General features: G+C 65.9%; 419 protein-coding genes and 18 pseudogenes (1 of these 437 only partly in view). 197 read left to right on the plus strand and 240 right to left on the minus strand.

Going from position 1 to position 459,711, the window contains the following annotated elements; all coding sequences use genetic code 11:
* The first annotated feature begins 215 nt into the window (after positions 1-215).
* Both ku and ligD read left to right on the plus strand, forming a co-directional pair.
* Positions 216-1,241 (plus strand): non-homologous end joining protein Ku, encoded by a 1,026-nt coding sequence (gene ku, locus WS66_RS29765; RefSeq protein ID WP_059602394.1) that lies wholly within the window; start codon positions 216-218, stop codon positions 1,239-1,241.
* Positions 1,242-1,265: 24 nt separating this feature from the next.
* On the plus strand, positions 1,266-4,040 hold the full coding sequence (gene ligD / locus WS66_RS29770; protein ID WP_059602397.1) for a DNA ligase D: 2,775 nt from the start codon (positions 1,266-1,268) through the stop codon (positions 4,038-4,040).
* Positions 4,041-4,054: 14 nt separating this feature from the next.
* Here the strand turns inward: ligD and WS66_RS29775 are convergent, their stop codons facing one another.
* On the minus strand, positions 4,055-5,377 hold the full coding sequence (locus WS66_RS29775) for a cation:proton antiporter (protein WP_059602400.1): 1,323 nt from the start codon (positions 5,375-5,377) through the stop codon (positions 4,055-4,057).
* A gap of 45 nt (positions 5,378-5,422) precedes the next feature.
* On the minus strand, positions 5,423-5,785 hold the full coding sequence (locus WS66_RS29780; RefSeq protein WP_059602403.1) for a DUF3175 domain-containing protein: 363 nt from the start codon (positions 5,783-5,785) through the stop codon (positions 5,423-5,425).
* A gap of 132 nt (positions 5,786-5,917) precedes the next feature.
* On the opposite strand from WS66_RS29780, the gene WS66_RS33870 reads away from it, so the two are divergent.
* From WS66_RS33870 to WS66_RS29805, 5 genes are all read left to right on the plus strand, one after another.
* Positions 5,918-6,325, plus strand: a complete 408-nt coding sequence (locus tag WS66_RS33870) for a hypothetical protein (RefSeq protein ID WP_059602406.1) — start codon at positions 5,918-5,920, stop codon at positions 6,323-6,325.
* A gap of 90 nt (positions 6,326-6,415) precedes the next feature.
* Positions 6,416-6,781, plus strand: coding sequence for a DUF3022 domain-containing protein (locus WS66_RS29790; protein ID WP_059602873.1), 366 nt, complete (start codon positions 6,416-6,418; stop codon positions 6,779-6,781).
* A 302-nt stretch (positions 6,782-7,083) separates the two neighbouring features.
* Entirely contained in the window at positions 7,084-7,632 is a 549-nt protein-coding gene (locus tag WS66_RS29795; RefSeq protein WP_059602409.1) for a type 1 glutamine amidotransferase domain-containing protein, read from the plus strand.
* Positions 7,633-7,635: 3 nt separating this feature from the next.
* Positions 7,636-7,977 (plus strand): DUF1488 domain-containing protein, encoded by a 342-nt coding sequence (locus WS66_RS29800; RefSeq protein ID WP_059602412.1) that lies wholly within the window; start codon positions 7,636-7,638, stop codon positions 7,975-7,977.
* Positions 7,978-8,239: 262 nt separating this feature from the next.
* Entirely contained in the window at positions 8,240-8,464 is a 225-nt protein-coding gene (locus tag WS66_RS29805) for a hypothetical protein (protein ID WP_059602877.1), read from the plus strand.
* 41 nt (positions 8,465-8,505) lie between these two features.
* Here WS66_RS29805 and WS66_RS29810 read toward each other — a convergent pair whose 3' ends face one another.
* Positions 8,506-9,756 (minus strand): phosphatidylserine decarboxylase family protein, encoded by a 1,251-nt coding sequence (locus tag WS66_RS29810; protein WP_059602880.1) that lies wholly within the window; start codon positions 9,754-9,756, stop codon positions 8,506-8,508.
* Between the two features lie 118 nt (positions 9,757-9,874).
* Here WS66_RS29810 and WS66_RS29815 point away from each other — a divergent pair, with 118 nt between their 5' ends.
* The 5 genes from WS66_RS29815 (at position 9,875) to arsH (ending at position 13,014) form a co-directional block, all read left to right on the plus strand.
* Entirely contained in the window at positions 9,875-10,129 is a 255-nt protein-coding gene (locus WS66_RS29815; RefSeq protein WP_059602416.1) for a hypothetical protein, read from the plus strand.
* Between the two features lie 150 nt (positions 10,130-10,279).
* Entirely contained in the window at positions 10,280-10,615 is a 336-nt protein-coding gene (locus WS66_RS29820) for an ArsR/SmtB family transcription factor (protein WP_059602419.1), read from the plus strand.
* Positions 10,616-10,637: 22 nt separating this feature from the next.
* Positions 10,638-11,132 (plus strand): arsenate reductase ArsC, encoded by a 495-nt coding sequence (locus WS66_RS29825; protein ID WP_059602423.1) that lies wholly within the window; start codon positions 10,638-10,640, stop codon positions 11,130-11,132.
* A 68-nt stretch (positions 11,133-11,200) separates the two neighbouring features.
* Positions 11,201-12,271 carry an ACR3 family arsenite efflux transporter gene (gene arsB / locus WS66_RS29830; protein WP_059602425.1) on the plus strand — a complete coding sequence of 357 codons (1,071 nt, stop codon included), beginning with the start codon at positions 11,201-11,203 and terminating at the stop codon, positions 12,269-12,271.
* 20 nt (positions 12,272-12,291) lie between these two features.
* A complete protein-coding gene (gene arsH, locus WS66_RS29835) occupies positions 12,292-13,014 on the plus strand; it encodes an arsenical resistance protein ArsH (protein ID WP_059602429.1) in 723 nt (240 codons plus the stop codon).
* 83 nt (positions 13,015-13,097) lie between these two features.
* Here the strand turns inward: arsH and treY are convergent, their stop codons facing one another.
* The 8 genes from treY to WS66_RS29875 form a co-directional block, all read right to left on the minus strand.
* Positions 13,098-15,863 (minus strand): malto-oligosyltrehalose synthase, encoded by a 2,766-nt coding sequence (gene treY / locus WS66_RS29840; protein ID WP_059602432.1) that lies wholly within the window; start codon positions 15,861-15,863, stop codon positions 13,098-13,100.
* Positions 15,860-18,166, minus strand: a complete 2,307-nt coding sequence (malQ, locus tag WS66_RS29845; protein ID WP_059602434.1) for a 4-alpha-glucanotransferase — start codon at positions 18,164-18,166, stop codon at positions 15,860-15,862. Before malQ ends, treY begins: the two co-directional genes overlap by 4 nt.
* Complete coding sequence (gene treZ, locus WS66_RS29850) at positions 18,163-20,034, minus strand: malto-oligosyltrehalose trehalohydrolase (protein ID WP_059602437.1); 1,872 nt, start codon at positions 20,032-20,034, stop codon at positions 18,163-18,165. Before treZ ends, malQ begins: the two co-directional genes overlap by 4 nt.
* Before the next feature lie 9 nt (positions 20,035-20,043).
* Complete coding sequence (gene glgX / locus WS66_RS29855) at positions 20,044-22,158, minus strand: glycogen debranching protein GlgX (protein WP_059602441.1); 2,115 nt, start codon at positions 22,156-22,158, stop codon at positions 20,044-20,046.
* A 32-nt stretch (positions 22,159-22,190) separates the two neighbouring features.
* A complete protein-coding gene (glgB, locus tag WS66_RS29860) occupies positions 22,191-24,392 on the minus strand; it encodes a 1,4-alpha-glucan branching protein GlgB (protein ID WP_059602443.1) in 2,202 nt (733 codons plus the stop codon).
* Positions 24,389-27,799, minus strand: a complete 3,411-nt coding sequence (gene treS / locus WS66_RS29865; RefSeq protein WP_059602883.1) for a maltose alpha-D-glucosyltransferase — start codon at positions 27,797-27,799, stop codon at positions 24,389-24,391. Before treS ends, glgB begins: the two co-directional genes overlap by 4 nt.
* On the minus strand, positions 27,799-31,191 hold the full coding sequence (locus WS66_RS29870; protein WP_059602446.1) for a maltotransferase domain-containing protein: 3,393 nt from the start codon (positions 31,189-31,191) through the stop codon (positions 27,799-27,801). Before WS66_RS29870 ends, treS begins: the two co-directional genes overlap by 1 nt.
* A 181-nt stretch (positions 31,192-31,372) precedes the next feature.
* The gene (locus WS66_RS29875) at positions 31,373-31,861 is read right to left on the minus strand and encodes a phage protein NinX family protein (RefSeq protein ID WP_059602449.1); all 489 of its coding nucleotides are present in this window, start codon (positions 31,859-31,861) and stop codon (positions 31,373-31,375) included.
* Between the two features lie 168 nt (positions 31,862-32,029).
* On the opposite strand from WS66_RS29875, the gene WS66_RS29880 reads away from it, so the two are divergent.
* On the plus strand, positions 32,030-32,272 hold the full coding sequence (locus tag WS66_RS29880; protein ID WP_059602453.1) for a DUF6566 family protein: 243 nt from the start codon (positions 32,030-32,032) through the stop codon (positions 32,270-32,272).
* A 118-nt stretch (positions 32,273-32,390) separates the two neighbouring features.
* Here WS66_RS29880 and WS66_RS29885 read toward each other — a convergent pair whose 3' ends face one another.
* Positions 32,391-33,065 carry an HAD family hydrolase gene (locus WS66_RS29885; protein ID WP_044843419.1) on the minus strand — a complete coding sequence of 225 codons (675 nt, stop codon included), beginning with the start codon at positions 33,063-33,065 and terminating at the stop codon, positions 32,391-32,393.
* Between the two features lie 202 nt (positions 33,066-33,267).
* On the opposite strand from WS66_RS29885, the gene WS66_RS29890 reads away from it, so the two are divergent.
* Positions 33,268-34,452: a sugar transporter gene (locus tag WS66_RS29890; RefSeq protein WP_059602456.1), complete on the plus strand. Its 1,185-nt coding sequence runs from the start codon at positions 33,268-33,270 to the stop codon at positions 34,450-34,452.
* 236 nt (positions 34,453-34,688) lie between these two features.
* On the opposite strand, the gene WS66_RS33875 is transcribed toward WS66_RS29890, so the two are convergent.
* Positions 34,689-34,961, minus strand: a complete 273-nt coding sequence (locus WS66_RS33875) for a hypothetical protein (RefSeq protein ID WP_159086602.1) — start codon at positions 34,959-34,961, stop codon at positions 34,689-34,691.
* Positions 34,962-34,986: 25 nt separating this feature from the next.
* Between WS66_RS33875 and WS66_RS29895 the strand changes: the two genes are divergently transcribed.
* The 8 genes from WS66_RS29895 to WS66_RS29930 all read left to right on the plus strand — a co-directional run bounded on the left by WS66_RS29895 (position 34,987) and on the right by WS66_RS29930 (position 41,798).
* Positions 34,987-36,123, plus strand: a complete 1,137-nt coding sequence (locus tag WS66_RS29895) for a muconate/chloromuconate family cycloisomerase (protein WP_059602459.1) — start codon at positions 34,987-34,989, stop codon at positions 36,121-36,123.
* Positions 36,124-36,188: 65 nt separating this feature from the next.
* The gene (catC, locus tag WS66_RS29900) at positions 36,189-36,479 is read left to right on the plus strand and encodes a muconolactone Delta-isomerase (protein ID WP_059602461.1); all 291 of its coding nucleotides are present in this window, start codon (positions 36,189-36,191) and stop codon (positions 36,477-36,479) included.
* Between the two features lie 73 nt (positions 36,480-36,552).
* Entirely contained in the window at positions 36,553-37,488 is a 936-nt protein-coding gene (gene catA / locus WS66_RS29905; protein ID WP_059602464.1) for a catechol 1,2-dioxygenase, read from the plus strand.
* Positions 37,489-37,604: 116 nt separating this feature from the next.
* Positions 37,605-38,963: a Rieske 2Fe-2S domain-containing protein gene (locus WS66_RS29910; protein ID WP_059602466.1), complete on the plus strand. Its 1,359-nt coding sequence runs from the start codon at positions 37,605-37,607 to the stop codon at positions 38,961-38,963.
* Entirely contained in the window at positions 38,960-39,448 is a 489-nt protein-coding gene (gene benB / locus WS66_RS29915; protein ID WP_059602469.1) for a benzoate 1,2-dioxygenase small subunit, read from the plus strand. The genes WS66_RS29910 and benB overlap by 4 nt, the downstream gene beginning before the upstream one ends.
* A 39-nt stretch (positions 39,449-39,487) precedes the next feature.
* Positions 39,488-40,510 carry a benzoate 1,2-dioxygenase electron transfer component BenC gene (benC, locus tag WS66_RS29920; protein WP_059602473.1) on the plus strand — a complete coding sequence of 341 codons (1,023 nt, stop codon included), beginning with the start codon at positions 39,488-39,490 and terminating at the stop codon, positions 40,508-40,510.
* Positions 40,507-41,283 (plus strand): benzoate diol dehydrogenase BenD, encoded by a 777-nt coding sequence (gene benD / locus WS66_RS29925; protein ID WP_059602478.1) that lies wholly within the window; start codon positions 40,507-40,509, stop codon positions 41,281-41,283. The genes benC and benD overlap by 4 nt, the downstream gene beginning before the upstream one ends.
* A 116-nt stretch (positions 41,284-41,399) precedes the next feature.
* Positions 41,400-41,798 carry a RidA family protein gene (locus tag WS66_RS29930; RefSeq protein WP_059602885.1) on the plus strand — a complete coding sequence of 133 codons (399 nt, stop codon included), beginning with the start codon at positions 41,400-41,402 and terminating at the stop codon, positions 41,796-41,798.
* Between the two features lie 76 nt (positions 41,799-41,874).
* Here the strand turns inward: WS66_RS29930 and WS66_RS34540 are convergent.
* From WS66_RS34540 to WS66_RS29950, 4 genes and pseudogenes are all read right to left on the minus strand, one after another.
* Positions 41,875-42,081 (minus strand): annotated as a pseudogene (locus WS66_RS34540) (cytochrome c); the annotation flags it as partial.
* Between the two features lie 324 nt (positions 42,082-42,405).
* Positions 42,406-42,960 carry a GNAT family N-acetyltransferase gene (locus WS66_RS29940; protein ID WP_236873004.1) on the minus strand — a complete coding sequence of 185 codons (555 nt, stop codon included), beginning with the start codon at positions 42,958-42,960 and terminating at the stop codon, positions 42,406-42,408.
* Between the two features lie 197 nt (positions 42,961-43,157).
* A complete protein-coding gene (locus WS66_RS29945) occupies positions 43,158-43,379 on the minus strand; it encodes a hypothetical protein (protein WP_059602484.1) in 222 nt (73 codons plus the stop codon).
* Between the two features lie 65 nt (positions 43,380-43,444).
* Entirely contained in the window at positions 43,445-43,708 is a 264-nt protein-coding gene (locus WS66_RS29950) for an HPr family phosphocarrier protein (RefSeq protein ID WP_059602889.1), read from the minus strand.
* Positions 43,709-44,075: 367 nt separating this feature from the next.
* Between WS66_RS29950 and WS66_RS29955 the strand changes: the two genes are divergently transcribed.
* Positions 44,076-44,420: a zinc ribbon domain-containing protein YjdM gene (locus tag WS66_RS29955; protein ID WP_006752903.1), complete on the plus strand. Its 345-nt coding sequence runs from the start codon at positions 44,076-44,078 to the stop codon at positions 44,418-44,420.
* A gap of 46 nt (positions 44,421-44,466) precedes the next feature.
* The gene (locus WS66_RS29960; RefSeq protein ID WP_059602487.1) at positions 44,467-45,303 is read left to right on the plus strand and encodes a hypothetical protein; all 837 of its coding nucleotides are present in this window, start codon (positions 44,467-44,469) and stop codon (positions 45,301-45,303) included.
* A 23-nt stretch (positions 45,304-45,326) separates the two neighbouring features.
* Here WS66_RS29960 and WS66_RS29965 read toward each other — a convergent pair whose 3' ends face one another.
* Positions 45,327-45,524: a ribbon-helix-helix protein, CopG family gene (locus WS66_RS29965; protein ID WP_059602491.1), complete on the minus strand. Its 198-nt coding sequence runs from the start codon at positions 45,522-45,524 to the stop codon at positions 45,327-45,329.
* 343 nt (positions 45,525-45,867) lie between these two features.
* Between WS66_RS29965 and WS66_RS29970 the strand changes: the two genes are divergently transcribed.
* Together WS66_RS29970 and WS66_RS29975 are read left to right on the plus strand one after the other, a co-directional pair.
* The gene (locus WS66_RS29970) at positions 45,868-46,218 is read left to right on the plus strand and encodes a hypothetical protein (RefSeq protein WP_059602495.1); all 351 of its coding nucleotides are present in this window, start codon (positions 45,868-45,870) and stop codon (positions 46,216-46,218) included.
* Complete coding sequence (locus WS66_RS29975) at positions 46,215-46,427, plus strand: DUF2909 domain-containing protein (protein WP_059511443.1); 213 nt, start codon at positions 46,215-46,217, stop codon at positions 46,425-46,427. The genes WS66_RS29970 and WS66_RS29975 overlap by 4 nt, the downstream gene beginning before the upstream one ends.
* 78 nt (positions 46,428-46,505) lie before the next feature.
* Here WS66_RS29975 and WS66_RS29980 read toward each other — a convergent pair whose 3' ends face one another.
* From WS66_RS29980 to hyfB, 6 genes are read right to left on the minus strand one after another with little or no spacing between them, the layout of a single operon-like run.
* Positions 46,506-47,015 carry an NADH-quinone oxidoreductase subunit B family protein gene (locus tag WS66_RS29980; RefSeq protein ID WP_059602499.1) on the minus strand — a complete coding sequence of 170 codons (510 nt, stop codon included), beginning with the start codon at positions 47,013-47,015 and terminating at the stop codon, positions 46,506-46,508.
* On the minus strand, positions 47,015-48,577 hold the full coding sequence (locus WS66_RS29985) for a hydrogenase large subunit (protein ID WP_059602502.1): 1,563 nt from the start codon (positions 48,575-48,577) through the stop codon (positions 47,015-47,017). The genes WS66_RS29980 and WS66_RS29985 overlap by 1 nt, the downstream gene beginning before the upstream one ends.
* Before the next feature lie 3 nt (positions 48,578-48,580).
* Positions 48,581-50,044, minus strand: coding sequence for a hydrogenase 4 subunit F (locus tag WS66_RS29990; RefSeq protein WP_059602505.1), 1,464 nt, complete (start codon positions 50,042-50,044; stop codon positions 48,581-48,583).
* On the minus strand, positions 50,037-50,696 hold the full coding sequence (locus WS66_RS29995; RefSeq protein WP_059602509.1) for a hypothetical protein: 660 nt from the start codon (positions 50,694-50,696) through the stop codon (positions 50,037-50,039). Before WS66_RS29995 ends, WS66_RS29990 begins: the two co-directional genes overlap by 8 nt.
* The gene (locus tag WS66_RS30000) at positions 50,697-51,647 is read right to left on the minus strand and encodes a respiratory chain complex I subunit 1 family protein (RefSeq protein ID WP_059602511.1); all 951 of its coding nucleotides are present in this window, start codon (positions 51,645-51,647) and stop codon (positions 50,697-50,699) included.
* Positions 51,641-53,647, minus strand: a complete 2,007-nt coding sequence (hyfB, locus tag WS66_RS30005; RefSeq protein WP_059602514.1) for a hydrogenase 4 subunit B — start codon at positions 53,645-53,647, stop codon at positions 51,641-51,643. The genes WS66_RS30000 and hyfB overlap by 7 nt, the downstream gene beginning before the upstream one ends.
* Before the next feature lie 248 nt (positions 53,648-53,895).
* Between hyfB and WS66_RS30010 the strand changes: the two genes are divergently transcribed.
* Both WS66_RS30010 and WS66_RS30015 read left to right on the plus strand, forming a co-directional pair.
* Entirely contained in the window at positions 53,896-54,663 is a 768-nt protein-coding gene (locus WS66_RS30010; RefSeq protein WP_059602518.1) for a YoaK family protein, read from the plus strand.
* A gap of 108 nt (positions 54,664-54,771) precedes the next feature.
* A complete protein-coding gene (locus WS66_RS30015; protein ID WP_059602521.1) occupies positions 54,772-54,969 on the plus strand; it encodes a ribbon-helix-helix protein, CopG family in 198 nt (65 codons plus the stop codon).
* 13 nt (positions 54,970-54,982) lie between these two features.
* On the opposite strand, the gene WS66_RS30020 is transcribed toward WS66_RS30015, so the two are convergent.
* A complete protein-coding gene (locus WS66_RS30020) occupies positions 54,983-55,819 on the minus strand; it encodes a hypothetical protein (protein WP_059602524.1) in 837 nt (278 codons plus the stop codon).
* 94 nt (positions 55,820-55,913) lie between these two features.
* On the minus strand, positions 55,914-56,252 hold the full coding sequence (locus WS66_RS30025; RefSeq protein ID WP_059602892.1) for an alkylphosphonate utilization protein: 339 nt from the start codon (positions 56,250-56,252) through the stop codon (positions 55,914-55,916).
* A 205-nt stretch (positions 56,253-56,457) separates the two neighbouring features.
* Here WS66_RS30025 and WS66_RS30030 point away from each other — a divergent pair, with 205 nt between their 5' ends.
* The 4 genes from WS66_RS30030 (at position 56,458) to WS66_RS30045 (ending at position 58,588) form a co-directional block, all read left to right on the plus strand.
* Positions 56,458-56,904, plus strand: a complete 447-nt coding sequence (locus WS66_RS30030; RefSeq protein WP_059602527.1) for a hypothetical protein — start codon at positions 56,458-56,460, stop codon at positions 56,902-56,904.
* A gap of 290 nt (positions 56,905-57,194) precedes the next feature.
* Complete coding sequence (locus tag WS66_RS30035; RefSeq protein WP_082728952.1) at positions 57,195-57,416, plus strand: hypothetical protein; 222 nt, start codon at positions 57,195-57,197, stop codon at positions 57,414-57,416.
* 173 nt (positions 57,417-57,589) lie between these two features.
* Positions 57,590-58,069 carry a hypothetical protein gene (locus WS66_RS34545; RefSeq protein WP_236873005.1) on the plus strand — a complete coding sequence of 160 codons (480 nt, stop codon included), beginning with the start codon at positions 57,590-57,592 and terminating at the stop codon, positions 58,067-58,069.
* 96 nt (positions 58,070-58,165) lie between these two features.
* Positions 58,166-58,588: an ACT domain-containing protein gene (locus WS66_RS30045; RefSeq protein WP_059602530.1), complete on the plus strand. Its 423-nt coding sequence runs from the start codon at positions 58,166-58,168 to the stop codon at positions 58,586-58,588.
* A gap of 510 nt (positions 58,589-59,098) precedes the next feature.
* On the opposite strand, the gene WS66_RS33880 is transcribed toward WS66_RS30045, so the two are convergent.
* From WS66_RS33880 to WS66_RS34930, 10 genes and pseudogenes are all read right to left on the minus strand, one after another.
* The gene (locus WS66_RS33880) at positions 59,099-59,467 is read right to left on the minus strand and encodes a hypothetical protein (RefSeq protein WP_059602533.1); all 369 of its coding nucleotides are present in this window, start codon (positions 59,465-59,467) and stop codon (positions 59,099-59,101) included.
* Between the two features lie 133 nt (positions 59,468-59,600).
* Positions 59,601-61,337: a ShlB/FhaC/HecB family hemolysin secretion/activation protein gene (locus tag WS66_RS30060; RefSeq protein ID WP_059602537.1), complete on the minus strand. Its 1,737-nt coding sequence runs from the start codon at positions 61,335-61,337 to the stop codon at positions 59,601-59,603.
* Between the two features lie 117 nt (positions 61,338-61,454).
* On the minus strand, positions 61,455-61,709 hold the full coding sequence (locus tag WS66_RS33885; protein ID WP_151049276.1) for a hypothetical protein: 255 nt from the start codon (positions 61,707-61,709) through the stop codon (positions 61,455-61,457).
* A gap of 2 nt (positions 61,710-61,711) precedes the next feature.
* Positions 61,712-63,859: pseudogene (locus WS66_RS30065) on the minus strand (hemagglutinin repeat-containing protein); the annotation flags it as partial.
* 123 nt (positions 63,860-63,982) lie between these two features.
* Positions 63,983-64,234 carry a hypothetical protein gene (locus tag WS66_RS30070; RefSeq protein WP_082728947.1) on the minus strand — a complete coding sequence of 84 codons (252 nt, stop codon included), beginning with the start codon at positions 64,232-64,234 and terminating at the stop codon, positions 63,983-63,985.
* On the minus strand, positions 64,231-64,779 hold the full coding sequence (locus tag WS66_RS33890; RefSeq protein WP_151052487.1) for a hypothetical protein: 549 nt from the start codon (positions 64,777-64,779) through the stop codon (positions 64,231-64,233). The genes WS66_RS30070 and WS66_RS33890 overlap by 4 nt, the downstream gene beginning before the upstream one ends.
* Before the next feature lie 26 nt (positions 64,780-64,805).
* Positions 64,806-65,015 (minus strand): annotated as a pseudogene (locus tag WS66_RS30075) (ShlB/FhaC/HecB family hemolysin secretion/activation protein); the annotation flags it as partial.
* Entirely contained in the window at positions 65,012-65,284 is a 273-nt protein-coding gene (locus WS66_RS30080; protein WP_059602545.1) for a hypothetical protein, read from the minus strand. The pseudogene WS66_RS30075 and the gene WS66_RS30080, both read right to left, overlap by 4 nt.
* On the minus strand, positions 65,281-74,283 hold the full coding sequence (locus WS66_RS30085; RefSeq protein WP_442859310.1) for a hemagglutinin repeat-containing protein: 9,003 nt from the start codon (positions 74,281-74,283) through the stop codon (positions 65,281-65,283). The genes WS66_RS30080 and WS66_RS30085 overlap by 4 nt, the downstream gene beginning before the upstream one ends.
* Positions 74,284-74,322: 39 nt before the next feature.
* Positions 74,323-74,409, minus strand: a pseudogene (locus WS66_RS34930) (ESPR-type extended signal peptide-containing protein); the annotation flags it as partial.
* Positions 74,410-74,739: 330 nt separating this feature from the next.
* On the opposite strand from WS66_RS34930, the pseudogene WS66_RS30090 reads away from it, so the two are divergent.
* Positions 74,740-75,348 (plus strand): annotated as a pseudogene (locus WS66_RS30090) (Tn3 family transposase); the annotation flags it as partial.
* Between the two features lie 159 nt (positions 75,349-75,507).
* On the opposite strand, the gene WS66_RS30095 reads toward WS66_RS30090, so the two are convergent.
* Together WS66_RS30095 and WS66_RS30100 are read right to left on the minus strand one after the other, a co-directional pair.
* Positions 75,508-76,812: a HipA domain-containing protein gene (locus tag WS66_RS30095; protein WP_059602551.1), complete on the minus strand. Its 1,305-nt coding sequence runs from the start codon at positions 76,810-76,812 to the stop codon at positions 75,508-75,510.
* The gene (locus tag WS66_RS30100; RefSeq protein ID WP_059602554.1) at positions 76,802-77,086 is read right to left on the minus strand and encodes a helix-turn-helix domain-containing protein; all 285 of its coding nucleotides are present in this window, start codon (positions 77,084-77,086) and stop codon (positions 76,802-76,804) included. The genes WS66_RS30095 and WS66_RS30100 overlap by 11 nt, the downstream gene beginning before the upstream one ends.
* A gap of 404 nt (positions 77,087-77,490) precedes the next feature.
* Between WS66_RS30100 and WS66_RS30105 the strand changes: the two genes are divergently transcribed.
* Positions 77,491-78,201, plus strand: a complete 711-nt coding sequence (locus tag WS66_RS30105) for an MgtC/SapB family protein (protein WP_059602557.1) — start codon at positions 77,491-77,493, stop codon at positions 78,199-78,201.
* 57 nt (positions 78,202-78,258) lie between these two features.
* Here the strand turns inward: WS66_RS30105 and WS66_RS30110 are convergent, their stop codons facing one another.
* Together WS66_RS30110 and WS66_RS30115 are read right to left on the minus strand one after the other, a co-directional pair.
* On the minus strand, positions 78,259-80,448 hold the full coding sequence (locus WS66_RS30110; protein WP_059602560.1) for a hybrid sensor histidine kinase/response regulator: 2,190 nt from the start codon (positions 80,446-80,448) through the stop codon (positions 78,259-78,261).
* 530 nt (positions 80,449-80,978) lie between these two features.
* Positions 80,979-81,299, minus strand: coding sequence for a hypothetical protein (locus WS66_RS30115; protein ID WP_059602563.1), 321 nt, complete (start codon positions 81,297-81,299; stop codon positions 80,979-80,981).
* 579 nt (positions 81,300-81,878) lie between these two features.
* Here WS66_RS30115 and WS66_RS30125 point away from each other — a divergent pair.
* The 3 genes from WS66_RS30125 (at position 81,879) to WS66_RS33895 (ending at position 85,846) form a co-directional block, all read left to right on the plus strand.
* Entirely contained in the window at positions 81,879-82,652 is a 774-nt protein-coding gene (locus tag WS66_RS30125; RefSeq protein WP_059602566.1) for a class I SAM-dependent methyltransferase, read from the plus strand.
* A gap of 342 nt (positions 82,653-82,994) precedes the next feature.
* On the plus strand, positions 82,995-85,406 hold the full coding sequence (ppsA, locus tag WS66_RS30130) for a phosphoenolpyruvate synthase (RefSeq protein ID WP_059602569.1): 2,412 nt from the start codon (positions 82,995-82,997) through the stop codon (positions 85,404-85,406).
* A 272-nt stretch (positions 85,407-85,678) separates the two neighbouring features.
* Positions 85,679-85,846 carry a hypothetical protein gene (locus WS66_RS33895; RefSeq protein WP_159086603.1) on the plus strand — a complete coding sequence of 56 codons (168 nt, stop codon included), beginning with the start codon at positions 85,679-85,681 and terminating at the stop codon, positions 85,844-85,846.
* A gap of 63 nt (positions 85,847-85,909) precedes the next feature.
* On the opposite strand, the gene phaZ is transcribed toward WS66_RS33895, so the two are convergent.
* Positions 85,910-87,124, minus strand: coding sequence for a polyhydroxyalkanoate depolymerase (gene phaZ / locus WS66_RS30140; RefSeq protein ID WP_059602573.1), 1,215 nt, complete (start codon positions 87,122-87,124; stop codon positions 85,910-85,912).
* Between the two features lie 675 nt (positions 87,125-87,799).
* Here phaZ and WS66_RS30150 point away from each other — a divergent pair.
* Positions 87,800-90,133 (plus strand): FAD-dependent oxidoreductase, encoded by a 2,334-nt coding sequence (locus tag WS66_RS30150; RefSeq protein WP_059602580.1) that lies wholly within the window; start codon positions 87,800-87,802, stop codon positions 90,131-90,133.
* Here WS66_RS30150 and WS66_RS30155 read toward each other — a convergent pair.
* The 5 genes from WS66_RS30155 to WS66_RS33900 all read right to left on the minus strand — a co-directional run bounded on the left by WS66_RS30155 (position 90,105) and on the right by WS66_RS33900 (position 92,267).
* Positions 90,105-90,404: a GYD domain-containing protein gene (locus WS66_RS30155; RefSeq protein ID WP_059602899.1), complete on the minus strand. Its 300-nt coding sequence runs from the start codon at positions 90,402-90,404 to the stop codon at positions 90,105-90,107. The two genes, WS66_RS30150 and WS66_RS30155, sit on opposite strands and share 29 nt — an antisense overlap.
* Before the next feature lie 50 nt (positions 90,405-90,454).
* Entirely contained in the window at positions 90,455-90,874 is a 420-nt protein-coding gene (locus WS66_RS30160) for a hypothetical protein (protein WP_059602583.1), read from the minus strand.
* Between the two features lie 159 nt (positions 90,875-91,033).
* Entirely contained in the window at positions 91,034-91,696 is a 663-nt protein-coding gene (locus WS66_RS30165) for a phosphoribosyltransferase (protein WP_059602586.1), read from the minus strand.
* Between the two features lie 120 nt (positions 91,697-91,816).
* Positions 91,817-92,032: a hypothetical protein gene (locus WS66_RS30170; protein ID WP_059602589.1), complete on the minus strand. Its 216-nt coding sequence runs from the start codon at positions 92,030-92,032 to the stop codon at positions 91,817-91,819.
* 49 nt (positions 92,033-92,081) lie between these two features.
* Positions 92,082-92,267, minus strand: a complete 186-nt coding sequence (locus tag WS66_RS33900) for a hypothetical protein (RefSeq protein WP_159086604.1) — start codon at positions 92,265-92,267, stop codon at positions 92,082-92,084.
* A gap of 155 nt (positions 92,268-92,422) precedes the next feature.
* On the opposite strand from WS66_RS33900, the gene WS66_RS30175 reads away from it, so the two are divergent.
* From WS66_RS30175 to WS66_RS30210, 8 genes are all read left to right on the plus strand, one after another.
* Entirely contained in the window at positions 92,423-92,836 is a 414-nt protein-coding gene (locus tag WS66_RS30175; RefSeq protein WP_059602592.1) for a hypothetical protein, read from the plus strand.
* 72 nt (positions 92,837-92,908) lie between these two features.
* A complete protein-coding gene (locus WS66_RS30180) occupies positions 92,909-93,559 on the plus strand; it encodes a BON domain-containing protein (RefSeq protein ID WP_059602601.1) in 651 nt (216 codons plus the stop codon).
* Positions 93,560-93,620: 61 nt separating this feature from the next.
* Positions 93,621-94,070, plus strand: coding sequence for a CBS domain-containing protein (locus tag WS66_RS30185; RefSeq protein ID WP_059602604.1), 450 nt, complete (start codon positions 93,621-93,623; stop codon positions 94,068-94,070).
* 63 nt (positions 94,071-94,133) lie between these two features.
* Positions 94,134-94,670 (plus strand): hypothetical protein, encoded by a 537-nt coding sequence (locus WS66_RS30190; RefSeq protein WP_236873006.1) that lies wholly within the window; start codon positions 94,134-94,136, stop codon positions 94,668-94,670.
* Positions 94,654-94,893, plus strand: coding sequence for a hypothetical protein (locus WS66_RS30195; protein ID WP_059602607.1), 240 nt, complete (start codon positions 94,654-94,656; stop codon positions 94,891-94,893). The genes WS66_RS30190 and WS66_RS30195 overlap by 17 nt, the downstream gene beginning before the upstream one ends.
* Before the next feature lie 394 nt (positions 94,894-95,287).
* Entirely contained in the window at positions 95,288-95,551 is a 264-nt protein-coding gene (locus WS66_RS34550; protein ID WP_236873007.1) for a hypothetical protein, read from the plus strand.
* 79 nt (positions 95,552-95,630) lie between these two features.
* Positions 95,631-97,007: a nicotinate phosphoribosyltransferase gene (locus WS66_RS30205; RefSeq protein WP_059602906.1), complete on the plus strand. Its 1,377-nt coding sequence runs from the start codon at positions 95,631-95,633 to the stop codon at positions 97,005-97,007.
* Positions 97,004-98,080 (plus strand): hypothetical protein, encoded by a 1,077-nt coding sequence (locus WS66_RS30210; RefSeq protein ID WP_059602610.1) that lies wholly within the window; start codon positions 97,004-97,006, stop codon positions 98,078-98,080. The genes WS66_RS30205 and WS66_RS30210 overlap by 4 nt, the downstream gene beginning before the upstream one ends.
* Here the strand turns inward: WS66_RS30210 and WS66_RS30215 are convergent.
* A complete protein-coding gene (locus WS66_RS30215) occupies positions 98,058-99,044 on the minus strand; it encodes a ribose-phosphate diphosphokinase (RefSeq protein ID WP_174919926.1) in 987 nt (328 codons plus the stop codon). The two genes, WS66_RS30210 and WS66_RS30215, sit on opposite strands and share 23 nt — an antisense overlap.
* Positions 99,045-99,088: 44 nt before the next feature.
* On the opposite strand from WS66_RS30215, the gene WS66_RS30220 reads away from it, so the two are divergent.
* The 3 genes and pseudogenes from WS66_RS30220 to WS66_RS30230 all read left to right on the plus strand — a co-directional run bounded on the left by WS66_RS30220 (position 99,089) and on the right by WS66_RS30230 (position 101,291).
* Positions 99,089-100,048, plus strand: a complete 960-nt coding sequence (locus tag WS66_RS30220; protein ID WP_059602614.1) for a hypothetical protein — start codon at positions 99,089-99,091, stop codon at positions 100,046-100,048.
* A gap of 47 nt (positions 100,049-100,095) precedes the next feature.
* Positions 100,096-100,673 (plus strand): annotated as a pseudogene (locus WS66_RS30225) (AAA-associated domain-containing protein).
* A gap of 153 nt (positions 100,674-100,826) precedes the next feature.
* Positions 100,827-101,291, plus strand: coding sequence for a hypothetical protein (locus tag WS66_RS30230; RefSeq protein ID WP_059602617.1), 465 nt, complete (start codon positions 100,827-100,829; stop codon positions 101,289-101,291).
* A gap of 31 nt (positions 101,292-101,322) precedes the next feature.
* Here WS66_RS30230 and WS66_RS30235 read toward each other — a convergent pair whose 3' ends face one another.
* Positions 101,323-101,916, minus strand: coding sequence for a rhomboid family intramembrane serine protease (locus WS66_RS30235; RefSeq protein ID WP_059602619.1), 594 nt, complete (start codon positions 101,914-101,916; stop codon positions 101,323-101,325).
* Positions 101,917-102,257: 341 nt separating this feature from the next.
* Here WS66_RS30235 and WS66_RS30240 point away from each other — a divergent pair, with 341 nt between their 5' ends.
* Complete coding sequence (locus WS66_RS30240; protein ID WP_059602622.1) at positions 102,258-102,707, plus strand: CBS domain-containing protein; 450 nt, start codon at positions 102,258-102,260, stop codon at positions 102,705-102,707.
* 61 nt (positions 102,708-102,768) lie between these two features.
* Here the strand turns inward: WS66_RS30240 and WS66_RS30245 are convergent, their stop codons facing one another.
* Positions 102,769-104,379, minus strand: coding sequence for a bifunctional aminoglycoside phosphotransferase/ATP-binding protein (locus WS66_RS30245; protein ID WP_059602624.1), 1,611 nt, complete (start codon positions 104,377-104,379; stop codon positions 102,769-102,771).
* Positions 104,380-104,749: 370 nt separating this feature from the next.
* On the opposite strand from WS66_RS30245, the gene WS66_RS30250 reads away from it, so the two are divergent.
* The 4 genes from WS66_RS30250 (at position 104,750) to WS66_RS30265 (ending at position 106,881) form a co-directional block, all read left to right on the plus strand.
* Entirely contained in the window at positions 104,750-105,283 is a 534-nt protein-coding gene (locus WS66_RS30250; RefSeq protein ID WP_236873008.1) for a hypothetical protein, read from the plus strand.
* 202 nt (positions 105,284-105,485) lie between these two features.
* Entirely contained in the window at positions 105,486-105,956 is a 471-nt protein-coding gene (locus WS66_RS30255) for a universal stress protein (protein WP_059602627.1), read from the plus strand.
* 31 nt (positions 105,957-105,987) lie between these two features.
* Complete coding sequence (locus WS66_RS30260; protein WP_059602631.1) at positions 105,988-106,263, plus strand: DUF1488 domain-containing protein; 276 nt, start codon at positions 105,988-105,990, stop codon at positions 106,261-106,263.
* Between the two features lie 183 nt (positions 106,264-106,446).
* Positions 106,447-106,881: an Hsp20/alpha crystallin family protein gene (locus WS66_RS30265; protein WP_059602634.1), complete on the plus strand. Its 435-nt coding sequence runs from the start codon at positions 106,447-106,449 to the stop codon at positions 106,879-106,881.
* A gap of 104 nt (positions 106,882-106,985) precedes the next feature.
* Here WS66_RS30265 and WS66_RS30270 read toward each other — a convergent pair whose 3' ends face one another.
* Positions 106,986-107,651, minus strand: a complete 666-nt coding sequence (locus tag WS66_RS30270) for a nitroreductase family protein (RefSeq protein WP_059602637.1) — start codon at positions 107,649-107,651, stop codon at positions 106,986-106,988.
* A gap of 230 nt (positions 107,652-107,881) precedes the next feature.
* On the opposite strand from WS66_RS30270, the gene WS66_RS30275 reads away from it, so the two are divergent.
* On the plus strand, positions 107,882-108,532 hold the full coding sequence (locus WS66_RS30275; protein WP_059602640.1) for a BON domain-containing protein: 651 nt from the start codon (positions 107,882-107,884) through the stop codon (positions 108,530-108,532).
* 48 nt (positions 108,533-108,580) lie between these two features.
* Positions 108,581-108,820 carry a hypothetical protein gene (locus WS66_RS30280; RefSeq protein WP_059602642.1) on the plus strand — a complete coding sequence of 80 codons (240 nt, stop codon included), beginning with the start codon at positions 108,581-108,583 and terminating at the stop codon, positions 108,818-108,820.
* Positions 108,821-108,904: 84 nt separating this feature from the next.
* Here the strand turns inward: WS66_RS30280 and WS66_RS30285 are convergent, their stop codons facing one another.
* From WS66_RS30285 to WS66_RS30305, 5 genes are all read right to left on the minus strand, one after another.
* Positions 108,905-110,662, minus strand: a complete 1,758-nt coding sequence (locus WS66_RS30285) for a SulP family inorganic anion transporter (RefSeq protein WP_059602646.1) — start codon at positions 110,660-110,662, stop codon at positions 108,905-108,907.
* Between the two features lie 153 nt (positions 110,663-110,815).
* Complete coding sequence (locus WS66_RS30290) at positions 110,816-111,016, minus strand: hypothetical protein (RefSeq protein WP_236873022.1); 201 nt, start codon at positions 111,014-111,016, stop codon at positions 110,816-110,818.
* A 174-nt stretch (positions 111,017-111,190) separates the two neighbouring features.
* A complete protein-coding gene (locus WS66_RS30295; protein WP_059602653.1) occupies positions 111,191-112,219 on the minus strand; it encodes an LOG family protein in 1,029 nt (342 codons plus the stop codon).
* Positions 112,220-112,241: 22 nt separating this feature from the next.
* Positions 112,242-112,586, minus strand: a complete 345-nt coding sequence (locus WS66_RS30300) for a c-type cytochrome (RefSeq protein ID WP_059602656.1) — start codon at positions 112,584-112,586, stop codon at positions 112,242-112,244.
* Positions 112,587-112,605: 19 nt separating this feature from the next.
* A complete protein-coding gene (locus WS66_RS30305) occupies positions 112,606-113,613 on the minus strand; it encodes an Acg family FMN-binding oxidoreductase (protein WP_059602659.1) in 1,008 nt (335 codons plus the stop codon).
* Positions 113,614-113,786: 173 nt separating this feature from the next.
* Between WS66_RS30305 and WS66_RS30310 the strand changes: the two genes are divergently transcribed.
* Complete coding sequence (locus WS66_RS30310) at positions 113,787-114,776, plus strand: zinc-dependent alcohol dehydrogenase family protein (protein WP_059602662.1); 990 nt, start codon at positions 113,787-113,789, stop codon at positions 114,774-114,776.
* 25 nt (positions 114,777-114,801) lie between these two features.
* On the opposite strand, the gene fnr is transcribed toward WS66_RS30310, so the two are convergent.
* From fnr to WS66_RS30325, 3 genes are all read right to left on the minus strand, one after another.
* Positions 114,802-115,575, minus strand: coding sequence for a fumarate/nitrate reduction transcriptional regulator Fnr (gene fnr / locus WS66_RS30315; RefSeq protein ID WP_059602665.1), 774 nt, complete (start codon positions 115,573-115,575; stop codon positions 114,802-114,804).
* 386 nt (positions 115,576-115,961) lie between these two features.
* Positions 115,962-116,609, minus strand: a complete 648-nt coding sequence (locus tag WS66_RS30320; protein ID WP_059602668.1) for a response regulator — start codon at positions 116,607-116,609, stop codon at positions 115,962-115,964.
* Positions 116,606-118,600 carry a PAS domain S-box protein gene (locus WS66_RS30325; RefSeq protein WP_059602670.1) on the minus strand — a complete coding sequence of 665 codons (1,995 nt, stop codon included), beginning with the start codon at positions 118,598-118,600 and terminating at the stop codon, positions 116,606-116,608. Before WS66_RS30325 ends, WS66_RS30320 begins: the two co-directional genes overlap by 4 nt.
* Before the next feature lie 248 nt (positions 118,601-118,848).
* Between WS66_RS30325 and WS66_RS30330 the strand changes: the two genes are divergently transcribed.
* Positions 118,849-119,319 carry a universal stress protein gene (locus WS66_RS30330; protein ID WP_059602673.1) on the plus strand — a complete coding sequence of 157 codons (471 nt, stop codon included), beginning with the start codon at positions 118,849-118,851 and terminating at the stop codon, positions 119,317-119,319.
* Positions 119,320-119,373: 54 nt separating this feature from the next.
* Here WS66_RS30330 and WS66_RS30335 read toward each other — a convergent pair whose 3' ends face one another.
* The 4 genes from WS66_RS30335 to WS66_RS30350 form a co-directional block, all read right to left on the minus strand.
* On the minus strand, positions 119,374-120,207 hold the full coding sequence (locus tag WS66_RS30335; protein WP_059602676.1) for a universal stress protein: 834 nt from the start codon (positions 120,205-120,207) through the stop codon (positions 119,374-119,376).
* Complete coding sequence (locus tag WS66_RS30340; RefSeq protein ID WP_059602679.1) at positions 120,204-120,707, minus strand: universal stress protein; 504 nt, start codon at positions 120,705-120,707, stop codon at positions 120,204-120,206. The genes WS66_RS30335 and WS66_RS30340 overlap by 4 nt, the downstream gene beginning before the upstream one ends.
* A gap of 69 nt (positions 120,708-120,776) precedes the next feature.
* A complete protein-coding gene (locus WS66_RS30345; RefSeq protein WP_059602681.1) occupies positions 120,777-121,976 on the minus strand; it encodes an acetate/propionate family kinase in 1,200 nt (399 codons plus the stop codon).
* Between the two features lie 8 nt (positions 121,977-121,984).
* On the minus strand, positions 121,985-122,824 hold the full coding sequence (locus tag WS66_RS30350) for a universal stress protein (protein WP_059602684.1): 840 nt from the start codon (positions 122,822-122,824) through the stop codon (positions 121,985-121,987).
* Between the two features lie 190 nt (positions 122,825-123,014).
* Here WS66_RS30350 and WS66_RS30355 point away from each other — a divergent pair, with 190 nt between their 5' ends.
* The 5 genes from WS66_RS30355 to WS66_RS30375 are packed head-to-tail and all read left to right on the plus strand — an operon-like array spanning position 123,015 to position 128,163.
* Positions 123,015-123,545: a hypothetical protein gene (locus WS66_RS30355; RefSeq protein ID WP_059602687.1), complete on the plus strand. Its 531-nt coding sequence runs from the start codon at positions 123,015-123,017 to the stop codon at positions 123,543-123,545.
* Positions 123,535-124,281 (plus strand): beta-ketoacyl-ACP reductase, encoded by a 747-nt coding sequence (locus WS66_RS30360; protein ID WP_059602690.1) that lies wholly within the window; start codon positions 123,535-123,537, stop codon positions 124,279-124,281. Before WS66_RS30355 ends, WS66_RS30360 begins: the two co-directional genes overlap by 11 nt.
* Positions 124,278-126,098, plus strand: a complete 1,821-nt coding sequence (locus WS66_RS30365; RefSeq protein ID WP_059602693.1) for a PHA/PHB synthase family protein — start codon at positions 124,278-124,280, stop codon at positions 126,096-126,098. The genes WS66_RS30360 and WS66_RS30365 overlap by 4 nt, the downstream gene beginning before the upstream one ends.
* Positions 126,095-127,126 (plus strand): bifunctional enoyl-CoA hydratase/phosphate acetyltransferase, encoded by a 1,032-nt coding sequence (locus WS66_RS30370; protein WP_059602696.1) that lies wholly within the window; start codon positions 126,095-126,097, stop codon positions 127,124-127,126. Before WS66_RS30365 ends, WS66_RS30370 begins: the two co-directional genes overlap by 4 nt.
* Positions 127,123-128,163, plus strand: coding sequence for a zinc-dependent alcohol dehydrogenase family protein (locus WS66_RS30375; RefSeq protein ID WP_059602699.1), 1,041 nt, complete (start codon positions 127,123-127,125; stop codon positions 128,161-128,163). The genes WS66_RS30370 and WS66_RS30375 overlap by 4 nt, the downstream gene beginning before the upstream one ends.
* A 94-nt stretch (positions 128,164-128,257) precedes the next feature.
* Here the strand turns inward: WS66_RS30375 and WS66_RS30380 are convergent, their stop codons facing one another.
* Positions 128,258-129,661 carry an MBL fold metallo-hydrolase RNA specificity domain-containing protein gene (locus WS66_RS30380; protein ID WP_059602702.1) on the minus strand — a complete coding sequence of 468 codons (1,404 nt, stop codon included), beginning with the start codon at positions 129,659-129,661 and terminating at the stop codon, positions 128,258-128,260.
* A 273-nt stretch (positions 129,662-129,934) separates the two neighbouring features.
* Between WS66_RS30380 and WS66_RS30385 the strand changes: the two genes are divergently transcribed.
* Positions 129,935-130,384, plus strand: coding sequence for a hypothetical protein (locus WS66_RS30385; RefSeq protein ID WP_059602705.1), 450 nt, complete (start codon positions 129,935-129,937; stop codon positions 130,382-130,384).
* 62 nt (positions 130,385-130,446) lie between these two features.
* Here WS66_RS30385 and WS66_RS30390 read toward each other — a convergent pair whose 3' ends face one another.
* From WS66_RS30390 to WS66_RS30435, 10 genes are all read right to left on the minus strand, one after another.
* Positions 130,447-131,937, minus strand: a complete 1,491-nt coding sequence (locus WS66_RS30390; protein WP_059602708.1) for an efflux transporter outer membrane subunit — start codon at positions 131,935-131,937, stop codon at positions 130,447-130,449.
* Positions 131,915-133,000, minus strand: a complete 1,086-nt coding sequence (locus WS66_RS30395) for an HlyD family secretion protein (RefSeq protein WP_059602711.1) — start codon at positions 132,998-133,000, stop codon at positions 131,915-131,917. The genes WS66_RS30390 and WS66_RS30395 overlap by 23 nt, the downstream gene beginning before the upstream one ends.
* A complete protein-coding gene (locus tag WS66_RS30400; RefSeq protein ID WP_179955281.1) occupies positions 132,997-133,701 on the minus strand; it encodes an ABC transporter ATP-binding protein in 705 nt (234 codons plus the stop codon). Before WS66_RS30400 ends, WS66_RS30395 begins: the two co-directional genes overlap by 4 nt.
* Positions 133,698-134,834: an ABC transporter permease gene (locus tag WS66_RS30405; protein WP_059602717.1), complete on the minus strand. Its 1,137-nt coding sequence runs from the start codon at positions 134,832-134,834 to the stop codon at positions 133,698-133,700. Before WS66_RS30405 ends, WS66_RS30400 begins: the two co-directional genes overlap by 4 nt.
* Positions 134,831-135,052, minus strand: a complete 222-nt coding sequence (locus WS66_RS30410) for a DUF2964 family protein (protein WP_059602720.1) — start codon at positions 135,050-135,052, stop codon at positions 134,831-134,833. Before WS66_RS30410 ends, WS66_RS30405 begins: the two co-directional genes overlap by 4 nt.
* A gap of 156 nt (positions 135,053-135,208) precedes the next feature.
* Positions 135,209-136,333 carry an ABC transporter permease gene (locus WS66_RS30415; protein ID WP_059602723.1) on the minus strand — a complete coding sequence of 375 codons (1,125 nt, stop codon included), beginning with the start codon at positions 136,331-136,333 and terminating at the stop codon, positions 135,209-135,211.
* Between the two features lie 2 nt (positions 136,334-136,335).
* Complete coding sequence (rbbA, locus tag WS66_RS30420; protein ID WP_059602726.1) at positions 136,336-139,158, minus strand: ribosome-associated ATPase/putative transporter RbbA; 2,823 nt, start codon at positions 139,156-139,158, stop codon at positions 136,336-136,338.
* Positions 139,155-140,228: an HlyD family secretion protein gene (locus WS66_RS30425; RefSeq protein ID WP_059602735.1), complete on the minus strand. Its 1,074-nt coding sequence runs from the start codon at positions 140,226-140,228 to the stop codon at positions 139,155-139,157. Before WS66_RS30425 ends, rbbA begins: the two co-directional genes overlap by 4 nt.
* A complete protein-coding gene (locus WS66_RS30430; protein ID WP_059602736.1) occupies positions 140,225-141,718 on the minus strand; it encodes an efflux transporter outer membrane subunit in 1,494 nt (497 codons plus the stop codon). Before WS66_RS30430 ends, WS66_RS30425 begins: the two co-directional genes overlap by 4 nt.
* A 222-nt stretch (positions 141,719-141,940) precedes the next feature.
* On the minus strand, positions 141,941-142,129 hold the full coding sequence (locus tag WS66_RS30435; protein ID WP_059602737.1) for a DUF2964 family protein: 189 nt from the start codon (positions 142,127-142,129) through the stop codon (positions 141,941-141,943).
* A gap of 19 nt (positions 142,130-142,148) precedes the next feature.
* Between WS66_RS30435 and WS66_RS33905 the strand changes: the two genes are divergently transcribed.
* From WS66_RS33905 to ftsH, 4 genes are all read left to right on the plus strand, one after another.
* On the plus strand, positions 142,149-142,316 hold the full coding sequence (locus WS66_RS33905) for a hypothetical protein (protein WP_159086605.1): 168 nt from the start codon (positions 142,149-142,151) through the stop codon (positions 142,314-142,316).
* A 102-nt stretch (positions 142,317-142,418) separates the two neighbouring features.
* Positions 142,419-143,066 carry a BON domain-containing protein gene (locus WS66_RS30440; protein WP_059602738.1) on the plus strand — a complete coding sequence of 216 codons (648 nt, stop codon included), beginning with the start codon at positions 142,419-142,421 and terminating at the stop codon, positions 143,064-143,066.
* A gap of 39 nt (positions 143,067-143,105) precedes the next feature.
* Positions 143,106-143,615, plus strand: coding sequence for a BCAM0308 family protein (locus WS66_RS30445; protein ID WP_059602739.1), 510 nt, complete (start codon positions 143,106-143,108; stop codon positions 143,613-143,615).
* A 33-nt stretch (positions 143,616-143,648) separates the two neighbouring features.
* On the plus strand, positions 143,649-145,556 hold the full coding sequence (gene ftsH / locus WS66_RS30450) for an ATP-dependent zinc metalloprotease FtsH (RefSeq protein WP_059602742.1): 1,908 nt from the start codon (positions 143,649-143,651) through the stop codon (positions 145,554-145,556).
* Between the two features lie 53 nt (positions 145,557-145,609).
* Here the strand turns inward: ftsH and WS66_RS30455 are convergent, their stop codons facing one another.
* On the minus strand, positions 145,610-147,406 hold the full coding sequence (locus tag WS66_RS30455) for an adenosylcobalamin-dependent ribonucleoside-diphosphate reductase (RefSeq protein ID WP_059602745.1): 1,797 nt from the start codon (positions 147,404-147,406) through the stop codon (positions 145,610-145,612).
* A 200-nt stretch (positions 147,407-147,606) separates the two neighbouring features.
* Between WS66_RS30455 and WS66_RS30460 the strand changes: the two genes are divergently transcribed.
* The 4 genes from WS66_RS30460 to WS66_RS30475 all read left to right on the plus strand — a co-directional run bounded on the left by WS66_RS30460 (position 147,607) and on the right by WS66_RS30475 (position 150,959).
* Complete coding sequence (locus tag WS66_RS30460; RefSeq protein ID WP_059602748.1) at positions 147,607-148,542, plus strand: 1-phosphofructokinase family hexose kinase; 936 nt, start codon at positions 147,607-147,609, stop codon at positions 148,540-148,542.
* 118 nt (positions 148,543-148,660) lie between these two features.
* A complete protein-coding gene (locus tag WS66_RS30465; RefSeq protein WP_059602751.1) occupies positions 148,661-149,455 on the plus strand; it encodes a polysaccharide deacetylase family protein in 795 nt (264 codons plus the stop codon).
* Positions 149,448-150,704: a putative glycoside hydrolase gene (locus WS66_RS30470; protein WP_059602756.1), complete on the plus strand. Its 1,257-nt coding sequence runs from the start codon at positions 149,448-149,450 to the stop codon at positions 150,702-150,704. Before WS66_RS30465 ends, WS66_RS30470 begins: the two co-directional genes overlap by 8 nt.
* Positions 150,705-150,749: 45 nt before the next feature.
* Complete coding sequence (locus WS66_RS30475; RefSeq protein ID WP_059602759.1) at positions 150,750-150,959, plus strand: hypothetical protein; 210 nt, start codon at positions 150,750-150,752, stop codon at positions 150,957-150,959.
* Between the two features lie 25 nt (positions 150,960-150,984).
* On the opposite strand, the gene WS66_RS30480 is transcribed toward WS66_RS30475, so the two are convergent.
* Positions 150,985-151,482: a lecithin retinol acyltransferase family protein gene (locus tag WS66_RS30480; RefSeq protein ID WP_059602913.1), complete on the minus strand. Its 498-nt coding sequence runs from the start codon at positions 151,480-151,482 to the stop codon at positions 150,985-150,987.
* A 463-nt stretch (positions 151,483-151,945) separates the two neighbouring features.
* On the opposite strand from WS66_RS30480, the gene WS66_RS30485 reads away from it, so the two are divergent.
* The 3 genes from WS66_RS30485 to WS66_RS30490 are packed head-to-tail and all read left to right on the plus strand — an operon-like array spanning position 151,946 to position 154,904.
* Entirely contained in the window at positions 151,946-152,419 is a 474-nt protein-coding gene (locus WS66_RS30485) for a hypothetical protein (protein WP_059602762.1), read from the plus strand.
* 32 nt (positions 152,420-152,451) lie between these two features.
* Positions 152,452-152,583: a hypothetical protein gene (locus tag WS66_RS34700; protein WP_257792091.1), complete on the plus strand. Its 132-nt coding sequence runs from the start codon at positions 152,452-152,454 to the stop codon at positions 152,581-152,583.
* Positions 152,529-154,904 (plus strand): exo-beta-N-acetylmuramidase NamZ domain-containing protein, encoded by a 2,376-nt coding sequence (locus WS66_RS30490; RefSeq protein ID WP_442859308.1) that lies wholly within the window; start codon positions 152,529-152,531, stop codon positions 154,902-154,904. The genes WS66_RS34700 and WS66_RS30490 overlap by 55 nt, the downstream gene beginning before the upstream one ends.
* Before the next feature lie 204 nt (positions 154,905-155,108).
* Here WS66_RS30490 and WS66_RS30495 read toward each other — a convergent pair whose 3' ends face one another.
* Complete coding sequence (locus tag WS66_RS30495; RefSeq protein ID WP_059602767.1) at positions 155,109-155,480, minus strand: HPF/RaiA family ribosome-associated protein; 372 nt, start codon at positions 155,478-155,480, stop codon at positions 155,109-155,111.
* 69 nt (positions 155,481-155,549) lie between these two features.
* Positions 155,550-155,900: a hypothetical protein gene (locus WS66_RS30500; RefSeq protein WP_059602770.1), complete on the minus strand. Its 351-nt coding sequence runs from the start codon at positions 155,898-155,900 to the stop codon at positions 155,550-155,552.
* Positions 155,901-156,272: 372 nt separating this feature from the next.
* On the opposite strand from WS66_RS30500, the gene WS66_RS30505 reads away from it, so the two are divergent.
* On the plus strand, positions 156,273-156,920 hold the full coding sequence (locus WS66_RS30505; protein ID WP_059602915.1) for a BON domain-containing protein: 648 nt from the start codon (positions 156,273-156,275) through the stop codon (positions 156,918-156,920).
* Between the two features lie 196 nt (positions 156,921-157,116).
* Here the strand turns inward: WS66_RS30505 and groL are convergent, their stop codons facing one another.
* Both groL and WS66_RS33910 read right to left on the minus strand, forming a co-directional pair.
* A complete protein-coding gene (gene groL, locus WS66_RS30510; RefSeq protein WP_059602773.1) occupies positions 157,117-158,751 on the minus strand; it encodes a chaperonin GroEL in 1,635 nt (544 codons plus the stop codon).
* 195 nt (positions 158,752-158,946) lie between these two features.
* Positions 158,947-159,120: a hypothetical protein gene (locus WS66_RS33910; protein ID WP_159086606.1), complete on the minus strand. Its 174-nt coding sequence runs from the start codon at positions 159,118-159,120 to the stop codon at positions 158,947-158,949.
* Between the two features lie 245 nt (positions 159,121-159,365).
* Here WS66_RS33910 and WS66_RS30515 point away from each other — a divergent pair, with 245 nt between their 5' ends.
* Entirely contained in the window at positions 159,366-159,896 is a 531-nt protein-coding gene (locus tag WS66_RS30515; protein WP_236873009.1) for a flavodoxin family protein, read from the plus strand.
* 96 nt (positions 159,897-159,992) lie between these two features.
* Here the strand turns inward: WS66_RS30515 and WS66_RS30520 are convergent, their stop codons facing one another.
* A complete protein-coding gene (locus tag WS66_RS30520; protein WP_059602776.1) occupies positions 159,993-160,253 on the minus strand; it encodes an acyl carrier protein in 261 nt (86 codons plus the stop codon).
* The gene (locus WS66_RS34555) at positions 160,250-160,534 is read right to left on the minus strand and encodes an E3 binding domain-containing protein (protein ID WP_059602779.1); all 285 of its coding nucleotides are present in this window, start codon (positions 160,532-160,534) and stop codon (positions 160,250-160,252) included. The genes WS66_RS30520 and WS66_RS34555 overlap by 4 nt, the downstream gene beginning before the upstream one ends.
* Positions 160,535-160,798: 264 nt before the next feature.
* On the opposite strand from WS66_RS34555, the gene WS66_RS30530 reads away from it, so the two are divergent.
* The gene (locus tag WS66_RS30530; protein WP_059602921.1) at positions 160,799-161,491 is read left to right on the plus strand and encodes a CBS domain-containing protein; all 693 of its coding nucleotides are present in this window, start codon (positions 160,799-160,801) and stop codon (positions 161,489-161,491) included.
* Positions 161,492-161,619: 128 nt separating this feature from the next.
* Here WS66_RS30530 and WS66_RS30535 read toward each other — a convergent pair whose 3' ends face one another.
* Both WS66_RS30535 and WS66_RS30540 read right to left on the minus strand, forming a co-directional pair.
* Positions 161,620-162,093 carry a hypothetical protein gene (locus WS66_RS30535; RefSeq protein WP_059602782.1) on the minus strand — a complete coding sequence of 158 codons (474 nt, stop codon included), beginning with the start codon at positions 162,091-162,093 and terminating at the stop codon, positions 161,620-161,622.
* A gap of 136 nt (positions 162,094-162,229) precedes the next feature.
* Positions 162,230-162,724, minus strand: a complete 495-nt coding sequence (locus tag WS66_RS30540; protein ID WP_059602783.1) for a CreA family protein — start codon at positions 162,722-162,724, stop codon at positions 162,230-162,232.
* A gap of 298 nt (positions 162,725-163,022) precedes the next feature.
* Between WS66_RS30540 and WS66_RS30545 the strand changes: the two genes are divergently transcribed.
* Genes WS66_RS30545 through WS66_RS30565 form a run of 5 tightly spaced genes read left to right on the plus strand, consistent with a single transcriptional unit; the run spans position 163,023 to position 166,727 of the window.
* Positions 163,023-163,415, plus strand: a complete 393-nt coding sequence (locus WS66_RS30545; protein ID WP_236873023.1) for a DUF1924 domain-containing protein — start codon at positions 163,023-163,025, stop codon at positions 163,413-163,415.
* Positions 163,416-163,427: 12 nt separating this feature from the next.
* Positions 163,428-163,949 (plus strand): diheme cytochrome c, encoded by a 522-nt coding sequence (locus WS66_RS30550; protein WP_059602784.1) that lies wholly within the window; start codon positions 163,428-163,430, stop codon positions 163,947-163,949.
* Complete coding sequence (locus WS66_RS30555; RefSeq protein WP_059602785.1) at positions 163,915-164,652, plus strand: cytochrome b/b6 domain-containing protein; 738 nt, start codon at positions 163,915-163,917, stop codon at positions 164,650-164,652. Before WS66_RS30550 ends, WS66_RS30555 begins: the two co-directional genes overlap by 35 nt.
* Positions 164,653-164,676: 24 nt before the next feature.
* A complete protein-coding gene (locus WS66_RS30560) occupies positions 164,677-165,342 on the plus strand; it encodes a response regulator (protein WP_059602786.1) in 666 nt (221 codons plus the stop codon).
* Positions 165,339-166,727 (plus strand): ATP-binding protein, encoded by a 1,389-nt coding sequence (locus WS66_RS30565; protein ID WP_059602790.1) that lies wholly within the window; start codon positions 165,339-165,341, stop codon positions 166,725-166,727. Before WS66_RS30560 ends, WS66_RS30565 begins: the two co-directional genes overlap by 4 nt.
* A 118-nt stretch (positions 166,728-166,845) precedes the next feature.
* Here the strand turns inward: WS66_RS30565 and WS66_RS30570 are convergent, their stop codons facing one another.
* On the minus strand, positions 166,846-167,250 hold the full coding sequence (locus WS66_RS30570) for a hypothetical protein (RefSeq protein ID WP_059602926.1): 405 nt from the start codon (positions 167,248-167,250) through the stop codon (positions 166,846-166,848).
* Positions 167,251-167,438: 188 nt separating this feature from the next.
* Between WS66_RS30570 and WS66_RS30575 the strand changes: the two genes are divergently transcribed.
* Together WS66_RS30575 and WS66_RS30580 are read left to right on the plus strand one after the other, a co-directional pair.
* On the plus strand, positions 167,439-167,786 hold the full coding sequence (locus WS66_RS30575) for a carboxymuconolactone decarboxylase family protein (protein ID WP_059602793.1): 348 nt from the start codon (positions 167,439-167,441) through the stop codon (positions 167,784-167,786).
* A gap of 41 nt (positions 167,787-167,827) precedes the next feature.
* Complete coding sequence (locus tag WS66_RS30580; protein WP_082728949.1) at positions 167,828-168,769, plus strand: cation diffusion facilitator family transporter; 942 nt, start codon at positions 167,828-167,830, stop codon at positions 168,767-168,769.
* A 75-nt stretch (positions 168,770-168,844) separates the two neighbouring features.
* Here the strand turns inward: WS66_RS30580 and WS66_RS30585 are convergent, their stop codons facing one another.
* Both WS66_RS30585 and WS66_RS30590 read right to left on the minus strand, forming a co-directional pair.
* The gene (locus tag WS66_RS30585) at positions 168,845-169,462 is read right to left on the minus strand and encodes a hypothetical protein (RefSeq protein ID WP_059602796.1); all 618 of its coding nucleotides are present in this window, start codon (positions 169,460-169,462) and stop codon (positions 168,845-168,847) included.
* The gene (locus WS66_RS30590) at positions 169,456-169,692 is read right to left on the minus strand and encodes a hypothetical protein (protein ID WP_059602800.1); all 237 of its coding nucleotides are present in this window, start codon (positions 169,690-169,692) and stop codon (positions 169,456-169,458) included. Before WS66_RS30590 ends, WS66_RS30585 begins: the two co-directional genes overlap by 7 nt.
* Here WS66_RS30590 and WS66_RS30595 point away from each other — a divergent pair.
* Complete coding sequence (locus tag WS66_RS30595; protein WP_059602932.1) at positions 169,691-171,982, plus strand: heavy metal translocating P-type ATPase; 2,292 nt, start codon at positions 169,691-169,693, stop codon at positions 171,980-171,982. The genes WS66_RS30590 and WS66_RS30595 overlap by 2 nt on opposite strands.
* A 12-nt stretch (positions 171,983-171,994) precedes the next feature.
* Here the strand turns inward: WS66_RS30595 and WS66_RS30600 are convergent, their stop codons facing one another.
* From WS66_RS30600 to WS66_RS30610, 3 genes are all read right to left on the minus strand, one after another.
* Positions 171,995-172,945, minus strand: coding sequence for a universal stress protein (locus WS66_RS30600; RefSeq protein WP_059602803.1), 951 nt, complete (start codon positions 172,943-172,945; stop codon positions 171,995-171,997).
* A 266-nt stretch (positions 172,946-173,211) separates the two neighbouring features.
* Positions 173,212-173,778, minus strand: coding sequence for a cytochrome b (locus WS66_RS30605; RefSeq protein ID WP_059602806.1), 567 nt, complete (start codon positions 173,776-173,778; stop codon positions 173,212-173,214).
* Between the two features lie 43 nt (positions 173,779-173,821).
* Positions 173,822-174,196, minus strand: coding sequence for a cytochrome b562 (locus WS66_RS30610; protein ID WP_059602810.1), 375 nt, complete (start codon positions 174,194-174,196; stop codon positions 173,822-173,824).
* Positions 174,197-174,359: 163 nt separating this feature from the next.
* Between WS66_RS30610 and WS66_RS30615 the strand changes: the two genes are divergently transcribed.
* The 8 genes from WS66_RS30615 (at position 174,360) to WS66_RS30655 (ending at position 181,000) form a co-directional block, all read left to right on the plus strand.
* Entirely contained in the window at positions 174,360-175,022 is a 663-nt protein-coding gene (locus tag WS66_RS30615; protein WP_059602812.1) for a response regulator transcription factor, read from the plus strand.
* Positions 175,022-176,371: an ATP-binding protein gene (locus WS66_RS30620; protein WP_059602815.1), complete on the plus strand. Its 1,350-nt coding sequence runs from the start codon at positions 175,022-175,024 to the stop codon at positions 176,369-176,371. The genes WS66_RS30615 and WS66_RS30620 overlap by 1 nt, the downstream gene beginning before the upstream one ends.
* Positions 176,372-176,524: 153 nt before the next feature.
* Positions 176,525-176,845, plus strand: a complete 321-nt coding sequence (locus WS66_RS30625) for a DUF4148 domain-containing protein (RefSeq protein WP_059602819.1) — start codon at positions 176,525-176,527, stop codon at positions 176,843-176,845.
* 558 nt (positions 176,846-177,403) lie between these two features.
* Positions 177,404-178,210 (plus strand): transporter substrate-binding domain-containing protein, encoded by an 807-nt coding sequence (locus WS66_RS30635; protein ID WP_059602822.1) that lies wholly within the window; start codon positions 177,404-177,406, stop codon positions 178,208-178,210.
* 89 nt (positions 178,211-178,299) lie between these two features.
* Positions 178,300-178,986: an amino acid ABC transporter permease gene (locus WS66_RS30640; RefSeq protein WP_059602825.1), complete on the plus strand. Its 687-nt coding sequence runs from the start codon at positions 178,300-178,302 to the stop codon at positions 178,984-178,986.
* The gene (locus tag WS66_RS30645; RefSeq protein WP_059602828.1) at positions 178,983-179,633 is read left to right on the plus strand and encodes an amino acid ABC transporter permease; all 651 of its coding nucleotides are present in this window, start codon (positions 178,983-178,985) and stop codon (positions 179,631-179,633) included. The genes WS66_RS30640 and WS66_RS30645 overlap by 4 nt, the downstream gene beginning before the upstream one ends.
* On the plus strand, positions 179,620-180,369 hold the full coding sequence (locus tag WS66_RS30650) for an amino acid ABC transporter ATP-binding protein (protein WP_059602830.1): 750 nt from the start codon (positions 179,620-179,622) through the stop codon (positions 180,367-180,369). The genes WS66_RS30645 and WS66_RS30650 overlap by 14 nt, the downstream gene beginning before the upstream one ends.
* Entirely contained in the window at positions 180,359-181,000 is a 642-nt protein-coding gene (locus WS66_RS30655) for a GNAT family N-acetyltransferase (RefSeq protein WP_236873011.1), read from the plus strand. The genes WS66_RS30650 and WS66_RS30655 overlap by 11 nt, the downstream gene beginning before the upstream one ends.
* A gap of 31 nt (positions 181,001-181,031) precedes the next feature.
* Here WS66_RS30655 and WS66_RS30660 read toward each other — a convergent pair whose 3' ends face one another.
* Complete coding sequence (locus WS66_RS30660) at positions 181,032-181,910, minus strand: LysR substrate-binding domain-containing protein (RefSeq protein WP_059602837.1); 879 nt, start codon at positions 181,908-181,910, stop codon at positions 181,032-181,034.
* Positions 181,911-182,036: 126 nt separating this feature from the next.
* Between WS66_RS30660 and argH the strand changes: the two genes are divergently transcribed.
* From argH to WS66_RS30705, 9 genes are all read left to right on the plus strand, one after another.
* A complete protein-coding gene (argH, locus tag WS66_RS30665) occupies positions 182,037-183,470 on the plus strand; it encodes an argininosuccinate lyase (protein ID WP_059602839.1) in 1,434 nt (477 codons plus the stop codon).
* Positions 183,464-184,357 (plus strand): amino acid ABC transporter permease, encoded by an 894-nt coding sequence (locus WS66_RS30670; protein ID WP_059602935.1) that lies wholly within the window; start codon positions 183,464-183,466, stop codon positions 184,355-184,357. Before argH ends, WS66_RS30670 begins: the two co-directional genes overlap by 7 nt.
* Positions 184,354-185,157 carry an amino acid ABC transporter ATP-binding protein gene (locus tag WS66_RS30675; RefSeq protein ID WP_059602842.1) on the plus strand — a complete coding sequence of 268 codons (804 nt, stop codon included), beginning with the start codon at positions 184,354-184,356 and terminating at the stop codon, positions 185,155-185,157. The genes WS66_RS30670 and WS66_RS30675 overlap by 4 nt, the downstream gene beginning before the upstream one ends.
* A gap of 77 nt (positions 185,158-185,234) precedes the next feature.
* Complete coding sequence (locus WS66_RS30680; protein WP_059602845.1) at positions 185,235-186,068, plus strand: ABC transporter substrate-binding protein; 834 nt, start codon at positions 185,235-185,237, stop codon at positions 186,066-186,068.
* 7 nt (positions 186,069-186,075) lie between these two features.
* Entirely contained in the window at positions 186,076-186,948 is an 873-nt protein-coding gene (locus WS66_RS30685) for a polysaccharide deacetylase family protein (protein ID WP_059602847.1), read from the plus strand.
* Positions 186,945-187,853, plus strand: a complete 909-nt coding sequence (locus WS66_RS30690) for a polysaccharide deacetylase family protein (protein WP_059602850.1) — start codon at positions 186,945-186,947, stop codon at positions 187,851-187,853. Before WS66_RS30685 ends, WS66_RS30690 begins: the two co-directional genes overlap by 4 nt.
* Positions 187,850-189,256, plus strand: coding sequence for an MmgE/PrpD family protein (locus WS66_RS30695; protein WP_059602853.1), 1,407 nt, complete (start codon positions 187,850-187,852; stop codon positions 189,254-189,256). The genes WS66_RS30690 and WS66_RS30695 overlap by 4 nt, the downstream gene beginning before the upstream one ends.
* Positions 189,257-189,410: 154 nt before the next feature.
* Positions 189,411-190,976 carry a methyl-accepting chemotaxis protein gene (locus tag WS66_RS30700; protein ID WP_059602856.1) on the plus strand — a complete coding sequence of 522 codons (1,566 nt, stop codon included), beginning with the start codon at positions 189,411-189,413 and terminating at the stop codon, positions 190,974-190,976.
* Positions 190,977-191,280: 304 nt separating this feature from the next.
* Positions 191,281-192,294, plus strand: a complete 1,014-nt coding sequence (locus WS66_RS30705) for a hypothetical protein (RefSeq protein ID WP_059602859.1) — start codon at positions 191,281-191,283, stop codon at positions 192,292-192,294.
* A 333-nt stretch (positions 192,295-192,627) separates the two neighbouring features.
* On the opposite strand, the gene WS66_RS30710 is transcribed toward WS66_RS30705, so the two are convergent.
* The gene (locus WS66_RS30710; RefSeq protein WP_159086607.1) at positions 192,628-193,296 is read right to left on the minus strand and encodes a hypothetical protein; all 669 of its coding nucleotides are present in this window, start codon (positions 193,294-193,296) and stop codon (positions 192,628-192,630) included.
* Between the two features lie 20 nt (positions 193,297-193,316).
* The gene (locus tag WS66_RS30715; RefSeq protein ID WP_059602865.1) at positions 193,317-194,006 is read right to left on the minus strand and encodes a hypothetical protein; all 690 of its coding nucleotides are present in this window, start codon (positions 194,004-194,006) and stop codon (positions 193,317-193,319) included.
* 265 nt (positions 194,007-194,271) lie between these two features.
* Between WS66_RS30715 and WS66_RS30720 the strand changes: the two genes are divergently transcribed.
* Positions 194,272-194,856 carry a fasciclin domain-containing protein gene (locus WS66_RS30720; protein WP_059602867.1) on the plus strand — a complete coding sequence of 195 codons (585 nt, stop codon included), beginning with the start codon at positions 194,272-194,274 and terminating at the stop codon, positions 194,854-194,856.
* 290 nt (positions 194,857-195,146) lie between these two features.
* Here WS66_RS30720 and WS66_RS30725 read toward each other — a convergent pair.
* Positions 195,147-195,572, minus strand: a pseudogene (locus WS66_RS30725) (FAD-binding domain-containing protein); the annotation flags it as partial.
* Positions 195,573-195,641: 69 nt separating this feature from the next.
* On the opposite strand from WS66_RS30725, the gene WS66_RS30730 reads away from it, so the two are divergent.
* Positions 195,642-196,762, plus strand: a protein-coding gene (locus WS66_RS30730; protein WP_108064606.1) for an IS3-like element IS407 family transposase whose coding sequence is annotated in 2 segments (ribosomal slippage) — positions 195,642-195,900 and positions 195,900-196,762 — 1,122 coding nt in all. Because the reading frame shifts where the segments join, the coding sequence is not laid out codon by codon here.
* A 44-nt stretch (positions 196,763-196,806) separates the two neighbouring features.
* On the opposite strand, the gene WS66_RS30735 is transcribed toward WS66_RS30730, so the two are convergent.
* The gene (locus WS66_RS30735) at positions 196,807-197,907 is read right to left on the minus strand and encodes a cryptochrome/photolyase family protein (RefSeq protein ID WP_082728977.1); all 1,101 of its coding nucleotides are present in this window, start codon (positions 197,905-197,907) and stop codon (positions 196,807-196,809) included.
* Between the two features lie 90 nt (positions 197,908-197,997).
* Entirely contained in the window at positions 197,998-198,558 is a 561-nt protein-coding gene (locus WS66_RS30740; protein WP_236873012.1) for a DUF2878 domain-containing protein, read from the minus strand.
* 711 nt (positions 198,559-199,269) lie between these two features.
* Between WS66_RS30740 and WS66_RS30745 the strand changes: the two genes are divergently transcribed.
* A complete protein-coding gene (locus tag WS66_RS30745; RefSeq protein ID WP_059603665.1) occupies positions 199,270-200,229 on the plus strand; it encodes an alpha/beta hydrolase in 960 nt (319 codons plus the stop codon).
* A gap of 226 nt (positions 200,230-200,455) precedes the next feature.
* On the opposite strand, the gene WS66_RS30750 is transcribed toward WS66_RS30745, so the two are convergent.
* Positions 200,456-201,427, minus strand: coding sequence for a MerR family transcriptional regulator (locus WS66_RS30750; RefSeq protein ID WP_059603668.1), 972 nt, complete (start codon positions 201,425-201,427; stop codon positions 200,456-200,458).
* 378 nt (positions 201,428-201,805) lie between these two features.
* Between WS66_RS30750 and WS66_RS30755 the strand changes: the two genes are divergently transcribed.
* A complete protein-coding gene (locus tag WS66_RS30755) occupies positions 201,806-203,335 on the plus strand; it encodes a cryptochrome/photolyase family protein (RefSeq protein WP_059603677.1) in 1,530 nt (509 codons plus the stop codon).
* 289 nt (positions 203,336-203,624) lie between these two features.
* Here the strand turns inward: WS66_RS30755 and WS66_RS30760 are convergent, their stop codons facing one another.
* Positions 203,625-204,647 (minus strand): NAD(P)/FAD-dependent oxidoreductase, encoded by a 1,023-nt coding sequence (locus WS66_RS30760; RefSeq protein WP_236873013.1) that lies wholly within the window; start codon positions 204,645-204,647, stop codon positions 203,625-203,627.
* Positions 204,648-204,932: 285 nt separating this feature from the next.
* Here WS66_RS30760 and WS66_RS30765 point away from each other — a divergent pair, with 285 nt between their 5' ends.
* The 6 genes and pseudogenes from WS66_RS30765 to WS66_RS30790 all read left to right on the plus strand — a co-directional run bounded on the left by WS66_RS30765 (position 204,933) and on the right by WS66_RS30790 (position 208,852).
* Positions 204,933-205,685 carry an SDR family NAD(P)-dependent oxidoreductase gene (locus tag WS66_RS30765; RefSeq protein WP_059603671.1) on the plus strand — a complete coding sequence of 251 codons (753 nt, stop codon included), beginning with the start codon at positions 204,933-204,935 and terminating at the stop codon, positions 205,683-205,685.
* A gap of 2 nt (positions 205,686-205,687) precedes the next feature.
* Positions 205,688-206,143 (plus strand): DUF3429 domain-containing protein, encoded by a 456-nt coding sequence (locus WS66_RS30770; protein ID WP_236873014.1) that lies wholly within the window; start codon positions 205,688-205,690, stop codon positions 206,141-206,143.
* A 24-nt stretch (positions 206,144-206,167) separates the two neighbouring features.
* Positions 206,168-206,323, plus strand: a pseudogene (locus WS66_RS30775) (IS256 family transposase); the annotation flags it as partial.
* Positions 206,305-207,828 (plus strand): annotated as a pseudogene (gene sdhA / locus WS66_RS30780) (succinate dehydrogenase flavoprotein subunit); the annotation flags it as partial. The pseudogenes WS66_RS30775 and sdhA, both read left to right, overlap by 19 nt.
* 21 nt (positions 207,829-207,849) lie before the next feature.
* A complete protein-coding gene (locus WS66_RS30785) occupies positions 207,850-208,551 on the plus strand; it encodes a succinate dehydrogenase iron-sulfur subunit (protein WP_108064779.1) in 702 nt (233 codons plus the stop codon).
* A gap of 106 nt (positions 208,552-208,657) precedes the next feature.
* Positions 208,658-208,852: a hypothetical protein gene (locus WS66_RS30790; RefSeq protein WP_059608019.1), complete on the plus strand. Its 195-nt coding sequence runs from the start codon at positions 208,658-208,660 to the stop codon at positions 208,850-208,852.
* A 9-nt stretch (positions 208,853-208,861) separates the two neighbouring features.
* On the opposite strand, the gene WS66_RS30795 is transcribed toward WS66_RS30790, so the two are convergent.
* The 13 genes from WS66_RS30795 to WS66_RS30855 form a co-directional block, all read right to left on the minus strand.
* Positions 208,862-209,566, minus strand: coding sequence for a sigma-70 family RNA polymerase sigma factor (locus WS66_RS30795; RefSeq protein WP_059608033.1), 705 nt, complete (start codon positions 209,564-209,566; stop codon positions 208,862-208,864).
* A 116-nt stretch (positions 209,567-209,682) separates the two neighbouring features.
* On the minus strand, positions 209,683-210,414 hold the full coding sequence (gene folE / locus WS66_RS30800; protein WP_059608020.1) for a GTP cyclohydrolase I: 732 nt from the start codon (positions 210,412-210,414) through the stop codon (positions 209,683-209,685).
* 135 nt (positions 210,415-210,549) lie between these two features.
* Positions 210,550-211,335 carry a hypothetical protein gene (locus WS66_RS30805; protein ID WP_059608021.1) on the minus strand — a complete coding sequence of 262 codons (786 nt, stop codon included), beginning with the start codon at positions 211,333-211,335 and terminating at the stop codon, positions 210,550-210,552.
* A gap of 599 nt (positions 211,336-211,934) precedes the next feature.
* Positions 211,935-212,105, minus strand: a complete 171-nt coding sequence (locus tag WS66_RS30810) for a DUF2256 domain-containing protein (RefSeq protein WP_082729077.1) — start codon at positions 212,103-212,105, stop codon at positions 211,935-211,937.
* A gap of 109 nt (positions 212,106-212,214) precedes the next feature.
* A complete protein-coding gene (locus WS66_RS30815; RefSeq protein WP_059608023.1) occupies positions 212,215-212,742 on the minus strand; it encodes a chalcone isomerase family protein in 528 nt (175 codons plus the stop codon).
* A gap of 1 nt (position 212,743) precedes the next feature.
* Positions 212,744-213,961, minus strand: a complete 1,218-nt coding sequence (locus tag WS66_RS30820; RefSeq protein WP_059608024.1) for an SAM-dependent methyltransferase — start codon at positions 213,959-213,961, stop codon at positions 212,744-212,746.
* Positions 213,958-214,812, minus strand: a complete 855-nt coding sequence (locus tag WS66_RS30825; protein ID WP_059608025.1) for a DUF1365 domain-containing protein — start codon at positions 214,810-214,812, stop codon at positions 213,958-213,960. Before WS66_RS30825 ends, WS66_RS30820 begins: the two co-directional genes overlap by 4 nt.
* Positions 214,809-216,113, minus strand: coding sequence for an NAD(P)/FAD-dependent oxidoreductase (locus WS66_RS30830; RefSeq protein ID WP_059608026.1), 1,305 nt, complete (start codon positions 216,111-216,113; stop codon positions 214,809-214,811). The genes WS66_RS30825 and WS66_RS30830 overlap by 4 nt, the downstream gene beginning before the upstream one ends.
* Before the next feature lie 92 nt (positions 216,114-216,205).
* A complete protein-coding gene (locus WS66_RS30835; RefSeq protein WP_059608027.1) occupies positions 216,206-216,826 on the minus strand; it encodes a lipocalin family protein in 621 nt (206 codons plus the stop codon).
* Positions 216,823-217,923 carry an SAM-dependent methyltransferase gene (locus WS66_RS30840; RefSeq protein ID WP_059608028.1) on the minus strand — a complete coding sequence of 367 codons (1,101 nt, stop codon included), beginning with the start codon at positions 217,921-217,923 and terminating at the stop codon, positions 216,823-216,825. The genes WS66_RS30835 and WS66_RS30840 overlap by 4 nt, the downstream gene beginning before the upstream one ends.
* The gene (locus tag WS66_RS30845; protein WP_059608029.1) at positions 217,920-218,753 is read right to left on the minus strand and encodes a DUF1295 domain-containing protein; all 834 of its coding nucleotides are present in this window, start codon (positions 218,751-218,753) and stop codon (positions 217,920-217,922) included. Before WS66_RS30845 ends, WS66_RS30840 begins: the two co-directional genes overlap by 4 nt.
* Positions 218,754-218,904: 151 nt before the next feature.
* A complete protein-coding gene (locus tag WS66_RS30850; RefSeq protein ID WP_059608030.1) occupies positions 218,905-219,639 on the minus strand; it encodes an anti-sigma factor in 735 nt (244 codons plus the stop codon).
* Positions 219,636-220,247, minus strand: a complete 612-nt coding sequence (locus WS66_RS30855) for a sigma-70 family RNA polymerase sigma factor (RefSeq protein WP_059608031.1) — start codon at positions 220,245-220,247, stop codon at positions 219,636-219,638. The genes WS66_RS30850 and WS66_RS30855 overlap by 4 nt, the downstream gene beginning before the upstream one ends.
* 251 nt (positions 220,248-220,498) lie before the next feature.
* On the opposite strand from WS66_RS30855, the gene WS66_RS30860 reads away from it, so the two are divergent.
* Positions 220,499-221,068, plus strand: coding sequence for a lipocalin family protein (locus tag WS66_RS30860; RefSeq protein WP_059608032.1), 570 nt, complete (start codon positions 220,499-220,501; stop codon positions 221,066-221,068).
* 282 nt (positions 221,069-221,350) lie between these two features.
* On the opposite strand, the gene WS66_RS30865 is transcribed toward WS66_RS30860, so the two are convergent.
* From WS66_RS30865 to WS66_RS34560, 14 genes are all read right to left on the minus strand, one after another.
* The gene (locus WS66_RS30865; protein ID WP_034203524.1) at positions 221,351-222,010 is read right to left on the minus strand and encodes a carbonic anhydrase; all 660 of its coding nucleotides are present in this window, start codon (positions 222,008-222,010) and stop codon (positions 221,351-221,353) included.
* A 392-nt stretch (positions 222,011-222,402) separates the two neighbouring features.
* A protein-coding gene (locus WS66_RS30870; RefSeq protein WP_108064606.1) for an IS3-like element IS407 family transposase occupies positions 222,403-223,523 on the minus strand; the annotation gives its coding sequence in 2 pieces (ribosomal slippage) (positions 222,403-223,265 and positions 223,265-223,523; 1,122 coding nt in all).
* Between the two features lie 65 nt (positions 223,524-223,588).
* Positions 223,589-225,157, minus strand: a complete 1,569-nt coding sequence (locus tag WS66_RS30875) for an ATP-dependent nuclease (protein ID WP_082728907.1) — start codon at positions 225,155-225,157, stop codon at positions 223,589-223,591.
* A gap of 213 nt (positions 225,158-225,370) precedes the next feature.
* On the minus strand, positions 225,371-225,895 hold the full coding sequence (locus WS66_RS30880; RefSeq protein WP_059600859.1) for a hypothetical protein: 525 nt from the start codon (positions 225,893-225,895) through the stop codon (positions 225,371-225,373).
* On the minus strand, positions 225,892-228,564 hold the full coding sequence (locus WS66_RS30885) for a LuxR C-terminal-related transcriptional regulator (protein WP_059600861.1): 2,673 nt from the start codon (positions 228,562-228,564) through the stop codon (positions 225,892-225,894). The genes WS66_RS30880 and WS66_RS30885 overlap by 4 nt, the downstream gene beginning before the upstream one ends.
* A gap of 242 nt (positions 228,565-228,806) precedes the next feature.
* A complete protein-coding gene (locus tag WS66_RS30895) occupies positions 228,807-230,804 on the minus strand; it encodes an acetoacetate--CoA ligase (RefSeq protein WP_059600866.1) in 1,998 nt (665 codons plus the stop codon).
* Positions 230,798-231,652, minus strand: a complete 855-nt coding sequence (locus tag WS66_RS30900; protein ID WP_059600869.1) for a hypothetical protein — start codon at positions 231,650-231,652, stop codon at positions 230,798-230,800. The genes WS66_RS30895 and WS66_RS30900 overlap by 7 nt, the downstream gene beginning before the upstream one ends.
* Before the next feature lie 122 nt (positions 231,653-231,774).
* Complete coding sequence (locus WS66_RS30905; RefSeq protein ID WP_059600967.1) at positions 231,775-234,021, minus strand: hydantoinase B/oxoprolinase family protein; 2,247 nt, start codon at positions 234,019-234,021, stop codon at positions 231,775-231,777.
* A gap of 14 nt (positions 234,022-234,035) precedes the next feature.
* Positions 234,036-236,165: a hydantoinase/oxoprolinase family protein gene (locus WS66_RS30910; RefSeq protein WP_059600872.1), complete on the minus strand. Its 2,130-nt coding sequence runs from the start codon at positions 236,163-236,165 to the stop codon at positions 234,036-234,038.
* Between the two features lie 19 nt (positions 236,166-236,184).
* On the minus strand, positions 236,185-236,649 hold the full coding sequence (locus WS66_RS30915; RefSeq protein WP_059600874.1) for an acetone carboxylase subunit gamma: 465 nt from the start codon (positions 236,647-236,649) through the stop codon (positions 236,185-236,187).
* Positions 236,649-238,646, minus strand: coding sequence for a hydantoinase/oxoprolinase family protein (locus tag WS66_RS30920; protein ID WP_059600876.1), 1,998 nt, complete (start codon positions 238,644-238,646; stop codon positions 236,649-236,651). Before WS66_RS30920 ends, WS66_RS30915 begins: the two co-directional genes overlap by 1 nt.
* A gap of 252 nt (positions 238,647-238,898) precedes the next feature.
* Positions 238,899-239,714 carry an SDR family oxidoreductase gene (locus tag WS66_RS30925; protein WP_059600878.1) on the minus strand — a complete coding sequence of 272 codons (816 nt, stop codon included), beginning with the start codon at positions 239,712-239,714 and terminating at the stop codon, positions 238,899-238,901.
* Positions 239,715-239,748: 34 nt separating this feature from the next.
* Positions 239,749-240,834 carry a porin gene (locus WS66_RS30930; protein ID WP_059600880.1) on the minus strand — a complete coding sequence of 362 codons (1,086 nt, stop codon included), beginning with the start codon at positions 240,832-240,834 and terminating at the stop codon, positions 239,749-239,751.
* Positions 240,835-241,202: 368 nt separating this feature from the next.
* Positions 241,203-241,496, minus strand: coding sequence for a hypothetical protein (locus tag WS66_RS34560; RefSeq protein ID WP_236873015.1), 294 nt, complete (start codon positions 241,494-241,496; stop codon positions 241,203-241,205).
* 42 nt (positions 241,497-241,538) lie between these two features.
* Here WS66_RS34560 and WS66_RS30940 point away from each other — a divergent pair, with 42 nt between their 5' ends.
* Both WS66_RS30940 and WS66_RS30945 read left to right on the plus strand, forming a co-directional pair.
* Positions 241,539-241,790, plus strand: coding sequence for a TetR/AcrR family transcriptional regulator (locus WS66_RS30940; protein ID WP_236873016.1), 252 nt, complete (start codon positions 241,539-241,541; stop codon positions 241,788-241,790).
* 752 nt (positions 241,791-242,542) lie between these two features.
* Entirely contained in the window at positions 242,543-244,096 is a 1,554-nt protein-coding gene (locus WS66_RS30945; RefSeq protein WP_059600887.1) for an MFS transporter, read from the plus strand.
* A gap of 119 nt (positions 244,097-244,215) precedes the next feature.
* Here WS66_RS30945 and WS66_RS30950 read toward each other — a convergent pair.
* Positions 244,216-244,593: pseudogene (locus WS66_RS30950) on the minus strand (alpha/beta hydrolase); the annotation flags it as partial.
* Positions 244,594-245,016: 423 nt separating this feature from the next.
* Here WS66_RS30950 and WS66_RS30955 point away from each other — a divergent pair.
* The 3 genes from WS66_RS30955 to WS66_RS30965 all read left to right on the plus strand — a co-directional run bounded on the left by WS66_RS30955 (position 245,017) and on the right by WS66_RS30965 (position 248,798).
* Positions 245,017-245,286, plus strand: coding sequence for a carboxymuconolactone decarboxylase family protein (locus WS66_RS30955; RefSeq protein ID WP_082728908.1), 270 nt, complete (start codon positions 245,017-245,019; stop codon positions 245,284-245,286).
* A gap of 589 nt (positions 245,287-245,875) precedes the next feature.
* Positions 245,876-247,162 carry an MFS transporter gene (locus WS66_RS30960; protein ID WP_059600889.1) on the plus strand — a complete coding sequence of 429 codons (1,287 nt, stop codon included), beginning with the start codon at positions 245,876-245,878 and terminating at the stop codon, positions 247,160-247,162.
* Between the two features lie 13 nt (positions 247,163-247,175).
* Complete coding sequence (locus WS66_RS30965; RefSeq protein ID WP_059600891.1) at positions 247,176-248,798, plus strand: GMC family oxidoreductase; 1,623 nt, start codon at positions 247,176-247,178, stop codon at positions 248,796-248,798.
* Here the strand turns inward: WS66_RS30965 and WS66_RS30970 are convergent, their stop codons facing one another.
* From WS66_RS30970 to WS66_RS30990, 5 genes are all read right to left on the minus strand, one after another.
* A complete protein-coding gene (locus WS66_RS30970) occupies positions 248,799-249,704 on the minus strand; it encodes an alpha/beta hydrolase (RefSeq protein WP_059600895.1) in 906 nt (301 codons plus the stop codon). It abuts the gene before it with no gap.
* A gap of 291 nt (positions 249,705-249,995) precedes the next feature.
* Positions 249,996-250,574 carry a DUF2889 domain-containing protein gene (locus tag WS66_RS30975; protein ID WP_059600898.1) on the minus strand — a complete coding sequence of 193 codons (579 nt, stop codon included), beginning with the start codon at positions 250,572-250,574 and terminating at the stop codon, positions 249,996-249,998.
* A complete protein-coding gene (locus tag WS66_RS30980; RefSeq protein WP_059600901.1) occupies positions 250,561-252,015 on the minus strand; it encodes an MmgE/PrpD family protein in 1,455 nt (484 codons plus the stop codon). The genes WS66_RS30975 and WS66_RS30980 overlap by 14 nt, the downstream gene beginning before the upstream one ends.
* Positions 252,016-252,250: 235 nt before the next feature.
* On the minus strand, positions 252,251-252,499 hold the full coding sequence (locus tag WS66_RS30985) for a hypothetical protein (protein ID WP_059600903.1): 249 nt from the start codon (positions 252,497-252,499) through the stop codon (positions 252,251-252,253).
* Between the two features lie 208 nt (positions 252,500-252,707).
* Positions 252,708-253,643: an alpha/beta hydrolase gene (locus WS66_RS30990; RefSeq protein WP_059600905.1), complete on the minus strand. Its 936-nt coding sequence runs from the start codon at positions 253,641-253,643 to the stop codon at positions 252,708-252,710.
* Positions 253,644-253,752: 109 nt separating this feature from the next.
* Here WS66_RS30990 and WS66_RS30995 point away from each other — a divergent pair, with 109 nt between their 5' ends.
* On the plus strand, positions 253,753-254,649 hold the full coding sequence (locus tag WS66_RS30995; protein WP_059600907.1) for a LysR family transcriptional regulator: 897 nt from the start codon (positions 253,753-253,755) through the stop codon (positions 254,647-254,649).
* A gap of 14 nt (positions 254,650-254,663) precedes the next feature.
* On the opposite strand, the gene WS66_RS31000 is transcribed toward WS66_RS30995, so the two are convergent.
* The 9 genes from WS66_RS31000 to WS66_RS31040 form a co-directional block, all read right to left on the minus strand.
* Positions 254,664-255,596 carry a LysR family transcriptional regulator gene (locus WS66_RS31000; RefSeq protein WP_059600911.1) on the minus strand — a complete coding sequence of 311 codons (933 nt, stop codon included), beginning with the start codon at positions 255,594-255,596 and terminating at the stop codon, positions 254,664-254,666.
* A 246-nt stretch (positions 255,597-255,842) separates the two neighbouring features.
* Entirely contained in the window at positions 255,843-256,991 is a 1,149-nt protein-coding gene (locus WS66_RS31005) for a CaiB/BaiF CoA transferase family protein (protein WP_059600913.1), read from the minus strand.
* A gap of 21 nt (positions 256,992-257,012) precedes the next feature.
* Positions 257,013-258,233 carry a CaiB/BaiF CoA transferase family protein gene (locus WS66_RS31010; RefSeq protein ID WP_059600916.1) on the minus strand — a complete coding sequence of 407 codons (1,221 nt, stop codon included), beginning with the start codon at positions 258,231-258,233 and terminating at the stop codon, positions 257,013-257,015.
* A 106-nt stretch (positions 258,234-258,339) separates the two neighbouring features.
* The gene (locus tag WS66_RS31015) at positions 258,340-258,759 is read right to left on the minus strand and encodes a Zn-ribbon domain-containing OB-fold protein (RefSeq protein WP_059600918.1); all 420 of its coding nucleotides are present in this window, start codon (positions 258,757-258,759) and stop codon (positions 258,340-258,342) included.
* A gap of 19 nt (positions 258,760-258,778) precedes the next feature.
* Complete coding sequence (locus WS66_RS31020) at positions 258,779-259,990, minus strand: thiolase family protein (protein ID WP_059600921.1); 1,212 nt, start codon at positions 259,988-259,990, stop codon at positions 258,779-258,781.
* Positions 259,991-260,001: 11 nt separating this feature from the next.
* Positions 260,002-260,499, minus strand: coding sequence for a MaoC family dehydratase (locus WS66_RS31025; protein WP_059600924.1), 498 nt, complete (start codon positions 260,497-260,499; stop codon positions 260,002-260,004).
* A gap of 84 nt (positions 260,500-260,583) precedes the next feature.
* Positions 260,584-261,726: an acyl-CoA dehydrogenase family protein gene (locus WS66_RS31030; protein WP_059600926.1), complete on the minus strand. Its 1,143-nt coding sequence runs from the start codon at positions 261,724-261,726 to the stop codon at positions 260,584-260,586.
* A 321-nt stretch (positions 261,727-262,047) separates the two neighbouring features.
* A complete protein-coding gene (locus WS66_RS31035; protein ID WP_059600928.1) occupies positions 262,048-263,202 on the minus strand; it encodes a CaiB/BaiF CoA transferase family protein in 1,155 nt (384 codons plus the stop codon).
* Between the two features lie 140 nt (positions 263,203-263,342).
* Positions 263,343-264,533: an acetyl-CoA hydrolase/transferase family protein gene (locus WS66_RS31040; RefSeq protein ID WP_059600969.1), complete on the minus strand. Its 1,191-nt coding sequence runs from the start codon at positions 264,531-264,533 to the stop codon at positions 263,343-263,345.
* Positions 264,534-264,901: 368 nt separating this feature from the next.
* On the opposite strand from WS66_RS31040, the gene WS66_RS34565 reads away from it, so the two are divergent.
* Together WS66_RS34565 and WS66_RS31050 are read left to right on the plus strand one after the other, a co-directional pair.
* Positions 264,902-265,411: a hypothetical protein gene (locus WS66_RS34565; RefSeq protein WP_236873018.1), complete on the plus strand. Its 510-nt coding sequence runs from the start codon at positions 264,902-264,904 to the stop codon at positions 265,409-265,411.
* 553 nt (positions 265,412-265,964) lie between these two features.
* Positions 265,965-267,146, plus strand: coding sequence for a porin (locus tag WS66_RS31050; protein WP_059600934.1), 1,182 nt, complete (start codon positions 265,965-265,967; stop codon positions 267,144-267,146).
* Positions 267,147-267,294: 148 nt separating this feature from the next.
* Here the strand turns inward: WS66_RS31050 and WS66_RS31055 are convergent, their stop codons facing one another.
* Positions 267,295-268,257, minus strand: coding sequence for a PDR/VanB family oxidoreductase (locus tag WS66_RS31055; RefSeq protein WP_059600972.1), 963 nt, complete (start codon positions 268,255-268,257; stop codon positions 267,295-267,297).
* A 374-nt stretch (positions 268,258-268,631) separates the two neighbouring features.
* On the opposite strand from WS66_RS31055, the gene WS66_RS31060 reads away from it, so the two are divergent.
* A complete protein-coding gene (locus WS66_RS31060; protein WP_059600936.1) occupies positions 268,632-269,426 on the plus strand; it encodes an SDR family NAD(P)-dependent oxidoreductase in 795 nt (264 codons plus the stop codon).
* 102 nt (positions 269,427-269,528) lie between these two features.
* Complete coding sequence (locus WS66_RS31065; RefSeq protein WP_236873019.1) at positions 269,529-271,043, plus strand: aldehyde dehydrogenase; 1,515 nt, start codon at positions 269,529-269,531, stop codon at positions 271,041-271,043.
* A gap of 102 nt (positions 271,044-271,145) precedes the next feature.
* Here the strand turns inward: WS66_RS31065 and WS66_RS31070 are convergent, their stop codons facing one another.
* From WS66_RS31070 to WS66_RS31090, 6 genes are all read right to left on the minus strand, one after another.
* Positions 271,146-271,409 (minus strand): hypothetical protein, encoded by a 264-nt coding sequence (locus WS66_RS31070; RefSeq protein WP_059600938.1) that lies wholly within the window; start codon positions 271,407-271,409, stop codon positions 271,146-271,148.
* A gap of 6 nt (positions 271,410-271,415) precedes the next feature.
* A complete protein-coding gene (locus tag WS66_RS31075; protein ID WP_335672071.1) occupies positions 271,416-271,724 on the minus strand; it encodes an aspartate/glutamate racemase family protein in 309 nt (102 codons plus the stop codon).
* Positions 271,631-271,975: a hypothetical protein gene (locus WS66_RS31080; RefSeq protein WP_059600942.1), complete on the minus strand. Its 345-nt coding sequence runs from the start codon at positions 271,973-271,975 to the stop codon at positions 271,631-271,633. Before WS66_RS31080 ends, WS66_RS31075 begins: the two co-directional genes overlap by 94 nt.
* Before the next feature lie 45 nt (positions 271,976-272,020).
* Positions 272,021-272,143, minus strand: coding sequence for a hypothetical protein (locus tag WS66_RS34705; protein ID WP_257792092.1), 123 nt, complete (start codon positions 272,141-272,143; stop codon positions 272,021-272,023).
* A gap of 30 nt (positions 272,144-272,173) precedes the next feature.
* The gene (locus WS66_RS31085) at positions 272,174-272,629 is read right to left on the minus strand and encodes a nuclear transport factor 2 family protein (RefSeq protein WP_059600944.1); all 456 of its coding nucleotides are present in this window, start codon (positions 272,627-272,629) and stop codon (positions 272,174-272,176) included.
* A 92-nt stretch (positions 272,630-272,721) separates the two neighbouring features.
* Positions 272,722-273,714: an AraC family transcriptional regulator gene (locus WS66_RS31090; RefSeq protein WP_082728910.1), complete on the minus strand. Its 993-nt coding sequence runs from the start codon at positions 273,712-273,714 to the stop codon at positions 272,722-272,724.
* 459 nt (positions 273,715-274,173) lie between these two features.
* Here WS66_RS31090 and WS66_RS34570 point away from each other — a divergent pair, with 459 nt between their 5' ends.
* The 10 genes from WS66_RS34570 to WS66_RS31135 all read left to right on the plus strand — a co-directional run bounded on the left by WS66_RS34570 (position 274,174) and on the right by WS66_RS31135 (position 283,061).
* The gene (locus WS66_RS34570) at positions 274,174-274,347 is read left to right on the plus strand and encodes an alpha/beta hydrolase (RefSeq protein WP_236873020.1); all 174 of its coding nucleotides are present in this window, start codon (positions 274,174-274,176) and stop codon (positions 274,345-274,347) included.
* 25 nt (positions 274,348-274,372) lie between these two features.
* Complete coding sequence (locus WS66_RS34575; RefSeq protein WP_059600946.1) at positions 274,373-274,657, plus strand: alpha/beta hydrolase; 285 nt, start codon at positions 274,373-274,375, stop codon at positions 274,655-274,657.
* Positions 274,658-274,782: 125 nt separating this feature from the next.
* Entirely contained in the window at positions 274,783-275,403 is a 621-nt protein-coding gene (locus WS66_RS31100; RefSeq protein ID WP_059600949.1) for a TetR/AcrR family transcriptional regulator, read from the plus strand.
* Between the two features lie 202 nt (positions 275,404-275,605).
* A complete protein-coding gene (locus WS66_RS31105; RefSeq protein WP_059600950.1) occupies positions 275,606-276,493 on the plus strand; it encodes an HpcH/HpaI aldolase/citrate lyase family protein in 888 nt (295 codons plus the stop codon).
* Between the two features lie 30 nt (positions 276,494-276,523).
* On the plus strand, positions 276,524-276,985 hold the full coding sequence (locus WS66_RS31110) for a MaoC family dehydratase (RefSeq protein ID WP_059600952.1): 462 nt from the start codon (positions 276,524-276,526) through the stop codon (positions 276,983-276,985).
* A gap of 25 nt (positions 276,986-277,010) precedes the next feature.
* A complete protein-coding gene (locus tag WS66_RS31115) occupies positions 277,011-278,177 on the plus strand; it encodes an acyl-CoA dehydrogenase family protein (RefSeq protein ID WP_059600954.1) in 1,167 nt (388 codons plus the stop codon).
* 111 nt (positions 278,178-278,288) lie between these two features.
* Positions 278,289-279,527, plus strand: a complete 1,239-nt coding sequence (locus WS66_RS31120; RefSeq protein WP_059600956.1) for a CaiB/BaiF CoA transferase family protein — start codon at positions 278,289-278,291, stop codon at positions 279,525-279,527.
* A gap of 2 nt (positions 279,528-279,529) precedes the next feature.
* Complete coding sequence (locus WS66_RS31125; protein WP_059600958.1) at positions 279,530-280,696, plus strand: CaiB/BaiF CoA transferase family protein; 1,167 nt, start codon at positions 279,530-279,532, stop codon at positions 280,694-280,696.
* A gap of 112 nt (positions 280,697-280,808) precedes the next feature.
* Entirely contained in the window at positions 280,809-281,495 is a 687-nt protein-coding gene (locus WS66_RS31130; protein WP_059600961.1) for a nitroreductase family protein, read from the plus strand.
* Between the two features lie 69 nt (positions 281,496-281,564).
* Positions 281,565-283,061 carry a class I adenylate-forming enzyme family protein gene (locus WS66_RS31135; protein WP_162499699.1) on the plus strand — a complete coding sequence of 499 codons (1,497 nt, stop codon included), beginning with the start codon at positions 281,565-281,567 and terminating at the stop codon, positions 283,059-283,061.
* A 12-nt stretch (positions 283,062-283,073) separates the two neighbouring features.
* On the opposite strand, the gene WS66_RS31140 is transcribed toward WS66_RS31135, so the two are convergent.
* Entirely contained in the window at positions 283,074-284,003 is a 930-nt protein-coding gene (locus WS66_RS31140; protein WP_059600975.1) for a LysR substrate-binding domain-containing protein, read from the minus strand.
* Between the two features lie 112 nt (positions 284,004-284,115).
* Here WS66_RS31140 and WS66_RS31145 point away from each other — a divergent pair, with 112 nt between their 5' ends.
* The 6 genes from WS66_RS31145 (at position 284,116) to WS66_RS31170 (ending at position 290,011) form a co-directional block, all read left to right on the plus strand.
* The gene (locus tag WS66_RS31145) at positions 284,116-285,288 is read left to right on the plus strand and encodes an acyl-CoA dehydrogenase family protein (RefSeq protein ID WP_059600965.1); all 1,173 of its coding nucleotides are present in this window, start codon (positions 284,116-284,118) and stop codon (positions 285,286-285,288) included.
* Positions 285,289-285,308: 20 nt separating this feature from the next.
* Positions 285,309-286,058: an electron transfer flavoprotein subunit beta/FixA family protein gene (locus WS66_RS31150; RefSeq protein ID WP_108064780.1), complete on the plus strand. Its 750-nt coding sequence runs from the start codon at positions 285,309-285,311 to the stop codon at positions 286,056-286,058.
* A 16-nt stretch (positions 286,059-286,074) separates the two neighbouring features.
* The gene (locus tag WS66_RS31155; RefSeq protein WP_059599767.1) at positions 286,075-287,007 is read left to right on the plus strand and encodes an electron transfer flavoprotein subunit alpha/FixB family protein; all 933 of its coding nucleotides are present in this window, start codon (positions 286,075-286,077) and stop codon (positions 287,005-287,007) included.
* A 75-nt stretch (positions 287,008-287,082) separates the two neighbouring features.
* Positions 287,083-287,940: an FAS1-like dehydratase domain-containing protein gene (locus WS66_RS31160; protein ID WP_059599766.1), complete on the plus strand. Its 858-nt coding sequence runs from the start codon at positions 287,083-287,085 to the stop codon at positions 287,938-287,940.
* Positions 287,941-287,950: 10 nt separating this feature from the next.
* The gene (locus WS66_RS31165) at positions 287,951-289,141 is read left to right on the plus strand and encodes a CaiB/BaiF CoA transferase family protein (RefSeq protein WP_059599765.1); all 1,191 of its coding nucleotides are present in this window, start codon (positions 287,951-287,953) and stop codon (positions 289,139-289,141) included.
* 3 nt (positions 289,142-289,144) lie between these two features.
* Positions 289,145-290,011, plus strand: a complete 867-nt coding sequence (locus WS66_RS31170) for an HpcH/HpaI aldolase/citrate lyase family protein (protein ID WP_059599764.1) — start codon at positions 289,145-289,147, stop codon at positions 290,009-290,011.
* 145 nt (positions 290,012-290,156) lie between these two features.
* On the opposite strand, the gene WS66_RS31175 is transcribed toward WS66_RS31170, so the two are convergent.
* From WS66_RS31175 to WS66_RS31195, 5 genes are all read right to left on the minus strand, one after another.
* Positions 290,157-291,581 carry an MmgE/PrpD family protein gene (locus WS66_RS31175; RefSeq protein WP_059599763.1) on the minus strand — a complete coding sequence of 475 codons (1,425 nt, stop codon included), beginning with the start codon at positions 291,579-291,581 and terminating at the stop codon, positions 290,157-290,159.
* A gap of 211 nt (positions 291,582-291,792) precedes the next feature.
* On the minus strand, positions 291,793-292,863 hold the full coding sequence (locus WS66_RS31180; RefSeq protein ID WP_059599762.1) for a zinc-dependent alcohol dehydrogenase family protein: 1,071 nt from the start codon (positions 292,861-292,863) through the stop codon (positions 291,793-291,795).
* A gap of 55 nt (positions 292,864-292,918) precedes the next feature.
* Complete coding sequence (locus tag WS66_RS31185) at positions 292,919-294,385, minus strand: aldehyde dehydrogenase family protein (protein WP_059599770.1); 1,467 nt, start codon at positions 294,383-294,385, stop codon at positions 292,919-292,921.
* 41 nt (positions 294,386-294,426) lie between these two features.
* On the minus strand, positions 294,427-295,917 hold the full coding sequence (locus WS66_RS31190) for an aldehyde dehydrogenase family protein (RefSeq protein WP_059599761.1): 1,491 nt from the start codon (positions 295,915-295,917) through the stop codon (positions 294,427-294,429).
* 245 nt (positions 295,918-296,162) lie between these two features.
* Positions 296,163-296,975 (minus strand): enoyl-CoA hydratase/isomerase family protein, encoded by an 813-nt coding sequence (locus tag WS66_RS31195; RefSeq protein WP_059599760.1) that lies wholly within the window; start codon positions 296,973-296,975, stop codon positions 296,163-296,165.
* Between the two features lie 327 nt (positions 296,976-297,302).
* On the opposite strand from WS66_RS31195, the gene WS66_RS31200 reads away from it, so the two are divergent.
* From WS66_RS31200 to WS66_RS31220, 5 genes are all read left to right on the plus strand, one after another.
* Positions 297,303-298,742 (plus strand): MmgE/PrpD family protein, encoded by a 1,440-nt coding sequence (locus WS66_RS31200; protein ID WP_059599759.1) that lies wholly within the window; start codon positions 297,303-297,305, stop codon positions 298,740-298,742.
* Positions 298,743-298,772: 30 nt separating this feature from the next.
* On the plus strand, positions 298,773-300,245 hold the full coding sequence (locus WS66_RS31205; RefSeq protein WP_059599758.1) for an aldehyde dehydrogenase: 1,473 nt from the start codon (positions 298,773-298,775) through the stop codon (positions 300,243-300,245).
* Between the two features lie 48 nt (positions 300,246-300,293).
* The gene (locus WS66_RS31210; RefSeq protein WP_059599757.1) at positions 300,294-301,112 is read left to right on the plus strand and encodes an SDR family NAD(P)-dependent oxidoreductase; all 819 of its coding nucleotides are present in this window, start codon (positions 300,294-300,296) and stop codon (positions 301,110-301,112) included.
* 691 nt (positions 301,113-301,803) lie between these two features.
* Positions 301,804-302,889, plus strand: a complete 1,086-nt coding sequence (locus WS66_RS31215) for a porin (RefSeq protein WP_236873021.1) — start codon at positions 301,804-301,806, stop codon at positions 302,887-302,889.
* A 266-nt stretch (positions 302,890-303,155) separates the two neighbouring features.
* Positions 303,156-304,055 carry an alpha/beta fold hydrolase gene (locus WS66_RS31220; protein WP_059599769.1) on the plus strand — a complete coding sequence of 300 codons (900 nt, stop codon included), beginning with the start codon at positions 303,156-303,158 and terminating at the stop codon, positions 304,053-304,055.
* A gap of 39 nt (positions 304,056-304,094) precedes the next feature.
* Here the strand turns inward: WS66_RS31220 and WS66_RS31225 are convergent, their stop codons facing one another.
* Positions 304,095-304,712: a TetR/AcrR family transcriptional regulator gene (locus tag WS66_RS31225; protein ID WP_108064781.1), complete on the minus strand. Its 618-nt coding sequence runs from the start codon at positions 304,710-304,712 to the stop codon at positions 304,095-304,097.
* 549 nt (positions 304,713-305,261) lie between these two features.
* On the opposite strand from WS66_RS31225, the gene WS66_RS31230 reads away from it, so the two are divergent.
* On the plus strand, positions 305,262-306,173 hold the full coding sequence (locus WS66_RS31230; protein ID WP_082728860.1) for an alpha/beta fold hydrolase: 912 nt from the start codon (positions 305,262-305,264) through the stop codon (positions 306,171-306,173).
* A gap of 79 nt (positions 306,174-306,252) precedes the next feature.
* Here WS66_RS31230 and WS66_RS31235 read toward each other — a convergent pair whose 3' ends face one another.
* The 7 genes from WS66_RS31235 to WS66_RS31265 all read right to left on the minus strand — a co-directional run bounded on the left by WS66_RS31235 (position 306,253) and on the right by WS66_RS31265 (position 314,817).
* Positions 306,253-306,666 (minus strand): YybH family protein, encoded by a 414-nt coding sequence (locus tag WS66_RS31235; protein WP_059599753.1) that lies wholly within the window; start codon positions 306,664-306,666, stop codon positions 306,253-306,255.
* A gap of 117 nt (positions 306,667-306,783) precedes the next feature.
* Positions 306,784-307,497 (minus strand): nitroreductase, encoded by a 714-nt coding sequence (locus WS66_RS31240; RefSeq protein ID WP_059599752.1) that lies wholly within the window; start codon positions 307,495-307,497, stop codon positions 306,784-306,786.
* A 90-nt stretch (positions 307,498-307,587) separates the two neighbouring features.
* Complete coding sequence (locus tag WS66_RS31245; protein ID WP_059599751.1) at positions 307,588-308,376, minus strand: IclR family transcriptional regulator; 789 nt, start codon at positions 308,374-308,376, stop codon at positions 307,588-307,590.
* A gap of 7 nt (positions 308,377-308,383) precedes the next feature.
* The gene (locus WS66_RS31250) at positions 308,384-309,253 is read right to left on the minus strand and encodes an IclR family transcriptional regulator (protein ID WP_059599750.1); all 870 of its coding nucleotides are present in this window, start codon (positions 309,251-309,253) and stop codon (positions 308,384-308,386) included.
* Positions 309,254-309,631: 378 nt separating this feature from the next.
* Positions 309,632-313,150 (minus strand): pyruvate carboxylase, encoded by a 3,519-nt coding sequence (locus WS66_RS31255; protein WP_059599749.1) that lies wholly within the window; start codon positions 313,148-313,150, stop codon positions 309,632-309,634.
* A 291-nt stretch (positions 313,151-313,441) separates the two neighbouring features.
* Positions 313,442-313,645, minus strand: coding sequence for a hypothetical protein (locus tag WS66_RS31260; protein WP_159086608.1), 204 nt, complete (start codon positions 313,643-313,645; stop codon positions 313,442-313,444).
* 20 nt (positions 313,646-313,665) lie between these two features.
* Positions 313,666-314,817: an acyl-CoA dehydrogenase family protein gene (locus WS66_RS31265; protein WP_059599747.1), complete on the minus strand. Its 1,152-nt coding sequence runs from the start codon at positions 314,815-314,817 to the stop codon at positions 313,666-313,668.
* 241 nt (positions 314,818-315,058) lie between these two features.
* Here WS66_RS31265 and WS66_RS31270 point away from each other — a divergent pair, with 241 nt between their 5' ends.
* The 6 genes from WS66_RS31270 to WS66_RS31295 all read left to right on the plus strand — a co-directional run bounded on the left by WS66_RS31270 (position 315,059) and on the right by WS66_RS31295 (position 321,583).
* Positions 315,059-315,934, plus strand: a complete 876-nt coding sequence (locus WS66_RS31270) for a MaoC/PaaZ C-terminal domain-containing protein (protein ID WP_059599746.1) — start codon at positions 315,059-315,061, stop codon at positions 315,932-315,934.
* Positions 315,935-315,958: 24 nt separating this feature from the next.
* Positions 315,959-316,708: an SDR family NAD(P)-dependent oxidoreductase gene (locus tag WS66_RS31275; RefSeq protein ID WP_059599745.1), complete on the plus strand. Its 750-nt coding sequence runs from the start codon at positions 315,959-315,961 to the stop codon at positions 316,706-316,708.
* A 92-nt stretch (positions 316,709-316,800) separates the two neighbouring features.
* Positions 316,801-318,006 (plus strand): acetyl-CoA C-acetyltransferase, encoded by a 1,206-nt coding sequence (locus tag WS66_RS31280; protein WP_059599744.1) that lies wholly within the window; start codon positions 316,801-316,803, stop codon positions 318,004-318,006.
* Positions 318,007-318,021: 15 nt separating this feature from the next.
* The gene (locus WS66_RS31285) at positions 318,022-319,974 is read left to right on the plus strand and encodes an AMP-binding protein (protein WP_059599743.1); all 1,953 of its coding nucleotides are present in this window, start codon (positions 318,022-318,024) and stop codon (positions 319,972-319,974) included.
* An 18-nt stretch (positions 319,975-319,992) separates the two neighbouring features.
* On the plus strand, positions 319,993-321,174 hold the full coding sequence (locus tag WS66_RS31290) for a CaiB/BaiF CoA transferase family protein (protein WP_059599742.1): 1,182 nt from the start codon (positions 319,993-319,995) through the stop codon (positions 321,172-321,174).
* A 55-nt stretch (positions 321,175-321,229) separates the two neighbouring features.
* Positions 321,230-321,583: a LysR substrate-binding domain-containing protein gene (locus WS66_RS31295; protein ID WP_236872988.1), complete on the plus strand. Its 354-nt coding sequence runs from the start codon at positions 321,230-321,232 to the stop codon at positions 321,581-321,583.
* Here WS66_RS31295 and WS66_RS34235 read toward each other — a convergent pair.
* Entirely contained in the window at positions 321,489-322,112 is a 624-nt protein-coding gene (locus WS66_RS34235) for an enoyl-CoA hydratase/isomerase family protein (RefSeq protein WP_059599741.1), read from the minus strand. The genes WS66_RS31295 and WS66_RS34235 overlap by 95 nt on opposite strands.
* Positions 322,113-322,193: 81 nt before the next feature.
* Entirely contained in the window at positions 322,194-323,849 is a 1,656-nt protein-coding gene (locus tag WS66_RS31305; RefSeq protein ID WP_082728859.1) for a methyl-accepting chemotaxis protein, read from the minus strand.
* Between the two features lie 602 nt (positions 323,850-324,451).
* Here WS66_RS31305 and WS66_RS31310 point away from each other — a divergent pair.
* The 4 genes from WS66_RS31310 (at position 324,452) to WS66_RS31325 (ending at position 329,321) form a co-directional block, all read left to right on the plus strand.
* On the plus strand, positions 324,452-325,834 hold the full coding sequence (locus WS66_RS31310; protein WP_236872989.1) for a spinster family MFS transporter: 1,383 nt from the start codon (positions 324,452-324,454) through the stop codon (positions 325,832-325,834).
* A gap of 497 nt (positions 325,835-326,331) precedes the next feature.
* Positions 326,332-327,288, plus strand: coding sequence for an AraC family transcriptional regulator (locus WS66_RS31315; RefSeq protein ID WP_059599740.1), 957 nt, complete (start codon positions 326,332-326,334; stop codon positions 327,286-327,288).
* A gap of 391 nt (positions 327,289-327,679) precedes the next feature.
* On the plus strand, positions 327,680-328,042 hold the full coding sequence (locus tag WS66_RS31320) for a hypothetical protein (protein ID WP_059599739.1): 363 nt from the start codon (positions 327,680-327,682) through the stop codon (positions 328,040-328,042).
* 34 nt (positions 328,043-328,076) lie between these two features.
* Positions 328,077-329,321, plus strand: coding sequence for an aromatic ring-hydroxylating oxygenase subunit alpha (locus WS66_RS31325; protein WP_059599738.1), 1,245 nt, complete (start codon positions 328,077-328,079; stop codon positions 329,319-329,321).
* 238 nt (positions 329,322-329,559) lie between these two features.
* Here the strand turns inward: WS66_RS31325 and WS66_RS31330 are convergent, their stop codons facing one another.
* On the minus strand, positions 329,560-329,685 hold the full coding sequence (locus tag WS66_RS31330; RefSeq protein WP_108064783.1) for an MmgE/PrpD family protein: 126 nt from the start codon (positions 329,683-329,685) through the stop codon (positions 329,560-329,562).
* 137 nt (positions 329,686-329,822) lie between these two features.
* On the opposite strand from WS66_RS31330, the gene WS66_RS31335 reads away from it, so the two are divergent.
* The gene (locus WS66_RS31335; RefSeq protein WP_108064618.1) at positions 329,823-330,914 is read left to right on the plus strand and encodes an IS630 family transposase; all 1,092 of its coding nucleotides are present in this window, start codon (positions 329,823-329,825) and stop codon (positions 330,912-330,914) included.
* Between the two features lie 192 nt (positions 330,915-331,106).
* Here WS66_RS31335 and WS66_RS34580 read toward each other — a convergent pair whose 3' ends face one another.
* Positions 331,107-331,262 (minus strand): hypothetical protein, encoded by a 156-nt coding sequence (locus WS66_RS34580; protein ID WP_236872990.1) that lies wholly within the window; start codon positions 331,260-331,262, stop codon positions 331,107-331,109.
* 424 nt (positions 331,263-331,686) lie between these two features.
* On the opposite strand from WS66_RS34580, the gene WS66_RS31345 reads away from it, so the two are divergent.
* On the plus strand, positions 331,687-332,085 hold the full coding sequence (locus WS66_RS31345) for a DMT family transporter (protein ID WP_082728987.1): 399 nt from the start codon (positions 331,687-331,689) through the stop codon (positions 332,083-332,085).
* Here the strand turns inward: WS66_RS31345 and WS66_RS31350 are convergent.
* The 3 genes from WS66_RS31350 to WS66_RS31360 form a co-directional block, all read right to left on the minus strand.
* Positions 332,028-333,163 (minus strand): IS3 family transposase gene (locus tag WS66_RS31350; RefSeq protein ID WP_442859304.1). Its coding sequence is split into 2 segments (ribosomal slippage): positions 332,028-332,899 and positions 332,899-333,163, totalling 1,137 coding nucleotides; the frame shifts between segments, so codons are not numbered across the junction. The genes WS66_RS31345 and WS66_RS31350 overlap by 58 nt on opposite strands.
* A gap of 33 nt (positions 333,164-333,196) precedes the next feature.
* A complete protein-coding gene (locus WS66_RS34585) occupies positions 333,197-333,478 on the minus strand; it encodes a hypothetical protein (RefSeq protein ID WP_082729019.1) in 282 nt (93 codons plus the stop codon).
* A gap of 193 nt (positions 333,479-333,671) precedes the next feature.
* Positions 333,672-333,974, minus strand: a complete 303-nt coding sequence (locus tag WS66_RS31360; RefSeq protein WP_059606002.1) for a hypothetical protein — start codon at positions 333,972-333,974, stop codon at positions 333,672-333,674.
* 154 nt (positions 333,975-334,128) lie between these two features.
* Here WS66_RS31360 and WS66_RS31365 point away from each other — a divergent pair, with 154 nt between their 5' ends.
* From WS66_RS31365 to WS66_RS31385, 5 genes are all read left to right on the plus strand, one after another.
* The gene (locus WS66_RS31365; protein WP_059605987.1) at positions 334,129-334,383 is read left to right on the plus strand and encodes a hypothetical protein; all 255 of its coding nucleotides are present in this window, start codon (positions 334,129-334,131) and stop codon (positions 334,381-334,383) included.
* An 87-nt stretch (positions 334,384-334,470) separates the two neighbouring features.
* Positions 334,471-334,902, plus strand: coding sequence for a CBS domain-containing protein (locus WS66_RS31370; protein ID WP_059605984.1), 432 nt, complete (start codon positions 334,471-334,473; stop codon positions 334,900-334,902).
* A 90-nt stretch (positions 334,903-334,992) separates the two neighbouring features.
* Entirely contained in the window at positions 334,993-335,472 is a 480-nt protein-coding gene (locus WS66_RS31375) for a PRC-barrel domain-containing protein (RefSeq protein ID WP_059605981.1), read from the plus strand.
* A 278-nt stretch (positions 335,473-335,750) separates the two neighbouring features.
* On the plus strand, positions 335,751-337,046 hold the full coding sequence (locus tag WS66_RS31380; protein ID WP_059605978.1) for an MFS transporter: 1,296 nt from the start codon (positions 335,751-335,753) through the stop codon (positions 337,044-337,046).
* 51 nt (positions 337,047-337,097) lie between these two features.
* Entirely contained in the window at positions 337,098-337,880 is a 783-nt protein-coding gene (locus tag WS66_RS31385) for a substrate-binding domain-containing protein (RefSeq protein ID WP_059605976.1), read from the plus strand.
* Between the two features lie 24 nt (positions 337,881-337,904).
* Here the strand turns inward: WS66_RS31385 and dctA are convergent, their stop codons facing one another.
* Together dctA and WS66_RS31395 are read right to left on the minus strand one after the other, a co-directional pair.
* Complete coding sequence (gene dctA, locus WS66_RS31390) at positions 337,905-339,227, minus strand: C4-dicarboxylate transporter DctA (RefSeq protein WP_082729021.1); 1,323 nt, start codon at positions 339,225-339,227, stop codon at positions 337,905-337,907.
* Between the two features lie 43 nt (positions 339,228-339,270).
* On the minus strand, positions 339,271-340,194 hold the full coding sequence (locus WS66_RS31395; RefSeq protein ID WP_059605973.1) for a LysR family transcriptional regulator: 924 nt from the start codon (positions 340,192-340,194) through the stop codon (positions 339,271-339,273).
* A 539-nt stretch (positions 340,195-340,733) separates the two neighbouring features.
* On the opposite strand from WS66_RS31395, the gene WS66_RS31400 reads away from it, so the two are divergent.
* On the plus strand, positions 340,734-341,381 hold the full coding sequence (locus WS66_RS31400; RefSeq protein WP_059605970.1) for a UdgX family uracil-DNA binding protein: 648 nt from the start codon (positions 340,734-340,736) through the stop codon (positions 341,379-341,381).
* Positions 341,378-341,581 (plus strand): hypothetical protein, encoded by a 204-nt coding sequence (locus tag WS66_RS34590; RefSeq protein WP_059605967.1) that lies wholly within the window; start codon positions 341,378-341,380, stop codon positions 341,579-341,581. Before WS66_RS31400 ends, WS66_RS34590 begins: the two co-directional genes overlap by 4 nt.
* 121 nt (positions 341,582-341,702) lie before the next feature.
* Here the strand turns inward: WS66_RS34590 and WS66_RS31410 are convergent, their stop codons facing one another.
* From WS66_RS31410 to WS66_RS31435, 6 genes and pseudogenes are all read right to left on the minus strand, one after another.
* Positions 341,703-342,314, minus strand: coding sequence for a hypothetical protein (locus WS66_RS31410; RefSeq protein WP_059605964.1), 612 nt, complete (start codon positions 342,312-342,314; stop codon positions 341,703-341,705).
* Positions 342,315-342,442: 128 nt separating this feature from the next.
* Positions 342,443-342,739: pseudogene (locus WS66_RS31415) on the minus strand (hypothetical protein); the annotation flags it as partial.
* Positions 342,740-342,851: 112 nt separating this feature from the next.
* Positions 342,852-343,418 (minus strand): hypothetical protein, encoded by a 567-nt coding sequence (locus WS66_RS31420; RefSeq protein WP_059605957.1) that lies wholly within the window; start codon positions 343,416-343,418, stop codon positions 342,852-342,854.
* A gap of 67 nt (positions 343,419-343,485) precedes the next feature.
* On the minus strand, positions 343,486-343,785 hold the full coding sequence (locus WS66_RS31425; protein ID WP_059605954.1) for a DUF2795 domain-containing protein: 300 nt from the start codon (positions 343,783-343,785) through the stop codon (positions 343,486-343,488).
* Between the two features lie 46 nt (positions 343,786-343,831).
* Entirely contained in the window at positions 343,832-344,860 is a 1,029-nt protein-coding gene (locus WS66_RS31430) for an SDR family oxidoreductase (protein WP_059605951.1), read from the minus strand.
* A gap of 27 nt (positions 344,861-344,887) precedes the next feature.
* Complete coding sequence (locus WS66_RS31435; protein WP_059605996.1) at positions 344,888-345,295, minus strand: BON domain-containing protein; 408 nt, start codon at positions 345,293-345,295, stop codon at positions 344,888-344,890.
* 243 nt (positions 345,296-345,538) lie between these two features.
* Between WS66_RS31435 and WS66_RS31440 the strand changes: the two are divergent.
* Positions 345,539-346,102: pseudogene (locus WS66_RS31440) on the plus strand (glycosyltransferase); the annotation flags it as partial.
* A gap of 181 nt (positions 346,103-346,283) precedes the next feature.
* Here the strand turns inward: WS66_RS31440 and WS66_RS31445 are convergent.
* Entirely contained in the window at positions 346,284-347,651 is a 1,368-nt protein-coding gene (locus tag WS66_RS31445; protein WP_059605948.1) for a sigma-54-dependent transcriptional regulator, read from the minus strand.
* A gap of 350 nt (positions 347,652-348,001) precedes the next feature.
* On the opposite strand from WS66_RS31445, the gene WS66_RS31450 reads away from it, so the two are divergent.
* Entirely contained in the window at positions 348,002-349,066 is a 1,065-nt protein-coding gene (locus WS66_RS31450) for a sigma-54 interaction domain-containing protein (protein WP_059605945.1), read from the plus strand.
* Positions 349,067-349,092: 26 nt separating this feature from the next.
* Here the strand turns inward: WS66_RS31450 and WS66_RS31455 are convergent.
* Together WS66_RS31455 and WS66_RS31460 are read right to left on the minus strand one after the other, a co-directional pair.
* Positions 349,093-349,784: pseudogene (locus WS66_RS31455) on the minus strand (glycosyltransferase); the annotation flags it as partial.
* 220 nt (positions 349,785-350,004) lie between these two features.
* The gene (locus WS66_RS31460; protein WP_059605940.1) at positions 350,005-350,370 is read right to left on the minus strand and encodes a hypothetical protein; all 366 of its coding nucleotides are present in this window, start codon (positions 350,368-350,370) and stop codon (positions 350,005-350,007) included.
* 251 nt (positions 350,371-350,621) lie between these two features.
* Between WS66_RS31460 and WS66_RS31465 the strand changes: the two genes are divergently transcribed.
* Complete coding sequence (locus tag WS66_RS31465; protein ID WP_059605936.1) at positions 350,622-352,211, plus strand: PAS domain-containing hybrid sensor histidine kinase/response regulator; 1,590 nt, start codon at positions 350,622-350,624, stop codon at positions 352,209-352,211.
* A 4-nt stretch (positions 352,212-352,215) separates the two neighbouring features.
* Here WS66_RS31465 and WS66_RS31470 read toward each other — a convergent pair whose 3' ends face one another.
* The 6 genes and pseudogenes from WS66_RS31470 to WS66_RS31495 form a co-directional block, all read right to left on the minus strand.
* Positions 352,216-352,548 carry a four-helix bundle copper-binding protein gene (locus tag WS66_RS31470; protein WP_108064785.1) on the minus strand — a complete coding sequence of 111 codons (333 nt, stop codon included), beginning with the start codon at positions 352,546-352,548 and terminating at the stop codon, positions 352,216-352,218.
* Positions 352,549-352,577: 29 nt separating this feature from the next.
* A complete protein-coding gene (locus tag WS66_RS31475) occupies positions 352,578-352,760 on the minus strand; it encodes a hypothetical protein (protein ID WP_059605931.1) in 183 nt (60 codons plus the stop codon).
* A 53-nt stretch (positions 352,761-352,813) separates the two neighbouring features.
* Positions 352,814-354,349, minus strand: coding sequence for an FAD-dependent oxidoreductase (locus WS66_RS31480; protein ID WP_059605928.1), 1,536 nt, complete (start codon positions 354,347-354,349; stop codon positions 352,814-352,816).
* Positions 354,350-354,569: 220 nt separating this feature from the next.
* Positions 354,570-354,698 (minus strand): annotated as a pseudogene (locus tag WS66_RS34935) (DUF1269 domain-containing protein); the annotation flags it as partial.
* 15 nt (positions 354,699-354,713) lie between these two features.
* Positions 354,714-355,166, minus strand: a complete 453-nt coding sequence (locus WS66_RS31490) for a phosphate-starvation-inducible protein PsiE (protein WP_059605925.1) — start codon at positions 355,164-355,166, stop codon at positions 354,714-354,716.
* Entirely contained in the window at positions 355,163-355,537 is a 375-nt protein-coding gene (locus WS66_RS31495; RefSeq protein WP_059605921.1) for a LysR family transcriptional regulator, read from the minus strand. Before WS66_RS31495 ends, WS66_RS31490 begins: the two co-directional genes overlap by 4 nt.
* A 416-nt stretch (positions 355,538-355,953) precedes the next feature.
* Between WS66_RS31495 and WS66_RS31505 the strand changes: the two genes are divergently transcribed.
* The 5 genes from WS66_RS31505 to trpS all read left to right on the plus strand — a co-directional run bounded on the left by WS66_RS31505 (position 355,954) and on the right by trpS (position 362,454).
* Complete coding sequence (locus WS66_RS31505) at positions 355,954-357,024, plus strand: Dyp-type peroxidase (RefSeq protein WP_059605917.1); 1,071 nt, start codon at positions 355,954-355,956, stop codon at positions 357,022-357,024.
* Positions 357,017-357,832, plus strand: coding sequence for a family 1 encapsulin nanocompartment shell protein (locus WS66_RS31510; RefSeq protein WP_059605914.1), 816 nt, complete (start codon positions 357,017-357,019; stop codon positions 357,830-357,832). The genes WS66_RS31505 and WS66_RS31510 overlap by 8 nt, the downstream gene beginning before the upstream one ends.
* 399 nt (positions 357,833-358,231) lie before the next feature.
* The gene (locus WS66_RS31515; RefSeq protein WP_059605911.1) at positions 358,232-360,511 is read left to right on the plus strand and encodes an FdhF/YdeP family oxidoreductase; all 2,280 of its coding nucleotides are present in this window, start codon (positions 358,232-358,234) and stop codon (positions 360,509-360,511) included.
* A 565-nt stretch (positions 360,512-361,076) separates the two neighbouring features.
* Positions 361,077-361,232: a hypothetical protein gene (locus WS66_RS34180; protein ID WP_170296427.1), complete on the plus strand. Its 156-nt coding sequence runs from the start codon at positions 361,077-361,079 to the stop codon at positions 361,230-361,232.
* Positions 361,233-361,440: 208 nt separating this feature from the next.
* Complete coding sequence (gene trpS / locus WS66_RS31520) at positions 361,441-362,454, plus strand: tryptophan--tRNA ligase (protein ID WP_059605907.1); 1,014 nt, start codon at positions 361,441-361,443, stop codon at positions 362,452-362,454.
* 119 nt (positions 362,455-362,573) lie between these two features.
* Here the strand turns inward: trpS and WS66_RS31525 are convergent, their stop codons facing one another.
* From WS66_RS31525 to WS66_RS31540, 4 genes are all read right to left on the minus strand, one after another.
* The gene (locus WS66_RS31525; RefSeq protein WP_059605905.1) at positions 362,574-362,987 is read right to left on the minus strand and encodes a VOC family protein; all 414 of its coding nucleotides are present in this window, start codon (positions 362,985-362,987) and stop codon (positions 362,574-362,576) included.
* A gap of 232 nt (positions 362,988-363,219) precedes the next feature.
* The gene (locus tag WS66_RS31530; protein ID WP_059605901.1) at positions 363,220-364,140 is read right to left on the minus strand and encodes a bestrophin family protein; all 921 of its coding nucleotides are present in this window, start codon (positions 364,138-364,140) and stop codon (positions 363,220-363,222) included.
* A gap of 176 nt (positions 364,141-364,316) precedes the next feature.
* On the minus strand, positions 364,317-365,324 hold the full coding sequence (gene cydB, locus WS66_RS31535) for a cytochrome d ubiquinol oxidase subunit II (protein ID WP_059605898.1): 1,008 nt from the start codon (positions 365,322-365,324) through the stop codon (positions 364,317-364,319).
* A 3-nt stretch (positions 365,325-365,327) separates the two neighbouring features.
* The gene (locus WS66_RS31540; RefSeq protein ID WP_059605895.1) at positions 365,328-366,728 is read right to left on the minus strand and encodes a cytochrome ubiquinol oxidase subunit I; all 1,401 of its coding nucleotides are present in this window, start codon (positions 366,726-366,728) and stop codon (positions 365,328-365,330) included.
* Positions 366,729-367,135: 407 nt separating this feature from the next.
* Here WS66_RS31540 and WS66_RS31550 point away from each other — a divergent pair.
* Positions 367,136-367,333: pseudogene (locus tag WS66_RS31550) on the plus strand (formate dehydrogenase accessory sulfurtransferase FdhD); the annotation flags it as partial.
* Positions 367,334-367,938: 605 nt separating this feature from the next.
* Entirely contained in the window at positions 367,939-370,524 is a 2,586-nt protein-coding gene (gene acnB / locus WS66_RS31555) for a bifunctional aconitate hydratase 2/2-methylisocitrate dehydratase (protein ID WP_059605888.1), read from the plus strand.
* A 122-nt stretch (positions 370,525-370,646) separates the two neighbouring features.
* On the opposite strand, the gene WS66_RS31560 is transcribed toward acnB, so the two are convergent.
* Complete coding sequence (locus WS66_RS31560) at positions 370,647-371,570, minus strand: LysR family transcriptional regulator (protein WP_059605885.1); 924 nt, start codon at positions 371,568-371,570, stop codon at positions 370,647-370,649.
* Positions 371,571-371,637: 67 nt separating this feature from the next.
* Between WS66_RS31560 and WS66_RS31565 the strand changes: the two genes are divergently transcribed.
* Positions 371,638-372,255 carry a LysE family translocator gene (locus WS66_RS31565; protein ID WP_059605882.1) on the plus strand — a complete coding sequence of 206 codons (618 nt, stop codon included), beginning with the start codon at positions 371,638-371,640 and terminating at the stop codon, positions 372,253-372,255.
* 122 nt (positions 372,256-372,377) lie between these two features.
* On the opposite strand, the gene WS66_RS31570 is transcribed toward WS66_RS31565, so the two are convergent.
* A complete protein-coding gene (locus WS66_RS31570; protein WP_059605879.1) occupies positions 372,378-373,802 on the minus strand; it encodes an aminotransferase-like domain-containing protein in 1,425 nt (474 codons plus the stop codon).
* A 428-nt stretch (positions 373,803-374,230) separates the two neighbouring features.
* Between WS66_RS31570 and WS66_RS31575 the strand changes: the two genes are divergently transcribed.
* Positions 374,231-375,316, plus strand: a complete 1,086-nt coding sequence (locus WS66_RS31575; RefSeq protein WP_236872991.1) for a branched-chain amino acid ABC transporter substrate-binding protein — start codon at positions 374,231-374,233, stop codon at positions 375,314-375,316.
* A gap of 31 nt (positions 375,317-375,347) precedes the next feature.
* Here WS66_RS31575 and WS66_RS31580 read toward each other — a convergent pair whose 3' ends face one another.
* The 11 genes from WS66_RS31580 to WS66_RS31630 all read right to left on the minus strand — a co-directional run bounded on the left by WS66_RS31580 (position 375,348) and on the right by WS66_RS31630 (position 388,855).
* Entirely contained in the window at positions 375,348-376,259 is a 912-nt protein-coding gene (locus WS66_RS31580; protein WP_059605875.1) for a hypothetical protein, read from the minus strand.
* A gap of 59 nt (positions 376,260-376,318) precedes the next feature.
* Positions 376,319-376,642 (minus strand): TfoX/Sxy family protein, encoded by a 324-nt coding sequence (locus WS66_RS31585; protein ID WP_059605872.1) that lies wholly within the window; start codon positions 376,640-376,642, stop codon positions 376,319-376,321.
* Positions 376,643-376,732: 90 nt separating this feature from the next.
* A complete protein-coding gene (locus tag WS66_RS31590; protein WP_059605869.1) occupies positions 376,733-378,469 on the minus strand; it encodes a site-specific integrase in 1,737 nt (578 codons plus the stop codon).
* Between the two features lie 98 nt (positions 378,470-378,567).
* Positions 378,568-379,833 (minus strand): MFS transporter, encoded by a 1,266-nt coding sequence (locus tag WS66_RS31595; protein ID WP_059605866.1) that lies wholly within the window; start codon positions 379,831-379,833, stop codon positions 378,568-378,570.
* A gap of 15 nt (positions 379,834-379,848) precedes the next feature.
* Positions 379,849-380,637 (minus strand): peptidylprolyl isomerase, encoded by a 789-nt coding sequence (locus tag WS66_RS31600; protein WP_059605864.1) that lies wholly within the window; start codon positions 380,635-380,637, stop codon positions 379,849-379,851.
* A gap of 9 nt (positions 380,638-380,646) precedes the next feature.
* Positions 380,647-381,330, minus strand: coding sequence for a respiratory nitrate reductase subunit gamma (narI, locus tag WS66_RS31605; RefSeq protein ID WP_059605860.1), 684 nt, complete (start codon positions 381,328-381,330; stop codon positions 380,647-380,649).
* 24 nt (positions 381,331-381,354) lie between these two features.
* Positions 381,355-382,050: a nitrate reductase molybdenum cofactor assembly chaperone gene (gene narJ, locus WS66_RS31610; RefSeq protein ID WP_059605857.1), complete on the minus strand. Its 696-nt coding sequence runs from the start codon at positions 382,048-382,050 to the stop codon at positions 381,355-381,357.
* The gene (narH, locus tag WS66_RS31615; protein WP_059605854.1) at positions 382,047-383,576 is read right to left on the minus strand and encodes a nitrate reductase subunit beta; all 1,530 of its coding nucleotides are present in this window, start codon (positions 383,574-383,576) and stop codon (positions 382,047-382,049) included. The genes narJ and narH overlap by 4 nt, the downstream gene beginning before the upstream one ends.
* Positions 383,573-387,352 carry a nitrate reductase subunit alpha gene (locus WS66_RS31620; RefSeq protein WP_059605851.1) on the minus strand — a complete coding sequence of 1,260 codons (3,780 nt, stop codon included), beginning with the start codon at positions 387,350-387,352 and terminating at the stop codon, positions 383,573-383,575. The genes narH and WS66_RS31620 overlap by 4 nt, the downstream gene beginning before the upstream one ends.
* 816 nt (positions 387,353-388,168) lie before the next feature.
* The gene (locus tag WS66_RS31625; RefSeq protein ID WP_059605848.1) at positions 388,169-388,360 is read right to left on the minus strand and encodes a DUF2964 family protein; all 192 of its coding nucleotides are present in this window, start codon (positions 388,358-388,360) and stop codon (positions 388,169-388,171) included.
* Between the two features lie 15 nt (positions 388,361-388,375).
* Complete coding sequence (locus WS66_RS31630; RefSeq protein WP_059605845.1) at positions 388,376-388,855, minus strand: universal stress protein; 480 nt, start codon at positions 388,853-388,855, stop codon at positions 388,376-388,378.
* A 265-nt stretch (positions 388,856-389,120) separates the two neighbouring features.
* On the opposite strand from WS66_RS31630, the gene WS66_RS31635 reads away from it, so the two are divergent.
* Positions 389,121-389,882 carry a 2-keto-4-pentenoate hydratase gene (locus WS66_RS31635; protein WP_059605841.1) on the plus strand — a complete coding sequence of 254 codons (762 nt, stop codon included), beginning with the start codon at positions 389,121-389,123 and terminating at the stop codon, positions 389,880-389,882.
* Positions 389,883-390,050: 168 nt separating this feature from the next.
* On the opposite strand, the gene WS66_RS31640 is transcribed toward WS66_RS31635, so the two are convergent.
* On the minus strand, positions 390,051-390,968 hold the full coding sequence (locus WS66_RS31640) for a LysR family transcriptional regulator (RefSeq protein WP_059605839.1): 918 nt from the start codon (positions 390,966-390,968) through the stop codon (positions 390,051-390,053).
* A 109-nt stretch (positions 390,969-391,077) separates the two neighbouring features.
* Between WS66_RS31640 and WS66_RS31645 the strand changes: the two genes are divergently transcribed.
* Both WS66_RS31645 and WS66_RS31650 read left to right on the plus strand, forming a co-directional pair.
* Complete coding sequence (locus tag WS66_RS31645) at positions 391,078-391,677, plus strand: NAD(P)H-dependent oxidoreductase (protein ID WP_059605835.1); 600 nt, start codon at positions 391,078-391,080, stop codon at positions 391,675-391,677.
* A 133-nt stretch (positions 391,678-391,810) separates the two neighbouring features.
* Positions 391,811-393,217, plus strand: coding sequence for a hypothetical protein (locus tag WS66_RS31650; protein ID WP_059605990.1), 1,407 nt, complete (start codon positions 391,811-391,813; stop codon positions 393,215-393,217).
* Between the two features lie 207 nt (positions 393,218-393,424).
* Here WS66_RS31650 and WS66_RS31655 read toward each other — a convergent pair whose 3' ends face one another.
* Entirely contained in the window at positions 393,425-394,261 is an 837-nt protein-coding gene (locus WS66_RS31655) for an alpha/beta fold hydrolase (RefSeq protein WP_059605832.1), read from the minus strand.
* Positions 394,262-394,481: 220 nt separating this feature from the next.
* The gene (locus WS66_RS31660; protein ID WP_059605830.1) at positions 394,482-395,315 is read right to left on the minus strand and encodes an oxidoreductase; all 834 of its coding nucleotides are present in this window, start codon (positions 395,313-395,315) and stop codon (positions 394,482-394,484) included.
* Positions 395,316-395,409: 94 nt separating this feature from the next.
* On the opposite strand from WS66_RS31660, the gene WS66_RS31665 reads away from it, so the two are divergent.
* From WS66_RS31665 to fucP, 3 genes are all read left to right on the plus strand, one after another.
* Positions 395,410-396,381: an AraC family transcriptional regulator gene (locus tag WS66_RS31665; protein WP_059605827.1), complete on the plus strand. Its 972-nt coding sequence runs from the start codon at positions 395,410-395,412 to the stop codon at positions 396,379-396,381.
* A 310-nt stretch (positions 396,382-396,691) separates the two neighbouring features.
* On the plus strand, positions 396,692-397,618 hold the full coding sequence (gene rbsK / locus WS66_RS31670) for a ribokinase (RefSeq protein WP_059605824.1): 927 nt from the start codon (positions 396,692-396,694) through the stop codon (positions 397,616-397,618).
* A 41-nt stretch (positions 397,619-397,659) separates the two neighbouring features.
* Complete coding sequence (fucP, locus tag WS66_RS31675; protein WP_059605822.1) at positions 397,660-399,033, plus strand: L-fucose:H+ symporter permease; 1,374 nt, start codon at positions 397,660-397,662, stop codon at positions 399,031-399,033.
* 38 nt (positions 399,034-399,071) lie between these two features.
* Here the strand turns inward: fucP and deoR are convergent, their stop codons facing one another.
* Complete coding sequence (gene deoR / locus WS66_RS31680; protein ID WP_059605819.1) at positions 399,072-399,842, minus strand: DNA-binding transcriptional repressor DeoR; 771 nt, start codon at positions 399,840-399,842, stop codon at positions 399,072-399,074.
* A gap of 146 nt (positions 399,843-399,988) precedes the next feature.
* On the opposite strand from deoR, the gene deoC reads away from it, so the two are divergent.
* Positions 399,989-400,669 (plus strand): deoxyribose-phosphate aldolase, encoded by a 681-nt coding sequence (gene deoC / locus WS66_RS31685; protein ID WP_059605816.1) that lies wholly within the window; start codon positions 399,989-399,991, stop codon positions 400,667-400,669.
* A gap of 70 nt (positions 400,670-400,739) precedes the next feature.
* On the opposite strand, the pseudogene WS66_RS31690 reads toward deoC, so the two are convergent.
* The 7 genes and pseudogenes from WS66_RS31690 to WS66_RS31720 all read right to left on the minus strand — a co-directional run.
* Positions 400,740-400,867: pseudogene (locus WS66_RS31690) on the minus strand (RHS repeat-associated core domain-containing protein); the annotation flags it as partial.
* Positions 400,868-400,905: 38 nt separating this feature from the next.
* Entirely contained in the window at positions 400,906-401,241 is a 336-nt protein-coding gene (locus WS66_RS31695) for a hypothetical protein (protein WP_059605813.1), read from the minus strand.
* The gene (locus tag WS66_RS31700) at positions 401,241-405,965 is read right to left on the minus strand and encodes an RHS repeat-associated core domain-containing protein (RefSeq protein WP_108064788.1); all 4,725 of its coding nucleotides are present in this window, start codon (positions 405,963-405,965) and stop codon (positions 401,241-401,243) included. The genes WS66_RS31695 and WS66_RS31700 overlap by 1 nt, the downstream gene beginning before the upstream one ends.
* 365 nt (positions 405,966-406,330) lie before the next feature.
* On the minus strand, positions 406,331-406,915 hold the full coding sequence (locus tag WS66_RS31705; protein ID WP_159086609.1) for a hypothetical protein: 585 nt from the start codon (positions 406,913-406,915) through the stop codon (positions 406,331-406,333).
* 224 nt (positions 406,916-407,139) lie between these two features.
* Positions 407,140-409,815, minus strand: a complete 2,676-nt coding sequence (locus WS66_RS31710; protein WP_082728846.1) for a TcfC E-set like domain-containing protein — start codon at positions 409,813-409,815, stop codon at positions 407,140-407,142.
* 52 nt (positions 409,816-409,867) lie between these two features.
* The gene (locus WS66_RS31715; RefSeq protein ID WP_059599571.1) at positions 409,868-410,575 is read right to left on the minus strand and encodes a fimbria/pilus periplasmic chaperone; all 708 of its coding nucleotides are present in this window, start codon (positions 410,573-410,575) and stop codon (positions 409,868-409,870) included.
* A 113-nt stretch (positions 410,576-410,688) separates the two neighbouring features.
* Positions 410,689-411,342, minus strand: coding sequence for a common pilus major fimbrillin subunit EcpA (locus tag WS66_RS31720; RefSeq protein ID WP_059599572.1), 654 nt, complete (start codon positions 411,340-411,342; stop codon positions 410,689-410,691).
* Positions 411,343-412,420: 1,078 nt separating this feature from the next.
* Between WS66_RS31720 and WS66_RS31725 the strand changes: the two genes are divergently transcribed.
* The gene (locus WS66_RS31725; RefSeq protein ID WP_159086610.1) at positions 412,421-414,055 is read left to right on the plus strand and encodes a hypothetical protein; all 1,635 of its coding nucleotides are present in this window, start codon (positions 412,421-412,423) and stop codon (positions 414,053-414,055) included.
* Positions 414,056-414,533: 478 nt separating this feature from the next.
* On the opposite strand, the gene WS66_RS33915 is transcribed toward WS66_RS31725, so the two are convergent.
* Positions 414,534-414,998, minus strand: coding sequence for a hypothetical protein (locus tag WS66_RS33915; protein ID WP_159086611.1), 465 nt, complete (start codon positions 414,996-414,998; stop codon positions 414,534-414,536).
* A 126-nt stretch (positions 414,999-415,124) separates the two neighbouring features.
* Positions 415,125-415,253, minus strand: a pseudogene (locus tag WS66_RS31735) (peptidase S8/S53 subtilisin kexin sedolisin); the annotation flags it as partial.
* 173 nt (positions 415,254-415,426) lie between these two features.
* On the opposite strand from WS66_RS31735, the gene WS66_RS31740 reads away from it, so the two are divergent.
* Complete coding sequence (locus tag WS66_RS31740) at positions 415,427-416,545, plus strand: helix-turn-helix transcriptional regulator (RefSeq protein ID WP_059599575.1); 1,119 nt, start codon at positions 415,427-415,429, stop codon at positions 416,543-416,545.
* Positions 416,546-416,719: 174 nt separating this feature from the next.
* A complete protein-coding gene (locus tag WS66_RS34240; RefSeq protein ID WP_162499700.1) occupies positions 416,720-416,836 on the plus strand; it encodes a LamG domain-containing protein in 117 nt (38 codons plus the stop codon).
* A gap of 76 nt (positions 416,837-416,912) precedes the next feature.
* Here the strand turns inward: WS66_RS34240 and WS66_RS31750 are convergent, their stop codons facing one another.
* The 13 genes from WS66_RS31750 to WS66_RS31815 form a co-directional block, all read right to left on the minus strand.
* Positions 416,913-418,100 (minus strand): M20 aminoacylase family protein, encoded by a 1,188-nt coding sequence (locus WS66_RS31750; RefSeq protein WP_059599577.1) that lies wholly within the window; start codon positions 418,098-418,100, stop codon positions 416,913-416,915.
* Between the two features lie 30 nt (positions 418,101-418,130).
* Positions 418,131-419,600 (minus strand): aldehyde dehydrogenase family protein, encoded by a 1,470-nt coding sequence (locus WS66_RS31755; RefSeq protein ID WP_059599578.1) that lies wholly within the window; start codon positions 419,598-419,600, stop codon positions 418,131-418,133.
* On the minus strand, positions 419,597-420,874 hold the full coding sequence (locus WS66_RS31760; protein ID WP_059599698.1) for an NAD(P)/FAD-dependent oxidoreductase: 1,278 nt from the start codon (positions 420,872-420,874) through the stop codon (positions 419,597-419,599). Before WS66_RS31760 ends, WS66_RS31755 begins: the two co-directional genes overlap by 4 nt.
* A 137-nt stretch (positions 420,875-421,011) precedes the next feature.
* Positions 421,012-422,337 carry an NAD(P)/FAD-dependent oxidoreductase gene (locus WS66_RS31765; protein ID WP_059599580.1) on the minus strand — a complete coding sequence of 442 codons (1,326 nt, stop codon included), beginning with the start codon at positions 422,335-422,337 and terminating at the stop codon, positions 421,012-421,014.
* A 2-nt stretch (positions 422,338-422,339) separates the two neighbouring features.
* Positions 422,340-423,074 (minus strand): cupin domain-containing protein, encoded by a 735-nt coding sequence (locus tag WS66_RS31770; RefSeq protein WP_059599582.1) that lies wholly within the window; start codon positions 423,072-423,074, stop codon positions 422,340-422,342.
* Positions 423,075-423,158: 84 nt separating this feature from the next.
* Positions 423,159-423,614 carry a helix-turn-helix domain-containing protein gene (locus WS66_RS31775; protein ID WP_059599584.1) on the minus strand — a complete coding sequence of 152 codons (456 nt, stop codon included), beginning with the start codon at positions 423,612-423,614 and terminating at the stop codon, positions 423,159-423,161.
* Between the two features lie 183 nt (positions 423,615-423,797).
* Positions 423,798-425,075 carry an NAD(P)/FAD-dependent oxidoreductase gene (locus WS66_RS31780; RefSeq protein ID WP_059599699.1) on the minus strand — a complete coding sequence of 426 codons (1,278 nt, stop codon included), beginning with the start codon at positions 425,073-425,075 and terminating at the stop codon, positions 423,798-423,800.
* Between the two features lie 166 nt (positions 425,076-425,241).
* The gene (locus tag WS66_RS31785; protein WP_059599586.1) at positions 425,242-427,113 is read right to left on the minus strand and encodes an ABC transporter ATP-binding protein; all 1,872 of its coding nucleotides are present in this window, start codon (positions 427,111-427,113) and stop codon (positions 425,242-425,244) included.
* Positions 427,113-428,072 (minus strand): ABC transporter permease, encoded by a 960-nt coding sequence (locus WS66_RS31790; RefSeq protein WP_059599587.1) that lies wholly within the window; start codon positions 428,070-428,072, stop codon positions 427,113-427,115. The genes WS66_RS31785 and WS66_RS31790 overlap by 1 nt, the downstream gene beginning before the upstream one ends.
* A 30-nt stretch (positions 428,073-428,102) precedes the next feature.
* Positions 428,103-429,056, minus strand: coding sequence for an ABC transporter permease (locus WS66_RS31795; protein ID WP_059536198.1), 954 nt, complete (start codon positions 429,054-429,056; stop codon positions 428,103-428,105).
* A 79-nt stretch (positions 429,057-429,135) separates the two neighbouring features.
* Positions 429,136-430,719 carry an ABC transporter substrate-binding protein gene (locus WS66_RS31800; RefSeq protein ID WP_059599589.1) on the minus strand — a complete coding sequence of 528 codons (1,584 nt, stop codon included), beginning with the start codon at positions 430,717-430,719 and terminating at the stop codon, positions 429,136-429,138.
* Between the two features lie 687 nt (positions 430,720-431,406).
* Complete coding sequence (locus WS66_RS31810) at positions 431,407-432,945, minus strand: methyl-accepting chemotaxis protein (RefSeq protein WP_059599591.1); 1,539 nt, start codon at positions 432,943-432,945, stop codon at positions 431,407-431,409.
* Positions 432,946-433,148: 203 nt separating this feature from the next.
* Positions 433,149-433,817, minus strand: coding sequence for a haloacid dehalogenase type II (locus WS66_RS31815; RefSeq protein WP_059599594.1), 669 nt, complete (start codon positions 433,815-433,817; stop codon positions 433,149-433,151).
* A 479-nt stretch (positions 433,818-434,296) separates the two neighbouring features.
* Between WS66_RS31815 and WS66_RS31820 the strand changes: the two genes are divergently transcribed.
* The 8 genes and pseudogenes from WS66_RS31820 to WS66_RS31855 all read left to right on the plus strand — a co-directional run.
* On the plus strand, positions 434,297-435,157 hold the full coding sequence (locus tag WS66_RS31820) for a GNAT family N-acetyltransferase (protein ID WP_059599597.1): 861 nt from the start codon (positions 434,297-434,299) through the stop codon (positions 435,155-435,157).
* Between the two features lie 12 nt (positions 435,158-435,169).
* Positions 435,170-436,096 carry a 2-hydroxyacid dehydrogenase gene (locus WS66_RS31825; protein WP_059599599.1) on the plus strand — a complete coding sequence of 309 codons (927 nt, stop codon included), beginning with the start codon at positions 435,170-435,172 and terminating at the stop codon, positions 436,094-436,096.
* 160 nt (positions 436,097-436,256) lie between these two features.
* Positions 436,257-437,657, plus strand: coding sequence for an aspartate aminotransferase family protein (locus WS66_RS31830; protein ID WP_059599601.1), 1,401 nt, complete (start codon positions 436,257-436,259; stop codon positions 437,655-437,657).
* A gap of 85 nt (positions 437,658-437,742) precedes the next feature.
* On the plus strand, positions 437,743-438,234 hold the full coding sequence (locus WS66_RS31835) for an Lrp/AsnC family transcriptional regulator (protein ID WP_006749694.1): 492 nt from the start codon (positions 437,743-437,745) through the stop codon (positions 438,232-438,234).
* Between the two features lie 108 nt (positions 438,235-438,342).
* A complete protein-coding gene (locus WS66_RS31840) occupies positions 438,343-439,815 on the plus strand; it encodes an NAD-dependent succinate-semialdehyde dehydrogenase (RefSeq protein ID WP_059599603.1) in 1,473 nt (490 codons plus the stop codon).
* A gap of 203 nt (positions 439,816-440,018) precedes the next feature.
* The gene (locus tag WS66_RS31845; RefSeq protein ID WP_059599605.1) at positions 440,019-441,539 is read left to right on the plus strand and encodes a sensor domain-containing diguanylate cyclase; all 1,521 of its coding nucleotides are present in this window, start codon (positions 440,019-440,021) and stop codon (positions 441,537-441,539) included.
* A 236-nt stretch (positions 441,540-441,775) separates the two neighbouring features.
* Positions 441,776-443,734, plus strand: a complete 1,959-nt coding sequence (locus WS66_RS31850; protein WP_059599607.1) for a phosphatase PAP2 family protein — start codon at positions 441,776-441,778, stop codon at positions 443,732-443,734.
* Between the two features lie 208 nt (positions 443,735-443,942).
* Positions 443,943-444,383: pseudogene (locus WS66_RS31855) on the plus strand (acetate--CoA ligase family protein); the annotation flags it as partial.
* 64 nt (positions 444,384-444,447) lie between these two features.
* Here the strand turns inward: WS66_RS31855 and scpA are convergent.
* Genes scpA through WS66_RS31905 form a run of 10 tightly spaced genes read right to left on the minus strand, consistent with a single transcriptional unit; the run spans position 444,448 to position 454,391 of the window.
* Positions 444,448-446,589 carry a methylmalonyl-CoA mutase gene (gene scpA, locus WS66_RS31860; protein ID WP_059599609.1) on the minus strand — a complete coding sequence of 714 codons (2,142 nt, stop codon included), beginning with the start codon at positions 446,587-446,589 and terminating at the stop codon, positions 444,448-444,450.
* The gene (locus WS66_RS31865; RefSeq protein WP_059599700.1) at positions 446,586-447,419 is read right to left on the minus strand and encodes a Pnap_2097 family protein; all 834 of its coding nucleotides are present in this window, start codon (positions 447,417-447,419) and stop codon (positions 446,586-446,588) included. Before WS66_RS31865 ends, scpA begins: the two co-directional genes overlap by 4 nt.
* Before the next feature lie 5 nt (positions 447,420-447,424).
* Positions 447,425-448,726, minus strand: coding sequence for an MSMEG_0569 family flavin-dependent oxidoreductase (locus tag WS66_RS31870; RefSeq protein WP_059599610.1), 1,302 nt, complete (start codon positions 448,724-448,726; stop codon positions 447,425-447,427).
* A gap of 56 nt (positions 448,727-448,782) precedes the next feature.
* Complete coding sequence (locus tag WS66_RS31875; protein ID WP_059599611.1) at positions 448,783-449,067, minus strand: MSMEG_0570 family nitrogen starvation response protein; 285 nt, start codon at positions 449,065-449,067, stop codon at positions 448,783-448,785.
* Between the two features lie 9 nt (positions 449,068-449,076).
* Positions 449,077-450,261 carry an MSMEG_0565 family glycosyltransferase gene (locus WS66_RS31880; protein WP_059599612.1) on the minus strand — a complete coding sequence of 395 codons (1,185 nt, stop codon included), beginning with the start codon at positions 450,259-450,261 and terminating at the stop codon, positions 449,077-449,079.
* Positions 450,258-451,244 carry a sll0787 family AIR synthase-like protein gene (locus WS66_RS31885; RefSeq protein WP_059599613.1) on the minus strand — a complete coding sequence of 329 codons (987 nt, stop codon included), beginning with the start codon at positions 451,242-451,244 and terminating at the stop codon, positions 450,258-450,260. Before WS66_RS31885 ends, WS66_RS31880 begins: the two co-directional genes overlap by 4 nt.
* A complete protein-coding gene (locus WS66_RS31890) occupies positions 451,241-451,801 on the minus strand; it encodes an MSMEG_0567/Sll0786 family nitrogen starvation N-acetyltransferase (RefSeq protein WP_059599614.1) in 561 nt (186 codons plus the stop codon). Before WS66_RS31890 ends, WS66_RS31885 begins: the two co-directional genes overlap by 4 nt.
* A 2-nt stretch (positions 451,802-451,803) precedes the next feature.
* Entirely contained in the window at positions 451,804-452,874 is a 1,071-nt protein-coding gene (locus WS66_RS31895) for an MSMEG_0568 family radical SAM protein (protein ID WP_059599701.1), read from the minus strand.
* Positions 452,867-453,889 carry a Nit6803 family nitrilase gene (locus tag WS66_RS31900; RefSeq protein ID WP_059599702.1) on the minus strand — a complete coding sequence of 341 codons (1,023 nt, stop codon included), beginning with the start codon at positions 453,887-453,889 and terminating at the stop codon, positions 452,867-452,869. The genes WS66_RS31895 and WS66_RS31900 overlap by 8 nt, the downstream gene beginning before the upstream one ends.
* 19 nt (positions 453,890-453,908) lie before the next feature.
* Positions 453,909-454,391, minus strand: coding sequence for an MSMEG_0572/Sll0783 family nitrogen starvation response protein (locus tag WS66_RS31905; RefSeq protein ID WP_059599615.1), 483 nt, complete (start codon positions 454,389-454,391; stop codon positions 453,909-453,911).
* Positions 454,392-454,772: 381 nt separating this feature from the next.
* On the opposite strand from WS66_RS31905, the gene WS66_RS31910 reads away from it, so the two are divergent.
* Complete coding sequence (locus tag WS66_RS31910; RefSeq protein WP_059599616.1) at positions 454,773-456,164, plus strand: aminotransferase-like domain-containing protein; 1,392 nt, start codon at positions 454,773-454,775, stop codon at positions 456,162-456,164.
* 498 nt (positions 456,165-456,662) lie between these two features.
* Here the strand turns inward: WS66_RS31910 and WS66_RS31920 are convergent, their stop codons facing one another.
* Positions 456,663-457,511, minus strand: a complete 849-nt coding sequence (locus WS66_RS31920; protein WP_059599617.1) for a fucose-binding lectin II — start codon at positions 457,509-457,511, stop codon at positions 456,663-456,665.
* Positions 457,512-457,619: 108 nt separating this feature from the next.
* Positions 457,620-458,009: a fucose-binding lectin II gene (locus WS66_RS31925; protein ID WP_059599618.1), complete on the minus strand. Its 390-nt coding sequence runs from the start codon at positions 458,007-458,009 to the stop codon at positions 457,620-457,622.
* 301 nt (positions 458,010-458,310) lie between these two features.
* Between WS66_RS31925 and WS66_RS31930 the strand changes: the two genes are divergently transcribed.
* Positions 458,311-458,694, plus strand: a complete 384-nt coding sequence (locus tag WS66_RS31930; RefSeq protein ID WP_159086612.1) for an AMP-binding enzyme — start codon at positions 458,311-458,313, stop codon at positions 458,692-458,694.
* Positions 458,695-458,788: 94 nt separating this feature from the next.
* Here WS66_RS31930 and WS66_RS31935 read toward each other — a convergent pair whose 3' ends face one another.
* Positions 458,789-459,711 carry the 3' portion of an MFS transporter gene (locus tag WS66_RS31935; protein WP_059599620.1) on the minus strand. The gene runs 409 nt beyond the window's last position, so the window shows 923 of its 1,332 coding nt (coding positions 410-1,332); the start codon falls outside the window, past its right edge — the gene reads right to left on this strand; the stop codon is at positions 458,789-458,791.

The following is a 459,711-nucleotide window of genomic DNA, read 5'->3' on the forward strand; positions in this document are numbered from 1 at the left end:
GCCGCGCGGCTCGCTCGTTTCCCGTGACGGCTCCGTGCACGCCGTGACGCACGCAGCCGTCCTTCATCGAACCGACAGGAGGGCGCGCGCATGACGTATCTCCCCGATCCGGCAATCCACCGCCACCCGACGGCGCGAAATCGCGCCAGCGCGCGGAGCGTTGCACGGGGGAGCCGGTACGCCAGGCGCGCGTGCAAGCGGCAAGGAGGACAGGCATGGCCCCGCGGATGATATGGAAAGGCGCGATCAGCTTCGGGCTCGTTCATGTGCCCGTGCAGCTGTTTCCCGCGACACGCACCGTGAAGCCGTCGTTCCGGCTGCTCGACAAGCGCTCGATGGATCCGGTCGGCTACCGGCAGATCAACAAGCGCACCGGCAAGGAAGTCACGCGCGAGGACATCGTGCGCGGTTACGAGTACGAGAAGGAGCGCTACGTCGTGCTGACCGACGACGAAATCCGCGCGGCGAACCCCGAATCGACGCAGACCGTCGACATCCTGACCTTCGTCGACGAGGATGCCGTGTCGTTCCTCTATCTCGACACGCCGTACTACCTCGTGCCGGACCGCAAGGGCGAAAAGGTTTATGCGCTGTTGCGCGACGCACTGAAGGACAGCGGCAAGATCGGCATTGCGCTCGTGGTGATGCGCGACCGACAGCATCTTGGCGCGCTGATTCCGGTCGGGCCGCTGCTCGCGCTCGATACGCTGCGCTGGCAGGAAGAATTGCGGCCCCTCGACGAACTGACGGTGCCGGCCGAAGACGCGAAGGGCGCGGGCGTGACCGCGCGCGAGCTGGGAATGGCGAAGAAGCTGATCGACGACATGGCCGGCAAATGGACGCCCGACGAGTATCACGACACGTTCCGCGACGACATCCTCGAGCTGGTCGAGCGCAAGGTGCGCGCGGGCAAGATCGAGGAGATCGAGGAGCGGCCCGCACAGACGAGCCGCGCGGCGACCAACGTGGTCGACCTGACCGAGCTGCTGAAGCGCAGCCTGAAGGGCGGCGGCGGGGCGCGTGCGGCGGATCTCCGCGATGCGGGCGACGACGAGGATGCGAATACCGATGGGGCATCCTCGTCGTCGCGCGGCGGCGGGCGCCGCAAGCCGGTTTCGAAAACCGCGGTGAAGGGCGCGGCCACGAAAACCGCGGCGGCGAAACGGCCGTCCGCGAAACGTGCCGCGACCGGCGAGCATGCGGTGAAGAAAACCACCGCGCGCCGCAAGCATGCCGCCTGACGCCGCGCGACACGAGGTGATGCAATGCCCGGCAAGCTCGATCCATATCGCCGCAAACGCCACTTCGGCGCGACGCCGGAACCTGAAGGCGCGCACGGGCGTCGGCGTGCGAAGGCGGACGCGAAACCGTCCGCGCGCGGGCGTGCGCGCACCGGCCATCCGCTGCGCTTCGTGATCCAGGAGCATCATGCGCGGCGATTGCACTACGACTTCCGGCTCGAACTCGACGGCACGCTGAAGTCGTGGGCCGTGCCGAAGGGGCCGAGCCTGGATCCGTCGGTGAAGCGTCTCGCCGTGCATGTCGAGGACCATCCGCTCGAATATGCGTCGTTCGAAGGCGAGATTCCGGCCGGGCATTACGGAGCAGGATCGGTCGTCGTTTGGGACGAGGGCACGTGGACGCCCGACGGCGGCCTCGCGCAGGCACGCGACGGCTATCGCGCGGGCAAGCTCACGTTCCGGCTCGACGGCGAGAAGCTGCACGGCGGCTGGGCGCTCGTGCGCAGCGGGCGCCAGCAAGGGCGACAGGAGCAGTGGCTGCTGATCAAGGAGCGCGACGACGACGCGCGCGGCGCGGACGAATTCGACGTCGTCGGCGAGCGGCCGGGAAGTGTGCATGATGGTGCGGTGGCGCTGCCGGATTCGCCCGACGGCGCCACGCGTACGCGCCGTGTGCCGCGCGGCCGCGGCGACAAGGCAGGGAAACGCGCTGCACGTGGCGCGCGGCATGACGAACGCGACGATCATGGCCGTTCGCCGGCCGATCCGTCCGGGATCGAAGGCGCAGTGCGCGCGCCGTTGCCCGAGCGCGTCGCGCCGCAACTCGCGACGCTGGTCGACGGCCCGCCCGAGCAGGGCGGCTGGCGCTACGAATTGAAGTTCGACGGCTACCGGATCCTCGCGCGCATTGCGGGCAAGGGCACACGCCGGCATGTGAAGCTGATGACGCGCGAAGGCCGCGACTGGACCGCGAAGCTGCGCGCGCAACGCGACGCGCTCGCCGCGCTCGACGTCGACGGCGCATGGTTCGACGGCGAGGCCGTCGTGCTCGGCGAGCACGGTCTCCCCGATTTCCAGGCGCTGCAGAACGCCCTCGGCGCAGGGCGCTCGGACGCGGTCACGCTGTTCGTATTCGATCTGCCCTATCTTGACGGTTACGACCTGCGCGACGCACCGCTCACCGCGCGCCGCGCGCTGCTTGAACCCCTGCTGGCCGACAGCGACCCCGCGCGGCTGCGCTTTTCGCCCGATCTCGGCGACGACGTCGCGTCGCTGATCGCGAGCGCATGCGATACCGGCCTCGAAGGGCTGATCGGCAAGCGCGCGGACTCGCGCTACCGGCCCGGACGCTCACCTGCGTGGATCAAGCTCAAATGCCGACGCCGGCAGGAGTTCGTGATCGGTGGCTATACCGAGCCGTCGGGCAGCCGCCACGGCTTCGGCGCGCTGCTGCTCGGCGTGCACGAACCGGCGCCGGCCGGCAAGCGGCGGCGCGGGCCGACACCGCTGCGCTATGTCGGCCGGGTCGGCACAGGCTTCGACGCACGCATGCTCGACCGGCTTGCCGCGATCCTGCGCAAGCACGAGCGCGAAACGGCGCCGTTCGATCCACCGCCGCGCGAACGCTCGCGCACGCGCGTGCACTGGATCGAGCCGACGCTCGTCGCCGAATGCGAATTCGCGGAGTGGACCGGCGACGGCATCGTGCGGCAGGCCGCGTTCATCGCGCTGCGCGAAGACAAGCCGGCCGCGCAGATCGTCCGCGAAGTGCCGAAACATGCGAAAAATGCGGAACCGGAGGTGGCGATGGATCGACATCGAACCACGCACGCGGCTCACGAGGCGAATGGCCGCGAGCACCACGCGCGTTCTCGGGCATCCACCCGCGCGGCGGGCAACGATGCCGGCCCGGATCAGCTCGGCCGCGTGCGCATCACCCATCCCGACCGCGTGCTCGATCCGCGAAGCGGCACGCGCAAGATCGATCTCGCGCGTTACTGGCAATGGATCGCGCCGTGGCTGTTGCCGGACCTGAAGGGGCGACCCGTGTCGCTCGTGCGCGCGCCTGGCGACATCGCCGGCGAGCTGTTCTTCCAGAAGCACGCGGAGCGCCGCGAGATCCCGTTCGTCACGCAACACGCCGGGCTCGATCCAGGGCACGGTCCGCTGCTGTCGCTCGACAACGTCGACGCGCTGCTTGGTGCCGCGCAGATGGGCACGATCGAACTGCATACGTGGAACGCGCACGCGTCGAACATCGAGCGGCCGGACCGAATCGTGTTCGACCTCGATCCTGATCCCGCGCTGCCGTGGAGCGCGATGATCGAGGCCGCGCAACTCGTGTGCGGGCTGCTCGACGAACTGGGGCTCGCGTCGTTCTGCAAGACGAGCGGCGGCAAGGGGCTGCATGTGGTCGTGCCGATCACGCGACACCTCGGATGGGACGACGTGAAGGATTTCTCGCGCGCGGTCGCGCAACACATCGCGGGTGCGCTGCCCGACCGTTTCACCGCGACGATGGGCCCGCGTCATCGTCGCGGCAAGATCTTCATCGACTACCTGCGCAATGGCCGCGGCGCGAGCACGATCGCCGCGTATTCGGCGCGTGCGCGGCCCGGGATGGGCGTGTCGGTGCCGCTGCGTTGGGACGAGGTGCCCGACACGACGGGCGGCGCGCAATGGACGATCGACACGCTGCACGAACGGCTCGACCGGCTCGAGCGCGATCCGTGGGAAGGCTACGACGACACGCGGCAGCGCATCTCCGCGCAGATGCGCGCGCGGCTCGGCGCGTCGTGACGTCGCCGGCGCGGTCAACGCCGGCGCTGCTGCAGGCGGTAATACCAGGCCATCAGCGGCGTCGCGGATACGCCGTGCACGATCACCGACGCCGACACGACGGCCAGCACCGGCGCCGCGAGCGGGCGTACCGCGCTGGACGGCCCGTGTTCGAGCGCGAACAGCAGGTAATAGAACGAGCCGATCCCGCGTATCCCGAACCACGCCATCAACCGCCGTTGCGCGTGGGTCGCGCGCGAGCCGGTCAGCGTCAGCAACACGGCGAGCGGCCGCACGGCCACGAACAGCACGAGGGCGAGCCCGATTGCGCCCCACGTCACGAGCGGCGTCGATAGCGTCGCGAGCACGCTGCCGACCATCGTCATGATGAGCGCCTCGGCGATCCGTTCGAGCTCGATCGTGAAGTCCAGCACCGATTCGGTCATGAACGCGTGCACCTTCTCCGGATGCTTCTCGGTCGCGACCACGTCTTCCGAATCGATCCGGCCGATCACTTCGCGCGGTCGCCGGCCGCCGCTCGCGCGATGCTCGACGCGGCGCATCGCGACGCCCGCGGCGAACGTCGCGATGAAGCCGAACGTATTCGCAAGCTGCGCGACGCCGAACGACAGCACGATCAGCGCGAGCGCGAAGAAGCCTTCGAATCCGAGCGCCTGCGCATGGCGGGTGCGCAGCCAGCCGATCGCCTTGGTGGTGGACGCGCCGAGCACGCCGCCGATCGCGGCCGCGCCTGCGATGCCCCACAGCGCGGCCAGCGCGAACGCACCCGACAGCGCTGGCCGCGCGTGCGGCATGTCGGACGCACCGCACAGCGCGAGGCCCGCGAGCGCGAACGGCAGCGCGATCCCGTCGTTCAGCCCGCCTTCGCCGGACAGCGCGAAGCGCACCAGGTCGCGGTCGCCGGGATCGTGCACCTGCACGTCGTGCGCGAGTACCGGGTCGGTCGGCGCGAGGATCGCCGCGAGCAGCAGCGCGGGGCCCCAGCCGAGCCCGAGCGTCACCACCGCGCAGCCGGCGAGCAGCGGCACGGTGACGATCATCGCAAGCAGGCCGAGCCGGCAGGGCACGAGCCACAACTTGTCGGACAGCGGCACGCGCAGCCGCAGTCCGATCGCGAACAGCGAAACCAGCAGCGCGACCTCGACGATCTCGCGCAGCAGCGGCGCGTCGCGTTCGATGTCGAGATGCAGGAGTCCGGCGCCGGACGGGCCGAGCGCGACGCCGAGCGCGAGATAGATCATCGCGCTGCTGCATGGCAGGTGACGCAGCGCCGACGTCGCGACACCCATTGCCATCAGCACCGCGCCGATGATCAGATACCACAGCGTTTCATGCATGCGTGCACGCGGAACAGGTCGATACGAAGCGGTTGAGGGGGAGCGTCACGGCTTGCGGCCGAACGCCTCGCGCAGTTTCCGCTTCGCGCGTTCGAGCGTCGCGCGGCGTGTTTTCGGCAGGTTGCGGCCCGCGCGGTTCACATAGAAGTTGAGCATCGACATCGCCGACTGGAACGGCGGCGCCTTGCGGCGGCGGCTGTGTTCGGCCGAGCGCTTGAGCGACGCCGCGATCTCGCCCGGGTCGTCGGACTTGAAGATCTCGGGTTCGATGTCCAGCGCATCGCTCTTTTTCATGACGTCGGCGGACCAGCGCTTGCGATGATGCGGATCGTTGCTGCGCGCGCGGCCGGGGCGGCGCGTCACGCGTTTGCCGTGCGGACGGGAAGCGGAAGCTGAAGCTGAAGGCATGACTGGGCTCCGTACGGGATCGATGGTCCTGCGCAGCAAGCCGCATGCCGCGCAGCGCTGACGGCACGTGCCTTGCTGAACCAGGGACGCAGGAAATTCCACGACAGCGGTTCCATCGAGGGAGAACGTTCCATGAAGCCAGTATTCGAATCGAAATTCGCTGCGCGCCGGATCCTTGCATGCGCGGCCGTCGCACTCGTCGCGGCCGCACCGGCCGCATGGGCACAGAATTCGCAGCGTTCCGACGAAGGCACCGCGGCGCCGATCCTGTCGCCGCCGGACACGTCGGCACAGAGCGCAGGCGGCAGCATGTCGAATGGCAATACGGCGGCGCCGCCGCCCGCGACCCGCATGCAGGAGCCACGCGCCATGCGTTCGCACGCGCGCCCGAATGTGCGCACCAAGCCGGGCGGCCCGAGCGGTGCCGGCACCGGCGGTAGCGGCGGCACCGGCGGCGCCAACGGCGGTGGCAGCGCAGGGGCGGGCGCGGGCGGTGGCGGCGCGGGCGGTACGGGCGGCGCCGGTTCCAGCGGCTACTGACGATCACGGCGTCGCGCCGGCGTAACCGGCGCGGCGCGATGGCGGGCGCCGGCCGCGGGGCGGCACATCGCCACCACGCAGGAGGACATGATGCACTCGAACCAGCGGACCTCGTTCGATCCGACCGAACTGGACACCGACGAGGTCGATACGGACGATCTCGATACGACGGTGCATGTCGACATCGAGACCGGCAGGATCACGTTTCATGCGGCCTGGGCCCTGGCGCCCGATGCGCCGCCCGATACCGCGCGGCACTCGGTCGTGCTCGCACTCGACTACGACACGATGGAGCGCTACGTCGATCTCGACGACGACGCTCGAATGCGCGTGCACGCGATGCTGCACGATGCCGTGCAGGCCACGCTCGACACGCTGCCCGACGTCACCGAGGATTTGACGCTGACGGTCGAGCTGACCGATGCAATGCTCGATGCAGCGCGTCATCTGCAGTGAGCGTGTCGAGCCGGTAGCGACCCGCCACGGGCGCGACCTTGCATGACGGCGCCGGGCGGCTGTCGCGGGCAGTCGCGTTACATCCCTTTGAAATCTTTGCAGACGCGCGCGGCGCGGCGTGACGTCGGGCCTTACGCGTCACGCGGCGGCTCATGCGCGTGAGGCCATTCGGGGATTGCGGGTCGCGCCCCATGGACGCGATGGTGCGTGCAGTGATGTCCCCGTGCGCGCGGCAGGCACGCAGATTGCTGCACGACAGGCACGGCACGACCGATGCCGCGACATCAACAGGAGGGCGCTCCATGATCGGCAAGCTGGACCATTGCAAGGTGGCGATACTCGCGGTCGACGGCTTCGAGGAAGCCGAGCTCGTCGAGCCGCAGCGCGCGCTCAGGGCTGAAGGCGCGCAGGTCGACGTGATTTCGCAGAAGCCCGGCGAGATCCAGGGGTTCAGGCACGTCGACAAGGGCGATCGCGTGAAGGTCGACCATACGTTCGACGATGCGCGCGAAGGCGACTACGACGCGGTCGTGCTACCGGGTGGTGTCGTCAACGGCGACGCGATCCGGATGGTGACGGCCGCGCGCGAATTCGTGACGGCGGCAGTCGGTGCGGGCAAGCCGATCGCCGCGATCTGTCACGGCGGCTGGCTGCTCGTGTCGTCGGGGCTGGTGGACGGCCGCACGATGACGAGCTGGCCGAGCCTGCAGGACGACATCCGCAACGCGGGCGGCAAGTGGGTCGACCAGGAGGTCGTGCGCGACGGCAACCTGATCACGAGCCGCAAGCCCGACGACCTGCCCGCATTCAACGGCGCGCTGGTGCAGTGTCTGGCGTCGCGGGGGGCCTGAGCGATGCCCGCCGGTTCCATCCATCGCGTGACGCTGACTGACGGGCTGCCCGAGTTCGACGGCGCGGCGCTGCAGATGCGCTTCGTGGTCGAGGTCGATGGGAAGCCGCTCACATGCGCGATCACGGTCGAAGCGCTCGAGGATCATTTCGGCGCGCGCTCCGCGCTCGAGGCTGACCTGCGCGACGCGTTCGAGCGCGGCCGTGCGCGCATCGAGGCCGCGTGCGAGGAAGTGCTCGCGGACGGCGAGGGCGGCGTGGAACTGCACAGCGGCTATTTCCGCGCGCGCGATCAGGCGGCGGGGAAAACGGCGCGGGCGGGGCTGTTCCGTTCGAGGAAGTCGTGATCCGCGCGGCTGCGCGACGCCGGCGCGGGCCGGCTCGCGGGCCGCGCGTGTGCTCGCTTACACGCCGTTGAAAACTTTGCAGCAGCCGTCACGCGGTTCGTGGTGACACATCGCGCCCCGCGCCGGCCGCGAGCGGGGCAGCCGCGTCCCGCGATCTGGCACGCTCCCTGCATGCTTCTCCCGTCACCGGCGCACGTTTCGCGCCGTGCGTCGCCGCGATGCCGCCGCTGCATCGTGCGAAGCCGTCAACGGGGAAACAAGCATGCTGACCGCCCATGAATTTGCCGCGCTGTTCCTGGTGCATCGCGCACCGGAACAGATCCAGACCGACCGCGACGACATCGTCGCGCTGGTGGAACGACAGTTGATCGTGATGCGTCCGGACGCGTCCGGCACGAGCCGCCCTGCGCTGACCGCCGACGGGTTGACGGTCGTCCGGTGCGTGCAGCGGGATGACGGCCGCGACGCCGGCAATCACGACGCGTGACACGCGACGCATGATGCTCGCGCGCGGGGCCGGCGCGCGGTTCAGCGTGCGATCGCGACCGGCGCGTTGACCTGCACGACCGGGGTATCGCCGTCGAACGGCGGCGCGAACTGGAAGCGGTCGATCACGCCGGTCTCGAACAGCAGGCAGCAGGTCGAGCCGCCGCACTGGAAATAGCCGATCTCGTCGCCCTTCTCGACGCGCTGCCCCGGCACGACTTCGACGATGCAGGACGAGACATCACCCATTCCGACGAACACGGCCGCGACGGTCCCGATCCCGGGATCGTCGCAGTCGATCGCGACGATCGCGCGTGCGGCGACGGCCGTCATGTATCCCTGCGAGTCGTTGAGCCCGGCCGGGTCCGGGCCCTCCGCTTCGGCGACCGAGTAGTAGGTGCCGTCGACCCGGTACGCATGCGTGACGGTGCCGCGTACCGGTGCGTGCCAGCGATGATAGTTGTACGCGCTCAGATATGCCTGATACAGATCGCCGCCGGCGAACCGTTCGGCGAGCGGCAGTCGCGCGGGCGTGAAGATGTCGCGCAGCGAATATGGCTGGCCCTTGATCCAGAACCTGTCGCGGATCTTCACGTTCGATGCGGTTTGATACGGCGCGGCCTCGCATGCGCTGACGATCACGTGCGCATCGTCCGGTGCCGAGACCGGCCGCGCACCCGCGCGAAAGCGTCGCGTGAAGAAGTCGTTCCACGAGTCGAAGCCCCAGTGCGGCTGGTCCTCGCGATACTGGAACTGCGACAGGCCGAGGCGTTTGCGCGCCTCGTCGCAGAACCAGCCGTCGGGCGGCGACGTGTCGAGATGCGCGCGCGAATGCGGGCCGCCGAGGAAGTCGCACCACACGTTCAGCACGCGCTTCAGATGCGCGTTGACCGCCGCGTCGCGAAACACCGCGTGGCCCGACGGCATGCACATCGGCCAGTCGAGGAACGCGTTCAGCGGGCACACGATCAGGCTCGTTTCGCTGAATGGCGGCGTGTAGGTCATCAGGTGATCGATCACCATCATCAGTTCGTCGATCGATGCGTAGCCGAGCGTGCGGCCCGCTTCGCGTGCCTCGTCGATCGCGCGGGTGAGGCACATGCGCAGCACGGCGTCGTCGTCGAACAGCCGCGCGAGTTCCTGCACGGCCGGTGTGCGCAGCTGTTCGCCGGCATGCGCGCGTGCGTCGTTCGCGATTTTTTCGCGGTACGCGGCCATGTGCGACTCCTCTCCGGTCATCCATTCGCCGAGGCGATGGCGCGTGGCGGGCGACGTGCTGGGATCGGTCGGCATGGTCATCTCCGGCAAGCATTGCGATACGAACGCAGGCAGCAATGCGCTTGCCCGGTGCGCGGCATCGAAATTGCTGCATCGGGGCGATGGATGCTTTCGATGACTCAGGAGTGGACACATGAACGCAGCCTCGAATGTGCGAAAGACGAACGATGCGCCATCGACCGACGAGCGCGGCGGCGATGAACAGCGGACCGTGGCGCCGACCCGCACGCGGGCACGCGTGCGCGCGGCGACGTCACGTAACGCCGGTAACGCTGCCCGGCAGGCCGAACGCGGCGGCGGGAACGGGCCGGTGGCGACGAGCGGCGGTCACAAGACCGCCGAGCCGCATTGGGAAGATGACAGCGGCGCGATGCCGCCGGAAGAGTGATCGTGACCTTGAGTGCTTGTTGCTGGCCCGCCAGTCGCTCCGGGCGATAGCAAGCGACGAGCGCAAGCTGGATCGAATCGTCGCCGTGGAAAGAGTCGGGGCCGAGTAGCACTGATTCCTTCGTTTCCATATTTCGAGTAATATCGAACAATGGAAACGAACCAGACCATCGCCGCCCTGTCGGCCCTCGCGCACGAGTCGCGCCTCGCCGTATTCCGCGCGCTCGTGCAGGCCGGCCCGTCGGGCCTGCCTGCGGGGCAAATCGCGACGCTGCTCGACGTGCCGCCGTCGTCGCTGTCGTTTCATCTGAAGGAACTGGCCCATGCGCAGCTCGTCACGAGCCGCCAGGAAGGCCGCTTCGTGTTCTATTGCGCGAACTTCGCGACGATGAACGGGCTGATCGGCTACCTGACCGAGAACTGCTGCGGCGGCAATCCGTGCGCGCCGGTCTCAGCCTGTTCGACCTCCTGCTCCGACCAAACGTAGGCACACGTCCACACACCCGCCGATGACCACCAACGTCCTGATCCTCTGCACCCACAACTCCGCCCGCAGCGTGCTCGCGGAGGGCATGCTCAATCACTGGGCCGCGAAACTCGGCCGCGACGTGCGCGCCTACAGCGCCGGCAGCGCGCCGAGCGGCCGGCTCAATCCGTTCGCGCTCGACGCGCTCACGCGCGCCGGCATCGACGTCACCGGATACCGCAGCAAGAGCTGGGACGAATTCGTCGGCGACGGTGCGCCGCGCATGCGCATCGTCATCACGGTATGCGACAGCGCGGCCGCCGAGGCCTGCCCGTACTGGCCCGGCAGCCCGGTGAAAGTGCACTGGGGCTACGCCGATCCGTCGAATGCCGAGGGCGGCGACGCAGGCAAGCGGCTCGCATTCGAGCTGACGCGCGAGGCGATCGGTTACCGGATGCTGCAACTGCTGGCGTTGCCGCTCGACCGGTTGAGCGACGCCGAGCTCCAGGCGGCGTTGATCGCGATCTCGCGGAACTGAGCGTCCGCACGGAGGGCACGCGCGAACCCGTGTGCCGCTTGTGTCGTTCCAGCAACGAATCCTGTCCGATGAATATGTCCAATACCATCCCGCCTTGCAACGCCGCCGCGAAGCCGGCGATCAATTTCTTCGAACGCTACCTGACGGTCTGGGTCGCGCTGTGCATCGTCGCCGGCATCGCGCTCGGCCAGGTGCTGCCCGGCCTGTTCCAGCGCATCGGCCGCATCGAGTATGCGCAAGTGAACCTGCCGGTCGGGCTGCTGATCTGGGTGATGATTATCCCGATGCTCGTGAAGGTCGATTTCGGCGCGCTGCATGAAGTGCGACGGCACGTGAGGGGGATCGGCGTCACCCTCGCCGTGAACTGGCTCGTCAAGCCGTTCTCGATGGCCTTCCTCGGCTGGCTGTTCATCCGCCAGCTGTTCGCGCCGATGCTGCCGGCGGACCAGATCGACAGCTACGTCGCCGGCCTGATCCTGCTGGCCGCCGCGCCGTGCACGGCGATGGTGTTCGTGTGGAGCCGGCTCACGGGCGGCGATCCGCTGTTCACGCTGTCGCAGGTCGCGCTGAACGACAGCATCATGGTGATCGCGTTCGCGCCGCTGGTCGGGCTGCTGCTGGGGATGTCCGCGATTACCGTGCCGTGGGCGACACTGCTCACGTCGGTGCTGCTCTACATCGTGATTCCGGTGATTCTCGCGCAGCTCTGGCGCAAGCGGCTGCTTCGGAGCGGCCAGGCGGCGTTCGATGCCGCGATGGCGAAAATCGGCCCGTGGTCGATCGCCGCGCTGCTCGCGACGCTCGTGCTGCTGTTCGCATTCCAGGGCGAAGCGATCCTGAAGCAGCCGCTGGTGATCGCGCTGCTCGCGGTGCCGATCCTGATCCAGGTGTTCTTCAACGCGGCGCTCGCGTACTGGCTCAACCGCGCGGTGGGCGAGAAGCACGATGTCGCGTGCCCGTCCGCGCTGATCGGCGCATCCAATTTCTTCGAGCTCGCCGTCGCGGCCGCGATCAGCCTGTTCGGTTTTCACTCCGGCGCGGCGCTCGCGACCGTCGTCGGCGTGCTGATCGAGGTGCCGGTCATGCTGCTGGTGGTGCGCATCGTGAACCGGTCGAAGGGCTGGTACGAGCGCGCTTGAGCCAACCACGGAATCCATCCATGACCGACCGACTGACCGACCTGCCGCAACTCGACCCCGAACTCTTTCGCGTGCCGGACGCAAGCCGCTTGCGGCCGGCTTCGCCGTCCACGCATCCGCCGCGTTTCCTGCTGCTGTACGGTTCGCTGCGCGAGCGTTCGTTCAGCCGCCTGCTCGTCGAGGAGGCCGGGCGCCTGCTCACGGCGATGGGCGCCGAGGTGCGCACGTTCAATCCGAGCGGCCTGCCGTTGCCCGACGATGCGCCGGAGAGTCACCCGAAGGTCGTCGAGCTGCGCGAACTGGTGCAGTGGTCCGAAGGGATGGTGTGGTGCTCGCCGGAACGACACGGCGCGATGACCGGCATCATGAAGTCGCAGATCGACTGGATTCCGCTGTCGATCGGCGCCGTGCGGCCGACCCAGGGCAAGACGCTCGCGGTGATGCAGGTCAGCGGCGGCTCGCAGTCATTCAACGCGGTGAACCAGATGCGCGTGCTCGGGCGCTGGATGCGCATGCTGACGATCCCGAACCAGTCGTCGGTGGCCAAGGCGTTCATGGAATTCGACGAAGCAGGGCGAATGAGGCGGTCGGCCTATTTCGATCGCGTCGTCGACGTGATGGAGGAACTGGTGAAATTCACGCTGCTGACGCGCGACATCGGGTCGTATCTGGTCGACCGGTACAGCGAGCGGAAGGAGAGCGCGGAGGAATTGTCGAAGCGGGTGAATCAGCGGGCGATCTGAAGGAGCGGCGAGTGCGTCGTCTCACGGGACACGATCGAGACGGGCAGCGTGTGCGAGCATGATCCACAGCCATCCGGACCGATTCAATTCCGAACGCGTGCCGCGACGAGCACCGCCACCGGCAACGCACCCAGACAGCGCTCGAGCCGAATCACGCCGTCAGGTGCCGCGATTTCGCTTCCGTCGCTCAGCCAGTCGATCCACCGCTCGCCGGCGCCTTGCGGCACGACCACGGCCGTATCGCCCCATGCCCGTGGTTCCACGCGCGGCAGCGCCGGCGCTTCGCCGAGCAGCCGGCACGCGAGCCGCGTCACCGCGACCACGACCGTCGCCGTTTCGTCGCAGCGCGCGAACGCCACCGCGTGCCGCCCGAGTTTTCCGCGAACGCGCAGCGGCACGTACGCGCCGTCCGCGAACGTCGTTGGCCAGCGCGTGCGCAACGCGAGCATCCGCTCGACGAGCGCGCGCTTCACCCGCGCATCGGGCCAGTCGCGCAGGTACGCGGCGACCGGTTCGTCGACCCGTTCGGCCGCCAGCTTCGCAAACGGCACGTCGCGCCGGTTGTCCGGATCGACGAGCGAGTGATCCCATGACTCGGTACCTTGATACAGATCGGGCACGCCCGGCGACGCCATCCGCAACGCCGCCTGCGCGAGACTGTTGACGACGCCGGCCGGCGCGATCCGCGCGACGAACGCATGCAGTCGATGTGCGAAATCGCCCGTACCGTGCGGCGTCAGGATCGCGCGGACGAACGCCTCGCAAGCGCGCTCGTAGTCCGCGTTCGGCGCGAGCCAGTCCGAATGCTGTTTCGCCTCGCGCAGCGCCTTCGTCTGCCACCGCACCACGCGCTCCGCGAGCGCCGCGAGTCCGGCCGCATCGTCGGGCGCGAGCCCCGGCGGCCAGCAGCCGACCAGCGTCTGGTATAGCATCGCCTCCGCGGAAGGCCCCGGCGTCCATGCAAGATCGCGATGCGCGCCGCCGCGCCAAGGCTGGTTCAACGCGGACCACTCGAGCGACACCGCGCACCACCGGTCCGGCACTTCGCTCAGCACCGCAAGCCGCGCGCGCGCATCCTCGCCGCGCTTGTGATCATGCGTCGCCGTCGCGACGAGCGTGTGCGGAACGGTGCGCGCGCGTCGCCGGTTGCGTGCATGGAACGCGCCGCGCGACAGGCTGAACTCGCCGGCATCGGCGCCGACCTCGTTGCGCGACAGCAGGCGTCCGTAGCGATAGTTGGCCGTGTCCTCGACACCCTTCGCGGCGAGCGGCGCGGTGAGCTGCGCGAACGCGACACGCGCCGCGTGCAGCGCCGCGGCATCCGCGCGCGGCACGCGCGTGCCGGGCAGCCCGAGCCAGCCGGCGACGCGATCGAGCGCGTAGCGGTCGGACGGATCGATCGTCGCGCACGCCGCGTCGTACGCGTGCGCCAGCACGCGACGATCGGCACCGGTCGGTTCGTCGCCGAGGGTCGGGTAGAGCCGGTACACGGGCAGATGCACGGCGAGCTCGCCCAGCACCCGATGGATCGCAATCCGGCTGATGTCGCGCGTCGCGGGCGCGGCACGGGCGACGCGGTGCAACGCCCGCGCGACGCGTTCATGCTCGCCCGCAAGCTGCCGTGTCAGCACGCGCCGCTTGCCGGCCACCGCTTCCTGAGCGAACGAGCGCGCCGAACCCGACACGGCCGCCCAGTGCGCGGCGAGCGGCGCGGCACCAGCCGGGTCGTGCAGCAGCGCGGCGACGTCGTTCATGAAGTCGTAACCGGTCGTGCCGTCGACGCGCCAGTCCTCGCGCAGCGTCTCGCTCGCCGCAAGGATCTTCTCGACGACGACATACGGCCGCTCGTCGCGCTGCGCGGCGAGCCGCGCATGCAGGCGCCGGCAGTACGCACGCGGGTCGGCGAGGCCGTCGACGTGATCGACGCGCAGGCCGTCGATGAAGCCGGCGGCATGAAGTTCCAACGGCAGTGCGTGCACCGCGTCGAACACCGCTTCGTCTTCGACGCGCACGGCTGCGAGCGTCGCGATGTCGAAGAAGCGCCGCCAGTTCAGTTCGTCGGCGGCGGTGCGCCACCATGCGAGGCGGTAATGCTGGCGTTCGAGCAGCCGGTGCAGGCACGCGCGCGAGCGCGCGCGGCGCGGATCGGCGCCGCGCAGGATCGCGTCGAACGCATGCGGGCCATGGGTGGCGGCGTAGTCGCGCAGCGCCGCGTGTGCATCCGCGAGGCGCGCGCTGCCACGTACCGACGCGCCAGCGAAACGTTCGGCGAGTGCGTTCAGGTCCGCCCGATTGGCGATGCGCAGGATTTCCGCATAAGTTGCGGCGGCGACCGGCAACCTCCTGCCCGGGCAGGCGAGGAAGAAGCATCCGGCTGAAGGATCGGCGCCGAGCATGATGTCGCCGGCCGCGAGCGCGTCGCCGTAGGGTGCGCCGAGGCAGGGCAGCAGCACCTTGCCGTCGAGCGCCGTATCGGGCGGATGCCAGTCGATGTCGAAGTAGTGTGCGTACGGGCTCGCCGGTCCCCATTCGAGCACGTCGTTCCACCAGCCGTTCGACGCGCCGCCGACACCCATGTGGTTCGGCACGATATCGACGATCACGCCGAGGCCGCGCGCACGCAGCGCGTCGATGAGGCGGCGGAAACCGGCTTCGCCGCCGAGTTCGGCGCGGGTCGTGCGATGGTCGACAGTGTCGTAGCCGTGCGTCGAGCCGGGCTCGGCCGTCGTGATCGGCGACAGGTACAGGTGGCTCACGCCGAGCCGCGCGAAATAGTCTGCGTGCGCGGCCGCGTCCTCGAACGTGAAGCCCGCATGCAGTTGCAATCTCAGGGTCGCGCGCGGGGTCATGCATCGTCCTCCGGTACATGGCGTGCGCGCTTGATCGCCGCGATGCGTGTGCGCACGTCAGCGTCGAACAGCGCGTCGACCGTGCGCGGCAGCCGGCGCAGCCAGTTCGGGTGGCCGCATGGCGGGCCGGGCAGGTTCGGCTGTTCGGCCAGTGCGAGCAGATCCTCGAGCGGCACGATCGCGAGCGGCGACGGGCTGCGCGCGACGTACGCGAGGACGGCGCCGACCGGCGGCATATCGGCGGGCGGGACCGGATCGCTCACCGGTGCGCAGCCCGCGTGCTGCAACGCGCGCCACAGCATCGCGCGGTCGGTGGCGCGTTCGGCCCGGGCGGCCGTGAGGTCCGGGGCGGGCGACGGTGTGTTCTGCGCGGAGGGCGCGCCGTGGCTGTCATCCGTGGCCGGCATATCGTCACGCATGACCGGATTGTTCCGTTCGTCGCGGCCCGAGCCGTGTGCGGCCGCGGCGCGACCGATGTCGTCGCCGGCATTGCGTGCACTCGCGGCTCGCCGCACCTGGTCGCTCCGGTGAGCCGCATGCGTGGCCGCATCGGTATTGGCATCCGCATCCGGGCCCGCCCCGGCCACGACCCGCCGCCATTCGAGATCGACACCACGCCACCAGCCGGCCACCGTCGGCAGATCATGCGTCGACGTCATCGCGATCGCGTCGCGATCCCACGCCGACGGCGGCCGAAACGCGCGACCGGCTTCACGTTCGAACCACAGCACGCGCATCCCCGCGATACCCCGCGCGCCGAGCCGCTCGCGAAAACCTTCCGGCACCGTGCCGAGATCCTCGCCGATCGCGACCGCGCGATGCCGTGCCGCTTCCAGCGCGACGAGCCGCACGAGATCGTCGAACGGATAGCGCAGGTACGCGCCGTCGCGCGGCGACCGGCCCTCCGGCACGATCCACATCCGCGCGAAGCCGAGCACGTGATCGATGCGGATCCCGCCCGCATGCGCGAAGGCCGCGCGCAGCAGCTCGACGAACGGCGCGAAGCCGTTCGCGCGCAGCGCGGCGGGCGTCCACGTCGTCACGCCCCATGCCTGGCCGTCCGCATTGAACAGGTCGGGCGGCGCGCCGACCGACACGCCGCGCAGCAGTGTCGTGCCGTGCGCCCACGCATCGCTGCCCGCGCGATCGGAGCCCACCGCGAGATCGGCGATCAGCCCGATCGTCATTCCCGTATCGCGCGCGGCACGCTGTGCGTTGCCGAGCGCGTCCGACGCGCACCATTGCAGGAACGTATGGAACGCGATCGTCTCGGCATGCGCATGGGCGAAGGCGTCGACCTCGGCTGACGCCGGCGTCAGCCACTGCGCGGGCCATTGCCGCCAGTCCGCGCCGATCCCGTGTTCGATGCAGAACGCCTGCAGCGCGTCGAAGCGCGCGTGCGCGTCGAGTGCCGTGCCGCCCGCCGCGCGGAATCGCTCGAACGCGTCGCGCGACGGCTCGCCGTTCGCGCGCCACGCATCGAAACACGCGCGCAACCGGCGCAGCTTCAGCGGCAGCACGTGCGGCCAGTCGATCAGCGGCGCGTCGGCTGTGTTCGGCATGCCAGGCGCCGCGCCGCTCATTCGCCGCACGATATCGGCGCCCGGCACCGCATCGCAGTCGAGATACGCGACGTTGTGCCAGCGCCGCGACGACGGAGAATACGGGCTGTCGTGTTCGGGCAGCGCCGGGTACCCGGCATGCGTCGGACTGATTGCGACCGCGTGCGCGCCGTGCCGCGCCGCACGCGCGGCGAGGCCGGCGAGCGCGGTGTAGTCGCCTGCGCCGTCGTCGCCCGTGCGGCGCAGGCTGTAAATCTGAGCCGCGATGCCCCAGCGGCGCCGCGCGTCCGGCGCGTCGTCGCAGGCATCGAACTGCCGTGTACGCGGCGGCGCGATCGCAAGCCCGATCCGCTGCTCGCCGATGTCGAGCGCGTGATAGCCGGGCAGCGCGAGCGGCGGCAGCGTGCCGTATTCGCCCGCGCCGTTCACGCGCCCGTCGATGTGTCCGCCCGTTTCGAGTGAAATCCGGAAGCGTGCGCCGGGCGGTGCGACACCGCGTGGCAGCGTGAGCGGCACGCCGGCGTCGCCGGTCACGACGCGCGGCGCCGCGTCGTGCGCGGCGGCGAGCGCGGCCGCGCTGTCGACCCGCTCGCTCGGCGTGCCGCACGGCCAGCCGAGCGCACCGACGAGCGCCATGAGCGCGTCGTCGTCGACTCGCCGGGCGACGCCGCCCGCATCGATCCAGTCGGGCTCCAGCCCGGCCGCACGCGCGAGTTCGGCGATCGGTACGTCGGTCGTCATGGCCGCGTATGCGCGTTCGAGCGGTGGCTCAGCGCGTCGTGGTTGACCGCGCCGTCGCGCCACGCGATGCAGGTGCGCGCAGGCAGCCGCTCGTCGGCCAGACGGTCGCGCGCACGCGGCGGCGTTTCGAACACGATCTTGCCGACCGGCAGCGCCGACAGCACCGCGTCGTGCGAGCCGGGATTGAACGCGATCGTCAGCGTGCTGCCGTCGCCGAGCCGCCAGCGTGCGACGAGCGCCACCTCGGCGCCGTCGTCGTTGCGGGCCAGCAGCTCGACGCCGAGCGCGCGGGCGCCCGGCAGGTGCGGCGTCACGAGCGCCGCGCGCACGGTCAGCGCGCTGCGATAGAAGCGCCGCCACGCGTCGGCGTCGGGCCACGCGTCCTCACCCGCATGGCCGGGCGACGAGCGCACGAAGGTGCCGACGTCGTTCGGATCGGGAATCGCGTCGCGATGCGCGGGATCGGCGAACGCGGGAAACGCGGCGAACTCGCGGCGCCGGCCTTCGCGCACGGCGTCGGCGAGTTCGCCGCGATAGTCGGTGAAGAACTGGAACGGCTGCGTGCTGCCGTCTTCCTCGCCCATGAACAGCAGCGGAATCTGCGGCGCGAGCAGCATCAGGGCGGTGGCTGCGCGCACGGCGTCGTCGTTCGCGAGCGCGCGCAGGCGTTCGCCGAACGCGCGGTTGCCGATCTGGTCGTGGTTCTGCAGGAACGTCACGAACGCGGTCGGCGGCAGGTGCGCGCTCGGCTCGCCGCGCGGCGCTCCGCCGTGCAGCGGCGACGGCTCGCCCTGGTACGCGAACCCTTCGCCGAGCGTGCGCGCGAGATGGCGCAGCGGCGCATCGGCGTAGGCGCGGTAGTAGCCTTCCCGCTCGCCGGTCAGCAGCACGTGCGCGCTGTTGTGGAAGTCGTCGTTCCACTGCGCGTCGAAGCCGCCGGGCCCGAGCAGACTCGCCGCATTGCGTTCGTTCTCGAGCACCAGATGCACGTGACGCGCGTCGCCCGCGTACGCGCGCACGCGGCGCGCGAGCGCGCGCAGCCACGCGTCGTCGTCGATCGCGTGCGCGGCGTCGATGCGCAGGCCGTCGAAACGGAATTCGTCGAGCCAGTACAGCGCATTGTCGATGAAGAACGCGCTCGTCTGCGCACGCGAGAAGTCGATCGCGGGCCCCCATGCGGTCTGCCGGTCCGCACGGAAAAATGCTGGTGCATAGCGAGGCAGCAGGTTGCCTTCGGGGCCGAAGTGGTTGTACACGACGTCGAGCAACACCTGCAACCCGAGCCCGTGGGCGGTGTCGACGAGTGCCTTCAGTTCCTCAGGGCGTCCGTACGACGCGTCGGGCGCGAACGGCAGCACGCCGTCGTACCCCCAATTGCGCGCGCCAGGGAACGCGTTGACGGGCATCAGTTCGATCGCGGTCACGCCGAGCGCGGCGATATCCCGCAGGCGCCGCTCGACGTTCGCATAGCCGCCGCACGCGCCGACGTGCAGTTCATACAGCACCGTCTCGTGCCACGGCCGGCCGCGCCACGCATCGTTGAGCCAGCGGTACGCGGCCGGATCGACGACCTGGCTCGGGCCATGCACGCCATCGGGCTGGAAGCGCGACGCGGGATCGGGCACGGCGAGACCGTCGTCGAGCAGGTAGCGGTACAACGTGCCGGGGCCATACGGCGCGACGACCTCGAACCAGCCGTCGCCCGCGGCCGGCATCGGAATGCGCTGCTCGCCGTGCAGTTCGACGGTGGCCGTGCGGCTCGCGGGTGCCCACAGGCGGAACCGCGTGTGCGCCGCGTCGATGCAGGCCGCGCCGAACGACGAGGCGAACGCGTGTGAGACGGGCGGATGGGCGGTACGTGACGTCATGGCGGCTCCTTACGCGGGCGGGGATGGCGGCACGGCCGCGACGGCGATCACGGCGGCGTGCGCGGCGACGTCGAGGCCGGCCTCGGGCCACGAACGCGGCCCGGCGTCGGGCGTCGCGGTGTCGAGCAGCACGCGGTAGTCGAGCACCGGCGCGGGGAGCCTGAACGTGATGGGGTGCGTCGACGCGTTCAGCATCACGAGCAACGCCTCCGTGCGTCCGGTGCGGCCCGTGCCGACGCGCCGCATCGTCAGCGCACGACGCTCGCCGTCCTCCCACGCGGGCACGCTCAGCGCGCCGCCGCGCTCGTCGAACCAGTCGATCTCGTGCATGCCGGGCGCGCCGTCGCGGTCGCCCGACGGATAGCGCGGCGCGGACATCACCGGATACATGCGCCGCAGCGCGGCGAGCCGCGACACGAAACGCGTCATATGCACGCCTTCGTCGCTGCGTGCAAGGTCCCAGTCGAGCCACGACAGTTCGTTATCCTGGCAATACGCGTTGTTGTTGCCGTGCTGCGTGCGACCGAATTCGTCGCCGGCGACGATCATCGGCGTGCCGAGCGCGGTGAACAGCGTCGCGAGCATCGAGCGCGCGACGCGCGCGCGCAGGTCGCGGATCGACGCGTCGTCGGTCGCGCCTTCGACGCCCCAGTTCGCGCTGCAGTTGTCGTCGCGACCGTCGCGGCTGTCCTCGCCGTTTGCCTCGTTGTGCTTGTGCGCGTACGAAACCAGATCGGCGAGCGTGAAGCCGTCGTGCGCGGTGACGAAGTTCACCGATGCCCACGTATGGCGCCGTTGATGATTGAACAGGTCGGCCGAGCCCGCGAGGCGTGCGGCGAGTTCGGGGCGTTGCCCTGCGTCGCCGCGCCAGAAGCGCCGCACGGTGTCGCGAAAGCGGTCGTTCCATTCGGCGAAGCCGGGCGGGTGGCGGCCGAGCTGATAGCCGCCGGGCCCGAGGTCCCACGGCTCGGTGATGAGCTTGCGCTGCGCGAGCACCGGGTCCTGCCGCAACGCGTCGAAAAACCCCGCGCCAGGCTCGAAGCCGTGATCCTCGCGGCCGAGCGTCACGCCGAGATCGAAACGGAAGCCGTCGATATTGAACGCGGTGGCCCAGTAGCGCAGCGAGTCCATCACCATCTGCACGACGCGCGGATGCGACATGTTCAAGGTATTGCCGCAGCCGGTCTCGTCGACGTGGTAACGCGGGTCGCCGGGCCGCAGCCGGTAGTAGCTGGCATTGTCGAGGCCGCGCCACGACAGCGTCGGGCCGAGTTCGTTGCCTTCGCAAGTATGGTTGTAGACGACGTCGAGCACGACCTCGATACCGGCCGCGTGCAGCTGCCGGATCGCGATACGCATTTCGTCGAGCCGCCGCGTCGACAGATACGACGGCTCCGGCGCGAAGAACGCGGCCGTGTCGTAGCCCCAGTAGTTGCGCAGTCCGCGATTCACGAGCGCGCGCTGCTGCAGGAACGCGTGCACGGGCAGCAGCTCGACGGTCGTCACGCCGATCGACAGCAGGTGATCGACGAATGCCGGATGCGCGAGCGACGCGAAGGTGCCGCGTTCCGGCGCGCGCAGCCCCGCGCGGCGCATCGACGCGCCGCGCACGTGGGCCTCGTAGATCACTGTGCTGCGCCACGGCACGTTCGGGCGCTGGTCGGTGCGCCAGTCGAACGCCTCGTCGACGACCACGGCCTTCGGCATCGCGGGCGCCGAATCGCGGCGGTCCATCGACAGGTCCGCGCGGTTCGAATGCACGCGATAGCCGAACAGCGCGTCGGACCAGCGGAAATGACCGACCAGCTTGCGCGCGTACGGGTCGAGCAGCAGCTTGGTCGAATTGAAGCGGTGGCCATGCTGCGGCTGGTACGGGCCATCCGCGCGAAAGCCGTACACGGTGCCCGGATGCGCGTTCGGCAGGTACCCGTGCCACACCTCGTCGGTGCACTCGGGCAGGTCGAGCCGTGCGAGTTCCTTGCGGCCGGTCGGGTCGAACACGCACAGCTGGATGCGCTGCGCGTGCGCGGAAAACACCGCGAAGTTGGTGCCGAGACCGTCCCAGGTCGCACCGAGCGGATAGGCGCGGCCGGGATCGAGTCGGGATGGCAGGGCGGTCGGCATGGGGCGGGTCTCCGTGTCGAGGTCGCCGGGTGTCAGGCAGGGCTCAGCCATACGGTCGCGAGCGGCGGCAGGCGCAACGTGGCCGACCACGATTCGCCGTGCGCGGGCACGGCTTCCGCCCACACGGCGCCGTCGTTGCCGGCATTGGTGCCGCCGTACACGGCCGCATCGGTGTTCATCAGCTCGCGCCACTGGCCGGGCGCGGGCAGCCCGATGCGATAGCCGGCGCGTGGCACCGGCGTGAAGTTACTGATCGCGACGACGAGGCGTCCGACATCGTCGCGGCGCGCGAACGCGAACACGCTGTTGTCGCGATCGTCGCCGATCAGCCACGCGAAGCCTTCTGCGTGGCAGTCGAGCGCATGGAGCGCCGGTTCGGCCGCGTACACGCGGTTCAGGTCGCGCACGAGCCGTTGCACGCCGCGATGCGCGGGCGCGTCGAGCAGATCCCAGTGCGGCGTCGCGTCGTGCGCGAACTCGGCCCATTGCGCGAATTCGCCGCCCATGAACAGCAGCTTCTTGCCGGGATGCGCCCACATGAAGCCGAAGTAAGCGCGCAGCGTCGCGAGCCGCTGCCACGCGTCGCCGGGCATCTTCGTGGCGAGCGAGCCCTTGCCGTGCACGACCTCGTCGTGCGACAGCGGCAGCACGAAGCGTTCGGAGAACGCATAGACGAGCCCGAACGTCATCCGGTCGTGGTGATAGCGGCGATGGACCGGATCCTCGCGCAGATACGCGAGCGTGTCGTGCATCCAGCCCATGTTCCACTTGAAGTCGAAGCCGAGCCCGCCGTCGCCGGTCGACGCGGTGACGCCCGGCCACGCCGTCGATTCTTCCGCGAAGGTGACGACGCCCTGCGGCGCGAGCGCACCGTGCAGCGTGTCGTTCAGCGTGCGCAGGAACGCGACCGATTCGAGATTCTCGCGCCCGCCGTGGACATTCGGCACCCACTCGCCTTCCTTGCGCGAATAGTCGCGGTACAGCATCGACGCGACCGCGTCGACGCGGATCCCGTCGACGTGATAGCGCCGTGCCCATGCGAGCGCCGACGCGACGAGGAACGCGCCGACCTCGTTGCGCCCGAGGTTGAACACGCAGGTGTTCCAGTCGGGATGCATGCCTTCGCGCGGGTCGGCGTGCTCGTACAGCGCGCTGCCGTCGAATTGCGCGAGACCGTGCGGGTCGTTGGGGAAGTGCGCGGGCACCCAGTCGACGATGACGCCGATGCCGGCCGCATGCGCGCGATCGACGAAGCGCGCGAAGCCGTCGACCGGCCCGAAGCGCGCGGACGGCGCGAACTGCGCGAGCGGCTGGTAGCCCCACGAGCCGCCGAACGGATACTCGGAAATCGGCATGAATTCGACGTGCGTGAAGCCCATGCCGCGCACGTACGGGATCAGCCGCTCGGCGAGCTCGTCCCAGGTCGCGCTGCGGTCCATTTCCTCGGGCACGCGCTGCCATGACTCCGCATGCACTTCGTAGATCGACCATGGGATGCGGAAACGGCGGTCCGCGTGCGGCCGCGCGCGCAGCCAGTCGTCGTCGTGCCATGCAAACGCGTCGAGTGCCGCCGTGTCGGCGACGACGGACGCGGTGCGCGGCGGTGCCTCGGTCGCGCGCGCGCACGGGTCGGCCTTGTGCGGCAGCACGCGCCCGTCGTTCGCGCGCAGCTCGTACTTGTAGTGCTCGCCTGCGCCGATGCCTGGCACGAATAGCTCCCACACACCCCACGGCCGCCGTAGCCGCATCGGATGACGACGGCCGTCCCAGACGTTGAAGTCGCCGACCACCGACACGCGCTGCGCGTTCGGCGCCCACACCGCGAAGCGCACGCCGTCGACGCCGTCGATGCGCGCGGGCGTCGCGCCGAGGCAGTCGAGCACGGCGGCCGGGTCGCCGGCTGCGAAACGCGCGAGCGCCGCGTCGTCGAGCAGCATGCCGAACGCATAGGCGTCGTCGGTCACCTGGCGCGTGTCGGGCCAGTCGATCGCGAGCCGGTAATGGCCGTCGTGCGCGAGCGTCCCCGCGAAACAGCCGGCGTCGTTCACGCACGCGAGCGTGCCGAGCTCGTCGCCGTCGGGCGTCACCGCCCGCACGCGCCGCGCGCCGGGCAGCAGTGCACGCACGACGAACCGCCCGGCATCCCCGTGCGGGCCGAGGCACGCAAACGGGTCTGGATGGCGGCCGGCGAGCAGTGCATCGATATCGCGCCGGTCGAACAGCGTGTCGGTCATTGGGCGCCTCCGTTGTCGGGTGTGCCGTGCGCGTCGAGCAGGCGTTCGACGAGCGCGGCGAGCCCGCCGACCGGCACGCCGAGCCAGTCCGGGCGGTTCGCGGCCTCGTAGCACAGCTCGTACGACGCCTTGTCGATCAGGAACAGCGCGAGCAGGCGATCGGCGTAGCGCGGGTCGACGAAGCGTTCGGGTGCCTCGTCGGCGGCCGCGCGATAGCATTCGACGAAGCGGTCGGCGGCGGCCTGCCCGAAGCGGTCGAACAGCGCACGCTTGCGGCCGACCGCCTGCGGCGGCGCCTTCTCGATCGCGAATTGCGCGGTCGCGCTCACGTACGACAGCGAGCGCAGGAAGCCGGCCACGTCGCGCAGCGGATGCGACTTCGCACGGCGCCGCGCGAGCGGACGCGCGGGCTCACCCTCGAAGTCGATCAGCAGCGCGTCGCCCTGCACGTCGAGCACCTGGCCGAGATGGAAATCGCCGTGAATCCGCGTGCATTGCGCGTCGAGCGTGCGCGGCACCAGTTCGCCAAGCGCCTGCACGGCCGCGTCGCGCGACGCGAGCAGCGTGTCGGCGGCGGCGCGCATGGCCGGATCGAGCGCATCGAGCCGCGTGGCCAGTACGTCGAGCGCGTGCCTGAACGACGTGATCGCGTCGAAACACCAGCCGTCGACGTGCTCGGGCGTCGCGCGCTCCGGCGTGAACGCCGGGTCGTCGCACGGCTGCGCCAGCGCGACGTGTAGCTGGCCGAGCCGCGTGCCGACGATGCCCGCGAACGCCGCGTAGCCGAGCAGCGCATCCGGTTCCTCGTCGGGCTCGGCCGCTTCGCCGTCGGCGACGGCGGGCAGCGCGAGCTCGTCGACCGCGCGTTTCAGGAAGTCGAACGATCGCGTCCACGCGTCGCCCTGGTTGTCGACGTAGCGCTGCAGGATCGCGACCGTATGCGGCGAGCCATCCGGATCGACGTGCACGACCTCGCCGGCGAGCGTCGCTGTGTTCGCGTAGCCGATCCGCGTCAGGTGGCGGCTCATCTCCGCTTCCGGATGGATGCCGTGCGCGACCTTGCGCACCAGCTTCAGCACGATCTCGTCGCCGATCACGAGCGAGCTGTTGCTCTGCTCGGCCGCGAGCCAGCGCACGTCGGCGTCGTCGCCGGGGTCGAGCGCGGCAAGCGCATGTTCGGGCAGGAAGTCGAGGCGGCCGCCGTCGGACGTCGGCACCGTCGCGCCGTCGCGCAGCTTGCGCAGCATCCCGCGCGCGAACGCGGGCAGTGCGAATGCGTCGGTCAGGTAGCCGACCGTGTGGCCGCGCCGCACGCGCGCGAGCGCGAGCTGGGCGAACAGCGGATGCGACGTCTCGCCGCCCCATGCGGCAGCCAGCGGCACGACGTAGCGTTCGACGCCGCCATCGCTCGCGGACACCCAGGCCTCCGCGTACTGGAACGGCTCGTCCGGTATCGGCGTGACGACATTCAGCCACGCATTGCCGATCTTGCGGTCCTTCGACGCGAACCAGCGCCGCCGCGTGAGCCACGACGCGAGCGCATCGTGCGCGAGCGTATGCAGCTGCCCGACGTCGGGCAGCACGTCGCCGCGCCGCATCACGATCGTCACGTACTCGGGCAGCGGCTCCGCGTGCGGCTGCCGCCACGACGGCTCGCGGCCGTGCTCGGACAGCACGAACCATAGAAACCCGTACGGCGGAAAGGTGAGCAGGTAAGTGAGCTGCCCGATCGGCGGAAACGCCGAGTCCGACGTCATCTCGATCGGCACGCGGCCCGCGAATTCGGAGAGGTCGAGTTCGACCGCCTGCGACGAGCGTGACAGGTTCGCGACGCACAGCACTGTCTCGTGGCCTTCGAGTTCGCGCAGGTACGCGAGCACCTTGCGGTTCTCCGGGCGCAGGAAGCGGATCGTGCCGCGCCCGAACGACTGCGTCGCGCGACGCGTCGACAGGATGCGGCGCATCCAGTTCAGCAGCGAATGCGGGTCGCGCGTCTGCGCCTCGACGTTGACCGCGTCATAGCCGTACAGCGAGCCCATCACGGGCGGCAGCACCAGCAATTCCGGGTCCGCGCGCGAGAAGCCGCCGTTGCGGTCCGACGACCATTGCATCGGCGTGCGCACGCCGTCGCGGTCGCCGAGGTGGATGTTGTCGCCCATCCCGAGTTCGTCGCCGTAGTAGATGACCGGCGTGCCGGGCATCGACAGCAGAAGCGAGTTGATCAGCTCGATGCGGCGCCGGTCGCGCTCCATCAGCGGCGCGAGGCGGCGCCGGATGCCGAGGTTGAGCCGCGCGCGCCGGTCGGACGCATAGGTCTGCCACAGCAGGTCGCGCTCCGAGTCGGTCACCATCTCGAGCGTCAGCTCGTCGTGATTGCGCAGGAACACGGCCCACTGGTTGCTCGGCGCGAGCGCCGGCGTCTGCCGCATGATGTCGACGATCGGGAAGCGGTCCTCGCTCGCGATCGACATGTAGATGCGCGGCATCAGCGGGAAGTGGAATGCCATGTGGCATTCGTCCTCGTGGCCGAAATATTCCTGCACGTCTTCCGGCCACTGGTTCGCTTCCGCGAGCAACATCCGGTTCGGATACTCGGCGTCGATCGTCGCGCGAATGCGTTTCAGGATCGCGTGCGTCTCCGGCAGGTTCTCGTTGTTGGTGCCTTCGCGCTCGACCAGGTACGGAACTGCGTCGAGCCGCAGCCCGTCGATGCCGAGATCGAGCCAGAAGCGCATCACCTGGAGCACCTCGCGCACGACGGCCGGATTGTCGAAGTTCAGGTCCGGCTGGTGCGAGTAGAAGCGGTGCCAGTAGTACTGGCCTGCAATCGGGTCGTGCGTCCAGTTCGACGTTTCGGTATCGAGGAAGATGATCCGCGTGCCGGTGTATTTCGTGTCGGTATCGGACCACACGTAGTAGTCGCGATGTATCGAGCCGGGCTTCGCGCGCCGCGCGCGCTGGAACCACGGATGCTGGTCCGATGTGTGGTTGATCACCAGTTCGGTGATCACGCGGATCCCGCGCGCGTGCGCTTCGCGGATGAAGCGCCGCACGTCGGCGAGCGTGCCGTAGTCGGGATGCACGTCGCGGTAATCGGCGATGTCGTAGCCGTCGTCGCGGCGCGGCGACGGGTAGAACGGCAGCAGCCAGATCGTGTCGACGCCGAGCTCGGCGATGTAGTCGAGCTTCATGATCAGGCCGGGGAAGTCGCCGATCCCGTCGTTGTTCGAGTCGTAGAACGACTTTACGTGCACCTGGTAGATGATCGCGTCCTTGTACCACAGCGGATCGTCCGCGCAGAGCGCGGGTGCGCGGCGTCGCGACCGGCGCCGGCGCGGCGTGCCGGCCGGTGCGAGCGAAGGGAACTGCGCGCGGCGCACGTCGTCGAGGGAGTCTTCGCGTTTCATCATGCGTGTGCTCCGGAAGGGTGTCGGGCGTCGCCCGGCTCGGGCGCCGCCGCTCGCGCGGCGCCGGGAGACGGCGCGAGCCGCCAGATCGCATACGGCCGCACGTGCGGGTCGAGCGACACGTACTGGCGATGCCCGCGCCACGTTTCGGCATGCGCGGCGTCCTGTTCGAACGCGTCGAGCGGTTCGCCGTCGACGAGCCCGAAGCCGCGCCACAGCGACGCGTCGAGCGTGAAGTTCGCGGCCTGCGGGTGCCACGGGTCGAGGCTGATCGCGACCGCGACGACGCTGTCGTGCGCGGGCGTCGCCTTCACGAACACGAGGACCTGGTCGTTGTCCGCGTCGGCGAACGTGAGGCCGAGGTGAGTTTGCAGCGCCGGATGCTCGCGCCGCGCGCGGTTCAGACGCGCGACTTCGGCGCCGATGTGCGCGGCCTTGTTCCAGTCGCGCGCGCGCAGCTCGTATTTCTCCGCATCCGCGTATTCCTCGCTGTCGGGCAGCGGCGCCGATTCGCCGATCTCGAAGCCCGAATACAGGCCCCACGAGCCGGCGAGCGTCGCCGCGAGCGCCGCGCGGATCACGAACTGCGAGCGCGGCGCATTCTGCAGGTGGCGCGGATTGATGTCGGGCGTGTTCACAAAGAAGTTCGGCCGGAAAAACTCGCGCGGCGGGCCGGCCGTCAGCTCGGTCAGGTAATCGATGAACTCGCGCTTCGTCTCGCGCCACGTGAAATACGTGTACGACTGCGAGAAGCCGACCTTCGCGAGCCGGTACATCATGCCCGGCCGCGTGAACGCCTCCGACAGGAACACGACGTCCGGATGCTTGCCGCGCACGTCGGCGATCATCCACGCCCAGAACGGAAGCGGCTTCGTGTGCGGATTGTCGACGCGGAAAATCCGCACGCCCGCGTCGACCCAGAACAGCACCGCGTCGCGCAACGCGACCCACAAGTCGGGCAGCGCGTCCGGCGCGTAGAAGTCGGGATTCACGATGTCCTGATAGCGCTTCGGCGGATTTTCCGCGAAGCGCAGCGAGCCGTCGGGCCGCCATGCGAACCAGCCCGGGTGCGCGGCGAGCCACGGATGGTCGGGCGAGCACTGGATCGCGAAGTCCAGCGCGATCTCGAGCCCTTGCGCGCGCGCCGCCTCGACCAGCGTCCGGAACGACGCGAGCGTGCCGAGCTGCGGATGCACGGCCGTGTGGCCGCCGTCGTGCGAGCCGATCGCGTACGGGCTGCCGACGTCGTCCGGGCCGGCCTTCAGCGTGTTGTTGCGGCCCTTGCGCGCGGTCGTGCCGATCGGGTGGATCGGCGGGAAATACAGCACGTCGAAACCCATGTCACGGATGCGCGGCAACTGCGCGATCACGTCGTCGAACGTGCCGTGCCGGTGCGCATCGTTGCTCGCCGAGCGCGGGAACATTTCGTACCAGCTCGAGAAGCGCGCGGCGCGGCGCTCGATGTCGACCGGATAAACCGTTTCGTCATGGGTGACGAACGGCCGGTAGCGCAGCGCCGCGAAGGCATCGGCGAGCGCGGGCGCGCCGATCAGCGCGAGGCGTTCGTCGGGCGACGCGTCCTTGAATTCGGCGCTCAGCCGTTCCATCTGCCCGATCGCGCGCGGATCGGCCGGGTCGGCCTGCTTCAGCGCGGCCGCGAGCAGCAGTTGCGCTTCGCGCACCTCCAGCGTCACGTCCTGACCGGCCGCACGCTTCTTCGCGATGTCGGTGACGAGCGATGCCCAGTCGTCGCGCCATGCGATCACGCGGAACGCGTGGCGGCCGAGCCGGTCGAGCGAGATGCGCGCGTGCCAGCGATCGTTCGGCTCGGCGACGAACGGCACTTCGCGCCAGTCGTCCTCGTCGTCCGCGCGCCATTGCAGCGCTGCCGCGAGATGCGCATGCCCGTCCGAGAAAATCGATGCGTGCACAATCAGCGTTTCGCCGATTACGCGCTTGATCGCGAAGCGGCCGCCGTCCACGGCCGGCTCGACGCGTTCGATCGCGATCCGGTCGGCCGCGAGCGCGGCGGACAGCGCGGTGCGCTCGCTCGCGGCGTTGGCGCGCGGGATCGCCGGCGGCGCGCGCCAGGCTTCGCGCAGTGCGTAGCCGCCGGGTTCGAGCGTGAACGCTTCCAGCGCGACCGGCGCGTGCTTGCGCGCGCCGTCCGGCGTCGCGACATGGGTGAAGCCGCCCGGCACGCCGGGCAGGATCGTGGCGGGATCGACCGGCGCTTCGGTATCGAGATCGGGATTCAGCGCGATCAGCAGTGCCGTGTCGTCATGCTCGAGCGACGGGCCCGTGCCGCGCAACAGCGCGGTCGCGGCCGCGCCGGGCGCGCTCAGTTGCGCGATTTCGCCGCGCTGGGCCGCGAGCGGCGTCGCGCGGCGCCATGCATTCGCGTCGGCGATCGCGCCGGACAGATCGAAGCGCGCGCCGTCGAACGCGGCGCGATAGCGCGTGGCATCCGCATCGCGTGCCATCAGCGGCAGCGTGACGCCGCGCTCGAAGCCCATCGGCACGAGCCAGCCGGTGCCGACCGCCGCCGCGGTCCACAACGCGCGGTGATACGCCCGGGCGACCGTCTCGTCCGGCGCGTCGCGCCAGTCGTCGGCGAGACGCGGACCGTCGTAGGCGTCGGGAAACGCGATCGGCGAGCCGATGCGCCGCAACAGACGGTGTTCGTCAGCGAACCACGGCGAACGCAGATCCCACCAGCGTACCGACGAGAACACCGCGTCGAAGCCGGCCGCCTCGAATTGCGCAAGCGCGTCGCGCGCATGGCCGGGTACGCCGGCCAGCACCGTGACGTCCGGGCGCGCGCGCCGCAGCGCCGCGCGCCAGCCGGGCCACCACGCGGCCGGCAGATGATGCGGCGCGTCGATCAGGAAGCCGGCCGCGCCGGCGTCCGCGAACGCAGCGAGATGCGCGCACCACCACGCGGCGAGTGCGTCGTGTGTCGAAGCCTCGCCGACCTGTGCATGCGCGACGTCGAGTTCATGCGCGGCGCGGCGCGGATCGATCAGCGCGTCGTCGTGCGAGCGCTCGACGTACCAGTCCGGATGCTCGACGCGCAGCGGATTGTCGCGCGCGATGCGATCGGGCACGACTTCGAGCATCACGCGCAGCCCGTGGCCGTGCGCGAGTTGCGCGAGCCGCGAGAACGTCTCGAGCGCGCCGGCGCGCGTCGCGAACGTCGCGGCCGGCCGATGGAATTCGGCGACGTGACGCGGAAAACCCGCGACGCTGGCGGCCCAGAAGCCGCCGATCAGCACGTGATCGAAGCCCATGCCCGCGATGTGTGCGAACGTGTCTGGCCACGCGTCGAGCGGACCGACGAGGCGGGCATCGCAGAAGTAGAGGTGTGGGGCGAAGGGGGGCGTGACGTTCATGGAATGGCGTGGGCGGGTTGCGGCGAACGGTAACGGCCGTGCGCCGCAACCCGCGTGCCTGCGGCGCTGCGCCCCGCGCGGCAACGTGCGTGCGGGATGCCGCGTCCTGAACCTCTGTCGTTTTTACATAAACGCTGTACGGTCGTTGCATCGCGCGCGGAGCGGGGCGCGTCCGGCGTCGTCACATGCGCGGAATCGAGCGGATGTCCGAACTGTCGCCGGCGGCCGGATCGTCGTCCGCTTCGGGAAGCGGCGCTCCGGGGTCGTAACGCACCGGCGCGCCGCGCTCGATCCGGTGCGCGAACGCCGGCGGGGTATCGACGTCGTCGCCGAAACGCGCCCGCACGAAGGCGCGCAGCAGCGCGGTGCGCGGGTCGGTCGCGCGCGCCGCGCAGGTCGACGGGCCGTCGATGAAGCATGCGTCGCATTCGACGCCGTCGCCGCGCCGCGCGATCCGCAGGTCGCCGACGCGATCGAGCACCGCTCCCGCGTCGGCCCACGACGCCGACGGCGCGAAATGTGCATCGAGGCGCCGCAATGCATCGCACGCGGCGGTCACGATCAGTTGCGGCTCGACGGCCGTGAAGCACAGCGTGTCTTCGTCGTCCGCGCACAATGCGCGCGCGCACCAATAGTCGAGGGCCGTTCCGGCGAGTTCGTCGGTTCGCATGGGCAAGCTCCGTCAGGGTTTGTCAGCGCGGTGGGACGCATGCGCAAGCTGCGTGCCGGGCTGCCGGATAGCGGGCACGGCGTGTGCTCACGGGGCCGACGGCGCGCGCGGCGATCATGCGGCGTGCATTTTTTGCATCGCCATCGCAGATAAGCAGAGGGGGCCAGCATGCAGCATCAACAGGACGCACAGGTGCGCGACCCGTATCGCGGCCACGAGATTCGCGTCTGGGCGCGGCGCAACGCGCGCGGCGCGTGGGATGACGAAGTGCAGGTGTATGTCGACGGCGCGCGCATCGAGCTCAGCGTGCCGGAGCCGGCCGGCCCGGATTGGAAAACCGAAGACGAGGCGCTGCGCGCCGGTGTCGAGCGCGGGCGTTATCTGGTCGACAAGCGCGTCGATGACGATTGACCCGACCCGACCCGACCCGACCCGACCGGCGCGGCCGGAAGCTTGCACGCGGGGCGACAAACCGACGAAGGTGACGCCGGAGAGCCGGACGCCGCGGGTCAGGCGGGCGAGTCAGGCATCACGGCCGCGCCGCGATCTCGTCGAGGTGCCACAGCAAATCCGCCGGATCGTCATACACGCGCAGCGCGCCCGCGCGTTCCAGCTCGTCGCTGCCGTAACCGCCGGACAGCAACCCGACGCCCAGCGCGCGGCAGCGGCTCGCGGCGAGCATGTCCCAGATGCTGTCGCCAACCACCACCGTATGCTCGATCGGCACGTTCAGCTTCGCGGCGGCCGTCAGGAACAGATCGGGATCCGGCTTCGCATACTTGACCTGATCGCGCGTGACGACCACGTTCTTCGCCGGATCGACGCCGAGCGCCTCGAGGTTGATGGCCGCCGTTTCCATCCGTCCGCTGGTCGCGATCGCCCAGCGGATGCCCGCGTTCGACAGCGCGGCCAGCAGCTCGCGCGCGCCCGGCAGCGGCCGGACCTGCGCGCGCAGCCGCTGGTACGCGGCCGCGTGCAGCCGCGCGAGCCGTTCGACGCGCTCGGCGTCGATGTCGCCGGCCGTCTCGCGCAGCAGCTGATTCAGGAACAGGCCGCCGCTCATCCCGATCTTGCGGTGGATGCGCCACACCGACAGCTCGATGCCCTCGGCATCGAGCGCTTCCTTCCACGCGAGCACGTGCTGGTAGACGCTGTCGACGAGCGTGCCGTCGAGATCGAACAGAAACGACGTTTCAATGCGCATGTTGAATCTCCTGGCCCGATGAGGTTCGGGCGAATCGTCCGCGAAAAGTCCTTCGACGCATTATCGGCGCGCGGCCGTGTCATCGCCATGTCCCGGCGCCGCGGACGGCAGCGGCGTGTCGTTTGCCGCTGGTACAATCGCGCCGATGCGCCGGGCCGGCTGCCCGCGCCGCACGCGCCCCCAACCCTCGTCGAATTCCCGTATGGCACCTCCGGACGCCGTCAGTTCCGAACAGTCGTGGTGGGGCGTCCTGGCCCTGGCACTCACTGCCTTCATCTTCAACACCACCGAATTCGTGCCCGTCGCGCTGCTGAGCGCGATCGGCGACAGCCTGCGGATGCAGCCGACCGACGTCGGCCTGATGCTGACGATCTACGCGTGGGCCGTCGCGGTCGTGTCGCTGCCGCTGACGTTCGTCACGCGCCATGTCGAACGTCGCAAGCTGCTGAGCTGCGCGCTGCTGGTGTTCATCGGCAGCCATGTCGTCACCGGCGTCGCGTGGAATTTCACGGTGCTGATGATCGGCCGGCTCGGCATCGCGTGCGCGCATGCGGTGTTCTGGTCGATTTCCGTCCCGCTGGCCGTGCGGCTCGCGCCGAGCGACCGGAAAAGCCGCGCGTTGAGCCTGCTCGCGATGGGCACGGCGATCGCGATGGTCGCCGGGATTCCGCTCGGGCGCGTGATCGGCGAGGCGCTCGGCTGGCGCGTGACGTTCCTCGTGATCGGCGGCGCGGCGGCCGTCGCGCTGCTGATGCTGCGCGCGACGCTGCCGACGCTGCCGAGCCAGGGCGCCGGATCGCTGTCCAGCATCGGCATGTTTCTCAGGAAGCCGGCGCTGGTATCGCTGTACGCGATCACCGTGCTGGTCGTGTCCGCGCATTTCACGTCGTACACGTACATCGAGCCGTTCGTGCAGAGCGTCAATCACGCGAGCAACAGCCGGATTACCTACGTGCTGATCCTGTTCGGCGTCGCCGGCATGCCGGCCGCGGTCTGTTTCAACCGCGTGTTTCCGGAGCGGCCTGCCGATTTCCTGCTCGCGTCGATCATCGCGCTGTCGGCGTGCCTGCTGATCCTGTTCCCGAGCGCGCTGAACATCGTCACGCTGTCGGTTCACACGCTGGTGTGGGGCGGCGCGATCGTCTGCTTCGGGCTCGCGATGCAGGCCTGGGTGCTGAAGCTCGCGCCCGAGGCGACCGATCTCGCGGTGTCGATCTTTTCCGGGCTGTACAACGTCGGCATCGGTGCCGGCGCGCTGCTTGGCAACCATATCGCCGGGGATTTCGGCCTGCCGTGGATCGGCACGTTCGGCGGGGTGGTCGGAATCTTCTCCGCCGGGATCGCGTGGGCCGCGTTGCGGCTGCATGAGCGGCCGGCGGTGGCGTAGTCCGCCGTCGGTGCCATCGCACTGCATGCCACATGCCACATGCCACATGCCATGCCGGGCGCGGCCTTTGCTCGAGGCTTTCTGGTCGCTCGCGTGGCTGCCGATCATCAGACATTGAAGACACTGTGGAAGCGCTTCAGGCGCCTATCGCCACCGCAATGATCCGGCCACGGGGACGTGGCCGCATCGCGGTGCCTTCGTGCGGAATACGGGCGGCGGGCCACACCGCATTCCCATCAGGAAAACCCTGATCCGCCCGCCCGGACCTCGATTTCCGTCGACGTCGCCAACCACCAGCCTGCCCGCATTTCACTGCTCGCCACGCGGTGCCCTGAAACCTGTCCCGCTCCTCCCAGCAAGCCTTCCAGCCACGCCAACCAGACAAAACGGGTATGGCGCGATGCAATATTTCCCGATCTGAAGCGCATTTCAATACCTGACAGGTATGAAAAAGCGAGGCCAAAAGTATTGGACGGTCCATTTCCCCGCCGCGTATAAATCCGTTCCATGAACTCCCCACACGCAGCGTGCCCCATGTCTCCTGTCACCATCGAACGCATTGAAACCCGCCTCGTCGACCTGCCGACGATCCGTCCGCACAAGCTGTCGGTCGCCACGATGCACGGCCAGACGCTGATGCTGGTGAAGGTGACCTGCAGCGACGGCGTGACGGGCACAGGCGAAGGCACGACGATTGCCGGGATGGCCTATGGCCCGGAAAGCCCGGAAGCGATGAAGCTCGCGATCGACGCATACCTCGCGCCGGCGATCATCGGCAAGGATGCGACGCGCATCCAGGCGCTGATGGCGTTCCTCGGCAAGCTCGCGAAGGTCAATCACTTCGCGAAGAGCGCGCTCGAAACCGCGCTGCTCGACGCGCACGGCAAGCGCCTCGGCGTGCCGGTCAGCGAGCTGCTCGGCGGCCGCCGGCGCGATCGCCTGCCGGTCGCGTGGACGCTCGCATCGGGCAACACGGCGACCGATATCGCCGAAGCCGAGCGGATGCTCGACCTGCGCCGCCACAACGTGTTCAAGCTGAAGATCGGCGCGAAGGCGCTCGACGCGGACATCCGCCACGTGGCCGAGATCAAGCGGGCGGTCGGCGAGCGCGCATCGGTGCGCGTCGACGTGAACATGGCGTGGAGCGAAACGCAGGCCGCGCGCGCGATTCCGGCGCTCGCCGATGCCGGCTGCGAACTGGTCGAGCAGCCGGTTGCGTCGGCCGCGGCGCTCGCACGGCTGATGCGCCGCTTCCCGGTCGCGCTGATGGCCGACGAAATCCTGCAGGGCCCGGACAGCGCATTCGAGATCGCGAAGCATCACGGCGCGGACGTGTTCGCGATCAAGATCGAGCAGAGCGGTGGCCTCTTCGCGGCGCAGCGCGTCGCGGCGATCGCGGATGCGGCCGGCATCGAGCTGTACGGCGGCACGATGCTCGAAGGCGCGTTCAGCACGGTCGCGTCCGCGCATCTGTTCGCGAGCTTCGCGAACCTGCAGTGGGGCACCGAACTGTTCGGACCGCTACTGATTACCGAAGAGATTCTCACGACCCCGCTCGACTACAGCGATTTCGAACTGACCGTGCCGAGCGGCCCGGGCCTCGGCATCGAGCTCGACGAAGCGAAGGTCGCGCGCTTCACCCGCGACGGGCTGACGAAAGTCTCCCGCTGAATCGCGATCACGCGCGACAACCCGCGACAACCCGCGATAACACGATCACGCACAAGGACATCTCGATGCTTTTCCACGTACGCATGGACGTCAACCTCCCGGCCGACATGCCGGCCGGCGTGGCCGACGAGATCAAGACCCGCGAGAAGGCCTATTCGCAGGACCTGCAGCGCAGCGGCAAGTGGCGCCACATCTGGCGCATCGCCGGTGAATACGCGAATTACAGCGTGTTCGACGTGTCCGGCAACGCCGAGCTGCACGAGATCCTGACCGGCCTGCCGCTGTTCCCGTACATGAAGATTTCGGTGACGCCGTTGTGTCGCCACCCGTCGTCGATACACGACGGCGACGTTTGAACCACGGGGCCGCCTCTTCCGCAACGGCGGGCACCGGGTCACCTTTCCCCAAAATACACGTGGAGACACCATCATGAGCGTCAAAGTATTCGAAACCAAGGAAGTGCAGGATCTGCTGAAGGCCGCGTCGAACGCGGGCGCCAATGGCGGCAACGCGCGCACGCAGCAGGTCGTGCTGCGGCTGCTCGGCGACCTGTTCAAGGCGATCGACGACCTCGATATTACGCCGGACGAAGTGTGGGCCGGTGTGAACTACCTGAACAAGCTCGGCCAGGACGGCGAGGCGGCGCTGCTCGCGGCCGGTCTCGGCCTCGAGAAGTATCTCGACATCCGGATGGACGCGGAGGACGAGGCGATCGGACTCGACGGCGGCACGCCGCGCACGATCGAAGGCCCGCTGTATGTCGGTGGCGCGCCGGTGCGCGACGGCGTCGCGAAGATCGACCTCGATGCGGATGAAGGCGCGGGCCCGCTGGTGATCCACGGCACGGTCACGGGGGGCGACGGCAAGCCGGTGGCCGGCGCGCTGGTCGAGTGCTGGCACGCGAACTCGCACGGCTTCTACTCGCATTTCGACCCGACCGGCGCACAGAGCGATTTCAACCTGCGCGGCGCGGTGAAGACGGGCGCGGATGGCAAGTACGAATTCCGCACGCTGATGCCGGTCGGCTACGGCTGCCCGCCGCAGGGCGCGACGCAGCAGCTGCTCGACCGCCTCGGCCGTCACGGCAACCGCCCGGCGCACGTGCACTTCTTCGTGACCAGCGACGGCCACCGCAAGTTGACGACGCAGTTCAACATCGACGGCGACCCGCTGATCTGGGACGACTTCGCGTATGCGACGCGCGAGGAGCTGATTCCGCCCGTCACCAGCAAGACCGGCGGCGCCGCGCTCGGGCTGAAGGCCGACGCATATCAGGACATCGAGTTCAACTTCGTCCTGACGCCACGCGTCGAGGGCAAGGACAACCAGATCGTCGAACGCCTGCGCGCTTCCGCCACGGCATAACCGCCCGACGGCACGGCGGCGCGCCTGCGCCGCCGCCGGCCGGGTCCCCGCGAGATTCAATCGATACCGATGCGAGCGTGCTTGCAGGACCCGGCACGCACACAGGAGGAACCAACATGTCCGCCACGATCGACCACACCACCGAACTGGACCACCTGCTCGCCACAGCCGTGCAGGACGACAAGGAAGCCGGCATCTTCCGCTGCCGCCGCGACATCTTCACGAACGAGGCGCTGTACGAGCTCGAGATGAAGCACATCTTCGAGGGCAACTGGGTGTACCTCGCGCACGAGAGCCAGATCCCGAACAACAACGATTACTACACGACGTGGATCGGCCGCCAGCCGGTCGTCATCACGCGCGACAAGACCGGCGAGCTGCACGCGGTGATCAATGCGTGCGCGCACAAGGGCGCGATGCTGTGCCGCCGCAAGCACGGCAACAAGGGCAGCTTCACGTGCCCGTTCCACGGCTGGACCTTCTCGAACACCGGCAAGCTGCTGAAGGTGAAGGACGAGAAGACGACCGAGTATCCGGTGCAGTTCAACACGCACGGCTCGCACGACCTGAAGAAGGTCGCGCGATTCCAGAATTACCGCGGCTTCCTGTTCGGCAGCCTGAGCGACGACGTGCTGCCGCTCGAGGAGTACCTCGGCGAGGCGCGCGTGATCATCGACCAGATCGTCGACCAGGCGCCGAACGGGCTCGAAGTGCTGCGCGGCAACTCGTCCTACATCTACGAAGGCAACTGGAAGATGCAGATGGAGAACGGCTGCGACGGCTATCACGTGAGCACCGTGCACTGGAACTACGCGGCGACGATGGGCCGCCGCAAGGAAGACGGCACCAAGGCCGTCGACGCGAACAGCTGGAGCAAGTCGGTCGCGGGCGTGTACGGCTTCGACAACGGCCACATCCTGTTGTGGACCAAGACGATGAACCCCGAAGTGCGGCCCGTGTACCAGCACCGCGACGAGATCAAGGCGCGCGTCGGCGATGTGCAGGCCGACTTCATCGTGAACCAGACGCGCAACCTGTGCGTGTACCCGAACGTGTTCCTGATGGACCAGTTCAGCACGCAGATCCGCGTGGTGCGCCCGCTCGGCGTCGACAAGACCGAAGTCAGCATCTTCTGTTTCGCGCCGAAGGGCGAGAGCGAAGCCGACCGCACGACGCGCATCCGCCAGTACGAGGACTTCTTCAACGTGACCGGAATGGGCACGGCCGACGACCTCGAGGAGTTCCGTGCATGCCAGGCCGGCTATGCGGGCATCACGGCGATGTGGAACGACCTGTCGCGCGGCGCGCCGCTATGGATCGACGGGCCGGACGAGAACGCGAAAAGGATGGGGTTGAACCCGCGCATCTCGGGCGAGCGCAGCGAGGACGAAGGGCTGTTCGTGTGCCAGCACGAACACTGGGTGCACGTGATGCGCGATGCACTGAAGAAGGAACGCGGGGAGGTGGAAGCATGAACATCGATTACCGGACCATCTGCGCGGCGCTGTATCGCGAAGCGCGCCTGCTCGACGACCGCGAGTGGGACGAGTGGCTGACCTGCTACACGGAAGACGTCACGTACTGGATGCCCGCGTGGGACGACGACGACCGGCCGACCGACGATCCGCACAGCCAGATCTCGCTGATGTATTACGCGGATCGCGGCGGCCTCGAGGATCGCGTGTTCCGGATCAAGACCGAGCGCAGCGGCGCGTCGACGCCCGAGCCGCGCACCAGCCATAACGTGACGAACGTCGAGGTGCTGGCCGAGCGCGACGGCGAGGTGGACGTGCGCTACAACTTCCACACGCTGAACCACCGCTACCGCGTGACCGATCACTTCTTCGGCACGATGTTCGTTACGTTGCGCCGCTCGGGCGACGCATGGCTGATCTCGAACAAGAAGATCGTGCTGAAGAACGACTACATCAGGCAGGTGCTCGACGTGTATCACGTCTGACGCCGATCGATTCGACAAGTAACACCGGGAGACGATGTCATGTCCACCTACAAGATTGCACTGAACTTCGAGGACGGGGTCACCCGCTTCATCGACTGCAAGGCCGGCGAGAAGGTGCTCGACGCCGCGTTCCGAGCGAAGATCAACCTGCCGATGGACTGTTCTGACGGCGTGTGCGGCACCTGCAAGTGCCGCGCGGAGAGCGGCAGCTACGATCTCGGCGACGATTACATCGACGACGCGCTCACCGAGGATGAAAAGGACGGCGGTCTCGTCCTGACGTGCCAGATGGTGCCGCAAAGCGATTGTGTGATCGCGGTGCCGAGCTCGTCGATCGCCTGCAAGACCGGCCACAGCGCGTTCGCCGCGACCGTGACGAAGGTCGAGCCGCACAACGATGCGGCGATCGTGCTCGAACTCGACGTCGATGCGGCCGCGCCGGTGTTCCTGCCCGGCCAGTACGTGAATATCGGCGTGCCGGGCAGCGGCCAGCACCGGTCGTATTCGTTCTCGTCCGCGCCGGGCGACACGAAGGTCGGATTCCTGATCAAGAAGATTCCCGGCGGCGTGATGAGCACGTGGCTCGAATCGGCCAGACCCGGCGATACGCTCGAACTGAACGGGCCGCTCGGCAGCTTCTACCTGCGCGATGCGGCGCGGCCGCTGCTGTTCCTCGCGGGCGGCACGGGCCTCGCGCCGTTCCTGTCGATGCTCGAGGTGCTCGCGCGCAGCGGATCGCGGCAGAAGGTGCACCTGATCTACGGCGTAACGCGCGATCTCGACCTGGTGCTGGTCGACGCGATAGAAGCGTATGTGGCGAAGCTGCCGAACTTCAGCTTCTCGACCGTCGTTGCCGATGCGGCGTCGAGCCATCCGCGCAAGGGCTGGGTCACGCAGCACATTCCGGCCGGTGCGCTGAACGACGGCGACGTGGACGTCTACCTGTGCGGGCCGCCGCCGATGGTCGACGCGGTGCGCCAGTACTTCGACGACGCAGGCGTGAAGCCCAACAGCTTCCACTACGAGAAGTTCACCCCGAACGTGACGGCAAAGGCGGCATGACCATGCAACGATTCTCTGGAAAGGTCGTTGTCGTCACTGGTGCGGCGCAGGGCATCGGCCGCGGCGTCGCGCTGCGCGCGGCGGCCGAGGGCGGTCGCGTGCTGTTCGTCGATCGCGCGGATTTCGTGGCGGAGGTGGCCGCCGAGGCGCCGGGCGGCAACACGGCCGGATTCGTCGCGGATCTCGAGACCTACGATGGCGCGCGCGCGGCGATGGCGTGCGCGGTCGCGACGTTCGGCCGGATCGACGTGCTGATCAACGGCGTCGGCGGCGCGATCCGGATGCGGCCGTTCGCCGAGTTCGAGCCCGAGCAGATCGACGCGGAAATCCGCCGCTCGCTGATGCCGACGCTCTACAGTTGCCACGCGGTGCTGCCGCACTTGCTGGCCGGGGGCGGCGGCACGATCGTCAACGTGTCGTCGAACGCGACGCGCGGCATTCGCCGCGTGCCGTATTCGGCCGCGAAAGGTGGCGTCAATGCGCTGACGGCGGCGCTCGCGATGGAATACGCGGAGCAAGGCATCCGCGTGGTCGCGACCGCGCCGGGCGGTACCACGGCGCCGCCGCGCCGCGTGCCGCGTAATGCGGCCGGCGACAATGCGCAGGAACAGGCGTGGATGGCCGAAGCGGTGCGGCAGGTGACCGATTCGACGTTCTTCAAGCGTTACGGCACGCTCGATGAACAGATCGCGCCGATCCTGTTCCTCGCGTCGGACGAAGCGAGTTACATCACCGGCACGGTGCTGCCGGTCGCGGGCGGCGATACGGGTTGAGCGGCCGGGTTGCCTGTTCGCCCGCTGCTTCAGCGAGGCGCGCGCCGCGGTCAGGCGTGCGCGGGATGACCATCGAACAACCGGCCGACGTGGAACGTCCGGCCACGGAGACACTCATGCGCGAACGCGAAGCGATCATCCCCGCGGGAATGGAAGCCGTGTACGAAAAAATCGGTTATGCGCCGGCGATCAAGGCGGGCGATACCGTGTACGTATCCGGCCAGATCGGCCGCGACGCGGCGATGCAACTGGTGGAAGAACGCGAGGCGCAGATCGTGCAGGCGTTCGAGAATCTCAGGCTGGTACTCGAGGCGGCCGGCGCATCGCTCGACGACGTGGTCGACCTGACGACCTTTCATACCGACATGCGCGACCTGCCGCTGTTCATGGCGGTGCGCGACCGCTATCTCCATGCGCATCCGCGGCCGGCGTGGACCGCGGTCGGCGCGCACATGCTCGGCGGGGCGCCCGGTTATATCGTCGAAATCAAGGCGGTTGCCGTGCTGCGGGGATAGTCGCTGCCGCTGCTGGTGAGACGACACGATTCCACCGCTTGCCGCACGCATCGGATGCAGACGTGCGGCCCGTCCACCGCCGGATCGCCGCTCGCAACCGCCTCACGTCCTGTTCTGACACCGGTGCGGCGTGATTTCCCCACGCGCCGCGCACATAGCGGATCACGGCGGCGATCCCGCTGCTCGTCAGCGCGCCGCACATCGCCGGCATCTGCTGCACGGGGCCGTGCGTGTCGGGCGCCGGCCACGCGCCTTCGACGACGATCCGGATCGCGCTGGCATGACCGGCGATGAACGCCGCAATCCGGCGGTCGAGACCTGGACGTGCGATCTCACAAGTGCAACTAACGGTCAATCGCGGTCCCGCCCCCGACACGGATACGCACGCGACGCGGCAACGCGGTATCGCCCGACGCTGATGCAGAAACTGCGCTTGCAGGGGGGCGGCCGGATCCCGTACCGCGTCATTCCGGACACATCAACGATGCACGCACCGGTTTTCACGCTCGGCGTCCCTGTTGCCGACGGCGTTCGCCGACCGCCGGCGCAGACGCAGACGGTCCACGCACCTTTGCCGCGACGAAGCGGCCGGTGCGCGACATCGCACTTACCGGCACGCGCGTGAAAACAGCAGCGAATCGGCGTCGTTGAAGCGAATCCGCACCGGATCGGCATACCCGGCCTTCTGCGCGACGCGGATCGACGCGATGTTGGTCGGTGCAATCAGGCACACGCTGCGCTCGAACCGGTGCTGCGCATCGAGCCAGCCGAGCGCATGCGACAACGCCTCGGTCGCATAGCCCTTGCCGTGCGCCCAGCTCGCGAGCGCCCAGCCGGCTTCCGGCACACCGCGAATCGACGGCTCGACCGCGCGATGGAAGTCGGCGAAGCCGAGATCGCCGACGTAGCGGCCCGACGACTTCTCGCGAATCGCCCAGTAGCCGTAGCCGAGCAGCGGCCACAGTCCGCGATACGCGAGCAGCCGCATCCACGAGTCACGCGGCGCCGACGGATTGCCGTTGAAGATGTGCGCGACGACGGTCGGCTCGGCCCACATCGCGGCGAGCGCGTCGAAGTCGCCGAGCGGGTGACCTTCGAGGATCAGGCGGGGGGTATCGAGAACCGGTGGGGACGTGACGGGCGGCAGGGCGCTGAGTGTCATCGGGCGTTCCATGAGGAAAGGAAGGCGGCGCAGTGCGCCGCGCTTGGGTCCCGTACGATACCGCGGAAACTGCGGCTCGGCCGCAAATCCCCGTCTGCGGCGGGGAATGCGGCCGCATCGTCCGGCTTGCCGTCGTCCGATGATTCCGGCACGGGCTGGCGACCGCGTGGCGGCATCGCGCCCGTGCCGGGCGGTTTCTACTTGCGGCTTTTCAGGAAGCTGCGCCCGTGCGCGGTGATCGACGCACCGGATCGGCCGTTCGCGGAATGGCTGACGAAGCCCGCGCCGACGAGTTCCTGCTCGACCGACCAGCCGAGCGCCGGCGCATCGCGGCCGTAGCGCACATCGGCGAGACGCTCGAGCGCCCAGATCGCGGAGGCCGACAGGTTGGGGGTGTGGGACGTGACGTTGTCGTTCATCGCTTCCTCGGGGAGTAGTGATTCAGGGTGAACGGCACGAGGCCGTGGGATCGGGCGACGCAGCGTCAGCCCGCCTGCAGCAGGGGCAGCAGCGCCTGGAGCGCGGCATCCTCGTCGGGGCCAGTGGCGAGCACCTGCGCGGACGTGCCGCCATGCATCTGTAGCGCCGCGATGGCCATCGCGTCCTTCGCGCTGCCGCTGAGCCCGTTGGCGAGCAGCAGGATGTCGCTTTCGAAGCGGTGTGCCGCCGCGACGATCGCGTCACACGACGCGATCGCACGCTTGCGGCTCCAGGCGGGGCCGATTTCAACGTAGACGACGGTTGCCACGATGCGGATCAACCTCGGGGAAAGTCGCCGGAACGGCGTGCAACGGCCGGCCGGCAGCACGGCGGGACCGCGCGGAGCGCGGTTTCCCGACGGGGCGCCGGGTGTTGTGTACCAGGCATCGGTGCATCATTCATCTCGAACATGTCGACATCCTCAGCGAAACCGCCGTCAAGTCCGGCGAATGATCGAAAGCTGACAATTATAATACAGCAACGTATTTATGTGTATTGCATTATAATGCCGTGTGCGCGACATGTTGCCCGGCCGATTTGTCGACGGGACAGTACGGCGCGCGGTCCGGCCACGTGCTTGCGTGTCCGGCATTTTTTTATCGATTGACGTGAACTCCCACCGAATGGAAGCTGCAATGAACGCCGCCCCCGCCTGCCCGCAATGCGCGATGGAAAACACCTACCCGGATGGCACGCTGACCGTGTGCGCGGACTGCGGCCATGAATGGTCGGCCGGAGCCGGCGCCGATGCGGGCGACGAACCGGCGGGCGACGTCGTCAAGGACGCGAATGGCAACGTGCTGTCGGACGGCGATTCGGTCGTGCTGATCAAGGACTTGCGCGTGAAGGGTTCGTCGATCACGCTGAAGATGGGCACCAAGGTCAAGAGCATCCGTCTCGTCGGCGGCGATCACGAAGTCGATTGCAAGACCGACATGGGCGGCTTCATGCTGAAGGCCTGCTACCTGAAGAAGGTATGACCGCACGCGGTACGAGCGATTCTCCGATCAACCGGGCCTGTCGAGCATGAGCGAGGATCGAATTTCCTATGACGCGTTCCTGCAGTTCCTGGCGGCGCCGATGAACGACGGCCGTCCGTTCGTGCTCGAGACGAAGCACGCGGTGTCGCTGCACTTCGACCACTTCGGCACGCAGAGCTTCATGTCGCTGAAGGATCCGGTCAGGCTCGAACTCGGCTATACGCGCGTGATGATGGGTTTCCTGCTGCTGCAGCCGGCGCCCGCGCGTATCTGCATGATCGGGCTCGGCGGTGGATCGCTGGCGAAGTACTGCTATCGGCACCTGCCCGACACGGCGATCGACGCTGTCGAGATCAATCCGGACGTGATCGCGCTGCGCGACGTGTTCAGGATTCCGCAAGACGACGCGCGCTTCGCGGTAGTCTGCGCGGACGGCGCAGACTACGTCGCGCGGCCGGACGTCCAGGCGGACGTGATCCTGCACGACGCGTTCGTCGCCGATGGCATGCCGGGCCGCTGCACGGGCACCGCGTTTCTCGACGCGTGCCGTGCGCGGCTGAGCGAAACGGGCGTGCTCGCGATCAACTTTATGGACGACGATCCCGCGTTGCCGCGGCATCTCGAGCAACTGCGTGCGGTGTTCGGCGATTCGTGCGCGCTGGTGCCGTGCGGCGACGACAACAACTTCATCGCGTTCGCGTGGAAGAACGGCAACCCGCTGCCGTCGCTGCGCATCCTGCTCGAGCGCGCGCTGGGATTCGGCTCGGCGGGTGCGCTCAAGCTCTCGTCCACCGCTCGGCGCATGAAGGAAGGGGAGTGCATCGATCCCGCGCGGCTCGTCTGGCGCGCGCGCGAACATCCACGATGGGAAATCTGCGCCTGACGGCGCGGCGGGTTCGACTGCGCTTACTTCAGCCCTTGCTTCACGCGCTTGCCGAGCGGGCTCTTGGTCTTGTACGTGACGCCGTGTTTGTCGAGATACTCGCGGATCAACTGACGCACGACTTGCGACGGTGTGAGGTCCTGCTCCGCGCAGAGCATTTCGAATGCTTCTTTTTTGGCGGGATCGATCAGGACGGTCAGGCGGGCGGTTTTCGTTTCCATCGGGATGGCAGGGGTGGTCGATATGTTAATCAAATTATAATCGATCCGCTTTCGGTGCCAAATGTGTCATGCACGGTTCGTGCACCGGCACACCCGGGAGCTTCGGGTTGCTCGAAGCATATCGAAAACATGATAATAAGATTATCATGCTCTGTTGGTTGTATTGGGCTTTAAGTACAATATCGATCGGGGCTGCCGGCTCCGGCTTGCCCGAGCGGCTCCGTCGTCCGCGCGGCCGGTGACCCGGCTGCTTCCGTTTCCACGCGGCGTGCGTGCACCGTCACGGCGGCGCTGCCTGGTCGTCTCTTCGCGTTTACTACACAGCCACTTCGCTATCCGCCTCATGACCCCGATCAAGTTCGTTCTCCGCTACACGGCGATTCCTTTCGTAGCCATCGTCGCTGTCGTGGTGTGGGCAGTCGCGCCGTCGTCGAAAGAGGTCGACGCGCGGCAATATGCGGCGCTGTCGCGCGGTTACGCGAGCTTTCCGCTACCGTTTCGACATGAAATCTCGGAAGCGATGGAGCAGGGCCGGATCAGCGACCGGCGTTACCAGACGCTCGTTCGCGATTCGCTGGGTAATGGTGTGGCGCTGGACTGGCCGGCGTCAGGTGTTGCCGACGTCGCTGCCGAGCGGCAAAGACTGGCCGAACTGCTGAAGGCCGATTCCGGCCTGGAGGAACATCAACAATGAAGATTGCGCTGGTTTCGGTGGCTTTCGTGATGATTATCGGAAGCCTGGTTTTCGCGCTGTATTTCATGAATCACGACCGGGGCGGCAGCAAGCGGATGGCGTGGTCGCTCGCGGCGCGGGTCGGGCTGTCGATCACGCTGTTCCTGTCGCTGCTGATCGCATACCGGCTCGGGTGGATCGAGCCGACGGGGCTGCCGATCGGGCGGTGATGCGCGGCATTCGCCCTCGCTGCCGCAGCAAACGAGGTATTGCCGACGAAAGGATTGCCACTGGCATCCGTTTCAGTATCAGCGTGATCGGCAAGCTGTCAAAATGCCGCGCAGCAGATCGATCGGCGGTGGCGGACATCCAGGAACGGTCACATCGACGGGCAGGACCGACGAAACGGGGCCGCATACGGCGTAGCTGTCGGCAAAAATGCCGCCCGTGCACGCGCACTCGCCGGCTGCGACGACCAGCTTCGGCGCCGGCGTCGCCTCGTACGCGGCAAGCACGGCTGCCTTCATGTTCAGCGTGACGGGGCCGGTCACGAGCAGCAGGTCCGCATGGCGCGGGCTGGCGACGAATTTGATCCCCAGCCCTTCGATGTTGTAATACGGGTTGTTCAGTGCGTGAATCTCCAGTTCGCAGCCGTTGCACGAACCCGCATCGATCTGCCGGATGCACAACGCGCGGCCGAGGAGGTCGAGAATGTCCTGACGAATCTGCTGCGCCTCGTGTCGCCAGGCGGCTTCGGCGGTCGGCACGGGCTCGTCGGGAAATTCAGTGCGCGCGAATTGACGGATGAGTTGCCACATCAGAGATCGTGCCCCGCGTAGTTCAGATTGAACGATTTGTTGATCAGCGGGAAATCGGGAACGATGTTGCCAATGATCGCGTGCTCGAGCGCCGGCCAGTTCTGCCATGACGGATCGTGGCAATGGCATCGCGCGATGGCATCGTCTGATGCCATCTCGAGCGCGACGAATACGTCGCCGCGCCAGCCCTCCACCCAGCCGATTCCCCGGGATGGCGCCGCCGCGGGCGTGACGCCGACGGCGATCGGCCCTTCCGGAAGATTCGCCAGCAGTGCGCCCATCAGACGCAGCGATTCGTCGATTTCGGCAAACCGCAGGGCGACCCGCGCGGCGACGTCGCCGCGCGGGTCGCTTGCCACCTTGATGGCCAGATCGCCGTAAGGGGCCGGCCGCAGGTTCGCGCGCACGTCGAATGTTTGGCCGCTGGCGCGGGCGGCCATGCCGCGCACGCCGAAATGCGCGACGACGTCGGCATTCAATCGGCCGGTGCCGAGAAACCGGTCTTGCAGCCCGGACTGCTCCTCGTAGATCTTCCGCATCACGTGTACTTCGCGCGCGATGCGTTCGCACTGTTCGGTGAGGGTCGCCGCGTCCTCGGGATGAATGTCGACGGCCAGCCCGCCCGGCACGATTCGATCCATCAGGTATCGATGCCCGAAGATTCCGCCGTTGGTCCGTACCCAGTTCTCCTTGAGTCGCGAGAACTGTGCGAGACCGAACGCGAATCCGGCGTCGTTGCCGAGCGCGCCGAGGTCGCCGAGGTGATTGGCGATGCGCTCGCGCTCGAGCAGGAGTGCGCGCAGAACCAGCGCACGCCCCGGCACGGCTGTGCCGCACGCCTGCTCGAGTGCCATGCAATAGGCCCACGAGAACGCAACGGTCGAATCGCCGGCGATCCGGCCCGCAACGCGATGGCCGTTCGACGCGGCCGTCCGTTCGAACAGCCGTTCGACGCCGCGATGCACATAGCCGAGCCGCTCCTCGAGCCGCAGCACCTTCTCGCCGACGACCGAAAACCGGAAATGGCCCGGCTCGATGATGCCGGCGTGAATCGGCCCGACGGCAATCTCGTGCACGCCTTCGCCGACAACCTGCACGAACGGGTAATCCGCTTCGTTCGATTCGAATCGCTCGATTCCGGTTGCACGCTTTTGCAGCGGAAAGTAGTTGCCGGGCCAGTTACCGTGATTGAGCCACGGGCGCGTGTCGCGCGTGTTGCGCTCGCGCAGGCCGGTCAGGTCGAAAATTGCGCGCTGCATGCGCGTTGCGGCGGGAAACACGCCCGCGAGATCGGGATAGTCGCCGTCGGCCCGCGGTTCCGGCCCTGTCGCGAGACGCACCCACAGGACGCCGTCGTCGCATTCGTAAGCCGCGTTGACTGAAAATTCGCGCTCGGGCGTTTCGGTGCCCCACATCGCAATGAGCCGGCTACGGTCCGTCCGCGCGGCATGCGCGATGTCGAGCCATCGCGCTTCGTCGACGTCAACCACGGTAGCCGGCACCTGGCCTGCTTCGTGCCCGAGGCGAGTCGAGCCGTCCGCCTGAATCAAGTCGAGTCGCATCGCTTATCCTGCCAGCATCGTTGCCGCCTGACGGTACCACATCGCCAGATAGGGCGGCACGTACAGACCCAGCATCAGGCCGAGCCCCAGATGCACGAACACCGGCAGCAGCGCCGGCCGGTGTTCGAGCGTCGTCGCCGTCGTCGTTTCGCCGAACACCATCCGCTGCACGCGCGCGAAGATCGCCGCGAACGCGACGGCGAGCCCGAGCAGCAGCAACGGCGCGGTCCACGGGAGCACGTTCATCGCCGTCGTCAGGATCAGGAATTCGCTTGCGAACACGCCGAACGGCGGCAGCCCGAGAATGGCAAGCGCGCCAAGCATCAATGCCCAGCCGACCGTCGGGCTGACCTGCAGCAGCCCGCGAATGCCGTCGATCGCCTGCGTGCCGGCCTTTTGCGCGGCATGACCGACCGCGAAGAAGATCGCCGACTTGACGAGGGAATGGACCGTCATGTGCAGCAATCCGGCGAACGTCGCGATCGGGCCGCCGAGCCCGAACGCGAACGTCATCAAGCCCATATGCTCGATCGACGAGTACGAGAACAGGCGCTTCACGTCCTTCTGCCGGAACAGCGAGAACGACGCGATCAGGACCGACACGAGCCCGAACCCGACCAGCAACCGCCCCGGCAGGCCGTTGCCGAGCGCGCCGTCGGCCAGCACCTTGCAGCGCAGCACCGCATACAGCGCGACATTCAGCAGCAGGCCTGACAGCACCGCCGAAATCGGCGTCGGACCTTCGGCGTGCGCGTCCGGCAGCCAGCTATGCATCGGCACGAGGCCGACCTTGGTGCCGTAGCCGACCAGCAGAAACACGAAGGCGATCGACATGATCGTCGGATCGAGCTGCGTCCTGATCGCGGCCAGGCTCGTCCACAGCAGCGCGTCACCGTCGGTCAGTTGCCGGCTCGCGGCAAGATACAGCAGGATCGTGCCGAACAGCGCCTGGGCGATGCCGACGCCGCACAGGATGAAGTATTTCCATGCGGCTTCGAGGCTCGCGGCGGTGCGGTAGACACTGACGAGCAACACGGTGGCGAGCGTTGCGGCTTCCATCGCGACCCACAGCACGCCGACGTTGTCGGTCAGCAGCGCGAGCAGCATCGCGAACATGAAGAGCTGATACATGCTGTGATAGAGCCGCATGCGCGCGGCGGTCATCCTGCCGCGGGCTTCCTCGATCTGCATGTAGGGCCGGGAAAACAGCGATGTCGTCCAGCCGACGAACGCCGTGAGCGCCACGAGATAGACATTGAGCGGATCGACGAAAAACGCGCGTCCGAATGCGAACGACGGACCGTGCTCGACGGTGCGCGCGGCAAGCACCAGCGTTGCCGCGAACGTCAGGAAGCTGAAGCCGATGTTCAGATGGCGCGCGACCCGGCTCGGCCGCACGCAGGCAAGGCACGCTGCTCCCGCGAGCGGCAGGCCGAGCACGGCGAGCACGACGTGGGCGTCATTCATCTTTGAGTTTCTCGAGGTGATGGATGTCCAGGCTGTCGAACTGCTCGCGAATCTGGAACATGAAGATGCCCAGGATCAGGATGCCGATCAGCACGTCGAGCCCGATGCCGAGCTCGACGATCATCGGCATGCCGTTGGTCGCGGCAGCCGCCGCGAAGAACAGCCCGTTTTCCATCGACAGGAAGCCGATCACCTGAGGAATGGCCTTCGCGCGCGTGATCATCGCCATGAACGACAGCAGCACGCATGCGAGCGCAATGCCGAGCGTGCCGCGTGCGACCGATGTCGCGAGCTGGCTGATCGGTGCCGCGACATTGAACGCGATGATGACGAGCACGATGCCGATCAGCAGCGTGGTCGGGATATTGATGAGCGGCTCGACGTCGGTCTTGACGTCGAGCCTGCGAACGAGCCGATACAGGAACCACGGGATCACGCCGACCTTCAGCACGAGCGTCAGTCCGGCCGACACGTAGAGGTGCACGTCGTCCGTGACGAAGCCGAGGATCAGGTTCGCCGACACGAGCGCGACACCCTGCAGCGTATAGAGATGGATCAGGGACAGGATCCTGCGCTGGCTCAGCATCGCGAACGACAGCATCAGCAGCACGGCCGCGAGGAAATTGATCAGTTGTGTCGCGTAGGCGTGCATTCATGCTCCCAGCAGCAGATGGACGAGCATGCCGATCACGGCCAGCAGGAAGGCGGTCGCCAGGAATTCCGGTACCCGGAAGATGCGCATCTTCGCGTTGGCCGTTTCGACCACGGCGAGCGTGACGCCGCCTGCCGCCAGTTTGACGAAGAGCACTGGCACGGCCAGCAGCAGCGCAACCGGATCGCCCGCATTCGCGATGCCCCACGGCACGAACAACGCGAGACCGATGCACGAATACGCGAACAGCTTGAGGCTTGCCGCCCACTCCATCAAGGCAAGGTGCCGTCCCGAATATTCAAGGATCAGCGCCTCGTGGATCATCGTGAGCTCGAGGTGAGTGGTCGGATTGTCGACCGGCAGCCGCGCATTTTCGGCCAGCGCGACCAGTGTGAACGCGATGCCGGCGAACGCCAGGCTCGGATAGATCGTGAGCTCGCCACGGCCGAGTGTCGAGACGATGCTCGTCAGCAGCGTCGACTGCGTAATCAGCGAGGCCGACAGGAGCACCATCAGCAGTGCCGGCTCCGCGAGGAAGCCGATCAGCATTTCGCGGCGCGCGCCGAGCGTGCCGAACGCCGTGCCGATGTCCATCGCCGCGAGCGACAGCGTGACGCGCGCGAGCGCAAACAGGCCGACGAGCGCGATTGCATCGGCGGCGGGCGAGAGCGGTAACTCCGTCGACAGGGTTGGCACGATCGCGCACGCGAGCGTCATGGCGGCCCAGACGACATAGGGCGCGCCGCGGAACACGGCGCTTGCGCCGTGCGCGATGACCGATTCCTTGTTGAACAGCTTGTGGAGCATCCGGTACGGTTGCCAGATGGACGGCGCACGCCGGTTCTGAAGCCAGGCGCGGCATTGGTTGACCCAGCCCGTGAGCAACGGCGCGGCCGCGATCGCTATCACGATTTCGAGAGTCTGCGAGATGACGCCGGACAGGGTTACCATCGTCTCACCAGCATCAGAAGCACGATCAGCACGACGAAACTGTATGTCAGATAAACCGCGATCTTGCCCGTCTGCAGGCGGCCCACCAAGTCGGCGGTGCGTTGCGTCAGTGCCGCGATGCGCAAGTAGAGCGCGGACCAGGTGCGATCGGTCACCGACACCCGGTAGGCCGGCTGTGCGTCGAATGGCGACGGCAATTGCCGCTCGATGTGCAGCAGCGGTGCGAAGATTTCGCGGATCGGCTGCCCGAATCCTTCCGCCGTATCCTGCATTCGCGCGGTCGTGAACGGGAAGCCGCAGCCCCACGGCGCCGCGCGTCGCAGCCGGCCGTGATAAAAACGCCGCACCAGCACCCACGCGAGTCCGCAGCATGCGATGAAGAACAACATGAAAGCAGCCGGCATGTAGCTCGCGCGAGCGGCCGACACGGGCGCGAACAGCAGCCAGCCGTGATTTTCCGCGCCGACGCCGGCGCCGACCAGCGTGTGCGTGACGCGATCCAGCAGCTTGACGAACTGCGCTGGCATCAGCCCGAGCAGCACGCTGGCGGTCGCGAACCAGCAGAACGCCAGCCGTTCCCACGTGTTCGCATCGCGGGCGCGGTTCAGTTTCGCTTCTCTCGGTTGCCCGAGGAACACGATGCCGAAGAACTTGACCATCGTGTAGCCGGCCAGCGCGGCCGACATGGCGATCAGCGCGGCGGCGATCGGCACCGTCATGGCGAGCACCGAATCCGGCAAGCCTGGCGCGAACAGGAAACTCTGCAGCAACAGCCATTCGGCCGCGAAACCGCTGAGCGGAGGCAAGCCCGCGCTCGCCGCGACACCCGCGAGCACCGCCCATGCGGTCCAGGGCATGAAGCGAATCAGTCCGCCGAGCTTGCCGAGGTTGCGCTCGCCGGTGGCGTGGAGGACGGCGCCCGTACCCAGGAACAGCAAGCTCTTGAATGCGGCATGCGCGACGATCTGGTAGAGCATCGCGGTCAGTGCGAGCGCGGACAGGCTCGGCATCCCGTATGCGCGAAACAGCACGGCAAGACCGAGTGCGACGATCATCAGGCCGACGTTGTCGATCGACGAATAGGCGAGCAAGCGCTTCATGTCGGTCTGGATGGTGCTGAACACCACCCCCAGCAGCGCGGTGCTGATGCCCAGCACGAGGAGCAGCACGCCCCACCATGCGATCTGCACGTGCAACAGGTCGAACAGGGTGCGCAGCAGGCCATACAGGCCGACTTTCAGCACGAATCCGCTGAGGAGCGCCGAAACCGGCGACGGTGCCGCGGGATGGGCCTCCGGCAGCCACACGTGCAGCGGGAAGATCCCTGCCTTCGCGCCGAACCCGACAAGTGCGAACAGGAAGGCGAACGACGCGGAGAAGGTATCCAGCGACTGCGCGCGCAGGTTGGCGAAGGTGTAGTCGCCGGTGCGCGCCTGCAGAATGCCGAAGCAGAGCAGCAGCGCGAGCGCGCCGACGTGCGAGATCAGAAAATAGAGATATCCCGCCCGGCGGATCTCGCCGATCCGGTGGTTGGTCATCACGAGAAACGTCGCGGATAGCGTCAGCGTCTCCCAGGCGACCATGAAAACGTATGCGTCGTCTGCGATCAACACCAGTGCGATGCTTGCGACGCAGACGTGGTATTCGAAGCAGATCAACCCGGGCGCGGATCCTTCACCCTTGCGGAAATAGCCGGCTGAAAAGGCGCCGATCCCCGTGCTGACGAGGCCGAGCACGAACAGGAAATAGCCGGACAAGCGATCGAGACGCAGATGAAAGGGCAGGCCGGGAAGCCCGATCGGCAGCACCGCCACAGACGGTTCGGCAAAGATGCCGGCGAGGCCCGCCGCGCCGGCGAGCAGTCCGACCAATGCGCCGAGCGGAAAGAGGCCGTGGGCCACCAGTCGCGTGCGACGCAGCGCCCCGAGCCCCAGCGTGCCGACCGCGAGCCACGCGGCCACGGCCAGCAGGACGAAATGGACGACCGGCATGGGTGCCATCCGGAATGTCTCCAGTACGCTCGGGTTGGACGACGTGGTTGGAATGGCCGCATCTCCCGCGACGTATTCCTGCCCGCATTATGACACCGAAAGGCCAATCCCGATAACGAGGTATGATAATGGCGTTATCATTAAAGTCTCATGAATCCTCGGATGGAACGGGCGCGCGTGGCGGTTTGTCGCGGCGCTCCGGGTTCCGCCCAGGGCGTCGTTGTCCCCCCCGATCCGGGCGAATGAGGGAAGATCCTATGCCTGCGCAGTACTTCCGAGGCCTGACGGGAAAACACCGTAGCGCGGCCGCGAACCGCCAGCTTGGGTTTTCGCTTGCCTTTGTTGCCGGAGCAACCAATGCCGGCGGTTTCCTCGCGGTCAAGCAATACACGTCCCACATGAGCGGGATCGTGTCGGCGATTGCGGATCAGACGGCGCTTGGCGACGTCCGGCTCGTGCTGGCCGGCGTTGGTTCGCTCGTGTCGTTTCTGGTTGGCGCCGGCTGCTCGGCGGTGCTCGTCAACTGGGGGCGCCGCCGCGGCCTGCAGAGTCAGTATGTACTGCCGTTGCTGGTGGAAGCCGCGCTGCTGCTCCTGTTCGGGCTGCTCGGCAGCCATCTCGCGCTGTGGGAAGCGTTCTTCATGCCGGTCACGGTCATCTTGCTGTGCTTCATCATGGGACTGCAAAACGCGATGATCACAAAGCTGTCGGGGGCGGAAATCCGTACGACGCACATGACGGGCATCGTGACGGACCTCGGCATCGAACTCGGCAAACTCTTTTACTGGAATCGCTCGAATGCAGACATGCACGCGCATGCGGTGATCGCAAACCGCGCGAAGCTCAGGATTCACGGAACGATGCTGGCGTCGTTTTTTGTCGGCGGGCTGGCCGGCGCAATCGGCTTCAAGCATGTCGGCTACGTGTCGACCGTGCCGCTTGCCGCAGCGCTCGTCACGCTGGCGATCGTGCCCGTTGTCGACGACGTGCTTGAATATCTCTATCGGCTTGACCGCAGGTCGTGAGCCGGTCGCCGAGCCGGATCAACGCGCGTGTGCCGCATGTTCTCCGGTGCTGTAGGCAAGGGCCGGTGCATTATAATTCGATTAGCATATTTGCCGACTCTATCTGCAATGGAAACGAAAACCGCACGCTTGACCATCCTGATCGATCCCGCCAAGAAAGAAGCGTTCGACATGCTCTGCGCGGAGCAGGACCTGACGCCGTCGCAAGTCGTGCGGCAGTTGATCCGCGAGTATCTCGAGCAACACGGCGTGAGCTACAGGACGAAGAGCGCGCTCGGCAAGCGGGTGAAGCGAAACGCGGGCTGAGCTCGCAAGCCGTCTAGGCGTCGATTTCCCAGTGTGCATGCCCCTGCGCATGCCAGGTCAACCGCTTTGGATCGAGGCGTTCTCCCTCTTTCATGCGCCGAGCGGTTGACGACAGCTTGAGTTCGCCGGCAAACGCGAACGAGAGCGCGCGTTCGAACAGAACTTGCCTCGATGGCAAACGAAGCGACCCTTTCCAGGCGAAGGCGACGAAATTGCTGTCGTCGTCGCATCGGACAACCGCATACGAAGGGCCGAACACGGAGCCCAGGCGCTCGATGTGAGCGGGCAGCGACGGGTCGTCGTCCGCCAGATTGATCGCGAGCACTCCGGAACCGCTCAATCGCTCGCGACAGCCGGTAAAGAACGCGATATCCGCACACCGGCTCGGCATGCCGTCCGCGACGAAGGCATCCAGCAGGATCACGTCGGTCTGGACATCCTCCCGTGTCACGTACTCCGCGCCATCTGCACAGATCACCTTGAATCGAGCGTCGTCTGCCGGAATCCTGAACACGTCGCGTAGTGCGATCACTTCCGGATTGATTTCGACCGCGTCGATGGTCACGCAGGGCAGATGCCGATAGCAGTACTTTGCCAAGGAGCCGCCCCCGAGCCCGATCATGCACATATGTTCGGCGGCCGGGTGCAGCAGCAGACAACCCATCATGGTTCGCGTATAGCCGAGCGCCAGTTTGTCGGGCGTGCGCAGCGACATGAAGCTTTGGGTAGCCTGGTGATCGAAGTGCAGCGAGATTGCGTGCTGCGTCTCCAAAACGTACGGTCGTCCGTCATGCAGCGGGGTCGACAGAAATTCGACGAACGCATCGTAGGATGTTCGGTCATGCTCCATGCTCGATCGATCCGAGTAGTCAAGTTGTAGGTGGGGGTGGCGCCTGCAGCGAACAGCAACGACAAGCGGGTTCGCCGTCGGTGGGCGTACGACGTCACATTTTCTTGAGACAGCACGCGTTGAGCAGTAAGCCGCCCATGTCGGTCTTGCAATCGACTTCGCGATCTCCGTCGACGAGACAGATGCCCTTGTCCTCAGTGCCCGTCTCCAGCGTGATCGACGAACCCTTCACGCGCAAGTCCTTGATCAGCCCGACCGAATCGCCGTCCGACGGCACGATGGCGTTCATGTCCTTGACCGCCAGCTCGACCGATTCGTCAGTGGATTCGGCGCCGGCCGCCCATTCGTGATCGTAGTCCACGCACAGGGGTAGCGCGCCGTCCGGGTCTGTGTCCTGCATCGCGCGCTGCGGGCAGGCCGGGGCAGGGTTCATTGCGACTTTCATTTGGCAGATTCGGGCCGTCAGGGGAAAACGGGCGTGCACTTTCATCACCGAGGTTGCCATCGTGCCGTCGGCTCGCTCAGTGTAATAATGCACACGGTATTATAATGCCATACACATTTGCTTGTTGCTGCATTATAATCAAATCTTGCCGCCGATCGCCGGAGTTGGGGGCGGATTCGCGGAGGTAGTCGACATGTTCGATCTGGATGGGATGCTACTGCTGCCCGATCGGCGGTCCGTATTCCTGTCGGAGGTCGCGGGAAGCCGGGGGCTTATCGTTGTGGGCGTCGGACGTGGTGGCGAGCGAGGCTTCCAGATGGTCCACCGCTTCCATGAGGCGGCTGAACGGCTCGCGGCCGCCGGTATCCATCTGGCCTTCGTTTATCCCAGGGAATCGGCTCGGCACGTGATGGATCCGATCTCAGTGGCCAGTGCGCGGTTCCGGCACCACCCGAGTCTGCTTCTCGATGCAGATGGCTGCTGTTTTGCGCTGGGCGTGCCTCCTCGATTGCTCAATGCCGTGTATCTGAGCAGCGAGATGAAGCGTCTCGCCGGTTTCGAAACGGACGTGCGCGACGCGGCATGGGAAATCGAGTTGCATGCGTTTCTGATGGCCTGCCAGGTCGCCCCGTCCCACTGAATACCAGTGGCCTGTCTCACGGCACGCGCGAAGAACATGGAAACTGTCGTCTATTTTGCGTGCCACTTGTCGATCTCCCTTCATGCGTGCGGCTTCCTCGGTCGGGGGCGCCGCAAGACGTTCGTCGCGGAAACCGAGCACCTCGTCTCACTGGACTTTGGCGGTCGTGGCATGTCTCAGTACGCATCGAGGTCGGCGTCAGTTGCGACGGGCACGCCTGAGGGCGTGCCTTGCCATTCGAGTTCCAGACATACATCACCCTTGACCATGATCAAATCTTTGGAGACGCCATGAGCGATAAGGAAACTTCAACGGTTCCGACTCTTTCGACATCCGCGATCTGGGCGCTCGAGCGCCTTGCCGATATTCGTTATGGTCGCGATACGCCCGCGCTTGGCTGGTCCATTACCCGAGAGCTCATCGGCGCTGGATTCGTGCGCTATCCGACGAACGGTCGCGGAAGCGTTTCGATTACGGCAGCCGGGCAGACGTTCCTGAAAAATCGGAAGTAGTTCTTATCGACATCGCTCAGGAATCGCACGGTCGCGTTGATTCAAACATCGTTCATGTTGTGGGCGGTTGCGTCTGATATGAAAGGCGCCAACGCGGAAGTACGCGACTGCGGATTGCTGTCGCGCGCGAAGATGAAGAAACGTATCGCTGCGGACATGACAAAGGGCTGAGCGTGCTTTCCTTCCTGCGGTCCCTTTTTGCTCGGCGCAAATTTCGCCGGCTTCCCGTGGTTCGTTTTCAATCCAGGCCGATCGATCTCGGCATCGACGGGGCTCCGTATTCGGGCTGGGAAGTCGCGATCCTGGAGGCGTCCGGCGGTACCGTCGGCACGGCGACGTACAGTCTGGCACCTCGAATCGATCGGGTATTCGTCCATCGACTGGAAATTCTCGCGTCGATGAGACGCCGCGGCTATGGTCTCGCCTTCCTGTCGTATCTGCATCGAACGTATCAGTTGCCTATTACTGTGGTCGACGAACTGCCGGATGGCCGACCGTTCTGGCTCGCCGCGAGAACCTTTCAATCCGGAACATTGCGGGTAACGTCCGGGAAATCATCCGATGAGTTCCGCGACGAACTGCTTCAATGGCGGCATCGGCAGGCGGTCATGCTCGGGCTGCGCCCCCAGTCGAAGAAAACATCGGATTCCTAGGGAAACCTGCATGCCGCCCCTCGCGTAAACGGACTTGCTTGCCGCTCATGCGCGACATAGATTGTCTTCATCGAGGTCCGATTTTCTGGAGGTGCCATGCAACTATTCGTCGAACGTGTCGACGTTTGGGCGGCCACCATCGAGGACAAGCCGGGCGGTCTTGCGCATGTGTTGAACGCGTTGCGGGATGCTGGCGCTGATTTGCAATTCGTTGTCGCCCGACGCACGCCCGAAGCACCAGGCAAGGGGGTCGTGTTTGTCGCGCCGCTACAGGAAGACAAGGAGATCCGTGCAGCCACGCAGGCGGGATTCAATGCCACCTCGGGCCTGTGCTCCATCCGTGTGATGGGACTGGATCAAGCAGGGATCATCGCAGAGCTGACCCAGCAACTGTCGGACGGCGGGATCAATCTCCGCGGCGTATCCGCTGCCGTGCTCGGCTCGCAGTTCATTGCTTATCTCGCGCTCGACTCGCAGGCCGACGCCGATAGGGCGATGGACATTTTGCAAAGGGCTTGACCAGCCGTTGTTGTCCCGTGTCTTTGCGTGCCTTCGCGCTTCGTCGTGCCATGTGCGGCAAGTACGGTGCGAGGGCAGGTGGATTGAATAGCTCGACGGTAATCGTTCACAGTTGAGTTTGGATGGAAAATAGATGCGTTGTGATAAGAATACTTATCCCGACAACGTCGATGCGAATGAATGTCGCTGTTGAACTCGCCGCCTGGCAGAGGGTCGGCCGGGATTCGTGAAATTTTCGCCAAAAAATCCATAACCCAATGATTTGACGAATAGATTCTGAATCCCTGCCAACCTGGGAGAGCAGTGTTTCACCTGACGAACTTACCCTTTGCGTGCTTCGAATGCCTGATCAAACTGCCGAGCCCGCTGTACTTCGTCGCTGTGAAGGTAGGTCGACGTCGTCGAGATCGAAGCATGCCGCAGGTTATCGGTCTAGTTCTGTCTGGCTTAACTTCGGAAAGGATTACCTCGCTGACGGCTCCGCCATGCGTTGGCGTTGTGCGGCCTCCTTTACACGTCGCCGCGCGCCGCAGTCTCGCGGAAGCGGCCAAACGGATCGTGCAACGGCACCGATTGGTGCTGCATCGGGGTGGCGTCCCGGTAACGCAACAGCGCTGCCACTGCGCGCGCCGCAACCGAATACCCGAGTCCAAGCGCTCGTTCGGCCTCACGGTACGTCACGCCGTCCACCAGTACCGCGCGCGCCAGCACGAGGCCCCGCGCTGAAATCGGTCTGCCTCCGCGGCTGGGCCGTTGACGGGCAGCCACGGCCAAGGTGTCGAACTCGGCGGGCGTAAGCCGCGGCAAGTCTGCGTACGGCCGCTCGGTCGCGTCCTGAATCCCGCGCTGGTGATGTGGCTGCTGCCGCAGCGTGGGCAACGCGGACGCGGTTCGTGGCTTGCCGACAGGATGGTAGCGACCTGAGCGTTCAGGAACGCCGTCAGTTCCTTGCCCTCTCTCGTGTCGTCGGGGCGGCGAAGCACTGGACGGCTTGAACTCGAGTGCACTCTCATCAGAACTGGGCCGTCAGCTGAAACCCGAGAGTCACGCGAGCGGTCGGAAAGCCGGACGGCTTGTACACCGGCGTGCCGGCGAACAGGTCGTAGCCATAACCGCCGAAGCGTGTCGCGACGCTGCCCTTGACGCCGATCACCGCGCCGGCCAGTTGTGTGCCGACCAGCGCGACTGGCTGCGGGCCCCACACGCGCCCGTAGTCGAGGCCTGCGTAGGCCGCCAGCCCCGTCTGTCCGATCGGCGCCTGCAGCTCGTTGCGCCAGTAGAAGCCGCGTGCTGCGGCGAGCATCGTCTCGCCGTCGAAGCCGCGCACGGTGTAGCGGCTGCCGATCGTCAGGTCGTCGATGTAGTACAGCGTGTTGCCGGTGTACTGGCCGTGAAATGTCGTGACGTACCGAAACGGCTGCTGTGCGATCGCGAACGGCACCGACAGGTTCGCGTCGAACACCGCCATCTTGTAGCGGTAGGTCGGGCCTCCCTCAGCCGCCAGACTGTCGTCCTGCGCGCCGAAGGCGCCGATCCCTTGCCGGTACGCGAGTGTGCCGTCGAACTGCGCGTTGCCGAAGTAGTGCCGATCGGTCAGGCCGAACTCGACGAACGTGTTGTTGCGGCGCTGCTGCGGGATTTCGGTGTCTTCGATGAAGCTCTGGCCGAAGCGGCGCGAGAGCCGGAACTGCGCGCCGAACACGTTGTTCTGGCTGCGCGACAGCACACGATTCAGCTTGAAATCGACGGTCTTCGAGTTGCCGCTTGCGATGAACGTCTGGTTCACGCCGGCGATCTGCTGGTAGTACGTGTTCGTGTACGCGGAAAGCGTCGCAGTCCAGTAGCCCCACGGGATCGAATAGAAGCCGTTCCAGCCGTGCGAGCCGAGGCGCTTGTCCCCGAATTCGAGATCCTGGCTCACGCCGATGTTGAAGATGTCGTTCAACCCCAAGGGATTGTCGATGCCGAGCGACAGGTTGCCCTGTAGCCGGCCGGTCGCGCGCGTGCCCGAGTTGTCGATCGACGCGACTACTGTCCAGGGCTTGCCGCGCTTCACGTCGAGCACGACGTTGCTCTCGCCCGGCGTGTCAGCGGGGACGATCTGCATCGACACGTCCTGGCTCGACACGCGCTTCATCTGCTCGAGACCCTGCTCGAGGTCGCGCAGGTTCAACAGCTCGCCGTCGCGGGTCGGGAAGGCGGTTTTCCAGGTGCCGCGCAGCTTCTCGTCGGCGAAGCGCACGTGGCGAATCACGCCGGGGATCAGCGACAATTTCAGGGTGCCGGTCGACAGATCCTGTTCAGGCAGCAGCACGCGCGTCGTGACGTAGCCGCGCGCGAGGATCGCCTGCGACAGGCCCTTGACGAGGACGTCGAGGCCCTGTTTGCCGACGCACTGGCCAACGTAGTGGTCAATCCATTCGCGCGCGAAGGCGAAGCGGTCCATCGGCAATGCCGACGCACCTTGCGCTTTCACGGAAGCGGGCAGCGCGTCGGGCACGTCGAGCGAGAAATGATCGACGCGAAAGCAGGGCGACTCCGACGGCAGTGCCGGATACCCAGCACTCGCCGTCACGCCCGAACGCACCCCGGGCGCGGAGACCGCTCGTTCGCGCTCGCGCGCCTCTTCCTGCTGTCGGGTTTGCTGATCGTTGCCCGGAATGATCAAGCGGGGAGCTTCCTGCGCCGACACACTGGCCGCAATAAACAGCAGTGCGGCGGCTGGATTCCCCCGGCGAATGGTTCTCATGTATTTTTATAAACTTGATTGTGAATGTCGACTACGTCACGCGCTTATTGGAATTTCAGGGTGTTACTTCCGCTTGACCTGATCTACACGCAGAACCCATCACCTCCGTTCTCCGTGCTACAACATTGCAAGAAGGTATGATCTCCCGAAGGTGAAGGCAGCAGCAAGGCCGACGCTCACTAACGCTCCAATCGTACTGAGTGCAGCCGGTTCGTTGTAAGCGAACCATGCAAACAGAAGTGGTGCCATGACCATCGTTGATTTTAACCAGTATAAAAATTTCGCTCTAAACGAATCCTCCAGATTTCTTCCAAAAAGAAAAAATGTAATTAGCAAGACTGCGAGAGCAATTATTACCGTGCCAACTTCCATCGTCATTTCCTCGGCCCCTTAATTTGATCCCAGGTATTTCTTATCCCCCACCAAGGGTTGGTGGATGGATCGAAAAATGGGTCCACCGATTGCGATAGTCCAGTCGCATTACCCAACGGAACACCAATTTGTTTTCCAGCGACAATCGTTCCCGTCTTGGTCACGAAAAGAACGGCAGACTGCATTAGCGAATTTGTGCCGCCCGCCCATGTACCCAAAGCTTGCCCGTATATTCCGCCCAGTGCTCCCCCATAAAATCCACCGATAGTTTCAGCGGTTGTCAAGGGCTTCCCTGACAAAAAACTCAACCCGAGCGTTGTTGCCAATCCAGAAGCTGCCGCTTTACAAGCAGCGCCTCCCGATACCAAACAGGCAGTGACAGCAATCGCCGCCTTTCCGGTGCGCTCGTAAGCGAGATTCTGATTACGTAATTCTGCATCGGTCAGTCCGGTTCCGAGCTGCTGCTGTCCGGCATTATACGTGTCCTGATTTGGTTTGATGTACTGGCTGTTGTAATCGTGATTTGTATACTGGGAATCGTTCTTGTAGCTGTCGCAATTCAGGTTCTGGCATCCTACGATGCTTCGAATTTCCCAATCGTGCTTTCCACCAGACGCCTCTGCTGTCTGCTCGTCCGAATTACGCAGTATTTCAGCCACGATTCGCCCCTCGGCTTCCTGCACGCTTATCCCAAGCTTCTCTGCTACGATCTTCGCGTCCTTCTTTGCCCTCGCATATTCATCCGGATGCAACTGCCGATTGAACCGGTCAACGTTGTACCCCGAGAACGCCCCCGATTCACCGCCCACGACAGCGCCGGCCCCCGTCGCAAGCGCGTTCGCCACGATGTTGCCCAGCGCCTGATTCATGTTGGCGTTGCCGGTCGGATCGCTGACCGCGATCGCGCTGCTGAGCTCGTTCAGCTTGCCGGACGCGATCGACGCAATCGCTGCGCCGGCTGCGCCGCCAACCGCATTGCCGCCAGCCAGTCCCGTCACCAGCGCCGCGCCAGCACCTTGCATCAGCGCGCGGTTCGCTCCGCCTTCTTTCCACGCATCGACGCCTGCCTGGTCACCGTTGGCCGCCGCGTCCTTCATCATCTTGTCCGCGTAGTCCCCGATCCGGCGAGACACCGCCTCACCGGCCGCGCTCGCCGCTGCCATCATGTCCGCCTGTTTGGCCAGCAGATTCTGCATGTCGGGCAGTTTGGCAACCGTACCATTCGTGTTCGTCGTATCGCGGTTCAAGCTCGCCACATCCTGCTTCTGGTTCGCCGAATCCGTGATCGTGATCGTTCCGGCGCTGACGCCGCTCTTCGTCGTCGCACTGTCGCTGCCGCTGTCGTTCTGGCCAAGCATGGGCGCGGCACCACCGGCATTCTTGCCCGACGTGCTGCCGTGCGTGCTGTAGTTCATCCCGCCGTCGCCGGTCGTCGCGCCCGCGCTGAAGCCGCTCGAGCTCGCGTCGTAGTGCGACTGGTTCTGGATGTCGGAGTAGGAGAGGGAACCCGTCGTCAGCGAATTCTTCGACGCATCGGCGGCGCTCGCAATCAGCCCGCCTTTCAGGTCGGTATTGCCGGTGACGTTGATATTGAAGCCGCCGTCACCCGCCTGAATCCCGGCTTGTTCATTAACGCCCGCATAACTGCCCGACGCATTGCCCTTGCTCTGGCTGAAGCTCGCACTGGCGCCGCCCTGACTGATGCTGAAGCCGCCGCCAGAACTCGACTGATGCGCCGCGCTCGACATCGTATCCTGCACACTCGCGATGTTCAGATTCCCGCCCACATCGGCGTTCACCTGATTGCCCTTCACATTCGAGCCGATGATATTCGTATCGCCGCCCGAGATGATCGTCACGCCGTTTGCCGCATTCACATGACTGTTGTTCTGCGTGGCCAGATCGCTGTTGCCGTCGCCGTTGGCCTTCGACATCGCAGCGGAAACACCGAACCCACCCGTGCCAACCGACACGCCCACGCTCGCGCTCTTCGATTCATTCGTGCTGCGCGTCGAATCGGTATCCGTCGTATTGACGATATTGACCTGATTTTTTGCCGCCAGAATCACGTCGTTTGCGTTCACGTTAGAGCCGGCGATCGTCATATTGCCGCTGCCCGGCTTACCGTTGCCGGTCGCCGCAAACGCGGCTGTTCGAAGAGTGGTTTTCATAACGGATTTCGTCGCCGCTTTTAACGGACGTAGTCGAGTTCTAATTCAGTTTCGATTGAAACTAACAACGGACCCGGCATATTGCCGGGCCCGTTTTTAAGACTACCGACCTGATCTCTTCTTTTCAGTGAACCAAGTCACCGTGCCCGCGAAAAAACTGAACACAACTACAAACACAGCCATTCGCTCGACTCGATTCCACGTTGGCAATTGATATGGAATGTCGTGAAACAACCATTGCAATGGAGGACCGGCGGCAAGTTCTGAGATGGAAACGCCAATTCCCATAATAGTGAGCCAAAGCAACACGTTGTATACCCAGCGAAACCATTCAAAGCTGGTCTTGGGACTCATTTCTTTGCAGCTCCGTCAAGCCCGTTCTGTACCGTTGCGCCTGCTTTCTCTTGCACCACACCTCCCAAAATACCGGCCGCCCACGATGGAATCATACTCGGCGGAACATATTTCGATATCCCCAAGCCAAGGTTCTGCCATTCCTGTCGATACCATGGATTGAGGAATTTATTCAAACCAGACTCAGCTCCCGCACCCAGGGGATACCCAAACGCCGTTCCCACAGCAGCCCCCGCCATCGCCGAATTCGGGTTTTGCCCTTGCATAGCCGAACCCGTCAGCGCACTACCAACTCCCGTCATGAACACCGGAACAAATTTCATCCCCGTGGAAGCTGCACCCGTCGCGCCCGCCAACGCAAAGCTCGTCCAGTCAAACGGCTGATTGCCCATCAGTTGGACACCTCCATTAGCCCCCAATCCGAGCAGCCCGCCTACGCTCACCATTCCTGCCGACGCGAGCGGACCACCTGTTACCAAACCGAGTCCGATCTTGTGCTCGCCGGTCTGCACCGCACCGAGATCCCAGTTGCCGCCGACGTTCATGCGGAGATTGCCACCAACCGACAGGTCGACGGCAGCGTCGGATACCCGGCACTCGCCGTCACGCCCGAACGCACCCCGGGCGAGGAGACGGCGCGCTCGCGCTCGCGCGCCTCCTCCTGCTGTCGCGTTTGCTGGTCGTTGCCCGGAATTACCAGGCGCGAAGCTTCCTGTGCAAACACACCGGTCGCAACGAAGGTGGCGGCCGGTAGGAGCGACAGTCGCAGAGCAATTTTCATTTTGACTTGTCAGCGTCTTCGTTGTCGTTCGTTTTGTAGCTATCTCGCGCCTTCTTGTAGCTGCGGTCGAAGGGCTTAATCTTCAGCATATGTGCTCGACTGGAAATCCCTCCAAGCGCCATTGTCGCAAAACCAAGGAGAAATGCCCCTGCCCTGATCCAGCGGGGTATTTGGTCGAGCCCAAGTCCTGCCAACGCCAAGGCTAAGCCCGTCAGAAAAAGCACAACTCTTAGCCATCCTGCTAAATTACCGTCCTCGATCAATCTCATTTCTTTTCCTTGTTGGCACTCGGACCAAAAATCGAATTCAATTGCTGGCCGATCCAGTTTCCGACCGTTGTTGAGACCGGTTGCTTCTTGATAGCTTCGGACGCTCCATTGATGACCAACGATGCGATCGGCACCTTGTCTCCGATCACCTGACCGCCCAGTGCCAAAGCGCTTTCATAAGTGTATTGGCCAGCATTCGGATTTACCAATTGCGATGTGGCATCCGCAGCAATACCTACTACCGTCGCTCCGTAAGCAATCGTTCCAAATGCCGGCGCTAAGGGTGATGGTACGGCAGCCCCGGTCGCAGCGCTGGATGAGATCCATCCTGCGGTGTTCGACACCATCGAGGCTGTGTCCGCGGTTGTGCTCTTCACATAATTCGCATCCGACTGGTCGAATTTCGTAAACGGTCCAGTCAGATGGAACCCCCATCCACTGCTTGCGGTACGATCGTAGTTGAACTGGCTTGGCACCTGACTGTTCGTCGCCGAGTCAGCATTTGCCACGATATACGATTGCAATTCGGGATTTGCAGGCGCCGTCTTCTGCGTCAGAACCATCTTGCCATCAGCCGTAGCCGGTGCTCCGACCCATTGTGCACCCATGTCAGTCGGCGATGTCCCTACGAGGGTTGTAGGCGCTCCCGACTCGTGGATTCCGTTCACGGACACGCCCATAATGCGCATCTGATCTTCGATCTGCGCTTGGGTATATTTGCCCTTGCTTTTCTCTGCCAGTTGTTTCGCGAGCGTTTTTTCTTCTGGATGCAACTGTCGGTTGAACCGGTCAACGTTGTATCCCGAGAACGCTCCCGCTTCACCGCCCACAGCGGCGCCCGCGCCCGTCGCAAGCGCGTTCGCCACGATGTTGCCCAGCGCCTGATTCATGTTGGCGTTGCCGGTCGGATCGCTGCCTGCGATCGCGCTGCTCAGCCCGTTCAGCTTGCCGGACGCGATCGACGCAATCGCCGCGCCGGCTGCGCCGCCAACCGCATTGCCGCCAGCCAGTCCCGTCACCAGCGCCGCGCCAGCACCTTGCATCAGCGCGCGGTTCGTTCCGCCTTCTTTCCACGCATCGACGCCTGCCTGGTCACCGTTGGCCGCCGCGTCCTTCATCATCTTGTCCGCGTAGTCCCCGATCCGGCGAGACACCGCCTCACCGGCCGCGCTCGCCGCTGCCATCATGTCCGCCTGTTTGGCCAGCAGATTCTGCATGTCGGGCAGTTTGGCAACCGTACCATTCGTGTTCGTCGTATCGCGGTTCAAGCTCGCCACATCCTGCTTCTGGTTCGCCGAATCCGTAATCGTGACCGTTCCGGCGCTGACGCCGCTCTTCGTCGTCGCACTGTCGCTGCCGCTGTCGTTCTGGCCGAGCATGGGCGCGGCACCACCGGCATTCTTGCCCGACGCGCTGCCGTGCGTGCTGTAGTTCATCCCGCCGTCGCCGGTCGTCGCGCCCGCGCTGAAGCCGCTCGAGCTCGCGTCGTAGTGCGACTGGTTCTGGATGTCGGAGTAGGAGAGGGAACCCGTCGTCAGCGAATTCTTCGACGCATCGGCGGCGCTCGCAATCAGCCCGCCTTTCAGGTCGGTATTGCCGGTGACGTTGATATTGAAGCCGCCGTCACCCGCCTGAATCCCGGCTTGTTCATTAACGCCCGCATAACTGCCCGACGCATTGCCCTTGCTCTGGCTGAAGCTCGCACTGGCGCCGCCCTGACTGATGCTGAAGCCGCCGCCAGAACTCGACTGATGCGCCGCGCTCGACATCGTATCCTGCACACTCGCGATGTTCAGATTCCCGCCCACATCGGCGTTCACCTGATTGCCCTTCACATTCGAGCCGATGATATTCGTATCGCCGCCCGAGATGATCGTCACGCCGTTTGCCGCGTTCACGTGACTGTTGTTCTGCGTGGCCAGATCGCTGTTGCCGTCGCCGTTGGCCTTCGACATCGCAGCGGAAACACCGAACCCACCCGTGCCAACCGACACGCCCACGCTCGCGCTCTTCGATTCATTCGTGCTGCGCGTCGAATCGGTATCCGTCGTATTGACGATATTGACCTGATTTTTTGCCGCCAGAATCACGTCGTTTGCGTTCACATTCGAGCCGGCGATCGTCACATTGCCGCTACCCGGCTGCCCGTTCCCCGTTGCCGCAAATGCCACCGTTCCGCCCGCATTCACGTTCGAGCCGCGATTCGTCACGCTGTTCTCGGTAAATGCACTCTTGCTATGGCTGCTGCCGACGCTGACCTCGACCTTGAACTGCGGCGTCTCGCCAGCCCCCAGCGATCTAACCAGATCGCCTGCGGCTACGTTTGCATCCCACGCCGCGCTGGCCGCGGCCATCCCGTGCAGCGCCGCTGCACGGCCATCCTGGCTATTACTGGACGCACGCGATTGACCCACCGCATTCGACACCGCGTCGATTACCGGCGCCTTCAGCGCCAGCGTCAGGCCGCTCTTCGACACTTCCTGCGTCTCGCCGCGGTGGTTCGTGTCCTGCGCGGCGTCGATCGTCACGTTTGCGCCAGTGCCGCTGAGATTCTTCGCTGCGATCAGGTCGCTTCCCGTCACGTGCAGGTCGTTTCCAGCGGTGATGCTGATGTTGCCCTTCAGCGAACCGATCGAACTGGCGTTGTTCGACACCTCGGTCGTCTGACTGGTCGTCTTCAGCGAACTGCTGCCGATCGACACAGACAGGCCACCGCCCGACATCAGCCCGGACTCCTTCTTGTCGTAGTAGCTCGACGACTGCAAGGTATCCTGCGACGTCGTAACCGTCACGTTACGCGCGGCCGTGAGTGCAACGTCGTTCGTTCCGACGATGGTACTGCCCTGAACATTGACGTCCTTCCCACTGACGATGTTCACACCGTCCGCTGATACGAGACTACCCTGATTCAGCGTCATCGTCTGGTCGATCCCGCTCGCGACCTTCACGCCGCTCACGACGTTGCTGTGGCTATGCGTCTCGTGTGAGTTCAGCTCATGCGTTTCGGTCGCCGCGCCGATATTCACGTTGCCGGCCGCCAGCAGGTTCGCGTTGCCCTTGTCGAGGCTAATCGCACTGCCGTTTACGGTAATGTCCTTGCCCGACACGATATTCACCGTGTCGCCGCCCTTGAGCGTCGTCCCGGTCAGTGCTTGATCCAACGTATGCAGCGTCTCCGCGTAGCTGCCGTGACTGTCGCTGCCCGAACTGTTGCTGTTCACAGTCGAGGTCGCGGTTGCGGCGCCGAGCGTCACGTTGCCCTGCGCCGCGATCGTGCCACCCTGGCCGAGGTCGATCTGTGCGCCCTTGGCGGTAAGATCGCCGCCAACGCCGATCAGTGAAGCGCCGCCAACCTGCACCGAGCTGCCGGTCACTTTGTTGATGTCGGTATTCGACACGCCGTTCGCGCGCTGCACGATCTTGTGCTCGCCGGTCTGCACCGCGCCGAGATCCCAGTTGCCGCCAACATTCATGCCGAGATTGCCACCAACCGACAGGCTGCCCGCGTTCTGCTGGAAGTTGCCGCCGGTCACGATCGACGCGTCGCCTGCGACGTCGAGTTTGGCGGTCGGCCCGAGCGTGGTCACCACGCTCGTCGCGCCGTCGCGGCTCACCCGCGTGTTCGTCTTCGTCGCCGTATCGAGAATCAGGTCTTTCCCGGCATCCAGCTGCAGGCTGCCGGCCTTTACATTGGCCGACGTCAGGTCGATGTTGTTCTCGGTCTTCAGCGACATCAGCCCGCCGCTTTGCAGCGCGCCGAATGCGTTGTCGATCTGCTTGCCCTGAATTGCCAGCGTGTTGTCCGCCTTGATCGTGCCGCTGTTCGAGAATGACTGTGCGTTCTGGAAATCGATGTTCGTCGCGCTAATCAACGGTCCGTCGATGTTCTGCTGGCTGGCCTTCGCGAGATACACGACGGGCACCAGCACCGACTGGCCGTCGACCACGCGCGTCTCCATCATGATCACGTTGCTGGTCAGCTTAGACACCTGTTCCGCCGACAGGCTCGCGCCGATCGGCAGATCAAGCGACTTCGACAGATCTGCGCCGGCCGCCATTAGCAACTGATACATGGTCTGCAGGTCTGCGTACGGCCCAAGCACCGCCTTGCCGGTCAGCGCGGTCACTTCGTTGCGCACAAGCTGCTGCTCGTAGAAACCGTCGCCGAGGCGTTTCGGGATGTGCGTGAGGTCGACGCCGAGTTGACCGAAGAAGTAGTCGCTCGAGATGAAATTCTTCTGGTTCGTGAACGCCGGGTTCGTCTCGATCACGTAGCTCGCATTCGGCGCAGTCGTCGGCTTGAACAGGCCGCCCTGCGGAATGGTGAGGTTGTTCAGGACGTTCAGCGCCGTCGCGCTGGCGATGATCGGGTCGACCGGCGCCGACGGACCGCCATGCACTGCCGACGCCCCCGATTTCGCACCGCTCGCGCTACCGCTCAGGTTGCCAGGCGTCAGGCCGGGCACCGACTGCCCGGGCAGCAGACCGAGTGACGGAATCGATGCATTACCCGCCGTGTTGTTGACACTGATGCCCGTTCCCGAAATCGTGCCGTTCGAACTCAACGTCGAGTCGTAGCCCGGCAGCTTGTAATCCTTGATCGACGCCGGTGCCGCCTGCGTATAGCCGCCCGGGCGACTGCCGACGAACGGCGCGTTGCCGAACGGCAGTTGCCAGTCGTGCTCGGAATTGTCGTAGTTGTTGTAGTGATACTGCCCCGAGTAGGAGACTGTCACGCCCGGCAGTTTTTGCCCGGACGCCGCCCAACCGTCCGCGTCGTAGTGCGACGGAATCTTGATGTCGCCGACTGCCGCGATATTGCTCCAATAATTCTGCAGCGTGCCGACCGACGACGCGTCGATGTTCCCGCCCGACACGATCTGGCCGGCCGCACTGATGCCTGTCACGGTCGTCGCCGTCGCGCTGTCCGCGTAGTAGGTCGTGAACTGATACGTGCTGTTCCACTGACCGCCGTGGGGCGGCTCGGTGTAGACGCCGCCGATGCTGTCCGGATCCTTCACGCCGATCTGGCCCGTGCGGCCGCTGATCGGAATCCCGAACTGCCCGAGCAGCGATGGATCGATCGAACTGGTTGAGGTCGTCATCACGCGGCGCGTGTTCGTGATCTTGTCGGCGTGCAGCTCCATGTTACCGCCCGACTGGATCAGCGCCGACGCGTTGTTCACCAGCGCCGCGTTCGTGTAGTTGCCGCTCGAGTCCTTGCCGCCCGCCAGCACGACCTTGCCCATGCCGAAGATGGCGGTCGTGGCCATCGTATCGGCCGCGCTCGTGTCGTCGCGGTTCTCGATGTCGTGCGCGAGGAGCTCGAGCGTGCCGTTGCTGTCCGATGCGCCAATCAGCGCGGTCGGTCCGAGGTTCGAGATCGTACCCGTTGCGTTGAGTGACGCGCTGGCACCCACGAGTGCACCCGTATTGGTCAGGTTGGCCGATTGCGTGTGCAGCAGGCCGCCAGCCGTCAAGGCACCGACGTTCACGATATTGCCCGCATTGACACTCAGGTCGTTGACAGACTGCAGGTTCGCATTGTTCGTGAAGGTGCCGGGCAGCGTGAAGGCGAGATCGTGCCCGACGTTGAACTGCGTGTCGGCCGCCGCCGTGTAATCGCCCTGCAGGTTCACGTTCGCGTCATGCGCGGCGCTGTAGGTGCCACCGCCTTGCAGCGTCGCCGCCGTCACCGTCAGGTCGTGCGTCGAGCTGATTTGCCCGCTCGCGTTGGTGATCGCGCCGCTCGTCGTCACGTCGACATTGCCGCTCGAGTTCGCGACATTGCCAATGGTGCCGCCGCTGTTGTCGAGGGTATTGCCCTGGACATGCAGCGCAGCGCCGCTGAGCTGGCCACCCTGCGTGTTGCTGATCGACGCCGCGCTGACCGTCACGTCGCCGTTGCCGGTGATGGCGCCCATGCCCGATACGCCGCCGGCGTGGCTGTTCGTGATCTGGCTGCCGCCCTGTACGGTCATCTTGCCGGCGCCGAGGTCGACAATGGCGCCGTCCGCATTGTTGATCGAGGCCGATTTAATGTTGAGCGTACTGGCATCGCCCGCGGTCGATTGCCCGGCCTGAATGTGGCCGCTGCGGTTCGACAGAGCGCCGCCGCTCGTCAGCGAGAACGAGGTATCCGACCGCAGCAGTCCCTGCGCGTTGTTCACGTCGCCCGAAATCGTGGCGTTGATGCCGCGTTGCGCCGCCAGGATGCCGCTCGCATTGTTCCAGCTGCTGGCGTTGACGACGGCTTGCCCCTTCGTCACGATGGTGCCCGACGCGTTGTTCAGCGCGCTGGCTCCGTTGCCCGGTGCGATTGTCAGCGTGCCCGCGCCGGCATGCGTAATGGTGCCGCCCGCGTTGTTCAGCTCGGCCGGCGTGAGCGTCAGGTCCTTACTGTTGGTCTGGATTACGCCGGCGGCCGAGTTGTCGAGCGTGCCGATGACGTTCATGCCCATCGCCGACGAACCGTACTGCGTGATGGTGCCGCCGCGGTTCGCGAGGGTCGCGGCTGTCAGCGTGAGCTGGTTCGCTTCGAGTTTGCCGCTGCTGTTGTCGAGCGTCGAATCGGCCGTGACCGACAGGTTCGGCGCGACGATCGAGCCACTCTGGTTCGTCATCGAACCCGTGTGGATCGTCGCGTTCGTGCTGGCGCCGATCTGACCGCTGTCATTCGCCAGCGTACCGCTGGTGACGCTCACGTCCGTGTTCGACAACAGCTTGCCGCCTGCATTGTTCAGCGTGCCGGCGACGGTTGCCGCCAATCCGTTCTGCGCGCTGATCGAGCCCGACGCGTTGTTCAGCGTGCCGGTTTGCGCGACGACTCGGCCGTTACTCGCGATCGAGCCGCCGACGTTTGATAGCGAGCCGGATTGGCTGCCGAGCGTCAGCGCGCCGGTGCCGGCATGGGTGATGGTGCCGCCGTCGTTTTTCAGCGTAGCCGGCGCGAGCGTCAGGTCGGTGCTGTTGGTCTGCAGCGTGCCGCTGCTGGAATTATCGAGCGTGCCCGATACGTTGACGCTCATCGCGCCGGCGCCGGTCTGCGTGATGGTGCCGCCGTGATTCACCAGGTCGGTTGCGTTCAACGAGACCTGAGCAGCCTGCACGGTGCCGGCGCTGTTGTCGAGCGTCGTGCCGCTGAGCGTCGCCGTCTGGCCGACAATCGAACCACCGCTGTTCGCCAGGTGCGCGTCGGCATCGACCACGACGTTCTGGGCGGCCTGCAGGGTGCCGCTACCGTTGTCGACCGACTGGCCCGCAACACGCAGATTCGTATTGGACGTGATCGCGCCGCGGTTGACAACGTTTGCGCCCTGGACCGACACGTCACCGTTGCCGCCGATGACGCCGCCTTGCGCACCGTTTGCCGTCGTACCCGCCGCGTTCGTCAGTTGACCGGTTGCGCTCAGCGTCAGCCCGTCACCGTTCAGCGAAGTGATTCGGCCCGCCGTGTTGTCGATCGTGATCCCGTCGACCGACGCGTGCCCGGCGCTCTGGATGGTGCCAAGGTTGTTCGCGATGGCGCCGCCGTGCACGTTCGTCGTGCTCTGGGACACCAATTCGCCGGACTGGTTCGCGATCTGGCCGGCCACCTGTACCGACAGCGAGCCTTGCGACGAGACCTTGCCGCCCTGGTTCGAGAGGCTGCCGCCGGAAAGCGTGGTGCTGCCGCCGCTCGACAGGCTGCCGTGATCGTTGATCACCGTGTCCGACGCGTTCGCCGAGACAGCCCCCTGGGCGCTCGTCGTCGCGTTTGCGAGATTCACATCGCCGGCTGTCGCGCTCAGCGACAGATTGCCGTTCGCCGCGGTCTGGCTACCGGAGAGATTCACGTTGCCGCCGGTCAGCGACGCATTGCCGCCCGCGACGTTCTGGCCGGTCGCGCTCAGCTGGCCCGACGCCGTCACGTTCAGATCGCCGCCACGTCCGACGGAGCCGTCGTTGTTCACGCCCGCGCCGAGCGTGCCCGTCGAGTTGACGCTGCCCGCGTTCACGGTCGTATTCTGTTGCGCGGCGAGTGTCCCGGTGTTCGTCAGATCGGCGGCGGTATTCACCGACGCCGACTGTTGCGCGTATGTCGTGCCGCTGTTCTGGATGCCACCGGCAGCCGACAGTGCGAGGTTGCCGCTCGCCGTGGTCTTGCCCGTCAGCACGAGCCGGCCGTTCGACTGCAGCGTCAGGTCACCGGCCTGTGCGGCGATCGTGCCGGCGTTGGCCACCCCCACACCGAACTCGTTCGACGCGAGGAAGATCCGATCACTATACATACCGCCCAACTGGCTCACGTCGATCGCGACCGACGGGGCGGGGCCGTCGCCGGCGATCGGTGTCGCGGCAAGCGTGTCGCGATTGACCTGGGCCGCGCCTGCGATCACGTTCAGGTTCTTCGCATAGATGGCGGAATTGACCTGTACAGCGCGGGCGATAAGGTCCACCTGATCGGTACCGGTTGCGTTCAAGCCGGCGCCCGAGACGGTCACGAGCCCGCGGTTGACGTTGTATCCGGCGAGCGAACCATCGGCGCCGTAGTACGGCACGCCGGTCGTCAAGGTCGCGCGGCTGGTATTCAGGAAGGTTCCGCCGTCCACGAAGATCCCGGACGGATTCGCCAGGATGAGCTCCGCGCGAGCGCCTGCGATCTCCAAAGCGCCGCGAACTTGAGAGGGGTTCGGACTGTTGACCTGGTTGACGATGATCCGTGCGGCCTGCCCGGCGCCGTAATTCGGATTGCCGTTGATCCAGCCCGCCTGCTGGGTCTGGACCATCGTGGCCGAGTTGTTCAGGATTGCGCCAGCGCGCTGTACGTCGAACTGGTTGTAGGTGTTGACCGATACGCCTGCACTCGAGGGACGCGCCACGTTGACCTGAGGCAAGCCGTTCGGCGTCTGGATCACATGCGTGCTGGTGCCCGGCGTCGGAACGATCTGCGCATCGGACAGGGCAGGCAGCATGCCGAACGCGGCAACGCCCGCGACTACGGCGCGTATGCCCGACATCGATGAGCGCCGCCGTGCGCGCGCCTCGCCGGTTGCCGATTTGCCCTCAGCCGTCGCCGTCTCCGCGACGGCCACCACCATACCCCGAAGCCTGGAATACACCAGGCGATGCGTATTTTTGTTCATTCTTGCCGACGCGGCCCGCGCCTATTCGTTGGATTATTGTGCGCGAGCTTACTAAATCCCCGAAAGACGACTGTCAACAATTGCCAAGCCGTTGACGGAAAAAGACAAATTCCGGTTTTCAGACGCGTCCGATTGACGAGGCACGTTGCTGGCGTGCAGCTGAAAGCCGAACGAAAAAAAGCCGACGCAAACGCGTCGGCTTGAAAATGTTCCAGCAGGTCGGGGAACCCGGCCAGAACCTGAGAGGCCGGCATCATCCCATACGCGGCAACCCGATGTCTCCGGCGTCGCCTTCGGCGTCATTCAGCAGCAACGCCGCCGCGCTACTAGCCCGATCGCCGCCGACGCTACAAACACATCGAGTCACTGTTTCGCGCAAGCATCGATTGGTCCTTGATCGAGCGGCATTTCCCGGACATGCTCCGCGTCGCGATCTCGATCAAGGCCGGCCGAATGACGCCCTCGACGATCCTGCAACGGCTCGGCTCTGGGAGTGTGAAGAACAAGCTGTACTTCGCGTTTCGCGAGCTCGGTCGCGTGATCCGGACGATGTTCCTGCTGCGCTACATCAACGACCCGGAGATGCGCCAAACGATTCACGCGGCGACCAACAAGAGCGAGCAGTTCAACGACTTCTCGAAATGGCTGATGTTCGGCGGCGAAGTCATTGCGGAAAATCTCCGGCACGAGCAGCGCAAGGTCATCAAATACAACCAGCTTGTCGCGAACATGGTGATCCTCTACAACGTGCAATGGATGTCGAGGACGCTGAAAGCGCTGCAGGAGAAGGGGCATCCCGTCGACGCCGACGTACTGCAGGCGCTGTCGCCGTATCGCCGCGACCACATCAATCGGCTCGGGTTATATCTGCTGGACCTTCATCGCAAAGCTCCGCCGCTCGACCCGTCAATATATTTTTCGTTTAAATCAGCCGCTTAAGTACTTTTTGGCGAAAATTTCGCGAATCCCGGCCGACCCTCTGGCATGTTCGGTCGGAAGGAGCGGCGCTGCGGTAGCGAGGTGCGTGACGCGCGCGCGTCGAAGTCCCGGACGAGATAGGAGCATGATGCAGGGCGGACGCCGCCTGCGCCTCCCTGCTCAATCGCGCGTCCGCCGAAGCGCGCGCCCCATCTCGGCGATCGGCATCGCCGCGATCGAATTCAGCAACCGCGTCTCGCCGGCGTCCGGGCGCGCGATTGCCCGCACGTCATCGAGCGTCTGCGCGACGTGGCGATCGAGCGGTTCGAGAAAGCGCCGCAGCTCGCTCTCCGCCGCCTTGTCCCTGAGCCCGATTGCCTGTCCGAACGCGATCAGCGCATCCACATCGATATCGACAAATCGCGTCGCGGTGCCGAGCGGCATCGTCAGTTCGCAGTGCGGCCAATGATCGCCGCGATGGTCGGGCCGGTGCGTCGGCGTGTGATACACGACCGTGCTGACGATGTCATAGAACGGCGCAAGCCGGTAACCGCGCGCGTCGACGAAGAACGACAGGTTCTTCAGGTGCGCGTCGGCATTGCCGACCACCACGTTGAACACGGTCCAGCGGAATACCGACAGGCGTGCCAGCGCGCGCGTGCTGGTGCGGTCGATCGCGCGGGCAAGCTCCTGCGCATTCGCGCGCTGGTACTTGAAGCCGCGGTCGTAGTTGAGCAGCTGCATCGCGTCGATCGTATGCACGCGCCCGGCCGGCGCCGACGCGACGTCGCGGTCGAACCGGTCGATCACGTAGCACGCGGATGGCGCGCGCAGGAAGTGCACGTCGGGCACGTCGAGCCCCATCCGCTTCGCGAGCTTCATGCAGAAGAATTCGTTGATCGCCGAGTGCGGGTAGCCGGCCGCGCGCATGTCCGGCTTGAGCAGGTGCATCGACGGCTCGCTGCCGACCGGCTCGTACAGCATGTAGTCGGATGCGTTGCCGCGCAGCACCACCAGCAGCTTCTGCTGCGCGCCGGCCGCCGACATGCGCTTGGGTGCGGTGGCCGTCAGCGCGCGCTCGGGCATTGCCTGGATCCGGCGTTCGAGCTCGTCGAGCGGCAGTGGCTGCAGGCTGCCGGGCGCTTCCTGTTCGCCGTCGGCCAGCAGCGTCAGCGCGCCGGCCGATTCGCGCCCGAAGTACGCGAGCAGGCCCCACGCGTCGGCGGCATCGACCTTCGCCTCGCGCGCGAGCGACGTGCGCATGCCTTCCTCCGGCAGCAGGTTGTCGAAGAACCACTGGACCGGGCGATCGGTAGACGTATCGGTGAAGGTGCCGGCGCGCAGCGCGAACGCCGGCGACAGCGGATAGGCGGTCGGGGACGCGAGCCATTGCGCGTCGTACGTGAACGACCAGATGCCTTTGTCGTCGGTCAGCGTGCCCATGCGCTCGCCGTTGGCGGAGGCGATCAGCCTTCTAGCCGCCATGGCTGCTCCTGCGGCGTTGTGCGGCCTTCAGCGCGGTGGCTTCCGAAATCTCGACCGACGACTCGGCGTACAGACGCACGCCCAGCTCGCCGAGCAGCATCATGACCTTGCCGATTTGCGCGGTCGGCTTGCCGGCTTCCACCTGGCTGATGAATTTCGGCGACAGCCCGGTCGCGTTCGCGAGTTCGTCGCGCGTGAACCCCTGCTGGAGCCGCGCCGCGCGGATGAGGTGGGCGAGCGCGCCGATCGTGTCGACGGACTGGGACTCCGACATGACGTTCTCCGTACTTCGTATCTGATCGGGAACAGTATTGCACAACTCGACGGCCCGAGCATCATTTCGTATCCGTACAGGAACGAAAGTCCAGTAAAAGGACTCGGAACATCGTTTCGTACCCGAACGGGAACAAAAGCTCGTAGAGCTGTATGTTGAAACCGCCTTCGTATCCAATCAAATACGAAAAAGTGTCGACTCGGCCAGGCCGGCGAGGACGCATGGCGCCGACGGTTATCCGCCGGCGGCGATCACGGTCAGTGGGCCAACGTCGTCGTCGACGGCCCGCGCGGCGCGCGTCCGTCATTCCACAAACAGGTCGGGCCCGAACCTTGCGCCCCGCAAGCGCCGCCCGCGGCCGCACCGCGACGTGTCACACATGACGGATTGGGAGGGAGGCGCGCATGGAGCCGATGCCGGTCGTACTTCAGTGGGATGCGGTCCTCGTCAGGATCGCCCTCGCGCTGGTCGCGGGCGGGCTGATCGGCCTCGATCGCAGCGAATCCGGCAAGACGGCCGGGCTGCGCACGACGATCCTCGTCTGCCTTGCCGCGTGCCTGTCGATGCTTCAGGTCAATGCGTTGCTGCTGCAGGCCGGCAAGCCGCAGGGCGCGTTCTCGGTGCTCGACCTGATGCGCCTGCCGCTCGGCATCCTGACCGGGATGGGCTTTATCGGCGGCGGCGCGATCCTGCATCGCGACGGCCTCGTATCCGGCGTGACGACGGCCGCGACGCTGTGGTTCGTGACCGTGGTCGGTCTGTGCATCGGCGGCGGCCAGTTGTCGCTCGGCGCGCTCGGACTCGTGCTCGGACTCCTCGTCGTGTGGCCGCTGCGGCTGGTCGAGCAGCGCGTGCGGCGCGTCAGGACGGCACTGATCACGATCGAGTACGAATTCGGCTCGCCGGCGCGCGAGCGTCTGACGACCGGGCTGCGCGACGCTGGCTTCGCGTGCCGCACGCGCGGTTTTCGCGAAACGGCCGCGCGTGCGGCGCGCGAAGAGGAACTGTTCGTAGCGTGGCGCGAACCGGCCAACGCCGATGCGATGTTGCCTCAACTGATCCGGATCGCCGAATTGGCTGGCCTGACGTCGATCCGTTATTCCGCGGAGAACTGAGCCGCACGACGCTTTCCGAGCGTAGGTTGGCTGCGTGCCCGGTGTTCCGTGCCCCGTTCAGCGTCCGGCTTCCGCTCCGGCGCCGTCGTGCGAATCGCCGTTCGGGCTGGGCGGGCTCATCGCGAGATGAAGTGCGGCCGGGTCGACCGGTTTCACGAAATGCTCCAGAAACCCGGTCGAGAGACAGCGTTCTCGATCCGCGTTGCGGCCATAGCCGGTCAGCGCGAGAAAGATGCACGGCGTGACTTCGTTGATCGCCTTCAGCCGCCTCAGCAGTTCATAGCCGTCCATCACCGGCAGCCCGATGTCGAGGATCGCGACGTCGGGACGGTAAGCGCGGTACGCGGCCAGCGCGGTCACCGGATCGTGCACGACGGCGACTTCGTGACCGGCCTCGCGCAGCCATTGCGCGAGCGTCGACGCGGCATCCTCGTTGTCGTCGACCAGCATCACGCGCCGGCCGGTGCGGCCCGGCGCCGTGTCGCGGATGCCGTGCGGCGGCTGCGGCGCGGCCATTGCCACGGCTTTCGGCCGGTACTCGGGCAGTGAGATCGTAAACGTGCTGCCGCAGCCGGGTCCGGCGCTGTCCGCGCGCACCGTGCCGCCGTGCAGGGTGACGAGACTGCGCACGAGCGCGAGGCCGATACCGAGGCCGCCGTGCGCCTGCTTTGCGTCGCCGTCGAGCCGGTAGAACGGCTCGAAAATGCTGTCGAGGCGGTCGCGCGGAATGCCGGCGCCGTTGTCGCTTACCTCGACGAGCGTGGTGCCGTCGGCGCCGCGGGCCGCGCGCACCGTGACGTCGCCACCCGGCAGCGTGTATTTCGCCGCGTTGGTCAGCAGGTTCGCGACGACCTGCGACAGCCGCACCGAGTCGCCGTGGCAGCGCGCGTCCGGATCGGTGTCGACATGCAGGCGGTGACGGCGCTGCTCGAACAGCGGACTCGCGACCTCGACCGCGCGGTCGACGATGTCCGCGAGCTGCACGGGTTCCTTCTTCAGCGTGATCTTGCCGCGCGTGATGCGCGACACGTCGAGCAGATCGTCGATCAGCCGGACCATGTGATCGAGCTGCCGCTGGATGATCGCGATCTCGTTCGGCGTCGCCTGGCCGTCGCGATGGCGGATCAGCTCCAGCGCGAGCGAGATCGGCGTCAGCGGATTACGCAGCTCATGGCCGAGCACCGCGAGAAACTGATCCTTCGCCTGATTCGCGTCACGAAGTTCGCCGAGCAGCCGGTCGCGCTCGGCATTCGCGGCGACGAGCTTCTCGCGCGCGGCGACGTGCTCGGTCACCTCGACCGCGCTGACGATCACGCCGAGCCCGTCCGCGAGCGGCTGCGGATTGAAGTGCAGCCGGTACACGCGGGCGTCGTCCGGCTCGGGCCGGTCGCGGTGCTCGCTGATCGTCGTCGAGCGGCCCAGCGTGCGGGCGGTTTCCAGCGCGCGCACGATCGCCGGCGTATCGCCGCCGGGTAGCACCGACGTCAGCCGCTGGTCGACGATGTCGGTCCGGCCGCACAGCTCCGAGAAGCGGTGATTCGCGAGCACGATCCGGTGTGCGGCGCCCGACAGCAGTGCGATCGGCAACGGCGCGTGCATCAGGACGCCATTGCGTTGCTGCTCGGCGTCCTCGCGACGGCGGATCTCGTCGCTCAGCGCGCGCGAGCGCTGCTGCGACAGCGCCAGCGTCAGGTGCAGCTCGTTTTCGTCGGTGCGCAGCGATGCGGCGGGCAGGATGCGGCGATGCAGCGCGCATACATGGCGGAACGTCTCCGATTGCTCGGCGCTTGGAAACACGTCGCCCGGATAGCCGCAGTAAAGCGAGAAGCGATGTTGCTCGATCAGCTCGTTCCATAGCGCTTCGAGCCGCAGCGCACCGGCGTACCGCTCCTGCGCGCACAGCAGCGCGACCATTTCGCCGAACACATGCACGGGTCGGCCGGCGCGGACCGCCGCTTCGACGATCGTGCCGATCGAGCGGCGAAAGCGCGCGGGGTCAGGGAGGTCGCCGTCCATGAAGCTGTCGAGCAGCGTCTGCGCGCTCGACATGAAGATGCGCTCGCGGGCCGCATGGCCGATCGGTGCGCCGAGCGTGCGCAGGCATTCGTGCACCGCCGCGAGGCAGTCGGGTCGCGCGATCACGATCGCGCTGCCGCCCGCGCGCAGCGCATCGGCCGCGAACAGTGCGACTTCCGACACGAGCTGCGCATCGGACTCGTAGAACTGGACGAAGTGATCGGCCCGCATCGGTGCCGATTCCAGCAGGGGAGATGCAGTTTTCATCGCTCACGACCAGACAATGCCGTTGGCGGCCGGCGATTCCGTGCCGCAGCCATATCCGGGCCGACGCGAGCAAGCCGCGTGCCGCGCGCGCGCCCAGGCCCGAGGGCCGTGCGGCATGAGCCCGGCATGCGCGGGCGGTGCCGGGTGACGCTGCGTTTGTAAATTCTGCCGCGGATCGCAGGACGGATGCGCGATCAGGGTGGCGCGGTAGAGGCGGCTCGCCGGTCCGTCCCGAGCCGGAGTAGTCGCCGGTCAGTGGCAAGACCGGACGAACCTGCGGCGCGTCGGGTGGCGCGGCGCAATCCCGGCGCCCGACGGCGAGTGCTCAGAACTTTACGCACAGCCCGTGCGACGCGCGGCGACCGGTGCTCCCGGTCATATCGATCGATGGAATCGTCCGATGGACGCGAGCCGGGTCACGGGGGGAGGGATCTTCTTATGCAACGGGATGCCGTGCGGCGCGAGGCCAATGTGCTACGCGCGAACGCCGGTCATCAGGAAAACGTCGTCGCGACCATGATGCCGAACACCAGGCCGAGCGCGATGCCGGTCAGCCGGCCGTAGATGGATGCGCGCACATTGTCGTCCAGCTCGAACGGCGAGCGCTTGTGCTTCCATACCGTGCTGAATGCCACCGGACGGGGCAGCAACACGGTGCATGCGATCAACACGGGTGTCGCGACGAGCATCGCGATGCGCGGCCCGTTCCAGTCGACGCCATGCATCATCAGCGAAACGAGCACGGCGAGCGGCACCTCGACGCACAGGCCGAGCAGCGATCCGCCGACGAAGGAGTCTCCCGGTGATTGGAGCATGGTCGTCCGTCCGTTCGAATGAAAGCCGCACCCGTTTGCGAGCGGCTGAAAGGGCGACTGCGGCCCTTGTCGGAGGCCATGGTCGATCGTGTGGCCGGATGTTAAGGCAAATTGTCGACAGGTTGTCGGCTATTCAAGCTATTTAACAAATGTTCGATGGAAACCGGGTATCGTGCGCGGCACGGGACGAGCGCGCCGTGGTACAAGTCGGGCTTCGCACGCTTCGTGCGCGACGCGGCGCGGTACGCCGGCGACGCGCGTCGGGCGGCCTGAGCGGCAGCGATCAGCGAACGACAAGGACTCGACCGCACACCGCTCAGGCCCGAAAACCCGATCTGAACGCGATTCGACAGCGCGCGTGCAGTCGCAAAGCATTGCCGATCAATTTCCTGGCCGGTGCGCTGAACGAGTCGGCATGGATCCTGTCGCGATTCGACGGCTGCTGGCGCTGGTTCGCGGATCGGGACGATTCGCCGTGGTATCCGTCGGCCCGGATGTTCCGGCGCACGGAGCCTGGGCGCCGGGACGACGTGATCGAGCGGTGGCGCGTGCACTTGAAACCAACCAGGGGACTGCAACATGATCGAACATCTGACCAATCATCCGGCGACGATCGCCTGCAAGGTATGCGGTGCCGACGCGGACATCTGCGGCGTGGTCGATTTCTCGCGTTGCGGCGCGGACATGATCGCCGGGAAAAAAGTCGATCCGTTCGTCGGCGTGGCGATCTACTACTACGCGTGCAGGCAATGCGGGTTCACCTGCACGCCGGCCTTCGACCACTGGACGCACGATGATTTCGCGCGTCACGTGTACAACGACGATTACGCACGCCACGATCCGGAGTATCTCGAGCATCGTCCGCAGCAGCATGCCGACCTGATCTGCACGAGCTTTCCGTCGATGCGGGAGAACCGCATTCTCGATTTCGGCTCGGGGCTCGGGCTGCTGGAAAAGAAGTTGTCCGCGCGCGGGTTCGCGGATGTGACCTCGTACGATCCGTTCAGCCATCCCGTCGCGCCGCAGGGGCAATTCGATGCGATCCTGTCGTTCGAAGTCTTCGAGCATCATCCGGATCCCCGCAGCCTGTTCGCCGACATCATCCGGTACAGGGGGCCCGCCGGCGCACTGCTGTTTCAGACGTCCCTGATCACGCCGGAGATCCTTGCGCGGGGGATCGAGCAATGGTGGTACTGCGTGCCGCGCAACGGGCATATCTCGTTTTATACGAGCCAGGCGCTGACGCTGCTGGCGACGCAGCATGGGCTCGAATTCGGCTCGTTCAGCCCGGAATTGCACGTGGTTTTCGATCGTGCGTCGGCGCCGGGGTGGCTTTCGAAGTTCTTTCAGTGAAATGGGGGGCTCAGTCAGCCGCGACATCGGTTGCCAGGAATCCGAGACGCCATTGTTCAAGAGGCGATCCATCATCCCGAGCCGGATATCCACACCGACGCACGTCGCCCCGCAGACGTGAGATTGGCCTCATTCGCGGCTTTCACCGTCTATGCCGTCCGGCCACGGAGATGAAGCCTCGCGCGAGGCAGCGCCGTTCGCGCGTCGGCCGCTGTTCTTGATGCAGGTCACGTGAGACGCCGAAGCGTCGGATCAGGATGAACGTGTTCGGCCGACAGCGCCGGCCAATGCCGGCCCGCGCTTGTCGCTCGCGGCTCGGCCGCGGCCATCGGAGGGCTCGTCATGGATCACGGGAATGCACACGTCGTCTGGTTCGACGACCTGCGGCGCGGCGACGTAGCGCGCGTCGGCGGCAAGAATGCGTCGCTGGGCGAATTGATCGGCAACCTGTCCGCACAGGGCGTGAGCGTGCCACCCGGGTTCGCGTCGACAGCGGACGCTTACTGGCGATTCATCGATGCAAACGGATTGAGGCAAGCCATCGGCAGCACGCTCGAGGCACTCGGCGCACGCAAGATGGCGCTCGCCGAGGCTGGTGCGTCGATCCGGCAGGCGATCCTCCGCGGAGACTGGCCCGACGACATCGCCGACGCGATCCGGGACGCGTATCGGCAACTGTGCCGACAGGCCGGCGGAGACGACGTCGATGTCGCCGTGCGCTCGAGCGCGACCGCCGAGGATCTTCCCGACGCGAGCTTCGCGGGCCAGCAGGAAACCTATCTGAACGTGCGCGGTGAGCATGCGCTGCTCGCGGCGTGCCGCCGATGCTATGCGTCGCTGTTCACCGACCGCGCGATCTCCTACCGCGAAGAAAAGGGCTTCGATCACTTGCGCGTCGCGCTGTCGATCGGCGTGCAGCGGATGGTGCGTTCGGACCTCGGCGCGGCCGGCGTGATGTTTTCGCTCGACACGGAAACTGGATTCGACAAGGTGGTGCTGATCAGTGCGGCATGGGGGCTTGGCGAGAATGTCGTGCAGGGCACCGTGGACCCCGACGAATACGAGGTCTTCAAGCCCTTGCTTGGCGATCCGGCGTGCACACCGGTCATCGGCAAGACGCTCGGCGGCAAGGCATGCAAGCTGATCTATGCGCGCGACGAGAATGCACCGACCCGCAACGTGCCGACCTCGAAAGCCGAGCGTGCCACCTTCGTGCTGGCGGACAGCGACATCCTGGCGCTTGCGAAGTGGGCCTGCGCGATCGAGGCGCACTACGGCCAGCCGATGGATATCGAGTGGGCGAAGGACGGCGTAAGCGGAGAACTGTTCGTCGTGCAGGCACGTCCCGAAACGGTGCAGTCCCGGCGCGAATCCAGCGCCATAAAGACCTACCGACTTGGTCAGACCGGCCGCAAGCTGCTCACCGGCGTCAGTGTCGGCGAGGCGATCGCGACCGGCAGCGTGTGCGTGATCGAGAGTCCGCACGACATGGGGCGATTCGTCGACGGCGCGGTACTGGTGACGCACACGACCGATCCCGACTGGCTGCCGGTGATGCGTCGCGCCGCGGCGATCGTCACCGATCATGGCGGCCGCACGTCGCATGCCGCGATCGTGAGCCGCGAGCTCGGATTGCCGGCCATCGTCGGCACCGGCAACGCGACCCGCATGCTGCACGATCAGCAGGAAGTGACGGTATCGTGCGCGGAGGGCGAGGCCGGGTTCGTGTACGAGGGCATCGCGCAATACCACGTGGACGCGATCGACCTGACCGACCTGCCGGCCACCCGTACGCAGGTCATGCTGAATCTCGCGAATCCGGCCGCCGCGTTCAGGTGGTGGCGACTGCCCGCCGATGGAATCGGGCTTGCGCGCATGGAGTTCGTGATCAGCAACCATATCAAGGCCCACCCGATGGCGCTGGCCCACTACGACGCGCTGACGGACGCGCATGCGAAGCGCGAAATCGCTGCCCTGACGTCGGGGTACGACGACCCGTCGAACTATTTTGTCGACCGGCTGGCGCACGGCCTCGCGCGTATCGCGGCGGTCTGTCATCCCGCGCCGGTGATCGTCCGCATGAGCGACTTCAAGACGAATGAGTACGCGCATCTGGTCGGCGGCGCGCAGTTCGAACCGCAGGAAGAAAATCCGATGCTCGGATTTCGCGGCGCGTCACGCTACTATTCGCCGCGCTACCGTGACGGATTCGCGCTCGAATGCCGAGCCATCGCGCGGCTGCGAAACGGCATGGGATTCAGGAACGTGGTCGTGATGATCCCGTTCTGCCGGACGCTCGACGAGGCGGACCGCGTGCTCGAGGTCCTGGCCGCCAACGGACTGAAGCGCGGCGAAGACGGATTGCAGATCTATGTGATGTGCGAAATCCCGTCGAACGTCATCCTGGCGAGCCAGTTTGCGCAGCGCTTCGACGGCTTCTCGATCGGAAGCAACGATCTGACCCAACTGACGCTCGGCGTAGACCGCGACTCGGCGGAATTGGCCGGGTTGTTCGACGAACAGAACGAAGCCGTGAAGTGGATGATCGCCCGCGTGATCGAGTCCGCCCGCAACGCGGGGGCGAAGGTCGGCTTGTGCGGCCAGGCGCCGAGCGATCATCCGGCATTCGTCGATTTTCTCGTGGCGTGCGGCATCGACTCGGTTTCCGTCAGCCCTGACAGCTTCATCGCGGTCAAGCGGCGCGTGGCCGTCGCGGAAAGCGCTGCGCCCGGTGAGCGTGCGTCGCCGGAGTGAGCCACATCCAGTCGGCGTCGCCGCCAATTGTCGCGACCTGCTCGCGTATCGAAAAGAGCGCCGACGAGCGTTCGCCGCTGACGAACGCGTCGTCGATCTGACGAAGCCGCCGGATTTCAGCAAATGCACGGACATGCGCGAAACCGACACGCGCAGCCGCGCGTACTCGAGCGCTTCCCGTGCGATCCGATAAAGAACGGAGGCTGCCGCGGCGTCCACGCCGGTCCAATCTTCACGCCATATCGCGAGAACAAATCCTGCGCGAGCCCTTCGTGAAGCTCGGAAGCGAGACGGGTCCGTTCGGCCTCGCGGGTACGCTGCAATATGCGCGCCAGTTCGCGCAGCGCGTGTCGCGATTCACGCCATTCCCGCTCGGTCGCATTGCGCCGCGTGACGTCCTGGAAGGTCAGCAGAACCGACGCGCGGGAGGATTCGGCTGAACCGACCGATTCCCGAGCGTGGCGGCGCGCACACGACCGTACCGGATCGGAATGAACGCAGGGTCATGCCATGCCCGTGCGCGGTCGGCCATCTTCCGAGCGAGCGAATGCCGCCTGCAGTACAGGATGCACGTCGGTGAGCCAATGATCGCCGGTAAAGAGTCCGTAGTGGTCGCAGTCGTCGATGTCGACGCGTTGCCGCGCATTCGCTGCGAGACCGCTGCACATGGCCAGCGCGGCATGGGTCTGGCCGGCACCGGTGACGGCATCGCATTTGCCTTCAACGGTCAGCAACGCGATCGAGCGCAGCGCGGCGGGATCGACCAGTTGGCCGTGAACGTGCCAAGTCCGGTTTGCCAGGCATGCCCGCTGGAAAACGATGTCGACCGTATCGAGGAAGTACTCGGCGGGCATGTCGAGGAGCGTCAGGTATTCCCGCAGCGCGCGGCGTGCGGTTGCGAGTGCGTTGGCGTCGCCGCTCGACACCGCTTGTCGATAGCGATTGACCAGCGCCACGTAGTGTTGCGGATAGGCGAGCGCGATCTCGGCACGCTGCAGATAGGCCGGAAATACCTGTCGTCCGTATCCGGCGAAGCCCTGCGGCACCGTATCGATCAGCGTGGCGCGACACCAGTCGAGCGAATGCGAGCGGGCCGCGATCCCGAGTGCACTCGGATTGATGCGGGCATCGAGGGGGCCACCGATCAACGTCAGGCTCGCCGGCACCGCGGCACCGCGTTGTGCCCGCAGTGCGATGGCGCCGAGCGACGGAAACGTCGCCTGACAGACTGCGACGACGTGCACCGGTCGTGCGTCCGCAAGCAGGGTATCGATGAAACCGTCGAGCATCGACACGTATTCGTCGAGGCCGAATCGGCCCGCATCGCGCGGCACATCGCGCGCATTGATCCAGTCGGTGATGCAGACGTCGCCGTCGGCCAGAAGTGTCTCGACCGTCTCCCGCATCATCACGGCCACGTGGCCGGACAGCGGCACGCAGAGCAGGATCACGCGTTGCGCACCCGCGTGCGAGAAGCGGCGCAGCGTGCAAAACGGAGTGTGCGCGACGATCGTTTCGTCGAGGTCGATGCGACGGCCGTCCACGTCGATCGACTCGATGGCGAACCGTGGCGCGTCGGGCTGCAGGTCGAGCAGGGGTTCGAACAGGTCGGTGTAGTACGACGAAGCGGCATCGGGCCAAAGGCCGCATGTGAACCGCGCCGCCGTGTCCCACGTTCGCAACCATTGTCGTTGCTGTTCGATTAGGTCATACCACATGGCGCATGGGCGGGAAGTCGCGTGAAATTCGGACAAGCCTACTGTCGCCGGATCATGCGGCGACGGGTTGACTTGCATCAGCGTCGCCCCGATCGCCGGTGCATAAGCTGGTGTACGGATCCCGGACGGAAGCACGGAGTGGAACATGGACACGTCTCGACGCATGCTCGTCGTCTTCTACTCGCGCAGTGAAACGACGGCGGCGGTCGAGCGGCTGCTTGCTTCAGAACTCGGCGCGGATTGCGAACGGCTGCAGGAAGCCGACGATCGGCGGCGGGCGGGGGCCGTCGGCTTCCTGCGTTCGCTCGCGGACGTGATCCGCGATCGTGCCGAGAACCTGCGGCCGACTGCCTGTTCGCCGTCGGCATACGATGCGGTTGTAATAGGCACACCGGTCTGGGCGGGCCGCGCAACGACGCCGGTTTCGACCTGGCTCGCGCGGCACGGGAGCGAACTGCGCGCGACCGCATTCTTCTGCACGATGGGCCTGCGCGGCGACCTGACAGCATTCGGGCAGATGCAGGCGCTGGCGCGGAAAAGGCCGATCGCGACGCGCGCGATTTCCGGGTGCGATATCGGTCGCGGCCTCGCCGCTCGGAAGCTTGCCCGTTTTGCGCGGTCGATCGACCGCCGGCTTGCCGCCCGCGAACGGCACTTGAGCGCGGAGCGGGCAACGTGACGGCGCGGTCTGGGGGCAAGCGCGACTACGATCATGTGCTGGTTGGCGGCGGCATTGCCAGCGTATCCGCGGCGCATGCGTTGCGGCGCGAAGATCCGTCCGCTCGCATCGCGATCCTGTGCGGCGAACACGTGCTGCCGTATCAGAGACAGCCGCTGACAAAGGAATTTCTCACAGGAAACCTCGCCCCGGCGGCAATCGCGATACACCCGGCGGGGTTCTACGAGATGCGCAGGATAGACCTGCTTCTGGGGGCGAGGGTCGCGTCGGTCGACTGCGGCGCGCATGTCGTCAGGCTGGAGGATGGTTCCGCGATGCAGTACGGCAAACTGCTGATCGCGACCGGTGCGTCGCCACGCAGTCTGGCGGTGCCGGGGGCAACGCTGGCGGGCATCGGTCACCTTCACGACCTCGACGACGCGCTCGTGCTTCGGGCCAACGCTGCCCGCCAACGACGCCTGCTTGTCGTGGGCGGCGGCTTCACGGGAATCGAGGTGGCGGCCACGCTGCGCGAGCGCGGTCTGGAGGTCACGCTCGTCGAACGCTGCGAGCAGTTGTTACCGCAGCTGAATTCCGTTCGGCTATCCGATCACTTTGCCGGGTTGTGTGCGACGCGCGGCGTCGACGTTCGAACCGGAATGACGGTGGAGCGCTTCATCGGAAAGCAATCGGTCGAGGCGGCCGTGCTTGCCGACGGCCGCGTCATCGAATGCGACCTCGTCGTGATTGCCGTAGGCGTCGAGCCGAACTGCGGGTTTCTCGCGGGCAGTGGCATCGCGACCGTGGATGGCGTGCTTGTCGACGAATGCCTGCAATCGTCGGATCCGGACGTCCATGCGGCGGGCGACGTCGCGCGGTTTCGCGATCCGGTATTCGGCGTGCAGAGGCGTATCGAGCACTGGGACAACGCGGTGCGTCAGGGCCGCCTGGCCGCCAGGAACATGCGCGGTGCGCGCTTGCCCTATCGGGATGTATCGATTTTCTACGGAAATGTATTCGATGTACCGTACAACTTCCTCGGCAACGCTGCCGATGCGACCGAAGTCGTCGAACACGGCCGATTCCCGCATGCTCCGTACTCGTTGCTCTATCTGAGACATCGTGTCCTGCGCGCGATGTTCTCGATCGGTGTGCGCGCGGATGAAATGACCGCCGCAGAGGAGGCGATCCGCCATCGGGTCAATCTCGGCGCGCAAGTCGAGGCTGCGACGCACGACGAATTGCGGCTGTGCGAACTGCCCGCGCGAACGGTCCTGATCCTGCAGGGCGGCGGTGCGCTCGGCGCATTCGAAAGCGGCGCGATCGCCGCGCTCGAGGCGCGCGGCGTCCGTCCGGATGTGATCGCGGCCGTGTCGATCGGCGCGTTCAACGGCGCGATCGCCGCGAGCCATCCGGGGCATGCGGCCGAAGCACTCGACGCATTCTGGCGCGAACTGTCGATCAGGAGTCCGGTGGGCGTGCCATCGTCCGCCTATGCGGCACATGCGTTTCTCGCGTGGCATATCGCGCTGTTCGGCGTTCCGAATTTCCTTCGGCCGCACTGGTGGCCTGACGGGATTCCGCAGTCCGGCCTTGCTCCGTGGTGGACGAGCTGCTACGACACGCAACCAATGCTCGCGTTACTGCGCCGCCATGTCGATTTCGACGCACTGGCGGGCAGCACGACGCGCCTGCTGCTTGGCGCCGTGGACGTGGAAAGCGGGGAACGGCGCATCTTCGACAGCTATGTCGATCGCATCACACCCGAGCACCTGCTCGCCAGCGGCAGTCTGCCGCCCGCGATGCCGTGGACACGCATCGACGGCCGCGCTTACTGGGACGGCGGCATCATCAGCAACTCGCCGCTCGATCTCGTGATCGAACGGTGCGGTCGGATAGCAGGGCGCGTGTTTGTTGTCGATTTGTTTTCAGGGTCGCGCCCGTTGCCGTCGAACCTGATCGAGGTCATGCTGCGGCGCGACGAGATCGTCTACGCCGATCGGGTTCGTAACGACCTGCGGTTCGAGGAAACCGCGAACGACTTTCGCGATCTCGTCGAACGTATAACCAACCAGCTTGATCCCGAAACGGCGGCGCGCATGCGACAACTCCCCGAATACATCAGGCTGATGGGGGGGCGTGCGCCCGTACGGATCTTCAGAATCGCGCTGGATGGCCAAGCCGGAGCCAGGGACAGTTTCGCGCGCGACTTCGATTTTTCCGATACATCGATTGCAGCGCTGTTCGAACTCGGCCGCAGCGCGGCGCTCGCCGTGCTCGCGTCCAACGCGACGGAACCGCTCGGGGGCCTGGCCGGCCGGCCTAGTCGAGCGAGGCCACCAACGCCTTGAACGCTTTCCACTCCAGGGCGGGGAAGACTTCGACGCTCGCGTGGCCCAGCGTGCGCATGCCGGCGGAAATTCTGAAGGCGGTATCCAGATCGGGGGCGGTGAAAATGTCGAGATAGTCATAGCGGCCCATCAATGCGAAATTGTGCAGCCATTCGATCGGACCGCACGTCTTCTGCAATCGGTGGACGGCGTGATGCTCGAGCTCGGCCAGTTTGTCCGGCGTCTTGACTGCGTCCGGCGACAGGCGTGTAAGCATGACAAAGGTAGGCATGACGAATCCCCAGGGTGTCGCCCCGTGACGGAGCAAGGGATGGACGGCGGTCATACGACCGGCGATGTGCGAGCCGGTCGCCTGACGAACGACGATGACGGTCCCATGCCTTGCCCGAACCACGGAATCTCGGCACCGAGCGACGCGACATACCGTGCCCAGCCTCCCGGGTTGTCGGAGAACAGCCACGCGCATACGGGCTCCGCGAGGGCATCGCGATCGAGCGGCTCGTCGAGCAACAGCTGCGGCCACAGACAGTATGCGTGGAGGACCGCGCGCGTGAATTCACGCACGGTCATGTGCGCGAACACCTGATTCAGCAGTGGAATGTCCGCGAGTATCGGCTGCGCGGCCAGCAGCGAATCCAGCGTCCTGTCATCCGGCTCGTATTCGAGCACGCAACTGAGCGTTCGCAGGATGCTACCCAGGTGCACGAGCAAGGCGCGGCGAGCTTCGGTTTCGTTTGGCATGGGTGGCGTCCGGATTGGCGGAACGGATTGCTCCGCGTGTTTCCTTGAAATCTATGAGCGATGTCGCGCGCGAACGTTGATGGCGGTCAACCAAAGCAGTCAGGACCGTTCGGCATATCGGCCGCGGTGGCATCGGCTGCGCGCGTGCCTGCCGTTCTGTCAGCGGGGCACCGTGCGCTCTCCGGCCCGAGAACGGTACGCCGATGCCAGTATCGCGACGGCCTCGTCGTCGTCCACCTGAGAGAACGATCGATAGAACGCGCCGACCGAGAAGGCTTTGTCGGACTGCTCGATGCATACCACCTCGTCGGCATAAGGGCGGACTTCATCGAGGCCTCGGGCGCAGGCCACCGGTACCGCGCAGACGAGCAGTCGCGGGTGCCCCATGCGCGCCGCGTGTAGCGCGGCAATCATGGTCGCGCCGGTCGCGATGCCGTCGTCGACCACGATCGTGATGCGATTTTCCCGGACGACGGGCGGGCGGAAACGTGCATAGTGCATCCTGCGTGCTGCAAGCACGGCAAGTTGCTCGTGCTGTTCCGCTTCCAGGTAGCGCGACGGAATCGCCATGTGCACGGCGTCGCGCGACAAATAGCACCAGCCGGATTCGTCGATCGCGCCAATCGCGAGTTCCGGTTGCCATGGCGCGCGCAACTTGCGCACCAGCACGACGTCGAGGTCGCCATGCAGGCGCGTCGCGAGGATGCTTCCCAGTATCAATGCGCCGCGTGGTATCGCCAGGACCAGCGGGTGTTCGCCACGGTAGGCCTGAAGCACGGACGCAAGCTGATTGGCTGCGTCCCGGCGGTCGTCGAAGATCATGTCACCTCCTGTTGGCACGAGGGCGTGCGTTGCTGGGCGCTGACGCGAAATCCGGTTGTCGAAGTCGGAGCACGGTCGGACCTGCGGTCGTCCGGATCGCCGTCTAACCACACGTAGCGGTCAAAGCCGTTCGAGTCGTGCGAGGATCTCATCGGTCCGGCGCAGCAGCGTGCTGTTCCGCTCAGCCGTCTGCCTGACAGCATTCAGTCTTGCGCGCCAGTACGCGGGGTCGGTTATGGATGTCTGCTTGTGGAAGCAGGACCGGGTCTGCTCGAGCAGACGAATGGATCCTTCGATATGTGAAAGCTCGCGTTCGACGTCGCAGTACCAGTTCATGCATGGTCTCCGTTGCATTGAATGACTCATGTTGGATTCCCGATATCAGTCACGTCTTGATTTCACTCAATGCATCGAATTCATCCGATTTTTCGGTGACTGAAAAATGATTCACAGTGCTGTATCGAGAGATTTCACGCAGCACCGGGCGACGGGAAGTTCGACGCGAAGACCGGGCAAGCAATCCGGCCCGGCCCCGCGAGGCGTTCGCATCGGTGTTTCGATGGGCTTGCATCGGACGAATCGGGGAACGTTTCGATCGCTCGCGTCTGCCGGATGACCTGCGTCAAGAACGATTGCCCGGCAGGAGCGAATATCTATCTTCTCGCATGTCGACCTCGACATGTGCCGTGCCGTCTGCGTCTTCACGTTCATGATACGGACACCATCATGCCCGCCTTGTTTACGAACACGTCGAATCGCCAGATCATTTCCCGTTCCGACGCATCGGCACCGAGCGTGTCGGCTGCTACGCCTCACCAGCATCACCGGATCGACGCCGATGGCGACCGGCTGCTGAGTCCGCACGAAATCGCGATCCTGATGGTGCTCGCCAGCGAGCCGCGCCGCCAGCAGGGCGACCCCGTCGACCTGCGCTGCCTCGTCGATCGCGGTCTCGTTAGACTGGATGCAGCATCGCTTGCCGAGGCGCCCGCCAGCCTGTCGGCCGACGGGCGCCAGATGGTGTTGCGACTCGCCAGAGGCGATCGCGCCAGGCAAGGGCGCAACGCCGACGTCACGATTGCGTTTCGCGCGATCGCGGCGGAGACATCGGCCGGGATCGCGCACCACGCCGCGCGCTGACCTGTATCAATTCCACGCGATGCAGCGGGATTTACCGTTGTCTTCATCGATTGCGGACAGGAGTCGATGGCCATGAAAAGCGACAGCGAGCTGAAGAAGGACGTCGAGCAGGAACTCGAGTGGGATCCGTCGATCGATGCGGTGCGCATCGGCGTCGAAGTGCACGAACGCGTCGTGACGTTGACTGGGCACGTCGCCAGCTATCTGGAAAAGGTCGCGGTGCGCAAGGCCGTCGAGCGTATCGAAGGCGTGCGCGGCATCGTGCTGGAACTCGAGGTGCAAACGGACGACGGCAAGCGTCGCTCGGACGAGGACGTCGCCATTGCAGCGCGCTCGCTCCTGATGTGGGATGCGGGGCTTGGCGAGCAGGCCGTGCACGTGACGGTCGAGAACGGGTGCGTGACGCTGTCGGGCGAGGTGATGTGGAGTTACCAGATGCAGGAGGCGGAGCGGGCCGTCGAGCGGCTGCGCGGCGTCACACGGATCATCAACGAGATCCATGTCCGGCCGCATCCGACGCAATCCGACATCGCGGGCAAGATCCAGGCGGCCTTGATTCGGCATGCAACGGAAGAGGCCGCACACGTCGGCATTACCGTCCAGGACGGCTGCGTGACGTTGACTGGCGAGGTGGGCTCGCTGAGCGAACGGCGGCTTGCCTTCGATGCCGCGTGGTCGGCGCCGGGCGTGCGCGACGTGGTCGATCAACTTACCGTTGCATGAAGGCTCGGGCGGCGGCGGACATCGATCGATGGTCCGCCTTGCCCCGGCCGGGAGAACGAACATGAATGCCGCGATGCTCTGTACCCGCGATGTCGCCATGTGTTCGGCACGCGCAACCGTCGTCGAGGCGGCGGAAATGATGCGCGACGCGCACGCCGGCGATCTGATCGTCGTGCGCGAAGAGGAGGGGCGATGCGTGCCGGTCGGCATGGTGACCGATCGCGACATCGTGCTGACGGTGGTCAGCCCCGATGCGGAGGCCGGTTCGCTGTTCGTCGGTGACATCATGTCGGCGCCCGTCGCGACCGTGAACGTCGACGACGACATCTGGCTGCTCGCGAAGCGGATGCGCCAGCACGGCGTCCGTCGATTGCCGGTCGTCGGCGACGACGGCGAGCTCATCGGCATTGTCTCGCTCGACGATCTGCTGCGCGCGGCCGCGGCGCTGCTCGACGAGTTGCGGCTCGTGGCGGCCCGCCAGCCGTATTTCGAGGAGAAACAGCGTGGCTGATCCAGTCGGTTCCAGCTTCCATCGCCCCGGGCATGACGCAGCGGCGGTCTCGATGCCGGTGCGATGCGCCCCTCGGCCGCGCGCGATCCCATGACACGCGGCCGGCATACCGGCCCGCGCACCCCGATGCGCCGGTGGCTCGGCGCAATCGGTCTCTGCCTGCTGCTGTCGAGCGCGACGACGTGGCTCGGGGCGATCCACGACTATCCGGTGAGCACCGGTGTCTTGACCGGCATGACCGCGCCGGAGTGTGGGCGCGTGACTGCGCGGCCGGCCGGATCGCTGCTGATGACACCGATTCCCGAATACGACGTCTGCCTGCCGCTGTTCGTTTATCGCGCATCGTATCCGGATGCCGCGAGCGACGTCGCGTCGTACCGCACTTGGATCCTGCAGCAGCGGGTCGGTGAATTCTGGCAATTGTTCGGCTATGTGCTTCTGCTGTGGGCCGCGATCCTGGGCCTCGTTGCCGGCCCGATATGGATCTTCCGGCGGCGGGCCGGATATCGTCATCGCGCCTCGCGGCGTGGCGCGACCGATGATCGAAGCGGCATGCGCTCGCACGGCAAGCAAGGGGGTAATCGTGACGATTTCCGGTGAATTGAACGCGGCGGACTGGACCGTGGCGATCGAAACGGTTGGCGTCGCGAGCGGCGGCTATCGCTGCCGTGTCCACGTGATGGTCCGCTCGCCCGACTGCAAGTGCGAGCATGTCTTTCCGCATCACCGGGTATTCGCGACCGAGCGCGAGGCAGCGCTGGAGGGATTGCGCAGCGGAATGACATGGATCGAAATGAAGAAATCGGACACCTTCACGTACTGACGGACGGTGGTGCTCACCGTCATCTTCGCTGTATTCGAACCGGCGAGCACGGCGATACGAACCCTGCGCGCGGCATGACCTGAGACCTGCGAATGCCGCATTGCCGGCATCCCTCCGGGCCGCGGGCATGCGTTGATCCCGATCAAAGCCGCGCGGCACGGCCTCAATACGATGGAACGCATCTCCGCGAAGAATGACGACCATGAACAGGCTCAGACGCGCATGCCGCGTGCTCGTGCTGTGCGCGTCGGCGTGCTGCCTTCCGACGCAGCCGGTACATGCCCAGCATGGGCGTCATGTCCCCCGCCAGGAATTTCACCGCAGGGATTTCCACGGGCGGGACTTTCGCCACTTCGCGCCGAGGGAGCGTGCGCGATGGCAGGGCGGTCGATGGGTGCAGGACTGGCACGGCGGGCGTTACGCGTGGTGGTGGATCGTCGACGGCTACTGGTACATCTATCCTGAACCGATGTATCCGTATCCGACCTACATTCCGCCGGCGATCGTCGTTCAGCGGCCGCCACCGACCCCGGCCCGGCTGCCGCCGGCACGCGCGTGGTACTACTGCAACGACCCGCGCGGATACTATCCGTATGTCGCGTCGTGCAATGGCGTGTGGACCGCGGTTCCGTCGACCCCGGGCCCCGCGCCGCAATGACGGAAGCGACGCTTGTCCGCAACGAAGCGGCCGGATACCGGCTGCACGATTGCGCGCGAGCGACGAGGGAGGGCACATGATGAACGGATTCTGGCCGGACGCTGACGTCGACGACGTGCTGCTGGCGGATTGGTATGAACTGACGATGATGCAGGCCGCGTTCGATGCCGGAATGAACGACACGGCCAGCTTCGAGTTCTTCGTGCGGGCGCTGCCCGAGCATCGGGCATTCCTGATGGCGGCGGGACTGGAGCACGTGCTCGACTATCTGGAGGGGCTGTGCTTTACGGCCGCCACCCTCGAGCGACTGGCCGCGACCGGGCGCTTGCGAGCGGAGTTCCTCGCTTCGCTCGCCGGCTTCCGCTTTACGGGCACCGTCGACGCGATGCCGGAAGGCACGGTGTTTTTCGCCGACGAACCGATCCTGCGGATCACGGCGCCGCTTCGCGAGGCGCAGTTCGTCGAGAGCCGCGTGATGAACCTGCTCCATTACGCGACGCTGGTTGCCAGCAAGGCCGCACGCGCCACGCTCGTCGCGCATGGCAGGTTGCTGGTCGACTTCGGCCTGCGGCGCGCGCATGGCGCGGAGGCGGCGATGCTGTCCGCGCGGGCCAGTTACCTTGCAGGATTTTCCGGCACGGCGACCCTGCTCGCCGGCTTGCGTTACGACATTCCCGTCTATGGCACGATGGCGCATTCATACGTCCAGGCGCATGACGACGAAGCGCTTGCGTTCGAGCATTTTGCGCGATCTCAGCCGGATAACGCGTTGCTGCTGATCGATACGTACGATACGGAGCACGCGGCGCACAAGGTAGTCGAACTGGCGCGGCGGCTTGCGCCCGAGAACGTGCGCATCAAGGGCGTCCGGATCGACAGCGGCGATCTGGCGGCGCACGCGCGCAACGTGCGCGCGATTCTCGACGACGGTGGCCTGACGGACGCGACGATCTTCGCGAGCGGCAATCTCGACGAACACCGGCTGCAGGAGCTTGTCCACCAGCATGCGCCGATCGACGGTTTCGGAATCGGCACACAGATGAGTACGTCGGCGGACGCACCGTGCCTCGACTGCGCGTACAAGCTCGTCGAGTATGCGGGCCGGGCGCGATGCAAACGCTCGGAGGGCAAGGCCACGCTGCCCGGCCGCAAGCAGGTGTTTCGGGAATACGGCCCGGACGGGCGAATCACCGCCGACAGCATCGGACTCGACGGCGAACACATCGACGGAACCCCGCTGTTGCGGCCCGTCATGATCGGCGGGGCGCGGCTCGCTGCCCCCACGCTCGGCGAGAGCCGCATTCACGCAATGCGCGAACTGTCCACGCTACCCGATCCGATGCATGCGCTGATGCCCGTCATGCCGCTGCAGCCGGCGATTTCTCCGGCGCTGTCGGCACTCGTCGCGCAGGAGAATGCCAGGTTGGACACGCACGCTGGGCAGCAAGCGGCATGATCGATGCCCATCTCCCGGCCGGCCGCGCGATCACGCTGAGCGACAAGGTGGCCGCGTTGCGCATGCCCGCAGCCTGGCCGGACGGCACGAGATCGGTCGAGGCCGTGGAGACGCACATGTCGTGGGTATTCCTGACGGACCGGTACGCGTGGAAGCTCAAGAAGCCCGTGCGCGCGCCGCAACTCGATTTTCGAACGCTGGCCGCGCGGCATCGCTTCTGTTGCGAGGAGGTGCGTTTGAACCGTCGGCTTGCGGCCGACGTCTATCTCGACGTGGTGCCGCTCGTCATCGACGCCCGCGGTTGCTTGCATGCGGACGGACCTGGCGAAATCGTCGACTGGCTGGTCAGGATGCGGCGCCTGCCGGCTGCACGCATGCTCGACCGCGTGTTGTCTCGTGGCATGGCTACGGCAGGTGATGCGTGTCGCATCGCGGCTCGCCTGAGCGCGTTCTACCATACCCTGGCACCCGCGCGAATCGACGGTTCGGCTTATCGCGAAGCGCTGCGTTGCACGATCGACACCAATGAACGCGCGTTGTTCAAGCCACTCGCGGGCCAGTCCGCCGATACCGTGCGGACGCTCTGCGCGCGGCAGCGATCGTTGCTCGTCTGTGAAGCTGCGCGCTTCGACCTGCGTGTGCGACAGGGGCATGTCGTCGAAGGGCACGGCGATCTGCGTCCCGAACACGTCTGCATCGACGATCCGGTCGCGATCATCGATTGCCTCGAATTCTGCAGACGACTGAGAGTCCAGGATGCGGCCGACGAGGTCGGCTTTCTCGCGCTCGAATGCGAGCGTCTCGGCGCACCGGGTTTCGCGGACGCGCTCGTCAATGCCTATCGCTCCGCGAGCGGCGACGATGTCGATGACGGATGCGTGAATTTCTACCAGAGCTGCCGGGCCATGACGCGCGCGCGGCTCGCCGCGTGGCACCTCCGCGAGCCCGCATTCAGGGCGACGCCGGTCTGGCGCGATCGCGCGAGCACGTACGTCGCGCTCGCCCGGCGGCACGCCGACGACTGCGAGCTTGCGTGGGTGGCAAGCCATGTCAGCGCCGCAGCAGGTCCGTGAGCGAGCCGCCGCGATGGATACGCGCAATCGCCTCGGCAAACAGCGGCGCGCTGTCGAGTATCGCGAGCTTGTCCCTGAGCGGCCCGGCCGGCACGCGCCAGGGCGGCACCGTGTCGGTCACGGCGATGCCGGCGAGCGCGTCGCCGCCGAGCAGGTCGGCCGCGTCTTCAAAGAACATCCCATGCGTCGCGACCGCGTAGACGGATTGCGCGCCGAGCGTGCGGCAATCCTCGGCCGTGCGGGCCAATGTCGTCCCGGTGCCGATCAGGTCGTCGACGATGACGGCGCAACGGCCGGCGACCTCGCCCACGATCGGCTTGGGTGTCACGATGCCGCCGCTGCGCAGCTTGCCGGCGAACGCCGCGTCGACCGGGCGCCCGGTGCGCGCTTCCAGCCGTGCACGGAAATCCTCGGCTCGCCGCACGCCCCCTGCGTCGGGCGATACGACCACGACCGGCCGGTCGCTGGCTTGCCCGGCGAACCATTCGACCAGCATGCCGTTCGCCTCGAGATGCTCCGTGGGGCAGCGAAACGCGTTCTGGAACGCCGCGATGTTGTGGATGTCGATCGTGACGACGCGATCGACGCCCACCGCTTCGAGCAACGTGGCGACATAGCGCGTGGATACCGGGTCGCGCGGCTGGGACCGACGGTCCTTGCGCGAGTAGCACAGGTAGGGCGTCACCGCGCAAACGCGTGCGGCCGACGCGTCCTTCAACGCGCCGATGAACAGCAGCAACCGGCACAGCTTGTCGTTGACGGAACTGCCTGGCTCGCCGTGCAGCGACTGCACGACGTAGACATCGTGTCCGCGCACGCTGACAAGCGCACGCGTCTTGTGTTCGCCGTCCTCGAACGGACGTTCCTCGTGCGCGGCGAGCGTGACGCCGAGACGGGCCGCGATTCGTTCGCCGAAGGCGCGACACGAGGCGAAGGCAAACAGGCTGAAAGGGAGTCGTTCCATGGCATGGCTACCTCGATTCATGCAGTTATCGGGCGTTGCGAATCATGACGCGCTTTGACGTGTTCAACGGTGATGCGGACGGCATCTGTTCGCTTCAGCAGCTCCGGCTCGAGATGCCGGCCGAGTCGGTGCTCGTGACGGGGCCCAAGCGCGACATCGCGCTGCTCACGCGCGTGCCGGCCGCCCGAGGCGACATCGTCACCGTCCTGGACGTTTCGCTCGACGCGAACCGCGCGGCACTCGATGCGCTGCTGGCGCGCGGCGTCGACGTCGACTATTTCGATCACCACATGCCCGGCGCCGTGCCCACTCATCCGCACCTTCGCGCGCATATCGACACGGCGCCGGACACCTGTACGAGCATCATCGTCGACCGGTACCTGGCGGGCCGGCAGCGACTCTGGGCGGTGGTCGGTGCCTATGGCGACAATCTCGTCGGCGTGGCCGGCAAGCTCGCCGCCGCCTGCGGCCTGACGGATGCCGATGCCTACCGTCTGCAGGTGCTTGGCGAATCCGTGAACTACAACGGTTACGGCGATCGCCCGGACGATCTCTTCATGGCACCGCTGGCCGTGTATGCGGCGGTGCGGCAATATGCGAACCCGCTCGAGTTCGCGGGGTCGCCCCTCGCGCGGCGGCTCGACGCCAACCGGCGACGCGATATCGCGCGTGCGGAGCGACAGCGCGCGAACATCGCGCTGCCGGGGGCGGACGTCTATATCCTCCCCGCCACGCGCTGGGCGCGTCGTGTGCGCGGCGTTTTCGCCAATCGGCTCGCGCGTGGCGACGCGGCACGCGCTCACGCGGTGCTGACGTTGTCGGTCTCGGGTGGGTACACCGTCAGCGTTCGCGCGCCCGTCGCCGCGCCATATGGCGCCGATCGTCTTTGTCGCGCATTTCCGGAGGGCGGTGGCCGGGAAGGGGCGGCCGGCATCAACCGGCTCGCGCCGGAGCGCCTCGACGTGTTCGTCGAGGCGCTCGCGAACGCGTACCCCGCCGCGTGAGCCGACGCAGGCGCGCTCATCGGTGCGGTACGGCGTAGCCGGAACGGGTGTCATCGGGGGACGCTCCTGAACGGTGGCCGTTGCGCGGCAGGACTCGCTGCAATCGTGGCGCCGCGCATTGCCGGGCGGTTGACGCAGGTCAAGCCTGCCGGCCGCCCCGCCCGGGAAGACGAGCCGCCATCATCGGCGGGGAGAGGCGTCGTGGAGCACCATGCGGAGGTAGTGCGCGGCGGGCGCTGCTCGGCACGATTGCATCGGCGCTCGCGCTCCGGACCGACGCGCTGTATTCGACGGCGGCCGCGCTCCATCTGCTCGCGTTTGCCGAATGGCGCGACCGGTCCATCCGGCTGAGTGCCGCGGGCCATGTATTCGCGCAAAGCGACGACGATGCCCGGCGGTGTCTGTTTCGCGAGCATGTCGTCCGATCGTGCCGCTCGCCGAGCATATCGACGAAGTGCTGGGCGAACGCGAAGGGCATCGCGCGCCGCGCGAGCGTTTCGAGCTCGAACTCGAGGATCATCTCGATCCGCGCAGCGCGGACCAGGCGCTGCGGGGCGTGATCGACTGGGGCCGCTACGCGGGATTGTTCGACTACGACAACCATACCCGCACGTTCGGCCGCTGACCGCTCGGGCTGCATGTCGGTCGCGTGCTTGATCGGCATCAAGCGTCTCACGGCCGGGCGTGCGACGCTGGATGAACCGTCGACGCAACCGCGTCGATCCGGCAGACACGCTCCGTAACCCGACGTCAATGACCGTTCACGGGAGGACTGACCATGAACTGGCTTTCAGAATACTTCGCCCAGCGCACGAGCCCGCTGGCGCTTTCGCTCTGGGTCCATCCGCCGCTCGCGCTCGGGCCCGACGGCCCGATCTGTCGGGAGCCTTACCGCCTGCCGTACCCGGGCGTGGAACTCGTTTTCACACCGGCGGAGGCGGTCGAGCGCGGCGGGAAGATCTACACGCTGCCGGCGCGTTATGACTCCAGGGGGCTGCTTGCCGCGCGCAGCACGGCGCATGACGAGGCCACGTCGTTCTTCCGCGAGGTGACGATTTTCGCGCCGTCGCAGTTCAATTGCGACTTCGTCGTGACGGTCAACGGCGAATTTTCCTTCGTGCCGTCGTTCTGGCAGGACGGGTCGCCCGGTTTCTCGAGCGTCTGCGCGCCCGCCGCGAGCGGTTGCGCGACCGGCGAGAAAGCCGGTCCACCGTGGCTGTTCCAGGGATATCTCAGCATCTAGCGTGCGTTCCCGCCATCGGCGGGAACCGGCGTCACGCGCGCTCGTCCGCGCGTGTTCGCCAGAAGGCGAGGCACGCGAGCGCGCCGAGCATTCCGCCGAGATGGGCGAAATGCGCGACACCGCTCGTGTCGCCGCTGAGGCCGGACAGCAGTTCGGTCAACGCATAGCCGGTCGCGAAGAGCCATGCGGGCATCGGTACCGGTGGAAACAGCAGCACGACGCGTCGTTTCGGAAACAGCACGGCATAGGCGATCAGCGCGCCGAAAACGCCGGCCGACGCACCGACGGTCGGTGCGTTGCTGGGCGGCAGGGCCCGGATCACCGCGAGCTGCGTGATCGCGCCGGCCAGCACGCTCGCCAGATAGAGCGCGAGAAAGCGCGCGCGCCCGAGCACGCGTTCGACGTCGCGTCCGAACATGTAGAGCCCGAACATGTTGAACGCGATATGGGCGAGGCTGGCATGCAGCACGCTGTAGGTCAGCAACTGCCAGACGTGGAAACCCGGTGTCGCCGGCACGCCCGGTCGTGCCGGCGGCCATAGCGCGAACAGATCGATGAGCACCGGCCAGCCGCTCACCTCGGCGATGAACACGGCGAAGTTCACCAGAATCAATGCGTAGGTCATGGCGACGGAATCCGCGGGACGGAGGTGGCGTTGCCGGCCAGCGGTGCGGCCGGAATCGAATTTCACGACTTATCGTCACGTTATCGGTGGCACGTACGTGGCCGTTGAGGCAGATCATGGACGGTCGCCGCCTCGCCGCCTCGCCGCCTCGCCGCCTCGCCGCCTCGCCGTCCGCGCCGTCCGCGCCGTCCGCGCCGCGTCAGGCCCCGACGGCGAGCGGCAGGTTGACGTGCGTCAAGCCTGCCCGGGGCGCCGCGCTTACCCTGAACTCGGGAAACATGTGTCGCCGCGGGGCGGTGCGCATGCGTATCGTCCATGCAAAGGGCAATGGGAGCCTCATCATGCACATCGGAAGAATCAGTACCCAACCGGTCGAAACGTGCACGGCCGAATGCAGTGCGTTTGAACTGGCCGATCGCATGCGGCACGCGCACGTCGGCGACATCGTCGTGATCGAGTACCGCAATGGCGAAGCCATTCCGATCGGCCTGATTACCGACCGCGACCTGGTGATCGAGGTGATGGCCCGCGGCGACGATCCGGGCGACGTGACGGCCGGCCAGATCATGTCGCGGGGTCTCGTCGTCGTGTCCGACACGGACGAGATCGGCGTCGCGCTCGAAGAGATGCGCCGGTCGGGCATTCGGAGACTGCCGGTGGTCGACGATGCAGGCCGCCTCGTCGGTATCGTGACGCTCGACGATATCGTCGAGCATCTCGCGGGGTTGCTCAGCGGCGTCGTGGAAGTCGGCAAGCTGCAGCAGATCGAGGAGCAGCGTTTCCGCGCGTGACGTTGCGGGGCCGGCGCCCGGCGCGGCCGGGCGGCTTGCCCGAGGCATGCGCCCCGCGCGCTCATGTGCGCAGCGTGGCGAGCAACGGCGCCCAGAACGCGCGGCTTTCGTACGCCGCGGCATCGCAATCGGTGTCGAAACGAATCGCGATCGCGGCTTCGGCTTCGGTGAGCGGGTCGGCATGCCCGATCTGCCGGGCCAGCACGGCGGTGTCGGCATCGGAGGCATCGTGTCCGCGTGCCGCGCGGGCAGCGACGCGCGCGGTGAGCGTTGCCGGACTCGCGGTGAAATCGAGCATTGCGACGCGCACGCCGAGCCGTGCGGCGAGGGCGACGAACGCGGAACGGTTGTGCTGGCGCAGGAACGTCGCGTCGACGATCGCCGTGTAGCCGCTGTCGAGGACCACGCGAGCCTCCGAAAGCAGCCTTTCGTAAATCTCGTCGATCGCCGTGTCCGAATAGGCGCCGGGGGACAGGCGGGTGTCGGTCGATGCACCGGCCAGGCGCTTGCGCTCGACGTCGCTGGACAACCTTATGGCGCCGAGTTGCGCGGCCAGCGCCCGGCTGGCCAGCGATTTGCCCGAGCCGGAAACCCCGTGACACAGGAGCAACACCGGTTGCGCTTCGCGTCGCGCATCGGCCATCGCCGACGCAATGCGCAAGTAGCCGGCGCGCGCCGCTTCGTCACCGCGCAGTCGGGCGGTCAGCGCACGTACCAGCGCACGGTAGACGAAGTAGCACGGCAGCACGCCCAGTGCCGCATGGTCGCCCGTGCGTGCCAGCCAGCCGGAAAGGAGGCGGTGGGCACAATCCGCACGTCCATGAGCGGAGAAATCCATCAGCGCGAACGCAAGATCGCTCGCCACGTCGATCCAGCGCAGCGTGTCGTCGAATTCGATGCAGTCGAACATCAGGATCCGGTTCCGCCAGCATACGATGTTGTCGAGATGCAGGTCCCCATGGCACGCGCGCACGAAGCCGAGCGCATGCCGATCGGCGAGCAGCGGTGCGATGCGGGTCAGTTCGGCTTCGTACCAGGCGCGCAGCGCGGCTTCGTCCGGCACCGTGATGTCGAGCGTGTCGAGCAAGGGCCGGCACTGGGCGGCGACGCTCGCTGCGCTGCCGGCACGGCCGCGTGGCGCACGGCGTGACGCGTGCAGATGATGGCGGGCCAGCGTATCGGCGAGGGCGTCAGCATCCGCCAGACCGTCGTCGTGCGATGCGCTGCGAACCGACAACATCGCCCGCGCGTCGAACCGGCGCATGCGCACCACGTACTCGCCCGGCACCGTCTGCTGCTGGCGCCGGCGCCGGCGCCCGCCGGTCGGCACCGGTGCAGCGAACGCGCATCGCCGGCCGTGCGAGACGAGCGGCCAGACACCCAGGTACAGCGGGCCGGCGAACGGCCGATTGAGCGTGCACTCCGCGAGCGCGCAGCGGCGCCGCAGTGCGGGCCGCATGAGATCGACGAAGGCGAAGTGCACGGGCTTGATGCGCTTGTACGCGTAGCGCCCGGCCAGATAAACGACGGACAGATGGGTTTCGATCCGCTCGATCCGGCCCGCGGGGTGGGGATAGGTGGCGGGTCGGCGCATTGCGCGATCGAATTGCGTCGACTTTCGTCGGGCATCTCCGCGACTCAGCGCGAACGGAACATGCGGCGATCGGGGCATGATGAACGGATCGGTTATACGGGGCGCGCGTTCGGGATGCCGCACCCGCTGGAGTGGGTTCGAAACGAGCATCGGGCATGGCATGTTCTCGCCAGTTCGATGTCACTGGATCGGGTTGACCGGCCAAGGGTCGCCGATTCGACGCCCTCTATTGCAGCCGACCCACGGATGTTTCGACTTGATGTCCGTCAAGCAGGGCTGACTGGGAGGGTGGCCTGCGTCGGCCGCGCGCCGCCTCCACACCGGCCGCGATGATGCGCTGTCCGTCGCGCGCGAACGCGTCTGATGACACACATCAACCGCGTTCGGCGGAGTGGCAATACAGTTGAATTCAGCGCTTGCGCAATGGTGGTGCGCGACTGCATGCGAAATGCCGCATGCCAGTCGCGATGCGGTCGGCTCGATGCCGAGCGCGATCATGCCATTCCGTTGCGAGCGGAACTCACAGCCTCGCGAGGCATTGGCGATGAAACGACGGATTTTGATGGTTGGCGTGCTGCTTGCGCTGGGTGCGTGTGCAGGACCGGACCGGCTCGCGACCTTCAGGTCGACGGAGACGCAGCTACTTGCGATGCGTCAGGCCGCATCGCTGCAGTGTTCGACCCCGTCCGAATGCGACCGCGCGTGGAGCCGCACGCGGCGCTACGTCCAGGATCATTCGTCAACCCGAATCACGCAATTCAGTGCGGACCGGATCGAAACGGCGCAACCGTATCTGGCTGGAGAAGTCTATCTGTGGGCATCACGCGCGGAATCGGGCGGCGGCTCGGTGATCCGGCTCAAGGCGATGTGCAAGGGCATGTATGACAGCAACGGCGGCCCGGGATGGCAATACGATGTGTGCGCCAGGAAAATCCTTCAAATCGAGCAAGGCTTCCGGTCAGACGAGAAACCGCCGGGCTAGCGACAGATTCCGTCAGCCGTCGGCAATGCGGCGTCTCGCCTCTCGGTCGGCCGGATGCCGGCCAACGGCGCCCGTTTCTTCTCGTACCGGTTTCGCCGCGGCTCCAAACCGTTGACCTCGGTCAACGCCTGCTTGCGGCGAGCACCGATGATGGAAGCGAATCCGGACGCCGCCGGCGCGTCGCTTCATCAGCGAGGTTCGCATGTACACGAATATCATGGTCGCCACGGACGGTAGTCCTTCGGCGAATCAGGCGCTCGACGAAGGCCTCAGGATGGCCAGGTTATGCGGCGCCCGCCTGTTTGCCGTGTTCGTCGTCGACAAATCCACGCTGTTCGCCTACGGCGGCCGCATGGAGCCGGAAGCCTTGCTCGACGAGATCCGGCGCCATGGCGCCGCGATCTTGCGAGACGCCGACCGGACGATCTCGCGCGCCGCAGTCAACGGCGAGACGGAAATCATCGAGACCGATCTGGGTCAGGACGTCGCGGAGCGCCTGCAGCGCTACGTCGTCGATCGTTCGATCGATCTGGCCGTGGTCGGCACGCACGGTCGACGCGGTGTCCGGCGGCTGGTGCTCGGCAGCGTCGCCGAACGCTTCCTTCGCGCATCGAGTTGCGCGGTCATGCTCGTGCGCGGCGAGGACACCTCACACGCCACGGTCGCGGCCTAGGGCCAGTGCGCCACCTGTGCAGGTGATCGTCATGCAGATATCGTTTCCTTCCGAACATCCGACGTATTGCGACCTCGATTCCGCGCTGAGTTTTCCGGCGCTCGTCGAAGGTCGCCGCGTGCGCTGCGCGATCACCTCGGCCGCGCTGGAAGACCACTTCCGCGCGGCGTCGCCTCGCGAGCAGGATCTCGTCGAGGCCTTTGCGCGACATCGTCCCGCCATCGAGCGCACTGCCCGCTGGCTGCTCGAGGAAATCGGCGGACGGCCGATCCTGCTCCACAGCGGCCATTTCCGGTTCTGTACGTAATCGACCGCCACCCTTGACGCGCATCAAGCGCGTGCCGGGGCGTGCGGGTACGCTGGATTTCGAAAGATCATTCGTCCCATGCGCGGCATGTGGTGTCGGTGTCGCGCCATCCGATCTTCATTGCGGCCGATGCTGTCGGGACGAAAGCGCCGGTCGCATGTCACCGTATGAGGAGTACGAACCATGAGCAACATGACGCGTTACGATCCGTTTTCGATGGAACCCGTGTCCGATCTGTTCCAGGGGCTGTTCAGGCCGCTACGCGGCATGGCACTGGCAGACGAGCCCGATCTTGCGTCGATGAAGATCGACGTCTCCGAAAACGACAAGGCGTATACGGTCAACGCGGAACTGCCCGGCGTCGCAAAGGACGACATCGACGTCCAGGTGACGGGAAATACCGTATCGATCAACGCGAAGATCGAGCGCAACACCGAACAGAAGAACGGCGAACGCGTGATCCGGCGCGAGCGCTACAGCGGTGCGATCAGCCGCACGTTCTCGCTGCCCGGCGACATCGATGACGCCAGCGCGACGGCGACGTATCAGGATGGCGTGCTGTCGCTGACGCTGCCGAAGAAGGCGCAGGTCGGGCAGAAGAAACTCACGATCAGCTGATCGGACGACGGGCAACGGGCGATGCAGGCACGCATCGCCCATCGGGAGGACCCGGCGCGCGGAGCGATCCGCGCGCTGTTTCGTTGGAACGCAAGCATTCGCCCTCACGCATGCGATGGCGTACTGCAGGGCCGATAGCCGACCGTCTGCGCGAGGATCGGCAGCTCGTCCTCGTTCAGCCTCAGCGCGTCGGCGAGCGTGCGGTGATTGATCCAGCCGCGCACGACCGTTCCGAGGCCGGCCGCCGCGCAATACAGCGAGACGTTCTGTGCGATGGCGCCGGCCGCGATCGCCGAGAACACGTCGCGTTGCTGCGGCGGCATGTCGAGTATCGCCCCCGTCCGGACGACGTAGACGAGATCCAGCGGCGCGCGGCCGACGAAGTCCTGATAGCCCGTGAGGTTGCGCGCATCGACCGCGTGTTTCAGCACCAGCCGATGCGCGGGCGCATCGTAGCGATAGACGCCGTACGGCAGCGCGACATAGATGTCGATTTCATTGAATGCGTGCGCGGACGGCGCGGTACGACCGCCGCTCGCCGGGCGGTTGATGCCGTCCGCTGCCCACAGCATCGTGCCGAGCGTCATCGGCGGGAGCGGTGTGGAGGCGAATTCGCGGGTGCTCATTCGAGTCGCGAGCGCCGCCATCAGCGGCACGTCGTTGTCGAGCATCGGGCGCGGCAGATCGACGATCGCCGGCGAGTCGCCCTCGGGCGACGCCGGCTGCATCACGGGCGCCGGCGAATAGGTCAACAGCTGCTGTTCGGTCATTCGAGTCTCCTTGAAGCGTGATTGCGCGTGCCTGGAACGGCGCGCATCGGCGATTTCACGATAAGACGGCCGGGCCGTAGCGGCTTGACTTCCGTCAAGTGGCGCACCGGCCGACCACGATGTGCGGCGCGCGGCATCCGTTGACCTGCATCAGCGATCGGGCGCCGCACATGTGCAAATCTGGCTAGGTGCGGCGGACAGGCACGCCGTGGCTCACAGGAGAGCAGACGATGAAAACCGACAAGCAGTTGAAGCAGGATGTCCAGGACGAACTGGAGTCCGACCCGTCGATCGATTCGACACGCATCGGCGTCGAGGTGACCGACCGGATCGTGACGCTTTCGGGGCACCCGCCGAGCTACGCGGAGAAACTGGCGATCGAGCGCGCGGCGAACCGCGTGGCCGGTGTCAAGGCGCTCGTCGTCGACTTGACCGTGCATCTGCCGGACGACGACGTGCGCACGGACGAGGACATCGCGAAAGCGGTGCGCTCGGTGCTGCACTGGACGGTCGGGCTGCATGACGACGCGGTCAAGGTCCAGGTCGAACGCGGCTGGATCACGTTGTCCGGCAAGGTCGACTGGGCGTACCAGAGCCACCTGGCCGTGCGCACGATCTCGCAGATGCGCAGCGTGACGGGCGTGACCGACCACATCGCGGTACAGGGGACGGTCGGTGCGGACGACATCGGCGGGAACATCAAGCGCGCGATCATGCGTCATGCGGAGCGCGAGGCGAAGCACATCGCCATCGACGTGCACGACGGCACCGTGCGGCTGTCCGGCAAGGTCGGCTCGTTTTCCGAGCGCAAGGCCGTGCGCGGTGCCGCGTGGTCGGCGCGCGGCGTGCGCGCCGTCGTCGATGATCTGGTGGTCGAGTAAATCCCGCTGGCGGATGTGCGATTCGCGGCGGGCCAGGAGGGCGGTCAGATGACACTTTCGGGTGAACTTCACGAAGCGGACTGGTCGGTCGCGATCGAGACGGTCGCGGCCGAATCCGGCGGCTTCCGTTGCCGGATCCACGTCACGCTCAAATCGCCGGACGGCGCTTGCGAGCGAACGTTCTCGCAAAGCAGGACGCATGCAACCGAGCGCGAAGCCGCGATCGACGCGCTGCGAGCCGGGATGACGTGGATCGAGATGAAGAAGTCGAACACCTTCACGCTCTGAACCGGTGGGCGGGGCAGGTCGACGAAGGCGGTCGGTCCCGTCGCGCGATGCGGCGATCGCCACATCGATTCGCGCCGCAGTCGTCTAGCGCGTCTTGTGCGAGACGCGCCGGCGCTGCGCGCGCTTTCTCTTGCACCCACGCGTATGTCGCTCCGGCCGTCGAACATGCCTGGCAACCGCATCGGTCACGGTCGGAAAGAAGCTGGCCGCACCGAACACGTCGAACAGGCCGTAGGCGCGCAGGCGGTCCTTCACCGGCCCCTTCATCTCCGCGAAATTCATCGCGATGCCGCGTTCCCCGAGTTCCGCGTGCAGTGCCACGAGCCGATCCGCGGCGCTGACGTCGATGTCGGTGACGGGCTCGGCGGCGACCACGATTCGCGTGACCGGACCCGCCGCTCGCGCGATCGCCGTGAGCAGATGTTCGCAGAAGATCTCGACGTTCGCATAGAAGAGCGGCGCATCCCAGCGAAACAGCACGAGCCCGGGCGTTTGCACCGCGTCCGGATGCCGCGCGACGTCGTGATAGCCGCGCACGCCCGTCAGCCGGCCCAGCACCGCGTCGTACGGATGCCAGGCCCGCCAGACGAACGACAGCAGCGACAGCGCGCTGGCGAGCAGGATGCCGGGTACGACGCCCATGCCGATCACGCCGGCGAAACAGAGCATCGAAATCAGACATTCGCCACGGCGCATCCGGTATAGCCGCACGACGCTGCGCACGTCGGCGATGCCGAACGCCGCATAGATCACGACAGCGGCCAGTGCCGTGCGCGGGACGAATGTGAGCAGCATCGGCGCGGCAATGAGCAGAATCGCGATGCACGCGGCCGCGACGACATTCGTGACCTGGCTTTGCGCACCCGCGGCGATCGCGACCGGTGTGCGGGACGCGCTGCTGCTGACCGCGCAGCCCTGCGTCACGCCGGCGAGCAGATTGGCGGCGCCCAGTGCGATCAGCTCCTGGTTGCGGTCCGGCGCATCGCCTGCCCGTGCGGAAAGCGCGCGCGACAGCATGCCGATGTCGGCGAATGACACCAGTGCGACGGCGATCGCGCCGGACGCAAGTGCGCCCACGTCGGCAAGCGAGACGGCCGGCAGGTGCGGGGTGGGCATGCCGGCCGGCAACGCGCCGACCGTGGCGACGCCATGCAACGACGGCAGGCGAGCGGCGAGCGTTGCCGCCAGCACGGCGATCAATATGCCGGGCCAGCGCGACGTCACGCGTTTGATCAGGATGATGGTCGCCAGCACCGCGACGCCGAGCAAACCGGCAGCGGTGGAAAAACGACCGTCGACGAAGGCATGCACGATGTGCGGCACGCTGGAAAACACGTCGCTGCCCGACACCGGCATGCTGAACAGTTCGGGCAGCCGCCCGACCACGAGCGCGATGGCGATGCCGTTGAGGTAACCGTACTGGATCGGGCGCGACAGCAGATCGGTGACGAAGCCGAGACCGAGCGCGCCGAGCAGGATGCAGATCGCGCCGGCCGACAGCGCCAGCGCGCCGGAAAGCGCGATCGTGCGCTGCGGATCATGGGCGGCAAGCGGGGCGATGGCACCCGCGATCAGCGCCGCCAGCGCGGAATCCGGGCCGAGAACGAGAATCCGGCTCGGGCCGAGCAGCGCATAGGCGAGCAATGCAGCAATCGACGCGTAGAGGCCCGTGATGGCGGGCAGCCCGGCTGCCTGCGCGTAGCTCATGCCGACCGGCACCAGGACGGCCGAGAGCGCGATCCCCGCGTACAGGTCGCGCGAAAGCCACGCACGACGATAGTGCGCGAGCAGCGCTACACCCGGGAGCATGCGGGTGATCCGTCCGGATAACGCGCGGTTCATCGCGGAAAGGTCGGGACGAAAGGGTTGCCTTGCCCCGGCAGCCAGACGTTCATCGGAATGTGGCCGCCCCCGAATAGACACGTGAAACCGCGCAGCAACAGGGGCCGTCGCAGCGGCGACGGAGGCCGAGGCACGACGCCACGACGCCGGGCATCACGCCGCCTTGAGCGTGGAAAGCTGCAGCGCCTGGGCGAAGCGGGCCAGTGTGGCGATCGATCCCGTCACGCTTTCGTACCGCTCGCGCCCGATCTGCCCGTCGAGTATCACGAGCATGCCGGCGTCTCGAGCGAGCGCGACGAGTGCCACCGTGTCGAGCGCGGCTGTGTCGGACGAGTCAGATGTGGCGGCCCGCATCTCCGAATCGGAACGATAGTCGGCGTGTGACATGACGTCTCTCCCAGGTTGTTGTGCGATCGGTGTGCCGGTCGGCCGGTATCCGTAGTTTCAGTATCGTTGCCGCGCACCCCCGATTCAATCAGCCGGCCCTGAAGTCGCGGTAGGAAACACGCCCGCGTCGTCGGCGGATTCCTACACTGCGCGGGTCTTCGAAGACGCCTTGCAGCGCGCCGGCGCGCGTTCCCGACGCCGCGCATACCAGCTTCCGATCGCGTGCCAGATCGCCGCGGCGGATTCGCAATACGTGAACAGTTCCAGATCGCGGCGGTCGATCATCCCTTCGTCCGCGAGAAACGCCAGGTCGACCGCGTGGCGCCAGTACGCCTCGCCGACGAGGACGACCGGCAGCGGCGCGATCTTGCGCGTCTGCAACAGGGTCAGCACCTCGAACAGCTCGTCGAACGTGCCATAGCCGCCAGGGAAGAAGACGGCCGCTTTCGCGCGCTCGAGCAGGTGCAGCTTGCGGATCGCGAAATAGTGAAACCGGAAGCAGAGATTCGGCGTGATGTACGGATTCGGCGCCTGCTCGCGCGGCAGCTCGATATTGAAGCCGATGCTCGGGGCGCCGCGCTCGTAGGCGCCGCGGTTCGCGGCTTCCATGATGCCGGGGCCGCCGCCGGTGACGATGGCCAGCCGCGCGGTGCGCGTGCACCGGTCGGCATGGGCGACGATGCGCCCGAACTCGCGCGCGACGCGGTAATACACGCCGTATTCGACGAGCCGGCTGGCGATCGCGACGGCGCGCCGCCGGCTCGGGTCGTGCGGACGCTCCGCGAGCAGGCGATTCGCTTCGTCCAGCCGCGCGTTGGCGACCGACGGCGCGACGATACGCGTGCTGCCATAAATCACGACCGCATGGCCGATCCGCTCGTTCTGCAGGCGCTCCTCGGCCTTCCAGTAATCGAATTGCAGCCGGATACCGCGCATGCCGGAGCCTTCCAGAACGGTCGCATCGTCGTTGGCCCGGGTGCGGTTCGGGATTTTGGCGGTGCGCCGTGCGCGGCGTGAGATGCGCTGGATGCCATCCATGCGGACGACGGCATCGGGCCTCGTGCGTAGCCGTTTGCCAGGCGCCTTCGCGATCGCCGCAACGGGGGCGGGACGGCGGCGTGCGTTGCCTTTTGCCATGCCGGCGGGAGCGCGTTTGACGGTGGTCGACATCAACGGAAGCGCCGTGCGACGGTCACTGGCTCAGCACCCATTGCACGAGCCGGTGCGCGTCGTCGGCAGACAGCGGTCCGCCGCGATCGATGGCCGACGGCATCGGCGTGTCGCCCCAATGCATACGACCGCCGACGCGCAGCTTGCTCTCCAGTTCCGCGGCGGCGTGCGGATCGTCGCGGTACCGCTCGGCGATCTCGTGAAACGACGGCCCGAGGAACGTCATGTCCTGCGTATGACAGAACATGCAGTGCTGCGCGTTGACGAGCTCGGTCGGCTCGGGCACGGTCGTCTGCGCGGCGGCCATGCCGGCCATGCCGGTTGTCACGGCGATCGCGCAGAGGGCGGCGCAACGCATGATGCTCATGTTCGTTTCCTCGTCGAGATCAGGAGAAGGAGATCACTTCGTCGAGCGGGCGACGCGGCGAATGCGGCGTATGCGGACCGCGCCCGACGCGCAGCAGCAACTGCGGCTGGCCGCGCAGTCCGAGCATATGGCATAGATGGGCACGCAACCCGGCCGTCTCGATCGGCTGGTTCAGGTACGACGCGGTATAGCCCGCGCGCGTCGCAACGAGCAGGATGCGCTCCAGCGCCTGGCCGGCGGCGAGCCACGCTTCGCGATCGTCGCGCACGGTCGCGATGCACACGATCAACGGCGATGCGCCGACGAGCTGGTGATGCAGCGCGGCCAGCCCGTTGCCGAGATCGAAGGTCCGTACCGCCATCGTCACGACGGGCGCGGCGAAGTCCAGCAACGTCGGCACGCCTGCCGCGAATGCCGGCATGCCGTCGACGTGCCGGCGCGGATCGATCCAGCTCGCCAGCTCCCGCCTGAAGCGCGGGTCCGCGAACTGCTGACGGTCGGCCTCGGCGACCAGCTCCGCGACGCGTGCGCGATGCGCGATCGAGTCGACGCACGCGACGTCGGCGCCTTCCGCGACACCGGCCGCGATCAACTCTTGCTGGATCTCGTCCGGCACGGCCGTCGATTCGAAAGGGGCGCGCGTTGTGACGCGGTCAGGAATCGCGTCGAACAGCGCGCCGAGGGACGCATCGGAATAACCGTCGTCGCAGATCCGGACCGTCGCAAGGAGATCGGGGTCGACTTCGGAAGGGAACGTGCTGATCGTGTGGGCGAGCCCGGCGTGATCGAGCGCGACACGCAGGTTGAGCAACGCCGCGCCGCAGCTGATGATCAGTTCGCGATCGAACGGATCGACCACGGGCAACGCGCGAACGCGATCCGCGCACAAGGAAATCGTGGCGCCGTTGACCAGGAAGCGCCACGGCTGGGAATTGTGGCTGGACGGAGCCAGCACCGCATAGCCCAGCAACTCCCTCAACTGATGCTCGGGACGGGCGCTTGCGGCAAGCGGGGGAACGGATATCATCGATCATCTCCAGGTTGCCGCGCGGGCGGCGTCAGGCCACTTCATCGTGTCAGCAACCGTCCGGCGGCCGTTGACCCACGTCAAGCGCCCTTCATCGGGGCCAACGCAGGCGGTCCCCGACGACTACGCTTGGGAAGCGAAGCGCGCGAAACCGGTCGCGCAGGGAGGCGAGCATGCTTGCGATGATGTTTGACGGCACGACACCGCATTTGCGCGAAGCGCGCGTGCCGGATCCGTCGCCCGCGGCGGGCCAGCTGCTGATCGACGTACATGCGTGCGGCGTGTGCCGGACCGATCTGCACGTCGTCGACGGCGAGCTCGCGCACCCGAAGCTGCCGCTGATTCCAGGGCACGAAATCGTCGGAACGGTGCGCCGACTGGGCGAAGGCGTGACGGCCTTCGCCGTGGGCGACCGGGTAGGCATTCCCTGGCTAGGGTCGACGTGCGGGCATTGCGCGTACTGCACGTCCGGCCGCGAGAACCTGTGCGACAGCCCCGGATTCACCGGCTATACGATCGACGGCGGTTATGCCGAGTGCGCGGTCGCCGATCACCGCTATTGCGTGCATCTGCCGCAACGCTATTCCGATCTGGAGGCGGCGCCGCTCCTGTGCGCCGGCCTGATCGGTTATCGAACCTTGCGCATGGCGGGCGGCGCACGCCGCATCGGCATCTACGGTTTCGGGGCGGCGGCCCATCTCGTCGCGCAGGTCGCGCATTTCGAAGGACGCAAGGTGTTCGCGCTGACGAAGCCCGGCGACATGGCGGCGCAGCAGCTCGCGCTGTCGCTGGGTGCCGCGTGGGCCGGCGGCAGCGACGAAGCGCCGCCGGAGCCGCTCGATGCCGCGCTGATTTTCGCGCCGGTGGGCGCGCTGGTGCCGGCCGCGCTGCGCGCGGTCGACAAAGGCGGGATCGTCGTGTGCGGCGGCATTCACATGAGCGACATCCCGGGCTTTCCGTACGCGTGGCTGTGGGGCGAGCGCCGCATCGCATCGGTGGCCAATCTGACGCGTGCGGACGCAGTCGAATTCATGCGGATCGCCGCCGCGATGCCGCTGCGGGTCGAGGCGGTGCGCTACGCGCTGACGGATGCGAACCGCGCACTCGACGACCTGCGCGGCGGGCGCGTATCGGGCGCCGCCGTGCTGGGCATACGCGGCTGATCGCCTCGACGGCTTCGCGGCGCGCTCAGATCTGCCGCAGGCCGTCCGAATCGACGATCCGGATCTGCTTGCCTTGCGCTGCGACGAGCCCCTTGTGCTGGAACTTCGACAGCATGCGGCTGACCGTTTCGAGCTTCATGCCGAGATATTCGCCGATTTCGTCGCGCGTCATCCGCAGCACGAATTCCGCGGCCGAGTAGCCGCGCGCCTTGAAGCGCGCGGAAAGATTCAGCAGGAACGCGGCCACCCGCTGCTCGGCACTCATCGTGCCGAGCAGCAGCATCTGGGAGGATTCGCGCACGATCTCGCCGCTCATCATTTGATACACGTGATGCTGCATGGGACGCACTTCCCGGCACATCTGCTCGAGCTGGCCGAACGGGATGATGCAGACCGTGCTGTCCTCGAGCGCGATCGCGTCGCCGTTGTGGTGCCCGGTGTGCACGCCATCCAGCCCGAGCGATTCGCCGACGATCTGGAAGCCGGTGATCTGCTCGTCGCCGTCGCGATGCATCACGATGGTCTTGAACGATCCGGTTCTCACTGCATAAATGCTGTTGAATGCGTCGCCCGCGCGGAACAGCGTTTCGCCGCGCCTGACGTGGCGCGTCGTGCAGATCATCGCGTCGACGCGCACGAAATCGTCGGGCGAAAGATCGGGCGGCAGGCAGACGGTACGCAATGCACACGTCGAACAACGGGACGCGGCGCGCTTGGGCTGATCCGTCGGTTCGATGGCGTGCAGCGGGATGAACGGGCGTAACGGCATGGCCGTCGAGACTTCGGCACTGCTCTGCATGATCGGCTCCAGTTCGGGGGCAGCGGCGGCTCGCCGTCGGGCGGGGTGCGCTGACCGTTGTACCGGCGGCCTTGTTCTCTGCCGCCTTCCTGTCGGGAAAACCCCACCGGACGCGCCGGGAGACCGATATGCCGGTCTCGTCGATGATGCGGCCTTGGCTCCGGGAGGCACGTTTGTTCGCTTTTCTTGATGTGCAGTATGGATGTTGCGCAACGTCAAGAAAATCAGCCGGAATTGAAGTTGGCGTAGGTGAGATGGAAGTCTTGTAGGGGGGTTCCTACAAAGGCGCGGCAACTTGTCGCGAGCGTCGCCGCGCCCGCATGGCCGTCGTCAGCGATACTTTCGGGGCATCAAGACCGGGGGCGCGGCCATGCCGGATGCCGCCGTCAGAGGTCGTCCGGGTCCTCGAACAGCTTGTGGCGCATCGCGTAGCGCACGAGTGCCGTGTCGTTCGGCATCTGCATCTTCTCGAGGATCCGCGTCTTGTACGTGCTGACGGTCTTGACGCTGACGCAGAGCGCCTGCGCAATTTCGGAAATCGACTCGCCGGTGGAGACGCGCCGGAAGACGTCGAACTCGCGGTCGGACAGGCGCTGGTGCGGCAGGAGATCGGTCGGCTCGTTCAGACTCTGCGCGAACTGCTCGGCCATGGTCAGGCTGACGTAGACGCCGCCGGCCGCGATCTTGCTCAATGCGGCGACCAGTTCGGCGCTGGCACTTTCCTTGGTCATGTAGCCCGAGGCGCCCGCCCGGAATGCACGCACCGCATATTGCTGTTCGGCATGCATCGTCAGCACGAGGATATGCAATCCCGGCTTCTCGTCCTTGACCTGCTTGATGAGTTCGACGCCGTTGCGGCCGGGCATCGACAGGTCGAGCACCAGCACGTTGGCGTCCGTGTCGCGCATGAGCGCGATCGTCGAGGCACCGTCCTGCGCTTCCCCGACGACCTCGAAACCGCTCGCGCTCCGCAGGATGTGTCGAAGACCGTCCCTGACGAGTGCGTGGTCGTCGGCGATGAGTACCCTGATCATGACTGCACATCTCCCTGCTGGATGGCGTGAAGCGGCAGCGCCACGGTGATCGTGAATCCCGCGCCCGGCCGGTTGTCGATCGTCACCGTCCCGTCGAGCATGTGCGCGCGCTCGCGGATGCCGATCAGGCCGAACGACGGGCGGTCCTGCACTTCGCGCGCGTGCTCCGGCGCGCCGTGACCGTTGTCCGCGATGCGCAGCATGCAATATCCGTCTTCCACTTTCAATGCCAGCTTCACGTGCGTCGCGTCCGCGTGCCGCGCGACGTTGGTCAGCGCCTCCTGCACGATGCGGAACAGCGTGGTCGAGCCGGTGCCGGTGAACGCGGTGTCGACGGGCGCGATGTCCCGGTCGACCGCGATCCGGTAGCGGCGCGTGAAATCGTTTGCAAGCCATTCGATCGCCGGGACGAGGCCCAGGTCGTCGAGCATCACCGGCCGCAGATCGGCCGCGATGCGCCGCACGGACGCAACGATCGAATCGATCAGGCGATGCATGCCGCCCAACTGCTCGCGCACATCGGTATTGGGGGCGACAACACCACCGAGCCCCAGCTCGACGGCCGAGAGATCCATCTTGAGCGCGGTGAGTTGCTGGCCGAGGTCGTCGTGCAACTCGCGGGCGATGCGCGTCTTCTCTTCCTCGCGCACGTTCTGCAGGTTGGCGGACAGGTCGCGCAGTTCCTCGCGTGACTGCTTGAGGGCATTTTCCGCGCGCATGCGCTCGGTCACGTCGCGCAGCATGACCGTGTATAGCTTGCCGGTGCCGTCGCGAATCTGCGAGATCGACGCCTCGATCGGAAACTCGGTGCCGTCGGCGCGCAAGCCGAACAGCACGCGCTGCCGCCCCATCTGGCGCTCCGACACGCCCGTCACGCCGAATTGCTCGACGTGTCGCGCATGCGCGGCGCGGAAGCGCTCGGGGATGAAGCGGGACAGCGGCGCACCGACCGCCTCCATCGCGGAGACGCCGAACACGTGTTCCGCGGCCGGGTTGAAGATCACGATCGTCTGTCGTTCGTCGACGGTGATGATGGCCTCCATCGACGACCGGATGATGCCCATCATCCGCGCCTCGGTGGGTTGGCTGTCGCCGGCGGGTATGCCGGCGAGCCCTCGCTTCGCGACGACCTGCTGCACGAGCGCGGCCAGCGTCAGCGAGAGCACGGCGCCGGCCAGCAGGACGGCCATCATGATGCCGGACGTGTCGGCGCGCGGCGCGCCGTAGCGCAGCGAGAGCGGCTTGCCGCCGAACGTCAGCGAATCGGTTCGCTGGAGCATGTCGTGCGCGGCAGTCGAGTCGCCGACGCCGACGCCTCCGGAGTACACCGGCGCGGCCGGATTGTCGGCCGTGATTTCCAGGTGCAAGCGGTCGAGAACGGACGAATCGACGAGGCGATCCGGATTCAGCGCCGCAAAAACGTACCCGGTGGCCGTCGCGTGCTGCGGCCCGGACGAAGCAATGTTTTGAGCGCTCCCATAAATCGGCAGGTACAGCGTCAGCTCCGTCCGGGCAATCATCGCATCGGCGCTGTCCTGGATCGCGTTCGCGGCGAGCGCGATCCTGCCAGTTTCCGCCGCGCGCTGCAGCGCCTGCCGGGTCGCCTGATTGTCCTCCGCCGCGCTCGGCTCGATTCTCCCGAGGCTGCGGACCGGCGACTGCAATCCGTCCAGATTCAGACTGGCGAGATAGCGGCGCCACGCAGCCCCGGATTGCGGCGCCGGCAGGGTTGTCGCAAAGCCGCGCGCGCTGCGCAATACGGCAACCGCGCCGAGGAGCGTGCGCCGAAGGTCGGCCGTCGCGAGTATCGCGGTTTGCTCGAACCTCGCCTGGGCGGCGTGCTGTGCCCCGTTCTGCAGCACCCGGGATGCCGCAAACGTTGCAGTCAGGCCAAGCATCAGCGTCAGCAGCGCGGCCACGGCTGCATATCGCGCGGGCCGAGTCCGGTGCGACGCCGGCTCGACCCTGGAGAGGGGCGAATTCGTTGTCATTGCCTTTGATCCTGACGGACTTCGTCGGTGGCTGGCTGGCGGCGGGCCGGACGCGAGGCACGAACAGCGGGGCGAGCCGCAACTGCGATATCGCCCGGAATTGTGCGCGCTTTCCTTACGTTCGCCAATCGGGACCGATGCGTACGGGCGGCACCGTGCGTGCTTGACCCGTGTCAACGGAAAGGCGCGCGCCGCGATCAGACTGGTTTCACGAACCGGTCGAACCCGGACGACGGCAGGGAGGCACCATGTACCAAAAGATCTTTGCGGCACTCGACGGCAGCCGCTGTGCTCGGCTCGCGCTCGATGAGGCGATTTCGCTCGCCCGCGATTCGGGCAGCCTGGTCATCGCCATGTGCGTGGTATCGGATGCGCCGCGGCTGGCCGACGTCGACAGCGGCTATATCGACCAGCGCGACCCGGCCGGACTGGACGCGGACAAGGCCGCTGTCGCGGTCTCGGACGCGGAAACCGCGTTCCAGCTGTCCGGCGTGCGTGGCATCGCGCAAACGATCGACGCGTGCGGAGAGGACATCTCGGACGTGCTGGCGCGAGCCGCCGCCGAATGCGATGCGGATCTGATCGTGATGGGCACGCATGGCCGGCGCGGCGTGCGCCGTGCGTTGCTCGGCAGCGTCGCCGAATCGCTGGTGCGAATCGCGGACCGGCCGGTGCTGGTCGTACGGGAGGGGCCGGGCGCCTGCGCCAGCATGTTGTGACGGTCGGAGCAGGAAACGGGGCAGCCGCGAGTGGCTGACCCCGTTTTGGTTCGCTCAGTGAGACAGCAGGACCGGCACCGTCATCGTCTCGAGGATCGTGCGCGTCGCGCCGCCCAGCACGCGTTCGTGCATGCGGGCATGGCTGTACAGGCCCATCACCAGCAGATCCGCGTGCAGGTCGGTCGCCCGGTTCAGCAGCGTCGCACCCACGCTCACCGACCGTTCGCGCGGCGTGGTCGAGAACGACGCGCGAATGCCGTGCCGTTCGAGATACGCGGCGACGTCGACACCCGCCGGCGTCTTGTCCGGATCGGGCTGCCCGCGGGCGACCGTCTCGACGTTGACGAAGCGCGCGCGGGTGAGCAGCGGCAGTGCGTCGGCCATCGCGCGCGCGGCCTCGCGCCCGCCGTCCCAGCCGATCAGCACGTTCTCGCCGAGCGTTCGCACGTCGCCCGCGTAGGGTACGACGAGCGCCGGGCGCCCGCTGCCCATCACGACGTCCTCGACGAAATGCCGTGCGACGTAGGTCAGGCGGTCGTCGGGGTTTTCCTGGCCAAGCACCAGCAGATCGGCGTGGCGCGCATGCAGGACCGCGGCCTCGGTGACGTTGCCGGTCGGCGCCTGCCATTCGACGCTGCGCCCGGCGCGTTCGGCGGCGATCAGGAACCTTTCTTCCGCGTCCTTGCGCCGTTGGTCGCACAGGCGTTCGTAGACCGCCAGCTTCAGCGGTTCGCCGGGCCGTCGCAACGGCTCGAAGAGGTCCTGGCAAACCACGTAGAGGCCGATCAGATGGGCGTTCCAGCGTCCCGCGAGTTCGAGGGCGAGGTTGACGCGCGTCGCACAGCGCTCGCTGTCGTCGAGATGGACGAGCAGGGTCTTGTAGCTCATGACGGCTCCTTTTCGGTTGATGCCGCGGTGGTCTCGGCGGACGCCTTCCCCGTGCAGTTCGCCGGAATCATCAGGACCGGGCACGTGGCCTGACGCAGCACGCGCTCGGCCACGCTGCCGAGGAAGAGGCGCTGGAAACCGCGCCGGCCGTGCGTGCCCATCACGATCAGATCGGCGTTGATCTCGCCGGCGAGACCGACGATGTGTTGCGCGACGTCTTCACCCGCCGGCGCGACATTGGAGATCCTCGGCGTGCCGGCCACGTCGCGCGCTTTCATGCGTTTCGCCGCGTCCTCCGTGACGCGCAGTCCTTCCTTGCGGAATGCATCGATCAGGATCGACGGGTCGTATCCGTACGTGTCGTACGCCGGCACCAGGAAATCGACGACATAGACGGGAGTCAGCCGTGCACCCGTCTCCGACGCGAGGTTCAACGCGGCGTCGAGTGCGCGGGACGACGTATCACTGCCGTCGAGCGCAACCAGAATGTTCGAGTACATGACGTGTCCCCTGAACGGATGTTGATGCAATCATCATCGGCGCGCGCACGCCGATCACGCTGATCTGGATCAACCGTCGCGGTTGCCGCGCAGCACGCGCACCGCGGCGCGCGCCGCGACCCACGCTTCGTTGGTCGGCTCGACGACCACCGTGACCGCGCTCGACGCGGACGACACGACATGCGCGTGGGCGGCATTCGCGCCCGCGTCGAGCGCGATGCCGAGCCACCCGAGCGACGCGCAGATCCGCTCGCGCAGTTCCGCCGAGTGTTCGCCGATGCCGGCGGTGAAGACCAGCATGTCGAGGCCGCCCAGCAGCGCGGTCAGCGCGCCGGTTTCACGCACGATGCGATGGACGTACAGCGCCAGCGCGTCGCGGGCCGGCACGTCGCCGGCGGCTTCGCAAGCGAGCAGCACGCGCGGATCGCCGGATGCCCCCGACACGCCCTTGAGCCCCGACTCGTGATACAGCAGGTGTCCCAGTGCGTCGCCGGACAGCTTGCCGACCTCGAGCAGGTGGAGGACGACGCCAGGGTCGAGCGTCCCGCAGCGGGTGCTCATCATCAATCCGTCGAGCGCGGAGAAGCCCATGGTCGTCGCGACGCTGCGGCAGTCGCGCATCGCGCACAGGCTCGCGCCGCTGCCGAGATGGGCGGCGATCACGCGGCCTTGCGCACGTGCACCGAACGATTCGGCGAGCGCGATGGAAAGGTATTCGTACGACAGGCCGTGGAACCCGTAGCGGCGCACACCCTGGTCGAACCACGCGTGCGGCAAGGGCAGCAGCTGCTCGACGCGCGGCAGCGTGCGATGAAACGCCGTGTCGAACACGGCGACTTGCGGGACGCCCGGAAACGCATCGCGCAGCGCGTCGATCGCATCCAGGCTGTGCGGCTGATGCAGGGGTGCCAGCGGCGTCAGCGTGCGCAGCGCGTCCAGCGCTTCACCGTCGACGACCATCGGCTCCACGTATCGCGCGCCGCCGTGTACGACGCGATGTGCGATCGCGCCCAGCGTGATATGCGGCAACCGTATCCGAATCCACATCGCGATCTGCGCGAGCACGGCGCGGTAGGGATCGCCCCCGGCGAGCGGCAGCGAACCGTCCGAATCGGCATCGAACCGGATCGACACGCTGTTGCCGGCCGCGACCGCTTCGCCGTCGTGCAACGGCCGCCGCACGGGATCGCCGTGCGGCGGATACGCGAAGATCGAGAACTTGACGCTCGACGAACCGGCATTCACGACGAGCAGTGCGAGCGTACGCATCGGCCGGCTCAGTGCGACATCAGCACTGGCAGCGTCATCGACGCCAGCACCGTGCGCGTGGCGCCGCCCATCACCAGCTCGCGCCAGCGCGGATGGCCGTAGGCACCCATCACGAGCAGGTCGGAACCCGTTTCATAAGCGCGCGACAGCAACGTGTCGCCGATCGCCGAGCCGGCGCCGGCATCGATATCGAGCACGTTCACGTCGCGTGCATGGCGCGCCAGCATCAGCGCGGCGTCGGCGGCCGGAATACGCGTGGTTGCCGCTTCCGAATTGCCGTCGATCACGGCGGCGACCGTCGTGCGCTTCGCGTGCTCGAGAAAGGGAATCGCGTCCTGCGCGGCGCGGGCCGCTTCCCGGCTGCCGTCCCACGCGACGAACACCCGTTCGCCGATCGACGGGAATTCGCCGGTGTACGGCACGAACAGCACCGGGCGACCGGCGGACAACACGAGGTTTTCAGGAAACTGGTCGTCGATGAAGGTCTCGGGATCGTTCGGGTCGCTCTGGCCCGCGATCACGAGGTCGGCCAGGCGCGCGGCGCGCGGCACGGCCAGGTTCGCGCGATCGTCGGCACGCACCCAGGCGGCCTGCACTTTCGCGCGGGCCGTCTCCGCATGGAACAGGCGTTCCAGCGCGGCGAGCCGTTCGTCGCGCTGTTCGCGGTGTTCACGGAAGTAATCGGCGGACCCGGCCATCACGTAGAACGAATGCGGTTCCGGTGTGTAGACCGCGTACAGGCCGGTCAGATGCGCACCGAAGCGCCGGGCGAGACGCAACGCGAGCTCGAGCCGCGAATGCGCGCGGGCGCTCGAATCGAGGTGCACGACTATGCTCTTGTAGCTCATCGGGATCGCTCCATCGACGGGGGAACCGCCAGTGCAATCCAGTCTACGGAGCAGGGTTTCCGCGTACTTGACTCAGATCAACGGCCCCCTTGCGCGATGCCCGCACAGTGAAGCGGTCGCGATGCCGACCCCGGGCAGGCGGCATGTGGCGGAATGCCAACCCATTGACCGGATCGAAAGAGGAAAGCCGATGAGTACGTACGCTTTGACGACACCGAATGACGTTTGCCGCGCGGGCTGCGATCTTGCGTTGCGCATGGTCGCGCAGAACCGCGACTGGCAGCATGAATGGCATGCGCTGGCAGGGCGGCGCATCGAGCGCGACCGCGACGCGGTTCGTCATCTGCAGCAGGCGCTTGCGGACACGAAGGAGTGGACGGCCTTCGGCGAGGCGGCCCGGCAGGTGATGCGCGATTACGCGATCGCGAGCGTCGCGATCTGGCAGGACGCCACCGAGCTGTGCATGCGAGCGCAATACGAGAGCGCCGGCGCATGGCGTACCTGGGCGCGCGAATACGGCGCGGGCGCGCTGTCGCGTTATCAGACCGACTGGTTGCCCGATCTGGAACGACTGGCCGTGGTCAACGAAGCCAGCATGCCGTGGGCAGACTGGATGACGGCACTGGAACGCGGGATCGAGGACGTGGCCGGCGCGGCGCCGGGTGCCCCCCGCCGCCTGAACGGCATGGCTGGCGCACAGGAGAACGGCCATGCGCGCTGAACGTGTCGCGTTCATCACGGGAGGCATGGGCGGGCTCGGCGCCGCGATCAGCCGTCGCCTGCACGATGCCGGCATGACGGTGGCGGTGTCGCACACCGAAGGCAACGACCACGTCGCGACGTGGCTCACGCACGAACGCGAGGCGGGCAGGACGTTCCACGCGTTCGAGGTCGACGTCGCCGACTACGATTCGTGCCAGCATTGCGGGGCACGCGTGCTGGCCGAGTTCGGGCGCGTCGACGTGCTCGTCAACAATGCCGGGATCACGCACGACGCCACCTTCGTGAAGATGACCAAGAGCATGTGGGATGCGGTGCTGCGCACCAATCTCGACGGCATGTTCAACATGACGAAGCCGTTCGTGCCGGGGATGATCGCGGCCGGCTTCGGGCGGATCGTGAACATCGGCTCGGTGAACGGTTCGCGCGGCGCATACGGGCAGGCGAACTACGCGGCCGCGAAGGCTGGCATCCACGGCTTCACGAAGGCGCTGGCGCTCGAGCTCGCGCGCCACGGCGTCACGGTCAACACGGTTGCGCCTGGCTATCTGGCGACCGCGATGCTCGAGACGGTGCCGAAGGAAGTGCTCGACACGAAGATCCTGCCGCAGATTCCGGTCGGCCGCCTTGGCAATCCTGACGAAATCGCCGAGCTCGTCGCCTTCCTGTGTTCCGACGCGGGGGCTTTCGCGACGGGCGCGGAATTCGACGTCAACGGCGGCATGCACATGCGATGAAAGCATCCGTCATGCACTTGCCGATCGAGCACGAATCGATGCGGCCAACGGGTACGAGCGAACCGGCGTCGCGCGCGGCCGAATGCACGCCGGTCCGCACGTCGCCCGCCGAACAATGGAACCGCGCCGCGCATGCGAACGTGGCCGCGATGACCTTCGGGCTGTCGCCCGCGTCGATGGCGCTGGCCATGCTCGACTGGGGCGCGCATCTGGCCGTGTCGCCGGGAAAATGCTTCGAGCTCGCGACGCAGGCGTGGCTGGCTGCCGCTGCACCGGCCGCAAGCCGGGGCGAGGGCGAGGCTGACGAGTCCGACACGACCAGTCTGGCCGTGCACGCCGGGCAGGCCGACCCGCGCTTCGCGGCGCCCGCGTGGGCCGGATGGCCGTTTTGCGCGTATCGCGACGGCTTCCTGTCGATCCAGCGCTGGTGGCGCGACGCGACGCGCGGCGTGCCGGGTGTCGAACGGCACCACGAGGAACTGGTCGGATTCATCGCGCGACAGTGGCTCGACGCGTGCTCGCCGGGCAATTTCCTGGCGACCAACCCGGTCGTGCTCGACGCGACGATGCGCAGCGGCGGCGCGAATCTCGCGGCAGGCTTCCGGAACTGGCTGGACGACGCGAATGCACTGCTCGATCGCACGAGCGGCACGCGAGCCCGCGACACTCGCAGCTATCTGCCGGGGCGCGACGTGGCGATCACGCCGGGCCGCGTCGTGTGGCGCAACGCGCTGTGCGAGCTGCTGCAATACGACCCGACGACGCCCACCGTGGCACGCGAGCCGATCCTGATCGTGCCGTCGTGGATCATGAAGTACTACATCCTCGACCTGCAGCCGCACGATTCGCTGATCCGCTTCCTGGTCGATGCCGGCCACACGGTGTTTGCCGTGTCGTGGCGCAATCCGGGCGCGGAAGCGCGCGAGCTCGGGCTCGACGATTATCTGCGTGACGGGTGCATGGCGGCGCTCGACGCCGTCCGGTCGATCTGCGGCGAAGCCGTCCACGCGGTCGGCTACTGCCTCGGCGGCACGCTGCTGGCGATCGCTGCGGCGGCGCTCGCGCGCGACGGGCGGCAGCACGACGCATTGCGGTCCGTCACGTTGCTGGCGGCCCAGACCGATTTCAGCGAACCCGGCGAACTCGGCCTCTTCATCGACGCGAGCGAACTGTCTGCGCTCGATGCGCTGATGTGGCGGCAGGGCTACCTGGACGGCGCGCAGATGTCCGCCGCGTTCCAACTGCTGAACGCGCGCGACCTGATCTGGTCGCGCATGATGAGCGAATACCTGCTCGGCACGCGCACCAAGCCGAATGATCTGATGTCGTGGAACGAGGACACCACGCGCATGCCGTATCGCATGCATACGGAATACCTGACGCGGCTCTTTCTCGACAACGATCTCGCGGCCGGCCGCTACTGCGTCGACGGGCGACCGGTCGCGCTGTCGGATATCGACGTGCCGACGTTCGTGGTCGGGACCGAACGCGATCACGTGTCGCCCTGGCATTCCGTCTACAAGCTGCATCTGCTCACGCACCACGCGCTGACGTTCGTGCTGACCTCCGGCGGCCACAATGCCGGCATCGTGTCCGAGCCCGGGCATCCGGGGCGCCACTATCGCTGCGCGACGCGCGCGCCCGGCGCGCCTTACCGCAGCCGGCACGACTTCGTGAGCGAAACACCCGCGGTCGACGGATCGTGGTGGACATGCTGGCGCGACTGGTTGCGCGCGCATTCGTCGGGCGACCTTCCGGCGCGGGTGCCGGCCGCCGGCTTCGGTGCCGCACCCGGCACCTACGTGCTCGAGACATGAACATGAACCTGCATCCGGATGTATCCGACGGCGCGTGCCTGCCCGGGCTGTTGCCGCGCGCGGACGGCGAACTTCCCGAACTGATCGCGCGTGCGTGCCATGCGCCGCCGCTGACGGTGGCCGTCGTGCATCCGTGCGACGCGGCCAGTCTCGTCGCGCTTGCCGCGATCAATGCGTCGCCGTTGGGCGCGTCGATCGACCCGCTGATCGTCGCGCCGCGTGCGAAGGTGTTGCGCGTGGCGGACGAGGCGGGCGTCGATCTGTCGAAATGGACGATCGAGGACGTACCGCACAGCCACGCGGCGGCGGCCCGGGCGGTGGAGCTCGCGAAGTCGGGCCGCGTCGGCGCGCTGATGAAGGGCAGCCTGCATACCGACGAGCTGATGGGCGCGGTCGTCGCCGCGGAATCGGGCCTGCGCACGGACAAGCGCATGTCTCACTGTTTCCTGATCGAGGCGCCCGCATATCCGCGCCCGTTCCTGCTGACCGACGCGGCCGTCAATATCGCACCGGATCTCGCGCAGAAGGCGGCGATCACGCAGAACGCGATCGACATCGCGCATGCGCTGGGCGTTGCGTGCCCGCGCGTGGCCGTGCTGTGCGCGGTCGAGACCGTCAATCCGGCGATGCGCTCGACGCTCGACGCGGCGGCGCTGGCGAAGATGGCCGAGCGCGGGCAGATCACGGGGGCGATCGTCGACGGCCCGCTCGCGTTCGACAACGCGATATCGCTGCGGGCCGCGCGCGAGAAGGGGATCGACTCGCCGGTTGCCGGCCGTGCCGACATCCTGGTCGTGCCCGATATCGAAGCGGGCAACATGCTCGCGAAACAGCTCGAATACCTGGGCGGTGCCGCCAACGCGGGCGTCGTCGTGGGCGCGCGCGTGCCGATCGTGCTGACGAGCCGCGCCGACGGCGTCGCCGTCCGGGTCGCCTCGTGTGCGCTCGCGGTGTTGCTGGCACAGGTCCGGCCTGACGCCGCCCCCATGCCTGAGCAGGCCCCCCTTTCGATGGAGGAATCGCGATGAAAGCACTCGTTTACCACGGCCCAGGGCGCAAGGCGCTCGAACGGCGGCCCAAACCGGAACTGCAGTCGCCCACCGACGCGATCGTCCGCGTGACGCGCACGACGATCTGCGGCACCGATCTGCACATTCTCAAGGGCGACGTGCCGACGTGCGAACCGGGCCGCATTCTCGGTCATGAAGGCGTCGGCATCGTCGAGCAGGTCGGCGCCGCGGTTGATTCGCTGAAGCCGGGCGATCACGTGCTGATTTCGTGCATCTCGTCGTGCGGCCGCTGCGAGTATTGCCGCCGCGGACTGTATTCGCATTGCACGACCGGCGGCTGGATACTCGGCAACCGGATCGACGGCACGCAGGCCGAGTTCGTGCGCATCCCGCATGCGCCGACCAGCCTGTACCGGATTCCGGCCGGTTCGGACGAGGACGCGCTCGTGATGCTGTCCGACATCCTGCCGACCGGATTCGAATGCGGCGTGCTGAACGGCAAGGTGCAGCCGGGCTGCTCGGTTGCGATCGTCGGCGCGGGGCCGATCGGGCTGGCCGCGTTGCTGACCGCGCAGTTCTATTCGCCCGCGCGGATCATCATGATCGACCCGGACAGCAACCGGCTCGAGGTTGCACGGCGTTTCGGCGCGACCGACTGCTTCGACGGCAGCGGCGGCGACCCGGTGGCGGAAGTCATGAAGCTGACCGACGGCGTGGGCGTGGATTGCGCGATCGAAGCGGTCGGCATTCCCGCGACGTTCGAGATGTGCACGTCGCTCGTGGCGCCCGGCGGGGTCGTCGCGAACGTCGGCGTGCACGGTGTCAAGGCCGACCTGCACCTCGAGAAGCTGTGGGATCGCAACATCTCGATCACGACGCGGCTCGTCGACACGGTCAGCACGCCGATGCTGCTGAAAACCGTGGGCGCCGGACGCCTCGATCCGGCGCGTCTGATCACGCACCGGTTCTCGCTCGACGACGTGGAACGCGCGTACGACACGTTCGGGCGCGCCGCGCAAACCCATGCGTTGAAGGTCATCATCGAAGTCGGCTGATTGCCGGGCCGTGCGTGGCGGGAACCGGCGGCCTCCGCCTCCCGTCACGCGCGGCGGGCATTTCGCCCGCGATTCGTCGGCAATTCGCCGGCAGTCAGGACGACAGCGCGGCGGGTTCCTGCGTGTTGCTTGATTCGGCCTCGTCCAGATCGACGCACTGCCCGTAGGTCGGCACCTCGCACCGCCAGTGCAGGCTCTCCGAGATGCGCCGGCGCATGGCGTCCGCAGCAGCGGGTTCGCCATGCGTGACGAACGTCCGCACGGGCGCGCACTGCATCGTGCCGAGCCACTTCAGAATCTCTTCATAGTCGGCATGGGCCGACAGCGTCGTGATCGACTCGATCTGAGCGCGCACGCGGACGTACTCACCATGAATCTTCACCGTCGGCTCGTGCGCCGCCAGCGCCGCGCCGCGCGTACCGGCGGCCTGGTAGCCGACCAGCGCGATCGTGTTGCGCGCATCGGGCGCATAGCGGGTCAGGTGATGCAGCACGCGCCCGCCCGTCGCCATCCCGCTGCCGGCGATGATGACCATCGGGCCGTGGTGTTCGGCAATCGCTTTCGACTGCTCGACCGAGCGGATCATCGTCGCCGCGTGGCCGAGCGCGTTCGCGTCGGAGACGGTCAGGCGATGTTCGAGGATATGGTGACGATAGATCTCGGTCACGTCCGTCGCCATCGGGCTGTCGAGGAACACCGGGACGCGCGCCATGCGCCCGGACGCCTTGAGCCGCGCGATGTAGTGCAGGATTTCCTGAGCGCGGCCGACGGTGAAGCAGGGCATCACGACGACTCCGCCGCGCGCGAAGGTCTTGTCGAACATCGCGGCCAGTTCGTTCTCGGGATCCGACGCCGGATGCAGCCGGTCGCCGTATGTCGATTCCACGACCAGATAGTCCGCATGCGCGGGCGGGCGCGGCGGCTGCATGATCGGGTCGTGATACCGGCCGAGGTCGCCCGAGAATGCGAGCACCTTGTGATCCCAGTGCATCACGACGCTCGCCGCGCCGAGGATGTGCCCGGCCGGTAGCAGGCGGAACGACAGACTGCCGCCCAGCGCCGTGCATTCGTCGAAGGCGACGGGCTTCAGCAGGCGTAGCGCGCGCTGCGCGTCGTCCAGCGTGTAGAGCGGCTGCGCCGGATGATGCTTCGAGTAACCGTGCCGGTTCGCGAAGTCGGCTTCCTCTTCCTGCAGCCGCGCGCTGTCGCGCAGCATGATGTCGCAGAGTTCGGCCGTGGCCGCCGTGCAGTACACCGGCCCGCGATAGCCTTCGCGTGCCAGCACCGGAAGATAGCCGGTGTGATCGATGTGCGCGTGCGTGAGCACGACCGCATCCAGCGTGTCGGGCGCGAGCGGTAGCGCTTGCCAGTTGCGCAGCCGCAGGTTCTTCGTCCCCTGGAACAGGCCGCAATCGACCAGGACGCGCCGGCTGCCGTGCTCGACCAGATACTTCGAGCCGGTCACCGTTTCGGTCGCGCCGAGAAATGTCAGTTTCATGGATTGCCTCACCGGAAGTCGACGGAACAGTAAGTCGATTAGATTCCGAACGCGCGGGCAGCGGTTGACCGAAATCAGGAATTGAGGGATCACCATGCCGTCCGGGCGAGATTCCCCGACGGCGCCCGGTTTGACGACGATCAACCTTGAGCCGCGGCGGCGGCAGGATAGTGATTTCGTGCGCGCATGCGGTGTCGTGTCGTGACCCGTTATCCGCGCATGCCGTGCGCGCGATGCGTATCGGCATCACGAGTCTTTCGGGATGAACCCATCATGACGTTGATCGCCAATCTGGATGGCGCCGGGCCCCTTTACCGGCTGTGCTTCGTCCGCTCGCCGTGGGCGTGGTTCACAATCTTGCCACTCGACGAGCAGTGCGGCGAGCGCTGGGCGGACGTGCCGTACCAGAATGCCGCGAAACCGCCGTACAGCGATTCGCGCGCGCAATTGCTCCGGGTCGCGTTCGACGCGCCGAGTCTTTTGCCGCCCGAGGCGGGGCGGCACGGGCATGCGTGGAGCGTCCAGCAGATCAACCGCGGCGCGGTGCCATGGCTGCGCAGCGAGGATTTCGTCGATGCGTTGACGCTGACCGTGCCGGCCGGGGCGACGCTCGCCACGTTCGTCGAAAGGATCGAGGCCGCCGGCGGCACCGTCTACGGGCCGCTCGGCTGGGCGGAATTGCCGCCGTGGCAGCGGCCCGACGTCGCGGCGCAGACGGGCTGATTGGGGCCAGACGGGCTGGAATGGGCCTGAAAACGGAGCTGAATGCCCGTGCGGCGCGCGTGTCAGCCCGCGTCCCCCCAGCCGCCGCCGAGCGCGACGTAGAACGCGACCGTGTCCTGCAGGCGCTGCGCGACCGTTTGCAGCCACGCAATCCGCGCCTGATGGTATTGCACGTCGGCGACCAGCAACTGGACGTAGCCGGCGATCCCCGCGTCGTAACCGGCTTGCGTGAGTTTCAGCGCGTCACGGGCCGCGGCCATTGCGCGCGCCTGCGCATCGAGCGCCGCCGCGTCGTTCGCAAGCGCGCGCAACGTGTCGGCCACCTGCGAGAACGCCGACAGGACGACCTGCCGATAGGTCGCATCGGCTTCGTCGTACGCATCCTGCGCGGCGCGCCGCTGGTTCAGCAGCGTGCCGCCATGAAAGATCGGCGCGGCGAGCCCGGCGCCGACACTCCATGCGCGGCCGGCCGGCGCGAACAGCGTGCCGGCGACGACGCTTTCGAACCCGCCCGATGCGGACAGCGTGAGGTTCGGGTAGAGCGCGGCCGTCGCGACACCGACCTGCGCGCTGGCCACGTGCAGTTCGGCTTCGGCCCGCAGAATGTCGGGGCGGCGGCGCACCAGCGACGACGGCGCCGTGTCCGGCAGGCTGGCTGGCAATTCGATCCCGTCGAGCGACAGATCCGGCGTCCGCCAGTCGACCGGGTAGCGGCCGGCCAGCAGCGCGAGCAGATCGTCGGCCTGCGCGCGCTTCTGGTCGAGCGCGGGCAGCGTCGCCTCGAGCGATGCCCGCTGCGATTCCAGCGTCAGCACCGCGACGTAGGCCGCCGCGCCGGCTGCCACCTGTACGCGCGTCAGACGAATCTGCTCGTCGAGCAGGCCGATCATCTCGCGCGTCGCCGCGGCTTCGTCGTGATAGGCCGCGCGCGCGACCATCGTATTGACGACGTTCGCGGTCAGCATCAGATACGCGCCCGCCAGCGCCTGCCGTTGCGCATCGACGTCGGCCTTGAGCGCTTCGACCTGGCGCCGTTCGCTGCCCCACAGGTCGAGCGTGTAGCTGACCGTCGCCGACAGCGTGAACAGGTTGAAGATCGATGCCGGCAATGCCTGGCCGGTACGCAGCGGCGTGGCGCGCTGGCGCGACGCGCCGGCCTGTGCATCCACCTGCGGAAAGAAGATCCCCTGGCCGGCCCGCAGCGCGTGCTCGCTGCGCCGCAACGTCGCTTCGGCGAGATCGAGCGTCGGGCTGCCGGTCAGCGCTTCGTCGACGGTCGAGTCGATCGCGCGGCTGCCGAAGCGCGTCCACCAGTCGCGCGTGAGCGCCGTGTCCGCCGACACCGCCTGCGTCCGTCCATCGCCGGTCCAGAGGCCGGACGCCGCGCCCGGATCGTCCGGCGGCACGAAGTGCGCGACGCGCGGCGCGGGCGGCGGGACGAAATTCGGCCCGACCGTGCATCCGGCGAGCAGCACGGCGACGGCCAGCGCGCCGGCTCCGCGGCGCAGCGCGTGTGCGCGACGGGCTCCGTTATTTGCCTGCGACGTAGACATCGACGATCTGCCCGGGAAACAGCCGCACGTTCCTGTTCGGCACGATACGGAAAATGACCGGCAGCACGCGCACGTCGACGCGCTCGGTGCGCTGGTCGGACAGCTCGATCTTCGGCGTGACGTATGGCTGCACGCGCACGAACTGGAGATCGGCCTCGACCGACGTGCCGCGCACGAACATGTGCGCCTTCAACGCATGCAGATCGGGTAGCTGGTGGATCAGGATTTCGTCGATGTAGCAGCGCACCTGCAGCTGGTCGGCCGGTGTGCCGAGCACCACGACCGGTGTGCTGCCGCGCGTATAGGTGTCGTAGAGCCCCTGCGAGTTCAGGTAGGCCCCGACCGCCGCGTTCATCGCCAGAACGGTCCCGTCGGCCGGCGCGCGCAGCGTGTAGCGGGCGAGCAGGGCGGCCGCCGCATCCGCCGCGCGCCGCAGCGCGATGGCCTGCGCTTCCTGGTTGCGCACGTCGTAGCCCCAGGCGCCGGCTTTCGTCAGGCGATACTGCCGCGTGACGACGTCCAGGTTGGCCGCCGCGACGCGCACCGCGTTCGCGGCCGTGTCGAGCGCGTCGCGGCTCACCGCCTTCGGATCGATGTCGTACGCGTGCCGCTGCTTGTCGTACTGGTCCTGGGCAAGCTTCAGGCTCGCCTGCGCGGCCGCGGTCTGCGCACTGGCCACGTCGAGCACCTCGCGGCGCGGCTGTGCCTTCAGTTCGTCGAGCAGGGCGACGGCCGCGTCGGCCTGCGCCGCGAGCTGGGCGGCGGTGGCGCGCTGTACCGCGTCGTCGATCGTCAGCAACGCGTCGCCGGCCTTCACCGGATCGCCGTCGTGCACGAGGATGCGCGTCACTGCGCCCGAGACGTCCGGATAGACGTTCACGTTCGCGCCGGCCGGTTGCTCGCTCTCGACGATGCCGTTCGCATAGACGCCGCGCGCGTACGGATTGGCGGCCGGCTTGAATACCGGCGGCTGCGGCGGCTCCTGGCGGCTGTAGAGCCACGCGGCGGCGACGCTTGCCAGGAAGCCGAGCACGGCCAGCACGAACACGAGGCGGTGCTTCATCGCGCACCTCCGCGCTCGATCCCGTTCAGCCTGCCGTCTTCCATCCGCAGGATGCGATCCGCGTATTCGAAGATCCGCGCGTCGTGCGTGACGATCACGATGCAGCGCGTGTCGCTCAGCACCTTGTGCTTGACGAAGTCGATGACCATGCGGCCCGTATCGCCGTCGAGCGACGCGGTGGGCTCGTCGAGGATCAGCAGGTCGGGCTGGCTGACGATCGCGCGCGCGATCGCGACGCGCTGCTGCTCGCCGCCGGACAGCTTGACGGGCGGGAGTTGCGCGCGGTTCGCGAGCCCGACGACGTCCAGGTACGTGTGCGCTTCCTTGATCGCGTCGTCCCACGGCCGGCGCTTCAGGATCAGCGGGATCGCGACGTTTTCCGCGGTCGTGAGCCGCGGGAACAGGTGGTAGTCCTGGAACACGAAGCCGATCCGGTTCAGCCGGAAATCGGCGATCGAATCGTTCGACTGCGCCCACAGATCGACGCCGTCGATCGACACTGAGCCGTCGTCGGGCCGAAGGATGCCCGAGATTACGCTGAGCAGCGTGGTCTTGCCGCTACCGGACGGCCCGACGATCAGCAGCATCTCGCCGAAGTTCGCCTGGATCGATACGTCGCGCAGCGCCTGCGTGCGTGCATCGCCTTCGCCGAACCATTTGCTGACGCCGCGCGCGTCGATCGCGATGTTGGCCATCGTCAGCCCCGGAAGATGTCGAACGGCTCGATGCGCAGCACGCGCCGCACGCCGAGATAGCTCGAGATCGTTGCGATCACGACCACCATGCCGAACGCGAGCGACAGGTTGCCGTAAGTGATGAGCGCCGCGTAGTCCGGAATCCTCAGCTTGGCGACCGTGATCATCAGCACGCACAGCCCGACGCCGATACCGTAGCCGGTCAGCGCGGTGAAGGTCGCCTGGAACAGGATCATCGCGACCAGCTCGCGGCTCTTCGCGCCGATCGCCTTCAGCGCGCCGAACTTGTCCAGGTTCTCGAGGATGAACGCGTAGAACGTCTGCCCTGAAATCGACAGGCCGATGATGAAGCTGATGATCGTCATCAGCATGATGTTGGTGCCGAGGCCCGTCTCGTACTTGTAGAAGCGCGCGATCTGCGCGATGAATTCGTCGCGCGTGTACGCGCGATAGCCGAGCGACGTCACCACCGCCTTGATGTGTGCAATGTCCGAATCCGACTTCGGTTCGACGAGGATGTACGAGGTCGTGAAGCGCGGCGACGGAATGTAGCGGATCGCGCGCGCGTACGTGGTGTAGAGCGTCGGCGTGCCGAACAGGCCGCTCGCGGCGACCTTCGCGATGCCGACGATCACGCCGCGATGGTCGTTCAGTTCGAAATCTGTGCCGACGGACGGATTCTCGAGCTTCGCAAATTCGGGATCCTGAATCGCGATGAAGCCGTTTTCCGCGTAGATGTCCTCGATGCGGCCCTGCAGCATCGTCGGGCGGCCGAGCAGGCTGGCGTCGTCGAGGCCGACGACCGTCACGGCCTGATAGGTGCCGGAACGCAGCTTGACGAGCGCGCCGCCGGAATAGAGCGGCACCGCATACTTCACGCCGTCGATGCTGCGTACGGCGTCGAGCACGTAGTCGGGCATGCCGATGCTGTTCGCGATCGTCTTCACGGCCGGGTCCATCACCCAGACCTTCGCGCCAATATTGATGACCGACGCCGACGACTTGTTCAGGATGCCGGCGAATAGCGACGTCATCTCGATCATCAGCAGTACCGAGAAGGTGATGCCGACGGTCAAGGCGGTGAATTTCGCACTGTCGTTGACGAGCAGCTTGAACGCGAGACGGAGGATACCGTTCACGATGACGAATCCAGCGCGTCCGGTCCGTGCCGCTGATGTCCGGACGACGCGGGATCGAGCTGCGCGATGAACGCGACGATGCCCGACACCAGCGCAATGATCGCGTACGGAACGACCGTCTCGTCGATCAGCATCGCATGCACGACGCCCAGCAGCGAAGCGAGCGCGATGAACACGCAGAGCGTCGCAAGCGCGCTTCGGTACGGCAGACCCATCATGACGTTCTCCCGGGAAGCGGCCGCCGTGGACGGCGTTGCCGTCAACGTAGCTGCCACTGGTTGCGCAAGACATGGCGTCATGATCGCGTGCCGCGCTCCGGCACGATTGATCTGTATCAACGGACAAATTCCGGCGTCACGGGCGCGACGCGTCGATCAAGTCATCTGACCAATCGTCTTGCGGAATCGCGTGAGCGACAGCAGGAACAGCACGCAGCCGATCGCGAACAGCGCGGCAAACTGGGTCCACACCGCATCGAGCCCGGCGCCGCGATACAGGATGCGCTGCGCGAGCTCGACGAAATGGGTGGTCGGCGCGGCCAGCATGATGTCCTGCACGACGGGCGGCATGCTTTCGCGCGGCGTCAGTCCGCCCGACAGCAGTTGCAGCGGCAGCAGCACGAGGACGAGCAGCATGCCGAACTGCGGCATGCTGCGCACGAGCGTCGCGAGAAAGATCCCCATCGACGTGGTCGCGAACAGATGCAACGCCATGCCGGCCACGAACAGCGGCACCGACCCGGGAATCGGCACGTGCAGCGCGCCGCCCACGACGAGCGTCAGCGACGCGACTGCCGCCGCCGCGACGACGAGCCCCATCGACCAGACCTTCGCGAGCATGATTTCCGCCGCGGTCACCGGCATGACGAGCAGATGCTCGATCGTGCCGTGCTCGCGCTCGCGAATCAGCGCGGCCCCGGTGAGGATCATCGACAGCATCGTCACGTTGTTGATCAGCTCCATCAGCGCGCCGAACCAGACTTCGTCGAGATTCGGGTTGAAGCGCATCCGCATCGCGAGATCGACGGGCGGCAAGGACGTGCCGCGATGGCGCCGCACGAAGGCATCGATCTCGCCCGCCACGATCTGCTGGACGTAACCGCCGCCGGTGAACGCCTGCGTCATGCGGGTCGCATCGACGTTGAGCTGGACCGTCGCGTGGCGGCCGGCGAGCACGTCGCGCTGGAAGTCGGGCGGAATGTCGAGCGAGAATGTGTAGTCGCCGTTGTCCAGCCCGCGATCGGCCGCGCCGGCGTCGACGATCGGTGGCGGTGCGAACTGCGGCGGGAAGAACGCCGCCGCGATGCGCGCCGACAGCGGCGACGCATCCTCGTCGACGATCGCGATCGGCACCTTGTGCAGCGTTTCCGGGCGGGCGGTGGCGGCGACGTAGATCGACGCGCTGAACGTATAGACGATGAGCGCGAGCAGGATCGGGTCGCGAGCGAGGCTCCACAGTTCCTTGACCCCGAGCCGGAAAACGACGAGCAGGCGGGACATGGTCAGCGCTCCTGCTTGCGCAACAGCACGCCGGTCATGACCAGGATGACCGGCACGGCCGCGAGCATCGGCCAGAACTGGGACGACAGGTCGGCCAGCCCGAGCGCCTTGTTGTAGACGCCGCGGCTGATCGCGAGCATGTAGGTGGCCGGATAGACGGTGCCGATCCACTTGCCGCTGCCCTCGAGCGACGATAGCGGCGTGAGCAGGCCCGAAAACTGCACGACGGGAATCAGCGTGCCGACGATCGTCATGAAGATCGCGGCGATCTGGCTGCGGGTGAACGTCGACGCGAACAGCCCGATGCCGGTGGCCACGACGTTGAATATCAGCACCGCGGCCGCCAGCGTCGCGAAACTGCCCTTGATCCGCACGCCGAACACGACGTCGGCTAGCACGACCATCAGCAGGAAGTTCAACATGGCCAGCATGACGTACGGCGCCTGCTTGCCGAGCAGGAATTCGGCACGCGTGACGGGGGTCACGTACAGGTTGACGATCGACCCGAGCTCGCGTTCCCGCACGACGGCGAGCGCGGTCAGCATCGCGGGCAGCATCAGCAGCAGCATCGGCATGATCGCCGGAATCATCGCCGGCAGGCTCTTGACGTCGGGGTTGTAGCGATAGCGGATCGCGATGTCCACGGCCGGGACGAGCGACACGCCGAGCCGGCGCTTCGCCTGGTCGCGCAGCCAGTTTTCGTGCATGCCGGCCACGTAGCCGCGGATCGTCTCCGCGCGCATCGGCATCGCGCCATCGACCCATGCGCCGATCTCCACGCGGCGGCCCCGCGCGACGTCGCGCGCGAAACCGGGCGGGATCTCGAGCGCGAGCGACAGCTGGCCGTTGCGCATGCGGCGCTCGATGTCGCGGTCGTCCGCGAGCGGTGCGCGCGGCACGAAATAGCGGGAACCGGCGAGATTCTGCGCATAGTCCTGGCTCAGGATCGACTGATCGCGGTCGAGCACCGCGAACGTCAGGTTGTCGACGTCGAGACTGATCCCGATGCTGATCACGCACATCAGCACGAGCGAGCCGAACAGCGCCAGCGTCGCGCGCAACGGGTCGCGCCTCAGTTCCAGCACTTCGCGCCACAGATAGCTGCCGGCGCGCGCCGGGCTGAACCATGCGGCCGCGTGGCCGGCGCCGGCCGCGGCGGGTGGCGCGGCGAGCCAGCCGGCGTCGGACGGCGCATCGGCCGTCGTGCCGTCCGACCCGCCCGCGCCATCCGCTTTCTGCGCGTCGCTCAGGTAGCCGATGAACGCGTCCTCGAGCGTGGCCGCGCCGCGCAGGCGCACCAGTTCCTCGGGCGCGGCGCTCGCGAGCACGCGGCCCGCATGCATCAGCGAGATGCGGTCGCACCGCGCGGCCTCGTTCATGAAGTGCGTCGAAATGAAGATGGTGACGCGATCGTTGCGCGCGAGCTCGATCATCAGCCGCCAGAAGTCGTCCCGCGCGACCGGGTCCACGCCCGACGTCGGCTCGTCCAGGATCAGCAGCTCGGGCTTGTGCACCATCGCCACCGCGAGGGACAGCCGCTGCCGCATCCCGAGCGGCAGGCGCTCGGGCAGCGCGTCGAGTGCGTCCGTGAGCCCGAAGCGCGCGATCATTTCGGTCACGCGTGCGGGCACATCCGGTTCCGGTACGCCGAACAGGCGCGCGTGCAGCACGAGGTTTTGCCGGACGGTCAGTTCGCCATAGAGCGAAAACCCTTGCGACATGTAGCCGACGCGCCTGCGCGTGTCGATGTCGTTCGCGGTGATCGGCCGGCCGAACAGCGTCGCCGTACCTTCAGACGCGGGCAGCAGGCCGGTGAGCATCTTCATGGTCGTCGACTTGCCGCAGCCGTTGGAGCCGAGAAAGCCGAAGATTTCGCCGCGGCGGATCTGCAGGCTCACGTGGTCGACCGCGACGAAATCGCCGAACCGCATCGTCAGCGCGTCGGCCTCGATCGCGTAGCCGGCCGCCTGATCGGGCTGGAACGGCTCGATCACGACCGGCTGGTGTCCGCGCCGGCGGGCCTCCGGCAGCAACGCGATGAACGCGGCTTCCAGCGTGTCGCAACCGGTGCGTTCGAGCAGCTCGCCGGGGCTGCCGGTTGCCAGCACGCGGCCCGCGTCCATCGCGATCAGCCGGTCGAAACGTCGAGCCTCGTCCATGTACGCGGTGGCGACCAGCACGCTCATCGCCGGGCGGGCGGCGCGAATGCGTCCGATCAGCTCCCAGAACTGCGCGCGCGACAGCGGATCGACGCCGGTCGTCGGTTCGTCCAGGATCAGCAGGTCGGGATCATGGATCAACGCGCAGCACAGGCCGAGTTTCTGCTTCATGCCGCCGGACAGCTTGCCGGCCGGGCGATCCAGGAACGGCTGCAGGCCAGTGCTGCGCGTCAGCGCGTCGATCCGGCGGCGGCGCTCCGCGGCATCGTGGCCGAACAGTCTCGCGAAGAACTGTAGGTTTTCCTCGACCGACAGCGTCGCGTACAGGTTCCGGCCGAGGCCTTGCGGCATGTAGGCGATGCGCCGGCATACGCGCGCGCGATGACGGCGCGACGACAGGTCGCCGTCGAGCGTCCATACGCGGCCCTGCTGGATCGCGCGCGCGCCGGACACGAGCGCGAGCAGGCTCGACTTGCCGACGCCGTCCGGCCCGATCAGCCCGATCATGCAGCCGGCGGGGATGTCGAGGGTCACGTCGTCGAGCGCGTACTTGTCGCCGTAGCGCAGCGAGACGCCGGACAGCCGGGCGACCATGCGCGGATCGGCCGACACCGGCGAACCGTCGATCGATCTCGCATCCGTCTCGACGGGCGTCGTCGCATTCATTGCGGCACCCTGATCGCGAGGCGATCCGGCCAGCCCGCGTGCGGATCGGTCTTCAGCCACGCGACGCCCGGCAACCCGGTCTTCACGAGTTTCAGGTGGCGCTGCAACAGATCGCGATCGATGCGCGCCTTGACCCGGAACATCAGCTTCTGCCGCTCGGCGGCCGTCTCGACCGTCTTCGGCGTGAACTGCGCGGTGCTCGACACATAGGACACGCGCGCGGGAATCACGTATTCCGGTGCCGCATCGAGCACGATCCGCACGTCGGCGCCGAGCGGGACCCGGCCGACGACCGCTTCGGGCAGGAAGAACGTCATGTAGACGTCGGACAGGTCGACGATGTTGAGCACCTTGCCGCCTGCCGGCAGGACTTCGCCCGACTCGGCAATCCGGTACTGGACGCGCCCGTCGCGCGGCGACGTCAGTTCGCTGTCCGAGATGTCGGCCTGCACGCGCGCCACGGTCGCCTGCGCGGCCGTTACGGCCGAGCGCGCCGCGACGAGCTGGGCCCGGGTTGCGTCGACGGCGGCCTGGGCCGCTTCCACCTGGGCGCGTGCGGCGTTCACCGTCGCGCGCAGGCTGCCGGCGCGCGCGCGATCGTCGTCCAGTTCCTGCATCGATGACGCCCCGTCGCGCGACAGCGTTTCGGACCGCGCGAGCCGCCGCGAGGCCGCATCCAGCTCGCTTTCCCGCTGCACGACGACGGCCGCGGCCGCGGCCTTGTCGCTGCGGCGCTGCGCGACCTGCGCGTCGATGCTCGCCGCGGTGTTCACCGCCTGTTGCTCACGCGCCCGTGCCTCGTCGAGCTGCGCCTGCAGGACGACGACGTCCATGCGGGCGAGCGGCTGGCCGGCCGTCACGAAGTCGCCTTCGTCGACGAGCATGGCGGTGACGCGCCCCGGCAGCTTGGTCGCGACGTCGATTTCGGTCGCCTCGATGCGGCCGTTGCCGCTGACGAGCCCCGCGTCCGTCTGGCCGTCGCGCCAGCGCGTCCACCCGTAGTACGCGAGGCCGATCGCGAGCACGGCCGCACCGACACCGATCAGAAGAGGGCGCGGGATGGTTTTCATGGTGTGTTGTCCGAGTCTGTCGAAAGGGGAGCCGTTGCCGCGGCGGTCTTGCCGGTGTCGATCACGCCGCCGCCGAGCGCGCCGTACAGCGCGACGCGGCTCGAGAGCAGCGCACGACGGGTCATGACCAGTTGCTGCTCGGCGTTCATCAGGTCCCGTTGCGCATCGAGCACTTCGAGGAAGCGGGTCGCCCCGCTGTCGTAACGCAGCTTCGCGAGGCGTGCGCGCTCGGCCTGCGACGCCAGCGTGGCGCGCTCGATGGCGACCTGATCGGCCAGCCAGTGGCGCGCCGCGAGCGCATCGGACACGTCACGGAACGCGCGCTGCAGCGTCTTCTCGTACTGCGCGAGCGCCTCGTCGCGTTGCGCGTGCGAGAGCGCGAGATTCGACCGATTGCGGCCGCCGTCGACGAGCGGCAGCGTGACGTTGGGAATCACCGACCACACGCCCGCTCCGGACGACAGCAGGTCATGCAGCGCGCTGCTTCCCGAACCGATCGCGCTCGTCAATGCGATGCGCGGAAAGAATGCCGCGCGCGCCGCGCCGATGTTCGCGCGGGTCGCGTCGAGTTCATGCTCCGCCGCGATCACGTCCGGACGCCGGGTCAGCAGCAACGAAGGCAGGCCGGGGGCGAGCGACCGCAGCACCGCACCGTCGTCGAGCGCGAGCGGCGTGGCGGCCAGCGCGGGCGGCGCACCGACGAGCAACGCCAGCGCATCGGCCGCCGCCGCGCGGGCTTGCTGCAACTGGACGCCGAGCGATTCCGCCTGCTGCAGCAGGATCTCCGATTGCGTCAGGTCGAGGCGCGAGATCGCGCCGGCCGCGTGACGGAGCCGGAAGATCCGCAGCGATTCGCGGCGTGTGTCGATCGTCGCGCGGGTCAGCGCGATGCGTTCGTCGATCTCGCACAGCGTCAGATACGCGTCCGCTACGCCGGTGACGACGCTCAGCGTCACCGCCTGGCGGGCTGCATCACTCGCGAGGTAGCGCTGGAGCGCCGCTGCTTTCAGGTTGCGCACGCGGCCCCAGAAATCGATCTCCCATTGCGTCTCGGCCAGCTGGACTTCATAGACCTGGCCGATGACGGGCGCCGGGGAGAGGAATCCGCCCGGCGTGCGAAACCGTGCATAGGCCGCGCCCGCACCGATCGTCGGCCATTGATCCGCGCTGCGGATGCCGTAGACCGCGCGAGCCTGCTCGACGCGTGCAACCGCCGCGCGCAGATCCCGGTTGTTGGCGAGCGCCTGCCCGATCAACGCGCGCAGGCGCGCGTCGACGAAGTAAGCCTGCCACTCGGGCACAGGCGCCGCCGCTGTCGCGTCGGCGGAAGGATCCGGAAAGGATGCGGGAATCGGTGCGACCGGACGCTCGTCCGGTGGCGCAAGCGACAGGCAGCCCGACAGCAGCCCCATGCCCGCCGCGAGCGCAATGGCACGCAGGCGCCGCACGGCGGCAGGATGAAAGCGAACGGGAGGCGCGGCAGCGCGCATGGGATGCCTCGTCGAATACGGAAATGCAGGAATACGGGATGGCGCAGCCCTCCAGGCGTCGCCGATTCGGATTCACTTATATCCGACGAATGCCGGGTTTCCCCTTGATCTGTATCACTCGGGCGGGAATGCGTTTCGAGCGGCCCCTCGCTTGACGGGCGGGTCGCCGCGTGCCTCGGCCGGTTTCGTGATGGCGTGCCGGACCGAACCACGCGGTGCCCGTCACGGGCGGTCGCCCGGCCTGAGATTGAGCAGCACGACGAACGCGAGGATGCTGGAGATCAGCGTGACGATCGAGTACCTGAACACCTCCTCGTCGAACAGCATCCCGTGAACGATGCCGACCAGCGACGCAATCGCGATGAACACGCTGAGCGTCGCGAGCATGATGCGGTACTGCTTGTGGATCATGACGGTCTCCCGGAAAGCGATGGACGTCGACGGTCATACGAATGCGAAACGTCCGTGTTGCTGCGGTTTTCGCGACGCCGGCGGATTCATGATCGCGTCGCGCCTCGTCGCGCGGTTGATCTGCGTCAACGGGCAAACCGGCCATCGCCTGCCCGCCAGACTCTGCCGCCAGCCCGCCTTTGATTGATCCTCGTCAAGCCGCCGGCGCGGCCGTGCGCGATGCTGAACACGGTGTCGCACGCATTCGCTCGCGAGCTTTGCGGCCGGCACGGGCCGACGGGAGACCGACATGAAGTCCGATGCAGTACTCAAGCAGGATGTCGAGCAGGCGTTGTTCTGGAATCCGGCGATCGATGCGCGCCGGATCGACGTCGAGGTCCGCGACCGGATCGTGACGTTGCGCGGCACGGTCGACAGCTGGGCCCAGAAGCTCGAGGCGCAGAAAGCGGCACTGCACATCGCCGATGCGCGTGCGCTGGTGCTCGAGCTGAATGTCGACCCGCCGGAGAACGCCTGCGCGGACCAGGAACTGGCGATCGCGATCACGTTCGCGCTCGGATGGCAGGATGCGCTGCGCGATCACAAGATCGGCGTCGAGGTCGATCACGGCTGCGTGACGCTCGACGGCGAAGTCGATCACGCGTATCAGAGCCGGGCGGCGGAAGCGATGGTGAGCCGGATGATCGGCGTCGTCGGCGTGGCGAACCGCATCCGGGTGCGCGCCGACCATACGGTGCCGGACGTCGGCGTCCGGATCGCCGAGGCGCTTGCGCGTCGTGCGCAGCGCGAAACCGCGGGAATTTCGATCGACGCAACCGACGGCATCGTCACGCTGACGGGCACGGTCGCGTCGCTGGCCGAAAAGCGCGCCGCATGCGGCGCGGCCGGGTCGGTGAAGGGGGTCCGGCAGGTCGTCGACCGGCTGACCGTTTCCTGACCCGCTTGCACGTGCTGTCTACTACCAGGAGAAACAGCGATGAACCGTTCGCATACCGGCCCCGGCCGAAACCATCTGCGCCGCGACAAGCGCATGCAGCCGCATACGAAGGACAGTTACCGTGATCCGAAGCGGCCGACAGGCGACCACATCTGCGAAGGCTGCGGCGCGGTCTGCGAGGCGGGCCGCTGGACCTGGTCCGCGACCACGCTCGACCGGCGCCAGCTCGAATGCCCGGCCTGCAAGCGCATGCGGGAAAACGTGCCAGCGGGCGAGCTGGTGTTGAAAGGCGAGTATCTGCGCACGCACCGGTCGACGATTCTCGAGTTGCTGGAGCGTCAGGCCGATCTGGAGACGAGCGAGCACGCGCTCGAACGCATCATGGACATCGAGAAATCCGCCGATTCGCTCATCGTTCGAACGACGGGCGTGCATATGGTCCGGCGCCTCGGCGAAGCGTTGCTGCATGCGCACCACGGCGATCTCAAGATCAACTATCGCGACGGCGAGGACGTGCTGCGAGCGCACTGGAAGCGCGACGACGCGTGAGCGTGTGGTAGTCCACCGGTCAGGTTCGATCCCATGAAAAAAGCATTCGACTACTCCGGGCTGCTGATCCCGATCGCGTTCGCCGTGCTGGTCGCGGTTCAACTGCTGGCGCGCCAGCCGGCGGCGACGTCGATTTCCTACAGCGATTTTCACCACCTGGTGGACGCACGGCTCGTCGACGATCTCGAGATCGGCCAATCGTCGATCTCCGGTACGCTGCGCATGCCGGAGGCCGGCGCCGCGCTGCCCGCGTCCGACGCGGCCGATGTGAAGGAAGCCGGCCCGCCGTGGCGCTTCACGACGAACCGGGTGAGCGACGAAGGCCTGGTCGCCGCGCTGACGACTGCCGGGATTCGCTACCGCGGCGCGGCGGATACGGGCTGGATCGGGACGCTCGCGTCATGGATCCTCCCGTTGATCGCCTTCGTCCTGATCTGGAATTTCATGATGCGAAGGCCGGGCGGGATGAGGGACCTGAACGGCATGGGCAAAAGCCGCGCCCGCGTGTACGTGCAGAAGGAAACCGGCATCACGTTCGACGATATCGCGGGCATCGACGAGGCGAAGGCCGAGTTGCAGCAGATTGTCGCGTTCCTGCGCAACCCCGAACGCTACCAGCGGCTCGGCGGCAAGATCCCGAAGGGCGTGCTGATCGTCGGTGCGCCCGGTACCGGCAAGACGCTGCTGGCCCGTGCGGTCGCCGGCGAGGCCGCGGTGCCGTTCTTCACGATCAGCGGCTCGGCGTTCGTCGAGATGTTCGTCGGCGTCGGCGCGGCGCGCGTGCGCGATCTCTTCGAGCAGGCCCAGCAGAGCGCGCCGTGCATCGTGTTCATCGACGAGCTCGATGCGCTCGGCAAGGCGCGCGGTGTCGGCCTGATGTCGGGCAACGACGAGCGCGAGCAGACGCTGAACCAGTTGCTCGTCGAGATGGACGGCTTTCAGGCCAATTCGGGTGTCATCATCATGGCCGCGACCAACCGGCCGGAGATCCTGGATCCCGCGCTGCTGCGCCCCGGGCGTTTCGACCGTCACATCGCGATCGACCGGCCGGACCTGACCGGGCGCAAGCAGATCCTGGCCGTGCATACGAAGCACGTGAAGCTCGCGCCGGAAGTCGACCTGGCCGAGCTGGCGCAGCGCACGCCGGGCTTCGTCGGCGCCGATCTCGCGAACGTCGTCAACGAAGCCGCGTTGCATGCGGCGGAACTCGGCAAGCCCGCGATCGGGATGGCCGATTTCGACGAAGCCATCGATCGCGCGATGACCGGCATGGAGCGCAAGAGCCGCGTGATGAACGAACAGGAAAAGCGGACCATCGCGTACCACGAATCGGGGCATGCGCTCGTCGCGCAAAGCCGCACGCACTGCGATCCCGTGAAGAAGGTGTCGATCATCCCGCGCGGAATCGCGGCGCTAGGTTACACACAGCAGGTACCGACCGAGGATCGCTACGTGCTGCGCAGGAGCGAATTGCTCGACCGGCTCGACGTATTGCTCGGCGGACGCGTGGCCGAGGAAATCGTATTCGGCGACGTGTCGACCGGCGCGCAGAACGATCTCGAACGGGCGACCGCGCTGGCGCGTCACATGGTGATGCAGTACGGAATGAGCGAGAAGGTCGGCCTCGCGACGCTCGACGATGGCGCACGCCAGGGCGGGGCGCCGGGCGTGTGGACGCCGGGCGACGGTCGCTGCAGCGAGCACACGGCGCAACTGATCGACGAAGAGGTGCGCGCGCTGCTCGAGGATGCGCATGCGCGGGTCACGACAACGCTCGCCGAGCACCGCGATGCGCTCGAACGGATCGCGCGCAGCTTGCTGCAGCACGAATCGATCGATCACGACATGCTGGTGGCGCTCATCGCGCCGGCGGACGATGCCGGCGACACACCCCGGCCGGCGGAAACCGACTCGGAAACGACCACGGGCGTCTCCGCCTGAAGGAACGACCGCCGCGATCGCGCCCGGCGCCTGCCATCGGCTATCGTTATCGTTCAACAACCGATGCAGACAGGGCCGTCGCGCCGCGCGTGCGCCGCGTCATCGGTCACGACCGACGCGAGCCGCGGATCGGGCCGGAAAACCGTGATGCCCTTGAGCCCGTCGCGCCACGCCTGGAAGAACAACGCGTCGACCTCCGCGAGCGAGCACTGGCCGGGCATCGTCACGGTCTTCGAGATGCCGGCGTCGACACACGGCTGCAGCGCCGCGAGCATCGCGACATGATCCTCCGGCGCGATTTCCGCGGCCGTGACGAAATAGCCCGGCAGCTTGACGCTCTCGCCATGCAGCTCGCGGAACAGCCGGTAAGCGTGATTCTCCGCACGAAACGACCGGACCTGCCCGTCGGCGGTGCGGACCATGCGACGCTGCGTCCAGCCGACGGCCGGCTCGATCCCGTTCGAACAGTTGTCGCAGAACGCGAGGCTCACGCTGCCGGCCGGCGCGAACGACAGCAGATGGCTGTTGCGCAGCCCGTGCCGCGCGATCGCGTGATGCACCTTCAGCGGCAACAGCGTGCGATATGCGGGGCCGGTCAGATAGGCGGCCGGGTCGTAGGCCGGAAACACGCCGCGCTCGGCTGCAAGCGCGGCCGATGCGGCAAACGCATGCTCGCGCATCGTCAGCACGATCCCGCGTGCGAGCGTGCGTGCCTCCACGCTGTCGTAGCGCAGCCGCAGCATCGTCAGCGCGTCGGCCAGCCCGGTCACGCCGACCCCGATGCGCCGTGTCCGCCGCGCCTCGTGCTCGTGCGCGGCGAGCGGCCATGCGGTCAGGTCGAGCACGTTGTCGAGCATGCGGACCTGGATGCGCACCGCGTCGGCGAGTGTCGCGAAGTCGAAGCGCGGCTTCCTGTCGACACCGAACGGATGTAGAACGAACCGCGACAGGTCGATCGGCCCGAGCACACAGCTGCCGTACGACGGCAGCGGCTGTTCGCCGCACGGGTTCGTCGCGTCGATCCGCTCGTGCTCGCGCAGCGGATTCGCGTCGCGGATCGTGTCGAGGAACAGCAGCCCGGGTTCGGCGCTGTCGCGCGCGGCGTTGACGATCTCGTGCCAGAGCGTGCGGGCCTGAACCGTCGCGTAAAGGTAACGTCCGTCCGGCCGCCGGGGCGGTGTGCCGGATACGTAGCCTGGCGGTGCGTGATGGACGAGCGCCCATGGCAGGTCGTGCCGGACCGCCTGCATGAATGCGTCCGTGACGCCGACCGACAGGTTGAACGTCGGCCAGCGCGAGCGCCCGCGCTTGGCCGCGACGAATGCGACGAGGTCCGGATGGTCGCAGCGCAGCACACCCATTTGTGCGCCCCGGCGCGGGCCGGAAAACGGCAGCGCCCGGCACATCGTATCGAAGCGGTCAATCGCCGCGCATGCGCCGCGCCCGGATGACAGGCGCCGTTCGTACGCATCGGCGGGCGGCACCGGCGAGAAGTCGTAGCCAATGCCGCCGCCCATCGCCAGCGTGACCCGTGCGTCGTCGAGTGCATGCGCGAGCGCTGCGTCGAGGGCATGAACGGGCGTGTCGGCCGGAATCGCGAGCGGATGGACGAAGCAATTGATCATCGTGCCGCCGGTATGCGCGCCGGCATTCGCGAGGATGCGGCCCGCGCCGATCGCGCCACGCTGCAGGTTCACGAAAAACGCGCGCTCCACCTGTGCACGGAGCTCGGCCGGCTCGGCGAGCGACAGTGCACGGGCGACGCGATGGAAAACGGCCGCGCGAGACGTCTCGCCGGGCTGCGCGTAGCGTTCGGCGAACACGGTGGTGCAAAGCGGCTGGTCGTCCATGACGGGGCTCGGCGACGATGAATGACTCACTGTAGGAGCCTGCCCGAACGTGTCGTTGATCGAGCGCAACCGTGTCCCTTCGCGACATCGCTTGACGGCGGTCAACGCCGTCACCGGCGTCGAACGTAAGGTGGAGGCACGGCCGGCACGCGGCGGTTGCCACGAATCGCCGCGCCAGCCATCGACTGCGAACCACGCACATGACCGATATCGTTACCGTTACCTTGAATCCAGCCGTCGATGTCGCGACGTCCGTCGAGCACATCGTCGATACGCACAAGCTGCGCTGCGCACGGCCACGGCGTGACCCCGGCGGCGGCGGGATCAACGTCGCCCGAACCATTCACCGCCTCGGGGGCGACTGCGTCGCGCTGTACCTGGCAGGCGGGCCGACCGGCGACGTATTGACGCTGCTGCTGGAAGCCGAGCGCCTGCCGGCCGTGCGCATCAGGATCGCCGGCGAGACGCGCGAGAACGTCTGCGTGACCGAGACCGCGACCGGGCGCGAATACCGGTTCCTGATGCCGGGGCCGTTGGTCACCGAGGCCGAGTGGCGCGACTGCGCAGCCCGCATCGACGCCATGCAACCGGCGCCGCGCTATCTCGTGCTGAGCGGCAGCCTGCCGCCCGGCGCGCCCGACGACCTGTATGCGACGCTCGCGCGGACGGCCCGGGCAAGGGGCAGCCGGGTCGTGGTCGATGCGGCGGGCCGGGCGCTGCAAGCGGCCCTCGAGGCCGGTGTTCATCTCGTGAAGCCCAGTCTCGGCGAACTGAGCGCGCTGGCCGGCGAACCGCTCGACGACACGTCGGCATGCCGGAAGGCGAGCGAACTCGTGGCGCGCGGGCAAGCCGACATCGTCGCGTTGACGCTCGGTGCGCGCGGCGCATGGGTCGTCACCCGCGACGGCGCGCTGCGCCTGCCCGGCAGGCCGGCTGCGGTGCGCAGCACGGTCGGCGCCGGCGACAGTTTCGTCGGCGGCATGGTCTGGGCGCTGGCGCGCGGCGTGCCGTTCGACGAAGCGTGCCGCTACGCGCTGGCGGCATCGGCTGCGTCGGTCGAGCACCCGGGCACGGCGCTGTGCACGCGCGACGACGTCGAACGGATTCATGCCGAACTGGTTGCGCAGGCAAGCTGACGATCAGGCGGCCTGACGCGCGCACGATCGCGTCCCCGTACGATCAATCGTTGATCTGGCTCAGCGGCTTTCGCGCCGCGATCGCGAAAATTGGGGCAGCCATTCCACGAGATCTTCCATGGCCTTTCGCCTGCTCGCCTGCCTGCTCCTGTTGTCGTGCGTGCCGCCGGTTTCGTCCGCCGACGTCGCGACCGTCGATTCGCCATCTCAGCGTGTGCTGATCCTGGTCTACCACCGGTTCGCCACCGCGCGACTGGATTCGATGACGGTCCGCACCGAAACGTTCCGCCACCAGCTGCAGGCGATCGAGGCGAACGGCTACCGCATCGTGCCGCTCGCCGACGTCGTGCGCTGGCACGGCGGCCTGGCCGATGCCGTGCCGGCGCGAGCGGTCGCGATCACCGTCGACGACGGCCATCGCTCCGTCTACGACGTGCTGCGCCCATTGCTGGCTGCACATCCCGTGCCGGTCACGCTGTTCATCTATCCCTCGGCCATTTCCAACGCCAGCTATGCGATGACATGGGACCAGTTGCGCATGCTCGGGCAGTCCGGCGGGTTCGACATCGAGTCCCACACGTACTGGCATCCGAATTTCCGCACCGAACGCGCCCGACTCACGCCAGACGACTATTTGCGCTTCGTGTCGTTCCAGTTGAGCCGGTCGCGCGAACGGCTCGAGTCCGAAACCGGCCAGCCGATCCGGATGCTGGCCTGGCCGTTCGGCGTCCATGATGCGCAGACCGACCAGTTGGCCGCTCGCCAGGGCTACATCGCGGCATTCACGCTCGATGCGCGCCCCGTGCGCGTCACCGACCCGGCAATGGCGCTGCCACGCTATCTGATGACGGACGCCTGCGACACACGATGCATGAACGGATTGCTGAGGACCGCCGGGGGAAGTCATGATTGAACGCCTGATCGCCTGTCTGCTCGTGTCGCTCGCCGGATTCGCCGCCCACGCGGCGCCCGTCACGATCACCGTCGTCGATGCGACGAACGGGCACCCGCTGGCCGGCGCGATCGGCCATGCGTCGGGCGCGAACCGTACCGCGGATCGAGATGGCGCGTTTTCACTGGAGATCGACGCGGCGGTTACACGCCTGAGCGTGCGTGCGCCGGGCTACGCGCGAACCGAAGTCACACTGGCACCTGCCGTGGGCGCACAAACGATCCGCATGACCCCGATGCGTCCGAAAGCCGTCTATCTGTCCGCTTACGGCGTCGCGGACCGCACGCTGCGCGAGGCGGCGCTGTCCCTTCAGGACAAGACGGCGATCAACGCGCTCGTCATCGACGTGAAGGGCGACAGCGGCGTGACGCCATATCGCAGCCTGGCGCGTGAGATATCCGGTGCCGCGAGCAATGTCGCCGGTGCCATCGTTCGTCCGCCCGATCTGCCGGATCTGCTGCGGACGTTCCACGCGCGCGGTCTCTACCTGATTGCCCGCATCGTCGTGTTCAAGGACGACCCGCTGGCTCGCGCTCATCCCGAGTGGGCCGTGCGCGATGCGGCCGGCGAGATCTGGCAGGACCGCGAGCATCAGCGCTGGATCGACCCGACGTCGCGCGCGGCCTGGCAACACAACTACGACGTCGCGGAAGAGGCCGCCCGCATGGGTTTCGACGAAATCCAGTTCGACTACCTGCGTTTTCCCGACGCCAACGGCCTCCGGTTCGCCGAGCCCAATACCGAGGCCAACCGGGTCGCGGCGATCACCGGATTCCTGATCGGTGCGCGGGAACGGCTGCGTCCGTACAACCTCTACGTGTCGGCGGACATTTTCGGGTACGTCTGCTGGAACAGCGACGACACCTCGATCGGGCAGCGGCTCGATGCGCTCGGACCGGTCGTCGACTATGTGTCGCCGATGCTCTATCCATCGGGCTTTACGTGGGGCTTGCCCGGCTGCCGGAAGCCCACCGAACATTCCGGCGAGATCGTCGCACGGTCGCTGGCCGAGGCGAAGCGCCGGACCGGACTGGACGGTGTCCGGTTTCGGCCGTGGCTCCAGGCGTTTCGCGACTATGCGTTCGATCGCCGGCCGTACGATGCCGACGAGATCCGCGCACAGGTCGATGCGGCCGATGCGGCTGGCACGGATGGCTGGATGCTGTGGAATCCGCGCAATCGCTACGATCCTGCCGCGTTGCCGCGCTGAGCGGCAGGTGCGGACGGGCGCGAACGTGCAGGAGTCGAATCGATCATGCCGTGGAATGACGAGCGTTATCCGCCCTCGATGCGGAATCTGCCGCCGGCGGTTCGCGGCAAGGCGATCGAGATTGCCAACGCGCTGCTGCGGCAGGGGCGCACCGAGGGCAGCGCGATCCGCATTGCGATCGCGCAGGCGAAACGGTGGGGGCGTGCGCGTGCCGTCTTTCGTGGCCGCGGGGGTGATGGTCGAGTCGACGAATGACTGAGCGACGACCCTGCCGTCGATACTAGGCCGAATACCGTGCCGGGCATTCGCGCCCGGCCATCGCCGGATGCAATCGCGCGGCCAGAACGCACGCCATCAGCATGACGGCGACCGCGATGCCGTGCGCCGGGTTGCGCAGACACGACGCGACCTGCTCGCTTCTCCCCACACCGAACAGGCACCACAGGCAGAAATGCTCGCAGTTGTTCGTGAGCAGCCGGTATTGGCATTCGCCAAGGCGCGAGGCCGCGCGGCGCGCGGCTTCCGTTCCGTCGTACAGCGTGCGCGCGTGGCGAATGACCGCGAACCCGAAGCCGGCACGGAAACCGTCCAGGGTGACGACCTCGACCGGTCCGACGCTCGCATGGCGCGACCATCCCGCGTAGTGAATCACATTGCCGTCGCCGATGTAGATCCCGTGATGGAGATAGCCGGGGCGGCGGGTCACGAGGTGGGCACCGACCGGCGGTTCGCCATCCAGCGTGGCGTCCTCGGCGTGCGCTGCGGTCGAATCGATCATCGCGAGCTCCTCGGTCCTGCGGCGGCGGGGCGGAAGCGTCACGCGCCGGCCGCGAAACACGTTGCGTCCTGTCACGTCTCCAGTATTGACAGTGAAGCCGCACGGGACAATCAGCGTGGCCTGAACTTGCTGTCCGACATCGGGCCGCCGTGTCGGAAATTTCCGACGGGGCATGCAATATCGGCTGACAGCCGTCACGGACGATTGCGCCGTCGGTATCCCGCTCCCCTTGTTTTCAGGCGTGCCGCACGGGCAGATGAGGCGCGATGACTGTTTCGCCGGAACCCGGCCGACCTCGTTCGGCTTCGACAGGCGCGCACTTGACTTGAGTCAACGGGAAATCGACGTTCCGCGCGACGCTGACATCGTCGTCGACACAAATGCGCGACGTCACCGCACGCATCCTGTTCCGCGACCGGACGGGCGGCATCGCAGCCATGCGTGCTCAATCAGGAGAGTGAAGATGTGGACCGGAACTGTGAAGATGCTGCTGGCAGCCTGTCTGCTGAACATCGGTGCGAACGTGATGGCTCAAACGTCGACCGAGCCGATCGTGCGCAACGGTGTCGCTTATATCACCGGCGGAATCGGTCAGGACGAGGTCACTGCATTTCGCGATGTCGCGCCTCGCTACAACCTGCGGATCACGTTCGCATCGAAGAGGGGCCATTATCTTTCCGATGTCGATGTCACGCTGTCGTCCGGCAAGTCGACGATTCTCGACGCACACACGATGGGCCCGTTCCTGTTCGCGCGCGTGCCGCCGGGGCGATATACCGTGTCCGCGCACGACAGGGCCGTTCAGGAAGTCCGGCACGTCGTCGTACCGGCGCGCGGCGCCGTCGATGTGCGCTTTTACTGGCACGACCCCGAACGGCACGGCGCGATACGTCTGTGTGCCGAATGTTCCGGATCGCAGGAGCAACCGGCCCGCTAGCCCCGCGTTCGCTCAGGCGCCGCGCGACGGCCATGCGCGGCGCTCGCGTCATCGACGTGGTGGGCCTCCGCACGCAGCTCGACTCAGCCGATGCGCTCGGCACGAAGGAATGGATGCAGTGGAACAGGCTCGATCGCTACGATCCCGCAGTGCTGCCGCGCTGACCGGCGCGCTGCTGTTCATGCTTGCATCAGCCGGTGCGCACGCGGAATCCGACACGGCCGCGGCTCGGCAGCAGACCGCCGCGATCGACGAGGCGATCGCCGCCGAGATCGCCGATGGCCATCTTGCCGGCGCGGTGGTCGTGACGGGCGACGCGGACGGCGTGCGGGTGCGCGTCGCGCGCGGCCTGCGCGTGACGGGCGAGCACGTCGAGGCGATGACGGCCGATACCGTCTTCGATCTTGCGTCGCTGACCAAGCCGGTGGCGACGGCGGTCGCGATCATGCAGCTCGCGGAGCGCGGCATGCTGCGCCTCGACGCGCCGGCCGCGCGCTACTGGCCCGCGTTCGGCGCGCACGACAAGGCCGGCATCACGATCCGCCAGTTGCTCGCGCATGTGTCGGGGCTGCCGGCCGGCGTGTCGTCCCGGGCGCTGCGCAGCCGCGCCGCCGTGCTGGCCGACATCGTCGCGATGACACCCGGCACGCCGGCCGGCACACAGGTGCGCTACAGCGACGTCAACTACGTGGTGCTTGGCGAGATCGTCGAGCGTGTGTCACATTGGCCGCTCGACGCGTGGTGCGCCGCGCATGTGTTCGCGCCGCTCGGGATGGCGAGCACCGCGTTCCGGCCACCGGCGCCGCTGTTCGCGCGCGTGGCGCCCACCATCGTTCGCGATGGCCGCCTGCTCCGGGGAAGTGTCCACGATCCCGTCGCGGCCGCGATGGGTGGCGTTGCCGGCAATGCGGGCCTGTTCGCGAGTGCGGACGATCTGGCACGCTTCGCGCGCATGTTGCTGAACGGCGGTTCGCTCGGCCCGGTGCGCGTGCTGACGCGACGCAGCGTGGCCGCGCTCGAAACGCCGGCCACGCTCGACGCGGAAGGCGACCTGCACACGCCCGGCTGGGCGGTCGGGCCGCCGCTCGTCGCGAACCGTTACCGGCTGCCGCCGGTCGGCGCGCTGCGACACCTCGGCTACACGGGCACGGCGCTGTGGATCGATCCCGTGACGCGCCGCTTCGCGATCGTGCTCACGAGCCGGCTGTATCCCGACGAAACCGGCACGGCGATGCCATTGCGCTCGCTCGTGCTCGGCATCGTATCGAGCGAGGCCGCGCCCGTGACGTCGTCGTGGATCGCGACGCGCGTGCCCGCGATGGCGGCGGCGCTCGCGCAGGTCGCCCGGTTGCCGGCATCGCGCGGGCCGGTTCTGGCCGGCATCGACGTGCTCGCGGCGAGCGGCTTCGCGGCCGTCGCAGGCAAGCGCATTGCGCTCGTCACGAACCACAGCGGCTTCGACCGGTTCGGCCGGCGCACGGTCGACCTGCTCGCGCAGGCACCGGGCGCGCGACTCGTCGCTCTGTTCGCGCCCGAGCACGGGCTCGGCACCGACGTCGACGAGACTTTCGGCGACACGGTCGACGCCGCGACCGGTGTGGTCGTTCACAGTCTCTACGGCGATCGCCGCAGGATCGCGCCCGCACTGCTCGCCGATGCCGACGTGCTGGTGCTCGACCTGCAGGACGCAGGCGTACGCTTTTTCACGTACCTGGCCACCCTCGGTTACGCGCTCGAGGCCGCCGCCGCCGCGCATCGCCCGGTGCTCGTGCTCGACCGCCCGGACCCGCTGGGCGGCGATGTGGTCGGCGGCCCCGTCGCCGATGCCGGGCCGGCCACGTTCACCGGCTATTACCCGTTGCCGCTCCAGCCCGGCATGACGCTCGGCGAACTGGCGCGGCTGTTCAATGACCGCCTGCATATCGGTGCGGCGCTGACCGTGGTGCCGATGGCGAATTACGTGCGCGCGATGCGCTTCGGCGATACCGGGCTCGGCTGGGTGCCTCCATCGCCGAACCTGCGCGATGGCGCCGCGATGTCGCTGTACCCGGAGACGGGGCTCATCGAGGGAGCGGCGGTCAGTGTCGGGCGCGGCACCGAGACACCGTTCGGCGTGGTCGGCGCGCCGTGGATCGACGGGCGCATCCTCGCGGGCGATCTTCGCGCGATGAGGCTGGACGCCACGTTCTCGGCGGTCCGCTTCGTGCCTGCGGAGGGGCCGTATCGCGGCAAGGTATGCGAAGGGGTGCGCATCGAACGGCCGCCCGGCGCGGCGCGGCCGGGCGAGATCGGTCTGGCGCTCGCACTGGCGCTGCACCGGCGTTATCCAGCGCGGTTCCGGATCGATGCGATCCGTGCATCGGTCGGTTCGCGCGAGGTGGCGGACATGCTGGAGGCGGGGCGGTCGCTCGACGAGATCGAGCGCGTGGTTGTCGCGCAGGATGCGGCGTTCGCGCCTGAGAGAGCAGCATTTCTGCTGTACTGAACGGATGGCAAACAGGCGGCGGACGTGCATGGCATGCGCGACGCATGCCATGGCGCGACGTGCGGAGAATGGGCGGCAGAATGCCGGAACGGGCGCTCGTTTCGGTCGGACTCGCGGTGGAGCGTCTGCGCACCATCGTGGCAGAAACCGATCGGCGTGCGCGTCGCGCGGCTGTCCACGGGCGCACGCTCGCGCAACTGCACGCTATTCGTGCGCCTCGGATTGCGTGGCAGGACCGGCCGGATGTTCATCGTGCCGTTTGCCGCGGCCTCGCTGCTTGCGTCCCGTGTCTTCGAGCATTCTCGTGACGTTGCTGAAGGCATTGCGCAGCGCGACGTAGACGTCCTCGTCGTGTTCTTTGCTGGATACCAGTTGATGTCCGGGAATCGTGATTTCGATCCGGATATTGAACGGTTTCCCCTGATGATCGCGCTTCTCGTCCAGCACGACATTGACCCTGCAATGCGAGATGTCCTGCCGGAATCGATCGAGTTTGGACACATGGCGGGCGGCTTCCGCCTCGAGCGCGTCCGAGCGCGGCATGCCTTGAAATACCAGTTCGTAAGGTGGCTTCATTGCTTGATCCGTTGATGGTTGATGAATGCCGGTCTTGCCTCGTCGTGCCGGCGGTCCAGAGATTACGATTCAGAACGTGGCGATCTGAAGAGCAACATCGAACGCGATGACCACTGCCGAGCACACAACACCGAGCGTCATGTTCGCGAGCCGATGCCCGACGTCCGGATGCTTGCCTGACCATGCCGTAATGAAGAACAACCCGTCGAGAATCACCTGCAGTGCAAATACGAACAGCATCAGCGTGAACTCGTAGCCGGCCTGCGGCAGTTGCGCAAAATGCCAGCCATGCCGGCTCACCCAATAACCGATCCGATACACCTCATATCCGGCCAGCAGCAGGGGAAACACGTAGGAAACGAAATAGGTCGGCAAGGTCGCATGCCGAAACTCGGGTAGGAAATGATGTCCGGTCTGCATGGTTGCCTCCCAACCTGAGCGCGTACGTCAGGACGATGTCGTCCACGTTTTCAGCCTAGGCTTCCGGGGCGACCGCCGCTTGACACGCATCAACGGCGACTTTCATAGACCGCGTCGGCCCGCGGAAACGCGACGATTTCATCGACAGAGTGTTCAGGCCAGGGCGTAACGCGGACGACAAGGTTTGACCAACATCAACGGCGTGCGTACGGCACCCCTTCATTGTGAATGCGAGCCTGACGCGGTTACGACCGGCATCGGTCGACCGATCGGCGATATGAGCGCCCCGTGATCGGCTGGAAGAGCGCAATTCCGATCGTGCCATCGACGCGAAACCGATCCGCCGAACCTGCAATCCGACAGGAGACCGACATGAAGTCCGACGCGAAACTCAAACACGATGTCGAACAGGAACTGTCCCGGGATCCGGCTGTCGACGTGCGCCAGATCGAGGTCACGGTGCGCGACGGTGCCGTGACGCTGCTGGGCATGGTCTCGAGCTGGGCGCAGAAGTTCGCGGCGCAGAAGGCGGTCCAGCGCGTCGGCGGCGTGCGTGTGCTGCTGCTGGAACTCGAAATCGCCGCGCCGCCATCCAGTCGCTCGGACGCGGAACTGGAAGCCAGGATCATGTCCGCGCTCGACTGGCAGGAAGCGTTGCAGGACCAGCCGATCCGTGTCGAGGTCGACCATGGCCGCGTGACGCTCGACGGCGAGGTGGAGTGGGGTTTTCAGCGTCAAGCGGCAGAGGCGCTGGTGAGCCGGATGGCCGGCGTCGTCGGCGTCGCGAACCGCATTCAAGTGCGCGCCGCCCATACCGCGCAGGACATCTGCGCCGAGATTGCCGATGCGTTGGCTCGCCGTGCACAGCGAAAAGGCGCGGCGATCTCCATCGAGGTGGCGAACGGTATCGTCACGCTGACCGGCACGGTCGATTCGATGGCGGAAAAGCGCGCCGCGCGCGGTGCGGCATGGTCAGTCAAGGGTGTGCGCGAAGTTGTTGATCATCTGACGATTGGATGACCTGACGGATACCTGAATCATTATTCAGTATCACTGACGCAATATGTGGATTGAATCGACGCCCGGCTCGATGTTTCCTGTCACCGGCATCCAGGGTGGAATCGACAGCCCTGCGGCAGCGGTGGCGCCTGCGGCTCCGCTGCCGACTTGAATTCCGCGTATTACGTACGAGATCCACCGGCGGCACGCGAATGGCTCAGCCGAGCTCGGCGCCCCAGTTTCCCGATTGCGCGGCGCCCGGTGACGCGGCCGTGCGTGGGCGATGCGCGATCATGCAATCGGTCGTGAGCAGCAGCGACGCGACCGAGATCGCGTTCTGTAGCGCCGAACGCGCGACCTTGACGGGGTCGACGATTCCGGCAGCAATCATGTCCCCATATGTCGCCGTCGCCGCGTCATAGCCGAACGCTCCGGTTGCGACATCGACCGCGTGTACGACGGCCTGTGCGTCCGCTCCGGAATTTTCGGCAATCTGACGCAGCGGGGACGCCAGCGCGTCGTGCACGATCCGCGCGCCGGTGCGCTGCACATCCGTCAGGTATGTGCGATTGCCTACGAGCGCGCGCCGTGCACGCAGCAGTGCGACGCCACCGCCCGGCACAATGCCTTCCTCCATCGCGGCGCGCGTCGCATGCAACGCATCCTCGAAGCGATTCTTGCGCTCGCGCAGCGCGGTTTCCGTCGCGGCGCCGACGCGAATCACCGCGACGCCGCCCGCGAGTTTCGTCAGCCGGCGTGTCAGCGCGTCGCGCTCGTATCCGGCCGGTGTCGCCGCGATGCGTGTACGCAGCGCCTGGACGCGCTCGTCGATGTGCTGGCGTTCGCCTCGCCCGGCGATGACGGTCGTCGTCTCGCGCGTGATCTCGACGCGCCGCGCGGCACCGAGATCGTCCAGCGTCGTGCGCTCGAGTGTCCGGCCAGCCTGAGCGGAAATGACCGTCGCGCCAGTCAGCGCGGCGAGGTCGGCAAGCTGCTCGGTACGTGCCTCGCCGAATCCGGGCGAGCGGATCGCGCACGATTTCAGCGTGCCGCGCAGATGGTTGACGACAAGGGTCGCCAGCGCTTCGCCTTCCACTTCGTTCGCGACGACGAGAAGCGGCTTGCCGGTGCTGCTGAGCGCCTCGAGTACCGGCAGCAGTTGTGCGATCGCGCTGATGTTCATGTCGCAGAGCAGGATGCGCGGCTCGTCAAGGACGACGCGATGATTGTCCGAATCGACGAACAGCGGCGACAGATAGCCGCGATCGATCAGCGAGCCGTCCACCGTCTCGAGCTCGTCGTCGAGCTTCGTGCCGTCTTCGATGCTGATCGCGCCGTCCCTGCCCACACGCTCGACGGCCTGTGCGACGAGCGCGCCGATCGTGCTGTCGCCGCTGGCGGAAATCGTCGCGATCTGGCGCATCTCGTCAGCGCTCGCGCACGGTTTCGACAAGCGGTGCAGTTCGGCGACCACGTCGCGGCCGGCCGCTTCGATCGCGCGCTTGAGCGCCATCGGATCGTGCCCGGCAGTGACGCACTTGATGCCTTCGGCAACGATTGCCTGTGCCAGGGTGGTGGCAGTGGTCGTGCCGTCGCCGGCGACTTCGCTCGTGCGGGTCGCCACTTCGCGCAACAACTGGGCGCCCATTTCCTCGAACGGGTCGGGCAGGTCGACAGCGCCGGCGACGACGACGCCCGAGTTCGCAACCAGCGGTGCGGCGCCGGTCCGCTCGACGATCACGTTGCGGCCGCCCGGGCCGAGCGTGATCTTGACTGCCTCGGCAATCGCGTTGACGCCTTTGAGCAGCCGTTGGCGAGCATCTTGGTGAAAGACGAGCGATTTTGCGGGCACGATACACCTCCTCTGCGACGAAGCCGGGCACGACGCGTCTCGGGACCGGCGGCCGATACCGCTATTCCACCTGCCGGCGCGTCGTGCCGATTGACCTGGGTCAACGAGCGCAATGCGTTTCGCACCGCATGTGCTCGCCCAAGCGCCTTCGGTCTCTCGATCCTGAGCGTTGATCTCGGTCAATTGCCGCGGTCATCACCAATCGAGAATGACAGAAACAAGATCGAGGCATCGTTCCAGACAGGCATTCTGACGGTCACGCTGCCGAAGACGCCGAACGCACAAGGCCGAGAAGAAGATCGAGGTCAAGGCAGGCTGAAACAGGTTGCGGGCATCCGCCGACGCATGCCGGCGGATGTCGGTGCACATGCTTTCCGTTTCTTCTCGATCGCTCGATCATGCCGTGAAACACCGACATTCGGACGGTCGATGAAAGGCGATCCTGCATTCGCCATGCATGCAGAGCCGATAACCGGGATATCGGCCACGGCGCCATTGCGCCAGTGGTTGCACCGTCGCGTGCAATCCGCCCACACGGGATCGATTTTCTGCAGATCGCCCGCGCGTCATGGCGAATGGATTCAACGGACGCACGCGCCACCCGACAAGCGTGCATGAGGGAGGTCGTCATGTATGCCGGCAAGGTTCTCGTCGTATTCTATTCGCGCACCGGCACGACCCGCCGGGCCGCGTCCGCGTTGGCCGAGATGCTCGACGCCGACGTCGAGGAAATCGTCGTGACGCGCGATCGCACGGGCCCGTTCGGCTATCTGCGTTCGCTCGTCGAGGCAATCAACCAGAAGCCGGCGGAGATCGTCGCGGCGAAGCGCGACCCGTCCGCGTACGATCTCGTGGTGATCGGTTCCCCGGTCTGGGCAGGCTGCGTATCGTCGCCGGTGCGGGCGTATCTCGTCGCGAATCAGCGGCGCCTCCCGCGTGTCGCATTCTTTTGCAGCTTCGCGCAACGTGGTGCGGACTCCGCACTAACGCAAATGCGGACGCTGGCACGCAAGTCGCCGCTCGCCGAATGTCGCGTGACGCCGCGCGAAACGTTGCATGGCGATGCCAGCCCGATTCTGGCGGCATTTGCCGAACAGGCAGCGCGCAGGCTGGCGGAAGCGATCGCGACGCCTGCGGCGCGCTGAAGCATGCGCGGGCGCACGGGGCCGTGCGCCCTCGTGTAACGGTGTGGCGGACGCTCCGACGTCGGCGCAAACGCCAGCTTGCGCGATGGACCGGCCTCAAGACACCGGTCGGTGTGCGTCTGCGGCCGCGAGATAGCCGACGATATCGTCGAGCGTAACCAGACGACCATAGTCGCGCTCCGGGATCTCCACCTTCAGCCGCGCATGAAGGCCCGTCAGAAAATTGAGCCAGTCCATCGAATCGAGATCGACCTGACTGCGCAGCGGACGATCCGCACGAAGCGTCGACGGGTCGAGTTCCGGCGCGACGGATGCAAGCGTTTCCAGTACGACCGAAAGGATGTCTGCATTGTTCATCGGTTCAACTCCTCGGGGTGCTGCAGCAACTCACCCAGCTCAACCAGGAACAGCGCACCGCGATTGCCGTCGGATACGCAGCCGCGATAACCCGTCTCGTGGCCGGAGAGCGCTCTCCGGGGCGTGCCGGCCGCAGGCGAACCCGCCGCCGCGATCGCCCGTTCGACGTCCGCAAGCGTCACCGAGCCTGTCGGGTCGGTGCCCGTGACACTGTCGGGATCGACCTGGTGCTGCTGCGCAAGCTTGCGCGCGGCTGGCACATCCGGGATCGGGGGCGCCACGTGTTGCCCGTCCGACGCCCGATTCGACCGTGGCCGACACTTGCGTCGCAAGTGCAAAGAACCGGTGATCGCGGATCACGACGCCGCTTGAACGCCTGGATCGCCGCATCTGCGGTGCAATCGGCTGTCGGTTGACATCGCTCAAGCTTGTCCCGGGTTTCCGAGTGAAGCATTCATCTTGCAGGCCAGCCGGTCTCAGTGAGTGCGCGCAGCTTTTCGCCGCAAACGAGCCGGCGAGGGGCCAACGCATTGAAGGAGCACCTTATGCGAGCGCGTGACGTGATGACAACCGCGGTCATTTCCGCCAGTCCGGAGATGAGCGTTCAGGAGACCGCGAAGCTGCTCGTGGAGCACTCGATCAGCGCGGTTCCCGTAATCGATGCGGACGGAAAGCTGATCGGGATCGTCAGCGAAGGCGACCTTGTGCACCGCGTCGAAATTGGCACGCATGCCAGGCGCCGCTCCTGGTGGCTGGAGCTTCTTGCGTCCAGCCGCGAATTGGCCGGCGAGTATGTAAAGGAACACGCGCAGACCGTGAAGGACCTGATGACTGTCGACGTCGTCACGGTCGCCGAGGACACGCCGCTGTCCGAAGTTGCCGAATTGCTGGAACGGCACCGCATCAAGCGCGTGCCGGTCGTCGACAACGGCAAGGTGGCAGGCCTGGTGAGTCGAGCCGATCTCGTGCGCGCGCTTGCCAGCGAGACGAACGACAAACGGAAGTCGGTCGCGCATGCGGACGTCGAGATACGCGAGGCGATACTGAATGCGATGTCTGGCCAACGCTGGGCGCTAACGCGAGGCCAGATCATCGTCAGGAACGGCAAGGTACATCTATGGGGCGTGATCTTCAGCGAAGAGGAGCGCAAAGCGGTGTGCGTGGCAGCCCAGACTGTACCGGGCGTCAAACAGGTGATCAGCCATCTCGTCTATCCTCTTACGCTTCCCTCGATGTAAACGTAAGCGGTCGACACACATCAGCGGGGAAAAGGGCGATGCTCACGCCGCTGCCGAGTGGCGCACGAGCGTGCATTCGTGCTGCGCGAAGCGGCACGAACGCGAACACGAGAGACTACCTCGACCGGTCAGAACTGCTGATCGTAGTTGAGGCGGACATGCTCCGGATGGCCGAGGCCGTCTCTCGTGATCGTGAGATCGATGTGATAGACACCTTTCCAACGTGCGTCGAACACGTTCCCGTACGTGACCGCATTGCCGTCCTGCGTCGGGTCGAGTGCTATCCGCGTCGATTTTGAATGGAAGGCACTGGCTTCGCTTCGCGGTCCCTGAACGACAGCAACGACGTGAGCATTATCAATGCGCTTTCCGTTTGACCTGTCGAACAGGGCGACCGTGAGCAGGAACAGGTTCACGTTGTTCGACGCCACGCCGGAACCGCCGCCCGGCGTAGCGGCGCGACTCGCCGGAACCACACCGTAGTGGACGACGAGCTTGCCCGTCGTCACGCTGCGCGTCAGGTCGTTCGCACCGGCGGTCGATACCGCGCCGACAAGCAATGCCAGCCAGGCAAGCAGCACAAGAAAAATTCGCGATCGCATAGGGGCCTCCTCGGCGGTGGATTTACCGCATCGGCAATGCGCACGCAAAGCGACCGGAATCTTGCTTCCATGCTGACATCGCGCGAAAACGCAGGCTTGACGCAGGTCATGCCGCCGCCAGAGTCATGACGCCGCATCATTCGGCGGATGCGTCCGTTCCACCCCAGTGCACCGGCAAGCGGACGACATCCACATGCCCCGGGAGATCGCCCGCCACGTCGCTTTCCATGTACGAGAAGTAGACGACGACGAGACGCCGGAGATCGACAATCCGGACCACGTGTATCGATCCAAACACCGGATCGACGGATTCGTCGAATACCTGAGCCAGCCGCGGCAAGCGGGCGGTCGTGGCGAGCGTTCCGGTCTGGTGACAGGACACCGATGCTCCGGCGCCATGTCCGTCGCGCAAGGGCGGTCGTTCGTCGCGCGTGTGCGGCTCCGAGACGAAGCACGTTACTCCGTGGAGCTTCGGGTCGTCGTACGCGGATATGCCGATATGCGCGCCGTAGCGCTGAGAGTGTGGCGGAATGCGCGCCAGTTCCTCCGCATCGACGACGGATGCGCAGGAGATCGCCAGCGCGACGGACGCAATCCATGTACGTGTTCGCAGCGTGATCATCGCCAGCATCCTCGACTGATCGGCAAAACTGTCTCGGCAGGACTCCCGTGCAACGAGACGGATTGAACTTCAGACTAGGTGCCTGCCGGTATCGAACGCTTGACTTGCGTCAAGGCGGAATGAAGGGGTGGCCGGATGCTTGCTGCAAGAGCGGCCGATCGGGCGCGACGCAACGGCCATGTGGCGGGCGGCATCGCACTCGCGACACGGCGCGCGCATCCGCGCGTTAAGAATCCGGTAAGGAATTCTCCCGAAGATGAACGCATCGCTCAGGAGAACCACGATGCGCATATCCGACTCGGTTCGCATGCTATGCCGGGCAGGCCTGGGGGCTGCCATATGCGTGGCCGCCATGGCCGACGCAGGTGCCGAAACGCCGGCCCAGTTGCTGGCCGGCTACACGGCACAGTCAGGCGTCGGCGCCATGCCGTCGCGCGGTCAGCAGTTCTTCACGTCCCGACATGGGCGCGACTGGAGCTGCGCGACCTGCCATGGCGGCACGCCGACCGGTGCAGGCACGCACATCGTTACCGGTAAGACCATCGAGCCGCTTGCGCCCGCTTTCAACCCGGCCCGGTTCACGGACGGCGCCAGGACCGAAAAGTGGTTCCGCAGAAACTGCAAGGACGTCGTCGGGCGCGAATGCTCGTCGGCCGAGAAGGCCGACGTCCTGAGCTGGCTCATGAGTCTGAAACCCTGACGGCGAACGATCATGAACAACATCGACTCGACGAAGTCGCCGCGCAGGATCGCCGCGCGGCGCCATGCACGCGCAAGCGTGCTCGGGATGCTGCTGATGTCGCTGCTGCCGTGCGCGGCACGGGCGGAAGACGAAATGCGCAGCGTCGCGATTCCATTACTGCCGAAGTACCAGCAGGAGTGCGCGACCTGCCATGTCGCCTATCCGCCCGGGGCGCTGCCCGCCGAATCGTGGCGACGCATCCTGAACGGTCTCGACCATCACTTCGGCACCGATGCGACGCTGGACCCGACAACGATCGGGCAACTGGAGACATGGCTGACGGCACATGCGGCGACGGGCGGCGCGGCGCGCCGTCCCCCGGAAGACAGGATTACCCGGTCGGCGTGGTTCGCCGCCACGCACGACGAGGTTCCTGCGTCCGTGTGGCGCAGCGCTGCAGTGAAGCGGCCGTCGAATTGCGCCGCATGTCATACGCAAGCAGACAAAGGAAATTTCGATGAACGATTCGTCCGCATCCCGAGTACACGGTGAACCGGCATCCTCGCGTCCCGCACGGATACTGGTCTGGGACGCTCCGCTGCGCGTATTCCACTGGCTGAGCGTCATTGCCTTCGCCGGCGCGTGGCTGACCGCCGAGAGCGAGCGATGGCGGCTGATGCACGTCGCGTTCGGCTATACGATGCTGGCGCTCGTCGCGTTTCGCGTCGTTTGGGGCGTGGCCGGCACGCGTCATGCGCGGTTCTCGTCGTTCGTGCGTTCGCCGGCGGCCGCTTTCCGCTACGTCCTGAGCCTTGCGAAAGGCCGGCCCGAACATCACGTCGGCCACAACCCCGCCGGCGCGGTGGCGATCGTCGCCATGCTGGCGATGATGGTCGTCACGGGGGTGACCGGCTGGGGGGCCTACACCGGAAACGGCGAGTCGTTCGGTGATCTGCATGAGGGTGCGGCGAACGCCATGCTCGCGCTCGTCGTGTTCCATGTCGCCGCCGTTCTCGTCAGCAGCGTCGTGCATCGTGAGAATCTGGCCGGCGCGATGGTGACAGGCTACAAGCGCGGTGCACCGATCGACGGCATCCGGCGTGCGTGGTGGGGGATCGCTGTCGTGATGACGGCCGCGGCGATCGGCTGGTGGTGGACGCAATGGCAGGCGGCACCGCAGCCCGCTCGAGCGGACCGGCCCGTCGCGACGGACACCGGCCGCCCCGCGCACGGCGCGGGCGGGGACGACGACTGACGGCCACCGGCGGAGTGCCCGATCGTGCGCATCCTGCTCGTGGAAGACGACGTCCTGCTCGGCGACGGGATCCGCGCCGGATTACGCCAGCAAGGGTTCCAGGTCGACTGGGTGCGTGACGGCGACGCGGCCCAGCGCGAGCTGCGCGCGCATGTTCATGCCGCGACGGTCCTCGATCTCGGCTTGCCGCTCGTGGATGGCATGGATGTCCTGCAGCGCATTCGCCGCGACGGCATGGCGTCGCCGATCCTGGTCCTGACCGCGCGCGATGCCGTGCCGGACCGAATCAGGGCGCTCGATGCGGGCGCCGACGACTACGTGATCAAGCCCGTGGACCTGTACGAGCTCGGTGCGCGCCTGCGAGCGCTGGTCCGGCGGTCCCACGGTCGGCCGACCGAGCGGCTCCACGCGCAGGACGTCGAGCTGGAACCCGCGTCGCGAACCGCGCGCCGCGCCGGCGTGGCCGTCGCGCTGTCCACGCGAGAGTTCGACCTGCTGCACATCCTGATGCTGAATGCCGGCCGGGTTCTGTCGCGCGAGCAGATCGAGCAGTATCTGTACAGTTGGGGGCAGGAGGTGGAGAGCAATGCCGTCGAGGTCCACATACATCGCCTGCGCGCCAAGCTCGGCAGCGAGCTGATCCGAACGGTGCGCGGCGTGGGTTACGTGCTGATGCGGGGCGATGCATGAAAACCCTGCTGCCCGCGCGTTCGTTGCATGGCCGGTTGCTGACGCTCGTGCCGGCCGTGGTTCTCGGTGTCTGGCTATCGACGCTGATGCTGACCTGGCTGGATGCGCAGCGCGAAATCGACCGGTTGCTCGATGGCCACCTCGCGCAGGCGGCGGCACTGCTCGTCGCGCAGCAGGCGCGCGGGCCGGATGACGACGACAATGCGATCGACGCGCCGATCCTTCATCCGTACGGCCCGCGTGTGGCCTTTCAGGTGTTTCATGACGGGCGGCTCGGCCTGCATTCCGAAAACGCACCGGCGAAGCCGATGGTGGCGCCCGAGCTGACCGGACGCGATCGGGCCTCCGGATTCTGGACCGTCGTGATCGACGGGAATGCGTGGCGGGTATTCGTCGTGCACGGCGTGCGCAGCAACGTTCAGGTGTTCGTGGGCGAGCGAATCGATTCGCGCGAATCGATCCTGCGCGCCGTCATGCGCAGTGCATTCTGGCCGATGGCGGCCGCGTTGCCGTTGCTGGTGCTCGCCATCGGCTGGGCGGTTCGCCGCGGCACGGCGCCGCTGCGCGATTTCGGCCGAGTGCTGGCGCGGCGCAATCCGCAGGCGCTCGATCCGATTCGGCCGGATCGGACACCGCTCGAGATGCGGTCGATGCTGGATGCGCTGAACCGGCTGTTCGAACGGATTCGCACCGTCATGGACGCGGAGCGCCGATTCACTGCCGATGCGGCTCACGAGTTGCGCACGCCGATCGCGGCCGTCAAGGCACAGGCGCAGGTCGCCATGGCGGAGCCCGATGACGAGCGACGCCGGCATGCGCTGCGAGGCGTGCTCGAAGGGTGCGATCGGGCCGCTCGTCTGGTGGATCAGCTTCTGTTGCTTTCGCGTCTCGATGCGGGCGCACTGACGGACCGTGCACCGGTCGACGTATCGGCCCTGGCGAAACGGGTGGTCGCGGAAGCTGCGCCACGGGCGATCGGAAAACGGCAGCGGCTGGAACTTGATGCGCCATCGCCATGCGTCGTCGGCGGCAACGAACCATTGCTCGAGTCGATGGTGCGCAACCTGGTCGACAACGCGATTGGCTACAGCCCGCCACAGGCGCGCATATGCGTTTCGGTTTGCCGACGGGAAGGGCATGCCGTGCTACGGGTCGAAGACGGCGGCCCGGGTATCGGCGACGACGACCTGCACAGGCTCGGCGAACGGCTCTTTCGGCCGCAGGGAGCCCGGCCGGGTGGGAGCGGCCTCGGCTGGTCGATCGTACGGCGAATCGCAGCCGCGCATGACGCGGACATCGAGGTGGGTCGATCGCCCGCGCTCGGCGGCCTGCGCGTGGTTGTGTCGTGGCCGGCTGCCGATGCAACGGACGCGGCCATGCACTAGTCGACCATGTACGTCTACGATCGGACGCGCACGCGTTCGACGCGTCGCCGCAGACTACGCGAGCAGCCGATCGCGACCGGCACGGCGTGCCCGTCGCCGCGCACGCCGTGCCATGCGATCACTGGCCGGCGGCGCCGCTTGCAGGGCCGCCAGGCTGGCCGTGCATGTAGCCCGGCCCCATGCCCGGCCCCATGCCCGTGCCCATGCCTTGCCCCCGATGCATGCCCCACCTGGGCGGAACGTCGGGCAACTTGATGCCGCGCGCCTTTGCGCGCTTCTGCATCTCGGCGTGATGCTCCGCGCGGATTTTCTCGCGCTCGGCGTCCGATGCCGCAGCGAGCATCCGGGTACGGTATGCGCTGCGCTCGGCGGGTGTCATCAGCTGACTGCCGTACATCATGCCGCCCGGCTCGACGGCGGAACCGCCAGCGGGCTGGCGCGGCTGTGCATCGGCCAGACCGGCCGTCATCGCGACCGCGACGCCGATCAGGCACGAAACGGTGAACCTGCTCACTGCGGACATGACGCTCTCCAAATCGTTTGCATGGTTTCAACCGTACGCAAAGATGACGATCGAACCTTTGCCGCAGATCAAGTCCCCGCGGAGTGCCGGCGATCATGCTGTTGTCAAACGTTCGGCGCATCATTCGGCGTCACGGCGACGAAGCGTGGTGCGCCCACTCGATTCCTGTCATGTCGGAGCTGCCAGCCATGTCGAATTCATTGCATTATCGTGAAAGAACCGCGGAAGTCGCCGAGCAGATGCGCAAGCTTCGGCAGTCGCAGCCGGACCTCATGTCCGCCTTCGGCGCGCTGGGCGCGGCCGGTACCAAAGAGGGCGCGCTGACGAAGAAGACCCGCGAGCTGATCGCGTTAGGCATCGCGATCTCATGCCGCTGCGACGACTGCATCGGTTTCCACATGCAATCGCTGATCAAGCTGAAGGCGACGCGCGAGGAGATCGAGGCGGTCGCCGGTGTCGCCGTCTACATGGGCGGCGGCCCGTCGATGATGTACGCGGCACATGCGTTGATCGCGTTCGACGAGCTTTCGACGTGACGTGCGGCCTTGCTCAACCCTGGAAGGTGACCTGAATCGTGATGTCAAGAATTCCCGACGTTGTTTCGGAAACCGTCGCTGAAGCGACGCCCGCGATGGCCGCCGCGGCCACGCGAAGCACCTGGGTGAGCGTGGCGGTCAACCTCGCGCTGAGCATCGCGCAAGTGGTAATCGGCATCCTGTCCCGATCGCAAGGTCTCGTGGCGGACGGGATTCACTCATTGTCCGACCTGATCGCGGATTTCGTCGTGCTGCTGGCCAGCCACCATAGCCGCAAGCCCGTCGACGAAAAGCATCCTTACGGCCATCAGCGCTTCGAAACCGGCGCATCGCTGGCACTTGCCGCAATCCTGCTGCTGGTCGGTGGCGGGATGCTCTGGTCCGCCATCCAGAAGCTCGAGCATCCGGAGGCGATCGCGCGCGTCCACGTCGCGGCGCTCTGGGTCGCGCTCGTCGCGCTCGCCGCGAAGGAAAGCCTGTTCCGTTACATGTTCGCGGTCGCCACGCGAGTGAAGTCGAGCATGCTCGTCGCCAACGCATGGCACGCGCGTTCGGACGCCGCATCGTCGCTGGTCGTCGCTTGCGGCATCGTCGGCAACCTGCTCGGTTATCCGCTGCTCGATCCCGTCGCCGCGCTGATCGTCGGCGGGATGATCGTGAAAATGGGCGCCACGTTCGGTTGGGACGCCTTGCACGACCTGATGGATCGGGCGGCCGACGCCGAAGACGTGCAGGCGATCCGCGCGACGCCCGGCGTGCTCGACGTGCACGACCTGCGCACGCGAAAGACCGGCGACCTGATCCTCGTCGACGTGCATCTCGACATCGACGCCGATCTCACGGTTGCGCAAGGGCACGACATCGCGGTGGACGCGCGTGCTCGCGTGATGAAGCATCACCGCGTCCTGAACGTGATGACCCACGTCGATCCGCGCAAGCGGGAACGCATCGCTGAAACCGCGTCCGGGATGCGCGGCCGGTGAGCGGCACCGGTCGGCCGGTCAGCCGGTCAGCCGGTCAGCCGGTGCGGCCGATCGGCACGGCGTGCATGCCGGGTGTCATTCCGCTCCGCGCGGAGGATGGCCGCGCCGGAACGTCAACCGGCGTTCCTTGAGAAGCGCGCGCCAATTGAGCTTCATCAACGCGAAGACGACGCCGAGCAACGCCAGTTGCGTGACGATGAAGTATCCGCCGAGATAAGTGCCTTCGAGCCCGGACTCCACGTCCAGCCGGGTCGACGCAAGGCGGCCGAGGTGCGCCCAGATCGCATAGGTCGCGGCGCGGCCGACGAAGAACGCCGCGGCGATGATTCTGAGCGGCAATCCGGAAAGGCCGTATGCGATGAACAGATAGTTCGACGGAAGCGGGCTCAGGGCATAGAAGAAGAACGCACCGGCGGTGAGCGTGCTGTGCTTGCGCAGCCAGTGCGTGGCGACGTCGATGTTCTCGCGATCCGATTGCCGCATCCAGCGGGCGCGCACGAGCGATCTTGCGAAGGTCGCCAGGATGACGCGGCCAGTCGTCGCCGCGCCGGCCGCCACGATGGCAAAGATCAGTGGATTGCCTTCGGGCAGGTTGAACCCGACCCACGACATCGCCATCCACGTGGGCGGGGCGAACGCCGGCATGAGATTCAGCAGAAGAATCAGCAGAAACAGTACCGCCAGCGTCAGCACGATATCGCCTCCAGGCGCTTCGGTGTCACGCTTCGATTGTGCTGACGAAAGGCGCCGCCCGCTTGACTCACGTCAAGCAACGCGCCGTGCCGGTCGTTCGCGTGACGCGCTTCGCCGTGACTCAGGTCAACGGCCGAACCGCGGCGTTTCCTAGACTGATGCCACGCCGTGAGCAACCGGAACCGGATGCGGCGAACCCCGCCGTGCACGGCAATCGGAAGAATGGTCATGTCCCGAATCCGCTGGTCGATCGATCTCGCGTTGCTGGTCCTCGCAGCGACTACGCTCGCCGCAGGGGGCATGTGCGTGGCGTTCGGTCTGCTTTCACTCGCGCGGGTCGTCTGGCTGCTGGGTACGGTGCCGGTCTTGCTCGCGTTGACCGTGTCGCTTGCAAAGGCCGTGGCGAAACGGCAGGCCGGCATCGACGTGCTCGCATGGCTGGCGATCGGCCTGGCAATCGCGCTGGACGAGACGCTGACCGCCGCGGTCATCGCATTGATGCTGGCCAGCGGCCGGACGCTGGAGCGGTATGCGCAAGACCGCGCGCAACGCGAGATGACGGCGCTGCTCGGCCGTGCCCCCCGGCAGGCGACACGGTTCGAGAACGGTGAATGGCGTTCCGTTGCGCCGGAAACCATCGTTCCGGGTGACAGGCTGCTCGTGCGTAGCGGCGAATGCGCGCCGGTCGACGGCACGTTGACCGACGACGCGGAACTGGACGAGTCCATGCTGACGGGCGAGTCGTCCACCCAGCGGCGACGCTCGGGGGAAACCGCATGCAGCGGCGTGGTCAACGCAGGCGCGCCATTTGAAATGGTCGCCCGCACCACGGCAGGCGACAGCACGTTTGCGGGCATCGTCCGCATGGTCGAGCGCGCACAACACGAGCGCGGTCCGGCCGTGCGTCTCGCGGATCGCTACGCGGCATTCTTCGTGCTCGCCTCGCTGCTCGTCGCCGGCATCGCGTGGCTGCTGACCGGCGACGTCACACGCGCGCTCGCCGTGCTCGTCGTCGCCACGCCTTGTCCGTTGATCCTCGCCGTGCCGGTCGCCATCGTGTCGGGCATGTCGCGTTGTTCGAAACGCGGCATCCTGGTCAAGGGCGGGGGCGCGCTCGAACGTCTCGCGCAAGCGACGATTCTGTTCTTCGACAAGACCGGGACGCTGACGGGCGGGCGGGCACGCATCGTTGCGATCGAATGCGGCACGAACGTCGGCGCGGGCGATGTGCTGCGTTTCGCGGCGTCATTGGCACAGGCTTCGGGACACGTCATTTCGGATGCGCTGACGGTCGCCGCGCGGGAACGCCGGATCAATCTGTCGCCGCCATCGGTCGTCATGGAAACGGCGGGCGAGGGCGTCACAGGCCGGGTCGACAACCGGACCGTCGCGATCGGCAAGTTCGGATATGTCGCCGCCTCTTCAACGGTCGCCCCCTGGAGCGACGCGTTCCTCAAGCGGGTCGGCAACGAGGGCGGGGCCGCCGTGTTCGTCGGCGTCGATGGTGTCATGATCGGTGCGATTCAGATGGCCGACCAGGTGCGGCTGGAGACGCCGCGGGCATTGCGGCTGTTGAAACGGGAAGGCGTCGAGCGCCTCGTCATGCTGACCGGCGACCGGCGAGACATTGCCCAGGCCGTCGGCGAGTTGCTGGGTGTTACCGACGTGCGTGCCGAGCAGACGCCGACGGACAAGCTTGCCGCGATTCAGGCCGCGCGCAAGGAAGGCGTGACGATCATGGTCGGCGACGGCGTGAACGACGCGCCGGCGCTCGCGGCCGCCGACGTCGGTATTGCGATGGGTGCGCGGGGGGCGGCCGCGTCATCCGAAGCGGCCGACGTGGTACTGCTGGTGGATCGGCTGGATCGACTCGTGGATGCGATACGTATCGCACGACGGTCGCGCCGAATCGCACTCGAGAGCGTGGTGGCCGGCATGTCGCTGTCGGTCGTCGCAATGACGATTGCGGCGGCCGGATTCCTGCAGCCGATTGCCGGTGCGGTCATTCAGGAAGTCATCGACGTCGTCGTCATCATCAATGCGTTACGCGTGCTGCTGGTTCGCCCGAGGCCAACCGACGCCCGACTTGCCGATGTCGACGTCGAGCAACTCAAGCGCGAGCACACGGCATTGTCACCGTTGCTGGACCAGATCAGGGATCTCGCGGATCGTATGCCGCAACTATCCGGGGCAGCCATCGCCAGTGAGCTTGTCCACGTGATCGACTCGCTGGACGAACGGCTGCTGCCGCACGAACGCGCCGAGGATCGGGACGTCTACGCGCGACTCGCCCCGCTTCTCGGTGGCGAGGACCCGCTGGCGGCGATGAGCGGCGCACACCGGGAGATCTTCAAGATGGTCCGATCGCTCAGGCAGATGGTCGCGGACCTGCCGCGCGACGGAACGAACGCCATGCAGGTGCAGGCGATACAGCGCTTGTTGTACGGGCTGGAAGCGATCGTACGCCTGCATTGCGCTCAGGAGGAGGAACTGTTCCACGCCGTCGGAGCGGATGCGTGACCCTGAAACGCGTCACGCATGCGGCGCACTCACCAGAAGAACCGGCGTTTTCGTGATGCGCGCAACGCGTCCGGCCACGCTGCCGACGAGCCAGCCCGTGACGCCGCGCCGCCCATGGGTGCCCATGACGATCATGTCCGCGCTCCATTCGATGGCGTCGTTCACGATCAGGTGAGGCACGTCCGCGCCGGTGCGATCCGTTTGAATCAGTTGAGACTGCGCGTGCGCGGGTGTGCCATCGAGCAGGGCCATGGCTTTTTGCAGTGCACGATTGCCTTCGCTGACCAACGCCGCTTCCAGCGTCTCGACGGGGACGAAATCACCCAGCGATGTAGGGCGATCGAGCACGTGTATGGCCCGGAATTCGGTCTCGGGACGCGAGAATTTCAACCCCGTTTGCAATGCGTGGAGCGCGATCGGGCTTCCGTCGACAGCGAACAGCATCCGCCGCGGCAGGTGCTCGGCGACCGACGCAAAACCTTCCGGAACGATGAGCAGCGGGCAACCAACGAGCTTGCCGAGCGGGCCGGAAACCGTTCCCTCGATCCATCCGAGCAAGCCATGATGCTGACGTGTGCCGACGATCATGAGTTCGGCCTGCCAGGCTTGTGCACTTTCGGCCAGCGCATGCACGACATCCCCGCCGTGCGTGGACAAGTCGATGACTTCCGTGTCGATCGAGATGTCGTCGCGCGAAATTGCGCTTTGGGCACGCGACAGCGCGTCGGATGCATCTCGCAACAATTCGTCCCGGGCCGATTCGAGAAATGCCGTGGCTTTCGACCCGAGCGGGACGAGCGTTCGCGGATTTTCCGCAACGCTGACGATATGCACCGCGGCATTCGACGGGAGGAACGCTTTGGCATACGCGAGGGCATGTGTGGATGCGGCGGAACCGTCGACGGCGATCAATACCCGCTGGGAGGCGGAGACTGCCTGGACGGGTGAAGTGCTGGTATTCATGAATGTCTCCCGGTGACAACCGACGGTCTTGTACACGGCAATTTTTCGCACGAGGGCCGTCTACCGGCTTGACCTTCGTCAAGCACGTTCGTCTTCGCAGTGCCGGGCGAAATGGCGGCTCGATTGCGTCGAGTGCATGGCCGCTGCCACGTGTAATGCCATGATCCTTGCCAGGATGACCTCACCGGCATCCTAGGCCCGACCGAAGCTTCAAATCAAGCGTTTGCCGGCATTCACGGTCAACGGCATGGTGACGTGCTCGACGCTCAATTCCGGTCACCGGACGGGACCTGCTGCCGGGCGACGCGCGCGCGCAAAGGCAGAATGCGCGGAAACACGTTCTCCGACCTGAACAGCTTGTGCGCCACCGCGCCCAGCACGTGCAGGCCGACCAGTGCGGCCAGCCCGTAAGCCGTCAGCGCGTGCAGTTCTCCCAGCCAATGCGACAGCTCGCGACTCCTGGGCACCAGGGTCGGTAGCGAGAAGAGCCCGAAGCAGCTGGCCGTGTGCCCGGCCGCGTTCGTCTTCATCCACCCGAGCACGGGAATGGCGAACATCAGCACATAAAGCAGCCTGTGCACGCTGCGTTCCGCGAAATGGTTCAGCGTGCCGGCCGGATTGACCGATGGCGGGAGGCTGCGGCGCATACGCAGCCGATTCACGATACGAAGCGCCACGAGCCCAAGAATGGCGATGCCGATCGACTTGTGCAGGCTGACGAGGTCCTCGTTGTCGTCGAGCAGCAAGCCGACGATCAGGTTGCCGATCAGCGCGGCGGCCAGCAGCCAGTGCAGCAGGCTGATCGACAGCGGATAGCGGGTATTGGTTTTCATGACGGGAATGTCTGTTCAGTGGTGAAAGCGTGCCCTGCTCGGGTTATCCGAGCAGGTCGTGATAGTGCTTTTTCGATCCGTTGATTCGCCGCAGCGCCTGCTTGGCGGCCGACAGATCATTGGCCTGGATGGCCCGGTCGACCTCGGTCAATTCATCCCGCAATGTGCGCATGCCTTCGTCGTAAGTCGGTTGGTCATCGCGATACCGCTGGCGGCTCGCCTGCTGCGCATCGCTTTCGAGCCGGGCCACGTAGCCGCTCATTTCCGGGATTGCCCGGCTGTTCATGGCACCCTGCATCGCATGCTTCATGTCTCGCATCAGCGTCTTGATCTCGCCTGCCGACGCCGGCGCGGCAGCCACGAAAAGCAACGCGCCCAGCGTTGCGCAAAAATGGAGTCGGAACGGTAGTCTGCTCATGGTCGTCGATTCGATTGCGAGTGTCGGTGACGGCGACCATAGAATGTCGACGTTAACGGATTCTTAAGGACCGGATTTTTCCCGCCGTGCTTGATGCCGGTCGGTTTCTGCGGTTATCGTGCGCCAATGGACGCAATGTCCCGACCAAAAGGAACGCGACACCATGCGGGTGTTACTCGTGGAAGACGACAAGCTGATCGGCAGCGGGGTAGAGGATGGCCTGATCGAGGCCGGCATGACGGTCGACTGGGCGCACGATGGCAGGCATGCGCAGCTCGCGCTCGAAACCACGCCGTATGACCTCGTCGTGCTCGATCTCGGCCTGCCCCGCATGTCGGGAGTTGAATTGCTCGACTGGCTTCGCAAGCGCCGCGACCATACGCCGGTGCTGGTCATGACCGCGCGCGACACGGTGGCCGATCGCGTGAGCGGCCTGAGCGCGGGCGCCGACGACTACATCGGCAAGCCGTTCGACCTGACCGAACTGATCGCCCGATGCCGTGCGCTCGTGCGACGCTCGCAGGGCCGCAGCACCGACACGATCGAATATGGCGACCTGTCGGTCGATCCTTCGTTGATGACGGTGACGCGCGGCACCGAACGGATCGCGCTGACGTCGCGCGAATGCGCATTGCTGGTCGAACTGCTGGCGAATCAGGGCCGCCCGCTCTCGCGTACCCAGCTCCAGGACAGCCTCTACGGCTGGAACGAAGAAATCGAAAGCAATGCGATCGAAGTGCATGTGTCGAATCTGCGCAAGAAACTGGGGGCCGAATTGATCCGCACGATTCGAGGTGTCGGCTACGTGGTGGAGAAAGCGTCGTGATGCGCTCGATCCGGCAACGGCTGACCTTACTGGTGCTGTCGGGTGTCGTGGTGGTCTGGGCGTATTCGCTGGTGTCGAGCTATCGCCAGGCGATTCACGAAGCGGAGGAATGGGACGAAACCCGCCTCGAGCAGATCGCAAGAGCGTTCGTCGCGCTCGATGCGTCCGATCTGCCGGTCTTCGCGGACATCGTCCTCGGCTCGGGGGAAGACAACGATGGCGACAACGATGCATCACCGCGAATGCTGTATCAGATCAGTGATGCGGGCGGACGAATCCTGGCCGCCAGTCCGGGGCTCGACTCGCTCGATCTGCCGGTGTTGCCCGCTGCCGCATCGAGCCCGATCCGGTTCGGCAATCCGAAATGGCACGCGTACGTGCTGACCGATGCCGCGCGCGGCCGCACCGTGCGCATCTTCGAACAACGCACGCACCGTTCGGACTTGTCCGCGGAGGTGGCACGCCGTGTCGCCCGGCCGCTCGCACTCGCGTTGCCCGTGCTGGCCGTGTTGATCTGGCTGGCGATCGGACGCAGCCTGACGCCGCTACGGACGCTGTCGGAGGCAATCGACGCACGTTCCCCCGACAGCCTCGATGCAATCGGCACGAAGGGCATTCCCGACGAAGTACGGCCGCTGGTTGCCGCACTAAACACGCTGCTGCAACGTCTGCGCGGCTCGCTCGATCGCGAGCGCGCATTCACCAGCGACGCCGCGCACGAGCTCAAGACCCCGCTCGCCGCGCTCAAGGTTCAGGCACAGGTCGCGCTTACCGCACGCGATCCGGACCGTCAGCGGCGCGCGATGCAACGGGTAGTCGAGGGCGTAGACCGAAGCACGCATCTGGCGGACCAGTTGCTTGCACTGGCGCGACTTGACGAAACCGTCCCGATGCCCGGCGAGGACGTCGATCTCGCACGCGTGGTGCAGACCTGCATCGACGACCACCAGGCGCGCGCCGATCGCAAGCAGATGTCGCTGATTTCATGCGTCGACGGTCCGGTTATCGCACATGCATCGTCGACGCTTCTGCGCGTCCTGCTCGACAATCTCGTCGATAATGCGATCAAGTACGGTCGCGAACAAGGGCGCGTCGAAATCACGTCGTGGCAGGATGCCGGCGCGATCCGCCTGCAGGTACGGGACGACGGACCCGGCGTCTCGGAAGGAGATCTGTCCCGACTGCAGGATCGCTTCTTTCGCGGCGCGGATCACGACGAAAGCGGCAGCGGCCTGGGGCTGTCCATCGTCGCGCGCATCGTGGCAAAACTCGGCGGGAGTCTGACGTACATCGACGGGTTGAACGGCAACGGGTTCGGCGTGCGCGTGACGTTGCCGTCATCGGCGTGACCGAAGCGGCGATTCCGGGTCCGCCCCTGTCTTTCACATCCGATGCGTTCGACGACGTGAAGTTAACGTTGCCTTCAGTTTGGCGGAGCATGCTGTCTCTACGGCAGAAGAGGTGTCCTCGGATGTCGACCCTGTTCACTGGAGGTCGAGATCATGAAATTCGCAATCCGTACCATCGTGCTGGCGGCGGCCATCATCCCCGCATTCGCATTGGCAGCTCAATCAGGCAGCGGCCTGACCCGAGCGGAAGTCCGCGCGCAGATCACGCAGGTCGAGCAGGCCGGTTACAACCCGGCCCGCAAGGACATTCACTATCCGCAATCGATCCAGCAGGCCGAGGCACGCATCCGGTCTTCCGAATCGACGCCGCAGGCCGATGTGTCGGGCTATGGGCCTGCATACGGGGCGGGGGCCGACTCGGGAGCCGCGATCCCGAATCATGCCGCGGCGCCTCGGTTGTACACGCATCATTGACGGCACACCCGCGAGCGTCGGGGCACCCTCGTCAATACGACTTGCCGGCAACGGTCGCCGACTCGAGCTCACGCGTGAAGGTCCGGGTGCCTGCGGTATCCGCGACCGACTTGACCAGAGCGACGCCTGGCGCGAGCCAGTCGTCGGCGTCCGACGTGCTGGTCAGCGCCGGATTGTGGAACGTCTTTCGAACACTTGCCGTTCTTCAGGCTGACCGTTTCTCGCGCGACGTACGCGCCGCCGTCTGGACACCGCCTGACGGAAAGACGGGCTACCCACGTTCGATGAACAGAAGCCGGCGTGCGTCCAATACGCCGGCGTCCGAATCCCCGGGGTGAACCGGTTAGGTAATTTGGTGCGCCGGCGCGCGTTGCGAGGGCAACCGCCGCCGCCGGCGCCGACTCATGCACCAAAATGAGGAATGCAGTTCGCCGGAATACCTGTCTTGTGCCGGCGTGGCAAGCGTTACACGGTGATGGCCCGGTTTTTGCTGGAGTTGCTTTGGCCGCGCAACGGTTGCGCGCTGCCCGACGACATACCAGACAAGGAAGATTCACCGTGAGCCCGACGACTCGACCGTTCCCCCGCCGCACCTGGCTGGCTGCGCTGATCGCAGCCCCCGTGATGGCGCTGTTCGCTGCTGCGCCGGCCCATGCCGACGCGCTCGACACCATTGCGAAAAGCGGCGCGCTGCGCGTCGCGGTGCCTGAAGACTATCCGCCGTTCGGCTCGGTCGGCACGGACATGCAGCCGCAGGGCTACGACATCGACATGGCCGAGCTGCTCGCCAAATCGCTCGGGGTGAAGCTGAAGCTGGTGCCCGTCAACAGCGCGAACCGGATTCCGTATCTGACGACCAACAAGGTCGACATGGTGATCTCGTCGCTCGGCAAGACGCCGGAGCGCGAGAAGGTCATCGACTTCTCGACGGCGTATGCGCCGTATTTCCAGGGCGTGTTCGGGCCGGCGGACGTGAAGGTGAGCGCGCCCGCCGACCTGACCGGGAAGACGGTCGGCGCCACGCGCGGCGCGCTCGAGGAGATCGCGCTGTCGCAACTCGCACCGAATGCGACGATCAAGCGCTTCGAGGACAACAACGCGACGATCCAGGCGTTCCTGTCGGGGCAAGTGCAACTGATCGCCGCCGGCAACATCGTCGCGGCGGCGATTCTCGCGAAGAATCCGCCGCGTCGGCCCGAGGTCAAGTTCGTGATCAAGAACTCGCCGTGCTTCGTCGGCGTCAACAAGAACGAACCGCGCCTGCTCGCGAAGATCGACGATGCGATCGCGCACGCGAAGCAGGACGGCACACTGGGTGCGATGTCGAGGAAGTGGCTCGGCCAGCCGTTGCCGGCCGGCCTGTGACGAACCGCCGTGCCACCTGATACCTCGCCGCGGCCGGCACCGCCGGCGCGGTGGGCGTCATTGTCAGAACCCGAATTTACTCAATCGTCATGAGCTATCAGCTTCAATTCGGCGAGCTCGCCGAATACGCCGGTGTGTTCGCGAGCGGCGCGGCGATCACGCTTGCGCTGACTGCGGTCGCAACCGTGCTCGGCGTGGCGATCGGCGTGCTCGGCGCGGCCGCGTACAGCGCCGACGCGCCCGCGGCCGTGCGGCTGCGCCCGCTGATCGGCGCGTACGTCGAGGCGATCCGCAATACGCCGTTCGTCGTCCAGCTGTTCTTCATCTTCTTCGGATTGCCCGCGCTCGGCGTGCACATCGACGAATACACGGCCGCGATTCTCGCGATGACGCTCAATCTCGGCGCGTACTCGGTCGAGATTGTGCGCGCGGGCGTCGCCGCCGTCCCGAACGGACATCTGGAGGCGGCATCCGCGCTTGCGATGTCGCGCGCGCAGATGCTGCGCCACGTCGTGCTGCCCCAGGCGCTCGCCAAGGTGTTTCCCGCGCTCTCGAGCCAGATCGTGATCACGATGCTCGGTTCGGCGGTCGTGTCGCAGATCTCGGTGGCCGATCTGACCTATGCGGCGGGCTACATTCAGTCGCGCACCTTCCGCGCATTCGAGACGTATTTCGTCATCACGCTCGCGTATCTGGCGATGGCGCTGCTGCTGCGTGGCGCGCTCGGCACGATGGGGCGCCGCCTGTTCTCCCGCCGCGTACGAGGTGCGCGATGACCGATTTCACGTTCGCGCAGATTCTCACAAACTTGTTGCTGGCCGCGCGCTGGACGATCGTGCTGTCGATCGTGTCTTTCGTGTCCGGCGGCCTCGTCGGCCTCGGGCTGCTCGTGATGCGCGTGTCGGGTTCGACGGTGCTGCGCGGCTGCGCGAAGCTGTATATCGAGGTGTTCCAGGGCACCCCGTTGCTGATGCAACTATTCATCGTGTTCTTCGGCCTGCCGCTCGTCGGGCTCGACGTTCCGCCGTGGGTCGCGGCCACGGCGGGGCTGACGTTCTTCACCAGCGCGTATCTCGCGGAAATCTGGCGCGGCTGCGTCGAGGCGGTGCCGAAGGGGCAGTGGGAGGCGTCGGCGAGCCTGGCCATGAGCTACGTCGAGCAGTTGCGTCACGTGATCCTCCCGCAGGCCGCCCGCATCGCGATCGCACCGACGGTCGGCTTCGGCGTGCAGGCCGTGAAGGATACGGCACTGGTATCGATCATCGGCTTCACCGAGCTGACGAAGGTCGGCATCGCGATCTCGAACGCGACGTTCCGGCCGTTCGTCGTGTATGGCCTCGTCGCGCTGATCTATTTCGCGCTCTGTTATCCGCTTACCCGCTATGCGCGCACGTTGCAAAGGAGATGGCATGCCGCTCGTTGAAACCCGTGGTCTCGAAAAGAACTTCGGCACCCATCATGTGCTCAAGGGCATCGATTTCTCCGTCGAGCGCGGGCAGGTCGTATCGATCATCGGCCGCAGCGGTTCGGGCAAGAGCACGCTGCTGCGCACGCTCAACGGGCTCGAGAGCATCGACGCGGGCACGATCTCGATCGACGGCGAACGCGTCGACGCGCGGCACGCGGACCTGCGTGCGCTGCGGCTCAAGGTCGGGATGGTGTTCCAGCAATACAACCTGTTTCCGCATCTGAGCGCCGGGCAAAACGTGATGCTGGCGCAGTCCGTCGTGAAGAACACGCATCGCCAGCAGGCGCGCGCGATCGCGGAGCTGATGCTCGAACGCGTCGGCCTCGGCGACAAGTTCGACGCGTTCCCGGAGCAGCTGTCTGGCGGCCAGCAGCAGCGGGTCGCGATCGCGCGTGCGCTGGCGATGAAGCCGAGCGTGCTGCTGTGCGACGAAATCACGTCCGCGCTCGATCCCGAACTCGTCGGCGAGGTACTGGGCGTCGTCGAGCAACTCGCGCGCGAGGACATGACGCTGATCATGGTCACGCACGAGATGAACTTCGCGCGTGTGGTGAGCGACCGGATCGTCTTCATGCACCAGGGCCGGGTGTGGGAGAGCGGGACGGCCGAAGAGATCTTCGAGCGGCCGCAGACGGTGGAATTGGCGCGCTTTCTGGGCAGCGTCCGAAACACGGAAGCCGTTGCGCGCTGATCGGCCACGCCTGCGCGGTGCTGACATCGTCGCCCGGATCGCCGACAATCCGGCGTGTGCGCCGCGCCCGCGCGCGCCGAGCCGCCCGAGAGAGTCCTCCATGTCCGGAATATCCATCAGGTCCGCCAGCCTCGACGACGCGCAGGCGATCGCCGATTTTCACGTCAAGGTCTGGCGGCATACCTATCGCGATCTCGCGCCGGCGCAAGCACATGCCGCCCTCGACGAGCAGTATCGCGGCAGGAAATGGCGGGAGAAGCTGGCGTCGAACGAGCGCGACCAGCTGGTGCTCGTGGCGCAAACCGGTGGCCGGATTGTCGGCATCGGAGCAGCCGGCGCGCCGTCGGAGCCGATTTTCGGCGGCCGTGGCGAAATCAAGTTTCTTTACGTCGATCCCCTCTTCAAGCGCCGCGGCATCGGCCGCATGCTGCTTGCGCAACTCGCAACGCATCTGCAAGCGTTACGGTATCCGGGCGCCGCGTTGAGTGTCGTCAAGGGAAACGCGGCCGCGATCGCGTTTTACGAGGCGTTGAACGGCCGGTTCGCGGGCGAGTACGTCGATGCGGGGCCGATCTGGCGTTCGCAAAACATCGTCTTGGTGTGGGACGACTTCGCGAGCCTCGTTTCCTGACGTCCAGCCCGACCGCAAGCGAGCGCGCGCATTACGCGAGCCGCGCGCGCAACCAGGTGGTGAACGCGGTCACGAGCGGCGTCTCGGTCAGCTCGTGACGCGTGACGAGATAGTACGCATGACGTGACGGCACCGTTTCGCTGAACGGCCGCACGAGCGTGCCGTCGATCAGGTCGTCGCGCACCGACAGGCTGTCGCCGAGTGCGACGCCCTGGCCGTGCACCGCGGCTTCGACGCCGATGTGCGCGTTGCCGATCTCGAGGATGCGGATGCCCGGCAGCCGGTCGGCCTTCGCTTCGGCCAGCCAGCGCATCCACGAGCCCGCGTGCTCGCAGAACAGCGTGCGCCCCGCGAGATCCTGCACCTTGCGGATCGCATCGCGCCCGTTCATCAGCGCGGGGCTCACGACCGGGAACAGCGCCGGATGCTCGAGCAGCTCGACGTGCCGGTTGCGCCAGTTGCCTTCCCCGTAGCGGATGCAGACGTCGACATCCGGCGAATAGATCTCGCGCTCGTCGTTCGACGGAATCACCTTCAGATGGATGCCCGGATAGCGCTCGAGAAAATCGCCGATGTGCCGGGCGAGCCAGCGCGACGTCAGCGACAGCGGTGTCGACACGACGAGATCGCCGACGGCGGCCGGCGAATCGAGCCTGACGGTAGCGTTCGCGATGATGTCGAACGCCGTGCCGACCGGCTCCAGCAGCGCTTCGCCTTCGGGCGTAAGCTTCACGCGCGCCTTTGATCTGACGAATAGGGCGACGCCGAGCGTCCTCTCGAGAATCCGGATCTGGTGGCTCACCGCGCTCGCGGTCACGTGCAGTTCGTCGGCGGCGGCCGATACGCTGCCGCGCCGGGCGGCGGCCTCGAACGCGCGAAGCGGGTTCAACGGGGGGAGGCGGTTGCGCATCGGCGGGACTGTCGGCGACGACGGTGCTGAGAAAAATTTCATTTAAGCGGATTCAATTTCTCGCTACAACAAAAAAAATTGAATGCCTACAGTGAGGGCACTCCAACCGAGACGAGGTCGTCCGCAATGAGCCTTACCGAACCGATCGAGCGCCTGTGGGGCGGTCGCTTTCAGTCGAAACCGTCCGACGCGCTGCAGAACCTGTCGCGCTCCGATCCGAGTTTCTACCGACTCGTCCCGTACGATCTGGCAGGCTCCCGCGCGCATGCACGCGAGTTGAACCGTGCCGGCATCGTGAATGACGACGAGCTCGCGCAATTGCTGGCCGCGATGGACGGCATCGCGCGCGACCATGCGGCCGGTGCGATCGCGCCTTCGCTCGCCGACGAGGACGTGCACACGTTCCTCGAACGCGTGCTCACGCAGCGGCTGCCGGCGCTCGGCGGCAAGCTGCGCGCCGGGCGCTCGCGCAACGACCAGGCGGCGAACGACCTGCGTCTGTACCTGCGCGACAAGGCGCGCCAGCTCGTACGCGGCGTGCTCGACCTGCAGGATGCGCTGGTCGGCCAGGCAAGCCGGCACATTGACACGGTCACCGCCGGCTTCACCCACCTGCAACCCGCGCAGCCTATCGTGTTCGGTCATCAGCTGCTCGCGCATGCGCAGTCGCTGTATCGCGATGCCGACCGCCTGGTCGACTGGGACCGCCGCACCGCACGCTCGCCGCTCGGCGCGGCCGCGCTGGCCGGCTCGGCGATCTGCGTGCACCCCGATCTTTCAGCGCAGGAGCTCGGTTACGACGCGCCGTGCGAGAACTCGATCGACGCGGTGGCCGCGCGCGATCACGTCGCCGAATTCGCGTTCGTCACCAGCATGCTGGCGGTTGATCTGTCTCGCCTGTCGGAAGAAGTGATCCTGTGGACGTCCCGGCAATTCCGCTGGGTGGAACTCGACGACGGCTACGCGACGGGCAGTTCGATCATGCCGCAGAAGAAGAACCCGGACATCGCGGAACTCACGCGTGGCAAGGCGGGGCGCCTGATCGGCAACCTGACCGGCCTGCTCGCCACGCTCAAGTCGCTGCCGCTCGCGTACAACCGCGATCTCGCGGAAGACAAGATCGCCGCGTTCGATTCGATCGACACGCTCGAACTCGTGCTGCCCGCCATGGCGGGGATGATCCGCACGATGCGCGTCAACGTCGACGAGATGCGCCGCCAGGCGCCGCTCGGCTTCACGCTCGCGACCGAGGTCGCCGACTGGCTGGCGCTGTCGGGCGTGCCGTTCAGCGAGGCGCACGAGATCACCGGCGCGCTCGTGCGCGCGTGCGAACGCGACGGCATCGAGCTCGCGGATGCCAGCACGGAGCAGCTGCAGGCCGTCGACGCGCGCCTCGCGCCGGCGGTACGCGCGCATCTGACGCTTGACGCGGCCGTCGCCGCTCGCGGCGGCGCCGGCGGCACGTCGCCCGCGCGCGTGCGCGAGCAGATCGGCCGCCTGAGCAACGCGATCGAACGCCAGGCCGCGTGGGCGGCCGACTACCGGGGGCCGTCATGCTGAGCGCATCCGATTCGCACCGTCTCCACGGCGCACCGGCCGCGGCCGTCGCCGCGGCGGACGACACCGCCGCACTCGTGCGCGTGCGCCGGCGCTACTGGGGCCGCTATGTCGCGTCGGTCGCGATCATCGCCGCGCTCGCCTACGTGGCGCTCGCGTTCGCGCGCGGGCAGATCGAATGGCGCGTCGTCGGCCAGTTCCTGACCGCGCACTCGATCCTGACCGGCCTCGGCAACACGATCGTGATGACCGTCCTCGCGATGACGCTCGGCATCGTGCTCGGGGTCGTCACCGCGGTGATGCGGCTGTCGTCGAACCCGGTGCTCGGTGCGATCGCGCAGGGCTACATCTGGCTGTTCCGCGGTACGCCGGTGATCCTCCAGCTACTGCTGTGGTTCAACCTCGCGCTGGTGTTTCCGACGCTCGGCATCCCGGGGATCGCCGAGTTCCGGACCGTCGACGTAATGACGCCGTTCCTCGCGGCGGTGCTCGGGCTCGGCATCAACCAGGGCGCGTATACGTCGGAAGTCGTGCGCGCGGGGCTGCTGTCGGTCGACACCGGCCAGTACGAGGCCGCGAAATCGATCGGCATGGCGCGCCTGCAGGCACTGCGCCGGATCATCCTGCCGCAGGCGATGCGCGTGATCGTGCCGCCGATCGGCAACGAGCTGATCGGCATGGTCAAGCTGACGTCGCTCGCGAGCGTCGTGCAGTACGCCGAGATGCTGCACAACGCGCAGAACATCTACTACGCGAATGCGCGCGTGATCGAGCTGCTGATCGTCGCGGGCATCTGGTATCTCGCAGTCGTCACCGTGCTGTCGTTCGCGCAGGCTCGTGTCGAACGGCGCTTCGCACGCGGCGCAGGCCGCGCGGCGGGCCGAAAATGAGCGGCACGACCCACAACCGTAAGGAGAACGTCATGACGAACGCGATCGTTCGCGCGGTCGACGTGCGCAAGTCGTACGGCGATTTCCAGGCGCTGCACGGTATCACGCTCGACGTCGCGCAGGGCGAAGTGCTGTGCATCATCGGGCCGTCCGGCTCCGGCAAGAGCACGTTCCTGCGCTGCATCAACCAGCTCGAGACGATCAGCGCGGGCGCGCTGTGGGTCAACGGCGAGCTGGCCGGTTACCGGCGCACGGGCAACCGGCTCCACGAGCTGTCGGAGCGTCAGGTCGCGCGCCAGCGGCTCGCTACGAGCATGGTGTTCCAGCGCTTCAACCTGTTCCCGCACAAGACCGCACTCGAAAACGTGATCGAAGGCCCAGTGCAGGTGCTCAAGCGCCGCCGCGCGCAAGCAGAAGAAGAGGCCCGCGCGCTGCTCGCGCGCGTCGGCCTTGCGCACAAGTGCGACGCGTTTCCGGTCGAGCTGTCGGGCGGCCAGCAACAGCGCGTCGCGATCGCGCGGGCGCTCGCGATGCATCCGCAACTGATCCTGTTCGACGAACCGACGTCGGCGCTTGACCCCGAGCTCGTCGGCGAAGTGCTGGCCGTGATGCGCGATCTCGCGAAGAGCGGGATGACGATGATCGTCGTCACGCACGAGCTCGGCTTCGCGCGCGAGGTCGCCGATCGCGTCGTGTTCATGGACGCCGGACGGATCGTCGAGAGCGGGCCGCCCGACCAGGTGCTGTCCGCACCGACGCAAGCGCGCACCCGCGACTTCATCTCGGCCGTGATTGCCTGAGCGGATCGCGCCGCCGACGAGACGTGCAACGCAGCACCGCGGTACCCCCTTACACCACCACGACAAGGCGACACCCCATGAAAGCATCCGTCCTGACCCGCACGCTGGCCGCTGTCGCATTCGGCACGCTCGCGCTTCATGCCTCCTTCGCGGTCGCCCAGGCCGCGAACGTCAAGCGCACGCTGAACGTCGCGATCGTGCCGAACTACCCGCCGTTCGAATACAAGGACCCGGCGACCGACAAGCTCGCGGGCTTCGACGTCGATCTCGGCGAGGCGCTCGCCGCGAAGATGGGCGCGAAGCTGAACTGGGTCGAGACGAGCTTCGACCAGATGATGAGCGCGGTCGCGACGCAGCGCGTCGACATGATCCTGTCCGGCATGACCGACCTGCCGACGCGTCGCGATGCGGTGACGTTCGTCGACTACATCGAGACGGGGCCGCAGTTCTACGTGCTGAAGACGCGCGCGGGCGAGTTCGCGCAGATGGGCGCGCTGTGCGGCAAGCGCGTCGGATCGAGCCGGCGCACGTCGTTCCCGGACAATACGACGGCATGGAGTGCGGAGAACTGCGTGAAGGCCGGCAAGCCGGCAATCGTGGTGGTCGGCACCGACGGCTCGTCGGATGCGCGCATGCAGCTGCGCCAGAACCGCATCGACGCGGCCGTGCAGGGCGGCGAGACGCTGCCTTACCAGAACAGCCTCGAGCAGAACGCCTACGCGCCGGTCGGCAAGCCGTTCATGTCGCAATACACGGGCATCGGCGTCGCGAAGAGCAATACCGCGCTGAGCGGCGCGCTGACGACGGCGCTCAACCAACTGATCGCGGACGGTTCCTACCAGAAGATCCTGGCGAAGTGGGGACTGCAGGAGCACGCGGTGACGAAGGCGATGATCAACGGCACGCACTGAGCCCGCGATGACGGGCCTGGCTCCCAGCTGGCCGGACGCGAAGCGCGCGTGCGTCGCGCTCGCGTTCGATCTCGACGGCCCGACCGGCGACGCGATGCTGAACGGGTCGATCTGGCGCAACCCCGCGTATTTCACGCTCGGCAGCTACGGGCCGTGGCGCGCGCTCGGCCGGCTGCTCGACGTGCTCGCGTCGTTCGACCTGCCCGCGACGTTCTTCGTGCCCGCGTGGGTCGCGCGGACCTGGCCCGCACAATGCGCGGCGATCGTCGAGCGCGGGCACGAGATCGGCTATCACGGCTACCGCCACGAAGCGTTCTGGACGCTCGAACCCGAACGGCAGCGCGAGATCATGGCGCAGTCGGCCGAGATTCTCTACCGTACGCTCGGCGTGCGGCCGGTCGGGTTCCGCACGCCGTCCGGCGACTGGAGCGCGGCGACAGTGAGCGTGCTGCGCGAAGCCGGCGTGCGCTATTCGAGTTCGATGCGTGGCGACGATCGTCCATACCTGCTGCCCGGCGCTGACGGCGAGCCGCCGCTCGTCGAGATTCCCGGCCGCTGGGAGACCGACGACTACGCGTCGCTCGCATATCACCGCAACCCCGACTATCCGGCCGGGCTCGACCGGATTGCCGGCTACGATGCGACGCTCGACAACTGGACGCGCGAATTCGACGGTATATACCGCGAAGGGCTGTGCCTGACGACGCTGCTGCATCCGAAAGTCTGCGGCAAGCCCGGCCGCCTCGCGCTGCTCGAAGCGTGGTTCGAACACATGCGCGCGCGGGACGGCGTCTGGTTCGCGCGCTGTCGCGAATTGGCCGACTGGTGGCTCGCGCAGCACTCGTCCGACACGCAATCGACACAACGGAGCGGCCTGTGACGACACTTCCTGCCTGGCCGGACGGCGCGCGTTGCGCGATCGCGATCACGGTCGATTTCAACGACATACACGGTATCCAGACACGCGAGCCGCGTATCGTCGGCCGCGAGAAATCGCTGTCGGTATGGCGCTACGGCGCGACGCGCGGCGTCGATCGCTTGCTCGATGCGTTCGATGCATTCGGTGTGCCGGCGAGCTGGTTCGTCCCGGGCATCGTCGCCAAGACGCATGCGGATGCGGTGCGCGAGATCGACGCTGCCGGCCATGAACTCGGCGTGAGCGGCTATCGCTGCGAAGACTTCGACGCGCTGCCGCTCGCCGCGCAGATCGACGCGTGCCGCACCGGGCGCGCGGCGCTCGCGGACACGATCGGCCGCGACGTCGAAGGGTTTCGCTCGTTCACCGGCAACTGGGCCGACGGCTTCGCGGACTGGCTCGTCGCGGAAGGCTTCACGTGGTCGTCGTCGTGGCGCGGCGACGATCTGCCGTACGTGCATCCGCGCGGCGACGGCCACGTGGACGGTGCGCGGCTCGTCGAGCTGCCGCTGCACTACGAGCTCGAGGACGAGCCGTACTTCGAGTTCAACCTGTCGCCGCCCGTGCCGACCGGCCAGCCGCGCATCGCGGCGTACCGTGACGTGCTCGACAACTGGCGGCGAGACGTCGACGGGTTTCGCCGCTTCGGGCTGTGCTGCGTGCTGCGCCTGCATCCCGAGATCATCGGCACCGCGGGGCGCATCGACTTGCTGCGCGCGTTGCTCGCGCATCTGCGCGACGCGGGCGACGTCTGGTTCGCGACCGGGCGCGACATCGCGCGCTGGTGGCGCGCGCAGGTGCCCGTCAATCCGCCGGGCCATCCGGTCGACGTGTTCGCGCATTGCGTGGCGGACGAGTCGGCGCGATGAAGACGGTGACGGAAACGCGTGCCACGCAGCTCGCGGCGTTCGTCGCGCGGACAGACGCCAATGCATTGCCAGACGATGTCGTCGCGAAGGCGAAGCGTCATATCCTCGACACGTTCGGCGCGGCGCTGGCCGGTACCTCCGCCGTCGAGACACGCAGTGCGCGCGCGCTGACCGGTACGGTCTCGCATGACGGCGCGACGCTGTGGGGCACACGACGGGCCGCGGGCGCGCGCGATGCGGCGTTCGTGAACGGGATCGCCGCGCACGCGCTCGAGCTCGACGATTCCGGCGGCTGCGATCATTCGGGCGCGGTGGTGATGCCGGCCGTGCTCGCCGCGCTATCGTGTGCGGACCGCCCCGTCACCGGCCGGGAATGCGTGGCGGCGATCGTGCTCGGCTACGACGTCGGCCGGCGCGTGCTCGAGGCGGCTGGCGGCTATTCTGCGCACAATGGTGCCGGCTGGCACTCGACGCTCAGTTGCGGCGTGTTCGGCGCGGCGGCGGCAAGCGCGCGCGTGCTCGGGCTCGACGCCGCACGCACGCGCGACGCGCTCGGCCATGCGGCGAGTTTCTCCGGTGGCTTGTGGGGTTTCATCCACGACGGATCGCAGACGAAGCGGCTGCACGCCGGGCGGGCGGCGGAGGGCGGCGTGCTCGCGGCGCTGCTGGCACGCGAAGGCGTGAGCGGCCCGGCCAGTGTGTTCGACGACGTCTGGGGCGGCTTCTTCACCACGTTCGCCGCGCAATCGCATGCGCCCGACGCATTGACCGACGGCCTCGGCGCGCACTGGAAACTGATGCGCTGCTCGATCAAGCCGCACGCGTCGTGCCGCAGTGCGCATGCGGCGGTCGACGCGGCGCTGAAACTGGCCGAAGGTTGCACGTTCGAGGCCGGCGAGATCGAGCGGGTGGTCGTGCGGGCGAGCGCATTCGTGGCCCGGATGTGCGGCGGTCGCGACCTGTCGACACTGTCGTCGTCGCAGATGAGCCTGCCGTACGCGGTTGCGGCAGCGCTTGCGTTCGGCGACACCGGAATCGGCGCTTATCGCGACGACAGGCGCACGGATTCGCGCGTCACCGCGCTGCTCGCGCGCATCGCGATCGAGGTCGATCCGGCACTCGGCGATCTCGACGAGCCGACCGTCATCCTGCATCGCGCGGACGGGCGGCGGCAATGGCATCACGTGCCAATCGCACGCGGCGATCCACGCAATCCGCTGTCCGATGCGGCACTGCTGGCGAAGTTTCGTGCACTGGCGGGCATCGCGCTCGTCCCCGCGCAGGTCGATGCGCTGAGCGACACGTGCCTGTCGCTGGAGCGGTTGCCGGACGCGCAGGTGTTGAACGCGTTGCTCGCGACCGATGAAGGCGATTCACCTACCACGCCGAAATTCCGCCCATAACGCCCCGTTTCCGGAAACGTTCCTTGTCGGTTCCGCACTAATTCACGCGCCGCTCCGGTCGTTATCGTGGCATCGGTCTCGCACGTGCCGCCTTCGATCGGCTGGACACGCATGCGTCGCATGCAACGGTTTCGTGCTCAACGCTTCCCTCATCATGATCAGGAATTTCAGCATTCGCGTCCGGCTGGCGCTGGCGATGGGCTTTCTCGGCGTACTGCTCGTCATCGGCGGCATCATCGGTGTCATTGGCGTAGCGATAAGCAACGACGATGTGAAGACGCTTTATTCCGACCGGCTCGCATCGTCGGAGGCGCTCGGGCAGGCGAATGTCGCGCTGTCGAGAACCCGCCTGTGGCTGTATCGCATCGCGCTCGATCCGAACAGTCCCGACGTGCCGCAGGAAACCGCGACATCCCGGGAACTGCTCGCCGCGTCGAAAAAGGCGTGGGACGCGTATCGCGCGCTGCGGCTCTCCGGCCCCGAAGAAGCGCGCCGCGCGGCCGACGCGAACACGAAGTTCAACGCGCTCGTCGAGAACGGCCTCGAACCGATGTTCAGCGCCATCGACGCGCGCGATCCCGTGAAAATCCCCGACGTCTGGCGGCACATACCGCCGTCGCTGTTCATCGACGTCTCCGACGCGATGGACGCCCTCGGCCGAATCCAGATCACGGCTTCCCGGGTCACGTTCGATGCCGCGCAGGCGCGTTTCCACTGGTTCGTCGGGATCGCGATCGCCGGCATCCTGGTCGCGCTCGGCGCAGCCGTACTCACGTGGTGGTCGCTTCAGCGCGCGATCGGTGCGCCGCTTGCGCACGCACTCGACCATTTCAGCGCGATCGCCGGCGGCGACCTGACGACGCGGATCGATGTCGATTCGACCGACGAGATGGGGCAACTGATGACCGGCCTGCGGGCGATGCAAGGCAAGCTGCTGCAGACGATTCGCGTGGTGCGGGAAGGCTCGCACTCCATCGAGACGGCCGCGCACGAGATCACGGCCGGCAACATGGACCTGTCGCAACGGACCGAAGAGCAGGCCGCGTCGCTGGAGGAAACGGCCGCCTCGATGGAGCAACTGACTTCGACGGTTCGCCAGAATGCCGAGAATGCGAAGCAGGCGAATCAGGTGGTGCAAGACGCGGCGTTGCTGACCGAAGAGGGCAATCAGGCGACGCAGGAAGTCGTCAACACGATGCGCGGCCTGTCGGAAGCGTCGGGCAAGATCGCCGAAATCATCTCCGTCATCGAAGGCATCGCATTCCAGACCAACATCCTGTCGCTGAATGCGGCGGTCGAAGCGGCGCGGGCAGGCGAGCAGGGCCGCGGATTCGCGGTCGTCGCAGGCGAAGTGCGATCGCTCGCCCAACGCAGCGCCACGGCGTCCCGCGAGATCAAGGAACTGATCACGGATTCGCTGAGACGCGTCGAGACCGGTGCGCGACAGGTTGATCGTGCGACCGGGACGATGGCGGATATCCTGACGTCCGTGCAACGCGTGCACGTGCTGATGGGCGAGATTGCGGCCGCGTCCGACGAGCAGTCCAGAGGCATCGAACAGGTCAATCAGGCGGTGACGCAAATGGATCAGGTGACCCAGCAAAACGCGGCGCTGGTTCAGCAGGCGTCGGCGGCCGCGCTGTCGCTGAAGGAGCAGGCGGGGCAGCTGGAGGCGACTGTCTCGGTCTTTCGGATCGGTTCCGCGCAAGCTGATTCGTGATCCCGGGCGGCCGTCTCGATCCACATGGCCGGTAACATGGCGAGCAGCCTTGCCCGAGCGGCGCTTTCACGTGACAAGGTTCAGCGACCTGCGGATAGGGTGTCGCCACGAATGACACGGCCGCGTTCAGCGAAATGTAAGTTGAAGGAACTGGCACCCATGCCGGCATCAACCGATCGCGAGAGCCGCTCGTAAACGCTACAACCGGCGTAGTGACTGGCCTGGCCCCTGTTACCCGACGCAGCCTATAATCGCTGTCAGCTTGTCCAGGAAATCGCTGTCACCAGAGTGAGGGGGTGTCCAAATGGGACAGTGCCGTCGCATCTATTCGCGCTTCGTTCTCACAAGCTCGATCGCCGGTCTGGCAATTCTGGCCGGCCCAGGCCACGTTCACGCCGAGGACAGTCCGTCGAGCTTGCCGACCGGGGTCAAGCCAACTGAAAGAAAAATCAACGTCTATGCCGTGTATGGCGACGGACGTGCGACCGAGGGCGGCGACATGCATTGGCGCGCCTACGAAGTCGGCTTCGGCGACGTCTTGAATGACTACCTCTCGGTCTACCTCGCGTATGTGAACGAGGGGCATCCGCTGGATCACCACCGTGACGGCTTCGCCGCCCTGGGTTCGTTTCGCTGGCCGGTCGGCAACCGCGTGGCGCTCGAATTCTCGGCGGGACCGTATTTCAGCATGGACACGACGCATGTCGACAACGCGGTGCGCAACGACAAGCGCTGGGGTGTGCGTGCGTCGGCAGGGGTGCGGTATTACGTCGTTCCCAACCGCTTCTTCCTCAAGGTCCAGTACAACCACGTCCAGATGATCGGCGGATTCAATTCCGACGCGGTGCTCTTCGGCATCGGCTCGGATTTCGGCGGCGATCCCGGCCCCGCGCTTTCGGACGGCAAGACGCAGGTTGGCGTTTGGGCCGGGACGTCGCAGACGAACCGTCCTCAAGTGCCGATCGAAAAAGGGTATATGGTCGAAGTCAAGCGGCCGCTCGGCAATGCGTGGGCCTATTCGGCGAGCTTCGTCTACGAAGGCAATAATGGCGTCGCCGGTCGAAGAGGCGTGGCAGCGCAACTCTGGTACGTCGCGCCGATCAAGAGCAAATGGACGCTTTCCGCAGGCGTAGGTCCGTATCTCTCGCGCGATCGGGACGAAGTCTCGAGCAAGACGAGACTCAATGCCTTGCTCAGCGCGCAGGTGAGCTATCAGGTCACGAACGATTGGGCTGCCAGCTTGCGCTTCAATCGTGTCGCAACGGGCAACGACAAGGATCAGGACATGTTCATGGTCGGCCTGGCGCGCAATTTCTAATGGCTCGTTCTTGCGTGCAGGCTCATGCTTTTTTGGCGAGGTCACGGCCGACGGCTTCGCGGTGCTCGACGTGAACAGGTGCGGCGAGGCGATCGTATGGGCGCGCGAGCGCGGGTTAGTCGGTGGAACAAGCAGGCGCAGTAAGTGAGTCACTTTGTCGTCGGGGCGATTCTTATACAGGCTATATTATTAAGAGTTCTAACAAACTGATGCTGAATTGGAACGTCGTCGCAGCTGGAATGCGGACTGATTCGCTTACTGACTCCCGCCGAAATTTACCAACGGTGAGATTCGCGAGATGCCGGACCCTGGTCGGGCATCTCGTCCGAGTCTTCATCCTTCTTGCTTGACCGCGGTCGACATATACTGCTCGCGGACTGCCAGTCCCCCGTATGGCAAGTGGGATGCGGTAACTGTCGCAACGTAATCCGAATAGGCGTAGCTCACCCGTGCAACCGCCACGGGTTTGCCTATAAGCGATTCCAGCGTTGTATCTCCAGACACGGATGTTGGCGCACCGAGCAAATTGCGCAGATTCTGGACGGCGATCTGCCAGCTCTGCCGTGTTTCAGCTACGGACATGTCGCGACGGTACACATTGATGGCCATCAGCGTGCGATCCGGCGCGAAGCTGAACCATATTTCGCTCACTGGTGGGCCATGCGAGCCGAGCGTTTCTGCAGGCACTCCCCGACAGCGCAGGTAGCGCAAGCCTCGGGACAATTCGAGGCACTGCGCTTTGTCCCGCGACATTCTTTCCAACACTTCTCGTTCGGTACTGCGATCAAGCTGCAGGCCGAACGCAGGACGGTTAGGGGCCGCTGATACGCCCTTCTCCAGCAAAATGGCTTTGTTGCGAATCGACAGCACCGTTCGGGAATCGACGGAATCGACTGGACACTTCACGCCAAGCTCGGTGAGGAGCCGTCGCCCCTGTGACGTGTGCAACCAGCCGATCCCGGCAACACTCACGAGGATTGCCGCAGTGAGCCAGGCAATCACGTGAGTTCTGCGCACCGCAGTCAGCCCGTGCATGATGTTGCAACCGTGGGGGGAAGATACACCGGGCCGCCGGGCGTGGCGTTGATTACGGTACTACGCAGGTTGAACAGGGTTGGTACCGCACTGAACTGGAACTTCGTGCCAACCGGGATGCCGGCTGAATTTTTCTCGGTGAGCGCGTACGTTCCGTTTGTCGTCGACGTCAGTGCTGCAAAGTCTGCGGCCGAGAGTTTGCTTTGCAGCGTCGCGACGAGATCCACCATGAACTGGTCGAACACGCAGCCGGGAACGCCGACGTCGTTATGGGCAGCCGTCATGTCTTGGCACATCTCCGGCTGGGAGTCGATGTCTCCAGCGACCTTGACCGGGCCAGGGTAGGTGTACGGACCGCCGAGAAGCGATTCAAACTGCAGCGTGAGGCATGCTTCAAGCCGTGCGGGGGTGTCATGGGCTGCACTGCTGTGGCTGGCGTTACCTGTTACAGCCGCAAAATAGGGCGCTTCGACCGGGTCCGCCAAGAGGCCTGCGACAGCTGCATTGACCACGCCGGCCACCACGCCGGGGGCAGCCGAATCTCCACCGAGCGCGGCCCAGATGGCCTGATTCTCCGGGTGTTGCGCGACCGCTGGAGCAATGTCATCTCCGCCTCCGCAAGCGCTGAGCGCGAACAGCGCCGCTGCGGCAACCGCGATACCAATGGAACGCTTCATGAGTTGTCTCCTCTGGATGCCATCGCGACGCCATTTCCCGAGGTGGGACGCCAAGCACCTTGGCTGGATGGCACACCCATATACGGCGGCAAAGCGAGAATGGATGCAGTGACGTCAGCAGATGGACATGGTTTCGACACCCTTGCCAGTCGCCCGGCCGCAGATCTGGTCACGATGAAGTGGTCAACCGCGCATCCGCTGCGCGGTTCGACTCGTATATCCGAATGCTTCCAGCCAACAGCGGCAAATTTCCCGGAGAACCCAAATGAAATCTGGCAGCAAAGCAAAACTGGGGGGCGCGGCGCTCGCCCTTGCATTCGCAACGTGCATTTACGCGCAGGCCGCCGAGACAGGATCCATGTCGATGGAGCAGACGGTCGAGGTGGGCGGCGCTGCGATGTACCCGTCCAGGAACATCGTCGAAAACGCGGTAAATTCTCGTGATCACACGACGTTGGTCGAAGCGGTCAAGGCCGGGGGGCTGGTCGACACATTGTCGAGCAAAGGGCCGTTCACGGTATTTGCACCGACCAACGAGGCATTCGCCGCGTTGCCGGCTGGCACGGTGCAGACGTTATTGAAGCCGGGGAACAAGGGTGTGCTCGTCAAGGTGCTCACGTATCACGTCGTACCCGGACGAGTCACGGCACTCGACCTTGCCAAGGCGGTCGACCAAGGTGGCGGCAAGGCGACGCTGAAAACAGTCGAAGGTGATGCCCTGATCGTCAGCCGTGGCACGAACGGGCTGGCCATCACCGACGACAAGGGTAACGTCGCGCACGTAACGATCGGCGATGTCATGCAGTCCAATGGCGTGATTCACGTGGTCGACTCCGTGCTGATGCCCTGATACTTCAGCCTGTAGCTGACAGAGAACGTGATGTGCGGAAGCGGGCGGCACGCTCCTGCACATCACATCGACCCCGGTGTGTCGTCGGGGCGCTTCTTTCGCACGGTCGAGCCCGAACGTTGCAACCGACGATTCGTGCTCAATCGCAGCGATCGATGTTGCAGCGCAGTGCGCGTCACCGTGGTGGGATCGACGATGCCGGCTTCGACGAGATCGACGAACTTGCCGGTGGCTGGGTTGTAGCCGAAGTTTCCCGTGCCGTCCCGTACCTTCTCGATAACGACCGAGGATCACTTCCTTTGGCTTTGGGTATCCAGGAGATCTAACGAGCTGAGGGCTCGCGCGCGTGCAAGCTGGTGATCCACGATCGGATAGGGATAACTTGCGCCGAGACTGATGGATGCTTTTTGCAGCGCTTCAGTAGAAGCGGTCCATGGGCTGTGGACGGATTCGGCGGGAAGTGCAGAGAGTTCGGGCACCCACCGTCGCGTGTATTCGCCTTTCGGATCGAATTTTTTCCCCTGCAAGACAGGATTGAAGATTCGAAAATACGGGGCTGCGTCAGCGCCGCTTCCTGAAACCCATTGCCACCCGGCGGGATTGCTTGCCTCATCGGCGTCAACCAGCGTATCCCAGAACCATGCTTCGCCCTCACGCCAATCGATGAGCAAGTGCTTTGTGAGAAATGACGCTGTCACCATGCGCACGCGGTTGTGCTGACCTGCCCCCTACAAACAGGGCCAGCCGGAGTCTAGTAAAGTTCGTTTTCGGAGAAGAAGACGGACATGAAGAAGCGCTTTACGGAACAGCAAATCATCGGGTTTCTGAAGGAAGCCGAAGCCGGTATGGCGGTCAAGGAACTGTGCAGGAAGTACGGGTTCAGTGACGCGTCGTTCTACACCTGGCGCGCGAAGTTCGGCGGCATGGAAGTCTCGGAAGCCCGCCGGCTCAAGGACCTCGAGGTGGAGAATGCCCGGCTGAAGAAGCTGCTGGCCGAAGCAATGCTCGATATGGAAGCGTTGAAGGTCGTCGTCAAGGGAAAGCCCTGAGCCCGCAAGCCAAACGCGAAGCAGTGTCGGCGATTCGGGAGAAGGTCAATATCTCCGAGCGCCGCGCCTGCCGGCTTGTCGGGCTTTCTCGCAGCGTGCTGCATTACGACGCGAAGCCAGACCACGAGAATGAGCTGCTAGCGGCGCGTCTGGTGGAATTGGCACACGAACGTCGTCGATTCGGCTACCGTCGACTGCACGCCCTGGTGGAGCGCGAAGGCACGCACGCCAATCACAAGCGCATCTATCGCCTGTACCGTGAGGCAGGGCTGGCTGTGCGGCGCCGTCGCAAGCGCCATGGCGTCATGATTGAGCGCGAGCAACTGGCATTGCCGGGCGCGCCCAACGAGGTGTGGTCAATCGATTTCGTGATGGATGCGCTTTCCAACGGCCGTCGCGTGAAGTGCCTGACCGTCGTCGACGACTTCACGAAAGAGGCTGTCGACATCGTCGTCGACCATGGCATCTCAGGCTTGTATGTCGCTCGGGCATTGGACCGTGCAGCTCGCTTCCGTGGCTATCCCAAGGCGGTGCGAACAGACCAGGGACCCGAATTCACGAGCCGCGCGCTTGACCAGTGGGCATATGCGAACGGCGTCACGCTGAAGTTGATTCAGGCGGGCAAGCCAACGCAAAATGCGTACATCGAATCGTTCAACGGCAAGTTCCGCGACGAATGCCTTAACGAGCACTGGTTCACGACGCTCGCGCACGCTCGGGCTGTCATCGCGGCATGGCGTCAGGACTACAACGAGCAAAGGCCGCACAGCGCACTGAACTACCTTGCGCCGTCAGAGTTTGCGGCGAAACACCGGGCAACCGCGGATGCTCCTGCCGCTTTCCAGGAGCTGGTTTAACAGGACTTTGCTAGAAGCCCATTGGCCCTATTGAAGGGGGCAGGTCAGTGCATCCAGCCAGTGTGCCAAAGTTCGCGCATGCCGGCGTCTACCAGCGGGTATCCTGTCTTTCCCGTTTGCCACATGCGAAGCGCCGTTGCGTCGGTGCGCCACGGCATGGAGTCGAACTGCAGCCGAAAATTGAACTGATGAAGGGGTTTGCAGTGATAGAGAAGATAATACGAGAATTCTCTCCATCCGAGTTCACTAAAGAACTTGTTCAACGACTCATTTTTGGAATCGTCAATGCGAACCACTCGCCTGCTTCGCATGGCGTCTACCGCTGATAACGTCGCATACCACACTTGCCGAGCCGAGATGTTGCCAAAGCGAAGATAAGGAGAAAGCCGGCTCGTCGCTTGAGTGGCTGGAAAATCGCGTGCGCCGGCATAATCGGAAAACGAGTGTTCAATGAAGGCCTCAAGTTGATGTCCAGCCGCTTCCTCGCCGCATCGCCAGGTCGCACGCAGCCCCTCCGCCCAGTCTGGCGTTGAGGGCTGCAGTGCAAGCTCGGCAAGCGTACAGAGGTGTGCTTTGACGTTTTTGGAGACGGCAAAGAACGTGATTCGAGAGGGCGCCGACAGTGGACATGGCGGGGAAAAATTATCGCGCTGAGCGGCTCTCCAGTACGCGCTGAACACCTGAAACGGCAAGCCTTCACGTGTGGTTACTGTCCAAGGTTCCCGCAAAAGATGGCCGTTGAATGTCGACACTTCGATTCCGCGGCCGACCAAGTCTTTCTTGATCGATGCATCTATTTCCGTTTGCGCTTTCGAGTAGCGGCGATTCCACAAAACCATTGCCGCCTGGGTCTCGAGGGCGAGACTCATGATGGCTTCATGTTCGTTGCCGCGAAGCACGATCAGCGAGCCACCGAGCGCGGAAAGCGCGTCATCGAGTTTTCTCAAGGACTCGTGCAGCCACCACCGTTGCGCGCCACCCATGGGACGCCCGAGCTTCGGGGCAGGGTCGTATACATATGCGCAAACAACAGGATGGCCGGTACTGACCGCATGAGAAAGTGCGGGATTGTCGCTGAGCCGTTGGTCATCACGAAACCATACGATAACGGGGCGGGATTGATACGGCAATTCGGAGCTTTTCATGTGCGTTGCCTGAGAAGTTGCGTTGGCAATGTGAACGGGATCGGCGATGAAGCGAGCTTGTGCGTTTCCGGCTCTATCGAGCCAATGTCTCTATTCGGCGCGGGCGTCATTCATGACGTCTGCGCGGATTGTTGGCGGAGAAAGGGGCGTTACTCCGTCCCAATGGCGTGCAATCGCGAGCGCGGCCGGCAAGATGAACGCCCAGCCGGTTGCGATAACGACGAGCGCTGCAGTCGGATCCTTGAAATGAACGGCCCCCAGCGCCGCACCTGCGCGAAAGGACGCCGGGCCTGCGAATGCGCCGACGAGCACCGAGATGAGCGGTCGCTCCCGGAGCCAGTGCAGCAAAGTATTGAGTTGAATCGCGAACAGCGCCCATAGTCCCGCAAGCCAGTACGGCGCTGTTCCTTTGAGCAAAACGCCGTTCGGGTACACAAGCAGGCCGGACTGCGCAACGGCAGTGTCCCATAACCATCCGGACACCGTGACCGTGAGGACGAGCCGCGCCTCGGAGGACGGTCGGCGCGCGAAGAGAAGATGGCCGACCGTCGCGATCAGCGCGTACGCGACTCCCCACGCGGCGCGTTGCGATGCGGCAGTCATCACGCATGCCAGCCATCCTATCTGGGTCGTCGCGAGATAGACGTACACGCGAGCGGCGCCCAGCGCTGGCGTGCTCGACGTTCCTTGATTCGTAGCACTTGTCATGATCGTTCGCGCGGGATCAGTAACGACATGGTCGCCATGCCGCGTGCATCAGTGGTGCACATATGTGCGCGCCGAGCAAAGCGTTACGTCGCCCTCGACGACAAGCGAAATCGATCCAGCCGCCACGGCGACGTTGCATCTCGGGGAAAGTGGCAGGTAGAACGTTCATGGCAGACGGCTCTCAATATCGTCGACGAGCGGAACCATTGCCAGACGATAGCTTTGCAGGGAGCGATTGTCGGCATTCGGCGTCGATTCTCATCTCCAATACGACGCTGCATTGCGGACGGATGCACTTGCGAAGGGAATATCTGGATGCCGTTGAGGGGGCACCCGGCGGCCGGTAGCGCTGTGGACTGCACGGCCGCTTACGATGTTGCCGCTGCGACGCATTGGGATAGCGCGCCTGATGTCGCGCAGCGTCGGGGATTGAACCGGGCCGACGGGCCAACGGGGCGGCATCCGGGCAGGGCGTTCGAACGAGACGCTAGATTGCCTGAGCGTGCCGGCGCCCGAACAATGAACATCCGCTTGTAGCTCCTGGACGGCGGGTGTCGGCTGTCGTGCGATGCATGCATCCGCGTCCGCGCAAGTTCCGTAAATCCCCATACACGGCGGCGGATGCGACCGGAATCGTCAGGTAAGGAGATTTGCATGAACATGAAAGCCGGACTGACCGTCCTGTCGGTGCTGCTCGCGGTCGGTTTCCTCTGCGCGTGTAGTCCGGTGCGGCTTCTGAACGCGCTAACGCCGAGGTACACGTTCAGTCTTTTCGCAGATATCCCGTACGGACCCGGCGAGCGTCAAGTGCTCGACGTCTACTTGCCCGCGCGCGTCTTGCATCACTGGCCGGCCGATGCGAATGCGGGCGCGCCTGTGGTCGTGTTCCTTTACGGCGGAAGCTGGCAGTCCGGTGAGCGCAAGGACTATCTGTTCGTGGGAGAGGCCTTGGCTTCGAGGGGTTTTGTTGCCGTGTTGCCCGACTATAGGACGTATCCGGCGACCACCTTTCCCGGTTTCGTCGACGATGCGGCGCAGGCGGTGGCGTGGGCACGCGAGCACGCAGTTGCGTTCGGCGGCGATCCGCGTCGCCTGTTTCTGATGGGGCACTCCGCGGGCGCACAGATTGCCGCATTGCTTGCGACCGACGGCCGCTATCTGGCGGCACAGGAGATGCAGAAGAGCGATATCGCCGGCGTGATTGGTCTGGCCGGCGCTTATGACTTCCTGCCGCTGCGTGATGCAACGCTTGAAAAGATATTCCCGCAGGAAGCGCGTGCGGCGAGCCAGCCGATTCGATTCATTCAGGGTATCGAGCCGCCGATGTGGCTGGCAGTCGCGGAGAACGACACGGTGGTCGATCCCGGCAACACGTACCGCTTCGCGCGCGCATTGCAAAACATGGGCGACACCGTCGTGGTCATGCGTTACAGGAACGTGAGCCATGCGTCGATCGTCGGTGTTCTGGGCGCGCCGTTGAGAGGGGTGGCGTCAGTGCTCGACGATCTCTCCGCGTTCACGGATCGCGTCGCGAAGGCGTCGAATGCTGGAACCGCGAGCGGGCAGCCGACAACCCCTGCCGCGGTGGCTCGCTCTTCGGTTCCGGCTCGATGATCGAGGAAAGCCCTGCGTTGCACCCGCAGGTGTGCCGGTCCTGGATCGACGGCTTGTCGTGCGGTCGGACAAACCCGCGGCGTCGCCGCTCAACGACGAACGCGTCGCAAGAGGGTGGCACTCGCTGTCAGCACATTGCGCGCGACGATGCGCTTGACACGTGTGCTGCGCAGCATCGCCACCTATCGTCGCGGGCAGGTCGGAACAGTCAGCGGCGCTTGCCGCGCTACAGCGCCTTCAGCTCCGGCGTCGTTCCGCCCAATCCCTCTTCGCGAAGAATGATGGCAAGCGCCGTCTCGAGCAATTCGGCCGCGCGGTTCGCTGCGTCTCCGAGGTGGCGGTGCAGCAGCGCATCGGCCGGCGATCGCGACACGCATTCGTCACTGTATCGCTCGAACGCACCGAGCTGCATGATCAATTCGGAGAGATGACGCGGGCACTCGCATTTGACGGTGGTGGACAGGCCGCTGAGCGACGCGAGCGTCGCTTCGTCGAAGCGTCGCCGCGTGCGCAGCCAAAGCCCGCGATCCGCCTCGTTCGACTGGCGCGCCTTGACGACGGCTTGCGCCAGTCTCGAAATGATGGATGCGGGGTTGGTCTGGCCTTCCGTCGACCGGAAAAGCTCGAACCCCGACAGACGCGCCAGCTCGACCGCCTCTGCGGTGCCGAACGCGTACACGACGGCCACGGCATGCGCGTTGAGCTTTTGCGCCAAGGCAGCGAGCTGCGAGACGACATCCTCATGGAGCGACGTGGTCGTCGCGATGAGGGCGTCTACTGGCGTACTCGCATGCTCGCTCGCGTCGTCAAGCGAGTCGATTCGTGCGGCGATCCGGATTCCCATTCGCTCTACCGCGGCTTCCGAAATCGAAAGCGCACCGATGACCGCGAGGCTCACACCCGCCTCGGGAAGCGCCGGGCCATGCGTATTCGTCAGCGACAACGCCTCGAGTTCCTCGCGGCTCAGGCTGGCGATCGAGCCGATCGCGTGGCCCTGATTGACGAGCGCTTTCAGCAAACGAATTCGCTGTACGTCGTCGTCCGAGTACATCCTTTGTCCGGACGGCGTTTTGGGCGGAGCAATCACGTCATAGCGCCTTTCCCAGATCCTCAGCGTTGCTGCAGGCATGCGCGCCAGACGCGCGGCCTCGCCGCTGCGATAGCGGTGAGGAGTATCGCGATCCTTGCGAGGGGGCATCGTTGCTCTCCTAAAGTCGACGTACTGTTGTCTCAGGATTGTACGCAGTTTGCCTGAAATTTGAAGCAGGAAAGTGATTCAATATGCGGATTTTTGCCCGGAAAGCTGGTTCGCGAAGTGCGAGCCGACTAGAATGCTTCGGAGCGGTACCGCTCGGTGTCGCGAGGTCAGTCAGGTCGCGCGGTGCGGGGCGCTAGCTAGGAGGGGCAAGGTGTCTCGTTCGATGCGCAATGACGCGGGCGTTTCCAGACAGCGCCGCCGACGGACGGGCGAGCGTGGTCGTGACGCGGCGACAGATTCTGGCTTGGGGCGTGCCGCGAAGCGGCGATGCAGGTGTCTCGACAACCCAGGCAGCGATCATCAATGGCGAAGCGTTCCATGAAGACATTAAGGCTTGTCCTCGGCGACCAGCTGGACCCGAATCATCATTGGTTTTCCGATGTCCGGGCTGAAACGACATACGTGCTGATGGAAGTTCGGCAGGAGACCGACTACACGCTCCATCACGCTCAGAAGCTGATTGCCATCTTTGCGGCGATGCGTCGCTTCGCGAAACTGTTGCGCGATGCGGGCCATCGCGTGCACTACATCGAGATCGACGACCCGCTCAATCGCCAGGCCATTCCCGCCAACCTGGACAGTGTCGCCGAGCTTCACGGCGCAGCGTGCATCGAGTATCTGCTGCCCGACGAATGGCGTGTCGACCAGCAACTGAGCGCCTATGCGGCAGCGGCGAGCGTGCCGGTTCGCGCGGTCGATACCGGTCATTTCTACACGACGCGCGACGAGGTCGGGCGGGTGCTCGGAACGGGCCGATCATGGATCATGGATCGCTTCTACCGGAACATGCGCGTGCGCCATCGCGTATTGCTCGACGGGGAAGGGCAGCCGGCAGGCGGGCAATGGAACTACGATGCGGAAAACCGCCAGGCTTGGTCCGGCTCGCCTGCGGAACCGGCCGACTGGCGTCCGCATCACGATCATCGCGCGCTGTGGCGGCAGATCGTGGCGGCTGGGGTGCGCAGTTTCGGGGAGCCGTCGGCCGACGACTTCCGCTGGCCCGTCGATCGAGCCGAAGCGCTCGCCTGCCTCGACTCCTTCATCCGGCACGCACTGCCGTTTTTCGGGCAGTTCCAGGACGCGATGCATGGGAGTGCTCGGCGACTGTTCCACTCGATGCTGTCGTTCGCGCTCAATGTGAAAATGTTGAATCCGCGCGAAGTCGTCGCGCGGGCCGAGCACGCGTATCGCAGTGGCGCGGCACCGCTTGCCGCGGTCGAAGGGTTCATCCGGCAGATACTGGGCTGGCGCGAGTTCGTGCGAGGTGTGTACTGGGCACGCATGCCGGGCTATGAAAAAAGCAATGCGTTCGGTCATCGCGGCCCGTTGCCGCATTGGTTCTGGGATGGCCGCACGCGAATGGCCTGCATGTCGCATGCGTTGCGGCAGTCGCTCGAAGACGCGCATGCGCACCATATCCAGCGGCTGATGGTGATCGACAACTTTGCGCTGCTGGCCAGGCTGGATCCGCACGCGGTGCATGAATGGTATCTCGGTGTCTATATCGATGCGTTCGAATGGGTCGAGATGCCGAACACGCTCGGCATGAGTCAATTCGCCGACGGCGGCGCAATGGCAACCAAGCCCTACGTTTCCAGCGCCGCGTACATCCATCGGATGAGCAATTACTGCAAGGGCTGCGCATACGACCGCAATGCCCGAACCGGTGCGCGCGCATGCCCGTTCAACGCGTTGTACTGGGACTTTTTCGATCGGCACAGGGACGCGCTGCGACACAACCATCGGCTTGCGATGGTCTATCGGCAGCTCGCGCGTTTCGATAACGAGGCGCTCGAAGCGATTCGCATGCAGGCGGACAGCGTCGTACGGAATATCGAATCGCTGTAGGCCGTTCGGTCATCGGCCGCCTTCGTCGAAATCGACGTGTGCGAAGCGTGCGCGTACGGCGTGAGTGCGTCATTCGCTTTGGATCGCCAATGATCTCCATTGCCTCGCGCCGGCGCAATCCTGCCGACCGCCGAGCGGCGCGTTCGCGAAGCGAAGCGAAGCGAAGCGGGTTCGAGTGTTCGACGTGGTTTGAACGGCGAGGCATCACGCGAGCGCAGCAACCCGGGCCGGCAAGCGAAGGCGCGCTCGGGTCGCCGCCGTGATGCGGCGGCGATCCGAGCGGTGCCGCTCAGCGCGTGATCAGGGTGTCGGCCACCGCGCTGCCGAGGCCGGTGCCGCTGAGCCATGCGCCTTCGATCTTGCCGCCGCCCAGCCAGTCGCCGCAAAGTCCGATGCGCGGCCCCGCCCGCCACGCAAAGCGGCCGGGAGCTGCAACAGACGACGACGCCAGCTCGGCATAGCGCCAGCGATGGGCAGTTGCCGTGTCGGCGGTGGCGCCCACGATGTCTCGAAAGGCGTCCAGCAGCGTGCGCGTTATCTGCTCGGGCGGTGCCTCCAGATGAGCCTGGCTCCACTCGGGCGTCGCGTGCAACACCCAGGTGCTCACGCCGGTGCGCCCGGGCTTGGATGTGTCATGGGCGATCCAGCCAAGCGGACCGAAATTGACGAATGCGGCGTCGAAGCCCGGATCGGGCAAATGGCCGCACTGCGCCATCACTGCCCAGGCCGGGCGCATCTCGGTACGCTGGGCGATCACCGCGAGACCCGGTTCGGCGCGCCGCAGGAGCGGTACGGCCTGCGGCGCCGGGACTGCAACGATGACGACATCGTGATGCCCGGCCAGCGCACCCCGCTCGGCCGAGATCAGTCGCCAGCCCTGTTCGTCGTGCATCAACTCGGTGATGGTGGTCTCGAGCACCGTCTCGATTCCCGCCGACAGATGCCGCGCCGGTGCAGTCATGCCCGGCACACCCACGTATCGCTGAGCTGGCGCGAGCAATTCCCGCGGCCCGAGCGAGCCAATCGATGCGACGCGCGCGGCCCACGGGGCGGCTGCGCCGCTGGCGACCCATCGCGCGACTTCGGCGGCGAATGCCGGATGTTGCGCAGTGAAATACTGCGCGCCGTGATCCGCCTGCCAGCCGTCCGCGCGACGCGTACTCGTTCGCCCGCCCACTCCACGGCTTTTCTCGAACACCGTCACTCGATGACCCGCTTCGGCGAGGACGTGCGCACAGGCCAGGCCGGCAATTCCCGCGCCGACGATCGCGATGGTGGCGGGTGAGTCGGAAAATGCAGTCATCTGATTCATCTTAAAAAATGCAGAATAGTGCGCACATTTTGCGCGCTCACACCAGAATTCTACGTCATGCGAGCGTCCGCGGCTGGATTCTGTGACCGTTGACCCGAATATACTGCGTCATGTTCTTATAGTGAGTCACAATGTCGCTTCATTCGACGCAAAAATGGCATAGAATGAAGTCCGTAATCAATGGCATGACGCGACCCGGTCGCGCATCGCGCGGCGGTCGTCGAGCGCCGCGCATGCAGGCGCCGGAGTCGCCGTACGGGACGGATGCTCGCAACAGGAGTCACCATGGCTTTTGTCTGGATCTGTGGTGCAACGGGGGCCGTTGGCAGCGCACTCGCGCGTCGTTTGAACGCCAAGGGCGTTTCAATGGTGCTCACCGCACGAAACGCGGATCGTCTCGGCGCCCTTGCCGAGACGATGTCGCGCGAGCGTGTGGTCGTTGCGCCTGCCGACGCGACTGACGCGGCGGCGCTCGATCGCGCGCTCGAGACGGGCATCGAGCGCTTCGGCGTGCCCGACGGGCTCGCGCATTGCGTCGGCTCGATCGTCGTCAAGCCGATGCATTCGACTTCGGATGCGGAACTGCACGACGCGTTCGCGGCGAATTACTTCTCGGCATGGAACGCATTGCGCGCGTTCGTCCGCGTGTTGCTCGCCGCTCGGGCCGGGGGCAGTGCGGTGCTGTTCGGCAGTGTCGCTTCGAGAGCAGGCTTCCCGAACCATGAGGCCATCCCCAGCGCGAAAGCCGCGGTGGCCGCGCTCGCGCAGTCGGCGGCCGCCACCTACGCGGCGCGCGGGATTCGCGTCAACTGCATTCATCCCGGCCTGATCGCCTCGGCAATGTCCGCGCGTCTGGCCAGTGCGCCGCAGGCCGCGAAGCGCCTCGCGGACGCGAATCCGCTCGGACGGCTCGGCGCCGGCGACGATCCCGCCGCGCTTGCGGCGTTCCTGTTGAGCGACGATGCATCATGGGTGACCGGCCCGCAATTCGGCGTCGATGGCGGCCAGGGCGCGCTGATCGTTCCGCCGAGGCCATGACCATGCCTGCGGTCCTGCGTCGTTACCGCGTGCCCGCAGCGTTGGCGCTGGCCGGCCTCGTGCCGTTCATCGCGCTGTCGTGGCTGAGTGTCCACGCGTCGGCTGCCAGTGACGATTACGTGCACGCGCTGCTGAACTACGCCGCGTGTATCGCGTCGTTCGTCGGCGCCGTGCATTGGGGTGTCGCGCTGCGTGCAGCCGAATCGCCGCCCCGCCAGCGTGTTCTCTACGGGTGGAGCGTGATTCCCGCCTTGATGGCGTGGGCCGTGCTCATGATGCCTGGCATCGGCGCGCGACTCACGGGAATGGCGATCGTGCTCGTCGCCTGCGCGGCCGTCGACGGCATCCTGTGGAGAAAGGATTTCATTCCGGCCTGGTATTTCGCGTTGCGGTGCCTGTTGACGAGTGTGGCAGGCCTGTCGCTAGAGCCTATCCGGTCTTTTGTGTGTGAGGCATAAACTGAAGGCCAAGGAGCCACTTTTATGCCACGCAAACGCAAAGAAGAAGTAACGATTGAGCCGGGCAAGGGCTTGAACCTGGACCCGGAACTGATCAAGCAACTGGTGCCCGGGACGCTGGACCGGGCGACGATCAACGAGCAGCTCGCTGCGCTCAAGAAGGCGACCAGGACGCGATCGAGTTCATGTGCCGCGAAGCACCGAACGTCGTGTATGAACTGGAACACTTCGGCATGCCGTTCGACCGTAACGCGGACGGCACGATCTACCAGCGTCCGTTCGGCGGCCACACCGCGAACTACGGCGAGAAGCCGGTCCAGCGCGCGTGCGCGGCCGCCGACCGTACCGGTCACGCGCTGCTGCACACGCTGTACCAGCAGAACGTCGAGGCGAAGACGCAGTTCTTCGTCGAATGGATGGCGCTCGACCTGATCCGCGACGCGGAAGGCGACGTGCTCGGCGTGACGGCCCTCGAGATGGAGACGGGCGACGTCTACATCATGGAAGGCAAGACGACGCTGTTCGCGACGGGCGGCGCAGGCCGGATCTTCGCGGCATCGACCAACGCGTTCATCAACACCGGCGACGGCCTCGGCATGGCTGCACGCTCGGGCATCGCGCTGCAGGACATGGAGTTCTGGCAGTTCCACCCGACCGGCGTGGCCGGCGCGGGCGTGCTGATCACCGAAGGCGTGCGCGGCGAAGGCGGCATCCTGCGCAACGCGAACGGCGAGCGCTTCATGGAACGCTACGCCCCGACGCTGAAGGATCTGGCGCCGCGTGACTTCGTGTCGCGTTCGATGGACCAGGAAATCAAGGAAGGCCGCGGCGTCGGTCCGAACAAGGACCACGTGCTGCTCGACCTGTCGCACATCGGCGCCGAGACGATCATGAAGCGTCTGCCGTCGATCCGCGAAATCGCGCTGAAGTTCGCGAATGTCGATGCGATCAAGGAACCGATCCCCGTCGTCCCGACGATCCACTACCAGATGGGCGGCATCCCGACCAACATCCATGGTCAGGTCGTCGGCACGTCGCGCGGCCACAAGGATCCGGTCAACGGCTTCTACGCAGTGGGCGAGTGCTCGTGCGTGTCCGTGCACGGCGCGAACCGCCTCGGTACGAACTCGCTGCTGGACCTCGTGGTGTTCGGCCGTGCGGCCGGCAACCACATCGTCGAGCACGTGAAGAACCAGAAGGAACACAAGCCGCTGCCGGCCGATGCAGGCGAATTCTCGCTGGCGCGTCTGAACAAGCTCGACAAGTCGGCCTCGGGCGAGTACACGCAGGACGTCGCCAACGACATCCGCGCGACGATGCAGAAGCACGCAGGCGTGTTCCGCACGTCGGCACTGCTGAAGGAAGGCGTCGATCAGATGGCCGGCCTGAAGGCGCGCGTGGAAAACATCCACCTGAAGGACAAGTCGAAGGTGTTCAACACCGCGCGCGTCGAAGCGCTCGAGCTGGAGAACCTGATCGAAGTCGCGCGCGCGACGATGGTGTCGGCGGAAGCGCGCAAGGAAAGCCGCGGCGCGCACGCCCACAGCGATTACGAACACCGCGACGACGACAACTGGCTGCGCCACACGCTGTGGTACAGCGAAGGCGATCGCCTCGACTACAAGCCGGTTCAAATGAAGCCGCTGACGGTCGACTCCGTGCCGCCGAAGCCGCGCACGTTCTAAGCCGAGTCAAAGGAATCCGAAATGGCAAAACGCATTTTTGAAGTCTACCGCTACGATCCGGACAAGGACGCGGCGCCGCGCATGCAGACGTACGAGCTCGAGATCCAGCACGAGCGCATGCTGCTCGACGCACTGGTCAAGCTGAAGGCACTGGACGAGACGCTGTCGTTCCGCCGTTCGTGCCGCGAAGGCGTGTGCGGTTCGGACGCGATGAACATCAACGGCAAGAACGGTCTCGCGTGCCTGACGAACCTGAACGACCTGCCGCAGAAGATCGTGCTGCGTCCGCTGCCGGGCCTGCCCGTCGTGCGCGACCTGATCGTCGACATGACGCACTTCTTCAACCAGTATCACTCGATCAAGCCGTACCTGATCAACGACGCGCCGCCGCCGGAGAAGGAACGCCTCCAGTCGCCGGAAGAGCGCGACGAGCTCGACGGCGTGTACGAGTGCATTCTGTGCGCGAGCTGCTCGACGTCGTGCCCGAGCTTCTGGTGGAACCCGGACAAGTTCGTCGGCCCGGCCGGCCTGCTGCAGGCGTACCGCTTCATCGCGGACAGCCGCGACACGGCCACCGGCGAGCGCCTCGACAACCTGGAAGACCCGTACCGTCTGTTCCGTTGCCACACGATCATGAACTGCGTCGACGTTTGCCCGAAGGGCCTGAACCCGACGAAGGCGATCGGCAAGATCAAGGAACTGATGGTTCGTCGCGCGCTATGAGATCTCGGCGCGCGTGAAATGGCGGGGGTGTCGATGGGCACCCTCGGCTCGGGTGGGGTACACATGCGCATCTGCGCTACGATCGCCGGGCGCATGTTGCCCGGGCATGTTGCCGCTCGATCGACGATCGTTCGTTATCCACACGGCGCGCAATGGTGACGGCACGTTTCCGATCCTCGAAGGATCGGCGAACTTGCGCGCAATACTCGGCTCCCGCCGCTACAAATATCGATTCAACGGCTACGCGGATCGCAGCCGTCGCTTGGTCCGCCTCGCGCAACGCGATCGAACCGAGAAGTGACTCGCCCGCTCATTGCTCGAGATAGATTTTGAGTCGCATCAGGCTGCGGCGAATCCAGCTCTTCATCGTGCCGAGCGGCACCTGCATGCGCTCGGCCAGCTCCGCATACGATGCGCCGCTGTGAAACGCTTCCCGCAGCACATACGCCTGGCGCTCGCCCAGATGCGCGAGCCCGCGCTCCAGACGCAGGCGCTCCTGGCTAGCCTGCGCGCCGAGGTCGGGCGTCGGACTTTCGTCGGGGATCGACAGCGCCAGCTCGTCGTCGAGCGGCACCTCGCGGTGCTGCCTGATCCGGTCGATGGTCCGATTGCGCGCGAGCGTCATCAGCCATGTCATCGCCGTGCCGCGTCTGGCGTCGAATGAATCGGCACGACGCCACGTCGTCGTGAACACGTCCTGGAGCAGGTCTTCCGCTTCATGGCGGTCGCGGATCATCCGGACGATCGCGCCGTACAGCCGCGCCGCCGTCAATCGATACAGCTGCGCGAACGCGTGCTCGTCGCCGGCGGCGACGCGCGACAGCAATCGGTCGAGTTCCGCATGCGCGTCGGAGGCTTCATCGGGCTGAACGACCGCATCGGCGGTGAATTCGGTTCTGCCGCCCGGGCGTGACCTCCCGCGGGACGCGCCCCGGCGCTGCTGCCTGCCTGACTGCAGCGTCGTCGATCGACCCTGGCCGGCGGACGGGCGGAGTGAATCGTGCGACCAGTTCATCGGGAACTCCGCATGGCTTTGAGCTTCCTGCTGTTGCGCGCCCGCGGTGACGAGCGGACGCGGATCATGACCAAGCACTGCGCCGGTGCATTCGTCGCGAATGCCTGCCGCGCGCTTTACGCATTCTTTCCGGACAACAAGGCGAGAAACTCGCGGCGAAGCGACGCGTCCGCGAGAAATTTTCCGCGCATCACGCTGTTGGTCATTTTTGCCTGGTCGTCCTTGGTGCCGCGCCAATGCATGCAGAAGTGCTCGGCCTCGAGCACGACGGCAAGCCCGTCGGGCGAGATGCGCGATTCGAGGAGGTCGGCAATCTGCTTGACCGCTTCTTCCTGGATCTGCGGGCGCGTCATGACCCAGTTCACCAGCCTTCCATACTTCGACAGGCCGATCAGATTCGACGTGGCGCTGGGCAGCACGCCGATCCAGATGCGGCCCATGATCGGGCAAAGATGATGCGAGCAGGCGCTGCGCACGCGCAGCGGCCCGACGATCAGCAGCTCGTCCAGCCGCTCGACGTTCGGGAACTCGGTCACGGATGGCGCTGCGTCGTAGCGGCCTGCGAACACTTCACGGATGAACATCTTCGCGACGCGCCGCGCGGTTTCGCGGGTGTTGTGGTCGTTGTCGACGTCGATCACGAGCGAGCGCAGCACGGCTTCCATTCCCTGCGCGACTTCGTTTTGCAACGCATCCAGCTCGCCGTCGCGCAGGTGCGCGGCGATGTTGTCGTTTGCATGGAAGCGCGCGCCCGCGTTCTCAAGCCGACGACGAATGATGTGCGACAGAGGAATGCCCTCGTCGATCGCAGTCAAGGTGTGCTCGGGAGCGTCGATCAGATTTCCCATTTCGGTTCGTTTCTCGAGGTTAGGTGGTGCTGCGATGGATCACGACTGAGACGATGCGATGATTGACTTGTGTTCCGTGGGTAAAAACCGTGTGGACGCTGCCGCCATTTCGACGACGCATCCAGCGGGTGACGCTCACCTGCGCGCGCGCCGGCGTGCATGGCGACCCGGCAGCGTCACCGGAGATCCGACTCTGATCGCGCACGACGGACCCATCGGCGTTGCCGGGGCCCAGCCGTCGACGTCGCGGAGGAACCGCAATATCGGGTCGTTCTCCGCCGGCTTCGCCGAGAACGTGAGGGCGACGGATTGTTGCAGCTTCGCCAGCACGAGCGCCTCGTCGATGCGGCCGCCGACCGAGCGAAACAGGTGGAAGCCTGCAAGGCGAACCACCGATAGGGCTTGCGCGCTGCCGCACTCATAGACGATCGCGGCCGCGCGGACACGGCGCGCCTGCGCCAGCGACACGAACTGATTCGCCAGATCCACGTGCAACGACGAGACCTCGGCGATCAGGGCGTCGACATCGAGGCCGGGCTGCCGCAGCGCCCGCGACACCGATTCGACACGCTCGCTGACGCGCAGGCCGACTCGCTCGACCGTTTCGTCGGATGCAGTCAGGCCGCCCGTGACGAGCAGCGTCGGGCACGCGCCAGCCGCGATGGTGTTCGATCGCCGTTCGGGCAGTGCGCCGTTCAGACCGGCGCTTGAACACCGGTCGGTCACCTGCGGCGAGCGGCACCGACAGCGATGGCCGCGTTGCTGCGCGGCGACCCGCAAGCGCGATGCAACCGGCCGGCCGGGCGCCGCACCGGGCTGGTGTGACGGGCTGCGTGCCGTGGCGACGGCCACGCGCGCCATCAATGAAGCCGGACAGGCCAGGAACCGGCGCGGCTTGATGTCGTGATTGCGTGTTGGCACGGGGCCTCCCTCGGTCGATTCATGCGTCACAGCTGGGATTGTATGCAAATTTTCTGGAAAGTGAAGCGGAAACTCGACTCACCGAATAATTTGTACCGGAAATTTTGGCGTCAAGCGTCCAGTCAGAGTCGGAAAATGGCGTTATCAGTGCACTAACGCTCATTACGAGGAGGGAGTTGTATATAAATAATACGCGCGAAACGCATTTTGACGTCATCGAATTGGCAGCGATTCGATGCCTAGACGGGCCACAATGTGCGCCTATAAGTGTGAAAATTCGATGCGCACATCCATCTTGTCTCACCTTTATGAGTCAATGCGTCGGAACACGGCCGTTCGCGCAAGCGAACATGACCGCGCTTTCACGCTAGCGTCATACAGGCTGATGCGGGGTGGAGTGACTCGCCTGGAGGCGACCGTGCACGCTCCAAACCAGACGGCCGTGGGGAAGGGTAGATGGGCCGCGCTGACGAGCACGCCTGCGCCCACCGGTGCCGATCGATCCTGGTGAACCGAAGCAGGGCGAGCATTCCGTCTCGGCGCGTTCGAAGCGCTACCCGGGCCCGCGCGCCGCTCGCGATCGGCTCATCAATGCGAATTCAACGGCCTGAAGCGTTCGTCTTCATGCCGGAGGGCGACCGCCGATTCCGGCGGCAACGCTCCGAGCAATATCGGACTTCGCCCCAGACCGCCTTCCATTTCTTTCTCCAGCTGAAAGGCAAGACGCAGGTCTCGCATATCTTGTCAGGCAAGTGCGTCTTGTTGGCCATCGCGAATCACGCGTCGAGAAGGATCACTGGCGAACTGTCCCGTCGATCGATGCTGTCGGCATCGATACGATGCACCGGTCACCGCCGCTAACCATCGCTCACCATCGAATCAGCGCGCATCGTCGCCCAGCAGCTGACGGCGCAACGATTTTGCCCGCGTGCGCGGGTCGAGCCAGATCGCGAAGAACGCGCGCGCAAACGCCGGGTCGGTCACGTCGGCCGTGAGGCGGCCGTTGGTGTAGAAGCGTGCGCCGCGCTCGGGAAAATACACGCCGCAAAGCACGTCACCGCGCGATACGTCGGTAAACGCCCGTTCGATATCGCGGCGCCATGCATCGAGTGTCGCAGCCGGCAACGGCGCGGGTGCGAGGCGCTCGATCTCGTCCATGCCCGTCGAGACGAGCCGCTCGCCTTTCACGTCGTGACGGTAGGCCAGCGACAACGCAAACGGCGTGTCGAACGCGCCGGGAGACCGGGGCGCCCAAAGCTGAGCGTCGTACAGACAGATGCCCAGTATGCAGAACCGGCCGGATCCGATCAGTCGCGCCGATGCGATATCGTCGGCGCAGCTCGCGCCGGCGTACAGCGGTGCAGCCAGCGCCGCGGCCGCGGCGAGCATCGCAAGCCGGCGCCTCATGTCAGCCGCCCGACGACACGATGAAATGCATCACGTCGGTTCGCCGCTCGGCAAATCCCGCTTCGCAATAGGCGAGATAGAGGCGCCAGGTGCGAATGAACGTCTCGTCGAACCGTTGCGCGCGCACCGAGTCGATGCGTGCCTCGAACGTGGCCCGCCAGGTGCGCAGCGTGCGTGCGTAGTCGTCGCCGAACGCAAGCACCGGCTCAGCAGCCAGGCCAGCCCGCCGCGCGGCATCGACGAAGCGCTCCGGGCTCGGCAGCATCCCGCCGGGAAAGATGAACTCGCGGATGAAGTCGCTCGACGCGCGGTAGGCCTCGAATTGCGACTCGACGATCGTGATCGATTGAATCAGCGCGCGAGCACCGGGCTTCAGGCGCTGCCTGAGCGTGTCGAAATACACCGGCCAGAACGTTTCGCCCACGGCCTCGAACATCTCGATCGACACGATCGCATCGTATTGGCCGTCGACGTCGCGATAGTCGCGCAATTCGAGCGTGACCCGATCGGACAGCCCGGCGCGCGCGATGCGCTCGCGGGCCAGTGTGTATTGCGCCTGCGAGATGGTGACGCCATGCACGCGTATGCCTTGCCGTGCGGCATGCACGGCGAAGCCGCCCCAGCCGCACCCGATCTCGAGCACGCGCATGCCCGCGCGCAGGCCGAGCGAATCGACGATGCGCTGATACTTCGCCGTTTGCGCGTCGGCGAGCGAACGCTGCGTGTCGCCGTCGAAGCATGCGCTCGAATACGTCCACGTGTCGTCGAGCCACAACCCGTAAAAGTCGTTGCCGAGATCGTAGTGCGCGTGGATGTTGCGGCGGCTGCCGGCCCGCGTATTCATCCTTAGCCGGTGACGCAGCGCGTACCAGACGCGTGCCAGGCGGCCGCCGGTCACCGTCTTCGCGATCACCGGCTGATTGCGGATCGCGAGGCGCAGCAGCGCGACGAGTTCGGGCGTGTCGATCCAGCCGGCGCGATACGCTTCCGCGAATCCGATGTCGCCCGCGCGCAGGATCGCACGGCACGCCCGCCAGTCGCGGACCTGCAGCGTCGCGGCCGGCTGGCAGTGCGGATCGCCGAACACATGCTGCGCGCCTTCGGGCGTTACAAGCGTCAGGTGGCCGTCGCGGATTTGTCGTAGAAGCGCGATGAACAACCGGGCCGAGAGCGGCATCGCCGGTTGCGATGCGGGAGACAGCAGGCGCAGCAAGGTCATGGACGAGCCTCGTGATCGGACATCGCCGAGCGGCCGCGTGGCGACGCGCCCGGCGAACGGGACAATGGCGAATCGGCAGCGGCAGAACGGCCGGGGGGCGTCTTGCCATAGAACGGCACGCGCGCGAGCCACAGCCGCAGCGCTTGCCAATGAATGCGAATGACGACGTTGATCGCGTTAAGCGGCTGCCGGGCCAGCGCGCGCCACGCGCGTGCCGCCGTCAGCGGCGCGGACCGCATGCCGATTGCCGTGCGCAGCAGCAGACCGTCGTCGTCGCGATAGTCGATCGCCACGTTCAGATGATCGCCGCGCTGACGCACGCGAAACGCGTAATCCCCGACGACGTCGCAAAACGGCGAGACATGAAACGTCTTGCGGCAGACGAGCACGGTGTCGGCTCCGATCGGCGCGTGGTGCATCGTACTCATCAGGTAGCCGTGGTGCGCACCGAACGTGTTGCGCACATCGGCGTACAGCGCGCGAAGCCGGCCCGCGCGGTCGTAGCAGTACCAGAAGCTCACCGGGTTGAACGCGTAGCCGAAGATGCGCGGAATCGTCTGCAGCCAGATCGGGCCGTCGGCGGGAATGCCGGCGTGCGCAAGGACATCGCGCATCCACGGGCCGAGCGCGCGGCCGTCGCGCGGGCCGTAGTCACGCAACGCGAGTCCGAGCGGGCGCCAGCGATCGATACCGAACCAGTTGCCATCGATCTCGTCCAGCCGTTCGACGTCGCAGCAGACCTGGAAGACCGGATACGTGAACGCATGGCGCACGGGCCGCAGCCGTTCATGCATCACGTTGCCGACGAGAAGCCGGGCGGCCGTGCCGTCGCGGGCAAAGGGTGCGCTCATGGCTTGGCCCAGGCCGGAGCGACACCGAAGTCGCGGGCGACGCGCAACGCGGACTTCAGCCCGTCCTCGTGAAAGCCGTAGCCCGTCCACGCTCCCGCGAACCAAGTATGGCGCGGCCCTTGCAGTGCCGGCAGACGTTGCTGGGCGTCGACGGCCGCGAGGTCGAGCAGCGGATGCTCGTAATCGTAGCGGCCGAGCTGCGTGCCGGGGGCGGGCTCGTCGACCGGATTCAGCGTGACGACGACCGGCGAGCGGAACGGCAGCGGCTGCAACTGGTTGAGCAGGTAGCTCACGCACACGGGCGACTCGCCACCGCTGCGCCCCGGCCGGCCGCTCAGGTAGTTCCACGCCGACCACACGCGTCGGCGGCGCGGCAGCAACGCCGTATCGGTATGCAGCACCGCGACGTTGTGCTGATAGCGCACGGCGCCCAGCACCTCGCGCTCGGCGTCGCTGGCATCCGCGAGCAGCCGCAGGCTGGTCGGCGCATGGCAAGCCAGCACGACCGCGTCGAACCGCTCGTGACCGGCCGTGTCGGTGACGACGGTCACGCCCGCGTCGTCGCGCCGTATCGCGCGGACAGGCGTATTCAAGCGCACGTCGTCGAGCGTCGCGGCGATGCGCTCGACGTACCGCCGCGCGCCGCCCGGGACCGTCCGCCACGGCGGCCGGTTGTTGACCTGCAACAACGCGTGATTGAGGCAGAAGCGCAGGAACGTCGCCGCCGGAAACCGCAGGATGTCGTTGGCCGCGCTCGACCAGATCGCGGCCGCCATCGGCAGCAGGTAGTGACGCTGGAACGATGCGCCGTAGCCGCCGGCCGTGAGCAGTTCCCCGACCGAAAGGCGCTCCCGGTTCGCCGATTCCAGGTGATCGTGCGCGGACGCGTTGAAGCGCAGGATGTCGCGCAACATCCCGAGAAAAGTCGGCGAGAACAGGTTGCGGCGTTGCGCGAACACCGTGTTCAGGTTGCTGCCGGCCCATTCGAGCCGGCCGCCGTCGACCGAAACCGAAAACGACATGTCGGTCGAATGGGCGGCCACGCCCAGTTCGTCGAACAGCGCGATCAGGTTCGGATAGGTCCGGTCGTTGAACACGAGGAATCCCGTGTCGACGGGGTGGCGTGCGCCGTCGAGGTCGACGTCGACCGTGTGCGTGTGACCGCCGAGATAGTCGGCGGCCTCGAACAGCGTCACGCGGTGACGGCGAGCAAGCAGGTACGCGCTGGCAAGGCCCGCGATGCCGGCGCCGACGACGGCGATCCGCCGGCCAGGCAACGACACTGAAAGTTCCGGGTGCATCGCGAATGGTCTCCGTCAATCACAAGAGCAGGTTCGGGAATGACATATGCGGATATACGAGCCACGGCACGCTGCGGATGCAGCTGCTGCCTTCATTCGCGTTCGCCGGGCGATGCGAAGCCCGGCTTGCCGATCTGGTCCGGTGTTTGCGGCACCCGCCTGAAGCGCGACGTGTCGTAACCCATCGCATCGAGCCGGGCGAGCAGCGAGCGATAGGTGGCCTCGTCCATCGTCGGCTCGCGCGAGAAGATCCAGCCGAGCGTCTTGCCCGGGTAGCCAAGGATCGTGTACCGGTAGTCGGGGTCGATGTAGAGCGTCAGTTGCGTGACATACACAGGCCAGAACAGCCGCACGCGCCATTCGCCACCGCCGCTGCCGGGCTTGACGGAGTCGACGAACCGATAGCGCTTCTCGGGCTGGTCGAAGCCGCCTTTGCGGCCGACGAATGCGTCGTCGATCCGGCCGTCTTCGCGCAGGCTCCACTCGGCCCGGCTGCCGACGAAGTCGCGCTCCGCGAAATACGGGATGTTGGCGATCACGTACCAGCGGCCCATGTAGCGCGGCAAGTCGACGGGCACCGTCGACAGCGGAACGGTGGCGCGCGGATTCGGGTTCGGCGGGCTGCCCGAGCAGCCGGCGGCCCCGATCGCGAGCACCGTCACGAACGCAACGGCGACGCGGCGGAGAACCCGGTGCAACAGGGCGGCCCTCATGCACGCCCCCGGCGCTTGTCGAACAGGTAGTGGGCGACGCCCCATTCCTGGCCGTCGGCATAGCCGAACAGCTCGGCGACAGCCATGTAGAACATCCGCCAGCGCTGGAACCAGATGCGGGCGTCGGCGCCGTAGACCGTTTCGAGTATCGGCATGACCCGGTGGCGCGCCGCGTCGAGCGACGCGAGCCACTGATTGGCCGTGCGGGCGTAGTGAGTGCCGTCGAGCCACCATTGGCGGGCGATGCGCACGTCGTCCTGGAACCGCAGCAGCAGATCGGCCGACGGCATCGTCCCGCCCGTGAAGAAATGGCGCGACATCCAATCGGTGTCGTCGCGCACCGCGAAGTGATAGGCGAGTAGCTTGTGCGCGAAGATGTGCACGAAGAGCTTGCCGTCGTCGTGCATCCAGCGCGAGATTTTCGCGAGCAGTTGCCCGTAGTTCTTCATATGCTCGAACATCTCGATCGAGAGCACGCGGTCGAAACCGGCGTCCTCGCGACCGAAGTCGAACTCCACCACGTTGCCGGTCACGATTCGCAGATTCGTCAGCCCGCGCTGCGCCGCGCATTGCTCGATGAAGTGGCGTTGACCGTGCGAATTCGACAGGCCGACGATCTGCGCCGCCGGATACCGCTCGGCGAGCCATAGCGACAGCGAACCCCAGCCGCATCCCAGGTCGAGAATGCGCTGGCCATCCGCCAGCTCTGCGCGCTGCGCGTACAACGCAAGCATTGCCTCCTCTGCCTGCGCCAGCGTTTCGTTGCCACGCGGGTAGTAGCCGCACGAATATTTGAGCCGCGGGCCGAGATGGGCCTCGAAGAAACTGCCGGGCACCTCGTAATGCTGCGTGTTCGCCGCGTGCGTCTCGATTGCGATCGGGCTCGCGCCCAGTTCGCGCACCAGTGCGTCGAGGGCCGCCACGCGCCGTTCGCCGTCATACGCGTACTCGGCGCGCAGGCGTTGCCGCATGAGCGCGCGCATTCCGGTCCGGATCAGCCGGTCCGGCAGCCAGCCGCGCTCGCAGTAGCGAATCAGCCAGGTGTCGTTGGGTGCAGCCATAGAGGCCGGCGACGGTTGCGAGGTGGTAGCGGTCATGATCGCGTGCTCCGGTCTTCAGGGTGATCGGGTCGAGTGGGGGAAGGGCTGGGCGCCGGCTTCGGCGGCCACGGAACGATGGCGCTGGTCGTGCGCATGTACTCGCGGTAGCCCGGCCGGGTTTGCACCAGACGCGCTTCGAGCAGCGGCAAGCCGGATACCTTGAGCAGCAGCCATGCCATCAGGACGGGCGGCATCAGCGTCAGCCAGCCCCACGGCATTCCGATCGCAAGGGCCGTGTAGGCGAGCCAGTGCACGCACTCGAAAAAATAGTTGGGGTGCCGCGAATAGCGCCACCATCCGACGCGACAGACCTGGCCGCCGTGGTCGGGACTCGCGAGGAACCGCTTGAGTTGCCGGTCGGCGGCAGTCTCTCCGGCGACGGCGGCGATCCAGATCGCGACTGCCGCTGCAATCGCGAACCGGGACGGGGCTTGCACACTGTATGCGGGGATGAAGAACGCGAGCGACAGCAACATGGAGATCAGCGCTTGGAACTGGAACAGCCAGAACATGTTGCGTGGCGCGGCGTCGCCCCACTGCAGGCGGAACTGTCTATAGCGCGGGTCCTCCGGCTGCCCGCGATTGCGCCGCCACAGGTGCCGCGCGAGTCGCAGCCCCCAGATGCCGCCACCGGCGGCCACGAGCGCGCGATTCAGATCCGAGCCGGTTGCCAGCACGGCGACGAATATGGCTACGCAGCCGAGCGTCGCGGCCCAGACCGGATCGATCATCCCGGCGTTCCGGGAATGCAATTGGGTAATCCACACTGCCGTGAAGGACACGATCAGTCCGACGAAGGCGAGGAGGGCAACGGCGACGGCGGGCATACGGGCTCCGGGGACGCGATATCCCTTTATACGGAGCCGGAGACCGAACGGATGCAACCGGATGCGACGAGATGCGGCGCGATCCCGTCGAGCGTGAAAGCAACGGGCGGCACGCTGCCGCACTTTACGCGTTGAGCGCGCGTTGCGCGCGTCAGGCGATGTGCATCGAGCCGGTGGCGAGCACAGGCCCGGTGGGTTGGCCGCTCGGCGAGCCGCCGCGAGGCTCGAGCGACACGGCGAGCACCGCGCGTGCACCGAGTTGCGCGACGATCGCTTGCGGCAGCGTCATCGACGCCGGCGCGTTCGACGCGAATACGCCGAGCGAGATCGGCTTCGCATTCGGCGGGATCAGCCACAGTTCCGTCGAGCGATCCGCGGCGACCGGCGGCGTGTTCGCGGGCACCACGACCATCCGGGCACGGCGCAAGTCGACCGTGGCGGTCCATCGTGCAACGCCATCCGCTTGTGCGAGCGTGGCCGCCATGTAGCTGCTGTCGACGGCAGCGGGGCGCTGCGGCGCTTCGCCCACCCGGATCACATTGACTGTGAGCAGCCCCAGCGCCGCCGCGCTCGCGCCAATGCCGACCCAGCGCCAAAGTGGCAGGCTGTTCCACCATCCGCCGGCTGGCGCGGAGCGGCGTGCGCGCGGCGGCGGGATGAAGCCCAGGTCGTGCTGGATCCTCGTCCAGATTCGCGCGGGCGGGTCGACGGGCGTGATGTCGTCCGCGAGCGGGGCGAGGCGGCGCTGCCAGCGATCGAGCGTGGCTTGCAATACCGGGTCGCGAGCGGCGGACTGCTCCAGCTCGCGGCGTGCGTCTGCGTCGAGCACGCCGAGGGCGTATTCTGCGCAGCGCAATTCGGAATCGTGATCGGCCGGCGTATTCATTGCTCCAGGCACACCTTCAGCTGCATCAGGCTGCGCCGGATCCAGCTCTTCATGGTTCCGAGCGGCACGCGCAGCCGCGCTGCCAGCTCACTGTAGGTCGCACCGCTGAAGAAGGCTTCGCGCACCGCGCGGCCTTGCTGCGGATCGAGTTGCGCCAGGCAGCGCTCGAGGCGCTGGCGCTCCTGCGTCGCCTCCGCCAGCGCGGCGGGCGTCGGATCCTCGTCGGGAAGCTCCAGCACCTGTTCGTCGTCGAGCTGCGCGTCGCGATGCTGCCGCAAACGGTCGATCGTCCTGTTGCGCGCCAGCGTGATCAGCCACGTCATCGCGCCGCCGCGCGCCGGGTCGAACGCTTCGATGCGTCGCCACGCGGTCGTGTAGACCTCCTGCAGGAGATCCTCGGCTTCCCCGTGATCGTGAAGCATGCGCACGATTGTTCCGAACACGCGCGACGCGGTCAGCCGGTACAACTCCGCGAAAGCCGCCTGATCGCCGGCTGCTGCCTGAAGCATCACCCGATTCAGATGTTCGCGGCGCGCGACATCCGCATCGGCGTCGCGCGAAGGGGCTGACTGGTCGAAACCTTTGGCACCGTTCGGCGTGTCGCTCATGCGAAGTGGGTGGCACGGATCGCCATGGTGTGAATGTCGAGCGAAATATAGCACTGTCGGACGCATTTTGATTGAACGATCTGCGGCCGACCCGCTGCAGGTTGTGCCGGGCGACGCGCGTTGTGAGACCCTCAGCCAGATACGAGCGACTCGGACACGGGGATGCAGGCAGCCGCGACATTCGGCGGATGCTGCAGCCCACCGTTGGTTGGGTGCACAATGGCCGCGTTTCGTGCCTGGAGAGCCATTGAATGAAGCGAAGTACCCTTGGTAGACCGCTGCGGACGGCGAGTGTGATCATTGCGGGCGCAGCACTCCTGCTCGCGGGATGCGCAGGCCTGGCCGGCGGGCCGAGCGGCAATGCGCATGTTCCGCAGCCCGCGAGAACCGTTGATCTCGATCGCTACGTCGGCCGATGGTACGAGTTCGCGCGCTACGAGAACCGGTTCGAGCGCGGCTGCGCCGGGGTGACGGCCGAATATGCGAAGCGGGAAGACGGTCTCATCGGCGTGCGCAATACCTGCCACGAAGGTCGACCGGACGGCCGCGCGCGAACCTCCGACGGGCGCGCAAAGATCGTGGCCGATAGCGGCAATGCAAAGCTGAAAGTGTCGTTCTTCGGGCCTTTCTTTTTCGGCGATTACTGGGTGCTCGATCACGCCGACGACTATTCATGGTCGATCGTCGGTGAACCGTCGGGTCGGTTCCTGTGGATCCTGACGCGCGACGCGAAGCCCTCCGCTGAACAGGCCGCGGCGCTTGTTGAGCGGGTCCGGACGCTCGGTTACGACACGACGATGCTGCTGCGCACTGCGCATTAGGGCGACCACACTGCAACCGGCATGCGCGGCCTCATTAGGTGCGGGCAACGCCGCGTTCCGTATGCGCCGTGCCGATGACGGTTGCGAAGGAGAGGAAGCGGAGAGGCTGGTCGAAGACCGAAGTCGCGTGACGTTGCTCGATGCACGTCACGCGAAACGGCGTCAGCCTCGACGGCGCTAGATGCGCGCGGGGCTGATCGATACAAACGGGCGCCTGCGTACCCGTTCTGTTCGGCGGGGCGTTGTGTTCGCGCCCGATACCGGGCGCGAACCGTTCGGGGGCTAGACCTGCCCGCGATTACGCGAGTTCACCGCGACCACCGTGGGCGACTCGGCCAGCGGGACAAAATGTCGGGTGGTGCCATCCAGCGCATCGATGCCGCCTGTCTCGATGTCGTAGACCCAGCCGTGCAGATTCAGACGTCCTTGCTCCAGCGCAAGCGCGACGGAAGGGTGAGTGCGCAGGTTGGCAAGCTGCGCGATCACGTTTTCGCGCACGAGCCCGTCGAGCTTCGCGCGCGGCGAGTCGTATTCATGCGCGGCGTTGATGACTTTCGCGGAATCGGCATGACGCAGCCAGTTCGCCACGGCCGGCAGATGATCGAGGCAGGTGCAGCGCGAAATCGCGCCCATCGCACCGCAATCGGAATGGCCGCAGATCACGATATCCCGAACGCCGAGAACGGCGACCGCGTATTCCACGGTGGCCGACACGCCGCCGGGTTCCGGGCCGTACGACGGCACGATATTGCCCGCATTGCGGATCACGAACAGTTCGCCCGGCTCGCGCTGAGTGAGCAGCTCAGGCACGACTCGGCTGTCGGAGCACGTGACGAACAGCGCCTTGGGATTCTGTGACGTCGCGAGTTGCTTGAAAAGCGCCTCACGTTGCGGGTAGATGTCGCGCTGAAAACGCAGAAAACCGTCGATGATGTCTTGCATGCTCGCTCCAGAACTTCAGTCGAATGATCAGCGCAGTAGCGGCAGGTACGCCTGCGCGGCGAGCATCATAATGCATGTCCGGCGAGCGTGGGGATGGTGCGCAGCATCGCGCGAGACCCACCCAGGTATGGGGGGCGAATAGCAATTCAACTTGACATAATTAACATGATCGAATTTTGTGATTGTAGCGGCTAAGTTGTAATGTCCGCTTCTGGCTAAGTTCAAATGAGTGCTCCGGAGCAAAACTGTGTGGTTTTGGCCGGTTTACATCTCAACCGCATAGATTTTCGACCCTCCATCTCAACAGCATACTTTTTTGCGGACGAAAAAATCATACATCTCAACTGACCTGCCCCCTTCAATAGGGCCAATGGGCTTCTAGCAAAGTCCTGTTAAACCAGCTCCTGGAAAGCGGCAGGAGCATCCGCGGTTGCCCGGTGTTTCGCCGCAAACTCTGACGGCGCAAGGTAGTTCAGTGCGCTGTGCGGCCTTTGCTCGTTGTAGTCCTGACGCCATGCCGCGATGACAGCCCGAGCGTGCGCGAGCGTCGTGAACCAGTGCTCGTTAAGGCATTCGTCGCGGAACTTGCCGTTGAACGATTCGATGTACGCATTTTGCGTTGGCTTGCCCGCCTGAATCAACTTCAGCGTGACGCCGTTCGCATATGCCCACTGGTCAAGCGCGCGGCTCGTGAATTCGGGTCCCTGGTCTGTTCGCACCGCCTTGGGATAGCCACGGAAGCGAGCTGCACGGTCCAATGCCCGAGCGACATACAAGCCTGAGATGCCATGGTCGACGACGATGTCGACAGCCTCTTTCGTGAAGTCGTCGACGACGGTCAGGCACTTCACGCGACGGCCGTTGGAAAGCGCATCCATCACGAAATCGATTGACCACACCTCGTTGGGCGCGCCCGGCAATGCCAGTTGCTCGCGCTCAATCATGACGCCATGGCGCTTGCGACGGCGCCGCACAGCCAGCCCTGCCTCACGGTACAGGCGATAGATGCGCTTGTGATTGGCGTGCGTGCCTTCGCGCTCCACCAGGGCGTGCAGTCGACGGTAGCCGAATCGACGACGTTCGTGTGCCAATTCCACCAGACGCGCCGCTAGCAGCTCATTCTCGTGGTCCGGCTTCGCGTCGTAATGCAGCACGCTGCGAGAAAGCCCGACAAGCCGGCAGGCGCGGCGCTCGGAGATATTGACCTTCTCCCGAATCGCCGACACTGCTTCGCGTTTGGCTTGCGGGCTCAGGGCTTTCCCTTGACGACGACCTTCAACGCTTCCATATCGAGCATTGCTTCGGCCAGCAGCTTCTTCAGCCGGGCATTCTCCACCTCGAGGTCCTTGAGCCGGCGGGCTTCCGAGACTTCCATGCCGCCGAACTTCGCGCGCCAGGTGTAGAACGACGCGTCACTGAACCCGTACTTCCTGCACAGTTCCTTGACCGCCATACCGGCTTCGGCTTCCTTCAGAAACCCGATGATTTGCTGTTCCGTAAAGCGCTTCTTCATGTCCGTCTTCTTCTCCGAAAACGAACTTTACTAGACTCCGGCTGGCCCTGTTTGTAGGGGGCAGGTCAGGCGAGCGCTGGCCGCAGTGCGAGATCGTATTCAAGTGTCCAATTGTCGGCAATGAAAACATCGACAGGGTCTCCAACGTCGCGCCGCAACGCCTTCATCCGTGCCTCGATTTCGTCTTGCGTCAACTCATTTTCGGTCTTGCGTGCGCCAACAAGACCCTTCGCTTCAGCTGGAGGGATATCTCGATCTGGGATCAGAGCCACAGGCACCGCGATCGCTGCACCAGCCTTACGTTGCAAGATGCGACTGTATCGGAACAGACCACGATGTCCAACGTTTACGATGGACACACCATGGCGACTAAGCGGCCGGCCGAGCTTCTCGGCAAGCGTAGGCAACAGTAAGCTTTCTCCGTCTCCCTCGACAACGATCAAGGCGCGGGCAAAAAATAGGTTGGCCTTGGTCGCATCAAGAAAGCGACGGAGGAATTCATAGTCGGTTACGTCGAGCCGGGTATGCTCCATGCCGAGAGGAAATGCCCGATGTCCGATGACGATCGTCATGGTCTCCAGTTCGGCGCCGGCCGCGAGCTGCGGGCTATGAGTCGTGAGCAAAACCTGAATCTGTTGACCGGGCGGACCGTCCGCAGCTTCGGCTTTACGAGCCCTATCCGCGAGCACCTCCATGAAAAGCGCCTGATGCTGCGGGTGTAAATGCGCCTCTGGCTCCTCAATCAGAAGAAACGGCACTTGGTCAGGATGCGATTGGAGCAACAGCAGTTCGGCCGCCATGAACAAGAGATTGTTGTAACCTAATCCGCGCTGGACGCGTTCGGCACCCGTCTTGGCGTTCAGATAGAGTTCGAACCGCTCGAGGATTTGATCAAAAGATCCGCCCGCGCCGAGATCTAGCGTCGCCACGAGTTGGTCATCCACAAACGACAACTTGTCGAGAAAATCCGTATTAACGCTTCGAGCAACGCCATCAACAGCTGGGTTTTCTCTAATGGCCTTGGCCGCTGACGCCAACGTATCGTGGAGGGTGGCACCCTGCCCTTCATCGGCGGGCTTATTCTGGGAACCCATAGATGGCATGGCACCAAGGATGCGTGACAGCCTGGATCGTCGACCCGCGCGCATCTCTCGCTCGGCGTCACGAAGTGGTTTGAGATAGGTGGCCTTGAGGTATTCTCTCAGGTCACCGTCGAGCGGTAGGCCTTCGCCATCCACGCCAGCGCGATGTTGACTGGCGACAACGGTGCCGCCACCCGGCGAAACTCGCCGTGATCCTCGCAGACAGACATGGAGTCGTAACTTACCCTTGTCGTTCGTGCACCATTCTAGAAAGCGCGCCTCTTCATCAGCGTTAAGACTGTCGAAAGTGCAGCGAACGACGAAGTCGGATCCGCGGGTGCCGTCCGCGCCAATATGGAAGTCATATTCGTCCGGACGGATATAGTCATCTCCGCGCGTCCAAAGAACATAACGAGCAGCGTCCACAATTGCGCTCTTGCCCGCATCGTTTGGCCCTACCAGAATATTGAGGCCGGGTGAGAGTTTCAGTTGCAACGGGGCGTTCGGGCCGAAACATCGAAACCCGCTCGCATATATTTCAGAAATGAACATTACGTTGCTTTCCTACTAAAGAGGTAGGTCTATGTCGGCGAGGCCCGATAAGGTCGACCAACAGGACGTTTTACTTCGGTACGATAACAACGTGCACGGTAACTTACCATCTGGACCGCTGACCAACTACGCCCCTGGGCACATCGCAAACAGAACGGTTGCGAGCCCGGAACCGGGCGCCAATCTGCCCGCCTCTCGGGCCGTCACCACGATCTAGAGATCGTTGACCGCGGCGACCCACTCCGAACGGCCGATCTCGAGGCGCCGGAGAATCCGGCATGCCAGGAAAGACGGGATCGTTGGATTCAGACCGTAATGGCTGCCAAGTCGAAATGTGTGTGCTCCCGCTCTCAACAGTTTCTTCTCCGATCCTTGCCCTTGCACAACCTCGACGCCGCACGCCCTGAGGATCTTGAAGAATCGGCTTTTGCGAATCTGAGGCAGGGCGTGAGTCGTGATCTGCATCGTTTCGTCCGAACCCTCGCTATCACTCGATAGTTGCAGGTCTTCCCCCTCCTCCCCGCGCACTTCTTCCAGCCAAGCAGCGTGGGTCGCGATCTCACCAGCTTCGATCTGGTCCGGCTCGAGCACGAATTCGTCGAGATCTGACGCACGCCCGGACGTGACACGGTGGCGGGCATTTTCCGCCGCACTCTCCCGTGCCGCGATAGCCCTCGCTGACGTACCGAAGAGGACGGCCACGCAACCCGCCTGGCCGTCCTCTTCGCCTTGTTTCACCGCAAGTCGAGTTGCGCCTTGAGAATCGCCTGCGCGCGATTCTTGACGTCCAGCTTCAGGTACACGTTCTTCAGATGAAACTTCACGGTGTTTTCGGAAAGAAACAGCTTCTCCGAAATCTCGCGATTCGATGCGCCGCTGCACAGCAGCCGCAGGATTTCCTGTTCGCGCTGCGACAAAGCGCCGTACCACGCCGCCGTGTGGGAACGTTGTTCCGATGCTGCCTGCGCCGTATGCAGCATCTCCGCGTCGGGCGCCTGGTCGAGCAACGCGACCAGTTCCGCGCCTTCGTCGAGCAACGCGCGTCGGCAGCCGCCGGCGCTCGCGGTTTGGCGTAAGCCCTGCAGCGTTCGCAGCGCGAGCCGCGTATGCCCCTGCCGATGCTGTAGCAGTGCCTGCAGCACGTGCAGCTTGACCGACAGCAGCGGCCGGGCCGGCGTGATCGCCAGCGCGGCTTTCAGCAACTCGCCGGCCCGGTCGAGTTGCTGCCGGAACAGCGCGAGCCGGATCCGTCCCAGCAGCCGCCCGCTCAGCATCTCGGTGATCGGAATCCACACGGGGTCAGACGGCGACGCGTCGTCCGTCACGTGCTGCAGCAGCGCATCGACACGCGCCGCATCGCCGCTGCGCCCGGTAAAGTAAAGCCGCTCCCACGCGATCATCTCGCGCACGCCCGACCACTGGCTCTGAAAGCTCAGGCGCTCGAGCGTGTCGAGCGCGTCGCGTGCCTGGATCATCCGCCCCCGGGCCGCGTGGATGCGCGCGATTGAGACCATCGACAGCGCGATGAATTCCGGCACCGCCGCAAGCGCAATCTCGTCCTCGAACTGGGTCGCAAGCCGCTCCCCGATGTCGAGCGCATCGGCTTCATAGCACGCCCAGATCCGCGATGCCGCAAGCGCCACCGCCGCCATGCCGCGATTCACGTAGGGCCACGGCCGGGTGCCCGACGTCGCGCGCGGCGCTTCGGTCGCGAGCCTCGGCTGTCCGCTGGTGACCTGCAGGATGCAGCGCAGCGCGAGCGTGTAGCCCTGGCTGAACGCGGCCTGTGCATGATCGTTGTGGCTGTTCGCCAGCACGAGCATGTGGTGGATGTCTTCCTCGTTCCACGTCGCCATCGCGCTGAACGTCAACAGGTTCGCTGCCGCGCCCAGTTCGAACGCCTCGAAGATGTCGCGTGCCGGCTGATGCAGCACCGGGATATTCGCGAGACGCGCGGCGCCGCGCAGGTCGTTGTTGAACATCGTCGCCATCGCCAGCACGACGTCCGGATTGTGCGTGGCGCCATCATGTTCGCGAGCGCGCGTCTCGTCGAGATACGAGAGAAGCGGATGCGTCGGGCTCCCGCGACGCAGGAACACGATCGCCCACGCGACCTTGATCGCGAGACTCCGGTTGCCGAGCACCTCGTTCAACGGCAGCCGGTCGAACCAGTACGCCACCGTGGCCAGCTCCGCGCCCGCGATCAGCCGCGAGGCCCATTCGTCGAGCGTGCGCACTGCAAGCGCGTACTCACGCGCCTCGACCGCGTGATACATCGCTTCCTCGGGCACGCCATGCCGCAAGTACCAGTGCGCCGCGCGCCGGTGCACGTCGAGCACACCATCGGGATCGTCCTTGCCGAGACGCTCGGACAGGAAGCGCGCAAACAGGCTGTGATACCTGTACCAGCCAGGATTGCCGTCGAGCGCCTCGAGAAACAGGCCGTCCTGCTCCAGTCGCTGCAGCACCGCGTCTGCGTAATGCGCGCCGGTCACCTCCGTGCACAGCGATCCGTTCAGGCGCCGCAGCAACGATGTTTTCAGCAGGAACACCTGCGCGTCCGGCGGCTGCAGCGACAGCGTGTTTTCCGACAGGTAGCGCACCAGCTCCAGCGGCCCGCAATCGCGCATCTCGTCGACCGTGTGCCACGGATTGCCGCGCGCAAGCGCAAGCTTGAACAGCTGCAATCCGGCTGGCCAGCCTTCGGTGCGCGCCTGCACGAACGACGCGATCTCCGCGTCGAGCGCCTCGTCGTCCGACGCGGTCATGAACTCGACCGACTCCGCCGGCGAGAAACGCAGGTCCTCCATCCGCAGCACCAGCGCCTCCTCGGCGACGAGCAGCGTGCTCACGCCGATGTCCGGCAAATTGCGCGACCCGATATAGATCCGGCAGCGGCCCGGCAGCGCGCGCAACAGGTCGCGCAGGAACCGCAGGATCGCGGGATCGCGAATCCACTGGAGATCGTCGATGCACAAGCCGATCGGGCCGGGAATCTGCCCGAATCGATCGAGCACCCAGTCGATCATGTTGTCGGTCGTCGCCGGCGACTGCTCGGGCGCGGGGCCGCCCGCGTCGGCCACCATCTGCGTGACCAGCGCGATGAAGTACGTTTCGAAGCGGCGCGGATCGTTGTCGTTCTCGTCGAGCGTCAGCCACCCGATCGTCCAGCGCTTCGCGGTGCCGATCTCCATGATCTGCCGAAGCAGCGTGGATTTGCCGCTGCCGAGCGGCGCGTGCAGGATCACGACGTGCGGCACGCCGAGCCGCGTCACGCGTTCGAGCAACGCGTGGCGCACGATCGCGCCGCGCCGTGCGGCGGGTGGCGAAAACTTGTGCTCGCGCAGGTCCACGCCGTCATGACGCACGCTGCGCTGGATCGCATTTCGGGAAACGGTCACGATCATCCGGGTGAGGGGTCGGGTCGCTCATCGTGCCGCATTCACGCGGCAGCTTCAAGCCGTGGCATCGCCTTCGGGTACCGCACCTGCGTCCGGCAGCGGCGACGTCCACCCGCCCACCCGGGAAAACGCGGAGAACGCCGCGAACGGATTACAGCAGTAAGGTCGCAGGCACGCCGCCGATGCGTGCGCCGCGGGTTCGTCGTCGCCGGGCACCGCGGCCGCTTCGGGGAGCGAGGCATTCGCGGTCATCGCGGCACCTCGGCGGCAAACGCGACGTAGGCATCGAGCGCGGCCGGATTGGCCATCGCGTCGCGGCTCGCCGCCTGCTCGACCGGACGCCCCATCAGGATCTTGCGCACCGGCACCTCCATTTTCTTGCCCGTCAGCGTGTACGGTATCTGGTCCATCGCGACCATCGTGTCCGGCACATGGCGTGGGCTGCATAGCGTGCGCAGCCGCTCGGCGATGCGCGCACGCAGCGTGTCATCGAGCGTTTCGCCATTGCGCAGCCGCACGAACAGCGGCATGAAGAAACCGCCGCCTGGCAATTCGCAGCACACGACCAGGCTGTCGGCCACCTCGTCGATCTCCTCGACGACGCGATAGATCTCCGCCGAGCCGATTCGTACACCGTATCGATTCAGCGTCGAATCCGCACGCCCGTAGATGTAACAGCCGCCGTCGCGCGTGATACGCATGAAGTCGCCGTGCCGCCATACGCCAGGAAAGGTTTCGAAGTACGACTCGCGATAGCGCGCGCCGCCGTCGTCGTTCCAGAAGAAGATCGGCATCGACGGGGCCGGCTGCGTCACGACCAGCTCGCCTACTTCGTCGACGACCGGCTGCCCGTCGTCGTTCCACACGTCGACTGCCATGCCGAGCATGCGCGCCTGGATCTCTCCCGCGTGGACCGGCAGCGATGGCACCGCGCCCACCAGCCCGCTGCACAGCTCGGTGCCGCCCGATTGCGACGTGACCCACAAGTCCTGCTTCACGTTGCGGTAGAACCATGTGAACGTCTCGGGCGTGCTCGGCGCACCCGAGAGCAGCACGCTCCTGAGCGCCGACAGGTCGAACTGCCGCCCGGGCTCGATACCCGATTTCTCCATCATCTGCACGAAGGTCGGACTGCCGCCGAAGCAGGTGGCGCCGGCGTCGGCCGCGAGCCGCCACAGACACTCGGGGCCGCCGTGCATCGGGCTGCCGTCGTAGAGCACGGCGGACGCGCCGGTCAGCAGCGAGGCGACCAGCAGATTCCACATCATCCAGCCGGTCGTGCTGTAGAAGAACATCACGTCGCCCGGGTGCAGGTCCAGATGCAGATGCATCAACTTCAGGTGCTCGGCCAGGATGCCCGCATGACTATGCACGATCGCCTTGGGCAAGCCCGTGGTACCCGACGAGAACACGATCCACAGCGGATGATCGGCGCCGACCCGCTCGAAGCGGAACGTATCGGCCGGCACGTCGGGGCCGGCGAGCAACGCGTCCCATGCGTGCACCGCGCACGGCAGCGCCGTCGCTTCGACCGGAATCGCACCTGCCACGTTTGGCAGCCAGACGAGCGTCTGCAGCGACGGCAGCGCCCGCGCAATCTCGGCGACCTCGCGCCGTCGATCGAATACCTTGCCGCCGAAGTGGTAGCCGTCGGCGGCGATCAGCACCTTCGGCGCGATCTGCTGGAAGCGGTCGACGACCGTGCGCACGCCGAAGTCGATCGCAGCCGACGACCATATCGCACCGATGGCGGTCGTCGCGAGCATCGCGACCGCGCACTCGGGCACGTTCGGCAGATACGCGACAACGCGATCGCCCGGCACCACACCGAGGTCGCGCAGGCGCGTCGCGAAGCGCCGCACCTGGCTCCCGAGCTCGGCAAGCGACATCGTCTGCAGCGCTCGCGTTTCGGAAGCGAAATGAAAGGCAGGCGCCGCACCGGCATGCGCGGCATTCTGCAGCACATGCTCCGCGTAGTTCACGCGCGCATCCGGAAACCAGCGTGTATGCGGCATCGGCGCGCCGTCCGTCACGCGTCGCGCCGAGCCGTCGTACTGCACGCCGTGCCATTGCCAGATCGACGCCCAGAACGCGTAAGGCTCGCGCACCGACCAGCGCCATAGCGCGTCGTAGTCCGCGAATGCCAGATCGCGATCGGTCGCGAGCCAGTCGAGATAGCGGGCCAGATGGGAGCCGCGCACGGACGTCTCGCCGGGCGTCCAAAGCAGTTCGCCTTCGTTCACCATGTCAATCGCCTTTCATTTAAGAGCGCGAGCCGTTCGAGAACGGTCTCCGGATGTGCCGCAGCGGGAATCTCGGCCACGTCGAACGCCTTGGGTTCCGGCGCCGGCAGCGCACCGTCTTGCCAGAACGTGTCCGGCACGACGATACCGGCCGTGCCGGGCCCGCATCGCGTCGGCGCGATCGTGAAATCCGGCCCCTGGCCGTCGGCAAGCGTCACGGCCGCCGGCCATTGCATGCCCCATTCCCAGCCGTAATGCGTCGCGACGTTCGCGACGGGTTGATACAGTTCGAGCCACAGCGCGGTTTCGTCGGCCTCCCAGGTACGCGACTCGTGCAGCAGTACCGCATCGACGCCCGCCGTCGCGAACGCCCGCAGGAAATCCGCGATGCTCGACGCCGCCGCATCGGCGGCATCCTCGTCGACCTCGCCGTGCGGCGAACCGCCTGCCGACGCAAGCGCCCGAGCCGCCCAGTCGCGTGGAGACGGCAGCGCGAGTGCGAAGATCGCATCGGGCAACGCCGCGCGCAACGCGCCCGCCAGCGCAGCCGCATGCTCGCGCAGCGGCGTGCTCGCGAGACAGGCCTTCAGCGGCAGATGCGCGCGCTTCGTGTTCGCAAACATTGCATCCTGCAACGCCGTGTCGCGCGTCAGCCATGCGGCGGCAAGCTCCGCCAGCGGCAAGGTGAGCACGTCCGATCCGAGCAACCTGTGCGCCTGGCGTGCCCACGCGATGCACGCGGCACTGTCGAGCCAGGGCGTGCTGCCGCCCGCGAGCAACGGCACGCTGTAGCCAGCGTGATCCAGCCAGAGCGGCCGGCGTACCCGCGCGGTATCGATGAGTCGAGACATGATGCCTTCCAGTTCAGCATGAGGCCGGGTGGCCGTCAATCACGCGACCGCCGCCCGTCCTGCAGGGAAAAAACGTTCGGCGCGGCAACTCACGCCCGCCGCGCCTAGGCCGTTGCGCCGGCTTATGCCTGCGCCGCCTTGTCTGACAGCTGCGCCTCCAGTTCCGCGATGCGGACATCCTTCGGATCGAGCATGAAGGCGCCCTGAATCGCGTCCGCCGGCATCCTGACGCGCTGGCCCAGCGTCGTCGCGTAGATCTCGGCGCGGTCGTTCCAGCTGCCGAAGTACGGCAGCGTCGCGGGCGGTTCCGGTGTCACCCAGGCGTCGCAGAACGCGTCGAACGGCTTGCCGCGCGCAATCCGTGCGAGCCGCTCGGCCGCCCGCGCTTCCGCCGTCGCCTCGACATCGACGACGAGCGTCTCCTCGTCGTAGGCGACCTTGTAGATGTCGCGCGCGTTCTCGTGCGACATCAGCTCCTCCCGCAAGTCCTTCATCACGAGCGCCGGATCGCGTTCGAGCACGTCGCCATAGCCGCCGCCCGAGCCTTGGCAGATCATGTAGATCTCGCCCTCGTTGCAGATCTCGAACGTCATGCCCATGTCGTGGCTGCTGTACTGCGCACCCGGAATCGGCCGCTTGTTCATCAGCTCGACGATGTCGAACGTGTCGACCGCCTTCGGGTTCTCCTCGAGCACCTTGAAGATGTTGATGCCCTTGATCTTCATCAACTGGTAGCTCGGGCACGAATAGCCGCCGAATAGCCCCTGCGCCGACGGAAACTTCGAGCCCTCGCAGCCGGTCATGAAGCCCCACAGCCCGGAACCGCGCGCGGTCGCGATCTGCTCGTAGCCCATCCCGCCGCGATACTTGCCCCAGCCGATCCGGTCCTTCGCGAGCCGTTGCGCACCGAGGCGGATGATCGGCGTGTCCTCTTCCGCGATCTCGTGTTCGCCGGTGTCGCACATGAAGCCGAACACGGGCGAGATCGAATGCTCGCCGTCCGCGTGGCTGCGCGCGCCCTGCCCGTTTCCGTTGATGTCTGCGCAGAAGTTGCCGGTCACGTCGCCGTGCTGCGTCAGGCCGCCGTAGATGAACGTCGCCGCCTGGTCGTACTGAGACGCGATCACCGCCGAATAGCGATGCGGCAGGCTATAGCTCAGCTTGTTCATCGGAATCGTCCACACGACGCAGCCCTTGAACAGCGGCATCAGGCTCATCGCCTGCGGCATCTCGCCTTCCGCATCGAGGATCGAGTTGCGATCGGTGATGATCTCGATCGGCGACAGCACGGCCATCGTATGCGGCAGGTCGGGCCAGATGTTCTGCAGCAGGCCCGTGCACAGCGCCGCCTTGAACGACGCGATGTTGGTATTGACCGAACGGTTCATGAACTGCGGTGCCGAGCCGCGGAAATCCATCACCATCCGGTCGCCCTTCACGGTGATCGCGCACGAGATCTTCTGCAGCGCGTTTTCGCGCAGGCTCGAATCCATGAACTGCAGCACGCGCGTCGTGCCGTCGGGCAACTCACGAATGCGGCGGCGCATCTCCGTTTCGACGTCTTCCAGGTGCGTGCGCAACGTGCCGACCAGCGCGTCACGCCCATACTGGTCGAGCAGCGCGATGATCCGCTCGCGCAGGCGCAGCACCGCGTGCAGCTTCACCTTCATGTCCTCGAGCTGCAGGCGCGGGTCGCGCACCGAGTTCTGCAGGAACGTGACGAGGTCGCGCTTCAGCTCGAAGTTCTCGACGATCTTGAACGGCGGCATCTTGATGCCTTCGTCGTACTTGCTCTCGGCCTTGGCCGGCAGACCGCCCGGCTCGGTCGAGCCGTTCTCGCCCTCGTGGATCGTCGACGACAGCCAGCACACGAGTTCGCCCTTGTAGAACAGCGGCATCATCATCGACTGGTCGGTGTTGTGAATGCCGCCGTAGCGCGCGTCGTTGTGGATGAAGCCGTCGCCGTCCTTCACGCCGACCGTCGGGTCGTTCACCCAGTTCTTGATGATGAAGCGGATCGGATAGAAGCAGCACGCGGCGAACGCGATGATCCCGTGTGGCGCGATCATTGACAGGTCGCCCTGCGCGGTGTAGATCGCGGTGACGAGGTCGCCCCACTTCGCGCCCGGCGCCGCGCCCATCTGGTTCACCATTGTGAACGCTTCGGACAGCGCCGAGTTGATCAGCCCGCGCACATGGTGAACCTGGTGCGGGTCGACGCCGCGCTCCAGCACTTCGTTCTCCAGCTTCGAGCGCGGCAGGATGCTGTGATTGCGCATGATCTCGGGATCGGGGCCGAGAAACAGCGTGTTGTCGGCGATGAACTTGTCGAGCAGCGCCCGGTCTTCCGCATTGATGTCGTTTTGCATGTCGATCTCCTTGCTCACTTGCGCAGGAACCACGCGCCGCCCTGGGCCGTCGCCTGATAGATCCAGCCCGGCTCGACAAGGAACGTCGTCGCGCGGGTCGTGATGACGGCCGGCCCTTCGATCTGCGTGCGCTCGGCACGGGCGCGGTCGTCGTAGATGGCGGTGCGTTGCGGCCCGTCGTGCCCGACGAAGTGGCACTCGCGGTAGCCGACCGGCTCCGGCGGCGGCAGCGGGTTGTCGCTGACCGCGAGCTTCGCAAACTTCACCGACGGCTGTTCGACGTACGCGCAAACACGCAGCGTGTTGATCCGCACGCCGGTTTCCGGGCTTTGCGAGCCGTCCCCGAAGCGCGAGCCGTAACTCTCATGGAACAGCTCCATCAGCGTCAGCACGTCGCGCTGCGTCTTCAGGCGCGAGATCGGCGTGACGACAGCCGTCTGCACGCGCTGGTTGCCGTAACGCATGTCGAGTTCGAGCCGGTAGCGGATCTGCGACGGGTCCATCCCCTGCCGCTCCAAATCCTCGCGCCCGCGCCGCTCGAGCTCCTCGACGCCGCGGTTGAACGTGTCGAAATCCAGGAAGAACGATTTCGTGTTCGGGTTGAACAGCACCGTCCACGTGTTCATTTCGTGGATATGCATCTGGTTCACCGTCCCCGCACCGCACGCGGAGAACGTCGACGAATACGGCGGTGCCAGCACTTTAGCGACCCCGAGCGCGGATGCGATCCCGCACGCATGGAGCGGCCCGTTGCCGCCGTATGCGAGCACCGTGAATTCCTTCGGCTCGAAGCCGCGCGTGCGCAATTCGGTGGCGATGCCGTTCGCCATCGACGCATCGACTTGCTTCTTGATCAGCTTGGCGGTTTCGATCACGTCGAGATCGAGCACGTCGCACAGGTCGTCCTGCATTGCCTGCTTCGCGCGGCGCGGATTCAGCGGAATGCGGCCGTTCGCGTAGTTCTTCGGATCGAGATAGCCGAGCAGCAGGTCGGCGTCGGTGACGGTCGGATGCTGGCCGCCGCGGTCGTAACACGCGGGCCCCGGATCGGAGCCGGCCGACTGCGGGCCGATTTCGACCGTCTTGTACATCCGCTCGTAGCGCGCGATCGAGCCGCCGCCCGCGCCCAGCGCGACGAGGTGCACCATCGGCACGCTGACGAGCCAGCGATCGATCACCGGGTTGAAGTCGTAGAACTTCTGCCCGCCCTGCACGACGATCCCTATGTCGAAGCTCGTGCCGCCCATGTCGGTCGCGACGACGTTGCCCAGTTCGGCCGCCGCTGCCAGGTACTCGCTCGCGGCGATGCCCGACACCGGCCCCGAGTGGACGGTCTGCAGCGCATCGGTCGAGTTGAGTTGCGCCATCCCGCCCGAGTTGTGATTGACGAGCATCGGCTTCGTGTAGCCCTGCTGGCGCAGGTTCAGCTCCAGCGTGCCGAGCCCGTGGTACATGATCTGATGCAGGAACGCGTCGATGATCGACGACGTCGCGCGCGAATACTCGCCCTTGCGGCCGACCACCTGGTGCGACAGCAGCATCGGGATCGCGCCGAGCATGTGCGCCGGGTACTCCTCGAGGAAGATCTCGCGCACGCGCAGCTCGTGCACCGGGTTCACGACGCTGTTCGTAAACATCACGACGAGTGCCTGCGCACCGGCGTCGACGAGCTCGCGGATGCGCAAGCGCACGTCGTCCTCGTCGAGCGTCCAGAACACCTGGCCGACGTAGTCGACACGCTCGCGGATCTCGCGGATCAGCGGAATCGCCACGAGTGGCTCCGGGCGTGCCGCATTCGGAATGTCCATCTGCTCGTGTTCGGACAGCCCTTCCCCGTAGCCGCGGGCACGCGACAGCGGCACCGTGTGCTTGAAGCCCGTCGTGACGAGCAGGCCGACGCGCGGGCCCTTGCGCTCGATCAGCGCGTTGGTGCCTAGCGTCGTCGCATAGCGCACCGAATCGACTTCCGACAGCAACTGAGTCGGCGTCAGTTCGAGCTGGCGGCACGCGTCGGCCAGCGAATCGTTGAAGCCGACCGCCAGATTGTGGTGTGTCGTGAGCGACTTGCCTTCGACGCAATGATCGCCCCATGCCACGAAGCAATCGGTGAAGGTGCCGCCAATGTCGACGGAAACACGTTTCATGATCGAATCTCCCCGTGGCTCAAGTGGACGACGCGTCGGCGCCGGCACCGACTGCATGGCGATGATGGGCAGCCGCATGCAGCGCGCGCTGCAGCTTCACGCGTTCGAGTGCAAGGTCGGGCGCCTGCGCGGGCTCCGTCATCTCCTCGCGATCCCTCCATTGCAGCTTCAGCGCGTCGATGTCGAGATCAATGTCGTGCAGCGGCGGATGGCCGGGCGGCAGGTATTCGGCTTCAACGAGCACACCGCATTCCGGGCAGTAGTATTCGAGAATCCGGCACCAGTCCGGGTCCGGCGAGTACGTCCGTGCGTAGCGGTTCGGATCGAGCAACGGTTTGTGGATCTCGCGCGGATCGCGATCGTGGACGAGCAGTCCGCGCTTGTAGTTGTCGCGCGCGCTGCCGTGCGCATGACCGCAGCGCCGGCATTCCCATTGTTCCGTGCCGAGATCGATGCGCAGGGTTTCGGTAATCAGGACTTTCATTATTCGTTCTCCGTGCCGCTGCTGAGCAGGATATCTCCGGCGGAATTGATGTCGAAATGCCAGCCGGCGTCGATGCGCCCCGTGAAGAATGCTTCCTCAAGTACCGCCGGCCCGGCCTCGCGTACCGCGACGCCCTTCGGCTGATCCTCGACGCGGTACAGCGGCAGTTCGGCTTCGCGGCCATCGACCACGACGCGCCGCGTGCCGTGCGCAACGGCGGGCTGGTGGCCGGCCTCGTCGAAGCGGCCGTCCAGAGTCGCTTGCGGCATGCGCTTGATCGCGGTCAGCGACACGGACAGCGTCGCATCCGGCGCAAGCCCGGCCGGCAGCGTCGTGCCGGTCACCGCGTGCTCGCTACTCCGGCCGTCGGCACCCGTCGCTTCGACCGTATAGACCAACCGGCAGTCGTCGATGGCCGCGTCTTCACCGAACATCGCACGCGATGCCCGTGTGAACAGCGTGTCCATCGCGGCAGAAAGTGCGCTGTCGGTCGCTTCGGCAAGCGGCGCCGAGAAGCTGTGGCCGACATCCGAAAAGCTGATTCCGTACGCGGAAAACACCGCCGCCAGCTCCGGAATCAACACCCGCTTCACGCCGATCGCCTCCGCGACGCGGCATGCGACGAGCGCCCCCGCGCCGCCGAACGCGGCAAGCGTCGTGTCGGGCCGGATCGACGCATAGGCGGTGAGGCTGTCGGCGACTTTCTTCACCCACGCGGCTTCCATCGCGGCGAGCGCTTCGAGTTCGCCCATCTTCAGCGGTTCGGCCACGTGCGCATGAACCGCTTGGCGGGCACGCGCCTTGTCGAGCTGCAGCTTGCCGCCAAAGAACGACGCGGGATCGAGCAGGCCCGCCAGCGTGAATGCATCGGTGATCGTCGCCTGCGTGCCGCCGAGGCCGAAACAGGCCGGCCCCGGCGCGCTGCCGACGCTTTCCGGCCCCACCGCGATTCGTTCGCCCGCTACGCGGATGATCGTGCTGCCGCCGACGCCCGCACTGACCACGTCGCACAACGAGAACGACGTCGCGACGCCTTCGACGTTGCCGTGCCGGTCCGCGCGCACGCCGCGTTCGTCGACCACGCCGATGTCGGTCGTCGTTCCGCCGATGTCCATCGACAGCAGATGCGTCAACCCGTAGTGCCGGGCCAGCACACGTGCGCCTTCCATCCCGCCGCGCGGGCCGGAACTGTAGGTCTTCAGCGCGATCGTCTTCGCGACGCGCCCTGCATAGCCGTCGTTGCGGAACACGAGCAGCGGGCTCTGTGCACGCGCGTCGCGCAGCTTCTGTTCGGCGCTGTAGAGAAAGCGCTCCATCGCCGGATGCAGGAACGCGTTGAACAGTGCAGTCCACGTGCGGCGCACGTCGCTCGCATCGTCGGCAATTTCGTGTGCATACAGGATCGGTAGCGCGCCGAGCAGGTGCGGCGGAAAGCTGCGCAGTAGCTTGCGCTTCAGGCGCTGTTCGAGTTCGACGCGGCGCGGGCCGCCGATCGCCACCACGAGCCGGTTGGCCCCTGACGCCGCGAGTTCGCCGACCACCCGAACCACGTCGGCTTCGGGTGAATCGCCGGACAGCGTGACTGCGCGGCTGCCGATCACCGCGTCGAACAGGTTGGCAGCGCCGTCGGCGTCGCGCACCTGCGCGGCCGACAGCGTCCCCCCGACCACGAGCCCGAGCCGCGGCCCCTTGCGCTCGACGAGTGCGTTCGTCCCCTGGGTCGTCGAGTAGCGGATCGCGGCCGTCGACAACAGCAGCGCCTCCAGGTCTTCGTTGCCGTAGATCGCTACGGACGCCTTGCGCAGCCCGTCGAACAGGCATTGCGACAGGTCATGCGGCGTGGTCAGCGTCTTCGTGCGAATCACGTTGTCGCCGTCCATCACGCAGATGTCGGTCAGCGTGCCGCCATTGTCGATGTTGACCAGGCGATGTCGCACGGTCCGTGTGCCGGACGTGCTCGATGCCGCGTGCTGGATCGAATCGGTTGGGATTGTCATGAGCTCTCTCGCTTCGTGATCGGCCGGCTCAGGCGCGGCCCGGCTGCCGTGCCTGTGCAGCACGGCGCAGGTCGATGGGCGCGCACGGATCCGTCATGCAACGGTGCGGCGTCGGGAAAGGAAGGGAATGCACGTCGTCTCCTGTCTGGTTATGTTTGTCGTGGAATCAGTGTAGGCAGCGGCCTGCCGGCCGCTGCCACCCGTCCGGGTAGTTATCGGGTATGGATTGCCCGTATCGGTGGCATCCGCGCGTCAGCTACCGGCCGACGCGTTCGCGCCAGCCCGTTCGATCGCCGGCTTCACGCTGTCGATCGCGCCGCCGCCGTCACAAGGAATGACGGCGCCGGACACGTACGACGCGTACGGGGATGCGAGGAACAGCGCGAGGTTCGCAATGTCGTCGGTCGTACCGAACCGGCGCAGCGGCACGGCCGACTCGGCCAGCGCGAGTTCGTCGTCGGTGCGGGCGATCAGCTTCCGAAAGCCTTCCGTACCGTCGATCGGGCCCGGCGAGATCGCGTTGACGCGCACGCCGTCGGCGCCCCATTCCAGCGCGAGCACGCGGGTGAGCTGGTCGATGCCGGCTTTCGCCGCGGACGCGTGTGCCTGATGACGCATCGGCACCGTCGCCTGCGGTGCGGTGATGCTGATGATCGACGCGCCAGGCTTGCGCAGATGCGGATAGGCCTGCCGCATCACGTTGAACGAGCCGATCAGGTCGATATCGATGACCGTGCGGAAACCGTTCGCCGACATCGTGTTCGCGTCGCACAGGAAATTGCCCGCCGCGCCGGATATCAGCACGTCGATCGGGCCGAACTCACGCACCGCATCGCCGAGCGCGGCGCCCACCGCGTCGAAATCGCGGACATCGGCGCATGCGCCGTGCACCGACGCATGGGTCGTGCGCAGTGTCTTCACCGCGGCGTCGACGTTCTCGCGTTTGCGGCTCGCCACGCTGACAGCCGCGCCGCATCGCGCGAACGCTCGTGCGATGCCGAAGTTGATGCCGGTCGTACCGCCGAAGACGAACACGTGCTGTTGCTCGAAACCTATCTCGATCTGCATGCCACTCTCCTGTCGAAACCTGGGAACCCTGTCGTCAGAACAGATGGCGCATGCCGATCACGGTGCCGAACGTCGACCCGTTCGCGCCGTACAGCGCACCGTTCGTCGACAGCCCCGTGTTCATCTTGCCGTGGTTGTTCACATGGCCGAGCTGCCCGTACAGCAACGTCGCCTTCGACAGGCTGTAGGTGAGCCCTGCTGCGGCGAGGATCGAGTGATTGTTCGTGTCGTTGCCGTCGCTCGTGTACCAGACGCCGGCGTCGGCGCTCACGACCGGCGTGAACTGATAGGCGGCTCCGCCGCCGTAGACGCGGCTGTCGAACGAGCCCGCGATCTTGTAATTGACGTAGGCGGCTTTCACCGTGAGCGCGTCGTACTGATAGCTCGCGCCGAGCGTGCGCCCGGTAAACGGCACCGTGCTCGGCACCGGCGTCGCCGCGGCCGTGTCACCCGAGTTGCCGTTGTACATTGCGGCACTGACGAGCAACGGCCCGACCGTGTAATTGAGGCTCGCGGAATACCGGCGGCCCGCCTGGAAATCGCCGGCCTTGTCGCCGAGCGCAAGCATCGCGCTGCCCTGCAAGCCCGCCACCACCGGGCTCGTGTACGAAATCGCATTCGCGTTGAAGATCCCCGTCACGAGCACGCCGCCGACATAGATCGGCACGCCGCTGCCGAAGTACGACACGCTGCGTGCATCGGTGGCGATCAACGACAGCACGAACGGCGAGAACTGGACGCCGGCCTTCACCGTGCCGTAGTTGCTCTCGATCCCCACCCATGCCTGCCGGCCGAACAGATTGCCGTTCGAATCCGCATAACCGCCGTTCGACACGTCTATGCCGCTTTCGAGCGTGAAGAGCGCCTTCACGCCGCCGCCGAGATCCTCGGCGCCTTTCAGGCCGAACAACGATGGCGTCATCCCGCCGGTGACCATCGATACCTGATGCCCGGCATTCAGCCCGGTCTTCGGATCGATCGCCTTGGTCGTATAGAGGATGCCGGCGTCGACGACACCGTAGAGCGTGACACTGCTTTGCGCATGCGCGGGCAATCCGGCCGTGGCCAGAACCACACCGGCAACGGGCGCGAAACGTTTGCGGGGCGGGATGATCGTCATCGGGAATGTCTCCTGTTCTAGTCTCTGTTTGTTGGATACCAGTGCTTCGCTGTTGCGAATGCCCGCCAGACCGGACGCTCCGGCTTACCCGGCCCCGGTCGTTGCGCGGCAAGGTCCGACCGTCCGTGCGTATTGATCGACAGGATGGCCGTCGACGCACATGCGTCAATCGGAAGCAAAACGAAACAACTAACATCCTGCAGACCTGTTTTATGCGCGGGAGTCACGACCCGGCGGTGTCGCCGCCGTTCAGTCGCGTTGTTTCTGGAAAAGAAGTGTAGGTATGGGGGGGACGGGTGGCAGCTACCCATTCGGGTGGTTTGGGAGCATGGATTCCCCTGATCGGGGGATGGCGGGTTCAAGCGCGCTCAGCCACGGGGGCGAGCCGTCGCGAACGCCCGGCCCTCTGCGCGAGCGTGATGCCGATTGTCTTCGGGCGCGGCCCCCGACAGCAGGGTTTCGATCCCGCACATGATTGCCCCGAGCACGATGTCCCGGGCGACCATCACGTGGCCGACCTGCAGGCGCCCTGAATCGATCGCCGTTTGCAGGCCGCGCGTCGTACAGCGAGCGCTGGTTGACAAGAACGTCCATGTACCCGTGTCGAAGCCCGCGCGATAGCGCGGGTCGGAAAGCCGGCACGCGGACTGGCTCGCATCCAAAGCCCCCTGCACAGCGACAGCGATGCGCCGATGCCGCGCGGCATGCGATCGCGCCTGGCGACGCGATGCAAGCTCATCGAAGCAGCGCACACCCTGATGGCGGAAAAGGGCTTCGGCCTCTGCACGATCGAAGAGATCACGAGGCGGGCCGATGTCGGTTTCGGCTCCTTCTACAACCACTTCGAGTCGAAGGACGAGATTGCCAAGGCGGTATTCGCGCAGCGGGCATCGGAGATCGGCGTCATCACGGACGAAATCTCGGCGCGCGAGACGGATCCCGGACGTTGCGATTAGTCACGTCGAACCATCGCGAGATGGCCATGTCTGGCTGCGTGCCGTAGGGTACGCGGCCACGTCACCGTTGCAACGCACCCGGCCGTTAGGGGCAAGCCGTTCTGCGTCGGGACCTCCACCGCGCCGCCAACGAAGCATTTTCCGCTTCCGGACTTTTCGAAGTACGGAATGAATGCACGTTAACCCTTGATTTCGATCAGCGATGGCCAGCAATATCGCCCGGAATACAGTTCCTCGTAGACTGAACTGCGACGTCTGCGACCCCTTGACATGCGGTGCTCGCGTCTTCGTCGCGGCTCGGCAAGAATGCACTGGACGATCGATCAGCAGTTGATGAAACTTTGCGGCCACTATTTCAGCCACAGCTACTTCCGCCAAAGCGACGACGGCCACGATAACCGGAGGCCAACCGCTCAGCCATCGTGCCGGGCCGACTCGAGCCTCGTGCGTGTTGCGGTCTGTTACGTCCCGGTCATTGCTTCTGGAAGAAATGGCCTGCGCCGCGGAGCCGGGACAACTCGCTGCCGCGCGTGCAGCGTTCATGAAAATTGGCACCTGCACCTTCAACCGGCGGCGCCCTCAAGGATCGTTCCGTCTGCATTTCCAGCCCGGGTTTCTCATTCGACTCATTCCGGAGCCCAGGTGTTTCTTCACGTTCGTACCGGCGCCACGTTCAATGTGCGCGTCCTTGCTTCAGCCGGTTTTGCGCGCAAGCGACCGCGGCTGGCACGCATCGCCGAGGTGGCGGCGTCATGAAAATCACGCCCGCGCTCGCGCGCCTATTCACGCTCAGGCATTTACGCAGCGATCTACTGCCGTGGGCGATCGCGTTGGCTGTGGGCATCGACTACTTCGACAACACGATCTTTTCGTTCTTTACGAGCTATATCGCTGGTGGGATCAATGCATCGCCGGACGAACTGGTGTGGTCGTCGACGGCCTATGCAACTGCCTCCGTGCTCGGCATTGTGCAACAGCAGTGGCTGATCGAGCGCTTGGGCTTCCGGCGCTACCTGAGCGGCTGCCTGCTGATGTTCGCGGCTGGATCGCTGGCCGCGTCGCTCAGCGAATCGTCGCTCTCTCTCGCAATGGCGCGTGGCCTCCAGGGCTATTTCATCGGGCCGATGCTCGGCACCTGCCGCATCATGCTGCAAACCGGTTTCACGCCGCAGGACCGTGCGCCCGCCACGCGCGTCTTCCTGGTCATGATTTTGCTCGCGAGCGCGCTCGCGCCGATGGCAGGCGGTTGTCTCGTTGCATACTTCGACTGGCGCGCGCTGTTCATGTGCTCGACAATTGGCGGGGCAGCGCTTTCGGCGTTTGCATTCCTCGTGGTGCCGCACATCGGCAAACGCCCGGTCGAGCGCCGCAGTGGCACTCACCTGTGGCCCTATCTGCTGTTCGCCGTTGCGCTTGGGGCGCTGCAGATCGTCGCGCAGCAACTGCGCTTCGAAGTGTTCAGTACCACGCCCCTGATGCCGTTGGCCACCGTTGCGGGGCTGACCGCGATTGGGTGGTTCGCTTGGCACCAGTGGCACGATCCACGTCCCCTCGTTCGCCTGAATGCGCTACGCGAGGGGCCTTTCAGGCAAGGTATCGTGCTCTATGCCTTCTATTACTTCATCAGCAATGCGATTGGCTTTCTGATCTCACGGTTGCTGCAAAGCGGGTTGGGCTACCCGGTGGAAAATGCAGGCCGCATCGTCGGGCTCACTTCGCTCGCGGCGATTCCAATGGCGATCGCGTATTTCAAGTACTCGCGCCTCATCAAGCGCAAATGGCTGATCGTACCGGGCTTCATCATGGCGGCCACGATCGGCATCTGGATGCTTAACCTGTCTCCCGACGTCAGCATGGGCTGGCTGCTGCCGCCGCTGGTGTTGCGCGGCTTTCTCCTGATGTTCATTGCACTGCCCACAGCGAGCGCGGCGTTTCAGATTTTTTCGAACGACGAATTCACGCACGGTTACCGTTTCAAGAATATCGTCAAGCAGATGGCCTACTCGCTGTCGACCGCGACCTTCATTATCGCGGACCAGCATCGCACGGCCGTTCATCACACACGTCTCGTCGAATTCGCGAACCCGTACAACCCGGTGTTCCAGAACGCGCTCGAAACGATGACGCATGCGTTCGAGGCGCAGGGATTGGGCGAAGGAGCGGCGCGCAGCCTGTCGCTAGGGCAACTGGCGAGTATGGCTGCACACCGGGCCAGTTTCCTGAGCGTGCTGGACGGCTTCGAGATGATTGTGGTGCTCGCGCTCGTAGGTGGCGTCATCGCCCTGGTGCAGCAGCAGATCAGGTAATCGGGTGCAGATTGCCTATGCATGTGGCCTGTGCAATCCGCACGATACGCCTGGGAGCGCCGCGAGCGCCAATCAGGTTGGAGCGGCGTGTGATAGTCGGTCACCGGGTAGACCAGAACCTGCGCGCACAATGAAGGGCCGCCTTCGTCGCGGATCCGCAGCGCCATCACGGCAGCGAGGTTGCCGCCCGCGCTGTCACCGGCCACGACAATGCGCAACGCGTCGAGCGACAGCAGGTGGGCATGCTCCGCGATCCAGCACACGGCATTGAAGCAATCGTTGATCGCAGCGGGAAAGCGATGTTCGCGTGCAAGCCGGTAGTCGACCGCAATCACGGCCGCGTCGCTTCCTGCACATAGGTACCGGCACGCGTGATCGTGCGTATCGAGATTGCCGATCACGAAGCCGCCACCATGAAAGAACACGGTCACGCCGTCACTTCTTCTGTCCGCCGGCCAGTACAGGTGCGTCGCGAGCACGCGCCCTTCGAGCGGCATGTCGACGTCGACGGTCTCGCCCACGACCGTGCGCCGGTCGAGCGGCGGATACGCAAGCCCCTCACGGAGCGCCTCGACGGACAAGCTCTCCATCGGCAGCGCGGATTCAACGCTTTTCAGCATCGCGGCAATGGCGGGATCCAGCGCCACACTCGTTACTCCGCGACGCTCGAACCGGTGACAGGGCCCGCGATCGTCGGGAGCGATCCGGGCAATCCACGCGAGCCGATTTTCAACGTACGGAATGCTCGAACGAAATGGATTTGCGCGCGACAGGTCGGCCCTTATGCTGCTATCGGGGCCAATCTTCGGCGCCGAATATCAGGTAGACGACCATCATGAGCGATCCCGTCGCACTCAAGGCCCGGTTCGAACGACTTCACGACTTCTGGAACGGCGCCTTCGATGTCAGTCTGAACGAGGATTCCCGCATTCGCCCACGGATATACGGCCTTTTCGTCGGCTCCGTGGCGGACCGGAGCATTGTCGCCCGTCGTCAAGGAGCTGTTGTACGTGGCAATCGACGTATCGACGACGCACCTGGTCGAACCGGGCGTCCGCATTCATATGCGCAACGCGCTTTGCTTCGGTGCGACGCCGGCACAAGTGCTGCGGGTCGCGCAAATCGTCAGCTGTGTCGGGATGCAGAGCTTTCTGCTCGACGCACCGCATTTGAGATCGGCGACGACCTGACGGCACATCCATGGCCGCATGAGCGGCCGCTTCCTGCTTCGGCGCGCGCCTCGCTCCATACTCATTCGACACATCGTGAGATTTTCGCTAAAACCCTTGCTCCAGTTTTTGCATGGGCACGTACGCAGGACCCGCAATGCCGACGCCCGACGCGCTGCTTCCATGTGTCGTTTCATTGCCGGTATATACGTGCCGAATTCGATCCTGTCGAATCGCGGCTTCATGAAAGCTCAATTGGTTCGCCGCCGGCATGCTCTTACGCTGCCCATGATTGGTTGCAGCCGCGGTGAACACGGTACGCGCGCATCGGCACGAAACCGCAGCAGCGTTGAACCGCATGGCAGACATCGCCGTCATCGGTCGGCCATCCCCGTGGCAGGCACGCGGCGCCGGCCATCACCGTCACGGCGTGCACGTGCATGCCCATTCCGACGTTCGAGCCTGACCCGACTCGACGCATTAGAAAAGTCCGGGACGTTTCCGGAATAGATCCCTCCGGCATTCATTGCGTGGTGATGAGGATCGCCATGGTTTGGAATCCGGAAGGATTCGTCTAGCAATACATTTATAACAAAGGTATGGAGACAACATGAATCAAGCAACGCCGCCGGTCCGCAGCACTCTATTCGTCGTCCTTTTATGCTTCCTGACGATCGTGGCGGACGGCTACGATCTCATCGTCTACGGCGCGACCGTTCCGCATCTGTTGGCGGAGCCCGGCTGGCATCTGACGCCTGCCGCCGCCGGCATGATCGGCAGCTGGACGCTGGTCGGGCTGATGGTCGGCCTCGCGGTGGCCGGCCCGCTGACCGATCGTATCGGCCGACGTCGTCTGCTCATGGTGGGCGTGCTGTGGTTCTCCGTTGGGTCGTTCGTCTGTTCGTTCGCGACCTCCCCCACGTTCCTGGGCGCGGCCCGCTTCATCACCGGAATCGGCATGGGCGGCGTGGTGCCGTCCGCCGTAGCGCTGTCGGTGGAGTACGCGCCCAAAGGCCGCCGCCAGTTCTATAACGCGCTCACGCTGACCGGCTACTCTGTAGGCGGCATCGTCAGCGCGCTGCTTGCCATCGTGCTGCTTCACGAGCACGGCTGGCGCACGTTGTACGCGCTCGGCGCGCTCTATGCGCTGATCCTGCCGGTCATGTATTTCCTGCTTCCCGAGTCGGTGGATTTCCTCGTCAATCGCGGCCGTATGGGCGAGGCGCGCGCGCTCGCGGCCCGCTATTCGCTCGATCTCGAGCAGATCCTGCTCGACAAGGATGCCCAACACGTATCGCAAGGCACTGCTCGGACGGCCGGCGGCTATCGGCTGGTATTGTCACGCCAGTTCCGCACCACAGCGCTGCTGCTCGCGTTCATGACGTTCTGCGTGCAACTGATCATTTATGGGCTCAATGCGTGGCTGCCGCAGTTGATGCGAGCGGCCGGCTATCCGCTCGGCTCGTCGCTGCAGTTTCTGATGGTGATGCAGTTCGGGGCGGTCGTCGGCATGCTTGGCGGCGCGTGGCTGGCCGATCGCGTCGGCACGCGACGCGTCATGTTTGCGTTTCTCGTGCTTGGCGGCTTGTCGCTGATCGTGCTGAGCCAGAAGCTCGATTCCACGTGGCTGATGCTCGCCGTATTCGGCGCGGGGCTCAGCTCGATCGGCACCAGCAGTCTGATCTACGGGTATATCGCCGCACACTTCCCGACTTCATGCCGCGGGTCCGCCTTGGGCGGCGCACAGGCCGTCGGGCGTTTCGGCTCGATCCTCGGGCCGATGATCGGTGGCTGGATCGTCGGCGCCAATCTCGGCCTGCACTGGAATTTCTACGCGTTTGCGATCCCCGCGATCGTTGCGGCGACAGTCGTGCCGCTGATCCCGAAATCGGCATGAGGCGCGCGGCTCTATGGAAACATACGACTACATCGTAGTAGGAGCAGGCTCGTCGGGCTGCGTGGTGGCGAGCCGCCTGTCCGAGGACCCCGCGGTGCGCGTGCTGCTCGTCGAAGCCGGCTCGGACATGAAAAGCTTCTGGGTGCGCATACCTGCCGGTGCGGGCAAGCTGTTCATGGACAAACGGTTCAACTGGGCGTTCGATACCGAGCCCGTGCAGACGCTCGGCGGCCGCACCGTGTACTGGCCGCGCGGTAAAGGCCTCGGCGGCAGCAGCGCAATCAACGGCATGATCTACATGCGCGGCCAGCCGAGCGATTTCGACCATTGGGCAGCGCTGGGCATCGATGGATGGAGCTGGGCCGACGTGCTGCCGTTTTTCATCCGGTCGGAAACGAACCAGCGCGGCGCGAGCGACCATCATGGAGGACACGGCCCGCTGCACGTGAGCGACACGGCCATCTCGCACCCGAGCGCCGACGATTTCATCGCCGCGGCGGAGAAGTCCGGCATTCACCGCAGCGCGGACCTGAACGCGCCGCCGTACGAAGGGGTCGCCTATCGGCAATACACGATCCGCAACGGGCGCCGCCATTCGTCCTATGACGCGTTCATCGAACCTGTGCGTCATCGTCGCAACTTGACCGTGCGCACGGGTGTGCGCGTGATGCGCGTCGTTCTCGAAGCCGGACATGCCACCGGCATCGAAGTGCTGGATCGCGGCGTGCGGCGGCAAATCGCTGCCGCGCGCGAAGTGATCCTGTCGAGCGGCGCACTTGCTTCGCCGCAATTGCTGATGCTATCCGGTATCGGCGACGCCGCGGCCCTGCATCGCCACGGGATCGCCGTGGCGATCGACTCGCCCGGTGTGGGGCGCAACCTGCAGGATCATTGGTTCGGCTCGCTTGCATGGCATGTCACGCCGGACAGCTCGTATAACCACCGGCTGCGCGGGCTACGCAAGTATCTGGAAGGCGTGCGATATGTGCTGACTCGCCGCGGATATCTCGCGCTCGGCGCGGCACCTGTGACGGCTTATGCGCGCAGCGAGCCGGGGCGACCGGAAGCCGACCTGCAACTGACGGTGAGCCCGATGACGTTCAAATTCTCTGCGTCCGGCGAGCCGGTCGTCGACGATTTCCCGGCCATCGGTGCGGCGGTCGTCCTGCTGACGCCCGATTCGCGCGGCCATATGGAACTGAAGTCGCCGGACCCTTTGGATGCGCCTGCATTTCATCCGAATTACCTGAGCGATCCCGGCGACATCCGGCGCTCGATCGCGGGTTTGCGGCTGATGCGGCGCATCGCGAACACTGCCCCGCTCGCGTCGCGGATCATCGAGGAGCGCGTACCGGGAGCGTCCGTCGCGACGGACGAACAGTGGCTCGCCCATCTCAAGACCTGCGGCAACAGCGGCTGGCACCAGGTCGGCACCTGCCGGATGGGTGTCGATGCGCAGGCCGTTGTCGATCCGCGGCTGCGCGTGCGCGGCGTCGCGCGGTTGCGCGTCGCCGACGCGTCGATCATGCCGAAGATCGTCGCCGGCAATACCAATGCGGCCTGCATCATGATCGGCGAAAAGGCCGCGGATCTGATCCGCGCGGACGCGACACCGGCCCGTGCGGTACCCGCGTGATTACAGGTGCTTGCCGAAGAACGGCGCCAGAATCGACACCGCTTCGCGCATCTGCTCCGGCGTGTCGTAAAGCGACATGTGCGTGCCGCCCCGGATCACGTGAAGGTGCTTGTCGATGCTGGCCGCTTTTTCGAGGAGGTCCTGGCTGTGCCACAGCGAGCCAGCTTCGCTGCCGGCGACCAATTGGAGCGGTTGCGTCAGCAGCACGTCGGCCAATGCGAAGGCGTCGTAGGTCACGAGTTGCGGCAGGCTGCTCGTCGTGAACTGGCTCGGCGTGTTCGGGTGCCGCGCACGCGACGTACGGTAGTAGTCGTACGCTTCGCGCATGTCGCGATCCTCGACGCCATCGAGGCTCGTCGGCGAGAACGGGATATAGGCGACCGGCTCGCCGGCGGCTTCGCGAGTGCGCGCTGCGGCGCCGAGTTCGAGCAATGCGATCGATTTCTCCGGCGCCTCGTTGCCATGCCAGCCGACGCGGAACATGCTGCCGATATTGACTGCGCTGACAGCGCCCACCGCCTTGATACGCCGGTCGGTCATCGTCGCGTGGATCGCATAGCCGCCGCCTGCGCATACCCCGAGCGCCCCGATTCTGTCGCGATCGACGAAGTCTTGCGTCGCCAGAAAATCGACCGCGCTGCGCACGTCGTTGACGCGCGCATAGGGATCCTCGAGAAACCGCGGCGTCCCGCCGCTCTCTCCCTGGCACGACGCGTCGAACGCGAGTGTGACGAACCCTTCACGCGCGAGTTGCTCCGCATAACGGCCGGCGGTTTGCTCCTTGACGCCGCCGCCCGGGTGAACGCATACAATGGCCGCGTACTTGCGCGACGCATCGAAGCCTTCAGGGAAATAGAGGTTCCCCGCCATTTCGAGCGAGCCGTTGATGAATTTGACTGATTTCATGGATTCTCCGCTAGATGTCTTACCGGGGCGATTCGACGTTTGCATCCCGGACCGCTTCAAATATAGCGGTCGATATCGTCAGCAACTAGACTGCATAAATCACTTACACTAATAAGCGTGTCTTATCAATCGCGAACGAACTTCGCAATCGAATATGTGCCTCGGGATGCTAGCCCGACGACCGATCCGGGCAGGCGGACGCGTATGGAAAGGACGAACTTCACAGGGCATGCCGAGCAACGGCCTGTGACGTGATGAAGGCTTGTGGCGAGCGGCTCGGCGCGTCCCCGGCTAGGTTCGATTCGGGCGGTGAAATGTCGGCCAGCGCTGCAGGACGAGTTCGCGCGACGCGCCGTATGCGAAGCAACTGTCGATCTTGAGGGGTTTTCCGTTGGCATCGGTCGCGTCGAGCAAGGCTTGCGAACGTAGCGGATTGACGGTCTGAATGGCCGCTGTGGCGAGCGGAATCAGGATTTCGCGCAAATGTGTACACGTGTCGCCCGGGGGCAGGCGCTTGCGTACCTCGCCGCTCCAGCCCGCACCGATGCGCAGCCCCACCAGCGCTTGCAGCGTCGCGCCGCCGCCCGGGCATTCGCGGTACGGATACGCGCGGATGAACGTTTCTACCTCGTGGACGATCATGTCGAGATCGAATACCACCCGCAAGCCGAGATCGTGGATCGGCTCGTTCGCCGGTACCACGCGCGGGCTGCTCGGCGGCGCGAAATCGTGTGGTTTTTGGTCGGTCAGATAGCCCTCGATTTCAAATAGACCGTCGCTTCGCCTGAACCCCTCGAACGTGATCTGCCTGGTGTGCAGCGGCTCGCGCGTGACGTGTTCCGTTGCCGCGGTATTGTCATGGACAGTCATTCCTCACTCCCATTGCATTGATCTCGCACGACACGGTTGCCAGCGCCTGCGCGAGCATCCGGCCATCGCTGCGATCGTCGTGAACGAGCGCGGCGAACTCCCTGCCAGCCGATGCGCGCACGCCATGCGACTTCAGGCCTTCGCCTTTCGCGATGATCTGGTCGAGCGTCAGCGGTCTCGCAGGCGTACCGACGCTGTCGATCACGACGCTCGACTGCGCGTTGCCGTCGTCGCGCACGATCCGTACGCCCGTCGCGAAGCGGGTCGGGTAATACTGCGTCAGCGCGTCGCTCGCCTCGAAACGCACACGCTCGGCAATGCGTCGGATCTGCGGATCGCCGAGGAACGCGTCGTCATAGGCGTCATAGCGGTACGGTCCGTAGCTCAGCGTCGCGCCGACGATATAAGGGCAACTGTATTGGGCAGCCATCGTCGATTCAGGCTGCGCGAGCATGTGCTGATCCGCGATGAGCTGCGGGCCGCTGATCACGATCTCGCGGATGTCGTTGATCCGCATCGTGAAGTTGGCGGTCAGTTCGGCCAGCGCATCGATCGTCGAATGGAACAGGCGGCAGCATGCGTACGGCTTGAGGCTGATCGAATGGATCTGCAGCGTGCCGTCCAACTCGACCGCGCGCAGCGGGCCGCCAAACAGCGCGGCAAGCCCGTAGGTTCCTTCGACGACGCGCCGCGGTGCCGTTACGGCATCCATTCGCGCGAATTCCGCGGCAAGCACACCGTTGCGTGCCGCGATGCCCGCATGAACGCGCTTGACCTCCCCGCCTGAGGCTTCCGCCGAGAACTGCATCGCGCCGCTTGCCTGAGACAGCGCATGCCCCCACGCACGGATCAGCGATTCCGACGTGACCGGCGTGTCGTCCCGGTAGGCGTGTAGCGCCATGCATGCGGTGGCCGCACCGAACGTGCCGAAAATCGCCGTGGGATGAAAGCCGCGATGCACGGTCTCCATACCGCCCGCCGCGGAACCGACCAGCGCCATCGCTTCGTATCCAGCAGCCACCGCCCGGAACAGCATTGCCTGGGACGCGCCCGTGCTCGCCGCGACGGCCAACGCGGCGGGAATGACGGCCGCGCCGGGATGGCTCAGCGTCTCGTTATGCGTGTCGTCGAGTTCGTAGCTGTGCGATGCCGTGCCGTGTACCAATGCGGCAACGGATGCGTCGGCCGTCCAGTCGGCACGTAGCACCGGGCTCGCGCCCGTCCCTGCGAAGCGACGCGTCCAGTGTGCGATCTGGGCGGTCCACGGCCGTGTCGCACCCCATAGCGAGACGATGAAGTTGTCGAGGAAAAGCCGGCGCAGTGCTGCGGCATCGGCATCGGTCGCGCACCGGTTCGCGACGGACGCGACATGCGCGGCTACGGCCGCGGTGACATCCGCGGATGCAGGCGCCGATTCGCCGGTGCCGGTGGGGGATCGCATGCTGACTCCTGTCGTGACGCGGCCGCCCGGCGGCGCGCGCTGAGGCCTCGCGCGTGCGGCCGCAAAACGTGGGCACGCGGGGCATATACCGTCACGATGCGCGGCAATCGGTGCACCCGTCAATTCGCACCGGACGTCCCTCCCGTACTTTGAAATACCGCTGGCGGCGACGCGCACGCCCGATCGACGCTCGGGCGCGGCACGAACAGTCGGAGCGAACGCGGCATCCGCCGCCCTAAGCGGAAAGGGGCTCGATCGACGTCGTTTCGACGCCATCGTACGCCGTGGCTTCGCCGCGACCGCGCCATGCGGCCAGATCGGCATGACGCGCGGCGATGGTGGCGTCCCGTGCGCGATACGCGTCCTGGCCCGCCATCAGCCGCAACGGCGGCACGTCGCTATTGACGGCATCGAACATCACGCGCGCGGCTTTCGAGGGATCGCCGCCCTGCTTGCCGGCCTCCCGTGCGAAATAGTCAAGCATCAGCGCGACGACCGGGCGATCGGCATCGAGCGACTGCTCCGGCCGCGTGTTCGCGTCGCCGGCGAAGCCGGTGATAAACCTGACCTTTGCACGAAACTTTCTCGTGACAGGTCGACGTCGTCACGCCTGCGCCGCAGCGGCGCGGCACAGGCATGACCGCCGGACCGATGAAAAATGAAAACGCGTGCGCGGGAATGCCTCGCGGGCGTCAATGCGCGGGCTCGAGATTCTCCTGAAAGAACGGCCCCAGCTTCGCCATGGCCTGCTCGACGTACTCGGGTTTGTCGTACAGGTCATAGTGGCTCGCGCCCTCGACGACGAATAGGTTCTTGCGGCTTGAACGCGCGCGCTCGAACAGTTCGTAGCCGTCGCGGTACGAGCCGAACGCGCCGGGCCGGCTGCCGATGACGATCTGCAGCGGCTGGGTCAGCAGTTGCTCCGCGAGGTGAAACGCGTCGAAGCCGACCGCCGCCTGCAGGCCTGAGAAGCGCAGCTTGTTCGGCGAGCCAGGCTGTTGTCCGCGCGGCGTCGTGTAGTAATCGACGGCTTCGACGATGTCGATGTCGTTGACCCCGGCCTGTTTGCGCTCGGCTTCCGACGCGGGAATGTAGGTGACGATCAGCGGATCGGCGCCGCGCGCCTCGGCGGTACGCTGCTTGCCGATCGCGTCGAGCGTTGCGAGCGCCGCGTCGGCCGACATGTCGCCTTCGCGCATCAAGCGGCCATAGTTGGCCGCGACGACGGTGCCTACCGCCTTGATCCGGCGCTCCGTCATCGCTGCGTTGACCGCATAGCCGCCGCCGCCGCAGATGCCCAGCACGCCGATACGCTCGTCGTCGACGTAACCGAGCGTCATCAGATAATCGACCGCGCAACGGAAGTCCTCGACGCGCGATGCCGGATCCTCGAGGTAGCGTGGCTCGCCGCCGCTCGCGCCTTGGTGGGATGCGTCGAACGCGAGCGTCACGAAGCCGAGCGCTGCCAGCTTCTGCGCGTAGATCGACGCGGTCTGCTCCTTGCAACTGCTGATCGGGTGGCCGCAGATGATGGCGGGATACTTCGCGCCTGCATCGAAGGTCGGCGGGACGTACAGATCGGCAGCAATGTTTGCCGAGCGGTTGGGGAACGTGACGGATTGCGGCATGGCGTTGTCCTCGCTTCGGTGAAGATTGGAAACTACACCTATGCTAGACGCTGGCCCGTCGAGTGATAATCCTGCAAAATCTGCTCAAAGTCATAAGCAGAGGTTCTCAATGGCAGGCAATAACCTCAAGGATCTGTCCGCGTTCGTGATGGTGGCGGAAGAGTGCAGCTTTACCCGTGCGGCTGCGCGGCTCGGCGTATCGCAATCGGCGCTGAGCCAGACGATTCGCGGGCTCGAGGCGCGGCTCGACCTGCGGCTGTTTGCGCGTACGACGCGCAGCGTGTCGCTGACGGAGGCTGGCGAAAGGCTGCTGAAGCGCGTCGGCCCCGCAATGAGCGAAATCGATGCCGGCCTTGAGGAAATCGGCGAACTGATCGGCAAGCCAACTGGCGTGATCCGGCTGACGGCCGACGAATTCGCGGTGCAAAGCGTGCTGCAGCCGGCCATCGCGCGCTTCCTGCCCGGTCATCCGGGCATCCGGATCGAGATCACGACCGACTACGGTCTGGCCGATATCGTCGACGGCCGCTTCGACGCCGGCGTGCGGCGCGGACGCCTCGTCGCGAAGGACATGATCGCGGTGCGGATCGGGCCCGACATTCCGATGGCCGTCGTCTGCGCGCCGTCGTATCTCGACCGGCACCCGGTACCCAAGCGCCCGTCCGATCTCGTGTCGCATGCATGCATCAACCTGCGCCTGCCGACGCACGGCGAATTTCTCCCTTGGATTTTCACGAGGGCCAGCAACGAGCATCGCATCAAGGTGGACGGCCCGCTGGTGTACACGAGCATCGCACCCGTGCGGGACGCGGCACTCGCCGGCCTCGGGCTCGCCTATCTGCCCGTGGAGTACGTGCGCACTGCGCTTGCGTCCGGGCAACTGATCGAGGTGCTGGGTGCATGGCGCAAGACGTTCGAGGGCTACCACCTCTATTACGCGAGCCGGCGGCACGCGACCTCCGCGTTCTCGCTGCTGGTCGACGCGCTGAAATACCGCAAGGCCTGACGGCCCGCGTTTCGTCACGCCGCCGGCGCGTCGCCGGCCGGCCGGTCCAGCAGTTGCCGGATCAGCGCGCGCGCGATCGGGCCCTGCTCACGGCCGCGCGCGGTTGCGATATGGATGCGGCGTACGGCCCACGGCTCGGCCAGCTCCATCACGGCGACGCGGCTGAACAGTTCATGACTGACCAGGCACTCCGGCTGCACGGTCACGCCGAGTCCCGCCTGCACGAGGCTGACGGCGACGCCCGCGCTCCTGACGCCGTATCGCGGCTCGAAATCGATGCCGACGCGGCGCGCCGCCGCGCGGATCGCACCGAGCATCGCGCCGACGACGATCAGGTTCTCCGACAGCAGATCCTGTGTCGTCAGGCTCGCGCGCGCGGTGAGAGGGTGGCCCAGCGGGACGACCGCGATGAGGCGATCCTCGCGGTAAGGCGTCACGTCGACGCCGCCCAGATCGAGTTCGTGCGCGGCCGCGAATACGCCGACGTCGGCATCGCCGCGCGCGACCGCCTGCACGATCTCGGCGTTCTCGAGTTCGTTCACCACCAGATCGACGAGCGGATACTCGCGCTGGAACTCGCCGATCTCGCGCGCGAGGAACGGCACGATGATGGAGCGCGCCGACGCGATGGAGAGTTCTCCCCGCATGCCGTCGGTAAACGACGCGATCTCGGAACGCATGTCGTCGAGGTCGTCGAAGATGCGACGAATGTAGCGGACCAGAACCTCGCCGGCCGGGCTCGGCGCCACGCCTTTCGGGCTGCGTTCCAGCAGCTTGATGCCGGCGATGTCCTCGAGGTCCTGGATGCGCTTGGTCGCGGTCGACGCGGCGACGTTCTCGCGGATGGCCGCAAGCCCGATCTGCTGCTCCTCGACCGCCGACAGGAACAGCTTCAGCGTAAACAGATCGACCTGCCGGATCAGATGCAGGCGATTGAATGTACTCATGTCTCCCCTCATGCACGTCTCGATGACGTTGTCGGCGCCGCGGCCGGTCGCGCGCGGCCCTCATGCCGGGAGCGTCGTACAGGAAACGAGGCGTGGCGGCGAGCCCGCGGCGCGTGAAGGATCGCGGCGATCGTCGCCGATCGTACACCGGATCGACGTGAACGGCGCGGCGGGGACGCGTCCGCGCATGCGCCGGTCTCCACGGCGCGCGGCGCCGCCAATCGTCAGACCGTTGCCGCGACGTGCCTAGCGGCCGGTGCGCAGCAGCGCGTCGAGCGACGCATTGTCGGCGCCGATGTCGTGCGCCGTGTGCAGCGGCGGCGGGCGCTTGCCGTCGAACGACAGCGGCAGCGCGACCAGGCCGATCTCGTCGTCAGACGGTTTCTCGATGATGCCGAGCGCGTGCGTCTGCGCATGCGCGACCACCTCCGCGGTGGTCTGGATCGGCGCGACGGGAATGCCTGCCGCCTGCAAGCGCGCCTGCCACGTCGCGCGGTTGTCCGTCGCGAGCCGCTCGCCGATCAGGCGGTCGATCTCCGCACGATTGCGCAGGCGTGCCGCATTGGTCGCAAAGCGCTCGTCGCGCGCCCATTCGGGGCGTTCGAGCGCCGCGCACAGCTTGGCGAACAACGCGTCGTTCGCGGCGCTGACGATCAAATAGCCGTCGGCCGTCGAATACGCGCGATGCGGGACGATGAACGCGACCCCCGATCCGTGCCGGCCGCCGGTATCGCCGTCCGCGCTGTAGTTCGCGATTGCCACGGTCATCCAGCCGATCGCCGTTTCCAGCAGCGAGCCGTTGACGGTCGCGCCGCAGTGCTTGATCTGCCGCCGGTACAGCGCGGACAGGATGCCGATCACGGCCCACAGCCCCGCGCCGAAATCGACGATCGACACGCCGGCGCGAACCGGCGCCTGCCCTTCCTCTCCGGTGATGCTCATGATCCCCGAGAACGCCTGCATCAGCGGATCGTAGCCGGGCAGCATGTTCAGCGGCCCGAGATGGCCGAACGCACCGATCTCGCAGTAAATCAGTTCCGGCTTGGTCACGCGCAGGCTGTCGGCGTCGAGGCCGTATTGCGCGCTGGAGCCCGGCCGCAGGTTATGAATGAACACGTCCGCATGCTCGGCGATCAGCCGGTGCAGCGTCGCCAGTTGCTCGCGGTCCTTGATGTCGATGCAGACGGAACGCTTGCCGCGGTTCAGCGCGTGATACGCCGCGCCGCTGCCCTTCCATTCGCTCGGCCCCCAGCCGCGCGCCGAGTCCCCGGTCGGGCGCTCGATTTTCCAGACTTCGGCGCCCAGCGACGCCAGGATTTTTCCGCTGAACGGCGCCGACGCACTATCGCTCAGTTCGACCACCACAACGCCCGACAGCGGCAGGTCACGCAACATGTCGCATCTCCTGATTTCGTTCTACTGCGATTGCAGCGAGCCGTCCGCGCCCGGTGCATACGCGCCGCCGGACCGCAGCATCCGGTCGATTTCCTCAGGGCCGAAGCCGTACTCGGCCAGCAGCGCCGCGGAATGCTCGCCGAGGCACGGCGCCGGATAGCGCAGCGCCGGTGCGCTCTCGCTCCACTGCTGAGGGATGCCCAGCGTCCTGATCCGGCCTTCGGACGGATGGTCCTGCTCGGCGAAGAAGCCGACCGCCGTCATGTGCGGATCGTCGATCAGCGTTTCTGGCGTATTCATCTCGATCACGGGAATGTCCGCTTCGGTCAGCACGTTCACCCATTCGGCCGTGGTCCGCGTTTCGAACACGCTCGCGAGGAACGCGTACAACTGCGCGATGTGCTCGGTGCGCCCGCCGATGTTGTTGAAGCGCGGATCGTCGGCCATCTCCGGATGCCCGGACAGCACGAAGAAACGCTGCCAGTGATGGTCCGCATAGACGTTCACGCCGATATAGCCGTCGCGCGTGCGATACGGGCGTCGGTCGGGATTCATCATCCGCGCATAGCCCCAGTCGCCGAGCGGCGGCACGAACGTGTGGCCGTACAGATGATCGCCGAGCACGAAATGCGCGAAGGTCTCGAGCATCGGCACGAACACCTGCTGCCCGACGCCGGTCTTCTCGCGCCGGTAAAGCGCCATCGCCACCGCGTTGCTGGTCGCCATGCCGACCACGCGGTCGGCAATTGCCGTCGCGACGTAGGTCGGCGGCCCCGCCCTCCGGCTTTGCAGCACCGGCATCCCGACCGCGGCCTGGATCAGGTCGTCGTAAGCCGGGCGTGACGCATAGGGGCCGTTCTGTCCAAAGCCGAACGCACCGCAGTAGATGATGCGCGGATTGAGTTTGCGCACATCCTCGTATGCGATGCCGAGCTTGGCCATCGTGTGCGGCCGCATGCTGTACAGCAGCACGTCGGCCGATTCCGCCATGCGCTTCAGCGCGCCGATCCCGTCCGGATGCTTGAGGTCGAGCACGAGGCTGCGCTTGTTGCGATTCAGGTGCAGGAAGATCGGGCCCATGCCCGGATGGCGGCTCGGGCCGATGTGGCGCGTCGTGTCGCCGTCGCGCGATTCGATCTTGCAGACGTCCGCGCCCATGTCCGCGAGCAGCAGCGACGCGTAGGGGCCCATGAAATTCGACGTCAAGTCGAGGATGCGTACGCCGTCGAGCGGTCCGGCCATGTCAGCCTCCGACGACGGTATGAAAATTGAAGGGCTCCACGATGTCTCCTCCGTGAGCGGGGGACGCCGCGCGGGCGCCGGTGGGCCGGCGCGCCGCGCGCGGCCCTCAGGTTTTCGACGGCACGAACACTGGCAGCTTTTGCTCGCCGCGCTGCACGAACCGGACTTCGACGTGCTGGCCGATCCGGATCGTTTCAGGCGGCGCGTCGATCTGAGCGAACAGATAGTAGCCTTCGTCCATCCGGATGAAGCCGACCGTGTACGGAACGATCTCGGCCCACACCGGCGTCGGTCCGCGCATGATCGTGCTGTGCGAATAGACTTCGCCGCGGCCCGACGATTCGGTCCAGTCAAGGGATTTTGCGCCGCAATGCGTGCAGAACGAGTGAGCCGGCCACACGGCTTCGTGACAGGACGTGCAGCGCTGGTACGTCAGCTTGTCGTCGGCCAGCGCGTCCCAGTAGGGTTGCGCGTCGAGCAGCCGGTAGGGCTGCGGCCAGGCATTAGGGGAATGCGTTTCGGTCATGGAATGCTCCGGTCGGATATCACGTTGCGGACGACAGCAGCAGCACCGCGCCGGCTGCCAGCATCCCGCCCGCGCCCTGCACCAGCACGGTTTGCGGGCGGTGGGACGGCGCGAGCCCGAGCGCCTGCCCGCGCAGCTGCCGGACGGCCTCGATCATGCTGTCCATGTTGCACGAGATGCCGGGCTGCCCGAACGACAGCCAGCCGCCGTTGGTGTCGGTCGGCAGGTCGCCGTCGACGCCGGTGCGGCCTTCGCGATAGAGATCGATGCCGTGCCCTTTCTTCGCGAAGCCGAGGTCCTCCATCACGATCGGCCCCATGTGCGCGAAGTTCACCGAGATCTGCGCCATGTCGATGTCGGAAGGCGTCAGGCCTGACATCGCATAGGCCTGCCGCGCCGCCTCGGCGGTGGCGGTGGTCGTCAGGTTCGGCAACGCGCCGAGACTGTCGAACCGGCAGCGACGCAGGTTCATGCGATCGGTCAGGTACTCGTGCGTGGTCGCCGATCCGTAGCCGAGCAGGTACACAGGATCGCGCGCGTGACGCGCGTTCTCCGGCGACGTGACGATCAGCGCCCCGCCCGTGCCGCCGCCCCAGGTCGAGCACATCCAGCGGCGCAGCGGCGTCGCCACGTAGGGCGACGACAGCACCGCCGCGCGATCGATCTCGCCGAACTTCGCCTTCGCCGCGTGCGGATGATGACGTCCCCAGCGCTGGTTCGCGATCGCGACATCGGCGAGATCGTCCTCGGTGATGCCGAACTCGTGAAAGTAGCGCTGCGCGGCCTGCGCATAGAGCGCCGGAATCGTCGGACCGTACGGAATCTCGAACTGCGGATCCGCGTCGGCTTCCGCGCCCATCGCGACCGCGTCGACGAACAGCTCGGTCGCATCGCTCTGCAGGCACAGCACGTACTCGGCGCGGCCGGCGGCGATCATCTGCGACGCGATCGCGAGCGTCGACGTCAGGCCCGCGCCGTGCATCGTCAGCTCGCTGGTGAGCGTCACCGGCATCTGCATGTGCGAGATGAAGATGTTGCTCCACTGCGAACGCTTGTCGGCCCATGGCGAGCGTCCCGTGAACACCGCGTCGACCTGGTCCTTGCCGATGCCCGCGTCGGCAAGCGCGTTGAGCGTCGCCTCGGCGGCCAACTGCAGCGGATCCTTGCGATTCGCGCGCGACGCGTAGGCGTCGCCCATGCCGACAATCGCCGCAACCGGACGAGGAGTCATGGCTGCGCTCCTCAGACCTTGAACTCGGGCTGCGCTTCGGCGATCAGCGCGTCGAGGTCCGCGCGCTTGCGCAGCATCAGCAGGCTCCACTCGCTGCGCTGGACGACTTCGCCGCGCTGGTTGTACGCCTGGATCAGCATCGTGCCGACGCCGAACTTGTCGTCCTTGTCCTTCTTCGCGATGACTTCGGCACTTGCGTAGACCGTGTCGCCGATCTTCACCGGATTCAGGAAGCGCATCTTGTCGACGCCGTAGTTCGCCTGGATCGCCGGGCCGAACTGCAGCAGGCCGGAGATCAGCGAAAACGTCAGCATGCCCTGCACGATGCGCTCGCCCCAGCGCGTTTTCTCCGCGTATTCCTTGTTCGAGTGGATCTCGATCCAGTTGCCGGTGAACATGCAGAACATCACGACATCGCTCTCGGTCACGGTGCGACCGGGCGAACGGAATTTTTGGCCGACTTCGAGCTCGTCGAGCGGAATGTTGATGCTGTTGTTGATGCCGCTCATGGCGGTGTCTCCTTATTACCTGGTTTGTGGATCCGGCGCGGTGGCGACAAGCGCGCCGCGCCGATGGAAGATTCGTCGGCCCGGTTACTGGCGCATCGACTTCGCGATGATCGTGCGCTGGATCTGCGACGTACCGCCGCCGATCGTCGATTGAATGCTTTCGCGCAGGTAGCGTTCCATGTCCGCTTCCGGCAGGTTCGCGTAGCCGCCGAGAATCTGCATGCCGGCCAGCGCGCATTCCTTCAGCGTCTCCGAGCCGTACAGCTTCGCCATCGACACCTCGCGGCTGCACGGCACGTGATCGGCCGCCATCCGAGCCGCGCGATAGCAGAGCAAACGTGCCGCGTCGACATTCGTCTGGCAGTCGGCGAGCATGTGGCGAATGACCTGAAAGTCGTACAGCTGATGGTCGAACTGAATGCGGTCGTGCGCGTAGCGCGTGGCCGTCGCCACTGCCTGTTGGGCATTGCCCGTATAAGCCGCAGCGACCGCGCAACGTTCGAGTTCGAGGTGCTCGGTGATGATCTTCCAGCCCTGGCCCTCTTCGCCGAGCAACGCATCGGCAGGTACGCGTACTTCGTCGAGGAAGATTTCGGTCGTGCCCGTCGCGTGGCGCGACAGCGTCGGCAGCTTGTTGATCACCATGCCCGGCGTATCGTTCGGAATCAGCAGCACCGACAGACCCTTGTGCTTGTCGTCCGTGCTGGTGCGTACCAGCATTGCGATCACGGTGTCCTTCGCGGCCGCGCCGCTGCACCAGAGTTTCTGGCCGCTGACGATCCAGTCGCCATTGGTGTCGCGGCGTGCACGCGTCTTCGTATTCGCCGCATCGGAACCCGCATCGGGCTCCGAGATCGACACCGAGAAACGGATCTTGCCGTCAATGAACGGCTGCACGAATTTTTTCTTCTGCTCGGGCGTGCCGAACTTGATGATGTTCATCGCGGTAAACGTCGGTACCAGCACCGAGCACGCGAAATCGAAACCGAACTTGCCGAGGCCTTCGGCCATCAGCGAATAATCGAAGATGTCGCCGCCCGATCCGCCTTCTTCCTCCGGAATCAGGATCCCGAGCCAGCCCTGCTTCGCGATCTTGTCATAGGCCTCGTACGGATAGTCGCGATTCATGTCGCACTTGCGCACGTATTCGACCGTGATCTCGTTGTCCATGAACTTGTTCACGGTGTCGAGCCACATGGTCTGCGATTCGTCGAGAAAGTTAGCCATTTGTCTTCGCTCCAGTTATCGGCGTCTGTCCGGGCAGGCGCGCTGTTCGTCATGGAATCGAGCTTAGGGCCTCATTCGCTTCGAACCAACTGGCCATTTCTGAAGCGGCGTTTCGAAAATATCGAAGCGCGGTTCGGCCTGTTCGCGCACGGCGTCGCGACCTCGATCGCGGACGCGATTGCAACGTGAAGAAAGAGATCGAATGCGCGCGCCGCGCTGCGCGGGGATAAAGGAAACCCGGAGGGAATTCGGGGAGAACAACAGAAACGCGCCCGCACGCGCTGCGGACGCTTACGACATCGACGGCAGGTTGCGTTCAGGTCACGCGATCGCGCCCGTCGCGCGCAGCGTCGCGAGTTCCGCGGACGTGAACCCCCAGTCGGCGAGCACGGCGTCGGTGTGTTCGCCGGGCCGCGCCGGCGGCGACTGGATCGCGCCGGGCGTGCGGCTGAAGCGCGGCGCCGGCGCGGGCTGCACGACTCCATCGCGTTCGACGAACGTCTGCCGCGCGCGCAGGTGCGGATGGGTGGGCGCTTCCGCCAGCGACATCACCGGCGCGATGCAGACTTCTCGGCCTTCGGCGAGCGCGCACCATTCGTCGCGCGTGCGCGTGCGAAAGATTGCGGCGAACTTCGCGTGAATCTCGGGCCATCGCGAGCGATCGTGCTGATCCGGCATGTCGCCTTCAGACAGGCCGAGCAATGCCAGCGTATTGCGCCAGAAGCGCGCTTCATTCGATCCGACGCTGACCCAGCGGCCGTCCTTCGTTTCGTACACGTTGTACCAGGGCGCGCCGGAGTCGAGACGATTGCTGCCGCGCTCGTCCTTCCAGTAGCCGCTCGCGAACATGCCGTAGAAGAGCGTCATCAGCGACGCCGAACCGTCGACCATCGCGGCGTCCACGACCTGCCCTTTCCCTGATCGCCGGCTCTCGAGCAGCGCCGACACCACGCCGAGCGCAAGATACAGCGAGCCGCCGCCGAAGTCGCCTGCCAGGTTGAGCGGGATCACCGGCGGGCCGCCGGCCGCGCCGACCGCATGCAGCACGCCGCTCAGCGAGATGTAGTTGATGTCGTGGCCCGGTGCATGCGCGAGCGGGCCGTCCTGCCCCCATCCGGTCATGCGGCCATAGACGAGTGCCGGGTTGGCCGCGAGGCACGCGTCGGGCCCGAGGCCGAGCTTTTCGGCGACGCCGGGACGGAAACCTTCGACGAGCACGTCGGCTCGGGCGACGAGCTTCAGCATCGCGCCGGCCGCTTCCGGCTGCTTCAGGTCGAACGCGGCGCTGCGCCGGCCGCGGTTCAGCAAATTGAAACGCGGATCGCCCGGCTGGCCCCCGTCGTAGCCCGGCGGGCGGTCGATGCGAATCACGTCCGCGCCCAGATCCGACAACAGCATGCAGCAGAACGGTACCGGCCCGACGCCGCCAAGCTCCACGATCCTGATGCCGGCCAGCGGCCCCTTTGCATTGCCCATATCGATTGTCCCCATGAGATGGCTCTTTTCGGTTCAGCTTACGCGGGTCAGGCCGACAGGCCAATTCCGATTAATCGAAGCACCGATTCGGCCGGATCGAACCGGCCAGACGTGCGCGAGGATCTGTTCGCGCCGCCGCGTCAACCAGACAGGCCGGCCTCGCGCGCGAGCCGCTCGCGATGATCGGGATGCGCAATCGCAATCATCTTCGGCACGCGCTGCGCGAGCGACAGACCGCGCAGATCGGCGATCCCATATTCGGTGACCATCACGCACGCGTCGCTGCGCGGCACCGTAACGGGGCCAGACAGTGTCGTCACGATGCGACTGTGCGCGCCTGCGGTGGAGGGCAACGCCACGATCGGCACGCCGCCGCGACTGCTCTGCGCCGCCCGCAGAAAATCGCCGACGCCGCCGACCGCGCCGACATACGTGCCGGAGACAACTTCCGCGTTGACCTGGCCCGACAGGTCCACCTCCACCGCCGAATTGATTGCGACGAAGCGATCGATTCGGCGCAGCACGTGCGGGTTGTGCGTGTATTCGGTGCCGCGCAATTCGAGCGCCGGATTGCGATGGGCAAAGCAGCGCACGCGCGCGGATCCGATGATGACGCCGCCGACAGTGATGCCCGCATCGATCGCCTTGCGTGCATTCGTCACGACGCCGGCTTCGCACAGCGCTGCAACGCCGTCGCCGATGCTGCCGGTGTGCACGCCGAGGTCGCGCTTGTCGCGTAGCGCGGCCATCACCGCGTCCGGAATCGCGCCGATGCCCGTCTGCAGCGTCGCGCCGTCTTCGACGAGCGACGCGACGTGCTGCCCGATCGCCTGCTCCACTGGCCCGGGCGTCGTCGCGGCGGCATCCGGAAACGGCGTGTCCGACCCAACCAGCAAATCGATGTCGGCATCGCGCAAGAACGGACCGCCGTAGGTCCACGGCACGTCGGGATGTACTTCCGCGACGATCGCCCGCGCATGTTTCAGCGCTTCCACCAGATATTCACGCGCAAGCCCGAGGCTGTAGCGGCCGTGCTCGTCCGGCGGCGAGACCTGCAACATCACGACGTCGATCCGCAACGCGCCGTTGCGGATCAGTTCCGGCAGTTGCGAATAGTGCGCAGGCAGAATGTCGAGCACGTTCGCGCGCGCCAGCTTGCGGTTGGCGCCGCTGCCGCAGTAGGCGAGGAAATCGATGGCGTCGGCATGCTCGGGCGCCAGGACGTCGGCGAGGCCGATGCCGAGAAAGACGCGAATTCGCTTGAAGCTGTGGCGCTGGGCGACCAGCGCGCGCATCAGCGTGACCGGCTCGGCGTGCGACTGGCCCCACATCACGGTGTCGCCGGGGCGAATCAGCGAGGAAAGTGCATCGCAGTCACCGGCCTGACGGGCATCGGCCGATGCGTGCGGGGTCGCGCATGCTGCATGGATCATGGATGGACGAGGTCGAAGGTCGCGCGAGCGCTCCGGCCTGGTATGGACCAGCCGGAATCGTCGTCATGACGGGTTGAAGTTCGCACGTGTCGCGACGGTGTCCCGGACGAGCGCCTGTCCGAAGCGACAAAGATCGATGGACGATGCGACAGGTAACGCAGTTCATCGTGATTCGCTCATCGGGGAGCGTCAATGCGCAACCGCGGCCTGTTTCGTACGTTGGAAGGTCTGCAGCGTACGTTTTGGTGCCGCACGCAGGGCGCGTTATGCGCTGTTCGCTCAGCGTCGCGCGCCCGGCTTCCGAAGTACGGAATCGTCGCCCGCTCGCTATTGACGCTGAGGCACTCAAGCCGACACTGTTGGCACACCGCGTGGCGTGGTCGAAGACGGTGCCCTTTTCGACCGAGATGACGCGGTGCCGGAACAAACGGGCCGACCTGGCTCATTGCAGGGCTCAGACAATGCAGAAGCAACGAATCGAGGATCGTGGATCGAGCATGACAGTCGCGCGTGCGCGCGCGAGAGAAAACGCCAATGCGGAAGATGCCGCGCTGTGGCGATGGTTCGCCGCTTTGCTCGACGAGCGGCGAATCCGCTGGTGTCACAGCGGGCGCGGATGGCTGGTGAGTGTCGACCATCGTCACGTCGCCACCGGCATGCAGTTCGATCAGGCGATGCGGATCGCCAAGGAAAACGTCGAGAGCAGCGGCACGCGCCGCATCGACGCGGCGTCGACGTCCGACGGATCGGGAAGAAAGATTCATCTCGTGAAGTAACGGAGTCTCGATCCTGCCAGCGCATCATCTCCCTAGGAATCTGCATCATGAGGGTCTGTTTACATATGGGACGCTCATGCGCTACCACAAGAACGGCCGTTCGCGAGGCGCGCGACGCGGCGAGTGGCCATTCTCGCGGCAACCCCTGACTCCAATTTCATTTCACGGGAATGCCCGAAATCGCCCGTAGGGCGGTGTCACCCGGCGCCTCTTTGGCACGGCCAAACGGCGCTCCTCACCAAATTTAAACAGACCCAAGCCACACTCACGTGCGCGATCGATCGCGACCGACATCGCGATCGAACCATCCGCCTGCGGCTTTACCCTTAAGGGTCTCCACGCTGTCCACGACGCATCGCGCGATACTCCTTTCACTGCACGGAATGGGATTACCCGACCGATTGACCGTGATATCGACCACGCATCTAATCGACCGAACGTTGCGGCAATCGAGCAATTCTCGTCTTATCAATTAGTTTTCCATATCAATTGATACCTATGCCGGCCGCGACGTCACGACACGTACATTCAGAAGAAACTTTGGAGATAGTCAATGAAAAGGACGATTGCGCTTTGCGCAGCGGTGGGTTGCGTCGGCGGTACGGCACATGCGCAGAGCAGCGTACAGTTGTACGGGATTATCGACGAGGGGATCAACTACGTCAGCAACGCGTCCGGCCATCATTTGTATAGCCTCGCGAGCGGCGTGCTGAACGGCAGCCGCTGGGGGCTGCGTGTGAACGAGGACCTTGGCGACGGCTACGGCGCGATCGCGGTGCTGGAGAACGGCTTCGATCTCAATACCGGCAAGCTCGGTCAGGGCGGCCTCGAATTCGGCCGGCAAGCGTATGTCGGCCTTTCCGGCCCGTACGGAAAGGTCACGCTCGGACGTCAGTACGATTCCGTCGTCGATTCGGTCGGCCTGCTCGAAGCGGGCGATCAGTGGGGCGGCTATCTCGCCGCCCATCCGTCCGACAACGACAACTTCAACAACACCAACCGCGTCAACAACGCGATCAAGTACACCAGCCCTGTCTTTCATGGCTTGACGGCGACCGCGCTCTACTCGCTGGGCGGGGTGTCGGGGCATACGGGCCGCAACCAAATCTGGTCGGCCGGCGCCAGCTACACGAACGGCCCGCTTTCGATGGGCGCGGGTTATCTCAACGTACGCAACCCGAACACGTCGTTCTATGGCGCGGGCGGCACCGTCGCCGCGACCGTCAACGGCGTGCCGGGCTCGAACTTCGGCGCGTCGCCGGTGATTTCGGGTTACGCGTCGGCGCACACGTTGCAGGTGATCGGAACGGGCGCGGCCTATACGATCGGCTCGCTGACACTCGGTGCGACCTATTCGAACACGCAGTTCCGCCATCTCGGCGATACCACGTCAGGCCCCGTGCCGGCCGGCGGCATCAGTGGCACCGCGAAGTTGAACAACGCCGAACTGAACGCGAGATACCAGATCACGCCGGCCTTCATCGTGGGCGCGAACTACGTGTATACGAAGAACAGCGGCGCCGATGCGACCGGCGGCGCGCACTACAACCAGGCATCGTTCGGCGCCGACTACTTCCTGTCAAAACGCACCGACGTCTACCTCGTCGGTACGTATCAGCGTGCCAGCGGAACCGATTCGACCGGACGCGGCGCGGTCGCGTCGATCAACCAGTTGACGCCGTCGACGTCCAATCATCAGATCGCGCTCCGCGTCGCGATGCGGCACAAGTTCTGATGCGCCGCGACGACTTCGGTCGTCGTATCGAAGCGCCGCGCTGCACGCATCCGCCGGAAACCTCACGGTGGATGCGTGCAGTGCGGCCGCTATTTTTCGTTCACCGCGACGACGTCCCGCAATCGGCCGTCGACGGCAATCCTCCCCGCTACAGATCCAGAACCAGCCGCGCCGATTTCGACCGGGAGCAGCACGGCATGAACTGGTCGTTCGCCGCGCGCTCCTCGGCGGTCAGGCAATGATCGAAATGCTCGGGCTCGCCCGCGAGCACGCGGGTCGCGCAAGTTCCGCACAGGCCCTGCTCGCACGACGTCTCAATTTCGATGCCGGCATTTTCGAGCGCCCGCACGACCGATTCGTGCTTCTCAACGACGATCACCCGGCCCGAACTCGCGATCTGGACTTCGAACCGCCCATCCTGTTCCGTCTGCCGCGCTTCGGCCGCGAAAAACTCGTAATGCAGTTGCGCTTGCGGCCATCCGTTCGCACGCGCGCTCGTCAGCACTGCGTCCATGAAGCCTTTGGGTCCGCACACATACAAATGCGTGCCGGGTTCGGGAGCGGCGAGTCGCGCCGCGATATCGAAGCGCTGCTCAGCCGCTTCGTCGTCGAAATGAAGCTGCACGCGGCCAGCATATGGCGCGCGCGAGATGTGACCGAGAAACGCCGTGCGCGTGCGCGAACGCGTGCAGTAATGCATATCGAACGACGCATCGACGCGTGCGAGCCGTTCCGCCATGCACAGGATCGGCGTCACGCCGATGCCGCCGGCGAGCAGCAGGCTGTGCTTCGCGTCATGCACGAGCGGGAAATGATTCTTCGGCACGCTGATCGCCAGCGTGTCGCCGACCTTCACGTGATCGTGCATGCCGGCCGACCCACCGCGCGAGTTCGGATCGCGCAGAACGGCAATCCGGTATCGATGGTTCTCGTCGGGTGCATTGCACAGCGAGTACTGGCGCGTCGGGCCGCCGGGAACGGCCACATCGATATGTGCGCCGGCCGAGAACGGTGGCAGCGACCTGCCATCCGCGCGAACCAGCTCGAAACTGCAGATGTCGGCGGCTTCGTCGTGTCTCGCCGCGACGCGGACCGTCAGTCCGTCGATCATGTTCACCACCTCTTCGCCCTAGATGCGGCGATTACAAAGGCGCGTCTGACATGTGTCAATTCGGCGTCTTTCGACGTTCCGTACTTCGGGGACCTGCGTTGCTGGCGACAATCGAAGCCTCAGGGCGCTTGCACATTCACGCGTGTGCCGGTTCGAGCGCTCGCGGCTACATCACGCGCAGACAATGCGACTGCGTACGATCGCGCAAGAAATGCGAACGCTGCAGCATGGTACGTGCGACAGCGTCCGCCTAAGATGGGCACGCGACGCCTTCCGCCGGCGCAGCGCTTGCCGCTTGTCGTTTGCGACTCACTGCACGGAACGAACGACCGCGACGCGCCGACAGAATCGACCATACAAAGCAAGGAGACATCATGCAGATCACGCTGGACGGCAAGCTTGCCGTCGTGACCGGCGCCGCGCAGGGCATCGGCCATGCGATCGCGAAGCGGCTCGCACAATGCGGCGCTCAGGTCGTCGTCAACGATCTCGACGAGCGGCGAATTGCAACCGCCGTCGATGCGATCCGGGCCGCGATCCCCGGCGCAACGGTGCGCGGCGCGGCCGCCGACCTGTCGTCCGCCGCCGGCTGCAACCGCCTCGTCGAACAGGTGCCCGACTGCGACATCCTGGTGAACAACGCGGCCATCTACGAGACCGCCGACTTCTTCGAGATCCCGGACGCGACCTGGCAGAGGTATTTCGAGCTCAACATCATGTCCGGGGTCCGGTTGTCGCGGGCCTACTTGCCGAACATGGGCGCGCGCGACTGGGGGCGCGTCGTATTCATCAGTTCCGAGTGCGGGATCAGCACGCCGCCCGACATGCTGCATTACGCGGTTACCAAGACGGCGCTCTTCGGCCTGTCGCGCGGCCTCGCGAAACGCATGTCGGGCACCGGCGTCACGGTGAACGCGGTCCTTCCGGGCCCGACGCTCAGCGAAGGCGTCGTGGATTTCCTCGAAGCGGAAATCCGCCATACCGGCAAGACGATCGAGGAACAAGGCGCGGAACTCGTCAAGGCGCTGCGCCCGTCGTCGATCACGCGACGCTTCGCGTCGGTCGACGAAGTGGCGAACCTTGTGCTCTACACGTGCTCGCCGCTCGCGTCGGCGACGACCGGCGCCGCGCTGCGGGCAGACGGCGGCGTCGCCGACACACCGATCTGAGCGGCGGACAGCCGTTCCGGCTACTCACGAACTGGCGCGACGCCATCACGCCGGCGCCCGGTGTGCTTTCACGAACCACGCATGACCTGACTGGAGTACCGAATGTCGAACGCCTCACAACACGCGATGACGAATGACACATCATTGCGCCGCTACGAGCATCTCTATATCGACGGCACATGGGTGAAACCGATCGACGGCGAGCTGGCCGAAAGCATCGATCCGGCAACCGGCCGCCCCTGGGCGATCGCGCCGATGGGCGGTCCGCAGGACATCGATCGCGCGGTCGCCGCGGCGCGCGCCGCATTCAACGGCCCGTGGCGCCGCATGCCGGGACACGAACGCGCGGCGCTGCTACGCCGCCTCGCGGAGCGCTTCAGCGCTGCGGTTCCCGAACTGGCGATCATCGAGTCGCGGGATAACGGCAATCTCGTGCGCGAGCATCGCGCGAGCCTGGCTGCGCAGGTGCAGTGGTATCAGTGGTTCGCGTCGCTGGCCGACAAGGCGCAAGGCACGACCATCCCGATTGACGACAGCGTCCACGCGTTCACGACGCGCGTGCCGATCGGCGTGGTGGGCGCGATCATCCCGTGGAATGCGCCGCTGCTCGCCACCTGCCTGAAGATCGGCGCCGCGCTCGCGGCCGGCTGCACGGTCGTCGTCAAGCCGGCCGAGCAAACGCCCGTGTCGGCGCTCGAGCTCGCGCGCCTGATCCACGAAGCAGGCTTTCCGCCCGGCGTGTTCAACGTGGTGCCCGGTTATGGGCGCACGGCCGGCGCGCATCTGGTCAGGCATCCGGACGTCGACAAGATCTCGTTTACGGGCGCGAGCCAGACCGCCAAACAGATGGTTCGCGACGGCGCCGACAACCTGAAGCGCTTCACGTTCGAACTCGGCGGCAAGGCGCCGCATATCCTGTTCGCGGACGCCGACCTCGACAACGCGATCAACGCCGCCACCGCATCCGCGTGGCGGCTGACCGGGCAAAGCTGCGCGCTCGGCTCGCGCGTGCTCGTCGAGCGGTCGATCTACGAGCGCGTCGTCGACGCGTTCTGCGCGCGCGCGAAGTCGGTGCGCGTCGGCATGCCGTCGATCGATACGAATCACATGGGCCCGCAGTCGCATCAGGCGCAGCTCGACAAGACGCTGTCGTACATCGAGATCGGCAAGCAGGACGGCGCGGAACTCGTCGCCGGCGGCCATCGTATCGCGACGCCCGAGCTCGCGGCCGGCTACTTCGTTGAGCCCACCGTATTCGCCGGCGTCACGAACCGGATGCGCGTCGCGCGCGACGAGATTTTCGGCCCGGTGGCCTCGCTTATTCCATTCGACGGCGAAGACGAGGCCGTCGCGATCGCCAACGACACACCCTATGGCCTGACGGCAGGCCTGTGGACGCGCGACGTCGGCCGCGCGCATCGCGTATCCGGCCGTATCGACGCGGGCATGGTGTGGGTCAATACCTACTCGTTCCTGCGCTGGTCGACGCCGTATGGCGGTTTCAAGGCCAGCGGCTGGGGACGCGAAAACGGGATCGACGCGCTTGACCCATATCTGGAAACCCGCACGACGGTGATCAGCACCACCGGGCAGTTTCCGAACCTGTATGCGGACTGAACGGGTGTCGTGTCGGCGATGCGCGGCCTCACCGTCCGCGCATCGCTCTGGCACAACCCGTGCGTATCTGCGAAGAATCGGCGGCGAATCGCCGCCGGTGCGTCAAGCGACGAGTTTCTTCCCCATTGCCTGAAGTTCTTCGAGGAGGTAGGCCGGCGTCGTTCTATACGCGCCGGTCACGGCCTCCGACTTGGTCAGGCCGAGGCTTCTGCGGAGGTCGACCATCGCTTCGGCCAGTTTCACCATCGCCGCCGGCCCCATGATGACCGGCACGCCCGTGTCGCGCACCTCGCGATAGCCAGCCAGCCCCAGCAACGCGCCGCCGGGGTTGCAGCCGCACAGCACGGTATCGGCTCCGTCGCGCACGCACGCCTAGGCGGCCTCGTCGAACATCTCGATCCAGCGCTCGGGCCGCCCTCTGGCCGCGTCGACGATCGCCAGCCAGCACGACGGATCCAGCGCGCGCACCGGCCGGTCGCGAATCGCGCGATGCTCCCAGCCGTGCTGGCGGATATGCGCTTCGAACGGCTCGATGAATGTCGGCGCGATCGTGACCCATGCGAACCGCTTGCCGACCAGTTGCGCCATCAGCATCGTCGATTCCGCTCCGCCCAGTACCGGCATCCTGACCGTCTGACGGCACTCCTGCGAATACGCGTCGATGATGCAGACGCCGGCCAGTGCCGCATCGAATCCTTCCCGCTCGGCATGACGACCCGGTTGACGACCTGTACCTTCGTGACGGCGCGCGGGTAGATCAGGTTGTTCGCAAACGAACGCGGCGCTTCGTCCATGTAGCGCAGCGTGATCTCGGTATCGGGCCTGGCAACCTGATGCGCGAACTTCAGCATCGCCGCATAGGTTTCGGTGACGCCCTCGAAGTCCGCGTCGTTCGCGCGATTTTCGGCCTGCCACAGTATTCTCGTTTCCATCGTTCTCCTCCTTTTACCGCACTGGATAGCTGAAATCCGGGCGAACTACGCGAGCGCATCCGTCATCGTCGCGGCATTCGACCATTTGACGACCTGTTCGAGCGAATGCCTGCACAGGACCTCGCTCTCGTTGAAATGAACGACCGGCTTCGCGCCCGGCGCCGTCACGACTGCCCTCTTCGCCCGCGGATTACGCCGTCACCCGCCGATGTTTTCCTTGAAGACCGGGCTGACCGTGCCGAAGCTGGAAAATTTCAGATACGTCGTCTTCCATACCCCGGCGATTCTCGCGAACCTGAATGCATAGGTTCCCGAAAGCAGCTGCAGTGTGCCGTCGTCGATCTGCCGGTAATAGATCACGTCGGTGACCGCCGTCGCGCGATCGCCATCGATCTCGATCAGCGGATTGGTGATGTGATGGTGGCACTTCGGCACCTCACGCCAGACCTTGTGGACCAGTTGCCGGATCCCGTCGATGCCGGCGGTCTGTCCGCGCGGCAACTCATAGATGCCGTCATCCGCCCAGATGCTAATGAAGAGGCCTTCGTCGTGCTTGTCGATGCCGTGACAGTATTTCGACATCAAGGTGCGGATCGCGTCGGTATCGACGAGTCGCCGCAGTGCTGCGTCGAGGCTGGAATCGCTGGAGGTCATGCCGGTTGTCTCCCGTTACAGGCTAATACGTGCCCGGACAGAGGCCGGGTACGGTTTCCGATACACATGTTTGCGTCGCGAAGCGCGACTATCTAGATCGGACACAGCGTCATGTTATTTTTGCCCGGCTGCTCGGACCTATCGCCGCCGTGCGCTTCTGTTTCGAGATCGTACGGATTGGCCGCTCGCGCCTGGCGGCGATACTGCGTCGGCGAGCAACACATGGTTCGCTTGAACGCGGTGCAAAATGCGCTTTCGGATTCATAGCCGAGCGAGAACGCGATCGATGCGATGGTCTCGTGCCCGTCGCGCAGTCGGTCGGCCGCGATCAGCATTCGCCAGCGCGTCAGGTAGTGGATCGTGGTCGCGCCGACGAGGCGCTTGAAGCGCTGCGCGAAGATGGTTCTGGACAGCCCGGCGATGCGCGCCAGTTCTTCGAGCGTCCAGTGGCGCGCGGGCTCCGCATGGATCGCACTGATGGCCGCGCCGATCCGCCGGTCGGACAGCGCCATGAACCATCCAGCGGGCGTGGCCGCCAGATGAAGACGCAGCACCTGCACGAGCATCAGGTGCAGCAGGTGGTTCGACACCAGCCCCCCGCCCGGCTGCGGGTCGCGCAGCTCGGCGGTCAACTGGTCGAGCGACCAGCGCAACACCTCGGCCTGGCTCGACGCGCGCGGCACGCTGACGAGCGGCGGCAGCGCATCGAACGGCAGCGCGGCATGGTTGCCCGAGAACGCGAAGAATCCGCTGATCAGCAATACGTCGCCGCCGCCGCCGTGAACCGCGATGCCGTCGCGCGCGACCGCATCCATGATCGCCGTCGGATCCTGCGGCTCGATCGCGAGGTTGGTGGACAACACGATGCTGCGCCGGCTGTTCAGCAGGAAGCAATCGCCCTTCTCGATGCGGACCGGCTGCGCAACGCCTGCGACCACAGCCCAGCATGCGCCCTGCAGCACAGCGGCGAACTTGATTCCCTCATATTCCGGAAACGCGAACGACCACTCACCCGCCGCGTCGAGTCCGGCATAGAACTGGCTGTGCGGTTTCAGCCGCGCAAGCACATCCGAGAGCGAGTCCATAGGCAATCAGTCCGTGAACGATGACCGGCGCGCCGTCCGTCGGACCACGACGGACCTGCATCGGCTGTCTCCTGGCGGCAACGCCGGTGCAGGCGGATGCGACGCTGAATATGTTCTAGTGTCCGCCGGCGACGATCGACGCTCGCCCGGCGGCGGTCGCGGAGCGGTGTCGAAGCCGGCAACGGCGTCGCGCGCGGCCGGACGCGATGTGAGGCAGCCTCGTTCTGTCGCGAACCCAAGTCAATTCGCGCGGCGATTTCGTTCCGTACTGTGGATGTCGCGTGCACCGTGGCAGTGGCGGCGCACCGAGCACGGTGCAAGCAGCGAAACGCACTCGCACCGCATCTGTAAGCCGCCCCTTAACACTGAAGTCGATTTTGCGCGGTATATCCGAATCAATTTCTTGCCTGCCATGGCATCACGTCACTTCACTGCCATCCACCATAGGAGTTACCCGTCATGCAGAAAGTCAACTTCAGGAACCTGAACGGCCAGGGCATCACGACGGCCACGGTCATCCACGTCCCGGCCGGTTTCGATTCGAAGGCGAAGTATCCGACCGTTGTCGTCGCGCATCCGGGCGGCGGTGTGAAGGAACGGACGGCCGGGCTCTACGCGCAGAAGCTGGCCTAGCACAGTCTCGTGGCGGTCGCGTTCGATGCGTCTTATCAGGGCGAAAGCACCGGCGAGCCGCGCCAACCAGATCATCACGTACGACGCGTATAACAAGGCCGCAGCGTTCCTCACGCAGCCGCTGCAGATCGTCGCCGGCAGCGTCGCGGGTAGCAAGTGGATGAGCGACGACCTATTCGCGCGCGCCGCCAGCGCCGACAAGTGCTTCCATGTGGTCGAAAGCGCGAACCACACGTCGCTGTACGACGTGCCGCAATACGTCGACGAGGCCGCCTCCGTGCTGGCGTCGTTCTTCGTCGGCACGCCGTAATGCGGCGCGCATCCGATGCGCGCCTGCTCGATAACCGTGTGAATCCCGAACGAACGGCCCGCTCGACGTCTAACTAACTACTGTTAGTATGTCGATATGATTCACCATCGGCAGACTCCAGGGGCATGGCAAAAAGACCGAAGTCGAACTCCGTCAATCCGTGCGAGACACGGGAATCGCTGATCCGATTTGCCGCCCGCACGTTCGGCACGCAGGGCTATTCGGCCACGACGATGCGCAATATCGCCGATCAGGCCGGCATCGAGGCCGCGAGCATCTACTACCACTTTCCGTCGAAGGAAGAACTGGTCGAGGCGGTAATGGAGCAAGGTGCGGCGCACATCGTCCATCATCTGAACGAACACCTCGACGCGCTCAGCCCCGACGCGACGGCCGAGCAGCGGTTCCGGGCCGCCGTGCTAGGGCAGATGCGCGGCCTCGTCATTCACGGCGATTTCGCCGTCGCGCACGGCCGGCTGCTCGGCCAGTTGCCCGATGCGATCCGCGAGCGGCAGGTGGCTCGGCGCGAGCATCACCAGACGCTCTGGAACGGGCTGCTGGAAGATCTGCGTGCCGAAGGCAGCCTGCGCGAAGACGTGGACATCCCGCTCGCGCGAATCCACATCCTCGGCAGCATCAATTCGATCCAGTCGTGGTTCAACCCGCAAAAAGGCTCGCTGGAACGGATCGCCGACCAACTCTGCACGATGTTCCTCTGCGGCGTGGGACCGTCGTCGCGGCCCTGATTACGCCGAGCTGCACGCACCGGACAACGCCACACGCCGCCCTCGCGCCCGCGGCCGGCGTGTCCCGCGACGCATCACAGCGATCCGATCTCGGTATAAACCCCAATGACGGTCTCGGCATTTGCGCATCAAACTAACTATCAGTTGTTAGGTAATGCCTCACGGTAAAGCAGCCGATTCCATCAACAAGGCCGAGACAGTCATGACGACGCAGATGAAACCGATCCGTTCCTTCCTTTTCGTTCCGGGCAACAAGCCGACCTGGATCGAGAAGTCCATCCAGTCCGGGGCCGACGCCCTGATCCTCGATCTCGAGGACAGCGTGCCGCCGGCCCAGAAAGTCGAGGCGCGCGAAATCGTCCGGTCCAAGCTGGGCTGGCTGGCCGAGCAGCAGCAGCGCATCTGGGTGCGCATCAACCGCAGCGCACATCTGTACGACTTCGACGACATCCTGGCGATCGTGAACCCGGTGGTCGAGGGCATCGTGATTTCCAAGCCGTGCGGACCGGAAGACATCCATACGGTCGCGTCGATGCTGGCCGAAGCGGAGTACCGCGCCGGCATCGAGGTCGGTCATACCAAGGTGATCCCGCTGCTGGAAACCGCCCGCTCGCTGCAGCTCGCGTATGAAATCGCGCAGCACGAGCGAGTACCCGCGATCGTGGGCGCGACGGCCAAGAACGCCGACGTGGCGCGCGCGCTGAAGACCGTCTGGTCGCTCGAGGGCCGCGAAACCCAGTTCCTGAAGTCGCGCATCGTGATGGCCGCACGTGCGGCCGGCAAGCTGCCGATCGGCGGCGTCTGGCAGCAGGTGCACGACCTCGACGGGCTGAAGATCTCGTCGGCAAACGACCGTCAGTTGGGCATGAGCGGCGAGCTGGTGCTGCATCCGTCAAACGTCGAGATCGTCAACCGCACCTACAGCCCGACCGAAGAGGAAGTCGCGTTCTACCAAGGCATGATCGACGCGCTCGACAAAGCCCAGGCCGAAGGCCGCGCGTCGTGCATCTACGACGGCGAACACATCGACATCGCGCATGCGAAGACGGCGCGCGAAATCATCGCCCTCGCGCAGTCGTTCAACCGCTGATCGCTCAACCCATACCCCAGGAGACAGAAAATGGCAGGCCTTTACTTCGAAGAATTCAAGCCCGGCATGGTGATCGAGCATGCGATCCGCCGCACGGTGACCGAGACCGACAACGTGCTGTTCTCGGCGATGACTTACAACTGCGCGCCGCTGCACATCGACGCCGAATACAGCAAGAACACGATGTACGGCCAGCGCCTCGTGAACAGCATGTTCCTGCTTGCGCTGGTAGCCGGCATCACCGTGTACGAGACGACGCTCGGCACGACGCTCGGCAATCTCGGCTTTGGCGAGATCGCGTTCCCGAAGCCGACCTTCCACGGCGACACGATCCGCGTCGAAACGGAGATCGTCGACACGCGCCTGTCGAAGAGCCGCAAGGATTCGGGCATCGTCACCTTCAAGCACGTCGCGCGCAACCAGCGCGACGAGATCGTGTGCACCGCCGTACGCACGGGCCTGATGATGCTGCGCCCCGCCTCCCACGCTTGACCTCGTTCCCGCAGGAGATCCGAAAATGGACTACCAACTGAGCGCCGACCAGGTCGCGATCGTCGATGCGGCGCAGAAGATCTGCGCGGACTTCCCGCTCGAATACTGGCGCAACAAGGACAAGAACCACGAATTCCCGCATGAATTCTTCGCGGCCGTCGCGAGCGGCGGCTGGCTCGGCATCTGCATGCCGGAGGATGTCGGCGGCGCTAACCTGGGCGTCACGGAGGCGGCGCTGTTCATGCGCACGGTCGCCGAATGTGGCGGACAGGCGGCCGCGTCGACCATCCACATGAACATTTTCGGGCTGCAGCCGGTCGTGCACTTCGGCACGGACGCGCAAAAGAAGGCGTGGCTGCCGCCGTTCGCGCGCGGCGAGCACAAGGCCTGCTTCGCGGTCACCGAGCCGGACACCGGCCTGGACACGACCAAGCTGAAGGTGGTCGCGAAGAAGCAACCCGACGGCAATTACCTGCTTTCGGGCAAGAAGGTCTTCATCTCGACCGCCCAGGTGGCCGATCACATGCTGATCCTCGCGCGCACCACGCCGATCGAGGAAGTGAAGAAGCACAGCGAGGGCCTGAGCCTGTTCTACACGAAGCTCGATCGCAAGTACGTCGATATCCGCGAGATCGACAAGCTCGGCCGCGCGGCGGTCGATACCAACGAGCTGTTCATCGACGACATGCCGGTGCCGAAGGATGCGCTGATCGGCGAGGAAGGCAAGGGCCTGAGCTACATCTTCCACGGTATGAACGCGGAGCGCGTGCTGGTGGCCGCCGAGCAGATCGGCATCGGCCGCGCGGTGCTCAAGCTCGCGACGCAGTATGCGAAGGAGCGCGTCGTGTTCGGCCGCCCGATCGGCCAGAACCAGGGCGTCCAGCATCCGCTCGCGCGCAACTGGGCAGAACTCGAAGCGGCGAACCACATGATCTTCGCGGCCGCCGACCTCTACGACAAGGGGCTGCCGTGCGGCTCGGAGGCGAACGCGGCTAAGCTGCTGGCGTCCGAGGCGTGCATGAACGCGTGCCAGACGTCGATTCTCACGCACGGCGGCTTCGGCTACGCGAAGGAGTATCACGTCGAGCGGTTCATGCGCGAGGCGTGGATCGGCTACATTGCCCCTGTCACCCCGCAACTCATTCTGTCGAACATTGCCGAGCGCAAGCTCGGCTTGCCGAAATCGTACTGAAGCCGGCAACTCGCCGGCGTTTCCCTAACCGGGAAACGCCGGTTGTCGAACCGGCATAAAGAAATGTCTGCGGGCGGCGCCCCGGTCGCGCGCCCGTTTCAGGAGACAAGCATGTCAGCTGCAAGACCGTTGGAAGGGATCCGAGTGCTCGATCTGACCGTAGCCCTGGCCGGCCCCTATGGATCGCTGCTGCTGGGCGGCATGGGCGCGGAAGTCATTCGGGTCGAATCGCCCGGCGGGGGCGACATTGCGCGTAACAATCCGCCGTATGTCGGCAGGAACGGCGTCCACTTCGGCGTCAAGGGCGACGACGAGGTGTCGCTGACTATCCTCAATCGCGCACGCAACAAGAAAAGCATCACGCTCGACCTGAAATCGGCACAGGGCAAGGCGCTGTTCATGGAGCTGGTCAAGGAATCGGACGTGGTGATCGAGAACGCCAGCGAAGGCGTCACCACGCGACTGGGCGTCGACTACGACAGCGTGCGCGAGGTCAATCCGAAGATCATCTATGCGTCGATCAAGGCGTTCGGCGAGCCGAGCCCGTACAAGAACCTGAAGGGCATGGACATCATCGTGCAGGCGCTGTCGGGGATCATGGACGTGACCGGCTTCGCCGACGGCCCGCCGACCCGCTCGGGTCTGCCGATCGCCGACCTGATCGCGCCGCTGTACGCCGTCAACGGCATCCTCGCTGCGCTGATCCACCGCGGCCGCACCGGCGTGGGCCAGTGCGTGCAGGTGTCGATGCTCGACTGCCTGTCGTCGCTGGTGGCAGAAGAGCACTTCGACGTATTCCTCAAGCACGGCTATTCGAAGCGCTCGGGCAATTTCCAGGACCGGCTGGTGCCGTTCGGCGTCTATGCCACGCGCGACGGCCACGTCGCGATGGTGGCGTTCCAGCCCGACTGGTTCCGCAACCTGATGGAAGCCGTGGGGCGGCCCGAGATCGTCACGGACCCGCGCTACGCGACGCGCGGCCCGCGCATGAAGCATGCGGCCGAGATCAACGCGCTCATCGAAGCGTGGACGAGCCGGCACAGCACCGCGGAAGTCATCGACGAACTGCAGATCAAACGCGGCGTGCCGGCCGCACCCGTGCGCTCGCCGCTCGACGTCTTGAAGGACCCGGTGCTGCAGGAACGCGGCGCCGTTGTGCGGCTCGAGCACCCGGGGCTGGCCGACGTCGACGCGATGGGCATGGGACTGCCGATCAAGCTGTCGCAGACGCCGGTGCAGTTCGACCAGCCGGCGCAGGAACTCGGCGCCGCCAACGACGAGATCTACCGGGGGCTGCTCAAGCTGCCCGAGGATCGCCTGCAACAGCTGCGCGACCAGGGAGTGATCTGACCATGTCCGCTGCGCCATCCCGCCACGGCCCGCTCGCGGGCATCCGGATCGTCGAGATCGCGGGCATCGGCCCCGGCCCACTGGCCGCAATGTTTCTGGCCGATCTCGGCGCGACCGTGATCCGCGTCGACCGCAAGGAGCCGTCGGGGCTCGGCGCCCCGCGCCCCGTCGAATTCGACCTCGGCCTGCGCAACCGCAAGTCGGTGCGTGTCGATTTGAAAGATCCCGCCGCCGTCGAGATGGTGCTGGAACTGATCGAGCAGGCCGACGGGCTGATCGAGGGCTTTCGCCCCGGCGTGATGGAGCGTCTCGGCCTCGGTCCCGAGCCCTGCCTCGCGCGCAATCCACGCCTCGTATACGGGCGCGTGACCGGATGGGGGCAGGACGGCCCGCTGTCGCAGGTGGCCGGGCACGACCTGAACTACATTTCGGTCACCGGCGCGCTGCATGCAATGGGCCGCGTCGGGCAGCCGCCGACGCCGCCGCTCAACGTGCTGGGTGACTATGCGGGCGGCTCGCTGTACCTGGCCTTCGGGCTTCTCGCGGGCATCCTCGAAGCGCGCGGCTCCGGGCGCGGCCAGGTGGTGGATGCCGCGATGGTCGACGGTGTGGCGTCGATCATGACGGTGACGATGGGCCTGCATGCGGCCGGCATGCTCGACAAGGCGCGCGGCACGAACCTGCTCGACACCGGCGCGCCGTTCTACGAGGTGTATGCGTGTGCCGACGGCAAGTACGTCAGCGTCGGGCCTATCGAGGGAAAGTTCTACCGGCTGCTGCTCGAACAGCTCGGGCTGCAGGACCATCCGCAGTTGCAGGCGCAGATGGACCGCGCGCAATGGCCTGCAGCGAAGCAGATACTCGCCGCGAAATTCCGCGAGCGCACGCGCGACGAGTGGGCACTGCTGCTCAGCCCTCTCGACGTTTGCGTGGCGCCCGTGCTCGACTTCGACGAAGCGCCGAACCATCCGCACGTGAAGGCGCGCGGCACGTTCGTCGAACTGGACGGCGTCACGCATCCGGCGCCCGGCCCACGCTTTTCGCGCACGCCCGCTGCGCGGCCGGCCCCGCCCGCTGCGCCGACCACCGACAACGCGATCGCCGCGCTGCGCGACTGGCTGCCCGACGCGCGCATCGAGGCGTTGCGCGCGCAGCAGACTTTCATCTGATGCGGGCCAGCAACGTCACGCGCTGACGCCGGCGCATTGCTCGCTGCAGCTTTCCGCCTGCGCCCGTCGCGCCTCGAAGCGCCGGCGGGGCAACTGGCAAGGATCTGACGACATGACATCGCCCCGCCTCGATCTCGCCGCGCTGGATCGCCTGACGCGCGGCCGCTCCACCTGCCGCGCGTATCGGCACAAGGCCCTGGCCCCCGAACTGATCCGCAGCATCGTCGGCATGACCGGCAGTTCGGCGTCGTGGTGCAAAGTACAGCCATGGCAACTGGTCGTCACCGAAACGCCGGAAAGCATCGAGCGCTTTCGGCAGGCACTGATGCAGCGCGTCAACGAGCATCCGGACAACGAATCGGACCTGCCGTTCCCGGCGAGCTACGAAGGCATCCATCGCGAATGCCGGCGCGGCGCGGGCCTCGCGCTCTACTCGGCGCTCGGCATCGGCCCGAAGGACAGCGAGCGCAGCGCCGAGCAGGCCTTGCGCAACTTCCGCCTGTTCGACGCGCCGCACGTGGCGATTGTCACTGTGCCGGCGGAGTTGGGCCCGTATGCGCTCGTCGACGCGGGCGGCTTCGTGTCGTCGTTTCTGATCGCGGCCCATGCGCACGGCGTGGCCACCACACCGCGTGGCGCGCTAGCGCGCCACGCGCGCTTCGTGCGCGAGTATTTCGGCATTCCCGACACGCAGCACATGATCTGCGGCATTTCGTTCGGCTATGCGGAAGGCGCGCACCCGGTCAACCAGTTCCGCACCACGCGTAGCGCCGTAGACGACCTGATGCGCTTTGCGTGAGCCCGCCGTTCGCGTATTGCGCGAGCGCTGCGGTGCGCGCATCGTATGCGAGGACAAGGAGAATCGAACATGGCCGCACGCATTCACGAACTACTGGATCGCTGGTTGTCCGAGGCGCCCGCGCGCCCCTTCATCCATTTGCCCGACCGCAGCCTCACCTACGCGGACGTCGGCGCGCTGGCCGACCGGCTCGAACGCGAACTGCACGCCGACGGCGTACGCCGCGGCGACCGCGTGCTGGTGGTAGCCGAAAACTGCCCCGAACATGCGGCGCTGCTGATCGCGTGCAGCCGTATCGGCGCATGGTCGTGCGGCGTCAATGCGCGCATGGCGCCGGGCGAGGTCGACGCGTTCGCCGCCAAGGCCGACGCGCGCGTGCTGTATTTCACGTCGGGCATTTCATCGGCGGCCGGCGCGCATGCGGCGCGGCACGACGCCCGCCCGTCGTGCGTGAACGGTCTCGCGCGCAGCGCCGTGCACGCGGCGGCGCGGCCGGAGCCGGAGCCGCTGGCGAGCGACGTGGCGGCCATCATCTTCACGTCCGGAACCACCGGCGCACCCAAAGGCGTGATGATGACGCACCGCGGCGTGCTGCATTTCGCGCGCGTGTCGGCCGAATCGCGCGCGCTCGGCCCCGACGACCGCGTCTATGCGTATGCGCCGATGACGCACATCTTCGGCCTCGGCACCGTGCTGCTTGCGTCGTTGCATGCGGGCGCGGCACTGGAAATGCGCGCGCAGTTCGAGCCGGCGGAGCTGTTCGACGCAGTGGCACGGCGGCGCGTGAGCCAGGTGCAAGGGCCGCCGACGCTGTTCTCGCGGCTGCTGCGGCATTGCGCGGAACATCGCATCGCCCGCCCCGACACGCCCTGCCTGCGCTATCTGTACGCTGGAGCCGGCCCGCTCGACATCGCACTCAAGCAACAGGTCGAGGCGCTGTTCGGGCAGACGCTGCATCACGGCTACGGGCTGTCGGAATACGCGGGCTCGCTGCATGCGACGCGCCTCGGTGAAGCCCGCGCCGATACCAGCGCGGGCTACGCGTTCCCGGGCGCCGAGCTGCGCATCGTCGATCCGGCCGACGGCCGCCCCCTGCCGGCCGGCAAGCGCGGCGAAATCTGGCTGCGCGGCGTCGGTCTGATGCCCGGCTATTTCCGCGATCCGCAGGCCACGGCCGACGTGATGCGCGACGGCGGCTGGTATGCGTCGGGCGATCTGGGCGAACTGCACGACGACGGCGCGCTGTTCATCGTCGGCCGGCTCAAGGAGATGATCGTCCGCTCCGGGTTCAACGTGTATCCGGGCGAAGTGGAACAGGCGCTCAACCGCTTTCCGGGAATCCTGAACTCGGCCGTCGTCGGGCAGCGGGAAGCGGACGGCAACGAGGCCGTCGTCGCGTTCGTCGAACTGGATGCCGCGCGGCCGCTGGACGAAACCGCGCTGGGCCTGTATCTGCGCGAACAGCTTGCGCCGTACAAGCACCCGGGCCGCATCATTCCCGTCGACGCACTGCCGTTCAACAGCAACGGCAAGCTCATGCGGCGGCAGTTGCTGGAACGACTGTAGGCCGCGGCCGCACTACCCGAGCCAGCGCGCATCGCGCCAGTGGCCCTCGTCGAACGTGGTTTTCACGCAGTCGAGCAGCACGCCGACCACGCAGCGTACCGGCGCCGTCGCCTGTCGGCTGCTGGGCGCCGCCAGCACGATCGTGCGCTTGATGCCCGGTGCAGCGAGCGGCGCCGCGCTCAGGATGCCCTGCTCGACCTCCCGCGTGACGCCGACCGCCGGCAGGATCGTCCAGCCGTGGCCTTGTGCGACCAGTTCCTTCTGCACGCTCAGCGCATTGGTTTCGGCGAAGACCTGCAGCGTCACGCCCGCCTCGGCCACCGCGTGCTCGATCGCAGCGCGCAGGCCCTGCGGCGCGGAAGGCAGGATGAACGGCTCGCGCGCGACCCGTTCGAGCGGCAACGGCCGCTTGTGCGACAGCCCGGCCGACGGCGCCGCGACGGCCCACAGGCTCTCGTCGATCAACGCCTTGACGTGCAGCGCGGGCGTCTCCTTCTGCCCGTACAGCAGCGCCGCATCGACGTCCCCCGCTTCGAGCCAGTCCTGCAGGTGCCCCGCGTAGCCGATCGTGAGCCGCAGTCGGATGTGCGGGTAGCGCCGCGCCACCTCGCCCGCCAGCCGCGTGGCGAGCAGGTCCGACGTGCTGGCCAGCAGCCCGATGCTGACGATGCCCGCCACCGGCCCGTCGGTCGGCTGGATCTCTGCCTTGGCCCGCGCCACTTCGTTGAGGATGCGGCGTGCGTATTCGAGCATCGTCCTGCCCGACGGCGTGAGCTGCATCCCGTGGCGGCTGCGGTCGAACAGCTCCGTCCCCATGTCCTCTTCGAGCAGGCGCAGCTGGCGCGACACGGCCGGCTGCACGAGATTCAACAGGCCCGACGCACGGGTGACGTTGCCCGTTTCGGCCACGGTGACGAACGCGCGCAGTTGCTTGAGATCCATCGCGGACACCTCGATGCCGAAAACTGATTCGGCAATCAAAAAATTCTATTGTTTAAGAAATCCATCAAAACTTATTATGGACTCAACCCATGCCAATGACGAGACACAATTCATGAGCGCCTCCGTTTTTTCCGCCCCCGACCAGTACCAGGAAATCCGCGACGCGGTACGCGGCCTGTGCAGCCAGTTTCCGGCCGAATACCACCGCAAGATCGACGAGGCGCGCGGCTACCCCGAAGCGTTCGTCACGGCCCTCACGCAAGCCGGCTGGCTGGCCGCGCTGATTCCGCAGGAATACGGCGGCCCGGGCCTGTCGATGGCCGAGGCGTCGGTAATCATGGAAGAGATCAACCGCTCCGGCGGCAATTCGGGCGCGTGTCACGGCCAGATGTACGTGATGAACACGATCGTGTTCAGCGGCACCGAAGCGCAGAAGCAGCGCTACCTGCCGCGCATCGCGGCGGGCGAGCTGCGTGTGCAGTCGATGGGCGTGACCGAGCCCACCACCGGCAGCGACACCACCAAGCTCAAGACCACGGCCGTGAAGAAGGAGGGCCGCTGGGTCATCAACGGCCAGAAGGTGTGGATCTCGCGCGTGCAGCACAGTGACCTGCTGATCCTGCTCGCGCGCACCACGCCGCTCGATCAGGTGCAGAAGAAGAGCGACGGGCTGTCGTGCTTCATCGTCGAGCTGGACAAGGCGATCGGCAACGGCCTCACGGTGCGGCCGATCCTGAATATGGTCAATCACGAAACGAACGAGCTGTTCTTCGACAACCTGGAGCTGCCTGAAGACGCACTGCTCGGCACCGAAGGCAAGGGGCTGAAGGTGATCTTCGACGGCCTGAACGCCGAGCGCACGCTGATCGCGGCCGAGTGCATCGGCGACGGCTACTGGTTTCTGGAGAAAGCGCGCGACTATGCGGTCGAGCGCAAGGTGTTCGGCCGCCCGATCGGGCAGAACCAGGGCATCCAGTTTCCGCTCGCCGAATCGTTCATCGAGCTGGAGGCCGCGAACCTGATGCGCTGGCGCGCCTGCGAGAAGATCGACGCGCGCCAGAACGCCGGGGTCGAGGCCAACATGGCCAAGTACCTGGCCGCGAAGGCAAGCTGGGAAGCGGCAAATGCGTGCCTGCAGACGCACGGTGGCTTCGGCTTCGCCTGCGAATACGACGTGGAGCGCAAGTTCCGCGAAACGCGCCTGTACCAGGTCGCGCCGATTTCCACCAACATGATCCTGGGGCATGTGGCCGAGCACGTGCTGCAGCTGCCCCGTTCCTACTGATTCCCGAAGGATTCCTTTTCATGAAGATTCTCGTACCCGTCAAGCGCGTAGTCGACGCGAACGTGAAGGTCGGCGTGAAGTCCGATCAATCCGGTGTCGACATCGCGAACGTGAAGATGTCGATGAACCCGTTCGACGAAATCGCGGTGGAAGAAGCCGTGCGCCTGAAGGAAGCGGGTGTGGCGACCGAAGTGATCGCGGTGTCGGTCGGTGTAACGCAAGCGCAGGAAACGCTGCGCACGGCGCTGGCGATCGGCGCGGATCGCGCGATCCTCGTCGAGTCGAACGACAGCGTCGAACCGCTGGCCGTCGCGAAGATCCTGAAGGCGCTGGTCGACAAGGAACAGCCGCAACTCGTGATTCTCGGCAAGCAGGCGATCGACGACGATTCGAACCAGACGGGTCAGATGCTGGCCGCGCTGGCGGGCCTGCCGCAAGCGACGTTCGCGTCGAAGGTCACGATCGCCGAGGGCCGCGCCACGGTTGCGCGTGAAGTCGACGGCGGCGCGGAAACGCTGTCGCTTCAACTGCCGGCAGTCATCACGACCGACCTGCGCCTGAACGAGCCGCGTTACGTGACGCTGCCGAACATCATGAAGGCGAAGAAGAAGCCGCTGGAAACCGTGAAGCCGGAAGACCTGGGCGTGGACGTCACGCCGCGTCTGAAGACACTGAAGGTGGCCGAGCCGCCTAAGCGCGCGGCCGGCGTGAAGGTGCCGGACGTGAAGACGCTGGTCGAGAAGCTGAAGACCGAAGCCAAGGTGCTGTAAGAGGGAGCGGAAAGAAATGACGATTCTGGTGATTGCAGAACACGACAACGCGTCGATCAAGGCCGCGACGCTGAACACGGTGGCGGCGGCAGCGAAGATTGGCGGCGACATTCACGTGCTGGTCGCGGGCCACAATGCGCAAGCGGCAGCGGACGCAGCCGCGAAGATCGCAGGCGTGTCGAAGGTACTCCTGGCCGACGCGCCGCAACTCGAAGCGGGCCTCGCGGAAAACGTCGAAGCGACCGCGCTGAACATCGCGAAGGATTACTCGCACATCCTCGCGCCGGCCACGGCCTACGGCAAGAACATCGCGCCGCGTATCGCCGCGAAGCTCGACGTCGCGCAGATCTCGGACATCACGGCGGTCGATTCGGCCGACACGTTCGAGCGCCCGATCTACGCGGGCAACGCGATCGCGACGGTGCAGTCGAGCGACCCGATCAAGGTCATCACGGTGCGTGCGACGGGTTTCGATCCGGTTGCTGCGGAAGGCGGCAGCGCGTCGGTCGAGAAGATCGAAGCGGCGGCAGATGCAGGCAAGTCGCAGTTCGTGAGCCGTGAGGTGACGAAGCTGGATCGTCCGGAGCTGACGTCGGCGAGCATCATCGTGTCGGGCGGCCGCGGGCTGGGCAGCGGCGAGAACTACACGAAGGTGCTGGAGCCGCTGGCCGACAAGCTGTCGGCAGCGCTGGGCGCGTCGCGCGCGGCAGTCGACGCCGGCTACGTGCCGAACGACTACCAGGTCGGCCAGACCGGCAAGATCGTCGCGCCGCAGCTGTACATCGCGGTCGGTATCTCGGGTGCGATCCAGCATCTGGCCGGCATGAAGGATTCGAAGGTGATCGTCGCGATCAACAAGGATCCGGAAGCGCCGATCTTCAGCGTGGCCGATTACGGCCTCGTCGGCGACCTGTTCGCGCTCGTGCCGGAACTGGTCAACGAACTCTGACGGGAATGGCTGCAAGCGGCCACGCGGACGCTTGCAGCCTTCACAACGCTTCACATTTCGAGAGCGCGAAACGACATGAGTGTCGAGCAACCCGAATCATTCGACGCCTGGATCGGCCGCAGCGAAGAAAGCGCAGACCGGCTCACCCACGCGCCGATCCACCTCCTGCGAGCCACGCTGGATTACGCGGATGCGTCCGAACTGCCGGCCGCCCTGCCGCCGCTGTGGCACTGGCTGTACTTCCTGCCCGGCGAGCGCCAGTCGAATATCGGCGTCGATGGTCATCCGCGGCGCGGCGGTTTCCTGCCGCCGGTTGCGCTGCCGCGCCGCATGTGGGCCGGCGGACGGCTGCAGTTCCTGCGCCCGCTGACCGTCGATGCGCCCGTGCGGCGCCGATCGACGATCACGAACGTGCAAAGCAAGTCAGGCCGCAGCGGCCAGCTCGTTTTCGTGACCGTACTGCACGAAATCAGCGACGCACAAGGCGTAGCGATCCGCGAAGAACAGGACATCGTATACCGCGACGCACCACCGCCCACGTCGGCCGGCGCACCGGCACCGGCTCCACTGCCCGCGCCGGCCGACGAGCAATATTCGCGCATCGTCAAGCCCGACCCGGTGCTGCTGATGCGTTTTTCCGCACTGACCTTCAACGGTCACCGGATTCACTACGACCGCCCGTACGCGATGCGGGAAGAAGGTTATCCGGGCCTCGTGGTGCACGGCCCGCTGATCGCGATGCTGCTGCTGGAGGAACTGCGCCGCACGCACCCCGACAAGACCGTTCACCGCTTCGAGTTCAAGGCCGTCGGCCCGTTGTTCGACACTGCGCCGTTCGCCGTGAACGGCAAGCTCGAAGGTCATGCCGCCCGCCTGTGGGCGCGCGGCCCGCAAGGACAGCTGGCCATGCAGGCCAGCGCCGAACTGGAATAGCACTACGACCATGCAAGCTCGAAAAGGCCCCCTGAGCGGGATGACCGTCGTCACGCTCGAACACGCGATCGCCGCGCCCTTCTGCACCCGCCAGCTCGCCGACCTCGGCGCGCGCGTCATCAAGGTGGAGCGCCCCGGCGTCGGCGATTTCGCGCGCGCCTACGATCACCGTACGCGCGGACTGGCGTCGCATTTCGTCTGGACCAACCGCTCGAAGGAAAGCCTCACGCTGGACCTGAAGCACCCGGATGCGCAGGACGTGCTCGGCGAGCTCATCGCCCAGGCCGACGTGCTGGTGCAGAACCTCGCGCCTGGCGCGGCCGCGCGCATGGGCTTGTCGTTCGATGCGCTGCACGCGAAGCACCCGCGGCTGATCGTCTGCGACATCTCGGGCTATGGCGCCGATGGCCCCTACCGCGACAAGAAAGCGTACGACCTGCTGATCCAGAGCGAGGCGGCATTCCTGTCGATCACGGGCACGGCCGACGAGCCCTGCAAGGCCGGCAACTCGATCGCCGACATCGCGGCGGGCATGTATGCGTACACGGGTATCCTCAGCGCGCTCCTGCAGCGCGGCGTCACGGGCATCGGCTCGCACGTGGAAATTTCGATGCTCGAGGCGCTGGCCGAGTGGATGGGCTTCCCGATGTACTACGCGTACGACGGCCAGCAGCAGCCGGGCCGCAACGGCGCCGCGCATGCGACCATCTATCCGTATGGCCCGTTCAAGGCCGGCGACGGCCGCGTCGTGATGCTCGGCCTGCAGAACGAGCGCGAATGGAAGACGTTCTGCGACGTCGTGCTGCGCAACCCGGCGCTTGCGACCGATCCGCGCTTCGACGCCAACGTGCACCGCTCGGAACACCGTGCGGAACTGAAGACCGTGATTGAACAGGCGTTTTCCGCACTCACCGCGCAGGACGTGATCGCGCGGCTCGACGAAGCGCAGATCGCGAACGCCGCCGTGAACCAGATCGGCGATCTGTGGACGCATCCGCAACTGCACGCGCGCCAGCGCTTTCGCACGATCGACTCGCCGGCCGGCGAGCTGCAGGCGCTGTTGCCGCCCGCCACGATCGACAGCTTCGACGCGCGCATGGATGCGGTGCCCGCGCTGGGCGAACACAGCGCGTCTATCCTGCACGAACTCGGACGCACCGACGCCGATATCGAACAACTGCGCGCCGCCGGCGTGATCTGAGCCATGTCCAAGCCCCTCTCCCCCGTCCATCACGCGCGCAGTCTGCTGTTCGTGCCGGCCACCCGCCCCGAGCGCTTTGCGAAGGCGCTCGATTCGGGCGCCGACTGCATCATCGTCGACCTCGAGGACGCCGTCAGCCCCGACAGCAAGGACGACGCACGCGCACGGCTTGCGCAGCACCTGCCGTTGCTGACGGCCGAGCAGCGTACGCGCACCGTCGTGCGCGTGAACGCGGTCGGCACGCCGTGGCACGATGCGGACATCGCGCTGCTGCGCGACTGGGCCACGCAACGCGTGGTGGTGATGCTGCCGAAGTCCGAGGATGCGGGCGCGCTGCGCAAGGTTGCGGAGCAACTCGGCGAGCATGCGCAACTCGTCGCGCTGATCGAATCGCTGGCCGGGCTCGATGCGGCCGATGCGCTGGCACGCGACCCGCAGGTCGTGCGTGTCGCGTTCGGGCATCTGGATTTCCAGCTCGACCTCGGCATGCGCGCGACGCCCGACGAGCCGGAGCTGGCCTTTGCGCGCAATGCGATCGTGGCCGCGTCGCGTCGCGCGCAGTTGCCCGCGCCGATCGACGGCGTGACCACGCGCACCGACGATGCCGAGCGCCTGACGGCCGATGCGCGGCGTGCGCGCGCGTTCGGTTTCGGCGGCAAGCTGTGCATCCACCCGGCCCAGGTCGCCGGCGTGAACGATGCGATGGGCTATTCGGACGAAGAGCACGCGTGGGCACGCCGCGTGATCGACGCAGCCGCGAATCATGGCGGCGCGGCCTTCAGTCTCGACGGCCGCATGGTCGATCTGCCGGTGATCCGCGCGGCCGAGGCGATCGTAGCGAGCGCGCGGAAATCGGCGCGACCGGCCTAGCAGTTCGCAGGCGACGGCCCGGAATCCGCAGGCCGATGCAAAAAACGGGCGACCGCCGGTATTCCGGCGCCGCCCTTTTGTCTTGCATGGTCTTGAACCACAGGCGTGCCCGGAACGCACACGCCGCCCTGGACAGCCGCTCCGCTCAGCCCTCGACCGCCCACATCGCAGTCAGCTCCGCCGCCTTCGTCGCTGGGTTCAGCTCACGCAGCGCGACGAGCAGTGCGCGCGCCCGTTCGGCGCCCAGCACGTCGGTGGTCAGGTCCATGAACTTCGCATCCTGCTCGGGTTCCGACATCGGATTCGTGTCGGTGCCGATCGGGTCGCCGACGAACACGTGCTCGGTGCGCCCGTCCTTGAACGTGACGGTCACGTCAGCGACAAACTTGCCGGGATGCTGCTTCTCCAGCTCGGGCGCCTCGCTGATGCGGATGCTGCGCGCGATGTCGATCACGGGCGCCATGTCGACCTTGCCGGCCAGGTAGTCGCGGTGGACCGGATAGCCGTTGCCCTTGCCGAGCAGCGTGAACGCCGCCTGGATCGGCAAGCTGAACTGCACGTGCTCGATGTTCTTCGGCATGTACGCGTTGACGTTGGCCGTGCCGACGACGACGTTGAAGTGCGGCGTGATTTTCAGATGGATGTCTGCGATCTCGTCTCGGCGCGTCGCGAATGGCCGCAGCGCGTCGATGTACGCGTGCGTGCAGTAGCACGCACAATACGCCTTGAGCCACACGGTGCCGATCTCGAACGGCCGGTCCACGTCGAAGCGCCGCTCGGCGTTTTCGCCAGCCGAGCGTTGCAGGAAGGTGCGAAAGAAGCCCTTGTTGCCGCTCAGGAACGCGCGGGGGCCGGAGATGCCCGCTTGTGCCATGTCGGCCGCCGCCATCCCGTTGCGCGTGCCGATGCCCGCATGAATGCGTTTGATGGAGCCGCCGGTCGACGTGTATTCCGTCGTGCCCGACACGTGACTCAGCGCGATTGCCAGCGCGTGCAGCGTCGTCTCGGCGTCGAAGCCGCGCAGCTTGGCCGCCACGGCCGCCGCGCCGAAATTGGACAGCGTGGCGTGCGGGTGATAACCGCGCTGCAGCAGTTCGGGGGCGGCGAGCAGGCCGATGCGCGCATAGACTTCGTAGCCGGCAACCATCGCGACAATGACCTCCTCCAGCGACGCGCCGAGTTCCTCACCGATCGCGAGTGCGGCCGGAATGACGCAGCTGCCGGGGTGGCTGTAGCTGGGGCCGTGCGCGTCATCGTATTCGAAGCCGTGCCCATACGAACCGTTGACAAACGCGGCATCGGCCGCGCTCATGGTCAGCGCCGACGCGCTCACGCGGCTTCGGCCCGGGCGCTGCCCGGCCCTCGCATAGGCGAGCAGTTGCTCGGACCACGGCAGTTTCGAAATGCCAACCTGCAGCGCGATCTGGTCGCGCATCAAGCGGTTGACGCCGGCCAGCGCGCGTGCGTCGAGGTGCTCGTATTTCAGCCCCTGGATGAAACGCACTACCGCTTGTTCGAGCGGCGGGCAGTTGTCCGGCGCAACGGGCCGGGTCTCGCGGGTCACGGTCATGAAAGTCTCCTGAATGATCGAATGGTGAATGGCACGGCTCGCAAGCCGGCCACGACAGGTCATGCGGGGCAGTTCCGGCCCGGCAAATCCGGCCGACAGGTCAGCGTACTGCGTCTGTAGTGCCATCTGGCTCAGTGTGACCATCGGATCCTCGATCCCCTGCCGGGCGAATCTCGCCATACCTCTGTCTCCTTGTCTCGCGGCGGCGCGGTCAGAAAACGAACACGCCCTTGCCGCCCGCCTGCCCGTCGAACAATCGGTAAGCCTCGTCGGCCTGCACGAGCTGCCAGCGGTCGGTGAACAGCTTGTCGACGTCCACGCCGTGATCGGCGACGAAGTGGATGCAGTCCTTCATCCCGACTTCCGAGAACGTATAGGAGCCGAGGATGGTGCGCTGCTTGCCGATCACGTCCTTCATCCCGTCGACGTTGAGGTTGCCGCCCACGGCCACCAGCGCGATACGCCCCCACGGACGCGTGCTGCGCACCGCCTGTTGCTTGGGCACGTCGCCGCCCGCGCAATCCATCGCGCAGGTCACGCCGAGACCGCCGGTAAGCTTGTGGATTTCCTCGATCGGGTCCTGCAGGCTGCCGTCGACCACGTGGGTCGCGCCGAAGTCCTTCGCGCGCGCGACGCGATCGGCCGCGATGTCGACGCCGATCACCTCGACGCCCATCGCCGCGGCCAGCTGCACGGCCGACAGGCCGACCGGGCCCAGTCCGAACACTGCTAGCGTGTCGCGCGCGCTGATGCCGAGGCGCAGCAGCGCGCCCCACGCGGTGCCGGTGCCACAGGAAATCGCTGCGCCGGTGGCGAACGACACTTCGTCGGGCAGATGAACCAGCGAAGTCGCAGGCACCTTCATGTAGTGCGCGTGGCCGCCATGCTTGATCACGCCGTGGATGTCCGCGCCGTGGCTACACATCTGCGTCCAGCCGGTCCGGCAGTGGTCGCAATGCATGCACCCTTCGTAATGGAACACCGCGACGCGATCGCCGACCTTGAATGCGCGCGGATCGACGGCCGAACCGACCGCAACGATCCGCCCGCACGGCTCGTGACCGCCGATGATCGGCGTGTCCTCCGACATGCCGCGCGAGGTGAGATCCTTGAAGCCCAGCGAACGGATCACGTCGGCAGGCTTGTTGCGATAGAAATGCAGGTCGCTGCCGCACATGCCCGATGCCTTCATCTCGATGACAGCATCGCCGGGGCCGGGCGTGGGATCGTCGAAATCGAGAATCTCCAGCCTGCGTTCGCCTCTGAAAACTACGCCTTTCATGCCTTATGTCTCCTGCCTGCGGGGGAATGCGGTTGCGATGCGGCGCCGGGCCAGTTCAGAGCAGATTGATATAGGTGGCCTTCGGGTAGAGGAAGCTCTCGACGTGCTCCTTCCCCCCCTTCCAACCGTAGCCGCTCATCTTCGTGCCGCCGAAGCCCACCGCCGGATCGATCACGCCGTAGCAGTTGACCCACACGGTGCCCGAGCGAATCCCCTGCGAGACGCGGTGTGCGGTCGACAGGCTGCTGGTCCACACGCCGCCGGCGAGGCCGTACGGCGTGTCGTTCGCGAGCCGCAGCGCGTCCTCCATCGTGTCGAACGGAATCACCGACGCAACGGGCCCGAAGATTTCCTCGCGCGCGATCGTCATGTCATTGCGCACGTCGGCGAACACCGTAGGCTCGACGAAGAAGCCGCCGGCCGGAGCGCAGTCCGGACGCCCGCCGCCGTGCACGAGCCGGGCCTCCTTGCCGCCGATGTCCACGTAATGCATCACGCGTTCGAGCTGGCGCCGCGAAATCAGCGGCCCGATCTGCGTGTCTGGATCGCGGCCGTCGCCGATCCGGATGGCGCCGGCGAACGCGGCCATGCGTTGCACGAATTCGTCGTGGATCGCGCGCTGCACGAAGATCCGCGTGCCGGCCACGCACACCTGGCCGGTATTGGTGAACACGCCCATCGCCGCACCGGGAACGGCCTTGTCGAGATCGGCATCGGCGAACACGATATCGGGCGACTTGCCGCCGAGTTCGAGCTGCAGCCGCTTCAGGTTGCCGGCCGACGCGCGCACAATCGCCTGCGCGGTGCCGACCGACCCAGTGAATGCCACGCGATCGACGTCCGGGTGCTCGGCGAGCGCCTGGCCGACGTCCTTGCCATAGCCGGTCACGACGTTGATCACGCCGTCGGGTACGCCTGCCTCCATCATCAGTTCCGACACGCGCAGCGACGACAACGACGCATCCTCGGCCGGCTTCAGCACGGCTGTGCAGCCGGTGGCCAGCGCGGGGCCGTAGATCCACCACATCCCCATCAGCGGGCCGTTCCACGGAATGATGCCGCCGACCACACCCACCGGCACCAACTGCTTGAGCGCGGTGAAGCCCGGCGCAATCGACATCGGCGGCGTTTCCACCACCGCGCCGGCGCCGGTCTGCGACGCGTAGAACTGCAGCAGCTGCGACAGCCATTCCTTGTAGCCGCGCGTGCGCGCGAGCGGCGCCCCCATGTCGAGCGTCTCGATCAGCGCGAGCTCGTCGAAGTGATCGAGGATCGCGTCGTGCACGCGCAGCAGCAGCTTGCGCCGCTCGTGCGGCGTGAAGCGGTTCCACGGCCCTTCGAACGCTCGGCGCGCTGCAGCCACCGCGCGATCCACGTCCTGCGCGCTGCCCTGCGCGATATGGCACAGCACCTCGCCGGTAGCGGGGTTGATCGCCTCGATTCGCTCGCCGCCAGCCGGCTCGACCCATTGCCCGCCGATCAGCAGCTGCTTGTTTCCCGTCACGAATTTCGGAATATTCATGTTGATGGATGTCTGCTGGATAGTGTTCAGGATCACGAAATTCACATGCGGAGCATGATCGACTTGGTCTGCGTATAGGCGTCGATCGATTCCTGGCCGAATTCACGCCCCCAACCTGATTGCTTATATCCGCCGAATGCCATCGCCGGGTCGGACTCACCGAACGTGTTGATCCACAGGCGTCCCGCCTTGAGCGCGCGCACCACCTTGTGCGCCCGCGCGACATCGCGAGTCCAGACCGCGGCGGACAGCCCGTAGGTGGTGTCGTTAGCCTGCAGCACCGCATCGTCCTCGTCGCGGAACGGGATGATCGACAGCACCGGCCCGAAGATCTCTTCCTGCGCGATCCGCATGCCGTTGCGCACGTTGTCGAAGATCGTTGGCTCGACGAAATAGCCGGCGCCGCTCCACGGCTGGCCGCCGAGCCTCAATGTCGCACCGCCTTCTCGGCCCACGCCGATGTACGAGCGGACGCGCTCGCGCTGGGTCGCCGAAATCAACGGACCGATTTTCGTGTCGGCCGCGAACGGGTCGCCGGCCTTCCATCCGGCCGCCACCTGCGCGACGCGCTCCGCTACCTGCTCATGGATGCTTTCCTGCACGAACAGGCGCGTGCCGGCCGAGCACACCTGGCCCGAGTTGCCGCAGAACGTCTTGACAGCGGCCTGCACGGCCTTTTCGATGTCGGCGTCGGCGAACACTACGTTGGGCGCCTTCCCTCCGAGTTCCAGCGTCACCTTCTTCAGGTTCAGCGTCGCGTCGCGCGTAATCTGCTTGCCGACCGCCGTCGAGCCCGTGAAAGCGATCTTGTCGACGCCCGGGTGCTGCGCGAGCGCCGCACCGGCCGTTGCGCCGAACCCGGGCAGAACGTTGATGACGCCGGGCGGCAGGTCCGTTTCCTGGATCAGCTCCGCGAGCCGTATCGAGGTCAGGCAGGCCAGCTCGGCCGGCTTCAGGATCACCGTATTGCCGCAGCACAACGCGTTCGCGAACTTGATCGCGGCCATCAGGATCGGCACGTTCCACGGGATGATCTGGCCGCACACGCCGAGCGGCTCGCGCAGCGTGTAGATCAGCGTGCTGCCGTCCGACGGGATCGTGGTGCCCAGCACCTTGGAGCACCAGCCCGCGTAGTAGCGGACGATATCCACGGTGGCGGTCGCTGCGGCTTGTGCGAACCACAGCGGCATGCCGTTGTCGATCGATTCGATCGCCGCCAGCTCGTCGACATGATCCTCGATCACGTCGGCGATCTTCAGCAGCGCGCGCGTGCGCGCATGCGGCGACAACGCCGACCAAGATGGCGCGTCGAACGCGTTTCGCGCGGCGATCACCGCGGCGTCGACGTCGGCGCTGTCGGCCTCCGCGACATGGCAAAGCGGCTGCTCAGTCGCCGGGTTGATCGTCTCGAACGTCTTGCCCGATACGGCGTCGACCCATTGCCCGCCGATCAGCAAGCGCTTCGTGCCTTGCCCGATCCACGCGAGCGCTTTCGCCCGCGCGGCCTGTGCAGCGTCAGTTACAGTCGTCATGAAACCTCCAGTTGATATCGCAGCGTGTGTCGGACCAGCGAGACGTCAACGCGCGTCGACAGCACCGACGTCAGCGGGTTCGCTCGACGCGCGTCCGAATTGAAATCGGTGGGCGTCATGCGCAGGAACAGCGTGCGGCCCCGTATACGTCATGCCGCCGAGAAGCGGGGTGAGCTGCCGCACTTTTACCTTTCGTTAGTTAGATTGAGCGACGTGGCCGGGCCGGAGCCCGTCCATTCGGCCGGTTACGATTGCGGCAGTCGCGCCGACGGAAATTCGGGCTGGCGTTTTCCGCGCAAAGCGGCGACGCCTTCGCTGACGTCCGCGCCGAGGAAACACAGCATCTCCATCGCGAGCGAGTTGTCGAAGATGGGACCCGCCAGCCGCATCCAGTTGTTCAGCGATTTCTTGGTCGCCCGGATCGCGGTCTGACTGCCGCGCGCGAGGCTCGCGGCAATTGCGAGCGAGCGCGACAGCACGTCGGCGCGCGGCGTGCAGAAGCTGACCAGACCGATCCGCTCCGCTTCCCTGCCGTCGACGAAATCCGCGGTCATCAGGTAGTACTTGGCCTTGGCCATCCCGCACAGCAACGGCCACACGATCGCCGCGTGATCGCCCGCCGACACGCCGAGGCGCGCATGCCCGTCGGTCAGCTTCGCATCTTCGGCCATCACGCTCACGTCGGCCAGCAGCGCAACGACGAGGCCTGCGCCCACCGCCGTGCCGTTGATCGCGGAGACGATCGGCTTGTCGCACGCGAGCATGTTGTAGACGATGTCGGATGCCTCCTTCATCACACGCAGCGTGGCCTCCTGGCTAGCCGCCATTTCCTCGACGACGGCGAGATCGCCGCCGGCCGAGAACGCGCGATCTCCGGCGCCGGTCACGACGACCACCTTGACGCTCGGGTCCTCGCCGACGACGCCCCAGACCTTGGTCAATTCCCAGTGCATCCGGTTGTTCGTCGCGTTCATGACCTCCGGACGATTGAGCGTGACGAGCAGGACGCCGTCCGGCTGGCGATCGAACAGGAGGAACTGGAAGTCTTCGTATTTCATGCGTAGTCCGGGAAGTGGGAGAGCAGCGGGCGGCGTGAATCGCGCCCGTCGGCGAAGTGAACCTGCGTCGGTTCGCGGCGCAAAGGGAGAAGCGCAGTAGACCATTGAGGTCTCACGCAAACTAACTAACAGTTGTTATTCTATTTTGCGTGCGGCGATTTCCCATCAGGGTATCCCCGCATGCCGCAGCTCGCGCGTGCATGTGGCAATGCGGTGCTTTCGAAGAACGGAACGTTTCGATCGCAGGCATTGCGCGCGACGGCGCGCGAGCCAACGCTGACGGCATTTATCCAGACTTAAACAGCATTCGAACGAGGAGCGAGACACATGACTTCCCCCACCATCGTCCAGCAGCTGGCCGATTTCGCGGCCGGCGTCGACACGGCGCAGCTGCCGGACATCGTCGTGCAGGAATGCAAGCGCGACATCCTCGATTCGCTTGGCGTCGCGCTGGCGGGTATCGATCATCCGCGCGGGCGCATCGGTGTCGAAATGGGCCGCCGCATCGGCGGCACCGCAGGCGATGCGACCATCATCGGCACCGGCGAGCGCACCACCGTCTATGGCGCCGCGTTCGCGAACAGCGAATTGCTGAACGCGCTCGATGCGGACTCGGTGCTGCTGCCGGGCCACGTGAGCCCGTATGTGCTACCTGGCGCCTTCGCGACGGCCGAGGTGCACCAACGCTCCGGCAAGGACCTGATCGCCGCGGTGGCGGTGTCGCACGAGATTTCGTACCGCTTCGGCGCCGCGATGGCCGGCTACCGCGACACCAAGGACGGCAAGTCCGCCAACTCCGCGTCTGTCGTCGGCTACAGCAGCACCGTGTTCGGCGCGACCGCGTCCGCGGGCAAGCTCAAGCACCTGTCCGCAACGCAACTCGCCAACGCGCTTGGCCTCGCCGCCGCATCAGCGCCCGTGAATGCGCAGCGCGCGTGGTTTACGCACGCGCCCACTGCGACCATCAAGTACCAGCTAGCCGGCGGTCTGACCAATATCGCGCTCACAGCTGCCGACATGGGCGAGCTCGGGCACCGTGGCGATCTGCGGATCCTGGACGACGAAGTCAACGGCTACGCGAGCTTCATCGGCACCGACCGCTGGACGCCCGAGCTGATCACCGCCGACCTCGGCAACGCGTGGCGCTTCCCCGCCTTCCAGATGTTCAAACCCTACCCGCACTGTCGCGTGATGCACGCGCCGCTCGACCTGTTGATCGACATCGTCACCCAGCACGACCTGAAGCCCGATGAAATCGACAGCATCACGTCGTACGGCGAAGGCTGGGCCTATGTGCTGCCCTGCTTCACCAACCGCGAAATTCTCGAGGTGCACGATGCGCAGTTCTGTTTCTCGCACGGGCTGGCGATCGCGGCGCACCGCATTCCGCCCGGCCCTCGCTGGCAGGATCCGGCCGTCGTGTTCGACCCATCCGTGATGGCGCTGATGAACCGGGTCTCGCTCGAAACCCACCCGACATATTTCCAGTCGATCTCGGCCGACATCTCCAGCCGCCCGTCGCGGGTCGAGGTGCGCGCGCGCGGCCAGGTCTTCGCCGGCGAGAAGATGTTCCCGAAGGGAACGCCTTCGGCGGATCCGTCGACCTACATGACGACTGACGAACTGGTCGGTAAGTTCCGCACCTTCGTCGATGGCCTGCTTCCGGCCGCGACCGTCGACCGAGTCGTCGACAGCGTGCTGAACCTCGAACAGGTGGACGACTTCGGCACCGTGATCCACCAGTTCGTGCGGTCCACCGGCAAGTAAGCAGACACGCAACCCGGAGAACCGCCACCGATGAACAGTCCTTCCCTCAACATGCCGCACGCGGATCGCCTCTATGTCGGCGGACGCTGGGTGGCGCCCACTTCCGCCAAAACCTTCGCGGTGCTCAACTGCGCGACCGAAGACGTGGTCGCGCACGCGCCGATGGCCAACGAAGCCGACGTCGACGCGGCCGTGCACGCCGCGCGCACTGCGTTCGATCGCGGCCCGTGGCCGCATCTGTCCCCGGCCGAACGTGCCGTCTTCCTGGAGAAAATCGCCGCCCGCCTCGAAGCGTTGAACGATGATTTCGCGCGAGGCTGGAGCATCGAGTCCGGCGTGCTGTACCGGATTGCGAAGCCGCGCATCGGCCTGTTCCTGAGCGGCGCATTCCGCCAGTACGCGGCGATGGCGCACAGCTATCCGTTCGTCGCGCCCGCGCGCGCCGTCACCGGGCACCAGGCCTACCTCGTGCAGGAGCCGGTCGGCGTGGTAGCAGTGATCGTGCCGTGGAACGGGCCGGCCGGGCTGCTCGCATACAAGATCGCACCGGCCCTGCTCGCGGGCTGCACGGTCGTCATCAAGAATTCGCCGGAGACGCCGAGTTCCGGTCATCTGTTCGCGCAGATCTGCGACGAGGCCGGGTTGCCGCCCGGCGTGGTCAACATGCTGACGGCCGATCGGACCGTGTCCGAGTCGCTGGTGCGCCATCCCGGCGTGGACAAGATCACCTTCACCGGCTCCACCGGAGCAGGCCGGCGCATCGGCTCGGTAGCGGCAGAACGCGTCGCCCGCGTCACGCTCGAACTCGGCGGCAAATCGCCTGCTGTCGTACTCGACGACTACGACATCGAAACGGCCGCGAAGACTCTCGGCGCACCGTATTTCAGCTATCTGTCGGGACAGGTCTGCCACAGCCTCACGCGCATCATCGTGCCGCGCACCAAGCACGACCAGATGGTCGACGCGTTGGTCGAGGCCGCGCGCGGCATGGTGCTCGGCGACCCGCTTGACGATGCGACGAGCATGGGGCCGCTCGCGACGGCCGCGCAGCGCGACGTGGTCGAACGACTGGTTGCGCAAGGCGTGTCCGATGGTGCGCAACTGGCGGCCGGCGGCAAGCGCCCCGCGCACCTGGCGCGCGGCTTCTTCTTCGAACCGACCGTGTTCGCGAACGTCGACAACCGCTCCAGCATCGCGCAGAACGAGTTGTTCGGCCCGGTGCTGTCGGTCATCCCGGCCGACAGCGACCAACACGCGATCGACATGGCAAACGACACGATCTTCGGCCTGAATGCCGCGGTGTTCACGCACGACACCGAGCGGGCGCTGCGCGTCGCGCGCCGCTTGCACGCCGGCTCGGTCGGACACAACGCGTCACGCACCGATTTCTCGATCGGCTTTGGCGGTTTCAAGCAATCGGGCGTTGGACGCGAAGGCGGCGTGGGCGGCCTCGAAGCGTTCCTCGAATCAAAGACCGTGGTCCTGGACCAGCCGGCCGCCTGAGTACCGACGCACAAATCATCCATCAACTGACATCACGAGGAGCAACCGATGAACATCGAATCCAGCCATGACGCGCCGAGCGACTGGATGATCCATTCACGCATCAAGGGGCTGGTCGCGCTGGTGGTCGGGGCCGGCAGCGGCATGGGCGAGGCCAGCGCTAAGACCTTCGCGGCCAACGGCGGAGCCGTCGCCGTGGCCGACCTGAACGTCGGCCACGCCGAGCGCGTCGCCGGCGAGATCGTGCGTCACGGCGGCGAGGCGATCGCGCTCGGTCTCGACGTATCGAAACAGCCGGACATCGATGCGGCCATCGCCGCCACGGTCGAGCGCTTCGGACGGCTCGACGTCGTGATCAATACCGCCGCACTGGTGCGCGCGGGGATGCTCGAGGACGTGCCGATCGAAGAATGGCGCGCCGGCTTCCAGGTGAACGTGGACGGTGCGCTGATGCTCGCGCGCAGCGCGCTGCCGCACCTGAAGAAGAGCCCGCATGCGGCCATCGTCAACACGGCTTCGCTGGCGGGCGTCCACGGCTATTCGCAGGGCGGCGCGTATGGTCCGAGCAAGGCGGCGCTCACTACGCTCAGCCGGCAGATGGCGCACGAATGGGCATCCTATGGCGTACGCGTGAACGTCGTGTTGCCGGGCGTGATCGACACGCCGATGGCGCGCAGCTCGGTGCCGCAGGAGATTCTCGATCAACTGGCGACCATGCTGCCGATGAGCCGGGTCGGCAAGCCGGAGGAAGTCGCCGACCTGATCGTGTATCTCGCGTCGCCGGCCGCCGGGTATATCACGGCGCAGTCGATCGCGTGCGACGGCGGCATGTCGCATATGATGTTCGCGAAACCGATGGGCAAGTAGGCGCGCTGCGCGACGCACTTTTCGTGCAGTTTGTGCGGCTTGCGATGACGGTCCGCCCGGGCCGTCGTCGCAGATGCTCGTCCGTATTGCCCGCGTTGTCCAACGCGAACGATCAGGCGCGGACATCGTTTTCTTGATCGTCGTCAGGCAGACCGAGGATCGCCTCTGACCGCTTTCCCTCCCCCCATTCACATGCGCTCCGGCAACGCAAATTCGCATTTCCGTTAAGGATGCCGAATTCACGATTTTTTTCGAAAGACACCCGAAAAAATACGTTCCGTCAGATAAAACGTTTTTTGACATGGGCATGCCGTTTCACTCGCGCGAACACGGCTTCCGTTACCCGCCCGGAAACGCTCCCATACGATTTATGCCGTATAACGGACGATTTTTTCAAAATGAAGCTCGCTTGAATGCGTTGAAGTACGGAACGCCGAAATTCGTCCAATGGATCATCGCGTGACAGCAGGAATTCGCCTCGGGTTATACCCAATGGAGATTCGATGTCGCTCACCGCAATCTACCGAACGTTAGATTAACGCCGAACCGGTACCGCCTGTCCGCCGCTGGACATCACGAACCGACCGACGGCCCTGAATATGGCTACAAGGCGTCAACAGTCCGACATGCACCATTCCTCCATCTCTCATTAAATTCGGATACCGAAATGAATGTAAGCAGGTCATCAGGGTTGGGTACCAAGAAGACGATATTCGCGCTTGGCATTGCGCTACTGCCCGCATGGACATGGGCGCAAAGCAGCGTCACGCTGTACGGTACGCTCGACGTGGGGATGCTGTTCTCCAGCAAGACAATCGATTCGGCGACCGGCGCCAATCGCGGCAAGCAGTTCAGCCTCATCAACGGCGGACTGGAACCGTCGAATTTCGGCCTGTTCGGGCAGGAAGACCTCGGCGGCGGGTTGAAGGCGACCTTCAGGCTCGAGAGCGGCGTCAGCGTCGTCAACGGCGGGTTCGACAACAGCAACGGCAATCTGTTCGGGCGTCAGGCATGGCTGGCACTCAACGGCAACTTCGGCGAACTGAAGGCGGGCGTGCAGTATTCGCCGTTTGTGCTCGCGATCTACGAGTCCGATCCGCGCAACGCGGGCCAGTTCGGCACGGCGTTCTCCGTGTATGCGGACAACACGTTCGTGGGCACCTTCAATCCGAATGCGATCACCTATACGAGCCCGAAGTTCGCCGGATTTTCCGGCAGTGCGATGTATGCGTTCGGAGGCGTGCCGGGCGACTATCGCGCGGGGCAGCAGTACTCGCTCGGCGCGCGCTACGAATTTCGCGGGCTGGTCGTGAACGCCGCGATGTACGACTCGAGTTCAGGTCACAGCTCCGCGGGGTTGACGACATTTCAGCAGCCGTTCTCCGGCCGCATGATCGGCGTGGGCTACCACTTCGACCGGCTCACGGTGAAGGGCTCGTTCACCAGCTACAAGGTGCCGACGACGGTGGCGGGCGAAGTCGTGAACGGCGGCACCAACAACGTGTGGAACGTCGGTTTCGACTACTACGCGCTGCCGCAGCTCGATATCAACGGCGGCGTGTGGTACATCCGCGATCCGCACAACTCGGACAATCACGCACTGCTCGGCGCGCTGACGACACGCTATTTCCTGTCGAAGGCGACCTCGCTGTATATGCAGGTGGGTGCGGTAAACAACCACGGCCGCGCGCGATTCGGGATGTCGATCGACAATGCGCTGTACGGCGTGCCGGGCACGACGGTCGGCGCGATCGTCGGGATCAACAAGCGATTCTAGCGTGGGGATCTAGCGCGGTGGCGCCAGGCGATGCGTCACCACTCTCGTCCGGCCGGAGTACGGAACATTCCGGCCACCGCGATTGACTCGATTGCGGGCCGCGGCGAACGTATGCGAATACGTGCCAAGACCTGTTCGACACGACGGCATGCCGGCATCGCAGCGCCGAACGCCGGCGGATAAGGACCACGGGGCGCGGGCGCCGGCCTGCGGCTCGACGTAGGGCGGCCACGCCACGCGAACGCAATCAAATCATGAAGAATGCGATGAAGACGGGAACGCATGCGGCCGAGCCGACCGGCATCCGGCATACGTGGACGAGCGCCGACGGGCTCCGGCTCGCCGGCCACTCATGGGGCGACCCCGACGGCGCGCCCGTCATCCTGCTACACGGCAGCGGGCAGACACGTCATGCGTGGAGCGGAATGGGTCGCTTGCTCGGCGCGGCGGGCTTTCATGCGGTCGCGTTCGACGCGCGCGGTCACGGTGAGTCCGACTGGTCGCCGACCTGCAACTACAGTCTGGGCGCGATGATCCTCGACCTCGAGCGGGTGGCCGCGATGTTCGACGGCCGGCGTCCGATCGTCGTCGGCGCGGGGCTCGGCGGCGGGACGAGCCTGCTCGCCGTCGGCGAAGGCTATCTCGAGGCGGCGGCGCTCGTGCTCGTCAACATCGCGCCCTGCATCGAACCAGCGGGCGCGCTGCGCCTGCAGTCGTTCATGCGGCAGCAGCCGGACGGTTTCGGGTCGCTGGACGAGGCGGCCAACGCTATCCGCCACTATCGCCCGCATCCGCCGCAAGCGCTCAGCGAGGAAAGCCTCGCGCGCAGCTTGCGCTACGACGACGGGAAATATCGCTGGCACTGGGATCCGCACTTTCTCGCGTGGCCGCGCGACCTGACGCGCCGCCATGCGCGCTTTGCAGCCAGCGCGCGCCGCCTGACGCTGCCGACGCTGTTCCTGCGCGGTGCAGCCTCCGATATCGTCAGCGAAGCCGGCGCACGCGAGTTCCTGAGCCTATGCCCGCATGCGGAACATACGGAAGTCCGGAATGCCAGCCATACGGTCGCGGGCGAACACAACGGCCTGTTCGTCCATGCCGTGCTCGATTTTCTCGAGCGCCGGATCCCGCCCGACCGGGCGCTGCAGCATCACGCGGCCGCGTGATCCGGAAGGCGGGCATGTCGCCCCGGTTCGTCGGCCGGATCAGGCGACCAGTTCGCTCTTACGGGTGCTTCGCTTCGCCTTCGCGGCTGGCTTCGCGCCTGCCGCGGGCTTCACGCCTTCGAAGAACATCGTGCTTAGCTGGTCGGCCACCTTTTCCAGCGAGCCCTTCTTCGGGTCGAACCAGGTCTGGACGGAATTGATGCAGCCGAGCACGAACACACGACACAGTGCGACGTCGACGTCCTCGCGTAGCATGCCTTCGGCGCGCAAGCCGTCGAACACCGCGGCCCACAGCTGCTGATGGCGTTCGCGCCGCTTGACCTGGCGCTCCCGCACCTTCTCCGGCAGCTGGGTCAGCAGCCTGCCGTGCGCGAGCGCGTAGTCGCCGAACTTGATCAGCGCGCTCATCTGCCCGAGCAGCGCCGCCTTGAAGCGTGCCTCGGCCGTTGCATCGGGCGGCAGTGCGTCGAAATGCTCGTTGATGTGCTGCACGATGCTGTCCGCGCCGTGCTCCATTACGACGTCGACCAATTCTTCCTTCGACGAGAAATGATAGTAGATGCTGGCCGCCTCGATCCCGGCCTGGTCCGCGATCGAGCGCATCGTGGTCGCTGCATAGCCCTGCGTCGCAAAAGAGCGCGCAGCAAGCCGCAGCAAGGTTTCCCGGGTATCCGCGCTGGGATTTACATTTCGCTTTCGCACGTTCGTGTATCAGCCGTCCGTTGTTATCGAGAATCAAGATGAAATGAAGAACGCCGGATGCCGCATCCGCGACGCACGGCCATGCAGCGTCGTGCAGCACACCGCGCGAGCGATCGTCCCGTTGCCGTTCCCGCTCGCGATTGCGGCCGGCGGCGTGTCTCCGTCTCCCGGGTACTGCCTGATCCTCTCGCCTGCCGCCATGCGGCACAAAACTAATGTTTGACAGGGTAGCGTATTTTCATTGCGCGAGCCAGCGAACCGCAGGCCGGTCGGCCGGTCGCGCGCGGCGCGCAGCCCGCAGGTTTGCCTGAATCTCTCGTTCGCCGCCCGACATCGCGCAGCCAGGCGCTGCGCAGCAGCCTCCGCGCGCGTGGCCGGTACGCTCACTGTACGGAACGCTGCGACCGCCCGCGTTGACACGCGTGCGCGCACCAGCGAAGTTGGAAGGCGCGTCGAACCCCCGTACCGCGTCCGCCCTTCCCCATGAATCCATCTCGATCCGTCATGACGCCATCCAGCGAACCCATCGTGCGCACCCCGGCCAGTCCGGGACGCCGCCTTCCCGGCACCCCCGAACCCATGCACCTGTGGCGTACCGCCGACGGCGTGCGGCTTGCCGGCGATACGTGTGGCCATCCGGACGCCCCGCTCGTGGTACTGCTGCATGGCGGAGGCCAGACTCGTCATGCGTGGGGCGGCACGGGCGCGTTGCTCGGCAGCGCCGGCTATTTCGCAGTGGCGTACGATGCGCGCGGGCACGGCGACTCGGACTGGAGCGCCGACGGCGACTACAGCCAGGACGCGTTCGTCAGGGATCTGCGCCACGTCGTCGACGCGCTTGGCGCGCGTCGCCCCCCGGTGCTGATCGGCGCATCGCTGGGCGGTGGCACGAGCCTCGTTGCGATTGGAGAACGCAAGATCGATGCGCGTGCACTGATCCTGGTCGACATCGTGCCGTATACGGAACCGGCCGGCGTCGCGCGCATCCGCTCGTTCATGCAGCAGAACCCCGACGGATTCGGCTCACTCGACGAGGTCGCCGACGCGATCGGCCGCTACCGCTCGCACCGGTCGCGCCCGGGCAATCATGCCGGCCTGTCGAAGAACGTCCGGCTCGGCGACGACGGCCGCTATCACTGGCACTGGGACCCGTGCTTTCTGTCGGGAACGACCGACTTGCCCGCCCGTCATGCCCGCTTCTCCGCGTGCGCGCGCAACCTCGCACTGCCCACGCTGCTGGTGCGCGGCGGCAGCTCCGACGTGGTCAGCGAAGCGGGGGTACGCGAGTTTCTCGCACTCTGCCCGCACGCCGAATACGTGAACGTCGCCGCAGCAGGACACATGGTCGCCGGCGACCGCAACGACGTGTTCGGCAACGCTGCCGCCCAGTTTCTCTCACGTCACGTCGGCACGTAAGTCGCCCGGTATGCAGGCGTCGGGCGTGTGGGCCCCGGCGTACGGGCGCGCGACGGCCCGCGCGTGCGAATCGGCCTGCTCAGATCGGCGGCGTTTCCGGCGACGCCGAGAAATGATGCTGGCGTATTTTCCACTCGTGCTGCTGCGCCACGATCACGAGCGTCGTGCGCAGACGCGAGCGCGATGTCGTGCCGTCGCCGAGGACAAACGCGAATTCGCCGTAGCCCTGCGCGAGAAAGCAGTCGTCGCCGAACCGGATGAACTGCTGCTCCACCAGTTCCAGCGTGGCGGACTGGATCACGCCGTCGTACGACGCAAAGTACGCGCGAATCGCCTCGTGCCCGGTCGCGTGACCGGGTCGGCCGCCGAAGAACAGCGCATCCGTCGTGTAGACGCCGGTCAAAGCATCGGCATTCCAGTCGCGTGCAGCCGCATTCCATGCGGCCTGCACGACCGCCAGTGCGGGGCCTGCCGTTTGGTTCGTTCCAGTCATCGTGTGTTCTCCTTGTTCGGGGCGCCGGCACGCGTGACTGCCGGTCGGCTTCGCCGATCTTCCCGTTCGCTGCCGCCACGCGTTCGGGCGCCGCGAGTCGACAGGGAACGGCATGCGTCAAACCATCTGCATCACGTCCGCAGTTGCGGCGCGCGTCGAGCGGAACGCGTTTGCCGGATGAGTCATGTCCGCATAGCCGAACGCGATGCCGCAGACGAACCTGCGCTCGTCGCCGATACCGAAATAACGGCGAATGAACCGCGCATGATGGGCGAGCGCCGCTTGTGCGGTGGTTGCGACACCGTGCGCGCGCGCCGCCAGCAAAAACGACGCGACGAACGCGCCGCAGTCGAGCGCCGCGTACGGTCCCAGTTCGGCCGGGATCGTCAGCAACGCGACATGCGGCGCACCGAACAGCCGAAAGTTCTCGGCAACCTGCCGCTCGCGCGCCAGGCGGTCGCTGCGCGCGATGCCGAGCGCCGCATAGAGCCCATAGCCGACCTCCCGGCGCCGCTCGCCGTACACGCCGCGATATTCGTCCGGAAACGGCATGTCGGCGTAGATGCCCGGGTGCTGGGCTGCATGGGCGACGAGCGCGGCGCGGAAACGCTCGGTCGTGTCGCGCGACGTGACGATCGCGTGCCACGGCTGCACGTTGCACCACGACGCCGCGCGTTTTGCGATCTCGACGACGCGCTCGATCACGTCTGTCGGCACCGCATCCGGCAAATACGCGCGACACGTGAACCGCTCGGCGGCAATGCGTTCGAGCGTTTCCGCATCGGCTGCCGATCGGCCGCCTGAATCTTTGCCCTCGCCTCGCGCTTGCATCCGACGTCTCCGGTTAGCGGTACCGTGCATTTCGATTGGAACTATCATTAGTTAGTTAAAACAGCGACCTCAATGCACTGATTCCGATCATCAAGGCTCGCAGTCGACGTCGCTCAGGATCAACGACAGGGTCTTGGCCGCCGCCTTCAGTTCGGGCGTCACGCGCTCGCGGATCGCCACCATGTCCGGCTCCAGTTCCACTGCACCGCAATTCAGCGCCATCAGCGTGCGGGTGCGGCCAACCACGATCGGCAACGCAATACCGTACGCGTTGCGCTGATACTCGCCGACGGACATGCACACGCCCGATTGCCGCAGATCCTCGAATGCCGCATCGAGGGTTTCGCGCACGGTGTCCGCATCGTCGCCCGCCGCGTCGAGCAGCTCGGCCATCAACGGCGTGCGCATCGCCTCCGGCAGCCCGTACAGGTATGCGCGCCCAACCGAGGTCGTCGCCATCGGCAGCAGCGAACCGACGCCAAGCCGCAGCGTCGCGATCCGCGCGCTCGCCCGCCACGCGATATAAACCATGTCGAGCCGATGCGGGACCGCGAGCGCGACCGACAGGTTCAGCTTGTCGGCGAGCTTTTGCATCACGGGCGCGACGAGACGCGTGACGGTATTGGCCTCCAGATAGGCATGACCGATGCTCAACGCGCCGGCACTGAGTTCGAACTGCCGCCCGCCTCCGACCCGGCGCAGATACCCAATCGAGATCAGCGTCGTGGTCAGCCGCGATACCGTGGCCTTCGGCAGGCCGGTACGCCGCACCAGTTCCGCATTGGACAGCGGCGCGCGGGCCGCGCGAAACGCATGCAGCACCTCGAGCCCGCGCTCGACGGTCAACGTGACGCCATGTTGCTTGTCGGTCTTGTTCATGGGCATGTCAGTCGGTCACAACCGCCTGCTCCTGCAAATGCTGGGCTGCGGCCACCAGCCTCGGCCCGAGCTCCCGTTCGACACGCGCGCGCCCGAGCCGGGCGCTGCGCCCGATACAGGCCAGCACGAGCGGCGTGTGATCCTGAACCACCAGCGGTACCGCAAGAATGGTCAGGTCCGGCTCCCACTCGCCGAGCGACATGCAATAGCCGACGTTGTGCACCTGCGAAATGCCTTCACTGATGCGGCGGCGCAGGTTCGGCCACTCCCGGCCCGTCTTGCGTTCGATGTTGCCCAGCAGGTAAAAGCGCTCGAGCTCCGGCAGCGCGGCCAGCAATGCCCAGCCCATCGGCGACGACGCGATGCGCAGCCGCGTGCCCGCATACAGCTTGAGGTCGATCGAGGCCTGCTTGCTCGCGCACGTCTCCAGCACGATCACGTCGAGGCGATCTCGCGTGCCGAGCATCACGTAAGTTTCGTTCGCGTTCGCGAACGCCTGCATCTCGAGTCGAGCCAGCAACTGTACGTTCGAATGCGCGATCGCGGCATAGCCGAGCGACAGCACGGGCGCCGCCAGCCGATACTTGCGGCGCTGCGGCGAATAGTGAAGATAGCCGAGCGTGACGAGCGAGCGGGCCATCCGCGACACCGTCGGCGCGGGAATGCCCGTCTCGATCACGATTTCCTGATTGCCGAGCCACGGCTCGTGCGGCGAAAACGCCGTCAGTATCGCCAGGCTCCGTGCCAATGGAACGACCATCGCGCCGGACGCGGAGCCGCCTTCCGGACGCTCGCTGTCTCCAGTCGACCCATCGGGCCAACCCGCGTTTTCCTGTCCTGACAGGGGCAGCGCTGCCCGGTTCGACTGCGGCGACATCGATTGCTCCGTTTGTCTCGATCTGGCTCTGGAAGCGGCCGTGAACTTGCGTGTACCGGTCGGTCGGCGTGGCCCGCCACGCTGGGTGGCAGCGCTCGCGGCACGCGACGGTCCGATGGCGTCATTAGAGGAGCCAACCGGGAAACGCGTCAATTGTAGCGCCGATATGTTCCGTACTTTGAAATGATACGCGGCATGAGAATCCGCCGTCGACAGTCCGACACAACACTTTTTCGCGAAATTCGAGACGGAACATCCGCGACGTCACCGGTCAAAGTACGGAACATCAGCGGATGCCGAAAAGGCGCGACGGCGTGGCTGGAAGCGATCTGCCTCCCGCCGCGCAGCGACCGACCGATCCGGCCGGAACCGCCCGGGTTATGCCGCGCCCTTCAGCTCAATCAGCAGATCCTTCGCTGCCACCCGTTCGCCAGGCTTCACATGCACGGCCGCGATCTCGCAGTCACGCTCCGTCACGATGTGCGTTTCCATCTTCATCGCCTCGAGTGCGATCAGCGTTGTGCCGGCCGTCACCCGCTGCCCCGGCTGCACGGCAACCGTCACCACCGAGCCCGGCATCGGCGCGGCGATGTGCAGCGGATTGCCCGGATCGGCGCGCTGCAAGCCATGGCGCTCGTTGCCCGCCTGCACGACCGTCTTCTGCTCGACGAGCGCGGAACGCGACTGGCCATTCAGCTCGAACAGCACCTTCACGCTTCCGTCCTGCGCATCGGCGTGCTGGCCCTGCAGCGACACGAGCAGCGTCTTGCCCGGCTCGATGTCGATCGCCACCTCCTCCTGCGGCTGCAGGCCGTACAGGAACGCCGACGTCGGCACGACCGACGTGTCGCTGTACGCGCGAACGTGCGCGTAGTAGTCGACCGTCTGCTTCGGATACATCAGGTACGACGCCAGTTGCCGATCGTCGAGCGGCTGCTCGCACTCGGCCTCGGCCTGCTTGCGTGCCGTGTCGAGATCGACCGGCGGAATCTGGTCGCCCGGGCGATACGGCGCCGGCGGCTCGCTCTTGAGCACCTTGCGCGACAGCTCCGCCGGGAAACCGTCGGGCGGAAAGCCCAGCTCGCCCTTGAACAGCGACACGACCGATTCCGGAAACGCGATGTCCTTGTCCGGGCTGCGCACGTCGTCCACGCTCAGGTCGTTCGCGACCATCATCAGCGCCATGTCGCCGACCACCTTCGATGTCGGCGTGACCTTCACGATGTCGCCGAACAGCCGGTTCACGTCCGCATACGCACGCGACACCTCGGTCCAGCGATGATCGATGCCGAGCGAACGCGCCTGCTCGCGCAGGTTCGTGTACTGGCCGCCGGGCATCTCGTGGCGATAGACATCGGCCGTGCCCGCACGGATCTCCGATTCGAACGGCGCGTAATAGCGGCGCACGCCTTCCCAGTACATCGATGCTTCGTGCAGGCGGTCCTGGTCAAGCCCCGGATCGCGTTCGCTACCGGCCAGCGCGGCCGCGATGCTCGACAGGTTTGGCTGCGACGTGAGGCCGCTCATCGCGTCGAGCGCGCCGTCGACCGCATCGCAGCCCGCGCCGATTGCCGTGAGCACCGACGCCGCGGCGATCCCGCTTGTGTCGTGCGTATGGAAATGCACGGGCAACCCGGTTTCTTCCTTGAGAGCCTTCACGAGCGTCGCGACCGCCTGCGGGCGGCAGATGCCGGCCATGTCCTTGATGCCGAGCACATGCACGCCGGCCTGTTGCAACTCGCGTGCGATGCCGACGTAGTACTTGAGGTCATACTTCGAACGCGACGTGTCGAACAGGTCGCCGGTGTAGCAGATCGCGCCTTCGCACAGCATCCCGCTTTCGCCGACCGCGTCGATCGCCACGCGCATGTTGCGCACCCAGTTCAGCGAATCGAACACGCGGAACACGTCGACGCCCGCGCTCGCGGCCTGCTGCACGAAGAAGCGCACGACGTTGTCCGCGTAGTTCGTATAGCCGACCGCGTTCGAGCCGCGCAGCAGCATCTGGAACAGGATATTGGGCACGCGCTCGCGCAGCAGCGCGAGCCGCTCCCACGGGTCTTCCTTCAGGAACCGCAGCGCGACGTCGAAGGTCGCGCCGCCCCAGCATTCGAGCGAGAACAGCTGCGACAGATCGCGCGCGTAGAACGGCGCGATCGGCAACATGTCGGCCGTGCGCATGCGCGTCGCGAACAGCGACTGGTGCGCATCGCGCATCGTCGTGTCGGTCAGCAGCACCTGCTTCTGGTCGAGCATCCACTGTGAGAACTGTTCCGGCCCGAGCGCGCGCAGGCGATCGCGCGTGCCGGCCGGAATCGCCGCCACCGTGTCGATCTTCGGCAACACGGGCTTCTGCAACGGCAGCGCCGGCAGCGTGCGGCCGTTCATCTCGGCGTTGCCGTTCACGTTCAGCTCGCCGAGATAGCGCAACAGCTTCGTCGCGCGGTCGCCGCGTTTCGCGAATTCAAGCAGCTCAGGTGTCCTGTCGATGAAGCGCGTCGTCACGTCGCCCGCGATGAAGGCCGGATGGTTGATCACGTTCTCGAGGAACTGCAGGTTCGACGTGACGCCGCGAATCCGGAACTCGCGCAGCGCGCGATCCATCCGGTGGATCGATTCGGCGGCCGTCGGCGCCCAGGTCGTCACCTTCACGAGCAGCGAGTCGTAGTACGGCGTGATCACCGCGCCGCCATAGGCGGTGCCCGCATCGAGCCGCACGCCGAAGCCGGCCGCGCTGCGATACGCGGTGAGCCGGCCGTAATCGGGCAGGAAGTCGTTCTCCGGATCCTCGGTCGTGATCCGGCATTGCAACGCATTGCCGTTCAGCGGAATCGCGTGCTGCTCCGGCACGCCGGCCGCGCGCGCGACGATCGTGCCGTCGCCATCGATCGCGTCCTCCGCCAGCCCAATCCGCCCGCCTTCCGTGATGCGGATCTGCGCCTTCACGATGTCGATGCCGGTGATCATCTCGGTCACCGTGTGCTCGACCTGGACGCGCGGGTTCACCTCGATGAAGTAGAACTGGCCGGTGTCGGCATCCATCAGGAATTCAACGGTGCCCGCATGCGTATAGCCGACCGCGCGCATCAGGCGCAGCGCGGATTCGCACAGGGCGTGCCGGCTGTCGCGATCGAGGTACGGCGCCGGCGCGCGTTCGACCACCTTCTGGTTGCGCCGCTGCACCGTGCAGTCGCGCTCGTACAGGTGCACGACCGTACCGTGCGTATCACCGAGCACCTGCACCTCGACGTGCCGCGCATTGCGCACGAGCTTCTCGACGTACACCTCGTCGTTGCCAAACGCGGCCAGCGCCTCGCGCCGCGCGACGGGCAGCAGCGTCTCAAGGTCGCGCTCGTTCTCGAGCACGCGCATGCCGCGCCCGCCGCCGCCCCAGCTCGCCTTCAGCATCAGCGGATAGCCGACTTCTTCAGCCAGCGCCTTGCAGACGGCGAGATCGTCCGGCAGCGGCGCGGTCGCGGGCATCACCGGCACGCCGGCGGCGATCGCCGCGTTGCGCGCGGCCACCTTGTTGCCGAGCGTGCGCATCACGTCCGGCGACGGGCCGATCCAGCGGATGCCCGCATCGATCACGGCCTGCGCGAAGTCCGGGTTCTCGGACAGGAAGCCGTAACCGGGGTGAATCGCGTCGACCTTCGCCTGCCGCGCGACACGCAGGATGTCGTCGATGTCCAGATACGCGGCGAGCGGCTTCTTGCCCTCGCCGATCAGGTAACTCTCGTCCGCCTTGAAGCGATGCAGCGCGAGGCGGTCTTCCTTCGAATACACCGCCACCGTGCGGATGTTCAGCTCGGCGGCGGCACGCATCACGCGAATCGAGATTTCCGAGCGGTTCGCGATCAGGATGGACTGGATGGGGTTGGGAGTCACGGCAGCCATGAATCGTTGAAGGTTGAATGAAACCTGTCGACGCGATCCATCCGCCGCCAGATCAAGTTGCCGGTCGGTGCGCGGAGCGCGCCGGCGTTCGCTTTGCGTCGGGCCCGCTTGCGGCCATCTGCATTGTTGCCACACTTTCCGGCAGCCGCAATCGGCATCGCGACGGCGAATGGTATTCAGACGACCGGTCGCAAACCGGCGCGCGGCCGATCGGGCCCGCCGGGCGGCGTGCGGAGAAATGGGCGGAGAAACATGCGACGAATAGAGAGCCCGAAACGAGCCCGATGCGGATCAATCGCGCTGCTTGAACAGCGGCGCGTGATCCATCCAGTCGTAATGGGCACTGCTGGTCGCCCATGCCCAGTTCGCGTCCACGCGCCGCGTGCCGTTCGCACCCGATGCCCCCGGCGCTTGCCGTGCGTCGACCGCATGGTCGTCCGGTGCGACGGCTGCACCGCACCGCCGCGAGCCAGTGCCCGCTCCGAAGCCGCTCACCGCATCAGCCCCCCGCCGCATCATTGCGCGTCGCGGATTATGTTGCGGGCGATCACCAATTGCTGGATCTGGGTCGTGCCTTCGTAGATACGGAACAGGCGCACGTCGCGATAGAAGCGCTCGATGCCGTATTCGGCCATGTACCCCGCACCGCCGAAAATCTGCACGGCACGATCGGCCACGCGCCCGCACATCTCGGATGCGAACAGCTTCGCGCATGATGCCTCGGTGCTCACCGGCAGCTTTGCGTCGCGCCGACGCGCGGCGTCCACGACCATGCAGCGCGCCGCATAGATCTCGGCCTTGCTGTCGGCGAGCATCGCCTGCACGAGCTGAAAATCGGAGATGGGCTTGCCGAACTGCTTGCGCTCGATCGCATACGACAACGCCATCGACAGCATGCGCTCGGCCACGGCCACGCAGACCGCGGCGATGTGGATGCGCCCCTTGTCGAGCACCTTCATCGCCGTCTTGAAACCCTGGCCCTCTTTCCCGCCGATCAGGTTGGCCGCTGGCACGCGCACGTTGTCGAAGATCACGTCACAGGTATGCGCGCCCTTCTGTCCCATTTTCTTGTCGCGCTTGCCGAAACTGATGCCCGGCGTCTTCGCGTCGACGATGAACGCCGAGATGCCGCCCGAGCCCTTGTCTTCCGGATTGGTGCGCGCCATCAGCGTGAAGATGCCGGCATGCGGCGCATTCGTGATGAAGCGCTTGGTGCCGTTGACCACGTAGTCGTCGCCGTCCCGGACGGCCGTGGTACGCAACGACGCCGCGTCGGAGCCGGACTCCGGCTCGGTCAGCGCGAACGACGCGATCAGCTCGCCGGTCGCGAGGCGCGGCAGGTAGCGTTCCTGCTGCTCGGGCGTGCCGTCGAACAGGATGCCCTGCGAACCGATGCCCACGGTCGTGCCGAGCAGCGAGCGAAACACCGGCGACGCCTGGCACAGCTCGAACACCGCGAGCACCTCTTCCTCCATCGTCAATTCCAGCCCGCCGAAGCGTTCGGGAATGGTGAGGCCGAACAGGCCCATCGCCTTCATATCGGCGACGATGTCCTCGGGAATTTCGTCGGATTCGGCTACCTGCTCCTCGTTGGGTACGAGACGCTCGCGCACGAAGCGGGCAATGGAGTCGAGCAGGCCGTTGAGCGTTTCTTGATCGCGAATCATGTCGGTACGCCTGAAAAAGGTGGAGAAAACGTCGAAATGCTGCGCCGAGCGCCGGCACGAAACAATCACGCCGCCGAAAACGTTCCGTGGAATGAAATCGTGCGGGCTAGGCGGGGACTGGGGCCGGCGACCGGGACGGCCGGGCATCTGCCAAGGTACGGAACAAACTCCACGAATGCGTTGACCGGTAATCGGCACGGTTCCATCGTAGGGACTCGGATCAACTGCCACGCCATTCGCCATGCCGCTCCAGCCCGATCACCTGCTGTCCCGCCGCTTTCCGCCCATCGTGCATGCGTACTCGCTGCGCGATACCCAGCTCTATGCGCTCGGCCTCGGGCTCGGCGCCGACCCGCTCGATGCAGGGCAACTGCGTTACGTCTACGAAGGCAAGGAAGGCGAGTCGCTGCGTGCGCTGCCGACGATGGCGAACGTGCTCGCGTATCCGGGGTTCTGGGCGCGCGATCCGGACACGGGCATCACCTGGCAAAAGGTCCTGCACGCCGAACAGGAAATCCGGATTCACGCGCCGCTGCCGCCGAGCGGCCGCGTCACGGGCACGACGCGCATCACCGGCCTGTGGGACAAGGGAGAAAACAAGGGCGCGTTCCTGCAGCAGACGCGCGACATCGCCGATGCCGACACCGGCCGCCTGCTTGCGACGGTGGTGCAACTGAGCCTGTTGCGCGGCGACGGCGGTTTCGGCGACGGCGGCAGCACCGACCCGCTGCCGACCCCGCACGCGATACCCGACGGCGCGCCAGACGACGTGTGCGAACTGGCCACGCCCGCGCAGCTGGCGCTGATCTATCGGCTGAGCGGCGACCTGAATCCGTTGCACGCCGATCCCGCGGTGGCGTCCGCGGCCGGTTTCCCGCGCCCGATCCTGCACGGCATGGCGCTGATGGGCGTGGCCGCGCATGCAGTGCTGCGCACGGTGCTCGACTACGACAACACGCGTTTCGCGGGCATGCGCGTGCGCTTCACCGCGCCGGCGTGGCCCGGCGACACGCTGCGCACCGAGATGTGGGTGCGCGGCAACACGGTTTCGCTGCGCGTCACAGCCGTGGAGCGCAACGTGGTGGTATTGACCAACGCGCGGGTCGACCTGCGCTGAATCGCAATTCTTCAGGAGACACACATGGATCTGGGTTTGACCGGCAAAGTCGCCATCGTCACCGGCTCGGCACGCGGCCTGGGCGCCGCCACGGCACGCCGGCTCGCGCAGGAAGGCGCGAGCGTCGTCATCACCGACATCAACGCGGAACTGGCGCAGGCCACCGCGAAGGCGCTGCAGGACGAAGGGCTGGCCGCGCACTGCATCGTGGGCGACATCACCAAGGAAGCCGACGTGCAGCGCCTCGTCGATGAAACCGTCGCGCATTTCGGCGGCGTGCACATCCTGGTGAACAACGCTGGCGCGCCGCGCGACAAGTACCTGGTGAAGATGAGCGCGGACGACTGGGATTTCGTGATGAACGTGATGCTCAAGGGCGCGTTCCTGGCCGCGCGGGCTGTCATGCCGCACTTCATCGAGCAAGGTTGGGGCCGCCTGATCAACATCAGCTCGCGCGCGCACCTGGGCAACCCGACGCAGGCCAACTACTCGGCCGCGAAGGCCGGCCTGATCGGCATGGCCAAGGCACTGTCGATGGAGGAAGGCCGCTACGGGATCACGGCAAACTGCGTGGCGCCGGGCTTCATGGAAACGGAAATGGTGCAAGCGCTGCCGACCTACGAAACGATCAAGGAGCGCGCGGTGGCGGCCCAGCCGATCAAGCGCGTCGGCCGCCCGGACGACATCGCCGACGCAGTGGCGTTCCTCGCCAGCGAGCGCGCCGGCTTCATCAGCGGCGAAGTGCTGCACGTCACGGGCGGTCGCTACGGCTGATCGCACGACGGCAGACCACGGACCCTGGCAGCCAGCGCGTGACAGACGCGCGATGGCGGCGGAACATTCATGACATTCAAGAGGCAATTCAAATGAAACGAGCAGCCATCGTCGCCCCGCTGCGCACTCCGGTGGGCGCATTCGGCGGAACATTGAAGGGCGTTCCCGTCGAGGAACTCGGCGCCACCGTCGCGCGTGCGGTCGTGGAGCGCACCGGGCTGGACCCCGCGCGCATCGACGACGTCGTGTTCGCGCAAAGCTACGCGAGCGGCGAGACGCCGTGCACGGGGCGCTGGGTCGCACTGCAGGCCGGCTTCCCGATCGAAGTGGCCGGCATGCAGCTCGACCGCCGTTGCGGCGGCGGCGTGCAGGCGCTGGCCACTGCGGCGATGATGGTGCAGACCGGCGCGGCCGACGTGGTGATGGCCGGCGGCGTCGAAAGCATGAGCAACGTCGAGTTCTATACGACCGACATGCGCTGGGGCAAGCGCGCGGGCTCGGTCACGATGCACGACCGCCTCGATCGCGGCCGCGAGCGCTCGCAGCCCGAAAGCCGCTTCGGCCGCATCAGCGGCATGATCGAAACGGCCGAGACGCTGGCGCGCGAATACGACATCACGCGCGAAGCGTCCGATCGCTTCGCCGCCCGCAGCCACCAGCGTGCCGTTGCCGCGCAGCAGGCCGGGCATTTCGACGCGGAGATCGTCCCCGTCGCCGTGCCGCAGCGCAAGGGCGATGCGCTGATTGTCACGCAGGACGAAGGCGTGCGCGGCGACACCACGCCGGAAAGCCTCGCGAAGCTGCGTACGATCATGAAGGACGGCGTCGTCACGGCAGGCAACGCGTGCCAGCAGAACGACGCGGCGGCCGCGTGCCTGATCGTCGCCGAGGACAAGCTCGACGAGCTGGGCCTCACGCCGATCGGCTGGCTGGTCGGCTGGGCAGCCGCCGGCTGCGATCCGGCACGCATGGGCATCGGCCCGGTGCCTGCCGTGCAGAAGGTGCTGGCGCGCACCGGCCTCACGTTCGACCAGATGGACCTGATCGAGCTGAACGAAGCGTTCGCGTGCCAGGCGCTGGCCTGTGTGAAGGGCTGGGGCAGCTCGATGGCGGCGCTGGAAGACACGCTCAACGTGAACGGCTCGGGCATTTCGCTGGGCCACCCGGTGGGCGCGACGGGCGGGCGCATCATGACGACGCTGCTGCACGAGATGCAGCGCCGCAAGGTCCGTTACGGCCTCGAAACGATGTGCATCGGCGGCGGCCAGGGCATCGCGATGATTGTCGAGCGCGCATAAGGCAGGAGACCGATCATGAGCAACCATGAATCTGGCCAGGTGTGGCAACCCGGCCAGCACGAGCTGCAGAACGCCGGCATCGTGAAACTGATGCGCGCATTGGGCGTGCCGTCGTATGAAGAACTGATGCGTGTGTCGATCGCGGAGCCGGAGCGCTACTGGACGACGGTGATGGACGAATGCGCAATCGCGTGGGACGCACCGCCGACAGGCTACGTTGACCTGTCGCGCGGCCCGCAGTTTCCGAGCTGGTTCCCCGGCGGCAGGCTCAACTGGGTCAACACCATTTATGGCTGGGCGCGCAACCCCGCCACTGCGCAGCAGAAAGCCGTGGTCGCCGAGCGGGAGGACGGCAGCGTAAGCGAGCTGACCTACGCAGCGCTGGAGCAGCGCGTCAGCGATTTCGCCGCAGGACTCGTACGGCATGGTGTCAGACAGGGCGATCGCGTCGGCCTACTGATGGAAAACGGCGTCGAGGCGACCGTCTCGCTGCTGGCCATCGTGCATCTCGGCGCGCTGGTCGTGCCGTTGTTCAGCGGCTTCGGGGTCGATGCGATCGTGGCTCGCCTGTCAGCTGCCGAGGCACGCATCGTGATCGCATCCACCGGCTTCTCGCGCCGGACCAAGCGCGTGGATGTACAGGGCGCGCTGCGCGACGCATGGCGCCAGTTGCCGTTGCTCGAACACGTGATCTGGAAGCGCGGCGAAGGCGACACCGCTCAAGATACGCGCGACCTCGACTGGCAGGAAACGGCGAGCGCCGGACAGGGTCAGGGCGTCCCGCCTGTGTCCGTCACGCCCGATACGCCGTTCATGGTCATCTATACGTCGGGCACCACGGGGAAACCCAAAGGCGTGGTACATACGCACGGCAGCTTCCCGATCAAGATCGCGCACGATTCGCTGGTTCACTTCGACGTGCATCCCGGCGACGTCTACTGCTGGCCCGCCGACATGGGCTGGATCGCAGGCACACTGGTACTCGGCTGTGCGCTGCTGCGGGGTGCGACGCTGGTGTGCTACGACGGCGCGCCCGACTACCCCGACTGGTCGCGCATGTCGCGCGTGGTGGAACGTCACCGCGTCACGCACTTTGGGTCGGCGCCCACGCTGATCCGCGGGATGGCCAGCCACGAGGCACTGGCGCTCGCGGGCGATCGCTCGACCGTGCGATTGCTGATCACGGCGGGAGAAGGCATCGCGCCCGAGCATTTCAACTGGTTCCTGCAGCGCTTTGGCGACGGCACCGCGCCAGTCATCAACTACACCGGCGGCACCGAAGCATCTGGCGCGCTGCTCGCGAGCGTGCCGATCCGGCCGATTCCACCAAGCGGCTTCAATACTGTCTCGCCCGGCGTGGCCGCCGACGTGGTGAATGCCGACGGCATGAGCGTGACCGGCGAAGTCGGCGAGCTGGCGATCCGCGCGCCGTTCGTCGGCATGACGCAATCGTTCTGGTGCGACGACGAACGCTACCTGGAGACCTACTGGCACACCATTCCGGGCATCTGGGTGCACGGCGACCTGGCGCTGCGCACGCCCGACGGCAACTATTTCATGATGGGCCGCTCCGACGACACGCTGAAGGTCGCCGGCAAGCGCCTTGGGCCGGCCGAGGTCGAGGAAGTCGTGCTGGAGTTGCCGGACGTGGCCGAGGCGGCTGCGATTGGCGTGGCCGATGCGGACAAGGGGCAGAAGCTCGTCGTGTTCATCGTGCCGAAGCCCGACTCCGATGTCGCGGGCGCCGAGCTGGAGGCGATCGTGTCGGGCCACGTCGACAAGCGCCTGGGCCGCCCGTTCCGCCCCGGCCGCGTGCATGTGGTCGCGCAGCTGCCCAAGACGCGCAGCTCCAAGATCATGCGACGAGTGATCCGCAGCGTGTATTGCGGGCAGCCGCCAGGCGACCTGTCGTCGCTTGACAACCCCAGCGCGCTCGATGAAGTGCGTGCGGCCGCGACCTCCGCCTGACCCTACCCTGAACGAAACATGAAAGTACTCGAAGGCATCAAGGTCCTCGATTTCGGACGCTTCATCGCCGGGCCGTTCTGCTCGGCGCTGCTCGCCGATTACGGCGCGGATGTGATCCGCATCGACCGCGTCGGCGGCGGCGAGGATCGCTTCATCGTGCCCGTGACCGAACACGGCGAGGGCGCGCTGTTCCTGCAGGTCAACCGCAACAAGCGCTCGATGACGCTCGATCTCGAAAGCCCGGAAGGGCGCGAGATCGTGCGCCGGCTGGTCGCCGATGCCGACGTGGTGATCGCGAACATGCCGCCGCGCACGCTCAAGAGCCTCGGGCTCGACTACGACAGCCTGCGCGCGATCAAGCCCGACGTGATCCTGGTCGCGTCCAACGCGTTCGGCAACAGCGAAGCCGTGCGCGACCGGGTCGGCTTCGACGGCGTCGGCCAGGCGCTCAGCGGCGCCGTCTATATGGCCGGTACTCCCGATCGACCGCAAAAAGCAATGGTGCCTGTGGTGGACTTCGCGACGGCGCTTTCGTGCGCGCTCGGCGTGATGCTGGCGCTCTACGAACGCCAGCGCAGCGGCCAGGGGCAGGAAGTCAGCGCGTCGCTGCTGTGCACGGGTCTGAACATGGCGAGCGGCGCGCTGATCGAAGAAGCGCTGCTCGGGCTCGATCGCCAGGCCACGCTGAACCGCGCGTCCGGCTATGCGCCGTCCGACATCTTCAAGGCGACGGACGGCTGGTTCATCACGCAGGTCATCGGCCGGCCGATGTTCAAGCGCTGGACGCAGGTCGTGGGCCGGCCGGAACTACTGGACGATCCGCGTTTCACCGACGATACGCGGCGCGGCGAGAACGGCGCGTTCCTGAGCGACCTGATGAGCGAATGGTGTGCGGACAAGACACTCGCCGAGGCGCTGACCGCGCTCGAGCAGGCGCGCATCCCGGCCAGCCCGGTCAACTCGCCTCGCCAGGCGCTGGAGGATGAAACCATCAAGGCCGCCGACGTGATCCGCTGGATGGATTATCCCGGCGCGCCGAAGAAGGTGCCGATCTTCGCGACCCCGGTGTCGCTGTCGCGAACGCCGCCGGAAATCCGCATGCGACCGCCGTTGACCGGCGAGCATACCAATGAAATCCTCGCCGGCATCGGGTTCGACGCACGCGCGGTGGCCGAGCTGCGATCGCGCAAGATCGTCTGACCGGATCGGCCGCGTCGTCGCGCGCAAGCGGCTCGAACCGCACCTGCGCGAGTTCATGGCGCGCTATCCGCTGCTGCGGGTGGAGCTCGTGATGAACGACGGGCTGTCGAACATCATCGCCGACGGCTACGGAACAGGCGTCCTGCTCGGCGAGAGCCTGGCCGAGCACGTGGTGGCCGTGCCGATCACGCCGATGATTGAGATGACCGTGGCCGGCTCTCCCGACTATTTCGCGCGTCACGGCACACCGGCGACACCCGCCGATCTGATCCAGCACAAATGCCTGTGTATCGCCATACGTCGAGCGGCGCCGTCTATCGTCGGGAATTCACGTCGTCAGAAGTCGAAGGGCATGCGTTTGAAGTCGAGCCGCAGGGCAGCATGGTCACGAAAGATGACGACGGGATGATACGCGCGGCGCTGCAAGGCATCGGCCTGATAATGAGGGAATACATCGCGCGCGCCACTCCGATCCTGCGCGGCAGCCGCTGCGAGCCGCCGCCGCTCGGCGGCAGGTTGCGCTGCAGATGTGCGTCGCCGAGCGCTGCTTGCTCGTCGACGACCACGACGTCGGACGCCAGCACCAATTCGAAGTCACCCGCCACCGCATAGCCGTTGACCGACGCGATCACGATCTGTCGCGACACCGCCATCAACGCGGACATATCCTGCGTCAGGTCCTGGTGCCGCATATGCGCGCCGGATCCGTGAGCACGCCACTCGCGAGCCACTTCAGGTTGTTGCCCGCGCAGAAGCGCACAACCGCTACCAGGAATCACGATCACGCGGATCTCGCGGCCCGACTCGGCGGCGATGAGCACCGCGTCGTTCAGTGCCGCGAGCGTCGCGCCGTCGAGCGCGTTCATCCGTTCGGCACGATTCAGCGTGACGACGCCGACGCCCGGCGTCGAGTCATCCGTCAGCAACGTGTGCGTCATGTTGTCTCCTGGCTGGGAGCGAAGCGACTTGCACCGACCGGCGCGCAATCGTTCCAAGCCATCGCGGTGTCGGGTCCACTCCTACATCACATACGACTCGCTTGCCGACATTGGGCTCCTCGCTATCGCGGGCGGACCATCCCGTTGCGTACCCGGTACTTCCGGCACCGGCGGGTTGTCGCCTTCGCGCACGATGAAATTAGAAATCATCGCAACGAGCTGCTTGCTCCGATCGTCCAGAGACTGAGCAGCGGCGGCCACTTCCTCGACATACGCTGCATTGTGCTGTGTTGCCCGGTCCATCTCCGACACGGCCTGGTTGACCTGGTCGATGCCGTGTCCCTGCTCCACCGAGGCGGCTGCGATTTCTTCCATCAAGGCTGTCACGCGCGCGATCGCCTGCATGATCTCGGCCATCGACGTCCCCGCGGCGCTCACGAGTTCCACGCCGCCCCTGACGCATCCGACGGATTCGTGAATCAAGCCCCGAATTTCCTTCGATGCCAACGACGAGCGCTGAGCGAGCGCACGCACCTCCGACGCGACCACGGCGAAACCGCGCCCCTGCTCGCCTGCGCGCGCGGCTTCGACAGCCGCGTTAAGCGCCAGGATGTTGGTCTGAAACGCGATGCTTTCGATGATACCGACAATTTCAGCGATCCTGCTGGAACTTGCTTCAATACTGCCCATCGCCTCGACAACCTGCGAAACCACGCCATTGCAACGCTCGGCCGACTGCACGGCCTGTACTGCGACCTGGCTCGCCTGCCGAACGTTGTCGGTGCTCTGGCCGACTCTCGACGAGAGTTCCGCCATGCTCGCAGCGGTCTCCTGCAGCGAAGCAGCTTGCATCTCGGTGCGCCGAGACAGATCCAGATCGCCGGCCGAGATCTGTGCGGCCGCCGATGCGATCGAATCCGCGTTAGCCTTGATGCCGTTGATTGCACCGGACAGATTCGCTTGCATGCGTTTCATCGAATAGAGCAGGCTGCCGCGGTCGTTCGGCTCGGTCGCGATGACCGCCGTGAAATCGTTGGCCGCAATTCGCCCGGCAATCTCGACCGCATAGCCGGGCTCGCCGCCTATCGTCCGCGCGATGCCGCGATTGAGCGCCACGACGATGCCGCTCATCACCAGCGCGATCAGCACAAAGATGCCGAGGGTTTGCAGCAGGTTTGCCTGAAATGCGCTGTCGATATCGTCGACGAACAGGCTCGTATTGATCACCCAGTCCCATGGACGGTACGTATCGATGTACGCGATTCGCGCAGCGTCCTTCGTCACCCCGGACGTTTCCTTCGGATAGTCGAAGCGCTGAAATCCGCTGCCGCTTCGCGTTGCCAATTCGATCTGCTGCTGCACGATGGCAGCGGCCTTCGGATTCAGTTCGCTCAACGGTTTGTTCTGGATCGATGCGTCGAATGGGTACATCAACACCACACCCTTCGAACTCACGATCGAGAAATAGCCGCTACCCGCTTCACCGTAACGCATGCTGCGGATCACGTCCATCGCCTGCCGTTGCGCTTGTTCGGTACTCAACTCGCCCGCGCCGGCCCGCTTCGCATAGAACTCGATCGTGGCGCGTGCGATCTGGGTTGCATGCACGAGATCGGACTTGCGTTCCTCGAGATGCATCTCACGATTCCGGTACGCATTCGTGACCGACAGCAGAATAAGACAGAACAAGCTCAGGACCAGCGGCAACCCGAGCCTCTGCTTGAATGACAACTTCATTGTCGTGGCATCTCCTCGTTGTTATGGATATGCAAGCCGCGTCGGGCGCTCTTGCCATCCCGTGCAACGCATTGGGTTACGTTGCCGTTGCCCTGCATTAAAGGCCCGTCGTGCGGTGATCCGCAACGCGGCGCTTGTGTTGTTCCGCAGGTTGGAAGCACATACGTGTTGCACGGCAGCCCGTCCTTCTCTTTCGAAGGCCGAAACGGTACGCCGGAAAAGCCGGGGCAACGGCATGCGCTGTGATCGAATGAGCGATCGACCCGCGCTCGCCACGCTCACGGCGCGCCGTTCATTTCGCGTTCCGTACTTCGGAACACCGTCAGCTAGCACGCAGATACGGTGTCTGCGCCATCGATTCGGCTGACTAACGAACGATTGATTGATAAAGCAGTGACGATCGCTCCGCCCAGTCAAACCCGCATGCCGGATGCGCAGTCCGACCGTACGCGGAAGCGGCGCTTAATGGATAACACGCATGGCACTTCCCGCTCGGCCGCCACAAACTATCTAACGATAGTTCGGTAAATGGATGGCCACGCAAGCGCGTTGTCCGCCCGGATGTTAGACACGACCGTCTCGGAGACATGATGAGGAATGCAATGAATGAAGTCCCGCCCGCAGGCGGCCTGGATGACACGCGCGGAGGACGGACCTCATCGAGGGTCGTTCACGACAGCCTACGGTCGTGGTACATCCTGGCCATGCTGACGCTCGCGTATTCGCTCGCGTATATCGACCGCCAGCTGCTCAATCTGCTGGTCGACCCGATCCGGCATTCGCTTGCCATTTCCGACACGCAGCTCAGCCTCGTGCAGGGCATTGCGTTCATTTCCGCGTACCTAATCGCCTCGCCGCTGTTCGGCCGCCTCGTCGATGTGACCAACCGCCGCAACATCCTGTTGGTCGGCATTTGTCTGTGGTGTGTCTTCACGGCGCTGTGCGGTAAGGCAACGACGTTCCAGGGGCTGTTCCTCGCGCGCTTCGGCGTCGGGGCCAGCGAAGCGTGCGTGTTTCCGATCGCTTTGTCGATGATCGCGGACTGCTTCTCGGCGCAGAAGATGCCGCGCGCGATGAGCGTGTTCATTCTCGGCCCGATGCTCGGCGGCGGACTGTCGCTTGTTGCCGGCGGCCTTGTCATCTCGTTTGCCCGCGACGTCCACCAACGGTTCCCACTGCTCGCCGGGTTTGAAACTTGGCAGCTCGCATTCGTGCTGATCGGGCTGCCGGGTATGCTGTTCGCGTTGCTGGTATGGCTGACGGTGCGCGAGCCGACGCGCAGCAAGGTTGTCAGCGGGAGCACGGACGATCGCCAGTTCTCGACCCGGGAATCCATTGCATTCCTGTGGGCGCGACGAGGGTTCTACGCGCGCATCCTGCTCGGCGTTGGCATGCTCGCGATCGTCGTACTCGGCATGCCCGCATGGATGCCGACGTACCTGATCCGTTCACACGGCATGCCCGCGGCGCTCGTCGGTTTTCGTTTCGGCGCACTCGTCGTCTGCTGCGGGATTGCTGGTGCACTGTCTGGCCCCTGGGTTGTGCGCCGCTTCGAGCAGCGCGGCTACGAGGACGCGTCGTTGCGCACGGCCGCTTTCGCGATGATCCCGATGCTGCTCTGCTGCGCGAGCATTCCGTTCGCACCCGGCGCGGCGGGTACCCTGGCCGCTGCTGCCGGAACCGTCTTTTTCTTCACGTTGCCAACCGGGTGCATGGCCGCGGCGCTGCAACTCGTCGCGCCCAGCCGCATGCGTGGCACCGTCGGCGCGCTTTACTCGTTCTTCGCGCAGTTGATCGGTTTCGGGTTCGGCCCGACGCTGATTGCGCTCTTCACCGATCGTGTGTTTGGCAATCCAAAGATGGTCGGCAACTCGATCGGCATCATTTGCACGATCGCTGCCGCGCTCGCCGCCTGGCTGCTGTTCGGCGCGCTTCCTCATTATCGACGGTTGCTTGCGGAGGAGCGTGGTACGCAGGTCGACTGACGTGTGGTTTGGCCAAGGTCAGTAACTGTAGGAGTTCAAACGGGCCTGTCAGGAAATTCGTGTTTGAGGCATAACACGCTCACAAGGAGAGTTTATGCCTCGCAAACCGAAAGCCCTGCTAGCCGAGCTGCCGCCAATCCCAGGCGACTATGATTCCGTACTTCGAAAACGAGGAATGGGAGTCGAATCGGCAGGCCCCAGTATCACGATGCAGAAATCGAAGAGACGCCACATTGCTTAGGGTTATCTCGAAGAAGGACGCGGGTCGTACATGCATGATCCAGTGCTACTATCATCGCAATGCATTTGCCCGGTTAAAGCTGCGCCACACTCTCAGGTAATGCCGGCCCGCACATCGTGGTCCCGCCGTGACACGAGCGCTGCTCGCATAGCACGTTGCCGAGTGCCCTTCGCAACGTCGCCATACGTGCGGGCGAGAAGTGCCCCTTCGGAATCTCCGACGTTCGTGTTCGCCAACGACTGCAATCCCGACATTCATGGATCCGCTTTCGGATGTTCTTTCGTTATTGAGGCCGCATAGCCAGCTCTATGCTTCGTTCGACACGGCAGGCGCATGGTCCCTATTCTTTCCGCCTTATCACGGCATCAAGTGCGCTGCAGTGCTGCAAGGTGAATGCTGGGGTAGCGTCGACGGAATGGCACAACCCGTGCATTTGGCAGCAGGCGACTGCTTCCTGCTGAACCGAGGCACTGGCATTACGCTATCGACTGACCCTTCCTTGCCGCCCCAAGACTCGTCGGCCGTGCTGGAAGCCATAGGACGTGAAGGCATCGCTGTCCACAACGGAGGGGGGGAAGTTCTTCTGATCGGTGCTTTCTTCTCGTTTCCCAATGACCATGCGGCAATGCTGCTCGACGCCCTTCCGTCGTTCGTCAATTCTCCACACTTAACCCGTCAGGCTGACATCCAGCGTTGGGCGCTCGACCAATTGAAAAGCGAACTGCTGGAACCGCTGCCGGGCGGCATGCTGGTTGCGAATCACCTGCTGCACCTGATGCTGGTACAGATGCTGCGGCATCACTTGACGACACTGTCCCCCCACCTGCCAACCGGATGGCTCGCAGCGCTGTCAGATCGCCGGATTTGTGCAGCAATTCGCGCGATGCACACCGACCCGGGGCGCCACTGGTCGCTGGACGAACTCGCTCGTGTTGCCGGGCTTTCTCGCACGGTCTTTGCTCAGCGGTTCAAGGAGATCGCCGGCGAAACACCGATGAGCTATCTCATGCGATGGCGTATGCTGATGGCAATGAACCGATTGCGCGGCACCACCGAAAGCGTCGCGTCAATCGCATTCGCGCTTGGTTACGAGTCTGAAAGCGCGTTCTGTACGGCGTTCAAACGAACGACGTCCTGCTCCCCGATCCAGTATCGGCGCCAGTCTCCAGCGGCCTACGGCAACGAGCATATTGCGTCTCGGCAGACTCACTAGGCACCTCACACTCCACCGATACGCGTCGGCGCAGCAGCCCGCGTCACCGTATCAGAGCCGCACTGACCGAAGGACATCGTGATGCCTCCGGTTGACACGCCCTATCGCAACAGCATTCAAAATCCGTACGCTCTAGAAAAAAAAGCGGACTCCTTCGAAATACCGGCCCGCTAGCGGCGAAATAACATCTACCCGCGTGTCCTCGATTCTGCTGCCGGGCCGAGAACACCGAACGCCGCGGACAGGTATATGACGCAACCTCACTGATTCGCTATCCATATCATATTCATATGCGTATCGGGTTTACCTGCAGGTGAGACATGCCTGGTCCGTATACACAAAAAACGAAACCTGCGTTCCCACCGAACGCAGACACGTTTGGAGGAGCACGATGATTCACGCAGCATCCGACAATTCCGGCCTCCTGCCGGAGGGCTTCGAAGAGCTCGAACCCTTCGTTGCCAAGTGGAGTGCATCCACATCCCACGAAAGATGGATCCAACGCGCCGCGACACCCTACGCGGAGATCGTGCAGTTCTACGACGCGATATTCGCTCGTGCCGAAGAAGCCACCGCCTATGTCGAACAGTTCCCACTGAGCGAGATGCCAGCTCCGGCAGAAAACCTTTTCCGGCTGTTGCTCGCGATGTGCCACTCGGCCGTCGCGGTGGAGATGCATCAGGCACCGACTATTCGCCATGCGCCTTCGCAGCACGCACTCCAGATCGTAACGGGCTTCCAGCCGCACGGCTGAGCGTCTTCGGATTTTCCCATTTTCAGGAGTCGGCATGAACCACCCTACCGAATTCAACCCCAGTCTGACCGAATCAGTCGGTCTGAACACCGAAGCGATGCCCGTGTCGCTTTATACCGACCCGGCTCAGTATGAACTTGAACGCGAGCGGGTGTTCCGCCGTTCGTGGCTAATGATCGGGCGCGTCGAGCGTATTCCGAAACCGGGCGACTTCTTCGTGAAGGAACTCGCGGTATTTAGCGCATCAGTAATCGTCGCACGTTCCGACGACGGCACGATACGCGCTTTTCACAACGTATGTGCACACCGCGCGAACATAGTCGAGCATCGTGCGAGCGGCAACGCGAAACGCTTCGTCTGCCGCTACCACAGTTGGGGATACAACAACTCCGGTGCACTCGCGCACGTGCCTGACGAAGCCGGGTTCTTCAACCTGGACAAGAAGAAGTGCGGACTCACGCCTGTAACGGTCGATGTGTGGGAAGGCTGGATCTTCATCAATATGGCGCCGGCGCCGGAAGTCAGCCTGAAGGAATTCCTTGGGCCGATGGCCGATGCGCTTGCAGGTATCGCATATCCGAATCCTGACCACCCAATCGTGTTGCGTGGGGAATTCAAGGCGAACTGGAAAGCCGTGGCCGAGAATTTTAGTGAGGCCTATCACATCGCTTCGATTCACCCGAAGACGCTCGGCCCGATCTATACAGGGCAACCGAATCCGTTCAGCCGTCCGATCAGCGCAAATCTTTATGGCCCGCATCGATCGATGTCGCTGTGGCTCAATACGAGCAGCAAACCTTCGGAAAAGGCGAAAGTGATGCGCTGGCTATTCGCAGCTGGCCAGACGGTCACCGGCACGCGAAACGGCAATGAAACCAACTCTATCGTCGAACACCAAGCCGTCAATCCGACCAAGCATGCCGAATGGTCGAGCGACGTAAACTGGTTCTTCCCGAACTGGCATTTGCAGATTTCAGCTAACCAGTTCTGGACCCATGAGTTCTGGCCGACATCGGCGAACACGACGGTGTGGGAAGCGCGCTTCTACAATAAGAAGCCGGCGTCCGTTCGCGAACGTCTGCAGCTCGAACACTTCACGTCGCACATTACGGACACAATGCTCGAGGATCTCGGCAATATCGAAAGCATGCAGACCGGCATGGAATCGGGTGCGAAGTCATTCGTATACTTTAACGAAAGCGAGATCCTGTGTCGCCACGGACTCGAACAAGTCGTCAAATGGTCAGCCGCCACATCGGCACGCGACGCGCTTTCATAAGCAACACGACCTGTGCGGCGGAGGCAATAATCCGCCGCCCACGGCGGCGCACCCTCATTAGCTCTTCGTAGACCCATACCCACTCCATCTCCTTCCGCAGCAACGCACAGATCGATTAGGACAGGCGCTGACCCAAGAAATAATCTGTTCGCCCGTCAGGCGAGGAAGTCCGCCTCGCCTGACGATTAGACCAAACCGGAAATCTCTACTTCTGATCGAGACTAATTCTGATCCAGGGTCACGCGAGCGCACAGCCAAACGAATCGAGAAGAAGGCGCTTTGACTCGTCGACGATCGTCTCCGGTAGATCCTCGAATCGCATGTCGTTCGCGAAGCTTGCGAGCTGTTCAACGATAGTTTTCATCGTGACTTTTCTTTCTGAAATCGAGCTCATGTGATCCGGTAGATTGGCTCAGATAACGGTTCCTAGTGTCCCGTTCCGTTGTTAACTGGTCTATGTTCGCGTAGCATGTTGACGTCAACGGAACGGGAGACGTCAGCATGGTGATGGGACGACCGAAGGCGGAACTGGTGCTGAGCGAAGACGAGCGTTCGCAACTGATGTCGATAGCGCGCTCTCGCTCGATTTCGGCTGCGCTGGTCTCGCGGGCGCGCATCGTGCTGGCGGCGGCTGACGGCGAGCCCAATAGCGCGATCGCGCAACGCCTGCAACTCACGCGTGCCACGGTGGGCAAGTGGCGTCTGCGGTTTCTGGATCAGCGAATCAACGGACTCTACGACGAAGTACGTCCCGGCAAGCCACGCACCATCGACGACGAACGGCTGGCCCAACTGATTCACAAGACCCTGCACACGAAGCCGGCAGATGGATCCACTCACTGGAGCGTGCGCACGATTGCCGCCGAAACCGCCATCTCGCCGACGAGCGTGCACCGTTACTTCAAACTGCTGGGTCTGCAGCCGCACCGAAGTGAAAGCTTCAAGCTCTCGACCGATCAGTTCTTCATCGAGAAACTGCGCGATGTGGTCGGCTTGTACCTCAGTCCGCCGGAGAACGCTCTGGTGCTGTGCGTGGACGAGAAGAGCCAATGTCAGGCGCTCGAGCGCACGCAACCCATGCTGCCGATGGGTTTCGGCTACGTTGAAGGCGTCACTCACGATTACGTCCGTCATGGCACCACGACGCTGTTTGCCGCCCTGAATGTGCTCAATGGCGCCGTGCTCGCTACCTGCAAGCCACGTCATCGACATCAGGAATTCCTGTCGTTTCTGCGCGAAATCGACAAGGCCGTGCCAGCCGAACTCGACGTGCACTGCATCGTCGACAACTACGGCAGTCACAAGCATCCGAAGGTCAAGGCGTGGCTGGCGGCACGCCCCCGCTGGCATATGCATTTCATTCCCACCTACAGTTCGTGGCTCAACCAGGTCGAACGCTTCTTTGCGCTGATCACCGACAAAGCGATCCGTAGAGGCTCGTTCGGCTCGGTCAAACAACTGGTCAAGCGAATCGATCAATTCGTTTCCCACTACAACGAAAACTGCAAACCGTTCGTCTGGACCGCCTCAGCCGATTCCATCCTCGAAAAGCTGCATCGACTTTGCTCGCGAATCAGCGGAACAGGACACTAGTGAACCTTTCCATTACGGTTTGACCCGCTCCCTCAAATAACTCGCACTCCTATTTAATCGATCGTCCGGAAATGTGACCTTCACGAATCGCCGGCTGGATATCGCGAGCCGACCGTGCATCACCGATCAGATGGAGTTGGTCCACGCGCTCGCGCAACGTCGGGATGCACTTCCGCGACAATCGCACGCGCTTCACCGCTTCGAGCAAATATTCGCGGGCGAGCCCGAGTTGTAGCGGCCGTGTTCGTCGGGCGGCGACACCTGCAGCATAACGACGTCGATCCGCAACCGGCCGTCGCGGATCAGCTCTGGAAGTTGCGAGTAATGCGCGGGCAGGATGTCTAGCACCCCGGCGCGCGCAAGCGCGATTCGATCCGCTGCCGCAGTAGGCGACGAAATCGAATGCGTCAACATGCTCGTGAGCCAGGACGTCGGCGAGCCCTATGCCGAGAAAGACGCGGATCCGCTTCAGCCGATCGCATTGGGCGACCAGCGCACGCATTCGCATCACTGGCTCAGCGTGCGACTGGCCCCACATTACGGTGTCGACGAGGCAAATGATAGCGGCTAGACCCTGGCAGTCGCCAGGTGGACGGGCATCTGCGTGCAGCCCGAAATCACGTGTGCCAGCTCGTTCATGCGTGGACGGAGTCGAGGTTCAGGTTGTCTTTATGAGCGCGGGTCGCGCGCGGGGGACCTATCCGTGATTTCGTGGGCGGGGCATATCATGAGGTGTACTTTGGTGATCACTTCCAATCTGAGGGCAAGACGCATGTTTGCCATCTCCAGTCCGTTTGCAGCGTGGTCCATCGTTCTGGCTTCCGGCTTACTGGAAGTTGTGTTCTCCGTGACCATAAAACCCTCTGAGAGCTACACAAATATACTTCCCAGTGGGATATCTGTCGTAGCGGCCGTGCTGAGTGTGTGGCTAATGAGCTTCACATTAAAAGTGCTGCCATTGGGAACCGCGTACGCAGTATGGGCCGGTATTGGTGCTGCTGGCACAGCGTTGGTTGGTATCGTCTGGTTCCATGAACCCATATTGGTGGGTCAGAGGTGGCCTCGCTCGTTCGGACAGTTTTCTGAGAGTTTTAAGTGGAGCGTCCAGGGCGATCATGCTGCCGATTTGATCGCAGGCAGCGTCGCGAAGTATGCCTCATCGGGCGTCTGATCCGCCAGGCTCGAATGAGGCCGTTTGCGGTTGTACAGCTCAATGTATTGGCCAATGGAGCGCCGGGCATGGCTTACCGACTCGTAGGCTCGCAAATAAATTTCTTCGTACTTGATGCTGCGCCACACGCGCTCGACGAACACGTTGTCGCGCCAAGCACCTTTGCCGTCCATCGACAGTCGAATGCCTCGGCCCAGCACCGCCTCGGTGAATGTTCCCGCCGTGAACTGGCTGCCCTGATCGGTGTTCACGATGTCGGGGTGCCCATGGCGGGCGAACGCTTCTTCCAGCGCTTCAACGGCATGCACGGCCTCCAGCGTGATCGCCACGCGGTGCGCGAGGATCTTGCGACTGGCCCAGTCCACCACCGCCGTCAGATACACGAAGCCTCGCGCCATGGGAACGTAGGTCGTGTCGAGTGCCCAGACCTGGTTGGCCCGCTCGATCTTCATGCCGCTCAGCAGATACGGCCAGACCTTGTGCTGCGCGTTGCGCCGACTCGTGTTCGGCTTGCAGTACAGCGCCTCCACGCCCATGCGCTTCATTTGCGTGCGTACGCGGCGCCGGCCGACCTCGTAGCCTTCCCGGCGCAGCAAGCGCGCCAGCATCCGGGCACCGGCAAACGGGAACTCCAGATGCAGTTCGTCGATCCGGCGCATCAGCCGTTGATCGACTTCGCCCACAGGCCGCGCCCGGTAATACGCGCTCGATCTCGCGATACCAACCAGCCGGACTTGCTGCGAAACCGGCAACGCATGGCCACGGTCAATCATCGCTTTGCGCTCAGCAATCCCGCCTTGGTGAGCGCGCCGCTTAAAAAATCATTTTCCAGGCTGAGTTGGCCGATCTTGGCGTGCAGGGTCTTCACGTCTACCGGTGGCTCGCTAGACACCGGGCCAGCCGCACCGAACACGTCGGCCGCGCGCTCCTGCAACTGCCGTTTCCATTCTGTGATCTGGTTCGGATGCACATCGAACTGCTGCGCCAGTTCGGCCAGCGTGCGCTCGCCCTTGACAGCCGCCAGGGCCACTTTCGTTTTGAACGCCGCTGAGTGCGTGCGTCGGGTTCGTTTCGTCATTTCCTCGGTTCCTTTGCCTGCATTATCGCTGGCTCAGGCCCCGGCCGTTCCACTTATCCCGCTGTCCGATTTTGCGCGGCCACCTCTGAACGCCACCGGCGGCACGCCCGTCGGCGACACGTGGATCGGCGGCTCACGTTCCGGCGGCGGCTGCTCTGGCGGATCGCCTTCCGGATCGTGATACGGCTCGGGCGTGCCGGGCGGCAGGTCGTCCGGCGGGGGCGGTTGTGGGTCCGGCCCGACGTCGGGCACAGGCGGCTCGGGCCGGTGCATCGACTGAGCAGGGTTTCGGATGGCGTCTCTGTTCATGGGCATTCGATCGTTGCGCTCTCCTCGCGGAACCGGATCGCGGCGCGGCGCGTTCGCCGCTCGATGCGCCAAGGTCCGCAAGCCGCATGCCGGCCTCTGTCGGCGTTTGCCGCGCGTCGACGCGCCAACGTGCAGGCCGCCGCCCGGCGCGACGTGTCTTCGCTACACCGCGCGCTGCAATTCTTTCAAGACCATCGCGCTACCCGTCGTACGCAGCCATCACGAGCCACAGCTCGTGGTCGTCGTCGCGCACCCGCGCGGCGAGCGCATACGGATCGGTCGGGTCGCACGCGCGCTGCAGCGCGAAGCGCGCCGGCTCCGTCGAGCCGAACGTCTCGTCGAGCGGCCGCACGTCGGCCTTGCCTTCGAACATGCGGCGATCGGGCCGATAGATCAGCGGCTCCTGCTTCCACGTGATGAAGTGGCTTTTCACCGACTCGAACCCTCCGCCACATACGTTGACTTCATAGCGCACGCATGGCCGCCGTTTCGGAATCGTCATCATGCCCTCCCGCTTGATGTGCGCATGCATGCGGCGCGTGGCGCGCCGTGGTGTCGTCGTTGCCGCCGACGCGGCAAGTCGCGTGCCGTCCGGATGCAGCGGGCACGGCCGTTGCGCGAAAACCGCCTCATCGTCACCGACACGGAGCCCTGCCATGAAGGATTCGACCCGTTCCGGCCGCGACGCGCCGGCGCGCGAACCGCGTCCCGCCCCGTCGCCGCCGCTCAAGGACCAGGACCACACGAAAACGCGCCACTCGGAGCGGCATATCGACAAGCAGCTCGAGGACACGTTCCCCGCGAGCGATCCGCCCGCGACCGGCGGCATCACGCGCATCGAACCCGACACGCCGCCGGGCACGCACGACGACGGCCCGTGGCAGGACCCGGCCAGGCGCCGCGACGCATGACCGTCGGCGATTCGACGGACACCCGTGCCAAACGGCACGCCGCTTGCTGAATCGCACGGCCCCGCTTCAAGCCGCCAGGAGGACTCCATGCAACGCGTCAACGAAATCATGTCGCAGGACGTCGTGCACATTGCGCCGACCGACTCGATCCGTCATGCGGCGCAACTGATGGAGCGCTACGACATCGGCGCGCTGCCCGTGTGCGACAACAACCGGCTGATCGGCATGGTCACGGACCGCGACCTCGCGGTGCGCGCGATCTCGGCCGGCAAGCCGCCGGAGACGCGGATCCACGAAGTTGCGTCGGGCCCGATCGAATGGTGTTTCGAGGACGATCCGCTGGACGAGATCCAGCACTACATGGCCGACGCGCAACTGCGCCGCCTGCCCGTCGTCGATCACGACCAGCGCCTCGTCGGCATGCTGTCGCTCGCGGACATCGCGACGCGCACGGCCGGCCCCGCGCGTGACGACGTCGCGAACACGCTCGAAGGCGTGTCGCAACCGAAGCGTACGTGACGGGGCGATCCTCGCCCCGCCCGACAACCCGCGCGACCCGCAGGGTCCATCCCGGGCACGGCCGCGCTCCACGCAACCAGGAGGACAACCATGCAGACTTCCGACCGAGGACAGACGCGCATCATCGGCAAGGGCGCGACGGCGGCCGGCCCAGGCCCCGACGTGATGGCGGCCGACACGCTGGAAGGCGACAAGGTCTACACGACCGATGGCGACGACGTCGGCAAGATCAAGGACATCATGCTCGACGTGCGCTCGGGCCGCGTCGCGTACGCCGTGCTGTCGAGCGGCGGCCTGCTCGGCATCGGCGACAAGCTGCTCGCGATTCCATGGAGCGCACTCACGCTGGACACCGAACGCAAGTGTTTCCTGCTGTCGGTGTCGTCCGAGCGGATCCGCAACGCACCGGGCTTCGACAAGGATCACTGGCCGGCGATGGCGGACCCGCAATGGGCCACGCCGCTGCACGAGTTCTATGGCAGCACGCCGTACTGGAGCGCGGGCGACGAGCTCGGGCTCACCGATCCGACCGAGGAACTGAATGATCCGCGCACGCGCGGGCGGCATTGACCGTTCGTGATTTGCCGGTGGTTCAGGCGACAGCCCCGCGAATGCGGGGCTTTTTTTGGGGTTTTTTGACGGATCGACGAGGCGTGCCGATCCTTTGAGGCCGGCGTCGTCGGTCGCCGGCCGTGCGCGACTGGCGAAGCGCGCTGCCCGATTGATAACCAAACAACATCAATCCTTCCGAAAATCGCACTTATCGTTTTCTCGTCTTCGGGTGAAGATTACCGAAACGACAATCGATCGCTCCCCGCGCATTTCCCGCATTTTCTGGAGACACCCTGATGCACCCCTCGCCCAGCCTTCCGACCGGACGTTCGAAGGCCGCCGCGGTATTCCGCGTAACGGCCGGCAACTTCCTCGAGCAGTTCGACTTCTTCCTGTTCGGCTTCTACGCCACCCAGATCTCCGCCGTATTCTTTCCCGCCGCGAGCGAGTTCGCGTCGCTGATGATGACCTTCGCCGTCTTCGGCGCGGGCTTCCTGATGCGGCCGCTGGGCGCGATCGTGCTGGGTGCGTACATCGACGACGTCGGCCGCCGCAAGGGCCTGATCGTCACGCTGGCCATCATGGCAAGCGGCACGATCCTGATCGCGTTCGTGCCGGGCTACGCGACGATCGGCCTGCTCGCGCCCGCGCTCGTGCTGGTCGGGCGCTTGCTGCAGGGCTTTTCGGCAGGCGCCGAGCTCGGCGGCGTGTCGGTCTATCTCGCCGAGATGGCGACGCCTGGCCGCAAGGGCTTCTACACGAGCTGGCAGTCTGCCAGCCAGCAGGTCGCGATCGTCGTCGCGGCAGCCCTCGGCTTCGCGCTCAATCAATGGCTGAGCACGTCGGCCATCGCCGCGTGGGGCTGGCGCGCGCCGTTCTTCGTCGGCTGCATGATCGTGCCGTTCATCTTCATGCTGCGCCGCAACCTCGAGGAAACGCAGGCGTTCAAGGCCCGCAAGCATCGTCCGGGCATGAAGGAAGTGTTCGGTACGCTGGCGCGCAACTGGGGCGTCGTGGTCGCCGGCATGATGCTGGTCGCCATGACCACCACGAGCTTCTATCTCATCACCGTCTACGCGCCGACCTTCGGCAAGTCGGTCCTGCACCTGAGCACGGCCGACAGCCTGCTCGTGACGCTGTGCGTCGGCGTGTCGAACTTCGTGTGGCTGCCGATCGGCGGCGCCCTGTCCGATCGCATCGGCCGCCGGCCGCTGCTCGTCGGCATGACGCTGCTTGCGATCGCCACCGCGTACCCGGCGCTGTCCCTGCTCGCTCATGCGCCATCGTTCGTCAACATGCTGCTCGTGCTTCTGTGGCTGTCGTTCATGTACGGGATCTACAACGGTGCGATGGTCGTCGCCCTGACGGAAGTGATGCCCGTCGAGGTGCGCGTGGCGGGTTTCTCGCTCGCCTACAGCCTCGCCACGGCCGTGTTCGGCGGCTTTACGCCGGCCATCTCGACGGCGCTCATTCACATGACCGGCGACAAGGCCGCGCCCGGTTACTGGATGAGCCTCGCCGCGGTGTGCGGGCTGCTCGCGACGTTCGCCCTGTATCGCCGGCGGACGGTCACGCTGACGCCGGCGCACTGAAGCCTCATGCCGAACGACCTGTCCCGACTCCACACGGCCAAGACCACGACCATGAAAAACCTGCTCCTGAAACTCTGCGCGACCGCGCTCGTCGCCACCTCGGCGGTCACCGCGAACGTGCAGGCCGCCGACCTGCACGTGATGAGCTCGGGCGGCTTCACCGCCGCCTACAAACTGCTCGGCCCGCGGTTCGCGTCCCACACTGGCAACACACTCGATACCGCGCTCGGCCCGTCGATGGGCAAATCGCCTGAAGCGATTCCGAACCGGCTCGCGCGCGGCGAGCCGGCCGACGCCGTGATCATGGTCGGCTATGCGCTCGACGATCTGATCCGGCAAGGCAAGGTGATCGCCGGATCGCGCGTCGAGCTGGCCGATTCGCGCATCGGCATGGTCGTGCGCGACGGCGTGGCGAAACCCGACATCAGCACGGCCGAAGGCCTCAAGCAGGTTCTGCTGCATGCGAAGTCGATCGCCTACTCGGACAGCGCGAGCGGCGTCTACATCGAGCGGGAGTTGTTCAGGAAGCTCGGCGTCGAGGACCAGGTGAAATCGAAGGCGACCATGGTCCCGCGAATCCCGGTCGCATCCGTGGTCGCGAACGGCGACTACGAGATCGGCTTTCAGCAGGTGAGCGAACTGCTGCCCGTGAAGGGCGCGACCTTCGTCGGGAAGATTCCCGAGTCGCTGCAGTCCGTCACGCGCTTCGCGGCCGGCATCCCCGTGGGCGCGCAGCACCCGCAGGAAGCGAAGGCACTTCTCGACTATCTCGCGTCGCCCGACGTGCAGGCGGAAGTGAAATCGACCGGGCTGGATTCGGTCTCCGCACACTGAGCACGCACGACGGGAAGGTGCGCGTCAGACCGCCTTCCCGTCGGGCCGGGCGCCGGACTCCGCTCCATCGGCGCCATTCGGGCCAACAGGTCCGGTCCCGTTCAGCATCTGCGCGAGACGCGCACGATCGCACGCCCCTTCCCGCATTGAAACGAAGATCACCGCGCACGCGTTGCTGATCACGCTCGTCAGTGCACGCGCCTCGGACATGAAGCGATCGATGCCGACCAGAAGCGCGACGCCGGCAACCGGCAGGTCGGGCATCACGGCGAGCGTCGCGACGAGCGCGACGAGCCCGCTGCCGGACACACCGGCCGCACCCTTCGACGTCAGCAGCATGATGGCCAGCATCGCCGCGATCTGCGGCGCGGAAAGCGTCACATCGCACGCCTGGGCGATGAACAATGCCGCGAGCGTCAGATAGATCGCGGTGCCGTCCAGGTTGAACGAGTAGCCGGCCGGCAGCACGAGCCCCACGACGCCCTTGTCGCAACCGAGCGACTCCAGCTTGACGATCAGCCGCGGCAATACCGGTTCCGTGGACGACGTCGCGAGGACGATCAGCAACTCCTCGCGGATGTAGCGCAACAGCCGCCACAACGCGAAACCGTGCAACCGCACGAGCGGCGCGAGCACCAGCGCGACGAACAGCCCGCAGGCCACGTAGAACGACACCATCAACCGTGCGAGCGAGCCGACCGAACCGATGCCGAAGCGGCCCACCGTGAAGGCCATTGCGCCGAATGCGCCGAGCGGGGCGAGCCGCATGATCATCGCGAGCACGCGAAAGACGATCTGCGCGACGCCGTCGATCAGCGCCAGCACGGGCCGCCCGGCCTGCGGATGCGCGTTCAGCGAAAAACCGAACAGCAGCGACAGCAGCAGCACGGGCAGCACCTCGCCCTGCTGGAACGCCCCGAGCATCGTATCCGGGATCACGCTCAGCGCGAACGCGATGAGTCCGCGCGGTTGCGCATGCTGCGCGTATTGCGCCAGAACGCTCGCGTCGAGATGGCGCACGTCGACGTGCATGCCGGCGCCGGGCCGCAGCACGAACGCGGTGACGAGCCCGAATGCGAGCGCGGCGGCGGTCAGCAGGTAGAACAGCACCAGCGCGCGGACGATCGTGCGCCCGATGGCCTTCCCGTTCGTCAGCGACGTGATGCCGGAGACGATCGTGCAGAACACGATCGGTGCGATCATCATCCGCACGAGACCGACGAATGCGTCGCTGAGCGGCTTGAGCGACGCGCCTGCCGACGGCCAGAAGTGGCCGACGCTGACGCCGAGCGCCATCGCCAGCAGAACCTGCACGTAGAGCGAATGCAGCGGTCTTCCCAGCCTCACGGTGTGGTCTTCCTCGATGTTCCGGTCGTATTCGTCGCATGCATCACTTCGATGCATCGCTGTGTGGCGCACTGCCGCGTCTGGCGTCGACGATCGCCCGGTGAAACTCCTCCGCGGCCGGCGTCAGCGGGCGTCCACGCCGTTTCACGATGCCCACCCGGCGCTTGACCGCCGGTTCGACGAGGGGCACGCTCGTGAGCAGCGGATGGTCGTGTCCGGGCATCGCCATCGACGGCACCGCGGCGACGCCGAGCCCCGCCTCGACCAGCCCGAGCATGGTCGTCACGTGGCGCGTCTCGCACACGCTCGGCGCACGCGGCGCGACGCTCGTCAGTGCCTGATCGAGCAACAAGCGATTGCCGGATGTCTTGTCCACGGACACATACTCGTACTCGTAAAGCTCGTTCCAGGTCACGCGCTTCTTGCGCGCGAGCGGATGATCGCGCCGGCACGCGGCAACGAATCGCTCCTGCAGCAGCAGCTTGAACTCGACCTCGGACTCCTGGCTGCCCATGAAGCTCACACCGAAGTCGGCCTCGCCGCTGATGACGGCACTCAGCACCTCGTTCGCGCTCGCATCGAGCAGCTTGACCCTGATGCGCGGAAAGCGGCGATGATAGCTCGCGATCACGTTCGGCAGAAAGTAGTAGGCCACCGACGGCACGCACGCGATCGTCACGTGACCGAGGCGGCTCGACGAGACGTCGCGGATGCCGAGCAGCGCGACGTCGAGATCGTCCAGCAGTTGCTCGGCGCTCGGCGCGAACACGCGGCCGACCGTCGTCAGCGTGACGCTGCGCGTCGTGCGCTCGAACAGACGCACGCCGAGCGCTTCCTCCAGTTTGTCGATCCGGCGACTCAACGCGGGCTGCGAAATGCTGATCGCCTCGGCGGCCTTCCGGAAGCTTCCCAACTCCACCACCGCGCGAAACGCCTGCAAGTCGGTCAAATCGAAGTTGATTCCCACGGGCCTGGTCTCCGCATCTCTGATGCCGGGTATTTTGCACGATTCGGACAAGCACACCCAGCCGGGAAATGCCCGGCTGCGATGCGCCAGCCGCGCCGCCGTATCGCATGCGACGGGCGAATGCGCTCGGCACGACGACGCCCGTGCCGTTTTACATGTGCCGTGTAAGGCGCCCGATCGGCCACGCCTGATCGTCCGCGGCCACTCGCCGGTTCCGGACAGGTGCGGCGTCAGCGGCACGGCCGCGCATCACGGCAGCAGGTCGCCGGCGTCCGCATCGTCGTAGGGGTCGAATTGTATCGCGGCGCTCTCCCGTAACCGGATGCAGCCTTCCAGCGCCAACTGCACACGCGTTTCAACTGCATGCGGCACGCCGGTTGCTGTACGAAGTGCACAGCGTCGATATGGAAACCGTCAATGCGCGCACTGCCGATATTCAGACCCGGACAGGCCTTCGATCCGCTGGCCGCCCACCGGCGAGCGCGCCGTCGTGCGCACGCCGGCGCGGGCGCGGCGCCGACGGGTGCAGGAAGCACCACATGATGCGCGATGCGTCCGCAAAGCGCGCGGCGCTCTCGCTCGTCGCCGCCGACGATGCACCGGCCACGCTCGACGCCTGCCGCCGCTGCGGGCTGTGGGAACATGCGACGCAGCCAGTGCCCGGTGCGGGGCCGGCTGACGCGCGCATCATGCTGGTCGGCGAGCAGCCGGGCGATCAGGAAGACCGCAGGGGCATCCCGTTCGTCGGCGCGGCGGGCCGCATGCTCGACCGCGCGCTCGACGAAGCCGGGATCGAGCGCACGTCCGTCTATCTGACCAACGCGGTCAAGCACTTCAAATGGGAGCCGCGCGGCAAGCGTCGGCTGCACAAGACGCCCGCGCAGCGAGAGGTCGCCGCGTGCCGCTACTGGCTCGAACGCGAACTCGATGCGATCCGCCCGCGGGTGACTATCGCGCTCGGCGCGACGGCACTGCGCGCGGTGCTGCAGGACAACGAAGCAACGCTCGAGCGCACGCGCAAGCCGGTTCGCTCACCCGACGGCTGTTTCGTCGTCGCAACCTATCACCCGTCCTACGTGCTGCGCACGCGCAGCGCCGATTCGCGCGAGCACGCATACCGGACGCTCGTGGACGCGCTGCGCACTGCGTCGCGCCTCGCGCACGGCGCAGCGGGGGACGCCGAATGAGCGGCCCGCGCGGCAACGACGCGGCGCGGGAAACCACGACCGCCGCATCCACCGCTCAGCCGTGGTACCGAGGGCAGTCGCAGCGACGCGATGCGGGCGGCCAGCCCGGCAGCGGCATCGCATCGAACATGTTCGGGTGGCTGGCGGGCGTGCTGATGGCGGGATCGGTTATCGTGATGGCCGTGGACATGCTGACCTGATCGGAACGATGTGGTTGCGTCAGCAACCGTTCAACCGGGGACGACCGGGACGGCGGGGCAACGATATCGGGCAACCGGGCGGCCGCGCGAGCAGCATGGCCCGGTTGCCCGATCGGCATGGTTACATCATCTTGCCGCGCGACTTTTCGGCACGCGCCGCATCGGCCGCCGACTCGACCTTCTTCACTTCCTCCGGCGGCGGGAGCACCGCCTTGAAGCCCATCGATTCGATCCACATCTCGCGCGCCCAGCCGCGCGTGTGATACAGGTGATGGTCCTCGTCGGCCTCGACTTCATCGTGCGCAGCCTTCAGCGCCTTCGCCGCGTCGCCGTCGCGCAACTGGTCGGCCGCATAGCCGATCAGTTCCCAGTTCAGGTGATCCTTGGTTTCGGCCAGCACCACGCATTCGGCCGCGACGACCTGCGCGACCGCCGGCTCGGCCTGCTTCCTCGCCTGCTCGATCACCTGGACGAGCGACTTGCCGGTCGCCTCCACTGCGGCACGGCCCGGCGACTTCGTATCCGGATCGAGGCCGAGCGTTTCGAATACCTTGCGCAGCACGTCCTGGTGATGCATCGTTTCGCGGTGGTACTTCTCCCATTCCTTGTGCAGGTCCTCGTCGGTCGCGCACTTGAGCGCGGCCTCGTAGATCTTCGCGCCGCCAAGCTCGGTCTCGTATGCCTGGCAGAGCAATTCGAGGATGCCTGCATGCTTCGATTGTCGGTGGGCCATGACTGCTTCTCCGAAAAAACGGGCCGCCCGCGCGGCCCTTGGGTTGAAGCGGACGCGCGTTACTGCGCGCCCACCTTGCGCTGAAGTGCCTCCGCCATGCGGAGGTGATGCCTTAGCGTCGGCAGCGTGGATGTCGCGAACGCGACGATCGCGCCCCTGGTCGCCGAGCAGTCGGGCAGCTTCGGGCTGCCGTGATACGCGGTCACCGACGCGGTATTGACGATGCGCCCGCCCTCCTTCGCGAAACCGATCGCGACCGCGCGGCCGATCCCGCTGTCGCCGTCCGTCACGAGCGCGACCTTGCCGGCCGGCTTGCCGCTGCCGACGTAATCGGCCGCTTCGTCGCGCGGCTTCGGATGCATCTCCCGCTCGCGGCCCGGCTGTTGCGTCTGCGTCTGGGGCGGCGGTGTCCTGGCGATGGTCATGGGTTCCTCCTTGAACGGGTGTCGCGAATGCATCGCAAGCGGCGTGCCGTGTACCGCGCACCGGCCCGCGCGGCGGCACGCCGCGCTTCAGGCGCAGGCGAAAACGACTCGTTCAGCGCGGGCGGCCCTGCGTGGTGCCGTCCGGCCGGCGCACCGGATCGAAGTCGCGCCACTCGCCGTCGTGCCAGTCGCCCTCGACGCGCTCGATCGATTGCGCGCCGGTCGCACGCAGCACGTCTTCCGCGGCGGCCGCGTTCGTCGCCGTCACGCGTGCGGCCAGAATCACGCCGGTTTCGGTATGCGCAAGCGTGCCTTTGCCTTCGGCCTGCTCGCCGCGCATCCGCCCGAGCGCGCCGCCGAATGCGCCGAGATACGCACCGGCGAGCGCGCCGGCGGCCGGCACGAACCAGTAGTGCACGCCGAGCGCATAGACGATCAGCCCGACGATCGCGCCGATCAGCAGCCCGCGCAGCGCGCCGACCATCGCGCCGCGGCCACCCGGCTTCGCGGCCGTATCGGCATATACGTCGCCGCCGATCGGAAAGCGCGCGTGCTGGCCGCCCGGGTTCAGGAAGAAGATCGACACGTCGTCCGGGCCGAACGCGCGCTCGTAAAGGTGGCGCGCGCCACCTTCCGCTTCATGGAACGTCGTGAAGCGTCCTGCGACGATCATCGCCATGTTCGTGCTCCTCGTGACCGTAAGCTGCCGCACACGCGACGGCGTGCGCGACGCGACGTGGCGGCGCTCACATCAGCCGCCCGAGCTCCTTCGATACCGATGCCGGCGTGCCATATTCGCGATCGGGTATCTGTCTGAGCATGTCGATTACGCGCGGGTCGGCGTGCGAGCGCTCCGCGCACTGGACGACTTCCGACTTGCTCGCCGGATAGTCCATCCCCTTCAGCGCCTTCTGCACGTCGACCGGGCCCGGCGCCTTGCCGTGCCCCGTCTGGTGGCCGCCCTTGTCGTGGTCCTGCTGCGTGCGCTCGCCTTCGTGCGCGCGAGCGTGGCTGTATTCGTGGCCCGTATGTTGTCGGGATGACATGTAAACCTCCTGCGAATGAGAAACCGGGATACGGAAAGGAACGCGGTTACGTCGAGGCACGCCGCGCACGTGCCAGCGCGGCCACCACGAGCGCCGCGGCGCCGAGTGCGACCGCACCCGCGACCTTCGGCTGCTGCACCACCGCGTTGTACGTACAGCCGCGCAGCACGGGCCCTTCCATTCCTTCGCGCTCGTGCAGCGCATGGCGGGACTCGTACAGCGCGTTGTCGTCGCGCGGGCGCGCCGGTCGCACCGTGCGCTGGCCGCGCGAGAACAGCGTGGCGGCGACGCGATCGAACAGGCGCGGCGCGTGATAGACACTGGCCGACGTCAGCTTCGCGGCGCCGCCGACAAACAGCGCGCGGCGCGGGTGCGCGGCGGCGAACAGGATCGCGTCGGCGACGAGGTCCGGATCGTAAATCGGCGGCGGCAGCTTCGCCTCGACGTTCATGTAGTTCTTCGCGTGCATCACGAACATCGTGTCGATCGCGGCCGGTTTGATGAGCGTGACGGACACGGGCAGGTGATCCGACTCGATCTCGAGGCGCAGCGAATCGGTGAAGCCCTTCACCGCGTGCTTCGACGCCGCATACGCGCTTTGCAGCGGCACCGGCGCATCGGACGCCTCGCTGCCCATGTTGATGATCGCGCCGCCGTGGAAATCGCTCTTGCGCCGGAAATGGTCCGACGCGACGAGCGAGCCGTGCACGACGCCCCAGTAGTTGGTGTCGAACAGCCGGCGCTGATCCTCGAGCGGCACGGCCGCCGCCGTGCCGAAGATCGACACGCCCGCGTTGTTGACCCACGTATCGAAGCCGCCATAGGTATCGACCGCCTTCGCGGCCGCGCGTTGCAGGTCCTCGAGAACGCCGACGTCGCCGGCGACCGGCACCGCAAGGCCGCCGTGCTGGCGGATTTCCTCGCACAGCGTGTTCAGCGCGGCCTCGTTGCGCGCGAACAGCACCAGCTTCGCCCCGCGCCGTGCCGCCTTGCGCGCGGTGACGAGGCCGATGCCGCTCGTGGCGCCCGTGATCACGATCGTCTGCTCGCCGACCGGTTTGAGCATGCAGTTCATCACTGGACTCCTTCTACGAGGCCGAAGTTATTTCGGGCGGATGGTCAACTGGTTGCGCACGTCCTGCACGCCGTCGATCTGCTTGACGACGCTGACGGCCTGCGTGCGCTGCTGTTCATCCGGCACGCTGCCGGTCAGCATCACGATGCCGTGGCGCGTCTTCACATGAATGTCGCCGGCCGACAGGCCGCTCGTGCCGACCAGCTCGGCTTTCGCCTTGGTCGTGATGGTCGCGTCGCGGATCTTCGTGCCGGTGCTCGAATGCGTCGACGACGACATGGATGACGATGCCGTGCCGTCGTCGCCTGCGGCGAACACGTTCGGCGCGACGGCGATACAGGCAGTGGCCGCGGCGATCGCGACCGCCATGCCGAGACGCTTCGCGGCACGACGGCGGAATCGCGGAGCGCGGGATTGCAACGGGAATACCTTCATCGTGACCTCCTGTCGGGTGATGCCGGCATGGCCGGCGGACATCCGGGTGGCGCAAATCGCGTGCCGCGCGCAATACGCGGCGCGCACGCGCGACGCGCTGACCAGACGCCCTTTCATCCAACGCGTTGTAATTTTTTCGGCACGGGGGCGGGGCATGCGCCCAGCAACGTGGCGGGTATGGTGATTGCCGAAGGGGGACGCAACGGGGCTGGCCGGCGTGGCCCCGATCTCGGGAGCAGCACCATGCAAGGAATCGCGTTGATCGGTGAAGATGCGTCGCCGCTGGGGGTGATCGGCGGCGTGGATGCGGGCGGGCAGAACATCTATGTCGCGAACGTAACGAAGCGCCGAGCGCGTGCAGACGTCGACGTCTGCACGCGCTGCGACAATCCGCACCTGCTGGAAGTTGCGCGGATCGGTCCGCGCATGCGCATGATCCACGTGCCGGTCGGGCCGCCCGCCGATATCGCGAAGAAACGGCTGCTGCCTTATACGGGTACGCTTGCGGACTACATGACGGCGCGCACGCGGCAGGAGCCCGACCCGGTCGACGTGATGCACGCGAACTGCTTCGCGTCGGGCGAGGCCGCGCTACGCGTGAAGGAGCATCTCGGGATTCCGCTCGTCATGACGTTCCATGCGCTCGACCACGCACGCCGGCTGCATCAGAGTGTGACCGACAGTTTCCCCGACGAACGCTTCGCGATCGAGGTCACGCTCGCGCGCCGCGCAGACCGGTTGATCGCGGAGTGCCCGCAGGATGCGCTCGACCGGACCACGCCCTACCGCGCCGATGCCGCGCGCATATGGTCCGCATGTTTCCGCGCCTGTGGCTCGAACGCGGCATCGCGCCCGCGTTCGCGAGCCTGCCATGGATCCTGGGCGAGCGGCGCACGTTGCCGCCGCATGTCGAGCGCATGCGCCGCCGCCTCGACGAAGAAACGCGTCGCCGTGCGGGTGCGCGCGCATGAGCATGTCCGGCACGACATCAGGAATCCGGTTTCTCCACTTCGTCTTCCAGTTGCGCGAGCCGGTTGTAGATCGTCTTCAGGCTGACGTCGAGCACCTCCGCCGCCTGCGCCTTCACGCCGCCGCATTGCGCGATCGTGCCGAGGATCAGCTTGCGGTCGACTTCCTCGAGCGGCGTGCCGAACGGTACCGTCACGCGCTCCTCGTCCGAGTCGACCATGTTCGACAGTTCTTCCATGATCGGCGGCGGCAGCGTGTCGATCACGTCCGCGTCGGTGAAGATGCTCGCGCGCTGCACGAAGTTGCGCAGCTCGCGCACGTTGCCGGGCCACGCGTAGGTCTTCAGTGCTTCGCGCGCGGCCGGCGCGAACCGCAGGTTGCGGCCGCTTTCCTCGTTGTAGCGTTGCAGGAACGCGTCGGCGAGCATCGGGATGTCCTCGCCGCGCTCTCTGAGCGACGGCAGCGGGATCGGAAACACGTTGATCCGGTGATAGAGGTCGGGCCGCAGCTTGCCGTCCGCCATCGCGGCTTCCGGATCGCGGTTGGTGGCCGCGACGATACGCACGTCGACGTCGATCTCGCGCGTCGAGCCGAGCCGCGTGAGCCGCCCGGTTTCCAGCACGCGCAGCAGCTTGACCTGCGATTCGACCGGCATCTCGGTGATTTCGTCGAGGAACAGCGTGCCGCCGTCCGCGCGTTCGAAGAAGCCCTTGTGCTGCCGCTCGGCGCCGGTGAAGCTGCCGCGGTCGTGGCCGAACATCTCGCTCTCGACGAGGTTCGCCGCGATCGCGCCGCAGTTCACCGCGAGGAACGGGCCGCGGCGGCGCAGGCTCAAATCGTGAACCGTCTGCGCGGCGAGCTCCTTGCCCGTGCCCGACTCGCCGGTGAGCAGCACCGACGCTTCGGTGCGCGCGACGCGGCCGATCGCATCGTAGACGGCCTGCATCGCGGGCGAACTGCCGAGCATCCGGCCGAAGCGGCCGAGACGCTTCAGCTCGGAGCGCAATTCGGCGATTTCCTCGTGCAGCGCGGTGGTGCGCGGCACGCGCGCGAAGATGCTGTTCAGCCGCTGCATGTTGAGCGGTTTCACCAGATAGTCGGTCGCGCCGCGCCGCAACGCGTCGATCGCGGTTTCGAGACTTGCGTGACCGGTGGTCAGCACCATTTCGCAATGCGCGTGCTTGGGCAAAGCGTCGAACAGATCCATCCCGTTGCCGTCCGGCAGCACGAGGTCGCACAACACGAGATCGGGGGTGTGCGTCGAAACGAGCGTGCGCGCTTCTTCGAGCGTCGCGGCCGTGTCGCAGGCGAGTTGCTGCGCCTGGGCGAGCGTCGCGAGCATCATGCGCGTATCGGCATCGTCTTCGACGATCAGGACATAAGGCATCGAAGCTCCTTGTGATGCGGCCCCGGCGCCAAGCATCGGCCGAAACCGCGGCTGGCATGCAATGCGGGGCATGACGCCGGTACTTGGCATGCACGTCCGCACTGCACACGAATGAGCAGAATAACTGTCCTGCCATGACAATCGAGTGCTTAGCAGTATAGAAGAAGCACGTCGCGCAATCGGCACTCATCGAATAAATCTATCCGCCGCCGGCGGTGGCATTGCCAGATTCAATCCGCCGATTTCGGCATAAAAGATATGATCTCCACATGAAAAAACGACGCGTGTCGGTCATTTTTTCATCCAGTCTTCGACGGTTTCGGTCAATACTTCCCAACGCGATATCACTCATGTCGAAATCCGACGATGACGGCACGCGACTGTTCGGCCGCTCGCGAACGATTCAGAACTTGCTGCTGAAAGTTTCGCGCGTCGCAAGCACACGCGTCAGCGTGCTGGTGGTCGGCGAGAGCGGCGCCGGCAAGGACATCGTCGCGCGACTCATCCACGACATGAGCCCGCGCCGGCGCGGCCCGTTCGTGCCCGTCAATTGCGGAGCCATTCCGAAAGACATCGCGGAATCCCATTTGTTCGGACATGAGAAAGGCAGCTTCACCGGCGCCGTTGCACAACATGTGGGCATGTTCGAAGCCGCGCGCGGCGGGACGCTGTTTCTCGACGAAATCGCGGAAATGCCGGCGGAATTGCAGGTGAAATTGCTTCGCACGCTCGAGTCGAACACGATCATGCGCGTCGGCGGTCACGAAGCGATTCCGCTCGATGTGCGGATCGTCGCGGCCACTCGTCACGATCCCGTGGAGGCCGTGCGCAGCGGTCGGCTACGCGAGGATCTCTTCTACCGGATCGCGACGATCGCGCTGCACGTGCCCGCGCTGCGGCAGCGCGAGGACGACGTCGGCGACATCGCGCTGCAGATCGTCGAACGGCTGAACGCGCGGCACCGCACGCGCAAGCGTCTGTCGATGCAGGCGATGAAGGCGCTGCGCGCGTATACGTGGCCCGGCAACGTGCGCGAGCTGCGCAACGCGCTGGAGCGTGCGTTCATCCTCGCGGACGAACAGATCGAACTGCAGTTGCCGCGTCGGCAACAGCCGCGAGAGGAAGTCCGACACAATGCGATGACGCTGCATATCGGCACGACGCTCGCGCATACACAGCAGCGCTTCATCGTCGCGTCGCTGCGTCATTTCAACGGCGACAAGCCGCGCACCGCGAAGGCGCTCGGCATCAGCCTGAAGACGCTGTACAACCGCCTCGCGCTATTGCCCGAACACGAGCGCAATGCCGCGAGCGGCGCGCCAGCACCGGCGTCAGGCACGAGTGGTGCAAGTGGTGCAAGTAGTGCCGGCGGCACCGCGAGCGTAGGCGCGCCACCGAGCGCAACGAGCCCGTAAGCACGCCGCCTCGGCGGCTGACTCGCTCACGACGCGACGTCGCACAACGCGCTATCCCATTCACGCACGAACCGTTCGATCCCGAATCGCTCGCACGCATCGCGCTTCGCCGCCGTGCCCACTCGCGCGCGAGGTCCGGATCGCGGATCAACATGCGCATCGCGTCGATCAACACGGCAGGCCGCGTATCGGCGACCCCGTTGCAGCCACTCTTCACGAGCTGTGCCATCTCCGTCGTTGCGAGCGCAACGATTGGCAGCCCGATCGTCATCGCCTCGATCACCGCGAGCCCGAGGCTCGCGTAGCGGATCGGATTGAAGAAGAAGCGGTAGTGCGACAGGAACTGCGGCAGCGCCGGGTTCGGCACCTCGCCGATGCCGCCGAGCTCGTTCGACCCAATGCCCACCAGATCGAGCGGCACGCTGTGACGCACGACCTCGAACAGGTCAGCACCGAGACACCGCCCGCGCCGCGCGATGTTGTTCACGACCGTCACGCCCTTCGGCAGCGTGCCCCGATACTCCACGCCGTCGGGAATCCGCACGCCATGCTCGATCACGCGCGTCGGCGTGACGCCGTTGTCCCACATCAGCGCGTTGAACGGCGTGACGTGCACCAGCAACACGTTCGGGTCTTGCACCGGGTGCAGCGTGTCGGTCGGATGCTCGCGCGGCGTATCGTGTTCGACGAACAGCGCCGGCAACGCACGCTGCGCGTCGGTCCACCGATTGCAAGTCACGTGCCGCCTGGCCTGCCGGCGCGACGGGACGGCACGCCGACGTCAATATTCCGGTCGACGCCGTGAGCCCCGCACCTCGCGCCCGATGCCCGCCGACGGGCGACGCTGATCGGCCACTCGTCGCCGCACGTCTCTTGCCGGGCGTCCCTATCTGCAACGGGATTGCAGTTTTTGCGCAGCCAATCGTCCTGCTATGGCCCTATACGCCGCCCGTGCCGGGTTCCCCCGGCGCGTCCGGATCGTCGATGCCGCCTGGCTCGCTCAGTCGGTCCGTGCGATCCGGCTCGATGTCGGCGGCTTCCTCGAGCCCCGAATCGCCGTCCGCGGACGCGCGCTCGCCGGTGCCCGCGCGGTCCGTATCGCTGTCGAGGGCCGCGTCTCCGCGCTCCAGCGCGTGCTCGTCGAGCGGCGAATCGACGTCGAACGGATAGCGCCGCGCGCCCGCCGTATCGCTGCCGCTGTCGGACGAGTCGCTCGGCCCCAGCGCGCGGCCATCGCGGCCGCGCCGCGCGTTGTCGTCGTCCGGGCCGGCCGGTTCGTTGTCGGGGTTCAGTGTGCTGCTCATATCGATGTCCTCGTGTAGCCGCAAAGCGCCGCGGCGGACCGCACAGAGATGCAATCGCCATGCCGCACCGCCGCCACCGGCAGGATTTCGCACCACGGGCGCCGCGCGGCACAGGCCGTGCGTCCCCATTGATCAGGTGAATTGACCTCCCTTATGCTTTCGGGGTGTCAATCCGATTTGAATGGCCGCCGCCGGCCCGGCCGGCTGCGGCGGGGCGGCGTTCCTCCGCCCGCATCCGACTTGCCGTTCCGATGAAGACAGACGACGCCATTTCCAATCCGCCCCCGCCGCTCGGACCCAACGATGCGCGCGATCTGCGGCACCGCTTCGCCGAGATTCGCTTCGAAACCGTCGTCGGTGCGATTACCGACTACGCGGTGTTCATGCTCGACGCGCACGGCAACGTCGCGACGTGGAACGCGGGCGCCGAGCGCATCAAGGGCTATCGCACGGCCGAGATCGTCGGCCACCATTTCTCGCGTTTCTATCCGCCCGACGCGATCGCGGCCGGGCGGCCCGCATTCGGGCTCCGGGAAGCCGTCGCGCACGGCCACTTCGAGGACGAAGGCTGGCGCGTGCGCAAGGACGGGTCGCTGTTCTGGGCAAGCGTGACGATCACGGCCGTGCGCGACCATGCGGGCCAGCTCGCCGGCTTCATCAAGATCACGCGCGACATGACCGAGCGCAAGCGGCTGGCCGAGCTCGAAGTGTCAACGCACCGGCTCAGCGTGTTCATCGCGATGCTCGCGCACGAGTTGCGCAACCATCTCGCGCCGCTGCGCCATTCGGTCGGCGTGCTGCAGAGCCTGCCCGATCCGGCGCCCGAGCTCGCGCAATGCCGCGACGCCGTGCACCGTCAGGTCGGACACTTGACGCGGCTGGTCGACGACCTGCTCGACGTCGGGCGCATCACCGCCGGCAAGGTCGAACTCGACGACGCGCCGGTGACCGTGCGCGACCTCGTCTGCCGCGGCGTGGAAAGTATCCAGCCGAAGCTGGCCGCGCGCGGGCAGCACATTCGCGTCGATCTGCCGGCCGATCCGCTGGTGGTGCGCGGCGACGCCACGCGGCTCGTTCAGGTGCTGCACAACCTGCTCGACAACGCGTCGAAATTCTCGCCGCAAGGCGGGCGCATCGACGTCGGCGCGCACGCAGAAGGGCCGATCGTCGCGATCCGCGTAACCGATCACGGCGTCGGCATCGCGCCTGGCTCGCTCGAATCGATCTTCGACCTGTTCGAACAGGAAGCCGTCCCGGGCCGGCGCCCGTCGGACGGCTTCGGGCTCGGCCTCGCGATCTGCCGGTCGTTCGTCGAGTTGCACGGCGGGATGATCGCCGCTGAGAGCAGCGGCCCCGGCCATGGCGCGACGTTCACGGTACGGCTGCCGCTCGAGCATGCCACGCGCGCGACGCCGGGCGATGCGCCCGCACCGCGCACAACCGAACAACCGGCCCGTGCGCCGCTGCGCATCCTCATCGTCGACGACAACCGCGACTCCGCCGACACGCTCGCCGTGCTGCTGCAGGTCAAGGGCCACGCGCCGCGCGTCGCGTACAACGCGGACGACGCGCTGGCGCTCGCGGGAGACCTCGTTCCGCACCTGATGCTCGTCGACCTGTCGATGCCCGACGTCGATGGCTTCACGCTGCTGCACCAACTGCGCGCGATCGACGCACTGGCCGGCATGACCTGCGTCGCGCTGTCCGGCCATGGGAGCCCGGCCGACTTCGCGCGCACCGCGAGCGCGGGCTTCGACGATCACCTCGTCAAGCCCGTCGAGATGGCGGTGCTCGACGCGCTGCTGCAGCGCGTCGCCCGCCAGGTTCGCGACGCGCGCTGATCGCTCAGGTCATCGCGCGGCACATCGCGGCGCAGGTGTCGCATGCCAGCGCGCAGCGGCGGCAGTGGTCCTGCGCGTGCTGCAGGCATTCAGCTGCGCACAGCTCGCAGGCATGTGAGCAAAGCGCGCATACCTGAGGCGCGAGCGCGCTGCGGCGCGCCATCGCGCCCGATGCAAGGCGGCACAGCTGCGCGCACTCGATGTCGAGCGCGATGCAGCCTGCCAGGGTGTGCGATTCCGGTTCCGCCAGGCACCCCGCGATACACGCGTCGCACGCATGCGCACACGCATCGCACGCGGCCATGCAGTTGTCGTAGCGATCGTCGATCTGGTTCATCACAGCCCTCCTCGTTCCGGTTCGCATCGTCATGGCGTCGGTTTCACCTTCATCCAGCCCGGCTCGCGCACGTCGAACGCGCGATACGCGTCGATTGCGTTCGGGAACCGCGTCGAGAACACCTCGATGGAGCAGCCGAAGTCGCGGTTTATCTGCTCATGTCCGGTTCGGCGATCTCCGCGCATGTCGCGACGATACAACGACAGTTGCATACGCAACCTCTTGACCGGAGCGTGCACCGCTCAACGCACAGTCGGCAGCCTGTTCAGCCGTGCGTCGCGCCTTGCTGCTCGAGCGCCGCTTCCGCGCGCAGGCAGTCGAGATCGCGGCCGATCGTCGCGACCGCGAGCCGCTTGTCGCCGCGCCAGTACGTCACCGAACCGTCGTGCGCGCGCAGATCGCCGTCGATCTCGACGCGGTCCCATTGCTCCGCGTGGCCGACATAGCGTACCGTCAGGTCGTAGTGCTGGCTCCAGAAGAACGGCACCGCGTCGAACGGCTGCTGCCGGCCGAGCATGTTGCGCGCCGCGGCGATTCCCTGTCGCTCCGCGACGACCCAGTGCTCGACGCGAATGCGTTCGCCCGTCAGCGAATCGGGCCAGCGCGCGATGTCGCCGGCCGCGTAGATGTCCGGCGCGCTCGTCTTCAGGAAACGGTCGACCGTCACGCCGCGATCGACGAGCAACCCCGCGTCTTGCGCGAGCGCGACGTTCGGATGCACGCCGATGCCGACCAGCACGACGTCCGCCGGCAGCACATCGCCGTTCGACAGCGTTACGTGATCCTGCGCGATCTGCGTGGGCGTCGCGCCAAGATGAAACGCCACGCCGTGCGACTCGTGCAGCGCGCGGATCGTGTCGCCGAGTGCGTCGCCGAGCACGCGCGCCATCGGCCGCGCATCGGGCGCGACCACCGCTACGTCGAGCCCGCGCGTGCGCAGCGCGGCGGCCGCTTCGAGGCCGATGAAGCTCGCGCCGACCACGACGCAGCGACGCGCGGCCTTCAGCTTGCCGATCAGCGCATCGCAATCGGCGCGCGAGCGCAGCACGCACACGTGCGGAAGATCAGCGCCCGGTACGGTCAGGCGGTTCGGCTCGGCGCCGGTGGCGAGCAGCAGCGCGCCGTAGCCGACGCGGCTGCCGTCCGCGAGTTCGACCGCGTGTTGCGCGGGGTCGATCCGCGCGACGCGCGTGCCGCAGTGCACATCGATGCGCTGGTCCGTATAGAACGACGCCCCGCGCAGCGGCAGCCAGTCGGCTTCTGCCGTGCCGGCCAGATAGTCCTTCGACAGGTTCGGTCGATCGTACGGCGGCTCGCTGTCCGCGCTCAGCAGCGTGATCGCGTGCGGGTAGCCTTCCTGCCGCAGCGTCACGGCCGCCGCGATAGCGGCCGCGCCACCGCCGACGATCACCACCGATTCGGGCAATCCGGCCGCGTTCGACACGGGCGGCGACGCGGCAGGCTGCGCGCCGAGCACGACCGCACGGCCGTCTCGACGTTCGACGCGCCAGCACGTCAGGCCGTCGAGCGCCGGCGCGCGCAGCCGTTCGCCGGTGCGCAGGCAGAACGCCGCGTGATGCCACGGGCAGCGAATCGTATCGCCGACCAGCAGCCCTTCGGCCAGCGGTGCGCCGTAGTGAGGGCATTGCGCGCCCACGGCAAACAGCGCGTCGGCGCGACGCACCAGCAGCACCGTGGTGTCGCCGACCTGACCCTCGATCATCGCGCCGTCAGCGATGTCATCGAGCGAAATGCCCCGCGCAAGATCGGGGCGTGAAGACGATGCGTCGCTTCCAGACATGGCGCGGCTCCCAGCTGAGGTAACGATCCCATTATCGGCGTCCTTCCTGAAAAGAGCAGGTACGGGCGACCCCGCAGCGCACGCAAACGCGGTTCATGGTTCGTATGCGATCCGCGACCGGCATGGAGCGTCCGCGACGTTGCGGCGCAACACGCTGGATACGCGTGCGCGGGTGTCCGGCAACCGGAGCAATCCGCATGCCGTGTGCGGCATACGGCCTGGCGAGCGTCCCGAGCGGCCGACCGTTGAACGGCCAATCCGTGGCGGGCACGGCAAGCTTGCCGGCTGTGTCCGTTTCAACGATGACACCGTTATCGATGTGGAATCCTTCGTTCTTCTCCGACAGCGCCGGCCAGGCGCGGCCTTAACGACGCGTGTGCGCGTCCTCCTCGACATCGTCGACTTCCGCCGGAAAACGCTGCTGACCGAAGCTGAGGATCAGTACGCCCATCGCAAGCAGCACGATCCCGACCGTGGTCATCAGCATTCGCTCGGGGCTGTCGGTGGCGCCGCGCAGGATCAGGTCGCGCGCGAGCGACGTCATCGCGATGAACAGCGGAAAGCGCACCCGCAACCGGCCGAGTCGCAGGTAGCGCACGTCCATCGCGAGCACTTCGAGATACAGGAACATCAGCAGCAGGTCGGTCAGCGACACCTCACCCGCGAGCACGACCTTCCATGCTTCCTGCGCCATCGCGAACGCGGTCGCGAGGCCGATCACGATCATCCCGGCCAGCTCGGCCGCATGGAGGAAGTGTCCGAAGCGGCGGCGGATGCGCTCGGCGGCCGTATCGGCGGAAACAGTGGACGTATTCAACGCGATGACTCGTGCAATGGCATAGGTTCCGCGATCGAAGATCCGTCGACACGGTCGATGGTTTCGAGCGGCGGAAAGCCCCCGACGGGTAAATCCTGAACGGTTGCGCACGCATCGATCTGGGCGATGGCTTGCGCGGCCTCGGACAGCGTGCTTCGGCAGCACGGGTGGAACGCGACGCCAGCATCGGTACACGCCATGGCGTCGCCTACGCGGTCCGGCAACGATCTGCAGCCGGGATCCCGTTCGAGGCAATCGACCCGCGCGTTCACCTGCGCGTCGCCGCGTTTCAGGTCGGACGCCGCGCCGGACGCCCCGCCATGCTCGACCACCGCGACGAAAACCGGCATCGCTTCCGGCAGGTTCATCATGACGGTCCTCGTCGGTGGGCGGAGCGAAGCTAATCTACTGCACGCGCCACACGCGCTCAAGAGCACAGCGCCGCGCGCTTCAGGAGTACAGCCGCGCGCCCGCGACGCGAAAACGGACTCCGATCAATCCATTCGAATCACAGATTGCCGATACGTGTTCCAAAGACCCGCCGAAGCTGCTAGATTGCAGGCTCGACGACGTTACGCGGTGCGGCGAGGTCATGCGCCGGGCGAACGCGCGGCCATCCTGCCTGCCTCCCCTTGCGCGCCCGGGCGGCAGGCCGCCGCTGCCACGGCCCGTTGCGCGATGCCCGCGCAACGTCCTTCATCCGCATGTCACAAAGAGAACAGTCGCATGACACAGTCCAACCGTGCGTCTTCGCGCGCCGCGGCATCCTCGGCCCGTCCGTCCCGACATGACTGACCGGCAGGCCGCGATGCAAACCCTTCCCCCGCTCTCCCAGGCCGTTCACAGTCCGATCACGCGCAGCGCGATCTTCCTCGTCGCAACCGTCAACCCGGGCGCCGACCGAGCCGACACGATCCGCGCGTGGTGTGGCGACATCGCCGCGCTCGTGCGCTCGGTCGGCAAGCGCGTGCCGGGTGGCAACCTGTCCTGCGTGTGCGGCTTCGGCGCCGACGCATGGGATGCGCTGTTCGGCGATCCGCGCCCCGCGTCGCTGCATCCGTTCCGCGAATTCGGCGCCGGCCAGCGTGTCGCGGTCGCGACGCCGGGCGACATCCTGCTGCACATCCGCGCCGAGGCGATGGACCTGTGCTTCGAGCTCGCAACGCAATTGCTCGGCGCGCTGGGCGACGCAGTCACGGTCGTCGACGAGGTGCACGGCTTCCGCAACTTCGACCAGCGCGCGATGATCGGTTTCGTCGACGGCACCGAGAACCCGGAAGGCCGCGAGGCGGTCGACTTCACGGTGATCGGCAACGAGGATCCGGCATTCGCGGGCGGCAGCTACGTGATCGTGCAGAAGTACCTGCACGACATGGCCGGCTGGAACGCGCTCGCGGTCGAGACGCAGGAGCGCATCATCGGGCGCACCAAGCTGTCCGACATCGAGCTCGCGCCGGACGTGAAACCGTCGTGCTCGCACAGCTCGCTGACCACGCTCGACGAAGACGGCAAGGAAGTGAAGATCCTGCGCGACAACATGCCGTTCGGGCGCCCCGGCTTCGGCGAATTCGGCACCTATTTCATCGGCTACGCGCGCTCGCCGGCGCCGATCGAGCAGATGCTCGAGAACATGTTTGTCGGCCGCCCGCCCGGCAATTACGACCGGCTGCTCGACTACAGCCGCGCGGTCACCGGCTCGCTGTTTTTCGTGCCGTCGGCCGACCTGCTCGAAGCGCTCGCCGATCGCGCCGCACCGGCCGACGCCACCGCCGCGCCGCCGGCCCCCACCTCGCCCGAGTCGCGTCGTGACGGCTCGTTGAACATCGGATCGCTGAAAGGAGCCAAAGCCCATGAATAACCTGCACCGCGAACTCGCGCCGGTTTCCTCGTCCGCCTGGGAGCAGATCGAGGAGGAAGTGGCACGTACCTTCAAGCGCTCGGTGGCCGGGCGCCGCGTGGTCGACGTCGAGGGCCCGGCCGGCCCTGAGCTGTCGGCCGTCGGCACCGGGCATCTGCGCGAGGTCGCCGCACCGCGCGAGCAGGTGAACGCGCGGCTGCGCGAAGTGCGCACGATCGTCGAGCTGACGGTGCCGTTCGAATTGAGCCGCGATGCGATCGACAGCGTCGAGCGCGGTGCGCGCGACGCCGACTGGCAGCCGGCGAAGGACGCCGCGCAACAACTCGCATTCGCGGAAGATGGCGCAATCTTCGACGGCTATCTCGCCGCGGACATCGTCGGCATCCGCGAAGGCACGTCGAACCGCAAACTCACGCTGCCGGCCGACGTCAGCGCGTACCCGGACGCGATCAGCGACGCGCTGGAAGCGCTTCGGCTCGCCGGCGTCGACGGCCCGTACTCGGTCGTGCTCGGCTCGGACGCCTACACGGCGCTGAGCGAAGCGCGCGACCAGGGCTACCCGGTCCTCGGCCACATCAAGCGCATCGTCAGCGGCGAGATTATCTGGGCGCCGGCGATCAGCGGCGGCTGCGTACTGTCCACCCGCGGCGGCGACTATGAACTGCACCTCGGCGAAGACGTGTCGATCGGCTACACGAGCCACACCGACAAGGTTGTTCGCCTGTACCTGCGCGAAACGTTCACGTTCCTGATGCTGACGAGCGAGGCATCGGTGGCCGTGGCGCCGCAGGGCAACGCGGCGACCTGACGTCCCGCCCGCGCGTGATGCCTGCCGGGCATCGCGTGCGCCTCTTCCCGTTCAACACGTGCCGCGCCCGACGCGCCACTGTCGCACCGCGCTTCGCGCGCGTCGCACGCCGCCACCTTTCCGTGTCCCGCACGCGGCACCCGCACGCGCGCTCGCCTGTACTCCTTGCGTCTCCCGAGCACACGCATGTGAGGGTGCAATTCCCGGCCGGGCCGATGCCGAACTGTGTCTTGGAGGCCATGGGCCGATTCGCTATTTTGATGGATGCGCACTGACACTCGACGGGCCCGGATGCACGGGCGCGCATGACCGGCTCCGTTCGCCGGACGGAGCCGCCTCACGCCGCGACGCGGCGCAACCCGAGCCACCCCGCAGCGGGTCCGGCTCATGGAGATTCACATGACAAATCGACGCGAGGTGCCAGGCATCAGGAAGTACGATGGGCCCGCTGGCGGTTGGGGCGCGCTTCGCGCGACAGCCGAGGCTGTGCGCACGCAGATGGAAACCATCGAAGCGCCGATCGTGCTGATGCGGACCAACCAGCCCGACGGTTTCGACTGCCCCGGCTGTGCATGGCCCGACAAGGAACACAAGTCGACGTTCCAGTTCTGCGAGAACGGCGCGAAGGCTGTCACGTGGGAAGCGACGACCAAACGCGTGCCCCCCGCGTTCTTCGCGGCGAACACGGTATCGTCGCTGCTGCGGATGTCCGACTACGAGCTGGAGAACATGGGCCGGCTCACGCATCCGCTCGTCTACGATCGCGCGACCGACACGTTCCGCGCGGTCGAATGGGATGACGCATTCGCGCGCATCGGCGAGGTGCTACGCGCGCTGCCACCCGAGCAAGTCGAGTTCTATACGTCGGGCCGCGCGTCGAACGAAGCCGCGTACCTGTATCAGCTCTTCGCGCGCGAGCTCGGCACCAACAACTTCCCCGACTGCTCGAACATGTGCCACGAGCCGACCAGCGTCGGCCTGCCGCAGTCGATCGGGATCGGCAAGGGCACGGTGTCGCTGGAGGATTTCGACCACTGCGAGCTGATCATCTCGATCGGCCACAACCCCGGCACCAACCACCCCCGGATGATGGGCACGCTGCACGAGTGCTCGCGCCGCAACGTGCCGATCATCGTGTTCAATCCGCTGCGCGAGCGCGCGCTCGAACGCTTCGCGGATCCGCAGGACATGATCGAGATGGCGTCGTTCGGCTCGACGCGCATCGCGTCGACGTACTACCAGGTCGACGCGGGGGGCGACGCGGCCGCGCTGAAAGGCATCATGAAGGCGCTGCTGCAGTTCGAGGCCGAGCGCGGCGACGTGCTCGACCGCGACTTCATCGCGCAGCACACCGACGGCTTCGACGCGTTTTCCACCGACCTGCAGGCGACGTCGTGGGACGACATCGAGCGCGCGAGCGGCCTGAGCCAGGCGCAGCTCGAGCAGGTCGCGCTCACCTATGCGAAGTCGAACGCGACGATCGTCACGTACGGGATGGGCGTCACGCAGCACAACAAGGGCACCGCGACCGTGCGCCTGATCGCCGACCTGCTGCTGATGCGCGGCAACTTCGGCAAGCCCGGTGCGGGCATATGCCCGCTGCGCGGCCACTCCAACGTGCAGGGCAACCGCACGGTCGGCATCACCGAGAAGCCGTCGGCCGAGTTCCTGCAAAAGATCGAGGACGTGTGCGGCTTCAAGCCGCCCGCGCATCACGGGCACGACGCGGTGCAGGCGATGCAGGCGATGATCGACGGCCAGGCCAAGGCGCTGCTGTGCCTCGGCGGCAACTTCGCGGTCGCGCTACCCGACCCCGAGCTGTCGTTCCCCGCGATGGCGAAGCTCGATCTGAGCGTGCATCTCGGCACGAAGCTGAACCGCTCGCATCTTCTGGTGGCAAAGGAAACCTACATCCTGCCCGTGCTCGGCCGCACCGAGCTCGACATGCAGGCGAGCGGCCGCCAGTCGATCACCGTCGAGGATTCGATGTCGATGGTCCATGCGTCGGCCGGCAAGCTCAAGCCGGCGTCCGACCAGTTGCGCTCGGAGCCCGCGATCGTCGCGGGGATCGCGCACGCGACGCTGCCGAACAGCAAGGTCGCGTGGCTCGACCTGATTGCCGACTACGACCGCATCCGCGACCTGATCGACAAGACGGTGCCCGGCTTCGAGGCGTTCAACGAGCGGATCCGCGCGCCGGGCGGCTTCCGCCTGCCGCTGCCGCCCACCGAGCGCGTGTGGCCCACGCCGACCGGCAAGGCGATGTTTTCGGTCTACAAGGGCGTGAAGGAAGACGCCGACGTCCTCGGCGCCGAGCAGGTGCTGCGGCTGATCACGCTGCGCAGCCACGACCAGTACAACACGACGATCTACGGGCTCGACGACCGCTATCGCGGCGTGTTCGGGCGGCGCGACGTGCTGTTCATGAACGCGACCGATCTCGCGAAGTACGGGCTCGAACACGGCGACCTCGTCGACATCGAGACGATCACCGCATCCGGCCGCACGCTGCGCCTCGAGCAGATCACGGCGATCGAGTACGACATCGCGCCGGGGTCGGTCGGCGCGTATTATCCGGAAGCGAACGTACTTGTGCCGCTCGACTACATCGACAAGGAAAGCGGCACGCCGTCGTACAAGTCGGTACCGGTGCGGGTCGCGCGTTCCGCTGTCGTGTGATCCGCGGGCGGGCAGGTTCGCGACGTACGGCACGCCACGAACCTGAATCTGCCCGCCGCCCCTGCTTAGCCTCTCCCGGCCGCCGCATTGCATCCGATGCGGCGGCCGCTCCCTTTCATCGCGTCGAACGATCCGCTTATCGCACCGCCGACGAAGGCAGCTGCGCACCCGTCTGCCGAGGCAGCCCGGTCCTTGATGCAATCGGCCGACAGATACCTTACGATCATCGGGCAGGAAAAATTGCATCGCTGCATCTGGACGACGACAGCCCGGGCTGGTAGCGTCTCGACGACTCGACGCTGCCCTTGCCGCCCCTGTCCCGACAATTCTTGACCTTGTCCACACCGTCGAACTGGTAGGATGCCCGTCGCCTGGGCGTGGACGGCAGCCAAACGACGTTCAACCGTCCCTTTTTTATGCCCGCGATCGGCCAGCCCGGCCGGCCGCCCAGACGACACGGTGCCCCAACCGCACCCAGCCCCCGTTGAAGCCCGCAACACCCCGGCGTCGCTCCACGCGACCCGGTGCAACAACCGTTGGAGTGGCGCACGTTGCGCCTGCAAGCATGAAGAAACTGAAGCAGCACATCCGCACCCTGAACGACATGGACCGCACGCCGCTGGCACGCGCCGGCGCGCTGCTGCTGATGGCCGGCCTGCTGTACCTGCTGTGGCCGTCGGCAGAAACCGCCTATCTCGCGATGGAGTCGGTCCTGCGCTGACGCAACACCCATCCCCGCACTACGTTATACTCGCGCAATGCAAAACAAACCTGCCTCGCCGAACGTGCATCGCTGGTGGCGCGCCTGACCCAGGCGGCCCGTTTCCTTTTGCATGTCCCGAACGTGATGCCGCCAGCCATGGCGGCATTGTCGTTTCTGCGCTCACGTCATGGCTGGTGGCTTCGATAATCCGGAGCCAATCCACACCATGACGCACCCGACCCAACCGACCATCCTCACCGGCGACCGCACGACCGGCCCGCTGCATCTCGGCCATTACATCGGCTCGCTGCGCGCACGCGTGCAGATGCAGCACGAGGCGACGCAGTTCCTGCTGCTCGCCGACACGCAGGCGCTGACCGACAACATGGGCCGCCGCCAGCGCGTCACCGAGAACGTGATCGAGGTCGCGCTCGACTACCTGGCCGTCGGCATCGATCCGGCGATCTCGACGATCGTCGTCCAGTCGCAGGTGCCCGAGCTCGCCGAGCTGTCGCAATACCTGCTCAACCTCGTGACGGTCGCGCGCCTCGAGCGCAATCCGACCATTAAGGAAGAGATCCGCCTGCGCGGCTTCGAGCGTGACATCCCGGCCGGCTTCCTGACCTATCCCGTCAGCCAGGCGGCCGACATCACCGCGTTCAAGGCGACACACGTGCCGGTCGGCGACGACCAGCTGCCGATGATCGAGCAGACCAACGAACTCGTGCGCCGCTTCAACGCGACGGTCGACAAGCCCGTGCTGGTGGAATGCGAGGCCGTGCTGTCGGCGGTCACGCGGCTGCCGGGCATCGACGGCAAGGCGAAGATGAGCAAGTCGCTCGGCAACGCGATCACGCTCGGCTCGACACCCGACGAGATCGCGCAGGCCGTGAAGGACATGTACACGGACCCGAACCACCTGCGCGTGAGCGATCCCGGCCAGGTCGAAGGCAACGTCGTGTTCACGTTCCTCGACGCGTTCGAGCCCGACGTGCAGAAAGTCGACGAACTGAAGGCGCACTATCGCCGTGGCGGACTCGGCGACAGCGTCGTCAAGCGCGTGCTGAACGAGCGGCTGCAGGCGCTGATCGAGCCGATCCGTGCGCGTCGTCGCGAATTCGAGGCGGACAAGGCGGAGGTGATGGCGATCCTGAAGCGCGGCACGATGCATGCGCGCGAGGTGGCCGGCGCGACGCTGGCCGAGGTGAAAGGCGCGATGGGGCTGACGTACTTCGATTGAGCCGCGCGCGCGGCAAACGCGACCGGGCGGCGAGGCGCGGCGGCATGCCGGCGCCGCGCTTGTCAGCTACCCGCCGGCACAACACCGTGCCGCTGGCGATCAGCCGTCGGCAAGTGCCGTCACGACCGCCCGTGCGTCGACGGCGCAGCGTGGCACACGGCCTCGATCCGGTTGCCGGCCGGATCGACGACAAAGGCCGCGTAGTAGTCGGCGTGATAGTTCGGCCGCAAGCCGGGGTCACCGTCGGGCCGCCCGCCCGCCGACAGCGCTGCCTCGAAAAATGCATGCACCTGCTCGCGGGAAGCCGCCTTGAAGCACCAGTGTCGCTTGCTCGCCCCGACTTCGGCGGGGTCCAGATAAATCGCCAGGAAGGTCGATGCGGTGTCGGTGGCACTGCAACGTTCGCCGTAACCGAGCGAGGTACCGCGGTCATAAACCCTGGTCGCGCCCAGCGCGGCCATGACACCGTCGTAGAAAGGGCGTGCCTGGTCGATATCCGGAACGCCGATGGACACGTGGTCGAGAAGTTGCATTGTTGGCTCCATTGAACGAGCACGAGTCTACACAAACTTCCTAAGTCCACTCCGCCAATGTCGCGCCGGCGCGATCGTTTCGCCGTCGTCAACGCGCACGCCACTTCACGCCATCATGACGCCCCGGAAAATGATCGACCGGTTCGAGATCATCGACGAAGATGCGCGTCACGTAGATACGCATGTGAAGTGCTTCCGATCGTGCGTGCCGCTGCGCGCGTCGCGGTGCTGCTCATGTGATCTGATACGTCGACGCCGGCACGAACTCCTCCGGCATCGCGCGATCGCCCAGCTCGAGCACCGACCGCTCGATCGTGCGCGCCATCGCATCGAGCGCCAGCGCGTTCGGTGCGAGGCCGAACGGCTCCGCTACCTCGTTTGCGATCGCTTCGAGCGCGATCAGCGTGTACGAGATGAATACGCAAATGAGCGGCGTAAAGAATTCCGTCGAATCGACGAGGCCGAACGGTAGCAGCACGCAATAAGCATAGACGGTGCGATGCAGCAGCACGCTGTACGAGAACGGGATCGGTGTCGTCAGGATCCGCTCGCAGCCGCCCACCGCCTTGCCCAACTCGGCCAGTTGCGCATCGAACATCCAGCACGTTGCTTCGCTGCCTGGCGCGCGGCCCAGCGCGCGGACGATTCCGCCGCGCAGGTCATCGAGAATCGCGACGGGCTGGTAGCACTTGTGCGCGAACGTGGCGGCGCGTTCGGCGCCAAGGATGCGCTGCAGGTCCTGCACCGGATCGGTATGACGCAGCTGATGCTTCAAGGCATACGCGAACGCGATCAGCAGATCGGCGAGCCGGTTGCGCTCCGCGTCGCCGACGCTGTCGGGCAGGTAGCGCCGCAGCTGCGACGTGACGGTGCGCGCCGCGATCAGCAGGTTGCCCCACAAAAGCCGCGCCTCCTTGAAGCGCTCGAAGCTCGCGTTGTTGCGAAACGCGAGGAAGATCGCGAGTGCCAGCCCGAACAGCGTGAACGGCGCGGTGTTCAGCGGAATCTTCTCGCCGAAGATGCGCCCGTTCGTGAAGACCGCCAGCGTGCTGACGATCGCCATGAACACGAGTTGCGGAATGATCGACTGCAGCACGGAGCCGTTCCATATGAACAGCATCCTGAGCCAGTTTTGTCGTGGTCTGACGATCATGGTGTTGTCTCGACTGCCGATGAAATACGCAATGCGAATCACCGTCGCCCGATGTGCAGCGGCCCGCGCGTGGCGGGCCGCTGTCCGGTCGATACCGGGCCGGGTGACGCGATTCACCGCGCTTGCGCGTGATGATACGCCCACGCACACCCTGCCCCGTCACCGGCGCGCGCCGGTCAGTGATAGCCGGCGTCACCCTCGCGAACCTTGCCGCGGAACACGCGGTACTGCATCGCGTTGTACACGAGGATGACCGGCAGCACGATCACAGTGCCGACGAGCGCGAACATCTGGCTCGAATGACTCGACGACGCGTCCCAGATCGTCAGCGACGGCGGCACGATGTTCGGCCAGATGCTGATCACGAGCCCGGTGTAGCCGAGGAACACGAGAGCGAGCGTCAGCAGGAACGGCGTCGCCTCGTGCTCGCGCTTGACCGTGTGGAAGATGCCCCACACGCACGCAACGACGAGGATCGGCACCGGCAGGAACCAGCCGAGGTTGCCGCTGCCGAACCAGCGGTGCGCGACGGCGGGCAGCCCGATCACCGTCCACAGGCTGACCACGGCCATTACGCCGAGCAGCACGCCTGTGAGCGGCTTCATCAGCTGCCGCATCTTGCGCTGCAGCTCACCGTCGACTTTCAGGATCAGCCAGCCGCAGCCGAGCGTCGCATAGGTGACGAGCACGCCGATCCCGCAGAACAGGCTGAACGGCGACAGCCAGTCGAACGGCCCGCCCGCGAACTGGTTGTTCTCGATCTTGATGCCCTGCAGCAGCGAACCGAGCACGATCCCCTGGCAAAGCGCCGCGAGCGCGGAGCCGCCGATGAATGCGAGATCCCACATGTGTTGCGTGCGGGTCGCCTTGGCGCGCAGCTCGAACGCCGCGCCGCGGAAGATCAGCCCGACCAGCATCAGCACCAGCGGCAGGTAATTCGCCGGCAGCAGCGTCGAATACACGACCGGGAACGCACCGTACAGGCCCGCGCCGCCGAGCACGAGAAAGGTCTCGTTGCCGTCCCATACCGGCGCGACGGTATTCAGCATGACTTCGCGTTCGGCCTTCGCGTCGAAGAACGGAAACAGCAGGCCAATGCCGAGGTCGAAGCCGTCGAGCATCACGTAGATGAACACGCCGAGGCCGATGATCGCGGCCCACACGACAGGAAGATCGATGAGCATGGCTTACTCCGCTTCGGTGACATTCAGCGGCGTGGACAGCGCGCTCTTGCGCAGCCCCGGATGCCGGTGCAGCTCGATGTATCCGGCCTCGGCGGCCGGCCCGCGCTTCATCAGTTTCATCATGTAGTAGATACCCGTCCCGAACACCAGGAAATACACGACCACGAAGATCAGCAGCGACACGCCGACCTGCTGCGCGCTGAGCGGCGCGACCGAATCGACGGTGCGCAGCACGCCGTACACGGTCCACGGCTGCCGCCCGACCTCGGTCGTGATCCAGCCGGCCAGCAGCGCGACGATACCCGACGGCCCCATGCCCACCACGAACCACTGGAACCAGCGCGTCTCATACAGGCGCCCGCCCTTTCTCAACAGCAGCCCGAGCAGCGCGGTCAGCAGCATCAGCATCCCAAGACCCGCCATGATCCGGAACGTCCAGAACACGATTGGCGAATACGGGCGGTCCTGCGGCGGGAATTCCTTCAGCCCGCGGATTTCGCCATCCCAGCTGTGCGTGAGGATCAGGCTGCCGAGGTGCGGCACCTGGATCGAATAGCGCGTGGTTTCGGCCTGCATGTCGGGCAGCCCGACGAGGTTCAGCGCGGTGCCGCCCTTCTCGGTTTCCCACAGCCCTTCGATCGCAGCGATCTTCGCCGGCTGGTATTCGCGCGTGTTCAAGCCGTGCGCATCGCCGGCGACGATCTGGATCGGTGCGAGCAGCAGCAGCATCCACAGCGCCATCGAGAAGCTGCGCTTCACGGGCTCGTCGCGACGCCCCTTCAGCAGGTGCCACGCGCCGCACGCGGCGACGATGAAGCCCGCGACGATGAACGCCGCGATCGTCATGTGCACGAGACGGTACGGGAACGACGGATTGAAGACGACCTTGAACCAGTCGACCGGCACGACGAGACCGTTCTCGATCTTGTAGCCCTGCGGCGTCTGCATGAAGCTGTTCGACGCCAGGATCCAGAACGTGGAGATCAGCGTGCCGACCGCGACCATCAGCGTCGCGAAGAAATGGGCGCGCGGGCTCACGCGCTGCCAGCCGAACAGCATCACGCCGAGGAAGCCGGCTTCGAGGAAGAACGCCGTCAGCACCTCATACGTGAGCAGCGGGCCCGTGATGTTGCCGGCGACGCGCGAGAAGCCCGCCCAGTTCGTGCCGAACTCGTACGCCATCACGACGCCGGAGACGACGCCCATCCCGAAGCCGATCGCGAAGATCTTCGACCAGAACTGGAACATGGATTTGTAGGCGGCATCGCCGGTGACGAGATAGCGCCATTCCAGCACCGCGAGAAAGCTCGCCATGCCGATGCTGATCGCCGGAAACACGATGTGGAACGACACCGTGAACGCGAATTGCAATCGGGCGAGATGGAACGCATCGAAGATTTCCATGACCGTAATGTGCTCGTGGTTGTGAGGACGTCAGATCGAAGCAGGAAGTCACGCGACGGCTTCGCGACGGCACGTGCAAGCGTGGACGGATCGCGAGGCACGGCAACGAAGCGTGAATGACGATATCGCGTTTCGGACGATACTCGCAATCGCACGAACGTGCGCTGAAACTGTGTTTTCCCCGGGACCGGAGATGTGTGCACGGAAAACCCGTTGCGGGGCCGCGAGGCCCTCAGCTGTGCTCCTTTCCGCATTGCGACGCTACGCATCCGCGGCACGGCCGAACGTCCGCACCATCGGCTCGCAGCCTGCCGGTGGCGAGCCGGCGCGACACCGCGCACCGCCCCGGCATGATTCGCGCCCATCGCTCGGCGCACACGCGGAGCGATCTCCCAGGAGAAAACAGCATGGAGCGCAGCGACCGCTCCGGCGATCCGGCCGGGAGCCGCGCGTGTCACGTGACGCGTCATCGTGCCGGCGAAACATGCGGCACGGTCGATCGCGTCGTCGACGAAACGCCGGTTGCACTCGTATTCAACGGCATCGCGCACACGGTGATGATGGCGACACCGACCGACCTCGACGCGTTCGGCCTCGGCTTCGCGCCGATCTGAGCTCGGGCTTCGTGTCCTTGTCGAGCCGCGCGAGCGACGAGCGCGTGCGCAGCACAATCGGCGCCAGCGGCGCGCTCGTCATCCGCTGCGACCCTGACGCTTCCTTGCGCAAGATTTCGGCATTTCTGCTTTCAGTCGCCCCGTGTTTCGCACGCTCGCAACTCCTCGTTTTTTTCGGCTGGCGTTCTGCCTATGCGGACGGCGCCTGCGGCGCCGATATCGCGCCTCCTCGACATAGCCCGAAAAGCCGGGCGACCGACCTCGACCGGTTCGCCCCTGGATTTTCCACATACTGAAATCGCACCGGTCGAGCGAATGCCTCATCTGCGACGTGCGTACGTCCAACAGCGCCCCGATCCGCGGTCACTCCCTGCACCACGCCGCTACCCAATCCGCCAGATTCTTCCGCAAGGTGCGCCGCGACAGCACGCGTTTCTCGATTTTCACAATCAACTCTTATATAAGACATAAGACATTTGACGCCTGACCATATTGGGATTAGAATCCCGTCCAAGCAGTGAAGCAGTGTCCGGAACAGCAGCCTCGGCGTGCCTGGAAAGCCCTTCCCCTGAAACGCAATCTCAGCAGGTCCCCCCATGCTTGAAAACTTTCGTGCTCACGTGGCCGCCCGCGCCGCGCTCGGTATTCCTCCCCTGCCGCTGACGGCTCAGCAAACCGCCGAACTGGTGGAACTACTGGCGAACCCGCCCGCAGGCGAAGAGCAGACGCTGCTCGACCTGATCACCCACCGCGTCCCCGCCGGCGTCGACGAAGCCGCGCGCGTGAAGGCCGGCTTCCTGGCCGCCGTCGCGAAGGGCGAGACGGCCTGCCCGCTGATCTCGCGCGAGCGCGCGACCGAACTGCTCGGCACGATGCTGGGCGGCTACAACATCCAGCCGCTGATCGAGCTGCTGTCCGACGACGCAGTCGCGGCCGTCGCTGCCGACGCACTGAAGAAAACCCTGCTGATGTTCGACCAGTTCCATGACGTGAAGGAACTCGCCGACAAGGGCAACGCGCACGCGAAGGCCGTGCTGCAGAGCTGGGCCGACGCCGAATGGTTCACGAGCCGTCCGGAAGTCCCGGAAAGCCTGACCATCACCGTGTTCAAGGTCACAGGCGAAACCAACACCGACGACCTGTCGCCGGCCCCGGACGCCACCACCCGCCCGGACATCCCGATGCACGCGCTGGCGATGCTGAAGAACGCGCGCCCCGGCATCACGCCGGAAGAAGACGGCAAGCGCGGCCCGGTCAAGTTCATCGAATCGCTGAAGGAAAAGGGTCACCTGGTCGCCTACGTGGGCGACGTGGTCGGCACCGGCTCCTCGCGCAAGTCGGCCACCAACTCGGTGCTGTGGTTCACCGGCGAAGACATCCCGTTCGTCCCGAACAAGCGCTTCGGCGGCGTGTGCCTCGGCGGCAAGATCGCCCCCATCTTCTACAACACGATGGAAGACGCCGGCGCGCTGCCGATCGAGCTCGACGTGTCGCAGATGAACATGGGCGACGTGGTCGAACTGCGCCCGTACGAAGGCAAGGCGCTGAAGGACGGCAACGTGATCGCCGAATTCCAGGTCAAGTCCGACGTGCTGTTCGACGAAGTGCGCGCCGGCGGCCGCATTCCGCTGATCATCGGCCGCGGCCTGACCGCGAAGGCACGTGAAGCGCTCGGCCTCGTACCGTCGACGCTGTTCCGCCTGCCGCACCAGCCGGCCGACAGCGGCAAGGGCTTCTCGCTCGCGCAGAAGATGGTCGGCCGCGCATGCGGTCTGCCGGAAGGCCAGGGCGTCCGCCCGGGCACGTACTGCGAACCGAAGATGACCTCGGTCGGCTCGCAGGACACCACCGGCCCGATGACCCGCGACGAACTGAAGGATCTGGCCTGCCTCGGCTTCTCGGCCGACCTCGTGATGCAGTCGTTCTGCCACACCGCCGCTTATCCGAAGCCGGTCGACGTGAAGACGCACCAGACGCTGCCGAACTTCATCAGCACCCGTGGCGGTATCGCGCTGCGCCCGGGCGACGGCGTGATCCACTCGTGGCTGAACCGCATGCTGCTGCCCGACACCGTCGGCACCGGCGGCGACTCGCACACGCGCTTCCCGATCGGCATCAGCTTCCCGGCAGGCTCGGGCCTGGTCGCGTTCGCGGCCGCCACCGGCACGATGCCGCTGGACATGCCGGAATCGGTGCTGGTCCGCTTCAAGGGCAAGATGCAGCCGGGCGTCACGCTGCGCGACCTCGTCAACGCGATTCCGCTGTACGCGATCAAGCAGGGCATGCTGACGGTCGCCAAGCAAGGCAAGAAAAACATCTTCTCGGGCCGCATCCTCGAAATCGAAGGCCTGCCCGATCTGAAGGTCGAGCAAGCGTTCGAACTGTCGGACGCATCGGCCGAGCGTTCGGCAGCGGGTTGCACGGTGCACCTGAACAAGGAACCGATCATCGAGTACCTCAACAGCAACATCACGCTGCTGAAGTGGATGATCGCGCAGGGCTATCAGGATCCGCGCAGCCTGCAGCGCCGTATCGTGGCGATGGAGCAGTGGCTGGCCGACCCGCAACTGCTGTCGCCGGATGCCGACGCCGAATACGCGGCCGTCATCGAGATCGACCTGGCCGACATCCATGAACCGATCGTTGCGTGCCCGAACGATCCGGACGACGTGAAGACGCTGTCCGACGTCGCCGGCGCGAAGATCGACGAAGTGTTCATCGGTTCGTGCATGACCAACATCGGTCACTTCCGTGCCGCATCGAAGCTGCTGGAAGGCAAGCGCGACATCCCGGTCAAGCTGTGGGTCGCGCCGCCGACCAAGATGGACCAGAAGCAACTGACGGAAGAAGGTCATTACGGCGTGTTCGGCACGGCCGGCGCCCGCACCGAAATGCCGGGCTGCTCGCTGTGCATGGGCAACCAGGCGCAGGTGCGCGAAGGCGCGACGGTGATGTCGACGTCGACCCGCAACTTCCCGAACCGTCTGGGCAAGAACACGAACGTGTACCTCGGCTCGGCGGAACTGGCGGCAATCTGCTCACGTCTCGGCCGGATCCCGACCAAGGACGAGTACATGGCCGACATGGGCGTGCTCAATGCCAACGGCGACAAGATCTACAAGTACATGAACTTCGACCAGATCGAAGACTTCAAGGAAGTCGCCGACACCGTGCAGATCTAAGCATGCGGTCGAGCTACGGCGGGCTGTGCCCGTCGTGGCGACACGCAATGGCGCCACGGGCCGAATGCCTGCGGCGCCATTTTTTTATGCTGCCGGCATCGCGCATCGATCCGGCTCACGCGTCAGACCATCGTCTTCAGCCAATCGCGCAGCGCCCGCTGCGCGCTCCCGTCCTTCACGGGCGCCGGCGTCAGCAGACAATAGTGCGAGCCGTCCTCGACGAAACCCATCGGCGCGACCAGCACGCCGCTTTCGAGGTCATCGCGAACGAGATGCCACGGACCGATTGCGACACCCAGCCCCGCGACGGCCGCCTGAAGGCTAAAGTAGAAATGGTCGAACACCTGCCCGCGCCCGCTGCCCGGCGGTCGATGCGCGGCCGCCGCCCATTCCTTCCATGCGTCCGGCCGTGTCCGGGCATGCAGCCGCGGCGCGCCGCGCTTCAGCGCGCGACCGTCCCGGCTGCCGGAAAACCACATGTCCACCTTGTCGGGCCGGCACACCGGACCCACCCTTTCAGCGAACAGTTTCTCCGCGTGATAACCGTCGGGCCACGCAAAGTCGTTGCGGCGGATCGCCATGTCGATGCCGTGGTCGAACGAGAACGGGCCACCCGCCGCGGCGAGGTGGATGTCGACGCCCGGGTACATTGCCTGGAAGTTCGGCCAGCGCGGGATCAGCCAGCGCATCAGCAGCGTGGGTTCGCACGACAGCACCGAACGCTGCGCACGGGCCGCCTCGGTCCGCAATTCATGCGCGGTCTGCCTGATCAGATGCAGACCTTCATGGACGGCCTGCGCCAGCTTGCGGCCCGCATCGGTCAGGAACACACGGCGACTGCGCCGCTCGAACAACGCCACGCCCAGATCGTCTTCGAGCAGGCGCACCGCGCGACTGACGGCGCCGTGCGTCACGTGCAGTTCATCGGCGGCGCGGCTGAAATGCTCATGGCGCGCCGCCGCCTCGAAGCAGCGCAGTGCCATCAGCGACGGCAGACTGGCGCGGACATTCTGTGACTCCAACTCACCATCTTGGTCAGAAATCATCGCTTTTCCTGGTGAACCGTGATCCCTAATATTGGCGCATCACGGTGAAAATCAAAAGGACGATGCAATGACGGAATGGATAGTCGTAGTCACCATCACTTTACTCGCGGTCATCAGCCCGGGGCCGGATTTCGCGATGGTCACGCGCAACAGCCTGATGCTGTCGCGCCGGTCGGGCTTGCTCACCGCATGGGGGATCGGGCTGGGCGTGACGGTACACGTGAGCTATACGCTGCTCGGCGTCGGACTGCTGATCCGTCAATCCCTGTGGCTCTTCAATACCGTGAAGCTCCTCGGGGCGATCTACCTGATCTACCTCGGTGCGAAGATGCTCACAGCCAGGCCCGCGCGCGGACAGCCCGCAACGCCTGCCGCGCCGCTGTCCGATCTGGCGGCGCTGCGCACCGGCTTCCTGACCAATGCGCTGAATCCTAAAACCACCGTGTTCATCGTCAGCCTGTTCATGCAGGCCGTTCGCCCCGATACGCCATTGATCGTGCAGATCGGTTACGGCCTGTTCATCGCGCTGGCGCATGCGGGCTGGTTCAGCCTGGTGGCCGTCTGCTTCTCCGCCCGGGCCATCCGCAATCGTTTGTTGTCCTTACGTCACTGGATCGACCGCACCTTTGGTGTCCTGCTCGTCGGCTTCGGGATCTTGCTGGCCGTTGCGCGCGGCAGTCGCTGAGCATCACGCGATCGACCGGATCGACGCACCTCGCGCGCGTCCGGGTTTCTGCGGGCGAGGGCCGGCCTATCGCCGCGCTCCGCCGTCCGGGCCGATGCGTGCGATGCGCACCCGCCCTCGCTTCATCGCACGCAAGAGGCCGCGAGCTTCCCGACCGCGATCACCGCCTGCTCGATCTCCGGCGACCACGGGCTGCTGTAGTTCAGCCGGATGAAGTTCCGGTAATTGTCGGTGATCGAGAACATGTAGCCGGGGCCGATCGTGATTCCCTGCTCCAGCGCGAGCTGATACAGCCGCATCGCGTCGACCTGCACCGGCAACTCGACCCACAGCACGTAGCCGCCGGCCGGGCTGGAGATGCGCGTGCCTTCAGGGAAGAATCGCGACACCATCGCACGCATCAGGTTCGCCTGCTGCGCATACGCCTTGCGCAAGCGCCGCAGGTGATGCTCGTAGCCGTCGCGTTCGAGAAACTCGGCGATCGCGAGCTGCGGCAGCGACGGCGTGGCCAGCGTGTTCAGGAACTTCAGCTTCTCGACCTGATCGCGATACCGGCCCGGCAACGCCCAGCCGACCCGGTAAGCCGCCGTCAGGCTCTTCGAAAACGATGCGCAATGCAGCACGATCCCGTTGCGGTCGTAGGACTTCAGCGTGCTCGGATGCGACTCGCCGAAATACAGTTCGTTATACACACCGTTCTCGATGATCGGCATGTCGACGCGGGTCGCGAATTCCACCAGTTCGCGCTTGCGCTCGTCGGGCATCTGGAAGCCCAGCGGATTCTGGAAATTCGGCATCACCATGCACGCGGCGATCGGCTGCGACTTTACGATTGCCGCCAGCGCGCCGATATCGATCCCGTATTCCGGATTCGTCGCGACCTCGATCGCCTTCATCCCCATCCGCTCGATCGCATGCAGCATCGCGTAGAACGTCGGCGACTCCACCGCGATCGTGTCACCCGGTTTCGCGACCGCCTGCAGGCACAGGTTGATCGCCTCCGTCGCGCCGACCGTCACGATGATCTCGTTCGGGTCGACCGACATGCCATTTTCCGGGTAGCGCCGTGCGATCTGCCGGATCAGGCGCGGATGGCCGGGCGGCAGCCCGTCGGTCACGCCCCACGGCGACTTGTCCCGGCCGGCCGCATACGCGTAGCGGTTCAGCTTCTCGAACGGAAAGAGGCTCGGATCCGGATACGGCGAACCGAGCGGCACCGCGTCGTCGGCGCCGATCGAGCGCAACGTCGACAGCACGAGCCGGCTCATGTCGACCGACGACGAAATCGCGATCGGCTTCGACGGCCGCAACTCGCGCACCGGCGCACGGTTGTCGTCGCGACGCAGGTTCACGAAGTAGCCCGACTGCGGGCGGCTTTCCAGCAGCCCGCGGCTTTCGAGCAACAGGTACGCGTGCAGCACGGTCGTGATGCTGATCCGGTGCTGCTGGCTCGCCTGCCGCACCGACGGAATCCGGTCGCCGTGCCGGTACACGCCCTGGCGGATCAGACGTTCGATGTCGTCCGCGAGTTTTTCGTAGAGCTTCATTGCGTGCTCCCCGCCGCCCAGCGCATGCGCGCCGCCGCCCCGTGCACGCCCGTTCCGTGCGTGTGCTGCCTGCCGACCAGGCTGTCGTGATGCCTGATTGCTCCCTCGGGTTTTGCCTTTTCCATCGCAGTGGTTCGCTTTTGAAGATGCGCCGGAAGGCCCGTGATGTCTGGGCCTGCGGCACTGTGCACTTGATGATGGAATCTTAAGAGCAGAACAGTTGACGCAGAGTACACACATCGGACACGCACAGAAGAGTACAGTTCGGCGCGAATTTGCAACTTCGGGCGAACTGTACGCCTTACGAATCTGGTGCAGGAGCGGCGACCGGAGAGCAATACGACTTGACGCGCAGCGCCGTCGGCGCTGGCTGGTCATGCCCGACCGGCCTGACGGGAAAAGGTCGAGGCGGCCCGAGTTGCACCGCCATGAAGACGACGCGAGAGCGATGGGGCGTGCGGCACGGGCGGCGGCGAGCCGAAGATGAAGGGCACGGGACGAGATGCGGCTGTTCACCTGCACCCGGTGCGGGCACCGACGTCAGTCTGTCCGACACGGGGAGCGAGCCGGCAGCCTTCGCCGTTGCACGCGGTATCGTCGCTACCGTGGACGATCCGCGCATCGCGATCCAGGTCGCGCAGAAACTCGTCGACGACGGCGTGGTCGGCGTGATCGGCCACTACAACTCGGGCTGCAGCATCCCCGCGTCGGCCGTCTACAGGCAGGCGAACGTCGCGATGATCACGCCCGGCTCGACCAATCCGCAACTGACGATGCAGGGCTTCAAGAACGTGTTCCGCACGATGGGGCACGACGGCGTCGGCGGCGTGGTGGCCGGCCGCTTCGCGGTCGAGCAGCTGAAGGCGAAGCGGATCGGCATCATCGACGATCGCACCGCATTCGGCCAGGGGCTTGCCGACGCATTCGAGAAAGGCGTCAAGGACGCGCACGGCAGCATCGTCGGCCGCGAATACACGAACGACAAGGCCGTCGATTTCCGCGGCATCCTGACGACGATGAAGAGCAACAACGTCGACCTGCTGTTCTTCGGCGGCCTCGACGAACAGGGCGCGATGCTCGTCAAGCAGATGCGCTCGCTCGGCATCCGCGCGCAGCTGTTCGGCGCCGGCGCGTTAAAAAGCAATGCGTTCCTGAAGATCGCCGGCAACGCGGGCGAAGGCACGCAGGATCTCGAGCCGGGCCCGGCGCTCGACAAGCTGCCGTCCGCCATCGCGTTCGCGCAGCGCTACAAGGCGCGCTTCAACCAGGACGTCGAACTGTATGCGCCGTTCGCGTACGACGCGGCGCTTGCCATGATCGCGGCCGTTCGCAAGGCCGATTCGGTCGATCGCGGCAAGATCGTCGCGAGCCTGCCGGGGGTGTCGGTCACGGGCGTGACGGGGAAGATCTCGTTCGACGAACGCGGCGACCTGATCAAGCCGCCCTACACGCTGTTCCGCGTCGAACAGGGGCAGTGGCACAGCATTCGCACGGTCGGCGGCGCGTCGAACTGATCGGCGCCGAGCAGCCCGGCAGCAGGCGGCGTCATCGCGCCGCCTGCTGCCGCTGCACTTCCTGTGCCTTCATCTGCAGATACGCGCCACGCTCGACTTCGTGCAGTTGCTTCGGGTACTGCTCGGTCGCGTCGAACCAGCGCGCAAGGCGCTGGTCGAGCGGCTTGTCGAGCGTCGCGAGATACGTGTCGATCGCGAGGTAGTAGCGCATCGTGTTGCGCTCCAGCAGTCCGCGCACGCCGCCGATGTACTGCGGCTGCGTCGCCGATGCGCCGCTGGCTGCCGTGAACCCGACCTTGTCGCTGCCGACCGTCGCGAGGTAGGTCTTCATCGCCATGCGGCCGACGGCGCCGAAGCCGTACGAATACGTCAGGTGCAGAAACGTGCGCGACGCGCCGACCGGCACGGCCTCCAGCACGATCCGGTAGTCCTTCGTGCCCATCGGGCCGCTGTCGGCGGTCAGGTCGACCTGAAAATAGTCAGGCGTCGCGGCGGCCACGCGGTAGCGGAACTGCACGCGATAGGTATCCGACAGCTTCTGCTCGATCTTGCGGCCGAGGTTCACGTCGAGCACCGGGCCGTCGCTGCCGGTCGACGCGTGACAGTACTTCGTGTTCAGGTGCAGGATCAGCACCGCGCACCAGTTCGCGGGGCCCTGCGCGGGATCGTTGAGCTTGCCGTTCACGACGGAAAACGGATAGTCGACGACCGCGTAAATGTCGCCCTTCAGCGACGACGACGCCTCCGACGATTCGAGGTATAGCGGCCGGTGAAACGCGTTGTCCTTCAGTTGCGCACCGAGGCTGTGGTAACGGTCGAGCAGCGCCGCCGCGCCGTCCGCGCCGAACGACAGCGCGCACCAGCCGAGGCACAGGGCTGCGACGAGCGCGTGCCATGCGCGGCGCGCATTTCGTGATGCTTGCGGATGTTCGGATGTCTCCATTCTTGTGCTCCAGCGGGGGCGCGATGGTCGCGCACATGATTCACAGAATACGCCGACCGCTATCGACCCCGCTTCACCGGCACCGGCAGTTGTGCAGCAGTGATCCGGATCAGCGTCGACAGCCATTCGCGGTCGTCCCAGCGCTCGCCCCCAATGACGAGATGCGGCTTCGCCGTCGGATACGGTGGCGCTTCGTCGCAGGTGCCGAGAAACGCACGCCCGTCAGGCGTCGGCTTGACGAACAACCGGTCGTCGCACACCAGCGCGACCATCTTGCCATCGCAGTAGATGCCGTACTCGCCGAACATCTTGCGCGCCGACACGGTACCCGCTGCAGCCATCTGCTCGACGACGAAATCGACGGTTCCCTGACTCGATGCCATCCATCCGCTCCGTTACCGAATAACCCTTCTGACCGTCACCGACGCGGTGTCGTTCCGTTCAGATCTCATGCGATCACGCGCGCGCCCTGCTCATTTGTCAGCCGAAAACGCACTCGACATCTGCCGTGCCCGCTTCACATCGTCCCCGTGCAGATAGATCGACGTCGTCGAGATCGAGGCATGCCGCAGGTTGTCCCGCACCGTCGTCAGCTCCGCGCCGCGCGCGAGCGCATGCGTCGCATGCGTATGACGCATCCAGTGCGGGCTCGCCTGGCGCAGCTTCTGCGCGAGCGACGGGTTGTCGTCATCGACGAGCGCGGCCGTCTGCGCGAAGAAACGCTGCATCACCTTCCACAGCCGCACGCTCGTAATTCCCGCCACCCCGTCTTCCGCAAGGCTCGGAATCAGCGGCGTATCGGGCCGCCAGCGCACCGGCGTGACCGGCAGCCGCCGCGCGACCAGATGACGATCGAGCGCCGTGCGCGCGAGCGGCGGCAGCGCGACGCGCGCGGCCTTGCTGCCCTTGCCGATCACCTTCAGCCACGCATCGCCGTGCGCGTCCGTTTCGATGTCGCCAAGCGTCGCGCCGACCAGTTCGCTCGCGCGCAGCCCGGTCGCATAGCCGAAATCGAGGATGAAACGCAGCCGTTGCGCGGCGGCCGGCGTCCAGCCGGACTGCGGTGCGCCGGACGGCTTGGCCTTGCGAAACTCGAGCCCGTCCGCGATCGTGCGCACGAGCAGCCACTCGCCTTCGGTGAACGCATGCGACGTGTCCAGCGCATTCGCGCCGCGCGTATCGCGCACCTTGACGCCCGCGAACGGATTCGCGAGCAGATAGCGCTGCTCGATCAGCCAGCGGAACAGCGCGCCGAGGACCGATAGCGTGTACGCGGCCGAACGCGCGGACAGTCCGCCCGAAAACGGTCGCCAGTCCGGCGCGCCGCGCGGCCGCACCGGGCCGATCCAGCGTTCGTGCGGCGTCGGGTTGCGCAGGAACGCGCGATACGCAACCGCATCCTCGGTGGTCAGCGACGACAGCGCGCGCCCACGCTCGACGATCGCCCACAGGATCAGCCGCTCGGCCTCCTTCCGGTACGCGCGGCGCGTCGCGGCCGATTCGTGCAGCGACAGCCACGCGTGCACGGCCGCGTAATCGTTGTCCGCGTCGAGCGTGCTGGTCGCGCGCGGCGCGCGGAACGTGCCGGCCGACCCGTCGACCTCGTGCGGCAACTTCAGCTGCTCCCACGGCACGATGGCGCTGCGCGGCGTCGCCGCGATCAGCGCCCGCGCCCGCTCGGTCAAGTCGGGATGCGCGGAAAAGAACGCCTCGATGTGGCGCGCGCTCGCCACGCCGAGCCCCGTTATTGCGCGCCACCACTGGCGCCGCCGCGGAATCCGCACGGTCAGGTCGGCCAGCGTCGCGATCCCGTGTGCGCGCAGCGCGACGACTGCGCGTGCGGGCAGCCACAAGCCAACGTCGTCGCTGATCTGCGGCACCGGCGCTCGCGCATGGCGCAGCAGGCCGATCGCATCGGTCGCGGCCTTCGCCATCTGACTGCGCGCGCTGTCGGCATGACCCAGTTGCTCCGCGAGATCGGGCCGCCCGGCCTGCCGCGCGACACGCACGAGACGGCGACGAATCCCGCCGATCACGCCGCGCGCCGAGCGCCCTTCGCCGAGCCGATCGGGCAGGTAGCGCTCGACGGCCTGCCGCACGGTCATGCCCGCGTACCACGCGCGCAGCGCGGCCAGCTCGTCGGCGTCGGGGAAGCCCGCGGGCGCAGGTGTGGAATCGGAGGCAGGCGATAAGGCGAGGCGCGGTGTCATGGGCGCCAGTTTGACAGAACTGCGGACGCTCGAAAACGCCCGGCGTGCTGCAAGATGCGTGCGCGATGCCGCAGGCTACCGGCATCGCGCAGGAACGTTCAGCCCGTCACAGGCGTGCGCCGCACCTCGGACAGGTAGATCAGGATCAGCGACACCCACACGATCCCGTACAAGAACATGAAGCAGGTCGTGCGCACGCGCAGCAAGTCGAGCAGCAGGCCGAACAGGATCGGCAGCAGAAAGCCGCCGAGCCCGCCCGCGAGGCCGACGATGCCCGTAACGACGCCCATGTTGTCCGGGAAATCGTCGGCGACGTACTTGAAGGTCGACGCCATCCCGAACGCGAACACCGCACCGAGCACGAAGGCCAGCGCGACGAAGCCTGCCACCGGCATCGACAGATTCAGCGACGCGGTGCCGTCGATCGTGTGAATCACGAAGTCGGTCGCCGGATACGACAGCAGGAACAGGCAGATCCACGCGACCCACAGTCCCCACCAGGTGACCGCATGCGCGCCGAAGCGGTCGGACAGTGCGCCGCCGAGCGCACGCAACAGGGAGCCCGGCAGCGAGAAGCCAGCCGCGAACGCGGATGCCATCACGAGCGACATCCCGTATTCGCTCTTCAGGTACTGCGGAATCCACAGCGACAGTGCCGTGAAGCCGCCGAACGTGATCGAGTAGTACTGGCAGAGCCGCCACACGCGCGGATCGCGCAACACCTTGAACGCGTCGAGCATCGATCCACCCCGTTTGCCTGCCCCTGGATCGGGTGCCGACGCGAACCAGAAGATCACGGCCGTGACGAGCAATGCGACTGCGTAGACGCGCGGCACGAAGCGCCATCCATATGCGGACAGCAGCAGCGGCGTGACGAACAGGTTGACCGCCGCGCCGCACGTGCCCGCACCGAACACGCCCATCGCGAGCCCACGCCGCTTCGGCGGGAAAAAGCGCGCGACGTACGGCGTGCCGACCGCGAACGACGCGCCGACGCAGCCGAGGAACAGCCCGATCAAGAGGAACTGCCACAGCTGCGTCGCGTAGCTGACGATGTACACGGGAATCGCACACACGACGAGCAGCACCGTCATCACGATCCGGCCGCCGAAGCGGTCGGTCCACGTGCCCAGCGGCAAGCGCATCAGCGCGCCGGTCAGCACGGGCGTCGACGTGAGCAGCCCGAATTCCGTGCTGTTCAGCCCGAGATCGGTGCGCAGTTGCACGCCGAGCACGCCGAACATCATCCACACAACGAAACACACCATGAACGCGAGCGTGCTCGCGGCCAGCACCGACCATGCGCGCAGCGGAACGGCCGGCGTCTCCGCGGCCAGGCGGACGTTACCTTGTTGAATTGCCATACGCAAAACCTCGTTTCATTGGACGAGCGGGCCGTTCGCGCCGTCGAAGGTCACGCCTTCGACCCGCGCGCCGCCCGCGAGTATCGCCACGTACTGCCGTATCGCCCGCTGCCGCACGCGTTCCGACAGGTACGCGGCGATCTGGCCGGCGGCCTCGTCGAACGGCACCACGTCGCCAGGCACGCGTCGCTCGATGCGCACGATGTGGAAGCCAAAGCGGGTATTGACGAGTTTCGGCAGCACGCCGAGCCCGTCCGTATCGAACAGCGCAGCCTCGAATTCCGGCACGGTGTCGCCGCGCAGGAGCTGCCCGAGGCTGCCGCCGACTTGTGCCGACGGACAATTCGAAGACGCGCGCGCGACCGCTTCGAACGTGTCGGGCGCGGCCACCACGTCGGCGAGCGCACGTTCCGCGCGCTGCCGCAGCGGTGCGAGCGGCACGCGGTCGGTCACCGCGAACAGCACGTGGCTCGCATACACGATGTCGCCGCGGCGAAAACGCGTCGGATGCTGCCCGTAGTAGCGCTCGCAATCGGCGCGATCGGGTTCGGGCACGTGAGTCAGCTCGCGCTCGAGCAAGGCATCGACCGCTGCGTCGTCGAGGGGTGTGCTTTCATCGATCAGCCCGAGCGATACCGCGCGCTGACGCAGCAATTCGCGCACCGCGAGCGCATGCCGTGCCGCGTCGAGCGGATCGGGTGCATCGCCGTGATGCTCGGCCTCGGCCGCAATGGCCGCGTCGTCGATCGCAACGCCGTTGATCGTCAGCGGCGCGGCCGCGACTTCGGAGAGAACGTCGTTCATGTGGCCTCCTCAGCGCTTGCGCACGAGCTGGTACGGGCGGATCAGGTACGCGACCGACGCGATGCCGCTCCAGATGTGCACCATCCGCGTGAACGGCGACACGAGGAAGATCGTGAAGCCCAACAGGATATGCAGCCGGTACGTCAGCGGCACGCCCACCAGCAGGCTCGCGATGTCCGGCCGGAACGTGACGACGCCCTTCACGTAGTCGGTGAGCTGCTCGAACATCACGCCGTCCATGTGGCGCGTCGACAGCACGACGGTGCCGAGCCCGAGCGCGAGTTGCACCCACAGCATCAGCACGATCAGGATGTCGGACTGGCGGCTGTTCTTGCGGATGCGCGGGTCGCCGAGGCGGCGCCAGATCAGGATCGTCAGCCCGATGATCGCCGCGACGCCGGCCGCACCGCCCGCCACCATCGCGACGAGCTGGTGCCCGGACGCCGACAGGAACGGCGACACGAGCCAGTGCGGTGCGAGGAAGCCGCCGAAGTGCCCGAGCACGACGACCAGCACGCCCCAGTGGAACAGGTTGCTGCCGAGCCGCAGCATCCCGTGGCGCAGCAGCTGCGACGAATCGCTCTTCCACGTGTACTGCTCGCGGTCGAAGCGGATCAGGCTGCCGACCAGCAGCACCGCGAGACAGATGTACGGGTAGATCCCGAACAGGAACTGATGCAAATAAGCGTTCATGTCTTTCCCCAGTTGAGCCCGCGCTTATGCGCTGCGGGCCGGCCGCTTGTCGTGGAACCGCACCGTCTGCTCGGCCGGCGTTGCCGCGCCGACGAAGCGCACTGCCTCGTCCGCATACGACGCGTCGAGCGCGCGGTAGTCGTCGGCACTCGGCCGCTCGCCTGCGATGTCGTCGTCCGCGGCCGCCGGTGCGTCGACCGACGCGAGGCCGGCCATCGGCAGCAGCGCGCCGACAACGAAGCTGTAATGGCTGCCGCGCTGCGCGAGTTGGCCGGCCAACGCGCGCAGGATCTCGCCGGTCTCGCCGAGCAGGTTGCGCGCATCGGTCGCCGGCAGCCGCGACAGGTATTCGAGGAACACGGGCAGGTAGTCGGGCAGCTCGCCCGGATTCAACGTCAACCCGTGCCGCTCGTACATCTGCAGCAGGTCGACCATCGCCTGCCCTCGGTCGCGCGATTCGCCGTGCACGTGCTCGAACAGGTGCAGCGACGTCGCGCGGCCACGATCGAACAGCGCGACGTAGTTCTCCTGCAGCGTCATCAAGTCACGCTCGCGCACGTAGGCGAAGAAGCGGTCGAGGCCCGCGCGCACCGCCTTCGGCGCGCGCGCATATTCGCGCAGGTGGGCTTCGATCGAGTCGAGCACGTCGACGAGCGCATCGTCGGGATAGTCGAGCAGCGCAGCGAACGCCGCGTAGGTCGGATCGGGTGCGGTGCTCATCGGGACGCCTCGTGGATCGGAATGGTTTTCGTGCCCTTCTTCGGACTGAACAGGCTGCCCTCCGAACGGCCGTCGGAACAGCCGTTGCCGAACGAGAAGCCACACGACGCGCGCAGGTCGTATGCGTTCTCCGCATACTCGCGGTGCGTCGTCGGGATCACGAATCGATCCTCGTAGTTCGCGATCGCCAGATAGCGGTACATCTCCTCGACCTGCGCGAGCGACAGACCGACCTGGTCGAGCACGCCGCGCGCGTCGACGCCGTCGACGTGGCGCGCGCGCATGAACGCGCGCATCGCGAGCAGCCGTTCGAGCGCGAGCTTCACGGGCGCCTCGTCGCCGGCCGTCAACAGGTTCGCGAGATAGCGCAGCGGAATGCGCAACGATTCGACGTCCGGCAGATAGCCGTTCATCCCGAGCGCACCGCTGTTGGCGGCCGAGTTGATCGGCGACAGCGGCGGCACGTACCACACCATCGGCAGCGTCCGGTATTCCGGATGCAGCGGGAACGCGATCTTCCAGTCGATCGCCATCTTGTAGGTCGGCGAGCGCCGCGCGGCGTCGAGCCACGCGGCCGGCACGCCGTCGCGCTCGGCCTGCGCGATCACGGCCGGGTCCTCAGGATCGAGGAACAGCGACAACTGCGCTTCGTACAGGTCCTTCTCGTTCTCCGCGCTCGCGGCTTCACTGATCCTGTCGGCGTCGTACAGCAGCACGCCGAGGTAGCGGATGCGGCCCACGCAGGTTTCCGAACACACCGTCGACTGGCCGGCCTCGATGCGCGGATAGCAGAAGATGCACTTCTCGGCCTTGCCGCTCTGCCAGTTGTAGTAGATCTTCTTGTACGGGCAGCCCGACACGCACATGCGCCACCCGCGGCACTTGTCCTGGTCGATCAGCACGATGCCGTCTTCCTCGCGCTTGTAGATCGAACCCGACGGGCACGACGCGACGCACGCCGGATTCAGGCAGTGCTCGCAGAGGCGCGGCAGGTACATCATGAAGGTGTTCTCGAACTGCCCGTAGATCTCCTTCTGCACCGACTCGAAGTTGTAGTCCTTCGCGCGCTTCTCGAACTCGCCGCCGAGGATTTCCTCCCAGTTCGGACCCCACTCGATCTTTTCGAGCCGCTGGCCGCTGATCAGCGAGCGCGGCCGCGCGACCGGCATCGCGCGCGTGTTGCCCGCTTCCTGAAGATGGCCGTAGTCGAATGTGAACGGCTCGTAGTAATCGTCGATCTCGGGCAGGTGCGGGTTCGCGAAAATCTGCGCGAGCAGCCGCCACTTGCCGCCCATACGCGGCTCGATCCGGCCGTCCGCACGGCGCTGCCAGCCGCCGCGCCAGCGGTCCTGATTCTCCCAGTCCTTCGGATAGCCGATGCCCGGCTTCGTCTCGACGTTGTTGAACCACGCGTACTCCATCCCTTCGCGGCTGGTCCACACGTTCTTGCAGGTCACCGAGCAGGTATGGCACCCGATGCACTTGTCGAGGTTCAGCACCATCGCGATCTGTGCGCGTACCTTCATGACGTTTCTCCATCCCGTACGGCCTGTGTGGTCGGGTCGACCGCGGTTTCCTCGCCGTCGAGCCAGTCGATCTTGCTCATTCTGCGCACGATCAGGAACTCGTCGCGATTCGAGCCGACCGTGCCGTAATAGTTGAAGCCGTACGACAGCTGCGCGTAGCCGCCGATCATGTGAGTCGGCTTCAGCGCGATGCGCGTGACCGAGTTGTGAATGCCGCCGCGCGTGCCTGTGATCTCGGAGCCCGGCGTATTCACGATCTTTTCCTGCGCGTGGTACATCATCACCATCCCGGACGGAATACGCTGACTCACGACCGCCCGCGCGCACAATGCACCGTTCGAGTTGTAGCACTCGATCCAGTCGTTATCGACCGCGCCGATCGCTTTCGCGTCGTCCTCCGACATCCACACGATCGGGCCGCCGCGCGACAGCGTGAGCATCAGCAGGTTGTCCGTGTACGTGCTGTGGATCCCCCACTTCTGGTGCGGCGTCAGGAAGTTGAGCACGCGCTCGGGGTTGCCGTTCGAGCGCTTGCCGACCATGTGCGCATAGCTGCCCGTGTCGATCGGCGGCTTGTACACGCACAGCGACTCGCCGAACGCGCGCATCCACGCGTGATCCTGGTACAGCTGCTGACGGCCCGTCAGCGTGCGCCACGGCACCAGTTCGTGCACGTTCACGTAACCGGCGTTGTACGACACGTGCTCGGATTCGATCCCGCTCCACGTCGGCGACGAGATGATCTTGCGCGGTTGCGCCTGGATGTCGCGGAAACGGATCTTCTCGTCCGCGCGCGCGGCGGCCAGGTGCGTGTGGTCGATGCCGGTGATGCCAGACAATGCGCGCCACGCCTTCACCGCGACTTCGCCGTTGGTCTCCGGCGCGAGCGCGAGAATCACCTCCGCGGCGTCGAGCGCGGTGTCGATGCGCGGGCGCCCCTGCGTGGCGCCGCCGGCGACCTGGTAATTGAGCTGGCCGAGCAGCTTCACTTCGTCCTTCGTGTCCCAGCCGATGCCCTTGCCCGCGTTGCCGAGCTTGTCCATCAGCGGGCCGAGCGACGTGAAGCGTGCATAGGTATTCGGATAATCGCGCTCGACCGCGATCACCGACGGCATCGTGCGGCCCGGCACCGGCTCGCATTCGCCGCGCTTCCAGTCCTGCACGTCGAACGGCTGCGCGAGTTCGCCCGGCGTATCGTGCGCGATCGGCGCGAGGACGACGTCGCGTTCGACGCCAAGATGCCCGTCGCACAGCTCGGAGAAGCGCTTCGCGATCCCTTTGAAGATTTCCCAGTCGCTCTTCGATTCCCATGCGGGATCGACCGCTGCCGACAACGGATGGATGAACGGGTGCATGTCGGACGTATTCATGTCGTCCTTCTCGTACCACGTCGCGGTCGGCAGCACGACGTCCGAATACATGCAGGTGGTCGACATCCGGAAGTCGAGCGTGACGAGCAGGTCGAGCTTGCCGCGCGGCGCTTCGTCGTGCCACTTCACTTCCTCCGGACGCGCGCCGCCCGTCGCGCCGAGGTCGTCGCCCTGCACGCCGTTGGTCGTGCCGAGCAGGTGCTTCAGGAAATACTCGTGGCCCTTGCCCGACGAACCGAGCAGGTTCGAGCGCCACACGAACAGGTTGCGCGGGAAGTTGTCGGGGGAATCCGGGTCCTCGCACGCCATCCGCAGCATTCCGGCTTTCAGGTGCCGCGCGACCTCGGCGCCGGCCTGCGCGGGGTCGCCCAGACTCGCACCGACCTTCAGCGGATTCACCGCGAGCTGCGGCGCGGACGGCAGCCAGCCCATCCGTTCGGCGCGCACGTTGTAGTCGATCGGCGAACCGTGGAACTGCGTCTTGTCCGCGAGCGGGGACAGCAGCGCGCCCGGGTCCATCGTGTCGTAGCGCCACTGATCGGTGTGCGCGTAGAAGAACGACGTCGCGTTCATGTGCCGCGGCGGCCGGTTCCAGTCGAGCGCGAACGCGAGCGCGGTCCAGCCCGTCTGCGGACGCAGCTTCTCCTGGCCCACGTAATGCGACCAGCCTCCGCCCGGCTTGCCGACGCAGCCGCACATGATCAGCATGTTGATGATCGCGCGGTACGACATGTCCATGTGGAACCAGTGATTGATCCCCGCGCCGATGATCACCATCGACTTGCCTTGCGTCTTGTGCGCGTTCTCCGCGAACTGCCGCGCGACCGAAATCACGTCCGCGCGCTTCACGCCCGTGATCGTTTCCTGCCAGGCGGGTGTGTACGGAAGATCGTCGTCGTAGCTCGCGGCCACGTCGCGCCCGCCCAGCCCCTGGTCGAGCCCGTAGTTCGCGACGAACAGGTCGTAGACGGTCGCGACCAGCATCTCGCCGTCGCGCGTCGCCACCCGCCGCACGCCGATCCGGCGAGACAGCTCGGAGCCGTGCTGCGTCGAGTTGAAATGCGCGTGCGGCTGGTTGCCGAAGTACGGAAACAGCACGTCGACCACGTCGTCGTGCCCGGCCGTGCAGGACAGCCGTGGTGACAGCGCCGCCCCCTTCGACGTCTCGCCTCGCAGGTTCCACTTGCCCTTGTCGCTCGATCCGTCCTTGGCCTGCTGCCCCCAGCGGAAGCCGATCGAGCCCACCGGGACGACGAATTCGCCGGTCGCGTCGTCGATCATCACGGTCTTCCAGTCCGGATGTGCAGCCTCGTCGAGCGCGTCGTCGAAATCGGACGCGCGCACGAGGCGCTCGGGCACGTAGCCGTCGCCGTGCGGCACGAGGCGCACGAGCGCCGGCATGTCGGTATAGCGCTTGCAATAGTCGATGAAATAGTCGCTCTTGCCTGCGAGGTGGAACTCCTTCAGGATCACGTGACCCATCGCGAGCGCGAGCGCCGCGTCGGTGCCCTGCTTCGGATGCAGCCACAGATCACCGAACTTCGCGCCTTCCGAGTAGTCGGGGAACACCGACACGACCTTCGTGCCGCGATAGCGCGCCTCGACGAGGAAGTGCGCATCGGGCGTGCGGGTCTGCGGGACGTTGGAGCCCCACATCATGATGAACGTCGAGTTGTACCAGTCGGCCGATTCCGGCACGTCGGTCTGCTCGCCCCAGGTCTGCGGCGACGCGGGCGGCAGGTCGCAATACCAGTCGTAGAAGCTCAGGCACACGCCGCCGATCAGCGACAGGTAGCGCGAGCCCGCCGCGTACGACACCATCGACATCGCCGGAATCGGCGAGAAGCCAACCACGCGATCGGGCCCGTGCCGCTCGACCGTGTAAACGTTTGCGGCCGCAACGATCTCATTGACCTCGTCCCAGCTGGCGCGTACGAAACCGCCGAGCCCGCGCCGGCTCTGATACGAGCGCCGCGCGTCGTCGTCCTCGACGATCGAGCGCCAAGCGTCAACCGGCGCGAGCGTGCGGCGGCGTTCGCGCCACAGCTTCACCAGCGCGCTGCGCACCATCGGATGCTTGAGACGGTTCGCGCTATACAAATACCAGGAGTACGAAGCGCCGCGCGAGCAGCCGCGCGGTTCGTGGTTCGGCATGTCGGGGCGCGTGCGGGGGTAGTCGGTCTGCTGGGTTTCCCAGGTGACGATCCCGCCTTTCACATAGACCTTCCAGGAGCACGAACCCGTGCAGTTCACCCCGTGGGTCGAACGGACGATCTTGTCGTGCTGCCAGCGCAGCCGATAGCCGTCTTCCCATTTGCGGTCCTCGTCCGTGACGGCGCCGTGTCCGTCGGAGAATGTTGGCCTTGTAGTGGAGAAATAACGCAATCTATCCAGGAAATGGCTCATGGGGATCTCGTTTTTCCGGTCTTTTCGCAGACCCTGAGTATTTAAGGAGGTGATATTCCGGATGTAAAGGACGATCGGCATTCGGCTCGTGGCGTCCGGTTCCATCCCTTGCGTCCGGATCGAATGAATTCTCTTGCGGATCGACATATCACGACTTGATACAAATCACGACATCGTTGCCCCCGCACGCATCGGTATTAAATGGGGATCGATTCAGGAGCGCTAATGGCATGCCCGGCACCGGACCTTCGCATCACGCGTTCGTCCATCGCGGCCACTCGTAGCCGGAGCGAGGCTCGGGATTCACCTGCACCGCGTGGCGTTGAATCAACCGGTGATTGCCATCTGGAATCGCCGCGCGGCTCCCGCCTTCACGAAGGACTTCGAAACGGGTTTGACGGGTTGCAGGCCGGCGCTCGATCACACGGTTATGCACGTGAGCCGCTTTGTCACGACATCACGCGCTTTCGCGGCGCGATGCGATCACGCACGGGTCGCTGCCACGCGCGCGCTAACGGTTGCCGTGTCAGGCCGGATCAATGCGGGTGCGCCACCGAAGGAAAGCTGCGAGGACAGGACTCGACCGCCGCGATGAGGTAAGCAGCGGCGTGCTCGCGCATGCGCGAGTCATTCAATCAAAGCGTGCGCTGCCTGATGCGGAATCGATGAGACGGGAGATGCCGGCCAGGGCGATGCCGGCCGGGCAGGATGACGCGAATGCGCCGGACATGACGGACGGAGAGAGGCGGAAAGACGGACCGGCGGTGCTGCTGCGGTGATTGCCGGTCTTGCATGAAACCGAGGAAGCGCCGCGCGTCACCCCTCGCCCTTCGGCCCCGGGTTGAGCATGACGACAAAGCAGGCCACGCCGACGATCAACGCGACCGCGCCGCCACGCAGCGCGATCGTTTCGTCGAACAGCAGCCCGGTCACCACGGACATCATCCCCGCGAGCGACACGAACACGGCGATCGCCGCGACGACGATCCGGTATTGACGACGTATCATCGCGCGTCCGCCAGATCAGGCTGCCGCGGCGGAAGCCGGCTCGCCGGCATCGTCGCCGCGAATCAGCAGCACCGGGCACTTCGAGCCACGCACGAAGCGCTCGGCGACGCTCCCGAGCACCACGCGCCGGATGCCGCGCCGCCCGTGCGTGCCGACCACCGCGAGGTCGATCCCGCGCTCCTTGACGTAACGCTGCAGGCGTTCCGCGACGTCCTCGCCAATGCTCTCGGTCTCGACGAGTTCGCCCTCGCCCTTCGCGCCGGCCCGCGCGAGGACCTCTTCGGCTTCACGCAGCACCTTGCGCCCGTCGTCGCGGATTTCCTCGATCAGCGCATGCGGATCGAAACGACCCGCGTACGTAAACAGCACCGACTTGTCGACCACGTACACGACGCTGACGTGCGTGTCGCCCGCCAGTGCCACCTTCATTGCCTCGGCAAGCGCCTGTTTCGACGAAGCGCTGCCGTCGACGGCCACCATGATCTTCTTGTACATGCGAACCTCGCTGGGGTGAGTTGCCGCGCGCGGTCGCGCGTGGCCATGTCCCCATCATCGGCGGACGGTCGGCTGGAAGCTTGACGGCGATCAAAATCCACCCAAAACGCGGCGTGCGGCAAAGCGCCACGCGCAAAAATCGGCGCGCCATCCCCGAGGCCGCGCCGGGCAACCGGGCGGCCATGCCGCCGAAAGCGCTATCATCGACGTTGCGACCTTCGTCCGGCCCTTTTTTGCCGGCTCACTTTCAACTCGCTCAACCGACATGACAACGACTACCGAACGCGTGGACGGCGCCGCCCAGCATCTCGTCGCCGCCCGCCATGCCGGCGTGCCCGGCCCGCTGCTGCCCGACGCCTTGCGGCCCGAGAGCGTCGATACCGCGCTGGCGATCCAGCATCGCGTCGCCGACCTGCTCGGCGAAACCATCGGCGGATGGAAATGCGCGCTGCCGCCGCCCGACCGCGTGATCGTCGCGCCGATCTTCGCGTCGACGATCCGCGAAGCCGATGTGCCGTATCGCGTCGTCGGCGGCCCGATCGTGCGGATCGAGCCGGAGATCGCGTTCGTGCTCGATCGCGACCTGCCCGCGCGCGCGCAGCCGTATGACGAGAGCGACGTGCGCGGCGCGATCCGCGAAGTGCGCATCGTGCTCGAGGTGCTGGGTTGCCGCTATGCGGAGCCCGCGCGCGCGTCGAAGTTCGAACTGCTCGCCGACGGGCAGTTCAACCAGGGATTGTGCGTGGGCCCCGTCGTGCCCGATGGATTGAACGTGCCGCTCGAGACGCTCGCGCTGTCGTTCGAAGGTGCGCTGAATCGCTCGATCGACGGCCGTCATCCGGACGGCGATCCGCTCAAGCCGCTCGTGTGGCTGGTCAATTTCCTCGCATCGCGCGGCGACGGCGCGCGTGCCGGCCAGATCGTAACGACCGGTTCGTATGCGGGCGCGATCGACGTGCCGATCGGCGACGCGCTGACGGTGCGCTTCGGCGAACTCGGCAGCCTGTCGGTGACGCTGACGGCCTGACGGCCGGCGGTGGGGAACGCGGCGCGTATCGTCGTCGGCGCGCAGCGGGGTGTCGGCACCGTCGCGCTGAACGACTCACGCCGGCCGACACCCGTCACATATTCATCGCTCGCCGCCGGCACGTCGCGCCGTTTCCGCGAGCCTGCCGCATGCGCGGCTCGCCGCACGCTACGCCTGCGCCTCCACCTCGGCCAGTCGCGCCGGCAGCTGGTTCACGAGCGCATCGACGGCCGCGCGCACCTTCAGCGGCAAGTGCGACGTATGCGGCCACACCGCATGGATCGCATAGGTCACGCCCGGCTGATCCGGCAGCAGCTCGCGCAACGCGCCGCGGCGAATCTCGTCGCGCACCAGCCAGTAAGGCAGCCACGCGACACCGAGCCCCGCGACAGCCGCGTCCAGCACCGCGCGCAAGTCGTCGGAGAGCAGACGGGCCGCCGGTTGCAACTCCTCCGTCCGGCCATCGACGACCACTTGCCAGCGATGCATCTGACCGTAACGCGTATAGGCCAGCGCCTTGTGCTGCGCGAGCGCGTCGACGGTCGCGGGTTCGCCGCAGCGTGCCAGATACGCCGGTGACGCACAAAAGGCCATCTTGTGCTCGCCGAGCGCACGCGCGACGAGGCCGCTGCTGTCGGGCAGCGTACCGACCCGCACCGCCAGATCGACGCGCTCCTCGACGAGGTCGATCGTCCGGTCGCTGAACGACAGGTCGAGATCGAGTTCGGGATGGTCGCGCGCCAGCCCGATCAGGATCGGCGCGACGCACAGATGCCCGAACAGCGCCGGCATCGACACGCGCAGCCGCCCCTTCATCTGCCATTTGCCGCTTTCGAGCAGCGCCTCCCCCGCGTGGATCTCCTCCACCGCGCGCAGGCAGTATTCATAGAACAACGCGCCCTCGTCCGTCAGGCTCTGGCTGCGCGTCGTGCGCTGGAACAGCACGACGCCCAGCCGCGCCTCGAGTCGCGCGATGCTCTTGCCGACCGCAGAACGCGTGATGTGCAGCGTCTCGGCGGCCTGCGCGAAGTTGTCGGCTTCCGCCGCGGCAACGAACACGGCGATGCCGGTGAGGTTGTTTCGCATGCAATTGGATCGATAAAGTCTACATTGACGGGAAATCTTATCGCTTTTTGAGACAAAAAGTGGATGATACGATCGGCTCCGTTGTTCATATATGAACGGAGAGATCCCGATGGCCCGCATTCTCGTACTCAAGTCCAGCATCAACCGCGACCAGTCGCAAACCAACGCGCTGATCGACGCATTCCTCGCGCAACGCAAGGCCAGCGGGCACGCGGACGACGTGGTCGTGCGCGATCTCGTCGATCTCGACCTGCCGGTGCTCGACGGCGAACTGTTCCATGCGCTGCGCGGCGCGGAGAATCCGGGCGAGCGTGCGCGGCAGGCGGTCGCGCTGTCCGACGAGCTCGTCGCCGAACTGAAGGGCAGCGACCTGCTGCTGATAGGCGCACCGATGTACAACCTGAACGTGCCGACCCAGCTGAAGAACTGGTTCGACCTGGTGGCACGCGCACGCGTGACGTTCCGCTACACGGACACCTATCCGATGGGGCTCGTCGACGGCGTCGACGCGATCGTGTTCAGTTCGCGCGGCGGCGTGCACGTCGGGCAGCCGACCGACGCCGTCACGCCGTACCTGCGTGCCGTGCTGGGCCTGATGGGCATCCATCAAGTCCGGTTCGTCTACGCGGAAGGCCTCGACATGAAGCCGCACGGCTTCGAAGCGGGGCTGGCGAACGCCCGCAAGCAGATCGAAGCGCTCCACGCGTAACGCACGGCGGGCACGGCCCGCGCCACGCGAACGGCGGCTTCGCCGTGGCACACGATGCAGCATGTCGGCACTGCGTGATACCGTTGCACATCGCCCGTCACGCGCGAACCGCGTGCCCCTCCCGTCACTCGCCATGCCGCCGACACCGTTGCCTGCCCTGCTGGACGAAGTCCTGAGCACAGTCGATCGCCGCTACCGGCTGCCGCCGTTCGTGCGCGCATCGTCGCTAACCGATGCCGCGAACCCGGCCGCCATCATCGCCATCGTGATCGAGGAAGCGCGCCGGATGCACGCCGACGGCCTCACGCCCGCCCCGGCATTGCAACGCCGGTTCATCGACGCGCTCGCGCGGATGATCGGCGACGCGATGGACGCACGATCCGGCGACCCCGCATTCCAGGCCGCGGTGCTTCGACATGGTGCCCCGGCCGTGCGCGAATACGCATCGCTCGCCTCGCATGCCGAGCAGGATCGGCGCACGCTGCGTTCGGCCGTCAACACGATCGCGCATCCGGCCAGGCTCGAACGGCGTGCGCAGGCATGGCAACGCGAACCGCTCGCACGGCTGCATGCGGCCGCGGCGGGCGCGTCGTGGGACGATCTCGATGCCGCGCTGCGCCACTTGCTCGCGCAACCGGAGACGGCGGCCGACACCGCGTTCGAACAGGACATCGCCAAACTGAAGGACAGCGCCGCGCTTGCCCGGCTGCAGCGTCTCGACGCATTGTTGCCGGATCCGGACGTCCAGCGGTACCGCACGCTGTGGAGCCGCCAGGGTCCGCTCGAAGGCAGCGCGCTCGCCGTCGCGCAAGGCGTCACGTCGCAACAGCGGGGCGCGGCCGTCGAAGCGCTGGCCGCGCAGGCGCTCGACGCCCTGGCCGCGCAGCTCGATGCGAGCGACGCGCACCGCACGTATCGTGTGGTCACGTCGATGCGCGTGCCGGCCTCGATACCCGGCAAACACGACCGCGCGAAAACCGAGTGGGATGCGGTGCTGCTCGAGCGCGCGCGCGGCGACGATCCGTCGGCCGCGTGGCACGTCCTGTTTCTCGTCGAAGCGAAAGCGTCCGCGGATGCCGCGACCACCGACCTGCCGCGCCTGCTGCGCGGCCTGAGCCTGCTCGCACAAGCCGATCCGGACACCGTCTATACGTTCGACACGCGCGAAGGCGCGGTACGCCTGCACGGTGCGTCGCTGCACGCACTGACGATCGACGACGCGTCACTGCAGCGCGAGGTGTTGTACTGCTGCGATGCATCGGCAGACCCCGCGCCGCGCCTGCTGGGGGCCGCAAGCCGGATGCAGTTGCTGTCGGCGCCGGCGAGCCTTGAATACGCGAGCGCGCTGGCGCAGCACGCGGATGCCGATCCGCACGGCCTCGGCGCCGTATGGCAAGCGTTGCTGGAACTGCCGTCATGGCGCGCAGTGCTGCATCAGTACGAATCGCTGCGGCAGGTTCGAGCGTTGATGGTGAGCGTCGACGATCTGATGGCCGCGATCGAAGGCGATGTCGGCGACAGCGCCGCAAACAATGCGTGACGTGTGACGCGCGCGGCGCGACCCGGCTGCACGCGCGTTGCCGCCGACGCACCGGTTCAGCGGCAAGACGACACCGCGCAGACTCAAGTCGACGCGGTGTCCCCGCTCCGCGCAACGCACAGGACACCGAATCAAATCGGCGCCGAGGCGACCGGCATGACCGGCCAGCGCGGCGCAGCCCGCGAAAGCAGGCATGCGCCGATAGCGTTACGACTGGATGAAGGCGAGCAGATCGGCGTTCAGCACGTCCGCATTGACCGTCAGCATCCCGTGCGAATAGCCCGGATACGTCTTCAGCGTGCCGTTCTTCAGCAGCTTGACCGACTTCAGCGCCGAGTCCGCGATCGGCACGATCTGATCGTCTTCGCCGTGCAGCACAAGCGTCGGCACCGAGATCGACCGCAGGTCTTCGGTCTGGTCCGTTTCCGAGAACGCCTTGATGCCTTCATAGTGCGCCTTCGCGCTGCCGATCATGCCCTGACGCCACCAGTTCTGGATCACGCCCTGATGCACCACCGCGCCCGGCCGGTTGAAGCCGTAGAACGGACCTGACGGCACGTCCAGGAAGAACTGCGCGCGGTTGTCGGCGAGCGCCTTGCGGAAGCCGTCGAAGACCTCGAGCGGCAGGCCTTCCGGGTTCGCGTCCGTCTTCAGCATCAGCGGCGGCACCGCGCTGACCAGCACCGCCTTCGCGACACGTCCGGCCGGCTCGCCGTGGCGGGCCACGTAGCGTGCGACTTCGCCGCCGCCGGTCGAGTGACCGATATGAACCGCGTTGCGCAGGTCGAGCGCTTCGGCCACCGCGAACGCGTCCGCCGCGTAGTGATCCATGTCGTGGCCGTCGGAAACCTGCGCCGACCGGCCGTGCCCGCGGCGATCGTGCGCGACCACGCGATAGCCCTTCTGAACGAAGAACAGCAACTGCGCATCCCAGTCGTCGGAAGACAGCGGCCAGCCATGGTGGAACATGATCGGCTGCGCGTCCTTCGGGCCCCAGTCCTTATAGAAGATGTCGACGTTGTCCTTCGTGGTGATGTACGGCATGGCTGCAGGCTCCTTTGAGGTAAGTGAACATACGTGCCGGCCGGCCACCCGGGCGGGTGTCGGTGACGAGCTGCGGCGCGGTGGCACACCGCGTCGGTCGACGCAGCACCTCAGTGTTGTAGCGGAAAACCGCGACCGTGTCATGAAGCCAATTACGTCGCGCCGTGCATCGGCACCCTGGTACTCACCGTGTGACGCTTCACGCACGACCGATCGCGCGTCAACCGTCCGTCGACACGGTCACCGCCTCCCACGTGCGAATTTCGTCTTCCAGCGCCGACCATTTGGCGCGCACGAGCCGAAGCGCATCGCTGCCGAGCAACAGATGGGCCGGCGGATGGTCCGCCGCGATGACCGCAAGCATCGCGCGCGCCGCCTTCGCGGGATCGCCCGACTGGCGGCCGTTTTTTTCCTCGCGCGCCTGGCGGATCGGATCGAAGAGCGCGTCGTAATCGGCGATCGAACGCGGCGTTCGCGTCATCGAACGACCCGCCCAGTCGGTACGGAACGAGCCCGGCGCCACGGCAGTCACCGCGATGCCAAACGGCTCGAGCTCCTTGCCGAGCGTCTCCGAAATCCCTTCCAGCGCGAACTTGCTGCCGCAGTAATAGGCGATGCCCGGCATCGTGATGTGGCCGCCCATCGACGTGATGTTCAGGATGCGGCCGCGCCGGCGTTCGCGCATGAACGGCACGACGGCCTTCAACATCGCGACGGCGCCGAATACGTTCACGTCGAACTGTCGGCGCATCTCCGACAGCGGCGACTCCTCCATGATGCCTTCGTGTCCATAACCGGCATTGTTCACCAGCACGTCGACGGGCCCGACGCTCGACTCGATTTCCGCGACGACGCCGTTGATGCGCTCGAAGTCGGTCACGTCAAGCACGCGCCCGATGGCCGCACGCGGGGACAGCGCCTCGAACGCCCGTTTTGCCGCTTCGCTTCTCACGGTGCCGACCACCGTATGACCCGCGGCCAGCGCCGCTTGCGCGAGCGCACGGCCGAAGCCGCTGCTGACGCCGGTGATGAGCATGATGTTGCCGGATGCCATGTGAGCTTCTCCCGAATGTCGATCGAAGCATGCATGCTAGTCTGACTAACCACGTCGAATAAGCCCGATTCCGCTGAATTTCTTGCCTGAAACTATGAACGCCGCCTCCTCCTCGTCCCGCTCGCCGTCGCTGCCCGCGCGCGGTCGCCACCGTCTGATCGCGTTGCTGCATGCGTTGGCGCCCGACGAAGGCTACAACCTGACCGCGCTACCGAGCGTGCGCATCCTGCGTTCGAACCGCGCGCTATCCCGCACGCCGGTGCTGTACGACCCGGGCATCGTGATCGTGTGCCAGGGCAGCAAGCGCGGCTATTTCGGCGGCGAACGCTATCTGTACGACGAGGACCACTACCTGGCCGTATCGGTGCCCGTGCCGTTCAGCATGGAAACCGACGCAACGGCGGCGCACCCGCTGCTCGCGCTGTATCTGCACCTCGATTTCCCGATGGCCGCCGAGTTGGCCGCGCAGATCGATCGCGAGGGAATCGCCGAACCCGTGCAAGCGCCGAAAAGCATGATGTCGACGCCGATGGACGATGCGATGCACGCGACCGTGCTGCGGTTCGTCGAGGCGATGCACCGCCCGCTCGAAGCGGCGGTGCTCGGCCCCGGGTTGCTGCGCGAACTGTATTTCCGCGTGCTCACCAGCGCGCAGGGCGGCGCAATGCGGAGCGCGCTGGCGATGCGTGGACAGTTCGGCCGGATCGGCCGTTCGCTGCGCATGATCCACGCCGACTACGCGAAGTCGCTCGACGTGACGCAACTGGCCAGGGAAGCCGGCATGAGCGTGCCGAGCTTCCACAGCCACTTCAAGGCGATCACGCAGGTGTCGCCGATGCAGTACCTGAAGTCGACGCGGCTGCATCAGGCGCGCCTGTTGATGGTGCGCCAGGACCTGACTGCCGAGGCGGCCGGCCATGCGGTCGGTTATGCGAGCACGTCGCAGTTCAGCCGGGAATTCAAGCGGCTGTTCGGCCTGACGCCCGCGCAGGAGACGAAGCGCATGCGCGCGCAGTTCGCGATTCCAGCGGTGTTCGACGATGCGGTGTTCGTGTCGTCGCATTGACTGGCTGAGTCGCGAGCCGCACGTGTGACTTTCGCGGGCCCGATGCCCGGTGCGCGAACCTGGTCGGGACGCGCACGCTCGCCGCGCGTGGCGTCGCGCACCTGACCCGCCAGCGACTTCAGGATGAGCGCGGTCACGCCCCGGATGTCCTGCGTCTGGTTCGCCCAGTACCAGGCGCACCCGGGCCGATCCCACATAGTGATCCATATAACATCATACGATTGCATTATCACACTTATTGTGATTTTATTCTCATCCGTGGAGGCCGCCGTCGATCGTATACGCCCCCCATTCCAAGGAAGAGACGCAGATGGAGACAATCGCCGTCATCGGCAGCAACATGGTCGATCTCGTGACCTACGTCACACGCATACCCGCCCGGGGCGAAACGCTCGAGGCGCCGAACTTCGAGCTCGGCTGCGGCGGCAAGGGCGCGAACCAGGCCGTCGCGGCCGCGCGCCTCGGTGCGCGTGTCGTGATGGTCACGAAGGTCGGCGACGACATGTTCGCCGACAACACGATCCGCAACTTCGAGCGCGAGGGCATCGACACCACGCACGTGCGCAAGGTCGCCGGCGTGCCGAGCGGCGTCGCGCCGATCTTCGTCGAACCCGATTCGAGCAACAGCATCCTGATCGTCAAGGGCGCGAACCGCCACCTGACGCCCGCCGACATCGACGCGGCCGCGCCGCAGCTCGTCGAATGCGCGCTGATCGTGCTGCAGCTCGAGATCGAGCTCGACACCGTCTATCACGCGATCGAATTCGGTGCCCGGCACGGCATTCCCGTGCTGCTGAACCCCGCGCCCGCCGTGGCCGATCTTGATTTCGAGCGGATCCGGTCCGTCGAATTCTTCGTGCCGAACGAGACCGAACTCGCGATCGTGTCGGGCATGCCGGTCGATTCGCGCGCGCGCGCCACCCGCGCCGCCGAATCGCTGATCGCGCGCGGGCTCAAGCACGTGCTCGTCACGCTCGGCAGCGACGGCTCGCTGCTCGTGTCACGCGACGGCGCGCGGCACGTGCCGGGCGTACAGGTCGATGCGCGCGACACGACGGGTGCCGGCGACGCGTACATCGGCTGCTTCGCGCGCTGCTACGCGGCGAAGCGCGATGCGATCGACGCGATGCGCTACGCGTCGGCCTACGCCGCGCATTCGGTCATGGGCCTCGGCACGCAGAAGTCGTATGCCGACGCCGCGACGTTCGAACGCTTCCTCCGCGACGCCGGCATCTGAACGGCGCCTTCATCGACGAGACAACCGGGAAGGAGACACCCATGGGCCGTACCAGAATCGAACACGCCCCCGACGGCTATTACCTGAACCGCACGCCGCTCTTCGCGTTCACGCTGCTGTGCTGCCTGTTCGCGCTGTGGGGCACCGCCGCGAACCTGAACGACGTGCTGATCGCGCAGTTCAAGAAATCGTTCTTCCTGTCCGACTTCGAATCGGCGTTCGTGCAGTCCGCGTTCTATCTCGGCTACTTCTTTCTCGCGATTCCGGCCGCGACCGTCGTGAAGAAGTTCAGCTACAAGACGACGATCCTCGTCGGCCTGCTGCTGTACACGACCGGCTGCCTGCTGTTCTTCCCGGCCGCGTCGATGGCGAAGTACGGGATGTTCCTCGTCGCGCTGTTCGTGATCGCGGCGGGCCTGTCGTTCCTCGAAACGGCGTCGAACTCGTATTCGACACTGATGGGCCCGCGCGAAACCAGCACGCGGCGGCTGAACATCTCGCAGACGTTCTATCCGTTCGGCGCGATGGCCGGCGTGTACATGGGCAGCTTCCTGATCTTCAAGGAGGGCGATGCGTCGCATGCGCAGCTCGCCGCGATGTCGGCGGCCGAAGCCCACGTCCACCAGCTCGCGATGATCCAGGCCACGCTCGAGCCGTACAAGTGGCTGATCGTCGTGCTCGCGGGCGTGTTCGTCGTGTTTGCGCTCACGCCCTACCCGGCCTGCAAGGGCAACGGCCCCGGCGTGGCCACGCACCGGATCGACGCGCGCGGCACGCTGGCGCGCCTGTTCGGCAACCGGCGCTTCGTCGCGGGGATCGTCGCGCAGTTCCTGTACGTCGGTGCACAAGTGGGCGTCTGGAGCTTCACCATCCGGCTCGCGATGCAGATCGGCGGCCTCACCGAGCGCGGCGCGTCGCGCTACCTGCTCGCGACGTTCTTCGCGTTCTTCGTCGGCAAGCTGATCGCGACGCTCGTGATGAAGCGCGTCGGCCCGGCCAAGGTGCTGATCGTCTACGGCATCCTGTGCATCGTGCTGCTCGCGTACACGATCAGCGTGCACAACATCACGGCCGTCTATGCAGCCGTGGGCGTGAGCGTGTTCCTCGGCCCGTGCTGGCCGACGATCTATGGCCTCACGATCGACGGGCTCGGCAAGGACACCGAATACGGCGGCTCGATCCTCGTGATGAGCATCGTCGGCGGCGCGGTCGTACCGCTGATCCAGGGGCTGATCTCCGATCACACGGGCGGCAACATGCAGCTCGCATTCGTCGTGCCGCTCGCGTGCTTCGTCGTGATCGTCTACTACGGCTTCTACTGCCTGCGGCACCAGCCGGCGGCGATGCCCGACGCAGCCGCCGACGGCAACGCGCCCGCGCGCTATGCCGCTGCGCGCAACACGTCAGGAGCCTGACGATGCGAGGCGAGATCGAACTGCGCCGCCATGCTGCATCAGGTCACGAGCGCGATCCCGTGTTCGCGGATCGTCATTTCGTACCGGCGGCTCAGCTGCCCGTCCGAGATCACGTAGTTGAAGTCGGTCAGCTCGGCGAAATAGGCCGCGCGCACTTCGTCGAACTTCGTGTGGTCGACGAGCAGGAAGCGGTTCTGCGCGCGTTCCATCACTTTCTTCTTCGCGTCGACTTCGTGGAAGTTGAAGCACGTGATGCCGCAGCGGTCGCTCACGCCGGCCGCGGAGATGAACGCCTTCGACACACGCACCGTGTCGAGGATGCCCGTCTCGGCCACCGACTCGAACACCATGTTCTTGCGGTGATACACGCCGCCGCACAGGATCACGCTGCAATGCGGTTTCTGCTGCAGCTTCGCGAACACGTTCAGCGAATTGCAGACGGCGGTGAATTCGAGGTCGTCGGGGATGAAGTCGACGATGAACGGCGTGGTCGAGCCGCAGTCGACGAAGATCGTGTCGCCGGTCGTCACGAACTGCGCGGCCAGCTTGCCAATGCGGCGTTTCTCCTCGGTCTGCCGGTTGTTCTCGGCGCTGACGACGTACTCGCCGATGTCGCTGCGCTGCGCGGCGAAGTGGCGCGTCACGTAGCCGCCGATCAGGCTGAGGCCGTGCGGATTGTCCGCGAGGTCGCGTCGGATCGTCATTTCCGACACGCCGAACAGTTCGGCGACTTCCCTCAGATGAATCGCGTTCTGCCCTTGCAGCACGTTCATCAGCGTCTTGATCCGTTCGCCCTTCTTCGTTTCCATGCCAGTATCCTGCGTACCCGTCGCATCCGTCGCGTGTCATGCCGGGCGCGCGGGCCCGGCCGGAATGTCGTATTTGTAACAAACCGATGTGAAAACATCAACTTTACGTGTGCCCATCCCGCACACGATCCGTGGAGTCCTGAAACATGCCGCTTTCCAACGCCCAACTCGCTCAAACCATCGATCACACGCTGCTCGCGCCCGACGCGAGCGACGCACAGATCCGCGAACTCTGCCGCCAGGCGGCCGAGCATCGCTTTTACTCGGTCTGCGTGAATTCGGCGAACGTGCCGCTCGCCGCGCGCGAGCTGGCTCACACCGGCGTGCTTGTGTGTGCGGTGGTCGGCTTCCCGCTCGGCGCCGGCCTGTCGGCTGCGAAGGCATTTGAAGCAACCGCCGCGATCGCTGCGGGTGCCGGCGAGATCGACATGGTGATCAACATCGGCGCGCTGAAAAGCGGCCGCGCCGATGACGTGAAGACCGACATCGATGCCGTGCACCGCGCCTGCGGCACGGTGCCGCTCAAGGTGATCCTCGAAACGGGGCTGCTGACCGACGACGAGAAGGTGCGCGTGTGCGAGATGTGCCGCGACCTCGGCGTCGCGTTCGTGAAGACGTCGACCGGCTTCGGCCGCGGCGGCGCGACGCTCGCGGATGTCGCGCTGATGCGCCGGACGGTCGGCCCCGTGCTCGGTGTGAAGGCGTCGGGCGGCGTACGCGACCGCGCGACCGCGCTCGCGATGATCGAGGCCGGCGCGACGCGGCTCGGCACGAGTTCGGGGGTTGCGATCGTGACCGATCAGGGGGGGAGTGGGTCGGCGTATTGACTGGTGCACCAGTGAGGCTGGCCCAATTTCCGTCCCAGTCTTAGCTGGAAAATTCCGGTACTTGAGGCTGGCCCAATGGGTCGATCCACTGTATCGGATTGGACGCATATTGATATACGTTGATACCCCCCTTCAATCTGATGGGGTCTTTCGATACAAACCTACCGCTTGTGGATCGCAGTACCGATGCCGGTTGTAGACGAACGAGGGGCCGCTGACGCGGCCATCTCATTCATTTAAAGACGATCCGAAATCAACTTAACCAAATCAGGGAAGAACGCGTCAAGCTCCATGCACAAATCCTCTGAATTCCCGTCGAATTTAAAAATATCTCCGGAAATCAATTTTCCCTCTTGATCCGTCAGATCGGCAGTTACCCTATATTTATCACCCATACCTGTCAGATCAAGTGTTAGATCGATCTCCATTGGGTAGAAGCTTACGTATGCCGTGCCGCCGAGAGAGTTTTGGTAAAACCCTGAATTCGATGACTCAATCTTGACCCTCTTTTCAATGGCACATTCTACCCTTTCCACATAGTCTGACAAATAGGATTTAATATCGGTCGCCATCACTTTTTCCCCCGACCAGTGACTGCTTCCAATATACCTTCTGTCAGAGAATGCGTCGAGCCGCTTCCTCTGGACTTCGCCCAGTCTGTCAATTTTGAATCGATCGGATCGTTTATCGGTCGAATGGTCACGTGACCATTCGGCTTATCATACGTCGCTTGAAGCCCGCACGAACAAAGCTTTCCGACGTCCAGCTCAACATATTTCCCTCTGTCCAATCCCGCTTCCGAAGTGGCTGCCGACAAGCCCGGCTCTTTCCCATCGATTCGAGTCGTGTCTTTTCCTAAGCGCGGAGTCAGGCTATCGGGGGTTCCCGATGCATTTCTAAAGACAGTTCCGCTAGTTATAACCTTAGGTTCAAAACCGGATAAGCCAAGCGGATCAACCCACCCCGTCGGATTGGGTGCGTATTGATAGACGTTGATCCCGCCTGCAAGCCCAATCGGATCTTTCGATATGAACCGTCCGCTACTCGGATCATAGTACCGATGTCGGTTGTAATGCAGCCCGGTCTCATGGTCATGGTACTGCCCCTGGAAGCGGATGGGGTTGGCGATCGGTGCCTTCCCCGAGGCCTTGCGGATCACCTCCTGTGCGACGCCCCAGGCACGGTACTCCGCGCTCCACGCAATCTCGCTGTGCTCGTCGGTCAGCTCCTGCGGCGTGCCGAGGTGATCACACTGGTACCACGCCAGGCCGTCGATGGCTGGTGCGGGCGGCGGCGGCAGCCATAGCGGGTCTTCATCCTGCCGGTAGTAATCGCCGTACTCGGGCTGATCGAGCAATTCGATGGCTTCCTCGCGCACCGCCTGCGCCACCGGCACGAAGCTGCCCGGCTCGTACACATAGTGCGTGGTGCGTGCGCCAAAGCCGTCCTCGTCGGCGATCTTGCTCTCCCACGCCAGCGTGTCGCCATCCCAGCCGTATAGCGTGAAGCCGCATTGCAGCTCGCGGTTGCGTTTCACACGCTCGGCGCGGTTCCAGTGTGGCCCCGCTTCCCTTCTTTCCTCGTAGTACGCCTGACTATGCTTGGACAGACGCCGGCCGAGCGCGTCGTAGCTGTAGTCGACCTTCAGGCGCTCGTCTTCGTAATGCGTCAGGCGGTCGAACAGATCCCAGGTGAAGCGGCCTTCCTTGCCGTTGTGCCAGCGCTGCGTGAGGTTGCCGCGCGCGTCGTACTCGTAGTGGGTGCCGGCGTATTGTTTGAGCAGGTTGTCCAGCGCCTTGATGCGCGGCATGCGCTGGCGCTCGGCTTCGCGCTGCTCGGCCGGGTCGATGAGGTTGCTCGCCGGATCGAAGTCGAAGGTCTCGTGGCCGAGCCGGCTTTGCGCTTCGAGCAGGCGGCCCACCGGATCGTAGCGGTAGGCAAGCTGGCCGCGCCGCGTGTCGTTGATGTCGGTGAGCTGGCCGCCGGCGTCGTAGCGGTAACGGCGCACCAGCAGGCGGTTGCCGCCTGCGGTTTGCCCGACCGGGCCTTTGGATTCGTGGGCAAGCACCTGCTCGCTGAGCCGCCCCATTGAATCCCACTGCTGCGTTTGCAGCAGCCGGTTGCCTTGCAGCCGTGCGACCTCGCGGTGCAGGTCGTCGCGCTTATAGCTGACCAGCTCGCGCTCGTCGAGCTGCAGCGCCAGCAGGTGGCCACTGCCGTAGGTGAGCCAGCTGACGCGGTGGCCGTCCGGGCGCACGGTGGCGATGCGCTGGTTCAGTGCGTCGTATTCGTGCTGCCACACCCCGACCAGCGGCTGGCCCAGGCGGGTGTAGTGTTGGTGCTCGCGCACCAGGTTGCCGGCCGGGTCGTGGAACCATTGCAGGCGGCTGTCGGCGTTGCTGGCCAGTGCCAGGTTGCCGTTGAGGTCGTAGGCAAAGCGTTCGATCTGCCAGTCCTGCTCGCGCGGACTCGCGTCGCCGGTTTGCAGCGCAGCGCGCCGCTCGGTGAGGCGGCCCATCGGATCGAAGGCGTAGGCGGTGATGCGCTGCCCGTCGATGGCGCGCGCCAGCTTGCCGGTCGCCTCCTCGTACTCGTAGCGCGTGATGGCACCGTCGAAGCCGGTTTCCGCCAGCAGACGGCCCACCGGGTCGTAGTGGAACTCGGCATCGCGCCCGTTCTCGTTGCGCAGCGCGGTGAGCTGGCCGAGCTTGTCCCACTGATAGCGCAGGGACTGGCCAGCGGCGTCCACGCGCTTGGCCAGCAGCCCGGCCTCGGTGTAGTCCCATTCGGTGCGCCGGCCCAGCGCATCGATGTGAGTCAGCAGCCGGCCTTCGGCGTCGCGCTCGAAGTGCTCTTCGGTATCGTCCGGGTAGCGGATCGCGGCGAGCTGGCCGGCCTCGTGGCGGTAGCGGGTGACCTGCCCGGCCGCGTCGGTGAACTGCACAAGCTGGCCGCGCTCGTCGTAGGCCCATTCGCTGGCCTTGGCCGAGCAGTCCACATAGCGGGTGAGCTGGCCGCTGCTGTTGTACTCGAGCTGCCTGGTCTTGCCGCTGGCGTCGGTAATGCCGATCGGCAACCCCATCAAGTTGTACGCGTACTCGGTCTTGTTGCCCAGCGGGTCGATGGCCTCCGTCAGGCGGCCGCGGGTATCGTAGTCGCGCAGCCAGAGGCCGCCCTCGGCGTCGCTGATCTTGATGAGCTGGTCTTTGCTATCCCACGCGTAATGCACGGTGGTGCCGTCCGCACGGATGTGCTCCAGCAGGTTGCCGTTCTCGTCATAGGCGTAGCAGTCCTCGCTGCCGTCCGGATGGATATGCTGGACGACGTTCTTCGCCCCATCGCGGAACAGCCATTCCTCACGCTGATCGGGGTGGACGATGCGGTACGTGTAGCCGAGGTGGTCGTAGTAGTGCCAGGTCTCCTGGCCATGGGCATCGGTGACATAGGTGAGGCGGATGTTCTCGTCCCATTCCAGGCGGGTGTCGAAGCTGCCGTCGTCGGCCCATTCGCGCACGGCCTTGGCGTCGGGCCCGTCGCCCTGCCACACCAGGTTCATGCCGCGGCCGGTGCGGTCCGTGTAACGGGTGATCAGGTGGTGCTGGTACTGGTAGGTCCACGCGGCAGCATTCTCGTCCTGGGCCAGCGTGAGGTCGCCCGCTTCGTCATAACGGTACAGGCTCAGGCGGCGCAGGGGTTCGTCCTCGCCCATCAGCCACAGGCCGGTGATGCGGCCAGCCTCGTCCACCAGAGTGCCCAGGTGGGTATGCGGCTGACTGGGATCGTCCTGGTAGGTGATCAGGTCCGACAGCACCGCGCGATTGCCAACGCGGTGGTCGTAGCCGAGCAGCATGCCGGCGCCGCCGCGCAGTTCGATCCGCACCAGCAGGAAGCGGTCGCCGTGGCGCTGGTAGGTCTCGCGGCGTTCGTAGCCACGACACAGCACCAACTCGTGATCGCGTACACGAACCAGGGTGAGGTCCTCGATGCGATCTTCATGGAACTGTCCGACCTTGGGCAGCGGGTAGTCGTGGCTGCGCCCGTCGGCGCCGTGGTAGCGCAGGCCTTCGCCCCGCACATCGAAGCGCGTGGTGTATGGCGTGATCCAGCGCGCGCCCAGCACGCCATCATCGAAAGCGCCCAGGCTGGAGCGGTAGGTGCGGGTCCATTCGACGGGGAACGGGCCCGGCAAGGCGAAGTCGGTATGCGCGATGGTCTCGCTGCCCATGGCGAAGCTGATGCTGCCGCAACTGCCGACACACGTGCCGTTTTTCTGGGGCTTGGCATCGCCCTGGGCCCTACGTTCGACGGGGCGCGGCTCCAGCGGCTGCCCCGGGTGGCTGGCCTTGCTGATGCTGGTGGTGCCCGACTTGACGTTGGCGCCATGTCCCCGGCCTGGTCTGCGGGCGAGCACGGCACGGGCCAGGCCCGCGATGATCCAGCCGATGCTCTGCTCAATGTTTTCGTCGGCCAGACGGCGAATCTGCCGACCGAGTTCGGGCGACAGCCGACGAAGTGCTGCGGTCTCCCGCAGCACTGCATCGCAGGCGCGCTTCGGTATCGCCATTGTCGCCAGGTTGAGGCTGGCCTTGGCCACGCTCGCCTGGAATTGCGTGGCGGCGCCATACACATTGGTGAATACGCCGAGCGGGTCACGCCAGAGTTTACCCGTGGCCTCGAACAGTTCCGCCTTCGCCGCCTTGAGATTGCCCTCGGCATCCAGCTCGCTCAGCACGATCGCGTCCAGGCCGTTGGCCAGGTCAACGATCAGCGCCTCTCCATACTGGGCGGCCGCTTCGATGAAACCGGACAACTCGGCCCGTGCCTTCGTCACGAAGTCTTCCAGGCTGCCCTTGATGCTGGCGTTCAAACTGGTAGCGAGCACCGTGAGCATCGCCTCGCCGACCAGTTGCTTGCCGCTCTTGCGCAACTCCTGACGCACCAGGAACAAGCCGGGGCGCAAACTCATGCGGGCAGCCGCTGTGCCGGGCAAGGGCACCACGCCCATCAGGTTGATGCCCAGGCTCACCCAATCGAGCGTATGGCGCTCTTTACTCTTAGCGAGGGTGACGATATCGCCGAACACGTCCGCCAGTGCGAGGATGTTGCCCAACACCGGCAGCGCACCGGCCATGGTGGAGATACGTTCCAGCGAGATCGTGCCGTCGCTGATGCTGATCAGCCAGTCGTCGAAGGCACTGATGCTCTGCCCCACGTCGGCGGGTTGGATCAGATTCACCGGGACGACGGCTACTTGCTTTGCTCGAGGTACTGCGGCGTTGCTGTTGTTGCTATCCATCGCGGGTTAATCGGAATGTGAAATTGGAATCGATGAGCCGCAATCCGATGCGGCTTCTTGTGATGGGAGCGCTGCGTCCGGGACCGAGCCTTGTTTAGGGGGCAAAGGCGCCCCTCTGTCGCGCCCGGTGCCTCTTGACGCTCGCTAAGGCGACAGTTGTACGGGGGCGTGATGCCGGAGCCGATCTGCTTTCAAGATCGCTACTCAGGCAAGAGGGCATTGCATTTGGCATGAGCCGTCGAGGCGATTCCTGGGGATAACGCCGCAATGGAATGCTTCTTCAACCCTGAAGAACCGAGCGCGTGAGCAGGCGCGCCTATCGCACCCGTGCCGATGGGTTCGAATACATCGAGCGACAGGGAAAATTAATTCGTCGGCACCACTTTCACTTCATGTGTGTCGGTCCCGTTTGCCAAGACGACCCTGACCGGGCCGCCCACTGGATTCAGCCCGGCCAGATCGAGTGATTCACCAGGCGACAAATAGCGGTCTCGCATGCAGTCAATCAAAAGCGCACATTCCCCATGCGCGGTTGCCAGCATGACCGTGTTCCCCGTATTAACGAATAGCGTCCCATCGACCCGATAAGCCTGCCGTGGCGACCTCGGCTGCACGACCAGGATTGTCTGCAACTCGAGACGCGGTTTCACCTTGACCGCATTTGTATCGATCGAAACCGCGCGTTCCTCCCGGAACGTCACGCGAAAATAGCGTGGCGAGTCGTCACTTACACCTTTGAAATAGAGACGCAACCACCCACTCTTGTTCGGGCGTAACACGAGCTGCTTCGGCGCGTACATCAGATCGCCGCCGTTCGGCTTCCAGGTCGCGACGTCGCCATACGGCGGAGCACTTTCCTCCACTGACACGCCGTATACGCGCGTCTGGTCGCTGTCGTTCACGACCTCGCGAACGAGATAGTCTTTCCCGGACCCCATGAAATAGGTCATGTCGCCAACGGACAATGCCTGCGCGGTGCAAGACCAGACCAACATCAAGAACGCTGCGAATTGCCTCAATCGATTCCTCACTGGTTACTGGTCCGCGCATGCGCATCTCACCCGCTACAACTCAGCCGGTCGGCCCGGCATCGCGCGTTACCCGACAAAAATAGACGCGCGACCGACTGCGTCGGCCGCGCATATGGATACGTCCCCTCCATTTTGGTTTGGCATCAGCCTTCGCGACGCCGAACCGGGCGCGCATCGGCCACGCTTTTCGGTTTGCATTCGATCTGATCAACCCACAGCGCGCCTTGCGCCTTGCTGAGGTCAAAGTCGATCTCGCACGTTCCGCCGGTGCCCGTCTCGTATTGAATGACCGGATAGGCGGTATCGACGTCGATCACGAAACCGCCGTCGGCTGCAGTCGTAGCCTTGCCGATGTGGTTGCGAATCTCGGTGTTCGGCTTCACCAAACCGTTCTCGGTCAGCACGCCGAACACCGTTACCAGCCGGCGGACCTTCGGCATCATCGACGCGACGTTGCCCGGATACAGCACGAGCTTGGCGTCGCCTTCCTGGATATCGAAGTTTTCCGGCGTGTCACGACGCGTGCGGATCGTCACGCGGTGTTCGCGGTATCCCGTAAGCGGAACGAACGTGGAACGCGAATCGAGCGCCAACGCCCCATTCGTGGACACCATCTCGAGGTTGCCACGTGCCGACTTGTCCACGCCGACGATCACGCCGCTTTCGCCCTTCTTGCTGTTGAACCCGATGCCGCGCGTGTTCCACCCGACACTGCCCTGCATCGCGGCGGTGCCGCTGGCGTCGCCGGTATCGTCGATGTTCACGTTACCTTGCCAGCCGAACCAGCGGTTGTGGCCCTGCGCGCCAAGGTTCGCTTGGGTGCTCGACGGATTGCCATAGTCGCTCGACAGCGAACGCGAGCGGTTGACCCCTGCCGACAGATAGTCGACGCCCGGGATACGCTCCGGCCGCCAGCCGACGTGCGCGCCGATCTGCTCGGTATCGAGCGAACGCGAATAGTCGATGCCCGCGTCGCCGAACGAGAACGTCGCATTCAGGCCGACGTAGAACGCATTGTTCCACTTACGGCCCATGCCGCCGCTATTCCGGCTGAACATCTGGCCGCCATTGAGCATCACGCGCACCCATTTGTTCGAGTAAATGTCCTGGCTCCAGTCGATGCGGTAGTCCTGACCACCGCCGCCGTATACGCTGCCGCTCACGTTGAGCGTCGCGTTGTTGGCCCAGCCGAACATACGCGCAACGTTCACGTTCGAACCGAAGCTCAGTGTGCGCTGATTGTATACGCCGTTTTTCGCGGTGCTGCCCGTCGTCAGCATGTAGTTCGCCCACGCGCCGACAGGCCCGATGTTCGCCGCGCCATTCGCATTCACGCGAAAACCGCCGTCGCTCGTCGCTCCCGTGTCGATGCCTACGTTACCGTGCTTGAAACCCCGTTGATAACGCAGTTCGGCGGCGGCCAGACCGTCAAAATAATATGCACTGCCGTTAAACGTTCCGAACCGAGTCGCCATCTTGCCGCTCGCGCCGACGAGCTGTCGGCTGATCGCACCACGTCCCCCAACGTTGTTCGCAACATACTGGCCGACATAGAACTGATACTGCGTGTCCGCACCGGTTCCGCCGTTACTCGGCTTGTACACTTGCTCATTGCGGGACGACACCACACGACCGTTGACAACGACGTCCACGCGAATCGGGTAAGTCCCGACTGGCAACTGGCGCGTATCGATTTCCTGGTTGCCGAGGGGAAGATGCTGAACGTTGATCAGCTTGCCGTCGCGATGAATCTGCACTTCACCCGATGCAGGCATGAACGCGAAGATTGGCGTGCGCGCCAGCGAGCCGTCGTTCAACTCCGAGCGGCTTGCGGTGCCTGCGCTGACGCCAAGAAAGCGCCCGCCCGGAAGGAACGTTGTCTGCCCCAGCGCATTCATCGACCAGGTGCTCAGATAGCCGGCCGTGATCGATACGCCGCGGTAATCACGTTCCAGCCGCGCTTCATACAAGTTGAAATCGTCGCCGCTGCGAATGTCGCCCTCAACATACGCGTGATTGACACCAATTGCGCTGACCGACTGCATGTGGAGGTAGCCGTTCGCATCGGCTCTGGCGTTCTTCACGACCGACATGTCGTAATTCAGCACACCGCTCGGATGCTTCTCGGTACTGTCGGGCAGCATATGCAAGCGCGGCGCGCCTTCGCTTGCATAGGCATCCCTCGGCAGTTGTGCAACCAGTTCGAACGTCCGGAGATTGAATTCCAGTTGGACGTCAGATACGTCCTCGCGTGCGCTCGACGTTTCCGCGACCATGCGCAGCGGCTTGCCGTAGCGATCCGCAATCCTTTGCTTCGCGGCATCCGTGATGGCGATCTTCGCGAGGCTGAAGTCCACCAGCGTCAGCGTGCGACCATCGTACTTGACGGTCGCCCGGCCCGCTTCCTCCGAACCGCTATCGATCTTGAGCCGCACGGGCACGTCGACACCCTGCTCGAGTGCACCGAGCAGGTTGTCAGGAAAGGCGTACTGACCGGCGACCAATGCGCCATCGGCATCTGCACCCTCCGCAGGATCGGGCGCGCGATCGGCAATTTCCGGATGCAACGAGCGAGCATCGCGGCCTGGTTCCATGTCCGACGCTGGCACGGACACCGATGCGTATTCCGAGGCCGTGATCGCGTCGACATCGACGGCGTATGCGGACTCGTCGCGCCCCCTGTCAGCTTCTGGCTTCTCGACTGCCCGCGCACCCCGATCGAACATCACCGAATGATCCGCCGCAAGCACAGCCGACGACACCCATCCTCCCGCAAGGGATACGGCGACGTTAATTGCTGTCATTGTCGACTTTTTCATTCGCAGTCCAAATTGAATCTCTGTTTATCCAAGTCACATAACCGTGATTCGGTTACTTCGCTACGACCTTCGACGGTGCGGCATTCATCGGGAAATACTGGTAGTCGCTGCCTTTCCAGACGCCAATGCCTTGAAGGGATACCAAGCCCTTTTCCTTTCGCATGTCTCCCGACTCGCCCGGGAGCAGGAAAGTGGATCGGCTGCACGCCTTCGGTTCGGTCGCGGCCTTTTCTTCGCACTTTCCCGTGGCCGTGACATGGACGAAGGTATTTCCGATGTTCTTCACACGCCCGTTGCCGTCGTGTTCGAATTTGAAGTGGATCATTCGTGGGCGCACGACGAGGATCGAACTCAATCGAATGCGCTGCTTCGCGGACAAGCTGACGCCATCACTGATGTTCGATTGCGACGACACGGCCTGTTCAATGAACGACAACTGGTAGTAGCGCTCCTTGTCGTCCCGCTTGCCCTGGTAGTAGATCTTGACGTCCGCCGTTCGATGCGGCGGCAGAAACACCGTTGCGGGCGAGATCAGCACATCCTTTTTCTGCTCATGCAGCACCTTCAATTGCCGCGGATTGGTAATCTCCTGGACTTCCGTCGACACGAATTTGGCTACCGAGTCGTCGTTCTTGATCTGCTTGACGACGTAGAACTCGTTTTCCTGCATTTCGGTCGTCAACGATCCGATGCCAATGGCCGATGCATGCTGCGCGCCCATCAGCGCGGCCGCCAGCGCCAAGAGTTTGAGTGGCTTCATCGTGTCCTCCGAAAGAAAAGAAAAAGAAAATGCCGAACCCCTAGACCGCGAGGTCCGGCATTACCGGAGTCAATGCCTGCTTCGACCGAATCTACGCAGGCATTCGGCGCAACTTACGCGGTCGGCGTTTCCCAGCTCGCGACGAAACGCACTTCGACGTCGCCGTTGTAACGGCCGTCGGAGACGCCAGACAGACCAGTGCCAGTCAGCGCGTTTCCGTCCTTGTCGGTGCCTTCTGCGATCGAGAACTTCACCGGCACGCCATTCGCCTGGTGGTACGAGCCGTTCGGCGTCTTGTTCGGGCCGACCTTCGACAGATTCATGTTCTGCAGGCCATTTGCCGCGATCGACGGCGCCGCGTCACCGCCGGTGCCCGACAGGATGTCGGTGAGGGTTTCGCTCAGCTCGACGCCACCGAGATCGACGCCGACCTTCAGCGAATCCTTCACGCCACCTGCAACGGCATTCAGCGTGTTCTTCGTGACTTGCGCCTGGATCTTGTAGCCCGTGCCGCCTTCGTAACCCGCCGCGAGAACGGTCAGCGTGCGGTCCTGCGTCGAGAATGCTTCGCTCGACGGGTTCCACTCGAAATCGAGCGTCGTGCTACCTTCCGCGAAGACGCTCAGCGTCACGTCGGACTTCTTGACAACGGATGCCGTCCACTTCACGCGTGCTTCTTCCGGGCCCACGGTTGCGGCGATGGCCGGAACAGCGAACGCGACTGCGAGTGCGGATGCCACTGCGAGGCGGAATGCAGTTTTCTTCATATCGATCTCTCAAAGGTGTTCATCAATTAACTTGGATGACCAGACGACATCCCGTACCCGGGGATGCTTCTGGACCGCCCGTCCTACCAACTGCCGGTTCAATGGGATTGCCAGATCACGGCGGCGAAACGAATTATTTCAATTGAAAGGCCAATGTAATATAAGAATGGGCCTAAAAAATCCTTGACCCGCTTCGAACGGCACACGCTCATGCGGCCCGGCGCCCGTGCTGATGGATGACAGTCACACCCGAGCGCATCCCTCTCCGGCAAGTAAGCCAACAGAAAAAGGTTTGCCGCGGACGCGATGATTTGGACGTGCGAAACCGGCAGGTGCGCCGGAACCGAAGACAACACGCATCACGACCACGATGGTCGGTGCATTTCGCGGCGCACCCGCAACGCGCCGCCGAAACACGTCCGCGTGTGTTTTCACCTGCGCTGAATGGCGCCACACGGCGATGGGTGCGATACGCCTTGGCCGGTTCCAGGCGTGCGTCGCTCGAGGGCGGACAAGATACCGGTATGCAACGTGAGTGCCGCGCCGTATGCGCGGTCTCTACGGATCGTCAAGCCAGAAGACATGCCCGACGCCTGCTGGTGCCATTGCACAACGGCCGGTCTGCACGGATCCGGGCGCGAACGAACGCGTCGCGGTAGTCCGCGCGAGAACATTCACACGGCCTCGCGCTCAATCGCAGACTGATACATCTGATCGACGCTCCAGTAGCGCGAGCGCGGAAGGCGTACGCTCCGTGCGTTCTCTCGCAACGATTCAGCAGCTATCGTCGAGACCTTCCCCGACTCCGCCGGCAGGCCGAGCGGGCATGGCGCGGATATCCGCGGGATGCATTTAGGACGGTTCTCATATTCTGATCGCGCGCCCCTCGTTAGCATACGAAAGCCATTTTGCGTGTGATTAACGGGACGACTCGGTTATCCGGTCCTCATCGCAGCCCCCTCCGCTCAACCGCTCGTGGTCGAACGTGCGTTGCGTGTCGACCTGAATCCGGATGGCGGCGATAAATCATGTGCGCTCCACCGAATGTGTCTACTCCTCTCCTCGCCATTGCATTGAAATGTCAAATCTCAAACCACTTTTTCTACGCGCTGCGATTCGCTTTTGCTTGAGCGGCGCGCTGGCGCTCGGTCATGCTGTCTCTGCCCATGCCGCGGCCGATGACCCGTTCAGCGTTCCGTGCAGCCGTTCGCCGACGATTTCCGACCACTCTTATGCGCCGTTAGTGATTGAGGTGGGCGATTATCTTTATTTGCCTGACATTCCCGCTGGTACGACGGGTGCACTCGTCGGGCGCATTCACAAAACGAATCCCCAACTGACGCAACTGGCAATCATCTTCAAGGAAGTTACCACCTGGGACGATTTCCCGGACGTCGCTGTCGGCGCATGGCTGTCGGCGAGCGGCGGCTTGCGCTCGATCGTTGTTCCGAATAGCCAGGATGTGCGCTTCCCCAATCTTCCCTATTCGAGCAAGACCACACTGAATCGTCTCAGCGCGGACTACATCATCAACGGCATGCAAATCGCGTCAATTGCTCAATTTACGCAGCAAACCAGCAACTCGCTGGGGCAGTTCGTTCGCGGGCCGGGTACTCAAGTGCAAGATCAGACCGCCAGAAAGATGGTGGCGGACGCCTTCCTGAACCAGTCACCGATGACGTTCGGTGCGCATATGTTCTACTCCTCTATCATACTTGGAGACCGCGGTCAGCAGCTTTCGGATTGGTGGTTGAATGGAAACTTCTCGAACATGGGCCTTTGCGGATACTCCAGCCAGTTCCTTTACAGAACGACGGTGACGCCAACCGCCTCCCGGACGCTCACGCTGTCACCGATCAGCGGCACCATCAGCGTGTCGAACGGAAAAATGCTCGTATCCGTTCCGCCCGTATGCCGTATCACGGACGGCAACATGGAATGCCCGATATCCGCCAACTCCACGGCCACGATGGATAACATTTCGTTCATCGTACCGCCTTCTCAGCAATCCGACGTATGGTTCAAGACGGCTGGCGGGCAGAAGTTGTCGAAGGTCTCTGCAACTGCCTTAGGCACAACGAAACTGGTGGTCACGTCGAATCTGCTGGATTCGCTGCTGGGCGACGCCGAAGCGAAGCCGCTCGGCGAAACCATCGGCGCGATCGTGCAATCTACGGGTGGAACGGCCGTCGACATGCAGGTGTCTTTTTTCGAAGATACGGAACTGAAACGTCTCACATTCGGCGTCGCGATCGACGAGCGCGACCCCGCCGCGATGGGCAAATATTCCGGTTCGATCGGCCAGGATGCGGAGATCGTCGTGCCGCTCACAATCCGCCAGTATGGCGCGTCGAAGGCGACCAAGGTGTCGGTAGACGTGCTCGCGCCCAGTGTGCAAACCGCCGACGGGCCACGTTGCAAATTCGTCGACAAGAGTGGTGCAACAGTGGTTGCAGTGCCGTCAATCGTTCGCTTTTATGACGGCACTGGGCTCGACGATCGCCCGGACAATTGCGCCGGCACCGTGTATGACGTCGCCACGCTAAGGTGGCGCGAGACCCTCGGCGGCGCATTCGCGTACGAGGGGGCCCTCGATATGGACCTGCGCTTCCCACTCGATCCAAAGCAACTCGCGACCGACACGTCAGGCGCGCCCTGGTTTGGTACCGTTTCGGCCAGCGGCGAAGTCCGCGTACGCGCTGACTGGCTCTAAGCGACTGCGGCCTTGGCGGTGCTCCGCGCTGACATTAGACATTCCGCGAATAAATCCTTCGATGCCGCACCGCTTCGCCAGCATCGTGAGCGACGGTTCCGTCTGCGACTGTCTCAGGCTCCCAGCGGCGATCGACAGACGGGACTGCAGCCGCTTGAGCGACTTTCGATCCCCGCGCCCGATCGCCGTTGGTGGCACCTCGCAATTCGATTTCGCGCAGGTCTTTTATAGAAGTCCTGATTTGGTGCCACACGACAAGACTTTGTCGGATTGGAATCCGTCTAATCGAGTGCAGCCGTCCTTTTCGTGAAAAATCAGGACTCCTCGCGCGCTTACACCAGCACTCGAGACTGTCCTTGTCCATCTTTGACTTTCTTTCAGACGTATCTGATTGTTCCGATTAGTCGATTTCGCGACGATAGGTTCGCGTGGGAGGCGTCGTCCTGATAACGCGATTCCTTCCCTGCAAATCATTCACTCAGATTTTTTGGGATCGTTCTGAACAATGAAAAAAATAACCCTGACTCTTCTCTTGATGGCGCTCGCCCTGCCCGCCTTCGCAGGCCAATGCAATAGCTACGGCTATCAAAATAAGCTGCGAAAACTTGAAGTCAAAGCCGAAGCCGCGAGCCGGTATGGCGACAGGATCAAGGCGCAGAAGCTCCGGGAAAAGCGCCAGTATTTGATGTCCCGTTGCCAGTTGACGCACACCATTGGCGGAACGACTGAAAACCACATCCCGTACCAATATCACTAATTTGCCGTAGGCGTAGGCGTAGGCGCGCGGTGTCAGGAAACGCGCGCCGTCCGCGCGTGAAAACAGGCAGCCCCTCGAATCACAATCGGCATGCACGGCCACCGCTACTGGGAGCACGACGCATGGATGAATCGTCATCCGCGTGAACATGATCCATGGCGTGAGGACGAGCACGAGCACATGCACGAACACGGCTATCGTGAATAGCGCAGACGCACCGCCAGATACGAGGGAGGAAACCGCTGCCGATCAACACTCTCGTATGTGGCGCATCGGCCCGCCTGATTTTCTCGGGCCGCCACCATATCCACGTCAAGGTGCGGCCATCAGCGCCTGGATCAGATTGGCGGCCATCGGGCGCCCGAGGCCGGTCACGTAGTCGTATCCGACCGCCGTAGTACAAAGCGTTCCGCATGTGTCGTTCGATCCGCTGACAATGTCGCGGAAGTTCGCCGCGTAGGCGCTCGACGCGAGACCATTCAAGTGAATGAAAATCCAGAAACAATGCGGTACGGAAGGCAAACAGCGTGTGTTAGCCTGAAACAAATTCGGTATTCGAATCAATATCGTCAGACAAAATCCGCATACAAAATCATTACGCGGCGGGGTGGAACCTGCAACGGGACCAGCTCATCGGGGACCTCTACGAGGCCACCCTATACCCGGATGGTTTTCTCGAAGTCTTCCATCGGGTATCCGAATCGCTCGGCGCAAACGTCTTTCATATGTTCAGCTGGGACGCCGCGCGCAATGCACCGAAATTCTCGATCTATTCGCCGCGTGCGGAATTCGACACGATCGTCGCACTCTACGACCAGTATTACGGTGCGCTCGATCCGCGCCGCGGCTTCGTCGAGAATGCACCGCTCGGCGAATTCGTTTGCTGCCAGGATCATCTGACCGAACGCGATGTCGAGCGCAGCGAATTCTTTCAGGACTATCAGATTCCGTCGGGCATTCGCTACCTGATGGGAATGCGCTTCGCGCGCCCGGGCAGCGACGACATCCTGCTCGGCTTGCTGAGAGCGCACGGCCGACCGCCCTATTCGTCAGAGGAACGCGCGAACCTGACGGGCATAGCCGGGCATCTGCAACGCGCGATCAACCTCTGGCAGGATGCAAGCGTGCTGCGTCGGGACGCTGCGCTCGGCCGCGAACTGATGGAGGAAATGGGCTTGTCCGTCTTCACGCTCGACCGGCATTCGCGCGTCGTATTCGTCAACCGGGCGGCAGCGTCGATGTTGCGCGCCACCACTTGCCTCAAGCTCGAGCACGGGCATCTGAGCGCGGCGAGCGCGCCGCAGAACGATGCACTCAAGGCGGCCGTGGCACGTGTCGCGAAGACCCGCAAAAGCGAGAACCTTGCGCTGGCCGGCACCGTGAGCGCCGCGCACGAAATCTTTCTCGGCATCGCTTCGTTATCCGGACAAGCACGCGATGGCGCACTCGGCGACGCTGCGATACTGATCACCGCCAGGTGCCGCAGCGCCGCTCCACTCGTCGTCGCTCAGCAACTTCGGCAGGCATTCGGCTTGACGAGCGCCGAAGCCGCCGTCGCCGAAGCATTGGTCGGCGGCAAGACGCCGGAGGAATGTGCGGCCATTGCCGGCGTGTCGCTCTCGACCGTTCGCACCCAGTTGCGCGCGATCTACGAGAAGACGCATTCCCGAAATCAGACCGAGGCGGTTGGCCGGATGCTCTGGGTGCTACCGCAGCACGCGCGCGATGCGTGATCTCTCGAAATCGCGAGCCACCGATGTATCGAAAAACGGCGGCTGCAACGACCGGTTGTATTTCGCGCTCGCCAGCACCGTTCGCTCGTTGCAGAACACGCATACTGCGCACGATTTGCGGCCGCTGACGTAGCAACGAGCGAACAGGTTCGCAACATTCGACGCAAGCCGCCAGTGATGCAGCTGATAGTGCATTGCGACCCGTTCTTCACCGGCGCGATCGACGAATTCCGCATCCATCGCGGCGCGATGCCGGCCGCTCAGGTGAGGGCGCTCGCTCAGGGCGCGTGATGCGTGCCGGGGCTCCGAATGCGTGTCGCGGCGGGCTGCGCCTCCACTGCCCGCTGCTCGGACATCGCGCACGCACTCACGGCGATCGCCTGAAGTAATGCTGCGCCAACGCGACCCAATACCGTACCCCGGCCGGAATGATGTCGTCGTTGAAATCGTATTTCGGGTGATGCAGCGCCGGCGCAGCCGTTCCGGCCGGCGCGTTGCCGATCAGCACATAAGCGCCGGGGCGCTCCTCGAGCATGAAGCCGAAGTCTTCGGACGTCATGTTCGGCGGCACGTTGGCGTCAACGCGTGCGTCGCCGAAGGTGTCGCGAATCACCGCTTCGCAGAGCGCGGTCTCGGCCGGCGTGTTGACCGTCGCCGGATAGTACTGAAAGAACTCGACGTCGGCTTGCGCGCCATGAGCGCGGGCGAGCGCCTCGCACATGAGCCGGACGTCGCGCTGCAACTGTTGCTGCAATGCCGACGAAAGCGTGCGAATCGTCCCCCGCAGCTCGGCGGTGTCCGGAATGACGTTGTCCGTCGTTCCCGCATGGAACATGCAGACGGAAATGACGGCGGGATCCACGGGATCCTTGTGGCGCGCGGCGATGGTCTGACACTGCAGCACCATCGAACAGGCGAGCGGGACGGGATCGATGCCCAGGTGCGGCTGCGCCGCATGCGCACCCTTGCCGGTCACCGTGATCCTGAACCGGCAGCCCGCGGCCATGATGGGGCCCGTGCGCAACCCGAAATGCCCGGCCGGCAAGCCGGGCCAGTTGTGCATGCCGAATACCGCTTCCGCCGGGCATTGCTCGAACAGCCCGTCGTCGATCATCTTCCGCGCGCCCGCGCCGCCCTCCTCGCCGGGCTGAAACACGAAATGGACGGTGCCCGGCAGCTGCGGCAACGCTTTCAGCACGCGTGCGGCGCCGAGCAACATCACGGTATGGCCGTCGTGGCCGCACGCGTGCATGATCCCGTGCGTGCACGATGCATGCGCGAAGTCGTTGGCTTCGTGGATCGGCAACGCGTCCAGATCGGCGCGCAGTATGATGCCGCGGCGCGGATCCGCGCCAGGCAGGCTCGCGACGACGCCTGTACCGCCCAGCCCGCGCGTCACCGCATAGCCGAGCGCTTCGAGCTCGCGGGCGACGACGTCGGCCGTCCGGTGTTCTTCGAATCGCAGCTCGGGATGCGCATGCAGGTCCCGGCGCAGCTTCGCCCAGTGCGCGTGATGCGCTTGCAGCGACGTGTCGGGAATGACGGGGTTTTCCAATTTCGGCACCTTCGAAAAATAGACGGCTGCTCAGTCGTAAAAGCCGACGATCGACTTGATCTCCATATACTCCTCCATCCCTTCGATCCCGTATTCGCGACCGTTGCCCGACTGCTTGTAGCCGCCGAACGGCGCCTGCGGATCCCATGCCGGGTAGTTGAGATGCACCTGCCCCGACCGGATGCGCGCGGCCACCGCACGTGCCCGTTCCTTGTCGGCGCCCTGCACATGCGCGCCGAGCCCATAGACCGTGTCGTTCGCGATCGCGACGGCTTCGTCGACCGTATCGTAAGGAAGAATCGCCAGGACAGGACCGAAGATCTCCTGCTGCGCGATCGCCATGTCGGTGCGGACGTCGGAAAAGATCGTCGGCCGCGCATAGAAGCCACGGTCGAATCCCATGGGCCGTCCGGGGCCGCCGGCGATCAGCTTCGCCCGTTCGTCGATGCCCGCGTCGATCATCTGCGCGACGCGACCGAACTGCGCGCGATTGGCGAGCGGCCCGTGCGTCGTCGTGCCGTCGAACGGATCGCCGACGATCAGCTGTTGCGCTGCCGCGACGGCCAGTTCCTCGACCGCGCCGAGCACGTCGCGCGGCACGATCATGCGGGTCGGCGCGCTGCACGATTGCCCCATGTTCCGGAACGCGGCGGCCACGCCCGGCCCGATCGCCTGCTGCAGGTCCGCATCCGGCAACACGATGTTCGGCGATTTGCCGCCCAGCTCCTGCGCGACGCGCTTGACGGTCGGGGCCGCCGCCTGCGCCACGAGCACGCCCGCGCGCGTCGACCCGGTAATCGATACCATGTCGACCTCGGGGTGCGACGAAAGCGGACCACCCACCGCCTCGCCGCTGCCGCTCACCAGGTTGAAGACGCCGGCGGGCACGCCCGCATCGGCAATCACTTCCGCGAACAGCAGCGCGCTGAGCGGCGACAGCTCGCTGGGTTTCAGGACCACCGTGCAGCCTGCCGCGAGCGCCGGGCCGACCTTCGCGGTGATCTGATAGATCGGCCAGTTCCACGGCGTGATCAGCGCGCATACGCCGATCGGCTCGCGTACGACCGCGGTCGTCCCGCGCCGCGTGACGAACGGGTAGCGAGCCAGATTGTCGCGCGCGACCCGGATATGTTCGGCCGCGAGCGGCACATGGGCGCCGCGTGCATAGCTGATCGGCGCGCCCATTTCGAGCGCAAGCGCCGCGGCGAACCGTTCCGCGCGCTCCAGCATCAATGCGTGCACGCGGTCGAGCAGCGCGGCGCGTTCTTGCGGCGAGGTCGTGGCCCAGCGTTCGAACGCGTTGCGCGCGGCGCGCACCGCGCGGTCGGCATCGCGTGCGTTGCCGAGCGGGATGTCGCACAGCACGTCTTCGGTGGACGGGCAGACGACCGCGAAGCGCTCGACGCCGTCGGGTAAAACCCAGTCGCCGTCGATGAAGAAGCGATCGAGCCTGCCGGCTTCCATCAGATGACGAACCGGTGAATTGACCAGTGAATTCATTGCAGCGTGTCCTTGAGTCGATACCATGCGCCGACGAACGGCAGAAACCACGGCTTGCCGAAGTGGCCGGGAATCGCGGGCCAGTCGAAGCTTTTCCATGGATTGAGATCGGCGCGTCCGTCCATGATCTCCGCCATCAGCGTGCCCATCAGCGTCGCCATGTGCGTGCCGTGGCCGCTATAGCCCATCGAGTAATACACGCCGTCGCGCTGGCCCGCGCGCGGCAGGCGGTTGGCCGTCATGTCGACCATCCCGCCCCAGCAATAGTCGATGCGCACGGCGGCCAGTTCGGGAAACACGGCAGACATCTGCTGTCGCAGGATCAGCCCGCTCTTTTCGTCCGAACGCGGGTTGGACGTCGCGAACCGCGCGCGCCCGCCGAACAGCATCCGGTTGTCGGGCGTGACGCGAAAGAAATTGACGAAGTTCTTGGTGTCGGTGACCATCCGGCGGGTCGGCAGCAACCGGTCGAGCAGTTCGCGCGGCAACGGCTCGGTAACGATGATGAACGCGCCGACCGGCACGATCCTGCGCCGGATCCAGCCGAACGGGCCGACCTGCGAGATGCCGCTCGCGAGCAGCACCTGGCGCGTACGGATCTCGCCGAGCGGCGTCCGCACCGCGTAGGCGCCGCCCGCCTCCCGCGTCATGCCGAGCACCGGCGCATGCTCGAGAATGTGCGCGCCGCGCGCTTGCGCGGCGTTCGCCAGGCCGCGCACATAGCGGCCGACGTGCATCCCGGCACTCTTCTCGAAGATCAGCCCGCCGTGATAGCGGTTCGAACCGATCTCGTCGTGCAGCTCCGCCTTCGTCACCAGGCGCGTGTCGGGGTCGACGCTTGCCGCGAGCAGCGCCTGGCTTCGCACGAGCTTGTCGTAGTGCTCGGGCTTCGCCGCGAGCTTGAGCTTGCCGCGGCGCGCGAAGTCGCAATCGATCGCCTCCTCCCTGACCAGCCGCTCGACCGTATCGACTCCCGCGTCGAATGCGAGATACAACCGGTTCGCCAGTTCCGTGCCGATGCGCTGCGACAGGAACGCGTAATCCTGCGCGAAGCCGTTGTTGCACATGCCGCCGTTGCGTCCCGACGCCGCCTGTCCCACGGTGCCCGCTTCGCAGACAACCACGCGCGCGCCCTTCTTCGCCAGCGCGAGCGCCGCCGCCGAACCCGTGATCCCGCCGCCCACCACCACCACGTCGCAACTTCCGTCAGGCCGCTCGGTCGAGCGGCTCATGAACGGCTCGGACGTATCGAGCCAGTAGGATCCGAAACGCATCACGCACTCCAATGTCGGCAGCACCAGGCTACACAGCGCGGCGAGCATTCACCACACCGATCCGGCCGCTCGCGCGCCGTCCGGATCGAAACGCATCGTCCCGAGGCCGCCACCGTCGTTCCAGTGACGACCGCGAACTAGAAGTCGGCAACCTTGCCCCAGGCGGAATCGCCGAACCGGCTCGGCCGATACGGCACCGGGTCCACGATCGGTTGCGCACCCGTGGCGAGATCCGCGATCAAGTGACCAGCGCCGGGGCCGATGCCGAAGCCGTGCCCGGAAAAGCCTGCCGCCAGGATCAATCCCGGCACGCCCGGCACTTCGCCGATACCCGGCACGCCGTCCGGCGTGCTGTCGACGAACCCGGCCCATGCGTGCGTGATCGTCGACTCGCGAAGTTCAGGAAGCAGTTCGACGGCACGTCGATACGTTTCGGCGACCGTCGGCATGTCTGGCTTCGGATCCAGGATGCGCACCGCCTCCATCGGCGTCGGCGCATCGAGCCGCCACCGCTTCAGCGTTTCGTGTCCGCCGCGCATGCCTTCGAGGCCGCCCGGAAGAAGATTGCGCCAGCGCTTCGCGAACATCGGCACGAACTGCGGCGCGAAGCGCAGGAACTGCGGCGTGAGGTCCACGCGTGCGCGGCCGCTGATCGCCAGTGCGTAGCGTCCGTCGCTGCGGCGGGTGATGGACACGCCGGACGTATACAGCGCATCCGGCAGCGGATGCTCGACAGGCGACACGCTCAGGATCGACTGACGGATCGACGCCTGCGGAAAACGAATCCCCAACTGTCGGCAGAACGACGACGCCCACGCGCCGCCGGAGAGCACGACCGTCCTGGTCTTGATGACGCCCGCCTCGGTAACGACGCCGCTGACGCGCCCGCCCTCCAGCTCGATGCCGCGCGCCGCGCAGTGCTGGTTGATGCTGCCACCGAGCTTCATGACCGCGGCCGCTACGGCCGGCGCGGCCTTCCCCGGGTCGGCCGTGCCGTCGCTCGGCGAGAACACGCCGCCCTTCCACGACCGCCCGGTCGCGTGCCCGCGCTCGCCGGCCTGCTTGCTGTCGAGCATGTACGTCGTTACGCCCGCGGTCTTCGCGAAATCGCCCCAGCTGGCCCACCGCGACAGCTCGGCCTCGTCGTTGCTCAGGTACAGCAGCCCGCAGCGGTGAAAGCCCGTGTCTTCGCCGGATTCGGCGGCGAATCGCTCCCACAGATCGATGCTCTTGCTCGCCATCGGCAATTCGCGTTCGTCGCGGTTCTGCTGCCGGCACCAGCCCCAGTTGCGGCTCGACTGCTCGGCCCCGATTCGGCCCTTCTCGACCAGCGCGACCGACACGCCGCGCCGGGCCAGGTAGTAGGCAGTGAAGACGCCGATGATGCCGCCGCCGATCACGACGACATCGGCCGAAGCCGGCGGCGTGGACGGCGTTTCGATTTGGCGCAACGGAGGGGACATGTTCAGTCTCGTTCGGTTGATACGTGGATGTTTTGCACGACGTAGAATTTCGCCACGCGTTCGCTGCTTTCCCATCCGATCGATGCGCCGCGCGGCACGAAGAGCGCGTCGCCGGCGCCGAGCGACAGCACGCTGCCGTCGGGTGCGGCGAACCGTACGCTGCCGGCGAGCAGGAGCATGAACTCGTTCACGCGATGCGGGCGAACGATCCGGTGATAGGGCGTCGAATCCCACGTGCCCGCGCAGTACTCGGCGCCGTCGTCAATGAACACGTTGTCGCTACGGCATTGCGGTGCGGGGCCGAGCAGCACCTCTGCCGGCAGCGATGCGGACGGCTTGAAGTCGGCGTCGGCACACAGCGGGAACAGGCCGCGCTTCGTCGGTTGCGCGCATGCAGCCGCGCAGAACGTGACGAGCACGCGCGATTCCGCGGTGACGCGAAGCGCCGTGCCGCCGCCGATCACTGCCCCCTCCCCCGGCCCGAGCACCAACGGTGCGGCGCCCGCCGCTTCCAGCGTCAGCTCGCCTTCGACGACGACGAGGGTCTCGATGTGCGGATAACGCGTGACGTCGAGCTCGCCGACGAAACGGATACGCCCGGCGGCCATCGAATCGAGCCCTTCCCACGCGATCTCACGATGTCGCGCGAAAGGATCACGCTCACCGAACGCCTGCTTGCGGAAAGCTGTTGTATTGGCCGTGCCGTCGGCACGATGCAACACGAAAACTGCGGTCATTTCTGCTCCTGCCTGTGCGCGGCGATGTTGTCGACAACCCGTCGCGCGGTATCGGAAATCGTTGTTCGCGGGCGTCGCCCGCGCCTACGCGGCGTGACGCGACGCTTCGCTGCGTTCGGCATGCGTGCGCATCGACGACGTTCGCGCCGGCGCATCACCCGCCCGGGCGACCACGTAATCGCGCGGCGTAATCCCAAGCACCCGCCGGAAATGCCGGCACAGATGGCTCTGATCGAAGAAGCCGACCTCGGTCGCGACGACCGACGGCGCCAGACCGGCGCGCAGCAAATCCTGCGCACGCCGCACACGCACGAGACACAGATACCGGTGCGGCGACAAGCCGACTTCGCTGCGAAAGCGCGCCGTGAACCTCGACACGCTCAGTCCGGCCACCGCCGCGAGCGTGTCGAGGTTCAGCGGCTGCGCGAACGATGCATCGATCGTGCGCAGCACGTCGCCGATCGCCGGCGAGACGGGCTGCGGAATACGCAGTGCGCGCGGCGTCGCGCCTTCAGGCAAATCGTGGAACAGGGTGGCCATGCTCGCCGTCCTCATGCAATCGTCTCAACGGTCGCGCCTTGTGCGGCGAAATGCGCGATCGAGCATCGCTCGATCAACGAGGCCATCATGTCACCGACGCCCGTCCCGTCGCGGCGACGTTCTTCGGCGGCGAGCAGGCAAACGAATCGTGCGTTCATATCGAATCTTCCCGAGGCAGCCGCTTCAGTGCAGGAAATCCTGCATCCGGTAATACGCGCCGACGAACGGCAGGAACCACGCTTGCCCGAAATGGCCGGGCATCGCCGGCCAGTCGAGTTCGCGCCACGGATTCGACGCGGCCGCGCCGTACAGCACGTCGGCCATCACGCGGCCCATGTGCACGGACATCTGCACGCCGTGGCCGCTGTAGCCCATCGAGTAATAGAGCCCGTCATGCTGACCCGCGCGCGGCAGCCGGTCGGCGGTGATGTCGACCAGCCCGCCCCAGCAGTAATCGAGCCGCACGTTCGCGAGTTCCGGAAAATAGCCGGCCATGCCGGCGCGCAGGATCTCGCCGCTTTTTGCGTCGGAGCGCGGGCTCGACATCGCGAAGCGCGCGCGGCCGCCGAACAGCAGCCGGTTGTCGGGCGTCACGCGGAAGTAGTTGCCGATCTGGCGCGACGTCACGTATGCGCGGCGATGCGGGAACAGCCGGTTCAACTGCGCGTCGGGCAGCGGCTCGGTGACGACGATGAAACTGCCGACCGGCGCGATGCGCCGCCGGAACCACGCGAACGGGCCATGCTGCGACGCGCCGGTCGCAACCAGCACGCGATCGGCGACGAGCGTGCCGCGCGTGCTGGTGATCGTGTGGCGCTCGCCGTCGATCCGATCGAGTCGCGTGACGGCCGCGTGTTCGTAGATGCGTGCGCCGGCTCTCACGGCCGCCTGCGCCAACCCGACGCCGAACTTGCCCATGTGCATCTGCACGCCATTGCGTTGCAACAGCCCGCCGTGGAAACCGTCGGACGCGATTTCATCGCGGATTCGCGACGGCTCGATCAGTTCGATATCCGGATCGACGTCGCGCCGCAATGCGTCGAACGTCTTCGCGAGTCCCGCGAAATGCTGCGGTTTCGCCGCGAGCTTCAGCTTGCCCGCCCGCCGAAAGTCGCAGTCGATCGCATGCTCGGCGACGATCGTCTCGACGCTCTTCACCGCACTTTCGTAGGCGCGATAGAACTGCTTCGCCGGCTCGGCGCCGATGCGTGCGGCCAGCGACGCGTAGTCCTGCGCGACCCCCGTATTGCACTGGCCGCCGTTGCGGCCGGACGCTTCGCCCGCGATCTGCGCGGCTTCCAGCACGACCACCGATACGCCGCGCTGTGCCAGCGCAAGCGCCGCCGACAGGCCGGTGAAGCCTCCGCCGATCACGACCACGTCGGCGCGCCCTTCGACGGACCCTTCGCAGCCGGCACGAAACGCGGGGCGGGTATCCAGCCAGTACGATTCGAATTTCATCGGATCCTTGTCGAGCATTCCGGCGACAGCGATTGGCGATCGCCCGTTGAATGTCATTTAATCACCGTCAAAAAGCGCAGTTGCCGCGTATTCGCGCACGGCGCGCGCACGATCCACCGTTTTGCACGACCACCGCAGCACACTATGCGGAAGGCCGCGCGACGCGCTACAGACGCACCGGCTGCACCGGCGCGACGCCCGCCGCCGGCTCGGCCTGGAAGCGCGCGAGGTCTTCTTCGCTGCGATGGCACAGCACCTGCGCGCCGTTCTCGAGCGTGCGCAGCGCGGGCGCGGTGCGGTTGCACACGCCGTCCACCCGCATCGCGCAGCGCGACAGGAACGGACACAGCTCGACATCGTCGGCGCTCGCGCCGATCGGCACCAGCGGCCGGTGGCAGCGCTCGGCCGCATCGTCGAGCCAGCCCGCGCGCAACTCCGGTGCCGACGACACGAGCAGGTGCGAATACGGGTGGTAAGGCGGCGCGCACAGCGCATCGCGGCTGCCGGTTTCGACGCGGCGGCCGGCGTACAGCACGACGATGTCGTCGCTGATCGCGCGCACCTTCGCGATATCGTGCGTGATGAACACGTACGACACGCCGAGCTTCGCCTGCAGGTCGCGCAGCAGGTCCATGATCGCGGCGCCGACCACGGTATCGAGTGCCGACGTGACCTCGTCGCACAGGATCAGGTCGGGCTCGGCCGCCAGCGCGCGCGCGAGGTTCACGCGCTGCTTCTGCCCGCCGGACAGCTCGCCGGTACGCCGCGCGGCGACCGCCTGCGGCAGCCGCACGAGTTCGAGCAGTTCCGCGACGCGCTGCCGTGCACGCGCGCCCTTGATCCCGTGATAGAACGCGAGCGGCCGCGCCAGCGTGCGCTCGACGGTATGCACGGGGTTGAGCGCGGTATCGGCGTTCTGGAACACGATCTGCACGCGGCGGTGCTGCTCCTTGGTGCGCTTGCCGATGTCGAGCGCGAGCGGCTCGCCGTCGAGCAGGATCTGCCCGGCCGTCGCCGGCACGAGGCCCGCGATCACCTTGGCGAGCGTCGTCTTGCCCGAGCCCGATTCGCCGATCACGCCGACCGTCTGCCCGCGCCCGATGCGCAGGTCCACTTCGTGAAGGATCACCTTCGCGGGAAAGCCTTTCGCGGTACGGCCGCCGTAGCCGGCGACCGCGCCGCGCACGTCGAGCAGCGGCGCCGGCGCGGCGCTCGCCGCTAGCGCATCACGTTCGGCATCGCTCGGCGTGACCGCCGCGATCAGGCTCTGCGTGTACGGATGCGTCGGCGCATGCAGGATCTGTTCGGTGTCGCCCGATTCGCGGATCACGCCATCGCTCAGCACGACGATCCGGTCGGCCATTTGCGCGACCACCGCCAGATCGTGCGACACGTACACCGCGCTCATCCCGCAGCGCCGGATCACGCTCTTGAACGCCTGCAGCACGTCGATCTGCGTGGTGACGTCGAGCGCGGTGGTCGGCTCATCGAGGATCACCAGCTCCGGATCGGTGATCAGCGCCATCGCGGCCATCAGCCGCTGCAGCTGGCCACCCGACACCTGGTGCGGATAGCGCCTGCCGATCGTCTCCGGCTCGGGCAGCGCGAGCGCGCGGAACAGCTCGACCGCCTTCGCCTGCGCATCGCGCTTCGTCATCGTCTTGTGGATCAGCGCGCTCTCGATCACCTGGTCGAGAATCGTGCGCGACGGGTTGAACGCGGCGGCCGCGCTCTGCGCGATATACGCGACCTTGCGCCCGCGCAGCGCGGCCAGCGCCGGCGCAGGCAACGTGCAGACGTCCACGCCGCCGAGCTTCACCGACCCGCCGGCGATCCGGCAGCCGGCACGCGCATGGCCCATCAGCGACAGCGCGATCGTCGTCTTGCCGGAGCCGGACTCGCCGATCAGCGCGAGCACCTCGCCGCGCCCGATCTCGAAGTCGACGCCGTGGACGATCGTCGTTTCCTCGCCGCCCGGCCGGCCGCCGACGACGCGCAGCCCGCGCACCTCGACGAGCGGAGTCGAATCATCTCGCATCAGTGTTCTCCCGCGGCAGCGGCCGCGCCCTTGCGGCGGCCGCGATGCGGCAGGCCGTCGATCAACAGGTTGACGCCCACCGTCAGGATCGCGATTGCGACCGCGGGCATGATCGCGACGGCCGAGCCGTCGCCGAGGCTCGCGATGTTCTCGCGCACCAGCGAGCCGAGGTCCGCGTACGGCGGCTGCACGCCGAGCCCGAGAAAGCTCAGGCCGCTCAGCAGCAGCACGACGAACGTGAAGCGCAGCCCGGTATCGGCCAGCATCGGGTGGATCATGTTCGGCAGCATCTCGACGCACGCGATGTACAGCGCGCTCTCGCCGCGGGCCCGCGCGACCTGCACGAACTCGAGCGTGCTGATGTTGACCGCCAGCGCGCGCGCGATCCGGTACGAGCCCGGCATGTAGCTGACCGCGGCGGTCAGGACCAGGAGCGGCAGCGACGAGCCGAACGCGGCGACGAACATCAGCGCGAACATCTTCGACGGAATCGACGTGAGCGCATCGAGCAGCCGGCTCATCGTCTCGTCGACCGCGCGGCCGGAGACGGTCGCGAGCAGTCCGAGCGTCGTGCCGGTCAGCGCGGCGAGCAACACCGCCGCGAGCGCGAGCAGCACGGTCAGGCGCGTGCCGTACAGGATCCGGCTCAGCATGTCCCGGCCGAGGAAGTCGGAGCCGAACGGCAGCTTCGCGCTGAACGGCGCGAACACGTCGGGCGTGACGATCGCGCCGACGTCGTGCGGCGCGAGCAGCGGCGCGAACGCCGCGATGAACAGCATCAGGCCGACCATCGACAGGCCGACGCGGCCGCCGGTCGTCAGTTTCATGCGCGCGGCGCGGCGCTTGCGCGGCTGGTCGGGGGCGGGCGCGGCGGGCGGCGTCGCGCCGCTCCACGGCGGAGGCTGATCGCCGGACGGCGGCAGCGCGCTGCTGCGTTGAACGGGTTCGGTCGGGTGCATGGGCGGCATCTCGGAAGGAGGACGGGACGCTCAGGTCCGCAGTCTCGGGTTCGACACGATCGAGCACAGGTCGGCGAACAGCACGAGCGTCAGATAGGCGACGCAAAAGATCAGCGTGCACGCCTGGACCAGCGGGAAATCGCGGTTGCCGACGGCATCGACCATCAGGCTCGCGAGCCCCGGATAGTTGAAGATCGTCTCGACGACGATCACGCCGCCGAGCAGATACGACAGGCTCAGCGCGACCGCATTGGCGATCGGGCCGATCGCGTTCGGCAGCGCATGGCGCAGCACGACGCGCGCGGGGCTCGCGCCCTTGAGCACGGCCATCTCGACGTACGACGCGCTCAGCTGCTCGATCACCGCGGCGCGCGTCATCCGTGCCATCTGCGCGATCACGACCGCGCACAGCGTCAGCACCGGCATCGCATACGCGCGCAGGAAATCGTGCAGGCTTTCGATCGGGCCGCTGTACGACAGCGCAGACAGCCAGTGCAGCTTCACGGCCAGCACGAGCACGGCGACCGTCGCGATCAGGAATTCCGGCGTTGCGACGAGCGACAGCGTGCCGAGGCTGATCACGCGATCGACCACCGACTCGCGCTTGACCGCCGCGAGGATCCCGAGCAGCAGCGCGATCGGCACCGACACGGCGGTCGTGATCGCCGCGAGCGCGAGCGACTTCGGCAGACGTCCGCCGATCATCTCAGACACCGGCATGTCGCCCGACAGCGAGCGGCCGAAATCGCCGTGCAGCAGCCCCGCGAGCCAGTGCAGGTAGCGCACGTGGGCCGGCATGTCGAGGCCGAACTGCTGACGCAGCGCGGCGACCGTCTCCGGCGTCGCGGACTGGCCGAGCGCGGCCTGCGCGGCGTCGCCCGGCAGCAGGTTCGTGATCGTGAAGATGATCGCGGACACGATCAGCAGCGTCAGCGCGGTAACCGCGATGCGCCGGCCGATCAGCCCGAGCAGGATTCGATTCATGAAGCGGCACTCCGGAAAAATTCGCGCGCGACCAGGGCGAGGGCCCGCACTGGTCGCGCGGCGGCGGCACGCGTCGTGCTCAGGCGTTCCACCACACGTGCTCGGCGAACATGAAGCCCATCATTCCGCCGGTCGGAATCGAGCCGAGACCGGCGAGCCGCTTGTCGTAGCCGTCGAGGAAGCTGATGAAGGCCGGAATGCCGACCCGGCACTGCTGCGCGACGAGCACCTGCATGTCGCCGTACATCTGCTTGCGCTTCGCGTCGTCGGTTTCCGATCGCGCGGCGAGCAGCAACTGGTCGAACTTCGCGTTCTTCCAGCCCGACTCGTTCCACGGCGCGTCCGACTTGAAGAACTGCGTGAACAACACGTCGGCGCTCGAGCGCGGATTGATGTTGCCGAAGCCGAGCGGATGCTTCATCCAGTGGTTCGACCAGTAGCCGTCGGGCGACACGCGGTTCACCTGCAGGTTCAGCCCGATCTTCTGGCCGGCCTGCTGCAGCAGCACGGCCATTTCGATCGACCCGTTCGCGTCGGACGTCGCATAGATCGGCGGCAGCGTGGCGCCCAGTGCGCCCGCCTTCTGGAACAGGAACTTCGCCTTGTCCGGATCGTGCGGCCGCTGCGGCAGCGATGCGTTGAAGTAGCGGTGCCCCGGCGGGATCGGCTGGTCGTTGCCGATCACCGCGTAGCCGCGAAACACCGCCGAGCGGATCTGCTCGCGATCGAACAGGTACTTCATCCCTTCGACGAAATCCGGGTTCGCGGTGATCGGGTTGTCGCTACGCACGATCAGGTCGGTATAGAGCCCCGACTTGGTTTCCTGCAGCGCATAGCCCGGCGTCGACGCGACCCGCTGCGTCGAGCGCGGATCGATCGCGTTGATCAGGTGCACGTCGCCCGACAGCAGCGCGTTCAGGCGCGCGGCGCTGTCGCTGATGCCGATCAGCTCGATCTCGTCGAGATACGGCATCCCCGGCTTGAAGTAGCTGTCGTTGCGCACGCCGACGGTCGACACGCCCGGCTTGAACGACTTCAGCTTGTACGGGCCGCAGCCGATGCCGGTGCTGAAGTCGGTCGTGCCGTCCTTGACGATCACGAGCTGCGGCGTCGCGAGGATCACCGGCAGATCAGCGTTCGCGCTGGCGAGCGTGAGCGTGACCTCGTCCGGGCCGCTCGCTTTCGCATCGGCGAACTGATCGGCGAGCGGCTTGACCTTCGAGGCGGTGGCCGCGTTCTTGTGGCGCATCAGCGAGAACACCACGTCGGCCGGCCCGACCGGTTTCCCGTCGTGGAACGTGACGCCCTTGCGCAGCTTGATGACCCACGTTTTCGCGTCGGTCGTCTGCAACGACTGGGCGAGATTCATCTGCGGCGTCAGGCTCGCATCGAGCTGCGTGAGGCCGCTGTAGAACATGAAGAATCGAATGTAGTCGGCGCCCGTCGAGCCCTTGGCCGGGTCCAGCGTATCAGCCGTCGAACTCGATTCGTTCGCGACCCGGATCTTGCCGCCGCGCTTCGGCGCGGGCGCGGCGAACGCGGATTGCATGCCGGTCAGCAGGCCGCCGCCACCGACGGCCATCATGCCGCTCGCCGCCATGACCCGCATCATGTCGCGGCGCGTGATGCCGCCCTTGCCGCCGTTGTCGATATCGTCGCTCATCCGAACTGCTCCTGACTGTGGAAAGTGGGGTCCTGGGATCCAGCGTGTTCGAGAAAACCCGCCGCGCCTGCCTGCTGGTGGCGAACACGACGTCGTGCGCATTGAGTTCATTTAAGCATCGCCAAAATGCGGGTTGTCGCGATTCGGGGCGGCTGCACGACACGATTCGACCGTTTTGGGCCACCTGCGCAGCATGATTTGCTGCGTGACCACGTGTGCCGCCGTTTGCTCGATGCCACGTCGCGACGGCTGCGCAGCGCGTGCGCGACGAAGGAAATCGTAAAGTGATGCACGCGGCAGATTGCGCCGACAAAATTGGCCGTTCAGCATCCGAAGCGCGTTCGGCTCCCTCAAACAGCATGTTTGCGTGGAATGCGCACTCGCGGCCCGCAGTGCCCGAAACGACCGGAACGCCACGTGCACATGCGACAGCGGGTGCCGGCCGTGAGGACGCCTTGAGCCTGAAAGATCGGGAGATTGCGGCGACGCCGATGCGGCTTTGCCGGATAACGGGAAGACGGCCGGGTTGCCCAACGCCGGGAACGAATCGGTGACGGGCCACCAGGCCGTGATTCCCTGCCGCGATGCGGTCGATGCCGGCGTGTCGGCGCGCACGCCGGACACATGCCGGCGTGGCGTGAGGGAGACGCGATGATGTCGTTGCCGGCAGATGCCGGCACGCGGCCGTCAGGCAGCCAGCCTGAACACCGATACGGCGGCCCGCAAGCGTGCCGCCTGTTCATCCAGCGAGGACGCGGCAGCGGCAGCCTGCTCCACCAGCGCGGCATTCTGCTGGGTCACTTCGTCCATTTGCGCGACCGCCAGGCCGACCTGCTCGATGCCGGTGCTTTGCTCGGCGGATGCCGCTGAAATCTCGCCCATGATGTCGGCCACCCGGTCGATCGACCGCACGATCTCCGTCATTCGCGCGCCCGCTGTCTCGACGAGCCGGCTGCCGCTGCCGACCCGCTCGACCGACGCCTCGATCAATCCCTTGATGTCTTTCGCGGCCGCCGCGCTGCGTTGCGCGAGCGAGCGGACCTCCGAGGCCACGACAGCGAACCCGCGCCCTTCCTCGCCGGCCCGCGCGGCCTCGACCGCGGCGTTGAGCGCGAGAATGTTCGTCTGGAACGCGATGCTTTCGATCACGACGGTAATGTCGGCGATCCGCACCGATCCGTCCGAAATCTGCCGCATCGTTTCGACGACTTCGCGCACCGCAGCGCCGCCGAGTTCGGTCGCCTCCTTCGCGTGGGTCACGAGCGCATTCGCCTGACGTGCATTGTCGGCATTCTGTTTGACCGTCGACGTGATCTGCTCCATGCTGGCGGCCGTTTGCTGCAGCGACGCGGCCTGTTCCTCCGTGCGCTGCGACAAGTCCAGATTGCCTTGCGCGATTTCGCCGGTGCCGACGGCAATCGAGTGGGTCGTGGTCTGGATTTCGGCGATGGTCTCGGTCAGTCGGGCCTTCATGTCGGCGAGCGCGACGAGCAGGCTGCCCGGCGCGGCGTTCGCCGTGTCGAACTGCACGTCCAGTTCGCCGGCGGCGATGCGGGCCGCAATGTGCGTCGCATGCGCCGGCTCGCCGCCGAGCGTGCGCCGGACGCTGCGCAACACCCCCCACGCGATCGCCGCGAGCGCCGCGGCGATGACGAGCGTGATGGCGCCCAGCACCTGCGCGAGCCGCGTAAACGCGGCATTGATGTCGTCGTAGAAGAATCCCGTGCCGATCCACCAGTCCCACTCCGGAATGGCGACCACGCCCTGGAGTTTCGGCTCCACGTCCGCGTCCGGGCTGCGCTTGATCAGCACGTCGACGAGCGCGAAATGCGCCTGGGCCATTCCGGCGCGGTACGCCTCGCTGTCGGTCATGCCGCTGGTCGTGCGGTTGCCCTTGGCGCGGGTGCCGATGAACTTCGCGTTCGGATGCACGAGGTTGACGCCGTCGGACGTCGTCACCCAGTAGTAGCTTTTCGAATTCGCATTGAGCGCGGACAACGCGGCCTTGGCCTGCTGCTGGGCCTGATCTGGCGTGAGCGTGCCGTTCGCCTGCATCGCGCGATACGCGTCGACCAGATGCTCGGCTTTGGTCAGAAGAATGACGATCTCTTCACGACGGCTGTCGATCAGCGCGTCGCGCAGCGTATACAGCGACATCGCGGCAAGCAATGCAACGCCGAGCAGCGCCGCGGCGACGAGCATCAGCAGTTTCGTGGACAACTTCATGCGGAGGGCCTCGATATATTAACCGTTCGGTACATATATCGGCCCGGGCGGCCCTGCCTTGAATGGCTCTGTATCGGTAATTACCCTCGTTTCGTGCGGTGATCGTACGCGCAAGGCGGAACGGCCGTCGCGCCACCCCGGTCGATCGCGACGGGCACGGCCGCGCGCGCAGGGCACGCGGCCCCACGCCGGCGCGGCGTCGCTTACAGCCCGAGCTGTGTCGCGAGATGGCCGATGTCCGACACCTCGTAATAGTTGTAGAACGGCGTGCCCGGCTCGTGGCCGCGGTTCACGAATGCCTTGTGCTTGATGCCGAGGTCCTCGGCCGTCATCAGGTCGTAGCGCAGGCTCGACGACACGTGCAGCACGTCCTCCGGCTTGCAGCCGAGCTTGCCGAACATGTATTCGAAGCCCTGCATCCGCGGCTTGTACGACTGCGCCTGCTGCGCGGTGAACACCGCATGGAACGGCGCGCCGAGCTTGTCGACGTTGCTCATGATCTGGTCGTCCGACGCGTTGGACAGGATCACCAGCTTGTACTTCGTGGCCAGCCGCGAAAGCCCGGCCGGGACGTCCGGATGCGGACCCCACGTCGGCACCGCATGATAGAAACGCTCGGCCTCGGCCTCGTCGAACTGCACGCCGATGCGCGCGCAGGTGCGCCGGATCGCATTGACGACGACGTCGCGGTACGGCTTCCACGCCCCGAGCACCTCGTCGAGCCGATAGGCGGCGAACGCGCGCACGAATTCCTCCATCGCGACCGGCGACAGCCGGTCCGCGTAGACCTCGCGCGCCATTTCCGCCATCCGGAAGCGGGTCAGCGTGCCGTAGCAGTCGAACGTGATGAACTTCGGTTCAAATTGGATCATGGTGACGTCCTGTCGGTGTGAAGCCCCGGCAGGGCCGGGGACGGGCTGGGTTGTACGAAATTGAATCAGGGCAAAAAGTCCTTCGCGCATCGTTCGACGCCGGTCAAAACGCAGAATCACCGCGTGTTGGGCGCGCTGCACGGCACGATCTGCGGTGCGATTCCGGGCGGTGCGCTCCGGCCTGCCGACGGGTCTCGCAAAACCGCGACGCGCGTGCCCGGCGCGGCCGCCACGCGGTTCGGCGCGGCAGCGAGCGGCGCGCCACCCCGCTTCCATCGTACTGGCGTTCATGCAGCAGAAGCTGCCGGGAAGACGGTCCGAGGCGGCACGATCCGCGCGTTCGCGCACGCCGATCGAGCGGGTTTACGTCGATCTCTCTCGCGCGCTCGTCGCCGCCGGAAAACAGGCGAATCGTCCTATCCGCGCCGTGGTGGCGCTGGCACAGTCGACATGTCATTCCTACCCATCCGGAGTCCGGCGTGGCCGACCTCAATTCTTCCAGCACGCTTACCTATCGCCCTTTCGCCGAGACCGACCTGCCTGCCGCGCTGCGGCTGTCGGAAGCAGTCAAGTGGCCGCACCGGCTCGACGACTGGCGCTTCGCATTCCAGCTCGGCAGCGGCTTCGTCGCCGAAGACGAATCCGGCATCGTCGGCACCGCGCTCGGCTGGCGCTTCGGCGAGTCGCACGCATCGCTCGGCATGGTGATCGTGTCGCCCGAGCGCCAAGGTCGCGGCATCGGCCGCGAATTGTTTGCGCGCGTCGTCGACAGCCTCGGCACGCGCACGATCCTCCTGCACGCGACACCGTCCGGCGAACCGCTCTACGTGAAGTTCGGCTTCGCGGCGATCGGCTCGATCGACCAGCACCAGGGCGCCGCGTTCCAGCCGCCGCTGATCTCGCTGCCGCCGGGCGAGCGGCTGCGCCCGCTCGGCACCAACGACGGTCCGCGCCTCGCCGCGCTCGCATCGCGCGCGGCCGGCTACCCGCGCGATGCGGTGATCGATGCGCTGCTCGGCGTCGCCAACGGGATCGCACTCGACCGCGACGGCGAACTGCTCGGCTTCGCGCTCTTTCGCCGTTTCGGTCGCGGCCACGTGATCGGCCCTGTGATCGCACCGGACCCGCTGCGCGCGCAGGCGCTGATCAGCCACTGGCTCGCGCTGCACGAAGGCATGTTCGTGCGCGTCGACGTGCCGGGCGACAGCGGGCTGTCGGACTGGCTGCAGGGGCTCGGCCTGCCGCGCGTCGACACCGTCGTCGCGATGGCCCGCGGCGCGGCGCCTGCCCGCGATCCGGCACTGCGCGCGTTCGCGATCGTCAACCAGGCGCTCGGCTGAACCGCACGCACGATGAGCTTTCTCTACAAGGCCGACCCGGTGCGCGGCGCGCAATGGGCGCAGCGCTTCGCGCAACAGGCGCCCGACCTCGCGTTCCGGATCTGGCCGGACATCGGCGATCCCGAAGCCGTGCGCTATCTCGCCGCGTGGCAGCCGCCCGACGATCCGTTAGCGCTGCTGCCGAATCTGGAAATCGTGTTTTCGGTCGGCGCCGGCATCGACCAGTTCGACCTGTCGCGCGTGCCCACGCACATCCCGGTCGTGCGGATGATCGAGCCGGGCATCGTCGAAGGGATGGTCGAATACGTGACGCAGGCCGTGCTGACGATCCATCGCGACCTGTTCGACTATGCGGCGCAGCAGCGCGAGCACGTGTGGCGCGAGAAGCCGGTGCGCGCCGCCGCGTCGCGACGCGTCGGCGTGCTCGGGCTCGGCACGCTCGGGCAGGCCGTGCTCGACACGCTGCTGCGCTTCGGCTTCCCGTGCGCCGGCTGGAGCCGCACGCCGCGCACGCTCGACGGCATCGACTGCTACGCGGGCGACGCGGCGCTCGACGCGTTCCTTGCCCGAACCGACATTCTGATCTGCCTGCTGCCGCTCACCGACGACACGCGCGGCCTGCTCGGCGCGCGCGTGTTCGACGCGCTGCCGGCCGGCGCATCGCTCGTACAGGTCGGGCGCGGCCCGCAGCTCGATGCGACCGCGCTGCTCGCCGCGCTCGGCAGCGGCCGCCTCGACAGCGCGATCCTCGACGTGACGGACCCGGAGCCTTTGCCGGCCGGCCACCCGTTCTGGATGCATCCACGCATTCGCATCACGCCGCACATCGCCAGCGCGACGCGGCCCGACACCGCGGCCGACGCCGTGCTCGCAAACCTCGCGCGCCATCGCGCGGGGCAGCCGATGATCGGCGTCGTCGATCGCGCACGCGGCTACTGACGCGCGCGCCCGGCCCCGCGGGGCGCGCAGCAGAAAATGCCGAAGCGCCCCGTGCAAACACCGCTTTCGTACGTTTCAGGCCGCAAATTGAAGACGCATGCGGATTTCTCGCCCGGTAGCATGACCTCACGCTGACACCCGACGAGAGTCCCGCCCTGCCATGAACCAAACCGCGCTGATCGAAGCCGATCGTCAACACCTGATCCACCCTGTCGTCAACTATCGTGCGCACGAGGCGCGCGGCGTCACCGTGCTCGAATCCGCCGAAGGCGTGTTCCTGCGCGACGCCGACGGCCACACGTTGCTCGATGCGTTCTCGGGCCTGTGGTGCGTGAACGTCGGCTACGGCCGCGACAGCATCGTGAAGGCCGCCGCCGAACAAATGGCGAAGCTGCCCTACGCGACCGGCTATTTCCATTTCGGCTCACGACCCGCGATCGAGCTGGCCGAACGCCTCGCGGCGCTCGCGCCGCCGTCGCTGAATCGCGTGTACTTCACGCTCGGCGGCTCGGATGCGATCGACTCCGCGGTGCGTTTCATCACGCACTATTTCAACGCAACCGGCCGCCCGACGAAAAAGCACATGATCGCGCTCGAGCGCGGCTATCACGGCTCGTCGTCGATCGGCGCCGGCCTCACCGCGCTGCCCGCGTTCCACCGTCACTTCGACCTGCCGCGCGCGGACCAGCACCACATCCCGTCGCCCTACCCGTATCGCCACCCGCTCGGCAACGATTCGCAGGCGCTGATCGCCGCGTCGGTCGCCGCGCTCGAAGCGAAAGTCGCCGAACTCGGCGCGGACAACGTCGCGGCCTTCTTCTGCGAGCCCGTGCAGGGTTCCGGCGGCGTGATCGTGCCGCCGGCCGGCTGGCTGAAGGCGATGCGCGACGCTTGCCGGCGCCTCGGCATCCTGTTCGTCGCCGACGAGGTGATCACCGGCTTCGGCCGCACGGGCCCGTTGTTCGCGTGCGAGACCGAGCAGGTCGACCCGGACCTGATGACCGTCGCGAAGGGGCTGACCGCCGGCTATGCGCCGATGGGGGCCGTGCTGATGTCCGATGAAATCTACGAAGGGATCGCGGGCAGCCGCGCCGATTCGCCCGCGGTCGGCCACGGCCATACGTATTCCGCGCATCCGGTCAGCGCGGCGATCGGCCTCGAGGTGCTGAAGCTCTATCACGAAGGCGGGCTGCTCGCGAACGGCCAGGCGATGGCGCCGCGTTTCGCCGCGGGGCTCGATGCGCTGCGCGCGCATCCGCTCGTCGGCGACGCCCGTTCGGTCGGGCTGCTCGGCGCGCTCGAGCTGGTCGCCGACAAGGCACGCAAGACGCGCTTCGACCCTGCGCTGAACGTGCCCGACAAGATTGCCGCCGCCGCGTACGCGAACGGCGTGGTGTTTCGCGCATTCGGCGACGGCGTGCTCGGTTTCGCGCCGGCGCTGAGCTTCAGCGCGGGCGAGTTCGACCTGATGTTCGAACGCGTGCGCAAGACGCTCGACGACGTGCTGGCCGACGCGGGCGTTCAGCGCGCGCTCGACGCCGCGCACGCGCAGCCGGCCTGACCGGCCAAGGGAAAGCCGGGCTTGTGGCGGCCATCGTTCGACTCTAAAGTAACCGGACATTCCATTTTTTCCCTCTCACGTGAACATGACGGACAGCAAGCTGGATCGCATCGACCTGCGCATCCTCTCCCAGTTGCAAAAGCGCGGCCGCATGACCAACGTCGAACTGGCCGATGCGGTCGGGCTGTCACCCAGTCCTTGCCTGATCCGCGTGAAGCGGCTCGAGAAGGCCGGCTACATCGGCGGCTACGGCGCGCACATCCAGCTCGAGAAACTCGGCGACGTGCAGGTCGTGTTTACCGAAGTCACGCTGGCCGACCACCGGCGCGAGGACTTCGATCGTTTCGTCGCGGCGATCCGCAACGTCGACGAGATCGTCGAGTGCCACCTCGCGAGCGGCGGCTACGACTATCTGCTGAAGTTCATCACGCGCAGCGTGAGCCATTACCAGACGATCGTCGAAGGGCTGCTCGAGCAGAACATCGGCATCGAGAAGTATTTCAGTTACGTCATCATCAAGTCGCCGTTCGTCAAACGGCACTACCCGCTCGAATCGCTGTTCGGCGAGCGTCACTGACGGACAGCGCGCGGCATCCACGAACGCGGCGGCTAGCCGTCCGCGCGGGGTAGTCGCGCGCCCGCGCCGCTGCCGTCGTCACCGAATCGCCCCATCCAAGGATCTGTCATGCCGCTTACGCTGTCCCGAACCGAACTCGTTCGCACCGCCAACCTGATCGACGGCACCTGGCGCGATGCGCTCGACGGCCGCCGCTTCGACGTCACCGATCCGGCGACGCTCGAGATCGTTGCCCACGCACCCGACAGCGGCGCCGCCGACGCGCGCGCCGCGACCGACGCGGCAGCGCGCGCGCTGCCCGGATGGCGCGCAACGCCCGCTCGCGAACGGGCCGCCATCCTGCGCGCGTGGCATGCGGCGATCGTCGCGCACACCGACGATCTCGCGGCGCTGATGTCGCGCGAACAAGGCAAGCCGCTCGCCGAAGCGCGCGGCGAAGTCGCGTACGGTGCGTCGTACGTGCTGTGGTTCGCCGAGGAAGCGACGCGCACCTATGGCGACCTGATTCCGCAGCAGCAGCGCGGCAAGCGGCTGAGTGCGGTCAAGGAGCCGATCGGCATCGTCGCCGCGGTCACGCCGTGGAATTTTCCGCTCGCGATGATCGCGCGCAAGATCGCACCCGCGCTCGCGGCCGGCTGCACGGTCGTTGCGAAACCGGCGGAAGACACGCCGCTCACGGCGCTCGCGCTGGCCTTCCTCGCACAGGAAGCCGGCGTGCCGCCGGGCGTGCTCAACATGATCGCGGCATCGCGCGAACGCGGCATCGATGCGGTGGCCGACTGGCTCGCCGACGCTCGCGTGCGCAAGATCACGTTCACCGGATCGACGCCCGTCGGCAAGCTGCTCGCGCGCGAATCGGCCGCGACGCTGAAGAAGCTGTCGCTGGAGCTCGGCGGCAATGCACCGTTCATCGTGTTCGACGATGCCGAGCTCGACGCCGCGGTCGACGGGCTGATGGCCGCCAAGTTCCGTAACGGTGGCCAGACCTGCGTGTCGCCGAATCGCGTGTACGTGCAGGCCGGCGTCTACGACGCCTTCGCCGCGAAACTCGCCGCGCGCGTCGCCGCGCTGAAGGTCGCGCCGGCGACCGACCCGGCCGCGCAGATCGGCCCGATGATCAACGCGCGCGCGATCGACAAGATCGCGCGCCACGTCGGCGACGCGATCGAGCGCGGCGCACGCGTGCTCACGGGCGGCAAGCGCCTGCCCGAACTCGGGCCGCACTATTACGCGCCGACGGTGCTCGCCGAGGCCACCGCCGACATGCAGCTGACCTGCGAGGAAACCTTCGGTCCGGTCGCCGCGCTGTTTCGGTTCGCCACCGAGGACGAAGCCGTCGACGCCGCGAACGACACGCCGTTCGGGCTTGCCGCGTATTTCTACACGCAGGACGTGCGCCGCATCGCGCGCGTGTCGGCACGGCTCGAAACGGGCATCGTCGGCATCAACGAGGGCGCGCTTGCGAGCGAAGCCGCGCCGTTCGGCGGCGTGAAGGAATCGGGCTACGGCCGTGAAGGCTCGCGCTACGGCCTCGACGATTACCTGTCGATCAAGTATCTGTGCCAGGGCGGGCTCGACTGATCCCGCGCAGCCGCTCGCATCCGCGGCCGTTGCGTTCCGTTGCGCGGCGCGCCGCGACCGGCGCGCTCCGGCCGCACACGTTTGCGGCACCCATGCAGTCATCGCTTCGCATGTCGGCCTCGATTTCCGGTTAACGGTGCCGTTAACCCGGATTTGACCCGCGCCGCTGCGGTCGCAGCCGGCTCCCCGCACGAACGCGAGCAATGCCTGCATTCACTTCGATCGAGAAAATTGCCGACTGGGCCGGCCGCCACCATCTGATCGTCGGTGTGCTGGGCACGCTGATGTCGCTCGCGGCGTTCGGCATCAGCGCAGCGACGCTGTGGGCCGCGCGAAGCGAAGTCGTCGAGCATGCGCACGAGACGTCGCGCAATGTCGCGGCCGTCCTGGTCAGCGAGATCGCGCGCACCGTCGAAACGTCCAACAATGCGCTCGTCGCGCTGGCCATCGATCTCGGCAATCCCGCCGTCGCACGCATGGACGCCGGGCTGCGTCACGACGTGCTGTTCGAGCGCACGGCCGCGCAATACGTGACCGGCATGGGCGTGACGGACCGCTACGGCCGTTTGATCGACGGCTGTTGCAGCCCGACCCACAACTGGGACTTCAGCGATCGCGACTACTTCAAGGTCCATCGCGATGCGGACAACGTCGGCCTCTACGTGTCCGAGGCGTATCGCGCGCGTTCGCGCGGCGACACCGAATCGATCGCGCTGTCGCGGCGCATCGAGCGGGCGGATCACACGTTCGACGGGATCGCGGTGGTCGCCATCGACCTCGCCTACTTCGATCGGCTACTGTCCCGCCTGAACGTCGGGCCGCACGGCGTCAGCGCAATCCTGCGCGCGGACGGCACGATCCTCGCGCGCAACCCGCCGTTGAGCGATCACCAGATGGTCCGCCTGCGCCGCTCGAAGTCGTTCGAACGGATGGTGAGCCGCGAATCGGGTTTCTATGCGGCGCGCTCGAGCATCGACGGCACCGTGCGGCTTTATACGTTCCAGCGTGTACCCGGAACGCCGCTGATCGCCGTGGTCGCGCCGGCCGAGCGCGACGTGCTGGCCGGCACCACGCACCTCGCGTGGACGGTCGGTGTGTCTGCGTCCGTCATCGGTGCGCTGTTCTGCGCGGTGGTGTGGCTGCTCGCGTTCGCGCTGCGGGACAACCTGCGCAAGCAGACGCTGCTCACCGACCTGACGCGCACCGATCCGCTCACGGGCCTGCACAACCGTCGCGCGCTCGATGCCGCGCTCGCCGACGAATGGGAGCGGCTGCAGCGCGGCAGTGACGGCAGCCTGTCGGTGCTGTTCATCGACGCCGACCACTTCAAGCAGTACAACGACCGGTACGGCCATGCGCAAGGCGACGTCGCGCTGCGCTTTCTCGCCGAATGCATCCGTGCGCATACGCGGCGGCGCGGCGATCTCGCCGCGCGCTACGGCGGCGAGGAATTCGTCGCCGTGTTGCCCGATACGGACGAAGGCGCCGCCGCGCAGGTCGCCGAGGCGATTCGCCGCGCCGTGGAGCGCAACGGGCTCGACGGGTTCGACGCGACGATTCCGGCTTTCACGGTCAGCATCGGCTGCGCGACCGGGCACCGCGCGCACCCGAGGTCCGTGCACGCGTTGTCGCATCAGGCGGACCTCGCCCTCTATGCGGCGAAGCGCCAGGGCAGAAACCGCGTGTGCCACGCCGACGCGAAGTCGTTGGCTCAACCGGCTTGACCGTGCCGGTTCCGCTCTCCTTCAAGCACCCGCGCGAGCACCGCCTGCCCGTATCCGCACGCTGCAGGACATCGGCCGACGGCAGAATCGATCCGGCCGCAAACGTTCAGCATCACGAATTCACCACATAGTGAACATTCGGGCGCATCGTCCGCGACCCGAAACAAATCCTTAACGGCTGCGTCACGATTGCCCACGACAATCCGCCATCTTCAACACTCAGGATGGAGTCTTGCATGTTTGCGTCACGAAGCCGTTTCCCGCTGCACGTCGCAGCGCTGTCGAGTGCGATCGTTCTCGCCGCATGCGGCGGCGGCGACGATGTCGCGTCGACCACCGCGACCAGCGCGGCCATGCCGGCACCGCCGGCCGACCCGGGTTTCGTCGACAGCGCGCCCGTGCCGAGCGTGCCGGCCTTCGTCGACAACATCGCGACCAACCAGCGCGGCGACGCGCGCTATGCAACGCTGTCGACCAACGCCGCCGTGCGCGTGGTGAGCCGCTTCCTCGACCTGTGGCAGCCGGCGACGATGCTGGTCGATGCCGGCGTGAGCGCGCCCGCCAACGGCGCGTTTCCGGCGATCTCGCCGTCGACCTGCTCGGGCCTGCCCGGCAGCGGCACGCCTTGCGGCACGATCATGAACGACACGGTGCTCAACGCCAATGTCCAGTACGTGATCAACGCAACCACCGCCCGCACGCAGCAACAGGCCGACGCCGCCTACTTCGACGACCGGCGCGGCAAGGGCTACAGCGTGACCGACGGCATGGGGCCGCTCACCGACGCATGGCGCACCGCGGCCCAGCAGACAACCAGCATCACCAGCGTGCCCGCCGACGCGACGACGGTGCTGTACAACGATTCCGGCAACAACGTCGGTGTCGGCAGCAGCACGAACACGAACTTCGGCAAGGTCGTCGACCTGCTCAACGAGATGGGCAACAACGCGTCGACCGAGCCGTCGAAGCGCTTCTACAAGTATGCGCGGCCGTACCGGTGGAGCACGAGCGTGGTCGTCGCGCCGACGCTCGTGCCGGCGGAAAGCACAGCGCCCGCCACTGACGGCGGCTTCATCAGCGGCCACACGGCCGAAGCGATGCGCGACGCGATGACGATGGCGTGGCTCGTGCCGGAGCGCTTCCAGGAGATGGTCAGCCGCGGCCTCGAACTCGGCGAAAACCGAATCCTCGCCGGTATGCACTCGCCGCTCGACGTGATCGGCGGCCGCATGCTCGCGCTCGCGATCAGCGCGGCGAACCTGACCGCGTACGCGAGCGACGCGCAGGCCGCGTATGCGCAAGCCCATCAGACGCTGCAGCAGCTCACGGGAACGACCGATACGACGTTCGCCGCCTTCGCGCACTCGGGCACGCCGACCACCGACCGGTTTGCCGATTACGCGACGAACAAGACGGCCTTCGCGCGCCGCATGACGTTCGGCTTCGGCACGATCGAATCGACCGGCGCGCCGCCCGTGGTGCCGAAGGGCGCGGAAATTCTGCTGCAGACGCGCTTCCCGTATCTGAGCGCGGATCAGCGGCGCGTCGTGCTGAAGACCACCGAAGTGCAGTCCGGCTATCCGGTGATGGACGACGCGGAAGGCTGGGGCCGCCTGAACCTGTTCGCCGCGGCCGACGGTTACGGCGCGTTCAGCGGCAACGTCGTCGTGTCGATGGATGCATCCCAGGGCGGGCTCAATGCGGCCGACCAGTGGCGCAACGACATCGCCGGCGCCGGCAAGCTGACGCTGCAAGGCACCGGCACGCTGACGCTCGCCGGCAACAACAGCTATACGGGCGGCACGCAGGTCAGTGGCGGCACGCTCGCCGCTGCATCGGCGAGCGCATTCGGCACCGGTGATGTCTATGTCGGCTCGGGCGGCAGCGTACGGATCGCGGCCGCGTCGCCCGTGACGGTCGCGACACGCTACACGCAGCTCGACAACACGACGCTCGAGCTCGACATCGACGGCAACGGCGGCGGACGGCTGCGCGTCGGCGGGCCGTTTACGGTCGCGGGCGGCACGCTGCACGTGAAGTTCGTGAATGGCTATGCGCCGAAGGCCGGCGACACGATCGCGCTGATCGACGGCGCGGCGGCTTCAGCGAAGTTCTCGACCGTGACGGTCGACGGGTTCAAGGCGACGCCGGTTTATACGGCGACGGGGGTGTCGATGAGGTTGTCGGCGTCATGATCCGGAGCGGTGCGCGCGGGACGTTCATCGCGTCGGACTTTCCGCCGCGCCGCGCCTGATGGGTGCCCGCATCCACGTGGATTGCACGCACCCTCCGGAACAGCCCGGCCGCCATGCCGAACTGACTGACGGTCAGGCCGATATCGCGGTTCATCGTCAGCGCCGCGAAGCCGATGTTGGTGCGATCGATGTAGTTGAAGCAATTGCGGTCGATCTGGCCGACCTGCCGGCCGGGCCGCTCGACGAAGCGCAGGCCAGGGCGCTGTTCGCGCGCTTCGGCATCCCGCCCGCGCGGGAACGCATCGTCCGCACCGCCGAGGATGCGGAGCAGGCTGCGCGCGACTTCGACGATCGCGTCGAGCTCGAGCGTCTGTCGAACCGCATCACGCACAAGCGCGATGTCGGCGGCGTGGCGATCGGCCTGAGCGCGGGCGGGATCGGCTGGCGTCTCACGCGCATGCGCTGCGACGTCGAGATCGCGGCCGGCTTCGCGCCCGATGTCGAAGCGCTCGCCGCCGCGCTCGTGGCGTTCTCGCGGATGGCGCTTCAGCTCGGCGAGCGGCTCGTCGAAGCCGAGATCAATCCGCTGTTCGTGTTCGACGCCGGCCAAGGCGTGCGAGCGGCCGACGGCGTTGCCGTGCTCGCTTGACGCGGCTGCGGCCGATCGTTCGCGCGACGCAACCGCTGTCGCATGAACGGCCGGCCGTCCCGCGTCAGCTCGCGCCGTCCGCCGGGTGTGCGCATCGAGCCCGCTCGATACATGCGCAAAGCGCTTCGGCGATCGCGTCGAGCGATACGCCGGGCCCGAAAGTCGCTGCGACACCCTTCGCCTTCAGATGTCGCGCATCCGCGGCGGGAACGATGCCGCCCAACACCACCGGAATCTCGGCGCGATGCGATGCCAGTTCGTCGAGCAGCTCTTCGACGAGCTCGAGGTGGGCGCCCGACAACGACGAAATGCCGACGATATCGGCGCCATGCGCCTGCGCTGCTGCCGCCACGGATGCGGGTTGCTGAAAAAGCGGCAGGCGAACGACGTCGAATCCGGCGTCCTCGAGCGCGGCTGCGACGACGGCCGCACCGCGGTCGTGTCCGTCCTGGCCGAGCTTGGAGATCACGATGCGCGGCCGGCGGCCGTCCCGTTTCGCCAGCCGGTCGACGCGGCCCTTCGCCGCCCGCCATGCGGCGTCGCCTTGCCGATGGTCGCCGTAGACACCCTCGCCGTCCGCTTCCACCGCTGCGGCGTGCCGCGGCCATACCAATTCGAGCGCGCGCGTACACTCCCCGACGGTCGCACGTGCCCGCATGCAGTCGATCGCCAGTGCGAGCAGGTTTCCGGTGCCGTCGCGCGCCGCATCGGCCAGCCGCCGCAACGCCGTCGCAACCCGCACCGGATCGCGCGCGGCCTTGACGGCTGCGATTCGCCGTTCCTGCCCGGCCCGAACATGACGGCCGTCGACCTCGCGTACCATGAACGCGTCCGTCGGATCGCTCGCGACGAAACGGTTCACGCCGACCACGGTCCGGCGCCCGGAATCGACCTGCGCCTGCGTCGCGGCCGCGGCACGCAGCAAGCGCCGTTTGACCCAGCCGGACTCGATCGCGGCGATCACGCCGCCCTGCGCGTCGATGGCAGCCAGCTCGGCGCGCACACGTGTCGCGATGCCGTCCGTCAGTGACTCCATCATGTACGAACCGGCCCACGGATCGACCGTGTCGCACAGTCCCGTTTCATGCTGCAGAATCAGCTGCGTGTTGCGAGCGAGGCGCGCGGCCGCCGCCGAGGGCAGCGCAAGCGCTTCGTCGTACGCATTCGTGTGAAGCGACTGCGTGCCGCCGAACGCCGCGGCCATCGCCTGCGCGGTCACGCGAACGATGTTGTTTTCCGGCTCCTGAGCCGTCAACGACCAGCCCGATGTCTGGCAATGCATGCGCAGTGCGCACGCCCGGGGCGAACGCGCGCCGCACGCATGCGCGATCTCCGCCCACAGCAGACGCGCCGCGCGCAGCTTGGCGATTTCCGTATAGAAATCACTGCCCACGCCGAAGAAAAAGCTCAGACGGGAGCACGCTTCATCCGCAGGCATGCCACGTGCGGCCAGCGTGTCGACGTATGCACGCGCGTTTGACAGCGTCAACGCGAGTTCGAGCACGGCATCGGCGCCGGCTTCCTGGAAGTGATATCCCGACACCGACAGCGCATTGAAGCGCGGGGCGTGCTCCGCCAGCCACAACGCGACGTCTGCGACGATCCGCATCGACGGCGCCGGCTCGAATATCCACGTATTGCGGACCATGTACTCCTTCAGGATGTCGTTCTGAACCGTCCCGCCGATCCGGGCGGGCGGCACACCCTGCTCCTCGGCGGCCACGACGAACGCCGCCATGATCGGCAGGACCGCGCCATTCATCGTCATCGACACGGTCGTGCGGTCGAGCGCGATGCCGTCGAACAGTCGCACCATGTCCTCGACCGTATCGATCGCGACGCCGGCCACACCGACATCGGCCCGCGCGTCGGCGCAATCCGAGTCGTAGCCTCGCTGCGTCGCCAGGTCGAATGCCACGGACAGCCCCTGCGCGCCCTGCTCGAGTGCCGTGCGAAACGCGAGATTGGAATCGGTCGCGTCCGCGTGCCCCGTGTATTGCCGGATCGTCCATGGGCGATCGGAATACATCGACGCGTACGGCCCGCGCACATAGGGCCACGCGCCGGGCATGCCGTCGAGATGCGCGACCGCTTCGAGATCGCGCTGCGTGTAGAGTGTGCGCAGCGGCACCGTCCGCGCGCCTCGGTCGTTCCGCGCGACGCTCTCCACGTCAGCGCCCGGCTCCATGATTGCCGCTTCGTTCATGCCCGGCTCCAGTGCTTTTGCGTGATCACGTCGGCAATCTTCGTCCCGTCGCTGTCGCGGACGATTTCGCTCCAGTGCAGCAAGCCCCCCGCATCAGGTCGGGCACGCAAGAAACGCACGGTCAACGCATCGCCGATGTCGAGATTTCCGTGAAAGTACAGTTGACGCGCCGCCAGCACCGGTGCGTGCGCGAAGCGGTAATGCTGCCATTCCGCGCGGTCGACGAATGCCTGGAAGCTGGCGAAGTACAGCAGGTCCGCGCCGTTGAAATCCATGTTCGGGCACGGCAGGAACGAGACGCTTGCGCCGTCGTCCTCGGTGAGGCCGGCGAGCGCCGGTACGATCGACAAATCCCGCACCCGCAACTTCTTCGCCCGTTCCGCCATCGACAGCGCATCGGCCGGGACCGGTCCGGTGCGGCCGTCGACGCCGGTCATTCGCGCCTTCATCACCGAACGGTTGCTGCCGGCATGTTCGCGCGTCACGAACGTCGACATCATCCGCACGACTCCGGCTTCTTCGTTGCCGTGCCGGATCCGCTGTTCGCTGAAATGGCGAATCGGGCCGACCCGGTGAAGCGCGACATGAAGCGCGAACGTGTCGTTCTCGCAAATCGCTTGGCGGCGGTTCATGTCCACGCGCACCGCAACGAACGACGCGTAGGCACGCCGCCCATCATCGTCGAAGAACTCGGGCACGTCGCGGCCGCTATGCGCGGCCAGCGCGTCCCAGTGGCGTTGCCCGCACTCCTTGAGCAGCCAGTTTTCCGCGAGCCCCGTGTGCGCGAGTTGCGGCATGCCGGCCCGATAGCGATGGATGGCGGTATGCATCGGCGTCAGGCGGCCAGGCTTTCGGCCGAGCACCGCGCGGCCGTTATCTCGACCTGGATCTGGTCGACGATATGGGCGGCATCGCGCGCAACTCCGGAGAATCGACCCGAACCCCACGTGTACAGCCAGGGCAGCCCGACGAAGTAGAGCCCCGAAACCGGCGTCACGCCGCGCCGGTGCACGGGATAGCCGCGACCGTTGAAGACGGGCTCATCCAGCCAGCTGAAATCCGGGGTGAAGCCGATGCACCAGATGACCGATGCGATGCCGCTGGCCGCGAGATCGAGCGCCGTGCGCTCGCCGGCCGGACGCCACACGGGTTCGTAGCGCGTCGCCGGCGGCGCCGCGATCCGGTTTTTCTCGATATGGGCGTCGATGCCGGCATTGATCCGGTTGTACGTATCGTCCGCGCTGTCGAGCCGCGCCGACAGATCCGCGGAGAATCGCAACTGTCCGTCCGTGAAATCCTCCAGCCGACCGTACAGTTCCATCCCTTCGACGGCAAAGCGGCGCAGATCGATGTCGCGCCCGCCGTCGCGGCCGGTCACATAGTGGTTGGTGTTGTCGCGCACACCTTCACGCAGCGGATGCGCATCGACCGGCATGTCGTAGTACTGCATGTCTGCCAGCCAGTCGACGACGTCCCTGCCCCGGTAGAAACGGGCACAGCGAGGGGCATCGCCCACCGCGAGGAACACCTTTCGTCCGGCGAGGTGGAGGTCTTCCGCGATCTGCGCACCCGATTGTCCAGATCCGACCACGAGAACCGGTCCGTCCGGCAAGGCGGCCGGATTCCGGTATTCCGAAGACTGGATCTGCACCATCGATGCAGGAAGCCGCTCGGCCATGCGCGGGACGATCGGCCGATGGTAGCCACCCGATGCAACGACGACCCGATCCGCCGCGTACGTGCCGCGCGACGTCGCGATGCGATAGCGTCCGTCCGCGTCGCGCGCCACGCGCTCGACCGCAGTGTGTTCCAGCACCGGTGCATCGACGCTGCGGATGAAGCCGTCGAGATACTCGACGATCTCGTCCTTCGTCATGAAGCCGTGCGGATCGGCACCGCGATACGGATAGCCCGGCAGCGCGCACTGCCAGTTCGGCGTCACCAGGCAGAACGCGTCCCAGCGCTGCTTGCGCCACGTGTGTGTCACGGTTTCCTTTTCGAATACGAGATGATCGATGCCTGCCTGCTGCAGGTAGTAGCTCATCGACAATCCCGCCTGCCCGCCACCGATGACGGCTACGCCGAGATGGGAATCGATATCCGGGAGGCTGGATGAAACAATGCTTTCGCTTGACATGATGCAGTCCTGAATGTGTGTTGAAGACGACAATGGATTTCCGTATGCCGGACGCCTCAAACGAGCTCGATGACGGTCACGGTCGCGTCTCCCTGCGGCGCAAATCGTTCCGCGTGCGCTTCAATCCGTGCCAGCTCGTCCATCGCGGCCGAGCAAGCGAACCCGTATTTTTCGCGTACGCGATCGGACGCGATACCCAGCGCGCGGCGGGCCCGCTCGACGAAATCGTCAAGCGCGTATTGCGTGTCGGGCGCAAAGAATTCCGACACGACGGTTGAAGGCGAATAGCAATTGGTTTCCGACTGGTCGGGCCAACGAACCCGAAAATGCATGACCGGCATGATTCCTCCTCACTCGGCGGACGATGCTTGCGCACGCTGCGCCAGCCTGTCCTGGTAGATGTCCAGATGCTTGCGCGCACTCGCTTCCCATGTGAAGCGGTTCAGCAGCGCGGGGACGGCATGTGCAAAATCCGGAGCACGCCGCCCCGTGAGCGCATCGCACAGCGCGTAGGCGATCGAATCCACGTCGTCGGGATCGGCCCAGATGCACGCGCGCTCGTCCAGATACTCGGTAAAGGGGGCGATTTCCGACACGACGACGGGCTTTCCGCAGGCGAGCCCCTCGAGGACGACCAGACCGAACCCCTCCCGGATCGACACCATCGACACCACGTCGGCGCAGTGCATCAGCGCGATCAGCGCCGCGTCGTCCAGCGGCCCCGTCGGTACGACGGGTTCGTCGACACCGATCCCCAGCCCGAGCGCGGCGGCGCGCGCGACGAAACGGCGCGCATATGCATCGTGATCGAGCAGACTCGCGCCGCCCCCGATCACGAGCCGTGCCTCGGGTATCGTGTCGCGCAGCCGTGCGAACGCCTCGAGCAACGCAATCGAGTTTTTCCGCTGCTCGATCCCGCCGATCGCCAGGACAACCGGCGCGCCGTGCAGGCCGAATCGCTGCCGCACCACCTGCATGTCCGCCTGGTGCGCACGAGCGAACCGGGCGACGTTCACGCCGTTGGACACGACGCTTGCGTCGACCCCGAACGTGTTCCGCATCGTGGCCGCCCAGGCGGCGCTCACGCACAGCACCTGATCCGCCTCTCGCCACGCGCGCTCCTGCCAGCGTTCGAGCTGCGGGTCGTCGAATACGTCGAGGTGATGTACGGTCCGTACGAATCCATCGATTGCCCCTGACTGCTTCAGCTCGGCCAGTGCATTGCCCGTGATGCTGTCCTGTGCATGCAGAACGTCGAACCCGCTTGCGTCGTGCTCCAGCAAGGTGTGCTTGATCGCGGAAATTCGCGCGCGCACCATTTCAGCGACGCTGCGCGGATGGCCATCGACGCGTGCCAGCACGACGCGGCACGGGACCTCGCGGAACATCGCCTCGCCCGGCGCGGCCGGCGCGAACACGGTGACGTTGCTTCCCGTTTCGTGCAGCGCACGGGCGAGTTCAAGTGCGTGCACGACACCGCCGCGCGGATTGACCGAGTGGGTAAGCAGCGCTATGCGCAACGTATCGCCGCTCATCGCACACCTCCGCCGACGCCGGTCATGAACGGTTCGATCCGGAAATCCCACAGCATCGCGGTTTCGCCCGCTTCTTCGACGACGACCTCACGCGTTGCATCGATATCGCCGATCACGGCGCACGCGAGCCCGCGCGCCGCGAAGCGTTCCGCGATCGCGTCGGCATGCGCCGGCCGGGCCGACATCAGGAATCCGTAGCTCGGAAAGGCCGTCAGCCAGCGATCGAAGTCGACGCCGGGCGGACGCGGAATCGCGTCGAGCTCGATGCGCGCACCGACGCGCGAGCATTCGACGAGCATCAGCGCCGTACCGAGCACGCCCGCCATCGAGATATCCTTCGCGGCATCGCACAGCCCGTCTTCAGCCAACGTCGGCAGAATCTCGAGATCGCCACGCAGCCGGGCCGGCGGCGCGGCGACCGACGCATTCCAGAACGGATACGGCTCCTCGAATGCGCCGCGCAGGTCGACCGCCATCATCAGGCGATCGCCCGGCCGCGCGCTGAAGCTCGACAGCAGCGCGCGCGCCCGGCCGACGATCGATACGGCCAGTTGCCCCTGCGCGCTGCGCGTGTTGCTGTGGCCGCCGACGATCGGCACGCCATACGCCGACGCCGCCGCGGCCATCCCGGCGAGCACCGGGCGCGCGGCGTCGATTCCGTCGCTCCACAATGCGTCGACGACGGCGATCGGCCGCCCACCCATCGCGTAGATGTCGCTGACGTTCGCCATCACACCGCTGTAACCGGCGAACCACGGCATCGACTCGACGAAGTCGCCGACCATGCCCTCGATCGCAAATAGCAGGTAGCCGTCCGCGTCGGGAATCGCCGCGCAGTCGTCGCCGAGTGCAACGGCCTGTGCGAGATCCCGTTCGCCGTTCGGCAATGCCGCCGCGAGCGACGCCACCACGCCGGAGATGTCGTGCTTGTGCTGGAAGCCGCGGCTTGCGCGCAGCGTTGCGATGCGATCTTCGACACTCATTGCCGCCCCTCCGAGCGCAGGACAAAACCCTCGAACGGCGTGCCGCACGGCGGATAGTGCGCAAGCTGCGCCTGCATCAGTTGATGAGGACGTCCGAACAACGTTTCTTCGCCGAGCGCGTCCCAGTGAAGCCGACGAAACAGCGGCACGTTCTGCGCTTGCACGTGTGCGACGAAGGTCCGGCAACCTTCGGCATGCGCGCTGCTGACGGCCAGCGCGATCAGCATCGAGCCGATCCGGCCCTGCCTGCGAAACGCGGGATGCACCGCGAGCCGCGAACCCATCCAGGTTCCGGGCACGGTTTCATGAATCCGCACCGTGCCGACCACCTGCTCCGGCAGCCCGGCGCAGCAGCTGACCGCGACCAGCAATTGCGCGTGGCGATCGATATCGTCGCGATCGTCGCCGGCGAAGATCCCCTGCTCGATGCAGAACACCGCCCGGCGCAGCTTGTACGCTTCATCGATTTCCCACGGAAGCTCCGCCCATTTGATCCGGTATTCGGCAGGCCGGTAGGTGTCGCGGCTGTCGGCCAGTCCCATCTCTGCGCAGTACATGCTCACCCCTCGTAGGTCGAAAGCGACGAGCAGGCGCCGCACTTTCCGCAGCCTGCCTTGATGTCGGCGGAGCGCATGCCGGCGTCGCGCAGCATGGCGCCGAGCGGTTCGAGCACCGCCCGCATGAAGTCCGGCGACGGCGCGGGATGACTCTCCAGCGGCGTGCCGCTGATCGGGACGAACGGCACCACGAACGGATACACGCCCAACGCGATCAGTTCGCGCGACATGTCGAGAATCGCGGTCGCGCTGTCGCCGAGCCCGGCGAGGATGTAAGTGCTGACCTGTCCGCGGCCGAACACCGCGACGGCCGCGCGGAATGCCGCCATATACCGGGACAGCGGCACGCTTGCCTTGCCGGGCATGATTCGTTCGCGCACGGCCGGCGTCACGGCCTCCAGATGCATGCCCAGCGTATCGATCCCGCTAGCCTTCATCCGGTCGAACCAGGCGTCGTCGTCGGGCGGCTCGCATTGGGCCTGGATCGGAAGATCGACCGCGGCCCTGATCGCGAACGCGCTTTCGCACAGCACGCGCGCACCGCGATCCGGCGTCGGCGGTGTGCCGGTCGTCAGCACCATGTGCTTGACGCCGTCGAGCAGGACCGCAGCGCGCGCAACCTCGGCGAGTTGTTCGGGCGTCTTGCGTGCGATCGTCCGGCCAGCCGCAAGCGACTGGCCGATCGAGCAGAACTGGCAGGTCTTGCGCCGGCTCTCGTAGCGAATGCAGGTCTGCAACACCGTGGTCGCAAGCACATCGGCACCATGCAGCGTCGCGATGTGCGAGTACGGCACGCCCTCCAGCGTCTGCAACGCGTAGAAGCGCGGGCTCGACGGAAAGCTGATGCTCGCGATCGGGATGGTGCCGCGCGAGAGCAGGCTGACACCCGCCGCATCGGGCGCCGCCGCGACGAACGGCGAATCCCACGCGGTGCTCGTGTGCACGGGCACCATGATGGTCACGCCGTCGACCGTCACGGCCTTGTGATCGGATGGTCCGGCGCCGCCGCGCCGGCTCGCGGCGCCAACCCTCGGATCCGCGAGGCGCAGCCCCACCGACTGCAATTCAGTCATCAATTGCCGGCTCTGCACCGACGGTTTCGCGTTCGCGCTCATGGCAATGTCCCTCGAAGTCGCGTGCGGCCGACCCGCTGATCCCCATCGGGGTCACCGTCGTCGCCGGCCGATCGTTGATGGCAAGACTCAGCAGCTCCGGCCGCGCATAGTGGCCGACCGAATCCATCATTCGCTTGCGCTTGGTGATCAGCGACATGTCCAGGTCGGCGATCACCATCCCTTCGCCGGCCCGCAAGGGCTCGGCCAGATGCTGCCCCTCCGGTGACACGATCGCGGTATTGCATCCGCCGCGCAGGGCTTTCTGAAGATTAGGATCGCCCGTGATCGACTCGATCTGGGCGTCCGTCAGCCAACCGGTCGCATTGACGACAAAGCACCCGGACTCCAGCGCGTGGTGGCGGATCGTGACCTCGATCTGTTCCGCGAAGATCGGGCCGACCAGCGAACCGGGGAACTGGCTGCAATGAATTTCCTCGTGCTGCGTCATCAACGCATAACGGGCGAGCGGGTTGTAGTGCTCCCAGCACGCGAGCGCACCGACCCGTCCGACACCGGTCTGCGCAACCTTGAGTCCGGCAGCGTCCCCCTGTCCCCAGATCATCCGCTCGTGGAACGTCGGCGTGATCTTGCGGCGCTTCACCGCGAGGCGCCCGTCGACGTCGAAGATCAGCTGCGTGTTGTACAGGCTGCCGTGGTCGCGCTCGTTCACGCCGAGCACGACCACCATCCCGTGCAGGCGCGCACGCTCGGCAACCGCATGCGTCACGGGGCCCGGCACCGCCACGGCCTGCTCGTAGAGCCGCATGTGATCGGCGCCGGACGCGACCGGCGTCCGCACGAACGAGAAGTACGGGTAGTACGGCACGAATGTTTCGGGAAAGACGATCAGCTGGACACCCTTGCCGGCGGCCTCGTCGATCGCCGCGCAGACCTTGTCGAGCGTGCCGCCGGCGCGGTCCAGATCGGGTGCGATCTGGACGGCTGCCGCCCGGACGATGCGTTTGTCGGACATGATGGCACCCGTCATTTGGTCAAACGGTCCAGGTGTGGATGATCAGCGCGTTCTCCTTGCGGTGAAGCAGCTGGATATCCAGCACGTCGAGCGGATTGATCGGTCGAATGCCCTCGATCAGCGACGCTTCGCCATGCCCGTAAAGCGCCTGCAGCGCAAAGCGGCACGCATAGACTTTCCCGCCTTCTTCCATGAACTTGACGAGCTGCTTGTTGAAGTTCAGGTGACCGGGAAATGCCTCGTCGCCCAGGGTCGGAAACCCGCGTTGCAGGCCGAGCGTCACGCCGGGGCCGTAGAGCAGCACCGACGTCTCGAACCCCTTGCGCTGCAGGCGCGTCGCCTGCAGGAGGTTCACGAAGCCGATCGATCCCTCGAACGCAACCGTGTGGAACGTCACGAGCGCCTTCTCGCCCGGTTCCGCCTTGACGTCTTCGAATACTTTTTCCTCGTAGTCGACGAGGAAATCTCCCTTCTTGTGCAGAGGCTGATTGACTGCGGGCATGGCACGCTCCGTCTGAAAATGAGTTGAGTGAGGTTCCCGGACGCTTTCGAATCCGGGCGAGCTCATTAACGCAACGCATATGCCAACCAGGCGCAGACCCGATGCAATCACTCTCCAATCATTCAATCGAAAAATGCCGCTGCAGTCGGTCCGATCCTTGCGTGCCCCAATTCGGATCCAACTGGAACAGGCCTGTCCGGGCCGAACGGCGCACCTGACTGATGCAGCGCGCGTGAACCGGTGCGCGTCTAGCGTGCATCGATGCATCAATCCGATACACGATGCGATCAATGCAATCAGTCGGCTTCGACGTGGCGATATATATATTTTCGATTAATGCGCCATGCTAACGTTTTGATGAATCGTCAAATGGAAACGGGTATGGATTACGCAATCCATCATTGGTCGAAGCGCTTGTTGGAAAGCAGGAAGCCGGCCTATCTGCTGATCCCCGACCTCATCGAGGAAGACCTCGCGGCCGGCCGGCTGAAACCGCGCGACCGCCTGCCCGGGCTGCGCGATCTCGCCGGTGCGCTGAACCTGAACTACACGACGGTCGCCCGTGCTTATGCGGAAGCCCGCCGACGCGGCTTGCTCGATACACGGGCAGGAAGCGGTACGTTTGTGCGCGGCCCAACGCAAACGGTCCCGCTGTCGGGCGGCAGCAGCGTCGAGATGTCGATGAACATGCCCCCTGAACCGGCCGAGATGGTCGGCCGGCTGCAACAATCGGCAGCGGCATTATTCGCCGCAGCGGATCCTTACCAACTGATGCGATACCAGGATTTCGGCGGCACACCGGCGGATCGCGCCGCCGGCCGCGCATGGCTGGCCAATCGCCTGCCCGGCTGCAGCGGCGATACCGTGCTCGTGTGCCCGGGGATCCATAGCGCCCTCGTCGCGCTCGTCTCCCGGCTTGCGCGCCGCGGCGACTCGATATGTCTCGATTCACTCGCTTACCCCGGCATCAAGGCCATCGCATCGCAATTGGGCGTGCAGTTGCAGCCGCTGCCTCGGGACGACGACGGTCCGTTGCCGCACGCATTCGAATCGCTTTGCAGAAGCGGACAGCCCGCGGCGCTGTACTGCAACCCGACCCTGCAGAATCCGAGCACGCTCACGATACCGTTCAGGCGCCGCGAAGCGCTGGCCGATATCGCGATGCGCTACAGCGTGCCCATCATCGAGGACGACGCCTATGCGATGCTGCCACAGAGCGCACCGCCCCCCCTGGCGTTGTTGGCACCCGAACTGACCTATTACGTCACCGGCATGTCGAAGAACCTCGGCGCCGGGCTGCGAATCGCTTACCTGCTGGCGCCGACGGCGCGCGAAGCACAGCGTATCGCCGGTGCATTGCGCGCCACGACCGTGATGCCGAGCCCGTTCACGATGCTGCTGTCTACCCAGTGGATCAATGACGGCACGGCAAGCGAGATGCTGGCCGCAATCCGATCCGAGGCGCATTCGCGGCAGGCGATCGCTAGCCGCGTTCTCGGCGCATGGCCTTTCGAAGCGCATCCCGACGGTTTCCATCTCTGGTTGCCGATTCCCCGCGAGTGCCAGTGGACTGCGCCGGACCTGGCGCAATATCTGCGGAGTCGGAGCGTCGCCGCCGTGGCAAGCGCGGCATTTTCGACGGACGGCGACCCACCGGCGGCGATTCGCATCTGCCTTGGCGGGCCGCAGGATCGGGAGCGGTGTCGGGATGGCTTGCAACTCGTCGCCGACGCACTGGCCGACGCACATCATCTTTACAGTGCGGCGATGTAGCGGCGCCGGGGTCGCGGATGGATCGCACGAACCGGACGCCGTGCGGCAGGTCAACGTGTCGCCCCAATGCGCCGCATGTCCCTGCTAGCTGGGAAGCTTCAATAGGTTGTATCGATGGTTCATCCGAACTGAGTCTGGGTTCCTGGAAGTCGTCAAACACTCAACCTTCCAGGAACCCAGCCGGATGAACACGCATAAGAATGCCCGACGCACTTTCGCGCATCGACATGAGATGGTTCAGGAGATCACCGAATCCGGTTCGAGTGTGCCGCCCCGAGTTTTGTGGAGGCTACAGCTCTTGAGGGAAATGGTATGGACGCCCCCTCCCGCGGCGTACGGTGGCGTCCAATTGGGGGCAATGGGCGTGGTGATTGGGAACGCAAGCCGCCGAAACCCGTACGGAACGCTCGATGCGTGAACGGCGCCTGCGTGACTCGGCCGTTCCCGCGGATCGCCACGCCGGACGGCGTGGCGATGTTCGCCTAATGCGGCCAACGCTTAGCCCAGCGGCCAGTTCAGGAACACGATGCCGTCGTTATAGTCGTCGTCGGTGCCGTCTTCCGAGCCGACGATCCCGAAGTACGACTTCTTGAACAGATCGACTTGCCGCGAGCCGAGCCGCGACGGCTTGCCGTTCACCGTCACGATCACGCGCACGCGCCCCTTGCCGGAGTCGAGTACCTTGGTGCCGAGGTTCTGATCCTCCACGCCCGCGCCCTTGAACGTGGCGGCGGGTTTCGGGTTGTCGTCGATATAGATGTCGATCGTCTGGTCGTTCGCCGCATTGGTGAGCGCGGTAACGCCGAACCGGGTGTTCGGCGGCAGATTGAAGACACCGTCGCGCTCGCCGCCGACGCCGATGTTGCCCGGGGCCGGGCCCGAACCCGTGCCGGTGCCGCCGCCTTCGCCGCCCGGATTGCCCGGCGTGCCGCTACCCGCCGACGACGACTGCCCAGCCGTGCAGCCGATCGCAGAAATACTCGCATACGAATCGATGTGCATCGCACTGCCGCGCACGCTTTTCCACTGGCCCTTCACGAGCGTGACGCCACTGCCGACGTCGATCGTCGCGACCAGCGTGAACGGCATGCGGCCCGTAATTTCCGGCACTTTCGACGAGTAGCTGAAGCAGCCGTCCGCGACGACGCCCTTGTCGGTCGCGATCGCGAAATAGATGCCGGGAAAGTTGTTGCCGGTCGCGTACGGCGTCGGCACGTTGAGGGTGACCAGAAGCTTGCCGTCGTGAATGTCGGCATTCGCGATGTCGATATGCAGGCCGGGGATGTCGACGTAGGTTTCGGACGTCACCACGGGTGCGCTGGTGATCGACGCTGAAAGAAGAGGCATGGAAGTCTCCGATGATCGGTGATTATTTGTTGAGGTGGATGCGCGGCACGCCGTCGAACGACGCACCGGCTCGCTGGCCGGCTGGCTGGCCGCCGATCGCGCGTCAGATCAGCCGATCGGCCACTGAAGCACGACGATGCCGTCGTTGTAGTCGCAGTCGTGGCCGTCTTCCGATACGACGATCCCGAAGTTGACCGTGAACGGCAAACCGTCCGCTTTCTTCCTGTTGATCGGCGCGAGCCGCGCGTCGGTGGCCGACGGCTTGCCGTTCACCGTCACCTCGAAGCGGAGCTTGCCGTTGCCGGAATTCAGTTTTGCTTCGCGCGGGCCGTCGCGCGTCGTCAGCTTGTGATACGCGGCCGGTTCATTGCTGTCGCCGATAAACAGCTTGATGTGCTGTTGCTCAACCGCATTCGCAAAGAAAATCGCGCGGAAATCGGTGTTGGGCGGAATCGAAAAATCGCCGGCGCGGTTGGAAGACGTTTGAGGGTCGGCCATGAGTTCCTCCTGAGCATTGTCGAACAAGGTATTGCATCGTGCCGCGCAAACGTTTGCCGTTTGAAATGCGGTTCGAAAATCATGCCGAAAAATAAATAGAAAAATATTCGATTGATAATGATTATTGTTCTATAAATTGAAAATGAAGTGACGTCGATTTAATGAATCGGTATAAATGCGGCCAATTGGATATATTCTCGAAACGAGATTGTTGGCTGTGTCGATTTGTTGAGTGATACATGTTCGCACGGCAGCGCCGGGGGGGCGGATAGGCAGGGCAATCCGGCTTCAGAGCTGGCGCGTGGTGCGCGCAGATGGCAGCGTGTTGTTTCAATATCGGCATCTCTGTCGTGGCCGCGCCACCGACCACCACCGAACACCTATCCAGCAGCACCCCGCTGTCGTCGACGTGGCCGCCTACGCGGTGAAATCCAATCTCTCCGAGGACGAAATGGCCGTGAGTGTCATTCTGAGAGACGGCCATGCGTTACCCGATGCTGAGCTGATTGCCGTCTGTGCCACAAAGATGGCGTATTACATGGTGCCGCGTTACGTGAAATTCGCGTCCGAGCTACCGCTCAATGCAAGCCAGAAGATCGAGAAGTTCAAGCTGCGTCTGCAGGCGGCCGAATTCCCCGAAACCTTGTGGGATCGCGAGAAAGCCAGCGTTTCGATGGAACGCTGAGGTTCCGGCGAAGACGCGAATGCCGATTCTTCGCGCCTTCAGCCGTTCGCTTCTGAATCGAGGCCTGCGCACGCAGGCCTCATCCGAATATGCGTCATTCGCCGTTCGTCTCTCCGGACGATTCATGTCGCGTATAGACCGCAAGACCCCACGTCAAAAGCGCGGCGAGCGCGAGCGACACCGACATCGCCAGCATTCCCGGTGCATACGAATGCGTCGTGTCCTTGAGCACGCCGACCATCCACGGGCCGACGTAGCCACCGAGGCTGCCCATCGAGTTGATGAACGCCATGCCGCCCGCCGCCGCGATCCCGGTCAGATACCGCGACGGCAGGCTGTAGAACGCCGGCCGCGCCGCGCTCAACCCGATCACCGCGAACACCATGCCGACGAGCGCGGGCAGCAGCGACGAAAAGACGACTGCGAATATCAACCCCGCGGCGGAGACGACGCACGCAAGCGCGAGATGCAGCAGGTGCCTGCCGTGACGCTCCATCAGCCTGGCCCACACGATCATGACGACCGCCGCGACGAGATACGGCACTCCCGACAGCAGGCCCACCGAGAACGTCGACAATCCGTGCCCCTTGAGCATCAGTGGCAACCAGATCGCAATGCCGTTGATGCCGATCCAATAGCAGAAGAGAATGCCGACCATGAACCAGACCCTCGCGTCGCGGAGCACGGCGCCGAAGTTCCTTTTCGGCAGTTCGGCCGATTCCCGGGCCAGGACTTCGGAGAGCGCCGCCGATTCCTCCCGCGTCAGCCAGTCGGCCTGTTCCGGTCGGTCGCGCAGGAGCCACAGGGTCAGCAGGCCAAGCAGGCACGCCGGCAACCCTTCGACGATGAAAAGCCATTGCCAGCCCTTGAGCCCCCCTGCCCCGTCCAGTTGCATGACGAACGCCGCCAACACGCCGCCCACCACCGACGACAATGGAATCGCGACCAGAAACCACGCCAGCACGCGCACACGCCACGCTTTCGGAAACCAGCACGACAGATAGAACAGCACGCCGG

Origin of the sequence: Burkholderia sp. LA-2-3-30-S1-D2 (genome assembly GCF_001523915.2) — a bacterium.
GTDB classification, from domain to species: domain Bacteria; phylum Pseudomonadota; class Gammaproteobacteria; order Burkholderiales; family Burkholderiaceae; genus Burkholderia; species Burkholderia diffusa.

Bases quoted from the DNA above. Each gene is read 5' to 3' on its own strand.
- ku (WP_059602394.1), top strand. From the start codon at position 216: ATGGCCCCGCGGATGATATGGAAAGGCGCGATCAGCTTCGGGCTCGTT.
- ligD (WP_059602397.1), top strand. From the start codon at position 1,266: ATGCCCGGCAAGCTCGATCCATATCGCCGCAAACGCCACTTCGGCGCG.
- WS66_RS29775 (WP_059602400.1), bottom strand. From the start codon at position 5,377: ATGCATGAAACGCTGTGGTATCTGATCATCGGCGCGGTGCTGATGGCA.
- WS66_RS29780 (WP_059602403.1), bottom strand. From the start codon at position 5,785: ATGCCTTCAGCTTCAGCTTCCGCTTCCCGTCCGCACGGCAAACGCGTG.
- WS66_RS33870 (WP_059602406.1), top strand. From the start codon at position 5,918: ATGAAGCCAGTATTCGAATCGAAATTCGCTGCGCGCCGGATCCTTGCA.
- WS66_RS29790 (WP_059602873.1), top strand. From the start codon at position 6,416: ATGCACTCGAACCAGCGGACCTCGTTCGATCCGACCGAACTGGACACC.
- WS66_RS29795 (WP_059602409.1), top strand. From the start codon at position 7,084: ATGATCGGCAAGCTGGACCATTGCAAGGTGGCGATACTCGCGGTCGAC.
- WS66_RS29800 (WP_059602412.1), top strand. From the start codon at position 7,636: ATGCCCGCCGGTTCCATCCATCGCGTGACGCTGACTGACGGGCTGCCC.
- WS66_RS29805 (WP_059602877.1), top strand. From the start codon at position 8,240: ATGCTGACCGCCCATGAATTTGCCGCGCTGTTCCTGGTGCATCGCGCA.
- WS66_RS29810 (WP_059602880.1), bottom strand. From the start codon at position 9,756: ATGCCGACCGATCCCAGCACGTCGCCCGCCACGCGCCATCGCCTCGGC.
- WS66_RS29815 (WP_059602416.1), top strand. From the start codon at position 9,875: ATGAACGCAGCCTCGAATGTGCGAAAGACGAACGATGCGCCATCGACC.
- WS66_RS29820 (WP_059602419.1), top strand. From the start codon at position 10,280: ATGGAAACGAACCAGACCATCGCCGCCCTGTCGGCCCTCGCGCACGAG.
- WS66_RS29825 (WP_059602423.1), top strand. From the start codon at position 10,638: ATGACCACCAACGTCCTGATCCTCTGCACCCACAACTCCGCCCGCAGC.
- arsB (WP_059602425.1), top strand. From the start codon at position 11,201: ATGAATATGTCCAATACCATCCCGCCTTGCAACGCCGCCGCGAAGCCG.
- arsH (WP_059602429.1), top strand. From the start codon at position 12,292: ATGACCGACCGACTGACCGACCTGCCGCAACTCGACCCCGAACTCTTT.
- treY (WP_059602432.1), bottom strand. From the start codon at position 15,863: ATGACCCCGCGCGCGACCCTGAGATTGCAACTGCATGCGGGCTTCACG.
- malQ (WP_059602434.1), bottom strand. From the start codon at position 18,166: ATGACGACCGACGTACCGATCGCCGAACTCGCGCGTGCGGCCGGGCTG.
- treZ (WP_059602437.1), bottom strand. From the start codon at position 20,034: ATGACGTCACGTACCGCCCATCCGCCCGTCTCACACGCGTTCGCCTCG.
- glgX (WP_059602441.1), bottom strand. From the start codon at position 22,158: ATGCCGACCGCCCTGCCATCCCGACTCGATCCCGGCCGCGCCTATCCG.
- glgB (WP_059602443.1), bottom strand. From the start codon at position 24,392: ATGACCGACACGCTGTTCGACCGGCGCGATATCGATGCACTGCTCGCC.
- treS (WP_059602883.1), bottom strand. From the start codon at position 27,799: ATGAAACGCGAAGACTCCCTCGACGACGTGCGCCGCGCGCAGTTCCCT.
- WS66_RS29870 (WP_059602446.1), bottom strand. From the start codon at position 31,191: ATGAACGTCACGCCCCCCTTCGCCCCACACCTCTACTTCTGCGATGCC.
- WS66_RS29875 (WP_059602449.1), bottom strand. From the start codon at position 31,861: ATGCGAACCGACGAACTCGCCGGAACGGCCCTCGACTATTGGTGCGCG.
- WS66_RS29880 (WP_059602453.1), top strand. From the start codon at position 32,030: ATGCAGCATCAACAGGACGCACAGGTGCGCGACCCGTATCGCGGCCAC.
- WS66_RS29885 (WP_044843419.1), bottom strand. From the start codon at position 33,065: ATGCGCATTGAAACGTCGTTTCTGTTCGATCTCGACGGCACGCTCGTC.
- WS66_RS29890 (WP_059602456.1), top strand. From the start codon at position 33,268: ATGGCACCTCCGGACGCCGTCAGTTCCGAACAGTCGTGGTGGGGCGTC.
- WS66_RS33875 (WP_159086602.1), bottom strand. From the start codon at position 34,961: ATGGAACGGATTTATACGCGGCGGGGAAATGGACCGTCCAATACTTTT.
- WS66_RS29895 (WP_059602459.1), top strand. From the start codon at position 34,987: ATGTCTCCTGTCACCATCGAACGCATTGAAACCCGCCTCGTCGACCTG.
- catC (WP_059602461.1), top strand. From the start codon at position 36,189: ATGCTTTTCCACGTACGCATGGACGTCAACCTCCCGGCCGACATGCCG.
- catA (WP_059602464.1), top strand. From the start codon at position 36,553: ATGAGCGTCAAAGTATTCGAAACCAAGGAAGTGCAGGATCTGCTGAAG.
- WS66_RS29910 (WP_059602466.1), top strand. From the start codon at position 37,605: ATGTCCGCCACGATCGACCACACCACCGAACTGGACCACCTGCTCGCC.
- benB (WP_059602469.1), top strand. From the start codon at position 38,960: ATGAACATCGATTACCGGACCATCTGCGCGGCGCTGTATCGCGAAGCG.
- benC (WP_059602473.1), top strand. From the start codon at position 39,488: ATGTCCACCTACAAGATTGCACTGAACTTCGAGGACGGGGTCACCCGC.
- benD (WP_059602478.1), top strand. From the start codon at position 40,507: ATGACCATGCAACGATTCTCTGGAAAGGTCGTTGTCGTCACTGGTGCG.
- WS66_RS29930 (WP_059602885.1), top strand. From the start codon at position 41,400: ATGCGCGAACGCGAAGCGATCATCCCCGCGGGAATGGAAGCCGTGTAC.
- WS66_RS29940 (WP_236873004.1), bottom strand. From the start codon at position 42,960: ATGACACTCAGCGCCCTGCCGCCCGTCACGTCCCCACCGGTTCTCGAT.
- WS66_RS29945 (WP_059602484.1), bottom strand. From the start codon at position 43,379: ATGAACGACAACGTCACGTCCCACACCCCCAACCTGTCGGCCTCCGCG.
- WS66_RS29955 (WP_006752903.1), top strand. From the start codon at position 44,076: ATGAACGCCGCCCCCGCCTGCCCGCAATGCGCGATGGAAAACACCTAC.
- WS66_RS29960 (WP_059602487.1), top strand. From the start codon at position 44,467: ATGAGCGAGGATCGAATTTCCTATGACGCGTTCCTGCAGTTCCTGGCG.
- WS66_RS29965 (WP_059602491.1), bottom strand. From the start codon at position 45,524: ATGGAAACGAAAACCGCCCGCCTGACCGTCCTGATCGATCCCGCCAAA.
- WS66_RS29970 (WP_059602495.1), top strand. From the start codon at position 45,868: ATGACCCCGATCAAGTTCGTTCTCCGCTACACGGCGATTCCTTTCGTA.
- WS66_RS29975 (WP_059511443.1), top strand. From the start codon at position 46,215: ATGAAGATTGCGCTGGTTTCGGTGGCTTTCGTGATGATTATCGGAAGC.
- WS66_RS29980 (WP_059602499.1), bottom strand. From the start codon at position 47,015: ATGTGGCAACTCATCCGTCAATTCGCGCGCACTGAATTTCCCGACGAG.
- WS66_RS29985 (WP_059602502.1), bottom strand. From the start codon at position 48,577: ATGCGACTCGACTTGATTCAGGCGGACGGCTCGACTCGCCTCGGGCAC.
- WS66_RS29990 (WP_059602505.1), bottom strand. From the start codon at position 50,044: ATGAATGACGCCCACGTCGTGCTCGCCGTGCTCGGCCTGCCGCTCGCG.
- WS66_RS29995 (WP_059602509.1), bottom strand. From the start codon at position 50,696: ATGCACGCCTACGCGACACAACTGATCAATTTCCTCGCGGCCGTGCTG.
- WS66_RS30000 (WP_059602511.1), bottom strand. From the start codon at position 51,647: ATGGTAACCCTGTCCGGCGTCATCTCGCAGACTCTCGAAATCGTGATA.
- hyfB (WP_059602514.1), bottom strand. From the start codon at position 53,647: ATGGCACCCATGCCGGTCGTCCATTTCGTCCTGCTGGCCGTGGCCGCG.
- WS66_RS30010 (WP_059602518.1), top strand. From the start codon at position 53,896: ATGCCTGCGCAGTACTTCCGAGGCCTGACGGGAAAACACCGTAGCGCG.
- WS66_RS30015 (WP_059602521.1), top strand. From the start codon at position 54,772: ATGGAAACGAAAACCGCACGCTTGACCATCCTGATCGATCCCGCCAAG.
- WS66_RS30020 (WP_059602524.1), bottom strand. From the start codon at position 55,819: ATGGAGCATGACCGAACATCCTACGATGCGTTCGTCGAATTTCTGTCG.
- WS66_RS30025 (WP_059602892.1), bottom strand. From the start codon at position 56,252: ATGAACCCTGCCCCGGCCTGCCCGCAGCGCGCGATGCAGGACACAGAC.
- WS66_RS30030 (WP_059602527.1), top strand. From the start codon at position 56,458: ATGTTCGATCTGGATGGGATGCTACTGCTGCCCGATCGGCGGTCCGTA.
- WS66_RS30035 (WP_082728952.1), top strand. From the start codon at position 57,195: ATGAGCGATAAGGAAACTTCAACGGTTCCGACTCTTTCGACATCCGCG.
- WS66_RS30045 (WP_059602530.1), top strand. From the start codon at position 58,166: ATGCAACTATTCGTCGAACGTGTCGACGTTTGGGCGGCCACCATCGAG.
- WS66_RS30060 (WP_059602537.1), bottom strand. From the start codon at position 61,337: ATGAGAACCATTCGCCGGGGGAATCCAGCCGCCGCACTGCTGTTTATT.
- WS66_RS33885 (WP_151049276.1), bottom strand. From the start codon at position 61,709: ATGGAAGTTGGCACGGTAATAATTGCTCTCGCAGTCTTGCTAATTACA.
- WS66_RS30070 (WP_082728947.1), bottom strand. From the start codon at position 64,234: ATGAGTCCCAAGACCAGCTTTGAATGGTTTCGCTGGGTATACAACGTG.
- WS66_RS33890 (WP_151052487.1), bottom strand. From the start codon at position 64,779: ATGAACGTCGGCGGCAACTGGGATCTCGGTGCGGTGCAGACCGGCGAG.
- WS66_RS30080 (WP_059602545.1), bottom strand. From the start codon at position 65,284: ATGAGATTGATCGAGGACGGTAATTTAGCAGGATGGCTAAGAGTTGTG.
- WS66_RS30085 (WP_442859310.1), bottom strand. From the start codon at position 74,283: ATGTCGGGCATACGCGCCGTAGTCGCGGGCGTTGCCGCGTTCGGCATG.
- WS66_RS30095 (WP_059602551.1), bottom strand. From the start codon at position 76,812: ATGGCGGCTAGAAGGCTGATCGCCTCCGCCAACGGCGAGCGCATGGGC.
- WS66_RS30100 (WP_059602554.1), bottom strand. From the start codon at position 77,086: ATGTCGGAGTCCCAGTCCGTCGACACGATCGGCGCGCTCGCCCACCTC.
- WS66_RS30105 (WP_059602557.1), top strand. From the start codon at position 77,491: ATGGAGCCGATGCCGGTCGTACTTCAGTGGGATGCGGTCCTCGTCAGG.
- WS66_RS30110 (WP_059602560.1), bottom strand. From the start codon at position 80,448: ATGCGGGCCGATCACTTCGTCCAGTTCTACGAGTCCGATGCGCAGCTC.
- WS66_RS30115 (WP_059602563.1), bottom strand. From the start codon at position 81,299: ATGCTCCAATCACCGGGAGACTCCTTCGTCGGCGGATCGCTGCTCGGC.
- WS66_RS30125 (WP_059602566.1), top strand. From the start codon at position 81,879: ATGATCGAACATCTGACCAATCATCCGGCGACGATCGCCTGCAAGGTA.
- ppsA (WP_059602569.1), top strand. From the start codon at position 82,995: ATGGATCACGGGAATGCACACGTCGTCTGGTTCGACGACCTGCGGCGC.
- phaZ (WP_059602573.1), bottom strand. From the start codon at position 87,124: ATGTGGTATGACCTAATCGAACAGCAACGACAATGGTTGCGAACGTGG.
- WS66_RS30155 (WP_059602899.1), bottom strand. From the start codon at position 90,404: ATGCCTACCTTTGTCATGCTTACACGCCTGTCGCCGGACGCAGTCAAG.
- WS66_RS30160 (WP_059602583.1), bottom strand. From the start codon at position 90,874: ATGCCAAACGAAACCGAAGCTCGCCGCGCCTTGCTCGTGCACCTGGGT.
- WS66_RS30165 (WP_059602586.1), bottom strand. From the start codon at position 91,696: ATGATCTTCGACGACCGCCGGGACGCAGCCAATCAGCTTGCGTCCGTG.
- WS66_RS30170 (WP_059602589.1), bottom strand. From the start codon at position 92,032: ATGAACTGGTACTGCGACGTCGAACGCGAGCTTTCACATATCGAAGGA.
- WS66_RS33900 (WP_159086604.1), bottom strand. From the start codon at position 92,267: ATGCAAGCCCATCGAAACACCGATGCGAACGCCTCGCGGGGCCGGGCC.
- WS66_RS30175 (WP_059602592.1), top strand. From the start codon at position 92,423: ATGCCCGCCTTGTTTACGAACACGTCGAATCGCCAGATCATTTCCCGT.
- WS66_RS30180 (WP_059602601.1), top strand. From the start codon at position 92,909: ATGAAAAGCGACAGCGAGCTGAAGAAGGACGTCGAGCAGGAACTCGAG.
- WS66_RS30185 (WP_059602604.1), top strand. From the start codon at position 93,621: ATGAATGCCGCGATGCTCTGTACCCGCGATGTCGCCATGTGTTCGGCA.
- WS66_RS30190 (WP_236873006.1), top strand. From the start codon at position 94,134: ATGCGCCCCTCGGCCGCGCGCGATCCCATGACACGCGGCCGGCATACC.
- WS66_RS30205 (WP_059602906.1), top strand. From the start codon at position 95,631: ATGAACGGATTCTGGCCGGACGCTGACGTCGACGACGTGCTGCTGGCG.
- WS66_RS30210 (WP_059602610.1), top strand. From the start codon at position 97,004: ATGATCGATGCCCATCTCCCGGCCGGCCGCGCGATCACGCTGAGCGAC.
- WS66_RS30215 (WP_174919926.1), bottom strand. From the start codon at position 99,044: ATGGAACGACTCCCTTTCAGCCTGTTTGCCTTCGCCTCGTGTCGCGCC.
- WS66_RS30220 (WP_059602614.1), top strand. From the start codon at position 99,089: ATGACGCGCTTTGACGTGTTCAACGGTGATGCGGACGGCATCTGTTCG.
- WS66_RS30230 (WP_059602617.1), top strand. From the start codon at position 100,827: ATGAACTGGCTTTCAGAATACTTCGCCCAGCGCACGAGCCCGCTGGCG.
- WS66_RS30235 (WP_059602619.1), bottom strand. From the start codon at position 101,916: ATGACCTACGCATTGATTCTGGTGAACTTCGCCGTGTTCATCGCCGAG.
- WS66_RS30240 (WP_059602622.1), top strand. From the start codon at position 102,258: ATGCACATCGGAAGAATCAGTACCCAACCGGTCGAAACGTGCACGGCC.
- WS66_RS30245 (WP_059602624.1), bottom strand. From the start codon at position 104,379: ATGCCCCGATCGCCGCATGTTCCGTTCGCGCTGAGTCGCGGAGATGCC.
- WS66_RS30250 (WP_236873008.1), top strand. From the start codon at position 104,750: ATGCCGCATGCCAGTCGCGATGCGGTCGGCTCGATGCCGAGCGCGATC.
- WS66_RS30255 (WP_059602627.1), top strand. From the start codon at position 105,486: ATGTACACGAATATCATGGTCGCCACGGACGGTAGTCCTTCGGCGAAT.
- WS66_RS30260 (WP_059602631.1), top strand. From the start codon at position 105,988: ATGCAGATATCGTTTCCTTCCGAACATCCGACGTATTGCGACCTCGAT.
- WS66_RS30265 (WP_059602634.1), top strand. From the start codon at position 106,447: ATGAGCAACATGACGCGTTACGATCCGTTTTCGATGGAACCCGTGTCC.
- WS66_RS30270 (WP_059602637.1), bottom strand. From the start codon at position 107,651: ATGACCGAACAGCAGCTGTTGACCTATTCGCCGGCGCCCGTGATGCAG.
- WS66_RS30275 (WP_059602640.1), top strand. From the start codon at position 107,882: ATGAAAACCGACAAGCAGTTGAAGCAGGATGTCCAGGACGAACTGGAG.
- WS66_RS30280 (WP_059602642.1), top strand. From the start codon at position 108,581: ATGACACTTTCGGGTGAACTTCACGAAGCGGACTGGTCGGTCGCGATC.
- WS66_RS30285 (WP_059602646.1), bottom strand. From the start codon at position 110,662: ATGAACCGCGCGTTATCCGGACGGATCACCCGCATGCTCCCGGGTGTA.
- WS66_RS30290 (WP_236873022.1), bottom strand. From the start codon at position 111,016: ATGCGGGCCGCCACATCTGACTCGTCCGACACAGCCGCGCTCGACACG.
- WS66_RS30295 (WP_059602653.1), bottom strand. From the start codon at position 112,219: ATGTCGACCACCGTCAAACGCGCTCCCGCCGGCATGGCAAAAGGCAAC.
- WS66_RS30300 (WP_059602656.1), bottom strand. From the start codon at position 112,586: ATGAGCATCATGCGTTGCGCCGCCCTCTGCGCGATCGCCGTGACAACC.
- WS66_RS30305 (WP_059602659.1), bottom strand. From the start codon at position 113,613: ATGATATCCGTTCCCCCGCTTGCCGCAAGCGCCCGTCCCGAGCATCAG.
- WS66_RS30310 (WP_059602662.1), top strand. From the start codon at position 113,787: ATGCTTGCGATGATGTTTGACGGCACGACACCGCATTTGCGCGAAGCG.
- fnr (WP_059602665.1), bottom strand. From the start codon at position 115,575: ATGCAGAGCAGTGCCGAAGTCTCGACGGCCATGCCGTTACGCCCGTTC.
- WS66_RS30320 (WP_059602668.1), bottom strand. From the start codon at position 116,609: ATGATCAGGGTACTCATCGCCGACGACCACGCACTCGTCAGGGACGGT.
- WS66_RS30325 (WP_059602670.1), bottom strand. From the start codon at position 118,600: ATGACAACGAATTCGCCCCTCTCCAGGGTCGAGCCGGCGTCGCACCGG.
- WS66_RS30330 (WP_059602673.1), top strand. From the start codon at position 118,849: ATGTACCAAAAGATCTTTGCGGCACTCGACGGCAGCCGCTGTGCTCGG.
- WS66_RS30335 (WP_059602676.1), bottom strand. From the start codon at position 120,207: ATGAGCTACAAGACCCTGCTCGTCCATCTCGACGACAGCGAGCGCTGT.
- WS66_RS30340 (WP_059602679.1), bottom strand. From the start codon at position 120,707: ATGTACTCGAACATTCTGGTTGCGCTCGACGGCAGTGATACGTCGTCC.
- WS66_RS30345 (WP_059602681.1), bottom strand. From the start codon at position 121,976: ATGCGTACGCTCGCACTGCTCGTCGTGAATGCCGGTTCGTCGAGCGTC.
- WS66_RS30350 (WP_059602684.1), bottom strand. From the start codon at position 122,824: ATGAGCTACAAGAGCATAGTCGTGCACCTCGATTCGAGCGCCCGCGCG.
- WS66_RS30355 (WP_059602687.1), top strand. From the start codon at position 123,015: ATGAGTACGTACGCTTTGACGACACCGAATGACGTTTGCCGCGCGGGC.
- WS66_RS30360 (WP_059602690.1), top strand. From the start codon at position 123,535: ATGCGCGCTGAACGTGTCGCGTTCATCACGGGAGGCATGGGCGGGCTC.
- WS66_RS30365 (WP_059602693.1), top strand. From the start codon at position 124,278: ATGAAAGCATCCGTCATGCACTTGCCGATCGAGCACGAATCGATGCGG.
- WS66_RS30370 (WP_059602696.1), top strand. From the start codon at position 126,095: ATGAACATGAACCTGCATCCGGATGTATCCGACGGCGCGTGCCTGCCC.
- WS66_RS30375 (WP_059602699.1), top strand. From the start codon at position 127,123: ATGAAAGCACTCGTTTACCACGGCCCAGGGCGCAAGGCGCTCGAACGG.
- WS66_RS30380 (WP_059602702.1), bottom strand. From the start codon at position 129,661: ATGAAACTGACATTTCTCGGCGCGACCGAAACGGTGACCGGCTCGAAG.
- WS66_RS30385 (WP_059602705.1), top strand. From the start codon at position 129,935: ATGACGTTGATCGCCAATCTGGATGGCGCCGGGCCCCTTTACCGGCTG.
- WS66_RS30390 (WP_059602708.1), bottom strand. From the start codon at position 131,937: ATGTCTACGTCGCAGGCAAATAACGGAGCCCGTCGCGCACACGCGCTG.
- WS66_RS30395 (WP_059602711.1), bottom strand. From the start codon at position 133,000: ATGAAGCACCGCCTCGTGTTCGTGCTGGCCGTGCTCGGCTTCCTGGCA.
- WS66_RS30410 (WP_059602720.1), bottom strand. From the start codon at position 135,052: ATGATGGGTCTGCCGTACCGAAGCGCGCTTGCGACGCTCTGCGTGTTC.
- WS66_RS30415 (WP_059602723.1), bottom strand. From the start codon at position 136,333: ATGTCCCGCCTGCTCGTCGTTTTCCGGCTCGGGGTCAAGGAACTGTGG.
- rbbA (WP_059602726.1), bottom strand. From the start codon at position 139,158: ATGAATGCGACGACGCCCGTCGAGACGGATGCGAGATCGATCGACGGT.
- WS66_RS30425 (WP_059602735.1), bottom strand. From the start codon at position 140,228: ATGAAAACCATCCCGCGCCCTCTTCTGATCGGTGTCGGTGCGGCCGTG.
- WS66_RS30430 (WP_059602736.1), bottom strand. From the start codon at position 141,718: ATGCGCGCTGCCGCGCCTCCCGTTCGCTTTCATCCTGCCGCCGTGCGG.
- WS66_RS30435 (WP_059602737.1), bottom strand. From the start codon at position 142,129: ATGATCCACAAGCAGTACCGCATCATGCTCGCGACGCTCAGCGTGTTC.
- WS66_RS33905 (WP_159086605.1), top strand. From the start codon at position 142,149: ATGGACGTCGACGGTCATACGAATGCGAAACGTCCGTGTTGCTGCGGT.
- WS66_RS30440 (WP_059602738.1), top strand. From the start codon at position 142,419: ATGAAGTCCGATGCAGTACTCAAGCAGGATGTCGAGCAGGCGTTGTTC.
- WS66_RS30445 (WP_059602739.1), top strand. From the start codon at position 143,106: ATGAACCGTTCGCATACCGGCCCCGGCCGAAACCATCTGCGCCGCGAC.
- ftsH (WP_059602742.1), top strand. From the start codon at position 143,649: ATGAAAAAAGCATTCGACTACTCCGGGCTGCTGATCCCGATCGCGTTC.
- WS66_RS30455 (WP_059602745.1), bottom strand. From the start codon at position 147,406: ATGGACGACCAGCCGCTTTGCACCACCGTGTTCGCCGAACGCTACGCG.
- WS66_RS30460 (WP_059602748.1), top strand. From the start codon at position 147,607: ATGACCGATATCGTTACCGTTACCTTGAATCCAGCCGTCGATGTCGCG.
- WS66_RS30465 (WP_059602751.1), top strand. From the start codon at position 148,661: ATGGCCTTTCGCCTGCTCGCCTGCCTGCTCCTGTTGTCGTGCGTGCCG.
- WS66_RS30470 (WP_059602756.1), top strand. From the start codon at position 149,448: ATGATTGAACGCCTGATCGCCTGTCTGCTCGTGTCGCTCGCCGGATTC.
- WS66_RS30475 (WP_059602759.1), top strand. From the start codon at position 150,750: ATGCCGTGGAATGACGAGCGTTATCCGCCCTCGATGCGGAATCTGCCG.
- WS66_RS30480 (WP_059602913.1), bottom strand. From the start codon at position 151,482: ATGATCGATTCGACCGCAGCGCACGCCGAGGACGCCACGCTGGATGGC.
- WS66_RS30485 (WP_059602762.1), top strand. From the start codon at position 151,946: ATGTGGACCGGAACTGTGAAGATGCTGCTGGCAGCCTGTCTGCTGAAC.
- WS66_RS34700 (WP_257792091.1), top strand. From the start codon at position 152,452: ATGCGCGGCGCTCGCGTCATCGACGTGGTGGGCCTCCGCACGCAGCTC.
- WS66_RS30490 (WP_442859308.1), top strand. From the start codon at position 152,529: ATGGATGCAGTGGAACAGGCTCGATCGCTACGATCCCGCAGTGCTGCC.
- WS66_RS30495 (WP_059602767.1), bottom strand. From the start codon at position 155,480: ATGAAGCCACCTTACGAACTGGTATTTCAAGGCATGCCGCGCTCGGAC.
- WS66_RS30500 (WP_059602770.1), bottom strand. From the start codon at position 155,900: ATGCAGACCGGACATCATTTCCTACCCGAGTTTCGGCATGCGACCTTG.
- WS66_RS30505 (WP_059602915.1), top strand. From the start codon at position 156,273: ATGAAGTCCGACGCGAAACTCAAACACGATGTCGAACAGGAACTGTCC.
- WS66_RS33910 (WP_159086606.1), bottom strand. From the start codon at position 159,120: ATGTGCACCGACATCCGCCGGCATGCGTCGGCGGATGCCCGCAACCTG.
- WS66_RS30515 (WP_236873009.1), top strand. From the start codon at position 159,366: ATGAGGGAGGTCGTCATGTATGCCGGCAAGGTTCTCGTCGTATTCTAT.
- WS66_RS30520 (WP_059602776.1), bottom strand. From the start codon at position 160,253: ATGAACAATGCAGACATCCTTTCGGTCGTACTGGAAACGCTTGCATCC.
- WS66_RS30530 (WP_059602921.1), top strand. From the start codon at position 160,799: ATGCGAGCGCGTGACGTGATGACAACCGCGGTCATTTCCGCCAGTCCG.
- WS66_RS30535 (WP_059602782.1), bottom strand. From the start codon at position 162,093: ATGCGATCGCGAATTTTTCTTGTGCTGCTTGCCTGGCTGGCATTGCTT.
- WS66_RS30540 (WP_059602783.1), bottom strand. From the start codon at position 162,724: ATGCTGGCGATGATCACGCTGCGAACACGTACATGGATTGCGTCCGTC.
- WS66_RS30545 (WP_236873023.1), top strand. From the start codon at position 163,023: ATGCTATGCCGGGCAGGCCTGGGGGCTGCCATATGCGTGGCCGCCATG.
- WS66_RS30550 (WP_059602784.1), top strand. From the start codon at position 163,428: ATGAACAACATCGACTCGACGAAGTCGCCGCGCAGGATCGCCGCGCGG.
- WS66_RS30555 (WP_059602785.1), top strand. From the start codon at position 163,915: ATGAACGATTCGTCCGCATCCCGAGTACACGGTGAACCGGCATCCTCG.
- WS66_RS30565 (WP_059602790.1), top strand. From the start codon at position 165,339: ATGAAAACCCTGCTGCCCGCGCGTTCGTTGCATGGCCGGTTGCTGACG.
- WS66_RS30570 (WP_059602926.1), bottom strand. From the start codon at position 167,250: ATGTCCGCAGTGAGCAGGTTCACCGTTTCGTGCCTGATCGGCGTCGCG.
- WS66_RS30575 (WP_059602793.1), top strand. From the start codon at position 167,439: ATGTCGAATTCATTGCATTATCGTGAAAGAACCGCGGAAGTCGCCGAG.
- WS66_RS30580 (WP_082728949.1), top strand. From the start codon at position 167,828: ATGTCAAGAATTCCCGACGTTGTTTCGGAAACCGTCGCTGAAGCGACG.
- WS66_RS30595 (WP_059602932.1), top strand. From the start codon at position 169,691: ATGTCCCGAATCCGCTGGTCGATCGATCTCGCGTTGCTGGTCCTCGCA.
- WS66_RS30590 (WP_059602800.1), bottom strand. From the start codon at position 169,692: ATGACCATTCTTCCGATTGCCGTGCACGGCGGGGTTCGCCGCATCCGG.
- WS66_RS30600 (WP_059602803.1), bottom strand. From the start codon at position 172,945: ATGAATACCAGCACTTCACCCGTCCAGGCAGTCTCCGCCTCCCAGCGG.
- WS66_RS30605 (WP_059602806.1), bottom strand. From the start codon at position 173,778: ATGAAAACCAATACCCGCTATCCGCTGTCGATCAGCCTGCTGCACTGG.
- WS66_RS30610 (WP_059602810.1), bottom strand. From the start codon at position 174,196: ATGAGCAGACTACCGTTCCGACTCCATTTTTGCGCAACGCTGGGCGCG.
- WS66_RS30615 (WP_059602812.1), top strand. From the start codon at position 174,360: ATGCGGGTGTTACTCGTGGAAGACGACAAGCTGATCGGCAGCGGGGTA.
- WS66_RS30620 (WP_059602815.1), top strand. From the start codon at position 175,022: ATGCGCTCGATCCGGCAACGGCTGACCTTACTGGTGCTGTCGGGTGTC.
- WS66_RS30625 (WP_059602819.1), top strand. From the start codon at position 176,525: ATGAAATTCGCAATCCGTACCATCGTGCTGGCGGCGGCCATCATCCCC.
- WS66_RS30640 (WP_059602825.1), top strand. From the start codon at position 178,300: ATGAGCTATCAGCTTCAATTCGGCGAGCTCGCCGAATACGCCGGTGTG.
- WS66_RS30645 (WP_059602828.1), top strand. From the start codon at position 178,983: ATGACCGATTTCACGTTCGCGCAGATTCTCACAAACTTGTTGCTGGCC.
- WS66_RS30650 (WP_059602830.1), top strand. From the start codon at position 179,620: ATGCCGCTCGTTGAAACCCGTGGTCTCGAAAAGAACTTCGGCACCCAT.
- WS66_RS30660 (WP_059602837.1), bottom strand. From the start codon at position 181,910: ATGCGCAACCGCCTCCCCCCGTTGAACCCGCTTCGCGCGTTCGAGGCC.
- argH (WP_059602839.1), top strand. From the start codon at position 182,037: ATGAGCCTTACCGAACCGATCGAGCGCCTGTGGGGCGGTCGCTTTCAG.
- WS66_RS30670 (WP_059602935.1), top strand. From the start codon at position 183,464: ATGCTGAGCGCATCCGATTCGCACCGTCTCCACGGCGCACCGGCCGCG.
- WS66_RS30675 (WP_059602842.1), top strand. From the start codon at position 184,354: ATGAGCGGCACGACCCACAACCGTAAGGAGAACGTCATGACGAACGCG.
- WS66_RS30680 (WP_059602845.1), top strand. From the start codon at position 185,235: ATGAAAGCATCCGTCCTGACCCGCACGCTGGCCGCTGTCGCATTCGGC.
- WS66_RS30685 (WP_059602847.1), top strand. From the start codon at position 186,076: ATGACGGGCCTGGCTCCCAGCTGGCCGGACGCGAAGCGCGCGTGCGTC.
- WS66_RS30695 (WP_059602853.1), top strand. From the start codon at position 187,850: ATGAAGACGGTGACGGAAACGCGTGCCACGCAGCTCGCGGCGTTCGTC.
- WS66_RS30700 (WP_059602856.1), top strand. From the start codon at position 189,411: ATGATCAGGAATTTCAGCATTCGCGTCCGGCTGGCGCTGGCGATGGGC.
- WS66_RS30705 (WP_059602859.1), top strand. From the start codon at position 191,281: ATGGGACAGTGCCGTCGCATCTATTCGCGCTTCGTTCTCACAAGCTCG.
- WS66_RS30715 (WP_059602865.1), bottom strand. From the start codon at position 194,006: ATGAAGCGTTCCATTGGTATCGCGGTTGCCGCAGCGGCGCTGTTCGCG.
- WS66_RS30720 (WP_059602867.1), top strand. From the start codon at position 194,272: ATGAAATCTGGCAGCAAAGCAAAACTGGGGGGCGCGGCGCTCGCCCTT.
- WS66_RS30735 (WP_082728977.1), bottom strand. From the start codon at position 197,907: ATGAAAAGCTCCGAATTGCCGTATCAATCCCGCCCCGTTATCGTATGG.
- WS66_RS30745 (WP_059603665.1), top strand. From the start codon at position 199,270: ATGAACATGAAAGCCGGACTGACCGTCCTGTCGGTGCTGCTCGCGGTC.
- WS66_RS30750 (WP_059603668.1), bottom strand. From the start codon at position 201,427: ATGCCCCCTCGCAAGGATCGCGATACTCCTCACCGCTATCGCAGCGGC.
- WS66_RS30755 (WP_059603677.1), top strand. From the start codon at position 201,806: ATGAAGACATTAAGGCTTGTCCTCGGCGACCAGCTGGACCCGAATCAT.
- WS66_RS30760 (WP_236873013.1), bottom strand. From the start codon at position 204,647: ATGAATCAGATGACTGCATTTTCCGACTCACCCGCCACCATCGCGATC.
- WS66_RS30765 (WP_059603671.1), top strand. From the start codon at position 204,933: ATGGCTTTTGTCTGGATCTGTGGTGCAACGGGGGCCGTTGGCAGCGCA.
- WS66_RS30770 (WP_236873014.1), top strand. From the start codon at position 205,688: ATGCCTGCGGTCCTGCGTCGTTACCGCGTGCCCGCAGCGTTGGCGCTG.
- WS66_RS30785 (WP_108064779.1), top strand. From the start codon at position 207,850: ATGGCAAAACGCATTTTTGAAGTCTACCGCTACGATCCGGACAAGGAC.
- WS66_RS30790 (WP_059608019.1), top strand. From the start codon at position 208,658: ATGTTGCCGCTCGATCGACGATCGTTCGTTATCCACACGGCGCGCAAT.
- WS66_RS30795 (WP_059608033.1), bottom strand. From the start codon at position 209,566: ATGAACTGGTCGCACGATTCACTCCGCCCGTCCGCCGGCCAGGGTCGA.
- folE (WP_059608020.1), bottom strand. From the start codon at position 210,414: ATGGGAAATCTGATCGACGCTCCCGAGCACACCTTGACTGCGATCGAC.
- WS66_RS30810 (WP_082729077.1), bottom strand. From the start codon at position 212,105: ATGGCCAACAAGACGCACTTGCCTGACAAGATATGCGAGACCTGCGTC.
- WS66_RS30815 (WP_059608023.1), bottom strand. From the start codon at position 212,742: ATGAGGCGCCGGCTTGCGATGCTCGCCGCGGCCGCGGCGCTGGCTGCA.
- WS66_RS30820 (WP_059608024.1), bottom strand. From the start codon at position 213,961: ATGACCTTGCTGCGCCTGCTGTCTCCCGCATCGCAACCGGCGATGCCG.
- WS66_RS30825 (WP_059608025.1), bottom strand. From the start codon at position 214,812: ATGAGCGCACCCTTTGCCCGCGACGGCACGGCCGCCCGGCTTCTCGTC.
- WS66_RS30830 (WP_059608026.1), bottom strand. From the start codon at position 216,113: ATGCACCCGGAACTTTCAGTGTCGTTGCCTGGCCGGCGGATCGCCGTC.
- WS66_RS30835 (WP_059608027.1), bottom strand. From the start codon at position 216,826: ATGAGGGCCGCCCTGTTGCACCGGGTTCTCCGCCGCGTCGCCGTTGCG.
- WS66_RS30840 (WP_059608028.1), bottom strand. From the start codon at position 217,923: ATGACCGCTACCACCTCGCAACCGTCGCCGGCCTCTATGGCTGCACCC.
- WS66_RS30845 (WP_059608029.1), bottom strand. From the start codon at position 218,753: ATGCCCGCCGTCGCCGTTGCCCTCCTCGCCTTCGTCGGACTGATCGTG.
- WS66_RS30850 (WP_059608030.1), bottom strand. From the start codon at position 219,639: ATGAATACGCCGGCCGATCACGATTCCGAATTGCGCTGCGCAGAATAC.
- WS66_RS30855 (WP_059608031.1), bottom strand. From the start codon at position 220,247: ATGAGCGACACGCCGAACGGTGCCAAAGGTTTCGACCAGTCAGCCCCT.
- WS66_RS30860 (WP_059608032.1), top strand. From the start codon at position 220,499: ATGAAGCGAAGTACCCTTGGTAGACCGCTGCGGACGGCGAGTGTGATC.
- WS66_RS30865 (WP_034203524.1), bottom strand. From the start codon at position 222,010: ATGCAAGACATCATCGACGGTTTTCTGCGTTTTCAGCGCGACATCTAC.
- WS66_RS30875 (WP_082728907.1), bottom strand. From the start codon at position 225,157: ATGTTCATTTCTGAAATATATGCGAGCGGGTTTCGATGTTTCGGCCCG.
- WS66_RS30885 (WP_059600861.1), bottom strand. From the start codon at position 228,564: ATGATCGTGACCGTTTCCCGAAATGCGATCCAGCGCAGCGTGCGTCAT.
- WS66_RS30895 (WP_059600866.1), bottom strand. From the start codon at position 230,804: ATGGTGAACGAAGGCGAACTGCTTTGGACGCCCGGCGAGACGTCCGTG.
- WS66_RS30900 (WP_059600869.1), bottom strand. From the start codon at position 231,652: ATGTCTCGACTCATCGATACCGCGCGGGTACGCCGGCCGCTCTGGCTG.
- WS66_RS30905 (WP_059600967.1), bottom strand. From the start codon at position 234,021: ATGCAAAACGACATCAATGCGGAAGACCGGGCGCTGCTCGACAAGTTC.
- WS66_RS30910 (WP_059600872.1), bottom strand. From the start codon at position 236,165: ATGAAACGTGTTTCCGTCGACATTGGCGGCACCTTCACCGATTGCTTC.
- WS66_RS30915 (WP_059600874.1), bottom strand. From the start codon at position 236,649: ATGAAAGTCCTGATTACCGAAACCCTGCGCATCGATCTCGGCACGGAA.
- WS66_RS30920 (WP_059600876.1), bottom strand. From the start codon at position 238,646: ATGACAATCCCAACCGATTCGATCCAGCACGCGGCATCGAGCACGTCC.
- WS66_RS30925 (WP_059600878.1), bottom strand. From the start codon at position 239,714: ATGCAGATCGAGATAGGTTTCGAGCAACAGCACGTGTTCGTCTTCGGC.
- WS66_RS30930 (WP_059600880.1), bottom strand. From the start codon at position 240,834: ATGACGATCATCCCGCCCCGCAAACGTTTCGCGCCCGTTGCCGGTGTG.
- WS66_RS30940 (WP_236873016.1), top strand. From the start codon at position 241,539: ATGCGATCGCGCCTGGCGACGCGATGCAAGCTCATCGAAGCAGCGCAC.
- WS66_RS30945 (WP_059600887.1), top strand. From the start codon at position 242,543: ATGAAAATCACGCCCGCGCTCGCGCGCCTATTCACGCTCAGGCATTTA.
- WS66_RS30960 (WP_059600889.1), top strand. From the start codon at position 245,876: ATGAATCAAGCAACGCCGCCGGTCCGCAGCACTCTATTCGTCGTCCTT.
- WS66_RS30965 (WP_059600891.1), top strand. From the start codon at position 247,176: ATGGAAACATACGACTACATCGTAGTAGGAGCAGGCTCGTCGGGCTGC.
- WS66_RS30970 (WP_059600895.1), bottom strand. From the start codon at position 249,704: ATGAAATCAGTCAAATTCATCAACGGCTCGCTCGAAATGGCGGGGAAC.
- WS66_RS30975 (WP_059600898.1), bottom strand. From the start codon at position 250,574: ATGACTGTCCATGACAATACCGCGGCAACGGAACACGTCACGCGCGAG.
- WS66_RS30980 (WP_059600901.1), bottom strand. From the start codon at position 252,015: ATGCGATCCCCCACCGGCACCGGCGAATCGGCGCCTGCATCCGCGGAT.
- WS66_RS30985 (WP_059600903.1), bottom strand. From the start codon at position 252,499: ATGCTTGACTATTTCGCACGGGAGGCCGGCAAGCAGGGCGGCGATCCC.
- WS66_RS30990 (WP_059600905.1), bottom strand. From the start codon at position 253,643: ATGCCGCAATCCGTCACGTTCCCCAACCGCTCGGCAAACATTGCTGCC.
- WS66_RS30995 (WP_059600907.1), top strand. From the start codon at position 253,753: ATGGCAGGCAATAACCTCAAGGATCTGTCCGCGTTCGTGATGGTGGCG.
- WS66_RS31000 (WP_059600911.1), bottom strand. From the start codon at position 255,596: ATGAGTACATTCAATCGCCTGCATCTGATCCGGCAGGTCGATCTGTTT.
- WS66_RS31005 (WP_059600913.1), bottom strand. From the start codon at position 256,991: ATGTTGCGTGACCTGCCGCTGTCGGGCGTTGTGGTGGTCGAACTGAGC.
- WS66_RS31010 (WP_059600916.1), bottom strand. From the start codon at position 258,233: ATGGCCGGACCGCTCGACGGCGTACGCATCCTCGACTTGACGTCGAAT.
- WS66_RS31015 (WP_059600918.1), bottom strand. From the start codon at position 258,759: ATGACCGAAACGCATTCCCCTAATGCCTGGCCGCAGCCCTACCGGCTG.
- WS66_RS31020 (WP_059600921.1), bottom strand. From the start codon at position 259,990: ATGACTCCTCGTCCGGTTGCGGCGATTGTCGGCATGGGCGACGCCTAC.
- WS66_RS31025 (WP_059600924.1), bottom strand. From the start codon at position 260,499: ATGAGCGGCATCAACAACAGCATCAACATTCCGCTCGACGAGCTCGAA.
- WS66_RS31030 (WP_059600926.1), bottom strand. From the start codon at position 261,726: ATGGCTAACTTTCTCGACGAATCGCAGACCATGTGGCTCGACACCGTG.
- WS66_RS31035 (WP_059600928.1), bottom strand. From the start codon at position 263,202: ATGGGCAATGCAAAGGGGCCGCTGGCCGGCATCAGGATCGTGGAGCTT.
- WS66_RS31040 (WP_059600969.1), bottom strand. From the start codon at position 264,533: ATGTGGGGCCAGTCGCACGCCGAGCCGGTCACGCTGATGCGCGCGCTG.
- WS66_RS34565 (WP_236873018.1), top strand. From the start codon at position 264,902: ATGCGCTGTTCGCTCAGCGTCGCGCGCCCGGCTTCCGAAGTACGGAAT.
- WS66_RS31050 (WP_059600934.1), top strand. From the start codon at position 265,965: ATGAAAAGGACGATTGCGCTTTGCGCAGCGGTGGGTTGCGTCGGCGGT.
- WS66_RS31055 (WP_059600972.1), bottom strand. From the start codon at position 268,257: ATGATCGACGGACTGACGGTCCGCGTCGCGGCGAGACACGACGAAGCC.
- WS66_RS31060 (WP_059600936.1), top strand. From the start codon at position 268,632: ATGCAGATCACGCTGGACGGCAAGCTTGCCGTCGTGACCGGCGCCGCG.
- WS66_RS31065 (WP_236873019.1), top strand. From the start codon at position 269,529: ATGTCGAACGCCTCACAACACGCGATGACGAATGACACATCATTGCGC.
- WS66_RS31080 (WP_059600942.1), bottom strand. From the start codon at position 271,975: ATGGAAACGAGAATACTGTGGCAGGCCGAAAATCGCGCGAACGACGCG.
- WS66_RS31085 (WP_059600944.1), bottom strand. From the start codon at position 272,629: ATGACCTCCAGCGATTCCAGCCTCGACGCAGCACTGCGGCGACTCGTC.
- WS66_RS31090 (WP_082728910.1), bottom strand. From the start codon at position 273,714: ATGGACTCGCTCTCGGATGTGCTTGCGCGGCTGAAACCGCACAGCCAG.
- WS66_RS34570 (WP_236873020.1), top strand. From the start codon at position 274,174: ATGCAGAAAGTCAACTTCAGGAACCTGAACGGCCAGGGCATCACGACG.
- WS66_RS34575 (WP_059600946.1), top strand. From the start codon at position 274,373: ATGCGTCTTATCAGGGCGAAAGCACCGGCGAGCCGCGCCAACCAGATC.
- WS66_RS31100 (WP_059600949.1), top strand. From the start codon at position 274,783: ATGGCAAAAAGACCGAAGTCGAACTCCGTCAATCCGTGCGAGACACGG.
- WS66_RS31105 (WP_059600950.1), top strand. From the start codon at position 275,606: ATGACGACGCAGATGAAACCGATCCGTTCCTTCCTTTTCGTTCCGGGC.
- WS66_RS31110 (WP_059600952.1), top strand. From the start codon at position 276,524: ATGGCAGGCCTTTACTTCGAAGAATTCAAGCCCGGCATGGTGATCGAG.
- WS66_RS31115 (WP_059600954.1), top strand. From the start codon at position 277,011: ATGGACTACCAACTGAGCGCCGACCAGGTCGCGATCGTCGATGCGGCG.
- WS66_RS31120 (WP_059600956.1), top strand. From the start codon at position 278,289: ATGTCAGCTGCAAGACCGTTGGAAGGGATCCGAGTGCTCGATCTGACC.
- WS66_RS31125 (WP_059600958.1), top strand. From the start codon at position 279,530: ATGTCCGCTGCGCCATCCCGCCACGGCCCGCTCGCGGGCATCCGGATC.
- WS66_RS31130 (WP_059600961.1), top strand. From the start codon at position 280,809: ATGACATCGCCCCGCCTCGATCTCGCCGCGCTGGATCGCCTGACGCGC.
- WS66_RS31135 (WP_162499699.1), top strand. From the start codon at position 281,565: ATGGCCGCACGCATTCACGAACTACTGGATCGCTGGTTGTCCGAGGCG.
- WS66_RS31140 (WP_059600975.1), bottom strand. From the start codon at position 284,003: ATGGATCTCAAGCAACTGCGCGCGTTCGTCACCGTGGCCGAAACGGGC.
- WS66_RS31145 (WP_059600965.1), top strand. From the start codon at position 284,116: ATGAGCGCCTCCGTTTTTTCCGCCCCCGACCAGTACCAGGAAATCCGC.
- WS66_RS31150 (WP_108064780.1), top strand. From the start codon at position 285,309: ATGAAGATTCTCGTACCCGTCAAGCGCGTAGTCGACGCGAACGTGAAG.
- WS66_RS31155 (WP_059599767.1), top strand. From the start codon at position 286,075: ATGACGATTCTGGTGATTGCAGAACACGACAACGCGTCGATCAAGGCC.
- WS66_RS31160 (WP_059599766.1), top strand. From the start codon at position 287,083: ATGAGTGTCGAGCAACCCGAATCATTCGACGCCTGGATCGGCCGCAGC.
- WS66_RS31165 (WP_059599765.1), top strand. From the start codon at position 287,951: ATGCAAGCTCGAAAAGGCCCCCTGAGCGGGATGACCGTCGTCACGCTC.
- WS66_RS31170 (WP_059599764.1), top strand. From the start codon at position 289,145: ATGTCCAAGCCCCTCTCCCCCGTCCATCACGCGCGCAGTCTGCTGTTC.
- WS66_RS31175 (WP_059599763.1), bottom strand. From the start codon at position 291,581: ATGACCGTGACCCGCGAGACCCGGCCCGTTGCGCCGGACAACTGCCCG.
- WS66_RS31180 (WP_059599762.1), bottom strand. From the start codon at position 292,863: ATGAAAGGCGTAGTTTTCAGAGGCGAACGCAGGCTGGAGATTCTCGAT.
- WS66_RS31185 (WP_059599770.1), bottom strand. From the start codon at position 294,385: ATGAATATTCCGAAATTCGTGACGGGAAACAAGCAGCTGCTGATCGGC.
- WS66_RS31190 (WP_059599761.1), bottom strand. From the start codon at position 295,917: ATGACGACTGTAACTGACGCTGCACAGGCCGCGCGGGCGAAAGCGCTC.
- WS66_RS31195 (WP_059599760.1), bottom strand. From the start codon at position 296,975: ATGAAATACGAAGACTTCCAGTTCCTCCTGTTCGATCGCCAGCCGGAC.
- WS66_RS31200 (WP_059599759.1), top strand. From the start codon at position 297,303: ATGACTTCCCCCACCATCGTCCAGCAGCTGGCCGATTTCGCGGCCGGC.
- WS66_RS31205 (WP_059599758.1), top strand. From the start codon at position 298,773: ATGAACAGTCCTTCCCTCAACATGCCGCACGCGGATCGCCTCTATGTC.
- WS66_RS31210 (WP_059599757.1), top strand. From the start codon at position 300,294: ATGAACATCGAATCCAGCCATGACGCGCCGAGCGACTGGATGATCCAT.
- WS66_RS31220 (WP_059599769.1), top strand. From the start codon at position 303,156: ATGAAGACGGGAACGCATGCGGCCGAGCCGACCGGCATCCGGCATACG.
- WS66_RS31230 (WP_082728860.1), top strand. From the start codon at position 305,262: ATGACGCCATCCAGCGAACCCATCGTGCGCACCCCGGCCAGTCCGGGA.
- WS66_RS31235 (WP_059599753.1), bottom strand. From the start codon at position 306,666: ATGACTGGAACGAACCAAACGGCAGGCCCCGCACTGGCGGTCGTGCAG.
- WS66_RS31240 (WP_059599752.1), bottom strand. From the start codon at position 307,497: ATGCAAGCGCGAGGCGAGGGCAAAGATTCAGGCGGCCGATCGGCAGCC.
- WS66_RS31245 (WP_059599751.1), bottom strand. From the start codon at position 308,376: ATGAACAAGACCGACAAGCAACATGGCGTCACGTTGACCGTCGAGCGC.
- WS66_RS31250 (WP_059599750.1), bottom strand. From the start codon at position 309,253: ATGTCGCCGCAGTCGAACCGGGCAGCGCTGCCCCTGTCAGGACAGGAA.
- WS66_RS31255 (WP_059599749.1), bottom strand. From the start codon at position 313,150: ATGGCTGCCGTGACTCCCAACCCCATCCAGTCCATCCTGATCGCGAAC.
- WS66_RS31265 (WP_059599747.1), bottom strand. From the start codon at position 314,817: ATGATTCGCGATCAAGAAACGCTCAACGGCCTGCTCGACTCCATTGCC.
- WS66_RS31270 (WP_059599746.1), top strand. From the start codon at position 315,059: ATGCCGCTCCAGCCCGATCACCTGCTGTCCCGCCGCTTTCCGCCCATC.
- WS66_RS31275 (WP_059599745.1), top strand. From the start codon at position 315,959: ATGGATCTGGGTTTGACCGGCAAAGTCGCCATCGTCACCGGCTCGGCA.
- WS66_RS31280 (WP_059599744.1), top strand. From the start codon at position 316,801: ATGAAACGAGCAGCCATCGTCGCCCCGCTGCGCACTCCGGTGGGCGCA.
- WS66_RS31285 (WP_059599743.1), top strand. From the start codon at position 318,022: ATGAGCAACCATGAATCTGGCCAGGTGTGGCAACCCGGCCAGCACGAG.
- WS66_RS31290 (WP_059599742.1), top strand. From the start codon at position 319,993: ATGAAAGTACTCGAAGGCATCAAGGTCCTCGATTTCGGACGCTTCATC.
- WS66_RS31295 (WP_236872988.1), top strand. From the start codon at position 321,230: ATGGCGCGCTATCCGCTGCTGCGGGTGGAGCTCGTGATGAACGACGGG.
- WS66_RS34235 (WP_059599741.1), bottom strand. From the start codon at position 322,112: ATGACGCACACGTTGCTGACGGATGACTCGACGCCGGGCGTCGGCGTC.
- WS66_RS31305 (WP_082728859.1), bottom strand. From the start codon at position 323,849: ATGAAGTTGTCATTCAAGCAGAGGCTCGGGTTGCCGCTGGTCCTGAGC.
- WS66_RS31310 (WP_236872989.1), top strand. From the start codon at position 324,452: ATGAATGAAGTCCCGCCCGCAGGCGGCCTGGATGACACGCGCGGAGGA.
- WS66_RS31315 (WP_059599740.1), top strand. From the start codon at position 326,332: ATGGATCCGCTTTCGGATGTTCTTTCGTTATTGAGGCCGCATAGCCAG.
- WS66_RS31320 (WP_059599739.1), top strand. From the start codon at position 327,680: ATGATTCACGCAGCATCCGACAATTCCGGCCTCCTGCCGGAGGGCTTC.
- WS66_RS31325 (WP_059599738.1), top strand. From the start codon at position 328,077: ATGAACCACCCTACCGAATTCAACCCCAGTCTGACCGAATCAGTCGGT.
- WS66_RS31330 (WP_108064783.1), bottom strand. From the start codon at position 329,685: ATGAAAACTATCGTTGAACAGCTCGCAAGCTTCGCGAACGACATGCGA.
- WS66_RS31335 (WP_108064618.1), top strand. From the start codon at position 329,823: ATGGTGATGGGACGACCGAAGGCGGAACTGGTGCTGAGCGAAGACGAG.
- WS66_RS31345 (WP_082728987.1), top strand. From the start codon at position 331,687: ATGTTTGCCATCTCCAGTCCGTTTGCAGCGTGGTCCATCGTTCTGGCT.
- WS66_RS34585 (WP_082729019.1), bottom strand. From the start codon at position 333,478: ATGCCCATGAACAGAGACGCCATCCGAAACCCTGCTCAGTCGATGCAC.
- WS66_RS31360 (WP_059606002.1), bottom strand. From the start codon at position 333,974: ATGACGATTCCGAAACGGCGGCCATGCGTGCGCTATGAAGTCAACGTA.
- WS66_RS31365 (WP_059605987.1), top strand. From the start codon at position 334,129: ATGAAGGATTCGACCCGTTCCGGCCGCGACGCGCCGGCGCGCGAACCG.
- WS66_RS31370 (WP_059605984.1), top strand. From the start codon at position 334,471: ATGCAACGCGTCAACGAAATCATGTCGCAGGACGTCGTGCACATTGCG.
- WS66_RS31375 (WP_059605981.1), top strand. From the start codon at position 334,993: ATGCAGACTTCCGACCGAGGACAGACGCGCATCATCGGCAAGGGCGCG.
- WS66_RS31380 (WP_059605978.1), top strand. From the start codon at position 335,751: ATGCACCCCTCGCCCAGCCTTCCGACCGGACGTTCGAAGGCCGCCGCG.
- WS66_RS31385 (WP_059605976.1), top strand. From the start codon at position 337,098: ATGAAAAACCTGCTCCTGAAACTCTGCGCGACCGCGCTCGTCGCCACC.
- WS66_RS31400 (WP_059605970.1), top strand. From the start codon at position 340,734: ATGATGCGCGATGCGTCCGCAAAGCGCGCGGCGCTCTCGCTCGTCGCC.
- WS66_RS34590 (WP_059605967.1), top strand. From the start codon at position 341,378: ATGAGCGGCCCGCGCGGCAACGACGCGGCGCGGGAAACCACGACCGCC.
- WS66_RS31410 (WP_059605964.1), bottom strand. From the start codon at position 342,314: ATGGCCCACCGACAATCGAAGCATGCAGGCATCCTCGAATTGCTCTGC.
- WS66_RS31420 (WP_059605957.1), bottom strand. From the start codon at position 343,418: ATGGCGATGATCGTCGCAGGACGCTTCACGACGTTCCATGAAGCGGAA.
- WS66_RS31425 (WP_059605954.1), bottom strand. From the start codon at position 343,785: ATGTCATCCCGACAACATACGGGCCACGAATACAGCCACGCTCGCGCG.
- WS66_RS31430 (WP_059605951.1), bottom strand. From the start codon at position 344,860: ATGAACTGCATGCTCAAACCGGTCGGCGAGCAGACGATCGTGATCACG.
- WS66_RS31435 (WP_059605996.1), bottom strand. From the start codon at position 345,295: ATGAAGGTATTCCCGTTGCAATCCCGCGCTCCGCGATTCCGCCGTCGT.
- WS66_RS31445 (WP_059605948.1), bottom strand. From the start codon at position 347,651: ATGCCTTATGTCCTGATCGTCGAAGACGATGCCGATACGCGCATGATG.
- WS66_RS31450 (WP_059605945.1), top strand. From the start codon at position 348,002: ATGTCGAAATCCGACGATGACGGCACGCGACTGTTCGGCCGCTCGCGA.
- WS66_RS31460 (WP_059605940.1), bottom strand. From the start codon at position 350,370: ATGAGCAGCACACTGAACCCCGACAACGAACCGGCCGGCCCGGACGAC.
- WS66_RS31465 (WP_059605936.1), top strand. From the start codon at position 350,622: ATGAAGACAGACGACGCCATTTCCAATCCGCCCCCGCCGCTCGGACCC.
- WS66_RS31470 (WP_108064785.1), bottom strand. From the start codon at position 352,548: ATGAACCAGATCGACGATCGCTACGACAACTGCATGGCCGCGTGCGAT.
- WS66_RS31475 (WP_059605931.1), bottom strand. From the start codon at position 352,760: ATGCAACTGTCGTTGTATCGTCGCGACATGCGCGGAGATCGCCGAACC.
- WS66_RS31480 (WP_059605928.1), bottom strand. From the start codon at position 354,349: ATGTCTGGAAGCGACGCATCGTCTTCACGCCCCGATCTTGCGCGGGGC.
- WS66_RS31495 (WP_059605921.1), bottom strand. From the start codon at position 355,537: ATGATGAACCTGCCGGAAGCGATGCCGGTTTTCGTCGCGGTGGTCGAG.
- WS66_RS31505 (WP_059605917.1), top strand. From the start codon at position 355,954: ATGACTGACCGGCAGGCCGCGATGCAAACCCTTCCCCCGCTCTCCCAG.
- WS66_RS31510 (WP_059605914.1), top strand. From the start codon at position 357,017: ATGAATAACCTGCACCGCGAACTCGCGCCGGTTTCCTCGTCCGCCTGG.
- WS66_RS31515 (WP_059605911.1), top strand. From the start codon at position 358,232: ATGACAAATCGACGCGAGGTGCCAGGCATCAGGAAGTACGATGGGCCC.
- WS66_RS34180 (WP_170296427.1), top strand. From the start codon at position 361,077: ATGAAGAAACTGAAGCAGCACATCCGCACCCTGAACGACATGGACCGC.
- trpS (WP_059605907.1), top strand. From the start codon at position 361,441: ATGACGCACCCGACCCAACCGACCATCCTCACCGGCGACCGCACGACC.
- WS66_RS31525 (WP_059605905.1), bottom strand. From the start codon at position 362,987: ATGCAACTTCTCGACCACGTGTCCATCGGCGTTCCGGATATCGACCAG.
- WS66_RS31530 (WP_059605901.1), bottom strand. From the start codon at position 364,140: ATGATCGTCAGACCACGACAAAACTGGCTCAGGATGCTGTTCATATGG.
- cydB (WP_059605898.1), bottom strand. From the start codon at position 365,324: ATGCTCATCGATCTTCCTGTCGTGTGGGCCGCGATCATCGGCCTCGGC.
- WS66_RS31540 (WP_059605895.1), bottom strand. From the start codon at position 366,728: ATGGAAATCTTCGATGCGTTCCATCTCGCCCGATTGCAATTCGCGTTC.
- acnB (WP_059605888.1), top strand. From the start codon at position 367,939: ATGCTTGAAAACTTTCGTGCTCACGTGGCCGCCCGCGCCGCGCTCGGT.
- WS66_RS31560 (WP_059605885.1), bottom strand. From the start codon at position 371,570: ATGATTTCTGACCAAGATGGTGAGTTGGAGTCACAGAATGTCCGCGCC.
- WS66_RS31565 (WP_059605882.1), top strand. From the start codon at position 371,638: ATGACGGAATGGATAGTCGTAGTCACCATCACTTTACTCGCGGTCATC.
- WS66_RS31570 (WP_059605879.1), bottom strand. From the start codon at position 373,802: ATGAAGCTCTACGAAAAACTCGCGGACGACATCGAACGTCTGATCCGC.
- WS66_RS31575 (WP_236872991.1), top strand. From the start codon at position 374,231: ATGAAGACGACGCGAGAGCGATGGGGCGTGCGGCACGGGCGGCGGCGA.
- WS66_RS31580 (WP_059605875.1), bottom strand. From the start codon at position 376,259: ATGGAGACATCCGAACATCCGCAAGCATCACGAAATGCGCGCCGCGCA.
- WS66_RS31585 (WP_059605872.1), bottom strand. From the start codon at position 376,642: ATGGCATCGAGTCAGGGAACCGTCGATTTCGTCGTCGAGCAGATGGCT.
- WS66_RS31590 (WP_059605869.1), bottom strand. From the start codon at position 378,469: ATGACACCGCGCCTCGCCTTATCGCCTGCCTCCGATTCCACACCTGCG.
- WS66_RS31595 (WP_059605866.1), bottom strand. From the start codon at position 379,833: ATGGCAATTCAACAAGGTAACGTCCGCCTGGCCGCGGAGACGCCGGCC.
- WS66_RS31600 (WP_059605864.1), bottom strand. From the start codon at position 380,637: ATGAACGACGTTCTCTCCGAAGTCGCGGCCGCGCCGCTGACGATCAAC.
- narI (WP_059605860.1), bottom strand. From the start codon at position 381,330: ATGAACGCTTATTTGCATCAGTTCCTGTTCGGGATCTACCCGTACATC.
- narJ (WP_059605857.1), bottom strand. From the start codon at position 382,050: ATGAGCACCGCACCCGATCCGACCTACGCGGCGTTCGCTGCGCTGCTC.
- narH (WP_059605854.1), bottom strand. From the start codon at position 383,576: ATGAAGGTACGCGCACAGATCGCGATGGTGCTGAACCTCGACAAGTGC.
- WS66_RS31620 (WP_059605851.1), bottom strand. From the start codon at position 387,352: ATGAGCCATTTCCTGGATAGATTGCGTTATTTCTCCACTACAAGGCCA.
- WS66_RS31625 (WP_059605848.1), bottom strand. From the start codon at position 388,360: ATGATACGTCGTCAATACCGGATCGTCGTCGCGGCGATCGCCGTGTTC.
- WS66_RS31630 (WP_059605845.1), bottom strand. From the start codon at position 388,855: ATGTACAAGAAGATCATGGTGGCCGTCGACGGCAGCGCTTCGTCGAAA.
- WS66_RS31635 (WP_059605841.1), top strand. From the start codon at position 389,121: ATGACAACGACTACCGAACGCGTGGACGGCGCCGCCCAGCATCTCGTC.
- WS66_RS31640 (WP_059605839.1), bottom strand. From the start codon at position 390,968: ATGCGAAACAACCTCACCGGCATCGCCGTGTTCGTTGCCGCGGCGGAA.
- WS66_RS31645 (WP_059605835.1), top strand. From the start codon at position 391,078: ATGGCCCGCATTCTCGTACTCAAGTCCAGCATCAACCGCGACCAGTCG.
- WS66_RS31650 (WP_059605990.1), top strand. From the start codon at position 391,811: ATGCCGCCGACACCGTTGCCTGCCCTGCTGGACGAAGTCCTGAGCACA.
- WS66_RS31655 (WP_059605832.1), bottom strand. From the start codon at position 394,261: ATGCCGTACATCACCACGAAGGACAACGTCGACATCTTCTATAAGGAC.
- WS66_RS31660 (WP_059605830.1), bottom strand. From the start codon at position 395,315: ATGGCATCCGGCAACATCATGCTCATCACCGGCGTCAGCAGCGGCTTC.
- WS66_RS31665 (WP_059605827.1), top strand. From the start codon at position 395,410: ATGAACGCCGCCTCCTCCTCGTCCCGCTCGCCGTCGCTGCCCGCGCGC.
- rbsK (WP_059605824.1), top strand. From the start codon at position 396,692: ATGGAGACAATCGCCGTCATCGGCAGCAACATGGTCGATCTCGTGACC.
- fucP (WP_059605822.1), top strand. From the start codon at position 397,660: ATGGGCCGTACCAGAATCGAACACGCCCCCGACGGCTATTACCTGAAC.
- deoR (WP_059605819.1), bottom strand. From the start codon at position 399,842: ATGGAAACGAAGAAGGGCGAACGGATCAAGACGCTGATGAACGTGCTG.
- deoC (WP_059605816.1), top strand. From the start codon at position 399,989: ATGCCGCTTTCCAACGCCCAACTCGCTCAAACCATCGATCACACGCTG.
- WS66_RS31695 (WP_059605813.1), bottom strand. From the start codon at position 401,241: ATGGCGACCGATATTAAATCCTATTTGTCAGACTATGTGGAAAGGGTA.
- WS66_RS31700 (WP_108064788.1), bottom strand. From the start codon at position 405,965: ATGGATAGCAACAACAGCAACGCCGCAGTACCTCGAGCAAAGCAAGTA.
- WS66_RS31705 (WP_159086609.1), bottom strand. From the start codon at position 406,915: ATGACCTATTTCATGGGGTCCGGGAAAGACTATCTCGTTCGCGAGGTC.
- WS66_RS31710 (WP_082728846.1), bottom strand. From the start codon at position 409,815: ATGAAAAAGTCGACAATGACAGCAATTAACGTCGCCGTATCCCTTGCG.
- WS66_RS31715 (WP_059599571.1), bottom strand. From the start codon at position 410,575: ATGAAGCCACTCAAACTCTTGGCGCTGGCGGCCGCGCTGATGGGCGCG.
- WS66_RS31720 (WP_059599572.1), bottom strand. From the start codon at position 411,342: ATGAAGAAAACTGCATTCCGCCTCGCAGTGGCATCCGCACTCGCAGTC.
- WS66_RS31725 (WP_159086610.1), top strand. From the start codon at position 412,421: ATGTCAAATCTCAAACCACTTTTTCTACGCGCTGCGATTCGCTTTTGC.
- WS66_RS31755 (WP_059599578.1), bottom strand. From the start codon at position 419,600: ATGAATTCACTGGTCAATTCACCGGTTCGTCATCTGATGGAAGCCGGC.
- WS66_RS31760 (WP_059599698.1), bottom strand. From the start codon at position 420,874: ATGCGTTTCGGATCCTACTGGCTCGATACGTCCGAGCCGTTCATGAGC.
- WS66_RS31765 (WP_059599580.1), bottom strand. From the start codon at position 422,337: ATGTCCCCTCCGTTGCGCCAAATCGAAACGCCGTCCACGCCGCCGGCT.
- WS66_RS31770 (WP_059599582.1), bottom strand. From the start codon at position 423,074: ATGACCGCAGTTTTCGTGTTGCATCGTGCCGACGGCACGGCCAATACA.
- WS66_RS31775 (WP_059599584.1), bottom strand. From the start codon at position 423,614: ATGGCCACCCTGTTCCACGATTTGCCTGAAGGCGCGACGCCGCGCGCA.
- WS66_RS31780 (WP_059599699.1), bottom strand. From the start codon at position 425,075: ATGAAATTCGAATCGTACTGGCTGGATACCCGCCCCGCGTTTCGTGCC.
- WS66_RS31785 (WP_059599586.1), bottom strand. From the start codon at position 427,113: ATGCGAGATGATTCGACTCCGCTCGTCGAGGTGCGCGGGCTGCGCGTC.
- WS66_RS31790 (WP_059599587.1), bottom strand. From the start codon at position 428,072: ATGCACCCGACCGAACCCGTTCAACGCAGCAGCGCGCTGCCGCCGTCC.
- WS66_RS31795 (WP_059536198.1), bottom strand. From the start codon at position 429,056: ATGAATCGAATCCTGCTCGGGCTGATCGGCCGGCGCATCGCGGTTACC.
- WS66_RS31800 (WP_059599589.1), bottom strand. From the start codon at position 430,719: ATGAGCGACGATATCGACAACGGCGGCAAGGGCGGCATCACGCGCCGC.
- WS66_RS31810 (WP_059599591.1), bottom strand. From the start codon at position 432,945: ATGAAGTTGTCCACGAAACTGCTGATGCTCGTCGCCGCGGCGCTGCTC.
- WS66_RS31815 (WP_059599594.1), bottom strand. From the start codon at position 433,817: ATGATCCAATTTGAACCGAAGTTCATCACGTTCGACTGCTACGGCACG.
- WS66_RS31825 (WP_059599599.1), top strand. From the start codon at position 435,170: ATGAGCTTTCTCTACAAGGCCGACCCGGTGCGCGGCGCGCAATGGGCG.
- WS66_RS31830 (WP_059599601.1), top strand. From the start codon at position 436,257: ATGAACCAAACCGCGCTGATCGAAGCCGATCGTCAACACCTGATCCAC.
- WS66_RS31835 (WP_006749694.1), top strand. From the start codon at position 437,743: ATGACGGACAGCAAGCTGGATCGCATCGACCTGCGCATCCTCTCCCAG.
- WS66_RS31840 (WP_059599603.1), top strand. From the start codon at position 438,343: ATGCCGCTTACGCTGTCCCGAACCGAACTCGTTCGCACCGCCAACCTG.
- WS66_RS31845 (WP_059599605.1), top strand. From the start codon at position 440,019: ATGCCTGCATTCACTTCGATCGAGAAAATTGCCGACTGGGCCGGCCGC.
- WS66_RS31850 (WP_059599607.1), top strand. From the start codon at position 441,776: ATGTTTGCGTCACGAAGCCGTTTCCCGCTGCACGTCGCAGCGCTGTCG.
- scpA (WP_059599609.1), bottom strand. From the start codon at position 446,589: ATGAACGAAGCGGCAATCATGGAGCCGGGCGCTGACGTGGAGAGCGTC.
- WS66_RS31865 (WP_059599700.1), bottom strand. From the start codon at position 447,419: ATGCATACCGCCATCCATCGCTATCGGGCCGGCATGCCGCAACTCGCG.
- WS66_RS31870 (WP_059599610.1), bottom strand. From the start codon at position 448,726: ATGTCAAGCGAAAGCATTGTTTCATCCAGCCTCCCGGATATCGATTCC.
- WS66_RS31875 (WP_059599611.1), bottom strand. From the start codon at position 449,067: ATGCCGGTCATGCATTTTCGGGTTCGTTGGCCCGACCAGTCGGAAACC.
- WS66_RS31880 (WP_059599612.1), bottom strand. From the start codon at position 450,261: ATGAGCGGCGATACGTTGCGCATAGCGCTGCTTACCCACTCGGTCAAT.
- WS66_RS31885 (WP_059599613.1), bottom strand. From the start codon at position 451,244: ATGAGTGTCGAAGATCGCATCGCAACGCTGCGCGCAAGCCGCGGCTTC.
- WS66_RS31890 (WP_059599614.1), bottom strand. From the start codon at position 451,801: ATGTACTGCGCAGAGATGGGACTGGCCGACAGCCGCGACACCTACCGG.
- WS66_RS31895 (WP_059599701.1), bottom strand. From the start codon at position 452,874: ATGACTGAATTGCAGTCGGTGGGGCTGCGCCTCGCGGATCCGAGGGTT.
- WS66_RS31900 (WP_059599702.1), bottom strand. From the start codon at position 453,889: ATGTCCGACAAACGCATCGTCCGGGCGGCAGCCGTCCAGATCGCACCC.
- WS66_RS31905 (WP_059599615.1), bottom strand. From the start codon at position 454,391: ATGCCCGCAGTCAATCAGCCTCTGCACAAGAAGGGAGATTTCCTCGTC.
- WS66_RS31910 (WP_059599616.1), top strand. From the start codon at position 454,773: ATGGATTACGCAATCCATCATTGGTCGAAGCGCTTGTTGGAAAGCAGG.
- WS66_RS31920 (WP_059599617.1), bottom strand. From the start codon at position 457,511: ATGCCTCTTCTTTCAGCGTCGATCACCAGCGCACCCGTGGTGACGTCC.
- WS66_RS31925 (WP_059599618.1), bottom strand. From the start codon at position 458,009: ATGGCCGACCCTCAAACGTCTTCCAACCGCGCCGGCGATTTTTCGATT.